436 protein-coding genes, 11 tRNA genes, 1 other RNA gene and 1 riboswitch (2 of these 449 cut by a window edge) are annotated in these 447,327 nt (G+C 65.7%); of the genes, 244 read left to right on the top strand and 204 right to left on the bottom strand.

Features of this window, described 5'->3' with window-relative positions:
• Both NP825_RS09455 and NP825_RS09450 read left to right on the top strand, forming a co-directional pair.
• Positions 1-511, top strand: the 3' portion of a protein-coding gene (locus NP825_RS09455) for a LysR family transcriptional regulator (protein ID WP_257550834.1). Its footprint begins 401 nt before the window's first position; 511 of the gene's 912 nt are visible here — the last part of the coding sequence; its start codon lies beyond the left edge, outside the window; the stop codon is at positions 509-511.
• A 190-nt stretch (positions 512-701) separates the two neighbouring features.
• A complete protein-coding gene (locus tag NP825_RS09450) occupies positions 702-1,946 on the top strand; it encodes an acyl-CoA dehydrogenase family protein (RefSeq protein WP_257550832.1) in 1,245 nt (414 codons plus the stop codon).
• Between the two features lie 110 nt (positions 1,947-2,056).
• On the opposite strand, the gene NP825_RS09445 is transcribed toward NP825_RS09450, so the two are convergent.
• The 7 genes from NP825_RS09445 to NP825_RS09415 all read right to left on the bottom strand — a co-directional run bounded on the left by NP825_RS09445 (position 2,057) and on the right by NP825_RS09415 (position 8,374).
• Positions 2,057-3,211 (bottom strand): acyl-CoA dehydrogenase family protein, encoded by a 1,155-nt coding sequence (locus tag NP825_RS09445; protein ID WP_257550829.1) that lies wholly within the window; start codon positions 3,209-3,211, stop codon positions 2,057-2,059.
• Positions 3,212-3,296: 85 nt separating this feature from the next.
• Positions 3,297-3,701, bottom strand: coding sequence for a winged helix DNA-binding protein (locus NP825_RS09440; RefSeq protein WP_257550827.1), 405 nt, complete (start codon positions 3,699-3,701; stop codon positions 3,297-3,299).
• Positions 3,698-4,282, bottom strand: coding sequence for a JAB domain-containing protein (locus NP825_RS09435; RefSeq protein WP_257550825.1), 585 nt, complete (start codon positions 4,280-4,282; stop codon positions 3,698-3,700). Before NP825_RS09435 ends, NP825_RS09440 begins: the two co-directional genes overlap by 4 nt.
• Positions 4,222-4,719 (bottom strand): hypothetical protein, encoded by a 498-nt coding sequence (locus NP825_RS09430; protein WP_257550823.1) that lies wholly within the window; start codon positions 4,717-4,719, stop codon positions 4,222-4,224. Before NP825_RS09430 ends, NP825_RS09435 begins: the two co-directional genes overlap by 61 nt.
• A 52-nt stretch (positions 4,720-4,771) precedes the next feature.
• Entirely contained in the window at positions 4,772-5,104 is a 333-nt protein-coding gene (locus tag NP825_RS09425; protein WP_257550821.1) for a hypothetical protein, read from the bottom strand.
• Between the two features lie 60 nt (positions 5,105-5,164).
• Entirely contained in the window at positions 5,165-5,704 is a 540-nt protein-coding gene (locus NP825_RS09420; protein ID WP_257550819.1) for a helix-turn-helix transcriptional regulator, read from the bottom strand.
• Between the two features lie 3 nt (positions 5,705-5,707).
• Entirely contained in the window at positions 5,708-8,374 is a 2,667-nt protein-coding gene (locus tag NP825_RS09415) for a winged helix-turn-helix domain-containing protein (RefSeq protein ID WP_257550816.1), read from the bottom strand.
• Positions 8,375-8,600: 226 nt separating this feature from the next.
• Between NP825_RS09415 and NP825_RS09410 the strand changes: the two genes are divergently transcribed.
• Both NP825_RS09410 and NP825_RS09405 read left to right on the top strand, forming a co-directional pair.
• A complete protein-coding gene (locus NP825_RS09410; protein ID WP_257550803.1) occupies positions 8,601-9,941 on the top strand; it encodes a hypothetical protein in 1,341 nt (446 codons plus the stop codon).
• A 130-nt stretch (positions 9,942-10,071) separates the two neighbouring features.
• On the top strand, positions 10,072-10,245 hold the full coding sequence (locus tag NP825_RS09405; RefSeq protein ID WP_257550800.1) for a DUF1328 domain-containing protein: 174 nt from the start codon (positions 10,072-10,074) through the stop codon (positions 10,243-10,245).
• A 188-nt stretch (positions 10,246-10,433) separates the two neighbouring features.
• Here NP825_RS09405 and NP825_RS09400 read toward each other — a convergent pair whose 3' ends face one another.
• From NP825_RS09400 to NP825_RS09370, 7 genes are all read right to left on the bottom strand, one after another.
• Positions 10,434-11,192, bottom strand: coding sequence for a hypothetical protein (locus NP825_RS09400; RefSeq protein WP_257550798.1), 759 nt, complete (start codon positions 11,190-11,192; stop codon positions 10,434-10,436).
• 57 nt (positions 11,193-11,249) lie between these two features.
• Complete coding sequence (gene phoB, locus NP825_RS09395; protein ID WP_058815332.1) at positions 11,250-11,948, bottom strand: phosphate regulon transcriptional regulator PhoB; 699 nt, start codon at positions 11,946-11,948, stop codon at positions 11,250-11,252.
• Positions 11,948-12,670 (bottom strand): phosphate signaling complex protein PhoU, encoded by a 723-nt coding sequence (gene phoU, locus NP825_RS09390; RefSeq protein ID WP_257550780.1) that lies wholly within the window; start codon positions 12,668-12,670, stop codon positions 11,948-11,950. The genes phoB and phoU overlap by 1 nt, the downstream gene beginning before the upstream one ends.
• 40 nt (positions 12,671-12,710) lie before the next feature.
• Positions 12,711-13,508, bottom strand: a complete 798-nt coding sequence (gene pstB / locus NP825_RS09385) for a phosphate ABC transporter ATP-binding protein PstB (RefSeq protein ID WP_257551365.1) — start codon at positions 13,506-13,508, stop codon at positions 12,711-12,713.
• 2 nt (positions 13,509-13,510) lie between these two features.
• Complete coding sequence (pstA, locus tag NP825_RS09380; protein ID WP_257550744.1) at positions 13,511-14,767, bottom strand: phosphate ABC transporter permease PstA; 1,257 nt, start codon at positions 14,765-14,767, stop codon at positions 13,511-13,513.
• A complete protein-coding gene (gene pstC / locus NP825_RS09375; protein ID WP_257550742.1) occupies positions 14,760-16,136 on the bottom strand; it encodes a phosphate ABC transporter permease subunit PstC in 1,377 nt (458 codons plus the stop codon). The genes pstA and pstC overlap by 8 nt, the downstream gene beginning before the upstream one ends.
• A gap of 170 nt (positions 16,137-16,306) precedes the next feature.
• The gene (locus tag NP825_RS09370) at positions 16,307-17,368 is read right to left on the bottom strand and encodes a substrate-binding domain-containing protein (RefSeq protein WP_257550740.1); all 1,062 of its coding nucleotides are present in this window, start codon (positions 17,366-17,368) and stop codon (positions 16,307-16,309) included.
• 188 nt (positions 17,369-17,556) lie between these two features.
• Between NP825_RS09370 and NP825_RS09365 the strand changes: the two genes are divergently transcribed.
• A complete protein-coding gene (locus NP825_RS09365; RefSeq protein WP_257550738.1) occupies positions 17,557-17,865 on the top strand; it encodes a putative quinol monooxygenase in 309 nt (102 codons plus the stop codon).
• Positions 17,866-17,977: 112 nt separating this feature from the next.
• Here the strand turns inward: NP825_RS09365 and NP825_RS09360 are convergent, their stop codons facing one another.
• Positions 17,978-18,697, bottom strand: a complete 720-nt coding sequence (locus tag NP825_RS09360; RefSeq protein ID WP_257550736.1) for a hypothetical protein — start codon at positions 18,695-18,697, stop codon at positions 17,978-17,980.
• A 226-nt stretch (positions 18,698-18,923) separates the two neighbouring features.
• Positions 18,924-21,818: an excinuclease ABC subunit UvrA gene (uvrA, locus tag NP825_RS09355; protein ID WP_257550734.1), complete on the bottom strand. Its 2,895-nt coding sequence runs from the start codon at positions 21,816-21,818 to the stop codon at positions 18,924-18,926.
• A 201-nt stretch (positions 21,819-22,019) separates the two neighbouring features.
• Here uvrA and NP825_RS09350 point away from each other — a divergent pair, with 201 nt between their 5' ends.
• Positions 22,020-22,898 carry a hypothetical protein gene (locus tag NP825_RS09350; RefSeq protein WP_257550732.1) on the top strand — a complete coding sequence of 293 codons (879 nt, stop codon included), beginning with the start codon at positions 22,020-22,022 and terminating at the stop codon, positions 22,896-22,898.
• 224 nt (positions 22,899-23,122) lie between these two features.
• Positions 23,123-24,256 (top strand): M13-type metalloendopeptidase, encoded by a 1,134-nt coding sequence (locus tag NP825_RS09345; RefSeq protein WP_257550730.1) that lies wholly within the window; start codon positions 23,123-23,125, stop codon positions 24,254-24,256.
• A 2-nt stretch (positions 24,257-24,258) separates the two neighbouring features.
• On the opposite strand, the gene NP825_RS09340 is transcribed toward NP825_RS09345, so the two are convergent.
• Positions 24,259-25,797, bottom strand: coding sequence for a BCCT family transporter (locus NP825_RS09340; RefSeq protein ID WP_257550728.1), 1,539 nt, complete (start codon positions 25,795-25,797; stop codon positions 24,259-24,261).
• A gap of 150 nt (positions 25,798-25,947) precedes the next feature.
• Here NP825_RS09340 and NP825_RS09335 point away from each other — a divergent pair, with 150 nt between their 5' ends.
• Positions 25,948-26,313 (top strand): hypothetical protein, encoded by a 366-nt coding sequence (locus tag NP825_RS09335; protein ID WP_257550726.1) that lies wholly within the window; start codon positions 25,948-25,950, stop codon positions 26,311-26,313.
• A gap of 14 nt (positions 26,314-26,327) precedes the next feature.
• Here NP825_RS09335 and NP825_RS09330 read toward each other — a convergent pair whose 3' ends face one another.
• Complete coding sequence (locus tag NP825_RS09330) at positions 26,328-26,882, bottom strand: hypothetical protein (protein WP_257550724.1); 555 nt, start codon at positions 26,880-26,882, stop codon at positions 26,328-26,330.
• A 231-nt stretch (positions 26,883-27,113) separates the two neighbouring features.
• Between NP825_RS09330 and NP825_RS09325 the strand changes: the two genes are divergently transcribed.
• Positions 27,114-27,467 (top strand): UrcA family protein, encoded by a 354-nt coding sequence (locus NP825_RS09325; RefSeq protein WP_257550722.1) that lies wholly within the window; start codon positions 27,114-27,116, stop codon positions 27,465-27,467.
• Between the two features lie 54 nt (positions 27,468-27,521).
• Here the strand turns inward: NP825_RS09325 and NP825_RS09320 are convergent, their stop codons facing one another.
• The 5 genes from NP825_RS09320 to NP825_RS09300 all read right to left on the bottom strand — a co-directional run bounded on the left by NP825_RS09320 (position 27,522) and on the right by NP825_RS09300 (position 35,992).
• Positions 27,522-28,256, bottom strand: a complete 735-nt coding sequence (locus tag NP825_RS09320) for a LytTR family DNA-binding domain-containing protein (RefSeq protein WP_257550719.1) — start codon at positions 28,254-28,256, stop codon at positions 27,522-27,524.
• A gap of 1 nt (position 28,257) precedes the next feature.
• Positions 28,258-29,427 carry a sensor histidine kinase gene (locus tag NP825_RS09315; protein ID WP_257550717.1) on the bottom strand — a complete coding sequence of 390 codons (1,170 nt, stop codon included), beginning with the start codon at positions 29,425-29,427 and terminating at the stop codon, positions 28,258-28,260.
• 87 nt (positions 29,428-29,514) lie between these two features.
• Entirely contained in the window at positions 29,515-30,876 is a 1,362-nt protein-coding gene (locus NP825_RS09310; RefSeq protein ID WP_374046561.1) for an MATE family efflux transporter, read from the bottom strand.
• Positions 30,877-30,977: 101 nt separating this feature from the next.
• Positions 30,978-33,764, bottom strand: coding sequence for a valine--tRNA ligase (locus tag NP825_RS09305; RefSeq protein WP_257550705.1), 2,787 nt, complete (start codon positions 33,762-33,764; stop codon positions 30,978-30,980).
• Between the two features lie 155 nt (positions 33,765-33,919).
• Complete coding sequence (locus NP825_RS09300) at positions 33,920-35,992, bottom strand: S9 family peptidase (protein WP_257550686.1); 2,073 nt, start codon at positions 35,990-35,992, stop codon at positions 33,920-33,922.
• A gap of 118 nt (positions 35,993-36,110) precedes the next feature.
• On the opposite strand from NP825_RS09300, the gene NP825_RS09295 reads away from it, so the two are divergent.
• On the top strand, positions 36,111-36,713 hold the full coding sequence (locus NP825_RS09295; protein ID WP_257550684.1) for a cytochrome b: 603 nt from the start codon (positions 36,111-36,113) through the stop codon (positions 36,711-36,713).
• Positions 36,714-36,844: 131 nt separating this feature from the next.
• Here NP825_RS09295 and NP825_RS09290 read toward each other — a convergent pair whose 3' ends face one another.
• Both NP825_RS09290 and NP825_RS09285 read right to left on the bottom strand, forming a co-directional pair.
• On the bottom strand, positions 36,845-38,125 hold the full coding sequence (locus tag NP825_RS09290) for an amidohydrolase family protein (RefSeq protein ID WP_257550682.1): 1,281 nt from the start codon (positions 38,123-38,125) through the stop codon (positions 36,845-36,847).
• Complete coding sequence (locus tag NP825_RS09285; RefSeq protein WP_257550680.1) at positions 38,098-39,009, bottom strand: neutral zinc metallopeptidase; 912 nt, start codon at positions 39,007-39,009, stop codon at positions 38,098-38,100. The genes NP825_RS09290 and NP825_RS09285 overlap by 28 nt, the downstream gene beginning before the upstream one ends.
• 190 nt (positions 39,010-39,199) lie before the next feature.
• Between NP825_RS09285 and NP825_RS09280 the strand changes: the two genes are divergently transcribed.
• The 6 genes from NP825_RS09280 to NP825_RS09255 all read left to right on the top strand — a co-directional run bounded on the left by NP825_RS09280 (position 39,200) and on the right by NP825_RS09255 (position 45,038).
• Positions 39,200-40,345 carry a patatin-like phospholipase family protein gene (locus NP825_RS09280; RefSeq protein ID WP_257550677.1) on the top strand — a complete coding sequence of 382 codons (1,146 nt, stop codon included), beginning with the start codon at positions 39,200-39,202 and terminating at the stop codon, positions 40,343-40,345.
• 30 nt (positions 40,346-40,375) lie between these two features.
• Entirely contained in the window at positions 40,376-41,161 is a 786-nt protein-coding gene (locus NP825_RS09275) for a 3-hydroxybutyrate dehydrogenase (RefSeq protein ID WP_257550675.1), read from the top strand.
• 68 nt (positions 41,162-41,229) lie between these two features.
• The gene (locus NP825_RS09270; protein ID WP_257550673.1) at positions 41,230-41,880 is read left to right on the top strand and encodes a DUF4893 domain-containing protein; all 651 of its coding nucleotides are present in this window, start codon (positions 41,230-41,232) and stop codon (positions 41,878-41,880) included.
• Positions 41,881-41,900: 20 nt separating this feature from the next.
• Positions 41,901-43,217, top strand: a complete 1,317-nt coding sequence (locus NP825_RS09265; RefSeq protein ID WP_374046560.1) for an amidohydrolase — start codon at positions 41,901-41,903, stop codon at positions 43,215-43,217.
• A 22-nt stretch (positions 43,218-43,239) separates the two neighbouring features.
• Positions 43,240-44,319: a hypothetical protein gene (locus NP825_RS09260; RefSeq protein ID WP_257550669.1), complete on the top strand. Its 1,080-nt coding sequence runs from the start codon at positions 43,240-43,242 to the stop codon at positions 44,317-44,319.
• A complete protein-coding gene (locus NP825_RS09255; protein WP_257550667.1) occupies positions 44,304-45,038 on the top strand; it encodes an ABC transporter ATP-binding protein in 735 nt (244 codons plus the stop codon). The genes NP825_RS09260 and NP825_RS09255 overlap by 16 nt, the downstream gene beginning before the upstream one ends.
• Before the next feature lie 14 nt (positions 45,039-45,052).
• Here NP825_RS09255 and NP825_RS09250 read toward each other — a convergent pair whose 3' ends face one another.
• Together NP825_RS09250 and NP825_RS09245 are read right to left on the bottom strand one after the other, a co-directional pair.
• Entirely contained in the window at positions 45,053-45,925 is an 873-nt protein-coding gene (locus NP825_RS09250) for a S9 family peptidase (protein WP_257550665.1), read from the bottom strand.
• Between the two features lies 1 nt (position 45,926).
• Positions 45,927-46,694, bottom strand: a complete 768-nt coding sequence (locus tag NP825_RS09245) for a crotonase/enoyl-CoA hydratase family protein (protein WP_257550663.1) — start codon at positions 46,692-46,694, stop codon at positions 45,927-45,929.
• A 261-nt stretch (positions 46,695-46,955) separates the two neighbouring features.
• On the opposite strand from NP825_RS09245, the gene NP825_RS09240 reads away from it, so the two are divergent.
• Entirely contained in the window at positions 46,956-47,138 is a 183-nt protein-coding gene (locus tag NP825_RS09240) for a DUF465 domain-containing protein (protein ID WP_257550661.1), read from the top strand.
• Between the two features lie 73 nt (positions 47,139-47,211).
• Positions 47,212-48,195: a TerC family protein gene (locus tag NP825_RS09235; protein ID WP_257550659.1), complete on the top strand. Its 984-nt coding sequence runs from the start codon at positions 47,212-47,214 to the stop codon at positions 48,193-48,195.
• Here the strand turns inward: NP825_RS09235 and NP825_RS09230 are convergent.
• Entirely contained in the window at positions 48,192-48,491 is a 300-nt protein-coding gene (locus tag NP825_RS09230; protein ID WP_257550657.1) for a WYL domain-containing protein, read from the bottom strand. The genes NP825_RS09235 and NP825_RS09230 overlap by 4 nt on opposite strands.
• 302 nt (positions 48,492-48,793) lie before the next feature.
• Positions 48,794-50,386 carry an isocitrate lyase gene (locus NP825_RS09225; RefSeq protein WP_257550655.1) on the bottom strand — a complete coding sequence of 531 codons (1,593 nt, stop codon included), beginning with the start codon at positions 50,384-50,386 and terminating at the stop codon, positions 48,794-48,796.
• 140 nt (positions 50,387-50,526) lie between these two features.
• Here NP825_RS09225 and NP825_RS09220 point away from each other — a divergent pair, with 140 nt between their 5' ends.
• Positions 50,527-51,915 carry a short-chain fatty acyl-CoA regulator family protein gene (locus NP825_RS09220; protein ID WP_257550653.1) on the top strand — a complete coding sequence of 463 codons (1,389 nt, stop codon included), beginning with the start codon at positions 50,527-50,529 and terminating at the stop codon, positions 51,913-51,915.
• A 123-nt stretch (positions 51,916-52,038) separates the two neighbouring features.
• Here NP825_RS09220 and NP825_RS09215 read toward each other — a convergent pair whose 3' ends face one another.
• Positions 52,039-53,871: a DUF885 family protein gene (locus NP825_RS09215; RefSeq protein WP_257550651.1), complete on the bottom strand. Its 1,833-nt coding sequence runs from the start codon at positions 53,869-53,871 to the stop codon at positions 52,039-52,041.
• 48 nt (positions 53,872-53,919) lie between these two features.
• The gene (locus NP825_RS09210; RefSeq protein WP_257550649.1) at positions 53,920-54,597 is read right to left on the bottom strand and encodes a helix-turn-helix domain-containing protein; all 678 of its coding nucleotides are present in this window, start codon (positions 54,595-54,597) and stop codon (positions 53,920-53,922) included.
• 266 nt (positions 54,598-54,863) lie between these two features.
• Between NP825_RS09210 and NP825_RS09205 the strand changes: the two genes are divergently transcribed.
• The 4 genes from NP825_RS09205 to NP825_RS09190 are packed head-to-tail and all read left to right on the top strand — an operon-like array spanning position 54,864 to position 61,580.
• Positions 54,864-56,252, top strand: a complete 1,389-nt coding sequence (locus NP825_RS09205) for a TIGR03013 family XrtA/PEP-CTERM system glycosyltransferase (RefSeq protein ID WP_257550647.1) — start codon at positions 54,864-54,866, stop codon at positions 56,250-56,252.
• Positions 56,231-58,357, top strand: a complete 2,127-nt coding sequence (gene prsK, locus NP825_RS09200) for an XrtA/PEP-CTERM system histidine kinase PrsK (protein WP_257550644.1) — start codon at positions 56,231-56,233, stop codon at positions 58,355-58,357. The genes NP825_RS09205 and prsK overlap by 22 nt, the downstream gene beginning before the upstream one ends.
• A gap of 1 nt (position 58,358) precedes the next feature.
• Complete coding sequence (gene prsR, locus NP825_RS09195) at positions 58,359-59,735, top strand: PEP-CTERM-box response regulator transcription factor (protein ID WP_257550642.1); 1,377 nt, start codon at positions 58,359-58,361, stop codon at positions 59,733-59,735.
• Positions 59,736-61,580 carry a tetratricopeptide repeat protein gene (locus tag NP825_RS09190; protein WP_257550640.1) on the top strand — a complete coding sequence of 615 codons (1,845 nt, stop codon included), beginning with the start codon at positions 59,736-59,738 and terminating at the stop codon, positions 61,578-61,580. It begins immediately after the preceding gene.
• Positions 61,581-61,760: 180 nt separating this feature from the next.
• Here NP825_RS09190 and NP825_RS09185 read toward each other — a convergent pair whose 3' ends face one another.
• Positions 61,761-62,108, bottom strand: coding sequence for a GntR family transcriptional regulator (locus NP825_RS09185; RefSeq protein ID WP_257550638.1), 348 nt, complete (start codon positions 62,106-62,108; stop codon positions 61,761-61,763).
• A 70-nt stretch (positions 62,109-62,178) separates the two neighbouring features.
• On the bottom strand, positions 62,179-62,760 hold the full coding sequence (locus NP825_RS09180) for a nitroreductase (protein WP_257550636.1): 582 nt from the start codon (positions 62,758-62,760) through the stop codon (positions 62,179-62,181).
• 188 nt (positions 62,761-62,948) lie between these two features.
• On the opposite strand from NP825_RS09180, the gene NP825_RS09175 reads away from it, so the two are divergent.
• The 5 genes from NP825_RS09175 (at position 62,949) to NP825_RS09155 (ending at position 68,855) form a co-directional block, all read left to right on the top strand.
• On the top strand, positions 62,949-64,595 hold the full coding sequence (locus NP825_RS09175; RefSeq protein WP_257550633.1) for a peptide MFS transporter: 1,647 nt from the start codon (positions 62,949-62,951) through the stop codon (positions 64,593-64,595).
• 2 nt (positions 64,596-64,597) lie between these two features.
• Entirely contained in the window at positions 64,598-66,016 is a 1,419-nt protein-coding gene (locus tag NP825_RS09170) for an amidohydrolase (RefSeq protein ID WP_257551363.1), read from the top strand.
• A gap of 104 nt (positions 66,017-66,120) precedes the next feature.
• Entirely contained in the window at positions 66,121-67,449 is a 1,329-nt protein-coding gene (locus NP825_RS09165) for an amidohydrolase family protein (RefSeq protein ID WP_257551361.1), read from the top strand.
• Between the two features lie 149 nt (positions 67,450-67,598).
• Complete coding sequence (locus tag NP825_RS09160; RefSeq protein ID WP_257550631.1) at positions 67,599-68,300, top strand: NnrU family protein; 702 nt, start codon at positions 67,599-67,601, stop codon at positions 68,298-68,300.
• Between the two features lie 6 nt (positions 68,301-68,306).
• Positions 68,307-68,855: a DUF1003 domain-containing protein gene (locus NP825_RS09155; protein WP_257550629.1), complete on the top strand. Its 549-nt coding sequence runs from the start codon at positions 68,307-68,309 to the stop codon at positions 68,853-68,855.
• Between the two features lie 198 nt (positions 68,856-69,053).
• Here the strand turns inward: NP825_RS09155 and NP825_RS09150 are convergent, their stop codons facing one another.
• Both NP825_RS09150 and NP825_RS09145 read right to left on the bottom strand, forming a co-directional pair.
• Entirely contained in the window at positions 69,054-70,049 is a 996-nt protein-coding gene (locus NP825_RS09150; RefSeq protein WP_257550627.1) for an aldo/keto reductase, read from the bottom strand.
• Positions 70,046-71,293 carry a dicarboxylate/amino acid:cation symporter gene (locus tag NP825_RS09145; RefSeq protein WP_257550625.1) on the bottom strand — a complete coding sequence of 416 codons (1,248 nt, stop codon included), beginning with the start codon at positions 71,291-71,293 and terminating at the stop codon, positions 70,046-70,048. Before NP825_RS09145 ends, NP825_RS09150 begins: the two co-directional genes overlap by 4 nt.
• A 119-nt stretch (positions 71,294-71,412) precedes the next feature.
• Here NP825_RS09145 and glmM point away from each other — a divergent pair, with 119 nt between their 5' ends.
• From glmM to folP, 8 genes are all read left to right on the top strand, one after another.
• Positions 71,413-72,753, top strand: a complete 1,341-nt coding sequence (gene glmM / locus NP825_RS09140) for a phosphoglucosamine mutase (RefSeq protein ID WP_257550623.1) — start codon at positions 71,413-71,415, stop codon at positions 72,751-72,753.
• Positions 72,754-72,947: 194 nt separating this feature from the next.
• On the top strand, positions 72,948-73,172 hold the full coding sequence (locus tag NP825_RS09135) for a DUF1272 domain-containing protein (RefSeq protein ID WP_257550621.1): 225 nt from the start codon (positions 72,948-72,950) through the stop codon (positions 73,170-73,172).
• Complete coding sequence (gene thiD, locus NP825_RS09130) at positions 73,169-74,311, top strand: bifunctional hydroxymethylpyrimidine kinase/phosphomethylpyrimidine kinase (protein WP_257550619.1); 1,143 nt, start codon at positions 73,169-73,171, stop codon at positions 74,309-74,311. Before NP825_RS09135 ends, thiD begins: the two co-directional genes overlap by 4 nt.
• Positions 74,312-74,450: 139 nt before the next feature.
• Positions 74,451-75,008, top strand: coding sequence for a ribonuclease HII (locus tag NP825_RS09125; RefSeq protein ID WP_257550617.1), 558 nt, complete (start codon positions 74,451-74,453; stop codon positions 75,006-75,008).
• A 16-nt stretch (positions 75,009-75,024) separates the two neighbouring features.
• Positions 75,025-75,921, top strand: coding sequence for an oxidoreductase (locus tag NP825_RS09120; RefSeq protein WP_257550615.1), 897 nt, complete (start codon positions 75,025-75,027; stop codon positions 75,919-75,921).
• Between the two features lie 14 nt (positions 75,922-75,935).
• Positions 75,936-76,958 (top strand): DUF2804 domain-containing protein, encoded by a 1,023-nt coding sequence (locus tag NP825_RS09115; protein WP_257550613.1) that lies wholly within the window; start codon positions 75,936-75,938, stop codon positions 76,956-76,958.
• Between the two features lie 221 nt (positions 76,959-77,179).
• Positions 77,180-78,319: a site-specific DNA-methyltransferase gene (locus tag NP825_RS09110; protein WP_306998976.1), complete on the top strand. Its 1,140-nt coding sequence runs from the start codon at positions 77,180-77,182 to the stop codon at positions 78,317-78,319.
• 152 nt (positions 78,320-78,471) lie between these two features.
• Positions 78,472-79,602 (top strand): dihydropteroate synthase, encoded by a 1,131-nt coding sequence (gene folP, locus NP825_RS09105; protein WP_257550610.1) that lies wholly within the window; start codon positions 78,472-78,474, stop codon positions 79,600-79,602.
• Between the two features lie 94 nt (positions 79,603-79,696).
• Here the strand turns inward: folP and NP825_RS09100 are convergent, their stop codons facing one another.
• A complete protein-coding gene (locus tag NP825_RS09100) occupies positions 79,697-81,130 on the bottom strand; it encodes a sigma-54 dependent transcriptional regulator (protein WP_257550607.1) in 1,434 nt (477 codons plus the stop codon).
• A gap of 233 nt (positions 81,131-81,363) precedes the next feature.
• On the opposite strand from NP825_RS09100, the gene NP825_RS09095 reads away from it, so the two are divergent.
• The 5 genes from NP825_RS09095 to NP825_RS09075 are packed head-to-tail and all read left to right on the top strand — an operon-like array spanning position 81,364 to position 86,032.
• Positions 81,364-81,483 (top strand): aa3-type cytochrome c oxidase subunit IV, encoded by a 120-nt coding sequence (locus NP825_RS09095; RefSeq protein WP_257550605.1) that lies wholly within the window; start codon positions 81,364-81,366, stop codon positions 81,481-81,483.
• A gap of 13 nt (positions 81,484-81,496) precedes the next feature.
• The gene (locus NP825_RS09090; RefSeq protein WP_257550603.1) at positions 81,497-82,618 is read left to right on the top strand and encodes an NAD(P) transhydrogenase subunit alpha; all 1,122 of its coding nucleotides are present in this window, start codon (positions 81,497-81,499) and stop codon (positions 82,616-82,618) included.
• 24 nt (positions 82,619-82,642) lie between these two features.
• Positions 82,643-82,924, top strand: coding sequence for a proton-translocating transhydrogenase family protein (locus NP825_RS09085; RefSeq protein ID WP_257550601.1), 282 nt, complete (start codon positions 82,643-82,645; stop codon positions 82,922-82,924).
• 59 nt (positions 82,925-82,983) lie between these two features.
• Entirely contained in the window at positions 82,984-84,453 is a 1,470-nt protein-coding gene (locus tag NP825_RS09080) for an NAD(P)(+) transhydrogenase (Re/Si-specific) subunit beta (RefSeq protein ID WP_257550599.1), read from the top strand.
• Between the two features lie 13 nt (positions 84,454-84,466).
• A complete protein-coding gene (locus NP825_RS09075) occupies positions 84,467-86,032 on the top strand; it encodes an FAD-binding oxidoreductase (RefSeq protein ID WP_306998872.1) in 1,566 nt (521 codons plus the stop codon).
• On the opposite strand, the gene NP825_RS09070 is transcribed toward NP825_RS09075, so the two are convergent.
• The 3 genes from NP825_RS09070 to NP825_RS09060 are packed head-to-tail and all read right to left on the bottom strand — an operon-like array spanning position 86,022 to position 87,780.
• Positions 86,022-86,315 (bottom strand): hypothetical protein, encoded by a 294-nt coding sequence (locus NP825_RS09070; protein ID WP_257550597.1) that lies wholly within the window; start codon positions 86,313-86,315, stop codon positions 86,022-86,024. The two genes, NP825_RS09075 and NP825_RS09070, sit on opposite strands and share 11 nt — an antisense overlap.
• On the bottom strand, positions 86,315-87,376 hold the full coding sequence (locus NP825_RS09065) for a hypothetical protein (RefSeq protein WP_257550595.1): 1,062 nt from the start codon (positions 87,374-87,376) through the stop codon (positions 86,315-86,317). The genes NP825_RS09070 and NP825_RS09065 overlap by 1 nt, the downstream gene beginning before the upstream one ends.
• Positions 87,373-87,780, bottom strand: a complete 408-nt coding sequence (locus tag NP825_RS09060) for a DUF4383 domain-containing protein (protein ID WP_257550593.1) — start codon at positions 87,778-87,780, stop codon at positions 87,373-87,375. Before NP825_RS09060 ends, NP825_RS09065 begins: the two co-directional genes overlap by 4 nt.
• 146 nt (positions 87,781-87,926) lie before the next feature.
• Between NP825_RS09060 and NP825_RS09055 the strand changes: the two genes are divergently transcribed.
• Positions 87,927-88,625: an aspartate/glutamate racemase family protein gene (locus NP825_RS09055; protein WP_257550591.1), complete on the top strand. Its 699-nt coding sequence runs from the start codon at positions 87,927-87,929 to the stop codon at positions 88,623-88,625.
• A 30-nt stretch (positions 88,626-88,655) separates the two neighbouring features.
• Here NP825_RS09055 and NP825_RS09050 read toward each other — a convergent pair whose 3' ends face one another.
• Positions 88,656-89,057 carry a DUF2147 domain-containing protein gene (locus NP825_RS09050; RefSeq protein ID WP_257550588.1) on the bottom strand — a complete coding sequence of 134 codons (402 nt, stop codon included), beginning with the start codon at positions 89,055-89,057 and terminating at the stop codon, positions 88,656-88,658.
• A 111-nt stretch (positions 89,058-89,168) separates the two neighbouring features.
• On the opposite strand from NP825_RS09050, the gene NP825_RS09045 reads away from it, so the two are divergent.
• From NP825_RS09045 to NP825_RS09010, 8 genes are all read left to right on the top strand, one after another.
• Positions 89,169-90,386, top strand: coding sequence for a parallel beta-helix domain-containing protein (locus NP825_RS09045; protein ID WP_257550586.1), 1,218 nt, complete (start codon positions 89,169-89,171; stop codon positions 90,384-90,386).
• On the top strand, positions 90,383-91,405 hold the full coding sequence (locus NP825_RS09040) for an SO2930 family diheme c-type cytochrome (protein WP_257550584.1): 1,023 nt from the start codon (positions 90,383-90,385) through the stop codon (positions 91,403-91,405). Before NP825_RS09045 ends, NP825_RS09040 begins: the two co-directional genes overlap by 4 nt.
• A gap of 148 nt (positions 91,406-91,553) precedes the next feature.
• Positions 91,554-92,186, top strand: coding sequence for a maleylacetoacetate isomerase (gene maiA / locus NP825_RS09035; protein WP_257550582.1), 633 nt, complete (start codon positions 91,554-91,556; stop codon positions 92,184-92,186).
• Positions 92,183-94,243 carry a TonB-dependent receptor gene (locus NP825_RS09030; RefSeq protein ID WP_257550580.1) on the top strand — a complete coding sequence of 687 codons (2,061 nt, stop codon included), beginning with the start codon at positions 92,183-92,185 and terminating at the stop codon, positions 94,241-94,243. Before maiA ends, NP825_RS09030 begins: the two co-directional genes overlap by 4 nt.
• 69 nt (positions 94,244-94,312) lie before the next feature.
• Positions 94,313-94,759 carry a MarR family winged helix-turn-helix transcriptional regulator gene (locus NP825_RS09025; RefSeq protein WP_257550578.1) on the top strand — a complete coding sequence of 149 codons (447 nt, stop codon included), beginning with the start codon at positions 94,313-94,315 and terminating at the stop codon, positions 94,757-94,759.
• The gene (locus NP825_RS09020) at positions 94,752-95,033 is read left to right on the top strand and encodes an HPr-rel-A system PqqD family peptide chaperone (protein ID WP_257550576.1); all 282 of its coding nucleotides are present in this window, start codon (positions 94,752-94,754) and stop codon (positions 95,031-95,033) included. Before NP825_RS09025 ends, NP825_RS09020 begins: the two co-directional genes overlap by 8 nt.
• Positions 95,030-95,908 (top strand): HprK-related kinase A, encoded by an 879-nt coding sequence (locus tag NP825_RS09015; RefSeq protein WP_257550574.1) that lies wholly within the window; start codon positions 95,030-95,032, stop codon positions 95,906-95,908. Before NP825_RS09020 ends, NP825_RS09015 begins: the two co-directional genes overlap by 4 nt.
• Positions 95,905-96,936: a nucleotidyltransferase family protein gene (locus NP825_RS09010; protein ID WP_257550572.1), complete on the top strand. Its 1,032-nt coding sequence runs from the start codon at positions 95,905-95,907 to the stop codon at positions 96,934-96,936. Before NP825_RS09015 ends, NP825_RS09010 begins: the two co-directional genes overlap by 4 nt.
• Positions 96,937-97,068: 132 nt before the next feature.
• Here NP825_RS09010 and NP825_RS09005 read toward each other — a convergent pair whose 3' ends face one another.
• Positions 97,069-97,731, bottom strand: a complete 663-nt coding sequence (locus NP825_RS09005; protein WP_257550569.1) for an HAD-IA family hydrolase — start codon at positions 97,729-97,731, stop codon at positions 97,069-97,071.
• A gap of 60 nt (positions 97,732-97,791) precedes the next feature.
• Between NP825_RS09005 and glmU the strand changes: the two genes are divergently transcribed.
• The 10 genes from glmU to NP825_RS08955 all read left to right on the top strand — a co-directional run bounded on the left by glmU (position 97,792) and on the right by NP825_RS08955 (position 105,596).
• Positions 97,792-99,147, top strand: coding sequence for a bifunctional UDP-N-acetylglucosamine diphosphorylase/glucosamine-1-phosphate N-acetyltransferase GlmU (gene glmU / locus NP825_RS09000; protein WP_257550567.1), 1,356 nt, complete (start codon positions 97,792-97,794; stop codon positions 99,145-99,147).
• Entirely contained in the window at positions 99,144-99,458 is a 315-nt protein-coding gene (locus NP825_RS08995; RefSeq protein ID WP_257550563.1) for a hypothetical protein, read from the top strand. The genes glmU and NP825_RS08995 overlap by 4 nt, the downstream gene beginning before the upstream one ends.
• Before the next feature lie 4 nt (positions 99,459-99,462).
• Positions 99,463-99,915: a GNAT family N-acetyltransferase gene (locus NP825_RS08990; RefSeq protein WP_257550561.1), complete on the top strand. Its 453-nt coding sequence runs from the start codon at positions 99,463-99,465 to the stop codon at positions 99,913-99,915.
• A 30-nt stretch (positions 99,916-99,945) separates the two neighbouring features.
• Positions 99,946-100,377: a ribbon-helix-helix domain-containing protein gene (locus NP825_RS08985; RefSeq protein WP_257550559.1), complete on the top strand. Its 432-nt coding sequence runs from the start codon at positions 99,946-99,948 to the stop codon at positions 100,375-100,377.
• Positions 100,374-100,751 carry a type II toxin-antitoxin system VapC family toxin gene (locus tag NP825_RS08980; RefSeq protein ID WP_257550557.1) on the top strand — a complete coding sequence of 126 codons (378 nt, stop codon included), beginning with the start codon at positions 100,374-100,376 and terminating at the stop codon, positions 100,749-100,751. Before NP825_RS08985 ends, NP825_RS08980 begins: the two co-directional genes overlap by 4 nt.
• 17 nt (positions 100,752-100,768) lie before the next feature.
• On the top strand, positions 100,769-102,592 hold the full coding sequence (gene glmS, locus NP825_RS08975) for a glutamine--fructose-6-phosphate transaminase (isomerizing) (RefSeq protein WP_257550555.1): 1,824 nt from the start codon (positions 100,769-100,771) through the stop codon (positions 102,590-102,592).
• Entirely contained in the window at positions 102,589-103,194 is a 606-nt protein-coding gene (locus tag NP825_RS08970) for a hypothetical protein (RefSeq protein WP_257550553.1), read from the top strand. The genes glmS and NP825_RS08970 overlap by 4 nt, the downstream gene beginning before the upstream one ends.
• Complete coding sequence (locus tag NP825_RS08965) at positions 103,194-103,853, top strand: HAD family phosphatase (RefSeq protein WP_257550550.1); 660 nt, start codon at positions 103,194-103,196, stop codon at positions 103,851-103,853. Before NP825_RS08970 ends, NP825_RS08965 begins: the two co-directional genes overlap by 1 nt.
• Before the next feature lie 275 nt (positions 103,854-104,128).
• Positions 104,129-104,998 carry a dienelactone hydrolase family protein gene (locus tag NP825_RS08960; RefSeq protein ID WP_257550548.1) on the top strand — a complete coding sequence of 290 codons (870 nt, stop codon included), beginning with the start codon at positions 104,129-104,131 and terminating at the stop codon, positions 104,996-104,998.
• 16 nt (positions 104,999-105,014) lie between these two features.
• A complete protein-coding gene (locus NP825_RS08955; protein ID WP_257550546.1) occupies positions 105,015-105,596 on the top strand; it encodes a hypothetical protein in 582 nt (193 codons plus the stop codon).
• On the opposite strand, the gene NP825_RS08950 is transcribed toward NP825_RS08955, so the two are convergent.
• Together NP825_RS08950 and NP825_RS08945 are read right to left on the bottom strand one after the other, a co-directional pair.
• Positions 105,581-106,597, bottom strand: coding sequence for an aldo/keto reductase (locus NP825_RS08950; RefSeq protein ID WP_257550544.1), 1,017 nt, complete (start codon positions 106,595-106,597; stop codon positions 105,581-105,583). The two genes, NP825_RS08955 and NP825_RS08950, sit on opposite strands and share 16 nt — an antisense overlap.
• 63 nt (positions 106,598-106,660) lie before the next feature.
• Positions 106,661-107,251 (bottom strand): LysE family translocator, encoded by a 591-nt coding sequence (locus NP825_RS08945; protein WP_257550542.1) that lies wholly within the window; start codon positions 107,249-107,251, stop codon positions 106,661-106,663.
• 72 nt (positions 107,252-107,323) lie between these two features.
• Between NP825_RS08945 and NP825_RS08940 the strand changes: the two genes are divergently transcribed.
• The 8 genes from NP825_RS08940 (at position 107,324) to queE (ending at position 114,193) form a co-directional block, all read left to right on the top strand.
• Complete coding sequence (locus tag NP825_RS08940; protein WP_257550539.1) at positions 107,324-107,776, top strand: Lrp/AsnC family transcriptional regulator; 453 nt, start codon at positions 107,324-107,326, stop codon at positions 107,774-107,776.
• A gap of 121 nt (positions 107,777-107,897) precedes the next feature.
• Complete coding sequence (locus tag NP825_RS08935; RefSeq protein ID WP_257550536.1) at positions 107,898-108,884, top strand: LLM class flavin-dependent oxidoreductase; 987 nt, start codon at positions 107,898-107,900, stop codon at positions 108,882-108,884.
• A gap of 109 nt (positions 108,885-108,993) precedes the next feature.
• On the top strand, positions 108,994-110,181 hold the full coding sequence (locus NP825_RS08930) for an aspartate aminotransferase family protein (protein WP_257550534.1): 1,188 nt from the start codon (positions 108,994-108,996) through the stop codon (positions 110,179-110,181).
• A complete protein-coding gene (argF, locus tag NP825_RS08925; protein ID WP_257550532.1) occupies positions 110,178-111,104 on the top strand; it encodes an ornithine carbamoyltransferase in 927 nt (308 codons plus the stop codon). The genes NP825_RS08930 and argF overlap by 4 nt, the downstream gene beginning before the upstream one ends.
• Positions 111,101-112,024, top strand: coding sequence for an Hsp33 family molecular chaperone HslO (locus NP825_RS08920; RefSeq protein WP_257550530.1), 924 nt, complete (start codon positions 111,101-111,103; stop codon positions 112,022-112,024). The genes argF and NP825_RS08920 overlap by 4 nt, the downstream gene beginning before the upstream one ends.
• 262 nt (positions 112,025-112,286) lie before the next feature.
• Positions 112,287-112,691, top strand: coding sequence for a hypothetical protein (locus NP825_RS08915; RefSeq protein WP_257550527.1), 405 nt, complete (start codon positions 112,287-112,289; stop codon positions 112,689-112,691).
• A 181-nt stretch (positions 112,692-112,872) separates the two neighbouring features.
• The gene (gene queC / locus NP825_RS08910) at positions 112,873-113,556 is read left to right on the top strand and encodes a 7-cyano-7-deazaguanine synthase QueC (protein ID WP_257550525.1); all 684 of its coding nucleotides are present in this window, start codon (positions 112,873-112,875) and stop codon (positions 113,554-113,556) included.
• 4 nt (positions 113,557-113,560) lie between these two features.
• Complete coding sequence (gene queE / locus NP825_RS08905; protein ID WP_257550522.1) at positions 113,561-114,193, top strand: 7-carboxy-7-deazaguanine synthase; 633 nt, start codon at positions 113,561-113,563, stop codon at positions 114,191-114,193.
• Positions 114,194-114,212: 19 nt separating this feature from the next.
• Here the strand turns inward: queE and NP825_RS08900 are convergent, their stop codons facing one another.
• Complete coding sequence (locus NP825_RS08900; protein WP_257550520.1) at positions 114,213-114,542, bottom strand: hypothetical protein; 330 nt, start codon at positions 114,540-114,542, stop codon at positions 114,213-114,215.
• 10 nt (positions 114,543-114,552) lie between these two features.
• Positions 114,553-115,206, bottom strand: coding sequence for a lipoyl(octanoyl) transferase LipB (gene lipB / locus NP825_RS08895; RefSeq protein WP_257550518.1), 654 nt, complete (start codon positions 115,204-115,206; stop codon positions 114,553-114,555).
• 106 nt (positions 115,207-115,312) lie between these two features.
• On the opposite strand from lipB, the gene NP825_RS08890 reads away from it, so the two are divergent.
• Both NP825_RS08890 and NP825_RS08885 read left to right on the top strand, forming a co-directional pair.
• Positions 115,313-116,056 (top strand): hypothetical protein, encoded by a 744-nt coding sequence (locus NP825_RS08890; RefSeq protein WP_257550515.1) that lies wholly within the window; start codon positions 115,313-115,315, stop codon positions 116,054-116,056.
• 60 nt (positions 116,057-116,116) lie between these two features.
• Positions 116,117-117,013, top strand: a complete 897-nt coding sequence (locus tag NP825_RS08885; protein ID WP_257550513.1) for a hypothetical protein — start codon at positions 116,117-116,119, stop codon at positions 117,011-117,013.
• A gap of 54 nt (positions 117,014-117,067) precedes the next feature.
• On the opposite strand, the gene hemF is transcribed toward NP825_RS08885, so the two are convergent.
• Both hemF and NP825_RS08875 read right to left on the bottom strand, forming a co-directional pair.
• Positions 117,068-117,928, bottom strand: a complete 861-nt coding sequence (gene hemF / locus NP825_RS08880) for an oxygen-dependent coproporphyrinogen oxidase (protein ID WP_257550511.1) — start codon at positions 117,926-117,928, stop codon at positions 117,068-117,070.
• The gene (locus tag NP825_RS08875) at positions 117,925-118,383 is read right to left on the bottom strand and encodes a tRNA (cytidine(34)-2'-O)-methyltransferase (protein WP_257550509.1); all 459 of its coding nucleotides are present in this window, start codon (positions 118,381-118,383) and stop codon (positions 117,925-117,927) included. Before NP825_RS08875 ends, hemF begins: the two co-directional genes overlap by 4 nt.
• Positions 118,384-118,607: 224 nt before the next feature.
• Between NP825_RS08875 and petA the strand changes: the two genes are divergently transcribed.
• From petA to NP825_RS08855, 4 genes are read left to right on the top strand one after another with little or no spacing between them, the layout of a single operon-like run.
• Complete coding sequence (gene petA / locus NP825_RS08870) at positions 118,608-119,165, top strand: ubiquinol-cytochrome c reductase iron-sulfur subunit (RefSeq protein WP_257550507.1); 558 nt, start codon at positions 118,608-118,610, stop codon at positions 119,163-119,165.
• Between the two features lie 13 nt (positions 119,166-119,178).
• On the top strand, positions 119,179-120,459 hold the full coding sequence (locus NP825_RS08865; protein ID WP_257550504.1) for a cytochrome b/b6: 1,281 nt from the start codon (positions 119,179-119,181) through the stop codon (positions 120,457-120,459).
• A 31-nt stretch (positions 120,460-120,490) separates the two neighbouring features.
• Positions 120,491-121,303: a cytochrome c1 gene (locus NP825_RS08860; protein WP_257550502.1), complete on the top strand. Its 813-nt coding sequence runs from the start codon at positions 120,491-120,493 to the stop codon at positions 121,301-121,303.
• A 26-nt stretch (positions 121,304-121,329) separates the two neighbouring features.
• Entirely contained in the window at positions 121,330-121,884 is a 555-nt protein-coding gene (locus tag NP825_RS08855; RefSeq protein ID WP_257550500.1) for an adenine phosphoribosyltransferase, read from the top strand.
• 91 nt (positions 121,885-121,975) lie between these two features.
• Here NP825_RS08855 and NP825_RS08850 read toward each other — a convergent pair whose 3' ends face one another.
• Both NP825_RS08850 and NP825_RS08845 read right to left on the bottom strand, forming a co-directional pair.
• Positions 121,976-122,782, bottom strand: a complete 807-nt coding sequence (locus NP825_RS08850) for a hypothetical protein (RefSeq protein ID WP_257550498.1) — start codon at positions 122,780-122,782, stop codon at positions 121,976-121,978.
• Positions 122,783-122,942: 160 nt separating this feature from the next.
• Positions 122,943-123,719, bottom strand: coding sequence for a DUF1134 domain-containing protein (locus NP825_RS08845; RefSeq protein WP_257550496.1), 777 nt, complete (start codon positions 123,717-123,719; stop codon positions 122,943-122,945).
• A 239-nt stretch (positions 123,720-123,958) separates the two neighbouring features.
• Between NP825_RS08845 and NP825_RS08840 the strand changes: the two genes are divergently transcribed.
• Both NP825_RS08840 and NP825_RS08835 read left to right on the top strand, forming a co-directional pair.
• A tRNA-Ser gene (locus tag NP825_RS08840) sits at positions 123,959-124,051 on the top strand.
• A 56-nt stretch (positions 124,052-124,107) separates the two neighbouring features.
• Positions 124,108-125,178, top strand: a complete 1,071-nt coding sequence (locus NP825_RS08835) for a nitronate monooxygenase family protein (RefSeq protein WP_257550494.1) — start codon at positions 124,108-124,110, stop codon at positions 125,176-125,178.
• A 3-nt stretch (positions 125,179-125,181) separates the two neighbouring features.
• On the opposite strand, the gene NP825_RS08830 is transcribed toward NP825_RS08835, so the two are convergent.
• From NP825_RS08830 to NP825_RS08820, 3 genes are read right to left on the bottom strand one after another with little or no spacing between them, the layout of a single operon-like run.
• Positions 125,182-126,126 (bottom strand): DUF4886 domain-containing protein, encoded by a 945-nt coding sequence (locus NP825_RS08830; RefSeq protein ID WP_257550492.1) that lies wholly within the window; start codon positions 126,124-126,126, stop codon positions 125,182-125,184.
• A gap of 2 nt (positions 126,127-126,128) precedes the next feature.
• Positions 126,129-129,197, bottom strand: coding sequence for a TonB-dependent siderophore receptor (locus NP825_RS08825; RefSeq protein ID WP_257550490.1), 3,069 nt, complete (start codon positions 129,195-129,197; stop codon positions 126,129-126,131).
• Between the two features lie 19 nt (positions 129,198-129,216).
• Entirely contained in the window at positions 129,217-130,563 is a 1,347-nt protein-coding gene (locus NP825_RS08820) for a dicarboxylate/amino acid:cation symporter (protein WP_374046548.1), read from the bottom strand.
• Positions 130,564-130,753: 190 nt separating this feature from the next.
• Between NP825_RS08820 and NP825_RS08815 the strand changes: the two genes are divergently transcribed.
• From NP825_RS08815 to NP825_RS08805, 3 genes are all read left to right on the top strand, one after another.
• Complete coding sequence (locus NP825_RS08815; RefSeq protein WP_257550488.1) at positions 130,754-132,508, top strand: ATP-binding protein; 1,755 nt, start codon at positions 130,754-130,756, stop codon at positions 132,506-132,508.
• On the top strand, positions 132,505-133,842 hold the full coding sequence (locus NP825_RS08810) for a sigma-54 dependent transcriptional regulator (RefSeq protein WP_257550485.1): 1,338 nt from the start codon (positions 132,505-132,507) through the stop codon (positions 133,840-133,842). Before NP825_RS08815 ends, NP825_RS08810 begins: the two co-directional genes overlap by 4 nt.
• A 287-nt stretch (positions 133,843-134,129) precedes the next feature.
• Positions 134,130-134,750: a PilZ domain-containing protein gene (locus tag NP825_RS08805; RefSeq protein WP_257550483.1), complete on the top strand. Its 621-nt coding sequence runs from the start codon at positions 134,130-134,132 to the stop codon at positions 134,748-134,750.
• Positions 134,751-134,931: 181 nt separating this feature from the next.
• On the opposite strand, the gene NP825_RS08800 is transcribed toward NP825_RS08805, so the two are convergent.
• The 5 genes from NP825_RS08800 to rpsD form a co-directional block, all read right to left on the bottom strand.
• Positions 134,932-135,573 carry an FABP family protein gene (locus NP825_RS08800; protein ID WP_257550481.1) on the bottom strand — a complete coding sequence of 214 codons (642 nt, stop codon included), beginning with the start codon at positions 135,571-135,573 and terminating at the stop codon, positions 134,932-134,934.
• 19 nt (positions 135,574-135,592) lie between these two features.
• Positions 135,593-136,444, bottom strand: a complete 852-nt coding sequence (gene aguB, locus NP825_RS08795; RefSeq protein WP_257550479.1) for an N-carbamoylputrescine amidase — start codon at positions 136,442-136,444, stop codon at positions 135,593-135,595.
• 153 nt (positions 136,445-136,597) lie between these two features.
• Positions 136,598-137,581, bottom strand: coding sequence for an agmatine deiminase family protein (locus NP825_RS08790; protein WP_257550477.1), 984 nt, complete (start codon positions 137,579-137,581; stop codon positions 136,598-136,600).
• 13 nt (positions 137,582-137,594) lie between these two features.
• Positions 137,595-139,280, bottom strand: coding sequence for a M28 family metallopeptidase (locus tag NP825_RS08785; RefSeq protein WP_257550475.1), 1,686 nt, complete (start codon positions 139,278-139,280; stop codon positions 137,595-137,597).
• Between the two features lie 116 nt (positions 139,281-139,396).
• The gene (rpsD, locus tag NP825_RS08780; protein ID WP_257550473.1) at positions 139,397-140,008 is read right to left on the bottom strand and encodes a 30S ribosomal protein S4; all 612 of its coding nucleotides are present in this window, start codon (positions 140,006-140,008) and stop codon (positions 139,397-139,399) included.
• Between the two features lie 213 nt (positions 140,009-140,221).
• On the opposite strand from rpsD, the gene NP825_RS08775 reads away from it, so the two are divergent.
• Entirely contained in the window at positions 140,222-140,530 is a 309-nt protein-coding gene (locus NP825_RS08775; protein ID WP_257550471.1) for a chorismate mutase, read from the top strand.
• A 112-nt stretch (positions 140,531-140,642) separates the two neighbouring features.
• Here the strand turns inward: NP825_RS08775 and NP825_RS08770 are convergent, their stop codons facing one another.
• The 5 genes from NP825_RS08770 to rpiB are packed head-to-tail and all read right to left on the bottom strand — an operon-like array spanning position 140,643 to position 143,831.
• Complete coding sequence (locus NP825_RS08770; RefSeq protein ID WP_257550469.1) at positions 140,643-141,383, bottom strand: RNA methyltransferase; 741 nt, start codon at positions 141,381-141,383, stop codon at positions 140,643-140,645.
• Positions 141,380-141,847, bottom strand: a complete 468-nt coding sequence (gene nrdR / locus NP825_RS08765) for a transcriptional regulator NrdR (RefSeq protein ID WP_257550467.1) — start codon at positions 141,845-141,847, stop codon at positions 141,380-141,382. The genes NP825_RS08770 and nrdR overlap by 4 nt, the downstream gene beginning before the upstream one ends.
• 3 nt (positions 141,848-141,850) lie before the next feature.
• Complete coding sequence (locus tag NP825_RS08760; protein WP_257550465.1) at positions 141,851-142,069, bottom strand: hypothetical protein; 219 nt, start codon at positions 142,067-142,069, stop codon at positions 141,851-141,853.
• 5 nt (positions 142,070-142,074) lie between these two features.
• Entirely contained in the window at positions 142,075-143,382 is a 1,308-nt protein-coding gene (glyA, locus tag NP825_RS08755; protein ID WP_257550463.1) for a serine hydroxymethyltransferase, read from the bottom strand.
• The gene (gene rpiB / locus NP825_RS08750) at positions 143,379-143,831 is read right to left on the bottom strand and encodes a ribose 5-phosphate isomerase B (RefSeq protein WP_257550461.1); all 453 of its coding nucleotides are present in this window, start codon (positions 143,829-143,831) and stop codon (positions 143,379-143,381) included. The genes glyA and rpiB overlap by 4 nt, the downstream gene beginning before the upstream one ends.
• Before the next feature lie 113 nt (positions 143,832-143,944).
• Between rpiB and NP825_RS08745 the strand changes: the two genes are divergently transcribed.
• Positions 143,945-144,109, top strand: coding sequence for a hypothetical protein (locus NP825_RS08745; protein ID WP_257550459.1), 165 nt, complete (start codon positions 143,945-143,947; stop codon positions 144,107-144,109).
• 161 nt (positions 144,110-144,270) lie between these two features.
• Here NP825_RS08745 and NP825_RS08740 read toward each other — a convergent pair whose 3' ends face one another.
• Entirely contained in the window at positions 144,271-144,927 is a 657-nt protein-coding gene (locus tag NP825_RS08740; protein WP_058453864.1) for an alpha/beta hydrolase, read from the bottom strand.
• Between the two features lie 139 nt (positions 144,928-145,066).
• Here NP825_RS08740 and NP825_RS08735 point away from each other — a divergent pair, with 139 nt between their 5' ends.
• From NP825_RS08735 to NP825_RS08675, 13 genes are all read left to right on the top strand, one after another.
• Positions 145,067-146,158, top strand: a complete 1,092-nt coding sequence (locus NP825_RS08735; protein WP_257550452.1) for a cysteine desulfurase family protein — start codon at positions 145,067-145,069, stop codon at positions 146,156-146,158.
• Positions 146,159-146,494 carry a 2Fe-2S iron-sulfur cluster-binding protein gene (locus NP825_RS08730; protein WP_257550450.1) on the top strand — a complete coding sequence of 112 codons (336 nt, stop codon included), beginning with the start codon at positions 146,159-146,161 and terminating at the stop codon, positions 146,492-146,494.
• A complete protein-coding gene (bla, locus tag NP825_RS08725) occupies positions 146,494-147,375 on the top strand; it encodes a class A beta-lactamase (RefSeq protein ID WP_257550448.1) in 882 nt (293 codons plus the stop codon). Before NP825_RS08730 ends, bla begins: the two co-directional genes overlap by 1 nt.
• Before the next feature lie 41 nt (positions 147,376-147,416).
• Positions 147,417-147,514: signal recognition particle sRNA small type (gene ffs / locus NP825_RS08720), an RNA gene on the top strand.
• A 203-nt stretch (positions 147,515-147,717) separates the two neighbouring features.
• The gene (locus NP825_RS08715; RefSeq protein WP_257550445.1) at positions 147,718-149,427 is read left to right on the top strand and encodes a DNA polymerase III subunit gamma/tau; all 1,710 of its coding nucleotides are present in this window, start codon (positions 147,718-147,720) and stop codon (positions 149,425-149,427) included.
• Positions 149,424-149,759 (top strand): YbaB/EbfC family nucleoid-associated protein, encoded by a 336-nt coding sequence (locus NP825_RS08710; RefSeq protein ID WP_257550443.1) that lies wholly within the window; start codon positions 149,424-149,426, stop codon positions 149,757-149,759. Before NP825_RS08715 ends, NP825_RS08710 begins: the two co-directional genes overlap by 4 nt.
• A gap of 136 nt (positions 149,760-149,895) precedes the next feature.
• Complete coding sequence (lon, locus tag NP825_RS08705) at positions 149,896-152,292, top strand: endopeptidase La (RefSeq protein ID WP_257550441.1); 2,397 nt, start codon at positions 149,896-149,898, stop codon at positions 152,290-152,292.
• A gap of 173 nt (positions 152,293-152,465) precedes the next feature.
• Entirely contained in the window at positions 152,466-152,738 is a 273-nt protein-coding gene (locus NP825_RS08700) for an HU family DNA-binding protein (protein WP_003044445.1), read from the top strand.
• Between the two features lie 170 nt (positions 152,739-152,908).
• Positions 152,909-152,983, top strand: a tRNA-Val gene (locus tag NP825_RS08695).
• Between the two features lie 95 nt (positions 152,984-153,078).
• Complete coding sequence (locus tag NP825_RS08690; RefSeq protein ID WP_257550428.1) at positions 153,079-153,384, top strand: hypothetical protein; 306 nt, start codon at positions 153,079-153,081, stop codon at positions 153,382-153,384.
• A gap of 121 nt (positions 153,385-153,505) precedes the next feature.
• A complete protein-coding gene (locus NP825_RS08685; protein ID WP_106000501.1) occupies positions 153,506-154,171 on the top strand; it encodes a response regulator transcription factor in 666 nt (221 codons plus the stop codon).
• Between the two features lie 97 nt (positions 154,172-154,268).
• A complete protein-coding gene (locus NP825_RS08680) occupies positions 154,269-155,573 on the top strand; it encodes a HAMP domain-containing sensor histidine kinase (protein WP_257551353.1) in 1,305 nt (434 codons plus the stop codon).
• Positions 155,574-155,934: 361 nt separating this feature from the next.
• Complete coding sequence (locus NP825_RS08675; protein ID WP_257550423.1) at positions 155,935-157,704, top strand: hypothetical protein; 1,770 nt, start codon at positions 155,935-155,937, stop codon at positions 157,702-157,704.
• A 47-nt stretch (positions 157,705-157,751) separates the two neighbouring features.
• Here NP825_RS08675 and NP825_RS08670 read toward each other — a convergent pair whose 3' ends face one another.
• From NP825_RS08670 to NP825_RS08660, 3 genes are all read right to left on the bottom strand, one after another.
• The gene (locus tag NP825_RS08670) at positions 157,752-158,729 is read right to left on the bottom strand and encodes an alpha/beta hydrolase (RefSeq protein ID WP_257550421.1); all 978 of its coding nucleotides are present in this window, start codon (positions 158,727-158,729) and stop codon (positions 157,752-157,754) included.
• 117 nt (positions 158,730-158,846) lie between these two features.
• Complete coding sequence (locus NP825_RS08665; RefSeq protein ID WP_257550419.1) at positions 158,847-159,536, bottom strand: glutathione S-transferase N-terminal domain-containing protein; 690 nt, start codon at positions 159,534-159,536, stop codon at positions 158,847-158,849.
• Complete coding sequence (locus NP825_RS08660) at positions 159,533-159,820, bottom strand: chorismate mutase (protein WP_257550417.1); 288 nt, start codon at positions 159,818-159,820, stop codon at positions 159,533-159,535. Before NP825_RS08660 ends, NP825_RS08665 begins: the two co-directional genes overlap by 4 nt.
• Positions 159,821-159,924: 104 nt before the next feature.
• Here NP825_RS08660 and NP825_RS08655 point away from each other — a divergent pair, with 104 nt between their 5' ends.
• The 3 genes from NP825_RS08655 to NP825_RS08645 all read left to right on the top strand — a co-directional run bounded on the left by NP825_RS08655 (position 159,925) and on the right by NP825_RS08645 (position 163,754).
• Complete coding sequence (locus NP825_RS08655; protein ID WP_257550415.1) at positions 159,925-160,938, top strand: polyprenyl synthetase family protein; 1,014 nt, start codon at positions 159,925-159,927, stop codon at positions 160,936-160,938.
• 4 nt (positions 160,939-160,942) lie between these two features.
• Positions 160,943-163,408 carry an ATP-dependent helicase HrpB gene (gene hrpB / locus NP825_RS08650; protein WP_257550413.1) on the top strand — a complete coding sequence of 822 codons (2,466 nt, stop codon included), beginning with the start codon at positions 160,943-160,945 and terminating at the stop codon, positions 163,406-163,408.
• A gap of 67 nt (positions 163,409-163,475) precedes the next feature.
• Entirely contained in the window at positions 163,476-163,754 is a 279-nt protein-coding gene (locus NP825_RS08645) for an ETC complex I subunit (protein ID WP_257550411.1), read from the top strand.
• 135 nt (positions 163,755-163,889) lie between these two features.
• On the opposite strand, the gene NP825_RS08640 is transcribed toward NP825_RS08645, so the two are convergent.
• The 5 genes from NP825_RS08640 to NP825_RS08620 form a co-directional block, all read right to left on the bottom strand.
• Positions 163,890-164,105 carry a DUF4170 domain-containing protein gene (locus tag NP825_RS08640; RefSeq protein ID WP_106000506.1) on the bottom strand — a complete coding sequence of 72 codons (216 nt, stop codon included), beginning with the start codon at positions 164,103-164,105 and terminating at the stop codon, positions 163,890-163,892.
• Between the two features lie 81 nt (positions 164,106-164,186).
• Positions 164,187-164,558 (bottom strand): hypothetical protein, encoded by a 372-nt coding sequence (locus NP825_RS08635; protein ID WP_257550405.1) that lies wholly within the window; start codon positions 164,556-164,558, stop codon positions 164,187-164,189.
• The gene (locus tag NP825_RS08630; RefSeq protein WP_257550403.1) at positions 164,542-164,913 is read right to left on the bottom strand and encodes a hypothetical protein; all 372 of its coding nucleotides are present in this window, start codon (positions 164,911-164,913) and stop codon (positions 164,542-164,544) included. The genes NP825_RS08635 and NP825_RS08630 overlap by 17 nt, the downstream gene beginning before the upstream one ends.
• Positions 164,913-165,365 carry a phage holin family protein gene (locus tag NP825_RS08625; RefSeq protein ID WP_257550401.1) on the bottom strand — a complete coding sequence of 151 codons (453 nt, stop codon included), beginning with the start codon at positions 165,363-165,365 and terminating at the stop codon, positions 164,913-164,915. Before NP825_RS08625 ends, NP825_RS08630 begins: the two co-directional genes overlap by 1 nt.
• A 7-nt stretch (positions 165,366-165,372) precedes the next feature.
• A complete protein-coding gene (locus tag NP825_RS08620; RefSeq protein WP_257550399.1) occupies positions 165,373-165,912 on the bottom strand; it encodes a hypothetical protein in 540 nt (179 codons plus the stop codon).
• Positions 165,913-166,127: 215 nt separating this feature from the next.
• On the opposite strand from NP825_RS08620, the gene eno reads away from it, so the two are divergent.
• Positions 166,128-167,402 carry a phosphopyruvate hydratase gene (eno, locus tag NP825_RS08615; protein ID WP_257550397.1) on the top strand — a complete coding sequence of 425 codons (1,275 nt, stop codon included), beginning with the start codon at positions 166,128-166,130 and terminating at the stop codon, positions 167,400-167,402.
• Positions 167,403-167,414: 12 nt separating this feature from the next.
• On the opposite strand, the gene NP825_RS08610 is transcribed toward eno, so the two are convergent.
• Positions 167,415-168,173 carry a class I SAM-dependent methyltransferase gene (locus NP825_RS08610; protein ID WP_257550396.1) on the bottom strand — a complete coding sequence of 253 codons (759 nt, stop codon included), beginning with the start codon at positions 168,171-168,173 and terminating at the stop codon, positions 167,415-167,417.
• Positions 168,174-168,260: 87 nt separating this feature from the next.
• On the opposite strand from NP825_RS08610, the gene NP825_RS08605 reads away from it, so the two are divergent.
• From NP825_RS08605 to NP825_RS08565, 9 genes are all read left to right on the top strand, one after another.
• The gene (locus NP825_RS08605; RefSeq protein ID WP_257550395.1) at positions 168,261-169,031 is read left to right on the top strand and encodes a helix-turn-helix transcriptional regulator; all 771 of its coding nucleotides are present in this window, start codon (positions 168,261-168,263) and stop codon (positions 169,029-169,031) included.
• Positions 169,032-169,102: 71 nt separating this feature from the next.
• A riboswitch (Fluoride riboswitch) is annotated at positions 169,103-169,164 on the top strand.
• Between the two features lie 44 nt (positions 169,165-169,208).
• Complete coding sequence (gene crcB, locus NP825_RS08600) at positions 169,209-169,649, top strand: fluoride efflux transporter CrcB (RefSeq protein WP_257550394.1); 441 nt, start codon at positions 169,209-169,211, stop codon at positions 169,647-169,649.
• 1 nt (position 169,650) lies between these two features.
• Positions 169,651-170,469, top strand: a complete 819-nt coding sequence (locus NP825_RS08595) for a universal stress protein (RefSeq protein ID WP_257550393.1) — start codon at positions 169,651-169,653, stop codon at positions 170,467-170,469.
• Between the two features lie 78 nt (positions 170,470-170,547).
• Positions 170,548-170,874: a septum formation initiator family protein gene (locus tag NP825_RS08590; RefSeq protein ID WP_257550392.1), complete on the top strand. Its 327-nt coding sequence runs from the start codon at positions 170,548-170,550 to the stop codon at positions 170,872-170,874.
• 207 nt (positions 170,875-171,081) lie between these two features.
• The gene (gene pdhA, locus NP825_RS08585) at positions 171,082-172,152 is read left to right on the top strand and encodes a pyruvate dehydrogenase (acetyl-transferring) E1 component subunit alpha (protein WP_257550391.1); all 1,071 of its coding nucleotides are present in this window, start codon (positions 171,082-171,084) and stop codon (positions 172,150-172,152) included.
• A 1-nt stretch (position 172,153) separates the two neighbouring features.
• Positions 172,154-173,551, top strand: a complete 1,398-nt coding sequence (locus NP825_RS08580) for a pyruvate dehydrogenase complex E1 component subunit beta (RefSeq protein WP_257550390.1) — start codon at positions 172,154-172,156, stop codon at positions 173,549-173,551.
• 115 nt (positions 173,552-173,666) lie between these two features.
• Complete coding sequence (locus NP825_RS08575; RefSeq protein ID WP_257550389.1) at positions 173,667-174,299, top strand: hypothetical protein; 633 nt, start codon at positions 173,667-173,669, stop codon at positions 174,297-174,299.
• Between the two features lie 87 nt (positions 174,300-174,386).
• Entirely contained in the window at positions 174,387-175,106 is a 720-nt protein-coding gene (cysE, locus tag NP825_RS08570) for a serine O-acetyltransferase (protein WP_257550388.1), read from the top strand.
• Positions 175,106-175,453, top strand: coding sequence for a DUF2794 domain-containing protein (locus tag NP825_RS08565; protein ID WP_257550387.1), 348 nt, complete (start codon positions 175,106-175,108; stop codon positions 175,451-175,453). Before cysE ends, NP825_RS08565 begins: the two co-directional genes overlap by 1 nt.
• On the opposite strand, the gene NP825_RS08560 is transcribed toward NP825_RS08565, so the two are convergent.
• From NP825_RS08560 to NP825_RS08550, 3 genes are all read right to left on the bottom strand, one after another.
• On the bottom strand, positions 175,431-176,504 hold the full coding sequence (locus tag NP825_RS08560) for a hypothetical protein (protein WP_257550386.1): 1,074 nt from the start codon (positions 176,502-176,504) through the stop codon (positions 175,431-175,433). The two genes, NP825_RS08565 and NP825_RS08560, sit on opposite strands and share 23 nt — an antisense overlap.
• An 81-nt stretch (positions 176,505-176,585) precedes the next feature.
• Positions 176,586-177,242: a DUF4328 domain-containing protein gene (locus tag NP825_RS08555; RefSeq protein WP_257550385.1), complete on the bottom strand. Its 657-nt coding sequence runs from the start codon at positions 177,240-177,242 to the stop codon at positions 176,586-176,588.
• A 64-nt stretch (positions 177,243-177,306) separates the two neighbouring features.
• On the bottom strand, positions 177,307-178,209 hold the full coding sequence (locus tag NP825_RS08550; RefSeq protein WP_257550384.1) for an SDR family oxidoreductase: 903 nt from the start codon (positions 178,207-178,209) through the stop codon (positions 177,307-177,309).
• 207 nt (positions 178,210-178,416) lie between these two features.
• Here NP825_RS08550 and NP825_RS08545 point away from each other — a divergent pair, with 207 nt between their 5' ends.
• Positions 178,417-179,781, top strand: a complete 1,365-nt coding sequence (locus tag NP825_RS08545; protein ID WP_257550383.1) for an OprO/OprP family phosphate-selective porin — start codon at positions 178,417-178,419, stop codon at positions 179,779-179,781.
• Between the two features lie 7 nt (positions 179,782-179,788).
• On the opposite strand, the gene NP825_RS08540 is transcribed toward NP825_RS08545, so the two are convergent.
• Genes NP825_RS08540 through NP825_RS08530 form a run of 3 tightly spaced genes read right to left on the bottom strand, consistent with a single transcriptional unit; the run spans position 179,789 to position 181,959 of the window.
• The gene (locus NP825_RS08540) at positions 179,789-180,994 is read right to left on the bottom strand and encodes a diaminopimelate decarboxylase (RefSeq protein WP_257550381.1); all 1,206 of its coding nucleotides are present in this window, start codon (positions 180,992-180,994) and stop codon (positions 179,789-179,791) included.
• Positions 180,995-181,006: 12 nt separating this feature from the next.
• On the bottom strand, positions 181,007-181,483 hold the full coding sequence (locus NP825_RS08535) for an SET domain-containing protein-lysine N-methyltransferase (RefSeq protein ID WP_257550379.1): 477 nt from the start codon (positions 181,481-181,483) through the stop codon (positions 181,007-181,009).
• Between the two features lie 47 nt (positions 181,484-181,530).
• Positions 181,531-181,959 carry an ATP-binding protein gene (locus NP825_RS08530; protein WP_257550377.1) on the bottom strand — a complete coding sequence of 143 codons (429 nt, stop codon included), beginning with the start codon at positions 181,957-181,959 and terminating at the stop codon, positions 181,531-181,533.
• A gap of 126 nt (positions 181,960-182,085) precedes the next feature.
• Here NP825_RS08530 and NP825_RS08525 point away from each other — a divergent pair, with 126 nt between their 5' ends.
• Positions 182,086-182,418 (top strand): STAS domain-containing protein, encoded by a 333-nt coding sequence (locus NP825_RS08525; RefSeq protein ID WP_257550376.1) that lies wholly within the window; start codon positions 182,086-182,088, stop codon positions 182,416-182,418.
• On the opposite strand, the gene NP825_RS08520 is transcribed toward NP825_RS08525, so the two are convergent.
• From NP825_RS08520 to NP825_RS08510, 3 genes are read right to left on the bottom strand one after another with little or no spacing between them, the layout of a single operon-like run.
• The gene (locus NP825_RS08520; protein ID WP_257550374.1) at positions 182,419-183,642 is read right to left on the bottom strand and encodes a hypothetical protein; all 1,224 of its coding nucleotides are present in this window, start codon (positions 183,640-183,642) and stop codon (positions 182,419-182,421) included.
• Positions 183,633-185,024 (bottom strand): HAMP domain-containing protein, encoded by a 1,392-nt coding sequence (locus NP825_RS08515; RefSeq protein WP_257550372.1) that lies wholly within the window; start codon positions 185,022-185,024, stop codon positions 183,633-183,635. The genes NP825_RS08520 and NP825_RS08515 overlap by 10 nt, the downstream gene beginning before the upstream one ends.
• Entirely contained in the window at positions 185,014-187,428 is a 2,415-nt protein-coding gene (locus NP825_RS08510; protein ID WP_257550370.1) for an MFS transporter, read from the bottom strand. Before NP825_RS08510 ends, NP825_RS08515 begins: the two co-directional genes overlap by 11 nt.
• A 53-nt stretch (positions 187,429-187,481) precedes the next feature.
• On the opposite strand from NP825_RS08510, the gene NP825_RS08505 reads away from it, so the two are divergent.
• Positions 187,482-189,164 (top strand): PP2C family protein-serine/threonine phosphatase, encoded by a 1,683-nt coding sequence (locus NP825_RS08505; protein WP_257550368.1) that lies wholly within the window; start codon positions 187,482-187,484, stop codon positions 189,162-189,164.
• 89 nt (positions 189,165-189,253) lie between these two features.
• Here NP825_RS08505 and NP825_RS08500 read toward each other — a convergent pair whose 3' ends face one another.
• Entirely contained in the window at positions 189,254-190,045 is a 792-nt protein-coding gene (locus NP825_RS08500) for a hypothetical protein (RefSeq protein ID WP_257550366.1), read from the bottom strand.
• Positions 190,046-190,225: 180 nt separating this feature from the next.
• Here NP825_RS08500 and NP825_RS08495 point away from each other — a divergent pair, with 180 nt between their 5' ends.
• From NP825_RS08495 to NP825_RS08480, 4 genes are read left to right on the top strand one after another with little or no spacing between them, the layout of a single operon-like run.
• Positions 190,226-190,879 carry a PepSY-associated TM helix domain-containing protein gene (locus NP825_RS08495; protein ID WP_257550364.1) on the top strand — a complete coding sequence of 218 codons (654 nt, stop codon included), beginning with the start codon at positions 190,226-190,228 and terminating at the stop codon, positions 190,877-190,879.
• Between the two features lie 11 nt (positions 190,880-190,890).
• Positions 190,891-191,415: a DUF2271 domain-containing protein gene (locus NP825_RS08490; protein ID WP_257550362.1), complete on the top strand. Its 525-nt coding sequence runs from the start codon at positions 190,891-190,893 to the stop codon at positions 191,413-191,415.
• 20 nt (positions 191,416-191,435) lie between these two features.
• A complete protein-coding gene (locus NP825_RS08485; protein WP_257550359.1) occupies positions 191,436-192,284 on the top strand; it encodes a DUF4198 domain-containing protein in 849 nt (282 codons plus the stop codon).
• Positions 192,285-192,322: 38 nt separating this feature from the next.
• Positions 192,323-193,246, top strand: a complete 924-nt coding sequence (locus NP825_RS08480) for an FAD:protein FMN transferase (protein WP_257550357.1) — start codon at positions 192,323-192,325, stop codon at positions 193,244-193,246.
• A gap of 9 nt (positions 193,247-193,255) precedes the next feature.
• On the opposite strand, the gene NP825_RS08475 is transcribed toward NP825_RS08480, so the two are convergent.
• The 3 genes from NP825_RS08475 to NP825_RS08465 all read right to left on the bottom strand — a co-directional run bounded on the left by NP825_RS08475 (position 193,256) and on the right by NP825_RS08465 (position 197,027).
• On the bottom strand, positions 193,256-193,900 hold the full coding sequence (locus NP825_RS08475; protein ID WP_257550355.1) for an energy transducer TonB: 645 nt from the start codon (positions 193,898-193,900) through the stop codon (positions 193,256-193,258).
• A gap of 67 nt (positions 193,901-193,967) precedes the next feature.
• Entirely contained in the window at positions 193,968-194,645 is a 678-nt protein-coding gene (locus NP825_RS08470) for a Fe2+-dependent dioxygenase (protein WP_257550353.1), read from the bottom strand.
• 75 nt (positions 194,646-194,720) lie between these two features.
• Positions 194,721-197,027, bottom strand: coding sequence for a catecholate siderophore receptor Fiu (locus tag NP825_RS08465; RefSeq protein WP_257550351.1), 2,307 nt, complete (start codon positions 197,025-197,027; stop codon positions 194,721-194,723).
• A 493-nt stretch (positions 197,028-197,520) separates the two neighbouring features.
• Here NP825_RS08465 and NP825_RS08460 point away from each other — a divergent pair, with 493 nt between their 5' ends.
• Positions 197,521-198,462 (top strand): hypothetical protein, encoded by a 942-nt coding sequence (locus NP825_RS08460; protein ID WP_257550341.1) that lies wholly within the window; start codon positions 197,521-197,523, stop codon positions 198,460-198,462.
• Positions 198,463-198,479: 17 nt separating this feature from the next.
• Here NP825_RS08460 and NP825_RS08455 read toward each other — a convergent pair whose 3' ends face one another.
• The 7 genes from NP825_RS08455 to NP825_RS08425 form a co-directional block, all read right to left on the bottom strand.
• Entirely contained in the window at positions 198,480-198,968 is a 489-nt protein-coding gene (locus tag NP825_RS08455) for a hypothetical protein (RefSeq protein WP_257550339.1), read from the bottom strand.
• Between the two features lie 20 nt (positions 198,969-198,988).
• Positions 198,989-199,324, bottom strand: coding sequence for a hypothetical protein (locus NP825_RS08450; RefSeq protein WP_257550337.1), 336 nt, complete (start codon positions 199,322-199,324; stop codon positions 198,989-198,991).
• Between the two features lie 10 nt (positions 199,325-199,334).
• The gene (locus NP825_RS08445) at positions 199,335-199,808 is read right to left on the bottom strand and encodes a hypothetical protein (RefSeq protein WP_257550335.1); all 474 of its coding nucleotides are present in this window, start codon (positions 199,806-199,808) and stop codon (positions 199,335-199,337) included.
• Between the two features lie 7 nt (positions 199,809-199,815).
• On the bottom strand, positions 199,816-200,274 hold the full coding sequence (locus NP825_RS08440) for a hypothetical protein (RefSeq protein ID WP_257550333.1): 459 nt from the start codon (positions 200,272-200,274) through the stop codon (positions 199,816-199,818).
• 133 nt (positions 200,275-200,407) lie between these two features.
• The gene (locus NP825_RS08435; RefSeq protein WP_257550331.1) at positions 200,408-201,310 is read right to left on the bottom strand and encodes an AraC family transcriptional regulator; all 903 of its coding nucleotides are present in this window, start codon (positions 201,308-201,310) and stop codon (positions 200,408-200,410) included.
• 217 nt (positions 201,311-201,527) lie between these two features.
• Positions 201,528-202,256 carry an energy transducer TonB gene (locus NP825_RS08430; RefSeq protein ID WP_257550329.1) on the bottom strand — a complete coding sequence of 243 codons (729 nt, stop codon included), beginning with the start codon at positions 202,254-202,256 and terminating at the stop codon, positions 201,528-201,530.
• Positions 202,257-202,300: 44 nt separating this feature from the next.
• A complete protein-coding gene (locus NP825_RS08425) occupies positions 202,301-203,167 on the bottom strand; it encodes an alpha/beta fold hydrolase (RefSeq protein ID WP_257550327.1) in 867 nt (288 codons plus the stop codon).
• Positions 203,168-203,256: 89 nt separating this feature from the next.
• On the opposite strand from NP825_RS08425, the gene NP825_RS08420 reads away from it, so the two are divergent.
• Positions 203,257-204,048 carry an SDR family oxidoreductase gene (locus NP825_RS08420; protein ID WP_257550324.1) on the top strand — a complete coding sequence of 264 codons (792 nt, stop codon included), beginning with the start codon at positions 203,257-203,259 and terminating at the stop codon, positions 204,046-204,048.
• A gap of 42 nt (positions 204,049-204,090) precedes the next feature.
• Here NP825_RS08420 and NP825_RS08415 read toward each other — a convergent pair.
• Both NP825_RS08415 and cpdR read right to left on the bottom strand, forming a co-directional pair.
• Positions 204,091-204,165: transfer RNA gene (locus NP825_RS08415), tRNA-Val, on the bottom strand.
• 56 nt (positions 204,166-204,221) lie between these two features.
• Positions 204,222-204,599: a cell cycle two-component system response regulator CpdR gene (gene cpdR, locus NP825_RS08410; RefSeq protein ID WP_257550322.1), complete on the bottom strand. Its 378-nt coding sequence runs from the start codon at positions 204,597-204,599 to the stop codon at positions 204,222-204,224.
• A gap of 141 nt (positions 204,600-204,740) precedes the next feature.
• On the opposite strand from cpdR, the gene NP825_RS08405 reads away from it, so the two are divergent.
• Positions 204,741-205,607: an N-formylglutamate amidohydrolase gene (locus NP825_RS08405; protein ID WP_257550320.1), complete on the top strand. Its 867-nt coding sequence runs from the start codon at positions 204,741-204,743 to the stop codon at positions 205,605-205,607.
• A 241-nt stretch (positions 205,608-205,848) separates the two neighbouring features.
• Here NP825_RS08405 and NP825_RS08400 read toward each other — a convergent pair.
• Positions 205,849-205,925 (bottom strand) — tRNA-Pro (locus tag NP825_RS08400).
• Positions 205,926-206,231: 306 nt separating this feature from the next.
• Positions 206,232-206,762, bottom strand: a complete 531-nt coding sequence (locus tag NP825_RS08395) for a JAB domain-containing protein (RefSeq protein WP_257550318.1) — start codon at positions 206,760-206,762, stop codon at positions 206,232-206,234.
• Positions 206,763-206,799: 37 nt separating this feature from the next.
• Here NP825_RS08395 and thyA point away from each other — a divergent pair, with 37 nt between their 5' ends.
• The 4 genes from thyA to NP825_RS08375 all read left to right on the top strand — a co-directional run bounded on the left by thyA (position 206,800) and on the right by NP825_RS08375 (position 211,467).
• Entirely contained in the window at positions 206,800-207,735 is a 936-nt protein-coding gene (gene thyA / locus NP825_RS08390; protein WP_257550316.1) for a thymidylate synthase, read from the top strand.
• 93 nt (positions 207,736-207,828) lie between these two features.
• Positions 207,829-209,136, top strand: a complete 1,308-nt coding sequence (locus NP825_RS08385) for a 3-methyl-2-oxobutanoate dehydrogenase (2-methylpropanoyl-transferring) subunit alpha (RefSeq protein ID WP_257550314.1) — start codon at positions 207,829-207,831, stop codon at positions 209,134-209,136.
• Between the two features lie 17 nt (positions 209,137-209,153).
• On the top strand, positions 209,154-210,158 hold the full coding sequence (locus NP825_RS08380; protein ID WP_257551351.1) for an alpha-ketoacid dehydrogenase subunit beta: 1,005 nt from the start codon (positions 209,154-209,156) through the stop codon (positions 210,156-210,158).
• 4 nt (positions 210,159-210,162) lie between these two features.
• Entirely contained in the window at positions 210,163-211,467 is a 1,305-nt protein-coding gene (locus tag NP825_RS08375; protein WP_257550312.1) for a dihydrolipoamide acetyltransferase family protein, read from the top strand.
• Between the two features lie 96 nt (positions 211,468-211,563).
• On the opposite strand, the gene NP825_RS08370 is transcribed toward NP825_RS08375, so the two are convergent.
• The 4 genes from NP825_RS08370 to NP825_RS08355 all read right to left on the bottom strand — a co-directional run bounded on the left by NP825_RS08370 (position 211,564) and on the right by NP825_RS08355 (position 219,250).
• A complete protein-coding gene (locus tag NP825_RS08370; protein WP_257550310.1) occupies positions 211,564-216,654 on the bottom strand; it encodes a hypothetical protein in 5,091 nt (1,696 codons plus the stop codon).
• 69 nt (positions 216,655-216,723) lie between these two features.
• Positions 216,724-217,785 (bottom strand): DUF11 domain-containing protein, encoded by a 1,062-nt coding sequence (locus NP825_RS08365; RefSeq protein WP_257550308.1) that lies wholly within the window; start codon positions 217,783-217,785, stop codon positions 216,724-216,726.
• Between the two features lie 74 nt (positions 217,786-217,859).
• Positions 217,860-218,324, bottom strand: coding sequence for a hypothetical protein (locus NP825_RS08360; RefSeq protein ID WP_257550305.1), 465 nt, complete (start codon positions 218,322-218,324; stop codon positions 217,860-217,862).
• Positions 218,325-218,335: 11 nt separating this feature from the next.
• The gene (locus NP825_RS08355; RefSeq protein ID WP_257550303.1) at positions 218,336-219,250 is read right to left on the bottom strand and encodes a hypothetical protein; all 915 of its coding nucleotides are present in this window, start codon (positions 219,248-219,250) and stop codon (positions 218,336-218,338) included.
• 280 nt (positions 219,251-219,530) lie between these two features.
• Between NP825_RS08355 and NP825_RS08350 the strand changes: the two genes are divergently transcribed.
• Both NP825_RS08350 and NP825_RS08345 read left to right on the top strand, forming a co-directional pair.
• On the top strand, positions 219,531-220,730 hold the full coding sequence (locus NP825_RS08350) for an AI-2E family transporter (RefSeq protein WP_257550301.1): 1,200 nt from the start codon (positions 219,531-219,533) through the stop codon (positions 220,728-220,730).
• 43 nt (positions 220,731-220,773) lie between these two features.
• Positions 220,774-220,850 (top strand) — tRNA-Asp (locus NP825_RS08345).
• Positions 220,851-220,931: 81 nt separating this feature from the next.
• Here the strand turns inward: NP825_RS08345 and NP825_RS08340 are convergent.
• The 4 genes from NP825_RS08340 to NP825_RS08325 all read right to left on the bottom strand — a co-directional run bounded on the left by NP825_RS08340 (position 220,932) and on the right by NP825_RS08325 (position 222,617).
• A complete protein-coding gene (locus tag NP825_RS08340) occupies positions 220,932-221,162 on the bottom strand; it encodes a DUF2842 domain-containing protein (protein ID WP_257550299.1) in 231 nt (76 codons plus the stop codon).
• Entirely contained in the window at positions 221,159-221,734 is a 576-nt protein-coding gene (locus NP825_RS08335) for a 5-formyltetrahydrofolate cyclo-ligase (RefSeq protein ID WP_257550296.1), read from the bottom strand. The genes NP825_RS08340 and NP825_RS08335 overlap by 4 nt, the downstream gene beginning before the upstream one ends.
• 249 nt (positions 221,735-221,983) lie before the next feature.
• On the bottom strand, positions 221,984-222,409 hold the full coding sequence (locus tag NP825_RS08330) for a cell division protein ZapA (RefSeq protein ID WP_257550294.1): 426 nt from the start codon (positions 222,407-222,409) through the stop codon (positions 221,984-221,986).
• Positions 222,402-222,617: a hypothetical protein gene (locus NP825_RS08325; RefSeq protein WP_257550292.1), complete on the bottom strand. Its 216-nt coding sequence runs from the start codon at positions 222,615-222,617 to the stop codon at positions 222,402-222,404. Before NP825_RS08325 ends, NP825_RS08330 begins: the two co-directional genes overlap by 8 nt.
• Positions 222,618-222,773: 156 nt before the next feature.
• Between NP825_RS08325 and tkt the strand changes: the two genes are divergently transcribed.
• From tkt to NP825_RS08295, 6 genes are all read left to right on the top strand, one after another.
• Positions 222,774-224,741 carry a transketolase gene (tkt, locus tag NP825_RS08320; protein ID WP_257550290.1) on the top strand — a complete coding sequence of 656 codons (1,968 nt, stop codon included), beginning with the start codon at positions 222,774-222,776 and terminating at the stop codon, positions 224,739-224,741.
• A 37-nt stretch (positions 224,742-224,778) separates the two neighbouring features.
• On the top strand, positions 224,779-225,786 hold the full coding sequence (gap, locus tag NP825_RS08315) for a type I glyceraldehyde-3-phosphate dehydrogenase (protein ID WP_257550287.1): 1,008 nt from the start codon (positions 224,779-224,781) through the stop codon (positions 225,784-225,786).
• A gap of 130 nt (positions 225,787-225,916) precedes the next feature.
• On the top strand, positions 225,917-227,113 hold the full coding sequence (gene pgk, locus NP825_RS08310; protein WP_257550285.1) for a phosphoglycerate kinase: 1,197 nt from the start codon (positions 225,917-225,919) through the stop codon (positions 227,111-227,113).
• 99 nt (positions 227,114-227,212) lie between these two features.
• Entirely contained in the window at positions 227,213-228,082 is an 870-nt protein-coding gene (locus tag NP825_RS08305; RefSeq protein WP_257551349.1) for a fructose bisphosphate aldolase, read from the top strand.
• Positions 228,082-228,738, top strand: coding sequence for an O-methyltransferase (locus NP825_RS08300; RefSeq protein WP_257550283.1), 657 nt, complete (start codon positions 228,082-228,084; stop codon positions 228,736-228,738). Before NP825_RS08305 ends, NP825_RS08300 begins: the two co-directional genes overlap by 1 nt.
• Before the next feature lie 56 nt (positions 228,739-228,794).
• On the top strand, positions 228,795-229,076 hold the full coding sequence (locus tag NP825_RS08295) for a hypothetical protein (protein ID WP_257550281.1): 282 nt from the start codon (positions 228,795-228,797) through the stop codon (positions 229,074-229,076).
• Here the strand turns inward: NP825_RS08295 and NP825_RS08290 are convergent, their stop codons facing one another.
• Positions 229,077-229,478: a hypothetical protein gene (locus tag NP825_RS08290; RefSeq protein ID WP_257550279.1), complete on the bottom strand. Its 402-nt coding sequence runs from the start codon at positions 229,476-229,478 to the stop codon at positions 229,077-229,079.
• Between the two features lie 35 nt (positions 229,479-229,513).
• Between NP825_RS08290 and thiE the strand changes: the two genes are divergently transcribed.
• Entirely contained in the window at positions 229,514-230,140 is a 627-nt protein-coding gene (thiE, locus tag NP825_RS08285) for a thiamine phosphate synthase (RefSeq protein ID WP_257550278.1), read from the top strand.
• A gap of 29 nt (positions 230,141-230,169) precedes the next feature.
• Positions 230,170-230,661, top strand: a complete 492-nt coding sequence (locus NP825_RS08280; protein WP_257550277.1) for a M23 family metallopeptidase — start codon at positions 230,170-230,172, stop codon at positions 230,659-230,661.
• Positions 230,662-230,805: 144 nt separating this feature from the next.
• Here the strand turns inward: NP825_RS08280 and NP825_RS08275 are convergent, their stop codons facing one another.
• Complete coding sequence (locus tag NP825_RS08275; RefSeq protein ID WP_257550276.1) at positions 230,806-230,958, bottom strand: hypothetical protein; 153 nt, start codon at positions 230,956-230,958, stop codon at positions 230,806-230,808.
• Positions 230,959-231,084: 126 nt separating this feature from the next.
• On the opposite strand from NP825_RS08275, the gene NP825_RS08270 reads away from it, so the two are divergent.
• From NP825_RS08270 to NP825_RS08260, 3 genes are all read left to right on the top strand, one after another.
• Positions 231,085-233,049, top strand: a complete 1,965-nt coding sequence (locus NP825_RS08270) for an OPT family oligopeptide transporter (RefSeq protein ID WP_257550275.1) — start codon at positions 231,085-231,087, stop codon at positions 233,047-233,049.
• Positions 233,050-233,157: 108 nt separating this feature from the next.
• Complete coding sequence (gene efp, locus NP825_RS08265) at positions 233,158-233,721, top strand: elongation factor P (RefSeq protein WP_257550274.1); 564 nt, start codon at positions 233,158-233,160, stop codon at positions 233,719-233,721.
• A 95-nt stretch (positions 233,722-233,816) separates the two neighbouring features.
• Positions 233,817-234,635 (top strand): inositol monophosphatase family protein, encoded by an 819-nt coding sequence (locus NP825_RS08260; RefSeq protein ID WP_257550273.1) that lies wholly within the window; start codon positions 233,817-233,819, stop codon positions 234,633-234,635.
• A 65-nt stretch (positions 234,636-234,700) separates the two neighbouring features.
• Here the strand turns inward: NP825_RS08260 and NP825_RS08255 are convergent, their stop codons facing one another.
• A complete protein-coding gene (locus tag NP825_RS08255; protein WP_257550272.1) occupies positions 234,701-235,183 on the bottom strand; it encodes a YbjN domain-containing protein in 483 nt (160 codons plus the stop codon).
• A gap of 215 nt (positions 235,184-235,398) precedes the next feature.
• Here NP825_RS08255 and NP825_RS08250 point away from each other — a divergent pair, with 215 nt between their 5' ends.
• From NP825_RS08250 to NP825_RS08145, 22 genes are all read left to right on the top strand, one after another.
• Positions 235,399-235,773, top strand: coding sequence for an NADH-quinone oxidoreductase subunit A (locus NP825_RS08250; RefSeq protein WP_105997413.1), 375 nt, complete (start codon positions 235,399-235,401; stop codon positions 235,771-235,773).
• 17 nt (positions 235,774-235,790) lie between these two features.
• On the top strand, positions 235,791-236,357 hold the full coding sequence (locus tag NP825_RS08245) for an NADH-quinone oxidoreductase subunit B family protein (protein WP_257551347.1): 567 nt from the start codon (positions 235,791-235,793) through the stop codon (positions 236,355-236,357).
• The gene (locus tag NP825_RS08240) at positions 236,357-237,268 is read left to right on the top strand and encodes an NADH-quinone oxidoreductase subunit C (protein WP_257550271.1); all 912 of its coding nucleotides are present in this window, start codon (positions 236,357-236,359) and stop codon (positions 237,266-237,268) included. Before NP825_RS08245 ends, NP825_RS08240 begins: the two co-directional genes overlap by 1 nt.
• A gap of 154 nt (positions 237,269-237,422) precedes the next feature.
• Positions 237,423-238,640 (top strand): NADH-quinone oxidoreductase subunit D, encoded by a 1,218-nt coding sequence (locus NP825_RS08235; RefSeq protein ID WP_257551345.1) that lies wholly within the window; start codon positions 237,423-237,425, stop codon positions 238,638-238,640.
• Positions 238,637-238,834: a hypothetical protein gene (locus NP825_RS08230; protein ID WP_257550270.1), complete on the top strand. Its 198-nt coding sequence runs from the start codon at positions 238,637-238,639 to the stop codon at positions 238,832-238,834. Before NP825_RS08235 ends, NP825_RS08230 begins: the two co-directional genes overlap by 4 nt.
• Positions 238,827-239,495 carry an NAD(P)H-dependent oxidoreductase subunit E gene (locus NP825_RS08225; protein WP_257550269.1) on the top strand — a complete coding sequence of 223 codons (669 nt, stop codon included), beginning with the start codon at positions 238,827-238,829 and terminating at the stop codon, positions 239,493-239,495. The genes NP825_RS08230 and NP825_RS08225 overlap by 8 nt, the downstream gene beginning before the upstream one ends.
• A gap of 109 nt (positions 239,496-239,604) precedes the next feature.
• Positions 239,605-240,894 carry an NADH-quinone oxidoreductase subunit NuoF gene (gene nuoF / locus NP825_RS08220; protein WP_257550268.1) on the top strand — a complete coding sequence of 430 codons (1,290 nt, stop codon included), beginning with the start codon at positions 239,605-239,607 and terminating at the stop codon, positions 240,892-240,894.
• Between the two features lie 74 nt (positions 240,895-240,968).
• Positions 240,969-241,475, top strand: coding sequence for a hypothetical protein (locus NP825_RS08215; protein ID WP_257550267.1), 507 nt, complete (start codon positions 240,969-240,971; stop codon positions 241,473-241,475).
• Positions 241,476-241,486: 11 nt separating this feature from the next.
• A complete protein-coding gene (locus NP825_RS08210; protein WP_257550266.1) occupies positions 241,487-242,266 on the top strand; it encodes a hypothetical protein in 780 nt (259 codons plus the stop codon).
• 11 nt (positions 242,267-242,277) lie between these two features.
• Positions 242,278-244,290, top strand: coding sequence for an NADH-quinone oxidoreductase subunit NuoG (gene nuoG, locus NP825_RS08205; RefSeq protein ID WP_257550265.1), 2,013 nt, complete (start codon positions 242,278-242,280; stop codon positions 244,288-244,290).
• Positions 244,287-245,333, top strand: coding sequence for an NADH-quinone oxidoreductase subunit NuoH (gene nuoH / locus NP825_RS08200; RefSeq protein WP_257550264.1), 1,047 nt, complete (start codon positions 244,287-244,289; stop codon positions 245,331-245,333). The genes nuoG and nuoH overlap by 4 nt, the downstream gene beginning before the upstream one ends.
• 83 nt (positions 245,334-245,416) lie before the next feature.
• A complete protein-coding gene (locus NP825_RS08195) occupies positions 245,417-245,716 on the top strand; it encodes a hypothetical protein (protein WP_257550263.1) in 300 nt (99 codons plus the stop codon).
• Positions 245,713-246,198, top strand: a complete 486-nt coding sequence (gene nuoI / locus NP825_RS08190; protein WP_257550262.1) for an NADH-quinone oxidoreductase subunit NuoI — start codon at positions 245,713-245,715, stop codon at positions 246,196-246,198. The genes NP825_RS08195 and nuoI overlap by 4 nt, the downstream gene beginning before the upstream one ends.
• Positions 246,199-246,366: 168 nt before the next feature.
• Positions 246,367-246,978, top strand: a complete 612-nt coding sequence (locus NP825_RS08185; protein ID WP_257550261.1) for an NADH-quinone oxidoreductase subunit J — start codon at positions 246,367-246,369, stop codon at positions 246,976-246,978.
• A complete protein-coding gene (gene nuoK, locus NP825_RS08180; RefSeq protein WP_053554267.1) occupies positions 246,975-247,280 on the top strand; it encodes an NADH-quinone oxidoreductase subunit NuoK in 306 nt (101 codons plus the stop codon). Before NP825_RS08185 ends, nuoK begins: the two co-directional genes overlap by 4 nt.
• 4 nt (positions 247,281-247,284) lie before the next feature.
• Complete coding sequence (nuoL, locus tag NP825_RS08175) at positions 247,285-249,318, top strand: NADH-quinone oxidoreductase subunit L (RefSeq protein WP_257550251.1); 2,034 nt, start codon at positions 247,285-247,287, stop codon at positions 249,316-249,318.
• Positions 249,315-250,871, top strand: a complete 1,557-nt coding sequence (locus NP825_RS08170; protein ID WP_257550248.1) for an NADH-quinone oxidoreductase subunit M — start codon at positions 249,315-249,317, stop codon at positions 250,869-250,871. The genes nuoL and NP825_RS08170 overlap by 4 nt, the downstream gene beginning before the upstream one ends.
• Positions 250,868-252,301, top strand: coding sequence for an NADH-quinone oxidoreductase subunit NuoN (gene nuoN / locus NP825_RS08165; RefSeq protein WP_257550246.1), 1,434 nt, complete (start codon positions 250,868-250,870; stop codon positions 252,299-252,301). The genes NP825_RS08170 and nuoN overlap by 4 nt, the downstream gene beginning before the upstream one ends.
• Positions 252,223-253,023: a biotin--[acetyl-CoA-carboxylase] ligase gene (locus NP825_RS08160; RefSeq protein ID WP_257550244.1), complete on the top strand. Its 801-nt coding sequence runs from the start codon at positions 252,223-252,225 to the stop codon at positions 253,021-253,023. Before nuoN ends, NP825_RS08160 begins: the two co-directional genes overlap by 79 nt.
• Positions 253,024-253,025: 2 nt before the next feature.
• A complete protein-coding gene (locus NP825_RS08155) occupies positions 253,026-253,811 on the top strand; it encodes a type III pantothenate kinase (protein ID WP_257550242.1) in 786 nt (261 codons plus the stop codon).
• Positions 253,808-255,442 carry a ribonuclease J gene (locus NP825_RS08150; RefSeq protein ID WP_257550240.1) on the top strand — a complete coding sequence of 545 codons (1,635 nt, stop codon included), beginning with the start codon at positions 253,808-253,810 and terminating at the stop codon, positions 255,440-255,442. The genes NP825_RS08155 and NP825_RS08150 overlap by 4 nt, the downstream gene beginning before the upstream one ends.
• 3 nt (positions 255,443-255,445) lie before the next feature.
• On the top strand, positions 255,446-255,706 hold the full coding sequence (locus NP825_RS08145) for a DUF1467 family protein (protein WP_257550238.1): 261 nt from the start codon (positions 255,446-255,448) through the stop codon (positions 255,704-255,706).
• A 200-nt stretch (positions 255,707-255,906) separates the two neighbouring features.
• Here the strand turns inward: NP825_RS08145 and NP825_RS08140 are convergent, their stop codons facing one another.
• On the bottom strand, positions 255,907-258,282 hold the full coding sequence (locus NP825_RS08140; protein ID WP_257550234.1) for a hypothetical protein: 2,376 nt from the start codon (positions 258,280-258,282) through the stop codon (positions 255,907-255,909).
• Between the two features lie 68 nt (positions 258,283-258,350).
• Between NP825_RS08140 and NP825_RS08135 the strand changes: the two genes are divergently transcribed.
• Together NP825_RS08135 and NP825_RS08130 are read left to right on the top strand one after the other, a co-directional pair.
• A complete protein-coding gene (locus tag NP825_RS08135) occupies positions 258,351-258,647 on the top strand; it encodes an Hpt domain-containing protein (RefSeq protein WP_257550232.1) in 297 nt (98 codons plus the stop codon).
• A gap of 176 nt (positions 258,648-258,823) precedes the next feature.
• Complete coding sequence (locus NP825_RS08130; protein ID WP_257550230.1) at positions 258,824-260,110, top strand: tetratricopeptide repeat protein; 1,287 nt, start codon at positions 258,824-258,826, stop codon at positions 260,108-260,110.
• Between the two features lie 68 nt (positions 260,111-260,178).
• On the opposite strand, the gene NP825_RS08125 is transcribed toward NP825_RS08130, so the two are convergent.
• A complete protein-coding gene (locus NP825_RS08125; protein ID WP_257550227.1) occupies positions 260,179-260,652 on the bottom strand; it encodes an Lrp/AsnC family transcriptional regulator in 474 nt (157 codons plus the stop codon).
• 168 nt (positions 260,653-260,820) lie between these two features.
• Here NP825_RS08125 and NP825_RS08120 point away from each other — a divergent pair, with 168 nt between their 5' ends.
• The 3 genes from NP825_RS08120 to NP825_RS08110 all read left to right on the top strand — a co-directional run bounded on the left by NP825_RS08120 (position 260,821) and on the right by NP825_RS08110 (position 263,651).
• Complete coding sequence (locus tag NP825_RS08120) at positions 260,821-262,446, top strand: histidine kinase dimerization/phospho-acceptor domain-containing protein (protein WP_257550225.1); 1,626 nt, start codon at positions 260,821-260,823, stop codon at positions 262,444-262,446.
• Between the two features lie 35 nt (positions 262,447-262,481).
• Entirely contained in the window at positions 262,482-263,507 is a 1,026-nt protein-coding gene (locus NP825_RS08115; protein WP_257550222.1) for a polysaccharide deacetylase family protein, read from the top strand.
• A 68-nt stretch (positions 263,508-263,575) separates the two neighbouring features.
• Positions 263,576-263,651, top strand: a tRNA-Ile gene (locus NP825_RS08110).
• Between the two features lie 41 nt (positions 263,652-263,692).
• Here NP825_RS08110 and NP825_RS08105 read toward each other — a convergent pair.
• Complete coding sequence (locus NP825_RS08105; RefSeq protein ID WP_257550220.1) at positions 263,693-264,862, bottom strand: cytochrome P450; 1,170 nt, start codon at positions 264,860-264,862, stop codon at positions 263,693-263,695.
• A gap of 148 nt (positions 264,863-265,010) precedes the next feature.
• Between NP825_RS08105 and NP825_RS08100 the strand changes: the two genes are divergently transcribed.
• From NP825_RS08100 to NP825_RS08085, 4 genes are all read left to right on the top strand, one after another.
• A complete protein-coding gene (locus NP825_RS08100; protein WP_257550217.1) occupies positions 265,011-265,187 on the top strand; it encodes a hypothetical protein in 177 nt (58 codons plus the stop codon).
• A 183-nt stretch (positions 265,188-265,370) separates the two neighbouring features.
• On the top strand, positions 265,371-267,860 hold the full coding sequence (locus NP825_RS08095) for a lanthionine synthetase LanC family protein (RefSeq protein WP_257550215.1): 2,490 nt from the start codon (positions 265,371-265,373) through the stop codon (positions 267,858-267,860).
• A complete protein-coding gene (locus NP825_RS08090) occupies positions 267,847-268,689 on the top strand; it encodes a phytanoyl-CoA dioxygenase family protein (RefSeq protein WP_257550212.1) in 843 nt (280 codons plus the stop codon). Before NP825_RS08095 ends, NP825_RS08090 begins: the two co-directional genes overlap by 14 nt.
• Positions 268,689-269,510, top strand: coding sequence for a TauD/TfdA family dioxygenase (locus tag NP825_RS08085; protein ID WP_257550210.1), 822 nt, complete (start codon positions 268,689-268,691; stop codon positions 269,508-269,510). The genes NP825_RS08090 and NP825_RS08085 overlap by 1 nt, the downstream gene beginning before the upstream one ends.
• Positions 269,511-269,529: 19 nt before the next feature.
• On the opposite strand, the gene NP825_RS08080 is transcribed toward NP825_RS08085, so the two are convergent.
• Positions 269,530-270,147, bottom strand: a complete 618-nt coding sequence (locus NP825_RS08080) for a sulfotransferase family protein (protein ID WP_257550208.1) — start codon at positions 270,145-270,147, stop codon at positions 269,530-269,532.
• 146 nt (positions 270,148-270,293) lie between these two features.
• On the opposite strand from NP825_RS08080, the gene NP825_RS08075 reads away from it, so the two are divergent.
• The 3 genes from NP825_RS08075 (at position 270,294) to NP825_RS08065 (ending at position 273,863) form a co-directional block, all read left to right on the top strand.
• Positions 270,294-271,769 (top strand): M20 family peptidase, encoded by a 1,476-nt coding sequence (locus NP825_RS08075; protein WP_257550206.1) that lies wholly within the window; start codon positions 270,294-270,296, stop codon positions 271,767-271,769.
• A gap of 37 nt (positions 271,770-271,806) precedes the next feature.
• Positions 271,807-271,883: transfer RNA gene (locus NP825_RS08070), tRNA-Pro, on the top strand.
• 126 nt (positions 271,884-272,009) lie between these two features.
• On the top strand, positions 272,010-273,863 hold the full coding sequence (locus NP825_RS08065) for a CshA/CshB family fibrillar adhesin-related protein (RefSeq protein WP_257550203.1): 1,854 nt from the start codon (positions 272,010-272,012) through the stop codon (positions 273,861-273,863).
• Here NP825_RS08065 and NP825_RS08060 read toward each other — a convergent pair.
• Together NP825_RS08060 and NP825_RS08055 are read right to left on the bottom strand one after the other, a co-directional pair.
• Positions 273,856-274,200: a hypothetical protein gene (locus NP825_RS08060; protein WP_257550201.1), complete on the bottom strand. Its 345-nt coding sequence runs from the start codon at positions 274,198-274,200 to the stop codon at positions 273,856-273,858. The genes NP825_RS08065 and NP825_RS08060 overlap by 8 nt on opposite strands.
• A gap of 205 nt (positions 274,201-274,405) precedes the next feature.
• A complete protein-coding gene (locus NP825_RS08055) occupies positions 274,406-275,770 on the bottom strand; it encodes a M20/M25/M40 family metallo-hydrolase (protein ID WP_257550200.1) in 1,365 nt (454 codons plus the stop codon).
• Positions 275,771-275,910: 140 nt separating this feature from the next.
• Here NP825_RS08055 and ettA point away from each other — a divergent pair, with 140 nt between their 5' ends.
• Entirely contained in the window at positions 275,911-277,590 is a 1,680-nt protein-coding gene (gene ettA / locus NP825_RS08050) for an energy-dependent translational throttle protein EttA (protein ID WP_257550199.1), read from the top strand.
• A 44-nt stretch (positions 277,591-277,634) separates the two neighbouring features.
• Positions 277,635-278,039 (top strand): PaaI family thioesterase, encoded by a 405-nt coding sequence (locus NP825_RS08045; protein ID WP_257550198.1) that lies wholly within the window; start codon positions 277,635-277,637, stop codon positions 278,037-278,039.
• On the opposite strand, the gene NP825_RS08040 is transcribed toward NP825_RS08045, so the two are convergent.
• The 3 genes from NP825_RS08040 to NP825_RS08030 form a co-directional block, all read right to left on the bottom strand.
• Positions 278,024-279,373 carry a chloride channel protein gene (locus NP825_RS08040; protein ID WP_257550197.1) on the bottom strand — a complete coding sequence of 450 codons (1,350 nt, stop codon included), beginning with the start codon at positions 279,371-279,373 and terminating at the stop codon, positions 278,024-278,026. The two genes, NP825_RS08045 and NP825_RS08040, sit on opposite strands and share 16 nt — an antisense overlap.
• A 61-nt stretch (positions 279,374-279,434) precedes the next feature.
• A complete protein-coding gene (locus NP825_RS08035; protein ID WP_257551343.1) occupies positions 279,435-279,944 on the bottom strand; it encodes a CinA family protein in 510 nt (169 codons plus the stop codon).
• A gap of 51 nt (positions 279,945-279,995) precedes the next feature.
• Entirely contained in the window at positions 279,996-281,174 is a 1,179-nt protein-coding gene (locus NP825_RS08030; protein ID WP_257550196.1) for a bifunctional 2-C-methyl-D-erythritol 4-phosphate cytidylyltransferase/2-C-methyl-D-erythritol 2,4-cyclodiphosphate synthase, read from the bottom strand.
• A gap of 98 nt (positions 281,175-281,272) precedes the next feature.
• On the opposite strand from NP825_RS08030, the gene dusB reads away from it, so the two are divergent.
• The 7 genes from dusB to hflX all read left to right on the top strand — a co-directional run bounded on the left by dusB (position 281,273) and on the right by hflX (position 290,482).
• Positions 281,273-282,271 carry a tRNA dihydrouridine synthase DusB gene (gene dusB / locus NP825_RS08025; RefSeq protein ID WP_257550195.1) on the top strand — a complete coding sequence of 333 codons (999 nt, stop codon included), beginning with the start codon at positions 281,273-281,275 and terminating at the stop codon, positions 282,269-282,271.
• Positions 282,268-283,362 (top strand): nitrogen regulation protein NR(II), encoded by a 1,095-nt coding sequence (locus NP825_RS08020; RefSeq protein WP_257550194.1) that lies wholly within the window; start codon positions 282,268-282,270, stop codon positions 283,360-283,362. Before dusB ends, NP825_RS08020 begins: the two co-directional genes overlap by 4 nt.
• Positions 283,359-284,777: a sigma-54 dependent transcriptional regulator gene (locus NP825_RS08015; RefSeq protein ID WP_257550193.1), complete on the top strand. Its 1,419-nt coding sequence runs from the start codon at positions 283,359-283,361 to the stop codon at positions 284,775-284,777. Before NP825_RS08020 ends, NP825_RS08015 begins: the two co-directional genes overlap by 4 nt.
• A gap of 92 nt (positions 284,778-284,869) precedes the next feature.
• Positions 284,870-287,161 (top strand): ATP-binding protein, encoded by a 2,292-nt coding sequence (locus NP825_RS08010; RefSeq protein WP_257550191.1) that lies wholly within the window; start codon positions 284,870-284,872, stop codon positions 287,159-287,161.
• Positions 287,151-288,530: a sigma-54 dependent transcriptional regulator gene (locus tag NP825_RS08005; protein ID WP_257550189.1), complete on the top strand. Its 1,380-nt coding sequence runs from the start codon at positions 287,151-287,153 to the stop codon at positions 288,528-288,530. The genes NP825_RS08010 and NP825_RS08005 overlap by 11 nt, the downstream gene beginning before the upstream one ends.
• A gap of 117 nt (positions 288,531-288,647) precedes the next feature.
• The gene (gene hfq, locus NP825_RS08000) at positions 288,648-289,142 is read left to right on the top strand and encodes an RNA chaperone Hfq (RefSeq protein WP_257550187.1); all 495 of its coding nucleotides are present in this window, start codon (positions 288,648-288,650) and stop codon (positions 289,140-289,142) included.
• 8 nt (positions 289,143-289,150) lie between these two features.
• Positions 289,151-290,482, top strand: a complete 1,332-nt coding sequence (hflX, locus tag NP825_RS07995) for a GTPase HflX (RefSeq protein WP_257550185.1) — start codon at positions 289,151-289,153, stop codon at positions 290,480-290,482.
• Between the two features lie 115 nt (positions 290,483-290,597).
• Here the strand turns inward: hflX and mazG are convergent, their stop codons facing one another.
• The 11 genes from mazG to NP825_RS07940 form a co-directional block, all read right to left on the bottom strand.
• A complete protein-coding gene (gene mazG / locus NP825_RS07990; RefSeq protein WP_257550182.1) occupies positions 290,598-291,383 on the bottom strand; it encodes a nucleoside triphosphate pyrophosphohydrolase in 786 nt (261 codons plus the stop codon).
• 67 nt (positions 291,384-291,450) lie between these two features.
• The gene (locus NP825_RS07985) at positions 291,451-291,633 is read right to left on the bottom strand and encodes a hypothetical protein (protein WP_257550180.1); all 183 of its coding nucleotides are present in this window, start codon (positions 291,631-291,633) and stop codon (positions 291,451-291,453) included.
• Positions 291,630-292,394: an MBL fold metallo-hydrolase gene (locus NP825_RS07980; protein ID WP_257550178.1), complete on the bottom strand. Its 765-nt coding sequence runs from the start codon at positions 292,392-292,394 to the stop codon at positions 291,630-291,632. The genes NP825_RS07985 and NP825_RS07980 overlap by 4 nt, the downstream gene beginning before the upstream one ends.
• Positions 292,391-292,528 (bottom strand): hypothetical protein, encoded by a 138-nt coding sequence (locus NP825_RS07975; RefSeq protein ID WP_257550176.1) that lies wholly within the window; start codon positions 292,526-292,528, stop codon positions 292,391-292,393. The genes NP825_RS07980 and NP825_RS07975 overlap by 4 nt, the downstream gene beginning before the upstream one ends.
• Entirely contained in the window at positions 292,525-293,301 is a 777-nt protein-coding gene (locus tag NP825_RS07970) for a TatD family hydrolase (protein WP_257550174.1), read from the bottom strand. Before NP825_RS07970 ends, NP825_RS07975 begins: the two co-directional genes overlap by 4 nt.
• Positions 293,301-294,869: a methionine--tRNA ligase gene (gene metG, locus NP825_RS07965; protein ID WP_257550172.1), complete on the bottom strand. Its 1,569-nt coding sequence runs from the start codon at positions 294,867-294,869 to the stop codon at positions 293,301-293,303. The genes NP825_RS07970 and metG overlap by 1 nt, the downstream gene beginning before the upstream one ends.
• A 71-nt stretch (positions 294,870-294,940) precedes the next feature.
• On the bottom strand, positions 294,941-295,921 hold the full coding sequence (locus NP825_RS07960) for a DNA polymerase III subunit delta' (RefSeq protein WP_257550170.1): 981 nt from the start codon (positions 295,919-295,921) through the stop codon (positions 294,941-294,943).
• The gene (gene tmk, locus NP825_RS07955) at positions 295,918-296,544 is read right to left on the bottom strand and encodes a dTMP kinase (RefSeq protein WP_257551341.1); all 627 of its coding nucleotides are present in this window, start codon (positions 296,542-296,544) and stop codon (positions 295,918-295,920) included. Before tmk ends, NP825_RS07960 begins: the two co-directional genes overlap by 4 nt.
• Positions 296,538-297,761: a D-alanyl-D-alanine carboxypeptidase family protein gene (locus NP825_RS07950; RefSeq protein ID WP_257550168.1), complete on the bottom strand. Its 1,224-nt coding sequence runs from the start codon at positions 297,759-297,761 to the stop codon at positions 296,538-296,540. The genes tmk and NP825_RS07950 overlap by 7 nt, the downstream gene beginning before the upstream one ends.
• An 8-nt stretch (positions 297,762-297,769) precedes the next feature.
• Positions 297,770-298,723, bottom strand: coding sequence for a septal ring lytic transglycosylase RlpA family protein (locus NP825_RS07945; protein WP_374046545.1), 954 nt, complete (start codon positions 298,721-298,723; stop codon positions 297,770-297,772).
• Positions 298,707-299,696 (bottom strand): lytic transglycosylase domain-containing protein, encoded by a 990-nt coding sequence (locus NP825_RS07940; RefSeq protein WP_257551331.1) that lies wholly within the window; start codon positions 299,694-299,696, stop codon positions 298,707-298,709. The genes NP825_RS07945 and NP825_RS07940 overlap by 17 nt, the downstream gene beginning before the upstream one ends.
• Before the next feature lie 214 nt (positions 299,697-299,910).
• Between NP825_RS07940 and NP825_RS07935 the strand changes: the two genes are divergently transcribed.
• Together NP825_RS07935 and NP825_RS07930 are read left to right on the top strand one after the other, a co-directional pair.
• Positions 299,911-300,000, top strand: a tRNA-Ser gene (locus tag NP825_RS07935).
• Positions 300,001-300,143: 143 nt separating this feature from the next.
• The gene (locus tag NP825_RS07930) at positions 300,144-300,797 is read left to right on the top strand and encodes a DUF4102 domain-containing protein (protein ID WP_257550163.1); all 654 of its coding nucleotides are present in this window, start codon (positions 300,144-300,146) and stop codon (positions 300,795-300,797) included.
• A 415-nt stretch (positions 300,798-301,212) separates the two neighbouring features.
• On the opposite strand, the gene NP825_RS07925 is transcribed toward NP825_RS07930, so the two are convergent.
• On the bottom strand, positions 301,213-301,929 hold the full coding sequence (locus NP825_RS07925; protein WP_257550162.1) for a 2OG-Fe(II) oxygenase: 717 nt from the start codon (positions 301,927-301,929) through the stop codon (positions 301,213-301,215).
• Positions 301,930-302,087: 158 nt separating this feature from the next.
• Here NP825_RS07925 and NP825_RS07920 point away from each other — a divergent pair, with 158 nt between their 5' ends.
• The 4 genes from NP825_RS07920 (at position 302,088) to NP825_RS07905 (ending at position 309,388) form a co-directional block, all read left to right on the top strand.
• Positions 302,088-305,291, top strand: a complete 3,204-nt coding sequence (locus NP825_RS07920; protein ID WP_257550161.1) for an autotransporter domain-containing protein — start codon at positions 302,088-302,090, stop codon at positions 305,289-305,291.
• Between the two features lie 86 nt (positions 305,292-305,377).
• Positions 305,378-306,061, top strand: a complete 684-nt coding sequence (locus tag NP825_RS07915) for an RNA polymerase sigma factor (RefSeq protein WP_306998747.1) — start codon at positions 305,378-305,380, stop codon at positions 306,059-306,061.
• A complete protein-coding gene (locus tag NP825_RS07910; protein ID WP_257550160.1) occupies positions 306,054-306,989 on the top strand; it encodes a FecR family protein in 936 nt (311 codons plus the stop codon). The genes NP825_RS07915 and NP825_RS07910 overlap by 8 nt, the downstream gene beginning before the upstream one ends.
• A 2-nt stretch (positions 306,990-306,991) precedes the next feature.
• Complete coding sequence (locus NP825_RS07905) at positions 306,992-309,388, top strand: TonB-dependent receptor (RefSeq protein WP_257550159.1); 2,397 nt, start codon at positions 306,992-306,994, stop codon at positions 309,386-309,388.
• A 9-nt stretch (positions 309,389-309,397) separates the two neighbouring features.
• Here NP825_RS07905 and NP825_RS07900 read toward each other — a convergent pair whose 3' ends face one another.
• Both NP825_RS07900 and NP825_RS07895 read right to left on the bottom strand, forming a co-directional pair.
• Positions 309,398-310,537: an acyl-CoA dehydrogenase family protein gene (locus NP825_RS07900; protein WP_257550158.1), complete on the bottom strand. Its 1,140-nt coding sequence runs from the start codon at positions 310,535-310,537 to the stop codon at positions 309,398-309,400.
• A gap of 110 nt (positions 310,538-310,647) precedes the next feature.
• Entirely contained in the window at positions 310,648-311,841 is a 1,194-nt protein-coding gene (locus NP825_RS07895) for an acyl-CoA dehydrogenase family protein (RefSeq protein WP_257550157.1), read from the bottom strand.
• Between the two features lie 148 nt (positions 311,842-311,989).
• Between NP825_RS07895 and NP825_RS07890 the strand changes: the two genes are divergently transcribed.
• Positions 311,990-313,066: an MBL fold metallo-hydrolase gene (locus NP825_RS07890; protein WP_257550155.1), complete on the top strand. Its 1,077-nt coding sequence runs from the start codon at positions 311,990-311,992 to the stop codon at positions 313,064-313,066.
• Positions 313,067-313,165: 99 nt separating this feature from the next.
• Here NP825_RS07890 and NP825_RS07885 read toward each other — a convergent pair whose 3' ends face one another.
• The 5 genes from NP825_RS07885 to NP825_RS07865 form a co-directional block, all read right to left on the bottom strand.
• Positions 313,166-314,047 carry a PAS domain-containing protein gene (locus NP825_RS07885; RefSeq protein ID WP_257550153.1) on the bottom strand — a complete coding sequence of 294 codons (882 nt, stop codon included), beginning with the start codon at positions 314,045-314,047 and terminating at the stop codon, positions 313,166-313,168.
• A 91-nt stretch (positions 314,048-314,138) separates the two neighbouring features.
• A complete protein-coding gene (locus NP825_RS07880; RefSeq protein ID WP_257550151.1) occupies positions 314,139-315,758 on the bottom strand; it encodes a TadG family pilus assembly protein in 1,620 nt (539 codons plus the stop codon).
• A gap of 1 nt (position 315,759) precedes the next feature.
• Positions 315,760-316,188, bottom strand: coding sequence for a TadE/TadG family type IV pilus assembly protein (locus NP825_RS07875; protein WP_257550148.1), 429 nt, complete (start codon positions 316,186-316,188; stop codon positions 315,760-315,762).
• Between the two features lie 173 nt (positions 316,189-316,361).
• The gene (gene yghU, locus NP825_RS07870) at positions 316,362-317,246 is read right to left on the bottom strand and encodes a glutathione-dependent disulfide-bond oxidoreductase (RefSeq protein WP_257550146.1); all 885 of its coding nucleotides are present in this window, start codon (positions 317,244-317,246) and stop codon (positions 316,362-316,364) included.
• Between the two features lie 73 nt (positions 317,247-317,319).
• Complete coding sequence (locus NP825_RS07865; protein WP_257550143.1) at positions 317,320-318,498, bottom strand: CaiB/BaiF CoA-transferase family protein; 1,179 nt, start codon at positions 318,496-318,498, stop codon at positions 317,320-317,322.
• 174 nt (positions 318,499-318,672) lie between these two features.
• Here NP825_RS07865 and NP825_RS07860 point away from each other — a divergent pair.
• Positions 318,673-318,762: transfer RNA gene (locus NP825_RS07860), tRNA-Ser, on the top strand.
• Between the two features lie 86 nt (positions 318,763-318,848).
• Here the strand turns inward: NP825_RS07860 and NP825_RS07855 are convergent.
• Together NP825_RS07855 and NP825_RS07850 are read right to left on the bottom strand one after the other, a co-directional pair.
• Positions 318,849-319,454 carry an FABP family protein gene (locus NP825_RS07855; protein WP_257550141.1) on the bottom strand — a complete coding sequence of 202 codons (606 nt, stop codon included), beginning with the start codon at positions 319,452-319,454 and terminating at the stop codon, positions 318,849-318,851.
• Between the two features lie 172 nt (positions 319,455-319,626).
• Positions 319,627-320,250, bottom strand: coding sequence for a Yip1 family protein (locus tag NP825_RS07850; protein ID WP_257550139.1), 624 nt, complete (start codon positions 320,248-320,250; stop codon positions 319,627-319,629).
• A gap of 185 nt (positions 320,251-320,435) precedes the next feature.
• Between NP825_RS07850 and hspQ the strand changes: the two genes are divergently transcribed.
• Positions 320,436-320,822: a heat shock protein HspQ gene (gene hspQ / locus NP825_RS07845; protein ID WP_257550137.1), complete on the top strand. Its 387-nt coding sequence runs from the start codon at positions 320,436-320,438 to the stop codon at positions 320,820-320,822.
• Positions 320,823-320,846: 24 nt separating this feature from the next.
• On the opposite strand, the gene NP825_RS07840 is transcribed toward hspQ, so the two are convergent.
• The gene (locus NP825_RS07840; RefSeq protein WP_257550135.1) at positions 320,847-321,719 is read right to left on the bottom strand and encodes an ABC transporter permease; all 873 of its coding nucleotides are present in this window, start codon (positions 321,717-321,719) and stop codon (positions 320,847-320,849) included.
• 111 nt (positions 321,720-321,830) lie between these two features.
• Here NP825_RS07840 and NP825_RS07835 point away from each other — a divergent pair, with 111 nt between their 5' ends.
• Together NP825_RS07835 and NP825_RS07830 are read left to right on the top strand one after the other, a co-directional pair.
• A complete protein-coding gene (locus NP825_RS07835) occupies positions 321,831-322,517 on the top strand; it encodes a GcrA family cell cycle regulator (RefSeq protein WP_257550133.1) in 687 nt (228 codons plus the stop codon).
• 9 nt (positions 322,518-322,526) lie between these two features.
• Positions 322,527-322,928 carry a PaaI family thioesterase gene (locus tag NP825_RS07830; RefSeq protein ID WP_257550131.1) on the top strand — a complete coding sequence of 134 codons (402 nt, stop codon included), beginning with the start codon at positions 322,527-322,529 and terminating at the stop codon, positions 322,926-322,928.
• Between the two features lie 54 nt (positions 322,929-322,982).
• On the opposite strand, the gene NP825_RS07825 is transcribed toward NP825_RS07830, so the two are convergent.
• A complete protein-coding gene (locus NP825_RS07825; RefSeq protein ID WP_257550129.1) occupies positions 322,983-323,819 on the bottom strand; it encodes an outer membrane protein in 837 nt (278 codons plus the stop codon).
• A 171-nt stretch (positions 323,820-323,990) separates the two neighbouring features.
• Between NP825_RS07825 and parE the strand changes: the two genes are divergently transcribed.
• The 4 genes from parE to NP825_RS07805 all read left to right on the top strand — a co-directional run bounded on the left by parE (position 323,991) and on the right by NP825_RS07805 (position 328,468).
• Positions 323,991-325,970, top strand: coding sequence for a DNA topoisomerase IV subunit B (parE, locus tag NP825_RS07820; protein ID WP_257550127.1), 1,980 nt, complete (start codon positions 323,991-323,993; stop codon positions 325,968-325,970).
• A gap of 82 nt (positions 325,971-326,052) precedes the next feature.
• Positions 326,053-326,577 (top strand): RNA polymerase sigma factor, encoded by a 525-nt coding sequence (locus NP825_RS07815; RefSeq protein ID WP_257550125.1) that lies wholly within the window; start codon positions 326,053-326,055, stop codon positions 326,575-326,577.
• Positions 326,574-327,149, top strand: coding sequence for a hypothetical protein (locus NP825_RS07810; protein WP_257550123.1), 576 nt, complete (start codon positions 326,574-326,576; stop codon positions 327,147-327,149). The genes NP825_RS07815 and NP825_RS07810 overlap by 4 nt, the downstream gene beginning before the upstream one ends.
• Positions 327,149-328,468 carry a class A beta-lactamase-related serine hydrolase gene (locus tag NP825_RS07805; RefSeq protein WP_257550121.1) on the top strand — a complete coding sequence of 440 codons (1,320 nt, stop codon included), beginning with the start codon at positions 327,149-327,151 and terminating at the stop codon, positions 328,466-328,468. Before NP825_RS07810 ends, NP825_RS07805 begins: the two co-directional genes overlap by 1 nt.
• A gap of 110 nt (positions 328,469-328,578) precedes the next feature.
• Here the strand turns inward: NP825_RS07805 and NP825_RS07800 are convergent, their stop codons facing one another.
• From NP825_RS07800 to uvrC, 7 genes are all read right to left on the bottom strand, one after another.
• Positions 328,579-329,370 carry a LysR substrate-binding domain-containing protein gene (locus NP825_RS07800; RefSeq protein WP_257550119.1) on the bottom strand — a complete coding sequence of 264 codons (792 nt, stop codon included), beginning with the start codon at positions 329,368-329,370 and terminating at the stop codon, positions 328,579-328,581.
• Positions 329,367-329,768 (bottom strand): Co2+/Mg2+ efflux protein ApaG, encoded by a 402-nt coding sequence (gene apaG / locus NP825_RS07795; protein ID WP_257550117.1) that lies wholly within the window; start codon positions 329,766-329,768, stop codon positions 329,367-329,369. Before apaG ends, NP825_RS07800 begins: the two co-directional genes overlap by 4 nt.
• A 17-nt stretch (positions 329,769-329,785) precedes the next feature.
• Positions 329,786-330,994: a PLP-dependent aspartate aminotransferase family protein gene (locus tag NP825_RS07790; protein ID WP_257550115.1), complete on the bottom strand. Its 1,209-nt coding sequence runs from the start codon at positions 330,992-330,994 to the stop codon at positions 329,786-329,788.
• 13 nt (positions 330,995-331,007) lie between these two features.
• On the bottom strand, positions 331,008-332,054 hold the full coding sequence (gene leuB / locus NP825_RS07785; protein ID WP_257550113.1) for a 3-isopropylmalate dehydrogenase: 1,047 nt from the start codon (positions 332,052-332,054) through the stop codon (positions 331,008-331,010).
• A 172-nt stretch (positions 332,055-332,226) separates the two neighbouring features.
• Positions 332,227-332,964: a DNA repair protein RecO gene (recO, locus tag NP825_RS07780; protein WP_257550111.1), complete on the bottom strand. Its 738-nt coding sequence runs from the start codon at positions 332,962-332,964 to the stop codon at positions 332,227-332,229.
• Positions 332,952-333,344 carry a PaaI family thioesterase gene (locus NP825_RS07775; RefSeq protein ID WP_257550109.1) on the bottom strand — a complete coding sequence of 131 codons (393 nt, stop codon included), beginning with the start codon at positions 333,342-333,344 and terminating at the stop codon, positions 332,952-332,954. The genes recO and NP825_RS07775 overlap by 13 nt, the downstream gene beginning before the upstream one ends.
• A 38-nt stretch (positions 333,345-333,382) precedes the next feature.
• Positions 333,383-335,317 carry an excinuclease ABC subunit UvrC gene (uvrC, locus tag NP825_RS07770; protein WP_257550107.1) on the bottom strand — a complete coding sequence of 645 codons (1,935 nt, stop codon included), beginning with the start codon at positions 335,315-335,317 and terminating at the stop codon, positions 333,383-333,385.
• 69 nt (positions 335,318-335,386) lie between these two features.
• Here uvrC and NP825_RS07765 point away from each other — a divergent pair, with 69 nt between their 5' ends.
• Positions 335,387-336,106 (top strand): SDR family oxidoreductase, encoded by a 720-nt coding sequence (locus NP825_RS07765; RefSeq protein WP_257550105.1) that lies wholly within the window; start codon positions 335,387-335,389, stop codon positions 336,104-336,106.
• Positions 336,107-336,338: 232 nt separating this feature from the next.
• Here the strand turns inward: NP825_RS07765 and NP825_RS07760 are convergent, their stop codons facing one another.
• The 8 genes from NP825_RS07760 to NP825_RS07725 all read right to left on the bottom strand — a co-directional run bounded on the left by NP825_RS07760 (position 336,339) and on the right by NP825_RS07725 (position 342,894).
• Positions 336,339-336,872 (bottom strand): F0F1 ATP synthase subunit B, encoded by a 534-nt coding sequence (locus NP825_RS07760; protein WP_257550103.1) that lies wholly within the window; start codon positions 336,870-336,872, stop codon positions 336,339-336,341.
• Positions 336,865-337,362: an ATPase gene (locus NP825_RS07755; RefSeq protein ID WP_257550101.1), complete on the bottom strand. Its 498-nt coding sequence runs from the start codon at positions 337,360-337,362 to the stop codon at positions 336,865-336,867. The genes NP825_RS07760 and NP825_RS07755 overlap by 8 nt, the downstream gene beginning before the upstream one ends.
• Positions 337,363-337,468: 106 nt before the next feature.
• Positions 337,469-337,699, bottom strand: a complete 231-nt coding sequence (locus tag NP825_RS07750; RefSeq protein ID WP_067108963.1) for a F0F1 ATP synthase subunit C — start codon at positions 337,697-337,699, stop codon at positions 337,469-337,471.
• Between the two features lie 39 nt (positions 337,700-337,738).
• On the bottom strand, positions 337,739-338,521 hold the full coding sequence (locus NP825_RS07745) for a F0F1 ATP synthase subunit A (protein WP_257550093.1): 783 nt from the start codon (positions 338,519-338,521) through the stop codon (positions 337,739-337,741).
• 54 nt (positions 338,522-338,575) lie between these two features.
• Entirely contained in the window at positions 338,576-338,911 is a 336-nt protein-coding gene (locus tag NP825_RS07740; RefSeq protein ID WP_257550092.1) for an AtpZ/AtpI family protein, read from the bottom strand.
• 206 nt (positions 338,912-339,117) lie between these two features.
• Positions 339,118-339,519 carry a YdbL family protein gene (locus tag NP825_RS07735; protein WP_257550091.1) on the bottom strand — a complete coding sequence of 134 codons (402 nt, stop codon included), beginning with the start codon at positions 339,517-339,519 and terminating at the stop codon, positions 339,118-339,120.
• A 10-nt stretch (positions 339,520-339,529) separates the two neighbouring features.
• Positions 339,530-339,691 carry a YnbE family lipoprotein gene (locus NP825_RS07730; protein ID WP_257550090.1) on the bottom strand — a complete coding sequence of 54 codons (162 nt, stop codon included), beginning with the start codon at positions 339,689-339,691 and terminating at the stop codon, positions 339,530-339,532.
• 47 nt (positions 339,692-339,738) lie between these two features.
• A complete protein-coding gene (locus tag NP825_RS07725; RefSeq protein ID WP_257550089.1) occupies positions 339,739-342,894 on the bottom strand; it encodes a YdbH domain-containing protein in 3,156 nt (1,051 codons plus the stop codon).
• A 210-nt stretch (positions 342,895-343,104) separates the two neighbouring features.
• Between NP825_RS07725 and radC the strand changes: the two genes are divergently transcribed.
• Together radC and rnk are read left to right on the top strand one after the other, a co-directional pair.
• On the top strand, positions 343,105-343,782 hold the full coding sequence (gene radC, locus NP825_RS07720; RefSeq protein WP_257550088.1) for a DNA repair protein RadC: 678 nt from the start codon (positions 343,105-343,107) through the stop codon (positions 343,780-343,782).
• 218 nt (positions 343,783-344,000) lie between these two features.
• The gene (gene rnk, locus NP825_RS07715) at positions 344,001-344,417 is read left to right on the top strand and encodes a nucleoside diphosphate kinase regulator (protein ID WP_257550087.1); all 417 of its coding nucleotides are present in this window, start codon (positions 344,001-344,003) and stop codon (positions 344,415-344,417) included.
• A gap of 69 nt (positions 344,418-344,486) precedes the next feature.
• Here the strand turns inward: rnk and NP825_RS07710 are convergent, their stop codons facing one another.
• Positions 344,487-344,945 (bottom strand): calcium-binding protein, encoded by a 459-nt coding sequence (locus tag NP825_RS07710; RefSeq protein ID WP_257550086.1) that lies wholly within the window; start codon positions 344,943-344,945, stop codon positions 344,487-344,489.
• Between the two features lie 15 nt (positions 344,946-344,960).
• Entirely contained in the window at positions 344,961-345,230 is a 270-nt protein-coding gene (locus NP825_RS07705; RefSeq protein ID WP_257550084.1) for a hypothetical protein, read from the bottom strand.
• A gap of 195 nt (positions 345,231-345,425) precedes the next feature.
• Here NP825_RS07705 and purB point away from each other — a divergent pair, with 195 nt between their 5' ends.
• The 8 genes from purB to NP825_RS07665 all read left to right on the top strand — a co-directional run bounded on the left by purB (position 345,426) and on the right by NP825_RS07665 (position 353,115).
• Entirely contained in the window at positions 345,426-346,736 is a 1,311-nt protein-coding gene (purB, locus tag NP825_RS07700) for an adenylosuccinate lyase (RefSeq protein WP_257550082.1), read from the top strand.
• 82 nt (positions 346,737-346,818) lie between these two features.
• Positions 346,819-347,169: a LapA family protein gene (locus tag NP825_RS07695; RefSeq protein ID WP_257550080.1), complete on the top strand. Its 351-nt coding sequence runs from the start codon at positions 346,819-346,821 to the stop codon at positions 347,167-347,169.
• Entirely contained in the window at positions 347,166-347,840 is a 675-nt protein-coding gene (gene pyrF, locus NP825_RS07690) for an orotidine-5'-phosphate decarboxylase (protein ID WP_257550077.1), read from the top strand. The genes NP825_RS07695 and pyrF overlap by 4 nt, the downstream gene beginning before the upstream one ends.
• A 138-nt stretch (positions 347,841-347,978) precedes the next feature.
• Positions 347,979-348,608 carry a phosphoribosylanthranilate isomerase gene (locus tag NP825_RS07685; RefSeq protein WP_257550075.1) on the top strand — a complete coding sequence of 210 codons (630 nt, stop codon included), beginning with the start codon at positions 347,979-347,981 and terminating at the stop codon, positions 348,606-348,608.
• Positions 348,605-349,816, top strand: coding sequence for a tryptophan synthase subunit beta (gene trpB / locus NP825_RS07680; RefSeq protein ID WP_257550072.1), 1,212 nt, complete (start codon positions 348,605-348,607; stop codon positions 349,814-349,816). The genes NP825_RS07685 and trpB overlap by 4 nt, the downstream gene beginning before the upstream one ends.
• 192 nt (positions 349,817-350,008) lie before the next feature.
• A complete protein-coding gene (trpA, locus tag NP825_RS07675) occupies positions 350,009-350,797 on the top strand; it encodes a tryptophan synthase subunit alpha (RefSeq protein ID WP_257550070.1) in 789 nt (262 codons plus the stop codon).
• Positions 350,794-351,645, top strand: coding sequence for an acetyl-CoA carboxylase, carboxyltransferase subunit beta (gene accD, locus NP825_RS07670; protein WP_257550068.1), 852 nt, complete (start codon positions 350,794-350,796; stop codon positions 351,643-351,645). Before trpA ends, accD begins: the two co-directional genes overlap by 4 nt.
• A gap of 132 nt (positions 351,646-351,777) precedes the next feature.
• Positions 351,778-353,115 (top strand): folylpolyglutamate synthase/dihydrofolate synthase family protein, encoded by a 1,338-nt coding sequence (locus tag NP825_RS07665; protein ID WP_257550065.1) that lies wholly within the window; start codon positions 351,778-351,780, stop codon positions 353,113-353,115.
• Here NP825_RS07665 and NP825_RS07660 read toward each other — a convergent pair.
• From NP825_RS07660 to NP825_RS07650, 3 genes are all read right to left on the bottom strand, one after another.
• A complete protein-coding gene (locus NP825_RS07660; protein ID WP_257550063.1) occupies positions 353,112-353,855 on the bottom strand; it encodes a PLDc N-terminal domain-containing protein in 744 nt (247 codons plus the stop codon). The genes NP825_RS07665 and NP825_RS07660 overlap by 4 nt on opposite strands.
• 6 nt (positions 353,856-353,861) lie before the next feature.
• A complete protein-coding gene (locus NP825_RS07655) occupies positions 353,862-355,283 on the bottom strand; it encodes an MFS transporter (RefSeq protein WP_257550061.1) in 1,422 nt (473 codons plus the stop codon).
• 114 nt (positions 355,284-355,397) lie between these two features.
• Positions 355,398-355,835, bottom strand: a complete 438-nt coding sequence (locus NP825_RS07650) for a response regulator (protein ID WP_257550059.1) — start codon at positions 355,833-355,835, stop codon at positions 355,398-355,400.
• 154 nt (positions 355,836-355,989) lie between these two features.
• Here NP825_RS07650 and NP825_RS07645 point away from each other — a divergent pair, with 154 nt between their 5' ends.
• Both NP825_RS07645 and rsmD read left to right on the top strand, forming a co-directional pair.
• Positions 355,990-356,835 carry a pseudouridine synthase gene (locus tag NP825_RS07645; protein ID WP_257550057.1) on the top strand — a complete coding sequence of 282 codons (846 nt, stop codon included), beginning with the start codon at positions 355,990-355,992 and terminating at the stop codon, positions 356,833-356,835.
• The gene (rsmD, locus tag NP825_RS07640; RefSeq protein WP_257550055.1) at positions 356,832-357,374 is read left to right on the top strand and encodes a 16S rRNA (guanine(966)-N(2))-methyltransferase RsmD; all 543 of its coding nucleotides are present in this window, start codon (positions 356,832-356,834) and stop codon (positions 357,372-357,374) included. Before NP825_RS07645 ends, rsmD begins: the two co-directional genes overlap by 4 nt.
• Here rsmD and NP825_RS07635 read toward each other — a convergent pair.
• Together NP825_RS07635 and NP825_RS07630 are read right to left on the bottom strand one after the other, a co-directional pair.
• Complete coding sequence (locus tag NP825_RS07635) at positions 357,360-358,631, bottom strand: MFS transporter (RefSeq protein ID WP_257550053.1); 1,272 nt, start codon at positions 358,629-358,631, stop codon at positions 357,360-357,362. The two genes, rsmD and NP825_RS07635, sit on opposite strands and share 15 nt — an antisense overlap.
• Before the next feature lie 189 nt (positions 358,632-358,820).
• Positions 358,821-359,141: a hypothetical protein gene (locus NP825_RS07630; RefSeq protein ID WP_257550051.1), complete on the bottom strand. Its 321-nt coding sequence runs from the start codon at positions 359,139-359,141 to the stop codon at positions 358,821-358,823.
• Positions 359,142-359,308: 167 nt separating this feature from the next.
• Between NP825_RS07630 and NP825_RS07625 the strand changes: the two genes are divergently transcribed.
• The 3 genes from NP825_RS07625 (at position 359,309) to NP825_RS07615 (ending at position 363,412) form a co-directional block, all read left to right on the top strand.
• Positions 359,309-360,169, top strand: a complete 861-nt coding sequence (locus NP825_RS07625) for a Rossmann-like and DUF2520 domain-containing protein (RefSeq protein ID WP_257550049.1) — start codon at positions 359,309-359,311, stop codon at positions 360,167-360,169.
• Between the two features lie 10 nt (positions 360,170-360,179).
• The gene (locus NP825_RS07620; RefSeq protein ID WP_257550047.1) at positions 360,180-362,477 is read left to right on the top strand and encodes an ATP-dependent helicase; all 2,298 of its coding nucleotides are present in this window, start codon (positions 360,180-360,182) and stop codon (positions 362,475-362,477) included.
• Between the two features lie 74 nt (positions 362,478-362,551).
• A complete protein-coding gene (locus NP825_RS07615; protein ID WP_257550045.1) occupies positions 362,552-363,412 on the top strand; it encodes a DUF4349 domain-containing protein in 861 nt (286 codons plus the stop codon).
• 68 nt (positions 363,413-363,480) lie between these two features.
• Here NP825_RS07615 and NP825_RS07610 read toward each other — a convergent pair.
• Positions 363,481-363,556 (bottom strand) — tRNA-Ala (locus NP825_RS07610).
• Between the two features lie 95 nt (positions 363,557-363,651).
• Here NP825_RS07610 and NP825_RS07605 point away from each other — a divergent pair.
• Positions 363,652-364,668, top strand: a complete 1,017-nt coding sequence (locus NP825_RS07605; protein ID WP_257550043.1) for an NADP-dependent oxidoreductase — start codon at positions 363,652-363,654, stop codon at positions 364,666-364,668.
• A gap of 108 nt (positions 364,669-364,776) precedes the next feature.
• On the opposite strand, the gene NP825_RS07600 is transcribed toward NP825_RS07605, so the two are convergent.
• Together NP825_RS07600 and NP825_RS07595 are read right to left on the bottom strand one after the other, a co-directional pair.
• Positions 364,777-366,147 (bottom strand): DEAD/DEAH box helicase, encoded by a 1,371-nt coding sequence (locus tag NP825_RS07600; RefSeq protein WP_257550040.1) that lies wholly within the window; start codon positions 366,145-366,147, stop codon positions 364,777-364,779.
• Positions 366,148-366,261: 114 nt separating this feature from the next.
• On the bottom strand, positions 366,262-366,735 hold the full coding sequence (locus tag NP825_RS07595) for a hypothetical protein (protein ID WP_257550038.1): 474 nt from the start codon (positions 366,733-366,735) through the stop codon (positions 366,262-366,264).
• A 240-nt stretch (positions 366,736-366,975) separates the two neighbouring features.
• On the opposite strand from NP825_RS07595, the gene NP825_RS07590 reads away from it, so the two are divergent.
• Positions 366,976-368,400 carry an FAD-binding oxidoreductase gene (locus tag NP825_RS07590; protein ID WP_257550036.1) on the top strand — a complete coding sequence of 475 codons (1,425 nt, stop codon included), beginning with the start codon at positions 366,976-366,978 and terminating at the stop codon, positions 368,398-368,400.
• A gap of 113 nt (positions 368,401-368,513) precedes the next feature.
• Entirely contained in the window at positions 368,514-369,290 is a 777-nt protein-coding gene (locus tag NP825_RS07585; protein ID WP_257550034.1) for a SapC family protein, read from the top strand.
• A gap of 81 nt (positions 369,291-369,371) precedes the next feature.
• Here NP825_RS07585 and NP825_RS07580 read toward each other — a convergent pair whose 3' ends face one another.
• Positions 369,372-369,578: a DUF1674 domain-containing protein gene (locus tag NP825_RS07580; RefSeq protein ID WP_306998707.1), complete on the bottom strand. Its 207-nt coding sequence runs from the start codon at positions 369,576-369,578 to the stop codon at positions 369,372-369,374.
• Positions 369,579-369,636: 58 nt separating this feature from the next.
• Between NP825_RS07580 and NP825_RS07575 the strand changes: the two genes are divergently transcribed.
• Positions 369,637-370,932 carry an RsmB/NOP family class I SAM-dependent RNA methyltransferase gene (locus tag NP825_RS07575; RefSeq protein ID WP_257550032.1) on the top strand — a complete coding sequence of 432 codons (1,296 nt, stop codon included), beginning with the start codon at positions 369,637-369,639 and terminating at the stop codon, positions 370,930-370,932.
• Here the strand turns inward: NP825_RS07575 and NP825_RS07570 are convergent.
• Genes NP825_RS07570 through NP825_RS07560 form a run of 3 tightly spaced genes read right to left on the bottom strand, consistent with a single transcriptional unit; the run spans position 370,921 to position 375,613 of the window.
• The gene (locus NP825_RS07570; protein WP_257550030.1) at positions 370,921-372,696 is read right to left on the bottom strand and encodes an adenylate/guanylate cyclase domain-containing protein; all 1,776 of its coding nucleotides are present in this window, start codon (positions 372,694-372,696) and stop codon (positions 370,921-370,923) included. The genes NP825_RS07575 and NP825_RS07570 overlap by 12 nt on opposite strands.
• Positions 372,693-373,838 carry a YARHG domain-containing protein gene (locus NP825_RS07565; protein WP_257550028.1) on the bottom strand — a complete coding sequence of 382 codons (1,146 nt, stop codon included), beginning with the start codon at positions 373,836-373,838 and terminating at the stop codon, positions 372,693-372,695. The genes NP825_RS07570 and NP825_RS07565 overlap by 4 nt, the downstream gene beginning before the upstream one ends.
• A 53-nt stretch (positions 373,839-373,891) precedes the next feature.
• Positions 373,892-375,613: a DUF885 domain-containing protein gene (locus NP825_RS07560; protein WP_257550026.1), complete on the bottom strand. Its 1,722-nt coding sequence runs from the start codon at positions 375,611-375,613 to the stop codon at positions 373,892-373,894.
• Positions 375,614-375,740: 127 nt separating this feature from the next.
• Here NP825_RS07560 and NP825_RS07555 point away from each other — a divergent pair, with 127 nt between their 5' ends.
• The 5 genes from NP825_RS07555 to NP825_RS07535 all read left to right on the top strand — a co-directional run bounded on the left by NP825_RS07555 (position 375,741) and on the right by NP825_RS07535 (position 381,350).
• On the top strand, positions 375,741-377,051 hold the full coding sequence (locus NP825_RS07555; RefSeq protein ID WP_257550024.1) for an MFS transporter: 1,311 nt from the start codon (positions 375,741-375,743) through the stop codon (positions 377,049-377,051).
• Between the two features lie 151 nt (positions 377,052-377,202).
• Complete coding sequence (locus NP825_RS07550) at positions 377,203-377,871, top strand: alpha/beta hydrolase (RefSeq protein WP_257550022.1); 669 nt, start codon at positions 377,203-377,205, stop codon at positions 377,869-377,871.
• Positions 377,868-378,788, top strand: coding sequence for a cysteine synthase A (cysK, locus tag NP825_RS07545; RefSeq protein WP_257550020.1), 921 nt, complete (start codon positions 377,868-377,870; stop codon positions 378,786-378,788). The genes NP825_RS07550 and cysK overlap by 4 nt, the downstream gene beginning before the upstream one ends.
• A gap of 8 nt (positions 378,789-378,796) precedes the next feature.
• Positions 378,797-379,978: a cell wall hydrolase gene (locus NP825_RS07540; protein WP_257550018.1), complete on the top strand. Its 1,182-nt coding sequence runs from the start codon at positions 378,797-378,799 to the stop codon at positions 379,976-379,978.
• A gap of 145 nt (positions 379,979-380,123) precedes the next feature.
• Positions 380,124-381,350 (top strand): hypothetical protein, encoded by a 1,227-nt coding sequence (locus NP825_RS07535; protein WP_257550016.1) that lies wholly within the window; start codon positions 380,124-380,126, stop codon positions 381,348-381,350.
• A gap of 216 nt (positions 381,351-381,566) precedes the next feature.
• Here the strand turns inward: NP825_RS07535 and NP825_RS07530 are convergent, their stop codons facing one another.
• The 5 genes from NP825_RS07530 to NP825_RS07510 form a co-directional block, all read right to left on the bottom strand.
• Positions 381,567-382,703: a zinc-binding dehydrogenase gene (locus tag NP825_RS07530; RefSeq protein ID WP_257550014.1), complete on the bottom strand. Its 1,137-nt coding sequence runs from the start codon at positions 382,701-382,703 to the stop codon at positions 381,567-381,569.
• A gap of 76 nt (positions 382,704-382,779) precedes the next feature.
• Positions 382,780-383,523: a 3'(2'),5'-bisphosphate nucleotidase CysQ gene (locus NP825_RS07525; RefSeq protein WP_257550012.1), complete on the bottom strand. Its 744-nt coding sequence runs from the start codon at positions 383,521-383,523 to the stop codon at positions 382,780-382,782.
• Positions 383,524-383,525: 2 nt separating this feature from the next.
• Positions 383,526-385,427 (bottom strand): sulfate adenylyltransferase subunit CysN, encoded by a 1,902-nt coding sequence (gene cysN, locus NP825_RS07520; protein WP_257550010.1) that lies wholly within the window; start codon positions 385,425-385,427, stop codon positions 383,526-383,528.
• A 142-nt stretch (positions 385,428-385,569) separates the two neighbouring features.
• Positions 385,570-386,484: a sulfate adenylyltransferase subunit CysD gene (gene cysD, locus NP825_RS07515; protein WP_257551325.1), complete on the bottom strand. Its 915-nt coding sequence runs from the start codon at positions 386,482-386,484 to the stop codon at positions 385,570-385,572.
• 177 nt (positions 386,485-386,661) lie between these two features.
• The gene (locus tag NP825_RS07510) at positions 386,662-387,564 is read right to left on the bottom strand and encodes a LysR family transcriptional regulator (RefSeq protein WP_257550008.1); all 903 of its coding nucleotides are present in this window, start codon (positions 387,562-387,564) and stop codon (positions 386,662-386,664) included.
• A gap of 100 nt (positions 387,565-387,664) precedes the next feature.
• Between NP825_RS07510 and NP825_RS07505 the strand changes: the two genes are divergently transcribed.
• From NP825_RS07505 to NP825_RS07495, 3 genes are read left to right on the top strand one after another with little or no spacing between them, the layout of a single operon-like run.
• Positions 387,665-388,834, top strand: coding sequence for an isovaleryl-CoA dehydrogenase (locus tag NP825_RS07505; RefSeq protein WP_257550006.1), 1,170 nt, complete (start codon positions 387,665-387,667; stop codon positions 388,832-388,834).
• Complete coding sequence (locus NP825_RS07500; protein ID WP_257550004.1) at positions 388,831-389,181, top strand: hypothetical protein; 351 nt, start codon at positions 388,831-388,833, stop codon at positions 389,179-389,181. Before NP825_RS07505 ends, NP825_RS07500 begins: the two co-directional genes overlap by 4 nt.
• A complete protein-coding gene (locus tag NP825_RS07495; RefSeq protein WP_257550002.1) occupies positions 389,178-389,456 on the top strand; it encodes a hypothetical protein in 279 nt (92 codons plus the stop codon). Before NP825_RS07500 ends, NP825_RS07495 begins: the two co-directional genes overlap by 4 nt.
• Positions 389,457-389,476: 20 nt before the next feature.
• On the opposite strand, the gene NP825_RS07490 is transcribed toward NP825_RS07495, so the two are convergent.
• Positions 389,477-391,564 carry a M13 family metallopeptidase gene (locus NP825_RS07490; protein ID WP_257549999.1) on the bottom strand — a complete coding sequence of 696 codons (2,088 nt, stop codon included), beginning with the start codon at positions 391,562-391,564 and terminating at the stop codon, positions 389,477-389,479.
• Positions 391,565-391,710: 146 nt separating this feature from the next.
• Here NP825_RS07490 and NP825_RS07485 point away from each other — a divergent pair, with 146 nt between their 5' ends.
• From NP825_RS07485 to NP825_RS07460, 6 genes are all read left to right on the top strand, one after another.
• Positions 391,711-393,309 (top strand): carboxyl transferase domain-containing protein, encoded by a 1,599-nt coding sequence (locus NP825_RS07485; RefSeq protein WP_257549997.1) that lies wholly within the window; start codon positions 391,711-391,713, stop codon positions 393,307-393,309.
• 79 nt (positions 393,310-393,388) lie between these two features.
• Positions 393,389-393,835 carry an endonuclease domain-containing protein gene (locus NP825_RS07480; protein ID WP_257549995.1) on the top strand — a complete coding sequence of 149 codons (447 nt, stop codon included), beginning with the start codon at positions 393,389-393,391 and terminating at the stop codon, positions 393,833-393,835.
• The gene (locus NP825_RS07475; RefSeq protein WP_257549993.1) at positions 393,832-395,670 is read left to right on the top strand and encodes an acetyl/propionyl/methylcrotonyl-CoA carboxylase subunit alpha; all 1,839 of its coding nucleotides are present in this window, start codon (positions 393,832-393,834) and stop codon (positions 395,668-395,670) included. Before NP825_RS07480 ends, NP825_RS07475 begins: the two co-directional genes overlap by 4 nt.
• Positions 395,667-396,125, top strand: coding sequence for a GNAT family N-acetyltransferase (locus tag NP825_RS07470; protein WP_257549991.1), 459 nt, complete (start codon positions 395,667-395,669; stop codon positions 396,123-396,125). Before NP825_RS07475 ends, NP825_RS07470 begins: the two co-directional genes overlap by 4 nt.
• A gap of 2 nt (positions 396,126-396,127) precedes the next feature.
• Positions 396,128-396,580: a MaoC family dehydratase gene (locus tag NP825_RS07465; protein WP_257549988.1), complete on the top strand. Its 453-nt coding sequence runs from the start codon at positions 396,128-396,130 to the stop codon at positions 396,578-396,580.
• Entirely contained in the window at positions 396,580-397,431 is an 852-nt protein-coding gene (locus tag NP825_RS07460; protein WP_257549986.1) for a CoA ester lyase, read from the top strand. Before NP825_RS07465 ends, NP825_RS07460 begins: the two co-directional genes overlap by 1 nt.
• Here the strand turns inward: NP825_RS07460 and NP825_RS07455 are convergent, their stop codons facing one another.
• The 6 genes from NP825_RS07455 to hisI all read right to left on the bottom strand — a co-directional run bounded on the left by NP825_RS07455 (position 397,432) and on the right by hisI (position 403,299).
• A complete protein-coding gene (locus NP825_RS07455) occupies positions 397,432-398,439 on the bottom strand; it encodes a TIR domain-containing protein (RefSeq protein ID WP_257549983.1) in 1,008 nt (335 codons plus the stop codon).
• Positions 398,440-398,497: 58 nt separating this feature from the next.
• Complete coding sequence (locus tag NP825_RS07450; RefSeq protein ID WP_257549981.1) at positions 398,498-399,982, bottom strand: phospholipase D-like domain-containing protein; 1,485 nt, start codon at positions 399,980-399,982, stop codon at positions 398,498-398,500.
• A gap of 46 nt (positions 399,983-400,028) precedes the next feature.
• Positions 400,029-401,831 carry an acyl-CoA dehydrogenase C-terminal domain-containing protein gene (locus NP825_RS07445; RefSeq protein WP_257549979.1) on the bottom strand — a complete coding sequence of 601 codons (1,803 nt, stop codon included), beginning with the start codon at positions 401,829-401,831 and terminating at the stop codon, positions 400,029-400,031.
• 64 nt (positions 401,832-401,895) lie between these two features.
• Positions 401,896-402,327 carry a MerR family DNA-binding transcriptional regulator gene (locus NP825_RS07440; RefSeq protein ID WP_257549977.1) on the bottom strand — a complete coding sequence of 144 codons (432 nt, stop codon included), beginning with the start codon at positions 402,325-402,327 and terminating at the stop codon, positions 401,896-401,898.
• Positions 402,328-402,392: 65 nt separating this feature from the next.
• Positions 402,393-402,932 carry a hypothetical protein gene (locus tag NP825_RS07435; protein ID WP_257549974.1) on the bottom strand — a complete coding sequence of 180 codons (540 nt, stop codon included), beginning with the start codon at positions 402,930-402,932 and terminating at the stop codon, positions 402,393-402,395.
• Positions 402,925-403,299, bottom strand: a complete 375-nt coding sequence (hisI, locus tag NP825_RS07430) for a phosphoribosyl-AMP cyclohydrolase (RefSeq protein ID WP_257549972.1) — start codon at positions 403,297-403,299, stop codon at positions 402,925-402,927. The genes NP825_RS07435 and hisI overlap by 8 nt, the downstream gene beginning before the upstream one ends.
• 144 nt (positions 403,300-403,443) lie before the next feature.
• On the opposite strand from hisI, the gene purF reads away from it, so the two are divergent.
• The 3 genes from purF (at position 403,444) to NP825_RS07415 (ending at position 406,088) form a co-directional block, all read left to right on the top strand.
• Entirely contained in the window at positions 403,444-404,901 is a 1,458-nt protein-coding gene (purF, locus tag NP825_RS07425) for an amidophosphoribosyltransferase (RefSeq protein WP_257549970.1), read from the top strand.
• 4 nt (positions 404,902-404,905) lie between these two features.
• Positions 404,906-405,640, top strand: a complete 735-nt coding sequence (locus NP825_RS07420) for an SDR family NAD(P)-dependent oxidoreductase (RefSeq protein WP_257549968.1) — start codon at positions 404,906-404,908, stop codon at positions 405,638-405,640.
• A 64-nt stretch (positions 405,641-405,704) separates the two neighbouring features.
• Positions 405,705-406,088 (top strand): hypothetical protein, encoded by a 384-nt coding sequence (locus NP825_RS07415; protein ID WP_257549966.1) that lies wholly within the window; start codon positions 405,705-405,707, stop codon positions 406,086-406,088.
• An 84-nt stretch (positions 406,089-406,172) separates the two neighbouring features.
• Here NP825_RS07415 and NP825_RS07410 read toward each other — a convergent pair whose 3' ends face one another.
• The 6 genes from NP825_RS07410 to NP825_RS07385 form a co-directional block, all read right to left on the bottom strand.
• Positions 406,173-407,357 carry a serine hydrolase gene (locus tag NP825_RS07410; RefSeq protein WP_257549964.1) on the bottom strand — a complete coding sequence of 395 codons (1,185 nt, stop codon included), beginning with the start codon at positions 407,355-407,357 and terminating at the stop codon, positions 406,173-406,175.
• A 17-nt stretch (positions 407,358-407,374) separates the two neighbouring features.
• Positions 407,375-408,655, bottom strand: coding sequence for a cyclopropane-fatty-acyl-phospholipid synthase family protein (locus NP825_RS07405; protein ID WP_257549962.1), 1,281 nt, complete (start codon positions 408,653-408,655; stop codon positions 407,375-407,377).
• A gap of 145 nt (positions 408,656-408,800) precedes the next feature.
• Positions 408,801-409,754, bottom strand: a complete 954-nt coding sequence (locus NP825_RS07400) for a metal-dependent hydrolase (RefSeq protein WP_257549960.1) — start codon at positions 409,752-409,754, stop codon at positions 408,801-408,803.
• A 40-nt stretch (positions 409,755-409,794) separates the two neighbouring features.
• Positions 409,795-410,832 carry a 2-oxoacid:ferredoxin oxidoreductase subunit beta gene (locus NP825_RS07395; protein WP_257549958.1) on the bottom strand — a complete coding sequence of 346 codons (1,038 nt, stop codon included), beginning with the start codon at positions 410,830-410,832 and terminating at the stop codon, positions 409,795-409,797.
• 1 nt (position 410,833) lies between these two features.
• On the bottom strand, positions 410,834-411,136 hold the full coding sequence (locus NP825_RS07390) for a hypothetical protein (RefSeq protein ID WP_257549956.1): 303 nt from the start codon (positions 411,134-411,136) through the stop codon (positions 410,834-410,836).
• 12 nt (positions 411,137-411,148) lie between these two features.
• On the bottom strand, positions 411,149-413,011 hold the full coding sequence (locus tag NP825_RS07385; protein ID WP_257549954.1) for a 2-oxoacid:acceptor oxidoreductase subunit alpha: 1,863 nt from the start codon (positions 413,009-413,011) through the stop codon (positions 411,149-411,151).
• A gap of 185 nt (positions 413,012-413,196) precedes the next feature.
• Here NP825_RS07385 and NP825_RS07380 point away from each other — a divergent pair, with 185 nt between their 5' ends.
• Positions 413,197-414,138 (top strand): alpha/beta hydrolase, encoded by a 942-nt coding sequence (locus NP825_RS07380; RefSeq protein ID WP_257549952.1) that lies wholly within the window; start codon positions 413,197-413,199, stop codon positions 414,136-414,138.
• Complete coding sequence (locus tag NP825_RS07375) at positions 414,135-414,608, top strand: RNA pyrophosphohydrolase (protein ID WP_257549950.1); 474 nt, start codon at positions 414,135-414,137, stop codon at positions 414,606-414,608. The genes NP825_RS07380 and NP825_RS07375 overlap by 4 nt, the downstream gene beginning before the upstream one ends.
• Here NP825_RS07375 and NP825_RS07370 read toward each other — a convergent pair.
• Positions 414,569-415,258 carry a uracil-DNA glycosylase gene (locus NP825_RS07370; RefSeq protein ID WP_257549948.1) on the bottom strand — a complete coding sequence of 230 codons (690 nt, stop codon included), beginning with the start codon at positions 415,256-415,258 and terminating at the stop codon, positions 414,569-414,571. The genes NP825_RS07375 and NP825_RS07370 overlap by 40 nt on opposite strands.
• A gap of 23 nt (positions 415,259-415,281) precedes the next feature.
• On the opposite strand from NP825_RS07370, the gene folK reads away from it, so the two are divergent.
• Together folK and NP825_RS07360 are read left to right on the top strand one after the other, a co-directional pair.
• Positions 415,282-415,815 (top strand): 2-amino-4-hydroxy-6-hydroxymethyldihydropteridine diphosphokinase, encoded by a 534-nt coding sequence (folK, locus tag NP825_RS07365; RefSeq protein WP_257549946.1) that lies wholly within the window; start codon positions 415,282-415,284, stop codon positions 415,813-415,815.
• Between the two features lie 42 nt (positions 415,816-415,857).
• Positions 415,858-415,933 (top strand) — tRNA-Lys (locus NP825_RS07360).
• Between the two features lie 9 nt (positions 415,934-415,942).
• Here NP825_RS07360 and NP825_RS07355 read toward each other — a convergent pair.
• The 3 genes from NP825_RS07355 to NP825_RS07345 form a co-directional block, all read right to left on the bottom strand.
• Entirely contained in the window at positions 415,943-416,179 is a 237-nt protein-coding gene (locus tag NP825_RS07355) for a hypothetical protein (protein WP_257549944.1), read from the bottom strand.
• A gap of 125 nt (positions 416,180-416,304) precedes the next feature.
• Positions 416,305-417,402, bottom strand: a complete 1,098-nt coding sequence (locus NP825_RS07350) for a flavin reductase (RefSeq protein ID WP_257549942.1) — start codon at positions 417,400-417,402, stop codon at positions 416,305-416,307.
• Positions 417,403-417,479: 77 nt separating this feature from the next.
• Positions 417,480-418,460, bottom strand: coding sequence for a nitronate monooxygenase family protein (locus NP825_RS07345; protein WP_257549940.1), 981 nt, complete (start codon positions 418,458-418,460; stop codon positions 417,480-417,482).
• A 120-nt stretch (positions 418,461-418,580) separates the two neighbouring features.
• On the opposite strand from NP825_RS07345, the gene NP825_RS07340 reads away from it, so the two are divergent.
• The 8 genes from NP825_RS07340 (at position 418,581) to NP825_RS07305 (ending at position 427,150) form a co-directional block, all read left to right on the top strand.
• Complete coding sequence (locus NP825_RS07340; RefSeq protein ID WP_374046542.1) at positions 418,581-419,765, top strand: acyl-CoA dehydrogenase family protein; 1,185 nt, start codon at positions 418,581-418,583, stop codon at positions 419,763-419,765.
• Positions 419,766-419,869: 104 nt separating this feature from the next.
• Positions 419,870-420,955 carry an acyl-CoA dehydrogenase family protein gene (locus tag NP825_RS07335; protein WP_257549936.1) on the top strand — a complete coding sequence of 362 codons (1,086 nt, stop codon included), beginning with the start codon at positions 419,870-419,872 and terminating at the stop codon, positions 420,953-420,955.
• The gene (locus tag NP825_RS07330; protein WP_257549934.1) at positions 420,952-422,157 is read left to right on the top strand and encodes an acyl-CoA dehydrogenase family protein; all 1,206 of its coding nucleotides are present in this window, start codon (positions 420,952-420,954) and stop codon (positions 422,155-422,157) included. Before NP825_RS07335 ends, NP825_RS07330 begins: the two co-directional genes overlap by 4 nt.
• A gap of 13 nt (positions 422,158-422,170) precedes the next feature.
• Positions 422,171-422,953 carry an SDR family NAD(P)-dependent oxidoreductase gene (locus NP825_RS07325; protein ID WP_257549932.1) on the top strand — a complete coding sequence of 261 codons (783 nt, stop codon included), beginning with the start codon at positions 422,171-422,173 and terminating at the stop codon, positions 422,951-422,953.
• A gap of 45 nt (positions 422,954-422,998) precedes the next feature.
• Positions 422,999-424,249: an acetyl-CoA C-acetyltransferase gene (locus tag NP825_RS07320; RefSeq protein ID WP_257549930.1), complete on the top strand. Its 1,251-nt coding sequence runs from the start codon at positions 422,999-423,001 to the stop codon at positions 424,247-424,249.
• Positions 424,250-424,325: 76 nt separating this feature from the next.
• Positions 424,326-425,456 (top strand): CaiB/BaiF CoA-transferase family protein, encoded by a 1,131-nt coding sequence (locus tag NP825_RS07315; RefSeq protein ID WP_257549928.1) that lies wholly within the window; start codon positions 424,326-424,328, stop codon positions 425,454-425,456.
• Between the two features lie 102 nt (positions 425,457-425,558).
• Positions 425,559-426,362 (top strand): crotonase/enoyl-CoA hydratase family protein, encoded by an 804-nt coding sequence (locus NP825_RS07310; protein ID WP_257549926.1) that lies wholly within the window; start codon positions 425,559-425,561, stop codon positions 426,360-426,362.
• 2 nt (positions 426,363-426,364) lie between these two features.
• Positions 426,365-427,150 (top strand): tyrosine-protein phosphatase, encoded by a 786-nt coding sequence (locus NP825_RS07305; protein ID WP_257549924.1) that lies wholly within the window; start codon positions 426,365-426,367, stop codon positions 427,148-427,150.
• 100 nt (positions 427,151-427,250) lie between these two features.
• Here the strand turns inward: NP825_RS07305 and NP825_RS07300 are convergent, their stop codons facing one another.
• The 7 genes from NP825_RS07300 to NP825_RS07270 form a co-directional block, all read right to left on the bottom strand.
• On the bottom strand, positions 427,251-428,585 hold the full coding sequence (locus tag NP825_RS07300) for an amidohydrolase family protein (protein ID WP_257549922.1): 1,335 nt from the start codon (positions 428,583-428,585) through the stop codon (positions 427,251-427,253).
• Between the two features lie 77 nt (positions 428,586-428,662).
• Positions 428,663-429,370, bottom strand: coding sequence for a hypothetical protein (locus NP825_RS07295; RefSeq protein ID WP_257549920.1), 708 nt, complete (start codon positions 429,368-429,370; stop codon positions 428,663-428,665).
• 54 nt (positions 429,371-429,424) lie between these two features.
• Positions 429,425-430,048: a phosphatase PAP2 family protein gene (locus tag NP825_RS07290; RefSeq protein ID WP_257549918.1), complete on the bottom strand. Its 624-nt coding sequence runs from the start codon at positions 430,046-430,048 to the stop codon at positions 429,425-429,427.
• A complete protein-coding gene (locus NP825_RS07285; protein WP_257549916.1) occupies positions 430,045-430,638 on the bottom strand; it encodes a hypothetical protein in 594 nt (197 codons plus the stop codon). Before NP825_RS07285 ends, NP825_RS07290 begins: the two co-directional genes overlap by 4 nt.
• A gap of 6 nt (positions 430,639-430,644) precedes the next feature.
• On the bottom strand, positions 430,645-432,042 hold the full coding sequence (gene lpdA, locus NP825_RS07280) for a dihydrolipoyl dehydrogenase (protein ID WP_257549914.1): 1,398 nt from the start codon (positions 432,040-432,042) through the stop codon (positions 430,645-430,647).
• Positions 432,035-432,409: an endonuclease domain-containing protein gene (locus tag NP825_RS07275; RefSeq protein ID WP_257549912.1), complete on the bottom strand. Its 375-nt coding sequence runs from the start codon at positions 432,407-432,409 to the stop codon at positions 432,035-432,037. The genes lpdA and NP825_RS07275 overlap by 8 nt, the downstream gene beginning before the upstream one ends.
• A 91-nt stretch (positions 432,410-432,500) precedes the next feature.
• The gene (locus NP825_RS07270) at positions 432,501-433,829 is read right to left on the bottom strand and encodes a pyruvate dehydrogenase complex dihydrolipoamide acetyltransferase (RefSeq protein WP_257549910.1); all 1,329 of its coding nucleotides are present in this window, start codon (positions 433,827-433,829) and stop codon (positions 432,501-432,503) included.
• A gap of 162 nt (positions 433,830-433,991) precedes the next feature.
• Between NP825_RS07270 and NP825_RS07265 the strand changes: the two genes are divergently transcribed.
• Positions 433,992-434,447: a universal stress protein gene (locus NP825_RS07265; protein ID WP_257549907.1), complete on the top strand. Its 456-nt coding sequence runs from the start codon at positions 433,992-433,994 to the stop codon at positions 434,445-434,447.
• A gap of 157 nt (positions 434,448-434,604) precedes the next feature.
• On the opposite strand, the gene NP825_RS07260 is transcribed toward NP825_RS07265, so the two are convergent.
• The 5 genes from NP825_RS07260 to NP825_RS07240 all read right to left on the bottom strand — a co-directional run bounded on the left by NP825_RS07260 (position 434,605) and on the right by NP825_RS07240 (position 442,008).
• Positions 434,605-436,896 carry a ribonuclease R family protein gene (locus NP825_RS07260; RefSeq protein WP_257549905.1) on the bottom strand — a complete coding sequence of 764 codons (2,292 nt, stop codon included), beginning with the start codon at positions 436,894-436,896 and terminating at the stop codon, positions 434,605-434,607.
• A gap of 172 nt (positions 436,897-437,068) precedes the next feature.
• On the bottom strand, positions 437,069-438,595 hold the full coding sequence (gene proS / locus NP825_RS07255; protein ID WP_257549902.1) for a proline--tRNA ligase: 1,527 nt from the start codon (positions 438,593-438,595) through the stop codon (positions 437,069-437,071).
• 41 nt (positions 438,596-438,636) lie between these two features.
• Entirely contained in the window at positions 438,637-439,176 is a 540-nt protein-coding gene (phaR, locus tag NP825_RS07250) for a polyhydroxyalkanoate synthesis repressor PhaR (protein WP_257549900.1), read from the bottom strand.
• Between the two features lie 119 nt (positions 439,177-439,295).
• Positions 439,296-440,339 carry an alanine racemase gene (gene alr, locus NP825_RS07245; protein WP_257549898.1) on the bottom strand — a complete coding sequence of 348 codons (1,044 nt, stop codon included), beginning with the start codon at positions 440,337-440,339 and terminating at the stop codon, positions 439,296-439,298.
• Between the two features lie 40 nt (positions 440,340-440,379).
• Positions 440,380-442,008 (bottom strand): MFS transporter, encoded by a 1,629-nt coding sequence (locus tag NP825_RS07240; protein ID WP_257549895.1) that lies wholly within the window; start codon positions 442,006-442,008, stop codon positions 440,380-440,382.
• A gap of 105 nt (positions 442,009-442,113) precedes the next feature.
• Between NP825_RS07240 and NP825_RS07235 the strand changes: the two genes are divergently transcribed.
• Both NP825_RS07235 and NP825_RS07230 read left to right on the top strand, forming a co-directional pair.
• Entirely contained in the window at positions 442,114-442,878 is a 765-nt protein-coding gene (locus tag NP825_RS07235) for a cyclase family protein (RefSeq protein WP_257549893.1), read from the top strand.
• Positions 442,879-443,198: 320 nt separating this feature from the next.
• Positions 443,199-444,719: a peptide MFS transporter gene (locus NP825_RS07230; protein WP_257549890.1), complete on the top strand. Its 1,521-nt coding sequence runs from the start codon at positions 443,199-443,201 to the stop codon at positions 444,717-444,719.
• A 141-nt stretch (positions 444,720-444,860) separates the two neighbouring features.
• Here NP825_RS07230 and NP825_RS07225 read toward each other — a convergent pair whose 3' ends face one another.
• Together NP825_RS07225 and NP825_RS07220 are read right to left on the bottom strand one after the other, a co-directional pair.
• A complete protein-coding gene (locus NP825_RS07225) occupies positions 444,861-445,232 on the bottom strand; it encodes a tRNA-binding protein (protein ID WP_257549889.1) in 372 nt (123 codons plus the stop codon).
• Between the two features lie 91 nt (positions 445,233-445,323).
• Positions 445,324-447,327, bottom strand: partial view of an acetyl/propionyl/methylcrotonyl-CoA carboxylase subunit alpha gene (locus NP825_RS07220; RefSeq protein ID WP_257549888.1) — the 3' portion only. It continues 18 nt past the right edge of the window; the window shows 2,004 of its 2,022 coding nt (coding positions 19-2,022); its start codon lies beyond the right edge, outside the window; the stop codon is at positions 445,324-445,326.

The following is a 447,327-nucleotide window of genomic DNA, read 5'->3' as shown; positions in this document are numbered from 1 at the left end:
TCGCCGCCGCGATCTGGTGGTGGCGCTCGCGAACGGCGACCTCGACCTCGCGCTCGATGTCGCCTTGCCTTCCGACGACCGGCTCTGCCGCCATTATCTCGGCACCGAGCCGCCCGTCATCGTGGCGCGCAAGGGGCATCCGCGCGTCGATGGCGCGATCGACCTCGATACCTATCTGGCGCTCGACCATATCGTCGCCACCGCGCGGCCGCACGGGCCGGGGATGGAGGATATGGCGCTCGACCGCCTGGGCCTCGCGCGCCGCGTCGCGGTGCGGTGCCAGCACGCGATCACCGCGTGGCAGATCGTCGCCAAGTCCGATATGCTCTTTTCGCTGCCGCGTTCGCACGCCGAGGTTCTGGACGCGATGTGGCCGATGCAGCTTGTCGACATGCCGCTGCCGGTCGAGCAGGGGGGCAGCTATCTCTACTGGCACCAAGCGGCCGACGCCGACCCTGGCCTGCGCTGGCTGCGCGGGATTATCGCGGATGAATTGGGGAAGTCCGGATAAGTCTCCTTACATCGTCATCCCGGCGAAGGCCGGGATCTCGACTTTGCTTTGCAATGCACCGGCGAGATCTCGGCCTTCGCCGGGATGACGAAGGGTTATTATTCGAATGAATATCATATATTCGAACCTATCATTTCTATCGATGGATGATTATCGCTAGCGTCGCCGCAAATCACAGCGGAGACCCCATATGACCGAGATCGAACTCGAAGCCGAACTCAACGACCTGCGCATGTCGAAGGAGGCGCAGCCGCTCTTCGACGCGGTGAAGCGCCATATCGCCGAGAATGTCGATCCGATCACCGAGGAATTCTTCCGGCTCGGCGAAGGCCGTGCCGATCGCTGGAGCTGGGCGCCGGGGCAGCTCGACCTGCTCGAAGGCGCGAAGAACAAGGCGAAGGCCGCGGGTCTGTGGAATTTCTTCCTGCCGCACGGCGACACCGGGACGCCGCTCACCAATCTCGACTATGCCTATATCGCCGCCGAGCTCGGCAAGTCGCCGCTCGCGTCGGAATCGCTGAACTGCTCGGCGCCGGATACCGGCAATATGGAAGTGCTCGAAATGGTCGGCACGCCCGCGCAGAAGGAACAATGGCTGAAGCCGCTGCTGAACGGCGAAATCCGCTCGGCCTATGTGATGACCGAACCCGGCGTCGCGTCGTCGGATGCCAGCAACCTTGAAACCAGCGCGGTGCTCGACGGCGACGAATGGGTCATCAACGGCGAGAAATATTTCATCAGCGGCGCCGGCGATCCGCGCTGCAAGATCCTGATCTGCATGCTTCGGACCAATCCCGAAGCCGCGCGCAAGGGGCAGCATTCGCAGATCCTCGTGCCGATGGACACGCCGGGCGTGCAGGTGCTGGGTCCGATGCGCGTGTTCGGCGCCGACCATGCGCCGCAGGGCCATATGCACATGCGCTTCGACAATGTCCGCGTGCCGCGCGAGAATATCCTGCTCGGCGAGGGGCGGGGATTCGAGATTTCGCAGATGCGCCTTGGCCCGGGCCGCATCCATCACTGTATGCGCACGATCGGCAAGGCCGAACTCGCGCTCGACCTGATGGTCAAGCGCGGCAATTCGCGCACCGCCTTCGGGCGGCCGCTGTCGCAGCTCGGCAAGAATCTCGAGGTCATCGCGCGGGCGCGCTGCGATATCGAGGCGCTACGGCTGATCGTGTTGAAGGCGGCAAAGGCGATGGACCTGCTCGGCAATCGTCAGGCGCGCGTCTGGGTGAGCATGGCCAAGGCGATGGTGCCCGAACGCGTGTGCCAGATCATCGACCAGGCGATCCAGATCCACGGCGCGACCGGCATCTCGCACTGGACACCACTCGCGGACCTTTACGCCGACGTGCGCCATCTGCGCTTCGCCGATGGCCCCGACGAGGTTCATTATATGGTGGTGGGCCGCGAGGAGCTGGGGCGGCATTAAAAGTTGCGTCGTGCCCCTGCGAAGGCAGGGGGCTATCTCCGGTCGGTTCTATCCGCACCGACCGGAGATGGGTCCCCGCCTTCGCGGGGACACACGAATATAAGCCGGGTTTAAAAACTCTTCGGCAATTTCAGCAAATGCGTCGCGACATGGCTCAGGATCAAATTCGTGCTGATCGGCGCGACCTGATAGAGCCGCGTTTCGCGGAACTTGCGCTCGATATCATATTCCTCGGCGAAGCCGAAACCGCCGTGGGTCTGGATGCACATGTCGGCGGCATACCAGCTTGCTTCGGACGCCAGCATCTTCGCCATATTGGCCTCGGTGCCGCACGGCTCGCCCGCCTCGAACATCGCCGCCGCCTGATCGACCATCGCCGCCGCCGCCGATAGCTGGACATAGGCGCGCGCGATCGGGAACTGGATGCCCTGATTTTCGCCGATCGGCCGCCCGAACACTTCGCGCCCCGATGCATAGGCCGACGCGCGGTCGATGAAGAAACGCCCGTCGCCGATACATTCGCTCGCGATCAGGATGCGTTCGGCATTCATGCCGTCGAGGATATATTTGAAACCCTTGCCTTCCTCGCCGATCAGGTTCGCGGCGGGGACGCGGAGGTCGTCGAAGAAGAGTTCGGTCGTCGCATGGTTGAGCATCGTACGCACCGGGCGGATCGTCAGGCCATTGCCGACCGCTTCGCGCATGTCGACGAGCAGCACACTCATTCCGTCGGACGATTTGGCGACCTGATCGCGCGGCGTGGTACGAACGAGCAGCACCATCAGATCGCTGTGCTCGGCGCGACTGATCCAGATCTTCTGCCCCGAAACAACATAGTCATCACCGTCGCGGCGCGCGAAGGTCTTGATCCGCGTCGTGTCGGTGCCGCTCGTCGGCTCGGTGACGCCGAAGGCCTGGAGGCGCAGCTCGCCGCTGGCGATGCCGGGCAGATAGCGCTGCTTCTGCTCGGCCGATCCGTGCTTCAGGATCGTGCCCATCGTGTACATCTGCGCGTGGCAGGCCCCGCCATTGCAGCCCGAACGGTGGATTTCCTCGAGGATCGCGGTCGCCGCCGACAGGCCGAGCCCCGCGCCGCCAAACTCCTCGGGCACGAGGACCGAGAGAAAGCCCGATTGGGTCAGCGTGCGAACGAATTCAGTCGGATAAATGCGGTCGCGGTCGAGCGCCTGCCAATAGGAGCCGGGAAAGTCGGCGCACAGCCGGCGGACGGATTCGCGGATTTCGGGATGGGAGGCTTCGGGCATCGCTGGCTTTCCGGTTTCGATCTGAGACCCGCTGCCCATAGCGCAGATGCCGCCGCCTGCAATCGGCAAACGCGTGACTGGCCGGCTAGACGCCGCCTCCGTTTGCAGACCGGCGGCCGCGCAGATATCGCTCCATCCCGGCGCGCCCGTCCGCCGTCAGGCTGATATGGACGACGCGGTTGTCGTGGCGCGACGGTGTGCGGAGAACGAGCCCGCGATCGACGAGCCTGCCGATCCAGCGCAGCGCCGTCGTCGGAGGCACCACGGCGGCGACGCACAGGCTCTGGATGCTGACCGCGCGCCCGAAATGTTCCTGGACATAGAGGTCGAGCAGCATGTCCCACGCAGGCTCGGCAAAGACGCCGGCGCGGAAAATCCGGTCGCGCCGGCGCCGGTTCGCATAATCCTCCTGCGCGATCGCGACCAGCCGGCTTGCCTCGTCGGAATCGTGCGCGCCCGGCGCCCGGGCAGGTGAGTTTTGCGGGCTCATAGCAGACCTCTTTCGCGCATGCTGACAATGTCCGAGCCGCCGACGATCAGGTGGTCGAGAAGGCGGATATCGACCGATCGGGTGAGCTCGGCGATCCGCCGGGTCAGCGCGACATCGGCGGAACTGGGCTCGGCGGACCGCGACGGGTGGTTGTGGGCGAGGATGACGCCATGCGCGCCGACGTCGAAGGCGCGGCCGAGCAGGCGGCGCAGGCTGGTCTCGACCTGCCCGGTCGAACCGCTCGCCACCTGCTCGTCGGCCAGATAGCCCCAGTCGCGGGTCACATAGGTCGCGTGCAGGCATTCGGTCGGCGCCTTGCCGATGGTGAAGCGCAGATATTCGCGGAACGCCGGATCGCTCGTCGATACGGGCGCGTGCGAAATCCGCTCGCGCAGTCCGGCCTCGAACAGGGTGCGCGCCGCGACGATCGCTTCGGCCAGCCGCCGGTCACCTTCGAGTGCGGCGACGAGCTGTTCGGGCGAGGCGGCGAGCGCGCGGCCGAGGCCGCCGAAATGGCGGATCAGCCGGTCGGCGGCGATTTCGGCGAGGCCGCCCGCGAAGGGTTCGAGGAGGTTCGCCACGACCGGTAGGGTCCGTAGCGCCTCTCGCGCCTCGCGTGCGCCCAGATTCCGCCCGCCAGCGTCAGCAGGATCAGGTTGTACGGTGCGTAATTCATCACCGCATAGGCGAGGATCCCCACCTTGCTGTCCATTTGGCGCGCGAAATGGGAAACGACGGAAACGAGCTGGAAGGCGGAAAGCCATAAAGGATAGACCCGGTTCGCCCGCAGCGCGACGGTGATGAAGATCGCCGCGGCGAGCAGGTCGGAGACGAGGTGGCCGACGTCGACTGAGGCATAGATCGTGCCGCGTTCGACCACGAGGTGATAGATGCGGTCGCCGACATCCATGGCGGCGATCACCGCCGCGCAAATCCGTTCGGGTCCGGCTCCCCAGCGCAGCGATGCGGCCACGAGCAGCAGCATCGTCACGATATTGAAGGTCCAGGTCCAGCTCATCCGAGCGGGTTTGGCTTTGCACGGCAACGGCGTCAATCGCCAAGGCCGGCCCCTAGGCGGCAGCTTCCTTGCCGGGGTCGCTCGTGCCCGAAAAGATCGGCGTATCGTCGTGATTGGGGCCGCCGGTGATCCGCGCCCTGGCCTCGACCAGCGCGTCGTGCGAGCGGAACACGTCGTTCGCGGCGCTGATGTCGGATTGGATTGCGCGGCCCAGGCGGACGATCGCGTCCTGCCCGATATGCGGCGCGGGCACCTCCTCGACCTGTCGCGCGCGCAGGATTGTGCTCATCACGTCGAGCTTGGCGAGCAGGCTCTCGTCGGCCTTCGCCTCGGCGGCGCGAATCTGGTTGCGAATGCGGATCATGAAAGCTGGAACGGCGGTCATTTTCTTCCCCCGCGGTCCGGCGCTCGCGGCCGGAACTCGCCAATATCGGATCAGGGAAGGCTAATGACCGAGCGTCGTCGTGAGCGCGCCCGCGGCGGCAAGGCCGAGGACGAGACTGGCGATGGTCGCGAGCAGCATGACCGCGATCGCCGCGCCACGGGTCAGCACGGCATTTTCGCCGTCGAGCACCCTGGGGACGACTTTGGGTTCGGCCGCGCCCGTCCAGGGCGGATCGATCGAAATCGCGACCGAGTCCCGGAACGTCAGCGCGGCGTCTTCGCCGTCCTCGAGCGGCTTTTGCTCCGCGGCAGCGGGTTCTGCGAGACGAAGACTTTGCCTGTCAGTTTCTACACCATCGGTTACGCCATGGAGCGCAGCCCAATCGCGATAGCGCCGCGCGAGTTCGAGGCGGGTGATTCCGCCGAAGCGGATGCGCAAAAGCTCGATGCGGCGATTGACCGCCGATTCGGACAGACCGAGTGCGCCGGCGATTTCCTTCGACGTGCGGCCGTTCGCGAGCAGGTCCAGAACCGCCGCCTGCTTGTCGGTCAGCAGGTCGAAACCGCCGCCGTCGGTTTGGGGGCTGCGCTCGGCCGTCATCGTTCAGGATGCCAGCGACCGGTCGAGCTTCGCGGCGCGGGCGCGCAATATCTCGTCCTTTGTCTTCGCAAGCGCGGGGGCGGCCTTGTCGAGCAGCCGCCGCGCCCCGGCCTTGTCGTGATCGCCGACCGCAACCTCGGCCAGCGCGACGTCGACGGTGGCGTCGAAATCGGGATTGCCGAGAAGCTGCGCGGTCTTTTCGCGGTCGACCGCGGCCAGCATCGGCCCGGCTTCGGTGAAGCGCTGGTTGGCGATCAGGCATTCGGCGGTGAAATAGCGGATTGCGTGCGTGAGCGGATAATCGGCGCCGAACGCCGAAAGACTGGTGTCGAGCGCGTCGCGTGCGAGACCCAGCGCTTTCGCCCGCTGCGGCGTCTGGCAGAGCGCCGAGGCATAGTCGATCTGCCCGGTCAGCGCCTGATGCGAATGCGCCCCGGCCTGCGCGGCCGCGCCTTTCCAGACCTTCTCCGCCTCGACTGCCGCCTCGGCATAGCGGCCGAGGGCGGCGAAGCTCTCGAAACGGGTCGAACGCAGGCCGAGGGTGAAACGATGGTCCGGGCCGAACCTTTTTTCCATCGCCGCGAGCAGCGGCGTGCTGCCTTCCAACGCTTCCTTGTAGCGCCCGGTCATCGACAGGCTGTTCAGCCAGTGCTGGCGGGTGACGAGCGTGTCGGGATGATCGGCGCCGCGGATGCGCGTCGAATCGGCGACGATCGCGCGCGCGATCGGCTCGGCCTTGTCGGCTTGTCCGAGCCGCATCAAAGTCAGCACCAGCGACGAGCGCGCCTTCAGTAATTGCCCCGGCGGAACATCGCTTCCGCTCGCTTCGCCGATCGCCACCGCGCGGCGGAACGCGGGCTCGGCCCGTTCGATGTCGGCGAAATAATCATAGGCGCCTTCGGCGCGCGCGAGCGCGAAGCCCATGCGGCCGGTCTCGCCGCGCTTGCCGAGCCGCGCGCGCTCCTTCTCCAGCAGGCGACCCGCCTCCTCGAGCCGGTCGGGCTGGCCCGACGTCGCCTCCATATTGATGCGGTCGAGGCGGCCGGTGATGGCGTCGTCGCTTTCGGTCTCGCCTGCCTTCGCGAACAGCGCGTCGGCGCGCGCATATTCGCCGCGCGCGGTGTCCGGGTCGGAGCGCTGGTGAAAGGCGCGCGCGATGGCGAGGTGCAGCCGCGCGGCGATCCCCGGATTGGCCCCGAAACGCTGGTCGATCTGCTCGCTCGCGCGCTTGATCGCGTCGACGACGGTTTCGTCGGCACTCGATTTGGCGGGGTCGGGGCTGCCCAGCACATCCTCGGCGATGAAGGCATAGCTGGTCTCGGTCAGTTCGCGCGCGGCGAGTGCGGCGCCCCGCTGGTGCCAGGCATAGGCCGCGAGCGCCGAGGTCGCGAGCAGCCCGGCGGTCAGGCTCGCGAAAGCGGCGCGGACCCACGGCCGCTGCGCCGCGCGGCGCTCCTCGCGGCGTTTCTGATCGGCCAGGAAGGCGGCGCGCTCGGCGGCTTCGGCGGCCTGGGCGCGGCGGTCGTCCAGCCGCTCGATCCGCTCGGCAAGGTCGGCGGCGCTGTCCAGCCGGTCGCCCGGCGTCAGCGCGGCGGCGCGCGCGATGTCGCCCTGCAGCAGCGGGTCGGCGACCCGCTCCTCCCAGCCCGGCGCAAGCGCCGCGGTGAAATCGCCGACGACGAGCTGATAGAGGATCAGCCCCAGCGCATAGATGTCGCTCTTCACCGTCGGCACCGCGTCGCCGACCAATTCAGGCGCGCGATAGGCGAGCGTGCCCGACCGCGGCTCGTCCTTGCCGAGATCGGTATCGAGCGAACCCGGATTGGTGATCTGAAAGCTGGCGAGCAGCGCGTCGTCGATCAGCCGCCCGCTGCCGAAATCGACGAGCCGCAGCACCGGGCCGTTCTCGCTGTCGTCGATCAGCATGTTGGCGGGCTTCAGATCCTTGTGGAGGACGCCGACGCTGTGGATGCCCGCGACCGCGCGCGCCGCCATCGCCGCGACCGCCAGCCGCTCGGCGAGCGGGATCGCGGACAGGCCGCCCTCGGCCCAGGCGAGCAGGTCGCGCCCGCCCCAGGCATATTCGAGGAAGAAGGGCGCCGCGTCAAAATTCCATTCGTGCAGCGCGGGAAGCGGCGATGTCTTGCCGAGCCCGGCGGACACCAGGCGCGACAGCGCGGCTTCGCGCTTCAGCGCGCGCAGCCGGTCGGGCGCGTCGGCGAATTTGAACACCCGCTGCTCGCCCGTCTTGGCCTGGCGCGCGAGCCAGACGTCCGCGGCGCCGGTATCGCCCAGCGGCTGTTCGAGTTGCCAGGCCTTACGTCCCGGAACGCTGTCCCCGGCGGTGAAGGCGAAACGCGGCGCGAGCGGCGTGTCGATGCTTTCGACCTCGACCGGCGCGGTCAGGCGATAGCCGACGCGTGGCACGGTGGCGACGATGTCCGAACCCGCAGTGCCCAGCGCCTTGCGCAGCTTCGAAATGGCGGTCGCGAGCGAGCCTTCGACCACGGTCACGCCGGGCCACACCGCATCGAGAATTTCGTCCTTGGTAACGACTTCGCCCGCGCGCAGCAGCAGTTCGTGCAGCACCTCGAGCGGCTTGCCCTCGAGCGCGACGGGAGCGCCGCCGATGCGCAGCGTCCAGCTCGCTTCGTCGAACTCAGCGTTCACAAAGCGCCATAACCGCCGCCGTCGCCGCGACGAATGAGTAGCTGACATGGCTTTACGACCCCCTGTTACGCCCGCTTTTCCCAAGCTTTAGAAATTCTTGATAGCGGCATCAAGACTTTGCCGTTGCCGCGCATTTAGGTGACGGGAAGACTTGGCGGCAGACGCACCGTGCGCCGTGATAGGGTGAGTCGTCGCGATCGATCTATTTTTGAACCGGGGGAACATCATGCGTTTTGTCCTTGCTCTGATGTCGCTTGCCGCCTGTTCGCTGCAGGCCACCGTTGATGCCCAGACCGCGCCGAAGCCCTGGCCGCGCGAGGTGCAGGCGGTCTATGACCAGCTCAAGCAGGATTGCCGCGCCGAGGGCGGCAAGTTCGTCCCCGATCGCGCGGGTTTCGCGACCCAGGTCGAGGTGACGAACGACGGCAAGGCCGACTGGGTGATCGAATATGCCGCGACCCGCTGCACGACGTCGGGCTATTCGGCATGGTGCGGGACCGCGGGTTGCGTGATCGGCATCCTCGGTTCGACCAAGAACGGCCTGCGCGAAATTTTCAACGACAATGTCCGCGGCTGGGACATCATATCCGTCGACGCGAAGCGCAAGGGGCTGATGCTGTTGACCCACGGCAGCGTCTGCGGTGGATATGGCGCGGAAGTTTGCGGACAAACCCTTGTTTGGAACGGCCAGAAATGGGTGCAGACCGGAATGCAGCGGAACGTCGATCCGTCCAAGATGAAGGGCGGCGACGGTGCTGGCGAGGAAGAGAATTTTACCCCGCCGCCGCAGCACACCGCGCGGTGGCAGTTCGCGGGGACGGGATCGGGTGCGATCGCGGCGGTGACCGGACATCCCGAATTCGCGGCGATCGGCATCCGCTGTCAGCCCGGCGGCGGTCTTTATATGACCGTCGTGCCGAAAGCCGGCGTTCCACTTCCCGCCGCGGGGCATCCGCTGCTGCTTTCGTTCCGAAGCTCGATGGAGGATCGCGAAGGAACGCAGACTCTCGTGCAGGAGCCGGGGAAGGGCGATTTCAGCGGGACGATCGACCCGGTCGTCGAAAGCCTGCTCAGCGGCCGCGATACCGACCTGTCGCTGATCGCGAGCAGCGACGGTGGCGATGAATGGAAGGATCTGAGCTATGTCTCGCTTGGCGGTTCGACCGCCGCGATCCGCGCGCTCGTTCCGCAATGCGCCTCGGCGGCGGGGGCGGCGTCGGGCGCGCAGGCGGCGGGGCAAAAGCCTGTCGCGCCGCTCGGCATCGTATCGGGTTATTATGTGGACGAGACCGAACCTTGCTCGAATCCCGGCTTCGAGGCGCTCTACTATGACGGCAAGCGCCTCGGCCTGATGCGCGGCGGCGGCGCGCCGGGCAGCCTCGAGGAGAATTTCGTCGGTCCGCTCGGCAAGGTAGAGAAAACGCGCGGTTCCTTCTTCCTTCCCGAATGGGAAATGGAGGTGAAAATCCTGTCGCCGACGCGCATCCAACTTACCATTCAGGATACCGGCCCGCCGATGCGCTGGTGTCCGGCGGAGCAGATCGGCGCCAAGTGGCGGCTGCGCTGACGGGCGGCCGGAGCAGCGGAACTTCCGGCACCGGGGCGCGTTTCTCGATCATCCAAACAGGATGATGCGATGCCCCTTTCGCCCGACGCGCGGGCGAGGGGGAGGTCGCGCGCCAATAGGGAGAATAGGCATGTTCAGATGGGCTATTATTTTTGCGGTCGTGGCGCTTATTGCCGCGCTGCTGGGCTTCGGCGGCATTGCGGGCATTTCCGCCGAGTTCGCGAAAATCCTGTTGATCATCGGTGTCGTGTTGTTCGTCGTCGCCTTCCTCTTCGGACGCGGCGGGCGGACCACGCTTCCCTGACGGAGCGTTCGCAAGATGAGCTTATCGGCCCGGTCGCCTGTCAGGCGGCCGGGTTTTTCATTTCATCGATTGATGAAACATAAGTGTGTCCCCGCGAAGGCGGGGATCCATCTCCGACCGGCTCAAGATCGCGCCGCCCGGAGATGGGCTCCCGCCTTCGCGGGAGCACGCGGCTTTTTTATCCGAGATTAGCGCGCGGGCAGGGGCCGAAGCTTGGCGGACGTTATATGCCAACGCAATTGGTCCGCGCTCGCGCCGTCGACATTGTTGACGCGGCGCAGCACATAATCTCCGCCGAAGCGCTGCGACGCGCCGGTGTCGAGCGTCGCTTCGACGGTGACCGGAACCGTCAGATAGATCGAGCCGGCGGCGCCCTCGGCATCCCCGACCGCGCCGATCGCCACGCGGGTCGAGCGCGTGTGGGCAAAGCCGGTGCGGAACCCGTCCGGCGTCTGCTTCGGCGGGCCATTCTCGCCCCATTGCAGCCACGCGGTATCGTAATCCCCGGCATCGAGCGCCGAATAATAGAGCTTCACCACCGCGATCGCCGCCGCCTTGCTATCGGGCGCGGGGCGGCAGTCCGCGGGCAGCGCGCCATCCTTGCCGAGCAGCGCGCAGCTTCGCGCAATCTCATTCTCGATCATCGCGCAGCTGTTGGCGGCGTTGCATGGCGGATGCGTCGCGGGCGACAGGTTGCGGCAGACCGCGACGCGGCGGTCGGCTGCCTGCTGGCCGATTTCCGCCGCGCAGGATCGCGGCCCGGCGGGCGCGGCTGCGGGTGCGGTCGTGGCCGGCGTGCCGGATGCAGTCTCGACGGCGGCTTTTGCCGGCGGCGCGTCGGCGGCGGATTGGCCGGATGGTGCCGCCTGCTGTTCGCCCCCGCCATTGCAGGCCGCGAGCATCAGCATCAGGGGCGACAGCAGGCCCGCGTGGTTTCGTTTCGTCATCCCGCCCTAACGCGCGCGCGATTTGGGCGGTTCCACCCGCATCCGATCGCGGCGATCCTAAATGCTCTTGCCCGCGTCGAGCGCATAGCCCGCCGAGCGCACCGTGCGGATGATGTCCGCGGTGCCGGGCAGGTTGATCGCCTTGCGCAGGCGGCGAATATGCACATCGACCGTGCGCAACTCGATATCGCTGTCCTGCCCCCACACGCTGTCGAGCAACTGTCCGCGCGAAAAGACGCGGCCCGGATGCTCCATGAAATGACGGAGCAGGCGAAATTCGGTCGGCCCCATCGCGACGATCTGGCCATTGCGCACCACCTTGTGCGCGACCGAATCGAGCTCGATGTCGGCATAGGCGAGCAGCTCGCCGGCGAGCGCGGGGCGCAGGCGGCGCAGCACGGCCGAGACGCGCGCGACGAGCTCGCGCGGGCTGAACGGCTTGGTCACATAATCGTCGGCGCCGGTTTCGAGGCCGCGGATGCGGTCCTCTTCCTCGCCGCGCGCGGTGAGCATGATGATCGGCACGTTCGCCGATTTGGGATTGCGGCGCAGGCGGCGGCAGACTTCGATTCCCGGCAGGCTCTCGATCATCCAGTCGAGCAGGACGATGTCGGGGACGCGCTCCTCGACCAGGATCAGCGCCTGTTCGCCGTCGGGGGTCTGGCGGACCGAAAAGCCTTCGCGTGCGAAATGCCAGACGATCAGTTCGGCGATCGCCTCGTCATCCTCGATCAGCAGCAGGTCGGGCTGCGGCATCAGCCTTGCTCCTTCTCCGCGGCCGCGCCGCCTTCGGGGCTTTCGCCGCGCTCGCGCTCCTCCATTCGTTCGCCGGTGACGACATAATAGACCATCTCGGCGATGTTGGTCGCATGGTCGCCCATGCGTTCGAGATTCTTGGCAACGAACAGCAGGTGCGCGCTTTCGGTGATGTGCTTCGGATTTTCCATCATGAAGGTCACGAGCGTGCGGAAGATGCTGTTGTAGAAATCGTCGACATTCTTGTCGCGGACGGTGACCCGCACCGCGAGGTCGGCGTCGCGCGCGGCGAAGCTGTCGAGCGCGTCGTGGATCAGTTCGGCGACGAGCGAGGACATCGACGTCAGCACCGGGATCGCCTCGATCGAGCGGGTCGGGTCCATCAGCGCGACGCGCTTGGCGATATTCTTCGCATAATCGCCGATGCGCTCGACGACCGAGACTATCTTCAGCGCCGCGATCATTTCGCGCAGGTCGTCGGCCATCGGGGCGCGCAGCGCGATCGTCTGGACGGTGAGCTGCTCGACCTCGGTTTCGAGCGCGTCGATCTTCTTGTCGCCCTGCACGACCTGCGCCGCGAGTGCGAGATCGCCCTTGCCGAGCGCGGTCATCGCCTGGAGCAGCGCCTGCTCGGCGCGGCCGCCCATTTCGCTGATCAGGCCGCGCAGGCGGTTCAGATCCTCGTCGAAGGCCTTGACGGTATGATCGTTGGTAAGTGCCATCACTCTTGTCCTTTTGCGCCCTTGCCTTTTTTGCCACGCATCAGCCGTAGCGGCCGGTGATATAATCCTTGGTGCGTTCCTGCCGCGGGTTGGTGAAGATATCGGTGGTCTTGCCATATTCGACCAGCGTCCCGAGGTGGAAGAAAGCCGTGCGCTGCGACACGCGCGCCGCCTGCTGCATATTGTGCGTGACGATCACGATCGCATATTTGCCGCGCAATTCGTGGATCAGTTCCTCGATCTTCGCGGTCGCGATCGGGTCGAGCGCCGAGCAAGGCTCGTCCATCAGGATGACTTCGGGGTCGACCGCGATCGCGCGCGCGATGCACAGGCGCTGCTGCTGGCCGCCCGACAGCGCCGTGCCGCTCTCGCCGAGGCGATCCTTGACCTCATCCCACAGGCCGGCGCGGGTCAGCGCGCGTTCGACGATGACGTCGAGGTCGGCCTTGTTCGCCGCGAGTCCGTGGATGCGCGAGCCATAAGCGACATTGTCGTAGATCGATTTGGGGAAGGGGTTCGGCTTCTGGAACACCATGCCGACGCGCGCGCGAAGCTGCACCACGTCCATCGACGGCGCATAGATGTCCTCGCCGTCGAGCAGGATCGTTCCCGTCACCCGCGCGCTGGCGACGGTGTCGTTCATTCGGTTCAGCGAGCGCAGGAAGGTCGACTTGCCGCAGCCCGAGGGGCCGATGAAGGCGGTGACCAGATCGGTGCCGACATCGATCGACACGTCCTTGATCGCCTGTTTCTCGCCATAGAAGACGTCGACCCCCTGGGCCTTCATCTTGGGGTCGGCGATGGTCAGATCGTCGTTTGTTGTGGTCAAGGGGGTCATATTCACCAGCGTTTTTCGAACTTGTTGCGGAGATAGATGGCAAGCGCGTTCATCGACAGCAGCACGATGAGCAGCACGATGATCGCCGCCGAGGTCTTTTCGACGAAGCCGCGGTCGACCTCGTCGGACCAGAGGAAAATCTGCATCGGCAGCACGGTCGAGGGCGCGCAGATGCCGTTCGGCACGTCGCCGATGAAGGCGCGCATCCCGATCAGCAGCAGCGGTGCCGTCTCGCCGAGCGCGCGCGCCATGCCGATGATCGTGCCGGTGAGGATGCCGGGCAGCGCGAGCGGCAGGACGTGGTGGAACACCACCTGCACGGGACTGGCCCCGACGCCGAGCGCGGCGTCGCGGATCGATGGCGGCACCGCCTTGATCGCGTTGCGCGCGGCGATGACGATCACCGGCATCGTCATCAGCGCCAGCGTCAGCCCGCCGACCAGCGCGCTCGCCTGGCAGAGTCCGAACCAGTTGATGAACACCGCGAGCGCGAGCAGGCCGAAGATGATCGAGGGCACCGCCGCCAGATTGTTGATCGAGACTTCGATCAGGTCGGTCCAGCGGTTCTTCGGCGCATATTCCTCGAGATAGAGCGCCGCGAGCACGCCGGTCGGGAACGCGATGAGGAAGGCAATGAAGATCGTCAGCACCGATCCCTTGAGCGCCCCCCAGATGCCCGCGACCGCGGGATCGGTCGCATCGGCGTTGCGGAAGAAGGACCAGTGGATGCCGGTCGACAGCTTGCCATCCTTCTCCAGCGCCTCGACCTTCGCGCCGAGCGCGCCCTTGGCGCCTTCCTTGGCGGCGATATCGACTTCGGACGCGGTGGGAAGGTGGAAGACCGTTTTCGTCTTTAACAATTCGGGATCGGCCTTGATCTGCGACCGCACTTCCTTCCACGCATTCTCGCTGATCAGCTTCGACCCGTCGGCGCCCAGCGCCTCGTCGGCGGCGAAGGCGACGATGTCGGCCAGCCCTGCGTTCGCGATCGCCCGGTCGGCGTCAGGGTCGCCGAGCCGCGATGCGTCGACCGTCAGCGGCATCGCCTTGAAGTCGATCGGCACCTCGACATTGGTGTAGGTAAAGCCGCGCAGGCCGTTGCCGACCATCACGAACAGGAGAAAGGCGAGGAAAGCGCCCGACAGCAGCACCGCGCCCAGCCCGAACAGCTTGAATCGGCGCTCGGCGGCATAGCGGCTCGCGATGCGCTTCTGCATCGCGATGCCCTTCCAGTCGGTGGGGGCGGTGTCTCTATTCATAGGCTTCGCGATACTTTTTGACGATGCGCAGCGCGACGATGTTGAGCAGCAGCGTGACGAGGAAGAGCACCAGCCCCAGCGCGAACGCCGCAAGCGTCTTCGCGCTATCGAATTCCTGGTCGCCGGTCAGCAGTTTGACGATCTGCGCGGTCACCGTGGTGACGCTGGCAAAGGGATTGGCAGTGAGGTTGGCGGAAAGCCCCGCCGCCATCACCACGATCATCGTCTCGCCGATCGCGCGGCTGACCGCGAGCAGGATGCCGCCCATCACGCCGGGCAGCGCGGCGGGAATCAGCACCTGGCGGATCGTCTCGTTCGGCGTCGCGCCGAGCGCCAGCGATCCGTCGCGCATCGCCTGCGGCACCGCGTTGATGCTGTCGTCGGCCATCGAGGAGACGAAGGGGATGATCATCACCCCCATGACGATGCCCGCCGCCAGCGCGCTTTCGGTCGAGGCGCCCGGAATGCCGATTGCCACCGCGAATTCGCGGAGCGCCGGCGCGATCGTCAGCGCGGCGAAATAGCCATAGACGACGGTCGGCACCCCCGCGAGAATTTCGAGGCACGGCTTCACCCATTTCCGGACCGCAGGGGCGGCATATTGGGTGAGGTAGACCGCCGTCATCATGCCGATCGGAATGGCGACGATCATCGCGATGATCGCGCCGATCAGCACCGTGCCCCAGAACAGCGGAACGCCGCCGAACGTGTCGGGCTGTGCCGCGCCGCTCTGCGGGTTCCAATAGGTGCCGAACAGCAGCTCGGTCGCGGGGACGAGGCGGAAGAAGCGGATCGATTCAAACAGCAGCGACAGCACGATCCCGAAGGTCGTCAGGATCGCGACGAGCGAGGCGAGCAGCAGGATCGCCATGACGATCTTCTCGACCCGCGTCCGCGCCCGGAAATCGGGCCTGATCCGCGTGAAGGCATAGAGTCCGCCCGCGAGTGCGAGCGCCAGCATCGCCGCGATGCCGATCCACGCGTAGCTATGCGTCGCGTCGGCATAGGGTTTCACCAGCGGCGCGGCGGCGGGAATGCGCACCGCGGCCTGCGCGCCTTGCGCGACATTGCGCGCGTCGGACAGGATCGCGCCGCGCTCGAAGCCGAAGGCGGGCAGATTCTGCGCCGCGTCGCTCGTGAGCACGCTGTTGGTGATCAGCGCGGGCGACACGCTCGACCAGACGGCGAGGAAAATCGCGGCGGGGACGAACAGCCACAGCGCAACATACCAGCCATGATATTGCGGCCGCGAATGCAGTTTCGCACCCGCGCGCCCCGCGAGCAATGCAGAGCGCCCGCGGCCGGCAAGCCAGCCGATCAGCGCGAGGCCTGCGATGAGCAGGAGTAGGGCCGCGGCGTTGAAGGTCACTTGATCGTCATCCGGTCAAAACCTTCGTCATTGCGAGCGAAGCGACGCAATCCAGAGCGGTTTCCGCATATTCTGGATTGCCGCGTCGCTTCGCTCCTCGCAATGACGATCCGTGGAAAAATGGTGGCCGGACCGGACGAAACCCGCCCCAGCCACCAGCGGGGGGAAGGTTATTTCAGTTCCGCGCCATTCAGCGGTGTCATGCCCTTGGCGTTCGCCGCGGCCTTCGCCGCCACGTCGGGGGGCGAGATGACCAGACCCTTGGCGGCAAGATAGCCGTCCTTCGCCGCACCCTTCAGGAATTCCGCCACATATTCGGCGAGCCCCGGGACGACGCCGACATGCGCCTTCTTGATATAGATGAACAGCGGCCGCGACCCCGGATAGCTGCCGCCGGCGATCGTGTCATAGGTCGGCGACACGCCCTGCACCGGCACCGCCTTGATCTTGTCCTTGTTGGCGTCGAGGTAGGAGAAGCCGAAGATGCCGAGGCTGTCGGGGTTCTTGTCGAGCTTCGAGATGATCAGATTGTCGTTCTCGCCCTGCTCGACATAGAAGGGCGCGCCGCGCAGGCCGGTGCAGACCGCCTCATGCTTGTCCTTGTCGCTGTCCTTGAGCGCCTTCATCTCGGGGTTGGCGTCGCAGCCCTTGCCGAGGATCAGCTCCTTGAACGCATCGTACGTGCCGCTGGTCGACGGCGGACCAAAGACCGAGATGCCGACCGCGGGGAGCGCCGGGTTGACGTCTTTCCACGTCTTCGCGGTGTTCGGCTTGCCATAAGGGTTGGCCGCGAGCGCCTTATAGACATCTTCCTCGGTCAGCTTGAAGCCGGGACCACGCTGCGCTTCGCCGAGCGCAATGCCGTCGATGCCGATCTGGATTTCGACGATGTCCGTGACGCCGTTCTTGGCGCAGGTGTCGAATTCCTTCTTCTTCATCCGGCGTGAGGCGTTGGCGATGTCGGGCGTGTCACCGCCCGCGCCCTGGCAGAAACGCTCGAAGCCGCCGCCGGTGCCGGTCGAATCGATCTTCGGCACCTTGTTCCCGGTCGCCTCGGCGAACTTCTCGCCGACCGCGGTCGCGAAGGGATAGACGGTCGAGGAGCCGACCGCGCTGATATAATCGCGCGCCGCGCCACCCGAAGACGCCTGATCCTGGCACGCGGAAAGCGCCAGCGCGGCGGTCGCGATGCCGGCGGCGCCAAGGAACCGGGGGGCAAATTTCTTCACCATGGAAAAATCCTGTCGGGGGTCGTTACCGAACCAAGCCGCCACCCCCGAGGGCGACTCGCTGAGCCGCCAATGGGGGATTCGTGTGACGTGTTTGTGACAGAGGACGTCATATAAGTGTCATGAACAGCCCTGTGGCATGGCGCCGTAAAACCCCTATCATGCAGGCGAAAGCAGCGAAGGGACGGATCATGATCCTCATCACCGGCCACGTCATCCTTACTTCCCAGCATCGCGAGCGCATGATTGCGCTTGGGGCCGAGCATAGCGCGCGGTCGCGGGGCGAGGCGGGGTGTCTGGCGCATAACTGCCATGTCGATGTCGAGAACCCCGACCGGATGATGTTCGTCGAGGAGTGGGAGAGCGTCGACGCGGTCCGCGCCCATTTCGCGGTCCCGGCGTCGGGCGCTTTCGTTGCTGAAATGCGCGCGCTGTCGCCACAGCCCCCGGTGATCCGCATCTATGCCGCCGAGGATGTCACCGCGAAGCTGATGGGGTGATCGTCTACTCCGCTCCCGCGTGCGGGAGGGAGGACTGGCGCGTGTGCGGGGAGAAAAGAAAAGCGCCCCGGAACCCGTCCGGGGCGCCACTCTGGCCGGTTGGCCGGTTGGTTCAGCCCGCGGTGGGCGTCGTCGTGACGACGGGCTCCGCGGCGGGAGCTGCATCGGGTTCGGCGGCAGGTGCGGCGGCGGGCGCTGCGGGCGCCAGCTCGGCGGTCGGCACGATCTTCGCGCCGGCCGGGATGGCATAGGGCAGCGCTTCGGCGGTGCGCGCGGTCAGTTGCTGGCCGACCGGGACGATCGCCGACTTGCCGGTGACGAAGGCGCCGAAGACGCCGACCGCGACCACCGCGCCGACCGCGGCGCCGGTGTTGCCAGCGCCTTCCTGCCGGTGCACGCCCGACAGGCCGAGCTTCTGGCCGTTCGCCATCGTCAGCTCGTTGAAAGTGAGTTCCATCTTCGCCGACTTGCCGAACGCGCCCTTGCCGGTGCGCCAGGTCACCGTGGCGCGCGCTGGCGTGCCCTTCGGGATCACGACGACGCCGTTGTGCATCACGTCGAACAGGCTGTGCATCAGCACGGTGTCGCCCTCGCGCAGCTTCTTGCTCGACGCTTCGACGTCGGGGGTCAGGATGACCTCGCTATACGGCGGCAGCAGCAGCGTCGGCGCCGGGGCGGCGACCTGAACGACGGCCGGTACGGCCTCGACTTCGGCCGTTGCCTCGGCGGCGGGGCTTTCGGCGGCTGGCGCGGAGGCTTCCTGCGCCTGGACATTTGCGGCGAGCACGACGAACGCGCCCACCAAAGCGGTGGCGACCCTCAAGGATTTCATAGACATTTTCCCCCAATGTCGCAGAACGCGACAGCCGCTTCTTGCGAGGGCGAAATGTCGTTGTCAACGATGTAAGTAATTACGCCGAAACGGAGAGATTTCTTCGGACGCGACACTTGCCTTTTCTTCGGCCGCGATCTTCGATGCTCACCCTGTCCGTCAACTCCGACCCGATCCGGGATGACGGATCGGAGCGGACTCTCCTGGCCGAAGGAAAGGCCTTCGCCTATTTTTCGAGCAGCGGCGCCAGATACTGACCCGTGAAGGATCGGGGATTTTTCGCGACATCTTCGGGCACCCCTGCAGCGACGATCTCGCCGCCCTTGACGCCGCCTTCTGGGCCGAGATCGACGATCCAGTCGGCGGTCTTGATGACGTCGAGATTATGCTCGATCACCACGACGCTGTTGCCTTGGTCGACGAGCGCCTGGAGGACTTCGAGCAGTTTGCGGACATCCTCGAAATGCAGCCCCGTCGTCGGTTCGTCGAGGATGTAGAGCGTCTGTCCGGTCGACCGGCGCGACAATTCCTTGGCTAGTTTGACGCGCTGCGCTTCGCCGCCCGACAGCGTCGTCGCCTGCTGCCCGACCTTGATATAGCCGAGCCCGACGCGGACGAGCATCGCCATCTTGTCGCGGATCGCGGGCACCGCCTTGAAAAACTCCGCGGCATCCTCGACCGTCATGTCGAGCACGTCGGCGATGCTTTTGCCCTTGAACTTCACCTCCAGCGTCTCGCGGTTGTAGCGTTTGCCGTGGCAGGTCTCGCACGTCACATAGACGTCGGGCAGGAAGTGCATCTCGATCTTGATCAGCCCGTCGCCGGTGCAGGTCTCGCAGCGCCCGCCCTTGACGTTGAAGCTGAAACGCCCGGGCTTGTAGCCGCGCGCCTGCGCCTCGGGCAGGCCCGCGAACCAGTCGCGGATGACCGTGAAGGCGCCGGTATATGTCGCAGGATTCGAGCGCGGCGTGCGGCCGATCGGCGACTGGTCGATGTCGATCACCTTGTCGCAATGTTCGAGCCCGGTCAGCGCGTCGTGCGGCCCCGCGACCAGCCGCGCGCCGTTGAGCGTGCGCGCCGCGCTGGCATAGAGGGTGTCGATGACGAGGCTCGACTTGCCCGACCCGCTGAGGCCGGTGACGCAGGTGAAGGTGCCGAGCGGGATCGTCGCGGTGACATTCTGCAGATTGTTCGCGCGCGCGCCCTTCAGCACCAGGTCGAAGCCGTTGCCGGGGCGGCGATGCGCCGGCACCTCGATCTTCTTTGCGCCGGTCAGATAGGCGGCGGTCAGGCTCTGCTTGTTCGCGAGCACCTGTTTCAGCGTGCCCTCGGCGACAATCTCGCCGCCGTGGACGCCCGCGCCGGGGCCCATGTCGACGACATAGTCGGCGTGGCGGATCGCATCCTCGTCATGCTCGACGACGATCACCGTATTGCCGAGGTCACGGAGGCGCTTCAGGGTTGCGAGCAGCCGGTCGTTGTCGCGCTGGTGGAGGCCGATGCTCGGTTCGTCGAGAACATAGAGCACGCCCGACAGGCCGCTGCCGATCTGACTGGCGAGGCGGATGCGCTGGCTTTCGCCGCCGCTGAGCGTGCCCGACGTGCGGTTGAGGTTGAGATAATCGAGCCCGACATTGTTGAGGAAGCCGAGCCGCTCGTTGATCTCCTTGAGGATAGCTTTCGCGATCTGCCGCTGCTGCTCGTTCAGTTTCTCGTCGAGCGTGCTGAACCACGCGAGGGCGTCGGCGACCGAGCGCTGCGCCGACAGGCTGATATTCTCGCCCGCGATCTTCACCGCGAGCGGTTCGGGGCGCAGACGCGCGCCGTGGCACGTCTCGCACGGCTGCGCGGTCTGATATTTGCTCAGCTCCTCGCGCATCCACGCGCTTTCGGTCTGCAGCATGCGGCGATTGAGGTTGCCGATCACGCCCTCGAACGCCTTGTGCGTCGTATAAGTGCGCTTGCCGTCCTTGAAGGTCAGTTCGACCGGCATGCCGCCGGTGCCGTGCAGGATGATCTGCTGCACTCCGCCGGGAAGGTCCTGCCACGGCGTATCGAGGCCGAAATCATAGGCTTTGCCGAGGCTTTCGAGCACCTGCATATAATAAGGCGACGGCGGGTTCGATTTCGCCCACGGCACCACCGCGCCCTTCTTCAGGCTGAGCGCATGGTTGGGGACGACGAGTTCGGGATCGAACTCCAGCCGCTCGCCGAGCCCGTCGCACGCCGGGCACGCGCCCTGCGGCGCGTTGAAGCTGAACAGGCGCGGTTCGATCTCGGCGATGGTGAAGCCCGAGACGGGGCAGGCGAATTTCTCGGAGAAGATGATGCGGTTCGCGGGGATTCCCGCGCCCTTCATCGCGCCGCCGGTATCTTCTTCCTCGCGACCCGGCACGACGCCGTCGGCGAGGTCGACATAGGCGAGCCCTTCGGCCAGCTTCAGTGCGGTCTCGAAACTGTCGGCGAGCCGCGTCTCGATCCCTTCGCGCACGACGATGCGGTCGACGACGACCTCGATGTCATGCTTGTATTTCTTGTCGAGCGCCGGCGCGTCCTCGATCTCGTAGAATTCGCCGTCGATGCGGACGCGGGTGAAGCCTTCCTTCTGCCACTGCGCGAGTTCCTTGCGATACTCGCCCTTGCGGCCGCGGACGACCGGCGCGAGCAGATAGGCGCGCGTGCCTTCGGGAAGTTCGCGGACGCGGTCGACCATCTGGCTGACGGTCTGCGCGCTGATCGGCTCGCCGGTCGCGGGCGAATAGGGAATGCCGACCCGTGCCCAGAGCAGGCGCATATAGTCGTAGATCTCGGTCACCGTCGCGACCGTCGAGCGCGGATTGCGGCTAGTCGTCTTCTGCTCGATGCTGATCGCGGGGGAAAGCCCGTCGATATGCTCGACGTCGGGCTTCTGCATCATTTCGAGGAACTGGCGCGCATAGGCCGACAGGCTCTCGACATAGCGCCGCTGGCCCTCGGCATAGATAGTGTCGAAGGCGAGGCTCGATTTGCCGCTGCCCGAAAGCCCGGTGATGACGATCAGCGCGTCGCGCGGCAGGTCGACGTCGACGCCCTTGAGATTATGCTCGCGCGCGCCGCGCACCGAAATATGGGTGAGACTCATAGGAGGGGTATGTTCCAGATTTGTTCTTGGGACGCAAGGGGCGCGTCGCGACGAAGATAGGGATGCTGCGGTGTCGCCACAATGGACCGAATTTGGCGTTTCTATCCAATACATTCTTCGTGCCGAGTCATTCCTTCCTTCAGGGCAGTCGATGTGGGGGGAATCGGGATGCGGAGGCGAAAATATCGTTGGGCGCTGGTGTTGGCTGCCGCGTCGTTAGCGGGTTGCACGAGCGTCGAGGCCCTGAGGCCCGACATCGCCGCGAAACCCCTGCCGAGCAGGCTGGACGAAATAGCCTATATAAACTCGCTGCGCAGTGCCTACGAAGTTGTGACAGACGATCATTGCTTCGACGGCAAGGATTTGCGGGCTTTCAAGGCGAAGCTGGGCCAGGGGTATCGCAAGACCGACGACCCGGAGAATTTCCTGTCGTCGGACAAATGCCTGAAATTCAAGGCGGTGGATGGATCGAAACTTGCCGGTAAAAGCGCCCTGGCCGATTATCTGACCGCCGGTTTCGGGCTCACTGATCTTTATTGCAAACGGTTCTTTTCCATCGCGAGCGAAACACAGCAAAATCGTGTTTTCGGCCGTAACCTGACCAATGGCGTCGACACGCTTGTCGGGTCGATCCTGACTCTCGCGAGCGCTGGCGACACTGCGATTGGCATCACAAACGGGTCGTTCGGGCTGATCAACGGAACGCTCGAAGGCTTCGACGCGGCCTATCTTGTCGGTCCAGACATGCCTGAAGTCGAACGCCTGGTCAAAGCCGAGCAGACTTTGTTCAAGGAAACCGTCTTTGCAAAGGACGGAAAATCCTTTCCTTCCAGCTATGCCGGCGCGCGGTCTGTCATAGAATCCTATGCCGGAATCTGTTCCTTCACCGGCATGCGGCAACTTGTGGCGAAGTCGGTGGCCGACAAGACCGAAACGCTCAATCAGAAGGTTCAGGAAACCCGTAACGATACCGGACAGGGCCAAAACGGACAGGCGGGACAGGGACAGGCAGGTCAATCCGTCATCGACCGTATCGAGTCGGGAAGGTTGCCGCAGGCGACGATGGTCCCGGTGGGTTAGCGAAGCGTGGCGCTTTAATGATTTCCGCCGTGTTTGCCGGCAGCCGACCGTCGAGCGAATAACCGTCGGATAGTCGCCGAGATCGGCCGCATTTCCACCAACGTCCCAATGGTTTCGACCAGCGCCAGCTACGTCGCTTGACCCGTGACGCGCGCGGGCGGACACCTCCGGTCATGTCCGTCATCTCCGCTGGAGATAACGCACGAAACGTAGGAGACTGGGGAATGACGAAGTTTTTTGCGGGGGCCGCCGGCCTCGCGCTTGCCGCTGCCTTGGCGGCGGCGCCGGCCCTGGCGCACGATGACGCCAAGGTGAAGACGCTGCTTGCCGAAGCGAATGACGATGCGTCCGCATCGGGTGATGGATCGCTGAAGGCGCTGACCTTCGGAACATGGGGCGTTGATCTCGGCGCGCGTGATACGTCGGTGAAGCCTGGCGACGACTTTGACAAATATGCGAATGGCGGCTGGTTTGCCCGCACCGAGATTCCGGCCGACCAGGCGTCGGCGGGGGTCGATTACGACGTTTATAACCTGACGCAGCGCCAGCTCCGTCAGCTCGTCACCGGCGCGCCCGCCACGAGCCAGGTCGGCGGCCTCTATCAGAGCTTCATGGACGAAACGCGCGTCGACCTCTACGGCAATGTGAAACGCAGCGCGGCGTTCGAATATGCCTATGCGCTGTCCGATCTCGACAAGCCGGTCGATCGCAAGAAATGGTCGATGAACCCGCAGGAAGTGAACGCCTATAACGGCGGACTCGAAAACAAGATCGTCTTTCCGGCGGCGATCCTGCAGGCACCCTATTTCGCCGAGAGCGTCGACGATGCGGTCAATTATGGCGCGATCGGCGCGGTGATCGGGCATGAGATCACGCACGGCTTCGACGATCAGGGGCGCAAGATCGATGCCAACGGCGCGGTGCGCGACTGGTGGACCGCCGCCGACGCCAAGCGCTTCGACGAGCAGGCGAAGGGGTTCGGCGCGCAATATGCGACCTATGAGGCGGCGCCGGGCGCCTTCATCAATCCAGACCTGACGATGGGCGAGAATCTGGCCGATCTCGCCGGGCTGGAGGTCGCCTACGACGCCTATCACCGCTCGCTGGACGGCAAGGAGGCGCCGGTGATCGACGGGCTGAGCGGCGACCAGCGCTTCTTCCTCGCCTTTGCACAGGCATGGCGCGACAAGGCGCGCGACGATGCGATCAAGCAGCAGGTGGCGAGCGATCCGCACAGCCCCTCACGCTGGCGCATTATCGGGCCGCTGCGCAACGTCGATGCCTGGTACAAGGCGTTCAACGTCCCGGCGAATGCCAAATATTATCTGAAGCCCGAGGATCGCACCCGGATCTGGTAAGGCTAATCGGCGATGACGGGGGCGGCCGCTGCGCGCTGCCCCCGCACCGTCATCACGGCCAGCGACAGCGCTGCACCGATGATCACGAACAGCGCGGGCGCCCCGCCCAGCACCGACATCATGCGGATGCCGTCGATCCCCGACGCGGCGACGAGCACGACCGCGACCAGCCCCACCGCGATCCCCCACACGCTCTGGACCGCCATCGGTGCCTCGGGCGCGTCGGGCGTGATGCCGCGCGTCGAAAGCGCGCTCATCGCCGAGACATTGGCGTCGGCGCCGGCGACGTAGGAGAGGAAGATGGTGAAGAGGATAAGCCCGGTCACCGCAGGGCCGCCGCCCAACGCGTCGAACAGGCGGAAGAGCACCGAGTCCGGCCCCTTGGCGGCGATGACGGCATAAAGGCTCGCACCGCTCTGCTGGTCGAGGACGATCGCCGATCCGGCGATGGCGGTCATCCACAGCGCCCCGAACAGTGACGGCAGGACAAGGTTCATCAGGATGAATTCGCGGACGCTGTAGCCGACCGCGAGGCGGCCGAGGAATAGCGCCGTCACTGGCGCCCAGGCGAACCAGTTGCCCCAATAGAAGATCGTCCACTGGCGGCTCCAGTCGCCATCGACGTCGAGGCCGAGGTTGCGGGGAATGAAGGTGCCGAAATATTCGGCGCCGCCGCGCAGCGACAGGCCGACCGTCTCCGCCGTCGGTCCGACGACCAAAGCAAAGACGATAATGGCGCAGAAGAGCCAGGTGTTGAGCACCGAAAGTCCCGCGATACCCTTTTGCAGCCCGGTCGCGGCCGAGATCAGGAAGCTCGCGACGATCAGGATCGCGACGGCCCAGCGCAGCGGCATCCCGCCGACGAAACCGCCGAGCGTCTCGATGCCGCCCGCGATCGCCAATATGCCCGCGCCCATCGACGCCGCCATCCCCGCGACGAGCGCATAGAGGCAGACAATATCGATGCCGGTGCCGACCGGTCCGCGCGCGCGGTGCCCGAGCAAGGGTACGAACAGCGACGACAGGCTGAAGGGCTCGCCGCGATTATAGTAGACGAGCGCAAAGGCGAGCGCGGCGACGGTGTAGATGCCATAGGGCGTGAGCGTCCAGTGCAGGAACATCGTCGACATGGCGAAGGCCGCCGCGGCGTCGCTGCCGGGCTCGATCCCCAGCATCGGCGGCGGCGCGTTGAGGTGGAACAAGGGTTCGGCAGCGCCCCAGAACAGAATCCCGGTCGCGATCGTCGTGCAGAGCATCACCGCGAACCAGCGCCAGCGGTTCAGCAGCGGCTGCGCGCCCGCGCCGCCGATGATCGTCCGGCCGAGCGGGGACAGGGCAACCGCGCCGAGCAGCGCGAGGAACGCGACACCGGCGCCCGCGAACAGCGGGCCGAGGCGGCGCAGGATCCAGTCGTTGACGGCAGTTTCCGCCGCGACGAACGCCGCGCCCTGCCAGACGCTGAGCAGCAACGCGATCGACAGGATCGCCAGCGGAATGAAAAAGACCGGGCGATTGAGCGGGTGGCGAGAAGCTGCTGGCAAATGATCCGCCGTTCAGACATGGAAGGCAGGGCCAGAATGACGGCTGTACGGCGCATCGTCAAATCCATGCGATCGGGCCGGCGCTGCCGGGAACGACGAGCCGGGCAAAACGTTGGACGGACAGGAGCCTGAATTGGAAGGAGCGCTTCGATGATCAGGGCGATTTTGACGGCTGGCGCGGCGATCGCGCTGCTCGCGGCGGGACAGGCGGGTGCGATGCAGAAAAATCCCGATGGAACGACGACGGAGGAACGCGCGAACACGGCGCGGCTCAACGCCGATCAACTGGCGAAAGCCAATGCGGAGACGCAGGCTTATGAAGCGCAGGTCGCCGCACGCGATCAGCAGGAAGCGGCCGCGCAATCCGAATTCGCCAGGGAAACCGAGGCCTATGAGGCCGAAAAGGCGCGCGTGGCGGCCATGTCGGCCGAAGAGCGGATTCAGTGGGAAGCCGATGTCGCGGCCTGCAAGGCGGGCGATACGTCACGCTGTGCGCAGCCGCAGCCCAAGAATTGACGCGCTGACGATTCCTACTGTGGACCGGCAGGAGGGTCCGGCGGGTCGCCGGGGCCTTTTTGCTGCCGTTCGTCGGCCGGCTTCGGCGCAATCGGCGCCGCGCGCGCGGCGGGAGGCGGAAGCGCGACGGGGATGATCATTGCCGGCTCGTCTCGCGGGTCGGGGCGCGGTGCGGGATCGGGAAGTCTGCCGCCATAGCGATAATTGTCCGCCGGTTCGGGCGCCGGTTCGGGCGATGGCATGATATCGCCATCGACCTGGCCCAGTTCGCGAAAGGCATCGCTCATCCGGCGATCGCGCCGGGCGTTCAGTCGCGCGGCGACGCCATAGCTGTCGGCGCAGTCGGGGCAGGGTGGGGCGTCCGTCTGCCCCGTGACGAGTGCGTTGGGATTGGCGCTGAGCCCGGCAAAGGAAGCATCGCCGCCGGCTGCGCGATCGAGCCCCTTGTCCACAACCGCGAGGCCCAGCAGCGCCCCGCCCGCGAATCCGGCAACGCTCAGCCCGAGCGCCCAGACCAGCCGGCGCCCGGCCCGGCTGCGACTCGGAGAGGGGCGGGATTTCCTTCTCATTTCGCGAAGAGAAACATTGTGGCGGCTGGTTGCAAGCCTTCGGCCATTGGTCGATGCCCAAAGGCACTTCGTCCGGCTGATCGACCGGGTTCCCGAACCGGTCGAACCCCGCATGCGAGGGCACCGCGAATGGCGCATTCCGTCTGTGCGGGATGCGGGTTGGTGCAATCTTCCCCGGTTAACATCAGGCCGTGTCCCGCATCATAACCCCGGATTGAGAGGACTCCCCCCATGTTCAAACCGACGTTCAAACCGACCCTTGCCTTGATCTCCCTGACGATGGCCGCCACCGGCATGGCCGCGCCCGCGATGGCGCAGGACGACGACGCGCCGCGCGTCGAGGTGCGCTACGGCGATCTCGATCTTCAGACGATCGATGGCCGCGAGCGGCTCGACCTTCGCGTTCGCAACGCGATCCGTACGATGTGCCGCGTCGATCCCCGTCCTTCGCTGGAACAGCGCGCGGACGAGCAGGCGTGCGAAGCGCGGGCGCGGAGCAGCGCAGAACCGCAGCTCGCGGCATTGCTGAACGGCAGCAGCGCCCGGTTCGCGAGCGAGAAACCGCCGGTCGTCGCCGCTCCCTGACGGCCGTTACCAGCGGGATCGCCCACAAGCAGGGGGCGGTCCCGACGGAAGCGATCACGCTCCGTGCGTGATCGCCTTTACGTCGTGCAGATAGGTGCGGCCGATCCGGTGGACGCCGCCTTCGCCCAGATCGACGCTCCACGCGCCGTCGCCATGGTGCTTGAGCCCGACGATGCCGTCGCGGCGGATCATCTTGGACCGGTGGATGCGCATGAACTGATCGGGGTTCATACGTACTTCGAGCGACTTGATGGTCTGGTGGATCAGCCAGCTTCGGCCGCCGACATGCAGGCGCATATAATCGCGCTCGGCCTCGATCAGGTCGACCTGGTCGGCATCGATGCGCAGCATCTCGCCGCGGTTCTGGACCCAGAATTCGGTGATCCATTTGCTCTTCTGCTTGGGCGCTCGGTCGGTCGCGCTCCACTCGCGCACGCGGGCCAGCGCGCGGGCGAGGCGGTCGGGCGATACCGGCTTGAGCAGATAATCGACCGCGGCGACATCGAACGCCGCCACCGCATAGCGGTCGAAAGCGGTGACGAAGACGACTGCGGGCGGATTGTCGATCCTGTCGATCGCCGCTGCGACCGCCAGCCCGTCGAGATCGGGCATCGCGATATCGCAGAGGACGAGGTCGGGGGCGAGCGCGTCGACCATGCGTAGCGCCGAGGCGCCGTCGCTGGCGGTTCCGACGAGGGAAATTCCGTCCTGCTGCCCGGCAAGGATCTGCAACCGCTCGATTGCCAGCGGCTCGTCGTCGACGATCAGCGTGCGCAATGTCCGCATCATCTCAACATCCCTCTCTTGCCAGCGGCAACCACAAGGAAACGAAGAAGCCACCGCTGTCCGACCGGCCCCATTCGCAGCCCGCCGCGGGGCCATAGCGGGTCAGCAGCCGCTCGCGGACGTTGCCGAGGCCAAGGCCCGTTCCCGGCGCGGGAGTCGGCGCCTTGGGATCGATGTCGTTTTCGATGCGGACGACCAGCAGGCCGTGCTCGCTGCTCGCCGTCAACCGGATCGCGATCCGGCCCTTGCTGGGCGCGACGCCATATTTGATTGCATTCTCGATGATCGGTTGCAGGATCAGTACCGGAACGCAGGCATTTTCCAGCGCCTTCGGCACCGCGACCTCGACCTGCAGCCGGTCGGGGAAGCGAACCTGTTCGATATCGAGATAGAGCCGCTGGAGCGCGATCTCCTCGTCGAGGCTGACGAGCTGTTCGGGATCGATCGCGAGGCTTGATCGCAAAAAGGACGACAGGTTCATGATCATCGTCTCGGCCTCGCTTTTCGACCCGCGCAGGACGAGCGTCGACAGCGAATTGAGCGTATTGAACAGAAAGTGCGGATTGACCTGATAGTGGAGTGCGCGGAGCTGCGCGGTTTGCGCCTCGATGCGGAAATGGTTCGCGCGTCGTTCGACCGCGCGCATTTCGTTGGCATAGCCGAAAGCGACATAGAGCGCTGCCCACACCGCGAAGAAGAAATACCAGCGGATCGAACTGTCGAGGATCAGTACGATTTCCCACGCGAGCGGAAATTTCGCCTGGATGTCGGCGATGATCTTGGCCGAGTCCGGGAGCGGCAGCCAGTAATAGAAGACGAGCAGGTTAATGCACGCATAGACGATGACCAGCGGGATCGCGGCGCCCATCGCGACGGCGAGCCGGGCGCCGAAGCCGCGCGGCTGGACGCGCTGGATGAGCTGGTAGAGGACGAAGGTGCAGAGAATGCCCGCGACGACGACGGTGGCGCGGCGGCCGGCATATTCCCACTGCTCGGCGCCCGCGAGAATGCCGAGGCCCGTGGTGATCAAGAAATAGAGCAGCCACATCGCGATGATCGATCCGATCGCGACCCGCGGATTGACGCGCGCGTCGGAGGCGCGCCAGTCGGGCGCCGCCGCCAGCATCTTCGCTCGCTGATCGCGCAGCGTCTCTTTGCGGATAGTCATGTTCATCGAGGCTGCCTTAGCGCCAAACGGCGCCGCAAGGCTAGCAGGCTCCGGGCCGCCAGTCGAAGCGGCCCGGACTTTGGTCGAAAGCCGCTATCCGAGATCGGGCCGCGGCATCGTGCGGCGCCAGCCCCCGCGCTTGTAGACCGCCCATGCCATCGCCAGCGAGGCGAGCGAGGATAGGGGAAAGCTCCACCACAAAATGTCGCTGCCGATCGCCGCATAGCCGAAATAATAGATGCCGAGGCGGATCGGGAACATCGAAAGGAAGAGGATGATCAGCGGCGGGACGACCGAGCCATTGGCGCGCAGCGTGCCGATCAGCACGATCGTCGTGCCGAAAGGCAGGAAGGTCCAGGTTGCGATCAACTGGATATGGCGCGACACCTCGATCGCCGGGCTTTCGCTGCCAAGGAACAGCGCGAGCGCCGCGCGGTCAAAGGTCAGAAGCAGCGCAATCAGGATGCCGGTCATGACGAGGTTGATTGCCATGCCGCTGTTCGTCACCGACGCCACGCGATCCCAGCGCGCCGCGCCGATATTCTGCGCCGCCATTGCGCTGACCGCCGCGCCGATTGCGAGCGCAGGCATCTGGACATAATTCCAGAGCTGTAGCGTCGCGCCATAAGCGGCGGCGGTGACGAGTCCCTCGCGATTGACGAGTCCGACCATGACGAGCCCGGCGCCCGAGATGACAAGCATCTGCGCGCCCATCGGCAGGCCGCGCCCGACGATGAAGCGAAGCTCGCTCCCCGTGGGCAACAGATAGGCGAGTTCGCGGCCGCGAAGGCGCAGCACATGGTTTCGAGCATAGAACCAGGCGATCATCCCTGCGAGACTGATCGTCCCTGCGGTCGCGGTGGCAAGCGCGCTGCCCGCGATGCCAAGGCGCGGGAACGGGCCGAGGCCGAGGATCAGCACGGGATTGAAGACGATGTCGAGCACGACCGTCAGCATCATGAAGCGCAGCGGCGTCACGGCATCGCCCGCGCCGCGCGACGCCATCATCAGCGTCACCGACAACATGCTCGCGGGCACCGCGAGGAAGGTGACGCGCAGATAGTCGTGCGCCAGCCCGAACGCCTCGGGCGGGGTTTTCAGCCAATGCAATATCCGGTCGGATGCGAACCAGCCGACGACCGCGATCGCGATCGAAAAGATCAGCGCGAGCCCGATGACCCCGCCCGCCGCGCGCCGCGCCGCATCGATGTCGCCGCGCCCGATCGATTGGCCGATCAGCACCGTCGCCGCCATGCCGAACCCGAAAAAGGCACCGAACATCAGGAACATGATGATGTTGGCATTGGCGGTCGCGGCGAGCGCGCTTTCGCCGAGGAACTGGCCGACCCAGATCGAGTTCACCGAGCTCGACAGCGTCTGCAGGATGTTCGACGCGAGCGTCGGCAGCGCGAAGAGGATCAGCGTCTTGGTGATCGGCCCGCTGGTCAGGTCCATCCGCCCGCCGCCGCGCGCGTTCTGGCGCGGCGGGATCGGCCCCGCGGCCGGGTCGGCCGCGGCCGCGACGGGCAGCGGCGTGACGGGCGTTTCGCCGTCGGTCACCCCAGCCGTGCCAATGCCGCGGTCAGGCGCTCGGCTTCGGCCGCCTTGGCGGCATGGTCGGCGCGCGCCTTTTCGACCGCTTCGGGCTTGGCGCGCTCGACGAACGAGGGGTTGTTCAGGCGGCCGGCGAGGCCGCCCAACTCCTTGGCCGCGGCGGCGAGCGCCTTGGTCAGGCGGTCGCGCTCGGCGGCGATGTCGATCACGCCTTCGAGTGGGATGATGATCGTCTCGCCCTCGACGACGAGCTGGGCCGACGCGCCCGCCGGTGCGGGATCGAAACTGATCGCGTCGAGCCGCGCGAGGCGGTCGAGCTGCGCCGCGAGCTTGTCGGCACGGTCCTTCAGCGACGCCGGGAAATGCGCGGTCAGCCGCGCGCCCGGCGGCAGGCCGAGTTCGGCCTTGGCACCGCGGAGTTCACTGACCAGCTTGATCAGCCAGTCGATATCCGCGCTCGCCTCCGCGTCGCGCTCTGCCTTCGGCTCGGGCCATTTCGCGGTGATCAGCGGATAGGCGTCGCGGTCGCCGAGGCCGGTCCACAGCTCTTCGGTGATGAAGGGCATGAAGGGGTGGAGCATGACGAGGATCTGGTCGAGCACCCAGCCGGCGACCGCCTTCGTCTCGTCGTCGATCGCGCCTCTCTCGACTTCGCTCGAGACAGGCTTGATCAGTTCCAGATACCAGTCGCAGAAGCGATCCCACGCAAAGCTGTAGATCGCGTTCGCGGCATCGTCGAAGCGATAGGCAGCGAAGGCCTTGTCGATCGCGGCGACGGTGTCGGCGACCTCGCCGATGATCCAGCGGTTGACCGGCAGGCTCGCCGCGGGCGCTGCGAGGCTGGTCGAGGCCGATATGCCGTTGGCTTCGCAGAAGCGCGCGGCGTTCCACAGCTTGGTCGCGAAATTACGATAGCCCGCGAGGCGCGCGTCATCCATCTTGATGTCGCGGCCCTGGCTTTCCATTGCGCTCATGAAGAAGCGGAGGGCGTCGGCGCCATACTGGTCGATCAGGCCGAGCGGGTCGACGACATTGCCCTTCGACTTCGACATCTTCGCGCCGTCGGGCGCGCGGACAAGGCCGTGGAGATAGAGCGTCTTCCATGGAACGTCAGACATGAACTCCATCCCCTGCATCGCCATGCGCGCATCCCAGAAGAAGAGGATGTCGAACCCCGAGACCAGCACGTCGTTCGGGTAATGGCGACGCAGCAGTTCGGTATCGTCGGGCCAGCCGAGCGTCGCAAAGGGCCAGAGCGCAGAAGAGAACCAGGTGTCGAGGACGTCCTCGTCGCGACGGATGTTCCACGGCAACTCGCCTTGCGGCATATCCCAGTGGTGAGCGTTCGCTACTACGTTGTCCGAGCCGTAATATTGGCGCGCCTGCTCAATCGCGGCCTCTTCGGTTTCCGCGACGAAGATGGGGGCTTCGGCACCTTCTTCTTTTGGGGCGCCATACCACGCAGGAATCCGGTGTCCCCACCAGAGCTGGCGCGACACGCACCAGGGCTGGATATTCTCCATCCAGTTGAAGAAGGTCTTTTCCCACGTCTTGGGGACGATGTTGATGCGCCCGTCGCGCACCGCCGCCATCGGCGGCTGCGCCAGCGTTTCGGCGTCGACATACCATTGGTCGGTCAGCCAGGGCTCGATCACTACGCCGCCGCGATCGCCGAAGGGCGTCTGGATCGTGCGCGGCTCGGCGTCATGCTCGGCGCCGTCCTTGTCGACGTGCGGGATCAGGAAGCCAAGCGCCTTCATCCGCTGCACGACCAGTTCGCGCGCGCCATCGACGCCATCGCGCTTGAAGCGGTGGAGGCCGAGATAGTCCTCGGGGACCAGCCCATCGGCCGTCTGGATTACGTTCGCATCGCCGTCGAGCATGTTGAGCATCTCGCCGGGCTTGAACCCCGCGCGCTTGCCGACCTCGAAGTCGTTGAAATCATGTCCCGGCGTGATCTTCACCGCGCCCGATCCGAGCTCGGGATCGGCATGTTCGTCGGCGACGACCTTGAAGCGGCGGCCAGTGATCGGCTGGAGGATGTCCTTGCCGATCACGCTTTTGTATCGCGCATCGTCGGGGTGGACCGCGACCGCCATGTCGGCGAGCATCGTTTCGGGGCGCGTCGTCGCGACCTCGATATAATCGCGTCCGTCATCGAGTTTGACGCCATCGGCGAGCGGATATTTGAAGTGCCAGAAGCCGCCCTGAATTTCGTGCGTCTCGACCTCGAGGTCCGAGATCGCGGTCTTGAGCTTGGGGTCCCAGTTCACCAGGCGCTTGTCGCGGTAGATCAGGCCCTTCTTGTGCAGATCGACGAAGACCTTGACCACAGCTTTGGTGAAATGCGGGTCCATCGTGAACTGCTCTCGCGACCAGTCCATCGAGCAGCCGAGGCGGCGAAGCTGGCCGGTGATCTGGCCGCCGCTCTCCGCCTTCCACTGCCACACTTTCTCGACGAACTCTTCGCGCGTGTAGTTGGTGCGCTTGTCCTGCCGCTCCTCGAGCTGGCGCTCGACGACCATTTGCGTCGCGATGCCCGCATGATCCATGCCGACGACCCACAGCGCATCCTTGCCGCGCAGCCGTTCGTAGCGGACGAGTACGTCCTGCAGCGTATTGTCGAGCGCATGGCCGATGTGCAGCGCGCCGGTGACGTTCGGCGGCGGGTTGACGATCGTGAACGGCTGCGCGTCCGGGCGCGCAGGGCGGAACAGCCCGCGGCTTTCCCATGTCTGGGCCCATTTCGCCTCGATGGCGGCGGGATCGAAGGTTTTTTCCATCGGCATAGCGGCCGCCTTTGCCAGCCATGCTGCGGCGCGGCAAGGGGGAACCGCCCTTGTCAAACACGGGCGTGTCCCCGCGAAGGCGCGGACCCATCTCCTGCCGGTTCAAAATGGCGCCGACCGGTGATGGGCTCCCGCCTTCGCGGGAGCATGCGGCCCTATTTCTTCAAATAACTCCCCAGCCAGTCGAACACCGTGCGGTGCCATTGAACGCTGTTCGCGCCCTTCAGCACCCAATGATTTTCATCGGGGAAGACGAGCAATTGCGACGGAACGCCGCGGCGCTGGAGCGCGGTGAAGGCGGCGAGACCCTGCGTATAGGGAATGCGGAAATCCTTTTCGCTGGTGATCACCAGCATCGGGGTCTTCCACTTGTCGACATGGTTCACCGGGTTCCATTTCTCGAACTCCTCGGGAACCTCGAAATAGGCGCCGCCATGCTCCCACTCGTCGAACCACAGCTCCTCGGTCTCATAGGCCATGGCGCGTGCGTCGAAGACGCCGTCGTGCTGGACGAGGCATTTGAACCCGTCGGTCCATTGGCCCGCGATCCAGTTCATCATGTAGCCGCCATAGGAGGCGCCGAGCGCGCAGGCGTTGGCGATGTCGAGCTGCGCATCCTGTTTGCCCGCCGCGGCGAGGCCGAGTTTGAGGTCTTCGAGCGGCTTGCCGCCCCAGTCCTTGTTGATGCTGTCGGTGAAGGCCTGACCGTAGCCGGTCGATCCGTGGAAATCGACGGTGACGACGCCATAACCCTGCTGCGCGAACAGGCGCGGGTTCCAACGCGTCGACCAGCTGTTGCCAAAACTCGACTGCGGGCCGCCGTGGACGATGAAGGCGACCGGTAGCTTCGCGGCGGCGTTCGCGGGTTTCAGGATCATGCCCCACACCTTGTCGCCGTTCGCGCCCGCGAACTGCATCCGGTCGATCTTGACCGGGTCGAATTGCGCGAGGGTCGCAGCATTGACCGCGCTGAGCTGCGTCACCTTGCCCTTCGCGTCGCGGGCATAGATGTCGGTCGGCAGCAGCGCGGTGTTGCGCGAATAGAGGAGCCCGCCGCCCGGCAGGACGCTGACGTCGCCGATGTTGCCGTCGAACGCCTCGGTCGACGCCTTGAGCCGCTCGACCTTGCCGGTCGCAGCGTCGACCTTGAACACCGGATTATCGAGCACGTCCTGTGCGGTGACGTAGAGCGACTTGCCGTCCGCCGCCCATGCGATCGATCCGACAGAGCGATCCCAGGCGTCGGTCAGCTTCTTCGTCTCGCCGCTTTCGAGGTTGCGCAGCATCAGCACCTGCCGGTCGGCTTCATAGCCGGGCCGCGCCATCGCAGCATAGGCGAGCCATTTGCCGTCGGGCGACGGGGCGGGCAGGGTGTCGGTCGCCTCATTGCTCTGCGTCAGATTGACCGGCATCATCCGGCTGTCGACCAGCCAGCTATAGATATCGAGGTTGGTCGAGCGCGGCTCGTTGCGGTCGGCCTTGCGCATCGTGAAATAGACGGTGCAGCTGTCCGGCCCCCACGCCAGTTCCTCACCGCCGCCAAAGGGTTTCGATGGCGTGTCGCCGACCAGCCCGGCGGCGATCGGGCGCGCGACGCTCGCCTTGCCGTCCGCAAGGTTGAAGACGAAGGGGCGGCTGTGCGTTCCGGGCGTTTCCCATTCGTCCCAATGACGCACGAAGCCGACGCCGTCCTTGTAGAGGCGGCCGGTGCCGGGGCCGACGAGCGCGCCTTTATCCTTGGCGTCGCAGCCGAAGTCGGTGCATTCCATCGGAATGTCGCCCCAGGCGAGCAGCTTTGCCCCGTCGGGGGAAATCTTGAAGCCAGCGATATCGGCCTTGGTGTCGGTGACCTGCGTCGCCGCGCCGCCGGCCTTGACGTCGATCCGCCAGACCTGATCGCTGCCCGAGGCGTTCGAGACGAAATAGAGGCTGCCGTCGGGCGCGAAGGCGGGCGAGCTTTCGTTCTTGCCCGGCGTGTCGGCGATCTGGGCGGGCTTGGCGTCCTTCGCCTTGCGGTCGACGAGCCAGAGGCCGGTCGAACGCTTGTAGCTGTCGGGCGCGGTCTCGGTCATCTGGAACACCACCCAGCGCCCGTCGGGCGACGCGGCCGGGGCACCGACGCGCTTCAAGGTCGCGAGGTCGACCTCGGTCATCGGGCGGGCGAGGGCGGAGGAGGAGCAAAGGGTGGCGGCGAGCGCGATGGCGCTGGGAATGAAATGGTTTCGCATGAAAGCGGTTTAGCCGTGCCGCGCGCGTGTTCAACCCCGTTCGTGGTGTTGGTCGAACATCAAGGGCGGCTTCGGGGTGGGGAGTGGGCGTCGCCGCGTGGCCATCCCGTGCTGATTGATGCAGATCAATGCAGTGCGGATTCGTGCAGGGCAATTTGGCGGCCGGAGGATCATTATGGCAGGCGAGCGAAAATCGAATTCTTACAGTCTGCCGTCGATAACTCTCCATTGGCTTATGTTGCTGGTCATCACAGCGGTCTATGCGGCAATCGAACTCAGGGAGTTCTGGCCCAAAGGCAGTGTACCGCGTGACGCGCTCAAGAATTGGCACTTCATGCTGGGATTGTCCGTCTTCGGACTTGTCTGGTTCAGGGTCGTGGCGCGGCTCATATGGCCGGCACCAGCGCCTTTGGAAGGTCCAAGCTGGCAGAAGCTGATCGCAAATGCCACCCACTTTGCTCTTTATCTTCTGATGATCGGAATGCCAATCGCTGGCTGGCTCATCCTCAGCGCCGAGGGGAAGTCCATCCCCTTCTTCGGTTTGGAGCTCCCGCCACTCATCGGTCCGAACGGGGCACTGGCGAAAGAGATCGAAGACCTCCACGGTCTCGGCGGCACAATCGGATATTGGTTAATCGGTTTCCACGCCGCAGCATCGCTGTTTCATCACTATATTCTGAAAGACAACCTCCTCTTTCGGATGCGCTATGCTCGGACTTGAAAGCCTACAATCGGCCGCTTTCAGACTCTCGTCATCCCGGACTTGATCCGGGATCCATTCATCCGGCGCCGAGAAAATGGATCCCGGAGCAAGTCCGGGATGACGATGCAAGATAGGTCCGCTTCCGGACGTCAGCGAACGACCGCGCCGCCCTTCATCACATGGTCGATCGCTTCCAGCACCGTGATGTCCTTCAGCGGATCGGCCTTCACCGCGACCATGTCGGCATAGCGCCCGGGCACGATCGCGCCCACGTCGGCGCGGCCCATCTCCTCGGACGCACGGCCGGTGGCGGCCTGAATGGCCTGCATCGGGGTCATGCCATATTTGACCATGTTCGCGAATTGCCGCGCGTTGAGCCCGTGCGGATAGACGCCGGCGTCGGTGCCGTAACCGATCCTGACGCCCAGCTCGACCGCGCGCCGGAACGCCGCGCGCTGGGTGTCGGTGGTTTCGCGATTCTTGCGGAGATATTCCTCGGGCCAGCCCTCGCGCGTACCTTCCTCGTCGATATAGGTGCCGTTGTAGATGTCCATGACGAGCCAGGTGCCGTGCACCTTCGCCATCTGCAGCGCTTCCTCGTCGGCGAGGCTCGCATGTTCGATGCTGTCGACCCCGGCGCGGATCGCATTCTTGATCCCGGCCGCGCCGTGCGCGTGCGCGGTGACGCGCTTGCCGCGGGCGTGGGCGACCGTCACCACCGCGCGAAGCTGATCCTCGGTGAGTTCGGGCGCGCCGGGCTCGGTGCCGATCGCGAGGACGGCGCCGGTGGCGATCGTCTTGATGAAATCGGCGCCATGGTCGAGCAGCCAGGCGGTCTTCTGCGCGGCTTCCTCCGGCGTCGCGGCGACGCCGAGGCGCATGTCGGGGGGAAGCTGGTCGTTGGGGACGACGCCGTTCACTTCGCCGCCGCCGCCGGGGACGGTGATATAGGCACCCGCGACCCACATGCGCGGCCCCGGCACGTCGCCGCGATCGATGGCGTTACGCAGCGCCACATCGGTCAGTCCGCGATAGGTGCCGACGTCGCGCACGCTGGTGAAGCCGGCATTCAGCGTCACGCGCGCGTTGCGCGCGCCGACGAGCGCGGTTTCGGCGGGCGAGGCCTTAATCGGCGCGGCGACGTCGGCGCTCTGTCCGACGTCGGCGAGGTGGGTATGCAGGTCGATCAGCCCCGGCAGCACCGTATAGGCCGACCAGTCGACGACCGTCGCTCCCGCGGGCACCGTGCCGCACGGACCGACCGCCCTGATATGCTCATCCTCGATCGTCACGCACTGGCCGGTGCGGACCGCGTTCGAGACGCCGTCGATCAGCCGCCCGGTCTGGACATAGAGCGTTTCGGCCGAAGCAGGCGTGGCGGCAAGCGCCGCCGCTACTGCGATCAGAGCGACGCGTTGAACGTGTCGCACTGCTTCGGATCCCCCGTTTCGAGGCCGCGGCGCAGCCAGGTCATGCGTTGCTCGCTCGTCCCGTGCGTGAAGCTTTCGGGAACCGGGCGCTGGCCCGCCGAGCGCATCAGCGTGTCGTCGCCGATCGCATTGGCGGCGCGCATCGCTTCCTCCATGTCGCCAGGCTCCATCACCGACTGGCCGTCCTTGTTGCGCGCGCGGTTCGCCCAGACGCCGGCGTAGCAGTCGGCCTGCAGTTCCATGCGGACCTGCAGGGCATTGCCCTGGGCCTGCGACGCGCGCTGCTGGGCACTGCGAACCTGATCGGAGATGCCGGTGATCGTCTGGATATGGTGACCGACCTCATGCGCGACGACATAGGCCTGCGCCGCGTCCCCGGCGGCGTGGAACTTGTTCTGGAGTTCGTCGAAGAATTCGGTGTCGAGATAGATGCGCTGGTCGGCCGGGCAATAGAAAGGCCCCATCGCTGACTGCGCGGCGCCGCATCCCGACATGTTCTTCTCGGTGAAAAAGCGCAGACCTGGTTCCCGATAGCCGCTGATCTGGCTGCCCCAGAAACGGTTGGTCGAACTGAACACCTGACAGGCGAAGCGTTCGGCCTGCGTGTCGCACGCCGCTGCGCCGGCTTGCGTGCCGCTGCTGTCGGCCGCCGGATCGGCCGTGCTGCCGCCCGACCCGAGCATGTTCATGCCCGGCCCGAGCAGGAAGAAAGCGACGACGCCGAGCAGCAGGATCGTCCCGCACCCCATCTTGCGTCCGAGGAGCATCGGCAGCAACCCGAAGAGCAGGCCGCCCATGCCGCCGCCCCCGCCGCCGCCGAACCCGCCGCTTCCGCGCCCGAGGTCCTGAATATCGTCGCCGGGATCATAATCGTCGAGGCGCATAGGGTCCCTCCCGCCGCTAAGTGTCTGTCCGGGGCGGATAGTGGCAGCAGCGGGGGGCAATTGGAAGGGGCTTCGCGCTATGCGGAAACGTGGACCGGCGACTGGCGAGCCGGAGACTTGCAATCGCACCTGTTGCGGTGCACAAAAGCTCAAGGGTGCCGAACGCAGAACAAGGAATCGTTGCGAGTCCATGCCCCGCCGTGCCGCCCGCGCAGCTTTGCCGCTTCCCGATCTGGTCGTCCTCGTCCTGCAAGGCGGAGGCGCGCTCGGGGCGTTTCAGGCGGGTATTTATGAAGCGCTGATCGAACTCGGGATCGAACTCGACTGGGTCGCCGGTATTTCGATCGGCGCGGTCAACGCCGCGATCATAGCGGGCAATCCGCGCGACGAGGCGGTCGGCCGGATGCGTGAGTTCTGGGAGGGCGTGTCGTCGGCGCTGCCCTCGCTGCCGACCGTCGACAACGACCTGATCCGCGAATGGGTGCATCTGGGCGCGGCGGCGCAGGTCGCGAGCTTCGGCGTGCCGGGCTTCTTCGTCCCGCGCATCCCGCCGCCGATGTTCGCCGAGCGGCAGACGCCCGCCGCGGTCAGCTTATACGACACTGCGCCGCTCGCCGCGACGCTCGACCGGCTGGTCGACTGGGACCGGCTGAACCATGGCAAGGTGCGGCTGTCGGTCGGTGCGGTCGCGGTCGAGACGGGCAATTTCCGCTATTTCGACACGATCACCGACACGATCGACGCGCGGCACATCATGGCGTCGGGCGCGCTGCCGCCGGGCCTGCCGCCGATCGAGATCGACGGGACCTGGTATTGGGACGGCGGGCTCGTGTCGAACACCCCGCTCGAGCATGTCGTGCAGGCGGCAAAGGAGGACATGCTCGTCTTTCAGGTCGACCTCTTCCCCGCGCGCGGCGAGCGGCCGCACGATCTGGAGGAAGCCTGGTCGCGCGAGAAGGATATCCGCTTTTCCAGCCGCACGCGGCGTATTTCCGATGGGCTGGTGCGGCGGCGCAAGGAACATCGGCTGATCGACCGGATGCTCGCCAAGCTGCCGCCCGAAGCCCGCGACCTGCCCGAGGTGAAGGCGGTCGAGCGCATGATCGACGCCAAGGCGCTCAACGTCGTCCAGTTGATCCACCAGCCGCCCGCATGGCAGACCGGCGTGCGCGATTTCGAATTTTCGCGCGCGACGATGGAGGCCAATTGGGCGCTCGGCCGCGCCGCGGTCGAGGCCGCAATGAAGGACGGCCACCTGCTCGCCGACAGTATCGCCGAAGGGCGCTCCGACAGCTTTGCCGTCCAGTCGGGCGATCTTCGCCCCAAGGCCGGCTGACCCTCTCCCCCCACCTGAAAGGACTACTCCATGCATCTCAAAGGCAAGACCGCGCTCGTCACCGGATCGACCTCGGGCATCGGGCTCGGCATCGCCAAGGCCTTCGCCGCTGCGGGCGCGAATATCGTCATCAACGGCTTCGGCGACGCCGACGCGATCGAGGCCGAACGCGCGGCGCTGGCCGTGCTCAACGGCGGCAAGGCGGTCTATGACGGCGCCGACCTGACCAAGCCCGACGAGATCGAGGCGATGTTCCAGCGCGCGGACAAGGATCTGGGCGGGGTCGACATCCTCGTGAACAATGCCGGGATGCAGTTCGTGTCGCCGGTCGAGGATTTCCCGGTCGAGAAATGGGACATGATCATCGCGCTCAACCTGACCGCCGCCTTCCACACGATCCGCCACGCAGTGCCGGGGATGCGCAAGAAGAAATGGGGGCGGATCATCGGTACCGCCTCGGCGCACTCGCTCGTCGCTTCGCCGTTCAAATCGGCCTACGTCACCGCGAAGCACGGGCTCGCGGGGCTGACCAAGACCGTCGCGCTCGAAGTCGCCGACGCGGGAATCACCGTCAATTGCATCAGCCCCGGCTATGTCTGGACGCCGCTGGTCGAGAACCAGATTCCCGACACGATGAAGGCGCGGCACATGACGCGCGAGCAGGTGATCAACGACGTGCTGCTCGCGGGCCAGCCCACCAAGCAGTTCGTCACCGTCGATCAGGTCGCGGCGCTAGCGGCCTTCCTGACGCGCGACGAGGCGGCGAACATCACCGGCGCCAACCTCAGCGTCGACGGGGGATGGACCGCGGCCTGAGACGCTCCGGCCTTGAGCATTTTCCTTCCGGCTCTTAAGGTTAACCGAACAGGGGGCAGGAGGAAGATATGCGGGGTCGCATCCCAAAACTATCCATCGTGGCGCTGGGGCTTGCCCTCGGCGCCTGTCAGACGGTGCCGTCGGTGCCGCCATCGGCCGCCGACGCGCCGGTCGCCGATCCGGCGGGGACGTGGCGCGCCACGGCGACCGCGCAGGACAAGCAGCGCATCCGCAACTGGTATTCGAGCTGGACCGCCGCGCTCGCCAGCGCGCGCGCCAAGGGCTATGGGGCAAGCATCGAGCACGAAGGCGTGCTGCTTCAGCCGAATGCCGCGCTGCCCAACCCGCATCTGCCGCCGGGCGACTATCGCTGCCGCACGATCAAGGTCGGGACGCAGGGACGCGGAACGCTCGGCTATATCGCCTATGACTGGTTCCGCTGCCGCGTCGCGCCCGAACAGGGTCTGATGAGCCTGACCAAGCTCACCGGGTCGCAGCGGCCGGTCGGGCTGATCTTTTCGGACAGCCTGACGCGGCAGGTCTTTCTCGGCACGCTGGTGCTCGGCGACGAGTCGATCGCGGTCAGCTATGGCAGTGACCGGATGCGCGACATGGCGGGGCTGGTCGAACGGATCGGCGACAATCGCTGGCGGCTGGTGCTTCCGTCGCCCGCCTATGAATCCTTGCTCGACGTGATCGAGCTCGTTCCGGCCGGCTGATAACGAAGGGGAAGATGATGATGCGGAGCTTGTGGATGGGCGTGGCCGCCCTTGGCATCAGCGCGCCCGCCGCGGCGCAGGATCTGGGCGCCGAGGTGCAGAAGCAGATGCCGTCGCTGATGACGATCTACAAGGATCTGCACGCCAACCCCGAACTCAGCTTCATGGAGGTCCGTTCCGCGGGCATCCTTGCCGCCGAGGCGCGCAAGCTCGGCTTCGAGGTCACCGAAAAGGTCGGCGGCACCGGGGTCGTTGCGGTGATGAAGAACGGCTCCGGTCCGGTCGTGCTGATCCGCGCCGACATGGACGGACTGCCGGTGACCGAGCAGACGGGATGGCCCGGCGCGTCGAAGGTGCGGGTGACGACCAAGGAAGGCGTCGAGACCGGGGTGATGCATGCCTGCGGTCACGACACCCATATGACGAGCTGGATCGGCACCGCGCGGCTGATGGCGGCGAACAAGGATAAATGGTCGGGCACGCTGGTGATGATCGGCCAGCCCGCCGAGGAACGCGGCGCGGGCGCGCGGATGATGCTGGCGGACGGGCTCTATACGCGCTTTCCGCGCCCGCAATATGCGATCGCCTTTCACGACGCAGCGCAGTTTCCGGCGGGGATGATCGGCTATACGCCGGGCTATGCGCTGGCGAATGTCGACAGCGTCGATGTTCTCGTGAAGGGGCTCGGCGGTCACGGCGCCTATCCGCAGGCGACGAAGGACCCGATCGTGCTCGCAAGCCGCATCGTGACCTCGCTCCAGACTTTGGTGTCGCGTGAGACGAGCCCGCTCGACAGCGCGGTGGTCACCGTCGGCAGCTTCCACGCCGGCGCCAAGCATAATATCATTCCCGACGAGGCGAAGCTGCAACTGACGGTGCGCAGCTATACCGACGAGGTGCGCGCGAAGCTGCTCGACGGCATCGCGCGCATCGCAAAGGGCGAGGCGATCGCCGCGGGCATACCCGAGGACCGGATGCCGGTGGTGAGCGTCGAGAAGGAGGAATATACCCCCGCGACCTTCAACACCCCCGATTTCACCGAGGAGATGGCGGCGGGCCTCAAGGCGCGCTTCGGCGACCAGCGCGTCGTCCAGCTTCCGCCGGTGATGGGCGGCGAGGATTTCGGTCGCTTTTCGCGCGACGAAAACAAGGACATCAAGAGCCTGATCATCTGGGTCGGCGGCGTTCCGCAGGGTGAATTCGATGCGGCGAAGAAGGAAGGACGGACGCTCCCCAGCCTCCACTCGCCCTTCTGGGCCCCCGACGCTCCCGCGGTCATCTCGACCGCGACCGAGGCGCTGACGTCGATGGCGATGAAACTGATGGCGAAGGGGTAGGGGCGGCTCGAGCCAGGAGAGCGTGGATATCGCCGGAGGCGTCGCTTCGATCGTGAAGGACATCGATAAGATGGGGCATCGTCGCCCGGCCCGTTACGTCCCGTTCGGAAACCCGCTGCTCGCGCACGACCTGGCTATCGCCGCGGCGGGTCTAAGGCAGATGGTTCGACGTCCGCAAGACATGCTGACGATGGCGCTGGCCGGCGCGATGGCGATCGGTTTCGGCCGGGCGTCGGTCGACATGCTGGCCGATGATATGCGGCCATTCCTCCTCATGGGCCTGGCCTCGTTCGCCGCTATCTCCCTCGACCTCGCTCTGCATTCGCGCTTGCGATATTTTCGGCATGAATCCGTGCTTTCGCCCGTAGCGCTCAGGGTCGGTCCTGATATCCTCTATCGCCTCTTTTTCCATCTTCTTGCCGATTCGGTGCTCGCGGGCCTCATTTGCCTCCCCGACCTGGGCCTGTTTGCCAAAGTCTGGGTTGCATGGTGGTTCGCTCTCCTTCCCGTTCAGATGTGTCTGGCATTGGCGCGGCTGCCGCAGATTCCGACGACAAACGGTGTTTTCGGCTTCCTCGTCGATTTGTGGCGTTCGCGCCATGCCGGCTCTGGGGCGCTGTCGGTCGTTTCTGCCGCCGCCGCAATCGTCTTCGCATCGGCGCTGTTCGGGAGCAGGGCAATCGCTCCCGGCATCGCGTCGCTCCTGATGATCGGCCTGATGCTTTGGTATGCGCCGATCGACCATGCCGTCGTGACCTTCGAGCGGATTATCGGCCACTCGCCCGCCAGTTCGGTTCGCGCGCGCTTGCGGATCGGGTTTTTCGCGGCTTCGGCGCTGGCGATCGCTGCCGTAGCGGCAGGGAATGCACAGCTTGTTGCCGCCGTCGTGGTGACGGCGCTGGCGGTGGCCGCCTATAAGATTCTGGAGATATTGCTGTCGCGCGTCATGGGGCGTCGCCAAGTCCAGTTGACGCTCGCGTGTCTGCTTTCCATCATGTTGGCAACAGGGGTGGCGCTCCCTTGGGCGGCGGCCCTGCTGCTGATCGCGGTCGCCGGCTGGCTGGCCTGGCGCGCCGGGAGGACGGAATGGATGCTGTGGTGACTGCGTCGGCCATTGCATTGCGCGAGTTGACGGTCCTGCGCCATCGCACCCGTGCGGTGGACGATGTGTCGATGACGGTCGGTCGCGAACGCTGGTTCGGTATCATCGGGGCCAACGGCTCCGGAAAGACGAGTCTTTTACGCGGACTCGCCGGCCGTCTGCCCTGCACGATGGGATCGTGCCGTATCGACGATCGCGAACTTTGCGATCAGCCCGCGGTCCGCGCCAAAAGCATCGGATTCATGCCACCTGCCGAATATCTTCCGGGCGCATTGACGGGGCGTCAGCTTTTCGGACTCATCGAGCCCGATCCAGATATCTGGTTACGGGCGATTGGACGAATTGCCGAGCCCCTTGGCCTCGACCGGCTCCTGGATATGAAAATCGGGGACTGTTCGGCCGGTATGAAGCAGCGGGTCGCGATTGGTTGTGCCTTTGCGAGCGGCCGGTCGCTCGTCATCCTCGATGAGCCGTTCAACTGGCTCGATCCGGTTGCGGCGCTGGACCTTCGCAAAGCGCTCCGCCAATGCGTCGATGACGGCCTTACGCTCCTTACCGCTCTTCACGACATGATCACGCTCACGGCGTGCGACGAGGGCCTGTTGATAGGAAATGGCAAGGTCGTAAGCCGGCTTGCGCCTCAAGACATTCTCGATGGGCGAAGTAGCCCGTTCGAGTTCGAAGCCAGCATGATCGCCCTGTTGCGCAACGCCGCATAGATCGATTTCGGGCCCTATTTCAGCGTTCCGAGCCAATCGATGATCTCGCTCTCCAGCCGGATGCGCGCGTCCGACCAGCTATGGTCGGTCGCGACGTGTAACGTCTTGAGCTTCGTGCCGCCCTCCGTCTTGATCGCGTTGTTCAGAGCATCGCTCATCGATGCAAAGCCGTCGTCGGAGGTCAGCACGAACAAATTGGTGTCGCGGAGCTGCGGCGCGGCCTTGACGAAGTCGAAGCGATCCTTGGCGGCGATGATTTCGTCCGCCATGATTTCGGGGCTGGTGCCCGCGAGTGCTTCGAGGCCGTTGGCGCGAAGCAGCGCCGCGGCCTGATCGCGCGGCACCCCGGCGAGCGCACCCATATTGCCCGATGAGATCATCGCGGCGCCGAGCAGCTTCTTGTCGTGTGCCGCGGTCAGTGCGGTCACCCAGCCGCCCATGCTGTGGCCGATGACGACCAGCCGCGCAGGGTCGATCCGGAGCTTCGCGGCGTTGGCGGGATCGCGCGCGAAGGCGAGCACCGCGTCGGTGTCGTCGAGGTTGCCCGCGAGCCGATAGTCGCCCGGACTGCCCCACGATCCGCGATAGTTGAAGGTGATCACCGTCCATCCCGCGCGCCGGATCGCCTGCGCAAGGTCGAGATTCTTCTCGAGCCCCGGCAGTCCGTGGCAGAGGACGGCGGTCGGATGCGGTCCGGCGCCCGCGGCGACATAGACGACGCCGTTGATCTCCACCCCGCCGCTCGGAATATGGACGACCTCCATCGCCGCCGGATGCTCCTTGTCGGCGGGCGGGTCGGTGTAGATCGCGGCCGGAATGCCCGGCGCCTCGGCCTGCGCGGTGACGGGCAGGGCGGCCAGCGCGGCCGCGGCAAGCAGATGTCGCATCCTATTCTCCCTTGAAAGCGGTAAAGCTGCCGCCGCGTCCGGCGCCTTCGGTGAAGCGTCGGGCGCCCGCCGCCGCGCCTTCGCGCAGCGGCGCGACCCCGGCATGGGCTTCGTGCGCCAGCGCCCCCTCGATATCGAAATCCCACTGGCGATAGGCGCTGAGGCGGTCGCTGTTCATGCAGATTTGCGGGAAGGCGGCGATCTGTTTCGCAAGCTCGATCGCGGCGGACAGCGCGGTCCCGTCGGCAACGACGCGATCCGCGAGGCCGATGCGGAGCGCCTCGGCGGCGGCGACTGCGCGGCCGGTCAATATCATATCCATCGCGCGGCCCTGCCCGACGATGCGGGGCAGGCGGACGGTGCCGCCGTCGATCAACGGCACGCCCCAGCGACGGCAATAGACGCCGAACACTGCACTTACGGCTGCGACGCGCATGTCGCACCATAGCGCGAGTTCGAGCCCGCCCGCGACGGCGTGGCCCTCGATCGCCGCGATCACCGGCTTTTCGAGCAGCATCCGCGTCGGCCCCATCGGACCGGCGCCGTCGGGATCATAACGCGCCGCGCCGACGGCGCCGAGGTCGAAGCCGGCGCAGAAATACCCGGCGCTGCCGGTCAGGATCGCGACCCGCGCCTCGGTGTCGTTCGCGAAGGCAGCGAAGGCTTCGCGCAAGGCCGTCGCGGTAGCGGGATCGACGGCCCCCCGTTTTTCTGGGCGATCGATGGTGACGATCGTCACCGGGCCGTCGCGGTCGACCGACACTGTCATGCGCATATTCTCCCCTCGACCACCCGATGCCTTACCGGGCTAACACGACAGGCGGGGCGAGAGCAAAGGGTTGAAACGGCCCGCCCCCCATCCTAGATCATTGACATGCGGGCCGGGCCCCTCTGGCGTCGGCGGAAGGTTATTCCGCCACGTGATGTCGGACCGCATCGGGTGACACCGATGCTTGCGGCCCATCTCTCCCCTCAATCCGGGTCGTGGTGTCGGCGTCACCTGCTTGATTTCATCAATCAGGAGGCCCTTATGACGTTCAATTCCCGATTTTACCGGCTGACCGAATGGCATCGCCGGATCGACGATGCGCTGCGCCGCGAGAACCGCCGCCGCGGTGCCGATCCGTTCCGGCTGCTGCGGCTGAAGGCCGCGAAGCTCGCGATCCGCAAACGGCTCGCGAGTCTGGCGCATCAGCCCGCGCTCGCGCTTTAATTCAACAGGATAAGCGACCAATGGCGCTGCCCCTCAGGGGCGGCGTCCCCGGCGCGTGCCAAGGATGATCATCATGGAATTTCTGTTCGCCGACTGGCTGGGAACCCCGGCCTGGTTCTGGCTGGCCTTTCTCGCCCTCGTCGCGGCGCTGACCGCGTTCGATCTCGGTATCCTCAACCGCGAAAACAAGGAGATGGGGATTGGCGAGAGCCTGAAGCTTTCGCTGCTCTACATCGGCATCGCGTTGGCGTTCGGCGCGTGGATCTGGGCCGAGAAGGGCGGCGAGGCCAGCCTCCAATATTACACCGGCTTCTTCATCGAGAAGGCGCTGTCAATCGACAATATTTTCGTCATCTCGCTGATCTTCGCGACCTTCGCGATCCCGCCGCGCTACCAGTATCGCGCTTTGCTCTGGGGCATCGTCGCGGTGATCGTGCTGCGCGGGATCATGATCGCGGGCGGCGCGGCGCTGGTCACCGAATATGGCTGGCTGCTCTATGTCTTCGCAGCCTTCCTGATCTTCACCGGCGTGAAGATGCTGTTCGCGGGCGACAAGCCGATGGACGTCGCGGGCAATCCCGTCGTCCGCTGGCTGTCGTGCCACATTCCGATCACGCACGAACTGCATGGCGAGAAATTCTTCGTGCGCGTGCCCGACACGAAGACCGGCAAGCTCGCGCTCGCCGCGACGCCGCTGTTTCTCGCGCTCGTCGTGATTAACCTTGCCGACCTGGTGTTCGCGGTCGACAGCGTGCCCGCGATCTTCGCGATCACGACCGATACGTTCATCGTCTATACGTCGAACATCATGGCGATCCTCGGCCTGCGCGCGCTTTATTTTGCGCTCGCGGCGATGGTGCATCGCTTCCACTATCTCAAATATGCGCTGGCGCTGGTGCTCGTCTTCATCGGGTCGAAGATCTTCGTCGCCGATTTCGTGCTGGACGGGGGCAAATTCCCGCCGCTCGTCAGCCTGGGCGTGACGGTCGCGCTGATCGCGGGCGGGGTGATCTGGTCGCTGGTGAAGACGAAGGCAGAGGAACCCGCCGGCGGTTAGACCGCCATCAGTAGGATGTCGTCGTCGCGCGGCGCGGCGGCCTCGAAGGAGGGGAGCGGTTCGAACTCCTCTTCCTCGAGCGCGGCTGCGCCGAGGCCGTCGAGTTTGAAATGGCCGAGCCGACGCTCGTCCTCGGAGCGCCAATTTTTGTCGAGATTGAGCGCGCTGACGAACAGCGCGCCGTGGCGCTCGAACAACTGATGTGGGGCAAGCGTCATGCGCGTCCCGTTGTAGAGCGCCGTGATCCTGCGGCGGCGGGCGATCGCTTCCATCAGCGTCAGCCGGTTGTCATTCATCGCGAAATAGCCTCGGGGAGGGTCTGGAGGGAATTTGTGCGTTGCAGCATAATGCATCGGCGTGGCGAATGGGGCAAGGGAAAACGTTGTCATAGAGCGAGCTTTTCCTTTTCGCGGCTCCAATAAAAATGTCCGCCGGAGGCCTTGCGGCTTCCGACGGACAGGCTTTCCTCCCCAGGAAAGCTCGGGAGACGCGGGGTTTCGTGCAAGACGCCCCGCGCCGAAGAGGGTGGCACGAGGGGGTGCAACGGGTCCCCTCGCGCCGAACTTGGATCAGGCGGCGAACTGGTTCCCCGCGGCCATCAGGCCGCAAACTGGTTCATGGTATTGTCCTTGCCTGCGGCCTTCAGGGCCGCTTCGCCGGCGAAATATTCCTTGTGATCGTCGCCGATGTCGCTGCCCGACATATTCTGGTGCTTCACGCAGGCGATACCTTGGCGGATTTCGGCGCGCTGGACGTTCTTGACGTAGCCGAGCATCGCTTCGTCGCCGAAATATTCCTTCGCCAGATTGTCGGTCGACAGCGCCGCGGTGTGGTAAGTCGGCAGCGTGATCAGATGATGGAAGATGCCCGCTCGCTTCGCCGCGTCGCGCTGGAAGGTACGGATGCGGTTGTCGGCTTCGTCCGACAGCGCGGTGCCATCATAATCGACGCTCATCAGCTTGGCGCGGTCATAGGCGCTGACATCCTTGCCTTCCTTTTCCCAGGCGTCGAACACCTGCTGGCGGAAGTTGAGCGTCCAGTTGAAGCTCGGCGAATTATTATAGGCGAGCTTCGCGTTGGGGACGGCTTCGCGGATGCGGTCGACCATGCCGGCGATCTGTTCGATGTGCGGCTTTTCGGTTTCGATCCACAGCAGGTCGGCGCCGTTCTGAAGGCTGGCGATGCAGTCCATGACGCAGCGGTCCTCGCCGGTTCCGGGGCGGAACTGATAGAGGTTCGAGGGCAGGCGCTTCGGGCGCATCAGCTTGCCGCCCCGGTTGATCAGCACGTCGCCGGGGTTGCCCGCGCCCTCGACCTCTTCGCAGTCGAGGAAGCTATTATACTGGTCGCCGAGATCGCCGGGTTCCTTCGAGACGGCGATCTGCTTGGTCAGGCCCGCGCCGAGGCTGTCGGTGCGCGTGACGATGATGCCGTCTTCGACGCCGAGCTCCATGAAGGCGTAGCGGCAGGCGCGGATTTTCGCGATGAAATCCTCGTGCGGCACGGTGACCTTGCCGTCCTGGTGGCCGCACTGCTTTTCGTCCGAGACCTGATTCTCGATCTGCAGCGCGCAGGCGCCGGCCTCGATCATCTTCTTGGCGAGGAGATAGGTCGCCTCGGCATTGCCGAAGCCCGCGTCGATGTCGGCGATGATCGGCACGACGTGCGTTTCGTGATTGTCGATCGCCGACTGGATCTGCTTGGCCTTGAGCTCGTCGCCCTCGGCGCGCGCGGCGTCGAGATCGCGGAACAGTCCGCCGAGTTCACGCGCATCGGCCTGGCGGAGGAAGGTGTAGATTTCCTCGATCAGCGCCGGGACGCTGGTCTTTTCGTGCATCGACTGGTCGGGAAGCGGGCCGAACTCGCTGCGCAGCGCCGCGACCATCCAGCCCGAGAGATAGATGTAGCGGCCCTTGACGGTGCCGAAATGCTTCTTGATCGAGATCATCTTCTGCTGCGCGATGAAGCCGTGCCAGCAGCCGAGCGACTGGGTGTAGTTCGCGGGATCGGCGTCATAGGCGGCCATGTCGGCGCGCATGATGCGCGCGGTGTAGCGCGCGATGTCGAGGCCGGTGCGGAACTTGTTCTGGGCGCGCATGCGGGCGATGCTTTCGCCGCTGATGCCGTCCCACGTGCCGTCGTAATCGCGGATGAGGCGGCCTGCCTGCGCCATGTCTTCCTGATAGCCCATCGTCTGTATCCTTGTGAGGAGGTGATGGGTGGAAGTTGGCGAAAGTGTCGCGCAAAGGGAAAAGATTTGTCAATAAAATTTGTGAAATATGCCGGTTAGGTGTAAATCAGCGTGTAAATTAGTAAAGAAAGTTACAAACTATGGCGGAACGGCGCGTGTTTGCGGGGCCAGCGGTGCGCAAGGTGCGGCGCGAGGCGGGAATGACGCAGGCGGCGATGGCCGAAGCGCTCGATATTTCGCCAAGCTATCTCAACCTGATCGAGCATGGGCAGCGGCCGCTTTCCGCCACCGTGATCGTGCGGCTGGCCGAGCGCTTCGGCTTCGACGCGGCCAGGCTCGGCACCGAGGAGGTGCCGGGCGGACTCGCGGGCCTGAGGCGGCGGCTGGCAGACCCGCGCTTCGCCGACCTCGGCATCGGCGCGCAGGAGGTCGAGCTATGGTTGCAGACCGCGCCCGCGACCGCCGCGGCCTTTGCACGATTGTTCGATACGGCGCCCGAGGAGCGTGCCGAAGGTCAGGGCGACGCGCCCGAAGTGGCCGCGGTGCGCCGCGCGATCGAGAAATGGCGCAATCATTTCCCCGATCTCGACGCGCGCGCCGAGGAGCTGGCGGACGAACTGCGCCTCGCCGGCGGCGACCTTTACGGAACGATTTCGGAACGGCTGCGCACGCGGCACCAGCTCGGCATCCGCATCCTGCCGAGCGATGTGATGCCCGACCGGCTGCGCTGGCTCGACTGGCACGCGCGGCAGTTGATGCTGAACGAACTGCTGCGCCCCGCGTCGCGCACCTTTCAGGCCGCGGCGACGCTTGCGCAGATCGAGGCGAAGGGCGAAATCGACGCGCTCGTCGCCGGAGCGGAGTTCGCCGAGAGTGCTGCGGCGCGACTGTTCGAGCGCCACCTGATCCAATATTTCGCCGCCGCGCTGATGATGCCGTACAGCCGCTTCCTGCGTGCCTGCGATGCAACGGGATACGACCTGCTGCTGCTTCAGCGGCGTTTCGGCGCGGGATACGAGCAGGTCGCGCACCGGCTGACGACGCTCCAGCGCGTCGGCGCGCGCGGGCTGCCGTTCTTCATGCTGCGGATCGATCGCGCGGGGCAGGGCAGCAAGCGCTATGCCGGGGCAAGCCAGTCGCCGCTCGTCGACGGCGACGCGCGTTGTCCTTTGTGGGGCGTCCACGAAGCCTTCGCCCGCCCCGGCGAGGTGGTCGCCGACCTCGTCGAGCTCGAGGACGGCTCGCGCTGGTTCACCCAGTCGCGATCGGTCGCAGCGCCCGGTGCGACGGGCAGCGGCACCCCCGCCCGCTTCGCCGTCTGCGTCGGCGTCGATGCGAAGGTTGCCGCGCCGCTGATCGCGGCGCGCGGCATCGACCTGATGCGATCGCCCGCGACGCCGGTCGGGCTCGGTTGCCGCCGCTGCACGCGTACCGGCTGCGTCCAGCGATCGACGCCGCCGCTCGGCCGCCCGCTGCGATTCAGGGAGGGCGAGCGCGGGGTCAGTGCGTTCGATTTCGCAGGGGATTAGAACATGATCGGCTTTGACTGAAGCCCTTGCGTGTCCCCGCGAAGGCGGGGACCCAGGGCGGGGTAGCGCAAGGCCGCTCTGGGGCCCCGCCTTCGCGGGGGCACACGGATAAGACGGCGCGCATCAGGCCTTCTGCGCCGCGACCCAGCGGTCGATCATCGATCCGAGCACGTCGATCGGCATCGCGCCCGCGGCCAGCGCGGTGTCGTGGAAGGCGCGGATGTCGAACCGGTCGCCCAGCGCCGCCCGCGCGCGTTCGCGCGTCGCGACCCAGCGCGTCTGCCCGACCATGTAGCTCGTCGCCTGGCCCGGCCAGACGCAATAGCGCTCGATCTCGGTGACGTTCGACGGCTCGGGCGTGCCGAGCGCCTCGTTATAATAAGCGATCGCCTTCTCCCGGCTCCAGCGATAATGATGAAGGCCGGTATCGACGACGAGCCGCGCGGCGCGGAACATATAGGATTGCAGATAGCCGAGGCGGCCGAAGGGGTCGCGGTCATAGACCCCCATTTCGTCGGCGAGCTGTTCGGCATAGAGGCCCCAGCCCTCGGTATAGACCGAATAGGCGGGCAGGCGCCGCAGACGGGGGATTCCCGTTGCCTCCTGTGCAAGCGCGATCTGGTGGTGATGGCCCGGGGTCGCTTCGTGATAGGTCAGCGTCGGCAGCGTCCACGACGGATTCTCGGCCGTGTCGCGCAGGTTGATATAATAGGCGCCAGGGCGCGAGCCGTCGAGCGCCGGGATCTGATAATAGCCGCCGGTCGCGCCGTCCTCGATCTCGGCCGGGACGCGCCGGATTTCGACCTTCGCCTTGGGCAAGCGGCCGAACATCTCGGGCAGGCGGCGCTGCATTTCCTCGATCTGTTCATTGAGCTTGCCGATCAGCTCCGCCTTGCCGGCATCGGTGTTCGGATAGATGAAGCGCTTGTCGGCGCCGAGCGCGCGCATCCGCTGCGCGACCGTCCCGCCGGTCATGCCCTGTTCGCGGAAGATCGCGTCGGCGCGCGCGGAAAGGTCGGCCATGCGTTCGAGCCCGAGTTGATGAATCTCCTCGGCCGACATCTCGGTCGTCGTCGCGAAATTCAGGGCATAGGCGTAATATTCGTCGCCCTTCGGCAGGCGCCAGACCCCCGCGTCGTGCGTGGCCCTGGGACGGATGCGCGCCAGTTCGGCCGCCTGACGGCGCATCGCCGGATAGATTTTGCTATCGACGATCGCCGCGCAGCGGCGCGCCCAGTCGCCTGCGATGCCTTTGGCTTCGGTCTTGGCCTTGAGATTGGTGGTGAGGCGATTGGCGTCGGCGGCGGGTGCCATGATCTTTTCATAGAGGCCGAGGGTGCGGTCGATGACGAAATCGGGCGCGAGGATGCCGGCCGCATGGTCGGTCTTCATCCGACCCGTTTCATTGTCGAGCTGGACCGCGAAATCTTCGCAGCGCGACAGATAGGCTTCCGCATCGGCGGCATCGGCGATGCCGTGCTGGTTGACGAGGAAATCGGGGATCGAGCGATAGGTGCCGCTGAGCTGGGTGACCGGATGCGGTTCGGGCCAGCTATGCAGGCCGTAAGTGAAATTGTCGTAGGCCTTTACATAATGCTCCCACGGACCGCGGAAGGTTTCGTAGTTGACGAGGTCCATCCCCGACAATTTCGACGCGTCGATCTTTTTAAGTCCCTCCAGACCGACGCGATAAAGGTCGTGGCTGCGCTCGATCCCGGCGGGCGACCGATCGGCGAGGCGCGACTTGGCCGCGGCGCCGGGCCCCTTGTCGAGCCCCAGGGCGGTCGCGAATTCGGGGTCGTTTTCGACGAGCATGTCGAACAGATGTTCGTAGAGTGCGTTCAACCTACCGCTTTCGCTTGTCGCCGGATCGGCAAGCATCGCGCGGGCGGGCCGCGCAGCGGCGGCAGCGGATGCAGCGGCGATTGCGGCCAGAAGAGTGCGGCGGTCGAGCATGGAAATCTCCGAAAAAATATGTTTCGGCAGCGGTTCTAGCCCGTCCGGTCAGCGCCGTATTGTATCCAGTTGATGTTCTCGCCATCGGCCGGGGGTGACGCCGCTGATGCGCGCGACGGCCCTGGTCATATGCGCCTGATCGGTGAAATGCAGGCGATGCGCGATGGCTGCGAGGGGTTCGTGGCTCGTCCGGACCGCGGCGAGAGCGGCGCGGGCGCGGATGTCGGCGCGATAGGCCTTCGGCGTGCAGCCATAAGCGGTGCGGAAACCCCGGCTCAGCGTCTCGGCGCGCACGCCGTGGGTCTCTGCCCAATCGCGAAGCGCGAAGGGCGCGAATGTCCGAAGGTCGTGGGCGAGCAAATCGGGCCAATCATGCGCGGCAGCGGGCGCGACCGCGAAATCCTCGATGAGCAGGGCGGCGGCATCCGCGGCGTCGCGGCCGGCGGCCCGCACCAGCGCATCGGGATCGCGCACCCGGCCGCGGACGTGCGGCGTGCCGGTCAACGCGGCCGGCAGGTCGAGGATCAGCACCCGCGCGCCGCGCGCTTCGACCCGGTCGAGATGCGATTCAAAGGCATGATGGATCAACGCATCGCCCGGCCCCACGTCGAAGCGGCCTTCGTCGCCGGCTTCCTGATAACCGCCTTCGAGGATGATCGCGACATAGGCCGTGTCGTGGCAATGGCGACCCCTGAGTTCGTTCGGGGCATGAGCTAGCAGGCCCAAAGGCGCGTCCGCGAAGGAAGGGGCGGTGGAGGAGGGAGATGCGACCATTGCCGCAGTCTATCGTCCGGCATATCGGCGGTCACCCCCGAATAGACCCGCGCCGCTGTCAACGGGCCGGCGGCGACCGGTGCGGCTTGCAACATCCTCCGTCCCATCCCGCCGTTTGACCGCGGACCGTTGCCCGATAGGGACGAAACGAGTGTAAAATTAACCGACAGTTGAGACCTCCGCGCTAGGGTCGGCATCTGAAAGGGCCAGGCTTTTCGATGTTCCGTCTGTTCAAACATTATGTGCCGCATGCCGTGGTCTGGCTGGCGCTGGTCGAGTTCATCGCGCTGCTCGGCTCGGCCGAGGCGGCCTGGCATATCTATGCCCATCTTTCCGGCTTCGACGCCGGGACGTTCGGCGAGCGCTGGGCGCGGATCGCGACCTTCGCGCTGTCCAATTCGCTCGCGATGATGGCGACCGGAATGTATGGCAGCGAGGCGCTGCGATCGATGAAGTTCGCGACCGCGCGCCTGCTGGCCGCGGTTTCGCTTGGCGTAATCTTCATCTCGGTCGTCGGCTTTCTGCTGCCCTCCGCGACATTGTGGCGCGTCAACAGCCTCTATGCGATGGGATTGGCGATCGCGGCCCTGTTCGTGATCCGGCTCGCGCTGACGCAGGTGGCGGGCGCCGAAGCGTTCAGGCGGCGCATCCTGGTGCTCGGCGCGGGCAAGCGCGCGGCGCGGCTGCGGGCGCTCGCCGACGCGCCGGGCAGCGGACTTGCCGTCGCGGGGTTCGTCGCCATGTCGGGCAGCGAGCGCGCGGTGCCGGGCGCGGTTCCGCGCGAGGCGATCTCCAGCCTGTCGGATCACGCCGTCGCGCTCGGCGCGGGCGAGGTGGTGCTGGCGATGGAGGAGCGCCGCGGCGCGCTGCCGCTGGCCGACCTGCTGCGCGTCAAGACCACGGGCGTGCACGTCAACGACATCGCGAGCTTCATCGAGCGTGAGACGGGGCGCGTCGATCTGGCGACGACCAATCCGAGCGCGCTCATCTTTTCCGACGGCTTTTCGGCGGGACAGCGTATCTCGCGCGTCGGCAAGCGCGTGTTCGACATCGTCGCGAGCCTGTTGGTGCTCGTCGTCGGATTGCCGCTGATCCTGATCGCCGGAATCGCGGTCAAGTGCGACAGCCGGGGGCCGGTCTTCTATCGCCAGTCGCGCGTCGGCCTCTATGGCGAAGCCTATGACATATTGAAGATCCGCTCGATGCGCACCGATGCCGAGGCGGCGGGCAAGGCGGTGTGGGCGAGCGAGAACGATCCGCGCGTCACGCGCGTCGGTCATGTCATCCGCAAGCTTCGCATCGACGAACTGCCGCAGCTCTGGTGCGTGCTCAAGGGCGAGATGAGCATCGTCGGCCCGCGGCCCGAGCGGCCGAGCTTCGTCGAGGAACTGACCCGCGAACTGCCCTATTATGCCGAGCGGCACATGGTGAAGCCGGGGCTGACCGGCTGGGCGCAGATCAACTATCCCTATGGCGCGTCGATCGAGGATGCGCGGGTGAAGCTGGAATATGACCTCTATTACGCCAAGAATTATTCGCCCTTCCTCGACCTGCTGATCCTGCTCCAGACGGTACGCGTCGTGCTGTGGCCCGAGGGCGCGCGCTGACGGTGGCGACGCTCGGCGCCCTGTCGCAGCTTTTGTCGGCGCTGGCGTTCGCGGGTTTCGGCGGCGTCGCGCTATGGCTACTTTCGCGGCCGCGCGAACGCATGGCGGCGCTGATGCCGGCGCCGCGCTGGCTGGTCGTCGCCGCGATCGCGAGCGCCGTCTGGTGTGCCGCGCTCTATCGTTTCGCGCCCGGATCGTCACAGGCGATGGTGGCGCGGTCGCTCCGCGACCTGGCGATGCTCGGCTGGCTCGGCGCGACCTTCTGGCCGGCGCCCGCACCGATGCCGGCACCGCTGCGCCTGATCCTCCGCCTGCTCGTCACGATCGCCGCGATCACGCTGGTCGGCGGAATCGCGGTGCATATGCGGAGCGCGGCGGCCGGCGCGTGGCTGGGCCCGACGCTTGGCGCATCGGCGATGATCGTCGCGGTCGGCGGACTGCTGCTCGTCGATGGCGCGGCGCGGCGGGCGAGCGCGGGCCTCCGGATGCCGGTGATGGCGGTCGCGGGCGGTTTCGCGATGCTCTGGGCCTATGAGCTCAATGTCCAGCTGATCGGGGCGCTGACCGGCAAGCCCGCGTCGACGCTGATCCACCTGATCCCCGCAGTCGCGCTGATGATGGCGCCGACCTTCGTCCTCGCGGCGATGGATGTCGGGCGCGAGCGCATCCGGCTGTCGCGCAGCGTCGCGACGCGCACGCTGGTCCTGCTCGGTGCCGCCGCCTATCTGATCCTGATCGGGCTCGCCGGCGCGGTCGCGCGGCTGGTCGGCGGCGACTATGGCGAACTGGCGCAGGGCGTCTTCCTGATCGTCGCGCTCGGCACCGGCGGGCTGTTGCTGCTGTCGGCGCGGACGCGCGCGTGGCTGGCGGTGATGATCTCGAAGCATTTCTTCGAGCATCGCTATGACTATCGCGCCGAATGGATGCGCTTCACCGCGACGCTGGCGCAAGGAGACGGCGAGGACGACCGCAACCTGCACCGCCGCGTGGCGAAGGCGCTTGCGGAGCTGACCGGCAGCCCCGGCGCGCTGCTCCTGCTGCCCGACGCGCAGGGGGCGTTCCGCGTCGCCGAGCAATGGCATTGGCCCGCGGGTCTGGAGGAGGGGGCGGCGCTGCCGCTGCGGTCGAGCTTCATGTTGCAGGAAAGCCGGCACATCGTCGACCTCGATGCCGAGCGCCGCGGGGCCGTGCCCGATGGGGAGGGCCTTGCGATCCCCGACTGGCTGCTCGACGACACGCGCGCCTGGGTCGTGGTGCCCGTGCTGCATTTCCAGCGGATGATCGCGGTGGCGGTGCTGCATCGCCCGCCGGTGTCGCGCGCGCTCGACTGGGAAGACCTCGACGTGCTGCGCATCGCGGGGCAGCAGGCGGCGAGCTACCTTGCCGAATCGCAGAGTCTGGAGGCGCTGTCCGAGGCGAAGCGCTTCGACGAGTTCAACCGCCGCTTCGCCTTCATCATGCACGACATCAAGAATCTGGCGAGCCAGCTCTCGCTGCTCGCGCGCAATGCCGAGCGGCATGCCGACAAGCCCGAATTCCGCGCCGACATGATCGGGACGCTCAAGATTTCGGCCGGGCGCCTGTCCGACCTGCTCGTCCGCCTGTCGCCGCGCGAGCGCCGCGCGGTGGAGGCGGGACGGACGCTCGTCGAGCCGCTGCTGCGCGACGTCGCGGCCGAGGTGCGGCCGCGCCGCGCGCTCTTCGTCGGCTGTCAGGCGGGGCTTGCGGCGTGGGGCGACGCGGCATCGATCCGCCAGATCGTCCAGCATCTCGTCGCCAATGCGATCGACGCCTCGCCCGCCGACACGCCGGTGCAGGTCGTCGCGGTCGCCGAGCAGGGGCGGGCGCGGATCGACGTGATCGACCAGGGCGGCGGCATGACGCGCGCCTTCATCCGCGACGAATTGTTCAAGCCCTTCGTGTCGACCAAGGACGGCGGTTTCGGGCTGGGCGCGTTCGAGGCGCTGGGGCTCGCGCAGGCGATGGGCGGGGCGATCGAGGTCGCGAGCGAGCCGGGGAAGGGCAGCGATTTCACGCTGTGGCTGCCGCTGGCCGACGCGCGCGAGGATGCCGGAACAGGGGAGCCTTTGGGGAAAGTGGCATAGGATGAGGGACGCGGGGACCGAAGCGCAGACATTGCTGATCGTCGAGGACGACCCGGGGCTGCAGGCGCAGCTCAAATGGGCTTATGACGATTATCGCGTGCTGATCGCGGGCGATCACGACAGCGCGATCGAACTGCTGCGCGCCGAGGAACCGGCGGTGGTGACGCTCGACCTCGGCCTGCCGCCCGATCCCGACGGCACGCGCGAGGGGTTTCGGGTGCTGAAGGCGATCCTGGCGAACAAGCCCGATACCAAGGTCATCGTCGTATCGGGGCATGGCGAGCGTGCGAGCGCGCTGACGGCGATCGCCAGCGGAGCATGGGATTTCTACCAGAAGCCGATCGACATCGAGGAACTGGGGCTGATCGTCCGCCGCGCCTTTCATGTCCGCGACCTCGAGGTCGAGAATGCGCGGCTCGCGAGCCAGGGGGCGGGCGATCATCGCGTGGTCGGCGGGATGATCACCGGCGCGCCCGAAATGATCAAGGTCGCGCGCACGATCGAGCGGGTCGCGAACCTTGACGTTTCGGTGATGCTGCTCGGTGCGAGCGGCACCGGCAAGGAATTGCTTGCGCGCGGGCTGCACGAGGCGAGCGGGCGGCGCGACGGTGCTTTCGTCGCGATCAACTGCGCCGCCATCCCCGAGAATCTGCTCGAAAGCGAATTGTTCGGGCATGAAAAGGGCGCGTTCACCGGCGCGGTGAAGACGACCGAGGGCAAGATCGAACTGGCGCACGGCGGCACACTGTTCCTCGACGAGGTCGGCGACATTCCGCTGCCATTGCAGGTCAAGCTGCTGCGTTTCCTGCAGGAACGGACGATCGAGCGGATCGGCGGGCGCAAGGCGATCGCGGTCGACACGCGCATCGTCTGCGCGACGCACCGCGATCTCGATGCGATGATCGCCGAGGGCAGCTTCCGCGATGACCTCTATTACCGGCTCGCCGAAATGGTGGTGAAGATTCCGTCGCTCGCCGAGCGGCCCGGCGACGCGGTGCTGCTCGCGCGCCATTTCCTCCATCAATATGCGCCCGCGATGAACCCCTCGGTCCGCGGCTTCGCGCCCGACGCGTTGCAGGCGATCGATGAAGGGCGCTGGCCGGGCAATGTCCGCGAACTGGAGAATCGCATCAAGCGCGCGGTGATCATGGCCGACGGCAAGCTGGTGATGCGCGAGGATCTGGATCTGTCGGGGAGCGACGGCGAGAGCGACGAAAGCTGGCTCAACCTGCGCGCGGCGCGCGAGGCGGCCGACCGCGTCGCGATCCGCCGCGCGATGATGCAGAGCGAAGGCAATATCTCGTCGGCGGCGAAGCTGCTCGGGATCAGCCGCCCGACGCTCTACGACCTGCTCAAGCAATATCGGATGCAGGCCTGAATGACGCTGGCCCGGCCTTTACTGGCGGCGTTGATCGCGGCGGCAGCCCTGGCCGGCTGCAACGGCGCGCGTCCGGACGGTCCGCGCCAGCAATGGCTGGCACGCAGCGCCGAATTGCAGCGCACGATCGCCGACGATCCGGCGGCGATCCGGCCGCGCGTCGAACTGGCGCGCGCGCAGCTGCGGTTGGGCAACGGCCCGGGTGCCGAGGCATCGGTCAAGGCGGCACTCGCGGCGGGGGCGAACGACGACTATCTGCGCCCGCTGCTCGCACGCGCCTATGCGTTGCAGGGCGATGGCAAGCGCGCACTCGCGGCGCTCGACGCCGGGCCAATCGCGCCCGAGATGATCGGCGAAGCGGCGTGGGTCGCGGGCGACGTCCACCTTGCCGACGGCGATCTGGGCGCGGCACGCGACGCCTATGATCGGGCGGTGCGCGAACGGCCGCGCGATTCGGCGCTGTGGGTCGACATCGCACGTTTTCGCGATGCCAATGCCGATACGCTGGGCGCGCGCGACGCGGTCGATTTCGCGATCGAACTCGACGGACGGAATAGCGCGGCGCTGGCATACAAGGCCAATCTGACCCGCACGCAGGACGGGCTGAACGCTTCGCTCGGCTGGTATGAAAAGGCGCTCGCTGCCGATCCCGACAACGCCGACGCGCTGATCGACCAGGCGGCGACGCTCGGCGACCTTGGCCGCTACCGGGACATGCTCGCGGCGCTGCGCCATGCCGCGACGCTCGTCCCGCGCGATCCCCGGCTCTATTATCTGCAGGCGGTTCTCGCCGCGCGCGCGGGCCGCTATGCTCTCGCGCGCAGCCTGCTTCAGCGCACGCGCGGCGAACTCGACGATCAACCCGGCGTCATGCTGCTCAGCGCGATCGTCGAACTCGAACTGGGCGGCCAGGCGGTGGCGGTAAACTGGGCCGAGCGGCTGATCGCCGAGCAGCCGCATAATCTGACCGCTCGCCGCATCCTGGCCGCCGCCAATTGGGCCGACGGTGATGCCGATGCCGCCGCCGAGGCGCTGGAGCCCATCATCGACCGGCAGGATGCCGATAGCTGGTCGCTGCTTCTGGCGGCGCGCGTGGCGTCGGAATTGGGGCGCAAGGGGGAAGCGGCCGACGATATGGCGCGCGCGGCGGCACTGGCGCCCGGCGAGGCGGGGCCGTTCGCGGTCGACGATGGCTATGGATCGCTCGCCGCCGCGGCCGACGCCGCGCCGCTCGACCCTGCGCGGGCGGTCCCCGCGATTTCCGCCGACATGGCGGCGGGGAATTATGGCAGCGCGATCGCGCGCGCGATGCGACTGCGCGATGCGAACCGCGGGGTCGCCGACGCGCATATCCTGCTCGGCGACGCGGCGCTTGCGGGCGGGCGTTTCGGGCTGGCGGTCGAATCCTATCGCGCCGCGCGCGCCCTCGACGCGGGCGAGCGCACGACGCTGCGGCTCGCCAACGCGCTGTTCCGCGCCGGCGACCCAGCCGGTTCGGGCGCCGCGATCCTGACGCTGCGCGACAGTCAGCCGTCCAGCATTGCCGCTGATCGGCTGGCGGGGCATCTGGCGATGGATATCGAACATTGGGATCAGGCGGCCGCGCATTTCGAGCGGGTGCGGCGCCGGATCGGCAACCGCGATGCCGTGATCCTGCGCGATCTGGCGCGCGCCTATGCCGCCGAGGGAGAGCGCGACCGCGCCCTGCCGCTGATCGCCATGGCGTATCGGTTGCAACCGCTGAACGGCGAGATCATGCTCCTCTATGCCGACCTGCTCGAGCAGCGGGGCAACCGGCAGGCGGCGCAGGATTTGCGCGACAAGGCCGGGCAGATCGGGCGGTAAGGCAGGCTGCGGCTGGCGGCTTTGGGGTGGAGAGCGGACACTCCCCACTTTCGTCATTCCCGCGAAAGCGGGAACCCAGTGTGGGGTTAGCCGACGCACGCTCTGGGTCCCCGCTTTCGCGGGGATGACAAAGTTAGGAGATGCCGGGCGTCCTCAATCGGTCGAAACCCGCCGTTAGGCTTACGCCTCGCTCAGGTCGAGCAGTTCGCGCGCATCCAACCCGATGCGGCGCATCTGCTGGGCGACGGGGGGCCAGATGTTGGTCAGGAAATCCTCGCGCATCAGGTCGCGCAGCCGGTCGGTCGCGCCCTCGGCGACGAACATGCCGACGCCGCGCTTCACCGTGACCAGCGCCTCGTCCTGAAAGGTCTGATAGGCCTTGGCGACCGTCAGCGGATTGGCGCCTTCCTCGGCGGCGAGCGACCGCACCGAGGGCAGCATGTCGCCATCGCGGTAGGTGCCGTCGAGAATCGCGTTGGCGATGGTGTCGCGCAGACGCTGATACACGGGTTTGGATTGATCGAGCATGGCGCCTTAATGCCATAAGACAGCAGCACAGTCAAATCAGGATATTAGGTAACAGAGCCCTCGTTTGATATTATATGTCCCAGGCGCTCACGACATCGTCATATTCCGGGCGCGGCCGTTCGGAAAGGTCGGCGCCCGCCGTGCCGAGGAAGAAATAGCCGACGATCGTGTCGCCCGCGTGGGCGCCGAAGGCACGGGCGACCGCGGGGCTATAGGCGGCCCAGCCCGTCAGCCAGCTTCCCACGAAGCCATGCGCGTGCGCGGCGTGGAGCAGGTTCATGCCGACTGCGCCCGCCGACATCTGCTGCTCCCACAGCGGAATCTTGCTGTCGGTGACCGGGGTCGAGAGCAGCACGAGCAGGGTGGGGGCCTGATGCGCGAACTGATCGAGCGCCGACAGGTCCATGCCCGCGGCGCCGGGGTTTTCATCGACCCACGCCTGCTTGAGCAATTGGGCGAACGCATCCCGCTGGTCGTCGGCGACCGTCACGATCCGCCACGGCGCGAGCTTGCCGTGATCGGGGGTGCGCAGCGCGAGCGCGATGATGGTGCGCAGGGTCGCGGCGTCGGGACCGGGCGCGACCATGTCGCGCGCCTTGCCCGAGCGGCGGGTGGCAAGGTGCGAGCGGAGCGAGGAGGTGTCGTTGAACATGGGGCGTCCTTTGGGCGTCTTTCCGCCGCGGCGCAAGTGTTGCGAACGGTTCGCAATAAATTCACGGCGGCCGACATGGTTTCACGCGCAATTAGATTCTTCCCTTGCGCAATTTTCGCGCTAGGTTGCCCGATATGCGCGGCAAAAAACGCCGCAGACACGACAATCGGGGTAAGGGACGCAATCGCATGAAAGATATGGCCTTGTGGAATGAAGGGGATTGGATCGCGGTCATCGCGCTCGTCCTTCTCGCGCTATTCCTCAGCATCGGCGCGCTGATCGCGGGTAGCAAGAAACCCGAATTCGCGGGCCATCCCAAGGGCCTCTACATGCTCTTCTTCGCCGAGATGTGGGAGCGTTTTTCCTATTACGGGATGCGGGCGCTGCTGATCTTCTACCTGACGCAGCACTGGCTGTTTTCGGACGGCAAGGCGAACCTGATCTATGGCGCCTATACCGCGCTCGTCTATATCACCCCGGTGCTCGGCGGCTATCTCGCCGACCGCTATCTGGGGCAGCGCAAGGCGGTGCTGTTCGGCGGCGTGCTGCTCGCGCTCGGCCATTTGTTCATGGCGTTCGAGGGTGATCACGGCATCACCGACGCCGCGACCAAGCAGGCCGACGGCGCGATCAACATCTTCTGGCTCGCGCTCGCGCTGATCATCGTCGGTTCGGGCTTCCTGAAAGCCAATATTTCGGTGATGGTCGGCCAGCTCTATCGCCTGACCGACCTGCGCCGCGACGCCGCTTACACCATCTTCTACATGGGGATTAATGTCGGCGCCGCGCTCGGCACGATCCTCGTCGGCTATCTGGGGCAGAAGATCGGCTGGTCCTATGGCTTCGGTCTCGCGGGTATCGGCATGGTCGCGGGGCTGATCGTCTTCGTGCTCGGCAAGAAGGTGCTGCTCGGCGCCGGCGAAGCCCCCGCGCCGCTTGCGCGGCAGAAGGAATTCGCGATCTACGGCATCGGCCTCGCCGCGGTTGCGGTGATGTGGGCGCTCGTCCAATATCAGGGCGTCATCCAGAATCTGCTGATCGTCTCGGGCGTCGCGCTGCTCGGCTATGTCCTCTACGAGAGTTTCAAGCTCGACAAGGAGCCGCGCGAGCGCATGTTCGCGATCCTCTTCCTGATCGCGCTGAACCCGCTGTTCTGGGGGCTGTTCGAACAGGCGGGCGGCAGCTTCAACCTCTACACCGACCGCTATGTCGACAAGGGCGGCGTGCCCGCGTCGGTGTTCCAGTCGATCAACCCCATCTACATCATCCTGTTCGCGCCGATGTTCGCCGCGCTGTGGCAATGGCTCGGCAAGCGCGGGCTCGAGCCGTCGGCGCCCGCGAAGTTCGCGCTGGCGCTGGCGCAGGTCGGCGCGGGCTTCCTCGTCTTCGTCTGGGGCGCGAACAGCGTCGGTCCCGAAGTGGCGACGCCGGTGCTCTTCGTCTTCCTGCTCTATATGCTCCACACGACCGGCGAGCTTTGCCTGTCGCCCGTCGGGCTCAGCGCGATGAACCGGCTGGCGCCGAGCTTCCTCGCCTCGCTGATCATGGGGGCCTGGTTCTACATGACCGCGGTCGGCAATTTCGTCGCTGGCAAGATCGGCGAAGCGACCGGCGGCGAGAGCGGCGACATGACCAAGGAAGCGACGCTCGCCATCTATCAGGAGATCGGCCTGATCACGATCGGCGTCAGCATCGTCGTGCTGGCGCTGTCGCCGATCGTGAAGAAGTGGATGCATCTCGATACGCTGCGCGATCGCCAGGACGCGGTGGCCGGCGAGAGCGAGCTTGGCGAAGCGCAGGCCGCGGGGGTCCATCCTGAACCCAGGGGGGCATGACGATGATCGGGGGCGTGAAGGGCGGGCTGCTCGCCGCGGTGTCGCTGGCGCTCGTCGGCTGCGCGGCGACGGGAACCGAAGCGAAATCGGCGAGCGACAAGCCGGCCGCGACGGCGGCGGTCGACCGGCCGGCGCGGTTCGACAAGGATCCCTATCCCTCGACCTACAAGCCCTATCCCTCGCGCCTGACGGTGGTGAGAAACGTCACCATCTTCGACGGCGAGGGCGGACGGATCGACCATGGCTCGATCGTCCTGTCGAGCGGCAAGATACTGTCGCTCGGCGGCCCCGACATGGACTTGCCGACCGACGCCGACGTCTATGACGGGACGGGCAAATTTCTGACCCCCGGCGTGATCGACATCCACAGCCACCTCGGCGACTATCCGAGCCCGGGCGTCGAGGGCCTTTCGGACGGCAATGAGGCGACGAGCCCGGTGACGCCCGAGGTTTGGGCCGAGCACAGCGTCTGGCCGCAGGATCCGGGCTTTACCCGCGCGCTCGTCAATGGCGGCATCACGACGCTCGAAATCCTGCCGGGCAGCGCGAACCTGATGGGCGGCCGCTCGGTCGTACTCAAGAATGTGCCCGCGCGCACGGTGCAGGGGATGAAATTCCCCGGCGCGCCCTATGGTCTCAAGATGGCGTGCGGCGAGAATCCGAAGCGCGTCTATGGCAACAAGGGCCGGATGCCCTCGACCCGCATGGGCAATATGGCGGTCGACCGCCAGACCTGGGCGAAAGCGGTCGCTTACAAGAAGAAACTCGACGAGGGGAAAGCCGTCGACCGCGATCTGGCGATGGAAACGCTGGCGGGCGTGCTGTCGGGCGAGATTCTGATCCAGAACCATTGTTATCGCGCCGACGAAATGGCGAACGTCATCGATATGAGCCACGAGTTCGGCTACAAGGTTTCGGCCTTTCACCACGCGGTCGAAGCCTACAAGATCGCCGACCTGCTCAAGAAGGAGGACATCTGCGTCGCGATGTGGGCCGACTGGTGGGGCTTCAAGATGGAAGCCTATGATTCGGTGCCCGAGAATATCGCGCTGGTGTACAAAGCGGGGGCCTGCACGGTCGTCCATTCGGACGACGCGAACCAGATCCAGCGCCTCAACCAGGAAGCCGCCAAGGCGCTCGCCGCCGGGCGCCGCATGGGGATGCAGATCAGCGACGAGCAGGCGTGGACCTGGCTCGGCATCAATCCCGCGAAGGCGATCGGCCTGGCCGACAAGATCGGCAGCCTGAAACCCGGCAAGATGGCCGACGTCGTGCTGTGGAACGGCAATCCGTTCAGCGTCTATACCCGCCCCGAAAAAGTCTGGATCGACGGCGCGCTGATGTTCGACGCGAACGATCCGAAACGGCGGCCGGTGACCGACTTCGAGCTGGGGCAGCCGGGCGAGGGGGATGTGAAATGAGCGCGCTCCTGAACATCTTTTCCTTCACCGCGCGCGCCCCTGCGAAGGCAGGGGCCCATCATCTGCGCTCTCGTTCGCTCACCGCCGGGCCGGTAGGTCCGGAGATGGGCCCCTGCCTTCGCAGGGGCACGGGGGCGTTAGGAAGCGCGTTGGTTGCGGCCTTGGCGTTTGCTGCGCCGGCGCAGGCGCAGGATATCGCCATCACCAACGCGAAACTCGTCATCGGCGACGGCAGCGCGCCGGTCGAGGGCGGCACCGTCGTCGTGCGCGGCGGCAAGGTCGTTGCCGCCGGGCGCGGTGTCGCGGTGCCCGTGGGCGTCGAAAGCGTCGACGCGCAGGGCCGCTACGTCACCCCCGGCATCGTCGCGGCGTTCAGCCGTGTCGGGCTGGTCGAGGTCGATTCGGTGGCGGGCAGCAACGACCGTTCGGCAAGCCGGTCGCGCTTTTCGGCGGGGCTCGACATCGCGCCCGCGCTCAACCCGATGGGCTCGCCGGTCGCGGTCAATCGTGCCGCGGGCGTCACCCGCGCGATCGTCGCGCCGGGGGACAGCAGCAATTTGTTCGCCGGGCAGGGCGCAGTCGTCGACCTTGCCGACGACATGGACATGGTGACGAAACCGCGCGCGCTGCAGTTCGTCGCCTTCGGCGAGGATGGGTCGGCGAAAGCGGGCGGCAGCCGCGCCGCGACCTTCCTGCTGTTCCGCGAGCAGTTGCTCGCCGCGCGCAGCTATGCCCGTAATCCCGCGACGCTCGCCGAATGGGGCAATGACGCGATGATCCAGCGCGCCGACGCCGAGGCGCTGGTGCGGGTGATCAACGGCGCGACGCCGCTATTCGTCCGCGTCGACCGCGCCGCCGACATATTGAACGTGCTGAAGCTGAAGGGAGATTTTCCCGCGCTGAAACTCGTTCTCGTCGGGGCGACCGAAGGCTGGCTCGTCGCGCGCGAGATTGCGGCGGCGAAAGTGCCGGCGATCGTCTCGCCGCTCAGCGACCTGCCCGACAGTTTCGAGCGGCTGGGTGCGACCCAGTCGAACGCTGGGCGGCTGGAGGCGGCCGGGGTCGATGTGTCGGTCGGCGTCTTCGACGACGACGATGCGCACAAGATGGGCTATACCACCCAATATGCGGGCAACCTCGTCGGCCTGACGAAGCTGCCGGGTGCGAGCGGGCTGACGTGGGATCAGGCCTTTGCCGCGATCACCAGCGCCCCGGCGCGCGCGGTGGGGATGGAGGGCAGCATCGGCTCGCTGAAACCGGGCCGCGCCGGCGACGTCGTGATCTGGGATCATGATCCGCTCGAACTCGGCAGCCGCCCGGTGCAGATATGGATCGACGGCAAGCGCCAGTCGCTGACGACGCGCCAGGACCGCCTGCGCGACCGGTATCTGACGCCCGAGGAAGGCGCGTTGCCGAAGGCGTATGATCGGTGATTACAGGTGATGGCAGCGTTTGTTTTTCCCATTTCGTCATCCCGGCGAAGGCCGGGATCTCGACCTAGCGATATTACGCTCGGGTGAGATCCCGGTCTTCGCCGGGATGACAAGGAAATGGACGGCGGCGCTGGGAGGAGAGGACTCCGATGCAGCCCATTTCGCTTCTGATCGCGACCGGCGCGCTGTTCGTCGGCACGCATTTCGCCTTGTCGCATCCGCTGCGCGACGGGCTGGCGCGAGGGCTCGGCGAGCGCGGATTCCTGATCGTCTATTCGGTCGTCGCGATCGCGACCTTCATCCTGATGGTGCAGGCGTTTCGCGGCCTGCCGCCCGAGCCGCCGCTGTGGACCGCCGGCGATCCCTTGTGGGCGGTCGCTTCGCTGCTCGTGCTACTCGCGAGCATCCTGTTCATGGGGTCGCTGATCGGCAATCCCGCGCTGCCCGCGCCGGGCGCGGCGGCGAGCGCGCAGGGCGCGCCGCGCGGGGTCTTCGCGATCACCCGCCACCCGATGATGTGGGGCTTTGCGCTCTGGGCGCTCGCGCATGGGCTGGTGATGCCGACGCCGGGTCAGATTGCGCTGTCAGCGATCATCGCCTTTCTCGCGCTCGTCGGATCGGCGGGGCAGGACGCGAAGAAAGCGCGTCTGATGGGCGATGCGTGGCGGCACTGGGCCGCGCGGACGAGCTTCATTCCCTTCGCCCGGCAGGTCGCGGGCACTACCCCATGGGGCGACACCATCCCGCGCGGACATGCCTTGTTTGGCGGAATAGTGCTGTGGCTCGCCGCGACCTGGGCGCATGGTGCGCTCGGTTATATGGTCGCGGGGATCTGGCGCTGGGTGGGATAGGGCGCGATGAATCAAGAGGAAAAAGTCGCGGACCTGTCGCTGCGCCTGCTCGGCCGCGCTTACGACCAACTCGACGGGGGCGAGCAGCGCGTCATTCTTGCGATCGCCGAACGCGCGCCGACGAGCCGCAGCCCGGATGGCGGCGATGACGACGACGATCCGTCGCAGACGAGCTTCGGCGAACGGCTGGCCGACCGTGTCGCGGCGATCGGCGGTTCGTGGGGGTTCATCATCGGCTTTGCGATCGTGCTGTTCGTGTGGATGCTGATCAATTCGAAGGCGCTCGAGGGTTTGGGGCTCAGCTTCGACCCGTTTCCCTTCATCTTCCTCAACCTGATGCTGTCGATGCTCGCTGCGATCCAGGCGCCGGTGATCATGATGAGCCAGAACCGGCAGGCCGCGAAGGACCGGCTGACCGAGAAACTGGATTATGAAATCAACCTGCGCGCCGAGCTGGAGATCATGCGGCTGCACGAAAAGCTTGATCAGATGCGGTTTCACGAGCTTCGGGATAAGGTCGAGGAACTATGCGAGCGGTTGGACCGGAGGGGGTAGGGCGGCTTTGGGGTGGGAAGTGGCCATAAATCCTCCCTGTGGCGAAGCCATGGGGAGGTGGCAGCCCGCAGGGCTGACGGAGGGGCCATGGCGCGGCGTCGCAGCCCCTCCACCACTCGCTTCGCGAGCGGTCCCCCTCCCCATGGCCTTTGGCCACGGGGAGGATATCTGTCCGCTCCCGGTCGAAACCCGGAAGCCCTACAGCCGCACCATCCGCATTCCCATCTCGCCATAGCGCGGACCGCTCGTCCCGCCCACCGGCGCGGCGGCTTCGATCGCGGCGAGGTCGTCGGCGGTCAGGGTGAGGTCGGCGGCGGCGACGCTGTCCTCCATCGTCGCGCGACGCTTGGTGCCGGGGATCGGCACGATGTCGTCCCCCTGCGCGAGCAGCCAGGCGAGCGCGACCTGCGCGTTCGAGACGCCATGTTTTGCAGCGACCCCGGCGATCGCGTCGACGATCGCGAGGTTGGCGGGCAGATTCTCATCCGAATAACGCGGGTCGTTTCGGCGCCAGTCGTTTTCCGGCAGTTCGTCGCGGCTGCGCACGGCGCCGGCGAGGAAGCCGCGGCCGAGCGGCGAATAGGGGACGAAGCCGATGCCGTGCTCGCGGCAGACGGGCAGGATCTCTGCCTCGACCTCGCGCTCCCAGATCGAATATTCGCTCTGCAAGGCGGTGATCGGCGCCGCCTTGGCGGCGCGGCGCAGCGTTTCGGGGCCGGCCTCGGACAGCGCGATGTGGCGAACCTTGCCTTCCTTGACGAGCTCCATCATCGCGCCGACCGTATCCTCGATCGGCACCGAGGGATCGACGCGATGCTGGTAGAAGAGGTCGATCGTGTCGATGCCGAGCCGCCGGAGCGAACCTTCGCACGCGCGGCGGGCATTTTCGGGCGAGCCGTCGACCCCGACGATCTGCTTGCCGTCGAATTTGAAGCCGAATTTGGTGGCGATCACCAGCCCCTCGCGCTTGCCGCGGATCGCTTCGCCGAGCAATTCCTCGTTGCTGAACGGGCCATAGATTTCGGCGGTGTCGAAGAAGGTGACGCCCAGGTCGATCGCGCGGTGGATGGTCCGCGTCGATTCATCGAGGTCGGCTGCCTCGCCATAGAGGATATTGCCGCCCTTGATCATCGGCATGCAGCCGATGCCGATCGCGGAAACTTCGAGACCCTGGCCCAGTTTACGATATTTCACGGCGTTTCTCCTTTGCTGTCGCTGTCGACTCCATCGGCGGCGAATTTGGTGGCGGCGACGTCAGCGATAACATTGCCGATCGTGCGGAAGATGTCCGGAAAAGTTTCAACCGCGACGAGTAGCCCCAGCGGCGCGACGGGCACCCCCATCGCGATCGCGATCGGCGCGATCGAGGTGACGAAGCTGATCGAGCCGGGCAGGCTGACCGAAGAGAGCGCCGCCGCCAGCGCGACCGCGAGGCCGACCGCCAGCGCCCATGGCGACAGCGAAATGCCGAACAGCCACGCGACATAGACGACCACCGCGAGGTTCATCGCCGGGCTGGTGAAGCGGAACAGCGCGACCGCGAGCGGCAGCACGACGTCGGCCTTTTTCGGATCGACACCGAGGTCGGCGGTCGCGCGCAGCATCGCGGGCAGGCTGGCGAGCGAGCTTTGGGTGCTGAGCGCCACCGCGAAGGGCGGTACCATCGCGCGGAGGAAGCGTGGCAGGGGAATGCCGGCGACGAGCACCGCGAGCAGCAGGCCGAGCAGGATCGTCGCGGCGCCGATCGCCGAGAGCATCAGCACATAATGGAGCAGACCGCCGAAGGCCGAGACCCCGGCCTTGACCGCAAGCGCATAGCCCAGGGCAAAGACGCCGATCGGCGCGAGCGCGAGAACCCAGCCGATGACAACGAGCATCGCGTCGCCGAGCGCCTTGAACAGGCCTGACAGGATCGCGCGCTCGGCGGCGCCGACGCGGGTAATCGCGAAAGCGAAGATGGTGGTGAAGACGATCAGCGGCAGGATCGCGGTTTCCGCCGCAGCGGCGATCGGATTGGTCGGGATGAGTGACAGCAGGAAGTCGGCGAAGCTCGGCGACGCCCCCGTTCCGGGGGTTCCGCCGAGCCCGTGGCGCAGCCCTTCGGCGGCGGCGGACGAAAGCGGAAAGAGCTTCAGGAGAAGCGGCAGCAGCAGCAGCGTCATCAGTCCGGCGAGAATATTGGCGCCGATGAAGGTCGCGACCGCGCGCCCCGCGAGCTTGCCCGCGCGCGCGGCGTCGGCGGTGGCGGTGATGCCGGTGACGAGCAACGCGACGACGAGCGGGACGATCGTCATCTTGAGCGCGTTCAGCCACAGGATACCCACCGGTTCGATGAAGGGCAGCGAGGCGGTGCCGGTGTCGGGAGAGGCTATCTCGATCCCGATCCCGAGCAACATGCCGGCGACCAGCGCCGAAAGGATGATCCATGCCGATTTCAAGTTCAAATCCCCCAAAGGAAGAGAGCCCAGCTTGCCAAGCAAAAACGGGTGACCTAGGGCCTCCCTATATGCCGGGGTCGGCTCTTGTCCTGCGACCCGGATTAAGTAGCAGAGGTGGCATGCGCAAGTTTTTCGGAACCGACGGGATTCGCGGACTGACCAATCAGGTTCCGATGACCGCGGAGGTCGCGATGCGCGTCGGCATGGCGGCGGGCGCGCATTTCCTGCGCGGCGCCCACAAGCATCGCGTCGTGATCGGCAAGGATACGCGATTGTCGGGCTATATGCTCGAAAATGCGCTCGTCGCGGGCTTCACCAGCGTCGGCATGGACGTGGTGCAGGTCGGGCCGATGCCGACCCCGGCGGTCGCGATGCTGACGCGATCGATGCGCGCCGACCTCGGCGTCATGATCTCGGCGAGCCACAATCCCTATGCCGACAACGGCATCAAATTATTCGGCCCCGACGGCTATAAATTGTCCGACGAGGACGAGGCGCAGATCGAGCAGCGGCTGACGCAGGAGCCGGCGCTCGCCCAGCCTGCGCATGTCGGCCGCGCGAAGCGTATCGAGGACGCGCGCGGCCGCTATATCCACGACGTGAAGCAGAGCCTGCCCGAATCGGTCCGGCTCGACGGCCTCAGGATCGTGCTCGATTGCGCCAACGGCGCCGCCTATAACAGCGCGCCGACCGTATTCTGGGAATTGGGGGCCGACGTCGTCGCGATCGGGGTCGAGCCCAATGGCGTCAACATCAACGACCGCTGCGGCTCGACCGCGCCCGGCCTGCTGCAGGAAACCGTGGTCGCGAGCGGTGCCGACATCGGCGTCGCGCTCGACGGCGACGCCGACCGGCTGATCGTCGTCGATGAAAAGGGCGCGATCGTCGACGGCGACCAGATCATGGGGCTGATCGGCGCGAGCTGGGCACGGCAGGGGCTGCTGAAAGGCGGCGGGATCGTCGCGACGGTGATGTCGAACCTGGGGCTCGAACGCTTTCTGGAGGGCGAGGGGCTGCGGCTCGAACGCACCAAGGTCGGCGACCGCTATGTTCTCGAGCGGATGAAGAGCGGCGGGTTCAACGTCGGCGGCGAGCAGTCGGGGCATATGATCCTGTCGGATCATGCGACGACCGGCGATGGCACGCTCGCGGCGCTGCAGGTGCTCGCCGAGCTGGTGCGGTCGGAAAAGCCCGCGAGCGAATTGCTGCACCAGTTCGATCCGGTGCCGCAGCTTTTGAAGAATGTCCGCTTCGCGGGCGGCAAGCCGCTCGAGAATGGCGACGTCCAGGCGGCGATCGCCGAGGGCGAAGCGGCACTGAACGGCCGCGGCCGTCTCGTCATCCGTGCCTCGGGCACCGAACCCGTGATCCGGGTGATGGCCGAAGGCGACGATGCCGGGCAGGTCCAACAGGTGGTCGACATGATCTGCGACGCGGTGCGCGTCGCGGCGGCGAATTGAAGACCTCTCCCGACACGAACGGATTGAAAGTTGAAGAGCAAGGCGTGATTATCCTCTCGTCACCCCGGACTTGATCCGGGGTCCCGCTTTCCGGCGTCGCTGAGCGGGACCCCGGATCAAGTCCGGGGTGACGAGACAGGGAAGATTTTCGGAAGCCGAACGGCCTCACCACCGATTTTGAAGGAAGTTTTGAAATGCTTGAAATGCGACCCGATTGCGAACGCTGCGGACGCGATCTGCCCGCCGACATCCACGGCGCGTTCATCTGCTCGTTCGAGTGCACCTTCTGCGCGACCTGCGCCGACAAGCTCGACGAGCGCTGCCCCAATTGTGGCGGCGACCTGCTCGACCGGCCGCTGCGCGAGGGTGCGGCGCTGCACAAATTCCCGGCTTCGACGGAGCGAAAGTTCAAGCGTTGACCGCACGCGTTCTGATCATCGCCGGCTCCGACAGTGGCGGCGGCGCGGGAATCCAGGCCGATATCAAGGCCGTGACGATGCTCGGCGGCCACGCGATGACCGCGATCACCGCGATCACCGCGCAGAATACGCTCGGCGTGCAGGGCGTCCATGCGATCCCGACCGAGATGGTGGTCGCGCAGATCGACAGCGTCGCGTCGGATATCGGCGTCGACGCGGTGAAGATCGGCATGATCGGCAGCGCCGAGACCGCGGCAGCAGTCGCCGAGCGGCTGACGCGGCCGGATCTGGCCGAGGCCGCGGTGGTGTTCGATCCGGTGATGATCGCGACGAGCGGATCGGTGCTCGCCGATGCCGCGACGATCGCGGCGTTTCGCGCGCTGCTGAATCGCGCGATGGTCGCGACCCCGAACCTGCTCGAACTCGAGGCGCTCGGCGGCGAGGAAGCGGTGCTCGCGCACGGCTGCTCGCTGCTGGTGAAGGGCGGCCACGCCGAGGGCGAGACGGTGATCGACCGATTATACGAGACGGGCGAGGGCGAGGTCGCGCGCTGGGAAGCGCCGCGCATCGACACGAAGCATAGCCATGGCACCGGCTGCACGCTGGCGAGTGCGATCGCGACCGGGCTGGCGCAGGGTATGCCACTGGAACCCGCGATCGCTCGCTCGCGCGATTTCGTGCGGCTGTCGCTGCTCGACGCGCCGGGGCTGGGGAGCGGGCATGGCCCGATGGGACAGCAGGCGGTGCGTAACGACGGACTGTTCACCGGGCCGGCGCTGAACCAGATCACGCTGTCCGCCACGGATTATGCGGCGTCGGTGGCGTTCTACAAGCAACTCGGCCTGACGCAGATCGTCGATAGTCCGGACAATGGTTATGCGCGCTTCGAGGCCACGAACGGCGTGACCCTGTCGATCCACGTCGGCGATGGAGTCGCGGGCGGCGCGACGGCCTATCTGGAAAGCGGTGCCCTCGATGCCTGGGTCGCCTATCTCGCGCGGCGCGGCGTGCAGTTCGAGCAGATGCCGAAGGACGAGGAATGGGGCTGGCGCGAGGCGCGGCTGAGCGATCCCGCGGGCAATCGGTTATGCCTGTATCAGGCGGGCGAATATCGGAGATACCCGCCGTGGCGACTATAATCTCCCCTCCCGCAGGCGGGAGGGGCTGGGGGAGGGCGCGAGCGAAGCGAGTTCCTGCCGCCGATATGACCCACCCCGCTGCGACTAGCGAGCAAGCTCGCAAGTCTCGCTGCCCCTCCCGCCTGCGGGAGGGGAGGCCATGCTGATCGTCGGCGTCGACGAAGCTGGGCGCGGGCCGCTCGCCGGACCGGTCGTCGCGGCGGCGGTGCTGCTGTGCGAGGACGGCATCGCCGGGCTCGACGACAGCAAGAAGCTGACCGCGAAACGCCGCGGCGAGCTGGAGATTCTGATCAAGGAACGCTGCCGCTGGGGTGTCGGCGAGGCGAGCGTCGCGGAGATCGACCGCATCAACATATTGCAGGCGACCTTCCTCGCGATGACCCGTGCGGTCGAGGCGCTGGGCTTCGACCCGCACGAGGTGCTGGTCGACGGCAACCGCCTGCCGAAATGGCGCTACCGTGCGCGCGCGATCGTCGGCGGCGACGCGCTCCACCCATGCATTTCGGCGGCGAGCATCATCGCCAAGGAGCATCGCGACCGTTTCATGGTCGCCGTGTCGCGCGACTATCCGGGCTTTGGCTGGGAACGAAATATGGGCTATGGCACGCCCGAACATATGACGGCGCTGCGCAAGCATGGGCCGACGCCGCACCACCGCGCGAGCTTCGCGCCGGTCGCGCAGCTTATGCTGATCTGACGGACGGGAGAGGGCGATGCGCAGCGGATTCACGGCCGATGACGTTGCAACCCAGGCCGGACGGCGCTTCCTGATCACCGGTGCCAACGCCGGGATCGGTTTCGAGGCGGCGAAGCTGCTGGCTGCGCGCGGCGCGCATGTCGTGCTCGCCTGCCGCGACGCGGGCCGCGCCGAGGCGGCGATGGACCGCATCCGCGCCGATACGCCTGCCGCCGACCTGTCGTTCCAGCCGCTCGACCTCGCCGATCTCGATCAGGTGAAGGAGGCGGCGAAAACGGTGCTGGCGGGGCCGCGGATCGATGGACTGATCAACAACGCCGGGGTGATGATCCCGCCGCGGACGCTGACCAAGCAGGGGTATGAACTGCAATTCGGGGTCAACCACCTCGGCACCTTCGCCTTCACCGGGCTGGTCCACGGCCATGTCGACGACCGCATCGTCGTCACCGCCAGCCTCGCGCACAAGGGCGGGACGATGGATTACAGCGACCTTGGCGCGCAGCGCAGCTATCATCACTGGCAGCGTTACCAGACGAGCAAGCTCGCGAACCTGCTCTTCATGTTCGAGCTTGACCGGCGGCTGAGCGCCGCGGGCCGCGCGACGCAGGCGATCGGCTGTCATCCGGGCGTCGCGCTGACCGAGCTCACGCGGCACCTGCCGTTCCCGCTGCGCGGCATGACGCCGCTTGCCACGCCTTTCTTCAACAGCGCGGCGCAGGGCGCGTGGCCGACGTTGCAGGCGGCGACCGGCCCGAATGTGCAGGGCGGCGATTATCTGGGGCCGCAAGGACTGGGCGAAATATCGGGGCGGTCGGGCCCGGCGCGCGCCAGCAGCAAGGCGCGCGACCCGAAACCGGCGCGCGAGCTGTGGAACCGCTCGATCGACCTCACCGGCGTCGATCCGGGGCTGTGAAAGGAACGCGGGGGATGGCGCAGCATCTTATGGGCGAGGGCCCGCTGCACGATGCCGCCGGGCATCTGATCGACCCCGGCTATGCGACGCGCGAGGTGCGCCGCTATGATCGCGCGGCGATTGCCGCCGATCCGGCGCGGATCAAGGAATGGGATTATTATTGCGTGCTCGATGCCGATTTCGGGCTCGCATTGACCGTCGCCGACAATGGCTATGTCGGCTTTCTCGGCGTGTCGTGGATGGATTTGCGCGGGCGGAGCTTCGTCAATCACGGCGCGCTGGTCGCGGAGCCGATGGGCGGCATGGCGCTGCCGCCGAGCGCCGATCGCGGTGATATCGTTCAAACGCAGGGCGGGCTCGAACTCGCTTTCCGGCACGAGCCCGGCGGACGGCGGCTGACCGTCCATGCGCCCGATTTCGACGACGGTCGCGGGCTGTCGGGCGAGATCTGGCTCGATCAGCCCGCGATGGACCGGATGGTGATCGCAACGCCCTTCGCCGACGATATGCAGGCCTTTTACTACAACCAGAAGATCAACTGCATGCCAGCGCAGGGGCGTGTGAAGAACGGGTTCGAATCGCATGATTTTGTGCCGGAAACTGGCTTTTCGGTGCTCGACTGGGGGCGCGGCGTCTGGACCTATGACAATGTCTGGTATTGGGGATCGGCGTCGGGGCTGGTCGACGGACGCCCGTTCGGTTTCAACATCGGCTACGGTTTTGGCGACACCTCGGCGGCGAGCGAGAATATGCTGTTCGTCGATGGCCGCGCGCACAAGCTCGATCAGGTGACCTTCCATATGCCCAATGGCGCGCCCGACAGCGCGCCGTGGCGCTTTACGAGTAACGACGGCCGCTTCGAGATGGATTTCGCGCCCGCGGTCAACCGCTGGGCGAAGGTCGATGCCGGGATGGTCCAGACCGAGCAGGATCAGGTCTTCGGCTATTTCTCCGGCCGAGCGATCCTCGACGACGGCACCGCGCTGATCGTCCGCGACCTGCCGGGCTTCGCCGAGAAGGTCTCGAACCGCTGGTAGCCATCGCTGCGCGAAATTTTTTCCGCGAGTGAGTCCCGATCGTCACACCACCAGTGGTTGAGTCCGCGAGTCGCGACAGACTCCATATGTCGTGGCAGACTCCTTTCGTTCTCCTCTCCTTAACCATTTCGACACGCGGAATCCCTAGAGTCCTGGGCTTGACGGCGGACTCCGCCGGACTCATCAAGGCCTTCTTTGCAATGGAAACAGGGGCAAGCGGCATGGGTGTGATGGAACGGGTCAAGGCCCCGGCGGCGAAGCAGCGGACACCGAAGGCGGTTCCGGCCGACCTGCCGCTCGACAGCATCCTGCAGGGCGATTGCATCGATATGATGCGCTCGCTGCCCGCCGCGTCGATCGACATGATCTTCGCCGATCCGCCCTATAATCTGCAACTCGGCGGCGACCTGCATCGCCCAGACGGCAGCCAGGTCGATGCAGTCGACGACGAATGGGACAAGTTCGACAGCCTCGCGACCTATGACCGCTTCACCCATGCGTGGCTGAAGGAAGCGAAACGCATCCTGAAGCCCGGCGGCAGCATCTGGGTCATCGGCAGCTATCACAACATCTTCCGCGTCGGAGCTGCCTTGCAAGATCAAGGTTATTGGATCCTCAACGACATCGTGTGGCGCAAGGCGAACCCGATGCCCAATTTCAAGGGCACGCGTTTCACCAACGCGCACGAGACTTTGATCTGGGCCTCGATGGGCGAGAAGGCGCGCTACACCTTCAACTATCGCGCGATGAAGACGCTCAATGACGAATTGCAGATGCGCAGCGACTGGCTGATCCCGATCTGCGGCGGGCAGGAGCGGCTGAAGAAGGGCGGGCACAAGGTCCACCCGACGCAGAAGCCCGAGGCCTTGCTCTATCGCATCCTGCTCGCCTGCTCGAACCCCGGCGACGTCATTCTTGACCCCTTTTTCGGGACCGGCACGACGGGCGCGGTTGCCAAGCGCCTCGGCCGTCATTTCATCGGCATCGAGCGCGAGGATGATTATATCGCGGCGGCGAAAGAGCGTATCGAAATGGCGCTGCCGCTCGACGAGAGCACGGTGAAGACGATGATGGCGCCGAAAGCCGCGACGCGCGTCGCCTTCGGGACGCTGGTCGAAGGCGGGATGATCGCGCCGGGATCGGTGCTGACCGACGCCAAACGCCGCTGGAAAGCGGTGGTGCGCGTCGACGGCTCGCTCGATTGTGCCGGGCAGGACGCGGGGTCGATCCACAAGGTCGGCGCCGGCGTGCAGGGCGCGCCGAGCTGCAACGGCTGGACCTTCTGGCACATCGACGACGGCAAGCAATTGCGCGTGATCGACGCGGTGCGGCAGGATTGGTTGCTCGCGAACGAGGCATAGGGATATTCGATAGGGTTGAATAAAAGAGCCGTGTGCTCCCGCGAAGGCGGGAGCCCATCTCCGGCCGGTGCAAGAAGGAGCCGACCGGAGATGGGTCCCCGCCTTCGCGGGGACACGCGGCTTTATGTTCGGCGGAAGGGTAAGGAAAACAGATGTTCCAACCTTTGACCAGGCCCGACCTCGGCACGACGTGGGAAGACGCGCGCGTCTACCTCCGCCCGACCTGCTTCGTCGATCGGCCGCACGAACTCGACGACGCCTGCCTGCGCCTTGCTGATACGATGGTCTGGTTCGCGGCGTGGCACGTCAGCCTGCGCGACGACGGCAATGTAAAATCGGCGATCGTTCCGGTGCCCGAGCTCGACGCGTGGATCGCGGCGATGCCCGATCGGCTCGCCGAAGCAGCGACGGCGCAGCGCGCCGCGGTGGCGCGCCCGCGCGGCAATCTCCAGCTCGGCGAGCGCGTCGTGCGGCTGGGCGAGCCGCAGCTCATGGGCATCCTCAACGTCACCCCCGACAGCTTCTCGGACGGCGGCAAGCATGTCGACACTGCGGCGGCGGTCGATGCGGGTTTCGCCATGGCGTCGGCGGGCGCGGCGATCGTCGATGTCGGCGGCGAATCGACCCGCCCCGGCGCGCCGCTGGTCTGGGAAGGCGACGAGATTCAGCGGGTCGAGGGCGTCGTTTCGGCGCTTGCGAAGGGCGGCGTCGCGGTGTCGATCGACACGCGCAAGGCGGCCGTGATGGAGGCGGCGCTCGCGGCCGGCGCGACGATCGTCAACGACATCTCGGCGCTGCGGTATGACGAGCGCGCGATGGAGGTCGTCGCCAGGGCCGGCTGCCCCGTCGTGCTGATGCACGCACCGTCGGTGAAGAGCGATCCGCACGAGGGCGGAACCTATGCGCACCCCGTTTTCGACGTCTACGACCTGCTCGCCGAGCGCGTCGCGGCGTGCAAGGCGGCGGGGATCGATCCCGCGAAGATCATCGTCGATCCGGGCATCGGCTTTGGCAAGGGCGTCGGCGGCAATCTGGCGCTGGTGAATGCGCTGGCGCTGTTCCACACGTTCGGTTGTCCGCTGTTGTTCGGCGCCAGCCGCAAACGGATGATCGGGGCGCTCGATAATGAGGCGCCCGCCGACGCGCGGCTCGGGGGCAGCGTGGCGCTGCATTATCAGGCCGCGACGCAGGGCGCGCAGTTGTTGCGCGTGCATGATGTTGCGGAGACAAGGCAGGCGCTGCGTATGTGGCGTGGACTCAGGGATACGGCACTGACGGCCTGATCTCTTCGTCATCCCGGCGAAGGCCGGGATCTCGCCGGTGCGTGAACTTGCGAGGATGAGATCCCGGCTTTCGCCGGGATGACGATAACGGGGCTCAAGCCGCCGTATCGATCCCCAGATCGCTCAATTTGCGATAGAGCGTCGAGCGGCCGATCCCCAGCCGCCGCGCGACTTCGCTCATGCGGCCGCGGTAGTGGCCGATGGCGAGGCGGATCACATCGGCCTCGATTTCTTCCAGCGGCCGCAGGTTTCCATCGGGCAGATAGAGGGTGATCCCGATCGCTTCGCCGTTGATCGCGACATCGCCTTCGCCCCCCGGCGTGCCGCCGCCGAGCGCGGCTTCGATCGCCTTGAGATCGGCGCTGGTCAGGACGTCGGTCTTGCTCGACGTCGCGGCGCGGAACAGCACGTCCTGCAACTGGCGGACATTGCCCGGCCAGGCATAGGCGGCGAGCAGGCGCAGCGCGTCGTCGGTGACGCCGATCGGCCCCATGCCGGGCAGGCCGCCGATGCGCGCGAGCAGATGGCGCGCGAGCGGGCCGACGTCGCCGCGGCGCTCCGAAAGCGAGGGCAAAGTGAATTGCGCGGTCGACAGCGCGTAGAACAGATCCTCGCGGAAATGTCCCGCCTCGATCAGCTTGTCGAGCGGGCTCGCGCTCGTCGCGATGATGCGGACATCGACGCTCTGGCGGATCGAGCCGCCGATCATCTGGACTTCGCCGCTGTTCAGGAATTCGACGAGCTTTGCCTGCGTTTCCAGCGGGATGCATTCGACATGGTCGATGATGATGCTGCCGCCATCGGCTTGCACCAGTCGCCCAACCTGACGGTCGAAGGCACCGGGAAAGGCGCCGCGTTCGTGGCCGAACAGCCCCGATCCGATCAGCCCCGGCGACACCGCCGAGCAGTCGACCATCACGAGCTGGCCGCGCGCGCGCGGCGATGCGCTGTGGATTGCGCGGGCGAAGACTTCCTTGCCGGTGCCGGGCTTGCCGTTGATCATTACCGGGACGCGGGCACGCGCGGCCTTGGCGGCGATGGCGAGGGCGCTGCGGAAATTGGGGCTCGACCCGATAATCTCCTCGAACGCCAGCGGGGCGCGCAGTTTCTCGGTGAGCGGGCGAAGTTCGCCCTGCGGGCCGTTCGGCGCGACGATGCGGTCGAGCGCGCCGAGCAGCCGGTCGGGGGCGATCGGCTTTTGCACGAAATCGCTCGCGCCTGCGCGCATCGAGGCGACCGCGATCTCGACCCCGTTGCGCATCGTGATGACGATCAGCGGCAGCGCGGGGCGCCAGCGGCGCAGTTCGGCGACGAATTCGGCGATCGGCATTCCCGGCGTGCCCTGATCGACGAGCACTGCATCGAGCGCCATACCCTCCTGCGTGCCGAGCTTGGCGAGCGCGGTATCGGTATCGCCCGCGACGACGCTGCGCCAGCCGCCGCGCGAGACCAAGGCCGACAGGAAGCGCTGCTGGGCAGGCTCGCTATCGACGATCATCACCATTCGCGTGTCGCGCGCATTCGCCATCGTTCTGATTCTGCCCCCTTTTGGCGACATTTGCCATGCCGGATTCCGCGTTCGCGTCCAGATGTAGCCGCAAGGGGTAAAAGGGGCATTAAGGCCGTTCGGCTTTTGCCGCGCTCCGATTTGGGCAAAGCGCCCTTGAGCATCGCGGGCCGCGTGGCTAAGACCGGCGCGATATTCCGATTCTGGGCGCGCGGGCGCGTGCTTTTCGGGCAGAAAGGCAAAGGGGACAGGTCATGGCAGAGCAGGAAATGAAAGCGGCGAACGAAACCTATGCGGGTTTCCTGAGCCTGTTCAAGGTCGGCGCAATCGCGAGTGCGGTCGTGGCGATCATCGTCGTCCTTCTGATCTCCTGACCGGCCCTCCGGCATGCGCATCGCCGTATTGAAGGAGCTCGCCCCCGGCGAGACCCGCGTCGCCGCGACTCCCGAAACCGTGAAGAAATTCATTGGGCTGGGTGCCGAACTTGCCGTCGAAAAGGGAGCGGGGGAGCAGGCGTCGATCGCAGACGCTGACTATGTCGCCGCAGGGGCCTCCGTTGGCAGCCGCGCCGAGGTGCTGAAGGGCGCGAATATCATCCTCGCCATTCAGGGGCCCAATCCCAAGGACCTTAAGGGTTTCGCGGACGGCGCCTGGCTCGCTGCGGGGCTCAACCCCTTCGGCGAGCGGGCGCGCGTCGACGACTATGCCAAGCTCGGGATCGAAGCGCTGGCGATGGAATTCATGCCGCGCATCACGCGCGCGCAGTCGATGGACATCCTCTCCAGCCAGTCGAACCTTGCGGGCTACAAGGCGGTGCTGATGGCGGCGAACGCCTATGGGCGCGCTTTTCCGATGATGATGACCGCAGCGGGCACCGTCAGCGCCGCCAAGGCCTTCGTCATGGGGGTCGGCGTCGCGGGTCTGCAGGCGATCGCGACCGCGCGCCGCCTCGGCGCGCAGGTCAGCGCGACCGACGTGCGCGCGGCGACCAAGGAACAGATCCTCTCGCTCGGCGCCAAGCCGATCTTCGTCGAGACGGTCGCGGGGATCGAGGGTGAAGGCACGGGCGGCTATGCCACCGAAATGTCCGACGAATATAAGGCGGCGCAGGCCGAACTCGTCTCGTCGCATATCGCCAAGCAGGATATCGTCATCACCACCGCGCTGATCCCGGGGCGCCCCGCGCCACGGCTGATCTCCGACGCGCAGCTTGCGACGATGCGCAGCGGCAGCGTGATCGTCGACATGGCGGCCGAAAGCGGCGGCAATGTCGAAGGATCGGTGTCGGGCGAAGCGAAGAAGATTCACGGCGTCACCGTGATCGGCGCGAAGAATATCGCCGCGCTGATGCCCGCCGACACCAGCGCATTGTTCAGCCGCAACCTCTTCAACTTCCTCTCGGCCTTCTGGGACAAGGAGCAGGGCAAGCCCGTGCTCGACGAGGAAATCGGCAATGCGGTGCGCCTGACGCAGGGCGGCAAGGTGGTCAACGAACGGCTGCTCGCCTGACCGGCGGCTAGCGGGAGATACGCAATGGACTTCATTTCCATCTTTTCGATTTTTCTTCTGGCCTGTTTCGTCGGCTATTTCGTCGTCTGGTCGGTGACCCCGGCGCTGCACACGCCGCTGATGAGCGTGACCAACGCGATTTCGTCGGTGATTATCGTCGGCGCGCTGATCGCCAGTGCCGCCGCGGGTTCGGCGTCGTCGAAATGGCTCGGCCTCGCCGCGGTGGTGATGGCGAGCATCAACATCTTCGGCGGCTTCGCGGTCACCGAGCGCATGCTCGCGATGTACAAGAAGAAAGAGCGCTGAGGCGCTGCGATCCATGGAATTGACGGGCTGTCGACGGATGGCCCGACGGGGGAATTAGCATGCACGAAGTAGCACCGATCAATCCCTGGGTGGCACTGGCCTATCTGGCCTCGGGCATCCTCTTCATCCTCGCGCTGCGCGGGCTTTCGAGTCCCGCCTCGTCGCGTCGCGGCAACCGTTACGGCATGATCGGCATGACCATCGCGGTGGTGACGACGCTGATCACCCATGCGCCGTGGAAGAGCGGCGATGCCGCGAACAGCTATGTCGGCATCGATGCCGTCGCGATGGCCGAGATATTGGGCGCGATCGCGATCGGCGCGATCATCGGCATCGTCATGGCACGGCGGATCGCGATGACCGCGATGCCGCAGCTTGTCGCGGCGTTCCACAGCCTCGTCGGCCTTGCCGCGGTCGCGGTGGCGGCGGCAGCCTATCTCAACCCCGGCGCGTTCCACATCGCCGATGCCGCCGGGCAGATCTTCACCGTCAGCCGCGTCGAAATGGGCCTCGGCATCGCGATCGGTGCGATCACCTTCTCGGGGAGCGTGATCGCGTTCCTCAAGCTCAACGGCAATATGTCGGGTGCGCCGATCATGCTGCCCGGTCGCCACATCATCAATCTCGCCACGCTCGCCGCGATCCTCGGGCTGATCGGCTATTTCCTGACCGACCAGTCGCCGGCGGTGTTCTGGACGATCACAGCCTTGAGCTTCCTGATCGGCTTCCTCTTGATCATCCCGATCGGCGGCGCCGACATGCCGGTCGTCGTGTCGATGCTGAACAGCTATTCGGGCTGGGCGGCGGCGGCGATGGGTTTCACCCTCGGCAACACCGCGATGATCATCACCGGTGCGCTCGTCGGCTCGTCGGGTGCGATCCTGTCTTATATCATGTGCCGCGCGATGAACCGCAGCTTCATCAGCGTGATCGCGGGCGGCTTCGGCGCCGATGCGGCGGCCTCGGGCGGCGGGGCGAAGGAACAGCGTCCGTGGAAGCCGGGCAGCGCCGACGACGCCGCCTTCCTGATGAGCCAGGCCGAGAATGTCATCATCGTCCCCGGATACGGCATGGCGGTGGCACAGGCGCAGCACGCGCTGCGCGAAATGGCCGACGTGCTGAAGAAGGAAGGCGTCAACGTCAAATATGCGATCCACCCGGTCGCGGGGCGTATGCCGGGCCATATGAACGTGCTGCTCGCCGAGGCGAACGTCCCCTATGACGAGGTGTTCGAGCTTGAGGATATCAACGGCGAGTTCGCGCAGGCCGACGTCGCTTTCGTTATCGGCGCCAACGACGTGACCAACCCGGCGGCGAAGACCGACAAGACGTCGCCGATTTACGGCATGCCGGTGCTCGACGTCGAAAAGGCGAAGACGGTGCTGTTCGTGAAGCGCTCGATGGGCGGGGTCGGCTATGCCGGCGTCGACAACGACGTCTTCTACATGGACAATACGATGATGCTGCTCGGCGACGCCAAGAAGATGGCCGACGATATCGTCAAGGCACTCAACGGCGGCGGGCACTAGGGGCCGCGGCGGGGTGGTCAAAAAGCGCTGGGTCGTCGGCGGCGTCGCCGCGGCCTCGGCGACCGGCGCGGCGATCTGGGCCGCGCCGCTGGCCGCCGATCCCGACGGCGTCAAGGACTGCGGGCCTGATGTCGCGAAGCTCGCTTTCGACAAGGCACAGGCCGATGCCGCCGCAGAGCCCGACTGGGTGCAGGCGGGCGGCACGATCAACGATGAAAGCTGCCTCAACCGCACCGCGATCCGCGGCATCGTCGCCCCGGCGACCGAAGCGCAGCTTGCCGACGCACTCGCCTATGCGCGCGCGAACAAGCTGCCGGTGACCGCGGCGGGCGCGAAGCACAGCATGGGCGGGCAAGCCTTCGCCAAGGGCGGTGTCGTCGTCGACATGCGGCGGATGAATGCGGTTCAGCTCGATCGCGAAGCGCAAACGATCACCGTCGGCGCGGGTGCGCGCTGGCACGATATCCAGAATAAGATCCATCCCGAATTTGCGATCAAGGCGATGCAGTCGACCGACGTCTTCACCGTCGGTGGGTCAATCGCGGTCAACGCGCACGGCATGGACCACCGCGCCGGGGCGATGATGGGATCGATCCGCGCGCTGCGCGTGATGCTCGCCGACGGGCGCGTCGTCACCGCCTCGCGCACGGAAAATCCCGATCTCTTCCGCCATGTCGTCGGCGGTTACGGCCTGTTCGGGATCGTCACCGAGGCGACGCTCGACGTCGTTCCGAACGACATCTACCAATCGAGCCGCGCGGTGATCGCGACGAAGGATTTCCCGAAGACCTTCGCGGCGCTCGAAGCCGATCCCAAGGTCGGGCTGACCTACACCCATCTATCGACCGCGCCGGGCAATCTGCTCGAGGAGGCGCTCGTCTACAGCTATTCCAACGTGCCCGACGAGGCGGGTCTGGAGCGCACACCCTTGGCGGAGGTCGGCGCGGTCAAGCTGCGCCGGCTGACGGTCAATATGTCGAAGCGCGCCGACTGGCTCAAGTCGCTCAAATGGTGGACCGAGAAAAATGTCGAGCATCGTATCGAAAGCTGCACCGTGACGCGGGCACAGGCGATGCAGGACGGCGAAGCGTGCCTCGTGTCGCGCAACGACCCGATGCATGACTCGGTACCCTATCTCTATAACAAGCTGCGCGACGAGACCGACATCCTCCACGAATATTTCGTGCCGCGCGCGGCGCTGCTGCCGTTCGTCGCCGAGCTGCGCGGGGTGTTCAAGCGGCACAGGACCAATCTGCTCAACGCCTCGATCCGCGCAGTCGAAAAGGAAGAGAATGCGCTGAGCTACGCCCCCGAACGGGCGTTTTCGGTCGTTCTCTATATCAACCAGCCGGCCGATGCTGCGGGGAATGCGGAGATGGATCGGCTGACCCGCGAGTTGATCGACCTGACCGCGAAGCATGGCGGGCGCTTCTTTCTGCCCTATCAGCTTCATTATTCGGGCGAGCAGCTTCGGCGAGCCTATCCCGAGTTCGATGCGTTCGTTGCCGAGAAGAGGAAATGGGACCCGGAGGAGCTGTTCCGGAATAGTTGGTATGATCGTTACGCGCCTAGCGCGTAGCAACCGGAAAACAGGCCGCGGCGATCCGGCCCTCGATCACCAGCGGCGCCCCGTTCCGGTAGAGCCGCCACACGAACCCCCGATCGTCGGTCGCGACCGCTATCACCGCATTCTTGCGCACCGCGACGACGCGCCCGCCGGCATCGGCGATCGTGCGCAGTGCCTTGCCCGTGTCGCCGACCACCGCAACCTGCCGCCCCGACGGGCCGACGAAGGGCAGGGCGAGCATGATCGCTGCCCAGGCAAGCAGGGCAAGGACGGCGCCGATCAGCGTGCGTTTCATCAGTAATCGTAGATATGTTCGAGGGTCGCGCCCTCGGCGGGGAGCGCGGCGAGCCGAGCCGATAGCGCGGGCACCTTGACCAGATAGCCGCGCCGTTCCCAGCCCGGCCGGTCGCCGAGCGCCATCGTCAGCAGCGGCTTGCCCGCCGGCTTCGACGCGGGCGCGAGCACGGTGAGGAAGATATCGTCATTGCCCGCGATCTCGCGGAAGGTGATGCCCGCAGCGGCGATCTTCTGCGCGAGGTCGGTGAACTGGGCATAGCGCGGCGCGTCGACGATGGTGCCTTGCGCGCCGGACGAAATGACCTTCAGCCGCGGGTCGATCGCCGCGACCTGTTCGGGAGTCGCGTCCAGCACCAGCCGCATCCGCACCGCGTCGGCGCCGAGTGCGGTGCCGCTCGCCCAGCCGATGAGCTTTGCATAGCCCGTCTTCACCCCATATTCGAGGCTGAGCGCGACGCGCCGCTCGACCCCGCGCACCCCGCCGAAATCGGTGCGCCAGAGGCCGGTGAACGCCTGCCCGAAGGGAAAGCGATACCAGGGCGTTTCGTGCATGAAGGCGCCATAGCGCTGCTGCACCCCCGCCGCGTACCGATCCTCGGCGCTGCGATGGCCGCCGATCCATTCGAAGAGGCGGCCGACCGTGTTTTCCCATGCCGCCTTCACCGCCATTTCGGCGCTGAAGCTGATCCCGATCGTATAGAGCATCACTTTCGCATCGCCCGCATCGCCGGGATCGGCGGCACGATTGAGCGCGCAATAGCTCGACCAGAAGCTGCCGATATCGCGAAAATAGCGATAGCTGCTTGGCGGCTTGTCCTGAAGATGGCGGCCAAGGCTCTCGGCCGAATAGACGATGTGCCATTCGGGATAGGTCAGCAGCGTGCGCGCCTCGGGCCGCCGGTCGGCCGCGTTCGCGAGCAGCGGCCGGTAAGGTGCGGCGGCCTGCACCGATGGCCCGCAGCCGAGTTCGATGTAGAGGATCGGCCAGAGGATCAGTGCGAAGATCAGCAGCGCCAGCGCGTAGCGCTTTTTGAAGCGACGCTTCTTCCGCTCGGTCACGCGGTCTTCCGCGCCATCGCATAGCCGACATACGCCGCCCAGCCGCCGAGAATCAGGTGCGGCAGATTGGCGAAGAAGCGGGTGATGAGCGGCAGATCGATGGGGCCATAGAGAAAGATGCCGCCGTCGAGATAGCCCATGCCGGTGATGAGCCCGAGCACCCCGTCGAGGAAATAGAGCGGGCCGAAGACCCGGAAATATTGTTCGGCGGCGCGGCGCGAATGCCAGGCGGCGATCCCGCCCCACAGGCCCGAGGCGAGGTGGAGCGCGTCGTCATAGAGATCGAGCTTGAACAGGCCGAAAAGATTGCCGTCGGCATCCTCGAACGCAGGGACATAGCCGACGATCACCACCGCGACGAGCGCGGCGAAATAGATCCAGCCCCATCTGCGTATCGGGTCCATCGCTTGGCTCCTCCTTCCGCGCGGCGCACGCCGTCCGCCCTTCGTCCCAGATGAACGATATTCGGCGCGGCGGGTCAAGCTGCGCCTCGACCGGGCGGCAACTTGCCGGTAAGGCAGGCAAAAATTCGAACCAGGGAAATGATCATATGCGCAAAATCGGCCTGATCGGCGGCATGAGCTGGGCCTCGACCGAGCTTTATTACCGTCATCTCAACAAGGGGGTGCAGAAGCGGATCGGGACGTCGTGCTCGGCGCCGATCCTGCTCGAAAGCCTCAACTATTGCGAACTTTCGCGCCTTTCGACCCCCGAGCAATGGGACCATGCGAAAGAGGTGCTGATCGCATCGGCGAAGCGGCTGGAGGATGCGGGCGCGACCGCGCTGATGATCGCGGCCAATTCGATGCACAAGGTCGCAGAGGATGTCGCGGCGGCGATCTCTATCCCGCTGCTCCACATCGTCGACGAGACGGGCGAGAAGATGAAGGCCGACGGGATCAGGTCGGCGGCGGTGATCGGCACCCGCAACGTGATGGCCGAACCCTGGTTCCGCCAGCGCCTCGTCCGCCACGGATTGACCCTCGCGCCCTATGACGCCTCGCGCGCCGAGGTGATCGACGATATCATCTATGACCAGCTCATGCAGGGCAAGGTGACCGAAGACGCGCGCCGCACGATGCGGACCTTCATCACCGACATCGCCAAGCAGGATGTGCAGGCGCTGGTGCTCGCCTGCACCGAACTGGTGATGCTGGTCGATCCGGACGCCAATGTCCTGCCGATCTACGACACGACGCGCATCCATGTTGCGGCGGGGGTGGACTGGATATTGGGGGATGCACCCTAACGGTTCCCCTCCCGCAGGCGGGAGGGGGAACTAGCTCACCCGCGTCCAGGTCACGGTGCGGCAGAAGACCGCGACGCAGCCCTTCATCGTGAGCTTGTTGCCGGCGACGCGCAGGTGCGCCTTGTAATAGCGGCCGTCCTCCGGACTATAGCCCTGACCGCGCCAGCCGTCGTCGGTGGGTACGAGATCCCAATAGATTTGCAGCCCGGTCACCGCGCGGCCGCGCTTCGCCTTGTCGGGGTTGCGCTCGTCGAGTTGGCCGCCCGCCGGCTGCTTGATCAGCAGGCGCTCGATCCGCCCGCACATCTTCGCGCCGCACGGCGCCATCGCGACGATGGCTTTCCCGTCGTCGGTCTTCCAGCGCCCACCGACCGACGCGGGCGCGGCGGCTACGGACGGAACGGCGACCAGGGCGCCAAGCGCCCATATCATTCTTTGAACCACTGCGACCTCTCCCCGGCTTATTAGCTACAGCCATGTCAGCAACCTGCTTGGCATCCGTCAAGTCTTGCCGCATGATCCCCCCAAACAAGGGAGAGACCTATGCGATTCCACGGCTTTTGCCACGCGGCGACGCTTGCCCTCGTCGCGGCTTTCATCGCCAGCCCGGCGGCGGCCAAGACGATCAGCGTCAGCGCCGATACGCCCGACGCCAATGAAAAGCTGCAGGAGGCGCTGATCCTCGCCGAGCCCGGCGACACGGTCGAACTCGGCGCAGGGGTATGGAAGCTGACCGACGGCCTGTCGCTCGACGTCGACAATGTCACCGTGCGCGGCGCGGGAACCAAGGACGGCGCGGGGTCGATCCTCGACTTTTCGGGTCAGCAGGGGGCGGGCGAGGGGCTGCTCGTCACCTCCGACGATGTTTTCCTCACCAATTTCGCGGTGCTCAACACGCGCGGCGATGGGATCAAGTCGAAGGGCGCCGACCGCATCGTCTATCACGAGCTTCGCGTCGAATGGACCGCCGGGCCGAAGGCGACCAACGGCGCTTATGGCGTCTATCCGGTCGAGAGCAGCGACGTGCTGATCGACAGCGTCTATGTCCGCGGCGCGTCCGACGCGGGCATCTATGTCGGCCAGTCGAGGAATATCGTCGTCCGCGATTCGATCGCGACCGAGAATGTCGCGGGGATCGAGATCGAAAACAGCTTCGACGCCGACGTCCACGACAATATCGCAACGAAGAATACCGGCGGCATATTGGTGTTCGACCTGCCGAACCTGCCGCAGCAGGGCGGGCACAATGTCCGGGTGTTCGAGAATATCGTCAATGACAACAGCACGCCGAATTTCGCGCCGAAGGGCAATATCGTCGCGAGCGTGCCGACCGGCACCGGGGTGCTGGTGATGGCGAACACCCATGTCGAGATATTCGGCAACGCTTTCGACCAGAACGGCACCGCCAATGTGATGATCGTCGGCTATCGCTACGATCAGAAGGACCCCAAATATCAGCCGCTGCCGAAAGCGATCGTCGTGCGCGACAATCAGCACGGCAAGGCGGGCTATGCCCCCGCCTTCGCTGGCGGTGCCGAGATCGCGGCGGCGCTGGGCGGCGCGATTCCGCCGATCCTGTGGGACGGCGCGGGCGACGCGGTGGTGCTCGACAAGGTCGGGGTGCTGTCGCTGGGCCTGCCCGACGTGACGACGCCGCAGAGCGAAGCGAAGCCGGTGCCCGCCGACCTGTCGAAGGGCACGCCGCCCGCGCCGCTCCCCGGCATCACGCTGCCCGAAGCCATGGAGGCGAAAGTCCGGTGAAACGCGCGGTCGCGGCGCTGGTGGCGGCGCTGCTTTGCGCGAGCGGCGCGAGCGGCGGGGCGCCGCCGCATGTCGATCAGGCGCTGATTGACGGCGACGCGATGCCGCCGAAGCTGTCGGCATTCGGGCTGTTCGCCGCGAACGATCCCGCGCGGCCGGTCGCAAGCTTCGCCTATACGCTGGAGACGCCGCTGTTCAGCGACTATGCCGAAAAGCATCGCTTCGTCTCGATCCCCGCGGGGCAGAAGGCGAAGGTGCGCGCGGACGGGACGATCGATTTTCCGGTCGGCACCGTCATCGTCAAGAGCTTCGGCTGGCCCGACTGGAACGGCGGGCGCCCGGTCGAGACGCGGCTTTTGATCCACCGCGCCAAGGGCTGGGTCGCGCTCCCCTATATCTGGGACGCCGACGGCAAGGACGCCTCGCTCGCCATCGCCGGGCGCCGCGTGCCGGTGACGTTCAAAAGCCCCGACGGCGAAATGCACAGCATCCAGTACGGCGTGCCCAACCGCAACCAGTGCAAGGAATGCCACAATCTGGCGGGAACGATCGAGCCGATCGGACCCAAGGCGCGCAACCTCGTGCTGCCGACGGCGATGAACGCGGATGCGAAGCGGCTCTATTTCGATAATCCCGAGGCGTTGAAGCCGGTCATGCCGCGCTGGGACGACCCGACGAGCGGCACGGTGCAGGATCGCGCCCGCGCCTATCTGGAGGCGAATTGCGCGCATTGCCACAACCCGCAAGGGAGCGCGTCGAACAGCGGCCTGTTCCTGCGCTGGAACGACCCGGTCGGGGTCAATTACGGTATCGGCAAGCGCCCCACGGCGGCGGGGCGCGGCAGCGGCGGGATGGACTTCGCGATTGCGCCGGGCAACCCCGATCACAGCTTCCTCATCTATCGCCTCGAAAGCCTCGACCCCGGGATCGCGATGCCCGAACTGGGACGCTCGACGGTGCACAAGGAGGGCGCGGCGCTGCTGCGGGAATGGATATCGGAGATGCCGAAAGGGGAGTGAGAGCAGGCGATCGGGCTTGAATGATATGGACCCAGCCCATATTCGTCATCCCGGCGAAGGCCGGGATCTCATCGTCGAGACCTGACGCGCCGTCGAGATCCCGGCCTTCGCCGGGATGACGCAACAAGCGGATGGTGCGCCGAACCTTATGACCTCTCTCGTCCTCCACGATTATTTCCGCTCCTCGGCCAGCTACCGCGTCCGCATCGCGCTGAACCTGAAAGGCCTCGCCTATGAGCGCGTCGAGGTCAGCCTGATCGCGGGCGAGCAGAAGAGCGACGAATATCTGGCGCAGAATGCGCAGGGCTTCGTGCCGATGCTGGTCGCCGATGGCGAGACGATCATCCAGAGCCTTGCGATCATCGACTGGCTCGACCGCGCGTTTCCCGAGCCGCGGCTGATCCCCGACGAAGCGATGCCGCGCGCGGTCGCGCTCGCGCAGGCCTATGTCGTCGCGTGCGACATCCATCCGCTCAACAATCTGCGCATCCTCAAATATCTGACCCGCGATCTGGGGCTGAACGAGCAGACCAAGGACCGCTGGATTCACGAATGGATATTGCAGGGCTTCGACGCGCTCGAAGCGATGGCGGGCGAAGGCAGATATCTCGGCGGAGATGCACCGGGGATCGCCGACTGCTGCCTCGTGCCGCAGATGTACAATGCGCGGCGTTTCGAAGTGCCGATAGATCATTATCCGCGCCTGATCGAGATCGACGCGGCGTGCATGGAGTTGGAGGCATTTCAACGCGCGCATCCCGATGCGGTGAAAGCGGCGTGATCCGCTTTCTGATCGGAGTCGCCGCGCTGGCGCTGCCGGCGACGGCGATGGCGCAGGACGTGGTGACCGATCAGACCGAGGATGATGTCACCTATTGCTGTATCCAATGGGCACCGGTGCCGCCGCAGGTGATCATCGTGAACGGAAGCGGTGCGCTCAGCCCGTCCGACAGCGACATTGTCCAGGCCGCGAGCCTGATTTCGAATCTCGACCTCGGCCTCGGCGCCCGCATCGAAAATCGTCTCCGCGACGAAGCGGGGATCGTCCAGTTCCGCCGCTCGGACGGGCGCACCGCGCATCCGACGAGCCAGGGGGTGACCTTGCGCGGGCTCGGCGGCAATGCGTCGAGCCGCGCGCTGGTCACGCTCGACGGGGTGCCGCAGGCCGATCCCTTTGGCGGCTGGGTCGCCTGGTCGGCCTATGACGCGATCAACCTCGGCGGCATCATCGTCACGCGCGGCGGCGGCAGCGGGGTCGACGGACCCGGCGCGCTTGCGGGGACGATCGGCCTCTATTCGACGATGACCGACGGCGCCGAAGCGAGCGCCGCCTATGGTAGCCGCGACAGCCTCGACTTTTCGGCCAGCGCGGGCGGCAATCTCGGCAATGGGCAGGTGGCAATTGACGGCCGCTACAGCCGCGGCGACGGCTTCGTTCCGATCGTGAAAGGCCAGCGCGGCGCGGTCGATCGCGCCGCGCCCTACGAGCAGGGCGGGCTCGGTATCCGCCTGCGCTTCGACGCCGGCGACGACAGCCGGATCGAGGCGAGCCTGCGCGGTTTTTCGGACCGTCGCGACCGCGGCACCGATTACACGACGAGCAAGTTCGACGGGATCGATGCCAGCCTGCGTTTCGTCCACGATCCGTGGGGTGCGACGCAATGGCTTGCGCTCGTCTATCTCCAGCTTCGCGATTTCGACAGCGGCTTCGCGAGCGTCGCGGCGGGGCGGAACAGCGTCGCGCCCGCGCTCTTCCAAAGCGTTCCCGCGACCGGGATCGGCGCGCGCGTCGAGGTACGGCCCGCGATCGGCGATGCCAATCCGCTCCGCGTCGGCGTCGACTGGCGCCGCACCACCGGCCGCACCGAAGAGGATTATTTCTTTTCCGGCACCACCCCGGGCCGCCACCGCATCGCCGGGGGCAGCAGCGACACGGTCGGCGCGTTCGCCGAATGGAGTTCGGGCGACGCAGGCGATGGCCTGCTCTGGACCCTCGGGGGCCGGATCGACCGCTGGTGGCTCGGCACCGGCTATCGGCTCGAACGCAATATCGGTGGATCGCTGATCACCGACCTCGATTTTCCGGCGCGAACCGGCTGGGAAGGGAGCGGCCGCGCGGGCGTGCGCTGGACCTCGGGCGGCTTCGCGCTGCGCGCCGCGGCCTATCGCGGCTGGCGTCTGCCGACCCTCAACGAACTCTATCGCCCGTTCCGGGTAGGCGCCGATACGACCACCGCGAACGAATTGCTCAAGCCCGAACGTTTGTGGGGCGGCGAGGTCGGCGCGGACTGGAGCCGTGACGGCACCAAGCTGTCGGTGACTTTTTTCGCCAACCGGCTCGAAAATGCGATCGCCAATGTGACGCTCGCGCCGAATTTCAGCCAGCGGCAGAATCTGGGTGCGATCGACAGCAAGGGGATCGAATTCGCCGCCGACCAGCAGCTCGGCCCGGTGGCGCTGCGCGCGACCTGGGCCTTTACCGATGCGAAGGTCGACGCCGCGGGCGCCGCGGCAAGTCTCGATGGCCGCCGCCCGGCGCAGATCGCCAAGAACAGCGGCAGCGTGTCGCTGCGATCGACCGCGAGCGGCCCGTTCGGCGGTTTTGCGACCTTGCGTTATATCGGCAAGCAGAATGAGGACGATCTCGGGCTTCAGGTGCTGGACGACGCGCTGACGCTCGATGCGGGCCTGTCGTGGCGCGTCACCGATGCGGTCAGCATCGAGGCGCGGGGCGAGAATCTGACCAACACCCTCGTGCCCGCGGCGATCTCGTCGGCGGGTATCGTCGAGCGTGCGACGCCGCGCACGCTCTGGATCGGCGCGCGGCTCGGCTTCTGAAGGCTTCACAGCGCGAAATCAGGCGATAGGATGGAGCGCACCGGGACCAGCGTTGGGGATTTTGAAGGCATGGCCGCGAAAAAGCTGAATCTCGACAATTTCCTGCCTTACCGTCTGTCGATCGCGTCGAACACGCTGTCGAGCCGGATTGCCGCCGAATATCAGAACCGCTTCGGGCTCAAGATTCCCGAATGGCGGCTGATGGCGGTGCTCGGCGAAGGCAAGCCCAAGACGCAGCGCGAACTCGTCGCCGCGACGCGGATGGACAAGGTGACGGTCAACCGCGCGGCCAAGGCGCTCGCCGACCGCCATCTCATCGCGCGCCAGGCGCACGAGGCCGACGGGCGCTCGCACCATCTGGAACTGACCGACACCGGCCGCTCGCTCTACGACGCCATCGTGCCCGCCGCGCTCGCCAGCGAGGCGCAACTCGAATCGAACCTCAGCGGCAGCGAGCGCGCGACGCTGATGGCGATCCTGGCGAAGCTGACCGCGGCCGCCGAAGACTATGGCTGACCGCGTCTATCGCGCGGCGCCGCCGGAAACTCTGCGCATCGAGGCGCTCGGCGACCTGACCGTGCTGTTCGACCGCCGATCGATGCAGACGCATCTGATGACCCAGCCGATGCCCGAGATATTGGCCGTGATGGCCGGCGACCCCTGCAATGCGGCGACGGTCGCCGAGCGGCTGGCAGCGCGCTTCGACCTGGGCGGCGACGGCGATCCGACGCCGCTCCTTGCCGAGCGGCTGGCCGAACTCGCGGCGATGGGGCTGGTGGCGGAGGCGTGAGGCACAGCACGCGCATCGCGGTCGGCCCGGTCCAGTTTCGCATCGGCAGCGACTGGCGCGCGCCGGTCGCGGCGCTCGGCCGGCTCTATGCGAGCTATCCGCAGGACGACGCGCGGCCTGCCGATGCGACGGTGCGGCTGTTTGCGGCGCGCCCGTGGCGGCGCTGGCTGCGTCCCTCGGTGCAGATCGGCGGCGATTTCACCGTGCCCGACGCGCTTCCGCTACCACTGTCGATGGGACTGCTCGCCGCCGAAATGGGGATGAATTTGCAGGTCGCGCTCGGCTGGCGGCGGCATCTGCTGCTCCACGCGAGCGCGGTCGCGCGCGACGGGCGCGCCGTGATCATGTCGGGCGAGTCGGGGTCGGGCAAATCGACGCTGGCGGCGCTGCTCGGCGAAAGCGGGGATGGGGGCGACTGGCGGCTGATGGGCGACGAGTTCACGCTGATCGACCCGGCAGGCGGCGACGCGCTGGCGTTCCCGCGCGCGGTCAGCCTCAAGAATGCGGCGATCGCCGAGGTGGCGGCGCGGGTCGATGCCGCGCGGCTCGGCCCGCTGCTCGCGGGAACGCCGAAGGGCGACATCCGCCATCTGATTCCGCGCCCCGACGCCATCGCGGCGATGCACGAGCCCGCTCGCCCGGCGCTGCTGCTTTTCCCGCGCTTCGGGGGAGAGGGCGCGATCGAGCCGATGGGCGAGGGCGAGGCCTTCGTCCGCCTGACCGAAGCCTCGACCAACTATGTCGCGCTCGGCGAAGCGGGCTTTGCGGCGCTGACGCGGCTGGTGCGCGAGACCCCGGCGTTCGGCATTTCCTACCCCGACAGCGCGACCGGCATGGCGCTGGTCGAGCAGCTTTTCGCCGAGGCCGTCCGATGAGCGCGGCCCGCGCCCTCGTCGATCTGCTCGCCGGGCGGCGCGATGCGGGGGCGCTGGCGCCACGCGAATGGGACGGCGTGATCTCGGTCGCGCGGGCGGAGGCGATGCTGGCGACGCTCGCGCATCGTTTGGACGGCGCGAATCTGCCGCCCACCGTCGCCGCGCTGTTCGCCGATCAGCGCGCGGCGGCGGCGGTCGCGCAGGCGCAATCCTTGTGGGAAGCCGAAATGGCGCGCCGCGCGCTTGCGAGCGAGCGGATCGAGTTCGTGCTGCTCAAGGGCACCGCCTATGCCGCCGCGGGCCTGTCCTGCGCCGAGGGGCGGCAGATCGGCGACCTCGACATCCTCGTCCTCGTCGGCGACATCGGCCGCGCCGAAAATGAACTGCTCGAGGCGGGGTGGGAGTGGGTCAAGTCGGACCCCTATGACGACGCCTATTACCGCGAGCATATGCACGAGCTGCCGCCGCTGATCCACAAGGCGCGCGACCGCATGATCGACGTGCATCACACGATTTTGCCGCGCACCCACCGGGTCACTCCCGATCCGCTGGTCCTGATGGCGGAGGCCGTCGAAACGCCGACGGGCTTTCGCGTCCTCAGTCCGCCCGCGATGGCGTGCCACTGTGCCGCACACCTTCTGGCCGACGGCGATTTGCAGGGGGGGCTGCGCAACCTGTGGGATTTCCACCGGCTGGTGACCGATTTTCTGACGGAAGATCCCGATTTCCAGTTGAGCCTGATCGAAGAGGCCTCGACCCACGGTCTGGTAGATGTGGTGAAGCGCGCGCTACGCCTGTCCCATCGACTCTACGGTACGCCGCTGAAATCCTATGCGTCACCGTTGAAGCTGGATCATCACCGTGAACCGTTCGATGATTTCTTCATCCGCCGCCTGCTTGCGCGCGACGACTGGGGGCGGTCCAGGAATTTCCTCCTCCAACAGGCCTTCTACATCCGCTCGCACTGGCTGCGGATGCCGCCGCTGATGTTGTCGCGGCATTTGTGGACCAAGTGGCGGAAACGCTGAAAGCGAATCTCGACAAGCAAGGTCATTGCGAGGAGCCGAAGGCAACGCGGCAATCCAGAGCCCGCGTAAACCGCTCTGGATTGCTTCGCTTCGCTCGCAATGACGGAGTGGATCAATCTAAAGTCATTTGCCCTAAAGCCCCGCGAGCAGCGGCACTAGCTCGTCATAATGGTCGATGACATGATCGGCGCCGAAGGCCTCGGCGGGTCTGTCGAGGAACCCGAAGCCGACGAGAATGCTGGTCACCCCGGCATTTTTCGCCGCCATGACGTCAAAGATGCTGTCGCCGACGAAGGCGGTGCGGCCGCCGCCGCTTTGCTCGATCATCGCGAGGATCGGCTCGGGGGCGGGCTTGCGGACCGGCAGCGTGTCGCCGCCGACGATCGCGGTCATGCGGTTCGCAAGCCCCAGTTCCCCGAGCAGCTTTCGCGCCATTCCCTCGGCCTTGTTGGTCGCGACCGCTGTGCGGACGCCGAGCGCATCGAGCCGGTCGAGCGCGGCGGTCAGGCCCGGAAAAGGCCGGCTGTGCACGGCGATATGCGCTTCATAATAGCGCAGCAGATCGGGATAGAGGCACTCGACGGCGCCGTCCTCCGCCCCGCCGGTCGCAAGAAGCCCCTGTTCGAGCATATGTTTCGCGCCGAGCCCGATCATCGGCCGCACCTCGGCCTCGCTCAGCGGTGCGCGGTCGATCAGCGACAGCGCATGGTTCACGGCGGCGGTCAGGTCGGCGGCGGTATCGACGAGGGTGCCGTCGAGGTCGAAGCCGACGACGCGGAAAGGGAAATCGCTCATATCGGTCCGCATGGCGCGATGTGCTGGAATCCGCAATGATTTGCTGGCATGGCGCGCGACATGACCAAGCAGATCGCCGCCATCATCCTCGCCGCGGGCAAGGGCACCCGCATGAAGTCCGACCTCCACAAGGTGCTGCACCCGATCGCCGGCCGGCCGATGCTGCTCCACCTGATGGCGAGCGTCGATGCGCTGACTCCTGCGAAGAAGGTCGTCGTCGTCGGCGACAAGGCCGACCAGATCGAGGCCGCGCTGGCGGGCAGCGCCGCGCTTGCAGTACAGGAGCCGCAACTCGGCACCGGTCATGCCGTGCAGCAGGCCGAGAGCGCGCTTGCGGGTTTCGACGGCGATGTGCTGATCCTCTATGGCGACGTGCCTTTCGTTCCGGCCGCGACGATGCAGGCGATGATCGAACGGCTCGGCGCCCCCGATGCCCCCGCGGTCGTCGTGCTCGCGTTCGAGCCCGCCGATCCGCTGCAATATGGCCGCGTAATCACCGAAGGTGATCGCGTCGTGAAGATGGTCGAACACAAGGATGCGACCGAGGCCGAGCGCGCGGTGCGGCTGTGCAATTCGGGGCTGATGGCGGCGAAGGCGCGCGACCTGTTCGCGCTGCTCGCGCGCGTGACCGACGATAATGCGGCGAAGGAATATTATCTCGTCGATATCGTCAACATCGCCAACGCCGACGGCCGGTCTTGCGCGGTCGTCAAGACCGACCCCGACGACGTCGCCGGCATCAACAGCCGCGCCGAACTCGCGGCTGCCGAAGCGCAGTGGCAGGCGTTCAAGCGCGAGGAAGCGATGGCGGGCGGCGCCTCGCTGCGCGCGCCCGATACCGTCTGGTTCTCGTGGGATACCGAACTCGGCCGCGACGTGACGATCGAGCCCAACGTCTTCTTCGGCCCCGGCGTGACGGTCGCCGACAGGGTGACGATCCGCGCCAACTGCCATATCGAAGGCGCGGCGATCGGCGAAGGCTGCGAGGTCGGTCCCTTCGCGCGCCTCCGCCCCGGCACCGTGCTGGGCGAGAAAGCGAAGATCGGCAATTTCGTCGAGACCAAGAAAGCCGTGCTCGGCAAGGGCGCCAAGGCCAACCACCTCACTTATCTGGGCGACGTCAGCGTCGGCGCGGGGGCGAATATCGGCGCGGGGACGATTACCTGCAACTACGACGGCTATTTCAAATATAGGACCGAGATCGGCGACAATGCCTTCATCGGGTCGAACAGCGCGCTCGTCGCGCCGGTGAAGATCGGTCGCGACGCGATCGTCGGCGCGGGCAGCACGGTAACCGCCGACGTGATGGACGGCGAGCTTCGCCTCGTCCGCGCCGAGCAGTCGGTGAAACCCGGCTGGGCCGACCGCTTCCACGACGCGATGCGCAAGAAGAAGGCGGCGGAGGCGAAGAAATGAGCGACCGCTACGACGACAAGCCTTTCCTGCGCTATGTCGATGCCTGGGTGCTGAACGCGATCGGCCATCTCGACGAGCCGACGCGCGCCTATTGCGTGGCGATGGAGCCGACGCTGCGCCAGAGCCTGGGGCAGACCGGAAGCTGGACCGAGATCGTCGCGAAGCAGATGAAGTTCCCGCCCGAATTGCCCGCGCAGATCCGCAGGATCTGGGAAGAGGGCAAGCTGCGGTTCGAGGCCGGTAACGGTCGCCCCGCCGACCCTGCGCAATTCGCGATGACCTTCGTCGACCGCAATTTCGGGCGCGTCTGAGATGGTGACCGTCAGGTCTGTCCAGCGCGCCGACTACGACCGCTGGCTGCCGCTATGGGACGGCTACAACGCCTTTTACGGCCGCATCGGCGCGGCTGCGCTGGCGCCCGAAATCACCGCCGCGACATGGGAGCGCTTCTTCGATCCCTATGAGCCGATGTTCGCGCTCGTCGCCGAGCAGGGCGACGCGCTTCTTGGCCTGACGCATTATCTGTTCCACCGCAGCACCACGGCGTTACTGCCGTCGCTCTATTTGCAGGACCTGTTCACCACCGTCGATGCGCGCGGAAAGGGCGTCGGCCGCGCGCTGATCGAGGCGGTCTATGCCGCGGCACGCGGGCAGGGGCTGTCGCGCGTCTATTGGCAGACGCACGAGACGAACGCGACCGCGATGAAACTCTATGATCGGATCGCCGAAAAGCCGGGCTTTCTCGTTTATCGGAAGCTCTTCGATTGACATGATATCATGATATGATATCGGTATATCATGACTCGCATTCTCGCCGACCTTCCCGATGAGGACATCAAGTGGCTCGACCAGCTCGCCGCCGAGCAGGGCAAGTCGCGCGCGTCGATCCTGCGCGAGGCGGTGGCATCCTATCGTGCGGAAGCGCCCAATGACTGGCTGGAGGTCGGGTTCGGGGCGTGGAAGGATCGCACCGATATCGGCGATGCGGTCGAATGGCAGCGGCGCGAACGCGCTTCCTGGACGCGGCCCTGGGACTCCGATTATGAGGAGGTTCGCGCCGAATTTCCCGACCTGTTCGACGAACAGGACGACCGCGAGCATGAAATCCATAAAGCCTGGGCGGCCGAGCATGGGATTGAATTGGGCCAAGCCTATCCCGAACTTGCCGTAGCGAGGGAGACGTCCGGCAAGGCCAGTGCGAACCCGAAGAAGAAAAAAGCGGGCAAGTGAGCGGTTTCACCTTCGACAGCAATATATTGATCGATGTGCTGCGCGGCTTTCCCCAACCGCGCAGCGAAATCGAGCGCGCCCTTCAGCGCGGACGCCTGTGGGTCAGCCGAATGGTATGGATCGATGTCATGTCCAAGGGCCAAGGGGAGGGGCTGCGCCGCGCCCAGATATTGCTGTCCGGTTTTGGCATCGATGAAGTCGATGAGGAAATTGCCGGGCGTGCGGCGGCCTTGCGCCGCGACCGGCCCGGACTGAAATCGCCCGACGCCATCATCCTTGCCACCGCCCAGTCGCGCGGGCGCGTGCTCGTTACCCGAAATACAAAGGATTTCCCGGCGTCGATGCCGGGCATCCGTGTCCCCTATACGCTCTAGAAGAAAGCCCATCCCCCATGTGCGGAATCATCGGAATTATCGGCAAGACCCAGGTCGCGGATCGCCTCGTCGACGGGCTGCGGCGCATGGAATATCGCGGCTATGACTCGGCGGGCGTCTGCACGGTCGACGGCGACCGGCTCATCCGCCGCCGCGCCGAGGGGAAGCTGAATAATCTCGTCAAGGAACTCGCGGGCAATCCCGCGCCCGGCACCGTCGGCATCGCGCACACGCGCTGGGCGACGCACGGCGCGCCGACGACGAGCAACGCGCATCCGCACGCGACCGGCGAAATCGCGCTCGTCCACAACGGCATCATCGAGAATTTCAAGCCGCTACGCGAAGCGCTGCAGGCGCGCGGCCGCCGCTTCGAGAGCGAGACCGATACCGAGGTTGTCGCGCACCTCGTCTCCGAACAGGTCGAGGCGGGTCAGTCGCCCGAGGATGCGGTCAAGGCGGTGCTGCCGCAGCTTCGCGGCGCCTTCGCGCTCGCGATTGCGTTCCGCCAGCATCCCGGCCTGCTGATCGGCGCACGGCTCGGCTCGCCGCTTGTCGTGGGCTATGGCGAGGGCGAGACTTATCTTGGCTCCGACGCGCTTGCACTCGCGCCGCTCACGCAGAAGATCGCCTATCTGGAGGAGGGCGACTGGGTCGTCATCACCCGCGATGGCGCGCAGATTTTCGATAGTGAAAATAATCCCGTAGAGCGTGACGTTACGACGTCGGGCGTCACCGCCGCGGCGGTCGAGAAGGGCAATTACCGCCACTTCATGCAGAAGGAGATTTTCGAGCAGCCGACGGTGGTCGCGCAGACGCTCTCCTCCTACATCCGCCCGCTCGAACAGACGGTGGCGCTGCCGCAGATGGACTTCGACCTGTCGAAGATCGAACGCATCACCATCGTCGCGTGCGGCACCAGCTTCTACGCCGGGATGGTCGCCAAATATTGGTTCGAGACCTTCGCGCGCGTCCCGGTCGACATCGATGTCGCGTCGGAATTCCGCTATCGCGACCCGGTGCTCCAGCCGGGCGGGCTCGCGCTTTTCATCTCGCAGTCGGGCGAGACTGCCGACACGCTCGCGGCGCTGCGCCATTGCAAGGCGAACGGGCAGACAATCGCGGTCGTCGTCAACGTACCGACCAGCAGCATGGCGCGCGAGGCCGACCTGTTGCTCCCGACCCATGCCGGGCCGGAGATCGGCGTCGCCTCGACCAAGGCCTTCACTTGCCAGCTCGCGGTGCTCGCGGCGCTCGCCGCACACCTCGCGCTCAAGAAGGGCAAGCTCAGCGAGGCCGAAGAGCGCGAAATCGTCCGCCACCTGATCGAGGCGCCCGCCGCGCTGAACGCCGCGCTTGCGCACGACGAGGAGATTGCGAAGATGGCGCACCTCGTCGCTCCGGCGCGCGACGTGCTCTATCTGGGGCGCGGCCCCGACTATCCGCTCGCGCTCGAGGGTGCGCTGAAGCTCAAGGAAATCAGCTATATCCACGCCGAAGGCTATGCCTCGGGCGAAATGAAGCATGGACCGATCGCGTTGATCGACGAGGCGGTGCCGGTGATCGTCCTCGCGCCGAGCGGCCCGCTGTTCGAAAAGACCGTCAGCAACATGCAGGAGGTGATGGCGCGCGGCGGCAAGATCGTGCTGATCAGCGACGCCGAGGGTCTCGCCGAAGCCGGCGAGGGCTGCATGGCGACGATCGAGATGCCGAAGGTCCACCCGCTGATCGCCCCGCTCGTCTATGCGGTGCCGGTGCAGTTGCTCGCCTATCATGTCGCGGTTGCGAAGGGCACCGACGTCGACCAGCCGCGCAATCTCGCGAAATCGGTGACGGTGGAGTGAGTGCGGACGCTGCGCTCCCCTTTCAGGCGGTATTTCGTCAGAACGATGCGGAGGCGGCGCGGGGCAAATATCTCGCACGTCTGTTCGGCATTTTTTCTGAAACGCTGGTCGATCTCTGGTGTCGGGATGCTCGCTCTCCCTATGAGAATCTGGGGCGGCCGACGGTGCATCATGACGGAAAGCGGCACACGCTTGATTTCCTCTTTCGCGACCGGCGCACCGGGCGAATCCACGTCGTCGAACAGAAATGCGAGATCGAATATCAGGGCTATCGCTATCTGACCCTGACCGAACCGCGGCAGCTCGACCATCATCGCAAACCGGCCTTTGCCGCCTTTCTCGCTGCGGCGCGGGGCGAGCGCCTGCAGGTGACGCTGAAAGGGACGGCGCAGCCCGTCGATGGCGCCATCCTGATCTGGGGCGCGGTCGATGCCAGAGGTCGCGCCAGCACGCTGGCGGAAACGGGCCTCGACGATATCGTGGCGCTGGCGGACGTCATTGCCGATCTGCAGGCGTGGCGACCCGAGGCCTATGTCGCCCTCATCAAGCAGCGCCGGAAATGGGCGGGCGAGCTGTTCGATTTCCTCGATAGGCGGTGCTGATGACCCCCGCTGCCATCATCTTCGACTTCGACGGTGTCATCGCCGACAGCGAGGTGCGCGCGAACCGGACGCTCGCCGAAAGCCTGACCGCGATCGGGCTGCCCACGACCTATGAGGAGTGCCTGCGCGACTATTGCGGGCACAATTGGCAGGAGACCGAGCGGCGCATCGTCGCCCGCTTCGGGCGCCCGTTGCCCGCCGATTTTCGCGAACAGCATCGCGCGCGGGCGCAAATCCGGTTCGCGGAGGGGTTTGCGCCGGTCCCCGGCGCACCGGCATTTCTCGATACGCTCGGCGACCGGCCGCGCGCGATCGCGTCGTCGAGCAGCCCCGCCTATATCGCGGCGTCGCTCGATCGCTTCGGGCTCGCGCATCATTTCGGGCGGCATGTCTACAGCGCCGACGGCTGGGAGCGCGGCAAACCGCACCCCGACATCTACCTCGCTGCGGCGAAGGGGCTCGGCCTCGACCCCGCGGCCTGCCTCGCGATCGAGGATTCGCCGATCGGCGCCCGCGCGGCGCTCGCGGCGGGGATGACGGTGATCGGTTTCTGCGGCGCGGGCCATATCCTCGACCGCGTGGCGCACGGCGCGAAGCTCCGCGAAGTCGGCGTGCATCAGGTTGCGCACAGCTACGATGAGGTTCTGCTCCATCGTTGAGGTCCATTCTTTCGTCATTCCCGCGAAAGCGGGAACCCAGCGGGCCAGCGCCGCTACTGGGTTCCCGCTTTCGCGGGAATGACGAAGTGGAGGACGCGCGCCGGGCCTTTCCTATTACGCCCCGCCGTGCTTAGCTGTGCTTGTGTTGATCGGCATTGCCAACGCGATTCCAGTGTGAAGTTGCGCAGTTTTCCGCGCCTTTCCCCGAATCGCCCTTTGCCGCAGCGGCTTTTGGCATGGCGGAGCGCATCAATGCCGGAAAGAGGAGAAAGCCCATGTGCGACGACATCACCGAAGCCGATCTGGACCGCGCCGGCATCCCCGTCCGCCGCCGCGATTTCGGGGCGCTGGTCGGCGCGGGCGCGATCGCCTCGATCCTGCCCGCCGCGGCCTGCGCCGCCGGGCCGGTCAAGGGCCGTGATGTGGAGATCAAGACCGCCGACGGCACCGTCGATGCGTATTTCGTCGCGCCGGCCGAGGGCAAGCATCCCGGCGTGCTGATCTGGCCCGACATTCGGGGCCTGCGCCCTGCCTTTCGCCAGATGGCCGAGCGGCTGGCGGGCGAGGGCTATGCGGTGCTGTGCGTGAACCCCTTCTATCGCTGGGCCAAGGCACCGGTCGTCCACGCCGGGCATGATTTCGACGATCCGGGCGTGCGCGAGACGCTGTTCGGCTACCTCAAGCAATTGAACCGCACGCTCGTGCAGACCGACGCCAGAGCGCATCTCGCCTTCCTCGACGCGCAGGCCGAGGTCGATACCGCGAAAGGGCTTGGCACCGCGGGCTATTGCATGGGCGGGCCGATGGTCATCTATACCGCGGCGCTCAGTCCGGCGCGGGTCAAGGCCGCGGCGAGTTTTCACGGCGCGGCGGTCGGCACCGACAAGCCCGACAGCCCGCATCTGCTGATCCCGGAAACGCAGGCGGGTTTCCTCTTCGCCATCGCCGACAATGACGATCAGAAGGACCCGGAAGAAAAGAACCGGCTCAAGACCGTGCTCGACCCGCGCCCGGAATGGCACGAGGTCGAGGTCTACAAGGGCGCGATGCACGGCTGGTGCCCGCCCGACGGCCGCGCCTATGACGAGGCGGCGGCGGAGAAAGCGTGGGGACGGATGCTCGAACTGTTCAAGGCGAGCCTCTGACGTCATCTATGCTGCAATGAAGGTTCATTTCATCCGGTCGGGCGAGCGGCGCTATGCGATGCGGATCGAGCGGAGTTCGGGGCCGATGTTGGAGATGGACCCGGCGCCGGGCTTCGATCCCGACTTGCCGCACGATATGGTGCATTTCGTCGTCGAGGCGGTGCTCGGGTTGAAGAGCGGCGTGTTCGGGCAGATTGCGGCGGGCGGCAATGCCGGCTCGTTCCATATCGGCGGACCCGAAGGCGCCGATGCCAAGGACCATCGCCGCGCGGCGCGCAAGCAGGCAGCGAAGGGGGCGGCGCTGCTGAAGGCGCAGGGGCGCGAAGGCGAACTGTCGGAACTTGCCGCTTTCCTGTTTGATATCGGCTGGCGCAGCGAGACGCGTGCCAGTAGCGCCGCGCAGCAGGCGGCGCTCGGCGAGGCGGCGCGGGTGCGCGCGACGCTCAGCGGCGAGGAGCGTGCGCGGTTCGAAGCCGCCCAAGCGGATATATTCGCAGCCTTCAACGCGGCGTCGAAGGTTTGGCGTGCGCTGAAGGTCGGCGAGGCGCTTGTTCTCGAATGGCCGACGCTCCGCCGGATCGGTCACCCCATCGGGTAGAGGATGTCCTTGCCGACCCTGTGCAGCGCCTTCATCAGATCGTCGCTCAGCACCAGCTCCTTCGCCGCAAGGATCGGTTCGACCTGATCATAAGCGCTGACGCCGACGATCGTCGAGGCGACGAAATCATGCTGCTTCGACCAGGCGGTCGCCATCGTCACCGGGTGCAATCCCGCTTCTTTGGCGATTGTCAGATAGCGTTCCGTCGCGGCGAGGCTGCGTTCATTGACGAAGCGCTGCCCCATCGCGGCCTGCCGGCCCTCCATCGCCAGGTAGCGCGAGAAGCGCGCGCCTTCGGGCCGGGCACCGCCCTGATATTTGCCCGACAATACCCCACCGGCGAGCGGCGAATAGGGGATCAGGCTGACGCCCTCCTGCCGGCAGGCCTGCGCCAGTTCATCCTCGAAGCGGCGGTTGTTGAGGCTGAAATTATTCTGGATCGTATGATAGCGGGCGGCGCCCAGCCGCTCCGACGCGGCGAGCGATTTCATCAGCCCCCAGCTCGTCTCGTTCGAGCAGCCGAGGACGCGGACCTTGCCCTCGCGGACCAGTTCGTCGAGCGCGTCCATCATCTCGTCATAGGGCGCGTCGGGGTCGGGCCAGTGCGTCTGATAAAGGTCGACATAGTCGGTTTGCAGCCGTGCCAGACTGCCCTCGATCGCGCTGCGAATGTTGTGGCGGTCGAGCGCCGTCATCCCGCCGCGACACGGCGATTTGAACCAGAGATGGCTCGGCCCCGAAACCTTGGTCGCGAGGATGATCGCGTCGCGCTTCTTGGTCTTCAGCCAGCGCCCGACGATCTCCTCGGTGCGGCCGACCCATTTGGTGTCGGGCGGCACCGGATAGCCTTCGGCAGTATCATAGAAATCGATCCCCTCGTCGAAACAGCGGTCGAGGATCCGATGCGCTTCCGCCTCGTCGGTCTGGCTGCCGAACGTCATCGTCCCCATGCAGATGTCGGAGACGTGGATGGCGCTTTTTCCGAGGCGGCGGCTTTGCATGGCTCTCTTCTCCTGTAGGGGGAGCGCCGTCTTTAGGTTGCGATCCGCAACCTTGCAATCGGGTCAGAGAAGGAGCGCGAGCGACCCCACCAGCAGCGCCGCCATCGTCCAGTTGAAGGCGCGCAGCCGCCCCGGACTCGACAGCCAGCCGCGCAGCGACACGCCCATCACCGCCCACAGGCTGGTCGAGGGAAGGTTGATGATTCCAAAGACGAGCGCGACGAGCAGCACCGCGGCGAGGTTGCGGTCGGGGGCATAAAGCGCGATCGCGGTCAGCGCCATCGACCAGGCCTTCGGGTTGACCCACTGGAACAGCACCGCCTGGAAAAAGCTCATCGGCCTGCCGCCCGGATTCTCGCCATCGCTCGGCGCGGCGGCATGCGCGATCTTCCACGCGAGCCAGAGCATATAGACGACGCTGACCAGTTTGAGCGCGGTGTTGAGAGCCGGAAACAGGTCGAACAATTCCATCAGTCCGACGCCGACGAGGACGATCATCAGGGTGAAGCCGATCCCGACGCCAAGTGCGTGCGGGATGGTGCGGCGGAGGCCGAAATTGGCACCCGACGCCATCAGCATCATATTGTTCGGCCCCGGCGTGATCGAGGTGACGACGGCAAAGGCGGAGAGCGCGGCGAGGGCGGTTTGTTCCATGCACGCAATATATCGGGCTCTCAGAACGCCGGATTGCAAAGTTGAACCGAAATTCTGTATATGATGCAACCTATGAGCAAAATTGACGCGATAAGCCGCAATATATTGCAGGAATTGTCGCGCGACGGGCGAATCTCGAACATCGAGCTGGCCGATCGCGTCGGCCTGTCGCCCTCGGCCTGTTTGCGCCGGGTGCAGGAGCTCGAACGCAGCGGAGTGATCAAGGGTTATCGCGCGGTGATCGACCCCGCGAAGCGTGGCCTGACCTTCCTTGCCTATGTGACCGTGGGCCTGTCGTCGCACACCAAGAAATCGCAAGCGGGTTTCGAGGCCGCGATGGCCGAGGCGCCCGAGGTGCGCGAATGCCACAACATCACCGGGACGATCGAATATCTTCTCCGCGTCGAGACGGCCGATCTGGCGGCCTACAAGCATTTCCATACCGAGGTGCTCGGCGTGCTGCCGCAGGTGCATTCGATCACCACCTATGTGCTAATGGATTCGCCGAAGGACGAGCGGGCCTGACAAAATTCGTCATTCCCGCGAAAGCGGGAACCCAGTTCCGACGTTGCTGCTGGGTTCCCGCTTTCGCGGGAATGACGAACAGGAGGTTGAACCTCCCGCGCACCCATCGCATATCAGTTGCATGGTGAAACTCTCCTTCCTCGACCTCGCCCCCGTGACCGACACGGGCACGATCTCGCAATCGCTCGCCAACGCCGCCGATCTCGCGCGCCATGCCGAGGCATTGGGCTACGAACGCTATTGGGTCGCCGAGCATCATGGCATGGCCGGGATCGCGAGTGCCGCGACCTCGGTCGTGCTCGCGCATATCGGGCAGGCGACCTCCACCATACGCATCGGCGCGGGCGGGATCATGCTGCCGAACCATGCCCCGATGGTGATCGCCGAGCAGTTCGGGACGCTCGAAGCCTTGTTCCCCGGCCGCGTCGACCTCGGTCTCGGCCGTGCGCCTGGCTCGGACGGTGTTGTCGCGCGGGCGCTGCGCCGCAACCTCGCGAGCGACGAGCGGCAGTTCCCGCAGGACGTGGTCGAACTGCAGGCCTTTCTGGCGGGCGACGATCGTCTCGGCATCCGCGCGGTGCCGGGCGAGGGGGCGAAGGTGCCGCTCTGGATTTTGGGGTCGAGCCTGTTCGGCGCGCAACTCGCGGCGATGCTGGGGCTCCCCTATGCCTTCGCCAGCCATTTCGCGCCCGACGCGCTCGACGAAGCGCTCGACATCTACCGCCGCCAGTTCAAACCATCGGAGCAGCTTTCGGAGCCTTACGCCGCCGCGGCGTTCAACGTCTTCGCTGCCGATACGCGCGAGGAGGCCGAACTGCTCGCCTCGTCGCAGCAGCAGGCGTTCGTCGCGCTGCGTACCGGCAATCCGGGCAAGATGAAGCCGCCGCTTGCGGGCTATAAGAACAGCCTGCCGCCCAATGCGCGCGCGATCCTCGACCATGTGCTGCAATGCTCGGTGGTCGGCACCGTCGAGGACGTCGCTGCCGGGCTCAAGGCGTTTCAGGCGCGCACCGGCGCCGACGAGATCATCATCGCCTCGTCGATGTACGACCATGATGCGCGCAAACGCTCGGTCGCGCTCGCGATGGAGGCGGCGAAGGGGCTCTAAGCCCCATGTTGACGCGGCTCCGGCCGCGGCAGTATAGGGACGGCCCGAACAAGGGCGGCCCATTTCGGGGTCGCCTTTTTCCTTTGTTCCTCACGGAAAGGTGTCTGACATGTCGATCACGCCGCTGATGCCCGTTTACCCCCGGTGCGCCGTGCGTCCGGTGCGAGGCGAGGGGGCCTATCTGATCGGCGAGCGCGGCGAGCGCTATCTCGACTTCGCGAGCGGCATTGCGGTCAATCTGCTCGGCCACGGCCACCCGCACCTGACCAAGGCGATTCAGGACCAGGCCGCGACGCTGATCCATGTGTCGAACCTCTATGGCAGCCCGCAGGGCGAGGCTTTTGCCCAGCGGCTCGTCGACAACACGTTCGCCGACACGGTGTTCTTCACCAACTCGGGCGCCGAAGCGGTCGAATGCGCGATCAAGACTGCGCGTGCCTATCATTCGAGCGCGGGCAATGCGCACAAGCATACGCTCATCACTTTCAACAACGCCTTCCACGGCCGCACCCTCGGCACCATCTCGGCGACCAATCAGGAAAAGCTGCGCAAGGGCTTCGATCCGCTGCTGCCCGGCTTCGCCTATGCGCCCTTTGACGATCTCAATGCGGCGCTCGATCTCGTCGACGACAGCACCGCGGGCTTCCTTGTCGAGCCGGTGCAGGGCGAGGGCGGCATCCGCCCCGCGTCGCAGCCGTTCCTGCAGGGGCTGCGCGACATCTGCAACGAGCGCGACCTAATGCTGATCTTTGACGAGGTCCAGTGCGGCGTAGCGCGCACCGGCTCGCTCTACGCCTATGAGCAATACGGCCTTGCCCCCGACATCCTCGCGAGCGCGAAGGGCATCGGCGGCGGCTTCCCGATGGGCGCCTGCCTCGCTACCGAAAAGGCGGCGCGCGGCATGACCATCGGCACCCATGGTTCGACTTATGGCGGCAATCCGCTCGCGATGGCGGCGGGGCAGGCGGTGTTCGACGTGATCCTCGAGGACGGCTTTCTCGATCAGGTCAAGACGACCGGCGAACGGCTGCGCGGCGCGCTCGAACAGCTTATTCCGAACCACGACAATCTCTTCGAGAGCGTGCGCGGCATGGGCCTGATGCTCGGCGTCAAGATGAAGTCCGACAGCCGCGCTTTCGTCGCACATCTGCGCGACAATCACGGGCTGCTGACGGTGGCGGCGGGCGACAATGTCATCCGCATTCTGCCGCCGCTCAACATCGAGCAGGGCCATATCGACGAGTGCATCGAGAAATTGTCGGCGGGGGCGGCGAGCTATACGCCGCCGGAAGCTTGATGCCCAATTTCCTGAACCTGTCCGACGCGGGCGGAGACGCCGTCGCGGCGATGCTCGCCGATGCGATCGATCGCAAGGCGGCGCGGGCGGGCTGGCCGAAGGCACGGCCCGACGCCGACAAGCCGCTCGCCGACCATGTGCTGGCGATGGTGTTCGAGAAGAATTCGACGCGCACGCGATGTTCGTTCGATCTCGCGATCCGTCAACTCGGCGGCGTGCCGATGATCCTCGACGCCGGGACAAGCCAACTCGGCCGCGGCGAGACGATCGCTGATACCGCGCGCGTGCTGTCGCGCTATGCTGATGCGATCATGATCCGCACCGATCATCATGACAAGATCGAGGAACTGGCCGCATATGCCGATGTTCCGGTGATCAACGGGCTGACCGACCTGTCGCATCCGTGCCAGATCGTCGCCGACCTGCTGACGATCGTCGAGAGCGGCAAGGCGCTTCCGGGGCTGGAGCTTGCATGGCTCGGCGACGGCAACAATGTCCTCGCCTCGCTGATCGAGGCGGCGGGGCTGTTCGGCTTCAACGTCCGCGCCGGGGTGCCGCAGGGTTATGAACCCGACGCGGGCTTCGTCGAGACGGCGCGGGCGCGTGGCGCGCGCATCGACATCGTCCGTGACGCGCGCGAGGCGGTCGCCGGCGCCGACCTTGTCGTCACCGACACCTGGGTGTCGATGGGGCAGGACCATGCCCATAACAAACTCGCGGCGATGGCGCCCTATCAGGTCGACGAGCGGCTGATGGGCGCGGCGAAGAGCGACGCGCTCTTTCTTCACTGTTTGCCCGCGCATCGCGGCGAGGAAGTCGTCGACGCGGTGATCGACGGCCAGCAGTCGCGCGTCTGGGACGAGGCCGAGAACCGCGTTCATGCGCAGAAGTCGGTCCTGCTGTGGGCGCTCGGCAGATTGTGAGCGAAACGCCGGAAACCTGGTTCGACCAGCCGTTGGTCTTCACGATCGCCGATCGCCACGTGCGCGGACGGCTGATCCGCCTCGGCCCGGTGCTGAATACGGTGATGGCGGCGCATAGCTATCCGCCCGTCGCCGAAAAACTGCTCGCCGAGGCGCTGGTGCTGACCGCGTTGCTCGGCTCGACGCTGAAGGGCGAGGAGAGCCAGCTCACCCTGCAGGCGCAGACCGGCGGCGGGCCGGTCGAACTGCTCGTCTGCGATTACAAGGGCGGCGAACTGCGCGGCTATCTGAAGTTCGATGCCGAGCGACTGGCCGAGGTGGGGGCCGATCCCACGTTGTTCGCCCTGTTCGGCGAGGGCTTTCTCGCCATCACCTTCGACCAGGCGGCGGGGGGCGAGCGTTATCAGGGCATCGTCCCGCTCGAAGGCGCGTCGATCGGCGACGCGGCCGAACATTATTTCGAGCAGTCGGAACAGATTCCCAGCCTGATCAGGCTCGCCGCGCGCCACGATGCCGAGGCGGGATGCGTCGCGGGCGGCCTGCTGCTCCAGCATCTGCCCGAGGGCGAGGCCGGGCGCGACCGGCTGCACGTGCGCCATGACCATCCCGAATGGGAGCACGCGCGCACGATCGCCGAGACGTTGAAGGGAGAGGAACTGACCGACCCTGCGACCTCGCTCGAGACGCTGGCGTGGCGGCTGTTCCATGAGGACGAGGTGCGGGTCGAAGCCGGGCGCTTCGTCTCGCGCGGCTGCCGCTGCAGCACCGATTATTTCGCCGGCGTGCTGTCGAAATTTCCCGAAGCCGAGCGCGGCGAAATGGCCGACGCGGCAGGGTTGGTCAACGTCGACTGCGCCTTCTGCTCGCGTATCTTCCCCATCTCGCTTGACGAGATCGCCGCGCATGGCTCGGCGGCCTAGCGCGGCGAGGCGCCTTATCTCGTCATCCCGGCGAAGGCCGGGATCTCGCCGGTGCGTCAGGTCGAGATGGCGAGATCCCGGCCTTCGCCGGGATGACGATTCCGTTAAAGACGATCATGCGCTGGCGCCGCTATCCAGGTCATTCTGACGGTGAAACGGGGCAAATCAGCGCCAAGCGGTTGAAATCCATCATCTGCCTTGCTACCTCCATATCGATGGGGTCGCATTTCCGTCCATGAAGGACGACCAGATGGAAGGAAATATGGCGATCTTTTCCCCGCTTTTCAGAACGTCTCTCGCGGCGCTCGGCCTCGCCGCGGCGACCGCGGTTCCGGCGCAGGCGCCGTCGCTTGCAATGCTCGACCGGCTCGAAAAGGGCAGTTGGCAACTCCGCGAGCGCGGCAAGGACGCGGTGTTGCAGACGATGTGCCTCGGCGATGCGCGGCGGATGATCCAGATCGAGCATCCGCGCGCGAACTGCTCGCGCTATATCATCGAGGATACGCCGAACTCGGTGACTGTCCATTACACCTGTCCGGGCGCCGGGCACGGCCGCACGACGATCCGCAGCGAAACCAACCGGCTCGTCCAGATCGACACCCAGGGGATCGCCGAAGGCCGCCCCTTCTCGCAGGCGATCGAGGCGCGGCGCACCGGCGGCTGCTGATCGGCGTCGGCAACGGCTTGTTAACCACGCTCTGCTAATTGGGAGAGGCGACGCACCGATGTGTGTCCTTCTCCCTAACGGCTTCGTGCCGAACTGGGCCGTGCCGCAACCGCCGCGCGGCCCATTTCTTTGGTGCGCCGCAACACTTGCGCCTGCGAGGGCAGGGGCCTATCTGGCGCCGATGCAAGATCTTTCCGGAAAGACGGTGATCGTCCTCCTGTCGGGCGGGCTCGACTCGATGGTCTGCGCGGGGCTGGCGCGCGAAGCCGGCGCGCGCATCGTCGCGCTCACGGTCGATTATAACCAGCGCCACCGCGTCGAGCTCGAATCGGCGGCGCGCATCGCCGCCGATGTCGGCGCGGCCGAGCATATCGTGCTGCCGCTCGACCTTCGCCGTTTCGGCGGATCGGCGCTGACCGCCGACATCGAGGTACCCAAAGACGGGGTGGGGGACGAGGTTCCGGTCACTTACGTGCCCGCGCGCAACCTCATTTTCCTGTCCTTGACGCTCGGGCTGGCCGAGGCGCGGCAGGCGCAGGACATCATGATCGGCGTCAACGCGCTTGATTATTCGGGCTATCCCGACTGCCGCCCCGATTTCATCGCGGGCTTCGAGAAGCTGGCGGCGCTGGCGACGCGCGACGGCGACAAGGGCGTCGCCTTCCGCATTCTGGCCCCGCTCCAGTACATGACCAAGGCCGACATCGCGGCCGAGGCGGCGCGGCTCGGCATGGACGCGGGGATGAGCTGGTCGTGTTACGACCCGACCCCGGACGGCCTGCATTGCGGCGCGTGCGACAGCTGCCGGCTGCGCAGCAAGGGCTTCGCCGAGGCCGGGCTCGCCGACCCGACGCGCTACGCCTGATCCCATGGCTTATGCCGTCAAAGAGATTTTCCTGACTCTGCAGGGCGAGGGTGCGCAGGCGGGGCGCCGCGCGGTTTTCTGTCGCTTCGCGGGCTGCAACCTGTGGACCGGGCGCGAGCAGGATCGGGCGAAAGCCATCTGCAAATTCTGCGACACCGATTTCGTCGGCACCGACGGCACGCTCGGCGCGAAATATCCCGATGCAGCGGCGCTGGCGCGGGTGATCGGCGAAAGCTGGGGCGACGGGGCGGGCGACCGCTACGTCGTGCTGACCGGCGGCGAGCCGATGCTGCAGGTCGATGCGCCGCTGATCGATGCCCTGCACGCACAGGGTTTTACGATCGCGATCGAAACCAACGGTACCCACGAAGTGCCGCGCAGCATCGACTGGATTTGTGTCAGCCCCAAGGCCGGGAGCGAGCTTGTCCAGCGGAGCGGCGACGAGTTGAAGCTCGTCTGGCCGCAGCCGGGCAGCGATGTCGCGATGCTTGCGGAGCTCGATTTCGCGCACCGGCTGATCCAGCCGCTCGACGACCCGAACGCGGCTGCCAATGTTCAGGCGTGCATCGATCTGGTGATGGCCGATCCGCGCTGGCGCCTGTCGCTGCAGACGCACAAATCGCTGGGGCTGCGCTGAAATTAGGGGAGGCGGCGGACTATTCGGTCTTCGTCGCCGTGCTGTCGGCGGTCACCGCTTTCTTCGCCACCGGCGCCTCGACGGCATCGGGATTCTCGGATGCGACCTCGTCGCCCTCGGCCGCATCAGCCGCGGGCTTGGTGCCGTCCTTCTTGGTTCCGTCGTCGGGCACGCTGTTGTCGACCGCGGTCCCGTCGCCTGCCGCATTGTCGAGAATGATCATCGAATCGCTGATCGAGCCCGGCTGAACCTCGACCGCGTCGAGCTTGGCGGTCGATTTGCCCGATGGCTCGTTGCCGCAGGCCGCGAGCGAAAGCAGGAGGAGCGAGCTGAGGATGATCCGCGTCATGGCGCCGTTCCTAGTCGCTCGCCCGCAGCTTGTCGAGAAAGCCGGGAAAGGCGTCGGCCAGCGCGCGGTCGACCTCGGCGAACGACGCCTGCTTCCCCAGCATCGCGAGGCTGGTGACCGGAAACTCGGCGATCCCGCACGGCACGATGCCCGAAAAATGCGTCATGTCGGGATCGACGTTGAGCGAAAATCCGTGGAGCGTGACCCAGCGCTTCACCCGGACGCCGATCGCCCCGATCTTGGCTTCGCGGCCGTCCGGATCGTCGGTCCAGATGCCGATGCGCCCCTCGGCGCGGCGCGCGGCGACGCCGAGCAGAGCGAGCGCGTCGATCACCCAGCCCTCGAGCGCCGCGACATAGGCGCGCACGTCGCGCCCGCGCTGCGTCAGGTCGAGCTGGACATAGCCGACGCGCTGGCCGGGACCATGATAGGTATAACGCCCGCCGCGCCCGGCATCGAACACCGGAAAACGCGGGTCGAGCAGTTCGGCGGGATCGGCGCTGGTCCCGGCGGTATAGAGCGGTGGGTGCTCGATCAGCCAGACGCGCTCGCGCCCCGTGCCCGCCTGGATCGCGGCGGCGCGCTGCTCCATGTCGGCGAGCGCCGCGGCATAATCGGTCCGGCCGGGTGCGACGATCCATTCGGGTGCAGAAAGTCGGGTCATCGCGGGGTAAGTGCCGTCTCGCGGGCGCAGATGCAAGAGGCTGGACATTGGGGACGAAGGCCGTCAGTTTCGACCGCAACCGGGAAAAGAAAATAATGGGGTATCAATGACAAAATTCGACATGGGCGCGGCATGGGACGATGCGACGATGCTGGTTCGCGCGCACCTGCCGCTGACCGGCGTGCTGGCCGGGCTGTTCTTTTTCCTGCCCGGCATGATGATGGCGCTGCTCGGTCCCGCGCCGCTTTCGCCGCCCGGTAATGTCACGCCCGAACAGCTCAATGCGATGCTCATCGCGGATTTGAAGCAGCAATTCCCGTGGCTTCTGGCGGTCACCATGGCATCGACGCTGGGTTCGCTCGCTATTTTGCGGCTGTGGCTCGCCCGGGCGGGCACCAGCGTCGGCGAGGCGCTGCTCTTTACGCTGGCGATGATCCCGACGATGATCGCGATGTTCGTGGTGCAATCGCTGTTGATGGGGATTGCGTTTCTGCTGCTGATCGTGCCGGCGATCTATCTCTTTGGCCGGCTTGCCGCCGCCTATCCCTTGCTGGCGGACCGCAATATCAAGAATCCGTTCGCGGCCCTGATGGGTAGCTGGCAATTGACGAGCGGCAACGGCTGGCGGGTCGCCTTCTTCGTTTTCCTGTTCCTGATCGTCCTGATCGTTATTTCGCTGATCGTTCAGCAGGTGACCGGCATCTTCGGCGTCCGCGGCTCTATCGGCTATCTGATCGGCAGCGTGATCAATTCGGCCGTGTCCGCGGGCTTCGGCTTGCTCAACACGGCGGTGCTCGCATCGGTCTATCGGCAATTGGCGGCGAGGGGGGCGGGGGACATTTTCCAATAATTCGTTCCATCGGGACGAAAGACGTGAAGGACAGTCGGGGTTAACAACAGGGGAAGAGACATGGCCAAAATGAGCATAGGGGCGGCCTTTTCGGAGACGTTCGCCTTTCTGGGCGCCAATTGGGCGCGGATGCTGCTGTATCTGGGCGGGGCGCTGGTGGCGATCGCGTTGCTGGGCTGGCTGCTGCTCGGCAGCACCTTCGCGTCGATGGCGGCGTCGCCCAACGATCCTTCCGCCGCGCTCAGCGCTTTCGGCAAAATCTTCTTCTTTGCGATCATCGCGGGAACGGTGATGTTCGCAGCGAGCCTTCTCGTGTGGCGCAGCGGCCTGGTCGGCGGCGATCCGGCCGCGGACATCGGCTGGTCGCTCGGCGCCGGGGCCGCCTATGTCGGGGCGCTGTTCATCCTCTACATCGGGATGGTCATCGCCATGTATATCATCCTCCTGATCGTCGGACTGTTCGCGGTCGCGCTGTTCGGGGTGAGTGGCCTGTCGCCGGAAATCTTCATGAACGGCGGCGTGTCGGGCGGACTGATCGCCTTTGGGGTCATCGTCTATATCGCGATCATCGTCTTTTTCCTGTGGCTGTTCGGGCGGCTGGGGGTCGCGGGACCGTGGATGGCGGCGCACCGCCGGTCGAACCCGTTCGCTGCCCTGGGCGCGTCCTGGAAATTGACCGGCGCGTCGCAGTGGACGATCGTCGGTTTCAACGTGATTATCGCGATCCTGTCGTTCGTTTTCCTGATGGTCGCCAATCTGATCTTCGGCGGTATCGCGGGAGCGGCGGGGGGCATCTTCGGTGCAATGGGAAGCCCCGGCGCGGGCGCGGGCACGATCCTGTTCGCCGTCATTTTCGGCCTGCTGATCTATGTTCCGCTGATCCTGCTGTCGGTTGCGACGCCGGCAGCGATCTATCGCTGCGTCAATACCGACAGCAACGCCGGCGTTTTCGCCTGACCGGGCGCTGATCCGAAACGAGGGCGCTCCGCAGGCGGGGCGCCCTTCTTCGTGTCAGCTCCACTTGGCGAGCGGCGGCAGGCTCATCAGGATCGCGTCGATATTGCCGCCGGTCTTGAGCCCGAACAGCGTTCCGCGATCGTAGACGAGGTTGAATTCGGCATAGCGCCCGCGCCAGACGAGCTGTTCCTCGCGGTCGGCGTCGGTGAAGGGCAGGCCCATGCGCCGCCGCACGACCTGCGGGAAGATGTCGAGGAAGGCTTCGCCGACCCCTTGCGTGAAGGCGAAATTGCGGTCGAACTCGGCATCGTCGCCGCATTCGAGATGATCGTAGAAGATGCCGCCGACGCCGCGATGCACGCCGCGATGTGGGATATAGAAATAATCGTCGGCCCATTTGGCGTAGCGTTCGTAGACGTCGGGGCCATAGGGCGCGCAGGCGGCGCGAAAACGGGCGTGAAAGGCGTCGGTGTCTTCCTGGTAAGGGATCGGCGGATTGAGGTCGGCGCCGCCGCCGAACCAGCGCTTCGTCGTCGCGAGGAAGCGCGTGTTCATATGCACCGCGGGCACATGCGGGTTCGCCATATGCGCGACGAGGCTGATTCCGGTCGCGAAAAAGCTGGGATCCTCGCCCGCGCCGTGGATTGACGCCGCGAAATCGGGCGCGAATTCGCCGCCGACGGTCGAGACGTTCACTCCGACCTTTTCGAAGACCTGCCCCGTCATCACCGCGCGCACGCCGCCGCCGCCCGCGCCGGGCGCGATCCCCTCGGCCTCGCGGTCCCATGGCGTGTAGGTAAAGTGCGCGTCGCTGCCGGTCTCGCGCTCGATCGCCTCGAACGCGGCGCAGATGCGGTCACGCAGCGACTCGAACCAGCTTCGCGCCGCCTGTTGCTGGGGATCGAGCGAGATCATGCGGAAAAGCCTTTCGTTTGGCGGAGCGCCTCGGCGAGCGCGATGCCAGCCGCGACCGCGACATTCAAGGAGCGAAAGCCGGGCTGCATCGGAATCGCGACCCGCGCGGCGACGGCCTCGTGGACATGGTGCGGAACGCCGGCGCTCTCTGATCCGAAGAGCAGCACATCGCCTTGATCGAAATCAAAGTCGGGAAGCGGAGTCGCGCCCGCGGTCGAGAGCAGGACGAGGCGCTGGCCGCCGATCTGTGCCCATTGGCGGAACGCGTCCCAGCCGGGATGCCGCCGGACATTGGCGCGCACCGCATAATCCATTCCGGCGCGCTTCAGCGCCGCGTCGCCGAAGGGGAAACCGCACGGCTCGATGATATGCGCGGGCGCCCCGAAACAGGCGGCGGTGCGCAGGATCGTGCCGACATTGCCGGCAATATCGGGCTGAAACAGGGCGATTTCCATGCCGCCGCCATAGTCCCGGCGGGTGAAGGAATCGAGGGCTTAGGGTCCGAAGGGCCGATCAATGGGACGAAGGGGAAATTGCCTGTTGGCAAGCCCGGACTGTGCGGCTATCAGGCCCGCAATTCCCGGAGGGGCCGCCGGGCTGCGCCGTTTTGTGCGCGCGCAACGGGGCGGGCCATCCTTCTTCGGGAACTTTGTCAGTTCACCCATGCAAGGGCAGTCGAATGGCCAGTGAAACCGAAACTACCGCCGGCATCGAAGATGGCGTGCGGCGCCGGGACTTCATCAATATCGCGGCGGTCAGTTTCGCCGGTGTCGGTGCGGCCGCGGTGGTGCTTCCCCTGGTCAATCAGATGAATCCTTCCGCTGACGTGCTTGCGCTGTCGTCGACCGAAATCGACATTTCGGCGATTCAGCCGGGGCAGGCCATCAAGACGAGCTGGCGCAAGCAGCCGGTGTTCGTCCGCAACCTGACCCCGGTCGAGATCGCGGAGGCGAAGAAGGTTCCCTTGAGCGACCTGCGCGACCCGCAGACGATCGACGAGCGCACCAAGCCCGGCAAGGAAAACTGGCTGATCACGCTCGGCGTCTGCACCCATCTCGGCTGCGTGCCGCTCGGCGCCGCCGAGGGCGAGAACCGCGGCGATTACGGCGGTTATTTCTGCCCGTGCCACGGGTCGCACTACGACACCGCGGCGCGCATCCGTAAGGGCCCGGCACCCAAGAATCTGGCTGTGCCGCCCTATGAATTCAACAGCGACACCGTCGTGACGATCGGCTGAGGAGCGAGATAAGATGAGCTTTCCCTGGGCCAAACCATATGAACCCCAGCATCCGCTGATGAAGTGGATGGACGAGAAGTTGCCGATTCCGCGGCTTGTCTACAATGCCACCGGTCCCGGCTATCCGGTTCCGCGCAACCTCAACTATTTCTGGAACTTCGGCGTCCTCGCGGGTGCCGCGCTGGTCATCCAGATCGTCACCGGTATCGTGCTGGCGATGCATTATGCCGCCAATGCGGGCGTCGCCTTCAACTCGGTCGAGCATATCATGCGCGACGTGAACGCCGGCTGGTTCATCCGCTACGCGCATATGAACGGCGCGAGCATGTTCTTCATCGTCGTTTATCTGCACATCTTCCGCGGCCTTTATTACGGATCGTACAAGGCGCCGCGCGAAATGGTGTGGCTGCTCGGCGTCGTGATCTTCCTCCTGATGATGGCGACCGCCTTCATGGGCTATGTCCTTCCCTGGGGCCAGATGAGCTTCTGGGGGGCGCAGGTGATCACCGGCTTCTTCTCGGCGATTCCGGTCGTCGGCGATCCGATCCGCGTCTGGCTGCTCGGTGGCTTCGCGCCCGACAATGCCGCGCTCAACCGCTTCTTCTCGCTCCACTATCTGCTGCCGTTCGTGATCGCGGGGGTCATCATCCTGCATATCTGGGCGCTGCACATTCCGGGGTCGTCGAACCCGACGGGCATCGAGGTGAAGGACGAACAGGATACCGTCCCGTTCCACCCCTATTACACCGCAAAGGACGGCTTCGGCGTCGGCGTGTTCCTGCTCGTCTTCGTCGCGTTGACCTTCTTCAGCCCGAACCTGCTCGGCCATGCGGACAATTATATCCCCGCCAACCCGCTTTCGACCCCCGCGCATATCGTGCCCGAATGGTATTTCTGGCCCTTCTACGCGATCCTGCGCGCCTTCACCTTCAACTTCCTGTGGATCGATGCGAAACTGTGGGGCGTCATCGCGATGTTCGCGGCGATCGCGCTACTGTTCTTCCTGCCGTGGCTCGACAGCTCGCCGGTCAAGTCGTCGAACTATCGTCCGCTCAACCGCATTTTCTTCTGGGTTCTCGTCGTCGACGTGTTCATCCTGGGGTTCTGCGGCAAGAGTCCGGCCGAACAGCCGTACGTGATCATGAGCCAGCTCGCCGCGGCTTATTATTTCGCGCACTTCCTGATCATATTGCCGATCGTCTCGCGGATCGAACGTCCGCTGCCGATGCCGAACTCGATCACGGAAGCGGTCCTCGCAAAGCATGCCGACGACACGTCGGCGGCCACGGCCTGAGCGCCGGACTTTAATAGGAGCTGATACAGCCATGGTTCGTCCGCTCGGTTTTCTCGTCGGTCTGGGTTTCATCGCAGCCCTGCTGTGCGCGATCCTGACCACGCCCCTTTCCAACGAAGCCAATGCTTCGCACGCGTTCCACAAGGAACCGAAGCATCTTGCGCTGTCGAGTGACGGTCTGCTCCCGCACTGGGACAAGGCCAAGCTGCAGCGCGGGATGCAGGTGTACAAGGAAGTCTGTTCGGCGTGCCACAGCCTGAACCTCGTCGCCTTCCGCGACATCGCGGATCTCGGCTATAGCGAGGGGCAGATCAAGAGCTTCGCCAAAAGCTATGACACGATCCCGTCGGTCAATCCCGACACCGGCGAACCGTCGACGCGCACGGGCCTGCCGTCGGATCATTTCCCGGCGCCCTACGCCAATGAAACCGCGGCGCGCGCGGCGAACAACAATGCGTTGCCGCCCGACCTGTCGCTGATCACCAAGGCGCGCGAAGGCGGCAAGAACTATGTCTATTCGCTGCTGACCGGCTTCCAGAATCCCCCGGCGAACCTGCCGAAGGAACTGCAGCCGCCGACGGGCCTGCACTACAACCCCTATTTCGCGAACCTCAACCTCGCGATGGCGCCGCCGCTGCACGACGGGCAGGTGACCTTTGCCGACGGTTCGCCGAACACGGTGAAAGCGATGGCGAGCGATGTCGCCGCCTTCCTGGTGTGGACCGCCGAGCCGAAGCTGGTGAAGCGCGTTCAGGTGGGCTGGGCAGCCTTCATCTTCCTGCTCATCTTCACTGGCCTGACCTATATGTCGTACCGGAACATCTGGGCCGACAAGAAGCATTGACCCTTCGGGGGAGGGCGGTCACGCCGATGATCGCTCTCCCGCCTCGGCCCGACCTCGACCTTGCGTCGCTGGTCCGCACCATCCCGGACTTTCCTAAGCCGGGCATCCAGTTCCGCGATATCACCACGCTGATCGGCGACGCCGCCGGCTTTTCCGAAAGCGTCCGCCGCCTGGCCGCCCGCGCCGCTGCCTATCGTCCCGACTATATCGTCGCGGTCGAGGCGCGGGGCTTCCTGTTCGGTGCGGCGATGGCGACCGCGATGGGCGTCGGTCTCGTCCCGGTGCGCAAGGCGGGCAAGCTGCCGGGCGTCACCATCGGCGTCGACTACGAGCTCGAATATGGCGTCGACCGCCTCGAACTGCACGAAGGCGCGGTGACCGCGGGGCATCGTGTCGTGCTCGTCGATGATCTGCTCGCGACCGGCGGCACGATCCTCGCCGCCGCAAGACTGATGCAGAGCGTCGGCGCCGAGGTCGCCGCCGCGCTGTTCGTGATCGGCCTCCCCGATCTGGGCGGCTCGCAGCGGCTCGAGGCCGCGGGGCTGACATGCGAGACGCTGATCGCCTTCGACGGGGATTAGCAATGTTAGCTGTTGGCAAATTGCGGATAGGCAGGTTCGCCAACAAGCGTCAGCGGTCCACTGGGTCGATCATCAAGAAAGGGATCTGATTTCAGAGGGATGGCTGGCGGCTGAGGCCGACGCGAAATGTGGCGACGCCGCGAACGGGGTGATCGCCGGCATCTTTTGCAGCAGTGAACAAGGTCTTGCCCACGACTGCACCGCAGGCAACGGTTTCTATCCCGCTCCTGACATTATCCGTCGCGGCACGACAGCCATCGACGATGCCATCTACCGTGATGGTGACACGGAACAGAGCATCGACATCCGACTGTCCGGACTGTCTCGCAATATCCATCAGTTCTTTGTTCGAGAGCCAATCGTCCCGGTCCTTCAACGCCACCGGTGGCTTGCCGCCGGGGGCGAACTGGCCGGCATCGGCGCCCCAATCGATCAACTGGTCGGCGGTGCATTTGCGAAGCGCCTCGACGGCCTTGGCTGCACCAGCGACCTGGGCGGCGCCTTCGATACCGGTCTTGGTCGTTATGGTCACCGTTTCAGCATGTTCAAGCCCGGTGAGGAAATCCAGCGCGACGCCTTGCATCTGAATTACCGGCATGCCGTTCGGCAGTTTTGTGGCGCGCGCCAGCCCGTCCAATTTTTGCCGGGATGGAGCAAAGGTCAGTGCGGCGGGCGAGAGCGGCGTGGAGCCTTTGATTTTCTCGCTGGCGATAGCCACGTTGTAGCTGTCGATCCCCGGCACGGTCTCGATCGCCAAAATGGCGGATGGTTCGATATTTTGCCGTTCCAGTTGGCACCTTGCCGGATCGTCTCGCAAGATCCAGCGCGAGACTGGCGGATCGGGAATAGTTTGCGCATTTCCGATGAGCGCCAAAGCTCCCAAGAGCGAAGCAATCATTTTATCCTCCCCGACATCCTGAAGCAGAATGGTCGAGCAGCCTTCCGTAAGCAAGAAATGAAGAAGTGAATCATCGCCTTCGACTATTTTGCTGCGCGCAAAGAAAAAGCCCGCGCCGAAGCGCGGGCTGTGCTCGCCCCCTTGGCAAGCTCTCGGGGCCTTAGAAGGGCACCCAATTCTGCTTCTTGCGGATCTTCATATAGCCGACATTGACACCCAGTCGCGCGCCGACGCCCACCCGGATCGGGATCAGCACGACGTCGCCGCGGCGCAGATAGCTCGCGTTGAAGCCGCCGACGAGATAGGCTGCCCCTTCGCCCGCCGGATAGCGCTTGTAGATATCCTCGGTGTCGAAGAGATTGTAGACGAGGACGAAGGTGCTGCCCGCGTTGGCGCCCGCGTCGAAGCCGATCGACGGGCCGGTCCAGTAAACCGGCCGTTCGCCCTCGATCTTGTGGTGGAGCGTGCCCGAGCCATAGCGAACGCCGATGCCTAGCGCGCCGCCGGCCTCGCGCCCGACGATATAGGCGTTGGGCTCGCCCTGCTTCTTGAGGATGTCCTCGATTAGTCCCGCCAGGCCTTGCGCGCCCTTGCCGAACACGCCCTCGGCGGCGCCGATCAGATCGTCTTTCTTGTAGGTCGAACCATCGGAAGCGGCCGCCGTCGCGCTATCGGCGGTGGTGGTCGCGACGCCGGTGTCGGGTGTCGTCGAATATTGTTCGTCGCCGGTGGCAAGGTCGCTGTTCAGGGTCGGATCGGCGGGTGCCGGATCGTTCACGGAAGGCGCCGGAGTCACGGGCTGGGGGTTGTCGAGATCGGAATCGATCGCGGTGTTGGGGTCGACCGAGGTCATCTGGCCATTCGCCGCGACCGGCGCGAGCATCAGCCCGATCGATGCCAGGGTGGTGGCGGCAAAAGTGGCAAGCGTTTTACGCATATGTCCCCCAAATCGGTCCGCGCCAGATGCGCCGGACGGGTTTACCATGACTCCGACTGTGAATCGCGGGCAATGAATGGGCGATGACTTGAGTCGATTTTACGCCGGATCGAATCCTTTTTGCCATGAACCGCGAAAAATAAGGTCGAAAGGGAGCAATGTTAGGCGTTGCGAGGCGCGAAGCGCATGGCTATAGCGACCCGCCTAAGCCAGCCTGCCGTTAGCGCGGCAGACCATGCGGAGACGTGGGTGAGTGGCTGAAACCAACGGTTTGCTAAACCGTCGTACTGGTAAATCCGGTACCGAGGGTTCGAATCCCTCCGTCTCCGCCACCCTTCCCAACGCCTTTGGTTTTGAAGTCCGGCCGAAACGGTCTTAGGGCTTGTCCATGGCCCCTCACGATCTACTCTCGCTTCTCGGCATCGATCTGCCGATCATTCAGGCGCCGATGGCGGGCGTATCGTCGCCCGACATGGCGGCGGCGGTCAGCGAGGCGGGGGCGCTGGGTTCGATCGGCGTCGGTGCGACCGACGTCGACGGGGCGCGGGGGATGATCGCCGCGGTGCGCGCACGCACGGCGCGGCCGTTTCAGGTCAATCTGTTCTGCCACCGGCCCGCGATCGCCGATACCGGGCGCGAGCGCCGGTGGATCGAACGCTTCCGCCCGCTGTTCGCCGAGTTCGATGCCGAACCGCCGGAAACGCTCGGTGAAATCTATCGCAGCTTCGTCGGCCATGACGCGATGCTGGAAATGCTGATCGACGAGCGCCCGCCGGTCGTCAGCTTCCATTTCGGTCTGCCCACCGAGAAGGTGATCGCGGCGCTGCATGCGGCCGGGATCATCCTGCTCGCCACGGCCACCAGTCTCGCCGAGGCGGAGGCTGTGGCTGCCGCCGGGATCGATGCCATCGTCGCACAGGGATGGGAGGCGGGCGGCCACCGGGGGATATTCGATCCCGACGCGCGCGACGACCGGCTCGGGACGATGGCGCTCACCCGCTTGCTTGCGCAGCGGCTCGACCGGCCGGTCATCGCGGCGGGCGGGATCATGGACGGCGCGGGCATCGCCGCCGTGCTCAACCTTGGCGCCTCCGCCGCGCAGCTCGGCACGGCTTTCGTCGCCTGCGACGAGAGCCTGGCCGACGCGGCCTATCGCGCCGCGCTTCTCGGCGATGCGGCGCGTCATACCGCGATGGTGCGCGCCGTATCGGGCCGACCCGCGCGTATCCTGTCCAATCGCTTCGCCGCGCAGGATGCCGTGATCGATCCGGCCGAAATTCCCGCCTATCCGATCACTTATGATCTGGGCAAAGCGCTGCATGCCGCCGCCAAGGCGCGGGGCGAGCATGGGTATGGGGCGCAATGGGCGGGGCAGGGCGCGCCGCTCGCGCGCGCGATGTCGGCAGCCGATCTCGTCGCGGCGCTGGTGGCCGAACTCGAAGCGGCACGGCGCGCGTAGAGATCAGCGCACGGTTTTCAATCGCGCCAGCTCGTCGCGTGCGACCTTCTGCAGGGCAACCGCCTGCGCGTCCGAGAGGCCGAGCGCATCGGCGCCCTTCTCGTGCGCGCCCAGGCTGACGGGATCGATCCCTGTGATCGCGCCAAAGGTAACCAGCGCGGACAGATAATAGCCCGCAACGCTCGCGTGATAATGGTCGTAGGTCCAAAGATCGAGCTGGCCGTAGGCGATGCCGTCATAAGGATCGGGGTCAGCGATACCCTCCGCCATCGCCCGGTTCCATGCCTCGCCCACGGGCAATATGCCCCGGACGGCAGGGTTGGCGGCGCGGGCCTGCTCGGCGGCGGCGCGCAGGTCGTCGGCCATCGCGCTCACCGGCTTGCCGTACCAATGGCCCTTGGGCGTATAGGTCTGGTCGGCGCGCGTCCACGTCGCGGCGAGCCGGATGTCGACCGCCGGATTGCGCCTTTTGAACAGCGCGGTCATCCGGCCGACATCGCGGATATAGCTGGCGGGATCGCCGGGCCGGGCGTGGTCGAGAACGCTATATTCCTGGAGGACGACGACGTCCCACGGCTTGTCGAACAGCGCGCGCCGCTCGTCGTAATGAAAGCCGAGCGACTTGCCCCCCTGCGTCTCGAGGCTGACGGCATAATCGAGCCCCGCCTGCTCGCAAAAGGCCTTGAACAGCGCCGGAACACCGCCATAGCCGGCGCCGTTGAGATCGGTGACCATGTCCGCGTGCCAGTTGCGCGCCGCCGAATGCGCGCCCTGGGTGAAGCTGTTGCCGATGAACAGGATTGTTCGCGGCGCCGTGTTCAGAGCGGGGGCAGGGGATGCCGCGCCGGCGGCGGTCGGCGCGGGCGCGCTCTCCTTTGCCGTGACCGCCGGCGCGACGGCGAGCCCGGCGCAGCCGATCAGGAGCCAGATACCGGACCCGTATTTCATCGTCAGAACTCCGTGGTGATCGAGCTGTACCAATAACGGCCATAGGGGCTGTAGAGCGACCCCAGATAGCCTTCCGACGACAGTGGCGGCTTTTTGTTGGCGATGTTGCGGACGCCGACGCGCCAGCGCATGTCGCCGCCGATCCCGTCCCGGTCGCGGATGCGGACCTGAGCATAAAGGTTCGCGGTAAGCTGCGACTTGACCCGCCACGGATTGCCGTCGGCGTCGACGAAGCCTGTTTCGTCGACCGCGCCGGTATAGCGCGCGAAGGCGCCGAGCTGGAACTGGCCGAGCGACCAGGTCAGCGATGCCGAGCCGCGCCATTTCGGGCGGCCGTTGGCCTCGATCAGATTCTCGGTCTCGGGCAGCGGCGTCGCGGCGTTGATGTCGCCTGCTTCGCGCGCGGCGACGAGCATGTCGACCGCGTCGCCCGGCGCGCGGGAGAATTTGAGCAGTCGCGTCGCGTTGACCGCCAGATCGAACTTGCCGATTCCGGTCTCGGGTGACCGCCAGTAGAAGCCGAAGTCGACCCCGCGCACCGTCTGCGGCAACAGGTTGATGAACTGGTCGCGCACCGTCAGGATACGGCCGACCGGCGCGATGCCGGTTCCCGCAAAGGCCGCGACATCGTCGGCGTTGGCGGCGTCGCGGACGACGTTGGGGTTCGACGATCCTTGCAGACGCAGCAGATAGTCGAGCGCGATCGCGGTGTCGTTGCCGAGGATGCCAACGATGCCCTTTTGCCGGATCGACCAATAGTCGACCGTGAAGGTCACCCGGCCGAGATCGGCGGGCAGGAAGGCCGGCTCGAACACCGCGCCGAGATTATAGTTGGTGCTCTTTTCGGGCTTGAGGTCGGGGTTGCCCGACACGCGGCGCGAATAGCCGACATTGTTCCCGCAGGCGGTGAAGCTGTCGATCCGCCCGGCGCGCAGATCGACCTCGCAGCGCAGGAAATCCTGGCTGGTCGCAAGGCGGGCATATTCAACGGCATTGACCTGTTCGAGGTTCGGTGCGCGGAAGCCCTGCGAGAAGGAGCCGCGAAAGCGGAGGCCGTCGAACACGTCCCATGCCGCGGCGACCTTCGGCCGCGCGACACTGCCGAAATCGCTGTAATGCTCATAGCGACCGGCGAGCTGGAGGTCGAAGCGCCGTATCAGCGGGATATTCATATCCTCCGACACCAACGGCACCGCCAGTTCGGCATAGGCGGCGGCGACGGTGCGCTTGCCATAGGTGTCGGGATTGTCGCTGACCGCGGCGGCATCGCTGATCGTGATCGCGCCCGACACCATGTCGACGAAGGGATCGGAGCCGTCGACCGCGGCGTCGCGGTCGTCGCGCTGGGTCTCGCGCCGGACTTCGACGCCGAACGCCACGCCGACATCGCCGCCGGGCAGCTTGAACAGATCGGGGCGCGAGGCGCGGAAATCGCCCATCGTCAGCGTCGTCTTCGACCGGCGCTGGAGCTGGAAGCCGATCGCATCAAGCGCGACCTGCGAACTGGGCGTGCAGTCGCCATAGGTCGTTGCCGTGGCGCAGCCGCCGTTGAACGGATTATAGGCGTCGGGGGTCGACAGCGCGAGGCTCTGCTGAAGCGCCGAACTGCGCACCGCGAAGCTGCTGTCGTGGGCGCTCGCCTCCGAATAGGTGAAGGCGCTGTCCCATTTGAAGCCCGCGGTCTCGCCCCGGATACCGAGCAGCGCGCGAAGCTGCTCGCCGGTGACATGCACCGTCTGCGGCCCCGCATCGACATAGCGGTAATTGGTGAGCAGCACCGGCAGCCCCTCGTCAGGGACGTTGGTCAGCCCGGGAATGCGGTTGGGGCTGCCGACCGGCCCGAAGGGATTGTAATAGTTGGTCGCGGGAATCCAGATCTGGTTGAGGTTGATCACCGCCGGCTGGCCCCGCAGCGTGTCCGAATAATAATAGCCGAACTCGCCGAACAGGGTCAGCGTGTCGGTCAGGTCGTAATGCCCGTTGGCGAAGCCGTTGTAGCGCTTGACGCGCGGCATGACGGTGGTGCCGATCGCGGTGTCGTAACGCAGGTTACGGAACGTGTTGTTCGTCGCGAGCGAGGTGTTCACCAGACAGAGGTCGGGTGAAAGCTGATAGGTGCAACCGCCGAAACTTGGTGGGCGAACGGTGAAGGAGCCGGCTGCCGTTGTCATGTTGGTCGAGCCGAGGCGGGGACGGCCGCCGGCGATCTGAACCTGCAGAGCGGGCCACGGACCGCGCGTCGCGCGCCCGTCGGGCGTCGTCGAATCGGCGAAATCGGGATAATCGGCGAACAGCGGGCGCAGGTCCGCCGACGCGGTGAAATCCTGATCCTCGGCGCGCAAGGCCGAACGATCGGTGTATTCGAACGAGACGGTGATGTTGCCGCGATCGAAGCTCTTGCCCGCCAGGATATTGCCCTGGAACTCGCGCAAATGGGTGCCTTCGGCGCCACCATATTGTGCCTGGAGCCGCAGACCGTCATAATTGTCCTTGAGCACGGTATTGACCACGCCCGCGACCGCGTCCGAACCATAGAGGGCTGCGGCGCCGTCGAGCAGCACCTCGAACCGCTGGAGCCCGGTCGTCGGGATCGCGTTGGAATTATAGCTCAGCACCGGCACGGTGCCGGTATCGGACAGCCCCTGACTGGCGGGGTGGGTGACGACGCGGCGCCCGTTGAGCAACACCAGCGTGTTGCCGACCCCCAGCGAGCGGAGGTTGACCGAGCCGACGTCGCCGCGCGCCGCGTTGCTCGTCTGCGCATTGTTGCCGGGGTTGAAGCTGACGTCGCCCATCTGGGGAATGCTGCGGATCAATTCGTCGCCGCTCACCGCGCCGACGGCGTCGATCCGGTCCTGATCGAGAACGACGACCGGCAGAGCCTCGGTGACCCGCGCGCCCTGGATCCGCGTGCCGACGACGACGATGTCCGAACCGTCGCTGCCCTGGCCCTCGCCATCGGCGGCCTCGCCCTGCGCGGCGGGTGCGTTGTCCTGCGCCCGGGCGGGCATACAGGCGAGCAGGCCGATCGCCGTGCTCGCGAGCAGCAATGCCGATGTGGAACCCCTCATTATCCTTCTCCCTTTGCTTTCAATCCATGTCCTGTTCGACGGGCGGCGCGGCCAGCGGAGACGGTGCGCCGCCGTCGAGCGCCAGTCGCAGCTGATCGCGATCGAGCGCATTGTCCCAGCGAGCGACGACGACCGTCGCCACCGCGTTGCCGATGAAATTGGTGAGGCTGCGGCATTCCGACATGAAGCGGTCGATGCCGAGGATCAGCGCCATGCCCGCGACCGGAACCGACGGCACGATCGACAGCGTCGCGGCCAGCGTGACGAACCCCGCGCCGGTGACGCCCGCCGCGCCTTTCGAGCTGATCATCGCGACGAGCAGCAGCGCGACCTGCTGGCCGAGCGACAGGTCGACATTGCAAGCCTGCGCGATGAACAGCGCGGCGAGCGTCATATAGATGTTGGTGCCGTCGAGGTTGAAGCTGTAGCCCGTCGGCACCACCAGCCCTACGACCGACTTGGCGCAGCCGGCGCGCTCCATCTTCTCCATCAGGCTGGGCAGCGCACTTTCCGACGAGGAGGTGCCGAGCACGAGCAACAGCTCGGCGCGCAGATAGCGGATCAGCTTGAAGATCGAAAAGCCCGCGAGCCGCGCCGCGATGCCGAGCACGACGACCACGAAGATCGCCGAGGTGAGATAGAAGGTCGCGAGCAGCCCGGCGAGATTCGCGAGCGATCCGACCCCATATTTGCCGATCGTGAAGGCCATCGCGCCGAACGCCCCGACCGGCGCCGCGCGCATCAGGATCGCGACAAGCCGGAAGATGACGAGCCCGACGCGCTCGAACAGGTCGCGCACCGGCGCGGCGGGTTCGCCGACCATCGACAGCGCAATCCCGAACAGGATCGAGACCAGTAACACCTGGAGCAGCGAATCCCCGGTGAGCGCCGAGACGAGCGTCGTCGGAATCGCCGACATGATGAAATCGACCAGTCCGCTGTGTTTCGCCTTTTCGACATAGCCGGACACCGCGCCGGCATCGAGCGTCTTCGGGTCGATGTTCATGCCCGCGCCCGGCTGCACCGTGTTGGCGACGATCAGGCCGACGATCAGCGCCAGTGTCGAGAAGAAGAGGAAATAGGCGAAGGCCTTGCCCGCGACACGGCCGACCGAACGCAATTCGGTCATTCCCGCGATGCCGGTGACGAGGGTGATGAAGATCACCGGGGCGATGATCATCTTGACGAGCTTGATGAAGCCGTCGCCGAGCGGCCGCAGCGCCTCGCCGGTCGCGGGCCAGAGATGGCCGATGATCACGCCCAGAAGAATGGCGGCGAGCACCTGGACATAGAGGTGGCGGTAGAACGGTGTCGTTCCCGCCGGCGCCCGTCCGGTCTCGTCGATTATGATGGCTGCCACGTACATCCTCCCGAGCACGGCCTTTCGCCGTTGCTTCCCCAAAATTATGGCCGGCCCCATCGCCGGTCCACGAACTTCGCATTATCCGAAAAACGGCAGAAAATAAGGCCATTGCGGAGGGGGGTGCGATATTTCCCCGTTTCGAATGTGCGATTTTCCGCTTACCATGAACTTATATGTGCGATAATCCGCACATATGACGACTCCGGTCATCCTTGATGATTCGCACGCGCCGGGTGCTGGGCGGCGCCTGATCTGGGCGGCCCTGCTCGCCTTGCTGCTGCTGGCGATGATCGCGGTCGCCGCCTTCGGCTGGGCAGCGGGCCATGCGCGCGTCGCATCCGACGCCGCCGCCGAGCAGCAGGCGCGAAGCGCGTCGCGCCGGCTGGCGGGCGAGCTTCAGAAATTCCGCCTGCTTCCGCTGGTGCTCACCGAATATCCCGACGTCCGCACCGTGCTGGGCAGCGGCGATGCCGGGGCGGCGCGGCGGATGAACGACAAGCTCGAACTGCTCGCCGATCGCACCGATGCCGCGGTCATCTACCTGATCGCGCGCGACGGCCGGACGATCGCCGCGAGCAACTGGCGCCGCCCGCAGAGCTTCGTCGGCCAGAATTACGGCTTTCGCCCCTATTTCCGCGACGCCATGGCAAAGGGCAGCGCCGAATTGTTCGCGCTCGGCACGGTTAGCGGCCGGCCCGGGCTGTTCATCGCCCGCCGCGTCGAGGAAGGCGGCCGGGCGCTCGGCGTGATCGTCGTCAAGGTCGAGTTCGGCGGCCTCGAAGCCGAATGGGCGCGCCAGCCGCTCGCAACCTTCGTCACCGACGATCATGGCGTCGTCATCATCACCAGCCGCCCCGACTGGCGCTTTCGCACTCTCGCGCCGATCGACGAGCGGACGCGCGCGGCGATTCGTGCGGTGCTGCAATTCGGCGATCTGCCGCTCACGCCGCTCCCTCTCACGAAAGACGGAGCGACCTGGGCGAACGGCGACGCGCGCTACCGCGAAGCGACGGTTCCGGTGCCGATGGCGGGCGCCCGGCTGCACGCCTTCCAGCCGCTCGCGCCGGCCGAGGCCAGCGCCAATGCGACCGCGCGCACCGCGATCCTGATCGCCTTCATCCTGCTCGCCGCGCTGCTGACCTGGGTGTTCCGCGCGCGCGAGAAGCAGCGGTTGCAGGCGGAAGCACGCCACATGCTCGAAATCGAGGTTGCGGCGCGCACCGCCGATCTGGTCGAGGCAAACCGGCGGTTCCGCGCCGCGCGCGAGGAATTGTCGCAGGCGAGCCGCCTCGGCACGATCGGGCAGATTACCGCGGGCGTCGCGCACGAAATCAACCAGCCGGTCGCGGCGATCCGTGGTTTTGCCGAAAACGCCGGCACGTTTCTCGATCGCGGCGACGCGGGCAAGGCGCGCGACAATATCGGCACGATCGTCGCGCTGACCGAGCGGATCGCCGCGATCATTGCCGAACTGCGCAGCTTCGCGCGGCGCAGCACGCCTGTGCTCGGCCCGGTCGAGATCGCGCGGGTGATCGACGGAGCGCTGCTGCTCGTCGGCGATCGCATCCGCGAACATGGCGTCACGGTCGAGCGCGTCGGCGAAGCGCCGGGAATGCGCTGCATCGCCGACCGTGTGCGGTTCGAACAGATTCTCGTCAACCTGCTCCAGAACGCGCTCGACGCGCTGACCGGCCGCCCCGATCCGCGCATCCGTATCGAAACGCGAGAGCAGGGCGATATCGCGATCACCGTCGCCGACAACGGGCCGGGGATTGCGCCCGACGTCGCCGACAATCTCTTCACGCCCTTCGTCACCGGAAAGGCTGATGGGCTCGGACTGGGGCTGGGCATCGCGCGTGACATCGCGCGCGAATTCGGCGGCGCACTCGACAGTGTCGCGTCGCCGCTGGGCGGCGCGGCCTTTCGGCTGGAGGTTCGCCGCGCATGAGCGAATTCGTGTCTCACCAGCAGGTCATTTTCGTCGACGACGACGACGCTCTGCGCGCGGCGACCGTGCAGTCGCTCGAACTCGCCGATATCGAGGTCCGGGCCTTCGTCGATGCCGAGACGGCGCTTGCGGCGATCGACGATGCGTTCAGCGGCGCGGTGGTCACCGATATCCGCATGCCGCGCCTCGACGGGCTCGAATTCTTCGCGCGCATCCGGGCGATCGACGCCGAGATCCCCGTCATCCTGATCACCGGGCACGCCGACGTGCCGATGGCGATCGGGGCGCTGAAAGGCGGGGCATTCGATTTTCTCGCCAAGCCCTATGCGACCGATCATCTGATCGCGGCCGTTCGCAAGGCGCTGACTTCCCGGCGTCTGATTCTCGACAATCGGATGTTGCGCGCCGCCGCCGAGACCAGCGTCGACAGCCCGCTGATCGGCGACAGCCCGGTCATGGCGCAGCTTCGCGCGACGATCGTCCAGATCGCGCGCGCCGACATCGACGTGCTCGTCGAAGGCGAGACGGGTACGGGCAAGGAACTCGCGGCGCTGCTCCTCCATCGCCAGGGGCCGCGGTCGGGCCGCCCCTTCGTCGCGGTCGATTGCGGTGCGCTTCCCGAAGGGCTCGCCGAGGTCGAACTGTTCGGCCACGATCGCGGCGCCCCCGGCTATGGCCCGATTGCCCGCGAAGGGCGGATCGAACAGAGCCATCGCGGTACCCTGTTCCTCGACGGCATCGACAATATGCCGCTTGCGATCCAGGCGACGCTGCTCCGCGTCGTCGAGGAGCGAAAGATCCGCCCGATCGGCGCGAGCGAGCCGCGCGGGGTCGACCTGCGCATTATCGCGTCGTCGCGCCGCGACCTGCAACAGGCGGTTCGTGCCGGCGAATTTCGCGAAGACCTTTTCTATCGCCTCAACGTCGTGCGGCTGCGGATGCCGCCGCTTCGCGAGCGCAGGGTCGATATCCCGCAGCTTTTTGCGTCTTTCGTCGAGGAAGCGACAGGCCGCATGGGCGCGCGGGATTTTACCCTGGGCGATGCCGCGCGCCGGCACCTGATCGAACATGACTGGCCGGGCAATGTCCGCGAGCTTCGCAATTTCGCCTATAGCGAGGTGCTGGGACTGGAGGCGCCGGTCCCCGAAGACGGTGCGATACCGCCGGCGCTGCCCGAGCGGGTGGCGCAGTTCGAGGCGCATGCCATTCGCGACGCGCTGGCAAGCGCGGGCGGCGATATCGCGGCCACGCTCGCGTTCCTGCGCATCCCGCGCAAGACACTCTATGACAAGATCGCGCGTCACGGCATCGATCCGAAAATCTATCGAGGCTGAGGGCGTTTCCAGCTCGTTCGATCCGTCCCGGCGTTTTTCGACGGGCCGTGATCGCTTAATGCTGCCACTATGGTGCCGTTAAATTCTGCAAATTGGGGATTTTATTCATAATCACCCGCCATGGTCGTTGGTGCGAAGGCCAGTTCGTTGAATTTAGGTTAACTGTGATTTCTAGTGTCGTTGAATATTATGCGAAATTTTGCTAATATTGGGCGTCGGCATCGAGTTGTGCTGAGTATATTATGACATATTCCCATTCTTCCGGTGCTGCTTTCAACGAGGATGGCATGAAGAAACCGCTCCTCTCCAGCGCGACGCCTGAGCCGCTACCGGCGGGCGAGGCCGATCGCCGTGGCGCCGACCGCTATCGCACCGTGTGGCGCATCGCGAAGGTCACGCGCGATGGCGACGTTGGTCTGTGGCGTGTGCGCAACATGTCCGACAACGGCATGATGCTCGCCGCCGATGTGCCGATCACGGTCGGCGAACAGCTCGAAATCGCGCTTTCGGATGCGGTGACCGTGCGGGGCAAGGTCGTGTGGTCCGAAGGCGGCCGTTGCGGCGTCGCGTTCGACGAGGAAGTCGACGTCGCCGACGTGCTCAAACAGCTCGCTGCCGAACAGCGTGCGAGCGGCTATCGTCAGCCGCGACTTCCCGTCCACAGCAGCGCGCAGGTGGTGACCGACGAAGGCACGAGCGAGATCGAGCTCGTCGACCTGTCGCAGAGCGGCGCGGGTTTCGTCCACGACGGGCATCTGGAGGTCGGCAAGGAACTCGATCTCGTGCTCGCGAGCGGAATCCGCCGCAAGGCGATCGTGCGCTGGTCGCGCGGGACGCGCGGCGGTTTGTGGCTGACCCAGCCGCTCGACCGTGCCGACCTCGAAAGCATCCGTCGCTTTCAGAACTAGGGCGGGATCAAGCCTTCGCAGATGAGCGCGCATCTTACGCAGTGGAGCGGTTAGAGCGTCGCGATCTGAAAAAACTGTGTGCTCCCGCGAAGGCGGGAGCCCATCTCCCGCCGGAGCAAGATGGAACCGGCCGGAGATGGGTCCCCGCCTTCGCGGGGACACAGCTTTTCTTCCGCAGTCCCTAAGCCGCGCCTTTCGCGATCTTGGCCCAGGGGTTGAGATCGGGTTCGGCGATCTTGCTCAGCCGGTTGTGGTCGCGATGCCGGAACAGCCCCTGATCCTTTACCATCAGCATCGTGTCGGAGACATAGCTCCACGACCCGTCGTCGTGGAAATCGACGGTCAGCTCGTAGCTGTCGGTGCGAAAGGCCTGTTCGAGGAAGGTGGTCGAGCAGATGCCATATTCGGTTTGTCCGCGTGTCGCCTTGACGATCAACTGCTTCGCACCGGGCTTGGCGTGCCCCGCGGCGATCGCGATCTGGCCGCGCGGGATGGCGAGCGTCTGGATGATCAGACCCGTTGCCGCCTCATAGAGCCAATAGCCGACCTGATCGTGGAAGGCGATGTCCTCCTCGGGCGTGTTGATATGGACGTGGTAGCGCAGGCCATAGAAAAGCTGCGGCCCGTTCGCCTGCGGGTCGATCGGATGCATCTCGATCCGTTCGTAATATTTGCGCGTCTCGGGGCCGTCGGCCTTGGGATTTACGTCGACGCCGCGCGTCCCTTCCCAGACGCCCGCGAGCCGCCGCAGCGGGCCGAGATTGGCGAGCGTATCAGGATCGACGTCCTCGGGCTCGGTGAAGATGTCCTTGGGTATGTCCATGCTGCCCCCTTTGGGTCTGTCAGATATCTTCGGCCAACCGCGCATAGAGCTGCGGACGGCGGTCGCGGAAAAAGCCCATGCCGGCGCGGTGCTTCGCGGCGCGATCGAGATCGATCGCCTCCACGAGAACGCCGGTCTCGTCTGCGCCGAATGCCTGCGTCAGGTCGCCCCATTCGTCGGTGATGAAGCTGTGCCCATAAAAATTCGCTTCGTCCTCGGCGCCGATGCGGTTCGCCGCGATCACCGGCATACAGTTCGACACCGCATGGCCCTGCATCGCGCGCCGCCACATGCGGCTGGTGTCGAGATCGGCGTCATAGGGCTCCGATCCGATCGCGGTCGGATAGAAAAGCAGTTCGGCCCCCATCAGCGCCATCGCGCGCGCGCATTCGGGATACCATTGGTCCCAGCAGACGCCGACGCCGATCCGCGTGCCGAAGACGTCCCAGACCTTGAACCCCGTATTGCCGGGGCGGAAATAATATTTTTCCTCGTAGCCGGGGCCGTCGGGGATGTGACTTTTACGATAGGTGCCCATGATCGCGCCATCGGGCCCGATCATCGCGAGCGTATTGTAATAATGCGGGCCGTCCTTCTCGAAAAAGCTGGTCGGGATTGCGACCTTCAGCTTTTCCGCGAGCGCCTGCATCCGGATGACGCTCGGATGCTCGGCGGTCGGCCGTGCACTGGCGAAGAGCTCTTCCTCCTCGACCTGGCAGAAATAGGGGCCTTCGAAGAGTTCGGGGGGCAGGATGATCTGCGCGCCTTTCGAGGCCGCCTCCTCGACGAGCGCGGCGACCGCATCGATATTCGGTTGGACGGGGCCGGGCAGGGCAAGCTGCAGCGCGGCGACGGAGATCGTGCGGGTCATGGAGCGGATATAGGCGAGGTGGCGCATCTTGCCAGCGCAAAAGCCGAGGTCGATGCTTCATTTCCGTCATCCCGGCGAAGGCCGGGATCTCGCCGGTGCGTTGGGATGCAAGGTCGAGATCCCGGCCTTCGCCGGGATGACCATTAAAGGTGATTATGCCGGAAGCTGCTGGCTCGAACAGTGGAAGCTGCCGCCGCCGCCGATGATCCCGCGCGCCGGCACGCCGACGGCGCGGCGGTCGGGAAAGAGTGCGGCGAGCGCATCGACTGCCGCTTGATCGTTCGGGACGCCATAGGTCGGCACGACGACGACCGTGTTGCCGATATAGAAGTTCATATAGCTCGCCGCCGCGAGCTCGCCGTCCACTTCGACGCGGCCGGGCGAGGGGAGGTCGACGATCTCGATGCCCCCGAACGCCGCAGCGCGGGCGTGCGCGTCGGCGTAGATTTCAGCATTGGGGTCGTCATCGCCTGCTGCGACGGGGATCGCGAGCCGGCCTTCGCCGACGAAGCGCGCCAGATTGTCGACATGGCCGTCGGTATGATCGCCGATCAGCCCCTTGCCGAGCCACAGCAGCCGCTCGATGCCGAGCGACTGGTGCAGCCTGACGGCGATATCCTCGCGCGTCAGCGTCGGGTTGCGGTTGCTATTGAGCAGGCATTCCTCGGTGGTCACGCAGAGCCCGGTGCCGTCGACGTCGATCGCGCCGCCTTCGAGCACCCAGTCCTGATCGTCGACCGGAAGCCCGCTGGCCGCCGCGAGCGCCGCGCCGACTTCCCGGTCGCCGGGCATGACGAATTTCTCGCCCCACCAATTGAATTCGAAATTGCGCGCGCGCCGTGTGGCGCCGGTGCCCGCGACGATCGGCCCGGTATCGCGCAACCAGATGTCGCCGAGCGGCTGGACGATTATGCGCACGCCCGCCTCGACGAGCCCCGCGGCGATGGCTGCCTGGCGCTCGTCGTTGACGACCAGCCGCACCTCCTCGCCGCGGCCGCCGTCATGGACGGCGGCCGCAAAGGCGGCGACATCGGCACGCGCCGCGTCGATCTGGCCCGCCCACTCCTCGTCGAGGTGCGGAAAGCCGATCCATACCGCTTCGTGCGGCGCCCATTCGGCAAACATGCGCAGCGTCATGGGCGCCGTCCGATTACTTCGCCGGGCGCGACTTGTCGCGCGCGGCCCGGAATTCGTCGCCCTTCACCCAGTTCGGCCAGGCGTCGGTCGAGGCGAGCATGCGGCCTGCGGCATAGAAGAGCTTGAGGTCGGCGAGCATGCCGTCCCAATTCTTGATCGCCGCATATTCGTCGCCAGGCGCGTGATAGCGGTTTTTCTCATAATCCTCGGCCGCTTTCTTGCCGGCTTCCTTGCCGCCATCGACCAGGTCTTCGCCCGAGCCGAAGTTGAAGAAAGGCACGCCGTGCTTCGCGAAGCTGAAATGATCGGAGCGGTAATAGAAGCCCTTCTCCGGCGTCGGTTCGTCGACGATCGTCACCTTCGCCGCTTTGGCGATCTTTTCCAGATAGGTGTCGAGGTCCGACTTGCCGCGGCCGACGACGACGATGTCCTTCGCCGGGCCGTTCGGGTTCAGCGCGTCCATGTTGACGCCGCCGACGGTCTGAGCGAGCGGGAAGACCGGGTTGTCCGCATAATAGGCCGAACCAAGCAGCCCCGATTCCTCTGCGGTCACCGCCAGGAAGACGATGCTGCGATCGGGCGCGGGCGCTTTCTGATAGGCTTGCGCCAGCGTCACGAGTCCCGCGACCCCGCTCGCATTGTCGACCGCGCCGTTGCAGATGTCGTCGCCGTTCACCGGCGTGCAGCGGCCGAGATGATCCCAGTGCGCGGTATAGAGCACATATTCGTCGGGGCGCTTCGTCCCCGGCAGCACGCCGACGACGTTATGCGACATCTTCTTCGCGATCTGGTTGTCGAAGCCGAACGAAGCCTTCACGCCGGTCAGCGGCACCGCCTTGAAGCCCTTCTTGCCCGCCGCCGCGCGCAGCTTGTCGAAATCCTGGCCCGCGCTCGCGAGCAATTCCTTCGCCTTCGCAAGCTGAATCCAGCCGTTCGCCGCGGTCTGGTCGGCGCCGCCATTCTTGGTCTCTGCCAGATATTGGGTGCCGGTGTTGCTGCTTTCCACGACGTTCCAGCCATAGGCGGCGGGTTCGGTGTCGTGGACGATCAAGGCCGCGGCGGCGCCCTGGCGCGCCGCTTCCTCATATTTATAGGTCCAGCGGCCGTAATAGGTCATCGCGCGGCCGCCGAACTCGCCCTTGGCTTCGGGGGTCTGCCAATCGGGGTCGTTGACGAGGATGATGACGGTCTTGCCCTTGACGTCGAGTCCGGCATAGTCGTTCCAGCCCTTTTCGGGCGCGTTGATGCCGTAACCGACGAAAACGACGTCGCTGTCCTTGACCTCGGTCTTCGGCTGCACGCGATAGCTGAAGGCGACATAGTCGTTGCCGTAATTCAGCGTGACGGGCGCCTTGCCGCCGGTGAAGCTGAGCGGCGTCGCATTCTTCGCGGTGATCTCGACCAGCGGCACATCCTGCGTCCACTTGCCGTTGTTGCCGGGCTTGAGCCCCGCTTCCTCGAACTGCTTGATCAGATAAGCGAGGGTCTTTTCCTCGCCCGCCGTGCCCGGCGCGCGGCCTTCATAGGCATCCGACGACAGCTCCTTGGTCACGCCCTGCAGCGTCTGCAGCGACAGCTCGGGAAACTGGACGTCGGGAAGCGAGGCCGCGTCGGGGCCGGCCGCCTTGTCGGATCCGCTGCACGCGGCAACGGACAGAAGGACCGCGAAAGCCGCGGTTGTTCGGGGGAAGCGAAGCATGGAATGTCCTTGGATTTTCGTTTGCGACGCCGGACTTGTGCCAGCCGCGCGGCCCCGATGCAAGAAGGGCGGCCCTTTCGGACCGCCCTCCTGAAATCGTTTCGGTCGAAACCGGATCAGCGCGAATAGAATTCGACGACCAGATTCGGCTCCATCTTCACCGGATAAGGCACTTCGTCGAGCGTGGGCACGCGGACGTAGGTCGTCTTGGTACCGTCGACCGACAGATATTCGGGCAGGTCGCGCTCGGGCAGGCTCTGCGCTTCGGCGACCAGCGCCATTTCCTGCGCCTTCTTGCCGAGGGTGATTTCATCGCCCGGCTTCACGAGACGGCTCGCGACGTTGCACTTCACGCCGTTCACATAGACGTGGCCATGGCTGACGAGCTGGCGCGCCGAGAAGATGGTCGGCGTGAATTTCGAGCGATAGACGACCGCATCGAGGCGACGTTCGAGCAGGCCGATCAGATTCTGGCCGGTGTCGCCCTTCATGCGCGACGCTTCGAAATAGTTCTTCTTGAACTGCTTTTCGGTGATGTCGCCGTAATAGCCCTTCAGCTTCTGCTTCGCGCGGAGCTGGATGCCGAAGTCCGACATCTTGCCCTTGCGGCGCTGACCGTGCTGGCCGGGGCCATATTCGCGGCGGTTGACCGGGCTCTTCGGGCGACCCCAGATATTCTCGCCCATGCGGCGGTCGAGTTTATACTTGGCGCTCTGGCGCTTCGACATTGTCGTCTCCAATATGCTATGTGCCGAAGGATTTCGGCGGTATCCCGGGTCGCACCATATGGAGATTTCCATATGCGACCACCGCTTCACCGGGGTGCGGGGTCCATTGCGAAGGCGCGCGACTAGACGGGAAAGGGCGGAAAGTCAAGCGTTGCGGCGCGAGGCGAGACACCCGCCTCGACAGCGCGGAAAAAGCCGTTAAAGGCAGCGCGCATGACAGCCGCGAAACTCCCCGAACAGTGCGAAACGATGACCGAAGTCCGGATCGGCGTCGATACGGTCGACCGCGAACTGGTCGCGCTGCTCGTCCGCCGCTTCGGTTACATGGATGCCGCGGCGCGGATCAAGAGCGATCGCGGCACTGTCCGCGACGAAGCGCGCAAGGCGCAGGTTCTCGACAATGTCGCGCGCGAGGCAGCGGCGGCGGGGCTCGATCCCGACCGCATCCGCGCGGTGTGGAACGAACTGGTCGAACAGTCGATCGCGCATGAATTCGATCGCTGGGACGGGATTCGCGGTTAAACCCCAGCGTGTCCCCGAAGGCGGGGACCCATCGCCCGCCGGTTTCATCTGGCACCGGCCGGAGATGGACCCCCGCCTTCGCGGGGGAGCACGGCATTCTCATCGGTGGCGGTTATGACCCTTCACCAGCCGATTTGCGCTTTCGCCCCAGCGTCGTGATGATGCCGTGCATCATCCGGATGTCGTTATAGGACCAGCCCGTCTTGGCGATCGCGGTGCGGATGGTGCGCAACGTCGCTTCGGTTCGCTCGGACGGGAAGAAATAGCCCGCGGCGTCAAGGTCGCGCTTCAGATGCTCGATCAACTGCTCGAACTCGCCCTGGAGTGCGGGCGGATCGAGATCAACCGCAGGCGGACTCGCCAGCGCGACGCCCTTCGACCATTCATAGGCGAGCAGGATCACCGCCTGCGCGAGGTTGAGCGACCCGAACTCGGGGTTGATCGGCACCGTGACGATGCTGTGCGCCAAGGCGACATCGTCGGTTTCCAGTCCCGATCGTTCGGGCCCGAAGACATAGGCCGACCGGCCTGCGTTCGCGTGAACCTGCTTCGCCGCTGCCTCGGGCGTCAGCACCGGCTTGGTCACGCCGCGCTTGCGCACGGTGGTAGCATAGACGGTCGTGCAGTCGGCAACTGCCTCGGCAAGGCTGTCGTAAACGGTGGCGTCGGCCAGCACGATATCGGCGCCCGATGCAGCCGGACCGGCATCGGGGTTCGGCCAGCCGTCACGCGGGGCGACGAGGCGCAGTTCGGTGAGCCCGAAATTGAGCATCGCGCGCGCCGCCTTGCCGATATTCTCGCCAAGTTGCGGACGGACGAGGACGATGACGGGGGGCGGGGCGGCCGCGATCATTTGCTGGGCCGCGCCGCCTCGGTGATCGACGAGGCGAATTCCTCGAAATCCTTGGCTTCGGTGAAGTCGCGGTAGACGCTGGCGAAGCGGATATAGGCGACATTGTCGAAGCCCTTCAGCGCCTCCATCACCATTGCGCCGATCTGCGCCGCCTGCACTTCGTTGTCGCCCGAGGTTTCGAGCTGGCGCTGGATGCCCGAGACGAGCCGTTCGATCCGCGCGCCGTCGATCGGGCGCTTGCGGCAGGCGATCTGGACGCTGCGCATCAATTTCTCGCGGTCGAAGGGCTCGCGGGTGCCGCCGGCCTTGAGCACCGCGACCTCGCGGAGTTGGATGCGCTCGAAGGTGGTGAAGCGCGCGCCGCAGTCCTCGCACTGGCGGCGGCGGCGGATCGCGGCGCCGTCCTCGGTCGGACGGCTGTCCTTCACCTGGCTGTCTTCATGTCCGCAATAGGGGCAGCGCATCGGTCAGCGTTTCACCCGCGAATAGAGCGCGATAGCGGCGCCCGCGAACAGGCCGACCGGCCAGGTGACGACCGGCAGCACCGCGCCCGCGATCGCACCGATGACGCCGCCGGTCAGGACAGGGCGCGTCGAGGGATGATCGATCCCCTGCTTGCCCATCGCCTTGACCTCTTCGATCGTCAGCTCGACCAGTGTCGGCTCTTCGGGGTGCTGCCGCGCCATCGCATTTACCCCTGATAGATGGGGAAGCGCTCGCACAGCGCGCGGACGCGGCCGCGAACGTCGGCTTCGACATCGGCGTCGCCATGCTCGCCCTTGTCGCGCAAGGCCTCCAGAACATCCGCGACCATGTCGCCGATCTCCTCGAACTCGGCAATGCCGAAGCCGCGCGTCGTGCCCGCGGGCGATCCGACGCGGATGCCGCTGGTCTTGACCGGCGGCAGCGGATCGAAGGGGACGCCGTTCTTGTTGCAGGTGATCGCGCTGCGTTCGAGCGCTTCGTCGGCGTCGCGGCCGGTGATGCCGAGCGGACGAAGGTCGATCAGCGCAAGATGGGTGTCGGTGCCGCCCGCGACGACATCGGCGCCGCGCGCCTTCAGCCGGTTCGCGAGCGCCTGCGCATTGGCGATCGTCGCCCTGGCATAGGCCTTGAACTCGGGGCGCAACGCTTCGCCGAAGGCGACCGCTTTCGCGGCGATGACATGGACCAGCGGGCCGCCCTGGAGGCCGGGGAAGACCGCCGAGTTGATGCGTTTCGCGATCGCCTCGTCATTGGTCAGGATCATGCCGCCGCGCGGGCCCCGCAGCGTCTTGTGCGTCGTCGTGGTGACGACATGCGCATGTTCCATCGGCGAGGGATGCGCGCCGCCCGCGACCAGCCCCGCGAAATGCGCCATGTCGACCATCAGCAGCGCGCCGACGTCGTCGGCGATGGCACGGAAGCGCGCGAAGTCGAGCGTGCGCGGATAGGCCGAGCCGCCCGCGATGATCAGCGAGGGGCGATGCTCCTTCGCAAGGCGCTCGACCTGGTCGAAATCGACGAGATGATCGTCGGCGCGCACGCCATATTGTACCGCATTATACCATTTGCCCGACATCGCGGGCGCCGCGCCGTGCGTCAGATGGCCGCCCGCATCGAGGCTCATGCCCATGATCGTCGCGCCGGGTTTGGTCAGCGCGAGCATGACCGCGCCGTTCGCCTGCGCGCCCGAGTGCGGCTGAACATTGACGAAATTGCAGTCGAAAAGCTGTTTCGCGCGGTCGATCGCCAGCGTCTCGACCTCGTCCGACGGGCCGCAACCCTGATAATAGCGCTTGCCCGGATAGCCTTCGGCATATTTGTTGGTGAAGACGCTGCCCTGCGCCTCGAGAACCGCCTTGGAGACGATATTCTCCGACGCGATCAGTTCGATCTGATGCTGTTCGCGGTCGAGTTCATGCTTCATCGCGGCGGCGACGGCGGGGTCGGTCGCGGCGACGCCGTCGGTGAAATAGCCGGCCGATTTGATGGGCTTGTCGAGCGTTTCGGTGGTCATCGGCTGGTCTCCAGTTGGGGCGGGTGGGAAAGCTTGTCGACGCGCGGGCCGTGGCGGCCGCCGGCAAAATCACCGACGAGAAAGGATGTGACGCAGGCCTTTGCCATATCCTCGCCGATCAGCCGCGCGCCCATTGCGAGCACATTGGCGTCATTATGCTCCCGGGAGAGCGCCGCCGAATAGGGGTCGCTCACCAATGCGCAGCGAGCGGCGGGATGGCGGTTGATCGCGATTGAAATGCCGATCCCCGAACCGCACAGCGCGATACCGCGTTCGGCGCGGCCATCGGCGATGGCCTCGGCGAGCTTGTAGCCGAAGTCGGGATAATCCACCCGGTCCGCCGTCGCTGGACCGAGGTCCAGCACTTCGTGATCGAGGTCTCGCAGCCAGGCCGCGAGCACGGCCTTGAGCTCGTAAGCGGCGTGGTCAGAGGCTATCGCGATGCGCATCGGGGCGGCTCCCGCAGGGTGATAGGGAATCGATGAGCGCGCTTTAGGCGAAGCCGCCGGGATTGACCATAAGCCAGGTGGCAAATTTGTGACGCGGGCGATAAAGCCGCCCTATGTCCGACACCATCATGTCCCTGCTGATGCTCGCCGGGGTCGCGCTGACCGGCGGCGCGGTCTATATTTTCCGCACCGGCGACCGCAAGCGCGCGCTGCTGATGTTCGTCGCGGCGCTGGTGATGTTCGCGAATATCGCGATCTGGCTGGTGCCGACGAAATAGATCCGACAAAAACCTTCGTCATTGCGAGCGGAGCGAAGCAATCCAGGGCGGTTTACGCTTGCTCTGGATTGCCGCGCGGCTTCGACAAAGTCGAAGTTTATCCTGAGCGGCCGGCCTGCCGGCCAGCCGAAGGGCCGCTCGCAATGACCAGGTTTGATTCGTCACCGAATCGGCGAATCGGGGGCGAGGCGCATATCCAGATAATTATCGAGCGACTTCATGAGCTGGTCGAGCTCATGCTCGAAGAAATGGTTCGCGCGCGGGATTTCGTCGTGGTGGATGGTGATCCCCTTCTGCGTGCGCAGCTTGTCGACCAGCTTCTGGATCGCGGCGGGCGGAACGATCTCGTCCTGTCCGCCCGCGACGATGATCCCCGACGAAGGGCAGGGGGCGAGGAAGCTGAAGTCGTACATGTTCGCGGGCGGCGCGACCGACAGGAAGCCGCGGATCTCGGGACGCCGCATCAGAAGCTGCATCCCGATCCACGCGCCGAAGCTGAAGCCCGCGACCCAGGTCGTCTGCGCCTCGGGGTGTATCGACTGCACCCAGTCGAGCGCCGAGGCCGCATCGCTGAGTTCGCCGATGCCGTTGTCGAAGGTGCCCTGGCTGCGACCGACGCCGCGGAAGTTGAAGCGCAGCACCGCAAAGCCGCGCGCGACGAAGCTCTTGTACATCGCCTGGGTGATGCGGTCGTTCATCGTGCCGCCGCCCTGCGGGTGCGGATGCAGGATCAGCGCGACCGGCGCGCGCGGGCGCGGCGGGGGCGAGAAGCGGCCTTCGATGCGGCCTTCGGGGCCGGGGAAAATAACGTCGGGCATGGGCGCACCTTCTTTGGTTCGGGGCTGGTCACCGATTCGCCGGACGGCGGGGTGGCGGAGCTGGATGCGCGTCTATATAGAAAATAGGTCTCGACTTGCAACTTTTGCGAATCGTTCGCAATAAGGATCGTTTCGCGGAATGATTTACCTCGACTATCAGGCCACGACGCCGCTCGCTCCCGAGGCGCGCGAGGCGATGCTACGCTGGCTCGAGGGGCCGGGCGAGGGCGATGGTTTCGCGAACCCGTCGAGCACGCACAAGGCGGGCCGTGCGGCGGCGGCGGCGGTCGAGGTCGCGCGCGATCAGGTCGCGGCGCTGCTGCCGGGGGGCGGACGCGTCTTCTTCACTTCGGGCGCGACCGAGGCGCTCAACTGGGCGCTGTTTCGCGGCGCGGAGGCGAAACCGGGCGGGGTCGCGGGGCTGAGCATCGAACATGCCGCGTCGCTGCAATGCCTCGAGCGGCTGAACGCGACGATCCTGCCGGTCGACGGCGCGGGGGTCGCGCTGCCCCTCGATGACGCGCTGATCCCCGAGAATGGCCTCGTCGCGGCGATGCTGGTGAACAACGAGGTCGGGACGATCCAGCCGGTCGCCGCTTTCGCCGCCGCCGCGCACGCGAAGGGCAGCTTGCTGCTCTGCGACGCGGTGCAGGGGTACGGCCGCGTTGCCATCCCCGACGGTGCCGACCTGATCGCGCTTTCAGCGCACAAGATTCACGGGCCGAAAGGCATAGGCGCGCTGTGGGTGAAGGACGGTGTCGACCTCGAACCGCTGATGTTCGGCGGCGCGCAGGAACAGGGGATGCGGTCGGGCACCGTTTCCCCGGCTCTGTGCGCCGGGTTCGGCGCGGCGGCGGCGCTTGCGGCCGAGCGCTTCGATGCGGACGCGGCGCATGTCGAGCGGCTGTGGTCGCTGGCGATGGACATGCTGCCCGAATGGACGCTGGGCGGCGCCGCGGCGCCGCGCTATCACGGCAATCTCAACGTCCGGCGCGAAGGGGTGAATGGCCTCCGTCTGATGTCCGACGCGCGCGATGTCGCTTTCTCGCTCGGCAGCGCGTGCGGCAGTGGATCGGGCAAGGTCAGCCATGTGCTGCGCGCGATGGGGGTGAGCGAGGCCGACGCCCGCGCCTCGATCCGGCTCGGCTGGGGACGCTATACCAGCGAAGCGGAATTGCGCGCCGGGCTGACCGCGATCAGGGATGCGGCGCGGCTGCAGGGAGTGAATTGAGTGCGCGTCACCTTCATCCACGCCGACGGCAAGGGGCGCACCGAGGCCGAAGCGAACGCAGGCGACGTCCTGCTCGATGTCGCACAGGCGCACATGATGCCGCTCGAAGGGACGTGCGAAGGCCAGATGGCCTGTTCGACCTGCCACGTCATCGTCGCCAAAGAGGATTTCGACCGCTTGCCGTCCGCGAGCGAGGAGGAGGAAGATATGCTCGACCTCGCTGCCGGGGTGCGCCGCACCAGTCGGCTTGCTTGCCAGATCGTCCTGACCGGCGACCTCGACGGGCTGACCGTCCATATCCCGTCCGAGAGCCGCAATATGCAGGGGCCGAGGTGATGCGCGCGGCCATTGCCGTCGCCGCGCTGTTTAGCCTGGCAGCCTGTTCCGCCGCCTCCGCTCCAGTGCGTGAGGCGACGGGCGATTCGGTGCTTCTCGCCAGGCAACTCACCGACATCGAGCGCCGCTCGGGCGGGCGTCTGGGCGTCGCGGTGACCGACACCACCGGCCGGCTGCTGTTCGGCCACCGCGCCGACGAACGTTTCGCCATGTGCTCGACCTTCAAGCTGCTTCTCGCGGGGCAGGTGTTGCGCGGCGCGGAGAGCGGCGGCCTGCCGCTGCGCACGCCGCTGCCGCTGACCCGCGCCGATCTGCTGCCGCATTCGCCCTATAGCGAGACCCAAGTCGCGGCGGGCGAAGTCAGTCTTGGGGCGGCCGCCGAACATAGCGTCAGGATCAGCGACAATGCCGCGGCCAATCTGATCCTCAAGGCGACGGGCGGGCCCGCGAGCTTTACCCGGCATATGCGCGCGATGGGCGATGCGGTGACGCGGCTCGACCGAACCGAGCCCGAACTCAACGAGAATGTGCCCGGCGATTCGCGCGACACCACCAGCCCCGCGGCGATGGCGAAAAGCGGCGCGATGCTCGTCTATGGCGACCATTTGACCGCCGATGACCGGCGGACGCTGCGCGGCTGGCTGATCGGCAGCGGGACCGGCCGCGCGCGCCTTCGCGCCGGGCTGCCGCCGGCGTGGATTGCCGGGGACAAGACCGGATCATGCGGCACCGCCTATAACGACGTCGCCTTCGTCGAGGCGCCCGACGGCAACCAATATATGATCGCCGCCTATCTCGACCGTCCGACGGTGAACGGCGATGCCGCGGACGCGATCCTTGCCGATGTGGCCCGCGCTTTCGTGGAGAATCCGTTCGACTGACCGCGCGGCTTGCATTTCCGCGCCGCCGCCGCCATATGCGCCGCGGGAGTCGGGCGGACGCAGTCTTCGCCAACCCGGTCAGGTCCGGAAGGAAGCAGCCGCAACGAATTCGCTGCGGGTCGTTCCGGCTCCCACCCCTTGCGACATTGCTGAATCATCGACCCGCGCTCGATCGCCGCTGTCTCTCTTGCATCCTTATCCGTCATTGCGAGCGAAGCGAAGCAATCCAGAGCGGTTTACGCACACTCTGGATTGCTTCGCTTCGCTCGCAATGACGGCGGGTGGGATGGGTGTTCGTATTCCCCTTCGACAAGCGTCCCTGGCCCCCCTAAGACGGACCCCATGAGCGATTCCGCCGACGACGATACCCCGATGCTGGGGATGGATTTGCCGGAGACTCCGGCGCCCGCATCGAGCGGGCCGTACCGCGTCCTTGCCCGCAAATACCGCCCGCAGACCTTTGCCGAGCTGATCGGCCAGGATGCGATGGTCAAGACGCTGGGCAACGCCATCGCGCGCGATCGGCTGGCGCACGCCTTCCTGATGACCGGGGTGCGCGGGGTGGGCAAGACCTCGACCGCGCGGCTGATCGCCAAGGCACTGAACTGCATCGGCCCCGACGGGCAGGGCGGGCCGACGATTGACCCGTGCGGCGTCTGTGAGCCGTGCCGCGCGATCACCGAAGGCCGTCATATCGACGTGATCGAGATGGACGCCGCGTCGAACACCGGCGTCGACGACGTGCGCGAGATCATCGAGGCGGTGCGCTATGCGGCGGTGTCGGCGCGCTACAAGATCTACATCATCGACGAAGTGCACATGTTGTCGCGTAACGCCTTCAATGCGTTGCTGAAAACGCTCGAAGAGCCGCCGCCGCACGTCAAATTCCTGTTCGCGACCACCGAAGTCAACAAGGTGCCGGTGACGGTGCTGTCGCGCTGCCAGCGCTTCGACCTTCGCCGCATCACCCCCGACATGCTGTTCGCGCATTTCAGCGCCATTCTGCAAAAGGAAGGCGTCGAGGCCGAGGCGCCCGCGGTCTGGCTGATCGCGAGCGCCGCCGAAGGATCGGTGCGCGACGGCCTGTCGATCCTCGATCAGGCGATTGCCCATGCCGACCTCGATGGCGGCGGCAGGATCGGCGCCGAACAGGTGCGCGCGATGCTCGGCCTGTCCGACCGCTCGTCGATCGCGCAGTTGATGGCGGCGATATTGGAAGGCGACAGCGGCGGCGCGATCGACCTCGCGCGCGCGCAATATGCGCTGGGGATCGAACCGGTCGCGATGGTGCGCGGGCTGATGGACCTGACCCACGCGGTCACGCTCGCCAAGGTTTCGCGCCACGACGACCCCGCGCTGGCCGAAGCCGATCGCGAGCGGATCGGCGACTGGGCGAAGAAGCTGGGCTTCGCGCCGCTGAACCGCCTCTGGCAATTGCTGCTCAAGGGGCATGACGAGGTGTTGCGCGCGAACAATCCGCTCGAACATCTCGAAATGCTGCTGCTCCGCGTGATTTATGCGGCCTCGCTGCCCGATCCGGGCGAATTGGCGAAGCTGCTCGAAAAGGGCGGCGTGCCGACGATGCCGCTTTCCGCGCCGCCGGCGCCGGGCGGGACGGAGCACGCGGCGGCCGAACCGGTTGCCGAAGCCCCGGCGACGCTTCACAGCGAAGCGCCCGCGTCGCTGACCATCGCCCAGATTCACCAGCTCCTCGAAAGCACTGGCAATCATCAGCTTGCGCTGCAGGTTTACGATCATCTCCAGCTTGTCGAGCTCGAACCCGGCTTGATTGTCTATGCCGCAGCGCCCGCGCTCGACGGCGATTTCGCGCGCAAGCTCGGCGAAGCGCTGCTGACCCAGACGGGGAGCCGTTGGCAGGTTCGCCCCGGCGAAGGCGACGCCCGCCCGAGCCTGGGGCAGATGAAGGCCGCGAAACTGGCCGATAATGACGCACGCATCCGCGAACTGCCGGTCGTGAAGGCCGCTCTGGCGGCTTTTCCTGACGCGAGGCTTGTCGAAGACGACAACAACCATCATAGGTCCAATCCATGAAATCGATCGAAGAAATGATGAAGGCGGCGCAGGAAGCCGCCGCCACGGTGCAGGCGCAGATGCAGGAGGCGCAGACGAAGCTCGACACCCTCGAGGTCGAGGGTGTTTCGGGCGGAGGCCTCGTCAGGATCGTCGCGACCGCCAAGGGACGCATCAAGGCGATCCATATCGACGACAGCCTGATCGTCCCGTCGGACAAGCAGATGCTCGAAGACCTGCTCGCCGCCGCGTTCAACGATGCGCGCGAAAAGGCCGATGCGGTGAGCAACGAGGAAATGGGCAAGATGACGAGCGGCCTGCCGCTGCCGCCGGGGTTCAAGCTGCCGTTTTGACGGATTGAGACGGGAGAGCGAGCCTTACCCGTTCACCCCACCGTCATTGAATGCGCGGCAAGTTACGCCATATTAGCGATGAACACCCTATAAGAAGGGCGGAGCCGCCGAAGCCGGGGCTCGCTCAGGAGCCGTAATGACGCAATCTTTTCCCCTGCTGCCGCTGCGCGATATCGTCGTTTTCCCGCACATGATCGTGCCGCTTTTCGTCGGCCGCGACCGTTCGGTCGCCGCGCTTGAAGCCGCGATGGAATCCGACAAGGAAATCTTCCTCGTCGCCCAGCTCGATCCCGGCGAGGACGACCCGCAGCGCGACGATCTTTACGACACCGGTGTGATCGCCACCGTGTTGCAGCTTCTGAAGCTGCCCGACGGCACGGTTCGCGTGCTCGTCGAGGGCAAGGAGCGCGCGGAGCTGCTGACGCTGGAAGATGACGGCAAGGCGGTGATGGCGAGCGTCAAGCCGGTCGCCGACGCGATCGACGACAGCGTCGACACCGCCGCGCTGATGCGCTCGGTCGTCGACCAGTTTGAAAGCTATGCCAAGCTCAACAAGAAGATGCCCGCCGAAACCGCGGTGCAGCTCTCGCAGATCGACGACGCCTCGCGCCTCGCCGACTCGGTCGCGGGCAATCTCAACATCAAGGTGTCCGACAAGCAGGCCTTGCTCGTCGAAGACGCGCCCGCGAAGCGGCTCGAAATGGTCTTCGCCTTCATGGAGGGCGAACTCGGCGTGCTGCAGGTCGAGAAGAAGATCCGCGGTCGCGTGAAGCGGCAGATGGAGAAAAGCCAGCGCGAATATTATCTCAACGAGCAGTTGAAGGCGATCCAGCGCGAACTCGGCAACGACAGCGGCGAGGGCGGCGACGACCTTGGCGAGTTGCAGCTCAAGATCGACGGCCTCAAAATGTCGAAGGAGGCCAAGGCCAAGGCGAATGCCGAACTCAAGAAGCTGCGCGCGATGGCGCCGATGTCGGCCGAGGCGACGGTGGTGCGCAACTATCTCGACACGCTGATCGGCCTGCCGTGGGGCAAGAAGTCGAAGCTCAAGAAGGATATCGCCAAGGCGCAGGCCGTCCTCGACGACGACCATTATGCGCTCGAAAAGGTCAAGGACCGGATCGTCGAATATCTGGCGGTGCAGGCGCGCACCAACAAGCTCAAAGGCCCGATCCTGTGCCTCGTCGGCCCTCCGGGCGTCGGCAAGACCTCGCTCGGACGCAGCATCGCGAAAGCCACTGGCCGCGAATTCGTGCGCCAGTCGCTGGGCGGCGTGCGCGACGAGGCCGAGATTCGCGGCCACCGCCGCACTTACATTGGCTCGCTGCCGGGCAAGATCGTGACCAACCTGAAAAAGGCCGGCACGATGAACCCGCTGTTCCTGCTCGACGAGATCGACAAGCTGGGCCAGGATTTCCGCGGCGATCCGGCGTCGGCGCTGCTCGAAGTGCTCGACCCCGAACAGAATGCGAAGTTCCAGGACCATTATCTGGAGATCGATGTCGATCTCAGCGACATCATGTTCGTCACCACGGCGAATTCGCTGAACCTGCCGCAGCCTTTGCTTGACCGCATGGAGATCATCCGCCTCGAAGGCTATACCGAGGATGAGAAGGTCGAGATCGCCAAGCGTCACCTGATCGCCAAGCAGGTCGAGGCGCACGGGCTGAAGCCGCATGAGTTCGAGCTGACCGACGAAGGGCTGCGCGACCTCATCCGCTATTACACACGCGAGGCGGGCGTCCGCACGCTCGAGCGCGAGATCGCGCGGCTGGCGCGCAAGGCGCTGCGCAAGATTCTCGAAGGCAAGGCGGAGAGCGTCGTCGTCACGCCGGAAAACCTGTCCGAATTCGCGGGCGTACGGAAATTCCGCCACGGCGTGTCGGATCGCGAGGATCAGGTCGGCGCGGTCACCGGCCTTGCCTGGACCGAAGTCGGCGGCGAACTGCTGACGATCGAGGCGGTCACCGTCGCGGGCAAGGGACAGGTCCGCACCACCGGCAAGCTCGGCGAGGTGATGACCGAGTCGGTGCAGGCGGCGCTGTCGTTCGTGAAGGCGCGCGCGCCGGCCTATGGCATCAAGCCCAGCCTGTTCGCGCGCAAGGATATCCATATCCACCTGCCCGAAGGCGCGGTGCCGAAGGATGGCCCGTCGGCGGGTGTCGGCATGGTCACCGCAATGGTCTCGACCCTCACCGGGATCGCGGTGCGCAAGGATGTCGCGATGACCGGCGAAGTCACGCTGCGCGGCCGCGTGCTCGCGATCGGCGGGCTCAAGGAGAAATTGCTCGCGGCGCTGCGCGGCGGCATCACGACCGTGCTCATTCCCGAGGAAAATGAAAAGGATCTGGTCGAGATTCCGGCGAACATCACCGAAAAGCTCAAGATCATTCCGGTGAACCATGTCGACCAGGTGCTGGCCGAAGCGCTGGTTTCGCCGGTCGAGCCGATCGAATGGACCGAGGCCGACGAGCTTGCCGCGTCGCCCCCGCATGCGCCCGGCGGCGACCCCGAAAGCGCGATTCGCCACTGATCGGCCGGCTGATCACCCTCCATTCGTCCTGATTCGCCGTAAAATCGGCGTTTTGGAGCGGTTTTCTGCGTTTTTTGCTTTGACAAGCCGGTCCGAAACATCGTTAGTGGCGCGCCATGGCTTCGGGCCATGAATCATTCGATCAACCAACCACTCACAGGGGTTCCTTAGGCATGAACAAACAAGACCTGATCGCCGCCGTCGCTGACTCGAGCGGCCTCACCAAGGGCGATGCGAGCAAGGCGGTCGAAGCCGTGTTCGATTCGATCACCGGCGCGCTCAAGAAGGGCGGCGAAGTCCGTCTCGTCGGCTTCGGCACCTTCGCGGTCAGCAAGCGCAAGGCGTCGACCGGCCGCAACCCGCGCACCGGCGAAACGATGACCATTGCGGCGTCGAACCAGCCGAAGTTCAAGGCCGGCAAGGCCCTCAAGGATGCCGTCAACTAAGTTGACCGCACCTTTGGGTGACATCTTTTCGGGCCGTGGCGCAAGCCGCGGCCCGATTTGATTCCGGGCGATCCCGGACGATCGATGTCGAATGGGCGTTGCATTACCCGCGCGAGCGGCTATGGACGGCCGGCTTTCGGAAGCCGTCGGCTTTTCGGTCGGCATGGAATGGGCGCGTAGCTCAGCGGTAGAGCACACCCTTCACACGGGTGGGGTCACAGGTTCAATCCCTGTCGCGCCCACCATTCCCCCGACCCGACCGGCGCGGCGCAGAGGCCGAATATCGGCTGACCGCTTCATTCATCGCTTATTCAATGCGTTCGCATTAGAAGCACGGGCCATGATCCGCACCCTGTTCCTCTCGCTCGCTTCCGTCCTGCTCCTTGCCGCTTCGCCCGCGTCGGCGCGCGTCGAGCGCGATCAGGACAATATGCGCGACGCCGCGGCGCAGGGGCAGGTCATTCCGCTCAACCGGCTGGTGGCGGAAGTGAAGGCGCGGCCGCCCTACAACGGCATGACCTATCTCGGCGGGCCGCAGTTCGACTCCAGCCGGATGATCTATGCGCTCAAATTCATGGACGGCTCGCAGGTCGTCATCGTCTATGTCGACGCCCGCACCGGCCGGATCGTCGGCCGCAAACCCTGACCCCCCTGACTCCCCATTGCCGAACGAGAACCGCAACGACATTTTGCGATGATCGTTCGGACTTGATACACAGTCGTGACACGGCCGCCGGAATGTCGGCGCGCAAAGGAAAGGCGCCTGAATGCGGATTTTGATTGTCGAGGACGAGCCCACGCTGGGCCCGCAGCTCAAGGCCACGCTGGAAGGCGCCGGCTATGCCGTCGACCTCGCGACCGACGGCGAGGACGGCCATTTCCTCGGCTCGACCGAAAATTACGACGCGGCGATCCTCGACCTCGGGCTTCCCGAGATCGACGGGCTGACGGTGCTCGACCGCTGGCGGCGCGAGAAGCGAAACTTCCCCGTTCTCGTCCTGACCGCGCGCGACAGCTGGTCGGACAAGGTGGCGGGGCTCGACGCGGGGGCCGACGATTATCTGGCGAAGCCGTTCCAGACCGAGGAACTGATCGCCCGCCTGCGCGCGCTGATCCGCCGCGCCTCGGGCAATGCGTCGAGCGAGCTGATCGCGGGCAAGGTCCGCCTCGACACGCGCTCGGGCCGCGTGACGCTCGACGGCGAGCCGGTCAAGCTCACCGCGCAGGAATATAAGCTGCTGTCCTACCTGCTCCATCACAAGGGCAAGGTCGTGTCGCGGACCGAGCTGATCGAGCATATCTACGACCAGGATTTCGACCGCGATTCGAACACGATCGAGGTGTTCGTGACGCGCATCCGCAAGAAGCTGGGCGCCGACATCATCACCACGATCCGCGGTCTCGGCTACCAGCTCGACGATCCGCAGGGCTGATCCGCGCGTGGCGGACGCCGCCCCGGCCGCCGTGACCGAAACGCCGCCGCGGCCCGCGGCGCTGATCAGCCGCGTCACCGGCAGCCTCGCGCGGCGCATGATCGCGATCGCGGCGATCTGGATTTCGGTGCTGCTGATCGGCGGCGGCTTCGCGCTCGACCGGGTGCTGACCGGGGCGATCACGCGCAATTTCGATTCGAGCCTCGAATATGTGCTGATCGCGATGATCCGCTCGTCCGAAATCGGTCCCGACGGCGAGGTGCGGCTGATCGAGCCGCTCGGCGACCAGCGCTTCCTCGAGCCCTATAGCGGTCTGTATTGGCAGATCAGCGGCGCGGGGCAGGAACCCTATCGCTCGCGTTCCTTGTGGGAGCGCACGCTGCGGCCGCCGCGCGAGCATATCGATACGGCGCTCCACACCTATAACAGCAATCAGTTTCCCGACGAGGAACTGCGCGTCCTCGAACGCAACGTCATCCTGCCGGGCAGCAAGACCAACTGGCGCTTTCAGATCGCCCAGTCGCGCGACGCGCTCGACCTTCAGGTCCGCGCGGTGCGCGCGACGCTGATCCCCAGCCTGGCGCTGCTCGGCCTCGGGTTGATCATCCTCGCGGCGCTTCAGACTTTCTACGGCCTTCTGCCGCTGCGCCATATCCGCCGCGCGATCGCGGCGATGCGCGGCGGGCAGAACCGCCGCGTAACCGCGCCGCTGCCGCTCGAGGTGCAGCCGATGGTCGACGAACTCAACGCGCTGCTCGCGCATAATGAGAAACAGGCCGAGGAAGCGCGGCTGCATGCGGGCAATCTCGCCCATGCGCTCAAGACGCCGCTGACCGTGCTGGTGAACAGCGCGACCGGCTCCGACAGCGACCTCGCGAACACGGTGCGGCGCGAGGCGGCGACGATGCAGCGGCAGGTCGAGCATCACCTCGCGCGCGCGCGCGCGGTCGGCCGCCGCGGCGCGGCGCAGGCGCGCGCCAATGTGCGCGAGAGCGTCGACAGCGTCTCGCGCGCGGTCGGGCTGCTCTACCCCAATGTCCGTCTCGACGCGGCGGGCGACCGGACGCTTGTCGCGCGGCTGGAGCGGCAGGATCTGGACGAGCTGATCGGAAATCTGCTGGAAAACGCCGCCAAATATGGCGGTGGCAGCGTCTTCGTCACGATCCAGCGGGACGGCAATATGGCCGAGATATTGGTCGAGGACGATGGCGCGGGTATCTCGCCCGCCGATCGCGAGCGGGTGATCGACCGCGGCGTGCGGCTCGACAGCGGCAAGCCGGGAACCGGGCTGGGGCTCGCGATCGTCCGCGATGTGGCGGAGATTTACGGCGGTAGCATCGCGCTGGAGGAAAGCGAGGATCTGGGTGGGCTGCTCGTGCGGCTCAGGCTGCCGGCGGGGTAGGCGGGTTTGGGGCGGGGAGCGGCACCTTCCCAACTTTCGTCATTCCCGCGAAAGCGGGAACCCAGAGCGTGCGTCGGCTGACCCCTCTCTGGGTTCCCGCTTTCGCGGGAATGACGAAGTTATAGGGCGAAGAACGTCACCTTCCAGTCGTTAATAGACCTTCGTCATTTCGGACTTGATCCGGAATCCATTTTCTTAGCGCTGTGCGAATGGACCCCGGATCAAGTCCGGGGTGACGATGAAAGATAATAGATCGACTTCCGCCGACTTCAGACATCCGTCTATCGCGCTTTGGATAAACCGTTCCTCATGTTAGTTTCCCGAAGCCGTTTGTAGTTCACCTTTGGGGGAAGGGATACTGATGCACGGGCCTCTCAAGATTGCCGCGATCTTCGGGATCGGGTTTTCGCTTTCAAGCTATACGCCCTTGCCGGTTTTTTCGGCCGCCGCTCTCGATGCCCTCGATCCCAGCCGCCTTGCCACTCTGTTCTGCGGAGCGGAAAAGGCGGGATCGACTCTGGCTCGCGAACTTCTGATCGCCTCGGCGTTCGCGGCGCCGGCAAGCGAGGCGGGGCCGATTCCGCTTTTCGCTGATCTCGCCGCATCGCCGTTTCCCGTTTCGACCCGCGATCCGCAGGCGCGGCGCTATTTCAGCCAGGGGCTTCTCCTGACCTATGGCTTCAACCACGCGGGCGCGGTGCGCTCGTTCCGCGAGGCGCAGCGGCTCGACCCGGAATGCGCGATGTGCTGGTGGGGCGAGGCGGTCGCTCTCGGCCCGAACATCAACGCGCCGATGGACGACCGCGACCATGCGGCGGCGCTCGACGCGATGGACCGGGCGATGGCGCGGCGCGACGGGGCGTCTCCCATGGAACGGGCGCTGATCGAAGCCGTCGCGCATCGCTATTCGCGCGATCCGGGCGCGGATCGCGCGGCGCTGGACATGGCCTATGCCGACGCGATGCTGGATGTCGCGCGCCGCTTTCCGGGTGACGACGATGTCGCGGTGCTCGCCGCCGAGGCCGCGATGGACACGAGTCCGTGGAATTATTGGGAGAGCGACAAGAAAACGCCGGTGGCCCGCAGCGGCGAAGCGGTGCGGCTGATCGAAACGGTGCTGGGCCGCAATCCCGCGCATGTTCAGGCAAACCATCTCTATATACACCTGATGGAAGCGAGCGATCCGCAGCGTGCCGAGGCCGCTGCGGACCGGCTGGCGAACCCGCGTGCGCCGAGCGCGGCGCATCTCGTGCACATGCCGGGGCATATCTATCAACTGCGCGGGCGCCACGCCGATTCGATCCGCGTGAACGTCGCGGCGGCGCGCGCTGACGAAGCCTTCATTCGCAGCGCCGGCGATCATGGTCTCGTCCGCTACGGCTATTATCCGCACAATATCCACTTCATCGTGACGTCGGCGCAGATGGCGGGCGACATGCCCACCGCAATCCGCGAGGCGCAGCGGCTCGGCACGGTGCTCGACCCCGCGATGTCGGAACGGATCGCGTGGATCCAGTCGATCGACGCGGCGCCTTATCTGGCAATGGCGCAATTTGCCGAACCGAAAGCCATATTGGCGATGGCGGCGCCCGATGCGCGCCTCGCTTACCCCACCGCGATGCGCCATTATGCCCGCAGCATCGCTTATGCCCGCCTCCGCGATCGAGCCGGCTTCGAGGCCGAGCTGGCGGCGATGGCGCGGCTCAGAACATCGGACGCCATGAAGGGCATGATCGAGCAGGGCGTTCCGGCCGATGATCTGGTGAAACTCGCCGAGCTGGTTGCGCGTGGCCGCTTCGCCGCGACCGAGCGTCGCCATGACGAGGCGATCGCCTTCTATCGGCAGGCGATCGAGATCGAGGGACGGATTCCCTATCAGGAACCCGCTTACTGGTATTATCCGGTCCGGCAGTCGCTGGGGGCGGCGCTGTTCGAGGCGGGGCGCTATGCCGATGCCAGCGCGGCGTTTCGCGGCGCGTTGGCGCAGACGCCGAACAACGGCTGGGCGTTGTATGGCCTAAGTCGCAGCGAGGCCAGGCAAGGGAATAAGCTGGAAGCCGCGGCGGCCGACAGAGCCCTGTCGAAGGCCTGGCTGGGGGATGCGCGCTGGCTGCGGATGGACCGGCTCTAGCCGCGTCGACCACGTCGACGACGACCGATGGGCTTAGGGTCCTGACCCTAAAGAAACGCCATTTCCTTCAGCCAATTTTCCACCAGTTCCGGCCAGCGGGTGATGCCGTGTTCGTTCGGCCTCAGGCCGAACGCGTGGCCGCCTTTGGCGAACAGATGAACCTCGGCAGACACGCCGGCGTCGTCGAGCGCGCGCGCATAGAGCGTGCTGTTGCATATATCGTCGACCGGGTCGTTCCACGCCTGCAGCAGAAAAGTCGGCGAGGTCTGTTTGGTGACGTGCAGATCGGGGTCGAGCGTCGCGCCGGTGCGGCAGAGGTGGCCGGGATAAAGCGCGATCGCGAAATCGGGACGACTGCTCAGCCTGTCGGCGTCGTCGACGGGTTTATAGACCGGATCGAACAGGTTGCTGGTCTGCGCGACGAGGTATCCGCCCGCCGACATGCCGATCACGCCGATCTTGGCCGGATCGACCATCAAGGCCTTGGCCTGGCTGCGAACGAGCCGGATCGTTCGCTGGGCATCCTGAAGCGCGCGCGGAACGTCGGGGGTGATATGGCATTTGCAACCCTTGTCCCAATGATGGGCGCTTTTTGGGACGCGGTATTTCAGGAGTATGCAGGTGATGCCCTTCGCCGTCATCCAATCGCATATCTCGGTTCCCTCCAGATCGATGGCGAGCCCCTGAAACCCGCCGCCGGGAAAGACGATCATCGATACGCCGCTGTTCCGGCCCTTGGCGGGAAACACGGTCATCGTCGGGACGGAGACATTGAGGATGAAAGTCCATGGGCGTCCCGCGACGGGGCGATCCGCGGTCACCGCGCTCTCCGCGGGCTGCGATGCATCGGTGCCATCGGGTCTTTCGCTGGGCCAGATCGGTATCTGGCGAAGACCGGACGGAGGTTGCCAGACGCCCGCTGGCGCTGCCGCTGTCGGCTTGGCTTCTGCTCCGGCCGTCACGACCGCCGGGGCGATCGTCAGGCTCGCCAACAATGTCGTCACGAGACCGGATCGGCGCAGCATGTCATCCTCCTGGTCCGCGGAGCATGATCATCGCGCCCCGCCCCAATGGTGAAGGAGCCGGTTGTCGCGAGCAAGCGCCGACGCGGACGCTGCGGCTACTTATCCACCATGTGCGGTTCAGGCCGCTCCGACGACCAATCCGCGCTGCACCGCCGGACGCGCGAGCCCGCGGTCGAGCCAGGCCTGGACATGCTCGAACCGCTCGAACCCGACGATTTCCGCCGCGTCGTAGAAGGTAATCAGGTTGCGCACCCAGCCGAGCAGCGAGATGTCGGCGATGCTGTAATCTTCGTCCATGATCCACGTCCGCTCCGCCAGCCGGCCATCGAGAACGCCGAGCAGCCGCGCCGATTCCGCCGCGTAGCGATCGCGAGGGCGCTTGTCCTCATAGTCGCGGCCAACGAATTTGTGGAAGAAGCCGAGTTGACCGAAGATCGGCCCGGCGCCGCCCATCTGCCACATCAGCCACTGGATCGCTTCGTACCGGCGGCCGGCGTCCTCGGGAAGGAACCGCCCCGTCTTGTCCGCAAGATAGATCAGGATCGCGCCCGATTCGAACAGCGCGAGCGGTTTGCCGCCGGGGCCGTCGGGGTCGTAGATCGCCGGAATCTTGCCGTTCGGGTTGAGCGACAGGAAAGCGGGGTCGTGGCTTTCGTTCGCCATGATGTCGACGCGGTGCGCCTCATAGGGCAGGCCGGTTTCTTCGAGCATGATGCTGACCTTGACCCCGTTGGGGGTCGGCGCGCCGAAAAGCTGGAGCCGGTCGGGGTGCTCGGCCGGCCATTTGGCGAAGATCGGATGGGTCATGCCTCGCTCTCCCGCTTGGCCTGTTCGTGGTGACGGATCACTTCGTCGATGATGAAGCGCAGGAATTTTTCGGTGAAATCGGGATCGAGATCGGCATCGCGCGCCAGGCTGCGCATCCGCTCGACCTGTCGCGCCTCGCGGTCCGGGTCGGCGGGGGGCAGGTCGATCCGCGCCTTGAGCTCGCCGACCGCCTTGGTCACCTTGAACCGCTCCGCCAGCATATAGACGAGCGCCGCGTCGATATTGTCGATGCTCTGGCGGTAACGGCTGAGTTGATCGTCCATGCGCGGCTCCTCTTATGCCCGGCACGCTTGGCACCGGGCGGGGGAGCAAGGCAAGCCGAAAGTCGTTGCAAATTTGCAGGCGCGCGGCCAATGCGGCGCTTGTCATGACTGCGGACATCCACCAGCTCCACGGCGACCGGCCGCCCTCGCTCGACCCGATGATGGCGCTCGTCGCCGCCGACATGAACGAAGTGAATGCGGTCATTCTCGACCGGATGCAGTCCGAAGTTCCGCTGATTCCCGAGCTGGCGGGCCACCTGATCGCGGGCGGCGGCAAGCGGATGCGGCCGATGCTGACGCTCGCCTGCGGCAAGTTGCTCGATTATCCGGGGCATCGCCATTGCAAGCTCGCCGCCGCGGTCGAGTTCATCCACACCGCAACCCTGCTTCACGACGATGTCGTCGACGGGTCGGACCTGCGCCGCGGCCGCAAGACCGCGAACATCATCTGGGGCAACAGCGCCTCGGTGCTGGTCGGCGATTTCCTGTTCAGCCGCGCTTTCGAGGTGATGGTCGAAGACGGGTCGCTGAAGGTGCTGAAGATCCTCTCGCGCGCCTCGGCGGTGATCGCGGAGGGCGAGGTCAACCAGCTTTCGGCGCAGCGCCGGATCGAGACGAGCGAGGACCAGTATCTCGCGATCATCAACGCCAAGACCGCCGAACTGTTCGCCGCCGCATGCAAGATCGCCGCGGTCGTTGCCGAGCGCGACGACGCGACCGAAGCCGCGCTCGACGCCTATGGCCGCAACCTCGGCATCGCTTTCCAGCTCGTCGACGACGCGATCGACTATGTCTCCGACGCGGAAACGATGGGGAAGGGGGTCGGTGACGACTTCCGCGACGGCAAGGTGACGCTGCCCGTGATCCTCGCCTATGCGCGCGGCAGCGCCGAGGAGCGCGAGTTCTGGAAACAGGCGATCGTCGGGCACCGCACGTCGGATGCCGACCTTGCCCATGCCAAGAGCCTGCTGTTGAAGCACGACACGATCGCCGACACGCTGGCGCGGGCGCGCCATTACGGCCAGCGCGCGGTCGATGCGATCGGCGGTTTTCGCGCAAGCCAGGCGAAGAACGCGCTGACCGAAGCCGTCGCCTTCGCGGTCGCCCGCGCTTACTGACACCATGAGGCAGGCGCTGCCGATCGATGCGGTGCTGCCCGACATCATGGCGGCGCTGCTGCTGAAGCCTAACGCGGTCGTCGTCGCGCCGCCGGGGGCGGGCAAGACGACGCGGGTCGCGCCCGCGTTGCTCGATCAACCGTGGTGCAAGGGCGCGGTGTGGTTGCTGTCGCCGCGTCGGCTCGCGGCGCGCGCGGCGGCCGAGCGGATCGCCGAGGAGATGGGCGAGACTGTCGGTGGGCGCGTCGGCTATGCCACGCGGCTCGACAGCAAGCAGTCGGCGGCGACGCGGCTGCTGGTGATGACGCCGGGGCTGTTTCGCAACCGCATCCTCGCCGACCCCGAGTTGCAAGGCGTTTCCGCCGTATTGTTCGACGAGGTGCACGAACGCAGCCTCGACGGCGATTTCGCGCTCGCGCTCGCCATCGACGCGCAGCAGGGGCTGCGCGACGACCTCCGTCTTGTCGCGATGTCGGCAACGCTCGACGGCGCCCGCTTCGCGGCGCTGCTCGGCGATGCACCGGTGGTGAGGAGCGAAGGCAAGAGCTGGCCGCTCGACCTGCGCCATGTGAGCCGCCGCGCCGAGGATCGACTGGAAGCGAGCGTGCTCATGGCGGTGCGGCAGGCGATGGCCGATGAAGGGGAGGGTGACATGCTCGCCTTTCTGCCTGGCGCCGCTGACATCGAGCGCGCCGCGGCGGCGGTCGAGGCGGCGGGGCTACCGCTCGTCGTCCACCGGCTGCACGGCCAGATCGATCCGGCGGCGCAACGGCGCGCACTCGTTCGCGATCCCGACGGCGGGCGCAAGCTGATCCTCGCCACCAGCATCGCCGAGACGAGTTTGACCATCGAGGGGGTGCGGATCGTGATCGATGCGGGGCTGTCGCGGCGTCCGCGCTTCGACAAGGCTGCCGGCATCGCGCGGCTCGTCACCGAGCGCGCGAGCCAGGCGTCGGCGACCCAGCGCGCGGGCCGCGCGGCGCGGCAGGGGCCGGGGGTCGCCTATCGTTTGTGGGAAGCGGCCGCGACGGCGGGAATGCCGCCCTTCGACCCGCCTGAAATTCACGAAAACGACCTGATGCCCGTCGTGCTCGACTGCGCGAGTTGGGGGATCGTCGATCCGCGCCAACTGGGCTGGCTCGACCCGCCGTCGCCGGCCGCGATCGCCGAAGCCAAGGCGCGGCTCCAGGCAATCGGCGCGCTCGGCTACGACGGACGGATCACCGCGCACGGCAAGGCGCTCGCCGCAATTCCACTGCCGGTGCCGCTCGCGCACATGCTGCTCGACGCGGCGCGCGCGGGGGAGGCCGATAGGGCCGCGAAGCTCGCGGTGCTGCTCACCGAGCCGGGGCTCGGCGGACGCGGGGTCGATGTCGAGGCGCGGCTTTCGCGCTGGCGCGGTATGAAGGGCGACCGCGCCGAAGGGGCGTGGCGGCTCGCGCGGCGGCTGGCCGGGCTTGGCGAAAGGCTGGCGGCGGACGCGGGGGCGCTCGGCGAGCGGTCGGTCGGCGGCTGGATCGCGACGGCGTGGCCCGATCGCGTCGCGCGCCAGCGCGCAGGCCAGCGCGGCGACTATCTGAGCGCGGGCGGCCGCGCCTACAAGCTCGATCCGCTCGATCCGCTGGCGAACAGCGAATGGCTCGCCATCGCCGACGCGCAGGGGCACGCGGCGGGCGTGCGCATCCTCGGCGCGGCACCGATCACGCTCGCCGAGGTCGAGGCGATTTTCGCCGATCAGATCGTCAGCCGCTCGGCGAGCCGCTACGATGCGGACAGCGACCGCGTCGACCATCGCCGCGAGCGGCGGCTTGGTGCGATCGCGCTGTCGAGCGGGCAGGCGGGGCGGGCCGAAGGCGCCGAGGATGATGTCGCGGTACGCCTCGCGGCGGTGCGCGAAAAGGGGCTCGGGCTGATCGGTTGGGGGCCGGTGTCGCAGGCGCTGCGCCAGCGCGCGTCCTTTGCGGGGCTCGATGCGCTATCGGCGCCCGCGCTCGCCGACAGCCTCGACATCTGGCTCGCGCCCTTGCTCGACAAGACGCGCGGGCTGCGCGATATCGGCGACCAGCGGCTTGCCGACGCGCTGTCCGGCCTGCTCGACTGGCCCGCGCGGCAATTGCTCGAAAAGCTCGCCCCCGCCGATTATGTAACCCCTGCAGGCAGTCGCCATGCGATCGACTATGGCGCCGACGGCGGCCCGACGGTCAGCGTGCGGGTGCAGGAGATGTTCGGCCTCGCGCGCCATCCGGCGATCGGCGATCCGCCGGTGCCGCTCGTCCTCGCGCTGACCTCGCCCGCGCACCGCCCGATCCAGACGAGCCGCGACATCGCCAGCTTCTGGACCGGAAGCTGGTCCGAGGTCGCGAAGGAGATGCGTGGGCGCTACCCCAGGCATAGCTGGCCCGACGACCCGGCGTCCGCGCGGCCGACTTTGCTGACCAAGGCGGCGCAGGCGCGGCGCGATGGGCAATAGGCCTCTTTTCGTGCCGCCCGCTTGGCGCTAAGGCGGCTGCAGAGTCACCCTGTCAGGACGAGTGTCGATGAAAGCGCGTATCTTCCAGAAACCCAAGAATGCGATGCAGTCGGGCCGTGCCGGCACGCAGCGCTGGATGCTGGAATATGCGCCCGCCGAGGCGCGCAAGGCCGATCCGCTGATGGGTTGGGCGGGCAGCGGTGACACGCGGCGCCAGCTTCGGCTGGGCTTCGCGACCCGCGACGAAGCGGTCGCCTATGCCGAGAAGAACGGGATCGATGTCGAGATCGCGCCGACGCCGGTCCGGACGCTGAAGATTCAGGCCTACGCCGACAATTTCCGCTGAGTTCTAATTAGCCGTCATTGCGAGGAGCCGAAGGCGACGCGGCAATCTCCAGCTATCGGCCTTGCGCAAGGCTGATAGCTGGAGATTGCTTCGCTGCGCTCGCAATGACGGGAACTATCGCGGCGGCCCTGCGGATTACTCCGCGTCCGGCTGCAACAGCTTGTGCAGGTGGACGACGACATATTTCATTTCGGCATCGTCGACCGTGCGCTGGGCTGCGCTACGCCACGCCTTTTCGGCGGATTTGTAATCGGGGAACAGGCCGACGACGTCGAGCGCATTCAGGTCGACGAAATCGAGGCCCTGCGGATCGCTGACGCGTCCGCCGAACACGAGGTGCAATTTGCTCATGGCTAGCTTTCCTTGCGGGTTAGCGCTGGGGAGGGGAGGATGCGCGCCCCTACCAGCGCTTTGCCGCTACGGCAAGTCGGCTCATTCCTCGTCGTCGGCGCGATCCCTGCGAACCGATTTCGGCAGCAGCGAACCGAGCAGCGCGCCGATCGCGACGGCCCCCGCGACAAGCGCCAGCGGCTGTTTCTCGGCCGCGCTTTTGAGCTTGCTGTTCGCGCGTTTTGCCTGCGCCTTGCCCTTTGCATAAGCCTCGCCTGCGGCTTCGCGCGCGGCATCGGCCTGTTCGCCTGCTTTCGCGGCAAGCTCGCTCGTCGCGGCGCGGGCGCGGCCATAGCCGTCCTGGATGCGCGCCTTCGCCGCTTCGGCGGTCGCGCGCGCATTTTCGGCGGTTTTCTCCGCAAGTTCACTCGCTTTCGCGCGGGCGTCGTTGGCGGTTTCACTCAGCGGCTTCATCATCTTCCTCCAGATATGGCTCGGCCGCATCGGGCCGGAATTTGTCCAGGACGGCGTCCGCCAGATCCTGCGCCTTTTGCGCCAGCTTCGGCACATGGTCCTTGATCGGTTCGCGAAACAGCCACGCCACGCCCGCCACCGCGGCAAGCGCGATCGGCAGGCGATTGTCGCGAAACTCCTGCCGCACGATATGCGCGGCATCGTCGACCTTCTCGCCGAGGCGATATTTGCCGCGATCGACGAGCGCTCCCGGCTTGAACGCCGCCTTGGCGACGTCGAGCCGCCGGTGCAGTTCGGCGCGCTGAAGCATCGAACGGCGCGCGGCGTTGATCAGGCGGTTGCGCGTTCCCGGCATCAGTCGTCGCCCCTTTCGCTGGTCAGGTCGCGCCGCAGCGCGGTGCGGATGTCGCCATAGCTGCGCTGCGCGCGCCATCCCGCAAAGGCGGCGATGGCGAGCAGCACGCCGACGACGATCAGCGTCGCCAGCAGCGGGCCGATATGCGGGGCGAGCACCAGGATCGCCCCGAACGCGAGCGCGAGCATCGCGATGCCTAGCGCCGAGGCCGCGATCGCGCCCCACGCCGCGGTCCAGCTTGCGCCGTGCAGCGCCAGCTCGCTGCGCGCTTCGAGCAGCGCCAGTTCGGCTTTCGCGGTCGCCGAGAGATTGTCGATGACGTCATCGACGATCTTCTCTAGCGGCACCGGCGGCGGCGCGACCGGACGTCCGTCGGGCGCATAGCCGTGGCTGACGCCGTCGAAGCTGCGCGGCCCGGAAGCGGGCGGGAGGTTGGGGTCGGAGGACGGCAAGCGGCTGTCAGTCGTTCGAACCGCCCTTGAGCATCCGCGCAAGCACGAAGCCGATCACCGCCGCGGCTCCGACGGCGACCGCCGGGTTCTTCTTGACCATATCCTTGGTCGAGGCGGCGAGCTCGTCGAGATCCTTCTTGTCGAGCGTCGTGGCGAGGCCGGCGACGGTCGACGCGGCCGAGCGGGCATAGTCGCCATATTGCTTGCCGAATTTGCTGTCGACGGTGCCGGCGCTGTCCTCAAGCATCTTGGCGAGGCTGCCGACGGCTTCGGCGGCCTTGTCCTTGCCTTTGGTCGCGGCGTCGCGCGCCCTGGCCGACGCCTGATTCTTCAGCGTCGTCGCCTCTTCCTTCAGCGACGCGGCCTTTTTCGACGCTTCCGACCGGATCGTATCGCGCGTCGCCGCGAGCTGGTCGCGGATCGGATGATCCTTGGCCGTCGCCTTTGCGGCGGCGGGCTTGCGCGCGGGCGCGGCCTTGGTTGCGGCGGCTTTCGCGGGCGCTTTGGGCGTGGCTTTCTTGGCGGTGGGAGTGGCGGCTTTGGCCATGGGGCACTATCCTCTTCTTTTATCGAGCCTCGTGCCGTCAGGGGAGTGCCGGTCGTGAGCCCTTTGGTCATGTCCAGATATATAGCAAGGCGCGGCCAATGGTTCCATAGCTCGTCAAAATTCATATGCGGTGGTTGCGCTGGCGGCACGGCGCCGATAACAGGCGGGCGCTTTCTCCAATACCCCGCCGCACGGGCTTCAGCAGGACAGTTCCCATGACCGCCATCATCGACATCCACGGCCGCGAAATCCTCGACAGCCGGGGCAATCCCACCGTCGAAGTCGATGTGCTGCTCGAGGACGGCAGCTTCGGCCGCGCCGCGGTACCCTCGGGCGCCTCGACCGGCGCGCACGAGGCGGTCGAGCTCCGCGATGGCGACAAGGCGCGCTATCTTGGCAAGGGCGTGACCAAGGCGGTCGCGGCGGTGAACGGCGAGATCGCCGAGGCGCTGATCGGCCTCGATGCCGAGGATCAGCGCGAGCTCGACATGGCGATGATCGACCTCGACGGCACGCCGAACAAGGGTCGTCTCGGCGCCAATGCGATCCTCGGCGTCAGCCTTGCCGCTGCAAAAGCAGCAGCGGACGCGCGCGGGCTGCCGCTCTACCGCTATGTCGGCGGTGTCTCGGCGCGCACCTTGCCGGTGCCGATGATGAACATCATCAACGGCGGCGAACATGCCGACAATCCGATCGACGTGCAGGAATTCATGATCATGCCCGTCGGCGCTGGCAGCATCGCCGACGCGGTGCGCTGGGGTAGCGAGATTTTCCACACGCTGAAGAAGGGCCTCGCGCAGAAGGGGCTGTCGACCTCGGTCGGCGACGAGGGCGGCTTTGCGCCGAACCTCGCCTCGACGCGCGACGCGCTCGATTTCATCGCCGCCTCGGTCGAGCAGGCGGGCTTCAAGCTCGGCAGCGACGTCGTGCTTGCGCTCGACTGTGCCGCGACCGAATTCTTCAAGGGCGGCAAGTACGAGATCAGCGGCGAGAGCCTGTCGCTGAGCCCCGAACAGATGGCCGACTATCTCGCCGCGCTCGTCAAGGATTACCCGATCAAGTCGATCGAGGACGGGATGAGCGAGGATGATTTCACCGGCTGGAAGGCGCTGACCGACCTGATCGGCGACAAGTGCCAGCTCGTCGGCGACGACCTGTTCGTCACCAATCCGCTGCGTTTGGAGGACGGCATCAAGACCGGCCTCGCCAACTCGCTGCTCGTCAAGGTCAACCAGATCGGCACGCTGTCGGAAACGCTCGACGCGGTCGATATGGCGCACCGCGCGCGCTACACCGCCGTCATGTCGCACCGTTCGGGCGAGACCGAGGATTCGACGATCGCCGACCTCGCGGTCGCGACCAACTGCGGCCAGATCAAGACCGGCAGCCTCGCGCGCTCGGACCGGCTCGCCAAATACAACCAGCTCATCCGCATCGAGGAAGAACTGGGCGACATGGCGCGCTATCCGGGGATGGCGATTTTCGGCTGATCGGCTCGCGGGCTATTCGGCCTCGAACAGCGCCACGTCGATCGTGAAGGAGCCGTCGCGCTCGATCGCATAATGCGCCGTGACATCGCGGCTCGCGGCCTGCTGGAGCGCGCGGATGGCGTCCGCCTGCACCGGCGGGGTCCGCATTCTTGCGGTCCAACCGGCGAAATCCATGCGCAGCCGCGACCGCGTCAGGGCCCGGATCGAGAAACCGGCGCGCGCGAGCATGGCAGTCCATTCCGCGACGGCATAATCGCGGACGTGCGAAGGATCGCGCAGCACCTCAACCGCCTGCAAATGGGTGTCGAGCGCCGCGCCGCCGGGGGCGACGACGTCGGCGAAAATGGCCGGCGCGCCATCGGCCAGAACGCGCCGCGCCTCGCGCAGTCCGGCGTCGGCATCGCGCCAATGGTGGGTCGAAAAGCGGCAGGCGAGGAAATCGAAGCTGCCGTCGGCGAAGGGCAGGGCCTCGGCCGCCGCTGCCGCGACCGCGATATTGCCGAGGCCGCGCCGGCCGGCTTCGGCGGTGACCGCGGTCAGCATGTCGGGCGAGAGGTCGCACGCAATCACCTCTGCGGCATGGGGTGCCAGCGCATAGGCGACATGGCCGCCGCCCGCGCCCAGGTCGAGCGCGCGGCGGGGACGCGCGCTCGCCGCGCGCTCGCCGATGCGGACCAGGTCGGCGCCCGCCGCGTGGACGCTGCTGGCGACATAGGCGTTGGCGGTGGGGCCGAATTGATCCTGGACGATCTGATCGTGGTGGGCGGTCATGCGTGTTGCCTCCAAAGGTTTCTCCGCGATGATCGCCACAAATTACCCTGTTACAATAGAGATAATTATCCTGTTATAAATTGATCCATGCAGACGGACGAACAACGCGCACTGCTCGGCGCCTTCGTGCGCGCCCGGCGCGAATCGATGGCGCCGGCGGGGCCGCTCCGCCGCCGCCGCACGCCGGGCCTGCGCCGCGAGGAACTGGCCGACTTGGCCGGGATCGGGACGACATGGGTGGCGTGGATCGAGCAGGGGCGCGACGTCCGTGCTTCGGCAGCGACGCTGGCCCGCCTCGCCGTCGCGCTGCGCCTGTCGCGCGCCGAGCGCGATTACATGTTCGCGCTCGCCAACCGGCGCGATCCCGACCTGCCCGTCGCCGCGCCCGTGGAGGCCGCGCCGCCTGCGCTGGCCGCGGCGGTCGAGGCGCTGCCCTGGCCCGCCTATGGCCTCGATCCTGCTTGGTATGTATGCTGCGCCAACGCGGCGGCGCACACCTTGTTCACCGGCCTGTTCGATGGGGAGGCGCATCCGAACCTGCTCCACTACATGTTCCTCCATCCCGCAGCGCGCGACCTGCTTCCCGACTGGCACGCGCGCGCCGAGCGCCTTTTGTCGGAGTTCCGCCACGATTACGGACGGTCGCTGGCCGATCCGCGCGTGCGCGCCGTCGTCGAGCGACTGCGGGCCGACAGCGCGGAGTTCGCGTCGTTATGGGAGCGGCAGGCGATCCTGGCGCACGAGGGCGGCGCGCGGGGATTCGACCATCCCGTCGGGGGACAGTTGAATTTCTTCCAGTTCACGCTCGCCGACGTGGAGCGCGGCGATTTCCGGCTGGTTTTCCTGCGACCCGTTTGAGAGGCTCCCGCAGCGGCGTGTTCGCGCGTTGTCCCAGCTCGTTGTCATCGCCGCCGATTGGCGCTATAACAGCCGCCGATGGGGATGGAGTTCCCCGATAACCGCCATTCCGGCTGATGACTCCTGCCTTGCGCCATGGTGCGCGGGTAGGCGTTCGTCCTTCTCCCGCACGAGGAGATGGGACATGATGATTTTGCAACGAAAGCCGGCGGGACAGGTGCGGTGGTGACCGCGCTCTGGCTTGCCGCGGGCGGCGCCACGGGCACGCTGCTGCGCTACTGGATCAACCTGCTGATCACGGCGCGCCTTGGCGAGGCCATGCCCTGGGGCACGATCGTCATCAATGTCACCGGATCGTTCGCGATCGGCCTGTTCGCGGCGCTGACCGAACCCGGCGGGCGCCTGACGGTGCCGCCCGACGTGCGCCTCTTCATCCTGGTCGGTTTGTGCGGCGGCTATACGACCTTTTCCTCCTTCAGCCTGCAAACGCTCGCGCTGCTGCAATCCGGCGAACCGGTGCGGGCGGCGGCGAACGTCCTGCTTTCGGTCCTGCTGTGCCTGCTGGCGGTCTGGGCCGGATATGCGGGATCGTCGGCGCTGCACGGAATGCGAGGCTGACATGCGGCTGCTCGCCATATTGACCGGCGCCGCGAGCGCCCCCGCCTGCCTCGACGCCGCCGTCGTCGCGGCGCGGTCGCTGGGTGGCGCCAGCATCGAGGCGCTGCATGTCGTCGTCGATCCCGAACATCTGGTCGTCGCGCCCGAGGAAATCGACATCCAGCTCCTTCGCGAACGCCGGGAAGGCACTGCGCAGGAACGCGCGCAGGCCGTCCGCTCGGCTTTTCTGGCCTGGAATACCGGCGCGGCCGAGGGCACGCCGCCGGTGCGATGGAAGGCACTGGTCGGGGCCGAGGCGGCGCTGCTCTGCGAGGAAGCGAAGGCGGCCGACGTGATCATCCTCGTGCTGGTGCGCGAGGCCAATCTCGACAGCGCCGACGCCTTTCATGCCGCGATCTTTCGCAGCGGCAAGCCGGTGCTGATCGTGCCGCCGGGCTGGCGCGGCGGCGAGCGCACGGCTTTCGCGCATATCGCCGTGGGCCTCAGCGACAGCGAGGTCGCGCGCCATGCGATCGAGGGTGCCGGTCCGTGGCTACGGCATGCCGATCGGATCACCGGCATCCGCATCGGTGCGCGCGACGATGCCGTGCGCGGGCTGACGCGGCTGCTGGCCGAAGCCGGAACGGAGGCCGCGCTGCACGTTGTGGCGCCTGACCATGCGAATTTGGGCGCGCAGCTCATGCGCGAAGCGCATGACGTCGGCGCCGACCTGCTGGTGGCCGGCGCCTATCGCTATCCGGCGGTGGTCGAATGGTTGCTGGGCGGGACGACGCGGCATCTGCTCGCTGCGGCTGACATGCCGGTGATGCTGGCGCATTGAGACGGACGGGAGCGCATTTTCCTCCCAATGGAGTTTGATGCCTTGACGCCGCGAATCAACTCTGATTCAAGGGCCGAAATGACGCAGCGCCACAAATTCCGCAAATCGATGAATCGGGCCATTGGTCCCGCGGTGGCGCTGATCGCGGTGCTGGCGATGATCGGCTATGCGATCTTCGGGCCGACGGGGCTTTATGCCTGGGGCGACTACAGCCAGTCGGTCGAGAAGAAGCGCATCGTGCTGAACCAGCTCGCCAAGAAGCAGAGCGAGCTTCAGAATCGGGTCAACCTGCTCGACCGGCGCCGCGTCGACCCCGACCTGGCCGACGAATATGTCCGCGAGAAGCTGGGGGTCATGCACCCCGATGAGATCGCCATTCCGATGGACGGTAACGAGAAGCCGTAAGCTGGCCCCTGAAACATTCGTCACCCTGGACCTGTTTCAGGGCCCATGGTCTGAAGGGTAGGACGCCCCTTCTTCTCCACTCCCTGATTGCAAAAAATGCATACGTAACGCCGGGCCCTGTGCCCGCCAAGCGGGCGTTGCCAAGCGGGCCGTCGCTCTCCTATAGGGGGCCTTGCCGTAACGGCTAACCGCAAGAGGAAATCCGCCTTGGCCAAAGAACCTGCGCGTAAGACTGCCGCGCCGAAAAAATCCGCTTCCACCCCAGCGCCCGCCACCAACCGCGAGCAGCCGAGCGAGCCCGCTCCCTATCAGGCGACGCCCGAAGAGCTTGAGAAATTCTATCGCGAAATGCTGCTTATCCGCCGCTTCGAGGAGAAGGCGGGGCAGCTTTACGGCCTTGGCCTGATCGGCGGTTTCTGCCACCTCTATATCGGCCAGGAAGCGGTCGCGGTCGGGCTCCAGTCGGCGCTCGACGGCGACAAGGACAGCGTCATCACCGGCTATCGCGACCACGGTCACATGCTCGCCTACGGCATCGACCCCAAGGTGATCATGGCCGAACTCACCGGTCGCGCCGCGGGCATTTCGCGCGGCAAGGGCGGCTCGATGCACATGTTCAGCGTCGAGCATAAATTCTATGGCGGTCACGGCATCGTCGGCGCGCAGGTGTCGCTCGGCACCGGCCTCGCCTTCGCGCACAAATATCGCGGCGACGGCGGCGTCGCCATGGCCTATTTTGGCGACGGCGCCGCGAACCAGGGCCAGGTGTACGAGAGCTTCAACATGGCCGAGCTCTGGAAGCTGCCGATCATCTTCGTGATCGAGAACAACCAGTACGCCATGGGCACCTCGGTCAACCGCAGCAGCGCCGAAGATCAGCTCTATCGCCGCGGCGAAAGCTTCCGCATTCCCGGCATGCAGGTCGACGGCATGGACGTGCTCGCGGTGCGCGGCGCGGCCGAAGCGGCGCTCGAATGGGTGCGCGCGGGCAAGGGGCCGATCCTGCTCGAACTCAAGACCTATCGCTATCGCGGCCACTCGATGTCCGACCCCGCCAAATATCGCAGCCGCGAGGAAGTGCAGGCGGTGCGCGACAAGAGCGACGCGATCGAGCATCTCAAGAAGCTGATGCTCGACGCCGGGATCACGGAGGACAAGGTCAAGGATATCGACAAGGAAATCCGCCAGATCGTGAGCGACGCGGCCGACTTCGCCGAAAGCGCGCCCGAACCCGAACTTCACGAACTTTATACCGACGTGCTGGTGGAGCAATATTGAGATGGCGATCGAACTGAAGATGCCGGCGCTATCGCCGACGATGGAAGAGGGCACGCTCGCCAAGTGGCTCGTCAAGGAAGGCGACACGGTCAAGTCGGGCGACATTTTGGCGGAGATCGAGACTGACAAGGCGACGATGGAATATGAAGCGATCGACGAAGGCACGATCGCGTCGATCCTGGTTCCCGAAGGCACCGACAATGTGAAGGTCGGCACCGTGATCGCGACGATCGCGGGCGAGGGGGAAGAGGCGGCGCCTGCGCCTGCGCCCGCCAAGACCGTCGCCCCAGCGGAAGCTGGGGCCGCCAACGAGAGCGAGCCGACGCCAGCGGCCCCAGCTTCCGCTGGGGCGACGGTCAAGGCGCCCGCGCCCGCCGTGCGCGCCGCCGATCCGTCGATTCCCGAGGGTACGGCGACGGTGAAGCTCACCGTCCGCGAGGCGCTTCGCGATGCGATGGCGGAAGAGATGCGCGCCGACGACCGCATCTTCGTGATGGGCGAGGAGGTCGCCGAATATCAGGGTGCCTACAAGGTGACGCAGGGGCTGCTCGACGAATTCGGCGCGCGCCGTGTCATCGACACGCCGATCACCGAATATGGCTTCGCCGGGCTCGGCACCGGTGCGGCGATGGGCGGGCTCAAGCCGATCATCGAGTTTATGACCTTCAATTTCGCGATGCAGGCGATCGATCACATCATCAACTCGGCCGCGAAGACCAATTATATGTCGGGCGGCCAGATGCGCTGCCCGATCGTGTTCCGGGGGCCGAATGGCGCCGCGTCGCGTGTCGCGGCGCAGCACAGCCAGAATTACGCCCCCTGGTATGCGAGCGTCCCCGGCCTGATCGTGATCGCGCCCTATGACGCTGCCGATGCCAAGGGCCTGCTCAAGGCCGCGATCCGCAGCGAGGATCCGGTCGTCTTCCTCGAAAACGAACTCCTCTATGGCCGCAGCTTCGACGTTCCCGACGTCGCCGACTATGTCCTGCCGATCGGCAAGGCACGGGTGATGCGCGAAGGCAAGGACGTGACGATCGTCAGCTATTCGATCGGCGTCGGGCTCGCGCTCGAAGCCGCTGATGCGCTGGCGGGCGAGGGGATCGAGGCCGAGGTCATCGACCTGCGCACGATCCGTCCGCTCGACATCGCGACGGTGCTCGCCAGCCTCAAGAAGACCAATCGCCTCGTCGTCGTCGAGGAGGGCTGGCCGACCTGTTCGATCGCCAGCGAGCTCGCGATGGTCGCGATGGAGCAGGGCTTCGACGATCTCGACGCCCCGGTGGTGCGCGTCTGCAACGAGGATGTGCCGCTGCCCTATGCCGACAATCTCGAAAAGGCGGCTCTGGTCGACACACCGCGGGTGATCGCGGCGGTGAAGGCGGTGTGCAATCGGACATAAATATCCTCGTCATTGCGAGGAGCGAAGCGACGAAGCAATCCAGAGTGTGCGTAAACCGCTCTGGATTGCTTCGCTTCGCTCGCAATGACGACGGTGTAGTGGTAGCGGCCCGATTATGGAGAACGCCGCTTCCGAAACCCTCCGGTGCCCCGACATCCGCGACCCGCGCGTTATGGTGGCGGTACCGCGCGACCGGCGGCCCGCGATCACGGCGCTGTGGGCGCTCGCCGAGCGATTGACCAAGCTGCTCGGCGATGCGCGCGAGCCGATGATCGGGCAGATCAAGCTCGCCTGGTGGCGCGACATGATGGCGCTGCTCGCCAGCGATCCCGCGATGCTGCCGAAGGGCGAGCCGCTGCTTGCCGAATTGCAGGCGGCATGGGGCGGGCAGAGTGGGCTCGATGCGCTTGTCGATGCTGCCGAGGCAATGCTGCTTGCCGAAAACGAAACGGAACGGCGCGACGCGGCGGCGGGGTTCGGTGAAGCCTTGTTCTCCCTTTCGGGCGGCGCTGGCGGGGCGCGCTGGGGATTGCTCTGGGGCGCCGGGCTTCAGCAAGGCGAAGCGGAGGCGCGGCAACTCTTCGCCGATGCCCGCGACCAGCCGATCCCGTCGCGCGCGTCTTTTCGGGGGAAAAAGGCCCTGCTGATGCTCGACCGCTGGGCCGCCGCGATCGCCGCGCGCGATGGCGAACGGCGCTGGCGGAGCGAGGAATTGCGGCTGCTGCGGATCGGCCTTTTCGGGCGCTGAGCGACAAAAGCACGCGCGGGGGTGGAAATGCCGCCGCTGAACATCTATCTTGCGCGGTACAGAAATAGGGTCGCAGGGGACAGACGCATGTTCAACGGGCTGATCGCCTATCTGGATTCGATCAAGGCGCGCGATCCCGCGCCGCGGACGCGCTGGGAAATCCTGCTCTATCCGGGGCTGCTCGCGGTCGGGATGCACCGCATCGCGCACTGGCTGTTCGAGGCGGACCTGTTCTTCCTTGCGCGCTTCGTCAATCATCTGTCGCGCTGGCTGACCGGGATCGACATCCATCCGGGCGCGACGATCGGACGTCATCTGTTCATCGATCACGGCTTTGGCGTGGTGATCGGCGAGACCGCCGAGATCGGCGACAATGTCTCCATCTATCAGGACGTGACGCTGGGCGGCACCGATCCCGCCAACGGCATCGGCGGCAAGCGCCACCCGACGCTGTGCGACGATGTGATCGTCGGGTCGGGCGCGCAGATTCTCGGCCCCGTCACCGTCCATGCGCGGGCGCGCGTCGGCGCCAATGCGGTGGTGACCAAGGATGTGCCCGAAGGCGCGGTGATGGTCGGCATCCCGGCGCGCTCAACCCTGCTCGACGCAAGCGAATATGCGCGCGAATTCGTCCCCTATGGCACGCCGTGCTGCGAGACCTTCGATCCCGCGACGCAGAAACTCGAACTGCTGCAATGCCAGCTCGAGCAGATGCAGAAGCAGATCGCGATGCTGGTCGCCGAGCGCGATGCGCTCAAAGGGGAAGCCGACGCGCCGCAGCGCAAGGGGAGTCGGAAAAGCGCCTGATGGGAACGGTGACGCCTCTGCCGTTCGGCAATCGGGCGGCACCGCAGCAAACCGGCTTCGAGCGCACCGAATTGATGCGCATCCTCGACCTCTATGGCCGTATGGTCGCCGCGGGGCATTGGCGCGACTATGCGATGGATTTCCACCGCGATGCCGCGATTTTCTCCGCCTTTCGCCGCGCCGCCGAGCGGCCCGAATATCGCATAGAAAAACGCCCCGCCTTGCGGAGCCGGCAGGGCATGTGGGCCCTTGTCTCCGAAGCCGGGGCGATATTGAAGCGCGGGGACGAGCTTGCAGGCGTGCTCGCCCCCGTCGAGCGCAAGCTTATGAAGCTGGTCGGGGACTGATCGAACGGATCGTCGCCGGCAGCTGGCTCGCCAGATTGTCGGGGAGCAGGCCGACCACCGCGGCCCGGGCATTCTGCCAGAAGGCGGAAAGCAGCAGCAGCGCCGACCCGATCACGAACGCCGTCAGCGCGACGTTGAGTTCGACCGCGCCGAAAGTGCGGAAAAGCTGCGTCATCGCGAACAGCACATAGGCGAGCGCCGAGACGAGCAGCGCGCGGCGGTCGATCGCGAGCGCGATCAGCCCGAACAGGATATAGATGCCGATGACGAGCACCGCCGCGCCGCTGCCGATATCGTCGCCGCGCGTCACGCCCAGCAGGTGAAAGGCCGGGTGAGCAATCATCGGCGCGGCGAGCAGGTGAAGCCAGAAGGCGACGTCGCTGCGGCGCGTCTGGCGCACGCGGTCGCTGCGGTCCCACCACATGGCGAGCGTGAAGACGCCGAGGCCGGCGATCAGCACGAGGATCATCGGCAGTGTGCCGTCGGGGCCGGGCACGCCGGTGGCGGCCAGCACGAGCGCCACCGCGGTCGCGGCGAGGGCCGCGGTTCCGGCGGCGACGGTGATCGGCACCATGAAGCGCTTCCAGTGGAACCATGTCGCGACAGCCGTCACCGCGGCGATGGAGCCGAAGAGGATAGCCGCGGTCGTATCGCCGAGCCGCGGGCCGAAGATGTCCTCGCCATGCTTGAACAGGAAGCCGATCATCGTTGCGCAGACCCCCGCCGAAAAGGCGAGGACGAGGACGATGCTCGGCAGCGCCATACGGCGTTTGCGCGTGAAATATTCGGCGAGACCCCACGCCGATGCGGCAACGAAAGCGCCGGCGAGTGCGGGGTGGATCGATTCGCCGATCCAGCCGACCGCGACGAGCAGGATTACCGCGGCGATGCTGACGAAGATGTCGTTGAAACCGGTGATGAGGCGGAAGGATTCCTCGTCCGCTCCGGGAGCTTCGCGCACCGATGCGATATGCGACCGAAAGGCCTGCGCGGCCTCCGGCGTCAACACCTTCGCATCGACCGCGGCTTGCAGGTCGCTTTCACTATACATCGGGGTCGTCCCTTTCTGGATCGATCCCCTTGCCCCAAGCGGCTTTTTAGCAAAACTGTATTAGTGTTGCAATACGATATGTCACGCAAAAATATGGGCGGCGTTGAGCTGCGCGCGCTGCGCTTCGGTGATCCGGTCCACCAGCCGGTAGGCGGCGGGGTAGAGCACCAGGCTGACCGCCGATGCGACGAGGCCCACCTGTTGTCCCATGAGGAGGGATTCCGCCGAAGACGGGTTGAAGGTCATGCGGAAGGATATGTTGGAGGCGATGTTGGAGACTATCCAGCAACCCCACCATAATGCGAGCAGGCCCTCTGCGTAATCCAGCCGTTCGCCTTGTTCGCCATGGCTCGCGTTCCAGATCTGGCGCATCGCCGAAAAGGGTTTGAACAGGTTGGCGAAGGGAATGAAATACCAGCCCACCGCCCATCCGGGCGTGTAGGCGAAGCCAGCGACGTTGGCGGCGACGACATTGGCGGCCGCGCGATATATCCACATGGAGAAAAAGACGATCGTGACAAGCGTGAGCACGCCGTCGGCCATCCCGACGATGGCGTAGAGCCCCGATGCTCCGGTCAGTTCGACGCTTTCATCGAGCGAAACATATCCCAGAAGCTCGGCGATCTGCCCCATGAGGACCGCGGCAATCACGACGAATCCCCCGGCCAGCAGAAATTTGACGATCTTCGCGCGCCGCTGAAGCAGATCGATGCCGTCGGCAAGGCTCATTTCGGCCATATTGTCCCCCCGCTTCCGGGGGGCGCCGCCCCGGCGCCCCCTTCGGAAGGATGGGGTATCAGGCTCAGCCCAGGGCTTGCAATGCCTTCATCACCGCCATCGACTGCTCGGCGCCCGATTGCGGAACAGTCTCGCCATTTCGGTCGATGATCTTGTCCCATGCGGCGGCGACGCCTTCGGGGGTACGCTCGCCCTCGGGCAGCGCGACGCCGGGGGTCATGGTGACATAGGCGGCGTGGAAGGCGCCGGCGCCGGCGCCGACGATCATGTTCGTCGGCGCGTCCTCGCTGACCAGATAGAGCGCGGCGGGGACGACATTCTCCGGCGTGAACTTCTCGAACAGTTCGGGCGGGAAGATGTCTTCGGTCATGCGCGTGCCCGCGACCGGCGCGATCGTGTTGCAGCGGATGTTGTATTTCGCGCCTTCGAGATGGAGCGTCTTGGTGAGGCCGGCGAGGCCCAGCTTCGCCGCCCCGTAATTGGCCTGGCCGAAATTGCCGTAGAGGCCGGTCGACGAGGCGGTCATCAGGATGCGGCCATAGGCCTGCTCGCGCATGATGTCCCACGCTGCTTTGGTGACGTTGGCGCTGCCGAGCAGGTGGACCTGGACGACGAGGTCGAAGTCGGCGGGCTCCATCTTCGCGAAGCTCTTGTCGCGCAGGATGCCGGCGTTGTTGATCAAAATGTCGACGCTGCCCCACTCGGCCTTCGCCTTGGCGACCATTTCGGCCATATGGTCATATTCGGTGACGCTGCCGCCGTTCGACATGGCGATGCCGCCCGCGGCGCGGATTTCCTCGACGACCTGGAGCGCGGCGTCCGAATGGCCGGTGCCGTCGCGCGCGCCGCCGAGGTCGTTGACCACGACCTTCGCGCCGCGGCGCGCCAGTTCGAGCGCATAGGCGCGGCCGAGCCCGCCGCCCGCGCCGGTCACGATGGCAACACGTCCGTCAAATTTGATCGTCATGATGATCTCCTGAAAGGGGCGCCGAAAGGTTGCCCGCAAAAACTGGCCAGAAAGCTGGCACGTCCTTAGCCGTTCGTCGCGGGCAGGCAAGGGGCGAATGAAAAGCTATTCGGTAACCGAAATGTCATCGAAATGACGTGCAACTGTCATGCAGCGGTCATAGGAGCGCCGCGAGATTGTCACCTATCACAGCGGAGCAATTCCCCGATGCGCCACCTTCTGACCGCCTCTTTTCTGGCGACGACGATGTTCATCCTGCCGCAGGCGGCGCATGCGCAGGCGATGACCGCCGAGGAAGCCGCCGACCTGCGTGCGCAGATCGAAGCGCTGAAGGCGCAGGTGCAGACGCTCGAGTCGCGGCTCGACGCTGCGACCGGGCAACCGGCACCCGCGCCCGTGACGACACCAGCGCCTGCCGTGCCGGCGGTGACCGCGAGGCCCGCGACCGAAATCGTCTGGAAAGGGGCGCCCGAGATCAGGACCGCCGATGGCTGGAGCTTCAAGCCGCGCGGGCGGATGCAGGTCGATGTCGCGAGCATCGATGCACCGGCGGGCGTGACCGGCGCGCGCGGCGGCGTCGGCACCGAGTTCCGCCGCATCTATCTGGGGTTCGACGGCAAGATTCCGGGCGGGTTCGCCTATCGTGCCGAGGCCGACATCGCGAACAGCGGCGTCGAACTGGCCGATGTCTATCTGACCTATGGCCCCGGTCCCTTTTCGGTGACCGCGGGTCAGATCAAGCCCTTCTGGTCGCTCGACGAACTGACGAGCGATCTGTTCAACAGCTTTACCGAGCGCGCCGCCTTTACCCAGGCGTTCAATTTCAAGCGCCGCGTCGGCCTGTCGGGGCAGTATAAGGGCAAGGCCTTGCTGCTTCAGGGCGGGATATTCGGTGACAATGCCAACGACCTGCTCAGCGATACCAACAACAGCTTCAGCCTCGACGGCCGCGCGGTGTGGATGCCCAAATTCGGCGACACGCAGCTCCACCTCGCCGGATCGGCGCATTGGCGCAAGCTCAACGACGGGCCGAACGGGGTGCGTTATGCGCCGCGTCCGTTCGTCCATACGACCGATGCCCGCCTCGTCGATACCGGCGTCTTTGCCGTGTCGCGCGAACGCGGGCTCGGATTGGAGGCTGCGCTGATCAACGGGCCCTTCCACGTCGCGAGCGAAGCCTATTGGCAAAAGGCAAGCCGTCCCGGCTTTGCAAACCCGACCTTCTTTGGCGGCTATGCCGAGGTCGGCTATGTCCTGACACGCGGCGATGCGCGCGGCTACAAGGACGGCGCCTTCGACCGACTGTCGCCGAAGCGCCCGATCACCGAGGGTGGCCCCGGCGCGATCGAGATCAACGCACGTTACGACCATCTCGACCTCAACGACGCGGGGATCGTCGGCGGGCGCCAGCGCACGCTGGGCGTCTCGCTGGTATGGGCGCCGATTTCCTATGTCCGCCTGACGGCCAATTACGGGCATCTGATGTTCGACAATGCCGCGACCGGTACGGTGACGGGCGACCGCGACTATTCGGCCGACGCCTTCGGCCTGCGCACCCAGTTCGATTTCTGATCTTCTCTCAGTCGAGCAGAATTTCGCGAAAGACGCCGCGCATACAATGATCCGAACTCATCGCGGCGCCATAGCCGCCGGCATTGAGCAGGGCGATGACGTCGCCCTCTTCGAGCGGGGGTAGCAGCGCGTCCTCGGCCCAGAGGTCAAGCGCCTCGTTGATGTTGCCGGCCACGGTGCAGCGCTCGAACGACACGGGGTCTAAGGCGCGCGGAACGCAGGCCACGGGCTCGCACGGGAGGTCATAGAAGGCCGGTTCGGGGTGCAGGTTGAAACCGCCGTCGACGCTGACGAACAGCGTGTCCCGCTTGCGCTCGACATTGGTGACGCCGAGCAGGAGCATTCCGGCGTCCTTGACCAGATAATCGCCGGGCTCGACCGCGATCTCGACCGCGCGACCGGCGAAATGGCGCCGCAGCAGCGCCGCCCATTTCGCAAGATCGAGCGGCTTGTCCGATGCGCGGTGCGGCACGCCCAGGCCGCCGCCGATATTGACGACGCGCACGTCGGGGAGGTCGGCGAGGAAAGCGAGGCCCGCTTCCAGCGCCGCTTCCCACTCGGCGAGCTGTTCGTCGAGATAGCCGCAGCCGACATGGAAATGCAGGCTGGTGACGCGAAGATCGTGCGCTCGCGCGGCGGCCAGCGCCTCCGCCCATTGTTCGCGGTAGATCCCGAACTTGGTCGTCCGCGCCCCGGCATAGGTCAGGCGCTCGCTGTCGCCATAGCCGACTCCGCGCGCCGGATTGACGCGAAGGCCGATCGCGCGGCCGGGCTCGCGTTCGCCGATCCGGCGAATCATGCCGATCGAATCGCAATTGATGACGAGGTCGTCGTGGGCGAGGAGCGTATCGAGATCGCGGCGTGCGACGCCGGTGCCGGTGAAGCTGATCCGGTCGGCGGTGAAGCCGCAGGCCAGCGCGCGCTCCAGTTCGCGTGGCGAACAGATATCGATGCCGCACGCGCCGGTTGCGGCCAGCATTGCGAGGAGGGGCGGGTGGCGGTTGGCCTTCATTGCATAATAGAGGCGGTGCGGGCGGCCGGTTTCGGCGAGCGCGGCGTGCAGGCGCGCCAGATTGGAGCGGATACGCGCGGCGGAATAGAGATAGAGCGGGCCTTCCGCGGCCGCGGCGAGCGTCGCGACGTCGCGGCCGGCGAAGATCAGCCGGTCGGCATCATGGCGAAGGTCGTCGCGTTGCCACCAAGGGGCCGTCATCGCTTGACCTCGTCAGACGGGAGCGACGGCGCCGCGCAGTCCCGCCAGATAGCGAACGCCCGCCGCACTGATCGGCTCGTCACGCCCGGTGATCCAGCGCCGGCAATCGGGCGCGCCGCAGGCGCAGGCGAATTGCGCATAGAGCCGGTCCTCGGTCGCCGCATAGTCGATCGACAACAGTTCGCCCGCCGCGATCATGCGCAGCGCCACCAGCTCGAAGCGCGCCATGTCGAGGCGGCAGTTGGGGTCGCAGGCGTGCGACAGATAGCCGATATGCCGCGTCCCCGCGATGTGCGACCCCGGTCGCACCTGCAGGCTGTGCTGCGAAACGCGCGGGCCGATGTCGCCCTCGAAGCGTTCGATGACGCTTCCCGGTGCGCAGGCGCCGAGCGCCCGGACGCAAAGTCCCAGCGCCGCGTCGCGGCAGACCGCGAGCAAAGGCGCGGGCGCCGCCGGATCGGGCACGAATTTGCGCGACGATGTGAACATGCAGCTTCCCCCTTGGCGCCGTGCCCCCACAGGCGGCGCCGCGGTCCCTAGTCCGAATCCTTTAGCGCGAACATCTTATGGAATCGTAGACGGTTCTGTCCGTGATCGCGATCATAGCGGATTTCGTCCATCGTTTCGCGGACGATATGAAGGCCGAGCCCGCCGATCGGCCGATCTTCGAGCGACAGCCCGGTGTCGGGCGGCGGGGCGGCGAGCGGATCGAAGGCGATGCCGTCGTCGACGATCTCGCCCGCGATCCGCCCCTCCGCGATGCGCAGGCCGACCGCGACGGTCGGCTCGCCCTCGCGGACGCCATGGGCGAAGATATTGCTGACGATCTCGTCCAGCGCGATCAGGACCCGGGCGGCGGTCCGATCGGGAATGGCATTGTCCGCGAGAAAGGCCTCCGCGCCGTCCATCATCGCCTGCAAGCCGGCATTGCCATCGGACAAGGTGCAGTTGAATTCGGTCGCCACGATGCCGATCGTTCCAGAATGCGGGGCTTGCGCCCGCGGGACGTCAGCTTAATCGAGTGGAAAAATTTCACAATCGCTACATAAGGGTGCGCGGCGGCGCGCGCCGCAGGGCAATGGGACGGAACGATGGATATCAGCGAACAGCAACTCGACGGTGCCTGGCTCGTCGCGGCATCGGGCCGAATCGACAGCAACAGCGCGCCGGAACTCGAGGCGGTGCTGCCCGATCGCGTTCAGCAGCATGCGGCGACGATCATGGATCTGGCCGGGGTCGCCTATGTCAGTTCGGCCGGGCTGCGCGTCTTTTTGAAGGGCATGAAAGCGGCGAAGGCGGGCGGCCACCGGCTGGTGCTGACCGGCCTGTCGCCGGCGGTTCACGAGGTTTTCGACATCAGCGGTTTCACGCCGATCTTTGCCATCGAGGCCGATGTCGATGCGGGGCTTGCCGCGCTCCGTTGATCAGGCTGGACTGACGACGGCGAGGACGCCGTCCAATTTGAGCAAAGCGTCGATCCGCTCGACCGTTGTTGCGGGCGGCGCGTCGGGGGCCATACGGGCATAGGATTCCGCGGCAGTTGCCTCATCGATGATCGCCAGCAGGCAGGGGGCGGTCGGCGGATTGCGCTCGCTCCACGCCAGATGATGAAGCCGCAGCGCGGCGAAAGCCTCGCGCACGGCGGCCAGCGCTTCGTCGGGAGTCCCTTCATGCCAATGCCGTTTCAGAAAATCGCGCGCGGCGACCGCGCGCGCCAATGCTTCGCGCGCGTCGTCGCCGTTGCATTCGCCGACGATCAGCGCAGCCCGATCCTCGTTTGTGCAGAGCGCGAAAAAGCAGCCGGGCGCCGCGTCGCCGCATAGCCGGGCTGCGATCCCTCCGCCCGCAACCGTCGTATCGAGCGATGGAAAGGCCGCAGCGCGCCAGGTGGCAAAGGCCGCGATGTCGGTCCGGTCGCGATCCTCGCGCGTTCGCCGCGCGTCGATTGCCGAAAGCGTGGCGCGCCGATTGGCGTCGAGCAGGCGGAGCGCAGCGGCGAGATCGGAGGCTTCGATAATGGTCAGCGCGCTCGTATCGGGCGTAGGACCTCCCGTGTCGAGCGCGGTCATCAACTGCCGGCTTACCGCCAGTTCGCGCTGGATTCGTCGCGCGACATGCCAGCCGGCGGTCAGGCCGAGGACTCCCGCCGCCGCGACCCCGGCGACGATCCAGCGCAACAGATCGTCCAGCCGCGCGAACAGCGGTTCGGCATCGATACGAGCGGCCACGAAGCCGCCGCCCGCGACACGCGCACGCGCGACGACATGGCGGTTTCCGTCGGCGTTCGTCATCGCACCGACCTCGGCCGCGCCGCGCGGTGCGGCTAGGGATGGAGTCCACCGCCGATGCGCGGTCACGAGCGCGGTGGCCCGGCCGGCGGCGTCCACCAGATACAGGCCTTCGAGACCTTCGACGTGCCGCGCTGCCGACACCAGCGCCGCACGGCGCGGTGCGCTGCCGACCGATTCTGCCGGATCGTCCATCGCCGAGAGGAATTCGGCGGTGGTAATCGCCACCGCAAGCGCGCGCTCGTCGAGGCCGCGTCGCATCTCGGCCTTCGTCTGAAAATAGAGGAGGGCGCCGTTCACTGCCGCAAGCAGCAGCAGCAGCGGGATCGCCGCGGCAAGGATGATCGACCTTATCCGCATGACGGCAGCGCCTCCATGTCGAGCAGGCCGACGATGAACTCCGGGCATTCGCGTGCGATGGTGAACAGGTGCGCGCGCGCGAGGCAAAGCGATTGCATCCCTTCGGCGCCCGCGCGGTAATCCTGTGCGGCGGGAAGCGAAAAGAGCAGCGATGGAACATCGAAGATCGACGGAGCGCGCAATTCGCCCGCCATCCCCCAGCCTGCGATGACGATGTACAGCATCTGCGCGGGCTGGCCGCGCTCGATCAGCAGCGCGCCCGGCTGCGACAATCGCGCGCGGACGTGCTGCGCGACGAGCAGAAGCTCGCGGGCTGACAGTCTGTCGAACGGCGCGATCGAGGCCAGCGCTGTCATATGATCGATGACCTCGGCCGGGATGGCCGCGTGCTCCCGTTCGGGATCGACCGGGCCGGTGCGCGGCGCGCGGGCTTCGGACGCACGGTCGTGCGGGCCGTTCACCGGCATGACCGGCGCTCCGCCTTCGCCGCCGAACAGCCATGCTTCGCTCGCCGCCAGCCGATGCCGCGCGGCGCGCGTGGCGGCGCTTTCGAGATCGGCGGTCGCGTGGGCGCTCAGTGCCGCGAGCGAAGCGGTGAGATCGCGCGCCTCGCGCGGGGCGTGCCCATCGGCGGGTGGGCGATGATCGCCGGCGGCGATGCGTAGCGCTTCCTGCGTCAGCCGCTCGATCGGCCGCGCGACGCGCCGCACGATCTGCAAGGTGACCAGCAGGCAGGCGAGAAGCGAGGCGATGCCGATCATTGCGCTCAGGAACAGGGCGTTCTGGGTCGCGACGCGAATGACCGACACATTGACGTCTGCGCCGGCCGTGCCGCTGATCACTCCGTCGGCGCCATAGACCGGTGCCGCCGCGGTTTTCAGCAGCCCCCATTTTTCCTGATATTCGACCGGCGAGACATAAATATCCCGCCGACGCTGCACGTCGCGGAGCCCGGCCATCGTCTCTTCGGGCAGGGTGTCGGGCGATCCGATCGCCGTATGCTCCTCACCCTCGGTGCCGTCGAGGATGTAGCGCACTTCGGCCCGGCCGCTCGTCACCTGCGTATAGATATAGGTGAGCCCCAGCCGCTCGCGAATCCGGCGCATCGGCTCGACATTGCGGCGGTAGCGGATGTCATGCTCGATCGCCGCCGGGTCGCGCCTGGTCTTTGCTGCGTCGATCAGCCAGTCGTGATCGGCCGGATCGATCAGCGCGCCGGTCAGCGCGCTCGTCGCGATCAGCCGGTCGTCGAACTGGCGCAGGATCGTGGCGTTGATCCGGTTGTAGACGAAAATCGCCCCCAGCAGCGCCGCGAGCGCGACCACCGGCAGGAATATTCGCAGCAGCAGCGTCTGGATGCCGATTTTCCGGTTACGCCGCATGGTTGCGCCCGTCCTGCACGCGCAGCATCACCAGCGCGAGGTCGGGGTGCCGCGCGGCGACCCGCCCGATATCGTCGTGTGCGATCCAGAAGCGGTCGCCGCTGGCGGTGACGCCGCTCCAGGCATCGACAAGAGGCTCGGTCCGCGCTGCCTCGGCAAGGCTGGCGAGTGCTTCGAGCGTCGCGGCGGCGAAATTCGGGGTTCGGCGCAGCGCGTCGATCAGGTCGACGCGGCCCGGACCGGCCGCACGCCGCAGGCCGAGCAGCGCGAGCAACTGGAGGCGCAGCGGGGTCGGCATTCCCGCGCGGATCAGAGGCGCGGTCCGGCGAGCAAATTCGCCTTGCGAAAGGCGCCGGTGGAGCAGCGCCAGCGCAACGGCCACCTCGACCGGTGCGCCGCTGACGAGAGCGGTCTCGGCGAGTGCGACGACCTCGTCACCGGATGGCGGCGCGGCGGCATCCGGTTCGGGCGGTCGCAGCACCGCTTCGACGTGACGGAACAGCGCATGGCCGATGCCCGTCTCGACCGCCTCCATGGCGTTGGCGCGCACCTTGGCATTGGCGGAATGGAGCGACACGATCAGCAGGTCGAAATCGGGCAGCAGGCCGCGCAGCGCCAGCAGTTCGAGCAGGAAATCGATCGCGGCGCTCGCGCGCTCGCGCTGCGCGCGGGCGAGCAGGCCGGTAAGGCCCGAGCCATCGTCGGCCGCGTCGAGCCGCCGGGCACTGTCGATCGCCTGCTGCGCGGCGCCGAGTTCGGCGGCGACGATCATATCCGATTGCGCCGCGAACTGCGCTTGCGACAGGTTCGCGAGCGCGCGCGCCGCCACCGCGCGTTCGCCCTGCGGTCGGCGCGTATCGCGCAGCGCGGCGACCAGATGCGGAATGGCGGTTTCGCCAAAATCGGCGATCATCGCCGCGCTCTGGCGGCGCTCGCGGGGGCTTTGCCGGGGGGCCTCCGCGAGGAGATCGGCGATGGCGTCCGGATCGGCGAGGTGGGGCTGGTCCGTTTCGCCGTGCAAGCTGACTGCCAGGGCGTGGAGCGGCGTGCCGGGCGACGCCGACAGATCGCGCAGCCGCGCCTCGGCCTCGGGCGTCAGCGTGGGAGCGGGCGCGCCGAAATTGAGCCAGCCCTGCCGCATGTTGCCCGCCATCGCGGCCGGATAGAGCTGGCGCAGCAGAACGACGACCGCGATCAGCAGCGCGCCCAATATCACTCCGATTCCCGAAAGCTCGCGCAGATCCAGATATTTGGCGGCATAGAGCAGGAAGCCGCCCGCAATCAGACTGGCGAGCGGTTCGCACATTCCCTCGATCACGGTGCGGAGCGGGCGCTTGATCGCCGAGGGCACCGCGTTGAACAGCAGATTCTGATTGTTGTATTCGATCGAGGTCAGCACGCCGTGATAGGCGAAAAAGGCGGCGATCGCGGCGGCATAGCCGCTGCTGAGAAAGAAGAATCCGAACACCGCGAAATAGGTGAGGGGCAGGATGAAGGCGACGTTGCGGACGCCGAGGCGCATCACCAGCCGGTTGAAGACGAACAGGCAGACAAAGAGGTTGAAGATGTTCGACGCCGCATAGAGCGCGCCGAACAGCGCCGCGAGCTGGGCCTCGCTGCGCCCCTGCTGCAGCACCGCCGCATATTGATATTCGGCAAGATTGGTCATCAACAGCGTGACGAACAGGGTTGCCGTCAGGGCAAGCGTATAGCGCGAGGAACGAAAGCTGTTCGCCATCATCGCGACCTGCGCGGCTACCCCCGCCGGTTGCCCGCTTTCCTCGGCGTCGCTTTCGCTGAGCTGCGGCCAGCGGCGGCCGAGCGACCAGGCCAGCGGCATCGTCGCGAGGGCAATGCCGGCCCAGAGCAGGAGGAAACCCAGTAAGGGGACGACGGCGGCAAGCATATTGACGATCAGGGCCCCGGCCGCAGTCCCCAGCGCGCAAAAGGCGGCGAACAGCGGGAACAGCCGTTTTGCGTCCTGAATGTCGAAATAGGCGTCGGTGAAGTTCCAGAACAGGCTGTAGAGCGCGATATACCACATCGCGAGATAGAGCTTCAGTACGTAATAGAGCGGCGCGCTGTCGCCCGCGCGGCCGAGCAGCGCCCACAGGATCACACCGCCCGCGACGAGCATCGCCAGGGTCGCCATCACCATATGGTTCAGCGAAAAGCGGACCATCAGGACCGAAAACAGGCCGGTGTAGACCAGCATCACCGCCGGGGTGAGCATGAAGATCACCGGCAGCGCGTCGGCGCCGACATGGCTGAAGAAGGCGGCGTCGCCCGCGCTGAAACCGATCCCGAGCCCCATTTGCAGCAGAAAGCCGAACAGCGCGAACTGCGCGAGTTTCGGGGCTTCGCCCGGCTCGACGCGCAGCAGACGGTTTAGCCTGTCGATCAAGATGTTTCGTCCCTCCGCCCCGCGATGCCGCATCGCATAGCAACAAAATATTGATGAAGTCAGCCGCACGGTTGTCAGCACGGACAAAAGCGGCGATGGTGACGGCAGGGGCGATGACGGGACGCAAGCGAAAATTCGGGCTCAAGCCCCAGCTGCTTTTGCTGCTGTTCGCGCTCAACCTGATCGCGGCGACGGCCTATTCGGTCGTGCTCTACACGATCGATCGCGCCGAGATACTCGCCGGAATCGACCGGCAACTCGTCACCGCGGCCAATGCGGTGCAGGAAATCGTGCCGCGCGGCTATCACGACGGAATCAGCGACGCGAGGTCGGTCTCGGCCGAGCAATTCGATGTCGTGCAGGACCGGCTGTCGCATTTCGCGAACGAGTCGGGGCTGGTCTACGCCTATACCTATATGCAGTTCGGACCGCAGATACGTACCGTCGCGACCAGCGCGACGATTGCCGAAATGCAATCGGGGACAGAGACGCGCTTCTTCGCGCTCTATGATACGGCGCCTGCCCGCTTGCGCGAGAGCTTTCGCGATGGACGGGTGCGGTTCGACGAATATAGCGACAGCTTCGGCCGCTTCCGCTCGATCTACAAACCGATGCGGATGCGCGACGGGCGCACCTACGTCATCGGGGCCGACATCGACCTGCACCAACTCGACGCGAGCCTCCGCAAGGCGCTGATCCAGTCGATCGCGGTCGGGGTCGTCATGTTCGCGCTTTCGCTCGCCGTCGGCTGGCTGCTGATCGGGCGGATCGTGCGGCCGCTGGCGCAGCTTACCGCCTTCACCCGCGGGATGGAGGAACGCAGCTTCGAGCCCGACGAGCGCGAACTGCTCGCGATACAGGAACTCGGCGGCGCGCGGCGCGACGAGGTCGGCAGCCTCGCCGAGGCGATGTCGGGAATGATCGCGCGGCTGCAGCGCTATCTGATCGAGGTCGAGACCGCGACCGCGGCGCGCGAACGCGTCGAGGGCGAGTTGACCGCGGCGCGCGACATTCAGGTCGGGATGCTGCCGCGCAAATTCCCGCCCTTTCCGGGGCGCACCGACCTCGACGTCTTTGCGATGCTCGAACCGGCGAAGCAGGTCGGCGGCGACCTTTACGATTATTTCCTGATCGACCGGAACCGGCTGTTCTTCGTCGTCGGCGACGTCGCGGGCAAGGGGGTGCCGGCGGCGCTGTTCATGGCGATGACCACGACGCTGTTCAAGGCGCAGGCGTTGTCCGCGACCTCGACGGCAGAGATCATGACGCGCGTCAACGCCGAACTCGCGCGCGACAATGTGGCGGAGATGTTCGTCACCGCGCTCGCCGGCATATTGGACCTGCGCGACGGCAGCGTCGTCTATAGCGACGCCGGCCACGAAGCGCCCTTCATCGTGCGCGCGGACGGCCGCGTCGAGCGGCTGGAGAAGCAGCAGGGCATGGCGATGGGCATCTTCGACGATGTCCAATATCGCTCGGACCGCTTCACGCTGGAGCCCGGCGACGCGGTGGTCCTGTTCACCGATGGCGTGTCGGAGGCTACGGGGCCGGACGAGGAACTCTATACCGCCGCGCGTATTCGGGCGGCGCTGGAGCGCAGCCGCGAGAATCCATCGGCGCGCTATATCGCCGAAGGCCTCGCCGACAGCGTGCGCGCCTTCGTCGGCGAAATTCCGCAGTCCGACGATATCGCGATTCTGGTGGTCTGCTATGAAGGGCCGGCGGGGGGCGGTTAGGGCATGATCGAGTAAACCCAGAAACTCCGTGTTCTTATCTCGTCATCCCGGCCTTCGCCGGGATGACGATTCCCTCAACGTGACCAGCCCTAGCTTCCCAGCACCAGCGGCGCGCGGTCGACGCCATGCATCTTGCGCAGATAAAGCCGCATGTCGGCGATCGCGCCCCGCAATCGTTCCGGCTCACTGGGCGGCGCGTCGGCCGCCGCGGCAACGAGCGGGCATTCCTCGATTTCCCACGGCAGGAAGTCGAAGCCGGTTTCGGCGTCGCTGACCCAGACGATCGGATAGGGGCGCCCGAACATCACGCCCTTGAGTTCGTCGCGGCCGACGAGGTGGAAGGCGAGGTCGCCCGCGTTGCGGGCACCCAGCAATTGTTCGAGAAGGTCGAGCGAGACGACAAGGCTCGACGGGCGGGCGTATTTGGAAAGGCGGAACCCCAGATCGACGTCGGGGCCGATATAGTCGATATGCCGCGCCCCGTCGCCCGCCGCCAGTTCCGCGATGTCGAGCTCGATATTCTGTTCACCGAAGGCGACGAGCCAGGCGGTGCCCTTGAGCCGCAGCGGAATGCGCTCGAAATAACGGCTTTCGTAGAGTGCCATCGCACGGAGCAGCGCCCGCAGGATCGACGCCGCCTCTTCGGCGCTCTGCGGCTCGGCGGCGAAAATGACCTCGTCGCCCATCGCCTTCCAGATGTCGATCGACGGCGTGCGCTCGTCGTCGATGAATTCGAAGCCGACCTGCCCTGCGAGAATCAACGGGAAATTGCAGAAAAAGGCCTGGAACACCTCGAGCCAGCCCTGACTTCCCTGGCCCGAAAAACGGGCCTTGAACTGGGTCGAGCCGACCATGTCGATGGATAGAAAGAGGCGGATCATGTCATTCCCCGAGCGGCGACAGGCGGCAGCGCGCGTGATCTATACCCGCGCCCCGTTAACATAAGCAGACGACGGGGCCACGAAATATCGGCGGTGCCAGGGCAGGGCCGGAGCGTAATTATATTGTAATTGCGAATCGTTCTCGATAATGGCGGGCATCGTTTTCAACCAGAAGTCCCCATGCACGCACCCCCATCCTCGCGCACATCCCCGCGCCCGCCGGTCAAGAAGAGCCGCAAAGCCTTCTGGCTGAAGCAGTTGCATATGTGGCACTGGATGAGCTCGGCGATCAGCCTGATCGGCCTGCTGCTGTTCGCGATCACCGGCTTCACGCTCAATCATGCCGCCGACATCGAGGGGGCGCCCGTTGTCGTCGAAAAGACGGCGCAGATGCCGCAGGCGGTGCTGGGCCAGCTCGGCGCCGATCCGGCCGGGGGCAAGGGCGTCCTGCCGCGGCCCGTCGCGGCCTGGGTCGAGGATCATTTCCCGGTCAAGGCGAACGGCGAGGCCGAATGGTCCGCCGACGAAGTCTATCTGCCCGCGCCGCGGCCCGGCGGCGATGCCTGGGTTGCGATCGACCGCGCGAGCGGCGCGGTATCGAGCGAGGTCACCGACCGCGGCTGGATTTCCTATCTCAACGATCTCCACAAGGGCCGCAATTCGGGCGGCGAGTGGAGCCTGTTCATCGATGTTTTCGCCTTCGCCTGCCTGATCTTCGCGATCACCGGCCTGTTCCTGCTCTGGCTGCATTCGGCGAAGCGCAAGAGCACCTGGCCGCTCGTCGGCGCCGGCCTGATCCTTCCCGCGGCCATCGCGATCATCTTCATCCACTAAGGAGAGTCTTCATGCAGTCCCCTTCGCGCACGCTTCTGATCGGCGGCTCGCTGAGCGCCGTGCTGACCGCCCCGGTCCTGGCCGCGGCGCCCGCGACGATGGACGTCACCATCACCATCCCGCAGCTTAAGGTCGCCGAATATCATCGTCCTTACGTCGCGATCTGGGTCGAGAAAGCGGGCGCTCCGGCGAAAACGGTCGCGGTCTGGTACGATTATGACATGAAGAACAACGAGGGCACCAAATGGCTGCGTGACGTGCGCCAATGGTGGCGCGCCTCGGGCCGGACGATGACATTTCCCGCGAACGGTATCACCGGCGCGACGCGCGCGCCGGGCGCGCAGAAAATCTCGTTCAGCCGCGCCCAGCTCGGCGCCACGGCGCCCGGCAATTATGTGCTGGTGATCGAGGCCGCGCGCGAGGTCGGCGGACGCGAACTGCTCCGCATCCCCTTCACCTGGCCTGCCAAGGCCGGCCCGGGCGGGCGCGCCGCGGGCAAGACCGAACTCGGCGCCGTCACGGTCGCCTTCCGCTGATCCAACGAAAGGGCAGGGCAATGAAGAAGCAGATTTGGGGTTTCGCGGCGACGGTCGCGCTGGCGGCGATGGCCGCGGTTCCGGCGAGCGCGCATCGCCAGTGGATGATGCCGTCGTCGACGGTGCTGTCGGGCGATGACGTGTGGGTGACGGTCGATGCCGCGGTGTCGAACGACCTTTTCTATTTCGAGCATCAGCCGCTGCGGCTCGATGCCGTCCATGCCTGGGCGCCCGACGGCAGCGAGGTGGCGATCGAGAACCAGGCGACGGGGCGCTATCGCAGCACCTTCGACGTCCATCTGACGCAGAAGGGCACCTATCGTATCGCGTCGGTGTCGGATTCGTTGATGGGCAGCTATGAACTGAACGGCAAGACCGAGCGCTTGCCGCGCGGCACCACTGCTGCCAACCTTGCCGAGCGGCTGCCGGCGGGGGCGACCAATGTGCAGACCGCTGAAGCGAACAACCGCAACGAGATTTTCGTGACGGTCGGCGAGCCGACGACGACGGTGTTCAAGCCGGCCGGCAAGGGGATCGAGATGGTGCCGGTGACGCATCCCAACGACCTGTTCGCGGGCGAGGCGGCGACGTTCCAGTTCCTGCTCGACGGCAAGCCCGCCGCGGACCTGCCGGTCACGGTGATCCCCGGCGGTATCCGCTATCGCGACCAGCTCGGCCAGATCGACCTCAAGACCGATGCCGAGGGCAAGGTCGCGGTGACCTGGCCCGAACCCGGTATGTACTGGATGAACGTCACCACCCCGCAGACCGCGCGTGGTGAAGGTGGCGAGGGCGGCCCGCCGCCGGCATCGGCCGCGCCGCAGCGCCGCGCGGGTTATGTCACCACGCTCGAGGTGATGGCGCCCTGAGCGAACAACCCGGCGACCGCATCCTGATCCCTCGCGCGTTGACGCCCGCCGCCTTTGCGGCGCGGACCGGCGCGGGGGGCATCCAGACCCTGTCGGGCGAAGCGATGGGGACGAGCTGGTCGCTGCACGCGGTCGCCACCTTGTCCGATCTCGCGGCGGGCGTGGAAGCGGCGTTCGGCCGCGTCATCCGGCAGATGAGCCAGTGGGAGCCTGACTCCGACCTGTCGCGCTTCAACCGGGCGCCCGCGGGTGCTTGGCGGGAGATTCCGCCTGAGTTCGCGCATGTCGTCGCGGCGGCGCTGGCGATTGCGGATGCGAGCGATGGCGCCTTCGATCCCGCTCTGGGGGCGATCACCGAATGCTGGGGCTTCGGGAGCCGGGGTCCGGTGGATCGCGTCCCGCGCGATCAGCCTATCGTGGAGCGGCGCATCGAACTGGAGGAGGGCCGCATCCGGCGCAGCGAAGGCGCACAGCTCGACCTGTCGGGGATCGCCAAGGGCTATGGCGTCGATCTCGCCGCGGAATGGCTGCTCGGGCAGGGCGTGCGTCATTTTCTGCTCGAACTGGGGGGCGAATTGCGTGGGCAGGGGATACGGCCCGACGGCCAGCCGTGGTGGGTCGATGTCGAGATGCCGCCGACGACGTCGATCGCACCGTGGCGCATCGCGCTGCACGATTTGTCCGTGGCGACCTCGGGCAACTACCGGCGCGGCTTCGTGGCGGACGGGCGGCATTATTCGCACAGCTTCGATCCGATGACCGGGCGGCCGATCGTCAGCGCCGTGTCGTCGGTGACGGTGCTGCATCGAAGCTGCATGATGGCCGACGGCTGGGCGACCGCGCTGACCGTGCTGGGGCCGGAGAAGGTGATCGCGCTCGCCGATGCGCAGGGGCTCGCGGCGTCGATGGTGACGGGGAATCGCGAACATGTCTCGCGCGAATGGCGCGCGATGCTGGGCTGAGGCGCGGGCCTATCCGCGCAGGACGAACGGGATCTCGACCAGTCCCCTGACCTTCACCGCCTGACCGCTGCGCATCGTCGGCGCCCAGCGCCATTTGCGCACCGCGCGGAGTGCCGCTTCGTCGAGGCGGTCGAAGCCGCTGCTGCGCGCGACCGAAATCGCCGCGACCGAACCGTCGACATCGAGCGTCAGCGACAGCAGCACCGTCCCCTGCTCGCGATGCCGCCGGCTTTCGGTGGGATAGCGCGGCGGGGCGCCCGATACCATGCGCGTGCCGAGATCGCTCGCCTGCACCGTCGCAGGCGGCGCGGGCGGGGCCGGGGGCGCCGGCGGCGCGGGTGCCGGGACCGGCGGCGCCGGAACCGGATCGGGTGAAGTCTGGATCGGCGGCTGATCGGTCGGAATCGCAACCAGCGGGCGCGGGGCGAAGACCGGCGCCTTTTGCTGCGGTGGGACTTCCTTTGGCGGAGATGCGGGCGGCGGGGGCGGCGGTGCGATCGACAGGTTGACCACCGCCAGCTTGGCGGCCTCGGTCTGCGCGCGGTGATAGCCGGTGTGGAGCAGCACGGCGAACAGCCCCGCCGTCAGCAGGGCCGCGAGCGCGGCGGCGGGCAGATTGGGCCTCCGATCCTCGCCATAACGGCCGGTCATCATCGAGCCCGCGTTCGCAAAGCCGCTTCGAGCCGATACCGCCGCGCGCGCCCGCATCGCCGTCTCGGGCTCAGGTTTCGGACCAGCGCCGGAGGAGATTGTGATAGACGCAGGTGAGTTGGAGGACAGCATTGTCGTCGGCTCCGTCGAGCGTGAGTTTCTGGATGGCGGTGTCCATCTCGAACAGCATCCGCCGAAGGTCGTTGTCGCGCACCATGCTCTGTATCCAGAAGAAGGATGCGAGCCGCGCGCCGCGGGTCACCGGCTCGACACGGTGAAGGCTGCTTGAGGGATAAAGGATCGCGTCGCCGGCAGGCAGCGCGACGGCATGTTCGCCATAGGTGTCGCTGATGATCAGCCGGCCGCCCTCATAATCGGCGGGATCGTTGAGGAAGAGGGTGCACGACAGGTCGGAGCGCAGATGCTCGCCCGTCGCCATTTTCATCACCGCGCCATCGACGTGAAAACCATAGGCGCCGCCGCCGGCATAGCGGTTGAAGCGCGGCGGCAATATCTTGCGCGGCAGCGCGGCGGCGAAGAACAGCGGGCTACGCTTCAGCGCCGCGAGCACCGCGGCGCTGAGCTCGGCCTTGAGCGGCGAAGCGTCGGGCACCTGCTCGTTGCGTTTGACCTTCGCCCCCTGCGCGCCGACCGTCTCGCGTCCGTCGGTCCAGTCGGCGCCATCGAGACGGCGGCGGAATTCCGCCGCCTCCTCTGGCGTCAGGACATTCGGGATATGCAGCAACATGCCGGCTCAAATCCTTTTCAAACGGCGAAGGCGGGAGGCACGCCCCCCGCCCAGGCCCTGGTCCGTTCCGGCTCCCTAGAAGCGGAAATCGGCACTGAACAGGAAGGTCTGCGGCTGCCCCGGAGTATAGCGATAGCCGCTCTTGTTGATCGCCGCGACATAATCTTTGTCGAAGAGATTATAGGCGTTCAGGCGCAGTTTGACGTTGTCGTTGACCGCATAGCCGAGCAGCGCATCGACGACGGTATAGCCCTGGGTGCGGGGCGGGGTGCCCACCGCGCCGTCGGTCCCGCGCCGCATCCCGCTGGTGTAGCGGACACCGCCGGCGATCTCGAGGCCGAAGGGCGCGCGATAGCTGGTCCAGGAGGAGAAGCTGTCGTCGGGCGAATAGGTCAGGCCTTCGCTGCCGTCCGCCGCGATGCCGCTGCCGTTCGTGACCTTGGTCTTCTGATGCGCATAGCCGGCGGAGATCGACCAGGCGTCGGTGATGTTGCCGACCACCGACAGTTCGACGCCGCGCACCCGTTTCGAACCGCTCTGGATGTCGGACGGGTCGGTGGCGTTGATCTCGTTCAGCACCTTGGTCTGGAAGATCGCCGCGTTGACCGCGAGCGCGCCGTCAAGCACGTCCCACTTCACACCCGCTTCGATCGTCTTCGCCTTTTGCGGCTCAAAGTCGGGGTTGCTGGCGCTGTTGCCGGTCGCCAGCGTGAAGTTCTCACCGCCCGGGGGCTGCTGCGACAGCGCATAGTTCACATAGAGGCTCAGCGGCTCGACCGGCTTGAGCACCGCGCCCAGCTTCCAGTTGAACAGCGTGTCCTTGGCTTTCAGATCGGCGGTGGTGACGATCGAACCGACCGGGGCGGTCCCGCACGGCACGGCGCCGCGGCCGGTGCCGTTGTTGCAGATGGCGGTGTTGACATAGGTCGTCTTGAAATGATCGAGGCGGATGCCGCCGGTGATCAACAGGAGACCGTCGAAGAATTTGGCAGTGTCGAAGGCATAGAAGGCCAGCGTGTTCGTCTTGCCCCGTCCGGCGGTTCCGTTGCGCGAATGGGTATAGTCGCTCGTGTCGTTCCAGTCGGGATTGTAGAGGTTTGCTACCGGCAGCGTGCCCGTCGAGCTGTGGCCGTAGATGACCTGCTTCTCGCTGGTCAGTTCGGCGCCGATGCTCAGATTATGCTCGATCGCTCCGGTCGCGAAATCGGCGCGCAGGTTGAGCTGATCGGTCAGGATGCGGTTTCGCGCGTCGCGGATCGTGGGGTTGCCGCGGGTCAGCGTATAGGCGGACAGATCGTCGGGGTTGGCGGGATTGCCGACGATGTTGGCGCCCGTCGACATGAAGGCGGTCAGCAGATAATCCTGCTCGGTCTGGCCGACGCGCGCGACGTTCGACAGCCGGACATTGTCCGAAAAATCATGCTCGATGATCAGCGTCGCCATCTGCGCCTTCACATCGTCATGATCTTTGCGCGTGCCATAGAAATTCTTCGAATCGACGGGGTGGCCGACCAGCGATTCCAACCCGGCCTGGGGCTCCCAGCCGGGAAGGGCGATCGTCGGGACATAGCCGTCGGGGATATTGTCCTGATCGACATAGAGCAGGTTCAGATAGGCGCGGGTCGCGGTGTCGAGGCCGAGGCCGAGCGAGGCGGCGAGGCCGAGCCGCTGGTTATTGACATGGTCGCGGCCCGGAACGTCGCTGTCCTGCCACAGCATGTTGAGCCGGAGCGCGCTGTTGCTGAGGCCGCCGAGCGTCTGGTTGACATCGGCGGTGATCCGCTTCTGCCCGTCGACGCCGACCGACAGCGTGCCCGACAGCGCGCTTTCGAGCGTGGCGCGCTTGCTGACCAGATTGATCGCGCCAGTCGGCGAGGTGCGGCCGTTGTCGGTGCCCGCCGGGCCCTTTTCGACCTCGACCGCCTCGGTGTTGAAGATGTCGCGCGAGACCGATCCCAGATCGCGGATGCCATCGACGAAGATGCTGCTCGAGGTATCGAAGCCGCGCATGCGGATCGAATCGCCGCTCGTCGTATTGCCGTTCTCGCCAGCGTAGAAGGTGCCGACACCGGGGCTGTTGCGCAGCACTTCGGTCAGCGTCGTAGCGCCCTGTTCGTTGAACAACTCCTTGCTGATGACCTGAATCGTCTGCGGCGTGTCGCGCAGCGGCTGGGTGAATTTGGGCGAGGAGGGCTTGTCGACCTTATAGCCTTCGTCGCCGATGGCGGTATCGGTGACCGTCACGCCGCCGAGCACCGGCTGTTTCGCTTCCTGTCCGCCGTCCTGCGCGGTCGCGGGAGATGCGGCGAGACCGAAACAGCTCAGCGCCAGATAGGCTGGCGCCGCCGCCGACATGGTTTCGCGCAAACGCAAGAATGACATGGATTTCCCCTTTTTCGGTTCGAAGATCGTGACGGGGACGCCGCTATTGAGAGTCGTTCGCAGAGTCAATGTTTATTGATAATCATTCGCGATATTGTCGCTATTTTGTCGCAAAAGCGAAGGGCGGGCGCCGTCAGGCTCCTCCTTGCCCGGCGTTTTTGCGGAGCGTCGGCCGGGAGCATGGTCGGGTGCGGCCGAAATCCTGGCTCCTATTTCCCGTCATCCCGGCGAAAGCCGGGATCTCACCCTATCGGATTGACGCACCGGCGAAATCCCGACCTTCGTCGGGATGACGATCCATTCGGAAGATCTTTATTCGAGACGACGAGCGAGGGCGGGTCCATCGGACGGGGCAGAGAGCCGTTGAAAGGCAAGGCGCGCAGCCGCGCATATTCGTTTTCGACAAGATCGCCCTTCGTCCCCGTCCAAGACAATCGGTGCGTGACGCCGCAAAAAGATATCGCGGCGATGAAGTGGGTGTTTGATGTGGGGGATGCGCAATCCGATCCGAACGGGATTGATCTGGGTTAGTGTGCCGCTGATCGGTCTGCTGCTGACGATGGGCTTCGTCGTGCTGGGGGACCGGATGACCGCAACCTATGATGCCGCGTCGAAGATGCCTTCATCGACGACCCAGACATTGCTCGTGCTGCCCGGTGCCTTCTCGGCCGCGATATTCTTCCTCAGCCTCTTCATTGCGCCGCCCTATATTGCAAAGGCATGGCGGGCGTGGCGACATATGCGAGGCCTCGCGGAGCCGGGAAGCGCCGGCCTCGTCGCCGGCTGGACGGTGACTGCGCCCATCTGGACGCGATTCCAGCGCGATTTGCGGGACGCGCGCGACAAGGGCGACGGCCTTTCCAACATGGCGCTGTCGCTCTGCGACTTCGATGCGCCGGCAACCGGGATCGATATCCGCATCGGCGAGGAAGGGGTTCAGGTCGGCGCACGATATTTCGCCTTGCGCGGCGGCCGGTCATCCAGTCTGACCGCGGTAGCGCCGGGGGCGTTGGGGCGGGACGCCGCGCGGTCCGGCGCCGACCATCTGGCGTTCGTTTCCGCTTTCGAGGGCTCGTCCCGTTCGCTCGGCGCCTATACGGTCGAGGAGATCGGACTGATCGTCCCTGTTCCGCCACCCGCCCGCGCCGCGATGCAGCGCGTGCTCGATCATTTCACCCCGGCAGCGATCGCGGACCTGAAGGCGCGCGATGCGCGGCGCGGACGGATCGGCTGCCTTCTCAATCTGGGCTTGCTGGCCGTCAGCATCGGGATGCTGGCGATCTATGGCATCTTCGATATCCAGTCAGCCGGCTGGTATGGGCTGCTGTTGTTCGCGGTCTGGCTGGTCTGGCTGACCTTCTATCTCATGCAGGTCGTTGTCGCGCTGGTCGTCGGCCTCGGCCATATGATCCGAATGATGCGGACGCCGCGATAGAGCCGGGGCGCCGCCGACTATGCGGCGGGCTTGCGCGACAACCCCACGCGTTCGCGCGCTCGCGCTGCCGCCTGTGCCGCACCGGTCAGCGAGAAGCGGGCTTCGCCGAATTGACCCGAGCCGAGCGGAAAGGCGATGCCAAGCTCGCCATCCTCCGCCATCGCTTCCGCCAATCCACCGTCAAGGGGAAGAATGAAGGCGCGGAAGGCACCGACCGTCGCGCAGTGCATCCTGACGGCGAAGGTCGCCGTCGGCGAACCGATCAGGGCCGGATAGTCGTGCCCGTCGTCGCACGCGATTTTCGGATTGAAGAAGGCGTCGCATTTCAAGCGGTCGCACACCATGCCGAACAGCGATCCGGCCGGGGTGGCGGTGCTGGCGGTGATCGCGCCGTCCGCCGGCCCCTGGACCATCCAGTCCCCATAGGTTTCGGCCTGTTGCGCCGCCGCGCCGGGGGACAGGGTCAGCGCGGCTGCGAGCGCGGGCCCGAAAGCGGTGCGCAACATCGGGAGGCTGGTCTTTGCGATCATCGAGCTTCGATCGCGGCGACGCATTTGTCGATGTTCATCGCGCCATAGTCGAAGACATGCTGGCTGCCGTCGGCGAGCGTCACGGTCGCCCGCTTGCTGAACAATTTGCGCTGGACATCGACGGCCCGGATGTCGGTCTTCTCGATCGCCAGTTCGCCATCGGCGGCGTAATTGCCGAGCGTGCCGATGAGGCTGGCGTCGAGCTTGGCATCATAAAGGAGCCGCTGGTTGGTGACGGTCAACTTGCCGTTATATTTGCCGCCCCCGGGCGGAAGATAGAAGAGCGTCCAGGTGTCGATGATGCTCTCGCCGGGGCGAATGGTCGCAGTCATGGGAAACTCCTTATCGTATCGGATTGCCGGATAGGGGCGCGCTGTCGCCGGGCATCAGCGACCAGCGGCCGAGGATCGTTCCGATCAGCGCCGAAACGAAGAAGGTCAGCGAATGGCCGTCGTGGCTGATGAGGTGGAATAATACGCCGAGCGGCACGAGCTCTAGAATGGCGACGACGGCGACCGTCGTGCCGACCCGTTTCGCGCCGGGCAGCGTGATCCAGTCCCCTTCGGCCTGGCTGGCCTGACCGCGCCATGCCCACGGGCTGGCATGGCCCGATGCCCAGGCTCCGGCGCCGCCGAAGCTGAGCAGTCCGCAATAGATGCCGACGACCAGCCATATCGCATAGGGCAGCAGCGCGCTGAAGAAACGCGGCAGAAGGACTTCGAGAAAGACGCTGCCGATGGTGCCGACGATGGCCGCCAGCAACAGGCTGCACGTCAGCACGGCGATCGTCTTCAGCGCCGTCGCCAGCACGGCCATGGCCGGGTCAACTCTTGCCGGACAGGGCTTCGCGGCACTTGGTGTCGACCTCGTTGGTGACCCAGGTGGCGAAATCCTCGAACGGGCGCTTCTCGAACTCGGCATGCACCGCAGCGTCGGCATCGCGGATGGCCTGCGCGGCCTGTTCCGGGGTCTTGCCGATCGTGCCCGCCGCGCGTTCGGCAATCTGCGCGAAGGCGGTCGCGGCGGTGTCGCGTTGCGACGCGCGTTTCGCCAGGTCTTCGGCATCGGTTCCGCTGCTTTGCGCGGCGAGAGTGCTGTAAAGATTGGAAACCGATTTCAGCTTGGCCGAACAGTCGGCGGCCAGGGCAAAGCCCGCTTCTCCTGACAAGGCAGGCGGAAGCGATGCGTCGGCGGCATTTTGCGTTTCCTTGCCCTGATCGCCGTCCTTTTCGGCCCCCGAACAGGCAGCGAGCGTTGCGGCGGCGGCAAGCGCAAATGACATGAATAAAGGTCGCGGCATCGGACGAACTTCCTCCCCTGTTTGGCAAGCTCTGTGATGCGGTTATCTTGCAACGGCCTTCGAAAGGCCGTCTTGGGCCACAGCGAAACGGCAATTTGTGCAGAAACGAAACCCGTCAATGGGGGCGGGAAAGGGCTCTGTGCCGGACGTCCGAGGGGGTTTCGCCATAGGCCCTGCGAAAGCTGTTCGTAAAATAGCTGAGATCCCCGAACCCGCAGCCATAGGCGATTTCCGCGATCGTCCGTTTCGCAAGATGCGGCATGGACAGATGGCGATGCGCCAGCGCCAGTCTTTCGCGCAGGACGAAGGCGGTGAAGGTCACACCGTCCGCCTCGAAAAGCAACTGAACCACCCGCACACTCAAACCCGCGGCGTTGGCGACCGATCGGATGCCGAGTTCGGGAGAAATGAGGTGGGTGAGTGTCCAGCGCTTTATGGCGTCCAGCCGTGCGGCCCGCAGTCCCCGCCCCGCGGCAAGTTCCGTCGCGCCCCGGTCGGTTCCGACCGCCAGCGCCACCAGATCGGCCATGTGGATGGCGGCGCGGTGTGCGAACTGGGCCGAGGGGCCGGCATCGTGCAGCGCGCGATAACTGCCGAGATAGGATTTCAGCAGCCGCATCGCCGGATTGTCTGGTGGTATGCGCCGCATGAGCGCGGCTTCGGCGTCGGGCAGCAATGGGCATAGGAGCGAACGTTGCAGTTTCATCGACACATGCGGAAAGGCTTCATGCGTTTCGAAATCCATCCGGTCGGCGCAGGAAAGGAGAGCGGCCGACCCATCGGCGGGCAACTCGCTGCCGAGTTGCAATACCCCTCCCTTGGCAGGCGAACTGCTCCACAGCAGCGTGAAATCATCGTCGCCGCGCGAGAGGTCGTAACTCGATGCGAAATGCGGCGAGACCCAGGCATCGGTGACGGTCAACCCCGGCAAGAACCGGGTTTCGACCTCCATCTGCGGATCGTCGGTCTTGGGCGTGAGGTCGAGGTTCGCTATGGCGCGCCCGGCGACCTCCCGCACCACGTCCCGACGTTGAGGCCGCGGTATCCCGGCAAGCGAAAACCGGAAAGTGGTCGCATCATTCTCCATGCACGTGCTCCCCGCCGCGGAGTTACGAGAATAGAGACCCAGTCATTTTTGTTTGGCGGAGGCTATGACCTGAATCCCTTTGCGTCAATCGCGCACCGGCAATGCGTGACAATCCAAAGGGGATGATTCGCTCTGCGGGCGGGAGAAATTAGCGCCGTTTCTCCAGCCACCAGCTTTGTCGCCAACCATAGGAACTGGCAATCGGATCGCCCGCATTGTTGGTCGCGGGCCTGAAGCGGAAGCGGTCCTCGATCAGCCGGCACGTCACCCGGTCGAGCGAGGCGTCGCCGCTCGATCGGGTGACGCGGCAGCCGGTGACGCGCCCCGTCGACTGGATTGTGAAGCGCACCTCGACCTCGCCGCCGACCTTCGCGCGCGCGGCCTCCCTTGGGTAGTCGCTGTCGCGGATCGTGCCGCTGCGCCACACCGCCTTCGATCCGCCGCCGGTGCCGCTGCCAGATCCGCCCGCGCCGGTTCCATTGCCGCTGCCACCCGCGCCCGATCCGGGGCCGGGGAGGGGCGTCGCGCCCGCCGAGGCATCGCTGCCGGTGCCGGGGGTCGGCGCCGCAGGAACCGGCGGGGGCGTGATCGGCGGCAGTTTGGGTTTGGGCGCGGCGACGGGCGCCGCCCTGGCGTGCTTGTTCGCGGCCGAGGCCTTGCCGCTCGCCGTGTCGTTATCGACGGGCGCGGACTGCGCCTCCTCGTGTGGGGGCGGCGGGGCAGGGAGGGCGATGGCGGCGATCGTTTCGCTCGCCTTGCGGACGATGCGAAGGTCGAGGCCGTTGACGAGAAGGAAACCCGCCACCATCACCGCAAGCAGCGTCGCGCCGCTCGCTGCGGTGTGCTGCCGGCCCGAAAGCTGCCCCGTATAGACCATGGCGCATCCCGAGCGCGCGACCGCCGCGCGCCTTCGCCGCCAGTTTAGAGGAAATCGTCTAGCGTGGACATGAACCGCTCGAACTGGTCGTGATGGAGCCAGTGGCCGGCATTTTCGAACTCGATCACTTCCGCGCTCCGGAAATGCGCGATGCGCCCGTCCTTTTCGGGATTCGAGGCCCAGCTATCGGCGCCATAGAGGAGCAATGTCGGGCAGACGATCGCCGACCAGAGCGATTCGATATCGGCCTGCGGCAGGTCGACCACCGGCCAGACGTTCAGATAATTGTCGAACTTCCAGCTCCACGTCCCGTCCTCGTTGCGGCTGATGCCGTGGATGGTGAGGTGGCGCGCCTGTTCGGGGGTCAGATAGGCATTTTCGGCCATCATCCGCGCCAGCGCATCGTCGAGCGTCGCATAGCGGCGCGGCGTGCGCCCCGCCGCCTGCCTTTTGTCGTCGATCCATTTGCGAAACCGTTCGGCGAACGGGGTCGCGGCGCGTTCGGCGAGCACCTTCGGCGACGGGCCGAGTCCCTCGATCGCGACCAGCTTGCGGACATTTTCGGGATAGAGGCCGGTGTAGCGCAGCGCGATATTGCCGCCCATCGAATGGGCGACGATCGTCACCGGCGCGAGGTCGAGCTGATGGACGAGCTGCGCGAGATCGTAGACGAAAGCGCCCATCTCGTAATTGCCGTCGGGCGCCCAGGCGCTGTCGCCATGGCCGCGCAGGTCGGGCGCGATGACGTGCCAGCGGTCGCGCAGTTTCTCGGCCACCCAGTCCCAGTTGCGGCAATGGTCGCGGCCGCCGTGGACAAGGAGCAAGGGCGGCGCCTCTTCGTTACCCCAATCGACATAGTGCAGTTTCAAACGCTGCGAGACGAAACTGTTCGAGGTGGGACCACTTGCCATCGGCGCTTCCTTGTTGTCTGGTTGGGTTTCAAAAGGCGACTGGTCTCGATCCGTCAAGCCCCATCGCCGCAACTGGGAGAAACTGGAGCATGTCGACCTTTCGGGACAATCTGTTGGCGGGCAAGACCGCGTTCGTTGCCGGCGGCACGAGCGGGATCAACCTCGGCATCGCCAAGCGTTTCGCCGAACTCGGCGCGAAAGTGGCGGTCGCGGGTCGCGATCCCGACAAGGCGGCGCGGGCTGCCGAGGAGATCGGTTCCGGCGCGATCGGCCTGTCGGGCGACGTACGCGACTATGCGGCGATTCGCGGGGTGATGGAGACGGTGGCCGACAGGCTGGGTCCGCTGGACATCGTCATTTCGGGCGCGGCGGGCAATTTCCTCGCGCCGGTGCTCGGCATGTCGTCGAACGCCTTTCGCACCGTGGTCGACATCGACCTTAACGGCACCTTCAACGTGTTCCGTGGCTGTCACGACCTGCTGAATCGCCCTGGCGCCTCGCTGATCGCGATCACCGCGGGGCAGGCGATCAACGCCTCCGCGTTGCAGGCCCATGCCTGCGCCGCGAAGGCCGGGATCAACCAGCTCATCCGCGTCCTCGCGCTCGAATGGGGGCCGGAGGTGCGTGTCAACGGCATTTCGCCGGGGCCGATCGCCGATACCGAGGGGATGAAGCGGCTCGCGCCCGATGCCGAAACCCGCCAAGCCCATTACGACCGGATTGCGATGAAGCGCTGGGGCAAGGTCGCCGAGGTCGCCGAATCGGCGGTCTTCCTCTGCTCGCCCGCCGCGAGCTACATCACCGGGACGATCCTCGACTGCGACGGCGGCAGCCAGATCGGCGACGCATCGCGCGGCGACCTGGCGAAAGGGATGGCCTGAACCAAAAACGCCGCCAGCCCGTGCGGGTGGCGGCGTTTTGAATGGTGGGCGTGGCAAGGATTGAACTTGCGACCCCTGCGATGTCAACACAGTGCTCTACCACTGAGCTACACGCCCATCCCTTGGGGTGACGCGCCCCCTAAAGGCCTCCGCGCCGCTTGGCAAGCCTTTCGTTAGGGCTGGCTCGACCGATCGACGCGGCCGAAGAGATTATCGACCTCGCGCACCAGATCCTTGAGGTGGAAGGGCTTCGACAGCAGCTTCGCCTGCGGCACATTTTTCTCGGCGCGAAGCGACACGGCGGCGAAGCCGGTGATGAACATCACCTGCGTATGCGGCGCCGCCTTGGCGGTATGCTGCGCGAGTTCGATCCCGTCCATCTCGGGCATGACGATGTCCGAGAGCAGCAGGTCGAAGGTGCCCGAATCGATATAGGGCACCGCCGCGGTGCCGCGATCGACGGCGGTGACGTGATAGCCGGCGCCGGTCAGCGCGCGCGCCAGATATTCGCGCATCACATCATCATCTTCGGCGAGCAATATGCGAATCATCTGGCAATCTGTTCCCTGGTCCGGCGGCGCGCGAGTCTGGTCCGCGTTCCCCCTGTTTAGCTCGTCCCCCTGATAGCGCGAGACCTTTAACAAATTCCGGTCGTACTGGATTCCTCTGTCGATTTTTGGCACGCTTCGCCGATGCCCTTAGCTTCGCTCCCTGCCGCCATCGCCGTCGACCGGCCGGCAGAACCCGGTCCGGTCGTCGTGTCGGTCTCGCACGCGGGGCGTATTTATCCGCCCGAGATACTGGCCGCGGCGCGGGTCGATCGATCGGTGCTCGAACGCCTCGAAGATGGCTGGTGCGACCTGATCGCCGCCGATGCGGTAAAGGCGGGTGCGACGTTGGTGCAAGCGATGTGGGCGCGGGCCGTCGCCGACTGCAATCGCGGCGAAGGGCAGATGGCGCCGGGCGAAGTCGCGCCGCCGCTTCGCCCCCGCTTTTCGGCGCCGGGGCGCAAGGAGCGCGCCGGACTCGGGGTCGTGCCGACGCGCCTTGCCGATTGCGGATCGCTGTGGAAGCGCCCGATCGATGGGCCGCAACTCGACTGGCGGCTCGACGCGCTGCACCGGCCGTTCCATCGCGCGCTTGCCGCCGAACTGGCGGTTGCCCAAAGGCGGTTCGGCGGAGCGATCCTGATCGACCTGCACAGTATGCCGCCGATCCCGCGTGGGCAGCCGGGGCACGGCGCGGGGATTGTCATCGGCGATCGTTTCGGCGGAACCGCGGATGAGGCTTTGATCGAGTTGATCGTTGATGAAGCCGAGGGCCTCGGCGTTCCCGTCTCGCGCAACCAGCCTTATGCCGGCGGACATATCGTTCGGACGCACGGCAAGCCGGCGGATGCGATTCAGGCGGTGCAGATCGAGATCGACCGCAGCCTCTATCTTCAGGCCGACCGCACCCCCGACCCCGAACGCGTGGCAGCGCTTCGCAACTGGTTTTCCGGGCTCGTCGAAAGGGCAGGGCGGATTGGGGCCGATGTCCTGCCGCTGGCCGCTGAATAAAAAACCACCTCGTACCGAAGTACGAGGTGGCCAGGGTCCAGGGAGGACGCACCCGCGTCTTGCGACGGGGCACTCGCCACGATGGAAAGGGGGAAAACCACGGTGGCGTAACGACAATCTATGCATTGTCGCGCCGACTTACAAGAGCCGTTGATTACAAAAGAAACCGATCCGGCAGAGTGCCGATTTTCGCGCACAGGCGCGGCTGCGTTGCGGTCTCATATCGATTGCGGAAATAAGCTGGTCGGGGAGAGAGGATTCGAACCTCCGGCCCCTGCCTCCCGAAGACAGTGCTCTACCAGGCTGAGCTACTCCCCGACCGATCTTTGCACCGGCGGACCGGCGCGAAGGCAGGGCGGTCCTCTAGACGCGCAATTTGCGAACATCAAGCGCCAATCGGCATGAGTGCGATGATTGTGTGCTGGCGATGGCATCGGGCCTATTGATGCATGTTGGAGTGGCGGCTTTGGGGCGGGGAACGGTCGTTCCCAGCCCTCGTCACCCCGGACTTGATCCGGGGTCCCGCTCAGCGACCTCGAAGAAGCGAGACCCCGGATCAAGTCCGGGGTGACGAAGAGGGGATAGGGCAGCTTCCGGCGGTTAACGGCCATCCGATGCAGGGGCCTAGATCAGCCCGGCGCTGCGAAAGCTGAAATGTCCGTTCTCGACGAAGATCAGATGATCCGACAGGTCGATGCCGATCAACCGCAGGAACTGCCCGGCCTCCTGCGTACAGCGCAGGTCGGCCTCGCTGGGCCGCGCGATTCCGGACGGGTGGTTGTGTGCCATCAGCACGGTGGCGACGCGCCGGCCGAGCAGGCGGTTCCAGCAGGCAGGCGTGATGACGCAGCGCCCGCTCGTATCGCCCGCGACGCTTTCGAGTCCGGCAAGCCGGCCATAGGCGTCGAAGCCCGCGAGCAGCGCGATTTCGCGATCGGCGAATAGCATCGGCCGCAGCAGATGGCGCGCGATCGCATCTTCGGCGTCGCGGGGCACGAAGCCGGCGGCTCCCGCAACATGCGGTCGCTTGTCGATGGGTTCGCGCAGGATCATCCCGCGCTTGTGCGACGGGCGCCACGGTCGCCCAAGCGGCGATTGAGCCGTATCGGAGGATTGCCGCCCCGCACCGCCGACCCCCTTGTCGAGCCGCGGCACGGGGCCTAGCAAAGAGAGCGACAGCGAGGAGCGTCTTTTGTCCGATTCCATCCATTATGAGCTGCAATATCTCGACCTGATGCGGCGCATCTGGACCGAGGGCGACGAGCGCGTCGACCGCACCGGAGTCGGCACGCGCTCGCTGTTCGGCGAGACGATGCGATTCTCGCTGAAGGACGACGCGATCCCGCTGCTGACGACGAAACGCGTCTATTGGAAGACTGCGCTGCGCGAACTGCTCTGGTTCCTGACCGGCGACACCAATATCCGCGCGCTGGTGGCGCAGGGGGTGAAGATCTGGACCGACTGGCCGCTCGATAGCTATCGCCGCACGACCGGCGAGGCGATCAGCGCGGCCGATTTCGAGGCGCGGATCGTCGCCGACGCGGATTTCGCGGCACGGTGGGGCGATCTCGGTCCCGTCTACGGTCATCAATGGGTGAACTGGCCGCGCTACGAAGCGGCAGGCGAGGGACTCTTCCGCCGCGCCGCAGAGGGGCATAACCAGATCGCGGCGTTGATCGAGTCGCTCAAGACCAATCCGGGCTCGCGCCGCCATATCTTCACCGGCTGGAACGTCGCCGATTTGGACCGGATGGCGTTGCCGCCGTGCCACATGACCTATCAATTCCACGTCCGCAGCGACGGCGGGCTGTCGTGCCTGCTCTTTCAGCGCTCGTGCGATCTCGGGCTCGGCTTTGCCTTCAACATCTTCGAGGCGGCGCTGTTGACGCGGATGATCGCGCAGCAATGCGATCTTCACGCGCACGAGGTCGTGTGGACCGGCGGCGACGTGCACCTTTATCTCAACCATGCCGAACTGGTCGAGGAGCAGTTGCGGCGGGTTCCCGAGGGTGCGCCGAAGCTGCGCATCCTCCGCCGTCCTTCGAGCATTTTCGACTACCGGTTCGATGATTTTGCGGTCGAAGCCTATGCGCCGCAATCCCATATTTCCGCGCCCGTCGCAGTCTGACCACCGGCGTTGCATTTCCATGGCGACTGAAATAATATGTCGCCAGCACGAAATATAACTAGGCGCTGATTCGCGCCCCGAAGGGAAGAAGATATGCCCGAATCGCCGAAGGCGAAACCGGGGCGTTCGGCGAGCAATCTGCCGCCGCTGTCGCTCCATATTCCCGAGCCGCGCTATCGCCCCGGCGACACCCCCGATTTCGGCGATATCGCGATTCCCGCGGTCGACGCGACTCCGCGTCCCGGCGAAGCGACCAAGCCCGATGCGATGCGCGAGCTTTGCTATGGCCTCGTCCGCGTGCTCGATTTCGACGGTGCGGCCAAGGGACCGTGGGACCCGAAGCTGTCGCCCGACCGGCTGCGCACGATGCTGCGCACGATGATGCTCGTCCGCGCCTTCGACGATCGCATGTTCCGCGCGCAGCGGCAGGGCAAGACCAGCTTCTACATGAAATGCACCGGCGAGGAGGCGACCTCGGTCGCCTCGACGATGGCGATCGACCGCACCGACATGGTGTTTCCCAGCTATCGCCAGCAGGGCGTTCTGATCACGCGCGATTATCCGCTGATCCAGATGATGAACCAGATTTACTCGAACCGCGGCGATCACCTGCTCGGCCGGCAGCTTCCGATCATGTATTCGGCGCCCGAGCATGGCTTCTTCAGCGTGTCGGGCAATCTCGCGACGCAGTATCCGCAGGCGGTGGGTTGGGCGATGGCCTCGGCGTCGAAGGGCGACAACCGCATCGCGACCACATGGTGCGGCGAAGGATCGTCGGCCGAGGGCGACTTTCATTCGGCGTTGACCTTTGCGACCGTCTATAATGCGCCGGTCATCTTCAACGTCGTCAATAACCAGTGGGCGATTTCCAGCTTCTCGGGTTTTGCGGGCGGCGAGCGCACGACCTTCGCGGCGCGCGCGGTCGGCTATGGCATCGCCGGGCTGCGCGTCGACGGCAACGATCCGCTCGCGGTCTATGCGGCGACTCAGTGGGCCGCGGACCGCGCGCGGACGAATAACGGCCCGACGCTGATCGAGCATTTCACCTATCGCAGCGAGGGACACAGCACGTCGGACGACCCGAGCGCTTATCGCCCCGCCGACGAGGCGACGGTCTGGCCGTTCGGCGATCCGATCGCGCGGCTGGCGCAGCATCTCGAACTGCTCGGCGAATGGGATGCAGAGCGCCATGCGGCGCAGGCGAAGGAACTCGACGATCTGGTGAAGACGACCCAGAAGCAGGCAGAAAAGCTCGGCATTTTGGGTCACGGTATGCACCAGCCGTTCGAGACGATGTTTCAGGACGTGTTCGAGGAGATGCCGTGGCACCTCAAGGAGCAATGCGCCCAGATGCTCGCCGAGCAGGAGGCCAAGTTCGGCCCCAACTGGAAGCCCGAATAATGGCCGAGACTAAGACCATGAACATGATCGAGGCGATCAACAGCGCCATGGACATCATGCTCGAACGCGATCCCGCCACCGTCGTGATGGGCGAGGATGTCGGCTTTTTCGGCGGCGTGTTCCGCGCCACCGCGGGCCTTCAGAAAAAGCATGGCAAGACGCGGGTGTTCGACACGCCGATCAACGAATGCGGCATCATCGGCGTCGCGGTCGGCATGGGCGCCTATGGCCTGCGCCCGGTTCCCGAAATCCAGTTCGCCGACTATATCTATCCGGGGCTCGACCAACTCGTTTCGGAGGCGGCACGGCTGCGCTACCGCTCGGCGAATGACTTCATCTGCCCGATGACCGTACGCACGCCGTTCGGCGGCGGCATCTTCGGCGGCCAGACGCACAGCCAGTCGCCCGAGAGCATCATGACGCATATCTGCGGCGTCAAGACGGTGATCCCGTCGAACCCTTATGATGCCAAGGGCCTGCTGATCGCGGCGATCGAGGACAACGACCCCGTCGTCTTCCTCGAGCCCAAGCGCATCTATAACGGCCCGTTCAGCGGCTATTACGACCGCCCGGTCGAGCCCTGGTCGAAGCATGATGCGAGCGCGGTGCCCGAGGGCTATTACCGCATCGACCTCGGCAAGGCGGCGACGGTGCGCGAAGGCGAGGCGGTGACCGTGCTCGCTTATGGCACGATGGTGCATGTCGCGAAGACGATCATCGAGGAGATGGGCGTCGACGCCGAAATCCTCGACCTGCGCACGCTGCTGCCGCTCGATGTCGAGGCGATCGAGGCGTCGGTGAAGAAGACCGGGCGCTGCCTGATCATCCACGAAGCGACGCGCACCTCGGGCTTCGGCGCCGAACTGGCGGCGCTGGTGCAGGAACGCTGCTTCTATCATCTGGAGGCGCCGGTCGAGCGCGTGACCGGCTTCGACACGCCCTATCCGCACAGCCTCGAATGGGCCTATTTCCCCGGCCCGGTCCGCATTGCGACCGCGCTGACCAAGATCTTGAAGGACTGACGCCATGGCCCGCTATTCATTCCGTCTGCCCGACATCGGCGAAGGCATTGCCGAGGCCGAAATCGTCGCGTGGCACGTGCGTGTAGGCGACCGCATCGAAGAAGACGCGCAGCTTGCCGACATGATGACCGACAAGGCGACCGTCGAAATGGAATCGCCGGTAACGGGGATCGTTGTCGAACTGGCGGGCGAGGTCGGCGACATGGTCGCGATCGGATCGACGCTCGCGGTGATCGAGACCGAGGGCGAGGTCGCGGAAGTACCCGCCGCGGAAGCGGTCGAGGAAGAGGTCGTCGTGGAAACGCCGGGGGCAGAAGAGGTATCGGTGGCGGAAGAAGCTCCCCTCCCGCGTGCGGAAGGGGCTAGGGGAGGGCGTGTCGAACCCGCCCCGCCGGTCACCGCCGAAACAAGCCCTCCCCCGACCCCTCCCGCAAGCGGGAGGGGAGATAAGGCCGTTCTCGCTTCCCCCGCCGTCCGCGCTCGTGCGCGCGATCTCGGCGTCGACCTGTCGCAGGTTCAGGCCGAGGGCGACCGCATTCGCCATGCCGACCTCGACGCTTTCCTGCGCTACGGCGCCGGGCAGGGCTATCATGCTCCCGGCGCGAGCCGCGCGCGCGCGGATGAGCCGGTCAAGGTCATCGGAATGCGGCGCAAGATCGCCGAGAATATGGCGGCGTCGAAGCGCGCGATCCCCCATTTCACCTATGTCGAGGAAATGGACGTCACCGCGCTCGAAGAGATGCGCGCCGACCTCAACGCCAATCGCGGCCAGCGCCCCAAGCTGACGATGCTGCCTTTCCTGATCGTCGCGATCTGCCGCACCATCCCGCAGTTTCCGATGATCAACGCGCGCTATGACGACGAAGGCGGCGTGGTGACGCGCTATGGCGCCGTGCATCTCGGCATGGCGACGCAGACCGACGCGGGGCTGATGGTCCCGGTGATCCGCGACGCGCAGGACAAGAATGTCTGGCAGCTTGCAAGCGAAATCACGCGTCTCGCGGAGGCCGCGCGCGCCGGCAAGGCGAAGGTCGAGGAACTGACCGGCGGCACGCTGACGGTTACCTCACTGGGTCCGCTCGGCGGCATCGCGACGACGCCGGTGATCAACCGGCCGGAGGTCGCGATCATCGGGCCGAACAAGATCGTCGAGCGTCCCGTCTTTGACGGCGACGACATTCGCCGCGCGAAGCTGATGAACCTGTCGATCAGTTGCGACCACCGCGTCGTCGACGGCTGGGACGCCGCGAGCTATGTTCAGGCGCTGAAGAAGCTGATCGAGACGCCGGTCCTGCTGTTCGCGGATTGATAAACCTCGTCATTGCGAGCGAAGCGAAGCAATCCAGGGCGGTTCACGCCGGCTCTGGATTGCCGCGTCGCCTTCGGCTCCTCGCAATGACGAGCACTAAAGCCCCAATCCAGCAAAGCTCGTTTGGTCGAACTTCAGCCGGAACGTCACATAAGCGCCCGAGCGCGAGAAGCGCGCGTCCTCGAAATCGCGGTCGTGGAAGCCCGCGAAATTATAGCCCAAAGTGACGTTGGCGTTCTTCATCGGCGCTAGCGTCACCGTCGGCCCCGCGGCCCAGGCGATGGTGTCGCCGCCGGTGCCGATCCGCGCGGTACCCGAAGCGCCGACATCGACATGCTCGCCGAGGTTGAAGCGGAAATCGGCGCCGAGCAGGTTCGACCAGCCCTTTACGTCGTCTTCGCCGAAGCGGTCGAAGCTGTAGCGGGTACCCCAGAAGAAGCCGATCTCGGCGCGTTCGGTCCACTCGCCGCCATGAGTCTTGAGCGGGGTCCAGTTCACCGACAGGCTGTTGAGCAGGCGGCGGCTGGTCGCGTCGCCGTCGATGGTCAGCGCGGCGCCGCCGATCGGCCCGGCCTGACCCGCGACCGCGCCGCGCACCTTGTCCGAGCGAAATTCGCTCTTGTTGAGCCACGAAAGCTGCGAATCGGCGGGACGGTGCGCCCAACTCGCCTCGAAGCTGATGACTTCGGTCGTGGGCGTGGTCCCGCTGCCGCTCGCCTTCGCATAGGTGAAGAGCGCGCCGAGCGCCTGGCCTTCGCCGAGCTGGCGCAGCGCACCGAGCGTCAGGCCCGTGCGGTCGGCGAGTTCGCCGTCGCGATATTCGGCGCGACCGGTCAACGTCCAGCGCGGGGTGCGATAGGTCGCGCCCGCGCTGACTGCGAGGAAATCCTCGGTCAGCGTGCCGTTGTCGCCGAGGAAGCCGCCCGAGGCGACCGGCTGCGCGGCGTTGAGCACGTCCCTGGCGCGAATGCCGCCGAGGGTACGGTTGCCGTCGACCGACAGATCGATCGACCAGCGTTCGTCGAGTTTCAGCGATTGCGACAGACCATAGGCGGCAAAGCTGCGCGGGCCATATTCGCCGATGTCCTGCTGGTTCGCGGTCGCGAGCAGCCGCGCCCCGGCCCAAGGCGCGAGGTCGAAGCCGAGGCGGGCGGTGCGTGCCTTGACCGTGTCGCCGTCGGCGATCTCATAGCTGCCGACCAGATTGACGTCGCGTGTCACCGCGTAGCGCGCACCGATGCGGTGACGAGTCGGGAAATCGACGCTGGCGTCGTCGCCGCCGAGCGCGAATTCGGTCTGTGCGTCGAGCTCGAGTTTCTTGTCGAACAATCGCTGCGTCGCACCGAGCTGGACGATGTCGGACGTATTGCGCGACCCGTCGGTGAGGCGATCGTCGGCATGGGTCAGGCCCGCGCGCATCACGGTGGTGCCATTGTCATATTCGACCAGCGCCTTGGCGGCGCGGCGGCGCGCATCGACGTTCAGATAATCCTCCTGCCACGCGCTGCCCGTCAGCGACAGGCTGCGGCTGGCCTTGACGCGGGCATCGAAGCCGAATTTGCGCGTGCCGTCCTCACCGCTGTTCAATTGACCGGTGCCGAAACCCGCTTCGCGCTCGCGGACATAGGCGAGGACGTCCATGCTGCGGCTGTGATGCTCGGCTTCGATCAGCCACGCCTTGGCGGTTCCCACCGCCGCCGCGCCGCCGTTCTTCGCCTTGGCGTCGCTCACCGCATATTCGGCGCGTACTTCGGTATCGGCGTTCGGGCGATAGCGTGCGTCGACGCCGCCGAGGTTCGTTTTGGTGCTGTTGTCTTCGTCATGGATCATCGTTGCGCCGACGCGCAGTTTTTCGTCGGTCGATCGATAGCTGACGCGACCCCCCGCATTCAACACGCGCTCGCCAACGCCATCGACTTCATATTCGGCGACGATAAATTGCGGGTCGAGCGCCGACGAACGGCTGAGCACCGGCGCGCGGAAACGCAGCGTGCCCGCGAGATAGTCGATGTCGTAATCGATGTTGCGCGTCATCGTGACGCTGTTCACGATCCGCTCGCTGTGCAGCCGGTCGCGCGTCTCGATGACGATGCGCTCGCTGTTCGGCAATATGTCGCGCGCGCCAAGCGGATAGGGGCCGGTCAGGCCGTTGCCCTGAATTTCGTCGCGGCGGAAGCGATAGAGGGTGTCGGCGGCAAAGGCGGTCGCGGCGAGGTTGCGGCCGCGATATTCGGCCTTGCTGCCGTTCAGTGCGCGCTGATAGCGGGCGAGCTGCGGTTCCGAAATTCCGGTCTCGATATCGCCGAACATCGCATAGAATTGCGGGCGTTCGAGGCGCAGATAGAGCTTGCGCACCGACGCGGCGTCGTAGCGCGTTTCGCCCCGGTCGGCGTAGATGGTGTAATAGGCGCGCGGGTCGATCACGCCGCCGAAGCGCGAGTCGTCCTGATCCTTGTCGCTGTCATAGGCCAGCGTCATCAGCCATTTGCCCTGGATGCGCCCCTTGGCATAGAGCGCAAGGCGCGCGTCGGCGTTGAGATCGTCGAGCGTCTCGGCAACGGGCTCCATGCGGTCGTCGAGCGTGTTGTAGCCGATCGTGCCAGTTGCGAAGCCGACGACGGTCCACGGTCGATCGCCCGGATCGAGCCAGGTCTCGATCGTCTGCTTGCGCTCGACCTTGTCGTCGCGGAAGGCGAAATCCATCGTCAGCGTGCCCGACGCGGTGGTCGGTTCAAGCTCGATATAGGCGATGCCGTCGTCGCCATCGATGCGCCACACCGGCTGCGCGCGTTCGAGGCCCGAAAGCTGGCGCGCCTGCTGCGCGTCGGCCTCGACGGCGGGATAATAGGGCGCGGGGACGCTGAAATCGCCGGTCAGGCCCGACCGGATCGGCTTGCCGTCGCGGTCGGTCAGGCGCACCGCGATCACCGGGCGCGTGACGCCGTCGGCGACCAGCACCGATTTTTCGCGGATCAGCGTCGCGCGCATCGGGGTGATCGCATAATGGACGCTGCGTTCGAGCGTCTCGACGACCGCGCCACTGGCGTCGGTCACCGTCGCGGCGAGGCGGTTGTCGCCCTCGCGAATCTCGATTCCGCGCCACAGGCTGACCGCGATCAGGCCGTCGGCCGACTTGCTCACCCCCTCAAAGGTCAGCGCATCGACGGGCTTGCCGTTGATCGTCAGCGACACCTTCTGGCCCGGCGCGTGCTTGATCGCGGCACGGATCGCCTTGGTGCGCGGATTATGGTCGATGTCGGGGAAGAGCCAGCCGATGCCCGGAGCCTGGCCCGCGAGCCAGTCGCGGTGCGCGCCGGCGGCGTCGGGGTCGCTCATCGGCTTGGGCGCCTTGAATTTCACGCTGTCCGGCACGGTGCGCGGCGCGGCGGCAGCGGCGCGGAAGTCGGCGCGCTTCAGCGAGCCGCCGCGCCCCTCGACGAAGCGCGAGATCGCGCTGCCCGCGCTCGCGGTCGAGCGTGCGCAGTCCACAGCCTCGCGGTCGAGCGGCAGCGTCGAGGGATCGATCTGGACGACATGCAGGCCGGGGCGGACGCCTTCGAAATGATAACGGCCGCCCTCGTCGGTGACGGTGTAGCTGCCGTCCTGCAGCATCACGCGAACGCCCGCGATGCCGGGCGCCTTGCCGGGGTTCACGGCGCAGCCGCCGTCGGTGATGCGGCCGATGATCGTCATCCGGTCGCCGAGCTGGTCGCGCTTGATCGCGATCGTCGCCTCGGCGACATTGCTCTCGGTTCCCCGATTGTCGGCGGCCGAGGCGCGGTTGAGCGCGCTGCCGGGCTGCGCCGACACCGTGACTTCGGCGACATAGGTGAGCAGCACGCTGCCCGCGGGCGCGATCGGGGGCAGGGCGACGGTGAAATCGCGGCCGTTGGCGTTGACGGCGGCATCGACGCGCGCGCCGTTCACGCGCACCGTGTCGGCGCGCAGGCGCATCCCGGCGGGCAGCGTGTCCCTGACCGTCACCACACCGGTCGAGCGGCGGGCGTCGCGGTTCGCGACTTCGATACGATATTGCACGACGTCGCCCGGAACCGCGGTCTGGGTCGAGGTGGTCTTGCGCAGGACGAGCGGCAGGCCGGGCTGGTCGACCGGAATGTCGACGCGCACCGGCGCCGGGCTGTCGAGCGTGAAGACGCGGCTGTAGCTGGCGTCGGTGATGGTGAAGGGCTGGCCGTCGTCGGGGCGGCGTAGGCCCGCGAGATCGGCGGCGCTCGATTTCGACGGCGCGCTATAGGGCGCGGGCGGCTCGACGATCAGGCGATAGGAGCCGGGTGCGACGAAGGGAAAGCGATAGTCGCCGGCGGGAAAGCTGTAGACCCGCCCGCTCGCGTCAGCGACATCCTGCCCGGTGACGATCGTCGCGGGATAGGCCGAGGTGCCGTCGTCACCGAACACCTGCGCGGGCTGGCCGGTTGCGGTGTCGATCAGCGTCACGCGGCTGCCCGGAACCGCCGAGCCGTCGCCGCTGTCGAACACCATGCCGAACGGATCGACGAGGAAATCGATCGTCGCCGTCGCGACGAGGCTGGCGTTGGCCTGGTCGGTGACGCGAAGCTGGATCGGCGACCCCGGATCGACCGACAGGCGGCAATCGCCCGCAACGACGGCCGGCGGAACGCCGATCGTGTTGATGAAGCCCGCGAATTCGCCGCTGTTCGCGGCGGTTTCGGTGAGGGTGATGCGCTCGCTGTCGCCGTTTGCGAGATCGAGCACCACCGGCAGTGTGTCGATCGCGTTCGGATCGACGTTCGCCGAGGCGAGCGCGACGCCGACCACCAGCACTTCGCCGGCGCGAAACGCATCGCTGCTCTGGAGCGAGGCCGGGGCGGTCGAAAGGCCGGCATAGGCGCCGGCGAGCTGGATCAGGCTGCCGGCGGCGGCGCGCGCGCCCGGATTGGCGGCGGCGCAGCGGGTCGGAACGAGCGGCGCGGTCTTGTCGCCGCCGCTCCCGACGAGGCGATAGGTCTTGATCACCGGCTGTTCGGGCGGACGGGCGCGGACGGTAACGTCGACGCGGTTCGACATAATCTGGCCGGGCTGGCCGCCATCGGTCCATTCGGCCGACGCGGTGTTGGAAATCACCTGCGCGTGCGCGGGCCCCGCAGGCAGCAAGGCTGCCGCGGCCAAAGCGGCCACGAAGGACATATAGGCTTGGCGGAATGGCATCGCTGGTCCCGAAAGGGCAGCGGGAGGCAGGCGATTCGCCTATTCCCGCTGTCCCGTCATTCCGTCCGGTCAGTTGACCGTCGCGCGGAAGACAAGCGTGCGCGTGTCGCCTGCCGCGACGGTCGCGATCGTCCCCGACACGTTCGGGTTCGTATAGCTGCCGCCCGCGACGCCGTTGGCGTTGCAGGTACTGCCGGTGACCGTGCCGTTCAGCAGGATCGAGCTGGTGACGAAGGTCAACTGGCCCGGAACCGGGTCGTTGATGACCACCGACGTCGCGTCGGCGCTGCCGCTGTTGGCGACCGCGATGCAATATTCGACGACGGCACCCGGAATCAATTTCGGATTGCTCGTATTGTTGAACGGATCCGAGATGACGCGGCTGGTCTTGGTGACCGCGAGCGTCGCCGTCTGGACGGTATAGTCGTCGTTGTCGCTGTGCGAGCCGTCGCGCGCCGTATCGCCCGCAACCCCTGCGATGTCGGCAAAGACGGTATCCTTGCCCGCGGTGTTCGCGCCGGTCGTCTGGGCGATCGCCAGACCCTGTGTGCCCGCCGTGCCGCCTTCGCGCGCCGTGGCGCGCAGCGTCACCCCGGCAACGGCATTGTTGGCGAGCCCCACCGGAATGTCGGCGACGACGAACAGGCGGATCGGCGTGTCGACCGCGAGTTCGTCGATATAGGTGACGAGCGTGTCGCCCGCGTCCCAGTCACCGACTACGCCGCTCGCCGTATTGTCGCGATAGATACGGATATTGGTCGCATCGAACGTGTCGGTGCCGCCGTGCGAGGCGGTGCCGCCGTTGATCTGCGTCGCCGCCAGCGCGAAGTCGAGCACTTCGTTCGAGCTGTTGGTGAGCTGGAAGGTCGTGACGGCATTGCTCTGTCCCGGCACGACATTGGTCGTGACGTTCCCCACCTCTTCGACGAGCAGGTTGATCTTGCGGTCGACGGTGAAACTGTTCGACGCGCTCTCCTGACCTTGCGAAACGCCGCCGACCTTATAGTCGACGGTGGCGGTATTGGTGATCGAGGTTCCCGCGGTCGTCCCGGCCGCATAGGCCGGGCCGGCGGCAGCGACGGACGCCGCTGCCACACCGATGGTGCCCCAGTAAGTCAGCTTGCTGGTCATAGCTGAATCCCCAGGCTTGATTGGCTGCCAAATTCCCCACCGCCGGCAACCGTTAAGCGGTTTTGATCACGTCGTTATTTGACGATTCCCCTGAACATGAGCTTCCCCGCGCCTCCGGCCGGGATCGGCTTCTGGAACGCCCAGCGGATGTGCGTGACATCGGCGGGCTGCGCCGGGCGGCGGCTGCCGTCGGCGAGCGGAACGGTCAGCGCGTCGAGCGTGCCCCAGGTCTGGCCGCCATCGACCGAGACGATCGGCCGGGTGTCGCCCGCATCGGCGAAGCGGACCGCCGACGGCATCGGATTGGTGACCACGAAGCGGTCGGCGGCCTGGGCACCGGCGTTGCGATAGTTGAGCACGAAGACGAGCCGGTCGCCGGGAACGACGATCTTCGGTTCCTCGAGCAGCACCCGCTGCTTGCCGCTGGCGTCGGTGGTCACCCGTTCGACGAATACGCTGTTGTCGAGGGCGACCTGGTTTGCGGCAAGCGCCGGAGCAGGCGCAAGGGCGGCCGACAGAAGAATAAGCGCGATACGCATACGCATCTCCATCATTTGATCTTGGTCTTGAAGCTAACAGCGCGGGTCTGGCCGCCCGCGACGGTACCGAGTTGAACGCGGATTCGCGTGCCGTCGTAATCGCCCGCATCGGCATCGGTCGCGTCGGTCAGCGCGGTGGCGCCGAGCGCGATCGAATTGACGACATAGGCGGTGTCCGCAGGCACATTGTCGGTGATCGCAAGGCTGTTCACCGAGCCCGATCCGGCGATGGTCGCGGTGATCGTATAGGTGATGGTGGCGCCCGGAACGGGTTCGCTGCCGCCGAACGGATCGACGACCACGGCCGATTTGACGAGCGTCACGGTCGCCGCCGACACCTTATAGGCGCCATTGTCCTGTCCGTCGGCGCCGGTCGAACCTACGATCGCATCGCCGCCACCTTCGCCCTTGCCCGCGAAGCTGGTGCCGGGCGCGCCGGTGCCGGTCTTCGCCGCAGCGACAAGTGTGACGATCCCGCGATTGCCGTCGGCGGCGGACGCCGGCGTCGTCGCGAGCACGAACACGGTCATCGCGGTGTCGGGCTGAAGCGGCGATTCCGACCCCGCCACATAGAGGGTGTCGGTCGGATCCCAGGTGCCGTTGCCGTTGGCGTCGATGAAGATCTGCGTGACGACGGGATCGTAATTGTCGCCGCCGACGTTGGCGATCGTGCTGAGCGCGAAGGCTTCAGGGCCGTTGCCGGTGTTGGTGACGCGATAGGTCAGAACCTGGTTCGTCGCCCCGGGCGCCGTCGGCACGTCGGTAGCGTTGCCGGCGACGGTGACGTCGAGCAACTCATCGACTTTCAGGTCGACGCGGTTCGAATCGATCGTCTGCGTGCCGCCGCCGTTATCGAAGCTGGCGCTCGCGGTATTGCTGATCGTCGTGCCGGCGAGCGTTCCCGTGGCGTGGGCCGCGGTTGGCATGACGCATATCGCAACGAGCGCGATGGCTGAACAGGAGGGAAGAAGAAGCGAATGATGCTTCGCGCCCCCCACAGGCGCTTTCACCATGATTTTGACTCCAAAGCTGGTCCTTGGAATTCGCCATCGCGGAAAAAGAAAAATTTCTGGTTAAAATACCGATAGAAAATGGGATTTTGACCCGTATCGGGACAAAGCGGCAAGCAGGCCGGCGAATCCGGCGTGGCTGGCGCGGCGAACAAAGCTCGCGTAGGAAGAAGCGGTTGAGCGGGAGATAGACGTCGTGGCCGAGGACAGGGGGAAGAGGGACACGCGACCGGCGCGCTCCGGTCCCCTGCACCAGATCGAAATCGACGATTTTCGCCGCGACCGCCTGCTTGCGGCATTGGCGTTGATCGTGGGCGCGGCCTTCTGCCTTGCTTTGCCCTTTGCATTGCAGGCGGGGGCGGAATTCTTCCTCCCGCTGACCGCGGCGATCGTCATCTCGATCGCGCTGGTGCCGCTGCTCGAATGGCTCGAGCGGCGCGGCGTGCCGTCGGGCCTCGCGGCCTTCCTGTCGCTCGCGGCGTTCTTGATGCTCGTCAACGCGGCGCTGGCGATCATCGTCGTGCCCGCGACCGGCTGGTTTGCGCGGATTCCCGAATCGATCCCGCGTATCCAGAGCAATCTTGCCCCGCTTATAGATTTTTATGCTAGCTTTCAGCGCTTTGTGGATCGAACCTTGATGTCGGTGGCAAGCGGGACCGAGGCGACGGCGCAGGCGGTCGCGGCGCAGGCGCCGTCGTCGGTCGTCGATTATTTCATCTCGGCGGCGCCGGCGGCGGCGATCCAGCTCTTCTTCGCCGTGCTCGTCATCTTCTTCTTCCTTGCCGGCTGGACGCGGCTCCGGCGCGGGACGATCCGCCGTCGCGGCAGCTTCGACGGCGCGATGCAGACCGCACGCGTGATCCAGAATGTCGTCGACGCGACTGCCGACTATCTGGCGACGATCACGATGATCAACGCGATTCTGGGGCTCATCGTCTCGCTGCTGCTCTGGGCGCTCGGCATGCCGTCACCCTTCATGTGGGGCGGGATCGTGTCCCTGTGCAATTTCGTGCCCTATCTGGGGCCGATCGTCGCCGCAGTGCTGCTGGGGCTCGGCGGGTTGATGACCTTCGACGCAGTGGGTTTCGCGCTGTTGCCCGCGCTGATCTTCATCGGCGTGCATCTGGTCGAGGCGAATCTCGTCACGCCGCTGGTGCTGGGGCGGCGGCTGACGATCAATCCGCTGCTGATTCTCGTGTCGCTGAGCTTTTGGGGATGGGTGTGGGGGACGCCGGGCGCGCTGCTCGCGGTGCCGCTTCTGCTGATCCTGCAGACCGTCCTTCATTCGACTGGAACCCCGGATCTTGCGGGTTTTCTGTTCGAGCGCGGCACGCTGACGACGACCGACGAGATGCGCGATCGATTAAATCGCACAAAGGGCGATAGCGACGGTTGACAGGCCGAAGCGCGGCGCATATTGGCGCTGCTCCCAAGCACACGCGGGTGTAGCTCAGTTGGTTAGAGTGCCGGCCTGTCACGCCGGAGGTCGCGGGTTCGAGCCCCGTCACTCGCGCCATTTCCTGCCCTTTCGGGCGAAATGGTCACCGCAGCTTGGGAGCCTTCCAGAACCGGAATATGACGGGGTCGGCGCGGCGCTTCAGCCGCGCCACCGCCCCAGTTCCATCCAGCGCAGCAGCGGCTTAAGCGGCAGCACCCAGACGATCCCCGCGACAAGATAGAAGGCCGCCTGGATCAGGATCGGCCAGGTTCCGACCCACGGCGACAGCGCGACGACCAGCGTCGCCCACAGCGCGATCAGCGCCAATATCAGGAAAATGCCCGCGGGCTTGCGCCAGCTCGGCGGCGGGTCGGCGGGTAGCTGGCTCACAGTCGGTCTCCGGTCACGATATATTCCTGTTCGGTCAGAATGGCGTCGAGTTTCGCGTCGGTCGGCTCGATAGGAACAGTGTCAACTTCCTGCACCGACCAGGCGATTCCGATCCGCACAATATCGGGACGGGCCGCAAAAAAGCGGTCATAATGCCCGCCACCCTGGCCGAGGCGTCCCCCGTGTCGGTCGAAGCCGACGAGGGGGCAGAGGATCAGGCCGGGAAGCAGAAATTCGGCCTCGTCGGCGGGCTGCGGCGTTCCCCATGGGCCTTTGGTGAGCGGGTCGCCGGGCTTCCAACGTCGGAAATCCATCGTTTCGATGCGTCCCTCGTGGTGGGGAAGTGTCAATGTTTCCTCTGTCAACATCGGCAATATGTCGGGTTCGGAACCCGAAGCGACATAAGCGGCGACAGGGCTGGACGCCGCCACAAGATCGGCAAGGGGGGCGGGAAGGGCGCGGAACGCCGCCAGCCGCGCCATGGCGTCCAGATTGGCGGCGAAATGCCGGCGGCGGAAGCGCAGCTTCTCGCGGAGCTTTTGCTTCTGCTGGGCGAGGTCGTCGGAAAGCATGTCGTTTCCGCTCCTCTGAACGTAAATGGCGGGGAACCAGATGGCGAGTGGCGGGACCACCGTGGGTCGTTTGCTGGAAGATCCTCTGACGCCAGTAACGTCAGGTGGGGACCATATACGTCGGACCAGGGTCCGGGCAGGGACAGCCCCCTAGGATGATGTATCGCCTCAGGGATTTTCGCAAAAGCTCGTACCGGGCAGTGCCCGCCGCCCCCTATGTAGGGCGGCTGCCGCGCGGTCTCAAGGGATTTAGGGCATTTGCTCGATCCGCGTCGCCAACGCCTCGATCCGGTCGGCGATCTGGAGCAGCGCGCGGTCGTGCGACGGCCTGACGCTCGTCGCGGACGCGGGCGGCGCTTTTTTGAGCGCATCGAGTTCGGCGCGCGCGGTTTTCAGCTCGTCGCGGGCCTGCGCCTCGCGGCTTTCGGCGAGCGCCACCGCAGCGCGGAGCGAATCGGATTGCGGCTCGGCCTTGGCGGCCTTGCCCCTGGCCTCCTGCGCTTCGTCGGCGAGCATCAGCGCCGCGAAGAGCAATTGGCGTACTTCGGTGCCGCCCGGCATCGCGCGCACCTTTTCGTCGACCACGGTCGCCAGGTTCAGAAGCTGCGGTTCCTGTCCGTCGGCGCAATGGACGTCGTAGGCGCGTCCGGCGATGCTGAGCTTGACGTCAGCCATTTTTCGCCTCCGCGATCAGTCGATCGAGCTCGCCGATCACCGCCACGACCTCGGCCTTCAGCGCCGACTGGTCGCTGGGCGCGGATTGAGGCGGAGCGGATGCGGGTGCGGGGCGATTCGCCCGTTCGGTCAGCACCGTCTCGATCCGGCTCAGCGCCCGTTCGATGCGGCCGATGGCCAGGCTGGATTCGTCAAGGTCGAGTTCCATGTCCATGGGTTAGCAGCGCCGGACATGGGGTGCAATCGCCTCTCCGCGCCGAAATAGCTGCTATTTTGTGCCGCGGCGGTTGACTCCTGCGCCCGCCATCGCGAAGGGCTGTCCCCACCGAATCCGGCCATCTTCACATCCTTTTCCGGGGGACCAATGACACTGCCCGAACGCCAGCTCGCCAACGCCATCCGCGCGCTTGCGATGGACGCCGTCCAGGCCGCGAACAGCGGCCATCCAGGGATGCCCATGGGCATGGCCGACGTCGCGACCGTGCTTTATTCGGATTATCTGAAATTCGATCCTTCCGATCCGAAATGGGCCGATCGCGACCGATTCGTCTTGTCGGCGGGCCATGGTTCGATGCTCGCTTATGCAACGCTGCACCTTGCCGGCTACGCGCGGCCGACCATGGACGATATCCGCAATTTCCGCCAGCTCAGCAGCCCGTGCGCGGGGCATCCCGAAAATTTCGAGCTTCCGGGCATCGAGACGACGACCGGGCCGCTCGGGCAGGGGGTTGCGACCGCCGTGGGCATGGCGATCGCCGAGCGGCACCTCAATGCGATCTACGGCGACGATCTGGTCGATCACCGCACGTGGGTGATCGCCGGCGATGGTTGCCTGATGGAGGGCATCAACCACGAAGCCATCGGCCTCGCCGGGCATTTGCAACTCGGCCGCCTGATCGTGCTGTGGGACGACAACAAGATCACCATCGACGGATCGACCGACCTGTCGACGAGCGAGGATGTGCGGGCGCGCTATGCCGCGACTGGCTGGCACGTCGATAGCTGCGACGGTCACGACCCCGCTGATATCCGCCGCGCGATCGACGGTGCGCTTGCCGCCGGCCGCCCGTCGCTGATCGCGTGCAAGACGCTGATCGGTTTCGGCGCGCCGAACAAGCAGGGCACTTCCGCGACCCACGGCTCGCCGCTCGGCGCCGACGAGGTCGCCGCGGCGCGCGCGACGCTCGGCTGGACCGCCGAGCCGTTCGTCATTCCCGCCGATATCGCCGATGCGTGGAAAGCGTTCGGGGAGAAGGGCGAAAAGCTTCACGCCGAATGGAATGATCGTCTCGCAAACAACGAAAAGAAAAAGGATTTCGAAGATCGCCTGAGCGGTAATCTGGTTCCGGGCGCGGCGTTCAAAGCCTATCTCGACGGTCTCGTCGCTGAGCCGCCGAAGGGGGCGACGCGCAAGGCGTCGGAAAATACGCTGGGCGCGCTCACCGCCGACATCGCCGCGCTGGTCGGCGGCAGCGCCGATTTGACGGGTTCCAACAATACGAAAACATCGTCGACCAAGCCGTTGACGAAAAGCGATTATTCGGGCCGCTATGTCTATTACGGCATTCGCGAGTTCGGCATGGCCGCGGCGATGAACGGCATGGCGCTGCACGGCGGCGTCGCTCCCTATGGCGGCACCTTCCTCGTCTTCGCCGACTATTGCCGCGCCGCGATCCGCCTGTCGGCGCTTCAGCGGCAGCGCGTTGTTTATGTGATGACTCACGACAGCATCGGCCTCGGCGAGGATGGCCCGACGCACCAGCCGATCGAGCATCTGCAATCGTTGCGCGCGATGCCGAACCTGCTCGTCATGCGCCCCGCCGACGCGGTCGAGACCGCCGAATGCTGGGCGATCGCGCTGGCGCAGGACAGCCGCCCGTCGCTGCTCGCGTTGACCCGCCAGAATCTGCCGCCGCTGCGTCATGACGTCACAGAAAATCTTTGCGCGAAAGGCGGTTACCGCCTGCGTGATGCTGCGGCGGCGCGCAAGGTGGTGCTCGTCGCGACGGGTTCCGAAGTGTCGCTCGCGATGGAAGTCGCCGACAAGCTGGAGGCGGCGGGGCAGGGCGCCGATGTCGTTTCGATGGTCTCGACCGAGTTGTTCGACGAACAGGACGCCGGCTATCAGGCCGACATTCTGCCCGCCGATGCGCTGATCGTCTCGATCGAGGCGGGCACGACCTTCGGCTGGGAACGCTACACCGGCCGCGACGGCCTCCGCTTCGGCATCGACAGCTTCGGCGCGTCGGCGCCGATCGACGATCTCTATCGGCATTTCGGCCTGACCGTCGATGCCATCGTCCCCCAGATTCTGGCGCGCCTCGGCCACTAAGCACCGACCGCCTCCTCCGCAGAAAGGACTCCCCGACATGGCAGTGAAAGTCGCAATCAACGGTTTCGGACGCATCGGCCGCAATGTGGCGCGCGCCATATTGGAGCGTACCGACCATGACCTTGAACTGGTGTCGATCAACGATCTTGGCGATGCAAAGGCGAATGCCCGTCTGCTTCGCCATGACTCGGTGCATGGTGCGTTCAATGGCAGCGTCGAGGTCGATGGCAACGATCTGATCATCAATGGCAAGCGCATCCAGGTGACCGCCGAGCGCGATCCCGCCGCGCTGCCGCACGCCGCGAACGGCATCGACATCGTGATGGAATGCACGGGCTTCTTCACCAACAAGGCCGGCGGCCAGAAGCATCTCGACGCCGGTGCCAAGCGCGTGCTGATCTCGGCTCCCGCCAAGGAAGTCGACCTGACCGTCGTCTATGGCGTCAACGACGACCAGATCACCGCCGATCATCTGATCATCTCGAACGCGTCCTGCACCACCAACTGCCTCGCGCCCTTCGCCAAGGTGCTGCACGAGGCGATCGGTATCGAGCGCGGGCTGATGACCACGATCCACGCCTATACCAACGACCAGAAGATTCTCGACCAGATCCATAGCGACCCGCGTCGCGCCCGCGCCGCCGCGATGTCGATGATCCCGACCTCGACCGGCGCGGCCGTAGCCGTCGGCCTCGTCCTGCCCGAACTGAAGGGCAAGCTCGACGGGTCGTCGATCCGCGTCCCGACCCCGAACGTCTCGGTGGTGGATCTGACCTTCACGCCGTCGCGTGACACGACTGCGGAAGAGGTGAACGCGGTGCTCAAGGCGGCCGCCGAAGGCCCGCTGAAGGGCGTGCTCGGCTATACCGAGGAACCGCTGGTCTCGATCGACTTCAACCATAATGCGGCGAGCTCGACCATCGACAGCCTCGAAACGGCGGTGATCGACGGCAAGCTGGTGCGCGTGCTCAGCTGGTACGACAATGAATGGGGCTTCTCGAACCGCATGATCGACACTGCGGGCGTGATCGCGAAGTTCCTTTAACCCGCCTGCGCCCCTGCGAAGGCAGGGGCCCATCATCGGCCATATCGATTCGCGAACGGCCGATGGCGGGCAAGGAGAGCATAGGAGATGGGCCCCTTCCTTCGCAGGGGCACATTCGATCGGAGTTAGGATGAGCAGCTTCAAGACTCTCGACGACATCGGCGACGTCACTGGCAAACGTGTGCTGGTCCGCGTCGACCTCAATGTCCCGATGTCCGACGGCGCGGTCGCTGACGATACGCGGATTCGCGCGGCGATGCCGACGATCCGCGAATTGTCGGACAAGGGCGCGATCGTGCTGCTGCTCGCGCATTTCGGACGGCCGAAGGGCGCGAAGAACCCGACCCAGTCGCTGAGCCTCGTCATCGACGGGGTCGCCGACGTGCTCGGCCATTCGGTGATGTTTATCCCCGACTGCATCGGCGAAGGCGCGAAGGCGGGAGTCGCGGTGCTCGCGCCGGGCGATGTCGCGGTGCTCGAAAATACGCGCTTTCACGCGGGTGAGGAAAAGAACGATCCTGCCTTCGCCGATGCGCTCGCCGAGGTCGGCGACCTTTATGTCGACGACGCCTTCTCTGCCGCGCACCGCGCGCACGGCTCGACCGAAGGCATCGCGCACCGGCTTCCGGCTTATGCGGGCCGCGCGATGGAAGCCGAGCTTAACGCGCTCGACGCCGCGCTCGGCAATCCGGTGCATCCGGTCGCCGCGGTGGTCGGCGGCGCGAAGGTGTCGAGCAAGATCGACGTGCTGCGCAATCTCGTCGGCAAGGTCGATCATCTGATCATCGGCGGCGGTATGGCGAACACCTTCCTCGCCGCGCGCGGGGTCGACGTCGGCAAGTCGCTGTGCGAGCATGACCTCGTCGATACCGCCAACGCGATCTTCGACGCCGCCGATGCCGCGGGCTGCACGATCCATTTGCCCTATGACGTCGTGGTCGCGAAAGAGTTCGCGCCCAATCCGCCGACGCGCACCGTCAACGTGCATGAGGTCGCGGCCGACGAGATGATCCTCGACGTCGGCCCTGCCGCGGTCGAGGCGCTTGCCGACGTGCTCAAGAATTGCCGGACTTTGGTGTGGAACGGCCCGCTCGGCGCATTCGAGACGCCGCCCTTCGACACTGCGACGGTCGCGCTGGCGAAGACCGCCGCAGCGCTGACCCGCGAAGGCTCGCTGATTTCGGTCGCGGGCGGCGGCGATACCGTCGCGGCGCTCAACCACGCCGGGGTCGCCGGCGATTTCACTTTCGTCTCGACGGCGGGCGGCGCTTTCCTCGAATGGATGGAAGGCAAGCCACTGCCAGGCGTGGACGCGCTCAAGGCCTGATTTTTCCGCGTATTTGCTTCCCGCTCGCCGGGGGGCTATGCGCGCCGCAACATACGTATGCAACCAACCGGAGATGTTATGACCACCGCCAATGCCGCCATGCTCGACCAGATCAAATCGGGACAGGGGTTCATCGCCGCGCTCGATCAGAGCGGCGGTTCGACGCCGAAGGCATTGAAGGGTTATGGCATCGAGGAAGACGCCTATGCGAACGACGAGGAGATGTTCGGCCTGATCCACGCGATGCGCAGCCGCATCGTCACCGCGCCCTGCTTCAACGGTGAAAAGGTGATCGGCGCGATCCTGTTCGAGCGCACAATGGACGGCGAGGCAGGCGGCAAGCCGGTTCCGGCGCTGCTCTGGGAACGCGGCGTCGTTCCCTTTCTGAAGGTCGACAAGGGGCTCGAAGCCGAGGCCGACGGCGTCCAGCTCATGAAGCCGATGCCCGACCTCGACGCGCTGTGCGACCGCGCGGTCGCCAAGGGCGTGTTCGGCACCAAGATGCGCAGCGTCGTCAACCTCGCCAATCCGGCGGGGATCAAGGCGATCGCGCGGCAGCAGTTCGCCGAGGCGAAGCGCATCGCCGCGCACGGTCTGGTTCCGATCATCGAACCCGAAGTGAACATCAAGAGCGCCGAGCGCGATGCCGCCGACCGCCTGCTGCTTCAGGAAATGCTGGCCGAACTCGACGCGTGGGACGGCGCGCCGGTGATGCTCAAGCTGTCGCTCCCGACCGAATCGGGCCTGTTCCAGCCGCTCGTCGATCATCCGAAGGTGCTGCGCGTCGTCGCACTGTCGGGCGGCTTCGCGCGGCCCGAAGCCTGCGCCGAACTGGCGAAGAACCCGGGTATCATCGCGAGCTTCAGCCGCGCCTTGCTCGAAGATCTCCGCCACCAGATGAGCGACGACGAGTTCAACGCCTCGCTCGGCGGCGCGATCGACGAGATTCACGCGGCCTCGGTCGCGTAATGGCTGCTGGCTGGCAAGCCGTCGACGATTATATCGCCGGGAAACTGCTCGGCGACGACGATGCGCTTGCCGCCGCGCTTGCCAATAATGCGGCACAGGGCTTGCCGCCGATCGATGTGTCGGCGGCGCAGGGCAAGATGCTGTTCCTGCTCGCGCAGACCGTGGGCGCGAATTACATCCTCGAAGTCGGGACGCTCGGCGGCTATTCGACGATCTGGCTCGCGCGGGCGCTGCCTCAAGGTGGCGCGCTGGTAACGCTCGAACTCGAGGCGCATCATGCGGCGGTGGCGCGCGCGAATCTCGAACGGGCGGGCGTCGCCGACAAGGTCGACATCCGTGTCGGCCCGGCCGCCGACAGCCTGGCCGCGATGGCGATGGGCGCGCCGTTCGATTTTGTCTTCATCGACGCCGACAAGCAGAACAACGCCCTTTATGTGGACGAGGCGATCCGGCTCGGGCGCAGCGGCACGACGATCATCGTCGACAATGTCGTGCGCGAAGGCGGCGTGCTCGACGCGAATAGCGGCGACGAGCGGATTGCGGGCACGCGCACATTGTTCGACCGGCTGAGCGCCGATCCGCGGCTCGACGCGACCGCGATCCAGACGGTGGGGGCGAAGGGCTGGGACGGATTCGTGCTGGCGCGGGTGCGTTGACGTTTCTCCCGGCTGGGCGCACGATATCGTGGTACTGCGTTCGATTTTGGGGGGGCATGATGGGGATCATACTGGCGGTTATTGGAGCGGTTCTTATGGCGATCGGCTTTTTCCAAAGCGGGGCGCCGACCTATAGCGATACGCTGAATATCGGCTTGCTCAATGATAAGTCCAACCTGATCGCAGTTGGCGGTTATCTCTTTGTCGGTGGAATGGTTCTGCACGCTAAAGAGGCAATATTGGCTGTCCTCGCGCCGGCCCCTTCGGCCCCGGAAAAGGCGGAGTGGTCGCCGAGCGACGGAATAACCGTTAAAGGCGACGACGGAGCGGTAGTCTGACTACAATCCACCCATGAAGCGGAACGAGAAGCGATAATCCTCCGGCCTGATCGCATCGCCGGTGCGTTTTGCCGGGCGCGCCGATTCGAGCGTGATCGTGCCGTCGGCGAGGCGGGCGGGTTCGCCGAGGGTTACCTCAAACGGCTGCCTCTCGCCATTGCCGCGAATCCAGACCATTTGCAGCCGCACGCGGCCCGCCCAGATGCAGCGTGCGTTCATCGGGCAGCGGCTGTCCTCCAGCAGCTTCACCGGCTGGACGATCGGGCCGTCGACATACGCGCGCTGGCCTAGCGCGACGTTGCTGCCGTCGGGCAACGGCGCCTGCTCGCGGGTCGTGGCGCAGGCCGACAGCATGAGAGCGGCGGTGAGGGCGGGCAGGGCAAGGCGCGGCATGTTCTGCATTTGCGGGATAATCGCCGCATCGCTATGAACCCGCCATGACCACGCCAGCCTGCCAGCTTTACCTGATCTCGCCGCTCGACGTCGGCGGCGGTTTTCCCGCGAAACTCGAGGAAGCGCTGTCCGCCGCGCCGGTCGCGGCGTTCCAGTTCCGCGTCAAGGATGTGAGCCAGCACGAGGCGGCGCGGCTCGCCGAGCCGTTGCAGGCGATTTGCGCCGCGCACGATACCGCCTTCATCGTCAACGACGATATGGCGCTCGCGAAGCGGCTCGGCGCCGATGGCGTCCATCTGGGGCAGGGCGACGGCGATCCGCAGGAGGCGCGGCGCCTGCTCGGGCCGGGCGCGCAGATCGGCGTGACCTGCCACGACAGCCGCCATCTTGCGATGGAAGCGGGCGAGGCAGGGGCGGACTATGTCGCGTTCGGCGCCTTTTTTCCGACGACGACCAAGGCGGTCGAGCATCAGGCCGACCCTGAAATTTTAACATGGTGGCAGGGATTGTTCGAACTGCCCTGCGTCGCGATCGGCGGGATCACCGTCGACAATGCCAAGGCGCTGGTTGAGGCCGGCGCGGATTTCCTCGCGGTTTCGGGCGGCGTTTGGGCGCATCCCGAGGGCCCGGCGGCAGCGGTACGGATGTTCGATAAGCTGATGGCGGGGTGACGGGGACCGGGCTCAGGCTTTTCTGCGCCGTGGCCGCTTTCGCCACGATCGGAGCTGCGCCCGAACCCGACATCATCATCCCGGTCGAGGGGATGCGCGCGTCGAATCTCGTCGATAGCTGGGACAAAGACCGCGCTGGAGGACGCATTCACCATGCGATCGACATTCAGGCGCCGCTCGGCACACCCGTGCTTGCGGCGATGGACGGGCGGATCGAAAAGCTGTTCGCGTCGAAACGCGGTGGACTCACCATCTATCAGCGCTCGGCGGACGGACGGCTGATCCTCTATTATGCGCATCTGCAGGGCTATCGCCGCGGCCATGCCGAGGGGCAGGCGGTCAAGCGCGGGCAGGTGATCGGCACGGTCGGGGCAAGCGGTAATGCCGACCCGTCCTTTCCGCACCTGCATTTCCAGATGCTTGCCACCGTGCCGGGAAGCGGCTGGCAGGATGGCGAGCCGATCAATCCCTATCCGCTGCTGACGGGAAAACGGCGGCTTCGCCAAGTGCGAAATCCGTGAAACTCCCCCGTCGCCCCTGCGAAGGCGGGGGCCAAGCTATTTTCTTTTCTTCACCATCGTTTGCGCAGAACCAAACGGTCAAGAAAGCTGGCCCCCCGCCTGCGCGGGGGTGACGAGAGGGAGTGCGCGGGTAAGGAGAGGGAATTAGGCCAGCGGATGCCCGCGTTCGGACACCTTACCGGACTTGTCATTGTCGCCTTTGCGCCATCCGAACAGGCCGGCGCAGGGCGTGGGGCGCCGGGCCGGCTTTGGCGGCGTGCGGGGCGGGGCCCGGTCGGGAAGATCGATGCTCGTCATGCGCGCCTTATGAATCGCGGGCTGGCGGATATATTGGATCGATGCGTCAAATCCGCTTCGGTTCGTCGCCTTTTCGCTTGCCTCGAAGCGCGCCGCCCGCGACAGGTTGCGGCGAGGGAGACCATGATGACCAACGGGAACCACGGCAGCGCGGCGATGCGCGAACTGACGCTGCGCGCGATCATACTCGGCGGATTGCTGACGTTTCTGTTCACGGCGGCGAACGTCTATTTCGGGTTGCGCGTCGGCTTGACCTTTTCGACCGCGATTCCCGCGGCGGTGATCTCGATGGCGGTGCTGCGAACGCTCGGCGGATCAAACATGGTCGAAAACAACATCGTCCAGACGATCGGAAGCGCGGCGGGCGCCGTGGCAACGATGATCTTCATCCTTCCCGGCCTGGTCATCGTCGGCTGGTGGACGAATTTTCCCTATTGGACGACGATGCTGACCTGCGCGGCGGGCGGGGTGCTGGGGGTGATGCTGTCGGTGCCGCTGCGCCGCGCGCTGGTGATCAATTCGGACCTTCCCTATCCGGAGGGCGTTGCGGGCGCCGAGATTCTGCGTGTCGGCATGGCGGGGGACGAAGGCGCGCGCGAGAATCGGCTCGGCCTTTCGACGATCATTCTCGGCGCGCTGGTCGCCGCCTTCTATGGCGTGATGACAGCGCTCAAGGTAGCGGCGGGCGAGGTCGCCAAGAACTTCAAGCTCGGCGCCGGAGTGAGCGGCGTCGCGGGCACCATGTCGCTGGGGCTGATCGGCGTCGGGCATCTGATCGGGCTGGCGACGGGGATCGCGATGGCGATCGGCGCGGCGATTTCCTGGTTTGTGTTGCTTCCGTGGCTCAGCGCCGGAAAGCTTGGCGCGGCCGACGATATCGTCGGCGCGGTGTTCAGCCAGGAGGTGCGTTTCGTCGGTGCCGGCGCGATTGCGGTCGCAGCGATCTGGGCGCTGATTCGGATCAGCGGCAGCATCATCGCCGGCCTCAAGGGAATCGCGGAAGCGGCGCGGGCGCGCCAGGCCGGGCGGGTGCTCGACCTGACCGAGCGCGACATGCCGGGGAAAATCGTCGGCGGAGTCAGCCTGGCGCTGTTCATCCCTATCGGACTTTTGCTGTGGAATTTCGTGCAGGGCGGCCCGCTGGCGGGGCATACTGGCTCGGCCCTGTTGCTCGCCTTGCTGTTCATTCTGGTGGTCGGCGTCGCGACCGCGGTGGTCACGGGATATATGGCGGGGCTGGTCGGAACCTCGAACAGCCCGGTGTCGGGGATTGGCATCCTGTCCATCCTGATCGCCGCGGTGCTGGTTGCTGCGGTGTTTGGCGGTGACGTGGCGGCGGGGGATCGCGCGCCGCTGATCGCCTTTGCGCTGTTCGTGACCGCTTTCGTGTTCGGGATCGGCATCGTTGCCAACGACAATCTCCAGGACCTGAAGACCGGCCAGTTGGTCGGATCGACACCGTGGAAGCAGCAGGTCGCGTTGATCCTGGGGGTGCTGGCGGGGTCGTTCATCATCCCGCCGGTGCTCGATCTGCTCAACACCGCATTCGGTTTCGCCGGTGCCCCCGGGGCCGGACCGAATGCCCTCGCGGCGCCGCAGGCGTCGCTGATCGCATCGATCGCGCAAGGCGTGCTCGGTGGAACGCTGCGTTGGGATCTGGTTGGCTTGGGCGCCGTGATCGGTGTCGGTGCGATCCTCCTCGACGAAGGGCTGGGCCGGGCGGGCAGGACGCGGCTGCCGCCGCTCGCCGTTGCGATGGGCATGTATCTGCCGATGTCGGTGACCTTGCCGACAATCATCGGCACGGTGATCGGCCATTTCTGGAACCGCATGTCGGACAAGACGAGCCGCCCCGAATTCGGGCGGCGGATGGGCGTTCTGCTGGCGACCGGGCTGGTGGTCGGCGACAGCCTTTACGGGCTGGTGTTCGCGGGCACGGTGGCCGCGGTTGGCGACGCGGACCGCCTCGCGATCGTCGGCGACGGGTTCGGGACGGCGTCCGAATTCATCGGCCTCGGCCTGCTCGCGGCGCTCGGCTGGTTCGCTTATGCGCGGACGCGTCGGCGGATCGACGCGACGCCCGCCGAATAAGCACCGCTTGCCCTCCGCCGCGTCCGCCGCTAAGGGCGCGCTCCTGAACCGGTGTGCGGCTACGCGCGCCGGCGGCTCTTTCCATCCTTGTTGAAGCGAGTGTGCGCGATGAAAATCACCGGCGTTGAAATCCGTCCCGGCAATATTATCGAATATGAAGGCGGCATCTGGAAGGTCACCAAGATCCAGCACACCCAGCCGGGCAAGGGCGGCGCCTATATGCAGGTCGAAGCCAAGAACCTCATCGACGGGCGCAAGCTCAACAACCGCTTCCGCAGCGCCGACACGGTCGAGAAGATCCGTCTCGACACCAAGGATTTCCAGTATCTTTATGCCGAAGGCGACGATCTCGTCTTCATGGACAAGGACACGTTCGAGCAGATCAACATCTCGAAGGAGGTCGTCGGTGACGCGCATGAGTTCCTGCAGGACGGCATGGAAGTCGTGCTCGAACTGTGGGAAGAACGCCCGATTTCGGTCGAACTGCCCGAGCAGATCGAAGCGACGATCGTCGAGGCCGACGCGGTGGTGAAGGGGCAGACGGCCTCGTCGTCGTACAAGCCCGCGATCCTCGACAATGGAGTGCGCGTGATGGTGCCGCCGCACATCACCAGCGGCACCCGCATCGTGGTCAATGTCTATGACCGCGAATATGTCCGCCGCGCGGATTGATTTTCGTCGCCTCGGCGAAAGCTGGGGCCGCTAGCGTTTTACGTTGCCGACAGCGATCCCAGCTTTCGCTGGGATGACGTGTTGGAGGAAAGCAAATGGCCGTATCCGGCATCATCACCGTCATGGAACGCGCCGCGCGCAAGGCCGGCACCAAGCTGCGCCGCGACTTCGGCGAGATCGAGCATCTTCAGGTCTCGCAGAAGGGACCCGCCGACTTCGTGTCGAAGGCTGATCAGGCCGCCGAGCGCACGCTTTACGACGAGCTGACTCACGCGCGTCCGGGCTGGGGCTTCCTGATGGAAGAAGCCGGCGAGATCGAGGGCGAGCCGGGCAAACCGCGCTTCATCATCGACCCGCTCGACGGCACCTCGAACTTCCTCCACGCGATTCCGCAATTCGCGATCTCGATCGCGGTGCAGGAACCGAAGCTCGGCGGCGGCTGGGGCGACGTCACCGCAGCGCTGATCTATCAGCCGGTGACTGACGAAAGCTATTGGGCCGAGCGAGGCCGCGGCGCATGGCTGCACGACCGGCGCCTGCGTGTCGCGTCGCGCCGCCATCTCAACGAATGCCTGATCGCGACCGGCATCCCGTTCATGGGGCATGGCGACATGGCGCAGTGGAGCCGCATCTTCGGCGCGGTCGCGCCCGAGGTTGCCGGAATCCGCCGCTTCGGTGCTGCGAGCCTCGACCTCGCCTGGGTTGCGGCGGGGCGTTTCGACGGTTTCTGGGAAAGCGACCTCAACATCTGGGACGTCGCCGCCGGCATATTGCTGGTGCGCGAAGCGGGCGGTTTCGTCAGCGACTTCCGTGGCGGCGACCGTGCGATCGAGCGCAGCGAATATATCGCGGGCAGCGGCGCGGTGCATAGCAAGCTGCAGAAACTGGTCGCGGGCGCGCTGCGCAACGCTTGAACCTGCCTCATCACTCCTGATCGTCACCCCGGATCAAGTCCGGGGTGACGAACGAGGAAGGCGTTTTACTTGTCGAAAATAAACTCGCGGTAGCTGTCCATCAGCGAAGCCCAGGTGTTGAAGGTCTCGCCCAGATTCTCGCGCGGGATGCCGGCGAAATCGACGTCGACGTCCATCTCCAGGACCGGGTCGCCTTCGTCATCCCTGTAGCCGCGCGCGAAGCGCTTTTCCTTGTTCCACTGGTTGAACCGCTCAAGCGACACATCCTTGGCGTCGCTGAAGCCCATGTAATATTGCAGCGTCTTGCAATTCTTATGGTCTTCGCAGTTCATGAAGATGATGAGGAACTTGAGCCCGTTGCGGCTGCTTTCGATATAGGGGTCCGCGTCGGCCTTGCTGACCAGCGTGGCGGGCCATCCTTGCGACTCGACGATCGCCTTGATCGTGGCCGGATTTTTCGCATTGACCAGTTCGGCGTGCGCCGGCGTCGCGGAAAGCGCGATGGCGGCGCCCATCGCCAGCGTGGTCCCGAAAGAAAATGATCGCATGTCAGCTCCCTGATTGAAAAGTGGGTTATAATTACCCGAAACGCCGACCCACGCAGGCGGCGTAACACAGCATTAGGTGATCGGGCCAGCCTTCCTTATGTCTTTGGTCACAATGGTAACGAAAATCCTGCCCGCGGCGCTTGCGGGGCGCGGCGCACTGGCCTAAAGCGCCCCGCGATAACGGTGGCAAACACCTGAATAGACTGCGAGCTCCCATGGTCGATCTGACGCAATATCTGCCGATTCTGATCTTTCTGGTCATCGCCGTTGGCCTGTCCTCGGCGTTCGTCTTCCTGCCGATGGGCGTCGCGCGCCTGACCGGCACGCACAAGCCCGACCCGGCGAAGCTGACCGAATATGAATGCGGCTTCCCCGCGTTCGAGGACGCGCGCAGCCAGTTCGACGTGCGCTTCTATCTTGTCGCCATCCTCTTCATCATCTTCGACCTCGAAGCCGCCTTCCTCTTTCCCTGGGCCGTCAGCCTCAAGGAAATCGGCTGGGCGGGCTGGGCGACGATGATGGTCTTCCTTGCCGAACTCGCGATCGGCCTTGTGTACGCGTGGAAAAAAGGCGCGTTGGATTGGGAATGAGCACTTCCAGCATCATCATGCCCGGCCAGACGCCGGTCGCCCCGGGCACCAACCCCGGAGTCTTGCCGGTGGCGCCGGGGACGAGCCCCGACGCGGGTTTTTTCGACGACCTCAACAGCGAGGTTGGCGACAAGGGCTTTCTCGTCACCTCGACCGAGGATCTGTTCAACTGGGCGCGCACCGGCTCGCTGTGGTGGATGACCTTCGGGCTCGCCTGCTGCGCGGTCGAGATGATCCACGTCAACATGCCGCGCTATGACATGGAGCGTTTCGGCGTCGCGCCGCGCGCCAGCCCGCGCCAGTCGGACGTGATGATCGTCGCGGGGACGCTCTGCAACAAGATGGCTCCGGCGCTCCGCCGCGTCTACGACCAGATGTCGAACCCCAAATATGTGATCTCGATGGGAAGCTGCGCCAACGGCGGCGGCTATTATCACTACAGCTATTCGGTGGTGCGCGGCTGCGACCGCATCGTGCCCGTCGACATCTATGTTCCCGGCTGCCCGCCGACCGCGGAAGCCCTGCTCTATGGCGTGATGCAGTTGCAGCGGAAGATTCGCCGCACCGGGACGATCGAACGCTGATGGCCAGTCCCGCTCCCCTGATCGCGCCCCGCGAGGGCATCGGCGCCGCGCTCAAGAAGCTGCTCGGCGACGACCTGATCGACCATGTCTTCGCCGTCGGCGAGGATAGCGTCACCGTGCGCCGCGACGCCATCGCGGGCGTGATGATCAGCCTTCGCGACAATCTGGGCTATCAGCAGCTCATGGAGATTGCCGGGGTCGACTATCCCGGCCGCGCCGAGCGCTTCGAAGTCGTCTATCACCTGCTCAGTGTGACGAAGAATCACCGCCTGCGTGTCCGCGTCTGCACCGATGAGGCGACCCCGGTGCCGAGCATCGTGCCCGTCTGGCCGGTCGCCGGCTGGCTCGAGCGCGAAGTGTTCGACATGTATGGCGTGCTGTTCGCGGGCAACCCGGACCTGCGCCGCATCCTGACCGATTATGGCTTTCAGGGCCATCCGCAGCGCAAGGATTTCCCGCTGACCGGCTATATCGAGCTGCGGTACAGCGAAGAGGATAAGCGCGTCGTCTATGAGCCGGTGAAGCTGGCGCAGGATTTCCGCAGCTTCGACTTCCTCAGCCCGTGGGAAGGCGCCGACTATGTGCTGCCGGGCGATGAAAAGGCTGGCGGGACCGGCGAAGCGCCGGGCAAGGGCGCGCCGACCCCGATGACCGCGCAGCAGGTCAAGAAGGCCGACGACGAGGCCGCGAAGAAGGCGCCGCCGCCGACCCCCAAGACGACCGAAAAGACCGCGCAGACGGGCGCGGGCGCCAACACCAATCTGAAGGCCGCCAAGCCGAGCCGCGACGGCGCGAAGACGACGGCAGCGGCAAAGGCCAAGACGCCCGCGACGAAAAAAGCCGAAAAGGCACCCGCGAAGGCTCCGGCCAAGCCACGCGCACCGCGCAAGCCGAAGGGGGAGGGCAAGTGACTTCGTCTCTCTTCGTCATCCCCGCGAAGGCGGGGATCCAGCTTTTTCCCTTGGCTGTCCGCAGCTGGACCCCCGCCTTCGCGGGGGGGACGGGTTCTGATTTCGGAGGTTCGCTGTGACCGACTCCCCCCACGTCAAACACCACGGCAGCGACATGTTCGAGGGCTATCCGGTCGACACCGCCGACACCGCGGGCGATCAGGTCGTCACCAACTACACGATCAACTTTGGCCCGCAACACCCCGCGGCGCACGGCGTGCTGCGCATGGTGATGGAACTCGACGGCGAGATCATCGAGCGCGTCGATCCGCACGTCGGTTTGCTCCACCGCGGCACCGAAAAGCTGATCGAGTATAAGACCTATCTGCAGGCTTTGCCCTATTTCGACCGGCTTGATTATTGCTCGCCGCTGGGAATGGAACACAGCTATGTCCTCGCGATCGAGAAATTGCTCGATCTCGAAGTGCCCGCCCGCGCGCAGTATCTGCGCACCCTGTTCGCCGAGCTGACGCGCATCTGCAATCACATGCTCAACATTGGGTCGCACGTCATGGACGTTGGCGCGATGACCCCGAACCTGTGGGTGTTCGAGCTGCGCGAGGATTGCCTGAACTTCTTTGAGCGCGCGAGCGGCGCGCGGATGCACTCGGCCTGGTTCCGACCCGGCGGCGTGCATCAGGACGTTCCCGAGAAACTGCTCGTCGATATCGGCGAATGGTGCGAGACGCGGCTGCCGAAGCTGTTCGGCGACGCGATGAGCCTCGTCATCGACAACCGCATCTTCAAGCAGCGCAACGTCGACATCGCGACCGTCAGCAAGGAAGACGCGCTGGCCTGGGGCTTCTCCGGCCCGATGATCCGCGGCAGCGGCATCCCCTGGGACATCCGCAAGTCGCAGCCCTATGACGCCTACGCCAAGGTCGAGTTCGACATTCCGGTCGGCACGCGCGGCGACTGCTACGACCGCTTCATGGTCCGCGTGCAGGAAGTCTATCAGTCGGCACGCATCATCAAGCAGTGCCTGCGCGACATGCCCGGCGGTCCGATCGCCAGCCTCGACCGCAAGGTCGTCCCGCCCAAGCGCGGTGAGATGAAGCAGTCGATGGAATCGCTGATCCATCACTTCAAGCTCTATACCGAGGGCTTCCACGTCCCCGCGGGCGAAGTCTATGTGGCGACCGAAAGCCCCAAGGGCGAATTCGGCGTCTATCTGGTCAGCGACGGCACCAACAAGCCGTACCGCTGCAAGATCCGCCCGACGGCGTTTTCGCACCTGCAGGCGATGGACATGATGGCGAAAGGCCACATGCTCGCCGACACCACCGCGATCATCGGCGCGATCGACGTCGTTTTCGGGGAGTGCGACCGGTGATCTTCTGGACCCGCGCCGCCTGCGTGACCTTTGCTGCGGCCTTATTGGCTTCTCTTGCGGCAGAGCATTTCTTCGGCGTGTTGAATTTGAACGCCGTTGAGGCATTTCTTTGGCCTCTTTTGTTGGCCAGCATCTGTCTCGATGTTTTCTTTGGAACGCGCGACGGCAAAGGCCGGGAAGTAAGAAATGGCTGACGCACCCAACATCCCCGACGAAGCCGAAGTCCGCGCGCGCTGGGGCGCTTTTGCGTGGACGAAGGAAAATGCCGAGAAGGCGAAGACCGTCATCGCGCGCTACCCTGCGGGGCGCCAGCGCTCGGCGGTTATGCCGCTGCTCGACCTCGCGCAGCGCCAGGTCGGCGCCGAGACGCAGACGCAGGGATGGCTGCCCGTGCCGGTGATCGAGTTCGTCGCGGCGCAGCTCGATATGCCGTTCATCCGCGCGTATGAAGTTGCGACCTTCTACACCATGTACAATCTCGCGCCGGTCGGCCGCTATCATGTGCAGGTGTGCGGGACGACGCCGTGCCTGCTGCGCGGGTCGGATGATGTGATGGCCGCGTGCAAGAACCGCGGCATGGTGAAGGGCAAGACCACCCCCGACGGCCTGTTCACGCTGACCGAGGTCGAGTGCATGGGCACCTGCACCAACGCGCCGATGGTCCAGATCAACGACGATAATTACGAAGACCTCGATTACGACAGCACGGTCCGCCTGCTCGACGATCTCGCCGCGGGCAAACAGCCGAAGGCGGGCACCCAGAACCCCAAGCGCCACACGAGCGAGCCCGAGGGCGGCCCGACGACGCTGAAGGACATGGTCAAAGCCAACCATGACTATCGGAAGGACTGGTAATGGCGGTCTGGATCGCATTGGGTTCCGCCTTCATGGGCGTCGCCGTCGTTTTTATCGCCGTCTTTGCTGCACGTCAGGGCAGCAAAGAGAAGGGTGAGTGAGGCCAGCCATGCTCGCTGACAAAGACCGCATCTTCACCAACCTTTACGGGTTCCAGCCGTGGAACCTCAAGGCCGCGCAGGCGCGCGGCGATTGGGACAAGACCAAGGATTTGATGAGTCGCGGGCAGGACGCGATCATCGAAGAGGTCAAGGCGTCGGGCCTGCGCGGCCGCGGCGGCGCGGGCTTTCCGACCGGGCTCAAGTGGAGCTTCATGCCGAAGGAACCGCGCGCCGACCGCCCGAGCTTCCTCGTCATCAACGCCGACGAATCCGAGCCGGGATCGTGCAAGGACCGCGAGATCATCCGCCACGATCCGCACAAGCTGATCGAGGGCGCGCTGATCGCGGGCTATGCGATGCGCGCGCGCGCGGCGTACATCTACATTCGCGGTGAGTTCATCCGTGAAGCCGAGACTTTGTTCGCGGCGGTGCAGGAGGCCTATGACGCCGGCCTGCTCGGCAAGAATGCGGCCAAGTCGGGCTATGATTTCGACGTTTTCGTCCACCGCGGCGCCGGCGCCTATATCTGCGGCGAAGAAACCGCGATGATCGAAAGCCTCGAGGGCAAAAAGGGCCAGCCGCGCCTGAAACCCCCGTTCCCGGCGGGGGCGGGCCTCTATGGCTGTCCGACGACGGTCAACAATGTCGAAAGCATCGCGGTCGTCCCGACGATCCTGCGCCGCGGCGCGTCGTGGTTCTCCAGCTTCGGGCGCGAGAACAACAAGGGCACCAAGCTTTTTCAGATCTCGGGCCATGTCGAGCGCCCGTGCGTCGTCGAGGAAGAGATGGGGATTCCGTTCCGCGATCTCATCGAGAAACATTGCGGCGGCATTCGCGGCGGCTGGGACAATCTGCTCGCGGTGATCCCCGGCGGTTCGTCGGTGCCGCTCGTTCCGGCGGCCGAGATCATGGACGCGCCGATGGATTTCGACGGGCTGAAGGCGCTCGGCTCGGGCCTCGGCACCGCCGCTGCGATCGTCATGGACAAGTCGACCGACGTCGTTCAGGCGATCAGCCGGATCAGCTATTTCTACAAGCATGAAAGCTGCGGCCAGTGCACCCCGTGCCGCGAAGGCACCGGCTGGATGTGGCGCGTGATGGAACGGCTGCGCACCGGCGACGCCGACATCAGTGAGATCGATACCTTGTTCGACGTGACCAAGCAGGTCGAAGGCCACACCATCTGCGCGCTCGGCGACGCGGCGGCGTGGCCGATCCAGGGTCTGATCCGCCATTTCCGACCTGAGCTGGAACGCCGTATCGCCGAGAATGGCGGGGCGCTGGAGGCCGCGGAGTGATGGTGATCGCAATCGCCTTGTTGGCGGCGGCATCCGATAGCGGGCCAGCCGCCGATCCGGTCGCGCGGCAGACGTTGGCGCGCTATGCCGCCTGTGTGGCGGCGAAAAGCCCGGAGAAGGTCACCGATATTCTGACCCAGGATTTCCGTGCGACATCTTATGGCAATGGTCTGCGAAATCTTGTCCGGGCAAATGAGGAATGCGCCAAGCAAGTCGGCACGCGCGGTGAAAGACTGCGAGGAAGCAATCTTCCGTTCGCTGCGGCGTTGGCCGAGGCGTTGATGCGCGGAAACGGCGCGCCGCTCAACGTGCGTCTTGCGAAAGCGGCTTCCGGCAAGGAGGCTTCGACCTTCTCGGCATCCGATAAGGTGGCGATGTGCGTTGCGCGTTCATCGCCCGATGACGTCGCGAACCTGTTCGCTACCGATCCGGGATCGGACGCCGAAGCCGATTCGGCCGCGAAATTGGAACCTGTCATCGGGCTCTGCAGCCAGGATGCGCGATTGGACACGGGCGTCGCCGGTCTCCGCGCCATCATTGCAACCGCCAGTTTTCGTCTGTTGGCGGCGCAAGGACGTTGAGGAGGATTGATATGATCTTTCATCCTTTCCATCCGAAAAGCAGCCGGGCCTGTAGGGGCGGCGCTGCAATTTCCGCCGTGCTGCTGCTTTGCGCGGCGCCCTTCGCGGCGCATGCCAAGCCGTCCGGCGACGGCATGCAGCCCGAGGCGCAGGTCGGTACGCGCTTTCTGAAGAAGCCGGTCGAGGTCAATCCGCGCGAGGCGGGGCTGGAGCGCAAGAATTTCGCGCGCTGCGTCTATGGTCGCATTCCCGACCGCGTCGACAAGCTGCTCGAGAACAGCGATCCCGAGGGCATCGAATATTATGCCGCGGACACGACGCAGGACCGCTTCTGGCAGCAGATCAGCAGAGATAATTTCTGTGGCGAGTTGAACTCGGCTGCGTCCGAGCATCGTCAGCTTAGCATGTCGAACACGGCATTTCGCTCGATGATGCTCGAAGAGGCCTATCTCGCGCGCTTCAAGGCGGCGCCGGCGCTGCCCGAGGACGCGACTGAAGTGATCGACCGCCGCTATATCACCGAGGGTTCAGTCCCTGCGCGCGCGCTGGGCCGGTTCGCCGATTGCCTGGCATTCCGCGATACCGCGGGCGCGGACGTGCTGCTGCGGACGGTGCCGGGCAGCGACGAAGAGAAGCAGGCGGCACGCTCGCTGGCGCCGGCTCTGGGAGCCTGTTTGATGCGGGGACAGATGCTTTCGCTCAACACGGCGAATGTCCGCGCCTTCGCCGCGGATGGTCTATGGAACCGGTTCGTCCGGAACGCCGGCCCGGTGCCGGCACAGTCGAATTGAGAAGGTAGGGCATGCCCAAACTTACCGTAGATGGCGTAGAGATCGACGTTCCGCAGGGCGCGACCGTCCTGCAGGCGTGCGAGTTGGCGGGGAAGGAAATCCCGCGCTTCTGCTATCATGAGCGGCTGTCGATTGCCGGCAATTGCCGCATGTGCCTCGTCGAGGTCGCGCCCGGTCCGCCGAAGCCGCAGGCCTCGTGTGCGCTGCCCGCCGCCGAGGGCCAGATCATCAAGACCGATAGCCCGATGGTCAAGAAGGCCCGCGAAGGCGTGATGGAGTTCCTGCTCATCAACCACCCGCTCGACTGCCCGATCTGCGACCAGGGCGGCGAATGCGATCTGCAGGACCAGTCGGTCGCTTACGGCCGCGGTGCCTCGCGCTACGACGAGAACAAGCGCGCGGTGACCGAAAAATACATGGGGCCGATCGTCAAGACGGTGATGACGCGCTGCATCCAGTGCACGCGCTGCGTCCGTTTTGCCGAAGAAGTCGCCGGGGTCGAGGATATAGGCGCGATCTATCGCGGCGAGAATATGCAGATCACGTCGTATCTGGAGCGCGCGGTGAACAGCGAGCTTTCGGGCAATGTCGTCGATCTCTGCCCCGTCGGCGCGCTGACGTCGAAACCCTATGCGTTCGAGGCGCGGCCGTGGGAGCTCACCAAGACGCTCGGCATCGACATGAGCGACGCGGTCGGCACCAACGTCCGCATCGACAGCCGCGGGCGGCAGGTGCTGCGCGTGCTGCCGCGCGTCAACGACGATGTGAATGAAGAATGGGCGAGCGACAAGACGCGCCACCATGTCGATGGCCTGATCCGCCGCCGTCTCGACCGGCCGTACATCCGCAAGGGCGGCCAGCTTGTCGAAGCGACGTGGGCCGAGGCTTTCGCCGCGATCAAGGCCGCCAACGCAGGGGCGTCGGTCGCGGCAATCGCGGGTGACATGGCCGATTGCGAGACGATGTTCGCCGCGAAGGCGCTGGTCACTGCGCTCGGCGGCAATTTGTTCGAGGGACGCCAGACCGGGCTCGACTATGACGTTACCAGCTTGTCGGCGGTCAATTTCAACACCGGGATCGCCGAGGCCGAGAATGCCGACGTGATCCTGCTCGTCGGCACCAACCTGCGCTGGGAAGCGCCGCTGATCAACACGCGCGTCCGCAAGGCAGCGTGGAAGAAGGGCGCCAAGGTGTTCGGAATCGGGCCCAAGATCGACCTGACCTACAAGGTCGAATGGCTCGGCGACGATGCCTCGCTGGTCGCGAAGCTGCCCAAGGCGGCGCTCGACGCGCTCAAGGGCGCCGAGCGGCCGATGCTGATCTTTGGCGGCGGCGCGCTGTCGGTGCCGGGCGTGCATGGCGCGGCGCTAGCGCTCGCGAAGAGCGTGAACGCGATCAAGGACGGCTGGAACGGCTTCAACGTCGTCCATTTCTCGGCCGCGCGCATGGGCGCGCTGATGCTCGGCTATTCGCAGCCGGGCGGGATCAAGGACGTGATTGCGGCGAAGCCGAAGCTCGCTTTCTTCCTCGGCGCCGACGAGGTCGATTTCGCGGCGTTCACAGGAACGCTGAAGGTCTATGTCGGCCACCATGGCGACAAGGGCGCGCACGCGGCCGATATCATTCTGCCCGCCGCAGCATGGACCGAGAAGGATTTCACCACGGTCAACACCGAAGGACGCGTCCAGCGTAGCGAGAAGGCGGTGTTCGCGCCGGGCGACGCGCGCGAGGACTGGAGCATCTTCCGCGCGCTTGCCGATGCGCTGGGCGTGTCGGTCGGCTTCGACAGCTTTGCCGAGTGCCGCGCCGCGATGATCGCGGCGGTTCCGGCGCTGGGCGTGGAAGGCCTCGCCGACTATGGCTGGTCGGTTCCGAAGCTGCCTGCAAAGCCCGAGGCGCGCGCGATCCCGTCGCCGATCAAGGATTTCTATCTTACCAACGCCATCTGCCGCGCGTCGCCGACGATGCAGCGCTGTTCGGACGAATTGCTCCACGGCGGTGATTATGCGGAGGCGGCGGAATGACCGAGTTTTTCCAATCTCTCGGCATGTCCTACGAATGGGCGTGGGGCGTCGCGACGATCTGCGGCATCCTGCTGATCGCGCTGCCGCTGATGCTCGCGGTCGCGATGATCATCTATGCCGACCGCAAGATCTGGGCGGCGATGGCGCTGCGGCGCGGGCCGAACGTCGTCGGGCCTTTCGGCCTGCTCCAGAGCTTCGCCGACGGGCTGAAGGTGTTCCTGCAGGAAACGATCATCCCGTCGAGCGCGAACCGCGGCCTGTTCCTGATCGCACCGATCATCACCTTCACGGTGGCGCTGATGGCGTGGGCGGTGATCCCGTTCAATTCGGGCGCGGTGCTCGCCGACATCAATGTCGGGCTGCTCTACATCCTCGCGATCAGTTCGCTCGGCGTCTACGGCGTCATCCTATCGGGTTGGTCGTCGAACTCGAAATATCCCTTCTTTTCCGCGATGCGCGCCTCGGCGCAGATGATCAGCTATGAAGTCTCGATCGGCTTCATCCTGATCGGCGTCGTGCTGTTCGCCGACAGCTTCAACCTCAATGAGATCGTCAAGGCGCAGCAGGGGCATGGGCTTGGGCTGGTCAACGCCTTCGGCTTCAACCTGCTGCTCTTCCCGCTCGCGGTGCTGTTCTTCATCTCGTCGCTGGCCGAGACCGCGCGCACGCCGTTCGACCTGACCGAGGCCGAAAGCGAGCTCGTCGCGGGCTATCAGACCGAATATTCGTCGATGAGCTTCGCGCTCTTCTGGCTCGGCGAATATGCCAACGTGCTGTTGATGTGCACGCTCAACGCGGTGCTCTTCTGGGGCGGATGGCTGCCGCCGATCGACTGGGCGCCGCTCTATGCCGTCCCCGGCATCATCTGGTTGTTCGCGAAGATACTCTTCTTCTTCTTCGCCTTCAGCTGGGTGAAGGCGACCGTCCCGCGCTATCGCTACGACCAACTCATGCGGCTGGGCTGGAAGGTCTTTCTGCCGATCTCGCTGTTCTGGATCTTCCTGATCTCCGGTTATCTGATGCTGACGAGGTATGGGGCATGAGCCTACTGATTGCTGCCTCTATCCTATCGTGCGGGCTTACGGCTGCGCCCGATGGCGCCCCAGCGCCGCAGGACTCTGTGGCTATGATCAACGCACCGATCCCCGACGAGTTGGCAACGAGTTTGGCAACGCGAGTTGCCCCCCAACCGAAGATGTCATTTGTCGGTGAACCAAATGCCGAGCCTGAATGGGTTATCGGTCTGAAGCAGGAATCCAAAAGTAGATTCATGATTGCTCGTCTGTCCGATGATTTGCTCGCATACAGAATTCGCATTGGTTGGGTGGATGTCCAAGATGATGGATCACATACCTTCACCGAGACCTCGAAGGGTACATGCCGAGTGAAGGAAGCTGAGAGAGCTCCGCAGGAGAGCGTGCAATGACCATCGCCCATCTCATCAGAACCTTCACCCTGTGGGAGTTTGTGCAGGCCCATTGGCTGACGCTCAAATATTTCTTCAAGCCGAAGGCGACGATCAACTATCCGTTCGAGAAGAACCCGCTGTCGCCGCGTTTTCGCGGTGAACATGCGCTGCGTCGCTATCCGAACGGCGAGGAGCGCTGCATCGCGTGCAAGCTGTGCGAAGCGGTGTGCCCGGCGCAGGCGATCACGATCGAGGCCGAGCCGCGCGACGACGGGTCGCGCCGCACGACGCGATATGACATCGACATGACGAAATGCATCTATTGCGGCTTTTGTCAGGAAGCCTGCCCGGTCGATGCGATCGTCGAGGGGCCGAACTTCGAATTCGCGACCGAAACGCGCGAGGAGCTGCTCTATGACAAGGCGAAGCTGCTCGCCAACGGCGACAAATGGGAGCGCGCGATCGCGGCGAATCTTGCCGCCGACGCGCCCTATCGATAAGGGCGCGCGGATGATCGATTCAGCCATGAATATCCTCCCCGGAACGGGGAGGGGGACCACCCGAAGGGTGGTGGAGGGGCATACGGTGTCGAACGCGGTGGATGCGGGCTTGTGCCCCTCCACCATGCTTCGCATGGTCCCCCTCCCCATGCTGGGGAGGATCGAAGCATGATCCAGCTCATCGCCTTTTACCTTTTCGCGGCCATCACCATCGCCTCCGCGGCGATGGTCATCTTCGCGCGCAACCCGGTCCACAGCGTCATGTGGCTGATCCTCGCCTTCTTCAACGCGGCGGGGCTGATGCTGCTCGCGGGGGCGGAGTTCATCGCGATGCTGCTCGTCATCGTCTATGTCGGCGCGGTCGCGGTGCTGTTCCTGTTCGTGGTGATGATGCTCGACATCGATTTCGCCGAGCTGCGCGCCGGTTTCGTCCGCTATCTGCCGCTCGGCGCACTCGTCGCGATCATCCTCGCCGCCGAACTCGTCTTCGCGGTCGGGGCGTGGCAGGCGGGCGGGGTCGACCTGGCCGCGCGCGCGGCGCCGGCGACGGCCGACACCAGCAATATCCAGCAGATCGGCGAGTTGCTCTACACGCGCTACATCTTCCTGTTCGAGGCGGCGGGCATCGTCCTGCTCGTCGCGATGATCGGCGCGATCGCGCTGACGCATCGGCAACGCGGGGGCGTGCGCAGCCAGAATATCTCGGCGCAGAACCGGCGCCGTCCGCAGGACGCGACGCGCCTCGTCGATCCGGGCGTCGGGCAGGGGATGGAATTGTGATTTCGGTCGGCCATTATCTCGCCGTTTCGGCGGTGCTGTTCACGCTCGGCGTGCTCGGCATCTTCATCAACCGCAAGAATATCATCGTCATCCTGATGGCGATCGAGCTGATCCTGCTCGCGGTGAACATCAACCTCGTCGCGTTCAGCGCCGCGCTCGGCGATCTCGTCGGACAGGTGTTCGCGATGTTCGTGCTGACGGTGGCCGCGGGCGAAGCGGCGATCGGCCTTGCCATTCTCGTCATTTATTTCCGCGGCCGCGGCACCATTGCCGTCGACGATGCCAACCGGATGAAGGGGTAAGCCGGTGATTCAGGCGATCGTTTTCCTGCCGCTGCTCGCGGCGATTGTCGCTGGCCTCGGTCAGCGCGTCATCGGCAATGTTCCGTCGAAGATCATCACCACGGGCGCGCTGTTTCTGAGCTGCGCGCTGAGCTGGCCGATCTTCCTGTCGTTCGTCGCGGGAACGGGCGAAGCGGGCGTGACGCCGGTGCTCCACTGGGTGTCGTCGGGCGCGCTCCAGTTCAACTGGGAGCTGCGCGTCGACACGCTGACGGCGGTGATGCTCGTCGTGATCACGACGGTGTCGGCGCTCGTCCACCTCTATAGCTGGGGCTATATGAGCGAGGACCCGGATCAGCCGCGCTTCTTCGCCTATCTCTCGCTCTTCACCTTCGCGATGCTGATGCTCGTGACCGCGAACAATCTGGTCCAGATGTTCTTCGGCTGGGAGGGCGTCGGCCTCGCATCCTATCTGCTCATCGGTTTCTGGTACAAGAAGCCGAGCGCCAATGCCGCCGCGATCAAGGCGTTCGTCGTCAACCGCGTCGGCGACCTCGGCTTCATGCTCGGCATTTTCGGCACCTTCCTGGTGTTCGGCACCGTCTCGATCCCCGAGATTCTGGCCGCCGCGCCGGGCATGGCGGGGTCGACGATCGGCTTCCTCGGCCACCGCTTCGACACGATGACCGTGCTCTGCCTGCTGCTGTTCATCGGCGCGATGGGCAAGTCGGCACAGCTCGGGCTGCACACCTGGCTTCCCGATGCGATGGAGGGCCCGACCCCGGTGTCGGCGCTGATCCACGCCGCGACGATGGTCACCGCGGGCGTGTTCATGGTCTGCCGCCTGTCGCCGATGTTCGAGGCCGCGCCGGTCGCGGCGGGCGTCGTGACCTTCGTCGGTGCCGCCACCTGTTTCTTCGCCGCGACGGTCGGCACGACCCAATGGGACATCAAGCGCGTCATCGCCTATTCGACCTGTTCGCAGCTCGGCTACATGTTCTTCGCGGCGGGCGTCGGCGCCTATGGCGCGGCGATGTTCCACCTGTTCACGCACGCTTTCTTCAAGGCGCTGCTGTTCCTTGGCGCGGGCTCGGTGATCCATGCGATGCACCACGAGCAGGACATGCGCTATTACGGTGCGCTGCGTAAGCATATCCCGCTCACTTACTGGGCGATGATGGCGGGGACGCTGGCGATCACCGGCGTCGGCATCGCGGGCGTCGCGGGTTTTGCGGGTTTCTATTCGAAGGACGGCATCCTCGAGGCGGCCTATGCCGCGGGCGGTGGCGGTCAGGTCGCTTTCTGGGTCGGCACCTTCGCGGCGCTGCTCACCAGCTTCTATTCGTGGCGCCTCGTCTTCCTGACCTTTCATGGCAAGCCGCGCTGGGACCAGAGCGAGCATATCCAGCACGCGGTGCACGGCGATCACGGGCACGGCCATGACGATCATGCCCATGCGCATCACCATGATACGCACGGCGATGGCACCGCGGGCTATCACCCGCACGAAAGCCCGCTCTCGATGCTGATCCCGCTCGGCGTCTTGTCGCTCGGCGCGGTGTTCGCGGGCTTCGTCTTCCACTACCAGTTCATCGATCCCGAGGGCGGGCTCGCCTTCTGGAAGGGCAGCCTCTTCTTCGACGAGCATCTGATGCACGCGGCGCACCTGGTGCCGACCTGGATCAAGTGGATGCCGTTCACCGCGATGGCGATCGGTCTGGTGATTGCGTGGAACAATTACATCCGCGACACCAGCCTGCCGGCGAAGTTCGTGGCGCAGTTCAGGCTGCTGCACCAGTTCCTGTACAATAAATGGTATTTCGACGAGCTCTACAACGTCCTGTTCGTGAAGCCCGCCTTCGCGATCGGCCGCTTCTTCTGGAAGCGCGGGGATGAAGGCACCATCGACCGCTTCGGTCCCGATGGCGTCGCGGCGCTCGTGCAAGGGGGGACCCGACTCGCGGTCCGGCTGCAATCGGGTTATGTTTATGGATATGCGTTCGTGATGCTGCTCGGTCTCGTCGGCCTCGCCAGCTGGGCCATGGTGAAGTTCCTGTGAGCGGCTTTCCCATCCTGTCGCTGATGCTGGCGGTCCCCGCGATCGCCGCCATCCTCTGCGTCTTCGCGAACGACCGCAGCGCGCGGATGATCGCGCTCGTGGCGACGCTGATCGACTTTGCGCTCGGCATCGTCATGTGGGCGAATTTCGACATCGGCGGCGCCCAGTGGCAGTTCGTCGAATCCGCGCCGCTCTTCGGCCGCTTCAACTATGCGCTCGGCATCGACGGCATGGCGCTGATGCTGATCCTGCTCAGCGTCTTCCTGATGCCGCTCTGCATCCTCGCGAGCTGGGAGTCGGTGACGAAGCGCGTCGGCCTCTACATGGCGATGTTCCTCGTCATGGAAGTCGTCATGCTGGGCGTCTTCATGGCGCAGGATCTGCTACTCTTCTACATCTTCTTCGAGGCCGGCCTGATCCCGATGTATTTCATCATCGGTATCTGGGGCGGGCAAAATCGCATCTATGCGGCGTTCAAATTCTTCCTCTACACGCTGCTCGGCTCGGTGTTGATGCTGATCGCGATGATCGCGATGATCCGCGAGGCGGGGACGACCGACATTCCGACGCTGCTCGTCTATAATTTCCCACCGGAAATGCAGACGTGGCTGTGGCTTGCCTTCTTCGCCAGCCTTGCGGTCAAGATGCCGATGTGGCCGGTCCACACCTGGCTTCCCGACGCGCACGTGCAAGCGCCGACCGCAGGCTCGATGATCCTGGCGGGCGTGCTGCTCAAGATGGGTTCGTACGGCTTCATCCGTTTCATGATGCCGATGTTCCCCGATGCCTCGGCGCAGCTCATGTGGCTGGTTTTCGGTCTGTCGATGGTTGCGGTCGTCTACACCAGCCTTGTCGCGCTGGTGCAGAGCGACATGAAGAAGCTGATCGCTTATTCGTCGGTCGCGCATATGGCGATCGTTACTGCGGGCCTCTTCGCGTTCAACCAGCAGGGGATCGAGGGTGCGCTGATCGTCATGCTCAGCCACGGCGTCGTGTCGGCCGCGCTCTTCTTCTGCGTCGGCGTGATCTATGACCGGCTGCATACGCGCGAGATCAGCCGCTATGGCGGGCTTGCAGTCAACATGCCCGCTTATGCGTTCTTCTTCATGCTGTTCACCATGGCATCGATCGGCCTGCCGGGAACGAGCGGCTTCGTCGGCGAATTCCTGAGCCTCGCCGGCATCTATGAAGCGTCGAGCTGGGTCGCGCTCGTCTGCACGACGGGCATCATCCTCGGCGCTGCTTACATGCTCTATCTCTATCGCCGCGTCGTGTTCGGCGACCTCACCAAGGACGATGTGAAGGCCATGGCCGATATCAATCCCCGCGAATGGGCGATCTTCGCGCCGCTGGCCGCGGTCGCGCTGTGGATGGGCGTCTATCCCGAAAGCTTCCTCGCGCCGATGCGAGACGACGTGACCACGGTGGTCGCGCGGCTCGCCCCGGCAAAGCCCGCAGGCGACGCGCACGTCACGGCAGGCAAGCCGAAGGCCGCTGCTCCGGCGCATGGAGACGCCAAGGGCGAAGCGCATCATGCGGGAGGCGTCCAATGACCGCCGATCTCGCTCTCGTCTGGCCCGAGCTGATCCTGACGATCGGCGGGCTGATCACCCTGATGCTTGGCGCCTTCCTGGGCGATCGCAGTGTCGGCACCTATCAACTTGCGGCGATGTTGACGCTCGCTGCGGCTGCGGCTGCGGTCCTTTCGCTGGTCGGTGTCGAAACGACGGTGTTTTCGGGAACCTTGTCGGTCGATGGCTTTGGCGGCTTCGCCAAGCTGCTCCTCTATGCCGCAAGCTTCGTCTGCGTGCTGATCGCGCCGCGCTTCTTCAAGGACGGGATGCGCGCCGAATATCCGGCGCTGATTCTGTTCGCTGCACTCGGCATGGGAATCATGGCCTCGTCGCGCGATCTGATGACGCTCTATGTCGGACTCGAGCTCAACAGCCTGGCCTCTTATGTACTGGCCAGCTTCATGCGAAACGACGAGCGGTCGAGCGAAGCGGGCCTCAAATATTTTGTTCTCGGCGCGCTCGCCTCGGGCATCCTGCTCTATGGCATCTCGCTGCTCTATGGCTTCACCGGGACGACCGATTTTGCCGGCATCGCCAATGCGGTCGGTGGCGGATCGAACATCGGCATCATCTTCGGGATCGTCTTCGTGATCGCCGGGCTCGCGTTCAAGATCAGCGCGGTGCCGTTCCACATGTGGACCCCGGACGTCTATGAAGGCGCGCCCACGCCGGTAACGACCTTCTTCGCCACTGCGCCGAAGGTGGCGGCGATGGCACTGATGACGCGCGTCGTGATTGGCGCGATGGGCCCGGCGGTCGGCGCGTGGCAGCAGATCATGATCTTCCTCGCGCTCGCTTCGATCATCCTCGGTGCGGTCGGCGCGATCGGGCAGAAGAATATCAAGCGCCTGCTTGCTTACTCGTCGATCAACAACGTCGGCTATATGCTGATTGGCCTTGCTGCGGGAACGCAGCAGGGGGTCGAGGGCGTCCTCACCTATCTGCTCGTTTATGTCGTGACGACGATCGGCAGCTTCCTGGTCGTGATGCAGCTCCGCGACGATCAAGGCCACCAGATCGAGAGCATCCCGGCGCTCGCGGGCTATTCGCAGCGCCGTCCCGGCCTCGCCGCGGCGATGGCGGTGTTCCTGTTCAGCCTTGCGGGCATTCCGCCGCTCTTCGGTTTCTGGCCGAAGTATCTGGTGTTCGAGGCCGCGGTGAACGCGAACCTCGTGCCGCTGGCGGTCGCTGGCATCGTCGCCTCGGTGATCGGCGCCTTCTATTATATCGCGATCATCAAGACGATGTACTTCGACGAAAAGTCGGAGACCGAATTCCCGAAGGGCACCGGCACAGTCGTCGAGGATGCGGTGATCACCGCGAGCGCATTGTGGCTGTCGGTCATCGGCTATCTCTTCATCGGCGTGCTGGCGGCGCTTTCCGCCAGCGCCGCGGCGGTGCTGTTCTGATCCCGCTGATCGAGCGGACCCAGCAGACCGGTTCGACCAACGCCGACCTGCTGGCGCGGCTGGCAGGCGGCGAGCATGTCGGCGAGGGGCACTGGCTCGTCGCGGACCGGCAGACGGCCGGGCGCGGGCGGCTCGGGCGTCCGTGGGGCGACGGGCTCGGCAATTTCATGGGCTCGACCGTCGTGCGGCTGACCGCGAGCGATCCGTCGCCGGCGACGCTCGCGCTCGTCGTCGCGGTCGCGCTGGCGAAGGTCGTGAAGATCTTCGCGCCGTCGGTCCTGCTCGAACTCAAATGGCCGAACGACCTGCTCGTCGATGGCGCCAAATGCTCGGGCATATTGCTCGAACGCAGCGGCGACAGCGTGGTCATCGGCATCGGGGTCAATCTGGCGTCGGCACCCCGGCTACCCGACCGCAAGACCTTCTGCTTCGCCGACAGCGGCATCGCGATCGACCGCGACCGCTTTGCCGAGGCGCTGGCGGTCGCCTTGACCGATGCGCTCTGGGCCTGGCGGCAGGAGGGCGTCGAGAGCATCGTCCGCGCCTGGCTGCCGCTCGGCCATCCGGTCGGGACGCCGCTCCGCGTGTCGGAGCAGGGCATCGACGGGAGCTTCGACGGTCTCGCTCCCGATGGCGCGCTGCGCTTGCGCCGCGCCGATGGCGAGGTCATGCTGATTCACGCGGGCGATATCGAACTGCGCCGGCCCGTGGAGGGGAACTGAGAATGCTGCTCGCAGTCGATGTCGGCAACACCAACGCCAAATTCGCGCTGTTCAAGGGCGACGAGCTCCTCGCGCGCTGGCGCATCGCGACCGACGACCGGCGCACCTGCGACGAATATGCGGTGTGGCTCGATCAGCTCATGCGGATCGAGGGATATGAACGCGCCGACGTCGATGCGGTGATCGTCTCGACTGTCGTGCCGCGCGCGCTCCACAATCTGCAACTGCTCGCGGTTCGGTATTTCGGTGTCGATGCCCTGGTTGCCGGGCGCGAGCCGGTAAGCTGGGGTATCGCACTCAAGGTCGACGAGCCGCAGTCGGTCGGCGCCGACCGCGCCGTCAACGCCATCTCGGCGCAGGCGGTCGAGCCCGGCAGGGACAAGCTCGTCATCAGCTTCGGCACCGCGACGACGCTCGATCATATCGGGCCCGACGGCGCCTATCTCGGCGGGATCATCGCGCCGGGGGTCAATCTGTCGCTCGAAGCGCTCGTCGCCGCGGCGGCGAAGCTGCCGCGCATCGCGATCGAAGCCCCGCCGACCTCCAGCGTCATCGGCCGCACCACCGAAAGCCAGATGCTGATCGGCGTCTATTGGGGTTATGTCGCGATGATGGAGGGGCTGATCGCGCGCATGAAAGCCGAAATCGGCAAGCCCTTGACCGTGATCGCGACGGGCGGTCTCGCCACGCTGTTTCAGGAACAGGCGCACCTGTTCGACCGCATCGAGCCCGATCTGACGCTGAATGGACTGATGCACCTCTATAATCAAAGGAACACGGGCGCATGACGACTCCCGGCAAGGAACTGCTCTTTCTCGCGCTCGGCGGGTCGGGCGAGATCGGCATGAACGCCAATCTTTACGGCTGCGACGGCAAGTGGATCATGCTCGACCTCGGCGTGACCTTCGGCAGCTATGACTATCCGGGCATCGACATCGTCATGCCCGATCTCGAATTCATCGAGGACCGCAAGAAGGACTTGCTCGGTATCGTGCTGACTCACGGGCACGAGGATCATATCGGCGCGATTCCGTATCTGGCGGCGGAGCTGGGCGTGCCGCTCTACGCCAATCATTTCACCGCGGGGCTGATCGCGCACAAGCTTGCTGAAGAGGGGCTGGAGAAGGAGGTCGAGGTCCGGCGGGTCGATATCGACGGTCAATTCCAGCTTGGCCCCTTCGGCATCCGCCTGATGCCGCTCGCGCACTCGATCCTCGAAATGAGCGCGGCGGTGATCGATACCCCCTATGGCCGCGTCTTCCATACCGGCGACTGGAAGCTCGACGACGATCCGATCCTCGGCACCCCTTCGAGCGCCGCGGCGCTGACCGCGGTCGGCGACGAAGGCGTCGATTTCCTCGTCTGCGATTCGACCAACGCTTTCAACGCGCAGGCGTCGGGTAGCGAGGGCAGCGTCCGTGACGGGCTGCTCGAAGCGGTCGGCGCAGCGAAGGGCAGGGTGGTCGTGACCACCTTTGCCTCGAACGCGGCGCGGCTCGCGACGCTCGGCGCGGTCGCGAAGGCAACGGGGCGCACCCTGTGCGTCGCCGGGCGCTCGCTCGACCGCATCCTCGGCGTTGCGCGGTCGGTGGGATATCTCAAGGATTTTCCGCCCACGGTCGATTTCGACGAGGCGATGCGACTGCCGCGCGACAAGCTGATGGTCATAGCGACCGGCGGGCAGGGCGAACCGCGCGCCGCGCTCGCGCGCATGGCGGGCGACGTCCACCAGATCAAGCTCGAGGCCGGCGACACCGTCGTTTTTTCCTCGAAGCAGATTCCGGGGAACGAGGTCGCGATCGGGCGGATCATGAACCAGCTCGCCGCGAAGGACGTGCTGACCGTCACCGAAAAGCAGGCGCATATTCACGTCAGCGGCCATCCGGGCCAGCCCGAGCTCGCCGCGCTCTATGGTTGGCTGCGGCCGAAGCTGATCGTGCCGGTGCATGGCGAAATCCGCCATATGCACGAGCAGGCGCGCTTCGCGCTCGAAAGGGGCGTGCCCGACGCGCTGGTGCAGGAAAACGGCGATCTCGTCCGCCTCGCGCCCGGCCCGGCGCGGATCGTCGAGCGGGTACGGTCGGGGCGATTGCTCCTCGACGGCGACGTCATTCTCCCCGCCGATGGCGAGACGATCAACGAGCGGCGCAAGCTAGCGCTGAACGGCCAGATTTCAGTCGCGGTGGCGCTCTCGGACGGCAAGTTCGTCGAGAGCGCGATCCATTATCGCGGGGTGCCGGTCGAGGACGACCGTGAGACGTTCATCGAGGAACTGAACGAGGCGGCCGAGCAGGCGACGAACGGGAAGGCGCGCGACCGCGATGCGCTGAAGGAAGCAATCCGCCTCGGCGTTCGCCGCGTCGCTACCGACTGGACCGGCAAGAAGCCGATCACCGACGTGCTGATCGTGGATATCTGAGCGATGAAATGGACCTCGGCCCTCGCGATCTACACGCTCTTCTGGGCGTTCAGCGCCTTCTTCGTGCTGCCCTTCCACGGCCGCCGCGCGGAAGACGATGCGGTGCCGCTGGTCAAAGGGCAGGAACCGGGCGCCCCCGCGCGCTTCCGCCCGGGGCGCATCCTGTTGCAAATGACGATCATCGCGACGATCGGCTTCGTCATCTTCTATATCGGCTATGTGCAGGGCTGGGCCGATCCCGACGTGCTGAGCGGGCGGGCCTGATCCGGGCGGCCTTCTTCAGAAGAACGAGCAACTTGGGGTGGGGATCAGTCCCCTTCCAACCTTCGTCATTCCCGCGAAAGCGGGAACCCAGTGTGGGGTTAGCCGACGCACGCTCTGGGTCCCCGCTTTCGCGGGGATGACAAAGTTAGGAGATGCCGGGCGGCCGCAACCGGTCGAAAGCCGCCATCGCTAAAATCAGATCAGTTCCGCAGCCGGTCTATCGCCTGCGCGAGCGCGACATAGAGCTTGCCGATGTCCGACGACAGCAGGGTGACGCTGATCGCCGAACCGTCGCGTGCGCCGATCAGCAGGCGCAGCATTGCCTCGAAATCGTGGATGAACTGGTTCACCGACGCATGGAAGCCATCGTCATTCTGATAGAGGCGCAGGATTTCCTTCGCCTCACTATTCTCGACCAGCTTGACCGCGCGGCGCGAGAAAACGCCGCGGTCGCCCTTCAGATAGGCGTCCCACGCGGTGTCGCTGACTTCGCTCGACAGGATCTTGGTCATGTCGATCGCGGTCGATTTCAGCGCTTCGGTCAGCACTCCGACCTGCTTCGCGAGCGAATCGCGGTCGGATGCGGCGATCGCCTGTTCGGCCTCGATCGCGCGCTGTTCGACGCTGGCGCTGGTGTCCATGATCGTGATGAGCTGGCGCATCAGCCGGTCGGCGGCGCCGTTCGCAGCTTCGACCGCGCGCTGCGAGGCGTCCTCGATCGCAGTGAGCTGCGCCATGATCTCCGACTTGAAGGCGGCGTCGATCGCTTCGGTCGCGGTCGACTGCATCGCCTCGCGCGCGCCGGCGACGAGATTTTCCAGCGTCCGGCGCGCTTCCTCGGCCGCCGCATCGGCGGTCGTGCGCACCTCGCCCAGCGTCGCGATCATCCGCGCGCCGCCCTGTTCGGCGAAATCGTCGGCGCCGCTGCGCAGCCGCGCGAGCGCGGCGTCGGCCTCGGCGAGCGATGCATTGACGCGGTCGGCGAGCGCCTGCTGGCTTTCGGCATGCGTCGCCATCTTCTCTTCGTTCGCCTGCAGCGTCGATTTGACTGCGCTGACGTGTGACAGCGCCGACTGCGCGACCAGTTCGGAGGCTTCGAGCATGGGCTTGATCTCAGCCAGCGCAGTCTGCGTCGTCTTGCCGTGCGAAGCCATGCGGTCGAGCGCGTGCGGCAGCGTCTCGTCGAGCTCGCGCGTGACCGCGTCGAGCGCGAGGAGCAGCGATTCGGCCTGGGTGATGAGCTGGTGCGTCGAACCGTTGCCGGTCTGCACCTCCGCCATGAAGGCAGCGAGCTGGCCCTTGGTGTCGTCGATCGCCCGGCCGATCACGCCCGTGCTCGCCGAAACGCTGACGTCGAGAAGCTCGAGCTGCTGACCGACGTCGGCGACATGCGTCTTGATTCGCGCGGCAAGCGCTTCACTCGCTTCGCCATGCGCCGTCAATTGCGCGCCGATCACGTCGCCGGCATCGCGTGCGGCGGCGAGGCGTGCGTCGAGCTGGGCCGCGGCGCTGTCGACGCCCTCACGGAACTGATGCCAACTCCCGTCCATCTGCGCGGTCACCGCCGCGACCGTCGCCTTGAGATCGTCGCGTGCACTCGCTGCCGCCTGCGTCATGCGGGCGAAGGCGATGTCATGCGCTTCGGTCATGTGGGCGGATGCCTCGATCAGTCCGGCTTCGGTATCCTTTGCCTGCTGTTGCAACGCGCCGATCGCTTCGTGCAGACTCGCAGCCGAGGCTCCGCCCGTTTCCGCTGCCTTGGCGGCCTCTTCCGACAGCGCGGCGAGCTTCGCTTCGAGGTTGGCGCCCTGCTGGTGCGCGACCAGTCCCGCCTCGCGGAAATTGACCGCGAGCCGCTGCGCGACATCGTCGATTCGCGGCAGCCCGGCGAGCAGCCCGTCCATCCGCTGCATCGCGACATCGCCCGACCGCGCGAGTTGGTCGTGCGCATTGGCGATGACCGACGCATTGGTCGCGAGCTTGTCGCTGCTTTCGCCAAGCCGGGTCACCGTATCGAGCCCGAGCTGTTGTACGCTGCGCGCCTGCTCGGCGAGTTGCCGCTGCGCGTCGGCGAGATGTGCGGCCAGCGCGCGCATTGACTCGTTGAGCGCGTCATTTTCCTTGCGAAGCGCCCCGGCTGCGCGCGCGAACCGCGCCTGTTCGGAGCGGCCCGAGCGTAGCAGCGCCATCCACAGCACCGCGAGCAGGGTCAGCGGCATCGCGATCGTCGCCACAAGCGCGGGCGAGTCGGCCAGTGCGGGCGCGCGGGCGAAACCGCCGGTCGCGGCGGCGAGTGCGAAGGTCGTCCAGCCCAGAGCCAGGAGAATCAGCAGAACGGGGGCAATGCGGTCGCGGATTGCCGAAGAGGCTTCGGCTTCGCCGGACATGTCAGTATCTTCGGTTTCGGCGAGTGCCGACATATCGAGCCAATCCCGCTCCACCGGCTCGGCGGCTTCGGGCTGGGGCGCGGATTCGGGCGCCGCGACATCTGCCGGGGCAGCTTCGTCCGCACCGTTCGATTCCGGCTTTGCCGCGGCATCCCGCCACAATCCGACGATCTTCTTTTCCCCCGTCATCCCGCCATCTTAGCATCAAATGCCGGCCATGGAACGGAAACTTAACCACGATATGCCAAGGCTGTGGAATGTCGTTCGATAGCGGCCCCCTCGACAGGTATATCAGCGCGGCGGTCGGCGACGATCCGGTTGCGGCGCGCGAACTGCGCCTTAGCTTTGCCACGGGCGCGCGCGAGCTTGCCGACCTGATGCGCCGATCGCGTTGCGACGCGAACTGGCATGTCGCCGCCGAACGGTTGAAAAGCCTGGCCGCGACCTTTGGCATCATCCCGTTGATCCAGCTTGCCGAAGCGGCGATGGACGGCGTGCCCGGGAATCCCGCGGTTTTGCGCGACATCAACATGGCAATCGAAAGCATCGCCTGACCGCGTCTGCCGGCCCCGGTTCGCGGGTTCAATCTTCGTTCAGCCGCCCGCCGCCAATGGAAATATCGATCCCGGCCGTCTTGCCTTGGCAACGCTACGGGTCTAGCCGCGTTCTGAACTGCGGCTGGCCCCCGCTTGCCTCAAGGCAAGTCGGCCGTTTCTGAGGAGAGATTTTGATGTTCACCCGTTTCCGCCCGATGTCCGCAACGGCGATGGCGGCTATTCTCGGCTGCTCGATGATGGCGATGGTCGCCCCTGCGGCGGCGAAGGAAAAGCCGAAGAAGGAAGAGGCGGCGAAGGGACCGTCGCTCAGCCCGAGCAAGGCGTTCGGCCCCGTCGGCAAGAAAATGGAAGACGCCGCCAAAAAGAAGGATGCGGCCGCGCTCCAGGCGGCTGTGACCGAGGGGCAAAGCGTCGCGAGCAGCAACGACGACAAATATTTCCTCGGTTTCTACACGCTGCAACTCGGCATTCTGAACAAGGATGAGGCGTTGCAGGAGCAGGGCCTCGACATGGCGCTCGATTCGGGCTTTGTCCCGGCGTCCGATGCGGGTCTCTATAATTTCTATTCGGGCCGCTTCGCTTATGTGAAGAAGAATTATCCGAAGGCGATCCAGCGTTTCGAAGCCGCCAAGGCCGCAGGATCGGCCGAAGAGTCGCTGCCCGTTCTGCTGATGGACAGCTATCTGAACGCCGGGCAGGTCGACCAGGGAATTGCCATCGCAAAGGCCGGTATCGAAGCGGCGCATGCTGCCGGTCGACCCGCGTCCGAAGATCTCTATGTCCGTCCGGCCAAGGCGCTTCAGGCCGCGAAGCGGACCGACGATCTGCTCGACATTTTGACGTTGCGGGTGCGCGACTATCCGCAGCCGGAGATTTGGCGCAACACGCTTTATATCCTGTTGCAGCAGGTCGGGGGCGACAAGGATCTCAACCTCGACATCCTGCGCCTGATGCGCGCCACGGGCGCGATGACCGACCGCGGCGAATATCTGGAATATACCGCGCTCGCCACCGACGCCGGCTTCCCGGGAGAGGTCGTCTCGGTGATCAACGAAGGGGCTGCCAAGAACATCTTCCCGAAGAGCGATGCGCGCTTCGGCCCGCTTCTCGCCTCGCAGACCGAACGTGCGAACGCCGACCGGTCGGGCCTGATCGCCGACGCCGGCAAGCCGGGATTGACCTCCAATCCCAAGGTCGCGCGCAGCACCGCCGACGCGCTTGTCAGCATCGGCGAAGTCGCGAAGGCGATTCCGATCTATGAAGCGATCGCATCGGCCGATCCGGTCGCGCAATATCGCCTCGGCGTCGCGCAGGCACTGGCCGGTCAGTCGGATGCGGCGGTCGCGAGCTTCGCGAAGGTGCAGGGTAACCGGGCCCGCCTCGCCAAGCTGTGGACCGTCCATGTCCAGGCTAAGGCGGCACCGGCCGCACCCGCGGCGGCGCCAGCCCCCGCCAACTGATCGCACCGTTTGCAAAGAAAGGGCGCCTTCCCGGTGGGAGGCGCCTTTTTTGTCGAGGCGAATTGTTGTCAGGTTTCGACGGGAATACCTGAAAGCTGCTTGGCGGTGCGGATCGTGAGGGAGGTCTTCACGCTCGTGACGTTGGGGGCCGATGTCAGATGCGCGGTCAGGAAGGACTGGAAGCTCTGCAGATCGCGCGCGACGACCTTGAGCAGGAAGTCGATCTCGCCGTTCAGCATATAGCATTCGCGCACTTCGGGGAGCTGTCCGACATAGTCTTCAAAGGATTTGAGGTCGGACTCGGCTTGGCTGCGCAGGCTCACCATCGCGAAGACCGTGATACCATAGCCGAGTTTCGCTGCATCGAGGTCGGCGTGATAGGAGCGGATGACGCCCGACTCCTCGAGCGCGCGCACCCGGCGCAGGCAGGGCGGCGCCGTCAGCCCGACCATCTGCGCCAGCTCGACATTGGTCATCCGCCCGTTTTTCTGCAGCTCGGCGAGTATCTGCAAGTCGATCTGATCGAATTTCTGGGTGGCCATCATTGAAACATCCGCTTTCCAAAACTGCGATGACCATAATAATATTTCAGCCGATTGCAATTGTCCCACAATGTGACGTGGATGGTTAAGGCACTTTCATGACCAGGTGATTCACGCTAGCCGCTAAGCATACGCTAACCAACGAACAAGGTGTGGGACCGGCTTCGCGTGACTGCTGACTCGATGATCGCGACCATCTTGCGCCAGGCGCCGGGCGATCCGCGTTCGCGCATCGCGGCGTGGCGCCAAATCTCCGATATTCTGGCGCAGCGCGGTAATCAACTGTCCGATGACGATGTCCGGCGCGCCCTTCATGCGCTCGCCATATTGCGGCCGCAGGTGCCCGAAAAGATACGCCGCGATTGTGCCGCGGCGATCGCGCGCCACGGTCGCTTCGCGCCGCTCGTCGCCTTCTATGCCAATGACGTGCCCGCCGTGTCGGCGGCGATGCTTCGGCGCGCGCGGCTGGCGGAAGCGGACTGGCTCGCGCTGCTTCCCGCCACGGCTGCGACCGCGCGTTCGATCCTCGCCGGGCGCGACGACCTGTCCGATTCTGTGCGGCGTGCGCTCGAAAGCCTGGGTGCGGGGTCTGTCGCGCTACCGCAACCGGCCGCGGTTTCGGTTGCCGCCGAACCGCAGGTCGATGAGTCGCTGACGGCAGCGGACGGCGCGCCGAGCCAGATCAGCGAGCTTGTCCGCCGCATCGACCGTTTCCAGTCGGCGCGCGCGCAACCCGCGGCGCGAAAGGCCAGCACCGGCTTCCTGTTCGAGGCGGGGCCGGACGGGCTGATTCGCTGGGTCGACGGCATCACGCGCGGCGCGGCGATCGGCCTGTCGATCGCCGAATCCGCCCTCGGCGGGGAGCCGGGAGCCGATGGCGCGGCTGCGGGCGCCTTTCGCCAGCGCGCGGAAATCGTCAATGCCCGCATGGTTCTCGAAGGTGCGGCGGCCGACGCCGGTGAGTGGCGCTTTTCGGCCGTGCCCTGGTTCGATTCGGCAACCGGGCAGTTCCGCGGCTATCGCGGCAGCGCGCGCCGTCCACAGCCGAGCGAAATGCCTTATGGACGTCCGGCCGCCGAGGAGTCGGGCGATTCGATCCGCCAGTTGATTCACGAGCTGCGCAGCCCGCTCAACGCGATTTCGGGGTTTGCCCAGATCATCTCGGGCCAGATGTTCGGGCCAGTCAGCGCCTCCTATCGCGCTATGGCGGAAGCGATCGTCGCCGACGCGGCCGCGATCCAGGCGATCATCGAAGATCTCGACACCGCGACTCGCGCCACCGGACCGCAAGTGGCGCTGCCGCCCGGCGAGACGGCCGACCTTGGCGCCGTGATGACGCAGGTCGAGATGGATTTGGGTGCGATCCTGGCCGATCAGCAGGTCGGCCTCAGCATTTCGCGGGTCGGCGGACCGTTCGTCGCACAGGTCGGCGATGCCAATTCGCGGCGCATGATCGGCCGGCTGTTGACGGCGCTTGTCGATATTTCGGAACCCGGCTCGGTGCTTGTCGGGCAGCTCGTGACCGAAGCCGCGCAGGACGATACGCTGCAACTGCGCATCGTCCGCCCGCTCGCGATCCGTTTCGCGACCGCCGCCGACCTGCTCGATCCCGGTTTCAGTCCCGAAGGCGAAGCCCCCGGCGCGGCGATTCTGAGCCTCGGCTTTTCGTTGCGCCTGGTCGACAGCCTGGCACGCGGGGCGGGAGGACGACTCGATATTGGGCATAACGCCTTGACCTTGCATCTGCCCTCGGCCAACCCAAGCACCGAGCTAGGCGTCCAGCAGGGCGAATAGCCCGCGCGAGCGGGCTGGGGGCGGAAGGGAAAAAGGTGCAGCCTGCGGGCAGTTTCCACGCATATCCGGCGGCTGCGGGACTTGTCGGTCTCGAAGACGGCGAGCGACCGCGTTTCTGGGTGACCTGCGACACCGAGGAGGATTTCGATTGGTCGGCGCCGTTCGCGCGCACCGGATACCGGCTCGATTCGGTCCCTGCGCTCGCCGAATGCCAGAGTTATTTCGAACGGGCGGGGGTGAAGCCCATCTATCTGGTCGACTGGCCGATCGTCGCGGATGACCGCGCTGTCGCCATATTGGGCGACGCCCAGGCACGGGGGCAATGCGAGATCGGCGCGCAGCTTCATCCCTGGGTGACGCCCCCGCACGACGAGCCGGTGAACGAGCGCAACAGTTATACCGGCAATCTGCCGCCCGCTTTGCAGCGTGCCAAGATGGCAGCGCTGCGCGACGCGATCCGCGATCGGTTCGGGGTGGCGCCCACGGTTTATCGGGCCGGGCGTTACGGCCTGGGATCCGAAACCGCCACGATGCTCGCCGAGCTCGGCTTCCGGTGCGACACGTCGGTGCGTGCGGGGTTCGATTACCGCAGCGGGCACGGTCCGGATTATCGCGCCGCTCCGCTCAAGCCCTGGTGGGTGCCGACGACGCACGGCGCGGTGCTCGAGGTGCCGGTGACGACGGTGTTCGGCGGTTTTATGGGGCTGAAGGGAAAGAGCCTCTATCATCGCCTCACGCGTAACGGCACGCGTATGCGGGCGGCGTTGGCGCGGCTCGGACTGGTCGAACGGATCGCGCTGACACCCGAGGGCATTCCCGCGGAGCGCGCGTGCCGCGCGATCGATATCGCATTGGACCGGGGGCTTCCGGTGCTCAATTTCTCTTTCCATTCGCCGTCGCTGCAGCCCGGAAACACCCCTTATGTCCGAAGCGATGCCGATCTCGATCTTTTTTATCGCTGGTGGGACAATGTGCTGGACCATCTTGCGCTGCGCCGGGTGGAGGCGACCGACGCCGCGGCGATCCTGGCGATGGCTGAGCGGAAAGCGCCGGCCGGCTGACCCAAGCCGCTTGCCAATCGCCGTCATGCTCCGCTATCGCCCGCACATCCCCCGCCGGGTGTGAAGGGGGGCCTGTAGCTCAATGGTTAGAGCTGGCCGCTCATAACGGCTAGGTTGCGGGTTCGAGTCCTGCCGGGCCCACCATAACCTCCCCTCATGGTTGCGATGCGGCACGGCAGGGCTTGCTATTCGCCGCCGACGAAAATGGGTAGCGAGCGCAAACCGCGCATCACCAGGCCCGGAATCCATTCGAGTTCATGATCGGTGGAAAGCGTCAGATCAGGAAAGCGACGCGCCAATTCCTGCAGAATGGTTCGCGAGGCAACGCGTGCAATGCCCGCGCCCGGGCAGATATGGGGCCCGCGGCCGAATGACAGATGCCGGGCCAGCCCGGAACGGGAGCAATCGAGAAGCGAGCCCGCCATAAAGACGGACGGATCGCGATTCGCCGCGCCAAGGGCGATGAAAATCAGATCGCCCTCGCGAACGGTGATGCCGGCTATCTCGAAGTTCTCACGCGCATATCGCGGTGTTGCGAGTTCAAGCGACGGGTTGAGCCGCAGGCATTCCTCGATGGCGCGCACGGCGGCATCGTCATCTTCTGCAATGGACCGCCAGGTTTCGCGGCCGGCGGCGAGCAACCAGACTGCGGACGACAGCAGATGCCCCGTTGTCTCGTAACCGGCCGAGAGAAGGAGATAGGCAAGGGCCATCGCTTCGCGATTGTCGAGATCGCCGCGCGATGCCGCTCTGCCAAGCGTTGCCAAGGCGCCATCGCCGGCATGGTCCGTGTCCTCCTCAGCGAGGCCCGCAAGATAGGTTTCGATTTCGTCCGCAATCTCGTTCGCCTGGTTCTCGCCGTCCAAATCCGACCGCGTCAGCCTGTCGTTCCATGCGTGTATCTTTGCCATGTCGACGAGCGGAATGCCGACGATCGTGCAGGCGATCTCCAAAGCCACGGGCATGGCGACGCGGGTCACAAGATCGAAGTGCGTCTCGTCGCGGTCGAGGATCGCCAGACGGCGAGCGATGATTTCGCGCGTCAGAGTCTCGATCCTGGCGCTCGTCCAATATGCCAGGGCGTGCCGGAGTTGGCGTCGAAGCCGCGTATGCTCGGGCGGATCGGCTACGAGCAGGTGGCGGTATAGAGGATGCGTTTCGGGAGCGGATCGACCCTGAAGCGGCGATTTTTTGGAAAGCCGATGATCGGCCAGAAGGCTGCTTGAAAGGGCATGACCCGTCACCAGCCAAGCCTCGCCGCCAAACGGAAGCGCAAATTTTAACAAGGGGGCGTTGGCGACGGCTGCGAGCTGGCTGACCGCATCGATGCTGCGGCTTTTGAAATCGGCGTCCATGAAAGGCAAAGACGCCAATATGTCCGACAAATTTCTTCTCCGGCCGAAGCGTAAAACGATATCGAGCTTGACATCCTGTAACCTAAGTTGACATTATCCAACCGAAATCTTTCGATTTCGGGTCGCGCCCTAATTGGAGGAATGTACCATGCAGGCCAATTTGAACGTGATGCGCCGCGAGTTCGAAATCGTGAAAGAACGGATGCTCGCTGGCGGCGATATCGATTTCAAAGCTGTATCTGCTGCCGCGACGGTGAGCGCGGATAATGATCTTCACGCCGGGCATCGCTGCCCTTGGCATACGTGTCAGGCAACGCGGCACTGATCCCACTCCAGGTCTCCGATAATGTCGGGGCGGACGGCGCTTCTTCATGATTATGAAGAAGCGCTTTCCTTTTTAAGCGAACAGCTCGGTGATGACTGGTCCGTGCGCCGATGGCGGGACGGAAATTGTTGCTGGCAGTTTCACGCACCCTCGGCGGCCACGGATGTCGCGCAGGGATGGAAGGTGCATGTCGCCGTTGCGGTCGGCGAAGCGGCGACCTTTGCCCGCACGCTGGCACCGCTGCTGGCGGAGCTGCGCGTCCCCTTCAAGCTTCCGGTCTCGCTCGATGCGATCGCCGCGATCAATGCCGGGGAGGGCGGGGCCGAACAGGTCGGGAAGATCGCGACTCTTTATCCTGCCGATGACGCATTCGCACGCGAGGCGATACTTGCCGTCGACCGACTGTGGCCAGCGAGCGCCGCGCCGGCGATCCGCACGAGTTTGCATGTTCGGCCCGGCTCGGCCGTGGCCTTTCGGTTCGGTGCGTTCGATGCGCGGAACCGGATCGTCGACAGCCGCGGGATCATCCATGCCGCCGTGCGATTGCCCGGCGGCCATTTCGTCGCGGACGAACGGATCATCGGGGGAAAGCCGCCGGCCGGGATCGAACCGCCGCTTCCCGGCTTCGCGGTCGCCGTCTGGGATGAGGTTGCGGGCAAACCCATGGCGATCGGCGACCTGAATTTGGTCGTTCTTGGCGAAATCAAGCAAACTGCTCATGGGCGGTTGCTGTTCGCGGCCGACCGTGACAGCGGGGCGACGCTGGTGGTTCGCCAGCGTCTGCCCGGCGCGACGCGCTACCCCGACGATGGCGGCGCCGAAGAGCATATCGCACGCGAATTTCAGGCGCTTAATGAAATCGCCGGGGTGCAAGGTTGCGCGCCGCGCGCGATCGCCTGCTACGGTGGCGAAATGCCGAGCCTGGCTATGGAGGACGTGGCGGGCGACCTCCTTGCGGACCTGCGACAGTCGGTGCGGATGCAAGCAATGCCGTCGATGGCGAAGGCCTTGGCCGAGGTACACTGCCGCGGCTGGGTTCACGGCGATGTAAAGCTGGAGAATGCAATCGCCCGCGATGGCGCCGTCACCTTGATCGATTTCGAGCTTGCCGAGCGCGTCGACTCGCGCCTTTCGGGGCGCGGCACCCACGCTTATATGCCACCCGAGGCTACAAATGGCGCGCCCGCGCATCCCGCCCAGGATATTTATGCCCTCGGCGTCAGCCTCTTTCATGCCGTGACCGGCTTTCCGCCGGGACTGCTCGCCGCGCAGCCCGGTATCCTTGCTGACCTTCTCCGCCGCGAAGGAGCAAGGGAAGCCGCCGATGTAGTGGGCCGGATGACGGCCGCCGACCCGCTGGAGCGGCCATCGGCCGAGGCCTGTGTCGACCTCCTCACCGCACTGAACGACGAGGGCGCGTCGTCCGATGAAAGGAGAAAGGCGCTGAATAGCGCGTCGCTCGATGGCCCGCGCCTTCACCTCGCCATCAAGGCCGCGGTCGAGGCGACAGCGAAATTCCGGATCGAAGATGGCGGCATGCGTTACTGGCGCAACGCGCATTTCCAGCGCCATTTCGAATGCGAGGCGATCAATATCGGAGCTGCGGGGATTTTGATCGGCCTGTTGGTGGCCTGCGGCACGGTCGATCTCGATTGCCGGGACGACATCGCCGGAACGGCGGACTGGCTTGCCTCGAGACCCGCGGACGGTCAGGCAGCCGGCCTTTTTACCGGCAATGCCGGCGTCGCTTTGGCGCTTGCAGTCGCGGGACGAGCGCTCGGCACGGATAAATATCTGGCGGCCGCCCGCACCCGCCTCACCGCCGCCGCCGCGGACGACCGCGAAATCGACCTCTTCTCGGGAAGCGCCGGTACCTTGTTCGCTGCCGCCGCTATGTCCGAACTGATCGAGGATGACTGGCCGCTCGATCTCGGCAGGGTTGCGATACGGAAGCTGGAAGATTGCAGAACCATGGTCGAGGGTTTGTCGGTCTGGCGCGTCGGGGATAGCGCTGGCGCCGACTTTCTCGGTTGCGCGCATGGGAGTGCCGGCATCGCTGCGGCGCTTGGCTATTGGGCGAGGCGCACCGGTGACCCGGACGCCGCCGCCCTCTCGGTCGCCACGTTGAAGGGGCTTGCGCGGCGCGAGATGAGTACAGCAAATGAGCAGGGCATGCGGATGCGTCTGGACAGCGACCAGCGCCACGCGCCGGGCAATTGGTGCCATGGAACGGCCGGTTTCCTGTGGTCCGTGCTTGCGGGCCCCGGCGCGGATTGCGGGCTGGCCGAGGAGATCGATTGGGCCGTCGCGTCGCTGGCCGAGCTTCCGGCGATCGCCACGCCAACCTATTGCCATGGTCTGGCGGGGCAATTGGAGCTTTGGCAAATGGTTTCGGCCATGGAGCGGCACCGGACGCTCGCTGCGGACAAGGTCGGCCGCCTCGCCGCCAATCTGGATTTCATGCGGATCGGGAAGGGCGGTCGTGACGTCTGGATATCCGATGACCCGTCGATCGTGACGCCCGACCTGTGGGTCGGCTTCATGGGCCCGGCTGCGGCGCTGGCGCTTGCGGTGCAGGACGAAAAGCGAACCCTGTTGGATGGCGGACTGCTTCGGGATGCCGCGGACCGATGGGGTAGGGGAAGGCGCGGAGGCACCGATGACGGCAGATGAACTGAAGCACGCCCGCGTGGCCTTTGAGACCGATGGCGTCGTTCGCATTCCTGCAGCCCTGTCGCGCGCGCAATATGAGGCAGCGGAACGCCTGTTCGACTGGAGCATCGCCAATCCCGGCCCCTATGCCGGAGAGGTGCTCGCGGGCGTCGAAGGCTCGTTCTTTCAGGATCATGCAAACCCCGAAGCTCTTTCGCATTATCGCGCTTTCATTATGGAATCGGGCCTGGCGTCGCTGATCGCCGACGTGCTCGGGACAAAGGATCTGTGGCTGCTCTACGAACAGGTCTGGCGCAAGGAAGGCGGCACAAGGCGGCGCACGCCGTGGCATCAGGATCTGGCCTATATGCCGATGGCGGGGCATCATATGGCGACGGCATGGGTCAGCCTCGATCCGGTTGCGGAGGGCGCTTCACTTGAATTCGTTCGCGGGTCGCATCGGGGGCCGCTCTATAATCCGACCGCTTTCGACGCGGAGGACGAGCATGCCGCCATGTTCGAGGATGGCATCTGGCCGCCGCTGCCCGAGATCGAGGCGGACCGGGGCGCTTTTCCCATCGTCCGGTGGGCGGTGGAGCCGGGCGACATATTGCTGTTCCACCCGGCGATCCTGCATGGCGGAGCGCCGACCGCTGCCGGTGCGCGGCGGCGCACGATATCCTTGCGGGTGTTCGGCGACGATGTGACCTGCTGCCCGCGCCCCGATCAGGGGATTGCCGAGGTCGATCGGCTGGCGGCGGACGAGGCTTGCGACGACCCGATCCGCATCCTTGCCGGCAAGCCCGAAGGAACGCCCTTTCGCCATCCCGCCTTCGCCAAGATCGTCTGATGCCGTTCGAGGTCGTTCCCCGGCCGCAAGGGTTCGGCGCGCTGGTGCAGGCCGACGATCCGGCCAGCCTGTTGGAGGAGAGCGCCCGCGAACGACTGGATGATGCGCTCAGCCGGTTCGGCGTTCTGATCTTTCCGGGGCTATTGGCCGACGATGCCATGCATGTCGCGCTGGCCGGGATTTTCGGGGAAATTCAGACGTTCGGCACGAAGAAGACTTTCCGGTCAGCCAATTTCGATGAGGACGGCACCTTGCTGCGATCGGACAGCGACAAAGCGCGCCTCTTGCGTCTCAACTGGCTGTGGCACGCCGACGGCGTCTATCGCGAGCGCGACATCCGGGCCGTCCTGCTGCGCGCCGAAGCGATCGAAACGGGCGGTGGCGACACCGAATTCGCCGACCTGGTCGCGGCCTTTGACGCGCTTCCGCGCGATTTGCAGAGCAGAATAGAGACATTGTCGGTCGAGTATAGTTTCGAGCATATGATCCTTACCGCAGATGTGCCGCCGGTGTCGGCCGACGAGCGGCCGCATCTTCCGCGGGCGCGGCACGCGTTGGTCCAGACGCTCGCCGACGGGCGCAGATCGTTACGGTTGAGCCCGCCCTATATGGAGCGAGTCATCGATTGGGGCCGCGACGAAAGCCAGGCGCTGTTTCGGCAGCTGGCCGATTTCGCGACGCGCCCCGAATTCCTGTTCCGGCACCGCTGGGCCGCGGGCGACCTGATCGCGTGGGACAATCGCTGGACGATGCATCGCGTGCTCCCCTACGCCGACAGCGGGCTGCGGCGGGATATGCGTGGCACGGTGGTCCTTGCCTGAAGGGGCGGGACGAGGCGCGTCAGAATTCGTAGCCAAGCCAAGCAATATCGGAGCGATATCGGCCGGCGATTACCTCGCGCGTTTCCGCGTCGTAAAATTCCCGGTAGTGGCGGCGGTCGGGCGATTGGTTGACATGCGGCAGGGCGATAGGCTCGCCGAAAATCCGCGTCGATATCTCGGCGAATTGCCGGCTGCACTCCTCGAACCGGATGATGTGATCGACCAGGCTTTGTCCGTTCTCGTCGTGCACGAAGGACCATTGCGGCATGAGGTGCCGCTCCTCGTTGCTGCCTTCGGGGGCGGGATAGGCCGTGAGGATGAAGTCCCGGAAATCCATCTCGCGCGCATATCTGTATTTATATTCGGACACCGCGCGGTCCCACGGGTTTCGCACGACGGTGAATCGGAAATAATCGTTGAAATCGATCGGCGCCAAATGGCCCTTCGAAAGATATTCCCCGGCCGTGAGATGGGCGAGAAAGGGCGGGCCGGCCTCAGGATCATGGTTAGTCGTCAGCAACAACGGACCACGGGAGTCCCAATCGAGGCCCATCTTGTCGAGAAAAACCTGCTCGATGCTCTGTCCCCCGGTTTTCGGGATGTGGATGAAGAGCGTTTTCCAGCGATGGCAGATCATTTTCACCCCAGTCGGATTCGGTAATTTCCAATGTCCGTTTAGCGGACGATCGCGCTTTTTTCCGCTGTAATTGAGTATGGGCCCTAATTGGGTTGCAAACCGGAACCATTCGCGGTCTTCTGAAAATCCGAGAAGGGGAGAGTCATATGCGTAAACGTGGGATCATCATTTTGGGCGGAGTCGCGCTCGTCGCCGTTGCCGCGGCGACGGTTGCAGTGCGCACCGCAAGCTTTGCCCCCGCGAACGTCGCCGACGGAAGCGATGTCCGGATCGCCGCCGCTCCATCCTATGACCTCGACGCCGCCGTTCGCCACCTCAGCGAGGCCGCGCAGATTCCCACCGTGTCGAACCAGGACCCGGCCGACAATCAGCTCGCCGAATGGGACCGGCTGCACGCCTGGCTCGCCTCGACCTATCCCGCCGCGCACGGCGCGATGACGCGCACGATCCTGCCGAACAAGACGCTCGTCTATTATTGGCCGGGCAGCGACGCCTCGCTCGCGCCGATCATCCTGATGGCGCATCAGGACGTCGTACCGGTCACGCCGGGGACCGAGAAGGACTGGAAATATCCGCCCTTTGCGGGGACGATCGCCGACAATGCGGTGTGGGGCCGCGGCACCGTCGACGACAAGGGCTCGCTGATCGGTTTATTCGAGGCGGTCGACGCGCTCGCGAAATCGGGCTTCAAGCCCAAGCGCGGCATCTATCTGATTTCGGGCCATGACGAGGAAGCCGGCGGGTCGGGCGCGGTCGCGGCGGCGGCGAAGCTCAAGGCCGAGGGCGTGAAGGCGATCTACACGCTCGACGAGGGCGGCCTCATTCTCGCCGATACGCCCGTGATCGACGGCCCCGCGATCATGATCGGCATTTCCGAAAAGGGCTATGCGACCCTGAAGGTTACCGCGAACGCGCCCGGCGGTCACAGCTCGATGCCGCCGGCCGAGACGGGGGTGACGACGCTCGCCAAGGCGGTGCTCGCCATCGCCGACAAGCCGTTCCCGCTGGAAATTCGCGGCCCCGGCGAACAGATGATCGAAGCGCTCGCGGCGAAGAAGGGCGGGACGACCAAGATGGCGGTCGCCAACCAATGGCTGTTCGGGCGGCTGCTCAAGGGCGGGATCGCCGACACGCCCTCGACCGCCGCCGCCTTCCACACCACCATCGCGCCGACGATGCTGGAGGGCAGCCCCAAGGAGAATGTCCTGCCGCAATCGGCGAACGCGCTGATCAACTATCGCATCGCGCCCTGGAACAGTTCGGCCGACGTCATGGCGCGCGCGAAGGCGGCGGTTGGTGACGCGAAGGTCGATCTCGCCTGGGTCAAGCCGCCGCGCGAGCCCTCGCGCGTGTCGTCAACAAGTTCGCAGGGCTGGAAATGGATCGCCGCCGCCGCGCGCGCGGAAGCGCCCGACGCGGTGCTGACGCCGATGCTGGTCGTGGCGGGCACCGACAGCCGCAGCATGGAGCCGGTGTCGGAGGACGTCTATCGCTTCATGCCGCTGCGCGTCTCGCTCAAGGAATCCGCCATGATCCACGGCACCAACGAGCATATGGCGATCGACAGCTTCAAGAAGATGATCGATTTCTATGCGCGGCTGATCGCGACGTCTGCGGGATAGACTTGGGGCCTCAGCCTGTCTAAGGCGCCCGCACGGTCGGGGAGTAGCGCAGCCCGGTAGCGCGCCTGCTTTGGGAGCAGGATGTCGCAGGTTCGAATCCTGTCTCCCCGACCAGCTTCCCCAAAAGGCCCCGTGATTGCACGGGCTGCGCGTCCTGAACGCGCGTCAATCACCCTTAACGCGCTGATAAACATTTGTCTTTATGGCGGTCCCTCGCAAATGGGACCAAGGCATTTGAAGATGGTGGGCATCCGTCCGGGGAAATGGATTGCGGCGCTATGCGCGGGGCTCGCGTCGCTGTGCGCCGCGAGCCCCGCGCTTGCGGCCAATTGCTATTATGCGACGTCGCAGGGATCGACCGGGCCCGCCGACTGGCAGACCTATTGCTGGCTCGATCTCGGCAGCTACAACGACACGACCGCGCGGGGCACGAACGGACAGGCTTTTTCCTACACCTTGCCCGACGGCACGGTGATGAGTTTTCGGCTGAAGGTTTCGGGTTCGGCGGCGACATCTGCGGCGGCACCGTCGTGGACCGGGGCGGCGGTCGGTAACACGGCCTTTCTCGGCATCGCGGGACGTCCGATCCTCTATCAGACCGCGGCGGGCACGACGACGGTGACGATCTCGAACATCGCGCTGACCCCGCCGGCGTCGGGAACGATCAGCAATTTCATGTTCGTCGCCGCCGACGGCGAGTCGAGCAACGAGAATGAATCGCTGCGCTTTCAGACCAACGGCGGCGGCTGGCAGGAACTCGACCGCGCGGGGCCGATCAGCGGATCGACCTATCCTTCGGTCTCGGGGGTCGGGACGAGCAGCTTCACCGAAAGCGGCGCTGCGGGGACGGTGGGCGCCTATATCATGGGGTCGACCTCACCGACGCAGGTGACGACCACGATGGTCGGTGGCGGGCTCCAGGGGGCGATGTTCGCGGTGCGCTTCGCCTCGATCCGGCTCAACACCCAGATTTCGGGAACGCGGATTAACGCGGCCGACCAGTTCGCCTTTTCGATCACCGGCAGCGGCACGGTGCTGGCGTCGGGCACGTCGAGCGGGGCAGGGCTGGGGCCCTTCACCGCCGCCGCCCTGTCGAGCACCGCGGCGATCCCGCTGACGCTGAACCAGGCGATGGCAGCGGGTAGCAGCAGCGCGCTCGGCCAATATCGCTCGACGCTGACGTGCAGCAACGCCGCATCGGGCTCGCCGACCGTCATGCCGAACGGCGTCGTCACCACCTCCTATGATTTCGGCACGCTGCGCTTTGGCGATGCCGTCCAGTGCAGCTTTACCGAGACGCCCTATCCGCATCTCCGCCTGACCAAGGCGCTGGCGGCGTCGGGGCGCCAGTTCGCGGGCGACCAGTTCGTGATGACCATTGCGCAAGGGGCGACGGTCACCGCGACGATGACCACGACCGGCACCGGAGCAAGCGTCGGCAATGCGTCGACCGCGCAGACGCAGGTCGCCGCGGGAACCGCCTACAGCTTTGATGAGGCGCCAGCGGGAACGACCAGCCTCGGCCAATATTCGGCGGTTCTGAGCTGCGCCAACGGCGCCTCCTCATCGACCGTGCTGCCGACCGTCGTCGGCGGCAGCGTGACGCCGCAGATGGGCGACGTCATCAACTGCACGATCACCAACACGAAACGGGCATCGAACGCGACGCTCGACATTGCCAAGACGTCGGCGCTCGTCTCCGATCCCGTCAACGGGGCGATCGATCCCAAGGCGATCCCGGGCGGCATCGTGCGTTACACGCTGGAAGTCCGCAACAGCGGGCCGGCGTCGGTCGACAACAACAGCATGTTCATCGTCGATACGCTGCCGCTTCAGATTTCGGTGGGGACGGCGGCGAATCCGCTTTTCACGCAGGGATCGCCGACGAGCGGGCTGACCTTCAGCAGCGCGACCGATATTCGCTATTCCAGTTCGGCGACCCGCCCTGCAAGCTTCGCCGCCTGCACCTATACGCCGGTCGCGTCCTATGATCCGGCGGTGAAATATGTCTGCCTGCGGCCGCGCGGCACGATGGCGGGGTCGACCGGCGTTCCGACCAGCTTCACGATCAGCATCCAGGCCCAGATCAAATAAGCTGGGGCAAATAGGCTTTGGGCAACGAAAAAGGCGGCCTTCCCGAAGGAAGACCGCCCTTGTTCGTTTCAGTCATTGCCCCGAAGGGCTGCGACTTACTTCTTTTCTTCAGCCGGAGCAGCAGCCTTGGCGTCAGCGGCCGGAGCAGCGGCAGCAGCCGGAGCAGCAGCGGCGTCGGCAGCGGCCGGAGCGGCAGCAGCGTCGGCGCCAGCAGCGGCAGCGTCGGCACCAGCAGCGGCGGCATCGGCGCCAGCAGCAGCGGCGTCGGCGCCTTCTTCAGCAACCGCGTCCGCAGCCGGAGCTTCGGTGGTGGCAGCTTCGTCAGCAGCCTTCTCACCGCAAGCGGCGAGGGCGAACATGCTGGCGGCAACGGCGATAGCAGCAAACTTCTTCATGATGTGTGGGCTCCCTAAAATGCCTTTCCGCGCTGGGGAAACTTTCCCGTCCCGCGAGCGGCGGGATTTAGCCTTTCCGCGTGAATCGTCAACAAAAATAATTGAGATGTCCCGTGCGCGCAGAAAACTGTCATTTCCCCGAAACAATCAGGGAAGCTCGGAATCGCTGCTGTTCGCGAGAATCGCCAAAGTCGCGGTCCAGGCGACGACATTTTGTCGCAATTGCGCCGGATCGACCTTGTCGAGCGTGTCGTCGGGCGTGTGATGGATGTCGAAATAGCGGGTGCCGTCCTGCTGCAGGTCGACGATCGGCGTGCCGGCGGCGGTGAGCGCGCCGATGTCGGTGCCGCCGCTGGCGGGAGTCCTGCCGGGCGTGATGCCGAGCGGCGCGAGCGCCGCCGCGATCCGCTCGGTCAGCGGTTTCGCGCTGTCGGGCAGCTTGAAATCGACGCGCCAGACGCGGTCGGCGCCGAAATCGGATTCGAGCGCGGCGGCGTGGCGTTCCTTGCCATGCGCATCGAAATAGGCCTTGCCGCCGAACCCGCCGACTTCTTCGGCGCCCGCCCAGAGGATGCGGATCGTGCGGCGCGGCTGGCCCGCGGCCATGACGTGCTTCGCCGCAGCGGCGATGATCCCGCAGCCTGCCGCATCGTCGATCGCGCCGGTGCCCTGGTCCCAGCTATCGAGGTGGCAGGCGGCGATCACCGGACTCGCGGCGGGATCGCTTCCCGGCACCTCGGCGATGACGTTGCCCGATGCCTGCTGCTCCAGCCGGCGCGGCGTCAGCAGCAGCTTCAGGCGCAGCGCGCCCGGGCGGCGCTGCCATTGGCGGACGAGCTGGTCGGCGTCGGGGCCGGAAATGGCGGCGGCGGGGATCGGGGTCACGCCGTCGTCGAAATTGGTCACGCCCGCGTGCGCGATGCGATGGCTGTCGGTGCCGATCGAACGGATGACGATGGCGAGCGCCCCCTTCTTCGCCGCCACGCTCGGCCCCATGAAACGCCCGCGCCCGAAATAGCCGTAACCGCTGCCGTCCTGCGCCGCCTTCATCTGATTGTCGACGAAGACGATCTTGCCCTTCACCGCCGTGTCGGGCGCGGCGACGAGGGCGTCATAGCCGTCGAAATAGGCGACCTCCGCCTCGATCCCCTTCGGCCCGGTCGCGCCGCTGTTGCCGAGCCCGACGACGGTCAGCTTCTGCGGCAGGAAGGGCGCGGTGAGCCAGGCCTCCTCCGCGCCGCGCTGCCATACCGGCATTTGATAGGCTTCCTCGCGGACATTGGCGAAGCCCATCGCCTTCAGCCGGTCGACGGCCCAGCGCCGCGCCGCGGCTTCACGATCGCTGCCAGCGGGCCGCGGGCCGATTTCGGTGGTCAGATCCTCGGTAATCGACCAGGCCGGGTCGTCGCCGCTTTGCGCGAGGTCGACTGCGCTCGGTGCGGCGCTGGCGGCGGTTGCGAGAAGCAGGGCGGCGATCCCGACAAGGCGGGCGGGGGTGGATGAGCCTGTCATGACGCAGTCCTAGCGGGCCGCCTCCGCCCCTCGCAAGCCTCGATTGCCCCAATGATTGCCAACCCCGCGCCCTTTCGCTAACCGGCGCCCAACTCTTCCGGCCGCGAGCGCGCGGCCCAGCCTCTGTTCGGAGCATATCGATGGCCGCCCAATATAGTTTCGTGATGAAGGGTCTGACCAAGACCTATCCCGGCGCGCAAAAGCCGACGCTCAACAATCTGAGCCTGCAATTCTATCCCGATGCCAAGATCGGCATCGTCGGCCCGAACGGCACCGGCAAATCGACGCTGATGAAGATCATGGCCGGCATTGACAAGGATTTCACCGGCGAAGCGTGGCCGGGCGAGGGCATCACCGTCGGCTATCTGGCGCAGGAGCCGCAGCTCGATCCGAACAAGACGGTCAAGGAAAATGTCATGGATGGGGTGCGCCCGGTCGCCGACATGATGGACCGCTTCAACGAGATCAGCGCGCTGATGGCCGATCCGCCCGCCGATGCCGATTTCGACGCGCTGATGGAGGAAATGGGCACGCTGCAGGAAAAGATCGACGCGGTCGACGGCTGGACGCTCGACAACCAGCTCGAAATCGCGATGGAGGCGCTCCGCTGCCCGCCCGGCGACTGGAGCGTCGAAAATCTGTCGGGCGGCGAAAAGCGCCGTATCGCGCTGACCCGTTTGCTGCTCGAAAAGCCGTCGATCCTGCTGCTCGACGAACCGACCAACCATTTGGACGCGGAAAGCGTCGCATGGCTGGAAAAGCATCTGGTCGACTATCCGGGCAACGTCATCCTCGTCACCCACGATCGCTATTTCCTCGACAATGTCGTGAACTGGATCCTCGAACTCGATCGCGGCCGCTACTTCGTCTACGAGGGCAATTATTCGACCTACCTCGACAAGAAGGGCAAGCGACTCGAACAGGAGGCGCGCGAGGATCAGGGGCGCCAGAAGGCGATCCGCGACGAGCTCGAATGGATCCGGCAGTCGCCCAAAGCGCGTCAGGCCAAGTCGAAGGCGCGTATCAAGAGCTTCGACCAGCTTGTCGAGGCGCAGGAAAACCGGACCCCCGGCAAGGCGCAGATCGTCATCCAGGTGCCCGAGCGCCTCGGCGGCAAGGTGATCGAGGTGACGGGCATCTCGAAGGCCTATGGCGACAAATTGCTGTTCGAGGACCTGTCCTTCACCCTGCCGCCCGGCGGCATCGTCGGCGTCATCGGGCCGAACGGCGCGGGCAAATCGACTTTGTTCAAGCTGATCACCGGACAGGAACAGCCTGATAACGGCAGCGTCGCGATCGGCGATACCGTTCGCCTCGGCTATGTCGACCAGAGCCGCGACGCGCTCGATCCGAACAAGAATGTCTGGGAGGAAATCTCGGGCGGTCACGACATGATGTCGATCGGCAAGCACGAGATGCAGACGCGCGCCTATGTCGGCGCCTTCAACTTCAAGGGCACCGATCAGCAGAAGAAGGTCGGCCAGCTTTCGGGCGGCGAGCGCAACCGCGTCCATATGGCGAAGATGCTGAAGGCCGGCGGCAACGTGCTGTTGCTCGACGAACCGACCAACGACCTCGACACCGAAACGCTCGCGGCGCTGGAAGAAGCGCTGGAGAATTTCGCGGGCTGCGCGGTGGTCATCAGCCACGACCGCTTCTTCCTCGATCGCCTCGCGACGCACATCCTCGCCTTTGAGGGCGACAGCCATGTCGAATGGTTCGAGGGCAATTTCGAGGCCTATGAGGAAGACAAGATCCGTCGCCTCGGCGACGAGGCGACGCGTCCGCACGCGACGACCTACAAGAAGCTGACGCGCTGACCGGCATGGCAGGGGAGGCGCCCATCTCTTCGAGCGCGGTCCGCATGGACGCGGACGCGCTCAACGCCTTCATGGCGGACGCCTTCCCCCATGCGAAGCCGGGCTCGCGCGGCCATGTCGTCTCGGCGGCGCCGGGGCATATCCGCGCGCGGATCGACCCCAATGAGCAGGCGCTGCGTCCCGGCGGACTGATTTCCGGCCCGACGCAGATGGGCTTTGCCGACATGGCGGCCTATGCGCTCGTCCTCGCGCATATCGGCCCGGTCGCGATGGCGGTGACGAGCGCGCTCAATTATCAGTTTCTGCGTCCGTGCCGTCCGGGGCCGGTATTCGCCGACGCGCATATGCTGCGCCTCGGCAAGCGGCTGGCGGTGATGGACGTGCGCATCTGGACCGACGATGCCGACAAGCCGGTCGGACAGGCGAATGTGACCTACGCGATTCCCTGAGGATCGCCATCGGCGCGCGGATTTTTGGCGGGCAGCATTTGCCGCGACAGGCCGTGATAGAGGCGGGTCGGACAGATTTGCGCGCTCGTCCAGTCGGCGATCAGCGCGGTCATGAACAGTGGCACGATAACGCCCCGCGCCGCCGTCGCCTCGATCAGGATGATGACGGCCGTCAGGGGCGCTCGCACGACGCCGACGAAATAGGCGACCATTCCCATCATGACGACGGCGCCCGCCGGGCTGTTGGGAAAAGCGGGCGTTAGAAGATTTCCGAATCCCGCGCCGACCGCGAGGGACGGCGCGAAGATGCCGCCCGGAGCGCCGCTGAGTGTCGAAGCGAGCGCGGCCGTGAACTTCGCAGGAAAGAACCAGAGCTTGCCCTGATTGCCCTCGACCAGGAATTTGGTGACGTCATAACCGGTGCCCCAGGTCGCGCCGTCGGTGGTGATCCCGACCAGTGCGACGACGAGCCCGCAGACCGCGGCAAAAACTACCGGCCGCCTGGCTGCGCGGCGCGCCCAGCCGGCGGTGCGATCGCTCGCGGCAAGAATGATTTTCGCAAACAGCCCGCCGGCAAGCCCGCCGCCGATCCCGGCGATCGGTGCGATCAGCAGCGCGTCGGTGACCGGAAGCGTATCCCGCATCACCCCGAGATAGACATAATCGCCCGCGACCGAGAGGCTGACGAGGCCCGCGATCATCACGGCGCCCATCGTCAGAACCGCGACGCGTTGTTCATAGGCCGCGGCCAGTTCCTCGATTGCGAAGGCGATGCCCGCCAGCGGCGTATTGAAGGCGGCGGCAACCCCCGCGGCACCGCCAGCGATGAAGACGCCGGCGGTCATGCGGACCTTCAGCAGGCGATGCATGGCCACCATGATGGCGGCGCTGACCTGCACCGTAGGTCCCTCGCGCCCGACCGAGCCGCCCGCGGCCAGGGTGGCGAGCGTCAGGCCGAGCTTTGCGCAGGCTGTGCGCAGCGACACCAATTTGCTTTTCGCGGCCTGTTCGGGGTGCCGCGCCGCCGCGATGATCTGCGGAATGCCCGATCCGCGCGATTCGGGAAAATAGCGGTTGGCGGTCCAGACGATCAGGGCGAAAGCCGTGGGGGTGACCAGGACGGGCAGCCACCATAGCCGTGCGGCGAGAGCGAATATCATCGGCTGAACCCGGTCGCCGGCCGCGGCAAAGCCAAGGGCGACGATACCGAGCAGCACGGCGCCGCTGACCATCGCGACACGGCGACGGATATCGACGACCTCGCTGCGGGCGCGGCGGTTCAGGCGCAGCAGCCACAGGCGGGTCAAGCGCGACAGGATAGGCTTTGTCCGCATTCGGGCGCCTTGGCCTCCGGCGGGCGGGAGTGCAACCCCGGCCTGTCTTCAGGCCCGCCGCTCAAGCTGCGGGGAGGGCGATATCCTCCGACGGCCGCAGCGAGTCCCGGCCGGGCTGAAGCAGGTCGAGCGCGAACAGGGTCGCGGCGTGGCGGATGGCGGCGCGATCTTTCGAGTCGAACTGTACCCGCTGGGTAAAATAATCGTCGGGATCCTGACCGCGCAGCGCGCGCGCGAAGACGACCTGGCCGACCGGCTTCTTCTCCGATCCCCCGCCGGGCCCGGCAATGCCGGTGATCGCAACTGCGACATCGGCGTCACTGTTCGCCAGCACCCCTGCTGCCATCGCCCAGGCAGTCGCAAGCGAGACCTCGCCGAAGGTTTCCAATATTTCGCCACTGACATCGAGCTGGCGCTTCTTCGCATCGCCCGAATAGGTGATGAAGCCGGCGCTGAACACGTCGGAACTGCCCGCTATGTCGGTCAGCGCCGCCGACACCATGCCGCCGGTGCAGCTTTCGGCGACGGCGACCTTGCGCGCGGCGGCGCGGTTGGCGGCAAGGGCCGACATGGCGGCCTCTTCACGCGCGGTCTGGCGCGTTTCGACGATCGACGACAAGGTTCAATTCTCCGGAAGTGACAGGGTGGCGACCGCCTGTGCGGCGATCCCTTCGCGGCGGCCGGTGAAGCCCAGCCGCTCGGTCGTTGTGGCCTTTACACTAACGCGCTCCAGCGGAATCGCAAGGATTTCGGCGATGCGGGCGCGGATCGCAGGGCGGTGCGGGCCGATTTTGGGCGCTTCGGCGATGATCGTCAGGTCGACATGATCGATGCGCCCCGCGCGCGCGGCGACGCGCGCGGCGGCGAAAGCGAGGAAGCGGTGCGAGGCGGCCCCGCGCCATTGCGGGTCGCTCGGCGGGAAATGGTCGCCGATATCGCCGTCGGCGAGCGCGCCGAGGATCGCGTCGGTGATCGCATGGAGTGCGACGTCGGCGTCGCTATGCCCCTCAAGCCCATGACTATGCGCGATTTCGATCCCACCGATCCACAACGGCTTGCCCGTCACGAGGCGATGAACGTCATAGCCCATGCCGACCGCGGTTCGCATCATCGTCGCTGCCCCCAAGAGCCCGGAAAGGATCGCCATATCCTCGGCATATGTCAGTTTGTGGAGTCGCGCATCGCCTGCGACCACCGCGACGGGGATGTCGAGGTGGCGGACGAGCTGTGCATCGTCGGTGGTGGTCTCACCCGCCGCGGCGGCATGGGCTTGGCGCAAGATGCCGAGCCGGAACGCCTGCGGCGTCTGGACGCGCGCGAGGACGGCGCGATCGACGGCATCGCCAGCTTCGCCAGCCGCCTGCTCGACCAGCGTGTCGGGAACCGGCAGCGTGGGGATTGCGGCATCGCTTTTGTGCAGGGCCGCGATCAGCCGGTCGATGACATCGGCGTCGACTCCGGGCCGAGCCGCGTCATGAACGAGAACGATCGCATCCTCATTCCAGTCGGCGAGCGCGGCGAGCGCATTAGTCACCGATTGCTGGCGTTCGGCGCCGGGATCGGCGGAAATCCAGCCTTCGGGCAGCGCACCAATCGCCGCCATGACGTCATCATTTGCCACCAGCACACCGGCAGAAATCGCGGGATGCGCGGCGAAGGCGTCGAGGCTCCAGCGCAGCACCGGCTTGCCGCCGAGCGCTTCGAGCTGCTTCGGCCGGGCGAAACCGGCGCGGCTTCCCCGGCCGCCGGCGAGCAATATGACCCCGATGCGCGGGGAAAGTGGGGGCAAGGACTCGGCCATGTCGCGCGCCGGTTAGCGCAGCCGCGACTTGCGGGAAAGCCGCTTAGCGTGTAGGGGCGTGCTCAAAATTTAGGCAATTTCGACGAAAGCTCCCCGCCATGGCGCCGCTCCGGCCCATTCAGATCGGTCCCATCACCATCGCGGATCCCGTGATCCTCGCGCCGATGACGGGCGTCTCCGACATGCCGTTCCGCACCCTGGTGCGCCGCTACGGCTCGGGGCTCAACGTCACCGAGATGATCGCGAGCCAGGCGGCGATCCGCGAAACGCGCCAGTCACTCCAGAAGGCGGCGTGGCATCCGGTCGAGGAACCGGTGTCGATGCAGCTCGTCGGCTGCACCCCGTATGAAATGGGCGAAGCGGCCAAGCTCAACGAGGATCGCGGCGCGGCGATCATCGACATCAACATGGGCTGCCCGGTGCGCAAGGTCACCAATGGCGACGCGGGATCGGCGCTGATGCGCGACCTGAAGCTCGCCGCTGCGCTGATTGAATCCTGCGTGAAAGCGGTGTCGGTGCCGGTGACCGTCAAGATGCGCATGGGCTGGGACGTCGACAGCCTGAACGCGCCCGAACTCGCGCATATTGCCGAGGATCTGGGCGCGAAGCTGGTCACCGTGCACGGTCGCACGCGCAACCAGATGTATCGCGGCACCGCCGACTGGGCTTTCGTCCGCACGGTCAAGGACGCCGTGTCGATCCCGGTCATCGTCAACGGCGACATCTGCTCGGCCGATGATGCCCGCGCCGCCATCGCGCAGAGCGGCGCCGACGGGGTGATGATCGGCCGCGGCGCCTATGGCCGACCCTGGCTGCTCGGGCAGGTGATGGCGGCGCTGCGCGGGGAGAGTGAGCGTCCCGACCCCGGCGTCGACGAACAATATGACATCATCACAACGCATTACCGTGCAATGCTCGATCATTATGGCGAGATGACCGGGGTCAATATGGCGCGCAAGCATCTGGGCTGGTACGTCAAGGGCCTGCCGGGCTCGGCCGAGTTCCGCAACAAGGTCAATCAGATCCCCGACAGCCGCGGTGTGCTCGACGCGCTCGAGCAATTCTACGGACCCTATCTGAGCAAGGCGGCCGCGTGAGCGCGCTGACGTCGAGCATTCCGATGTTCGACCATGACGAGATCATTCAGTCGCATCCCGTCGCCACGCTTCTGATCGACAGGGGCGGGGTGATCCTGTTCGTCAACGCCGCGGCGGAACAGCTTTGCAATATCGGGCGCGCGGCGATGGTCGGGCGCGTCATCGACGATGTGATCGGCATGGACCGCAGCTTTCGCCAGCGGATGAACGATCCCGCCGCTCCCGCGCTTTTCGCGCACCGCGCCGAAATCACGCTCGGCGGGCGCCGGTCGGTCTTCGTCGACATGCAGCTCGTGCCCTATGGCCGCAGCGGTCATCGCATCCTGACGCTCGTGCCGTCGCAGCGCGAGGCCGACCTGATGGGCGGCGCGATCGGCCGTTCGGGGCGCGCCGCGGGCGCCGCCGCCTCGATGCTCGCGCACGAGATCAAGAATCCGCTCGCGGGGATCAAGGGCGCGGCGCAATTGCTCGCACGCAAGGCCGATGCCAGCGGCGAGCGTTTCACGACCCTTATCTGCGCCGAGGTCGACCGGATCACGACGCTGATCGATCAGATGGAGCATTTCTCGCGCGGGCAGCCGATCGCCTGCGGCCCGGTCAACCTCTATCAGCCGATCCATCAGGCGATGGAGACCGCGCGCGCGCGCCAGTTTCCGGGCATCGGCTTCGTCGAGGATTTCGACCCGTCGCTGCCGCTGGTGCACGGCAATCATGATGCGCTGGTCCAGATTCTGCTCAATCTGATCACCAACGGCTGCGAGGTGTTGGCGGGGCGCGACGACGGCATCGTGCGGATCGCGACCGCCTATCGCCACGGCCTGTCGATCGACAATGGCGACGGGCGCGGCCGCATCGCGCTGCCGATCGAGGTCAGCGTCAGCGACAATGGTTCCGGTGTTCCCGCCGATATTCGCGGCGACCTGTTCGATCCCTTCGTCACCACGAAGCGCGAGGGCAGGGGGCTGGGCCTCGCGCTGGTTGCCAAGCTGGCGCGCGACATGGGCGGAACGGCGCAGCATCTCCGCGACGGCGACTGGACGCGCTTCCGCGTTCACCTGCCTGCCGTATCGAAACAGGGGCGGGGCGCATGAGCAGCGGCAAGACCATCCTGCTCGTCGAGGACGATCCGGCGATCGCGCTGATCATCCGCGAGACGCTCGACGCCGAATGCGGCACCTTCGCCTCGGTTTCGAGCATCGGCGAGCGCAATGCCTGGCTGGCGGACCATCGCGTCGACCTGATCATCACCGACGTCGTGCTGCCCGACGGCGACGGCATCGACTCGCTGCCCGGCGCGGGCGTCGATCCCGACACGCCGGTGATCGTGCTGTCGGCGCAGAACACCCTCGACACCGCGGTGCGCGCGACGGGGATCGGCAGCTATGACTATCTGCCCAAGCCGTTCGACCTCGAGGAACTGACCGCGAGCGTCCGCGCTGCGCTCGAACGGAGCAGCCAGCCCGCGGTCAAGGCCGATCCGGGGCAGGCCGACAGCCACGGGCTGGTCGGCCGCGCGCCGGCGATGCAGGCGGTCTACCGCACCATCGCGCGGCTCGCGACCAACGATCTCGCGGTGCTGATCCTGGGCGAATCGGGCACCGGCAAGGAGGTCGTCGCGCGCGCGATCCATGCGACCGGGCTCCGCCGCGCCGGGCCGTTCGTCGCGATCAATATGGCCGCGATCCCGCGCGAACTGATCGAGGCCGAGTTGTTCGGCCACGAAAAGGGCGCCTTCACCGGGGCGACCAGCCGCAATGCGGGCCGCTTCGAGCAGGCGGCGGGCGGCACCCTGTTCCTCGACGAGATCGGCGACATGCCGCTGGAGGCGCAGACGCGGCTGCTGCGCGTGCTGCAAAGCAACGAATATTCGACCGTCGGCGGCAGCCAGGCGCTACGTGCCGATGTGCGCGTCGTCGCGGCGACGCACCGCGACATGCGCACGCTCGTCGCCGACGGGCGCTTTCGCGAAGATCTGTTCTATCGCCTCAACGTCATTCCGGTCACGCTGCCGCCGCTGCGCGACCGGCGCAGCGACATTGCCGCGCTCGTGCGCCATTTCGTCGATGCGGGGCGGCATGCCGGGCTTCCCGACCGGCAATTCGCGCCTGCGGCGATGCAGCTTCTCGAACGCCACGACTGGCCGGGCAACGTCCGCGAGCTTGGGAACGTCGTTCAGCGCCTCGCGGTGCTGTCGCGCGATACATCGGTCGGCGCGCGCGATGTCGAGGCGGTGCTGCGCGACCATGGCGAGAGCGCGGCGATTGCCGCCCCGGCTGACCTGATCGCGCGCGCGGTCGACGATTGGGCGCGCGAGGCGCTGTCCGCATCGGATCAGGACGGCGCGATCCATGGTGCGCTCGAAGCGATCGTCGAAACCGCGCTGCTGCGCCGGACACTGCGCGAAGTGCGCGGCAACCAGCTCGAGGCGGCGCGCCGGCTGGGGATCAACCGCAACACGCTGCGCAAGCGGCTGGGGCAGCTCGACATCGACCCCGCGCGTCCCTGACGCCTCGCACCGACGGCAAAAAGCACACATATCGGCGCGCGTCCGCACTTTGTGTGTTTTCTATGCAACAGGATTGTCGTAGCAAGGCAACAATGGAGCCTGCCGCTTCCCTCAGCGTCGAAAGCGATTCTAACGATCCGACCGCGGATTCGCGGGGCTGGCACTTTGCGGCGCCCGAATATTACACGCTGGCGATCATCATCAGCGTCGCGATCGCCACCTATATCTTCGTCACCGGCGACGCGCAGAGCGAAAGGCTGCTGACGCCCGCGCTCGTCGCGGCAATCATGGTCGTGAACCTCGTGCCGGCGATGGCGCTGATCGTGCTCGTCGGCAGCCGGATTGCGCGCGCCCGTGCGATGCGTTCGATGGCAGGGGGCAATGGCCGCCTGCATGTCAGGCTGGTGGCACTCTTTTCCTTGCTCGCGGCAACGCCGACGCTGCTGGTCGTGATCTTCGCCTCGCTGCTGTTCCAGTTCGGCGTCGATTTCTGGTTCTCAGACCGATCGCGCGGCATGTTCGAAAACGCCGCTAACCTGGCGCAGGGCTATTATCAGGAGAATCAGAAGCAAGTTGAGCAAAACGCCTTGGTGATGGCCACTGACATCAGCAAGGCCATTAAATATGCTTCATTCAACGATTCCGATTTCAAGTTTTTCTATGTGCAGCAGGTGTTGTTCAGGGGATTGAACGAGTCGGCCATCATAAGAATGGGTGACTCCGGCGAGTATATTACGGAAGCCATGATAGAACCCGATGAAAGGGATGCATCGGAGCGTATTTCTCCCCAAGATATCAAGGCTCTCGACGACGGAAAGCCGATCATCATCCATCAGACCGACCGCCGCATCGAGGCCGCGACCAAGATCAAGGGCGACAAACGGCTTTATCTCTATGTCGCGCGCAACACCGGCGCATTGGGTCTTTTGCAATTCGGCAGGGCGCGGACCGTGCTGGCCGACTATAACGACCTGTTTGATCGATCGCAAAAGCTGCAATTGCAGTTCAACGGCGCGCTCTATCTCGGTTCGCTGTTGCTCCTCGCCTTGGCGGTGATTGCCGCCATCGTTGTCGCGGACCGTATCGTCCGGCCGCTTGGCACCTTGATCGGCGCGACGCGGACCGCTGCTGGCGGCGATTTGTCGGTACGGGTTACTCCCCCGGCGCGCGAGGATGAGATTGCGGTGCTCACGAGCGCGTTCAATCGCATGACCGAACAGTTGGAGGGGCAGACGGGTGCGCTTGTGACCGCCAACGCCCAGCTCGAAGCGCGGCGGAGCTTTATCGAAGCAGTGCTGAGCGGAGTATCGTCGGCGGTCGTTTCGGTCGATGCCGGCCATCATATCCTGCTCGTCAACGCCGCGGCCGAGCGGTTGATCGGGCAGAGTGCGGCCGACCTTACCGGCCGGCCGCTGGCCGACGTCGCCCCCGAACTCGCGGGTCTGCTGACCAGCGGCGAGCGCGAAGGCGTCGTCCAGCTTGTGCGCCGTGATGCCGAGCCTGCAACCTTGGCGGCGAAGGCAGTGGCGCAAGGCGATGGCTTCGTGCTGAGTTTCGAGGATATCACGCAGCAATTGCTCGATCAGCGCCGCGCCGCCTGGTCCGACGTCGCACGGCGAATCGCGCACGAGATCAAGAATCCGCTGACCCCGATCCAGCTTGCCGCCGAGCGGCTTCAGCGCCGCTTCGGCGAAAAGGTCGAGGGCGATGCGCCGACCTTCCGCCGTCTGACCGACACGATCGTCCGCCAGGTGCACGATATGCGGCGCATGGTCGACGAATTTTCCAGCTTCGCACGCATGCCCAAGCCGACCTTCGGGGTCGAGGATGTCCGTGACATCCTGCGCCAGGCGGTCTTCCTGTTCGAGGTGGCAAAGCCGGAGATCGCCTTTAGCGTGAAGACGCCCGACGAGATCGAACCGCTCGTCTGCGACCGTCGCCTGTTGTCGCAGGCACTCACGAACATCGTTAAAAATGCGGTCGAAGCGATTGAAGAAAAATCGGATAATATAGCATCATCGCCGATCGGCCACATCAGCGCCGAACTCGCGGCGGGCGCGGGCGACGCCATCGTCATCCGGGTCAGCGACGACGGGGTCGGGCTGCCGCAGGCCCGCGATACGATCGCCGAACCCTATATGACGACGCGGCAGGGCGGCACCGGGCTGGGACTCGCGATCGTCAAGAAGATCGTCGAGCAGCATTATGGCGAACTCGAATTCTGCGACAATCCGGCGGGACAGGGCACATGCGTGACGCTGACCCTGCATCCGGGGCGGTTGCGGTCGTTGGCGAGCAAGGGGGAGGAATTGGTAACAGGGCAGGGTGAATCGGTTCCCGGACGGGTCCGGAACCGGCAGGACAGAGAAGAATATGGCGCTTGATATCCTGATCGTTGACGATGAGCGCGACATTTGCGAGCTGGTGGCCGGCGTCATGGAGGACGAAGGCTATGAGGCGCGCACGGCGTCGGACAGCGATGCCGCGCTCGATGCGATCCGCCAGCGGCGGCCCTCGCTCGCGCTGATCGACGTCTGGCTCCAGGGATCGCGGCTCGACGGGCTAGGGCTGGTCGAGGCGATAAAAGCTTTCGATCCGACCTTGCCGATCATCGTCATTTCGGGCCACGGCGGCCTCGACACCGCCGTCGCGGCAATCCGCCGCGGCGCGTTCGACTTTATCGAAAAGCCGTTCGAGGCCGAGCGACTGCTCCACCTCGTCGCGCGCGCGACCGAGAGTGAGCGGCTCAAGTTCGAATATGAGCAACTCCGCGAGAAAGCGGGGCCGTCGGACGAACTGACCGGCACCAGCGCCGCGATCAACAATGTCCGCGCGACGCTGAAGCGTGTCGCCGGAACGGGTAGCCGCGTCCTCATCACCGGGGCGCCGGGCGTCGGGAAGGAAGTCGCCGCGCGCGTTCTCCACGGCTGGAGCGGGCGACATAGCGCGCCCTTCCGCGTGATTTCCTCGGCACGGATGGACCCCGAAACGGTCGAGATCGAACTCTTCGGTTCGGAGGCCGAGGATGGATCGATCCGCGTCGGCCTGCTCGAACAGGCGCATGGCGGAACCCTGTTCCTCGACGAGGTCGCCGACATGCCGCTGACGACGCAGGGCAAGATTCTTCGCGTCCTGACCGACCAGAGCTTCACGCGCGTCGGTGGGCGGACGATGATCCGCGTCGACGTCCGCATCATTTCGGGCTCGGCACGCGATCTGACGGTCGAAATCGCCGAAAGCCGGTTCCGCGAAGACCTCTATTACCGGCTCAATGTCGTGCCGGTGCATATCCCGCCGCTGCGCGAGCGGCGCGACGACATCGCCAGCCTGTGCGATCATTTCGTTCGCCGTTACGCCGCCGACCGCCGCGTTCCGCCGCCCGAGATCAGCGGCGAGGCGATGGCGGCGCTTCAGGCGCACGACTGGCCGGGCAACGTCCGCGAACTGCGCAACGTGATCGAGCGCGTGATGATCCTCGCGCCAAGCGACCGGCTGGGCCGCATCGACGCCGACATGCTGCCGGCGGAACTGGTCCGCGGCGGCGCCGACATATTGCCGAACAGCGAGTCGATTACCGCGATCCCGCTCAAGGAAGCGCGGGAGAATTTCGAGCGCGAGTATCTGCGTATTCAGATCAACCGTTTTTCGGGCAATATCTCGCGCACCGCAACCTTCATCGGCATGGAGCGTTCGGCGCTGCATCGGAAGCTCAAGCTGCTCGGACTGACGGACAATCACGACGGCGAAGGCTGACGGCTTTCCGCTAGACCTGTGCGGAGCTTTGCCGCATATTGCGGATGCGAAGACGGTCGCCGCGCCGCAAGGCGGTGCTTTACCCGCGGTTTCACCGCCAAAACCAAGGAGGCAAATATGTCCGACAAGAATCAGAATCTCCAGGATCTTTTCCTTAATGCCCTGCGCCGGACCAAGACGCCGGTGACGATGTTCCTGGTCAAGGGCGTCAAATTGCAGGGCATCATCACTTGGTTCGACAACTTCTCGCTGCTGTTGCGCCGCGATGGCCAATCGCAGCTTGTCTACAAACACGCGATCTCGACGGTAATGCCGTCGCATGATTTCGACCTCGCGTCGTTGGGCAGTGACATTCGCGATGCGCCGGCGAGCAAGGGCAAGGCGCTGCAGGACGTGTTTCTGAACGCAGTGCGGCGGTCGGATGAATCGGTGACGATGTTTCTCGTCAACGGCGTGATGCTCCAGGGCGATATCGTCGCCTTTGACCTGTTCTGCATGTTGCTCGAACGCGAGCGGCAGGTGCAGCTCGTCTACAAACATGCGATTTCGACCGTTCAGCCGAACGGGCCGATCAACCTCTCCGATAATGGCGACGAAGACGGCGACGCCTGATCGATCCGATGAGCGATAGCGACGGAGACGTCACCCGCGGCGCCGCCGCGCTGCTGGTCGTGCCCGAATGGCACGGCCAGCGACTGTCGCGCGACCTCGATGCGCGCGCCGAGGAAGCCAAGGGGCTCGCGCTGGCGATCGGCCTTGACGTCGTGGCGGTTCATACGCTGCGGCTACGGCAAACGCGCGCGGCAACGCTGATCGGGGTGGGGCAGATCGAGGCGATCAAGCCCGATGTTGTCGAACGTGTCGCGCAGCTCGTCATTGTCGATGCGGCACTTACCGCGATCCAGCAGCGCAATCTGGAGACCGAGTTCGGGACGAAAGTCATTGATCGGACGGGATTAATTCTCGAAATCTTCGGTGAGCGCGCGGCGACGGCCGAGGGGCGGTTGCAGGTCGAACTCGCGCATCTCGATTATCAGGCGGGGCGGCTGGTGCGAAGCTGGACCCACCTTGAGCGTCAGCGCGGCGGCTTCGGCTTTCTCGGCGGGCCGGGCGAAACGCAGATCGAGGCCGACCGCCGGATGATCCGGGGCCGGATGGCGCGCATCCGCCGCCAGCTCGACGATGCCCGCCGCACGCGCCAGCTCCAACGGTCGAAGCGCCAGCGCGCGCCCTGGCCGGTGATCGCGCTCGTCGGCTATACCAATGCCGGAAAATCGACTTTTTTCAATCGCCTGACGGGAAGTGACGTCATGGCGGAAGACATGCTGTTCGCGACGCTCGATCCGACGATGCGCGAAATCCGGCTGCCGGGGATCGACAAGGCAATCCTGTCGGACACCGTCGGCTTCGTCTCCGACCTGCCGACCGAGCTTGTCGCCGCCTTCCGCGCGACGCTGGAGGAAGTCACGACCGCCGACCTGATCGTGCACGTCCGCGACATCGCGCATCCCGATAGCGAAGCCCAATATGACGACGTCCGCGCGATCCTCGATTCGCTGGGCGTCAACGGATCGCAAGATGGGGAAGGGGAGGACGACGCCGTTCCCCAGATCGAAATCTGGAACAAGATCGACACCGCCGACGTCGATGCGCGGGAGCGTATCGACGAGATGGCGGCGCGGCGGCCCGACGTCGCGGTCATATCGGCTATGACGGGAGAGGGCGTCGAGGCGGCGCGGACGCTCATGGCGTCACAATTGACCGCGCGCCACCGCGTCGAGCAGATTTTCCTGCGCTTCGACCAGGGCGAGGCGATGGCATGGCTCCACGCACGCGGCGAAGTGCTGTCCGATGTTGCCGAAGGTGAGGGGCATGTGCTGACGGTACGGCTCGACCCCGCCGATCGCGCGCGGTTCGAGCGGCTTTGGCCGCAGGGGGATGGATCGATTTAGCGTTTATGGGCGTGTCCCCGCGAAGGCGGGGACCCATCTCCTGCCGGTTCAAACTCGCGCCGGCAGGAGATGGACCCCCGCCTTCGCGGGGGAACATCTGTTTAATGGGTGTCGTTTATGGAGCCCGCTCCGACGCCTTGACCGCCTGCCAATGCGCTTCGAGCGTATCGAGCGGCAGCGTGGCGATATCCGGCCCCGCACGCTCCTCGACGCCATGGAAGCGGCGAGCGAATTTGTCGTTCGCGGCGCGCAGCGCCCCTTCGGCGTCGACGCCAAGATGGCGCGCGTAATTGACCACCGCGAAGAGCAGGTCGCCGATTTCTTCGGCGCGCGCTTCATCGTCGGGTGCCGCCGCGACTTCGTCCAGTTCCTCTGCGATCTTGGCGCGCGGGCCGTCGGCGTCGGGCCAGTCGAAGCCGACGCGCGCGGCGCGGCCCTGCAGCTTTTGCGCGCGGAGCAGCGCCGGCAGCGACAGCGCGACGCCGTCGAGCGCGCTTCCGGAACCGTCGGCAGCGCGCTCGGCCGCCTTGATCGCTTCCCACTGGATGCGGACATCGTCGGTCCTCGTGTCACCGAAGATGTGCGGATGGCGGCGTTCCATCTTGTCGCTGATCGCGGTCGCGACGTCGTCGAAGCCGAACAGGCCGCGGTCGGTCGCGATCTGGCTGTGAAAGACGACCTGGAGCAGCAGGTCGCCGAGTTCGTCGCAAATCTCCGCGGGATCGCCGCCGGCAATCGCGTCGGCAACCTCATAGGCTTCCTCGATCGTATAGGGCGCGATCGTCGCGAAATCCTGTGCCAGATCCCATTCGCAGCCACCGTCGGGGTCGCGAAGCCGGGCCATGACGCCAAGCAGGCGATCGATGGGGGGCACAGCCGAGGGGGGCTTGGTTCCGGTCATCTTATTATCCGATAATATATATTATGTTAAATAAATATGGAGATGGAGAGGGAGCGAGCCCGATGCTTCATCCCCCACGCACCGTCTGGAACGTCCAGACTGCCAGAAAGATCAGCCCGAAGATCGCGATCCACGCGAGCGCCATCTTGATGCTGTCGGAGAATTTGATGCGGCGTGTGACGAGCGCGCTCAGCACCAGCGCGAAGGCTCCGGCGAACCAGATCAGGTCGACCGCGCTGTTGCCGCTCATAATTGCACCTCCAGCCCGTCATAGCCCGGCTCGACGCCCGGCGGCAATTCGGCCGCCAGATCGTCATAGTCCATCGTATTGTCCATGTGCGTGATGATCGCGCGCGGATGACCGACCTTGGCGAGCCCTTCGAGCGTCATCGCCAGATGCGGATGCGTCGGATGCGGATAGCGGCGGAGCGAGTCGATCACGAACAGATCGACGCCTTGGAAGAAATCGACCATCTCGTCGGTGAATTTCGAAAAATCAGTCGCATAGGCGATCTTGTGCGCACCATCGCTGAAGATCAGCCCGGTCGCCTTTATCGGGCCGTGCGGCATTTCGAGCGCCGACACCTCGATCGGCCCGATCGACTGATGATCCTCAAGATCGATCGGATCGACCGACGCCGGATAGCCGGCGTTGCCCGCAAAGGCGTAAGTGAAACGCCACTTCAATATGTCGAGCACATGCGCGCGTGCATAAGCGGGAACCGCCGACCGGCGGAGGTGCATGATCTGGCGCAGATCGTCGAGGCCGTGGGTGTGATCGGCGTGCTCGTGGGTCCAGATGACGGCATCGACCTCGCCCACGCCGGCGTCGAGCAGTTGCAGCCGCATGTCGGGACTGGTGTCGACGATGATGCGAAAGCCACCGAGTGAGATCATGATCGAGGCGCGGCTGCGCAGGTTGCGTATATTGTCGGGATCGCACGCGCCCCAGTCGTTGCCGATCCGCGGCACACCCGATGAGGTCCCGCAACCAAGGATGCGGACCTTCATGATTTCAGCACCAAGCCGTTCGTGCTGAGCTTGTCGAAGCACCGCCCTTCTTCTTGCCGCGTCAAAAGAAAGAACGGCCCTTCGACAAGCTCAGGGCGAACGGATTTTGGAGACTCGACGCCTTGTGACGTCATGGTACCGCCTTGTTGAAAAGCTTGTAGAAATTGGTGCTCGTCGCCGCCGCCAGCGTGTCGACCTCCTCCCCGCGCAGGTCGGCGAGATAGGCGAGTGTGTCGGCGACAAAGGCCGGCTCGCCGGTCTTTCCGCGGTGCGGGATGGGGGCGAGGAAGGGGGAGTCGGTTTCGATCAGCAGCCGCTCCTGCGGCAGCCACCGCGCGGTCGCCTGCAGGTCGGCGGCATTCTTGAAGGTCACGATCCCCGAGATCGAGATATAGAGGCCGAGATCGAGCGCGCGGCGCGCGAAATCATCGCTGGCGGTGAAGCAATGGATCACGCCGGGGAAGACCGCCCTTCCCATCTCCTCGCCAAGCAGCGCGAGCGTGTCGGCTTCGGCCTCGCGCGTGTGGACGATGATCGGCAGGCCGGTTTCCTGCGACGCATGAATATGGCGGCGGAAACTGTCCTGCTGCCGCGCGCGATCGCTCTTGTCGTAATAATAGTCGAGCCCGGTCTCACCGATCCCGATGACGCGCGGGTGCGCGGCGCGGCGGACCAGCTTCGCGGTATCGACGTCGGGATGATGATCGGCGTCGTGCGGATGGATGCCGACGCTGGCCCAGACGTCGGCGTTGGCCTCGGCCGCTGCAAGCACATCGTCCCATTCGCTTTCGCGCGTCGCGATGTTGAGCATCGCCGTGACGCCTCTTTCGCGAGCCCGCGCCAGCACCTCGCCCTGCTGCTCGGCAAGGCCCTTGTAGTTGAGGTGACAGTGCGAATCGACGAGCATCAGGCCTCCCCTTCCCCCTCGGGCAGTTCGAGGCGGGGAAAGATGGGAACGGGCTGGCCCAGCGTGAAACCGCTCGCGGCGAGTTTCGCGAACCAGTCCCGGTCGGCGAGCGCCGCGAAATCGCGCGCGTCGGCGGCGATGCCCATCTGGTCGAGCAATTTGTCGGCGGAATCGGGCACCACCGGGCGGATCGCGATCGCGAGCGTCCGCACCGCCTGGAACAAGGTCATCAGCACCGCGCGCATCCGTTCGGGATCACTCTTGCGCAGCGCCCAGGGCGCCTGTGCATCGACATATTGGTTGCAGGCGAAGACGGCGCGGATCCAGTCCTCGATCCCGATCGAGAAAGCGAGCTGCTCGAATTCGCGCGGCAGGCGCTCTTCGGCCATCGCGAGCAGGTCGGCGAGCAGGTCGGCATCCTCCTGCGATGGCGTGTAATCGGTGGAAATTACTCCATCCAGATTCTTGAAAATCATCGACAAACTGCGCTGCGCGAGATTGCCGAAGCTGTTCGCGAGGTCGGCATTGGCGGTGCGCACGATCGCTTCGGCCGAATAGCTGCCGTCCTGTCCGAAACTGACTTCGCGGAGCAGATAATAGCGTAGTGCATCGACCCCGAAACGCTCGGCCAGCTCCATCGGATCGACGACGTTGCCGAGCGATTTCGACATCTTTTCGCCGCGGTTGAGCAGGAAGCCGTGGCCGAACACCTGTTGGGGCAGCGGCAATTTGGCGCTCATCAGGAAGGCCGGCCAGTAAACCGTATGAAAACGAACGATATCCTTGCCGATCATATGGATATTCGCGGGCCAGAATTTGCCGAAATCTCCGTCGGTATCGGGGTAGCCGAGCCCCGAGAGATAGGTGGTCAGCGCGTCGACCCAGACATACATGACATGCCCGGGCGAGCCCGGCACCGGTACGCCCCAGTCGAAGCTGGTGCGCGAGACGCTGAGATCCTTGAGCCCGCCCTCCACGAAGCGCAGCACCTCGTTGCGGCGGCTTTCGGGGCGGATGAAATCGGGCTGTTCGGCATAGAGGGTGAGCAGCTTGTCCTGATAGTTCGACAGGCGGAAGAACCAGCTTTCCTCGACCGTCCATTCGACGGGGGTGCCCTGCGGCGACAGGCGGACGCCCCCCTCCCCGTCGGTGAGTTCGTCTTCGTCGTAGAAAGCTTCGTCGCGAACCGAATACCAGCCCTCGTAGCGGTCGAGGTAAAGGTCGCCATTTGCTTCCATCGCCTGCCAGATCGCCTGCGACGCGCGATGATGCGCAGGGTCGGAGGTGCGCATGAAATTGTCATAGCTGATATTCAGCTTGGCATACATCTCACGGAAATATCCCGACATTTCATCGGCAAGATCGATCGTTTCACGGCCTTGATTGCGCGCGGTCTGGAACATCTTCAGCCCATGCTCGTCGGTCCCGGTGACGAGGCGCACGTCGCGACCGCGTGCGCGCTGGAACCGCGCCATGACGTCGGTGGCAATGGCCTCATAGGCATGGCCGATGTGCGGACGGCCGTTGGGATAGCTGATGGCGGTGGTGATATAAAAAGGCTCGGACATGCGCGCGCCTTAGCGGGTGCGGGGCGCGAGGGGAAGGGCGGCCTTCGCCCTCCCCCTCTCCAGGGGCAGGGTTATCGCGCGCGCTCGCGCGGTGCGAGTTCGGCAAGGCAGTTGCCGATCTCGAAACCGACCATCGCGCCGTCATAGGATCCACGAACCGCGTCGCGCACGGTGCGCTGCACGCGGTCCCATTGCGCGAGCACTGGCGCGATCTCGGCGATCGGACGCTCGTGCGCCAGCCGCGCGAGCAGGCCGGGAACGATATCGATCACCAGCTCGAGCCGCGCGCGATTGCTCGTCCCGCCAACCTCGCGCGCGAGCGCCTCGCGCAGGCGGTTGCCGGGATCGCCGCCGTTCGCGATCGCGAGCAGCTTCGCTTCCACCGCGGCGACGTCGCTGTCGATCAGCGCGAGGGCCTTGCCCGGCACGCCGCCCGACGCGGATACGATCGCGCGCAGTTCGGCCATGTCGATCATCGGGCGCAGATCGTGCAGCCACGATGTCATGACGTCATGCTCAACCGGTTGAAAACGCAGGATTCGACAGCGCGACCGGATCGTCGGCAGCAGGCGCCCCGGCGAGTGGCTGACGAGCAGGAACAGCGTCTGCGCGGGCGGCTCTTCGAGCGTCTTGAGTAGCGCATTGGCGCCGTCGGTTTCGAGGTCGTCGACCGCATCGACGATGATCACGCGCCAGTCGCCGAGCGACAGCGACAGGTGCAGCCGGCGGATGACACCGCGCACCTGGTCGATCGTGATGTTGCGTGCGAGCTCCTTGCCCTTGTCCTTCGGCTGGCGTGCGAGCGGAATGATTTCAGGATGGTTGCCCGCCTCGACGAGCTTGCTCGCGGCGGTGTCACCCGGATCGTCGAGAGTGATCGCCTGCCCTGCGCCTGCCCGGCCGTGGGTGGCGAGGAAGCGTGCGACGCGCGCGGCGAAGGCCCCCTTCCCCATCCCCTGCGGCCCGGCGAGCAGCCAGGCATGGTGCAGCCGGCCGCCCTGCCACGCCTCCAGAAACGCCTTTTCGGCTTCGCTATGACCGATCAGCGTCACAGCCAAGGCTCCAGTTCGGCGATGATCGCGGCGGTCACCGCCTCGGCGGGCGCGTCGGCGTCGATCACGCGCCAGCGGTCGGGTTCGGCCGCCGCCATTTCGGCAAAGCGCGCGGCGAGGCGGGCCTGATAGTCGGCGGGCTTGCTGCCCATGCGGTCGGCGCCCGCGGCATCGCGCACCGCGAGCCGCCGGTCGGCCTCGCGCGCGCTGACGGTCAGCAGGAAGGTGCGATCGGGGAGCAGCCCGAGCGAGCCGAAGCCGTGGAGCGCCAGCAGATCGCCGTCGGTGATGCCGCCGCCGCCGCCCTGATAGGCGCGCGAGCTGTCGACGAAGCGGTCGCAGAGCACCCACGCGCCGCGCTCCAGCGCGGGGCGGATCGTGCGCGCGACATGGTCGGCGCGCGCCGCGGCGAAGAGCAAAGCCTCGCTTCGCGCATCCCAGCGGTCGTCGCTGCCCTCCATCAGCAGCGCGCGAATGGCCTCGGCGCCAGCGCTGCCGCCGGGTTCGCGGGTTGCGACAACCTCGACCCCGCGCGCGGCGAGCGCGGCGGACAGCGCGCGGATCTGGGTCGACTTGCCGACCCCTTCGCCGCCCTCGAGGGTGATGAAGCGGCCGCTCACCAGCCGGTCAGCCGGTAGAATCCGGTGCGCAGCCTTGCCCCGAAACCGCCCGCGCCGACATCGTTCGCGGCGAGCAGCGGCGTGACCTGCGGCGGCAGGCCATCGGGGGTCACGACCAGGTCGGCGATCCGCGCCCCGCGCGCGACGGGGGCCTGAACGGGGGAATGACTGCGCATCACTGCGCTATAGCCGCCGGCATGGCCGCGCGGAACGGTCATCCGCACCGGCATCGCCGCTTCGGCGACGACGGCGGGCGCACGCCCCTGCCCCACGTCGATGCGGCCGATCTTCGCGCCCGCGGGCACGAGTTCGCGCCCTTCCCATTGCTCGAAGCCCCAGCTCATCAGCCGCGCGGCTTCGTCGCGGCGCGCCTTGTCGCTCGACATGCCGGCGACGACCATGATCAACCGCCGCCCGCCGCGCTTCGCCGAGCCGAGGAAGCAATAGCCCGCTTCGACAGTATGGCCGGTCTTGAGCCCATCGACCCCCTCGACGCGGCCGAGAATCGGATTGGTGTTCGGCTGGACGATCGGCTTGCCGTCAGGGCTCTTGCCGTGCTGGAGTTTCGGCAGCGAAAAATAGCGCGCATAGTCGCGCGGATGCTCGCGGATCAGGCGGTCGGCGAGCAGGATCAGGTCGGCGGCGCTGACCTTGGTCACGCCGCCGTCGGGCCAGCCGTTCGGGGTGCCGAAATGACTCGACGTCATGCCAAGTTTCGATGCCATCGCGTTCATTCGCTTGACGAAAGCCTCTTCGCTGCCGTCGATCCCCACCGCCAGTGCGGCGGCGGCGTCGTTCGCCGATACGGTGATCAGCCCCTTGAGCAGTTCATCGACCGAGATTTTCTCGCCCGAGCGCAGGAACATCGTCGAGCCGCCGTTGCTGCCGTTCCATTTCTTCCACGTCGCCTGGCTGACGGTGATGATCCGATCACGCGGTAGCTCGCCCTTTTCGATCAGGTCGAGCACGATATAGGCGGTCATCACCTTCGCCATCGAGGCGGGCGGGAAGCGCTTTTCGGCGCCGCGCGAAAAGAGGATCGCGCCCGAATCGAGATCCTTGAGCATCACGATCGGCGCCTGCGTCATATAGAGCGGGCGGCTGGCGGGCGCCGATTTCGAATGCGCATCGCCTGCCGAAGCCGCCGGAAAGGCCGCGATAAGCGCCAGCGCCGCGCCACTGCCGATTGCGGCCCTGGCGATGAAAAACGGCCTTCGCATCGCCGCTGTCAACGATCGCGAACGACCGCCGCGTCGCGGAAGCCCTTGTCCCTGGCCTTGTCGAGCGCGGTGCGCGCTTCGGCGTCGCTGGCGAACGGCCCCACGCGGACCCGCCAAAATTTGCCCGCCTTTGCGACGGTCCCGCCAACCGACTTGGCGGCGGCGGCGGCGCGGGCTTCGGTGCTGAAGGCGCCGACCTGGACCTGATAGGAACCCGCGGCGGCGGTGGGCTTGGCAGGAACGGGCTTGAGGGCCGGTTTGGAAGGCTGCACCGCAAGACGGTCGTCGCCGGGCTTGACCTTGCCCGATGCCACCGGCGGCGCGGGCTGTGCCGCGACAGGCGTCGGCTTAGGCGCGGGCTGGTCCTTGAGCTTCTTGCGCAACACCGCGAGCAGCGAGTCGGGCGTCACGATCCGTTCGGGAACCGCGCGGCCCGCACGAAGCTGCGCGCGTTCGGCCTGCGGCGGGTTCGTTCGGCGCACCCGCACCGCGGCGTTGCCGCCGGTGATGCCGAGCTGTTCGGCGGCGCCGCGCGACAGGTCGATCAGCCGGTCGCCCACCATCGGTCCGCGATCGTTGACGCGGACGAGGATCGTGCGCCCGGTATCGAGCGCGGTCACCTCGACATAGCTCGGCATCGGCAGCGTCTTGTGCGCGGCGGTGATGCCGTCGGGATTGAAAGTCTCGCCATTGGCGGTCGGCTTTCCGGCGAGTTCGTCGCCATACCAGCTCGCATAGCCGACATCGTCGTAATCGGGGATGTCGACGGGCGTGTAAGTGACTCCGGCGATGGTGTAGGGATCGCCAAGCTTGACAGGCGTGTCGCTGACCCGTTCGACCAGCGGCGCGGGCGTCGGGCCCGCGGCCGGCCCGCCCTCGCGCTTGCCATCCATTGCCCCGCATCCCGCAAGCAGCAACGCCGCCCCTGCGATCAGGGCCCCCTCCCTAACGATCGATTTCATCCGCCAGCAACCCCACAGACAGTGCGTAAAAGTTGGAACAATTATAGTCCAATATCGCACGATAGTTGCCAGTCAGCAAATAAGCGGTTTTTCCCGGGCCGTCGGGTTCGAGCAAGGTCGCCTGCACCTGCCCGTCGGGCCAGCGGCCGCTGAGCGTCTGAAAACCGTCGGCGCGCCATTCGGCCATCGAGCGCCAGCGGCTGTAGCGCGCGAAGACGCGCGGGCAGCGCGTCGGCTGCAGGCGGCTCGCCATCGCGGCGCGGTTATAGCCCGCGGGCACCTGCACCGCGACGCCCCATGGCTGCCCCGCCCGCCAGCCGGCGCGGCGCAGATAGGCGCCGATCGATTCGATCGCGTCGGCCTCGCTCGACCAGATGCGCGCGACGCCGTCGCCATCGCCGTCCTCGGCCACTTGCAGATAGACCGAGGGGAGGAATTGCGGATAGCCGAAGGCGCCGGCCCAGCTTCCCTTGAGCACCTCGCGCGGCACGCCCTTTTGCACCATTTCGAGCGTCGCGATAAATTCGGGCTCGAACAAGGTGCGCCGCCGCCCTTCATAGGCGAGCGTCGCCAGCGCCTCGGGCAGGTCGAAATTGCCGGTCACCGCGCCATAGGCGGTTTCGTGACCGAAGATCGCGATCATGATGCTCGTCGGCACCCCGGTGCGCTGCTCGATGCGCGACAGCAGGGGCAGCAGCCGGTCGTGGACGCGCCGCCCGCCGTTGATCCGCGCCGCGTCGACATGCTTCGCCTTATAGGGTGCGAAGGCCGGAATCGGCGTGTTCGGATTCGGCGGCGCGCCGAGATTGTCGCGGTCGAGCGCGATGACGCGGGGATTATAGCGCAATCCTGACGTCACTCGGTCGAAGGTCGCGCGCGAAACCCCGCGCGCCTGAGCTTTCGGCCACAACGACTGGACATAGGCGTCAAATCCCGCGTCGCTCTGTGCGTAGAGCGGGCCCGACATCACCATCGACCAGGCCGAGAGGGTGAAGCCCAGCAGGCTGGAAAGACGACCGATTCTGAAACCTCTAGCGTGCATCATGTCCCACCCCATAGAATCGGATTGAACCAGATGCACGCGGCTTCGCCATCCGCCGCGAGACAGGTCGAGTCATTCGCGCGGCGAACCGAGCCGTCGATCTTTTGCTTGCCGCGGGGGCGCCGCGCGCTATGTCGGCGGCAGTGGACAGGTGGCCGAGTGGTTTAAGGCAGCGGTCTTGAAAACCGCCGTGGGTGCAAGCTCACCGTGGGTTCGAATCCCACCCTGTCCGCCAGGTTTCAATCCCACTCTTTCCCGAACCGTCTCCGAAACCCCAGCTTAGCTGCGGGTTTGAGGGGCGATTCGTATCCCTGTGCGTCCCACATGGTCCAGGCCGACATTTTTGCCAATGTGGGAACAAATTTTATGATCAGAGGGATGAAAAGCACTTCGAATGGGCTCTCGAAGTCCAAGGAAAAACAGCGGCGCGTGAGTCTCGGCGACGGCCTGATGCGCCTCGAACGGCCGGGAGGCACCAGTAGCTGGGTGTGCCGGGTCCAGAGCGACGGCGTGCGCCGCGACTTCGGCCTAGGCAGCTGCCAGAAAGTCAGTCTGGCGCAGGCGCGCGAAATGACGCTGGAAATTCGCAGCCAGATCGAGGCGGGCGTTGACCCGCAAATTGAGCGGCGCAAGCGGCAAGCGGTGCCGACCTTCAAGGACGCCGCCGTCACGACCTACGAGATACATTCGAAGACATGGCGCAACGGCAAGCATCACGCGCAATGGATGCGAACGATGGAGCTTTACGCCTTCCCGCACATCGGAAAATTTAAGGTCGATCAGATCACCGGCCCAATGATCCGCGACCTGCTCGCGGAAATCTGGCTAGCGAAGCCTGAGACGGCGCGCCGCGTCCGTCAGCGGATCGGCGCAGTTCTCGATTGGGCCTACACCCACCGCCATCGGCTGGTCCCGGCTGATCGTGCGCATTGTGTATATCATCGCGTTAATGGCATAGCTTACCCTATTCAGCCTGAATTGTTCTCGTCTGAAATAGCTTGCAGCCAGCTCGGCGTTGGATGGAGTAAATAAGAAAATGTTAGACAATCGCAGCGAACAATGGCAGAAGAGTTGCACGGACTGAATCATGAATTCAGATGCGCGGAGGAACCGTGTGGGTCCGAAATTTAGCGGATGTAATTTGAAAAATTATTTCAAATACATAGGTTTGACTTAATAAAACCACCCTGTCCGCCACCTTCCTTTTCATGCGCGACTTTATCGCAAGCGGCGATTTTGGGGTGGGAAGCGGATATTCCCCTCCCTGAAAGGGAGGGGTTAGGGGTGGGTAGCGAGCGTAGCGAGCAACGCGGAAGAGCGCCGCCTTCGGCGGCCACCCACCCCCGCCCCCTCCCTTGCAGGGAGGGGAGAAGATAGGTCCGCTTCCGGTCGCAACCGGCCATTCAACTCGTCATCGACGAATGTAATCTGGGCGTCGCCCCCTTCCTTACCCCGCATCGTGAAAGATCACGCCCAGCGTGAAGCGCTCGCCGCGGCGGATTTCGCTGACGCCATGGCGCAGCTTGACGCGATAGGGGCCGCGGCTGCCCTGGCGCGGTGCCTCGTTGACCGCGAAGATCACCGCGTCGCCCTGCTCCAGCGGCACGACGTGCGGGCGCGACTGCATCCGTGGGCGCTGTTCGGTGAGAACGAATTCGCCGCCGTCGAAATCCGCGCCCGGCATCGACAGCAGGATCGCGATCTGGAACGGGAAATGGAGTTCGCCATAGAGATCCTGATGCAGGCAATTATAGTCGCCGGTGCCATAGCGAAGGATCAGCGGCGTCGGGCGGGGCTGGCCGGCGAGCGCGCATTGGGCGAGGAAGGTAGCATGGTCGGCGGGATAGGCTGATGTCCGCCCGAGCGTCGCCGCCCAGTCGTTCGCGAGCGCCGCCAGCGGCGGATAGAAGGCCGCGCGCAGGGCCGCGACGGGATCGGGCAGCGGATAGCGATAATAGCGGTATTCGCCGCGGCCGAACCCGTGCCGCTGCATCGAGACTGTGCTGCGATAGAGGGTGTCCGCCGCATAATCGGCCCTGAGCGCGGCGCATCGGGCCGCTGACAGCAGGCCGGGAACAATATGCCAGCCTCTGCCCCCGAGATCGGTTGCGAGCGCTTCCCTATCGAGACCGGCTATACTGCGGGAGATGTCGTGGGTCGGCATGATCGTCTTTCAGTCGAGGCGGATATCGGCCCCTATCCGCGGCACGACGACACTCCGCCCCGTTTCTTGCGATCAAATTTCTTTCAAGGCTGCTCCGCAATGCCTCCGTCTTGAGGTCAGTTCCGGGAATACCCGGTCGACATCAAAAGAGGGATTTCATGCGCACGACCTTGCTGGCCTCCACCTGCCTTGCCGCCGTTCTTTCCACCACCGCTCATGCCGAAACCAGCATCAGCACCGCGACCACCACGCCGGTACGAACTTCGACGGTCAAATCGGGTGCCGCCGACGATGTGAAGATTACCTCGGCGGGATCGGTCAAGCCGGCGAACGGCACCGCGGTCACGATCGACAGCAACAACAAGCTGACCAACGACGGCACGATCCAGATTACCAATTCGGACGGCGCGACCGGCATCTTCGCGAACGGCGGCGTCAGCGGTGCGATCACCAACTCGGCGACCGGCAAGATCATCATCGACGAAAGCTATGCGCCGACCGACATCGACAAGGACGGCGACATCGACGGGCCCTATGCGGTGGGCAGCGGCCGCACCGGCATCGCGACCGGCGGCGCCTTCACCGGCAATATCGTCAACAGCGGCGAGATCACGATCGAGGGTAATAATTCGGCGGGCATCCGCCTCGGCGGGCCGCTGACCGGCAATTTCACCAACGACGGCAAGATTTCGGTGCTTGGCGACAACGCGCTGGGTGTCGGTTTGCAGGACGTGACCGGCAATGTCCGCCTGGCCGGCACGATCACCGCGGTCGGCGAGAATGCGACTGCCGCGCGGCTTGCGGGCAATATCAACGGCGCGCTCGTCGTGCAGGGCACGCTGACGTCGACCGGCTATCGCTATACGACGGCCCCCACCGACCCGTCGAAGCTCGACGCCGACGACCTGCTGATCGGTGGTCCGGCGCTGTCGATCGAAGGCAATGTCACCGGCGGCATCGTCGTCGCGGTGCCCCCGAAGGACACCAAGCCCGACGACAAGGACGAAGACAAGGACGGCATCGAGGATGCCAAGGAAGGATCGGGCGCGATCCAGTCCTATGGCTCGGCGCCCGCGCTTCGCATCGGTTCGGCCAGCCAGGACATCACGATCGGCGCGGTTGCGGGCACCGGAACCGGTCTGGGCCTGATCATCGACGGCACGGTCGTCGGCAACGGCCTCTATGCGGGCAAGGACGCGGCCGCGATCCAACTCGGCGGCATGGGCCGGAACGTGACGATCACTGGTGGCGTCGGGATCAATGGCGGCGTGTCGGCGATCTCGAATGGCGCGTCGGCGACGGCGATCCGCGTCGGCAGCGGTGCGACCACTCCCGAAATCCGCGTCGCGGGCAAGGTCGAGGCATCGGGCGGCAAGGAAGCCTCCGCCATCTCGACCGGCATTCTCGTCGAGGCGGGTGGCGACGTCGCTCTCATCCGCAACAGCGGCGTGATCAGCGCGAAGGCGGCGGGCGATGCCGGCACCGCGCGCGCGATCGTCGATCTGTCGGGCACCGTCGACACGATCGAGAATAGCGGGACGATCAGCGCCACGGGCGCGCTTGCGACCTCGGATCGCAACATCGCGATCGACCTCTCGGCGAACGGCAATGGCGCGACGGTCAAGCAGACCGCGGTCGCCAGCGGCATCGCTGCGCCGAGCATCGTCGGCGACGTCCGCTTCGGCGGCGGCAACGACCTGTTCGACATCGCGGACGGTTCGGTGAAGGGAAACAGCTATTTCGGCGGGGGCGACAATCGCCTGAACCTGTCGGGCGACGCCACTTATGCGGGCAATGCGCGCTTCGGCGCCGGCAACGACACGATGACGCTCGCCGGTACCTCTGTGTTCAGCGGCACGGCCGATTTCGGCGGCGGCAGCGACGCACTGACCATCGGCGGCACGTCGCGCTTTTCGGGCAGCCTCGCCAATTCGCAGGGGCTGGCAGTGTCGGTCGATGGCGGCACCTTCGACGTGAGCGGCGCGGCGTCGATCGCTTCGCTTGCGGTCACCAACAAGGGTGTCCTGGCGGTAACGCTCGACGACGGCAGCACCGGCACCGCGCTGACCGTCGACGGCACTGCCAGTTTCGGCGCGGACTCGAAACTCGCGCTCAAGCTGTCGAGCCTCGAGGAGGCCGAGGGCAACCATATCGTGCTGACCGCCGGGACGCTGACCGGCGCCGATAATCTGACCACCGAATCGACGCTGCTGCCCTTCCTCTACAAGGGCACGCTGAGCTCGAACGCCAATCAGCTCATCGTCAACGTCGCGCGCAAGAGCAGCACCGAACTGGGCCTCAACCGCTCCGAAGCGGGCGCGTTCGATGCGGTGATCGATGCGGTGACCGCCGACCAGAAGGTCGAGGACGTGTTCCTCGGCATCACCAACGGCGACCAGTTCCACAACCAGCTTCGCCAGATGCTGCCCGAGCATGAAGGCGGGGTGTTCGAGACCGTCACCTCGGGCTCGCGCGCGCTGGCGCGGCACCTGCAGGATCCGAACGCGCCGTTCCAGGACGAAGGCAAGTGGCGCTACTGGATCAACCAGGCCGTGTGGGGCACCGCAAAGGGCGTCGGCCAGACCGCGGGCTATAATGTCAGCGGCTGGGGCCTGTCGATGGGTGCCGAGATCAAGAGCGACGTCGGTAATTTCGGCGGCTCGATCGCGTTCCTGAGCGGCAAGGACGGCAACAGCAGCAACGACAATGAAGTGTCGTCGAGCCAGTTCGAAGGGTCGCTCCACTGGCGCCTGCAATCGGACGGATGGCTGGCGAGCGCGCGCGTTTCGGGCGCGCCGATCAGCCTGAAGGGCACGCGCTTCTTCCGCGCCGACGCAGGGGCCGAGGACATCGAGAAGACGATGCGCGGCAAATGGGACGCGACGCTCTATTCGGCGTCGGGCTCGGTCGCCAAGGACGCGCGCCTCGGCGGGCTGACGATCCGCCCCACCGTCGCGGTCGACTATTACAAGCTCAAGGAAGACGGCTATGCCGAATCCGGCGGCGGCGATGCGCTCGACCTGACCGTGCAGGGCCGCAGCAGCGACGAACTGGCGGTGTCGGGAACGGTGGCGCTCGGTCTCCAGTTCGGCGGCACCGACGAATATGACGGCTGGACGCGCTTCGAACTCGAAGGCGGACGGCGCCAGATCGTCGGCGGCTCGCTGGGCGCAACCGTCGCGTCGTTCAAGGACGGCACGCCCTTCACCCTGGTTCCAGAGGATCGCACGAGCGGCTGGGTCGGCCGTTTCCGCGGCATCGCCGGCAATTCGGCCTTTCAGGTCGCCGGCGAAGTGTCTGCGGAAGAACAGCAAAGCCACATCGGCTGGGCGTTCCGTGCGAGCCTGCGGGTCGGCCTTTAATCCCCCACTGGCTGGCCCCGCAGCAAGGGGGAAGCCCCTCCCTACCCCCGCTTCCCCCTTGCTAAGGCTCAAAGGATGAAAAGGAGATGACGATATTTCAGGCCGCTCTTGCCTGCCATGCCGGCCCGGCCATGCCGACGCGGTTGCATGGCGCACGCCGCGCGCTATATGGCGGCAGTATCAGGGGGCCGAACAGCACGCGCCGATTGGGCGCGGGCCGACAGACAATGGCATTCCGCGGCAAGCAATCCATGACCGATGCGAGTGATCGAACCGACGCCGTCCAGGGCATCGAAGGCGTGTTGCTCGCCAACCGCGAGCGCATCGTGCGCTTTCTGGAGGTGCGCGGCGCGGGCGATGCGGCCGAGGATCTGTTTCAGGATTTGTGGATGCGGCTGACCGAACGCGGCATGGGGCCGATTGCCGAACCGCTTGCTTATGTGATGCGCGCGGCGAACAATCTGATGCTCGACCGCTATCGCTCGGCGCGGCAAAGCGCACTGCGCGATGCGGCGTGGAGCGACGCGTCGATCGCCGAAGGTCCATCTGCCGAAACGGCGCTGATTTCGCGCGAGCAACTGGTGCTGGTCGAACAGGCGATCGCGGCGACCGGCGAGCGGCCGGCGCGCATCTTCCGCCGCTTTCGCGTCGACGGCGTCCAGCAGCGCGAGATCGCGGCCGAAATCGGCATCAGCCTGAGCACCGTCGAAGCCGATCTGCGCAAGGTCTATGCCGCGATCGCCCGGACCCGGAGGCAGTTCGATGTTTGACGATGCGAAAACCGCCGCCGAGGCCCGCGCAAGCGACTGGATCATCCGGCAGCGCGACCCCGCGTTCGACGATTGGGACGGCTTCGCCGACTGGCTGGCCGAAGACCCCGGTCATGCCGACCTCTATGACGCGCTCGCGAGCCTCGACCGTGACCTGGATGCCCTGCCGTCCGAGCGGGCGCCTTCGGTGGTGATCCGCCCCGAAACGCCGCGCCGCCCGGCGCGGCGCCTGTGGCTGGGCGGTGCGGTCGCGGCCGCGCTCGTTGCGGTGATCGCATTGCCGCAACTCGGCCTGTTCGATGATGCGAACCGGATCGAGACGGCGGCGGGCGAGCACCGCTCGATCACGCTCGCCGACGGGTCGAGGATCGAGATCAACGGCGCCTCGGTCGTCGAACTCGACAAGGATCGCCCCCGCTTCGCCCGGCTGGAATCGGGCGAAGCGATGTTCCATGTCGTCCACCGTGAAAGCGACCCCTTCCTCGTCGAGGCGGGGGCTGCGCGCATCGTCGACCTCGGCACGGCGTTCAACGTCGTCCGCCGCGACCGCCGGACTTCGGTCGCGGTGTCGGAAGGCGTGGTGCTTTACAACCCCCAGCGCGACAAGGTTCGCGTCGTCGCCGGACAAGCGATCGAGGCCGGCGACGCCGACGCCAAGCCGCCGCAGGTGCATCCCGTCGATGTCGCCAATGTCGGCGGCTGGCGCACCGGGCTGCTCGTCTATAACGACGCGCCGCTCACCACCGTTGCCGAGGATTTGAAGCGTACGGCGGGAATCGAGGTCGCGGTCGCCCCCGGCGCCGAAGGGCAATCCTTCCGCGGTGCGCTGATCATCGACAAGGATCGCGCGCGCACCGTCGCCGATCTGGCCGCACTATCGGGCACGGTTGCCGAACGGCGCGGCAATGGCTGGGTGCTGACACGCTAGCCATGGCGCGCTGGCAAACGTCCCTGCTGGTTCTCGCGTTCGTTGGCCTGCCGGCGCAGGTCGCGGCGGCCGAGGAGCGGGCGTTCAACGTGCCGGGCGGCGCGCTGTCGACGGCGCTGCCGCAGCTCAGCCGGCAGGCGGGCGTCAGCATCAGCGTTGCCGATGCGCGGCTGTGGCAGGCCGACGTCAGGCCGGTGCGCGGGCGCATGGACGTGCAGGACGCGCTGAGCCAGATGTTAGCGGGAACCGACGCCCGTGCGGTGCGGGTCAATGCGACGAGTTGGCGGATCGAGCGTCGCGCGCCGCCCCCGAAAGTCGCGCGGCGCTCCCTGCCGCGTGCCGCGCCACAACCGCGGGCGCGCGAACCGGCGCCGGTCGTTGCGTCGGCGGATGAAGCGATCATCGTCACCGCGAGCAAGACCGACCTTCCCTATTCGCATTTCGCAGGCGTCGCCACCCGGCTGGATGGCGACGATCTGGCGTTCGGCGGCGAGCGTGGAACCGATTCGATCCTGTCGCGCGTTGCGACGATTTCCTCGACCTATCTGGGGGCGGGCCGCAACAAGCTGTTCATCCGCGGCATCGCCGATTCGAGCTTTACCGGTCCGACGCAGGCGACGGTCGGGCAATATCTGGGCGATGTCCGGCTCAGCTACAACGCGCCCGATCCCGACCTCCGCCTCTACGACATCGACAGCGTCGAGGTGCTCGAAGGGCCGCAGGGAACGCTCTATGGCGCGGGATCGCTCGGCGGGATCATCCGTTCGGTCCCCAAGGCGCCCGATCCGCGCGAAACCCGGTTGCAGGCGATCGCCGGGGTTTCGGCAACCCAGCACGGCGACCCCGGCGGCGACATCGCGGGAATCGTCAACGTCCCCGTCGGCGATGGCGGCAGCGCGGTGCGCCTGCTCGGCTATATGCTGACCGACGGCGGCTATATCGATAATCCATTGCTCGGAAAAAATGACGTCAATCGCACCCATATATGGGGCGGCCGCGCCGCCGCTCGGATCGAGGCGGGCGACAATTGGACGATTGACCTCAGCGGTGTCTATCAGGCGATCACGTCCGACGATGCGCAATATGCCGACAAGGATGCGCCGCCGCTGACGCGCAGTTCGCTGGTCGAGCAGAATGCGCGGACGCGCTACGGGCTCGGCACCGTTGTCATTCAGAAGGACTGGGACGGCCTGCATTTCCAGTCGTCGAACGCCGTCGTCAGCCACCGGCTGTTCGAGCGGTTCGACGCCGGAAAGCCGGACGAAGAGCCACGGATACTCGACCAGTATAACCGCACCCGCATGTTCGTCAGCGAAACGCGACTATCGCGCCCCTTCGTCGACGGCTTCGGCTGGGTGATCGGCGCGAGTATCGTCGACAACCGGACTCGCCAACGGCGCCAATATGGCACCACGCTGCTCCGCGCTGCGGTGCCGGGCGTGACCAACGAAATCACCGAATTCACCGGCTATGCCGAGGCGACGCTTGAACTTTTGCCGCATCTGATCGCGTCGGCGGGCGGGCGGATTTCCCATGCGCGTCTCGGCGGCGAAGCCGATAGCGTCCCGCTTGCCATCGCCATGGCCGGACGCGCGACGACCGCGCACCGCACCGAAACCGACCTCCTTCCCTCTTTCTCGCTGCTCGCGACGCCATTCGAGAATCTGCGCCTCTATGCCCGCTATCAGGAGGGATTCCGCCCCGGTGGCCTTGCCATCGACGGCGATTTCGTGCGCCGCTTCCGCAACGATCAGGTGCGGACCTGGGAAGGCGGGGTTCGCTTCGGCGAAAAGGGACGGACGCCGTTCGACGCAAGCCTGTCGGTGTCCCACACACGCTGGCGCGACATTCAGGCGGACTTCATCGACGGCAATGGTTTTCCGACCACCGCCAATATCGGCAACGGTCGGATCACGAGCATTTCGGGTGCGGTTGCCTTCCGTCCGGTCTCCGCGCTCTCCTTCGATCTCGGTGCGGTCTATAACCACAGCCGGGTCGATGAACTGTCGCCACTGGCGATGGCTGCCTTTGCCGACGCCCCTGCCAAGCTGGGGCGCATCCCCAATGTTGCGAGCCATGCGGTGCGAGGGGCGGTGACCTATGTCGCGCCCGTCGGGGCCGATGCCGAGCTACGCGTCAACGGCTGGGCGAATTATATCGGGCCGTCGCGGCTGGGCATCGGGCCGGTGCTCGGCGAGGGTCAGGGGGATTATGTCGATACAGGCCTGGCGCTGCGCTTGGGCACCGAGCATCGCGGCCTGTCGCTGACGCTGACCAATGTGTTCGACGCGCGCGGCAATCGCTTCGCGCTCGGCACGCCGTTCGTCGAGGGCGGCGCGGGGTACATCACCCCGCTCCGCCCCCGGACGATCCGGATTGCCGTGGACGTGGCCTATTAGGCCGCGTCGTCAGTCAGCCAGAGCGATGCGCTCGTAGCGATCCAGGTGATAGTCGGCGCTGCCGAACTGACCCTCGATCATCGTCGCGCGCTTGAAATAATGGCCGATCGCCAATTCCTGCGTGATGCCGATACCACCATGGGTCTGGATCGCATTCTGGCCGACGAACTTGGCGCCGCGTGCGACCTTGCTCTTGGCCGCCGACACCGCCGCCATGCGCTCGTTCGCGGGCAGGTCGAGCTTCAGCGTGCCCATGATCGTCATCGAGCGCGCCTGTTCGACCTCCATGAACATGTCGACCATGCGGTGCTGGAGCACCTGGAACTTCGCGATCGGTACGCCGAACTGCTTGCGCTGCTGCGTATATTCGAGCGTGCCTTCGTGGAGCTTCTGCATCACGCCGGTCGCCTCGGCGCAGACCGCGATGGTCGCTTCGTCGACGATCTGCTCGATCAGCGGCAGGCTGGTTCCCTCGCCGCCGAGCAGTGCGTCGCCGGGGACTGCGACATTCTCGAAATAGATTTCGGACGCGCGGTTGCCGTCGACGGTCGGATAGTCGCGGCGGACGATGCCCGGAAGATTGGCGTCGATCAGGAACAGCGACACGCCGTCCGTGTCGCGCTGGCCGCCGCCGGTGCGCGCGGTGACGAGCAGATGCGTCGCCCACGGCGCGGCATAGACGACGCCCTTGTGGCCGTTCAGCACATAGCCCGCGCCGTCCTTCTTTGCGGTGGTGCGGAGGTTCGCGAGGTCGTAGCGGCCCTGCGGCTCGGCATAGGCGAAAGCGACAATCGCGTTGCCCGCGATGATTTCGGGGATCATCGCATCGGCCTGCGCGCCGCCGACGGCCTTGAGCGCGCCGCCCGCGATGACGACGGTCGGCAGATAGGGCTCGATCGCGATGACCTTGCCCAGTTCCTCCATGATGATCGCATTTTCGAGCGCGCCGCCGCCAAGGCCGCCCTGCTCTTCGCTGAACGCCGCGCCGAGCATCCCCAGTTCCTGCGCGAGCGCGGTCCAGATCGCGGGATCGCGGCCCAGATCGCCATTGATGAACTTCTGGCGCGTTTCGAAATCATAGGTGTCGGCCAGGAAGCGCGACAGCGTGTCGCGGATCATGTCCTGCGTTTCGGTGTAGGTGAAATCCACTATCTTATCCTCTATTCCACCGTCATCCCGGCGAAGGCCGGGATCTCGCCGCCGCATCATGGCGAGAGGTCGAGATTCCGGCCTGCGCCGGAATGACGTCGATTATTCGATCAAAGGCCGAGCACCATCTTCGCGATGATGTTGCGCTGAATCTCGTTCGACCCGCCATAGATCGTCGTCTTGCGGACGTTGAAATAGGTCGGCGCGGCGCGATGGGCATAGTCGGGCCCGATCGGATGCTCGTTGTCGCCCTCCCCGAAACCGCGGAAATAGGGCGCGCCATAATGGCCGACCGCTTCGAGCGTCAGTTCGGTCAGGCGCTGCTGGATTTCGGAGCCCTTGATCTTGAGCAGGCTCGATTCTGGCCCCGGTCCCTTGCCGGCATTGGCGCCGGCGAGGCTGCGCAACTCGGTGAATTCGAGCGCGGTCAGGTCGATTTCGAGTTCGGCCATCTTGCGCTTGAAGAAGGGGTTCGCAAGCAGCGGCTGATCACCGTCGAGTTCGGTGCGCGCGATCGCCTTCACCTTTTCGACCCCGCGCTTCGATGCCGCCACGCCGGCGATGCCGGTGCGTTCGTGCGCGAGGAGGAATTTGGCGCAGGTCCAGCCCTTATTCTCTTCATAGACGCGCTGGTCGACGGGAACGCGGACATCCTCGAGGAAGACCTCGTTCACTTCATGCTCGCCGCCGAGCGTGATGATCGGGCGCACGGTGATGCCGGGCGATTTCATGTCGATGAGGAGGAAGCTAATGCCTTCCTGCTGCTTGGCATCCTTGTCGGTGCGGACGAGGAAGAAGCCCCAGTCGGCATATTGCGCCATCGTCGTCCAGGTCTTTTGCCCGTTGACGACATATTCGTCGCCGTCCCGCACCGCGACGGTGCGCAACGATGCGAGGTCAGAGCCCGAACCGGGTTCCGAATAGCCCTGGCACCACCAATCCTCGCCCGACAGGATACGCGGCAGGAAGCGCGCTTTCTGTTCGGGGGTGCCGAAGGTGTAGATGACCGGGCCGACCATCGCGAGGCCGAAGGGCATCAGGCGGACGCAGTCGGCGCGCGCGGTCTCCTCCGACCAGATGAAGCGCTGCGTCGGCGTCCAGCCGGTGCCGCCATATTCGACCGGCCAGGCGGGCGCGACCCAGCCCTTCTTGTAGAGAATCTTGTGCCAGGCGAGGAAGTCCTCCTTGCTGAGCTCGTCGCCCTCATCCTGTTTGCCGCGCAGGTCGGCGGGGTAATTTTCGGCGATGAACTCGCGCACTTCCTTCTGGAAGGCGAGGTCTTCGGGGCTGAACTCCATGTCCATTATCGATTCTCCCATTGGGTCATGGCGCCCTTATAGGGAGCGCTCACGTTTACGTAAAGGTAAGTTGCAGGCCGCAACGCTTTATGAAAGACTGCGCCGGGCTTTGCGTCTTGTCCAGAGAGACAAGACTATCGCGCGGGAGGGGATGATGAAAAAGAGCTTGCGGGCGCTGACGGCGCTCTTGCTGCTGCTGGCCGTCGCGGCGGGCGCGGCGCTGCTGTTCCAGCGGCCGATCGGCCTTTGGCTCTATCAGCGCGGGCTCGACAGCCAGGCGGGGCGTGACAATCTGGCGAAGCTGCCCGACGGCTTGCATGTCGGGCTGTGCGGCACCGGATCGCCACTGCCCAACCGCGACCGCGCGGGCGCCTGCACCGTGGTGATCGCGGGCAAGGCGATGGTCGTCGTCGATGCCGGCGAAGGCGGCGCGCGCAACATCGCGCTGATGGGCCTGCCCAATGGCAGTAGCCGCGCGCTGTTCCTGACCCATTATCATTCGGACCATATCGACGGCCTCGGCCCGATGATGCTGCTGCGCTGGACGGGCAGCGGCAACACGAGTCCCCTCCCCGTCTATGGCCCGACCGGGGTCGAGGCGGTGGTCGGCGGCTTCGATGCCGCCTATGCCGCCGACAATGGCTATCGCACCGCGCATCACGGCCCGGTGATCACGCCGCCCGAGGCTGCAGGCGCAACGGCGATGCCATTCGCGGTGCCGGCGGGACCGGTGGTGGTCTATGAAGCCGACGGGCTGACGGTCACAGCCTTTCCGGTCGACCACCGCCCGGTCCAGCCCGCGGTCGGTTATCGCTTCGATTACAAGGGGCGCAGCGTCGTGATCAGCGGCGATACCGCCAAGTCGCCGATGGTCGAACGCGTCGCCAAGGGTGCCGACCTGCTGATCCACGAAGCGCTGCAGCCTGAAATGGTGACGATGCTCGCGGCGCGGCTGAAGGCGACGGGGCGACCGCAAACCGCCCAGATCATGCACGATATCCTCGATTATCACGTCAGCCCGGCACAGGCCGCCGAAAGCGCCGAGGCCGCACATGTGAAGATGCTGGTGCTCACCCACATCGTGCCGCCCTATCCGGGGCGCTATCTCGATGCAGCGTTTCTCGATGGCGCGAAGAGCAAGTTCGACGGGCCGCTGATCATCGGCGAGGACGGCGACAGCTATTCGCTTCCGGCCGGAAGCAAGGCGATCACGCGCGGGAACTGGTTTTAAGGAATCCCTCGTCATTGCGAGCGCAGCGAAGCAATCCAGAGCGGTTCCCGCCTACTCTGGATTGCTTCGCTGCGCTCGCAATGACGATTCCAATTGAAGTTAACCTGCCTTGGTCACCACCACCACCGCGCCTTCGCTGGCGTAGGCACCGCGCCGCTCGGCCATCGCCAGCGTGACCGGCAGCGCCGTGCCTTCGCGCGTCACCAATGCGGAGATCAGGCGTGCTGGGGCGCCGGTGCGGAACAGGGTTTCAAGGGCATCGAGAAAGGCCGCGCGCTCCCCCATCGCGATCATCGCCGAAAAGCGCACGCGGCGGATCGCGATGGGATCGACGCCGACCATCGCGGTCAGCGCCCCGTTCGCATCCTCGATTGCCTCGCGGACCGAAATCGAAGCGCGGCCGATGGCGCCATGCGCTTCGGCCGCATCGACGAAGGCGCGCCGCGTATCGCCTACCCTCTGCTCGTCCATAGCGGCGCTGATGTCGCGCAGGAGGATCGCGCCACCGACCGGGAGCGGCACTAGTTCGACGCGCAGCCATTGGCGCGGCCGCAGCAATCCTGGCACGTCGCCCGCGAAGCGCTCGCGATGGTCGAGCAGCCGGTTGACATGCGCGAGCAGCAGATGGCTGGCGAGCGCGGGCACGGCGTCGGCGAGCGGGCGGCCAATCAGCTCTGCCGCTGCGGTTTCGAGCATGTCCGATGCCGCTGGATTGACCGCGGCGATCCGGCGCTCGCGGTCGATGAGGAGCACCGCGTCGCGGATCGATTCGACCAGATCGGCGAGCGAGTCCCGCAGCGACGACGAGGGCATATCCGCGTCGCCGAGACGGCGATAATCGTCGAGCGAGATCAGCACATGGGCATCCTTGCCGTGATGGGTGACGACCACCGGCCGCCGCGCCGCCTGTAACCGCCAGTTGCCGAAGCCGCGGATGAAATCCGCCGCCGATACGCGCTGCGTTTCTCCGGTCCTTGCCACGCTCGCCTCCCCTCGAAGCCCTTCGTCTCCTTATGGGCAGAGAACGGACCCGATGGCCGCAAAACCGATCCGGATCGACGCCGATATGGGGTCAGACGAGCTTCGCGCGGCCACAGCGTAGCGCATTCACCCGCGCGTCGGCCTCGCCGACATGGACGCCGAGCGTTTCGGTCAACCCCTCCAGCACCCCGTCGAGCACCGGCGCCGCGATGCCCAGCGCCTCGCCGACAACTCCCGACAGCGCGTTGAGGCCGAGCCCCAGACCCAGGACATTGACCTTGAGGTCGATCCGGTCGGCGAGCGACTTGGCCGCACCCGCGACAAGGCCGCTGCTTTCGACGGTCTTGACCGTGCCGTCGTCGATGTCGTCGCGCGTGAAGCGTGCGGGCTTTTCGTTGAGGTCGGAGAGGACCAGTTCGGCCTTCCCCTCGACGTTGGCGAGCGGCAGCTTGACGAGCTTGACCGGCGTGGGATCGAGCGGGCGCTGCATATTCTGGAAATCGCTGTCGGCGACCGACCCGATGGCGAGCTTCGCGGGCGAAGTCGTGATGCCGAGCGTCACCGCGTCGCTGTCCCCCGCGAAGCAATCGATGTCGGTGATCCGCGCCGACGCCGACCCCAATTCGGCGTAGACCGGAATCTCGACGCTCGCGAGCGGAAGCGCGACTTTGGTCACCATCTTCAGCCGCACCTGTGCGGTGCGTACGATGACCTGCTGCGTGTCGGTGATCGCGATCAGGGGCGAGTCCGCGGGCGGTTCGCCGATGAGCAAGGCAATATCGACCCCCGATCCGCCGGGCAGATTGCTGGCGACCGACAGATCGACCTGACGGTTCGCATTGGCGAGCAGCAGCATCGAGCGCAGCAGGCTGAGCGCGTTGACCTTGACCGGATTCGCTTCGTCGATGCGGATGCTCGACGACCGTGGGCCGAGGTCGACCGCGCGTGAAGGAAAGAGGGTTTTCGGCACCGCCTTGGTCGCGAGCGCGCTAAGCGCCGTGGCTGCCTGCCCGTCGCTCGCCGCCGCGAGCGCCGACAGTATCTGCGGCAGCGTCGCCTGCGTGTCGAGCGTCTGGCCGAAGGTCAGCACATTGGCGCCGAGCTCGGTCCGCAGCGCGTCGGAGAAAGCGAGCAGATCGACGTCAGCACTTGCGAGGGCGTTGTAATCCATTACCGACAGATTGACCTGGCTGCCGGTCAGCGCCGACAGCAACGCGTTCGGCACTCCGCCGTGGAGCGCCGCGACGCGCGAGCCGAGCGAAAAGGCGGCATAGCCCCGCCGCGCCGCTGTGGCCGAAGCGCCAATGACTGTTTCGTCGCGGCCGGTCACGAAGCGGCCGAAGAACATTGGCCGGTCGCGGGTCAGCACGATGCGGACCGCGTTCGGCGCGCCGCCCCCTGCCGTGAAGCGCTGTTCGGCGGGAACGTCAGGATCGGGCTGATACGTGCCGGTCGTCAGCGACGCGATAGCGATGGCGCAATTGCAGTTGGCGGCGATGATTCGCTCGGCCGCCGCGCGTTCCTGGCCGGGTCGCCCGGCTGCGGCGAGCGCGGCGGCGTCGGCGATCCCTTGCAGTTTGCGGCGATCGAGGGTGAAGGAGCCGAAATCGACCGCAAGCGCAGCCGCGCCGATCAGCATCGTGAGCGCGAAAGCGGAGGCGATGCTGATGCCGGCGCGTCGGTCTTTCAGAAGGGTGCGGAAGAACGCCATGTCAGTCCACCGGAAGCTCAAAGGTCGCGCGGGCGCGGATGACGTTGCCCGGCGAAGGGACGAAGGAGGAGCGGATGAGGCTGGTAGCGGGGACATTATAGGTGACGGCGACGGTTACCGCGTCGCTGGTCTCGCTCACCGCGACATTGCGCGTGGCGGGGGTGAAGCCCGCGATCGCCTGCATGCTGCGGTCGACGGCGCGGGTCGCGATCGCGCTGCGGTCGGCGGCATCTAGCCCGACGATCGCGGCGCGGGCGCCGTCGTTCGCCGCTTGCTGGACGCTGTGCGCGAGCAGGAAATATTGGCCATAGACCAATATGCCCATGAGGAGCGCGAGGAAGAGCGGCAGCACGAGCGCCATCTCGACCATCGCGGCCGCCCGCTCGCTTCGCGCCAGACGGGCGGGAAGCGAACGAGCGGACCGCTGCAAGGGATCGGGAGCCATCATCCGCCCAGCATGGCGCGGGGCGATGAAGGCGGGGTCGAAGCGGCTGCGCGTCGATTTTGCAGATTTTACAGAAGGAGCGCGGCGTGCGAGGCTCGCAACTCCGTGCCTCCTGCCGGAACGTTAACGGCCCCGGCAGGCGGCGCGTGGAAAATCCGTCATTCGGCGGACTGCTGCGCCTCCAGCTTGTCCTGGGTGCGGAGGTCGAAATCGGAGGCGTCGTGGCGTTCGCGAAGCTGGCTCGCCGGGTCGCCCACCACCCGGTTGACCATCCGTCCGCGCTTCACCGCGGGACGCGCCGCGAGCTGGTCGGTCCAGCGCTGGACATTACGATAGTCCTGCACCTGCAGAAACTCGCCCGCGTCATAGACGAGGCCTTTCGCGAGCGCACCATACCAAGGCCAGATCGCCATGTCGGCGATCGTATAGTCGGACCCCGCGATATATTCGCTTGTCGCGAGCTGCCGGTCGAGCACGTCGAGCTGGCGCTTCACTTCCATCGCGTATCGGTTGATCGGATATTCCTGCTTGAACGGCGCATAGGCATAGAAATGGCCGAAGCCGCCGCCCAGGAAGGGGGCGCTTCCCATCTGCCACATCAGCCACGATAGCGTTTCGGCGCGCTGCGCGGGATCGGTGGGGAGGAAGGCGCCGAATTTCTCGGCAAGATGGATCAGGATCGCCCCCGATTCGAAGACGCGGATCGGCGCCGGCCCGCTGCGGTCGATAAGCGCGGGGATCTTGCTGTTCGGATTGGCGCCGACGAAACCGCTCGAAAACTGGTCGCCCTCGCCGATGTTGATCAGCCACGCATCATATTCGGCGCCGCCATGCCCGGCCGCGAGCAGTTCCTCGAGCATCACCGTGACCTTCACCCCATTGGGCGTGCCGAGCGAATAGAGTTGCAGCGGATGCTGGCCGATCGGCAGCTCCTTGTCGTGCGTCGGACCGGCGACGGGGCGGTTGATGTTGGCAAAGCGACCCCCGCTTTCCTTGTCCCAGGTCCAGATCTTCGGCGGCACATATTCGGCTTGATCGGTCATCGGGAACTCCTGAGCTAAATCTATACTGACCGGTATCTAATGCTGCGAGGTGTCGCCGTCCAGCACCGGCGGCTCAAATAATATTTTGCGCCCGCAAAGCCGAAATCGCTTCGGCGTCGTAACCGAGTTCGGCGAGGATCGCGTCGCTATGCTCGCCGACCTGCGGCGCACGTGTGGGCGCGGACCTGGCGCTGGCCGACAGGCGGATCGGGGTGCGGATCATCGGCACCTCCTTCACCGCGCCCGGATAGGCGACCGGCTCGACCAGCCCCATCGCGGCGACCTGCGGCTGCGCCAAGGCTTCATGGGGGCGCAGGACCGGCGCGGCGGGAACGCGCGCGGCGGCAAGCGCGGCGATCGCCTCGGCGCTCGTCCGGCCGATGCACCACTGCTGCATGATGATGCTGAGCTCTTCGCCATTGTCGCCGCGCAATATGTCGCTGGCGTAGCGCGGATCCTCGACGAGTTCGGGACGGCCGACCAGGTCCGCCCAGCGCGCGAAGATGCCGCCACCGACGATTTGCGTGACGATCCAGCCGTCGCGGGTGCGGAACAGGTCGGTCGGCGCCGAACTGTAGCTGCGATTACCGATCGGCTGGCGCTCGATCCCGTTCAGCGCATGATCGATGGTGAGCGCATTGGTCATCGCGAGCGCAGTGCCGAGCAGCGATCCCGAAACGCATTGCCCCTTCCCCGTCGTCTCGCGCTCGCGCAGCGCGATCAGGACGCCGAAGGCGGTGTGCAGCGCGGTGCCGAAATCGACATAATTGACCTGCGCGCGATACGGCTGATCGGGCGTGCCGGTGAGATGCACCGCCCCCGACATCGCCTGACCGACCGCGTCGAACCCGACATTCTTCGCGAGCGGCCCCTCGCTGCCGAAAGCCGAAGCGGTCGCGAGGATGATGCGCGGATTGATCGCCGACAGGCTGCCGTGATCGAGCCCCAGCCTGACGAGCGCATCGTGCGGCAGGTTCGCGACGACGACGTCGGCGGTTTCGACGAGGCGGCGGACGATCTCGCGCCCCTCGGGACTGCCGGGCTTCAGCGTCAGGCAGCGCTTGGCACGGTTCATCTGCATGAACATCGCACCCGATCCGTCCTCGGCGACCGGCACGGTGAAGCGGTCGTCGTTGCCGCCCGGTGCCTCGATGCGGATGACATCGGCGCCGTAATCGGCGAGCAGCGCCGCGCAATAGGGGCCGGCGATATAGCGGCCGAAATCGAGCACCCTTATTCCGGTCAGCGGCACGCGTCGTTTCTCCCCGATGTTTTTCCATCGGCTAGCAGCCGCGCGCCGACGCTGCCAAGCGCCTTTGCGCCGCAATCCCCCTTTATCGGCGGGGCAAGGATCGCGCGCGGTGAAAATGTGACGAGAGGCTTGCAAGACGCGCGAGCGGTCGCTAGGGGGCTCTCCTCTCAGCGAGGAGAGTTGGCTGAGTGGTCGAAAGCGTCGCACTCGAAATGCGAAGTGCCGGCAACGGTACCGAGGGTTCGAATCCCTCACTCTCCTCCATTTTCCTGTTTTCAAACATCTCGGCCATTTGAAAAAAACCCAGGTTTCCCTGGGCTTTTTCGAGATAGTTCGGATTCCGCCTGCGGTCAGCCGTTCTCGGCGCTCGGATGATAGCGCTTGACGCGGCGCAAGGTGTTGCGGTCGGTGTGGTGCATCTCCGCGCCGGTGGCGGCGAGTTTCAGCATCAGGTCCGACGTATAGCTGAGCGTTCCATCGTCGTTGATCGTGAAATTGCTCTTGAAATCGCGGATTTCGGCGCGTTCGAGCAGATATTTGTTCTGCAATATGCCGTAGCAGGGTTGGCCCGGCGCGGCGTCGAAGGTCAGGACCTTGTCGTCGGGCTTGGCGCTGCTGCCCGCGAGGATGGCGATGCCGCGTCCGAACACCACCGTGCGCATCACTTCGCCATGAACCTTGTCCCACAGCAGGAAGCCGATCTCGTCGTGGAAAGGGTCCATCGCCTCTTCGCCGTGACGCCATGCGGTCATGCTGTAATTCAGGCCCCACAGCGTTTGCTGGCCGTTTTCCTGCATCGGGATCGGCTTGAACGACGCCTTTTCGAAATAAGTGGTCTCGGTCGTCCAGTCGTCCTTGTTGTGATAGGACAGATCGACCCCGACATCGCCCTCCCATTCCCCGACGAGCGGCGTCAACGGACCCAGTTTACGCGAATAGGCAATATCGTTGGGCATCGCGGCCTTCTCCCTCTCTCCTCATCGATCGAGGGATGCTAACATCGGGCCGCGCGTGATAACCAACTAAAGATTTTCAATCGTGTGACCATTTTCTTGCATATGTCGCGACACAGGCTTGCCCCAGCGCTGCGTTTCAAAACAGCGCTGGAGGCCCTGCGAAAGCAGGTCGTCACCTGATGGTGACGAACGAAGGGGCGGCCACGGCCGCGACGACCGCGCCGACAACCAGGAACAAGATGATCGCCACGACGATCACAACCGCCGTATAGCCGAGCGCCTTGTCCTCCGGCGCTTTCATCAGCACCGGCAGGCCCAGATAGAGAAGATAGAGGCCATAGAGCGCGAAGAGCATTCCGATGATGGCGAGCGCCGGGACCAGCCCGAAGATGCCGCCTACCCAGCCCGCGGTTCCGGCATAGGCCGCGACCTTCAATGCCTGGGTCTGGTCTTTCTGTCCGCCGAAGCTCGGCGCCAGGCCGTCGATGACGAGCGCGAGAAGGAACACGCTCGCGAGCGTCAGGCCATAGGACAGCACCGCCGAGATGAGCGCACCAGCCAGCGGCGGATGGTAGGTCACGCCCAGAAAGGTGATTCCGAAGACCTGCCCGCCGACGAGCCCGGCGAGCGGACCGATTGCGGCCAATAGCAGCACATAGGGGACGTAGATCGATTGAACCGTCGCCGGCTCGGCCGCAATGACGGGCCAGGTCTCCTTCGGCTTGAGGAGGATATCCTTCGCGCGCTGAAAAAGGCCGGATGTCGCGGGCGGAAGAGGATTTGGTGCGTCGGTCATGGCAATACGTCTCCCTGTATGCAGGCGGCCCGTGCCCGATCCGGTCACGCGAAAGGCCGAAAGGTCATGCTAGCCCTGTCGGCCAGCGCATCTGTAACCGCGATCACAGCCCGAATTCGGCTTACTGCGGCCCCGGCGGAGTGTAACGGACTTGAACCGTGCGTAAATAGCCATAGATTGAGGATATGACGTCAGAAACCTCCCCCGATTTCCGCGACCCGAATCCGCGCCGTGCGGCCGCGCCGCTGATCGAACGCGCGCGCTTCGCGCCGGGCGATATCGTGCGGCACCGCATGTTCGACTTTCGGGGCGTCGTTTTCGACGTCGATCCGGTCTTCGCGAACAGCGACGAATGGTATGAAGCGATCCCGGAAGCGATCCGACCGGCCAAGGAACAACCCTATTACCACCTTCTCGCCGAGAGCGAGGATTCGGCCTATATCGCCTATGTCAGCCAGCAGAATCTGGTGATCGACGGCGAGCATGGTCCGGTCGACCATCCGCAGGTCGACGCGATGTTCGACGGGCTGGTGCAGGGGCGTTACCGCGTCCGCCCGATCCACCGTCACTAGGGATCGGGCTTTGCGGGAGGCTTGTCAGGCCTTCAGCTTCCACCCCGAAGTCAGCAGGCGATAGGTCAGCGCGCCGAGCGCAGCGTTGACCGCGATCAGCGTGACCGTCGCGGTCAGCACCGGATGTGCGATCGTCGAATCGACCGTGCCGATGAAGCCGTAGCGAAAGCCCATGATTGCATAATAGACGGGATTCGCGTGCGCGACGCCCTGAAACCAGGGCGCGAGCCGGTCGACCGAGTAAAAGGTGCCCGACAGCAGCGCGAGCGGCGTCACGACGAAATTGGTGACCGCAGCGGCATGATCGAATTTCTCGGCCCAGATCGAGGTGATCAGGCCGAGGAAGCTCAGCATCATCGCGCCGAGCAGCCCGAACAGCGCGACCGCCCACAGATGGTCGGGATCGACGTGGACGCCGGGCCAGAGGAGCATCGCGACCCACAGCGCCAGACCGACGAGCACCGCGCGGGTGATCGCGGCGCCGATCAGCGCGATGATCAGCTCCCCCACCGCCAGCGGGGGCATCAGATAATCGACGATCGTACCCTGGATCTTGCCGACCAGCAGCGAAAAGCTGGAATTGGCGAAACTGTTCTGCAGCATCGCCATCATGATCAGGCCGGGCGCGACGAAATCGGCGAAGGGAACGCCGATGACCTTGCGCCCCGCGCCGCCGAGCGCGACGGTGAAGATGACGAGAAACAGCAAGGTCGTGACCGCCGGGGCCCAGATAGTTTGCAGCTGGACCTTGAAAAATCGCCGCACCTCCTTGACATATAGCGCCTGCATCGCCGGAACGTTGAGCGTCCGGATTTGCGGGACGCCGGGTTCGGCGAAAGCCGGGACCGCGGCGGAATTGGCCGAGTCGGGATGCGAAATTTGGGGCTGGTCGTTCATGGCGTTCTCGCCTATCGCCTCCCCGATCTTACCGCAAGCTGGGCAGTGACGGCGCCGGTCCTTCGGGATCGCCGGCTGGCGAGCAGCGTGGAATGATAAGGAACGAAACGAATGTCATGGACCGATGAGCGCATCGAGCAACTGCGCAGCATGTGGGAGAAGGGCCTGACCGCCAGCCAGATCGCCGACGAACTGGGCGGGGTCAGCCGTAATGCCGTGATCGGCAAGGCCCACCGCCTGGGCCTGAAATCGCGCCCGTCGCCGGTGAAGGCGACCGAAAAGGTCGTGAAGGCGCCCAAGCCTGCCACGCCGAAACCGGCCGCGCCCGTCGCCGCCCCGCGCGCGGCGGCGCCCGCTTTCCCGCGTCCGGCGACCCCGCCGCGGGCCGAGCCGAAGCCGGCGGTCGAGCCGCGCCCCGCGGCCGAAGCCGACGCCGCCGAAGCGCCGCCGAAGCCCGATGCGCCGCGGATCGTGTCGATCGGCCCGGGCGGTTTCATCCGTCAGGGGCCGGGCGACCAACAGGCGCCGATCCCGCCCGCGCCGCCGCGTCGGCTGGTGCCCGCAAAGCCCAGCCCCGAAATCGCCGACAAGACGAGCCTGCTCGACCTCAACGACCGCATCTGCCGCTGGCCGATGGGGCACCCGGGCGAGCCCGACTTCCATTTCTGCGGCGAAGCGGTGAATCCGGGCTTCCCCTATTGCGTCGAGCATTGCGGCCGCGCCTATCAGGCGCAGCTTCCGCGCGGCACGCGCCGCCCGCCCCCGCCCCCGCCCTTCGGCGGGCCCCGAGTTCGTTAAGGGCGTCCGTTGAGACCTTTCGGGCAGGATTTTCAGTTCGCGCGCGCGCTCGGTCTGCAAATGGTCGAGCGCGGCGACGGGCGTTGCCGGATGACGATCGACATCAAGCGCGATCAGCATTTCAATCCGCAAGGCGTCGCGCACGGCGGCGTCGCCTATTCGCTCGCGGATACCGCGATGGGCGGTGCGGTGACCAGCCTGCTTCCCGACGATTTCTGGTGCGCGACGCTGGAGATCAAATTCAACTATCATGTCGGGGTACGCGAAGGCCCGCTAATTTGCGACGCGACCGTGCTTCATCGGGGCAAGCGCATCGCCAATATCGACGCGCGCCTGTTTCAGGACGATCGGCTCGTCGCCAGCGCCAACGGCAATTTCGCGATCTTTCCCGCGCCACCGGCTGCGAAATAGGAAAGAGGCGCCGGGGACGAGCCCCGACGCCTCCCTTTCCCGCTTCCCAAGAGGTTAGAAGCGGTAGCTCAGGGTTCCGCGCACGGCGTGCGTGCGGAAGTGCGGATCGCTGCGCCGGATATCGGTCGCGCCACCGTCCAGCAGGAACGGATTGGTCGCCGGATCGGCAGTGCCCGGCCCGACATTCACCGTATAATCCTTGTCTTTCACGTCGGTGTAGAGATATTCCAGACCGACGGCGATCTTGTTCGTGACCATGATTTCGGCACCGCCACCGGCGGCATAGCCCCAGCCGTTGGTCTTGCCATTGTCGGCGAAGCTGTTGGCGGTGTTGGTCGTCGCGAACCGGTTGTTAAGCCGCGCATAAGCGGGGCCGCCCGTCACATAGAAGAGCGCGCCGCCGCCCGGCGTATAGCCCGCGCGCAGCCGCGCATTCGCCTGCCAGTCGGCCTTACGGCTGATCTCATAGCTCGCGGGCGTCGTCGAAAAGCCGCTCACGCTGTCGCGCGCTTCGCTGCGGCCGCCCTCGATCACCGCGCCGAGGACGAAATTGCCCATGCGCTTGTCATAGCCGAGGCGGCCGAAATAATTCGCGCCGTCGCGGTCGTTGCGACAATCGATATTGGCGGTTCCGGTCGCGCGGCCGTTGCAGAAGCCCGGCGAGAACGCGTCGGTTCCGCCCACGGTGGTCACGGTGTCGCCGTAAACGCCATCACCATCGGTATCGAAGACCAAGGTTTCGCCCCGGTCGCTGCCCTGCAGGGAGGCGCCGCCGCCGATCGAGATATAAGGTCCGTTGAAGTCCTGCGCCGGATCGCGATCGTTTTGCGCCATGGCCGGAAAGGCCAGCAACGATGCTGCCGAAGCAGCGAGGAGAGCTGCGAATTTCATATGTTTTCTCCACTTTTTGAACGACTTTGCAGTCGGCGGACCAACCCGCCGGCGGGAGCGGAGTTTCATCCTTGTGCCGAAAACGGGACGAGCCGAGCCGGTCCTCCGCCTGCCGTAACGGCTTGAAAACCGCGCTTGCCAGCGGCCTTTCCGGCCCCCTATATCCACGTCATGAGTCACGATTTGTTCGACAGCAGCCAGCCCGCGACCGACAGCTACAACGCCTCGCAGATCGAGGTGCTCGAAGGACTGGAGCCGGTGCGCCGCCGCCCCGGCATGTACATTGGCGGCACCGACGAGCGGGCGCTTCACCACCTGGCCGCCGAGGTCATCGACAACAGCATGGACGAGGCGGTCGCGGGTCATGCGACGCGGATCGAAATCGAGCTCGACGTCGGCAATCGCCTGACCGTGATCGACAATGGGCGCGGTATGCCCGTTGATCCGCACCCGAAATTTCCCGGCAAGTCGGCGCTCGAAGTCATCATGACCATGCTCCATTCGGGGGGCAAGTTCGAGGGCAAGGCCTATGCCACTTCGGGCGGTCTGCACGGCGTCGGGGTCAGCGTCGTCAATGCGCTGTCGATCGAAACCGTGATCGAAGTTGCGCGGTCCAAGACATTGTATCAGCAGAGTTTTTCGCAAGGCGTTCCGCAGGGGCCGCTTGAGGAACTCGGCCCGACGCCGAACCGGCGCGGGACGAGCGTTTCCTTCGTTCCCGATCCCGCGATCTTCGGCGAGCATGGTCGCTTCAAGCCGCAGCGCCTCTATCGCATGGCGCGATCGAAAGCCTATCTGTTCGCGGGCGTCGAGATCCGCTGGAAATGCGCCGCCGAACTGATCGGCGACGATACCCCGACCGAGGCGGTGTTCCAGTTTCCCGGCGGGCTGGCCGACCATCTGAAGGAACAGATCGGCACCCGCGAATGCGCGACCGCCGAGCCGTTCGTGGGGCGGCAGGAATTCCCCGGCGACCAGGGGCGCGCCGAATGGGCGATCGCTTGGCCGCTCTGGTCCGACGGCAGCTATAGCTGGTATTGCAACACCATTCCGACCCCCGCCGGCGGCACCCACGAAGCGGGGCTGCGCGCCGCGCTGACCAAGGGATTGCGCGCGTTCGGCGAGCTGATCGGCCAGAAGAAGGCGGCGCAGATCACGGCGGAAGACGTGTTCAACGGCGGCGAGATGATGCTGTCGGTGTTCATCCGTGACCCGCAGTTCCAGAGCCAGACCAAGGACCGGCTGTCGAGCCCCGAGGCCGCGCGCTTCGTCGAAAATGCGGTGCGCGACCATTTCGACCATTATCTGTCGGACAATATGGACCGCGGCCGCGCGCTGCTCGGGTTGATCCTCGAACGCATGGACGAGCGACTGAAGCGCAAGGCCGAGCGCGAGGTGAAGCGCAAGACCGCCACCAGCGGCCGCAAGCTTCGCCTGCCGGGGAAGCTCACGGACTGTGCCAATGATGGCCCCGAAGGCACCGAATTATTTATCGTCGAGGGCGACAGCGCGGGCGGCAGCGCCAAGCAGGCACGCGACCGCAAGACGCAGGCGATCTTGCCGATCCGCGGCAAGATTTTGAACGTCGCGAGCGCCAGCGCCGACAAGATCCGCGCCAATCAGGAAATCGCCGACCTCGCGCTCGCGCTCGGCTGCGGGATGCGCAAGGATTGCGACGCCGACCGGCTTCGCTATGACAAGATCGTGATCATGACCGACGCCGACGTCGACGGCGCGCATATCGCGACCCTGTTGATGACTTTCTTCTTTCAGGAGATGCCCGACATCGTGCGCAATGGGCATGTCTATCTCGCGCAGCCGCCGCTCTATCGCCTCACGGCGGGCGCGACATCGGCTTATGCCCGTGACGACGCGCATCGCGCCGAGTTGGAAGCCACGGTCTTCAAAGGGAAAAAGGTCGAGGTCGGGCGTTTCAAGGGACTCGGCGAGATGAACCCGAATCAGCTCAAGGAAACGACGATGGACCCGGCGACGCGCTCGATGCTGCGCGTCACGCTGCCGCAGGAATATGAGGAGCGGCATCTGGTCAAGGATCTGGTCGACCGGCTGATGGGCAAGCATCCCGAGCATCGCTTCCAGTTCATCCAGGCCAATGCCGCGACCCTCGACGAGGCGGCGATCGATGCCTGATAAATAATTTCGCGACGCCGCGTCAGAAATTCCTGTTGCCGCCGACTAATAGGCTATGCGACACGAAATTTCGGAGCATGGCGTGGACGAAGCCGAACAGGACCGGGCCTTTGCCGAGGCAATCGACCGCTTCGGGCCCGCCCTTGCCCGCATGGCGCGCGGCTATGAGGCTGACCCCGATCTTCGCCGCGACCTCGAGCAAGATGTGCAGGTCGCGCTGTGGCAGAGCTTCGCCCATTTCGACGGCCGCTGCGCGCTGAGCACCTGGGTGTGGCGCGTCGCGCATAATCGCGCGACATCGCACATGCTGGCGCACCGCCGCCGCAACGCGCCCGGCTGGGCGAGCCTCGACGACATCGAGATTGCCGATGCCGCCCCCTCGCCCTTCGATGCCGCCGAAAGCGGACAGGCAATGGCGCTGGTCCTGTCGATCGTCGAGCGGCTCGATCCGCCCGACCGCCAGATATTGCTTCTTTACCTGGAAGGCGTCGCCGGTGCCGAGATCGCCGCGATCACCGGCGTCACCGCCGACATAGCGGCGACACGCATCCACCGCTTCAAATCCATGCTGACGCGCCGCTTCGCGCGCGAGGGAGGCTGTGCATGAACCCGTCCGACGACCGGCGCCTGCGCGCGCTGTGGCAGAGCGGCGATGCCGGGATCGCGGCGCTGCCGCTTGCCGAGATCAAGCGCCGTGCCGGCACGTTGAGCGACGGCATCGCACGGCGCAATCGCCGCGAATACATCGCGGTCGGCCTCGTCACCGTCATATTCGCGCTCTATGCGGCATTTCTGCCCGGATATTGGCTCAAGACCGGCAGCCTTCTCATCATCGCAGGTGCGCTGGTCGCTGGCCGGCAGCTCGCGCGCCGGACGTCACAGCCCGATCCGGGCGCCGAGGCTGGGGATATCCGCACCTATTACCGCGCCCGGCTCGTCACCGAGGAACATATGTTGATGCGGGTCGGACGCTGGTATCTGGCGCCGTTGATTCCCGGTCTGGCCGTCTTTCTCGCGGGGCTGGCACCCAGCCTCTCGCCATTCGGCTTCGTGGCGCTGGTGGCGGTCCATGCCCTGGTGTTCCTCGGCATCTGGTTGCTCAACCGGCGTGGCGCGGCCATGCTGCGCCGCCAGATTGCCCGGCTGGACGCCGCCGCCCCTTCCAAAGGAGAGAATTGATGCCCCGCTTTCTGACCGCGACCCTGCTCGCATCTGCAGCGATCCTGCCGGGCGGGCCCGCGCTTGCCTACCAGCAACCGGCGGCTGTCGAGGCCAGCGCTACGGATAGCGCTTTCGATCGCCGCGCGGCAGAGCTCGTCGATGTCATCAATGGCAACATGGCCTTCGACGCCTATTTCGCGCCCTCCTTTCAGGCCGCGGTGCCCGAGGCCCAGTTCAAGACGATGACCGCGGGGATCATCGCGCAATATGGCCGCGCGATCGCCGCCGAAGGCGCGCATTCGGCCGATGGGCATTCGGGCACTTTGAAACTGCGCTTCGAAAAGGGCGTAGCGACGGTGCTGCTCGATGCGGGGGGAGCGCCCGACGCGCGGGTCACCGGGCTTCGCATCACCGGCTTCACGGTCGCCGACGACAGTTTCGCGAGGGTTTCGGACGAGATCGCGGCGCTCCCCGGCATGACGGGGTTTCTGGTCGCCGAGGTCGATGACGATAGCTTCCGCCCGGTCGCCGCGACGCACGCCGACCGGCAATTTGCGGTCGGATCGACCTTCAAACTCTATGTGCTCGACGAACTGGCGGCACAGATCGCCGCCGGGAAGCGCCGCTGGAGCGACGTCGTGCCGCTGTCGCACCTCAGTTTCTCTTCGGCGGCGACCGCGAACTGGCCGAAGGATACCCCGGTCACGCTCCAGACGCTGGCGAACTGGATGATCTCGGTCAGCGACAATGGTGCCGCCGACACGCTGATCCATCTGCTCGGCCGCGATGCGATCGAAGCGCGGATGCGCGCGGCGGGCAACAGCGATCCGTCGCGCAACATCCCCTTTCTGACCACGGTCGAGGCTTTCGCGCTCAAGGGCAATAATTTCACCGATCTGCGCGGGAAATTCGTCGCAGCCGACGATGCAGCGCAGCGCAAGCTGATCGACGGTAACGCCGACAAGCTGGTCCTCGGCAATGTTGACGGCGTCAGCTTCACAGCCGGACCGCGCTTCATCGACAGTCTCGAATGGTTCTCATCGCCGGAGGATATAGCGCGGCTGATGATCGACCTCAGGAAACGCGGGTCGGAGCAGGTGATGGCGGCGCTGGCGATCAACAACGGCCTGGGGCCGGTCGCAGCGGAGCCGTGGCGCTATCTCGGCTACAAGGGTGGGTCGGAAAATGGCGTGCTGTCGATGAGCCTGCTCGGGCAGCGCAAGGCCGACGGCAAATGGTTCGTCGTCACCGCGAGTTGGAACAACACTGACGCCAATGTCGATACGGCGGTGTTTTCGGGGCTGGTGGCGCGCCTGCTGGCGCTGGCGGCGAAATAATCATCGTAGCCTGTTCCCCCGCGAAGGCGGGGGTCCATCTCCGAATGGAGCGAGATGAAACGGGCGGGAGATGGGTCCCCGCCTTCGCGGGGACACACCGCTTGTTGCTATTATGCCGTCAGCGCGGCGACCAGCGCCTTGACCTTCGCCTGCCGCCATTGCGGCGTCGGGGCGACGAGCCAATAGCCGCGGCTGACCGCAAAAGCCTCGCGCACCAGACGGACGCGGCCCGACGCGATGTCCGCTTCGGCGAGCATTGCCGGGACGTTGGCGAGGCCGAGGCCGTTGGCGGCGGCATCGATCGCCAACCCCGCATCGCCGAGCCGCAGCGCGGGTTCGCCGTCGTCGACGGGGCAGCCGGGCCAGGCGATCCGCGTGTCGCTTTCGGCGCCGGGTCCGGCGACGGTCACCATCGCAGGCTCGGCGAGCGGAACGCCCTCATGTTCGCCCGCGCCGTCGGTCCAGAAGATCGCGAGGTCGAGGTTCGCTTCGGTGAAGTCGATCCCGCCATCGGCCGAAACGAGCGTGAAGCGCACGTCAGGGGCCTGCTGGCTGTAGCGCGCGAGCCGCGGCGCGAGCCATTTGGCGGTCAGGTCGCGCGGCGCAGCGATCGTCAGCGACTGCGACGATTGTCCCGCCTGCATCGCGCGAACCGATTCCTCGAACTGGAGGAATCCTTGGCGCAGCGCGTCGAGCCCGGCCTCGGCCTCGCCGGTCAACTCAAGTCCCTTGGGGGTGCGGCGGAAGAGAACGACGCCGAGCATGTCCTCAAGCGCGCGGATCTGTTGCCCCACCGCTGCGGGGGTCACCGCGAGTTCGTCGGCGGCGCGCGTGAAGCTCAGGTGCCGGGCAGCGGCATCGAAGACGCGCAGGGCGTTCAGGGGCAGATGGGTGCGTTTCATGATGCGGTCGCGGGCGCCTGAAGCGGGAATTGGGGGATCGCGACGAGCATCTGCGATCCGTCGCCCATTTCCATCGTATAGCTGCCGACCATCGATCCTTCGGGAGTCGGGAGCGGGCAGCCCGAGACATAGTCGAACGCGCCGCCGGGAGCGATCAGCGGCTGCTCGCCGACGACACCCTCCCCCTCAACTTCGCTCACCTGGCCGCGGCCGTCGCTGATCCGCCAGTGGCGCGTCAACAGTTGCGCGGCCACGTCGCCGTGATTTTCGACCCGGACATGATAGGCCCAGAACCAGCGGCCGAGCGCCGGATGCGATTGTTCGGGAAGATAGCTCACCGAAACGCGCACGGTGATCGGCCCCGTGGTCGCCGCAAAAGGGAAGAAAGAGTCGATCATCTCCACCCTAGCGTCGCTCAAAGCCCGACCTTGGTCAATGCCTGGTCCAGATCGGCGATCACGTCGCGCGGATCCTCGAGCCCGATGTTGATGCGGAGCATCCCTTCCTCGACCCCCATGTCGAGCCGCGCCTCGGGGCTGACCCCGTAATGCGTCGTTGTCCATGGGTGACAGCAAAGGCTGCGCGCATCGCCGATATTGTTGCTGATGTCGACGAGTTCGAGCGCGTTGAGGAACGCCATCGCCTGCGCCGCGCCGCCATCGAGGACGAAGGAGAAGATCGGGCCGCAATCGTCCATCTGGCTCATCGCCAGATTATGCTGCGGGTGGCTCGCCAGTCCCGGATGGAGGATGCGGGCGACGCGTCCCTCGATCGCCTTGCCGACCGTCAGGGCATTTTCCGATTGCCGCCGTGCGCGCAGGTCGAGCGTTTCGAGCCCCTTGAGCACCACCCAGGCATTGAACGGCGACAGGTTCGGCCCGGTGTTGCGCTGGAACGGCAGCAGCACATCGTTGATGAATTTTTCGGTGCCGCAGACGGCCCCGGCAAGCACGCGGCCCTGCCCTTCCATCAGCTTGGTCGCCGAATAAGCGACGACGTCGGCGCCGAAATCCATCGGGCGCTGAAGCACCGCGGTCGCGAAAGCGTTGTCGACGACGCTGGTGATGCCATGCGCGCGGGCGAGGCCGCAGACATGCTTCATGTCGACGATATCCATCGTCGGGTTCGCAGGCGTTTCGAAGAAAAAGACCTTGGTATTCGGCTTGATGGCCTTTTCCCATGCGTCGTTGTCGCGTCCGTCGATGACCGTCGTCTCGATCCCGAAGCGCGGGCACAGGCTGTCGACCAGCCAGCGGCACGAACCGAAGGCAGCCTTCGCCGCGACGATATGGTCGCCCGCCGAAAGCTGGCACAGCAGCGCAGTCGTCATCGCCGCCATGCCGGTCGCCTGGACGCGGCATGCCTCCGCCCCTTCCAGCAGCGCGATCCGCTCTTCGAGCATCGCGACGGTCGGGTTCTGGAGGCGCGAATAGGTCATGCCCTGTTCGTCGCCGGAGAAGCGCGCCGCGACTTCCTCGGCGCTCTCATAGGTGTAGCCCGAGGTCAGGAAGAGCGCTTCGGACGTCTCGCCATGCTCGCTGCGCCAGGTGCCGCCGCGCACCGCCTGCGTCGCGGGGTGCCAGCCCCGCGTCGTGTCGCGATCGAAACCCGTTTTCTTCTTCATATGCCTGTCCGCTCTAGTCGTTCAAAGCCGCGACGACCGCGTCGCCGAGCGCCGTCGTGCTCATCGTCCCGCCAAGATCGGCGCCGCGCGCGCCGCCCGCGAGCACTTTCGCGACCGCCGCCTCGATCCGCGCCGCGCTCGCTTCGTCGCCGCCCGAATGGCGGAGCAGCATCGCGAGCGACAGGATCATCGCGAGCGGGTTGGCGATGCCCTTGCCCGCGATATCGGGCGCGCTGCCGTGAATCGGCTCGTAAAGGCCCAGTTTGCCGTCGCTCAGCGACGCCGAAGCGAGGAGCCCGATCGAGCCGACGCACATCGACGCCTGATCAGACAGGATGTCACCGAAGAGGTTGCCGGTGACGACGACATCGAACTGACCGGGGTTGCGCACAAGCTGCATCGCGGCATTGTCGACATACATGTGCGACAGCGCGACATCGGGATAGTCGGCCGCAACCTCGATCACCACGTCGCGCCAGAGCTGCGAGGTTTCGAGGACATTGGCCTTGTCGACCGAGCAGAGCCGCTTTTGACGGCCCTGCGCGGCACGGAAAGCGACATGGGCGATGCGCCGCACTTCGCTTTCGCTATAGGCCATGACGTCATAACCCTCGCGCTCGCCATTGGCGGTGGTGCGCGCACCCTTTTCGCCGAAATAGACGTCGCCGTTGAGTTCGCGGACGATCAGCAGGTCGATCGCCGAGGCGACTTCGGGGCGAAGCGCCGAACTGTCCTCCAGCCCCGCGAACAGCTTGGCAGGGCGCAGGTTGGCGAACAGGCCGAGTTCGGAACGCAGGCCGAGGATCGCCTGTTCAGGGCGCAGATGGCGCTCGACATTGTCGAACCGCGGATCGCCGACCGCACCGAACAGGATGGCATCGGCGGCCCTGGCCTTGGCGAGCGTTTCGGGCGGGAGCGGGTGGCCGGTCGCTTCATAGGCCGCCCCGCCGACGAGCGCGCGATCGAGCGTGACGGGCAGCGCCAGCGCCGCAAGCACCTTCTCCGCCTCCGCCATGATCTCAGGACCGATACCGTCGCCAGCGAGCAGCAGGATGTTCAAAATGTCGCCCTTTCGAAAGCAGCAGGAGCATCTGAGGCACCGTGTCCCCGCGAAGGCGGGGACCCATCATCTGCCGGTTCCATATAGAGCCTACCGGAGATGGGCTCCCGCCTTCGCGGGAGCACGGGACTTGATACCCAAAGACGCTGCCGCTCTAGACAGCGACCGCGAGTCACGCAACCGCCCTGCCCAGTCGGGTGACCAATCTTTCCCTTACGGTGAGCAAGTCGCGGTTTCGCCCGTCGATGATGTCGCGGTCGAGAAAGTGACCGGTGATCGCCAGCGCGTCGAGGACGTCTTCCGTTGATGGATTGCTATCGTGGCCGCGCAGGAAGGGCGGCAGGCGAAACAATCGCTCTTCATAGCCCGCGGCCGCGCCCGTGCTGACCGCCCCTCCCGACCGGGGGCTGACGAAGGCGAGATCGTCCGCCGCCCCCGTCGCGACGCATTCCTCCAGGTTCAGCCCGAAACCCAGTTCGGCGAGCAGCAGCAATTCGTAGCGCGCCAGCGCCGCGGCCCATTGCCGCGCCGAGGGCGCCACCTCGACCGCGTCGAGGACGGCGGCCAGCGCCACGTACAGCGCGGGATAGGGCTGGCCTTCGGGCAGCGTCGCGGCGGTCAGGCTGGTTACCCAGTCGATCGCCGCCGCCGCCAGCGGTTCGGCGAGCAAGGGGGCGCGGCTCGTCAGCAGTTCGGCCGTCGCACCGCCGAGCTGATCCTCGGTGCGCGCGCGCAGTTCGAGCGCGATTGCATTGCCCGGCATCAGGATCGGCCGCAGCCGCCGCGAGCGCCCGCCGCGCACATAGCCCGCGACGAGCCCCGCCTGCGGCGTCAGTGCGCGCAGGATCGCGCCATGCTCGCCATGCGCCCGCACCGCGCAGACGATCGCCTCGGTGGTCAGGACGGCCAAAGCACCATCTGCGTCTGGGTCACCAGCGCGACGTCGGCGCCCTCCTCGGTGCGGATGCGCGTCTGCCATACCGACAGCCTTTTGCCGATCTTGACCGGGGTTGCTTCGCCGACGAGCACCGATCCGACCGGGCCGCCGCCAAGGAAATTGGTTTTGCTCTCGATCGTCGTCGTGCCGCTCGCGCCCTCGGGCAGCGTCAGAAAGGCGCCAACCGCACCGAGACAGTCGGCAAAGGCCATGATCGCGCCACCGTGGACGATATGGCCCGCGGTGCAGATGTCAGGGCGCACCGGGAGCTTGCCCGCGACACAATCCTTGCTCCCCTCATGGATGGTGACGCCCAATGTTCCGGCCAGCGGCATCATCGCGGTGAAATCCATCTGTCCTCTCCCTTTTGTCCTGTTTTTCCGGCGAACGGTTAGCCGCCCGGATTGTAGAAATCATGCACCGCCTGCGCGACGCCTGCGCTGACGCCCGGCGCCTTCTTCAAATCCTCCAGGCTCGCGCCGCGGATCGCGCGGGCGGTGCCGAAATGCATCAGCAGCGCCTTCTTGCGCGCCGGGCCGATTCCCGGCACCTCGTCGAGGGGCGAGCTTCCCATCGCTTTCGCGCGTTTCTGCCGGTGCGCGCCGATCGCGAAGCGGTGCGCCTCGTCGCGCAGCCGTTGAATGTAGAAGAGCACCGCATTGTTCGTCGGCAAGGTGAATTCGCGACCGTCGGGCAGATAGAAGGTCTCGCGCCCCGCATTGCGGTCGGGCCCTTTCGCGACCCCGACGTAAGGCAGATCGTCGATGCCGAGTTCGGCGAACACCGCCGAAACCGCCGACACCTGCCCCTTGCCGCCGTCGATCAGGACGAGGTCGGGCCATTCGCCCTTGGTCCGCTCGGGGTCTTCTTCCAGCGCGCGCGCGAAACGGCGCTGGAACACCTCGCGCATCATTGCGAAATCGTCGCCCGGCTGGGTCTCGGCGCGCTTGATGTTGAACTTGCGATAGGCGCCCTTGATCCAGCCTTCGGGGCCCGCGACCACCATCGCGCCGAGGGCGTTGGTGCCCTGGATATGGCTGTTGTCGTAGATTTCGATGCGCTGCGGCGCATCCTCCAGATCGAACAGATCGGCGAGTTCGCGGCCGAGCTTTGCCTGGCTGCTGCTTTCGGCGAGCCGCCGGTCGAGTTCCTCGCCCGCGTTGCGCACCGCCTGGTCGAGCAGGCGCTTGCGGTTGCCGCGCTGGGGCACGCTGATCTCGACCTTACGTCCCGCCGTCTCGCCCAGCGCCTCGGCGAGCAGCGCGCTTTCGTCGGGCTCGCGGTCAACGAGGATCAGCTTTGGCGGTGGCACGCCCTCGTAGAATTGCATGAGGAAGCTTGCCATCACCTCCTCCTCGGGCACGCCGGCGACGTGCGCAGGGAAGAAGCTGCGATGCCCCCAATTCTGCCCGCCACGGATGAAGAAACCCGCGATGCAGAGCTGCCCGCCCTTCGCGGCGAGCGCGAACACGTCCGCATCGCCGAGCCCGTCGGCGTGGACCGACTGGCTGCCCTGGATGAAGGTCAGCGCCTTCAGCCGGTCGCGGAGTACTGCGGCCTGTTCGAAATCCATCGCCTCGGCCGCTTTGGTCATCGCGTCGCCGAGGCGCTTCTGGACGGCGGTCGAGCGGCCTTCGAGGAAATCCTGCGCGTCGCTCACCAGCGCGGCATAATCCGCCTTGCCGATACGATCGACGCACGGCGCCGAGCAGCGGCGGATCTGATAGAGCAGGCACGGCCGCGAGCGGTTAGCGAAGAAGCTGTCGGTGCAACTGCGCAGCAGGAAGGTCTTTTGCAGCGCGTTGAGCGTGCGATGCACCGACCCAGCGCTGGCGAACGGCCCGTAATAGCGCCCCTTCGCACGCCGCGCGCCGCGATGCTTTTGCACGCGCGGGAAATCATGGTCCATGCGGAGCAGGATGAAGGGAAAGCTCTTATCGTCGCGCAGCAGGACATTGTATGGCGGACGGTAACGCTTGATGAGCTGTGCCTCAAGCAGCAGCGCCTCGGCCTCGCTCGTCGTGGTGACGATTTCCATCGCGCGCGTCTGCGCGACCATCCGCTGAAGCCGCTGCGGCAGCCGCGCGACCTGCGTGTAATTGGTGACGCGGTTCTTGAGCGCGCGCGCCTTGCCGACATAGAGCACCTCGCCGCGCGCATCGAGCATCCGATAGACGCCGGGGCGCACCGGCAATTTGCGCACGACGCTGCGAATCGCCTCGGCGCCGCGCTCGAGGTCGGGCTTGTCGGCGCCCTCGCCTTCGCCGCGGACCACATAGGTGGCTTTTTCCTCGTTGAATCTGTCGGGGGCGTTGGGGCGAACCATGAATTTGCATGTAGGCGAAGGCGATGCGCCCCGCCATAGTGCGCGCGGGAAAACATCGGAGGGGTCGCTATGGACATAAGCGGAAAGCTGGCGCTGGTCACCGGCGGCAGCGACGGGATCGGGCGTGAGATCGCGCTGCAATTGCAGGGCGCAGGCGCCGAGGTGATCGTCACCGGGCGCTCGGCCGACAAATTGCGGGCGATGGCAGGGCTGGGTTTCGGGACGATCGCGGGCGATCTTTCGACCCCGGCGGGCGTCGACGCGGTCGTGAACGGCGTCGCGGGCAAGCCGCTCGCGCTGCTCATCAACAATGCCGGGGTCGGTAGCGACTATGAGCTCGACAAGCCCGAGACGCTCGACAGCGCCGCGCACTGCATCCGCACCAATCTCGACGCGCCGATCGCGCTCTGCACGCGGCTGCTGCCGGTGCTGCGCGCGCAGCCCGAAGCGGCGATCGTCAACGTCACCTCGGGCCTCGCCATCGCGCCGCGCGCGGGCGGGTCGGTCTATTGCGCGACCAAGGCGGGACTGCGCAGCTATACGCAGGCGATCCGGCACCTGCTGAAGGACAGCAATGTCCGGGTGATCGAAGCGCTGCCGCCGGTGGTCGAAACCAGCATGACGGCGGGCCGTGGCGGCAAGAAGATGAGCGCGCATGATTGCGCGGCGGAAATCGTCCACGGCATCCGCACCGGCCGGCGCGAGGTCAATGCCGGGATGGTCAAGCTGTTGCAGTTCGTGCACAGCATCTCGCCGGCGCTGGCGCGGCGGGTGATGCTGCGGTTTTGACGGGCGGCCGCTCTATTCAGGAAACGGTATTTCTCAACCTTCGTCATTCCCGCAAAAGCGGGAACCCAGTGTGGGGTTAGCCGACGCACGCTCTGGGTTCCCGCTTTTGCGGGAATGACGAAGGGGGAGAGGCAGAATGTTGCTTATCAGCCGATAGCCGACATCGCGTCCCGCACACAGCAAAACGCCCGCGGATATCCGCGGGCGCCTTGTTTCAGCGATGTCGGAAGGCTCAGCCTTTGGCGACCGCCGCGATGGCATTGTCGACCAGCGCCTTGTCGGCCTTGGCGTCATGCTTGTCGGCGATCAGCTTCGCCGCCGCTTCGGTCGCCGCCTTGGTCGCCGCGGTGCGGACTTCGGTCAGCGCCTGCGCTTCGGCCGCAGCGATGCGGTCCTCGGCCATCTGCTTGCGGCGCGCGATCAGCGCGGTGGCGTCGGCCTTGGCCTTGGCGACGAGCGCTTCGGCTTCGGTTTCGGCACGGGTGCGCAGCTCGTCGGCCTCCTTCGCCGCGCGGGCGAGCTTGGCTTCATATTCGGCCTTGAGCGATTCGGCGTCGAGGCGAAGCTGTTCGGCTTCGCTGAGCTGCTTCGCGATCGCGGCGATCTTGCCGTCGAGCATCGCGCCGATCGCGGCGGGCGCCTTTTTCCAGATCAGGACGACGAAGAAAATCGTCATCGCCAGCGCGACCCACCAGCTCGGCGACGACCACAGCGTGCCCGCGGGCTCGGCGCCGTGCGCCGCTTCGGACAGGATCAGTTCAACCATGGAGCACCGCCTTCACCGCCGCCTTGGCATCCGCCGCCGCGACCTTCACGCCCGACAGTTTGGCGACGAGATCGGCGGAGGCTTCGGCCGCGACCGATTCGATTTCCGCCATCGCCGATTTGCGCGCCGCCGCGACGTCGGCCTCGGCGGCCGTCATCTTCTCGGACAGTTCGGCGTCGATCTTGGCGAGACGCTTTTCGGCGTCACGCGCGGCCTTGTCCTTTGCGTCCTGCACCGCCTTTTGCGCCCCGGCGCGCGCGGCGTCGTTCTGCTGGCGATACTGGCTTTCCAGATCATCCGCCCGCGCATGCGCCGCCTTGGCGGCCGCGAGGTCGTCGGCGACCTTGCGGTCGCGCGCATCGACCGTGGCCTCGATCTTCGGATACATGCCGAGACCGATCACCACGAAGACCGCGCCGAAAATCAGCGCGAGCCAGAAGAGCTGCGAGGCGAGATACCAGTTCTCCGCCAGCTGATTGATCTGTGGCATGTTATTTCTTCCGATTGACGACGAAACCGGTGCGCCATCCCCGCTGGAACGGCGCATCGCATAAGCCGCCGCGCGTCCGGCTGAACCGGACGGCGCGGCGCCGGTGTCAGGCCGCCTTCAGATAGAGAAGGATGGCGATCAGGAACGACAGCAGGCCGAGAAGTTCGGCGGCGGCGAAGCCGATGAACAGGCGGCCCTGCTGGCCGTCGGCCGCCGCCGGATTGCGCAGCGCGCTCTCCAGGAAGCTGCCGAAGACATTGCCCACGCCGATCGCGGCCATGCCGGCGCCAATCGCGGCGAGACCGGCACCGATGAGCGTCGCTGCTTGTGCGTCCATGAAATTAACTCCTTATTCTAACTATAGGATTTGAAACGATTAGTGAAGATTGACCGCGTCGTTGATGTAGAGCGAGGTCAACAGGGCGAAAACATAGGCCTGGATGCCCGCGACGAGCAGTTCGAGCGCGCTGATCCCGATCATCAGCGCCATGCTGGCGAGGCCGACCGGCAGGCCGATCGCGGCACCGGCGCCCGAGCTCTGGACGATGAAGTTGGCGAACACTTCGAGAAGGACGTGCCCGGCGGTCATCGCGACGAAGAGTCGCAGGCCGAGGCTGAACGGGCGCACCATGAACGACACGAACTCGATCGGCGCGATGAACGGGATCATCGGCCACGGCGTACCGTGCGGGACGAAGAGCGAGAAGAAATGCAGGCCGTGACGCCAGAAGCCGACGACGAGCACGATCGCAAAGGAGAGAACCGCAAGCACGCCGGTGATGGTGAAGTGGCTGGTGACCGTCAGCGGATGCAGCCCGCCGAGCGCAAAAGGCACCATTCCCAGAATGTTGCAGAACAATATGAACATGAAGAGCGAGAAGACATAGGGCGTATATTTGCGCCCCTCGGATCCGATGTTCGTCGACATCATCGACGAGATGAAGCCCGTGAAGCCTTCGACCGCCATCTGCCAGCGGCCCGGAACGAGCTGCCGCTTCATGCCGCCGAGCATGAAGACCCAGAGGAGGATCGCCGCAGCGGCCATCCAGACTGCGCTGGTGGTCAGCCACACTTCGCGTCCGTCGACCGCGAACAGCTTCGCGATCGGTTCGACGGTGAACTGGTGCATCGGGTCGAATTTACCGGCCTCAGCGGACACGCGCGTCACTCCAAAATACGTCCCGGCGCCTTGCGCCGCCGGGCTGAACCTGACCTATTCCGAACCACTCTTGCCGCGCGAGGCCGCATTGGCGATCCGGAAGATGTTCCTGAAGGCGACGATGATCCCGAGGGCCAACATCCCCAACAAACCCCAAGGCGAAGTATCGGCGAAACGGTCGATCAGCCATCCGATCAACGCCCCGCCGAGCAAACCACCCAGCAATTCGGCCAATACCCGATTGCCGAGCCGGTAATTGGCGTCGGCTTCGGGTGGATTGACCCCGCTCCGCTTCGCTTCTGCGGCTTCGGCCCGGTCCAATCGCTGTTCGAGCGAGACCAGGCGCGAATCCTCCGAAGTGTGTTCCGGATCGCTGCCATTCTCCGTCATCTTGCGCCATCCTCCTGAAACAAAACCGGAATATTCCGATTCCGCCCGCGAAAAAAGGCCCGAAAATTCGGGAGACCCCTAAGGCGCGGCCCGTTTAGGAATGCCGCCCCGCGAAGTCAATGCTTCTGCTGCCCGCACAAAAATGCCGCCGCGTTTAGGGGCGCGGCGGCATATGCGGCCCGGAAGCCGCCTTGTAGATCATCTCGTTACGGACAGCGCGTATCGCGCACCGGCGGGCTTGCGTCGCGGGTCAGCCAGCGGCCGTCGGGCGCCTTGTATTTCTCGCCCGGCTTCGTCTTGGCGATCAGGTTGCAGCCGGTGACGAAAGCGAACTGCTCGACCGTGCTGCCCTGCGGCGCTCCGCTGGTGTAAGCGGCCTTGCGCTTGATGTTGATGTCGGTGACGAGCTGACGCACCGCCGGGGTCGGGGTCGAGACGAAACCCAGATAGCCGGTGGGCTCCTCGCCGATCTGTCCGGCCGAGCGCGCGGCCTCATAGGCGGGATCGCGCTGCGCCATCGCCGAGGGCACGATCAGACCGACCGCCGTCGTCGCCGCAATCGCAGCCATCGCCCATCCCGCCGGTTTCCACTGTTTCACCATTATCATTCCTATCTCGTCAGAATATGCCGCTATTCTGCTCAATGAGCTTCTTGGCATCACCATCCAGCTTGTACACGATTTCCTGCTTGATGTTGATATTCAGGTTGATCTCGATCGGCTTGTCGGGGGTCGCGATCTGGACGCAGCCGCCCAGCATCGCCGCTCCCGCCATGATCATGCACCGATCGCCGATACCCGGCCTCCTTGCTTCCTTTGTTCTGCTCTTCATCGCACGGGCTCGCTTTCTGGGGGCTGAACGGTTGGAGAGGCGCCGGATGTCGCCGCCTCCTGCTCTTCTATCAATCTCGACAAATTCTGCTCGATCCAGACCGACGGGTCATAAAATCCCTTGGCCGATGTCACCAACTGGCGGAAGGGCCCGGTGACCTTTATATTGAACACCAGCGGGATCTTCGCGATCTGTTTGGTCAGGAAATTGCGCGTTGCGCCCTCGCCCTGCCCCACGCCGCCGAAGCGGATATCGGTCACCATTTCCCCGTCGAGATCCCCGTTCAGAATGATCGTCAGATCGTCATATTTGAGGCTGCGTAGCGCACCAAAGGCAAAATTGGCGATCGTACCGAGATTGTGATTCGACAATTCGCCGATATAGGCGAGCGTGCCGCCGCCCGAGCGCGCATCGATGCGGCCGCCGACGACGCGGCCGCCCAGCCCGTCGAACTCGACCGGCAGCGTCCCGTCGAACTTGCCGGTGGCGTTGATATTGTCGAAGCCGAACTGCTGGAGGAAGGTGGCGGCATCGACCCCGACGACATCGAAGCTGAGCCGGCGCGGCTGGTCGGCGGCGAAATCGAGCGTCGCGGGGTGCAGCAGCAGCTCGCCGCCCGCAAAGGGCCAGCGCCCGCCCTCGATGCGCACGCGGTTGCCGCCGATGAGCTGATAGTCGATCGTGCCGTCGACGACGGGGATGCCGGGGTTGATCTCCTTGATCGACGCTGTCTGCCCCGGCGCCGAATGGAGGCCGATCAGATCGTCGAAGCTCAGCGTCGCGGTCAGCCCGGTGACCGGGCCGAACGCGGCGGCAAGATCGGTATCGGCGGTCGCGAAAGTGCCGCGGCTGGTGACGCCGTCGGGCGTCCAGTCGATCCGACCGTCGCCGACCAGCGTTCCCTGAACATTGGCGACGACGCCGAGCGCCAGCGGGGTCAGCATGGAGGGCTGGAAATGATCGTCGAAGCGGATTTCCTTGACGATCAGGTCGGCGCCGCCGGTGCTGTCCGCAAGGCGATGGCGGATCACCGTGTCGAGTATCTTGACCCCCTTCTCGCGCTCGCTGAATCCCGCCGTCGCTTCGATCACGCCGTTCGCGAAGCGGAGGTTCGCGTCGTTGCTGATCAGAGGCGCGAAGCGTGCGGGCGCCGCCGCGTCGGTCAGCAGCAGGCCGCCATCGAGCGTCAGTGCGCCGCCCACATAGCGCCATTGGCCCGCAATTTCGCTCATGTTGAGCGGAACCGCGCCGATCTTGCCGCTGGCGCCGGCGAGGTCGCCCGTCATGCCGCCCGCTCCGGGTCGGCCCGTGATCCGATTAGCGGCGAAAAGGGTGACGCTGTCGCCCTCGCCGAGCCGGACGTCGGCCAGCGCCACAGCCCAGCGCAGCGAAGCGAGATCGACCTCGGCGCCGCGCGCGTCGAAGGCGAAGGGCGACGAACCGCTTGCCCCGCGGAGCGCGAGCGAAGGAATGCGGATGGCTCCGCGCAATCCGTTTGGCCCGGCGCTGAGCAGCGGCGCGCCGGGGCGGCTGCACAGATCGATGCCGGTGCGGCCAAGGCTGAAACCGGAAATGGCAATGCGCTCGGCGCCGACACGGGTGCAGCCGCCATCGAGCGCCAGTGCGCCGGTGCCCGACAGTGCGCCGCTCAGCGGCACGGTCAGCCGTTCGACGCGACCGCCGGGGAGCGGCCCCGACAGTTCGGCACGCGTCGAAAAGCGCAGCAGGCCGCCATTGCCCGAAAAGCGGACGGGCGCGAGCGCAAGCCGCGAGCCCTCCGCGCCATAGGGCTCGAAGCGCGCGAGCCCGCTGATCACGCCGTCGCTGCGGCGATCGAGCAACAGCGATCCCGTGGGCAGGTCGCCGCCGCCGAAGGCCCAGCTTCCCAGCATCGTGACCGCGGGCGTCGGTGTTCCGAAGATATAGGCGATACGGCTGTCGGAGCCGCCGGCAATGCGCGCGCCGCTGGCGGCGGCGATCTCGGGCGCGATCAGTTCGATCCGCGCGCTCTGTCCCTCACCTGCGAGCGCGAAGCGCGTGGTGCCGCCGACATCGGCCAGCATCCGGGCGAGCGCCGCCGCGGCGCGCTTCGCTGGTGGGCCGAGCGGCGTGCCGTCGGCGGCTTTCGCGCCGTCGGCGATCGTGCGCCGCAGCGCTTCGCTGCCGCTCGCACGGGCGAAAGCGACGCGGCCTTCGATCGCAGGTGCCGCGCGTCCGACCGTGCCCTTGGCGTCGAGGGTCACGCTTTGCGCGGCAAAGCCGATGCCGCGCAGCCGCGCCATCTCGGCATCGACCGAGAGGGTCGTGCGGTCGGCGGTGCCCGAAAAGCCAGCTTTCACGCCGAGCCGGTCGGCGATTACCGATCCCGCCGCCAGCCGGGAAAGCGCAGCATCGGCGCTGCCTTTCCAGCTTTGCAGATTCTCCGACAACGACAGGTCGAGCGCGATTTGCGGCGATGCCGCCGTGACGCTGCCGTCCACGCAGCGGAGCGTTTTCGCGCGCAAAGGCCCCGATAGGCTGGGCCGCACATCGCGCACGCGCACGGCGCCATAGAAGGTCGTGCCTGCGACCTCGCACCCCGCCGCCGCGAGATCGGGTGCGACAAGGGCCAGCTTTCCCGTGAAATCGCGGCGGAGGTTGCCGCGTCCATTGAGCGCCGCGCCAATATTGCCCCACGGTGTCTCGACCCGCGCCCGCGCATCGGTGAGTTCGGCGAACAGATCGGGCAAGGCGAAGGGCGTCGTGTCGGTCGGATCGCGAAACTTGTCGAGCGAGCCAAGCGATATCTGTCCGTCGACGAACCGACCGTAGAGTCGCACCCCATCGGCGCGAATCCCCGCCACATAGGGGCCCGAAAGACCATAGCCGAGCGAGACCTCGACCGTTTTCGCGGTCAGATCGGGCCGCGCCGGGTCGCCGATGACGAGGTTCGACAGGCGCTCGCGCCGGAAACCGATCGCGTCGATCGTATAGCGCGCCGGAATGCCGCGATCGTCGAGCTGGTCGCGGATGACCCGATCGGCGATCGGCTCGCGCGCGAGCCACAACACGCCCGCAAGCGCGACGACCGCGCCCGCGGTCAGCCAGCGCTTCTTGAACAGGATCGTTCGCTTGTGCGGCCTCGGCGGCGGGTTGTCATCCGCATCAGCCATAAGCGCGCCGTGCGGATCGAGACGGGAAAGGCAAAGCGGCCGATGACGTCATGACGCTGATATTCGTTCCTCATGCGCCCCGGCGGGCTGACCCTGTTCCGACAAATAACGCCGAATTGGCGCATTTGGCTCCGGAAATAAGGACGTTGCCATAGGCAGCAAACCTTATGGCCGTTGAGTGCGCCCCACAAGCTGGTTATGCCAACATCGATGGGGGAGGCGCCAGATCATGCGGGACATCGCGCGCGGCTGCGGACGCGGCTGCTCGGCGAGCCCGAAAGCATGGCCGATTATGAGCTGGTCGAATATCTGCTCGCGCTTGCGATCCCGCGCCGCGACACCAAGCCGCTGGCGAAGGCGCTGCTCCGCGAATTCGGCTCGCTCGCGCAATTGATCAGCGCCGATCCCGATGTGCTGCGGCGCGTCGATGGCATGGGCGACAGCGCGGTCGCGGCGCTGAAGATCGTGCAGGCGTCCAGCCTGCGGATGCTGAAGGGCGCGCTGCACGACAAGCCGCTGCTGTCGAGTTGGGACGCGCTGCTCGACTGGCTGCGCGCCGACATGGGGCCGATCGATATCGAGCGGGTCCGTGTCCTCTACCTCAATTCGCGTAACATGCTGATCCGCGACGAGGTGGCGAGCGAAGGATCGATCGACCAGTCGGCAATCTATGTTCGCGAGGTAGTCAAGCGCGCGCTCGAACTCGGCGCCGCGGCGATCATCCTCGTCCATAATCATCCGAGCGGAAACGCCGAGCCGAGCCGGCAGGACATCGCGATCACCCGTGATATCGCCGAAGCAGCCGGAAAGCTCGGCATCGTCCTTCACGACCATATCATCGTCGGCGGGTCTGATTATCGCAGCCTGCGCGCGATGGGCCTGATCTGATCCGGCTTTACTTACCGGGGCGGGTGCGACATCATCGGCGGATGCAGAATCGGCACCGCCATCTTCGATTCCGTTTTCACGGGGGTCAGCTTCTCGCGGGCATCTAGCCCCGGGTTCCGGTGCGTCGCGCCCCGAGACCCGGGGCGAAATTTCCATTTTTATCGGGTGGTGCAGCGCGCGGCGCTCCCACCCCTCCCCCTTTGTGGAAAGCCTGCACCATGACGACCCAAAGCAAACCGCGCCGGCGGCCCTCCATCCATATGATCGATACCGAGGCCGATGCCCTGGCGGACCTGGCCGTCAGCGTCGAAAAGCGCATGCCCCAGGTCAGTGCGCTACTCAGCGATGAGATCGTGCGCGCGACAGTCCATAGCGCGAAGACCATGCCGCGCGACGTCGTCACCATGTCGAGCCAAGTCGAATTCGTCGATGAGGCCAGTGGCGAAACCCGGACGGTCCAGCTCGTCTATCCGCATGAGGCCGACATTGCGGCGGGCCGGGTCTCGATCCTCACCCCCGTCGGCGCCGGTCTGATCGGGTTACGGCAGGGGCAGTCGATCCGCTGGCCCGACCGCGACGGGCACGAGCGCACCTTGTCGGTCGTCGGCGTCGTCCAGCCCGCAACCGCCGGTTGAACCAGTCATAGCAATACGGCCGCCGGATCGCTCCAGCGGCCGTATCGTGCGCCGCGTGACGGGCCTTTATCAGGCGCCGCGGGTCAGGAAGCCGGTAAGCTCTTCCTTGCTGACCGCGCCCGACTTGTCGGCGTCGGCTGCCGTCCACGCCTGTCCGATCCAGGTTTTGACCTGTTCCGATTCGGGATCGATAGACGGTTCGGTCGCCGTGCGCAGCTTCTTCATCCAGGCCGCGAACTCTTCCTGGTTGAGGTCGTTGCTCTTGTCCGCATCATAGGATGCGAACTCGCTGTTCACGATCTGCGCGATCTGCGCCGGAGTTGCGGCCGTTCCCGAGGGGGCGGGCTGCGCCGTCGCGTCGCCGGCAGGCGGCGTGCTTTCGGGCGTGGGGGCCGGGGTCGGCGCGGTCGTCGATGGGTCCGGCTGTTCGGTCGGCGGCGGCGCCGCGGGGTCGGCAGGCGGGGTTTCCTGCGCGAAGGCGGGCATGCTTACGGCGGCAGCGCCGATGATAAGCATATGCTTCAGCATGATGAAATCTCCTGTTTACTGCGGCGGCGATTCGGGTTCGGGAGCAGGCTCATCCTGCTTGTCCGAATCCGGATCCTGCGCCGGCGTGGTCGTGCTGTCGGGGGCGGGCTGCGCCTTTTCGGTATCCGCTTTCTGGTCGGGTTCCGGGGCGGGATCGGTCGTCGTGGTCGGTTCCGCCGGGGGTTCCGACTGGGTCGGCGCCGGCTGATCGCCGGTGGGTTCCGTCTGCGCAAGGGCGGGGAAGCTGACAGCGGCGGCACCGATCAAAAGCACATATTTAAGCATCACTTCACTCCTGTTGCGGCGGGACCGGTCCGGACCTGCCGACTTTTCCAAAGGGGCAAGAAAGCAACCCGCCCAATTTGCTGAAAGTTGCGGACGGCGGGCGATTGGCGAAACCGCCCGTCCCTGCTAGGGGGCGCCCCATCGCGTTTCCGAACGGATTCTGCGATGTCGCCCCAAAATTGAAAAGGAAATCCGATGGTTCCCCGTTATGCCCGACCGGAAATGACCGCGATCTGGTCACCGGAGAATCGGTTCCGCATCTGGTTCGAGATCGAGGCGCACGCGACCGACGCACTCGCCGAACTGGGCGTCGTCCCGAAATCGGCCGCGAAGGCGCTCTGGGACTGGTGGGCGACGGGTCCCACGATCGACGTCGCGGCGATCGACGCGATCGAGGCGGTGACCAAGCATGACGTCATCGCCTTCCTGACCTGGGTTGCCGAAAATGTCGGCGATGAGGCGCGCTTCATGCACCAGGGCATGACCAGTTCGGACGTGCTCGACACCTGCCTTGCGGTGCAGCTCAGCCAGGCGGCCGACATATTGCTCGCCGACCTCGACGCACTGCTCGAAGCGATCAAGCGCCGCGCTTACGAGCATAAGCTGACCCCGACGATCGGCCGCAGCCACGGCATCCATGCCGAACCGGTCACTTTCGGATTGAAGCTGGCCGAGGCCTATGCCGAATTTTCCCGCTGCAAGCTCCGCCTCCAGGCCGCACGCGCCGAGATCGCGACCTGCGCGATTTCGGGCGCGGTCGGCACCTTCGCCAATATAGACCCCCGCGTCGAAGCGCATGTCGCGGCGAAGCTGGGCCTGACCGTCGAGCCGGTGTCGACGCAGGTCATCCCGCGCGACCGCCACGCGATGTTCTTTGCGGTGCTGGGCGTCGTCGCTTCGTCGATCGAGCGGCTTTCGGTCGAGGTCCGCCACCTCCAGCGCACCGAGGTGCTGGAGGCGGAGGAATATTTCTCCCCCGGCCAAAAGGGCTCGTCGGCGATGCCGCACAAGCGCAATCCGGTGCTGACCGAGAATCTGACCGGGCTCGCGCGCATGGTGCGCAGCGCCGTCACCCCGGCGCTGGAAAATGTCGCGCTGTGGCACGAACGCGACATCAGCCACTCGTCGGTCGAGCGCTTCATCGGCCCCGACGCGACGATCACGCTCGATTTCGCGCTCGCGCGGCTGACCGGCGTCGTCGACAAGCTGCTCGTCTATCCCGAACGGATGCAGAAGAATCTCGATCGCATGGGCGGCCTCGTCCATTCGCAGCGCGTGTTGCTCGCGCTGACACAGGCGGGCGCGAGCCGCGAGGACAGCTATGCGCTCGTCCAGCGCAACGCGATGAAGGTGTGGGAAAGCGACGGAAAGCTGTCGCTGCTCGACCTGCTCAAGAATGACGCCGACGTAACCGCGAAGCTGCCCTCCGACGAACTGACCGCGCTGTTCGACCTCGGCTATCATATGAAGCATGTCGACACGATCTTCGACCGGGTGTTCGGCTGATGCCGCTCATCCCGGCGAAGGGCTGGAAACCCGCGACATTCTGGCATAGGGTCGTCCAAAGCCCAACGGAGGAGCAAGCCAAGTGGGAATCCTGCGGACGATCATCTGGGTCTTGCTGACCGCCGTGCTTGTCATCTTCGCGATGGCGAACTGGCGCGTCGTGACGGTGACCATCTGGCCCGGCTGGGAAGCTGAAACCAAGATGCCGCTCGTCATTCTCGCCTCCTTCCTGATCGGCGCGGTGCCGATGTGGGTGGCGCTGCGCACGACGCGATGGTCGCTGAAGCGCCGCCTCGACGGCAGCGAGCGGCAGCTTGCCGACATGCGCGCGCTCGCCAATCGTCCGGTCGAACCCGTCCCCGCTTCCGCGACGCCGCCGGTGAACGACGTTCCGCCCGCCCCCACCGACCTCTTCCCGACGGACAAGCCATGACATCGCCCATCTATCTCGCCATCGACACTCCGCACCTCGACGCCGCGCTGACGCTGGCGCAGAAGGTGCGGCATCATGTCGGCGGGCTGAAGCTCGGCCTCGAATTCTTCTGCGCCAACGGCCATCATGGCGTGCACGAGATGGCGAAGTTCGGCCTGCCGATCTTTCTCGACCTCAAGCTGCACGACATTCCCAACACCGTCGCCAAGGCGATTCAGGCGTTGCGCCCGCTCGAACCCGCGATCCTGACCATCCACACCGCGGGCGGCCGCGCGATGATGGAGGAAGCGAAGGCGGCGGCGGGAACCGCCACCAAGGTCATCGGCGTCACCGTGCTGACCAGCCTCGACGCGCCCGACCTGGATGACATCGGCGTCGGCGGCAATCCGCACGACCAGGTCGTTCGCCTCGCGGAACTCGCGCGCGCATCCGGGCTCGACGGCATCGTCTGCTCGGGGCAGGAAGTGAAAGCGGCGCGCAAGGCATGGCCCGGCGGCTTCTTCGTCGTCCCCGGCGTCCGCCCCGCGAACGGCAAGCTGGGCGACCAGAAGCGCGTCGTCACGCCGGCGCAGGCGATGACCGACGGCGCCTCGATCCTCGTTGTCGGCCGCCCGATCAGCCAGTCGACCGACCCCGACCTCGCCGCGCGCGAAATCGAGGCGACGCTTTAAGCTCACCCTATGCGTTGACAGGGCCGCGTGTCCCCGCGAAGGCGGGGACCCATCACCGGCCGGCTCAACCTGGAACCGACAGGAGATGGGCTCCCGCCTTCGCGGGAGCGCACAGCTTTTCAATGCGCCGGAATGTTCATGCCCCCACTCGTCAAAATCTGCGGCCTTTCGACCCCCCAAACGCTCGACGCCGCGATCCGCCTCGGCGCGACGCATATCGGCCTGGTCCATTATGAGCCGAGCCCGCGTCACGTCGATCTGAAGACCGCGGCCGAGCTGCGCCAGCGCGCAGAGGGCAAGGTCAAGGTCGCGCTGCTGCTCGTCAATGCCTCGCAGCAGCTCACCGGCGAAGCGCTGAGCAAGGTGCGCCCCGACATCATCCAGTTTCACGGCAACGAGACTCCCGAATGGCTCGCGGCGGTCAAGCGGCTGGTTCCCGCCGAGGTGTGGAAGGCGGTCGGCCTTGCCGACGCGGGTACGCTTGAACGCATCCGCAAATATGACGGCGCCGCCGACCGCATATTGTTCGACGCGCCCGCCGCGGCGCTGCCCGGCGGCACCGGCGCGCGGTTCGACTGGTCGCTGCTCAAGAACCATCGTCACACGATCGACTGGGGCGTCGCGGGCGGACTGACTCCCGCGAACGTCGCGCAGGCGGTCGCCGAGACCGGCGCGCCGCTCGTCGATGTCTCCTCGGGCGTCGAAAGCGCGCCGGGCGTCAAGGATGTGGACAAGATGGCGGCTTTCCTTAAAGCGACGGGACGATGACACACGCACCCAACAGCCTCCGCACGCAGCCGGACGCGCGCGGCCATTTCGGCCAGTTCGGCGGCCGCTATGTCGCCGAAACGCTGATGCCGCTGATCCTCGACCTCGAACGCCATTATCGCGCCGCGCAGGCCGATCCGGCGTTCAAGGCTGAGTTCGATTATCTGCTGAAACATTATGTCGGCCGCCCGAGCCCGTTGTGGTTCGCCGAGCGGCTGACCGAGCAGCTCGGCGGCGCGAAGATTTACCTCAAGCGCGAGGATCTCAACCACACCGGCGCGCACAAGATCAACAATTGCATCGGCCAGATTCTGCTCGCGAAGCGGATGGGCAAAACCAGGATCATCGCCGAAACCGGCGCGGGCCAGCATGGCGTCGCGACCGCGACCGTCGCGGCGTTGTTCGGCCTGCCCTGCACCATCTTCATGGGCGCAGTCGATGTCGCGCGGCAGCAGCCGAACGTGTTCCGCATGAAACTGCTCGGCGCAGAGGTGGTAGCGGTCGAGAGCGGGGCGAAAACGCTCAAGGACGCGATGAACGAAGCGCTGCGCCACTGGGTCGCGAACGTCCACGACACATTCTACATCATCGGCACCGTCGCCGGCCCGCATCCTTATCCCGAACTCGTCCGCGACTTCCAGTCGGTGATCGGCAACGAGGCGCGCGAACAGATTCTCGAAGCCGAAGGCGGCCTCCCCGACATGCTGATCGCCCCGGTCGGCGGCGGATCGAATGCGATCGGCCTCTTCCACCCCTTCCTCGACGATCCCGAGGTGGAGATCGTCGGCGTCGAAGCAGCGGGCGAAGGCCTCGACGGCAAGCACGCCGCCAGCCTCGCGGGCGGGCGCCCCGGCATTCTCCATGGCAACAAGACCTATCTGCTGCAAGACGAGGACGGCCAGATCACGGAGGCGCACAGCATCTCGGCGGGCCTCGATTATCCGGGCATCGGTCCCGAACATAGCTGGCTGCACGAGATCGGCCGCGTCCGCTACGAGCCCGTTACCGACGAAGAAGCTCTCGCGAGTTTCCAGAAGCTGACCAAGCTGGAAGGGATCATTCCGGCGCTGGAGTCGGCGCATGCCATCGCCGCCGCCGAACGCATCGCTCCGACGCTGGGCAAGGACAAGATCATCATCGTCAATTGCTCGGGGCGTGGCGACAAGGACATCTTCACCGTCGCCGATGCGCTGGGAGTAAAGCTCTAATTGGCAACCCGACCTATGGTGTTCCCCCGCGAAGGCGGGGGGCCATCTCCCGCACTGTCGTTATTCAGCGCACAGTGCAGGAACAGATAGCGCAGGAGATGGACCCCCGCCTTCGCGGGGAACAGGAGGTTATAAAGTGGCTCCGAAAAGAAACAGCATGGATATTCTCTCCCCTGAAAGGAAGAGGGCTCAATGACCCGCTTCGCGTCAGCATTTCGCAAAGGGCCCGCACTCGTCACCTTCATCACCGCGGGCGATGGCGACACCGCCGCGAACCTCGATGCACTCGTCGCGGGCGGAGCCGACGTGATCGAGCTTGGGATGCCCTTCACCGATCCGATGGCCGATGGTCCCGCGATCCAGGCTGCGAATTTGCGCAGCCTTGCCAAGGGCACAACCACCGCCGACATTTTCGCCATTGCCGCCGCCTTCCGCGTGCGCCATCCCGACACGCCGCTCGTGCTGATGGGCTATGCCAATCCGATGACGATCCGCGGCGCCGACTGGTTTGCCGCCGAATGCGCGAAGGCGGGCGTCGACGGAATCATCTGTGTCGATATTCCGTCGGAGGAAGACGCCGAACTTGGGCCGAGTCTGCGGGCCGCCGGAGTCGACCTCATCCGCCTCGCCACCCCGACCACCGATGCGGCGCGCCTGCCCGACGTGCTGAACGGCGCGGGCGGTTTCCTCTATTATGTGTCGGTCGCCGGGATCACCGGGCTGCAGCAGGCGGCGCAGGCGAGCATCGAGGATGCCGTGGCGCGGCTCAAGGCCGCCACCGACCTGCCCGTCGCGGTCGGGTTCGGCGTCCGCACGCCCGAACAGGCCGCAAGCATCGCGCGCGTTGCCGACGGCGTCGTCGTCGGATCGGCCTTCATCGACATCATCGCCGAGCATGGCCCCGCCGCTGCGCCTTATGTCGAAGCCTTCACCCGCACCCTCGCCGATGCTATCCACGGCGCAAAGGAGATCGCCGCATGAGCTGGCTCGACCGCGTCCGCAACGCCCTGCCCTTCACCGCCAAGCGCGATACCGCCGACAATCTCTGGCACAAATGCCGCCAGTGTCAGCAGATGGTGTTCGTCAAGGAGTGGGAGGATAATCTCAACGTCTGCCCGCGCTGCGACCATCATGACCGCATCGGCGCCAAGGAACGCTTCGCGCAGCTTTTCGACGGCGGCGTCCACGAGCTTATCGCCTCGCCGCCGGCGCCCGAGGACCCGCTGAAGTTCCGCGACACCAAGAAATATGTCGATCGCATCAAGGCGGCGCGCGCGCAGACCGGCGACCGCGATGCCTATCAGAATGCGTTCGGCCGCATTTCGGGCCAGGGCGCGGTGATCGGCGTGCAGGATTTCGCCTTCATGGGCGGGTCGATGGGCGTCGCGGTGGGGGAGGCCTTCGTCACCGGGGTCGAGCAGGCGATCAAGCGCGGCGTCCCCTATATCGCGATCACCGCCGCAGGCGGCGCGCGGATGCAGGAAGGCACGCTGTCGCTGATGCAGATGCCGCGCGCGACCGTCGCGCTCCAGCGCCTGCGCCGGGCGGGCCTGCCTTACGTGGTGCTGCTCACCGACCCGACGACGGGCGGCGTCACCGCCAGCTATGCGATGCTCGGCGACGTCCAGATCAGCGAGCCCAAGGCGCTGATCGGCTTCGCGGGTCAGCGCGTGATCGAGAATACGATCCGCGAAAAATTGCCCGAAGGCTTCCAGCGCGCCGAATATCTGCTCGAGCATGGGATGATCGACATGGTCGTGCATCGCAAGCAGTTGCCCGAAACGCTGGGGCGCCTGATCGGCTATCTGGCGCCTGAGAAGGCGGCATAGCCCGTAGCGCTCGCTTTTTCCTTTCATGCTGAGCTTGACGAAGCGCTGTCCTTTTTCTTGAAACGCCAGAATCAAGAACGGCCCTTCGACAAGCTCTGGGCGAACGGAAATTGGGGTTAGCCGATCCTCATTATGCCTGACCACGCCCATAGCTCCGACCCCGCCGTACAGGCCCAACTCGACCGTCTCGCGGCGCTGTCGCCGGGGCGCGATATCCTCGGGCTCGAACGCATCACCGAACTTTGCGCGCGGCTCGGCGATCCGCAGAACCATCTGCCGCCGGTACTCCACGTCGCGGGCACCAATGGCAAGGGATCGACCTGCGCCTTCCTGCGCGCCGCGATAGAGGCCGAGGGTCTCACCACGCACGTCTATTCGAGCCCGCACCTTGTCCGCTTCAACGAGCGTATCCGGATTGCAGGCAAGCTCATCGACGACGGCCTGCTCGCCGCACTCCTCGGCGAAGTGCTCGATGTCGCCGAAGGGTTGCAAGCGAGTTTCTTCGAAGTCACGACCGCCACCGCCTTCCTCGCTTTCGCGCGTAATCCCGCCGATGCCTGCATCGTCGAGGTCGGACTCGGCGGACGGCTCGATGCGACGAACATCATCCGGAGCCCCGCAGTCTGCGGCATTGCCTCGCTCGGCATCGATCACGAGGCTTTTCTGCTCGCGCCCGAGGCGAATGTCCCCGCCGCGCCGCTGGACCGCATTGCCTTTGAAAAGGCGGGTATTGCGAAGGCCGGGGTACCGCTGGTGACCCAAGCCTATCCGCCGACCGCGCGCGACGAGGTTGCGAAGCAGGCTGCGAAAGCGGGAGCCGTGCTGCTCGACCGCGGCGAGGCATGGGGCGCGGCGGTCGACGAAGGCGGCCTGCATTACCGCGACGAGTGCGGTGTGCTCGACTTGCCGCTACCCGCGATGGCAGGTGCCCACCAGGCCGACAATGCCGCGCTTGCCATCGCGATGCTCCGCCATCAGACAGCGTTCGGCATTTCCGAACGCGCTTTTGCCGAAGCCATGGCGCACGCGCATTGGCCCGCGCGGTTGCAACGCCTCGGCGCCGGGCCGCTGACGGCGATCCTGCGGCCCGGCACAGCGCTGTGGCTCGACGGCGGCCATAATCCCGACGCCGGAGCGGCGCTCGCCAAGGCGCTGGCGCACCGCCCCCCGCTCCACGTCGTTTGTGGGCTGCTAGCGAACAAGGATGCGGCAGGCTTTCTGCGACCGATTGCCGACAAGATCGCGTCGTTTCAGGCGGTGCCGGTTCCGGGACACGAGCATCGCGATCCGCGCGAACTGTGTCGCACGGTGCAGGGTGAACTGGGTGTTTCCTATGCGCGCGCGCGCCCCGATATCGAAACCGCGTTGCGCCATATCGCAAGCGATGGTGCGTTGGCCGACGTGCTGATCTGCGGTTCGCTCTATCTTGCGGGCGTCGTTCTCGACCGCAACCGCGAATGGCCGGTCTAACCCAGTTCGGCGAGCGTTCGTTTGACCCAATCATACATCGCCGCTTCGGCCTTGAGCGTGACCGGCGGCGTGCGTTTCATCCGCTTTTCAACCTCCTGCAACACGACGCGCGCCTCGCGCCGGTCGCCTTCGGCGATCAAGAGCGCCGCCATCCGGCACCGCACCTCGTCGCCCGGCACGCGGCCGACGATCTCTCGATATATCGCGAGCGCATCCTGCGCCCGGTCTTCGGTTTCGGCGACCTTGGCGCGAAGCAGCGCCCGGCGGTCAAGATCGGTCTGCGACAAGGTTTTGGGAAGCGCGTCAAGCGCGGCGAGCGCTTCGGCGGAATGCCCGGCTTCATAGGCGGATTCGGCGATCCGCATGCCGATCATGCGATCGACGTGCGGCGACAGGCGTTCGGCCATACGATATTGTTCGAGCGCTTCGCCATGGCGCTCGCGCGCCACCAGCGCATCGCCCAGTTCGAGGCGGTGACCGACGGTGTCGCTGAACTCGACCGCGTCGCGCGCATCGCGCACCCGACGTTCGGGATCCATGCGATCGGCGATCTTCGTCCGCGCCTCACGTACGCGGCGATCGCGGGGCAAACCGGGAAGAATCTCGACGATGAAATAGGCCAGAATGCCGACCATCGGCAGAAAGGCGATGGCCATGATCCACGCCGTGTTCCGCCCGGTGCGAAACACATGGACGATGCACAGCACCTGCAGCGCCAGCGAGAGGATCAGGAAATGCATCGCCGATCAGGTTGCCGCCGTTTTCGGCTTGTCATCGCCAATGCCCATAGCTTCGTGTCCGTCGTCCTCGGTGCTCGGCTGGCGAACCGTCTGGACAACAAAGCCCTTTTTCCAGAGAATCCAGAGCAGCAGCATACCGGGAACGGCAGCCGCAACAGTAAAGAGCCAGAAGCCGACCCATCCCAGTCCTTCGGCGATATAGCCGCCAGGAGCTGCGAGCCATGTGCGGCCGACGGCCGCAAACGACGACAGCAATGCGAATTGGGTGGCGGTATAGGCGAGGCTGGACAAGCCCGAAAGATAAGTGACAAAGACGGTCAGGCCGATCCCGCTCGTGAAATTCTCCGTGCCGACGGCAATCGCCAGCATCAGCGGCGAATGGCCGACCGAAGCCAGCACCGCGAAAAGGACGTTGCTGAACATCATCATCAAGCCTGACACGAGCAGCGCGCGTCCCATACCCAACCAGGCGATGAACGGCGCCGCCAGGGCTGAGCCGACGATCAGCGCCACGAAGCCGACCCCTTTGTTGATCGCCACGAATTCGGTGTCGGTGAAGCCGAGTTCGACAATCATCGGATTGAGCATGCCCTGCCCCATCGCGTCGCCCACCTTGTAAACGAGCACGAACAGCAAAATCAGTATCGCGCCGTGGCGCGAGAAAAATTCCCGAAACGGATTGATGACCGTGTCCCGCAGCCAGTCGCCGAAATTTTGCCCTGCCGCGCGGGCGCGGTTCGGATCAAACCGACCGGGACCGGCGTAAAGCGCGCCGAGTAGCGCCGGAAGGATCGCGAGCCCGGTGAAACCATAAGCGGCCGCCCAACCGAGATTGAACCCCTCGGGCGATGCGAGCGCGATCGTTCCGACACCCGCGATCAAATTGCCGGTGCGATAGCCGAACTGGTTCATCGCGGTGCCGTGCGGCAGTTCGGCGTCGCTCAATATTTCGATGCGATAGGCATCGATCACAATGTCTTGAGTCGCCGAAAGAAAGGCGACGACGATGGCCCAGAGGGCGAAGGGCGCAAGATGATCGTTTGTCGGGTTACTCGTTCCAAGTTGCCATATCGCGATGACGAGCAACGCCTGGATGAAAAACAGCCAGCCACGGCGTTGGCCGAAGGTGCGGGTCAGGAAAGGCAGCGGCAGACGATCGACGAGCGGCGCCCAGAGGAATTTTAGCGTATAGGGGGTTGTGAGGCCAATTGCGAAGCCGATGGTAGATTTCTCGATCCCGACTTTTGACAGCCAGAAAGTCATCGTGCCCAGCAATAGCGTCAGCGGGAACCCGCTCGAAATGCCGAGCAGGAAGGCAACGATCGGCATCGGCTTGCGATAGGGGGCAAAGCTGGGGATGACGAATGCCAGGCCGATGACCAGCGCAAGCACGGCAACCAGCACCAATGAATCGAGCCCCAGTTGCATCGCGGCGTCCCCTTTCCTTCGCGCGAATTTCGTGCTCGATTGGCCTAAAGCGTTGGCTGTAAATTGGAAGCGACTAATTGGCGGTTGGTCGGGGGCGGCATTCGCCCCGTCCCGTCACGCCGCTTCGGGGCGCCAGAAGGTAACGAGGCCGCTGACCTTGCGCGGCGCCTTCTTCTTGCAGGTCATCGTCTCGACCGCCTTCACCGCCGACAGCAGCGCCGAGGCGCTGTGCGGCTTGCCGAGGCAGGCGACCGCGATCTCTTGGGCATCGGCGGGAATTTGGCCCGTCACCAGCAGCACCGCGATGCCGCGGTCGCGCGCGAGGCGGGCGACTTCGCGGCCCGTCATATCGCCCGCGAGGCCAAGGTCGAGGACGATCGCGTCGATCTGGACCGAGGCGATCACCGCGACCGCGGCTTCACCCGAATCGACTGTCGCGACGACGTCGTAGCCACCGTGCTTCAGCGTCCGCTCGTTGTCGAACGCCACCAGCGGGTCATCCTCGATGACCAACAGACGCTTGATGCACGACGGGCGAGACGCGAAGAGCATGATGACTCCCTTTACCGACGCCATGACTCGCTCTCGCCCTCCCTGCAATATCGCTTCGGCTTGCCATCGACGAAGCGATCACTTTCGGGCTATGAGCGTGATCACAAAGACACAGTTTGTGTCTGAAAACGACAAGAAAGCCGCATCCGTTCCCATGAACAGCCGCCGCCCACCCCGCAGCGCCCCCCCTTCGGCGCCCGCCGATGCCCCGCGCGGCCGCCGCGCCGCACGCGCCGCCGCGCCGCCGCGCAACCCCAAGGCCGAGCCCGAACGCGAGGACGGGCCGCAGCGGATCGCCAAACTGCTTGCGCGTGCGGGCGTCGGATCGCGCCGCGATGTCGAGCGGATGATCGAGGAAGGCCGTATCGCGCTCAATGGTGAAACGATCGCGCAACCCGCGCCGTTGCTCGCGTCACTTGATGGGCTGACGGTCGATGGCAACCCCGTCGCAAAGCCCGTCTCGACGCGCCTCTATCGTTTCCACAAGCCCGCGGGCTGCCTGACCGCGGCGCGCGACCCCAAGGGGCGCAAGACGATCTATGACATCCTGCCCAAGGGGTTACCGCGGCTGATGCCGGTCGGGCGGCTCGACTATAACACCGAAGGGCTGTTACTCCTCACCAATGACGGCGCGTTCAAGCGCCAGCTCGAGCTTCCCGCAAGCGGGGTCGAGCGCACCTATCGCGCGCGCGCTTTCGGCGACATCAGCCAGACGCAGCTCGAGGATCTGGTCGAAGGGATCGAGATCGACGGCATCCGTTACGGCAAGATCGACGCCAATCTCGAACGCCGCACCGGGCGCAACCAATGGATCGAGATGACGCTGACCGAAGGGAAGAATCGCGAGGTTCGCCGCGTTCTCGAACATCTCGGCCTTCAGGTCAGCCGCCTGATCCGCACGCGCTATGGGCAGTTCACCCTCGAAGGGCTCGACATGGGGCAGGTCGAGATCGTGCCGCGGGACGAGTTGTTCCAGTTCCGGCGCCGGCTCGACAAATGAGGGTCATCGCGGGCGAATGGCGCGGTCGCAAGCTGATCGCGCCGAAGAATGACGCGACGCGCCCTACGGCGGATCGTACGCGCGAGACGCTCTTCTCGATGCTCACCAGCCGCGTCGGCAGTTTCGAGGGGCTGTATGTCGCCGATCTGTTCGCGGGCTCGGGCGCGCTCGGGATCGAGGCGCTGTCGCGCGGCGCCGCACACTGCCTGTTCGGCGAGCAGGACCGCGACGCTCTCGATGCGCTCGGCAAGAATCTCGCTTCACTTGACGCGTCGGCGCGCGCCGACGTTCGCGCAGGCTCCGTCCTTGGTCTCGGCCCTGCTCGCCGCAGCTTCGATCTGTTGCTGTTCGACGCGCCTTACGAGACCGGAGCCGGAAGTGTCGCGCTCGACAAGCTCAACCGGCTGGGCTGGGTCGGACCCGATAGCTGGATTTCGGTCGAGACCGGCGAGCGCGAAAGCGTCGACGTTGCGGGGTTCGCGATCGATACCGAGCGCCGGGTCGGCAAGGCGAAGCTGACGCTGCTACGGCTGGCGTGACGTCTTCCGCACCATCAGCAGTCCGATCCAGCTCACGACCCCGGCGAGCGCGAGATAAAGCCCGACGACGTCGGTCCCGCGCCAGTCGCTCAGCGCCTGTGCGATGATCGGCGCGAGCGCGCCGCCCAATATGCCGCCGGCGTTGAAGGTCACCGACGCGCCGGTATAGCGCACGCGCACCGGGAACAGCGCTGTCAGCCAGCTTCCGAGCGGGCCATAGACGAGGCCCATCACGAACAGCGCCGCCGCGAGCCCGGCAAAGATGATCGGCCAGCTTCCCGACGCCAGCGACGGCCCGAAGAGCAGCCCGACGAGGATCGTCGCGCCGCATCCCCACGTCAGCACGCGCTGTGCGCTCGATGCGTCGCTCGCATAGCCGGCGAAGATAATGCCGCCCGCCATGAACAGGATCGCGCCGAGCTGGACGAGCAGGAATTGCTCCTTGGGATAGCCGAGCGTCGCCGTGCCGTGCGCGAGCGCGAAGCTGGTCGAGAGATAGAAGATCGCGAAACAGGCGACGACCGCAAAGGTGCCCGCGAGCGTTGCGAGCAGATGATGGCGCAGCAATTCGCCGAGCGGGACGCCGACGGGCGCGTCCTGCTCCAGCGCTTCCTTGAAATCGGGCGTCTCGCCGATCTTGAGCCGCACCCAGAGGCCGAGGCCGACGAGCACCGCCGAAAAGAGAAAGGGGATACGCCAGCCCCAGCTCGCGAAATCGGCGTCGTTCAGCATCAGCCCGAGCAGCAGGAACAGCCCGTTCGCGGCGATAAAGCCGACCGGCGCGCCCAATTGCGGGAACATGCCGAAGCGCGACTTCCATCCAGGCGGCGCATTCTCGACCGCGAGCAGCGCCGCGCCGCCCCATTCGCCGCCGAGCCCCAGCCCCTGCCCGAAGCGCAGGATGCAGAGCAGCAGCGGCGCGACCCAGCCCACCATCGCATAGGTCGGCAGAAAGGCGATCAGCAGCGTCGAAGCGCCCATCAGCATCAGCGAGGCGACGAGGGTCGACTTGCGCCCGATGCGGTCGCCATAATGACCGAAGACGATCGCGCCGACGGGCCGCGCGAGAAAGGCCAGCCCGAAGCTCATGAAACTGAACATAAGCTGCGCCGACGCCGATTCGGCAGGAAAGAAGAGCGGCCCGATCACCAGCGCGGCGGCGGTCGCATAGACATAGAAATCATAGAACTCGACCGCGGTGCCGACGAGACTCGCGGTCAGGATGCGGCGGTGCTTGCGATATGGTGCCAGATCCATGGGCAACGGCCCTCCCCTTGTTTCGTCAGCGTTTCGTGGGGGCCGCTTTGGACGGGTTGGGGTATTTTGTGCAAGGTTGAATGCGGCGGTAACGGCTTCGAGGTGGGGAGCCGCCCTTTCCAACTTTCGTCATTCCCGCGAAAGCGGGAACCCAGAGCGTGCGTCGGCTTTGCGCCTGTTCCGTTCATTTTACGTCGAGTCTGCATTTGGGCGGCGAACAAATCTGCGCCAGACGATAAAGGGCACGGCCAGCAGAACAAAACACATGAGAGCGCCGTAACCCCATGCGTCAGAAACCCGATTCTGCTGAACTGCAATGGCGATCATGCAGGGAACGGCCAATATCGGAGTGACCTTTGTCGACCACCAAAGCGCAGCCGTCCGTCGCGACTTAAACCATGTATCCTTGTCACGCCGGAGAAGCACGACCGTCGAAACCACCTTGATCCCTAAAAGGGCGACCACCACCCAGCTCAGGAAATCGCTGGCCGTAGAAAAGCCAAATGTCATATCCTAGATATGCTCGGAATCGATCCTAGGTGCTAGCTTCTTTGGGTAGCCGGTGCCGAGGCTGATCGTCACACGGGTTTCCGCCTCCGCCTGCATCGCGCGCACGGCTTTCCGTCGATGACCGCCATTTGTTGGCGAAGCACGATCATGCAGGCTACACGCGACCTATGACCATGTTTCGGCAGATCGGCATTATCGGCTCGGGTCGGGTCGCGCAGACGTTCGCGCTCGCGCTTGGGCCGCATTCGGGCGCGCCGGTCCTGCTGTGGGGGCGGTCGCAGGACAAGGCTTCTGTTGCCGCCAGACGAGTGCAGGCCATCGCCGTGCACGACCCCGTTCCCTTCGCCAACAATTGCGACCTGATCGCGATCGCGGTTTCCGATGACGCTCTATCCCACGTCGTGGCCGAACTCGCCGGAATAGCGCCGGTGGCCTTCGTCTTTCACGTCAGCGGGAGCCGCGGCGCCGCGATCCTCGATCCGCTGCACCGCGCCGGTGCGCTGACCGCGGCGATCCATCCCGCGATGACCTTTACCGGCGACGCCCGGAGCGAGGTCGTGCGCATGGCGCAGGCACGGTTTGCGGTCACCGGCTCCTCGCCGGAGGCCGGCGAGATCGCGCGGGCAGTCGTCGGCCTGCTCGGCGGTGTGGCGGTCGAGGTCGCCGAGGAGAGCCGCCTGCTCTATCACGCCGCGCTCTGCCACGCTTCCAACCATCTCGTGACGCTGATGGCGGGCGCGTCGCACGCACTGGCGGCGGCGGGCGTCGACGATCCCGCGGCGCTGCTCGCGCCCCTCGTTCGGGCGGCGCTCGAAAACAGTCTGGAGCGCGGCTTCGCGGCGCTGTCGGGGCCGCTGCTGCGCGGCGACGACGAGACGGTCGCGGGGCATCTTACCGCGCTCGCCGCCGATTGCCCCGCCCTGCTCCCCGCCTATCGCGCGATGGCACTCGCGACGCTGGGCGAATTGGGGCGGGCCGAGCCGTCGGCGCTTCGCCGCGCACTGGACAGCGCTGCCGCTGTTCCCTAATCGTTCGCGCGTGAACAGCCTCCCCGCCTCGCCGTCCGATCCCTCGGACCCGCCCTATCTGCAAGGCCTCAACGACCCGCAGCGGCAGGCGGTGCTGACGACCGAAGGGCCGGTGCTGATGCTCGCGGGCGCGGGCACCGGCAAGACCGCGGCGCTGACCGCGCGGCTTGCGCATATCATCGCGACGCGCCGGGCCTGGCCGTCCGAAATCCTCGCCGTCACCTTCACCAACAAGGCGGCGCGCGAGATGCGCGAGCGCATCGGGCGGATGATCGGCGACGCGGTCGAGGGGATGCCGTGGCTCGGCACCTTTCACAGCATCTGCGCGAAGATGCTTCGCCGCCACGCCGAACTGGTCGGGCTGCAAAGCAATTTCACCATCCTCGACACCGACGACCAGCTTCGCGTCCTGAAACAGCTCATCCAGGCCGAAGGGCTCGACGAAAAGCGCTGGCCCGCGCGCCAGCTCGCGGGGCTGATCGACAAGTGGAAGAACCGCGGGCTGGTCCCGGGCGACCTCGATGCGTCGGACCGCGAAGCCTATGCCGACGGCAAGGGGCAGCATTTCTATGCGCTCTATCAGGCGCGACTGAAGACGCTCAATGCCTGCGATTTCGGCGACCTGCTGCTCCACATGCTGGTCATTCTCAAGACGCACCGCGACGTGCTGGAGCAGTATCAGACCCGCTTCAAATATATCCTTGTCGACGAGTATCAGGACACCAACGCCAGCCAATATCTGTGGCTCCGCTTGCTTGCGCAAAGCCGGAAGAATATCTGCTGCGTCGGCGACGACGACCAGTCGATCTATTCGTGGCGCGGCGCCGAGGTCGCGAATATCCTGCGCTTCGAAAAGGATTTTCCCGGCGCGACGGTGATCCGCCTCGAACAGAATTACCGCTCGACCCCGCAGATTCTGGCCGCCGCCTCGGCGCTGATCGCGCAGAACAGCGACCGACTCGGCAAGACGCTGTGGACCGAACTCGACGCGGGCGACAAGGTGCGCGTCGTCGGCGTGTGGGACGGGCCGGAGGAAGCGCGGCGGATCGGCGAGGAACTCGAGGATTTGCAGCGCCAGCGGATATCGCTCGACCGCGCCGCGATCCTCGTCCGCGCGCAGTTCCAGACACGCGAGTTTGAAGATCGCTTCATCGCGATCGGCATGCCGTACCGCATCGTCGGCGGCTTTCGCTTCTACGAACGCGCCGAAATCCGCGACGCGCTCGCCTATCTGCGCCTCGTCCAGTCGCCCGCCGACGATCTCGCGTTCGAGCGCATCGTCAATGTCCCCAAGCGCGGGCTCGGCGATAAGGCGCTCGCGCGCATTCACCAGTTCGCGCGGCACGAGCGCGCGCCGCTCTTCCACGCCGCGTCGCGGATCACCGAGACCGACGAACTGACACCGCAGGCGCGCCGCCAGCTTGCGAACTTCGTCGCGCAGATGCGCAGTTGGCAGGGCAAGGCGGCCGAGCTGTCGCATCCCGAGCTGACCCAGCTCATCCTCGACGAATCGGGCTATACCGCGATGCTGCAGGCCGACCGCAGCGCCGAGGCGGCGGGGCGGCTCGAAAACCTCTCCGAACTCGTGCGCGCGATGGAGGAATATGAGTCGCTGGAGGCGTTCCTGGAGCATGTCAGCCTCGTCATGGATCGCGATCAGAACAACGATACCGAAACCGTGACGATCATGACGATTCACGCCGCCAAGGGCCTCGAATTCGACCATGTCTTTCTCGCGGGGTGGGAGGACGGCGTCTTTCCGTCGCAGCGCGCGATGGACGAAGGCGGCACCGCGAGCCTCGAGGAGGAGCGCCGCCTCGCCTATGTCGCGATCACCCGCGCGCGGCGGCGCGCGAGCATCTATCACGCCGCGAACCGTCGCATCTACGGCCAGTGGATGAGCAGCATCCCGAGCCGCTTCATCGGGGAAATTCCCCCCGAGCATGTGACGAGCGAAAACAGCTTCGGCGGTGGGCAGAGCCTGTGGCGCGCCAACTGGTCGGCGCAGGGCGATCCCTTCGCGCATGTCGCGGACCGCAATCCCGCGCGCACGATGACGCGCGGACCGGCATGGCAGCGTGCCACGGCGCAATCCTCGACGATCACGCGCGCCCCCGCGCCCAGCGAGCGCGGCCCCGCCGCCTCGGTCGGCGCCAAGCCGCGCTCCGACCTTGCGATCGGGATGCGCGTGTTCCACGAGAAGTTCGGCTATGGCGAGATCATCGACATCGACGGCAACAAGCTCGACGTCGAATTCGATCAGGCAGGCAGCAAGAAGGTTCTCGACGGCTTCGTGCGCGCAGCCTGAATTTTATTGTCAACTACATCACTTATGATATCCCATCTCCTGCGACCGACGAGTCGCGTTTTGGGAGAATCTGCATGCGAAATAGGCTCTTAGCGGGCGCGATGGCGCTCGCCCTGGTCGGCTGCTCGGAAAAGCAGTCCGAGGATGCAAGCGTTTCCACATCCAATGCCCCAGCCGCCGAAGCCGCCGCCAGCGACGCCGCCGGTCCCGACGTCGCACTGAACGCGGCGCCCGGTGTCGCCTTCGATTATTCCTATACCTTCCGCCTCGCCGACGACCGCATCGCCAAGGTTCAGGAGGAGCATGCCGCGGCGTGCGAGACGCTCGGTGTCCAGCGCTGCCGCATTGTCGATGTCCGCTACCAGCTCGACGACGAGAAGCTTGTCGAGGCGCAGACGCAGTTCAAGCTCGAACCGGGGATCGCGCGCAAATTCGGCGCGAGCGCTCTTGCCAGCGTCGAAAAGGCCGAAGGCGTCCTCGCTGACGCGAGCGTGAAGGGCGAGGATGTTGGAACCGAAATCCTCGCCTCGCAACAACGCAGCGCGGGCTCCGAAACCGAAATCGCGCGGATCGAGGAGCGGCTGAAGGCAGGCGGGCTCGACAAGCGCGAGCGCGCCGAATTGTTGGCGCAGGTCGCCCAGCTTCGCGGGCAGCTCGGCGACGAACGCCAGAGCCGCCGCGACGGCGAAGCGCGCATCGCGTGGACCAGCGTCGCGTTCAACTATGTCAGCGACGGCGGACTGCCGGGCATCGGGCGTGAAAATCCATTCAGCAACGCCTGGAGCGCGTTGCTCGGCAGCGGCGGCACGCTGCTATCGGTTGTGCTGGTCTTTGGTGCGGCGATCCTGCCCTGGGCACTGCTGGCGGCACTGGCCGTCTATCTGTGGCGGCGTTTTCGCGGGCGTCCGACCGAACCGCCGGCGTCCGCTACCTGACGACAGAGGCCGGGGGCGGCGAAGCTGTCCCCGGTCGATACGCTTCCACATTGTTGGAATTGGGTCGCTGGTGGAGCCGAGGGGAATCGAACCCCTGACCTCTGCAGTGCGATTGCAGCGCTCTCCCATCTGAGCTACGGCCCCGCGACCGGGCGGCTCTTAGCGAGACTGGTTGACAGTGGCAACGGCTTTTCTGACGATTGTCGCCGCGACCGGAAAATTTGGGGGAAACGGGCACCATGAGCAAGGCATGGCATTTGATCCGCCGTCCGCAGGGACTGCCGACGCACGACGATTTCGCATTGCGCGAACTTCCCGACAGCCCGCTCGACGCCGACCAGATCCGCGTCCGCAATCTCTGGCTGTCGGTCGATCCCTATATGCGCGGGCGGATGAATGACGCGAAAAGCTATGCGGCGGGGTTTCAACTCGATCAGCCGATGACCGGCGGCGCGATCGGCGAGGTCGTCGAGAGCCGGATAGAGGGCTTCGCGTCCGGCGACCTGATCCTGCATATGGGGGGCTGGCGCGATGGCGGCGTCATCGGGCTCGACATGATGCCGAACAAGCTGCCCGCCGAGGCGTTGGCGGCGGGCCTTTCGCCCCAGACCTTTCTGCACAATATGGGCCTGACCGGTGGAACAGCCTGGATCGGGCTGCTGCGTGTCGCGGCGGCGAAGCCTGGCGACACGGTCTTCGTTTCGGCGGCGGCGGGCGCGGTCGGCTCGGCCGTGGTCCAGATCGCCAAGGCGCGCGAGATGACGGTCATCGGCTCGGCGGGCGGCGTAGAAAAAGGCCGCTGGGTTGACGAGCTCGGCGCCGATGCGGTGGTCGATTACAAGGCCGGGCCGGTCCTGCCGCAGCTTGCCGCGGCGCTCGAACGCCTCGGCAAGCCGGGCATCGACGTCTATTTCGACAATGTCGGCGGCGAGCATCTCGACGCTGCCTTCGCGACTGCCAATGATTTCGCGCGCTTCGCGATCTGCGGCATGATCGACGTCTATAACGACGGCAAGCCCCAGGAGATGACGCATCTGATCCGCACCATCCCGGCGCGCATCCGTATGGAAGGTTTCATCTACACCGACCAGTTCATCGACTGCGCCGAGGAATTCTACGCCGATATGGGCGGGCTGATCGCGAGCGGCGCGGTCACGATGCGCGAGACCGTGCGCGAGGGACTGGACGCGGCTCCCGATGCCTTCCTCGGCCTGTTTTCGGGCGAAAATATCGGCAAGATGCTCGTTCGGTTGTAAGGCATTTCCGGCCGTCGCCCCCGCGAAGGCGGGGGCCGCCGTCGTCTTACGCAGCAATGCAGAAGCAGCCCGCCAGCGGCCCCCGCCTTCGCGGGGGCGACGATCAACTCAATTCCCGAAGCCCACGGACAGAAATCCCGGCATCGGGCCATTCCAGCCATCGTCGGGGCCATCATCGTCGTGTCGCGAAGCAGGCGCGGGTTTGCGTCCGCTATCCTTCTTCGGCGCTTCGGGCTTTTTCTCCGCCGCACGCTTGGGTGCACGGGGCGCTTTCTCGACGTTCGAGCGCCCGCCGCGTTCGGCGCGGCCGCCGCGTCGCGGTTCGCGCTGCTCGTCGCTTTCGCGCTCTGCCTGCGCATCCGCCTTGCCGGTGTCGTGAACCGGAATCTGATAGCCGGTCAGCTTCTGGATATTATCGAGCGCTTCGTCGTCCGACGGCGTGACCAGCGTGAAGGCCCGGCCCTTGGCTCCCGCGCGGCCCGTGCGGCCGATGCGGTGGACATAATCGTCGGGATGCCAGGGAGCGTCGAAATTGAAGACGTGGCTGACGCCCTTCACGTCCAGCCCGCGCGCGGCAACGTCCGATGCGACCAATATGTTGATCGTCCCCGCCTTGAAGCGGTCGAGTTCGGCGATGCGGCTCGACTGGTCCATGTCGCCGTGGATTTCGCCGGCCATGTAGCCCGAACGCTGCAGCGACTTCGCCAGTTCGCGCACCGTCGTCTTGCGGTTGCAGAAGATGATCGCGGTACCGACGTCCTCGGCCTCGATAAGGCCGCGCAGCGTGTCGCGCTTGCCGCGCTCCGACGTCTTGACGACGAACTGCTCGATATTCTCATTGCGGCTGGCCGGGCGCGCGACCTCGATCGTCTTGGGGTTCGAGAGGAATTTATCCGCCAGCTTCTTGATCGGCGGCGGCATCGTCGCCGAGAAGAGCAGGGTCTGTCGATTCGCCGGCAGCTTGGTGCAGATATTCTCGATATCGGGAATGAAACCCATGTCGAGCATCCGGTCGGCTTCGTCGATGACGAGCAGGTTGCAGCCGGTGAGCAGAATTTTGCCGCGCTCGAACAGGTCCATCAGGCGGCCCGGGGTTGCGATGAGGACGTCGACGCCCTTTTCGAGCGCCTTGACCTGGTCGCCCATCTGCACGCCGCCGATCAGCAGCGCCATCGACAGCTTGTGATACTTGCCGTATTTTTCAAAGTTTTCCGCGACTTGCGCCGCCAATTCGCGCGTCGGCTCGAGGATCAGCGAGCGCGGCATCCGCGCGCGGGCACGGCCATGCGCCAATATGTCGATCATCGGCAGCACGAAGGACGCGGTCTTGCCCGTCCCCGTCTGGGCGATGCCGATCATGTCGCGCATCATCAGCACCGACGGGATCGCGCCCGCCTGAATCGGCGTCGGTTCGTCATAGCCCGCCTCGGTCACGGCGCGCAAAAGTTCATCGGAAAGGCCGAGGTCGGCAAATTTCATAAGGGCAAACTGTCCGGAAAAAATGTGACAGCGCGGCGACCCACGAGCGCCATCGCTGCGGCGCCCTTGCGGAAGTGAGGACGAAAAGTCAAGGAAAGGCGTTGATTGCCGCGATTAATCCTCGTCGCGTGCGACGGGAACCAGCAGGCGGAATTTCTTGATCTGGCATTTGGCGCCGGTCCGGGCGTGAATCTCGTCCCGACCCTCGCAAAGCTGCCCGTCCTTGGTTCCCTGCATGTAAAAGCCGGCGTAAAAGTCGAGCCCGCGGCATCCGCGGCTCAGTTCTGCGCGCAGTCGCTGCCGCTGGCGCGTGAGCAGATCGATGCTGTCATGCTCGGTCGCCTGCATTCCCGCGATGTTCCGCATCGCGATGCATTTCGGGGCCTTCTTTTCCTTCCACTCGACCGGAAGTTGCCGTGTCCGTGCCTGGGGAGCGGGGGCGGCAGAGAAATTGTTCAGCGGCGACCGCTGCGCCGGGACGCGGATGATCAGCCGCTGCTCGATCACCATCTGCCAAAAGCCCGCCGTCTGGTCTTCCGGCGAAGGAATCGCAATGGCGACCAACGGTTCGGGCGGAGTCGAAGTCATCGGCGTATCCGCAGCAGGGCCCCAGATCATCGCCAACAGGGTCGCAATGGTCAGCACGGTCGCGCGGCCGTCCTTCCGGCGCCCTGACAGAAGATGATGTCCACCCGCAACTCCCGCTTCGATGCTGGACGAAAAGCCAACTATCGTCCATCGCCCCCTTTAACGCCCCTGATTGAACATCAAATGAATTGCTGTCGAGGCCCAAGTGGTCGGTCGGCGTCGATTGTCCGGAGGTCCGCCATGTCGCATTCCCCTTCTCCCGCGTTGCTCGCCAGGCTCGCCGATCTTTTGGGACCAAAGGGTTTCAGCACCGATCCCGATGTCCTGGCACCGTGGCTCACCGACTGGCGCGGCAAATATCACGGGCACGCGGCGGCCATGCTGTCGCCAGCGACCACCGCCGAGGTTGCGGCGGTCGTTGGCGCCTGCGCCGCCGAAGGAGTCGCGCTTGTTCCGCAGGGGGGGAACAGCGGCATGGTGGGCGGCGCGACGCCCGATGCGTCCGGGCGGCAATTGCTCCTTAGCCTGCGGCGCATGAACCATATCCGGGCGCTCGACACGACCGCCGGAATCGTCGTGGCCGAGGCGGGCGTCATCCTCGAACATCTTCATCATGCCGCGCTCGACAAGGGGCTGCGTTTCCCGCTGACGCTGGGCGGCAAGGGATCGGCGACGGTCGGCGGGCTCGTTTCGACCAACGCCGGCGGAACCCAGGTGCTACGGCACGGCACGATGCGCGCGCTCGTCGCGGGAATCGAGGCGGTCCTGCCCGACGGCAGCATCTTCGAGGGGCTCGCGCCGCTCAAGAAGGACAATCGAGGCTATGACCTCAAACATCTGCTCTGCGGCGCCGAGGGGACGTTGGGGGTCGTGACCGCGGCCAGCCTGCGCCTCGTTCCCGTCAACGCAGCGCGCCAGACCGCATGGATCGGCCTGGCCTCGCCCGACGATGCGCTGCGGCTGCTCCGCCGCCTCGACGCAGCACTGGGCGACGTGCTCGAAGGGTTCGAGATCGTGCCGCACCATGTCCTGGAGGCGGTTCTGCGCCACATTCCGCAGACCCGTCATCCGCTCGCCCAGCCCAGCCCCTGGTATGCGCTGGTCGAACTGGCAGGCGACGATGCTTCGGTGCTTGGGGAACAGATGGAGCGCGAACTCGTGGGGGCGCTGGACGCCGGCCTGATCCATGACGTCGCGATGGCAAAAAACGACCGGGAAAGCGAGGATTTCTGGCGCCTTCGCGATTCGATATCGGAAGCAGAGCGCGCCGAGGGCCCGGCGCTGCAGCATGATGTCAGCGTCCCGGTCGATCTGATGCCGCGCTTCATTGCCGACAACCCGGGCCGGCTCGCGGCCGCCTTTCCGGGCATCCGGACCGTTTCCTTCGGGCATCTGGGCGACGGCAACATCCATTATCACGTCCAGCCTCCCGAAGGCACCGACGGTGCCGCCTGGTTGGCCGAGCATGGCGCGACGGCAAGCCGCCTCGTCTACACTCATGTCGTCGAACTCGGCGGCTCGATTTCGGCCGAGCACGGCATCGGGCAGATGAAGCGCGATATATTGGCCGAGCTCGACAGCCCGGCGCGCCTCGCCGCGCTTCGCGCGATCAAGTCGGGGCTCGATCCCGCCGGATTGTTCAATCCCGGGAAACTGATCGGCTGATTGGGGCGGCGCTCCGCGCCATCGCCCCTTGCGCCGCGCCGCGCCTGCCAATAAGGCGCGCCATTAGCCATTTTGCCTCGAAACCCTCGGGGCGCATGATCCGGAGTTTCGCCATGGCCACCGCGCCCGCCAACAATATGCCGATTTTCTATAACGACATCGTTCCGCTTTCGAGCGTCGATCACGCTGATTTCCGCGCTCGCCCGCTCGACAACGCGGGATTCCTGGTCAATCAGCACGCGGTGCCGCTGACGTCGGACGAGTTCACATCGGCCTGCCGTTTCTATCCGATCGTCTTTTCGGCGGGTGAGAATCCGGTGCCGCTGGCGCTGATGGGCCTCAACGAAGGCGTGAACACCTTCGTCGACAGCGACGGCAAGCTGCTCAATCCGGTCTATGTCCCCGCCTATATCCGCCGCTATCCTTTCCTCCTCGCGCGGCTTACCCCCGACAGCGAGGATTTGTCGCTATGCTTCGACCCGACGTCGGCGGCGATCGGCAAGTTCGAGGAAGGCGACGCGCTGTTCGCAGACGGCAAGCCGACCGAGCAGGTCAATGCCATCCTCGAATTTTGCAAGAATTTCGAGGAAGCGGGCCAGCGCACCGGCTTCTTCATGGAAGAGCTCAAGAAAGCCGACCTGCTGATGGACGGCGAAGTCGCGATCCAGCCCGAAGGCAGCGACAAGCCCTATATCTATCGCGGCTTCCAGATGGTCGACGAGAACAAGCTGCGCGAACTGCGTGGCGACGTGCTTCGCAAGATGATGCAGAACGGCATCCTCGCGCTGATCTTCGCGCACCTCTTCTCGCTTCAGCTCATGCGCGAAGTCTTCGCCGAGCAGGTGAAGTCGGGCCGGGTGCCGGAACTGGTTCAGGTTCCGGCGGTCTGATGGAATAGAAGATCGTCGCCGCGAGTGCCGGGGCCAACCGCTCCCGCACTGCGGCGCCGGTCTTGCCGGCTGCCGCCGGCCTCAAAAATCGATCGCGAGGCCTTTCAGCTCCCAATCGCCATAGCGCACGGGGTTGCGTCCGCCCGGCTGGTCTTCCGCCTTATCCTCATGAAGGGCTTTGGGTTCGGGCACGGGGCTGTTCGTCCAGCCCGCGGGTGGTTTCACATGCGCCGGGCGCCGCGTCGCGCGGGGCGTTGCGCCCATCATCATTTCATCATTCTCGGCCATGCAGGCCTTCCTACAGGATTTCGCTTGCCCTGCGCCAGCCATAACGGGATGGAAAGCCATGGCCGATCCAAAAAAACGCCGCCGCGCGGCCGAAGCCGATCCGCCGGGCACGGCATCGCGGCGGGCCGCGCTTCGCCTGCTCGACGCCGTCCTGCGCCGCGGCGATCCGCTTGAGGTCGCCGCACACGCCGCGACGCAAGGATTGCCTCCCGCCGATCGCGCTTTCGCCATTGCCATCGTATCCGAAACGCTGCGCTGGATGGGCGACATCGACGCCCTTATCGACGGGGCGACCGAACAGACCCTGCCCGAAGACGTGAAATCGCGCGCGGTGCTTCGGCTGGCGCTGGCGCAATTGCTCGTCCTCAAGACATCGCCGCATGCGGTGGTATCGACCGCGCTTCCGCTCGTTGCGGGAGGCCCGCGCCGCCTTGTCCACGCGCTCCTCTCGCGCGCCCAGCAGGAGGCGTGGAGCCTGCCCGAAAGCGCCACGCTGCCCGAAGCGGTCGCCGAGCGCTGGGCAGCGCAATGGGGTGAGGAGATCGTCTCGGCAGCCGCGACGGCATGGAGCGCGCCGCCGCCGATCGACCTCAGCTTCGCTTCCGAGCCCGGCGACGACGCGTGGAGCGAGGCAATGAAGCTTGCGCCAAGGCACCGCCGCTTGCCGCGCGGCCAGGCGGTCGAGGCGATGCCGGGCTATCGCGACGGCGGGTGGTGGGTGCAGGATCTCGCCGCCAGCCTCCCCGCGCGCCTGTTTGGACCGGGAGGCGGGCGCACGCTGCTCGACCTTTGTGCCGCGCCGGGCGGCAAGACGATGCAGCTTGCGGCCGCAGGCTGGAACGTCGTTGCCGTCGACTTGAGCGCGAAGCGGCTCACGCGGCTTTCGGACAATCTCGCGCGCACCGGACTTGCCGCCGAAATCGTCCGGGGCGACATCCGCCAGTGGCAGCCAGAAACGCTCGCCGACGCGATATTGCTCGACGCTCCCTGCTCGGCGACCGGCATTTTTCGTCGTCATCCCGACGTGTTGCACCGGATCGAGCCGCGCCAGATTCGGGAAATGGCCGAATTGCAGGGCGAACTGCTTGCGCGTGCCGCACAATGGGTCAAACCGGGCGGCACTTTGGTCTATGCGACCTGCTCGCTCGAACGCGCCGAGGGCGAGGATCAGGTCGCGACCTTTCTCGACTGGCATCGCGATTGGTCCATCGACCCCGTGACGGCGGACGAACTGCCCGGCGGGATCGTCCCCGACGACAGCGGTTTCATCCGCACGCTGCCCGGCCTGCTCGCCGATGCTGGCGGTCTCGACGGCTTCTTCATCGCCCGGCTGCGCGCGCCGTCAGCCGCCTGAGCGGCGCGAGAGGCGATAGAGCGCCAGTTCGCCATAATCCTTGGCGAGCCCCACCTTGCCGACATAATCGCAATCGAAATCGCGCGCATTTTCGAGCGCGAGCATCGCGGCGAGCGGCTGGGTGCAGTAAACCTGTCCGACCAAAGTCACCGGTTCGATCCGCGCGGTGCGCGTGACCTCGGTCCCATACCAGAGCTCGTTGCCGACCACCGGATCGATGCCGCGATAGATCGGGCCGAAATGAATGCCGGTGCGCATCCCCGCCTTATGCCCTTCGAGCCCCAGCCCCGCGGGCAGCACGTCGAGTCTTTCCTGCATGGCGAGCGCGATCCGCGCCGCCGCCGCGGGGTTGTCGATCACCGCATAGACCGCATCGCCCCAGGTGTTGCGGAACAGCACGGCGTCGCCGAATTGATCGAGGATGCGCCCGATACCCCCCATCACCTCCTGCGCGAAGACCGGGAGCTCGGCTTCGCCGAGCTTCGAGAAGCCCGCGAAATCGGCGAACAATATCGCGTAGAGACCGCGCTGCGTGCCCGCGGGCGGTTTCGGCGCGGGTGGAAAATCGAGATTGCGATCGAGACCGCCGACCGGGATCGTCAGCGTTTCCCCGCCCCCGCCCCGCCAGAGCGCGATATCGGCGTTGGTTCCGGCAATCTCCGCGCCCGAGCGCGCGGCAACCGCCGGATCGACCACCGCAAGCTGGATCGCCACCGTTTCGAGTTCGCGCGCGCGCAGCTTCGCCAGCCCCATCGCGGTGTGCGAGCCGAGAATGAACTGGCAATCGTCGCTGACATAGCCGGCATTGCTGGCGAAATGGACCATCGCGGCGCCATCGCGGCAGCGGCGATAGCGCGGAAGCCATTCGCCGCCGCCCGACTGGACCGACTGGGCGATGAAATCACCCTCGGCAAAGGGCAGGACGATGGTCAGGTCGATCCCGCGATCGAGCGCGGCTTCGGCAAACAAAATGTCGGCACCGCAGGCGAGCGGACCGATCAGTGCCGAAAGTGGCTGGCTATCCAGCGTTTCGGCGATCGCCCTTGCGGCATTGGCCTCGCCCTCCCCGCCGGCGCGGAACATGCGGCCGCAATAGACGCCGACCGGCGCGGGACGCAGCAAGGCCGCGATATCCGCCCCATGACCCGCGTCGATCGCCCCGCTGGCGACCAGCCGGGCGATCTGGCGGCAGGTCGAGGCGCGATCGCCTGCCCGCGTTCCCGCCTGCGCGTGGGCGCCGCGGGCATGGACCAGCGCCTCCTCGCCGCGTCCGAGCAGCAGCAGCGCCTCGACGAGAGTCGCCTGATCCCAATAAGTGTCAGCGGCGCCATTCGCCGCGATCGGTCCCGCCAGCGCTGCCGCGCGCTCGCGCTCGCTGAGCATCGCATAAAGGCTGGCTGCGTTGATGGCCGGGAAGTCCGCGCCCGACGCCTGAAACGCATGGTCGTAAGCGGCAGCGGCCTTGCGCAGGAAACCGGCGCGCTCGACGCCGTCATGATCGAAGGCCTCATCCTTCCAGATACGACCTGCAAGCGCCAGGCTGTCGACGTCGCCCGTCGCCGCCAGGCCGAGTTGCTCATAAAGGTGCATCGCGCCGAGGCTGTCGCCCGACGCGGCGAGCGCACGCACCATCAGATAGCGCATCCGCGGGCTGTCGGTCCCGTCGCGTCGCGCCGCCGCTGCGCAGTCGAACGCGCTCAGCGCATCGCCCTGCCCCAGCCGGTGCGCAACCTCGGCTTCGACGGCGGCGGCTGATGCTGTCATTGCGGGACGGTTTCGGCCGATTGGAGCAGTGCGACATTCGCCTTTTCGACCGCCGAAAGTGCGACGCTGTCGCTGGTCGGCCGATACCAGGGCAAGGAGGTGAAATAGGCTTGCAGGCTCGGGTCCTTGAAACGCAGGCCGTGTCGCGCGAAAATCTCGTTCCGCGCCAGCCGTGCCTGCTCCGGAGTGAGGCCCGCGACGTCGGCCGCGGTCAGTACGCGCTTCGAGGAATCGGCGATGATCGCGCCCTTGCTCGTATCGGTAGGCGGCGTCGCTCCCCCCTCGATCAGCCGGATATATTTGCGGAACATATAGCCGGTGGTGCCGTCTGCCTTGCGCACCCGCCACCATGAACCGGGCTGCTGATAGGTCAGGAATTTCTCGCCCTCGAGCACCTTGCCGATAATCGCCGCCTTGGTGCTCTGGCCCGAGCGGATGTTGGTGAAGCCGTCGGGATCGTCGATCACAGCCGCCAGCGTGAAAGCTTCTGCGGACGGGGTGATGGTCGGCGCCGCGCTCTTATCGGTCTCCTTGCTCGCAGTCGTGGCCGCGACTTTGGCAGGTGCGACAGCCGTCGCGGGCGACGGTGAAGGTTGAAGGAGCTTCCACGCAAGCAAGGCGACGGCAACGACCGCAAGCCCCAGCAGGGCCCGTGGCAGAAAGGATGATTTTCGGGCCGGAGGCGGGTCCTGCCGGTCGACCGGAGCCGATTTCGGCGGTGCGGGTTGCGAAGCGGCTACAGGCGCCGCTTCCCGTCCGCACAGATCTTCCAGGCTCATCAGCACCTTGCGCCAGCCGCGATGATCGGGCTCGCCGTTCCAATCCGCGAGCTCCGCGAACTGAATCTGATTGAAGGGCAAGGGCGGCATCACGTCGTCGATCGACGTCTGCACCAATTTTTTCTGATTGCGCGCGACATCAGCCTCGGCACGCACCCATTCGGACTGCGCGGATGTCTGCGACCAGACGACGATCGCCGCCTTCGCGCTGCCGATCTTTTCGGTGATCACGTCGCCGTAGGAGCGATGCGGCGGCAGTTCGGCGTCCCACCACACGTCATAGCCCGCCGCCGCGACCGCATTGGCAATCTCAGCCACGCGCGCCTTGTTGTCGCGCGAATAGGAAATGAAGACATCGACCATCGGCTAGCCCCTTTGGACGAGAGGCTAGCCGTGGGTCGTTCGATTCGCCAGCCTCAGAAGACCGCCTTCGGCGCGTCCTCCTTCATCATCGCGGCGCGCACCATCGGGATCGGCGGGCCGCCGTAGGAGAGGAATTCGTCGTGGAACGCTTTCCACTTCGTCCTGTCCCCCTTGGTCCAGTCGTCGCGGAGCTTGCGGATCATCAGCTTGCCCATCGTGTAGTTGAGGTAGAGCGGATCATAGGTGCCGCGCGCCGCCTGTTGCCGCGCATTGCCATCGTCCTGATAGCATTGCTCCTTGAACAGCTTTTCCGAGTCCGCGACGGTCATCCCCTTGGTGTGGAGCCCGATCGCCGAGATGAAGCGGCAATCGCGGAGCAGCGCGTTCGAAAGCTGGCCGATATGCGTTTCGGGGTCGCCGTCTCCGAGTCCCGCGTCCCACATCATCTCCTCGGTATAATGCGCCCAGCCCTCGGCAAAGGCATAGCCGACGAACAATTTGCCGAAGATGCTTTCCGCGCGGTTTGAGTGGAGGAAGTTCAGGAAGTGGCCCGGCCACACCTCGTGGACCGACGTGAAGAGCAGATCCTTCTTGCCCGGAACGAAGGCATCCTGCGTCGCCTTGTCCCAGCTCGGGTCGGGCGGCGAAATGTAATAGACCGACGGCAGGCCTTTCTCATACGGCCCCGGAATGTCGATATAGGCGCTGTTCTGGCGGTTGTAGGGCGGCGATTCCTCTACCTGCGCCTGCTCGGTGCCGGGGATCGAGACGAGATCCTTTTCGGCGATGAACGCGCGGAGCGCCGGAAGCTGGCGCCGGGCCTCGGCGACAGGACCATCGGCGGGCTTGTCCGAATTCATCTTCTTCATGCAATCGGCGATCGTCATCCCGGCGGCGTAAGTCGCGCAGGCGGCTTTCAGCGCATCCTGGTTCCGCTTGAGGTCGGCCTGACCGATGCGCTCCAGCTCATCCAGCGGGGTATCGACCGCTTCGTTGGTCAGGATCATCTTGGCGAAATTGTCGGCCCCGATCGCATAGCCGTCGGCGGTGCCCGGCTTCGAGCCAATATAGGCGGCGAGATCCTTCATCGCCGCCGCGGCCTTCGCCGCTGCCTCGTCGAACTGCTTCTGAAGCTCGGGATCCTTGACCTCGGCAAAGGCCTTCTTGGCGTCACCGGTATAATAATCGGCGAAACCGCCGAAGCCCGCGGTGCCATATTTGACGAAGGTCGCGGGCAGCGGCAGCTTGATGTTCGCCTTGATCTGCTCGGCGGCCGCGGGGACTTTCTGCGCATAGGCGATAAACGCCTTCATCCGCGTCGGCGCGTCGGCATAGGGCCGCGAGACATAGACGTTGGGGTCGAGCTGCCCGACATAATAGGCCGGGTTCTTGTGCGGGAAATCGGCGTCCTTCAGGAAGAAGAGCTGCCCCTGGGCGACATGCACCAGATAGTCGCGCTCGAACTTCTCGGCATCGGTCATCTTGCCGTCGAACGCCTTGGCGTCGGCGATCGTCTTTTCAAGGAAGGCAATCTGTTTCTGAAGGCCGTCGGCCGACCAGTCGGGAAGCTGACCATCAAATTCGTGCTTGCCCTGATAGACCGCGAAATTGGGGTTGAGCGGGAAATAGCCCGCAAGGAAATTGTCGCGAAACTCGGTCCAGTTCTTCGCGTCCGATCCCGACGCGGGCTTGTCGCCCGATGCGTTGCAGGCGGTGAGGACGAGCAGCGCCGCGGCCATGGCGGCACCGCCGAAGCGGGCAAATTGACGTGTCATTCGATCATCTCCCTCAATCGATGGCGGGTTTCTGCCACCGCGTCCGACGAATGACACCCGTTAATCGACGAACGGCATGGCCATGCGCTCTGGACAGAGCCGAATTCCCCTCTAGGGCGTGAGGCCGATGGCAACGATATTTCCCCCAGACGGCGAAGAGCCGGAGATGCCGGGCCCGGCGATCCTCGATCCCTCTCCGCTGAGCATCCCCGACTATCGCTATTACTGGATCGCGCGCTTCACCGCGGTGATGGCGACGATCGCGGTGGTCGTCGTGATCGGATACCAGCTCTACGACACCGCGCGCACCGATTACGGCATGACGATCAAGGAAGCGTCGTTCCAGCTCGGCCTGCTCGGGCTCGTCCAGTTCGTGCCGATCGCGCTCTTGACCCCCGTCGCGGGCTGGGCCGCCGACCGGTTCGAGCGGCGCAGCGTCGCGATCTTTTCCAACGCCATCGATTTCGGAATCGCGGTCGTCCTCGGCTGGTTCACCTGGACCGACGGGCTGACGCTGAACCTGCTGTTCGGCCTCGCGGCGATGCATGGCGTCGCGCGCGTCTTTTCGGGGCCGGCGATGAGCGCGATCGCACCCAACATCGTCCCGCCCGCGATCCTGCCCCGCGCGATCGCGATGAGCAGCATCGCCTGGCAATCGGCGTCGGTGATCGGCCCCGCGGCGGGCGGCCTGATCTATGCCGCGCATCCAACGTCGGTCTATATCTTCGCCGCGATCCTTCTCGTCATCTCGGCCTGGACGATTAGCCGGGTGCGGCCCGTGCTGCCGCCGCCCGCCGAGGTGCGCCGCCATCCGCTGCGCGAGATGGTCGACGGTCTGCAATTCGTCTGGAGCGAGCGCTTCCTGCTCGGCACGATCACGCTCGACCTGTTCGCGGTCATCCTGTCGGGCGCGACCGCGATGCTGCCCGTCTATGCCCGCGACATCTTGCACGTCGGCTCCGAAGGACTCGGGCTCCTGCGCGCCGCGCCGGCGGTCGGGGCCGCGGTCGTCGCGCTCGGCCTTGCGATCCGCCCGATCGAACGCAATGTCGGGGTCAAGATGCTGTGGGCGGTCGCGGTCTTCGGCGCCGGAACGGTGGCTTTCGGCCTGTCGACCAATCTGCTGCTCTCGCTGGCACTGCTCGTCCTGATGGGCGCGGCCGACATGTTCTCGGTCTTCGTGCGCGGCACGCTGATCCAGCTCAACACCCCCGATCATATGCGCGGGCGGGTCAGCGCGGCGTCGGGCCTCGCGATTTCGGCATCGAACGAGCTCGGCGAGATGCGCGCGGGCGCGATGGCTGCGGCGCTGGGACCGATCAGCGCCGTCGTCGTCGGCGGCGCAGCGGCGATCGGCGTTACCGCGCTCTGGGCGTGGCTCTTTCCCGAACTGCGGCGTGCCCGGACCTTCGAGGCGCGGTTCGACATGGGCGACTGACGCATTTCCGCACCGCTTCGCAGGTCCGGAGTCAGCTCGTCGCACGCCGCTGTCCTTTCGCCACAAAGCTATTGTCAATTTATTTTGTTGAGTTATCCAGGACGTACCCGTCACCGCGGTTCCCCCTCCTCCCATCGATGGAGAACCCGCCATGCAAGACACCCGAATCCACCATAAAATCCTGACCATTCCCGGCCTCCACAACAGCGGCCCGACTCACTGGCAGAGCCTGTGGGAACGCAAGTTCGCGAACGCCGAGCGAGTCGAACTGGGCCGCTGGGCCGAGCCCGATCGCGATAGCTGGACTCGTCGCATCGCCGAGGCGATCGAGGCCGAAAGCGCGCCGGTGTTGATCGCCGCGCACAGCCTCGGCTGCCACGCTTTCGCGCACTGGTTCGCGGCGGCGAGCACTCCGACGCGGGCTCGTATCGCGGGGGCGCTGCTCGTCGCGCCGCCCGACCTTGGGCGACTGCGGCACGAAAAGCGCATCACCGGCTTCGCCGACACCCCCGGCTTCACGTCGCAGACGCCAATTATCGTCGTGGCGAGCGACGATGATCCCTATGCCAAGACCGCCTATGTCTGGCGCCTCGCGCGCCAGTGGGACGCGCGCTTCGTCAACGCCGGACCGTTCGGGCACATCAACGCCGACTCGGGCATCGGGGACTGGCCTTATGGACAGTATCTGCTCGCCTCGTTACAACCCGCGCCGACGCCTGCGCTGGCGGACGAAAGCCAGTGGCTGCGCGCCGGAGACTGGCCGAACCGCGTCCGCCGCGACCCGCGGTTTGAATTCAAGGAAAGAGCGTACCGATCATGAAAGCCAATTCGATCCTCGATACCATCGGGAACACGCCGCATATCCGCATGGCAAAGCTGTTTCCGGACGCCGAAGTCTGGATCAAGTCCGAACGCAGCAATCCCGGCGGTTCGATCAAGGATCGCATCGGCCTGGCGATGATCGAGGCGGCCGAGCGCGACGGCAGCCTGAAGCCCGGCGGCACCATCGTCGAGCCAACGTCGGGAAACACCGGCATCGGCCTGGCGATGGCCGCCGCGGTCAAGGGGTACAAGCTGATCCTCGTCATGCCCGAAAGCATGTCGCTCGAACGCCGGCGCCTGATGCTCGCCTATGGCGCGACCTTTGACCTCACCCCGCGCGAAAAGGGGATGAAGGGCGCGATCGAGCGGGCGATCGAACTGGTCGAGACGACCCCCGGCGCCTGGATGCCCCAGCAGTTCGAGAATGAAGCGAATGTCGACGTCCACCTCCGCACCACGGGGCCGGAAATCCTCGCCGATTTCAAGGACACGCCGATCGACGTGCTGATCACCGGCGTCGGCACCGGCGGCCATATCACCGGGGTGACGCAGTTCCTCAAGCAGCATTGGCCGAACCTGAAGGTGTTCGCGGTCGAGCCGACCCAATCGCCGGTCATTTCGGGCGGCCAACCGGGCCCGCATCCGATCCAGGGCCTCGGCGCCGGGTTCATCCCGCGCAATCTCCATACCGACCTTCTCGACGGGGTGATCACGGTCGAGGCCGCCGACGCCAAGCGTTGGGCGCTGCGCGCCGCGACCGAGGAAGGCATGCTCGTCGGCATCTCGTCGGGCGCGACGCTGGCGGCGATCGAGCAGAAGCTGGCCGAGCTTCCGCCCGGCACGCGCATCCTCGGCTTCAACTACGACACCGGCGAGCGCTATCTTTCGGTTCCCGACTTCCTGCCGGAAATCTGACCCCTCGAATGCGCCTGACCGGCGATTCATCGGCGACGTCGCTGCGGCGCGACTGCCCAGCGGCGACGCCGCGTCTAGACTGGACCGGCTGGCTGTTCGTCCTGATCGCCGCCGCGGCGATCGTCGCGGTGCTTTATGCCAGCGGACAGACGAACGCGGGTCGGCATGGCGCGCGGCCGCACCCGGTCGCGCCGCCCGCCGATGTCGTTCCCGACGTCCAGCCGATGGAACTCGCGCCGGTCACCGAAGCCGACGCCCGCGCGCAGAACGCGGAGATTCCGCTCGTCACCAGGGGGTTCGTCGCCGCGCGGCCCTTCCTCTATGCCGGAAGCGGCGACGCCCGCGTCCGCGCGCGCGACTGCCTTGCCGCGGCAATGCTCTATGAGGCGGGCGACGATTCGAAGGGGCAGCTTGCGGTCGGGCAGGTGGTGATCAATCGGGCGCGGCATCCCGCCTTTCCCAAGTCGATCTGCGGCGTCGTGTTTCAGGGGTCCGAGCGTACCACCGGATGCCAATTCACCTTCACCTGCGACGGCGCGCTGAACCGCCGCTATTCGGACGCCGCCTGGACGCGGGCGCAGGCGAATGCGGACAGCATGTTGTCGGGAACGACCGACCCCAGGGTCGGGCTCGCGACCCATTATCACACCGACTGGGTGCGCCCCTATTGGAGCGACAGCCTGGAAAAGATCGCGATCGTCGACACCCACCTCTTCTTCCGCTGGCCGGGCTATTGGGGAACGCCGGGCGCGTTTCGCGGTACCGTGTCGGGGAATGACGGCGGGGTCGCCAAAATGGCGGCGCTCTCCCCTGCCCACGCGCTTGCAGTCGGCGCGCCGCCGATCGAACTCGCGGGGGTCGACGCCAATGCCGCGGTCGGCGCGCCGAAGGTCGTCGCCGGCGCCGGCGAAGCCGCTGGCCGCGACACCATCTATGTCGCGCTTGACCGCCGCGCCGCGCCCGAAAGTTTCGTCACGACCGCGCTCCGCCTCTGCGGCGACAAGCCCTATTGCAAGTTCATGGGCTGGACCAATCCGACGCTCAAACCCGACAGCGACACGATGAGCGACATGCAGCGTGCAGCGATGACCTTCTCCTATCTCCGCGACGACAAGGCGGGGTTCGAGAAGGCGCTGTGGAACTGCAGCGAATATAAGCGCGACGACACGCGTCAGTGCATGAAGCGCTAGGCGTCGTCGAAAATCGCGGCTGGGATGCCCACTCCGCGCCCTTCTACCGTCATGGAAACGCGCTCTATTTAGTCGATTGACGGCGCCCTTCGATACCAGCACAGAAGCCTTGGGCTTCGGCTCGGGGGTCAAAGGGGGAGCAGATATGAAAAAGGCGATAGTGTCTTTGACGGCGGCTGCGCTGATGGTGCAGCCGGTTGCGGCGCGCGCGGCGAACAGCGGGGCGGACACGCCCGAGGAAATCGCCGAAGACGCGGCGCGCGATCTCAAGGACAGCCGCTTTTACAACAAGCCCGGCGCCACCCGGGCGGAATATGATGCCGATTGGCAAACCTGCCGCTTGATCGCACGGGGATCGCAGACGCCGGCCGGGTCGGTGCCGATATACAATCCCGCGCTATATAATCCCGCCATCTCGCCGCTTGCGGCGGGAATCGGCGGCGGAATCGGCGCGGCCATCGGTGCGGCGATCGTCGAAGGCCAGATGCGCCGCGCCAACCGGCGCAACTGTTTGCTGATCAAGGGATGGCGGCTGGTCGAGCTTCCCGCGGCACAGAGCGCGAAGATAGCCGCCTTGTCGGACGCCGAGCGGCAAAATTATTTCGAAACCATGGTCGGCGCACAAGCGGTCGAAGGCGAGGTTACCGAAATGACCAGCTTCACCCCTGTCGCCGATGACAGGCTGAACATGCGCGGCCCGCTGGCGGGTCCGCCCTCGCTGTTCCTGGGCAAGAAAGTCGATCCCAAGGTACCGCTTGCGCTCGCCGAAAACGAGGGCGGGCTGGTCCTTGCCTTCCGCCGCAACGACGCCGGAAGCGCGGGGCGCTCCGGCCGCGTTCAGATCCGTCGTTTCGACCGTGAGAATGGCGACCTTTTCTACCAACCGCGCGACTGGAAGAAAAAAGGGGATCACACCACTTACGGCAGCGAATTCGTCAGCCGGGACAAGAAGGCGGCCTATGAATTGCAGGTCGTGAAACTGACCCCGGGCTGGTATATATTGCAGACCGATGCCGTGGGCACGGTTCTGCCCAATACGACCAATTGTTTCGGCGCTCCGGCTTTTGAGGTCAAGGCGGGCGAATATACCTATCTGGCCGACGCGACGCCTTTCCTCGATGCGCAGCTTGCCGCGGGCGGCAGGTACAGCGGCATGGGCTATGCGCGGAATTTCGACGATGCCAGGGCCGCGATGGCGGCTTTCCAGCCCGATGCGGCTGCGCGGATGGTGGAAGCCAGAATCGAGAATCGCGCAACCTACAGCTGTGCCGGACAGGTCATGACTCGGATGGATTTTCCCGGCGTGACCGACGTTGTTCCGGCGCCGGTCGACAAGACCATGCCTGAAGCTGTGGAATTGCCGACGCCCTGATCCGTCCCCTGCCCGGTCCGGATACAGGAGTCCGTGGATCGGATATCGAGGATATGGATCAACGGTGAATGACCGAAAACGGGGGTGGATTGCGGCCCTTCCCAACCTTCGTCATTCCCGCGAAAGCGGGAATGACGAGGCTATGAGACGAGGAGCGCCGCTTTTGCGATCGAGGGGCAACCCTTCGCTATTCTATCCTAATCGCCCCCGCACTCTTCACCCATGCGGTCGGATCAGATATTTCTCGCCGGTCCGCTTCGCATTATAGGCGTGCGCCGTGTCGAGGTTCAGCGCTTCGGTCAGCGAGATTTCGTGGCTGTAATGGCTCTTGAAAGTGGTCGTCAGTTCATCGACGACGCGCTGGCGCATACGGCCGACGACCTCCATCCCCGCTTTCGCCATGAAGGGGGTAAGCAGAAAGCCCGACAGCGACCAGGTCAGGCCGAAGCTGCGGTTGAGGATCGTCGGACCGACGTCGAGCGCTCCATAGATGTAGACCTGCTTGAACGTGTCCGAACCATAGCGGCTGTAAGTGGTCATGCGCTTCACCGCCGCCACTTCCATCGCCGAGAGGATCTGGCCCGCCAGCTTGCCGCCGCCGATCGCGTCGAAGCCCAGCGTCGCGCCGGTTTCGACGATCGCCGCAACCAGCTTGTCCTGGAAACCCTCATCGCTGCTGTTGACGATATGCTGCGCGCCGATGCCCTTCAATATTTCGACCTGTGCGTCGCTGCGTACGATATTGACGAGCGGAATGCCGTCCTTGGCGCAAATCTTGACGAGCATCTGGCCGAGGTTGGAGGCGGCGGCGGTGTGGACGATGGCGCTGTGATTTTCCATCCGCATCGTTTCGGTAAAGGCCAGGCTGGTGAGCGGATTGACGAAGCAGGAAGCACCGTCCACCGGATCGGTGCCCTCGGGCAGCGGCATCACCATCTGTACGGGCAGGCAGCGATATTCGGCATACATCTCGCCGCCGAGCAGCGCGACGGTCTTGCCGAGCAGCGCCTGCGCCTCGGGCGAGTCCCCGGCCTTGACGACAGTGCCGCAGCCTTCGTTGCCGATCGGCAGCGCATCGCCGATCCGTCCGCCCATCGCGCGCATCCCCGCGGGCGGCACGTCCGCGGTGATCATCGGCAGACCGTCACGCGTCCCCGCGCGCGCGGTCGTCATGTCGGCGCCGCCGAACAACAGGCCAAGGTCGGATGGGTTGATCGGCGTCGTCAGCACCTCGACCAGCACCTCGTGCGGCTTCGGCTCAGGCATCGCGCGGCGCTCGAAATAGGCCTCGAGCTGCCCCTCGGGCTTCACGAGCGTCACCATGACGGTGTTGGTTTCAGGCAGGTCGGTCATCGCGCGTCTCCCGTGGTTCGGTTTTTCGATGCAACCGAATTAGGGCGCGCCGGCCTTGCTGGCAATGGCTTGGCCGTCAGGCGTGAGAATATTCCGCGGCGAGCCGGAGGACGTCCGCGGCCAATTCCTTTCGGCAGATCAACAGATCGGGAAGATACGGATCCGGCCTGTTATAACGAAGCGGTGCCCCGTCGGCGCGGCTGACGTGCAGTCCGGCGGCCTGCGCCACCGCAATGGGCGCGCAATTGTCCCATTCATATTGGCCGCCGGTGTGGAGGTAGATATCGGCCTCGCCGCGCACCACCGCCATCGCCTTTGCGCCTGCCGAACCCATGGCGACAAGCTCCGCGTCCAGTCTCTCCGCGACGAAGACGGCCTCGGCGGCAGGCCGCGTGCGGCTGACGAGCATTTTGAACGGCGCGTTTGCGGGGCGAAGCGGCAGCGGGTGGCCCGAGGTCAGCGTGATGCCCAGCCCCGGCAGCGCGACCGCGCCCACCGTCGCGATGCCGTCGATGGCCAGCGCGACATGCACCGCCCAATCGTCGCGCCCCTCGCCATATTCGCGGGTACCGTCGAGCGGATCGACGATCCACACGCGGCTCCGGTCGCAACGCGCCGGATTGTCCTTCTCTTCTTCGGACAACAGCGCATCGTCGGGACGCGCGGCGCGAAGTTCGCGGCACAGGAGCGCGTTGGCCTCGGCGTCCCCGGCCTTGCCGAGTTCCTTGCCCGCAAGATCGCCTCGCGTCCGAAGCGTCATCAGGATCGCCCCCGCGGCGGTCGCGAGGCGGGCGGCGAGTTGCTCGTCATTCTCGGTCATGCTCACCCCAACAAGCGATCGATGATCAGATCGGCCGCTGCCTCGGGCGACATCGCGGTCGTGTCGATGCGGATCTCGGGCGTGGCGGGTGCCTCATAGGGGCTGTCGATCCCGGTGAAATTCTTGAGCTGTCCGGCGCGCGCCTTCTTGTAGAGGCCCTTGACGTCGCGGCGTTCGGCCTCGGCCAGCGGCGTGTCGATGAAGATTTCGAGAAACTCGCCTTCGGGCAGCATCGCGCGCACCATCTCACGCTCGGCGCGGAACGGCGAGATGAACGCCGTGATGACGATCAGCCCGGCATCGGTCATCAGCTTCGCAACCTCGCCGACGCGGCGGATATTCTCGATCCGGTCGGCCTCGGTGAACCCCAGGTCGCGGTTGAGCCCGTGCCGGACATTATCGCCGTCGAGCAGGAAGCTGTGCCGGTTCATCCGGTGCAGTTTCTTTTCGACGAGGTTGGCGATCGTCGACTTGCCCGACCCCGACAGCCCGGTGAACCAGAGCAGCGCGGGGCGCTGGTTCTTGAGGTTCGCGCGCATGTCGCGGTCGATGTCGGTCGCCTGCCAATGAACATTCTGCGCGCGGCGCAGGCTGAAATGCAGCATCCCCGCCGCGACGGTCGCGTTGGTCAGCTTGTCGATCAGGATGAAGCCGCCGAGCGCATGATTGTCAGCATAGGATTCGAACACGATCGGTTTGTCGGTCGACAGTTCGACGACACCAATGCCGTTCAGATCGAGCGTCTTCGCCGCCAGATGATCGAGCGTGTTGACGTTGATCTCATATTTCGGCGCCTGCACCGTCGCCGACACGCTTTGCGTCGCAAGCTTGAGCCAATAGGCGCGCCCCGGGATCATCGCTTCATCGGCCATCCAGACGAGCGTCGCCTCGAACTGATCGGCCGCCTCGGGCGGGTTGTCCGCTGCCGCGATGACATCGCCGCGCGAGCAATCGACCTCGTCGGCAAGCGTCAGCGTCACCGACTGGCCCGCGACCGCGTCCTGTTGGTCGCCGTCGAGCGTCACGATGCGGTCAACGGTGGTCGTCTTGCCGCTCGGCAGGATGCGCACCGCGTCGCCAGGCCTGATCTTGCCGCTGGCAAGCTGGCCCGAAAAACCACGGAAATCGAGGTTCGGGCGATTGACCCATTGCACGGGCATCCGGAACGACTTCGCCTCGTCGGCGGCGCTGCCGACCTCGACACTCTCCAGATGCTCGATCAGCGCCGGCCCCTTGAACCAGGGCGTATTCACCGAAAGGCCCGTGATATTGTCGCCCTTGAAGCCAGAAATCGGGATCGCGGTAAAGTTCGTGATGCCGATCTCGCTCGCAAAGGCGCGGTAGGCGAGCGTGATACGGTCGAACACCGCCTTGTCATAGCCGACAAGGTCCATCTTGTTCACCGCGAGCACGATGTGCCGGATGCCGAGCAGATGCGCGAGGAAGCTGTGCCGCCGGGTCTGCGTGAGTACGCCCTTGCGTGCGTCGATCAGGATCACCGCAAGGTCGGCGGTCGAGGCGCCGGTGACCATGTTGCGCGTGTACTGCTCGTGTCCCGGCGTGTCGGCGACGATGAACTTGCGCTTTTCGGTGGTGAAGAAGCGATAGGCGACGTCGATCGTGATCCCCTGCTCGCGCTCGGCCGCAAGACCGTCGACGAGAAGCGCGAAATCGATCTCCTGCCCCTGCGTGCCGACGCGCTTGCTGTCGGCTTCGAGCGCGGCGAGCTGGTCCTCGAAGATCATCTTGCTGTCGTAGAGCAGCCGCCCGATCAGCGTCGACTTGCCGTCGTCGACCGAACCGCAGGTGATGAAGCGGAGCAGCGACTTTTTCTCATGGCCGGCGAGGTAGGCGTCGATGTCCTCGGCGATGAGGGCATCGGTGACGTAGATAGGGTCGGTCATATCTTTAACTTCGTCATTCCCGCGAAGGGCGCTGCGAGGCGCGTGACTCGCAGCGCAATCCCGCTTCGTCCATTGGTTCCGAAAGAGGCCCCCGCCTTCGCGGGGGTTGACCCTTCGTCAATCTGAAGATTGACGTGGCGGGTCAAAAATACCCCTCCTGCTTCTTTTTCTCCATCGACGCATCGCCGCCGTCCTTGTCGATGATGCGGCCCTGGCGCTCGCTGGTCGTGGTCAGCAGCATTTCCTGGATCACTTCGGACAAGGTCGCCGCCTCGCTCTCGACCGCGCCGGTGAGCGGGTAGCAGCCGAGCGTGCGGAAGCGCACCGAACGTTCCACCGGCACCTCGCCCTCCTTCAGCGGGAAGCGGTCGTCGTCGACCATCAGCAACAGCCCGTCGCGCTCCACGGTCGGGCGCGGCGCGGCGAAATAGAGCGGGACGATCGGGATATTTTCGCGCGCGATATATTGCCAGATATCGAGCTCGGTCCAATTCGAGATCGGGAAGACGCGGATGCTCTCGCCTTTCGCTTTCTTCGCGTTGTAGAGGTTCCAAAGCTCGGGACGCTGCTTCTTGGGGTCCCAGCCGTGGCTTGCGGTGCGGAACGAGAAGATACGCTCTTTCGCCCGACTCTTCTCTTCATCGCGCCGCGCGCCGCCGAAAGCGACGTCGAAGCCGTAAAGGTCGAGCGCCTGCTTCAACCCTTCGGTCTTCCACATGTCGGTGTGCAAGGGGCCGTGATCGAACGGATTGATCCCGCGCTCCTTCGCCTCGGGGTTCTGATAGACGATGAGCTCCATGCCGCTCTCGCGCGCCATGCGGTCGCGCAGTTCGTACATGGCCCGGAATTTCCACGTCGTGTCGACGTGCAGCAACGGAAACGGCGGCGGCGAGGGATAGAAGGCCTTGCGCGCCAGGTGCAGCATCACCGCGCTGTCCTTGCCGACGCTATAGAGCATGACGGGCTTGGCGGCGTCGGCCATCACTTCGCGCATGATATATATGCTCTCGGCCTCCAGCCGATCGAGATGGGTCAACCCAGACGATCCTGCCCGCAAATCAGACGACACCAACCAGCCTCCTCATATGTCCGCCGGGCAACGGATTAGCGCATTATTCATTTCGCCCTACGTCCAAATGGACGGGATATGCCGGTCGCCGTAACGCCGCGCCCGGCCCATGGGCAAACATTATGGCCTTTGGGCGCTGCAAGTCTGGCTTGTGAGATCGCGGGCTCATCCTGCGGCATCGACTTTTTCCTGCCGCCATTCGGTGCCGATCGAGCCGATCGTTTCGAGGACGCGGCTCAATCGCGGCTCAACCGCGGGCAAGGTTCGCCATGCCGGATCGAGGACCAGTCCCAGTTCGCGCCGGAAGTCATAGCCCGTCACCTTCAACGGGACGACGCCGCCGATCGCCAGCGATACGGGCGCGGTGGTGATCCCGACTCCCGCGGCAACCATCCGCAGGCAGCGCTCGTCGCTGTCGCTGCGCAACGCGAAGCGCGGGCGGACGCGGCGGCGGGTGAAGAAACGACTGGTCGCGTCGAGCAATTCGCACGACCGGCGGGCGATCATCGTTTCGGAGGCCAGCTCTTCCGGGTCGACCTCATCCCGCCCCGCGAGCGGATGATCGGCGGCGACGAACATCACGAAAGGCTCTTCATAGAGCGGCACGACATCGGGCGCTCGCTCGCCGGGACGCAGCGGGACGATCGCCATGTGGAGACGCCTGCCGTGGATCGCCGCGCGCAGTTCGGACTCGCTGTTCTCGCTGATCTCGAGCCCGAAATCGCGTGCAAGCAGGGCCGCGATATTCTGCAGAATTTCGCCGGGAACCGACCGGATCGTCCCGAGCCGCAGCAGCGGCTTGTCGCCCTCTTCGGCGCGGCCGAAGCCGTCGGCAGCACGAAAACCGCGTTCGAGGTCGCGTGCGATCGGCAGGAAGCGCCCGCCCGCCTCGGTCAGGCGGATCTGGCGGCGATTGCGGATGAAGAGCGTCGCGCCGACGAGCCGTTCGAGATCGGCGATCCCGGTCGAGAGCGCCGGCTGGGTCACGCGGATCTGCTGCGCCGCGCGGGTGAAGCTGCCCGCATCGACGACCGCGAGGAACTGCCGGATGTGCGATCGCTTTATCATAAATTTTCTTTATGCTGAATCGCGCGTAGTTTCAATTTTCATATGAACGCGCTTTCGGGCAGACAGGGACGATGTTCCGCCCCTGACCGAAGGGATGCTCATGCGCGCCACCCCCGATTTCGACTTCGCGCTCGGCGAAACCGCCGACATGATCCGCGAGACCACCGCCCGCTTCGCCGAGGATCAGATCGCCCCGCTCGCCGCCAGGGCCGACGCCGAGGACTGGTTCCCGCGCGCCGAACTGTGGCCCGCGATGGGCGCGCTTGGTCTGCATGGCATCACGGTCGAAGAGGAATGGGGCGGGCTTGGGCTTGGCTATCTCGAGCATGTCATCGCGGTCGAGGAGGTGTCGCGGGCTTCGGGTGCGATCGGCCTCAGCTATGGTGCCCACTCGAACCTCTGCGTCAACCAGATCCGCCGCTGGGGCAATGACGAGCAGAAGGCGAAATATCTCCCCAAGCTGATCAGCGGCGAGCATGTCGGCAGCCTCGCCATGTCCGAAGCCGGGGCGGGCAGCGACGTCGTGTCGATGAAGCTGAAGGCCGAGAAGAAGGGCGACCGCTTCATCCTCAACGGCACGAAGTTCTGGATCACCAACGCGACCTGTGCCGACACGCTCGTCGTCTATGCCAAGACCTCGCCCGAAGCCGGGTCGCGCGGGATTACCGCTTTCCTGATCGAGAAGGACATGCCGGGCTTCGCCATCGGGCAGAAGATCGACAAGGTCGGGATGCGCGGCTCGCCGACCGCCGAGCTCGTCTTCACCGACTGCGAAGTGCCCGAGAGCCAGGTGATGGGACCGGAGAACGGCGGCGTCGGCGTGCTGATGTCGGGGCTCGATTACGAGCGCGTCGTGCTCGCGGGGCTCCAGCTCGGCATCATGCAGGCGTGCCTCGACACCGTCATTCCTTATGTTCGCGAGCGCAAGCAGTTCGGCAAGCCGATCGGGTCGTTCCAGCTCATGCAGGCGAAGATCGCCGATATGTATGTGATGCTCCAGTCGGCGCGCTCCTATGTCTATAACGTCGCCAAGGCGTGCGATGCGGGGCAGACGACGCGCTTCGACGCCGCGGGCTGCATTCTGCTCGCAAGCGAAAATGCGGTGAAGGTCGCGGGCGAGGCGATCCAGGCGCTGGGCGGCGCGGGCTACACCAGGGACTGGCCCGTCGAGCGTTACTGGCGCGACGCCAAGCTGCTCGACATCGGCGCGGGGACTAACGAGATTCGCCGGATGCTGATCGGCCGCGAACTGATCGGCGCCGGCGCGTGATCTGGACCGGGCTGTCGTCCGCCTGCATGGTGGCGGCAGCGCTGGTGCACTCGGCGCTCGGCTACCGGCGCCTGATCGCGCCACTGCTGCGGAGCCGCGAAGGCCCGCTCGCCGACGCGCTCGTCCGCCGCATCGTCCGCTTCGCCTGGCACGCGACATCGGTGCTGATGCTCGTTTCGGCGGCGGCGGTGAGCTGGCCCGGAACGCCGAAGGGGCTGCTGACCGCCATCGGGGCGGCGTGGCTCGCGACGGGACTGTTCAACGCGGCCTATACGAAAGGCCGTCACATCGCCTGGCCGGTGCTGAGCGCGGCAGGGCTTTTCGCGCTGATCGGCGGTTTCTCGTGAATCAGACCCTGCTCGATGCCCTGCAATATTATGGCGCCGCCGCGGCGACGCTTGCGGCGCTGCTCGTCTCGCTCAACCTCGGCGAGCGGTGGAACGGCTGGGCGTTCGTGATCTTCGTGACAAGCAGCCTCGCGCTGATCGCCTGGGGCTTCCTGCAACCCGACAGCGAAGGCATCGGCTGGCAGAATGTCGCGTTGCTCTGCATCAACCTGGTCGGCGTCTACAGTCACCTGATCCGCAAGAGGCCCGCAAAGAAGGAAGGCGGGGCCGATTGATGCCCCGCCCTGCCTTGGCGTTATCCCCACACGCGCACGCGCTTGTCGGGCGCGAGGTAGAGCTTGTCGCCTTCCTTGACGTCGAACGCCTTGTACCAGGCATCGAGGTTGCGGACGGTGAGCGCGCGGTACATGCCCGGCGCATGGCCGTCGGTCGCGATGCGCGCGCGCAGCGCCTCGTCGCGCATCTTGGTCGCCCAGGTCTGCGCATAGGCGATGAAGAAGCGCTGGTCGCCGGTGAAGCCGTCGATCACCGGCGCCGCCTTGCCGCCGAGCGAGGCGTGATAGGCGTCGTAAGCGGCCTGCAAGCCCGCGACGTCGGCGATATTCTCGCCCAGCGTCAGCTTGCCGTTCACCGCGAGGTCGGGGAACGGCTTGTAGGTGTCGAACTGCGCGGCGAGCGCGGCGCCGGCTTCCTCGAACTTCTTGAGATCGGCCGCCGTCCACCAGTTACGCAGCGCCCCGGTGGAATCGAAGGCCGCACCGTTGTTGTCGAAACTGTGGCTGATCTCATGCCCGATGACGGCGCCGATCGCGCCATAATTATAGGCGGGGTCGGCGGCGGCGTTGAAGAAGGGCGGTTGCAGGATCGCGGCGGGGAAGTTCAGCGCGTTCTGCACCGGCAGGTTGACGGCGTTAACCGTCTGCGGCGTCATCCACCATTCGGCCTTGTCCATCGGCTTGCCGATCTTGGCGAGCTGATGCGCATATTCGGCCTTCTCGCCCGCGACTTCGTTGGCATAGGCATTGTCGGTGCTGACGGTGTAGCTGCCGTAATCGCGCCAGGTTTCGGGATAGCCGACGCCGACGACGATCGTCTCGACCTTCTTGATCGCTTCCTTCTTGGTTTCGGGGGCCATCCAGTCGATCGCGTTTACGCGCGTGGCGAACGCCGCCTTGATGCCCTTCACCATATCGCCGACCTCGGCCTTCGCCGATGCCGGGAAATATTTCTCGGCATAGACGCGGCCGACCGCGTCGCCGAGGTCGGTGTTCAGCGCGTCGAGTGCGCGCTTGTCGCGGCTGCGCTGCTCCGGTGTGCCCGAAAGCGTCGTGCCGTAAAAAGCGAAGTGCGCATTATCGAGCGCGGTTGGAAGCACGTCGGTGTGGCTGTTGATCTGGTGAAACGCCAGCCAGTCCTTCCACGTATCGAGCGGCTCCGATGCCACGAGCGCCGACAGGCCGGTGATCGCCCGCGCATGATAGGCACCGAACTTCGCCGCCTTGTCGAGCCCCGCCGCCGCGAAATAAGCGTCCCAGTCGATACCCGGCGCCTTCGTCGCGAAATCGCCCTTCGCCCAGACGCCCGCCGACTTGGCGAAATCCTCGCTGTCCTCGCGGTTCGCGTGCGCCTTCGCGATCTTGACCTCGAGGTCGTAGATGCGCTTCGCCTTCGCCTCGGCATCGCTCTGACCCGCAGCGGTCAGCAGCTTGGCGATATAGGCCTGATACTGCGTGCGGATCGTCGCCATCTTGGGATCGGCCGACAGATAATATTCGCGCTCGGGCAGGCCGAGGCCGCCCTGCAGCACATAGGGGATCACCTCGCCGGGCGTGGCGAGGCCCTGCGTCACGAAGATGCCGAACAGATTTTCGGTGTTGAAATCGGTCGCGTTCAGCGGATCGACGTCGGCGCGGGTCTGCTCGCCCAGCACCTTCGACAGCGAGGCCTTGTCGGTGATCGCCGCGAAGCGCGCGAGATCGGCTTCGACCGGCTTCATCCCCGCGGCGTCGATCGCCTTGGTGTTCATATAGGCGTTGTAGAAGGCGGCGATGCGGCCGTCGTCGGTCTTGGGATCGCCGCCGCTCTTGACGATCGCGTCGACCAGCTCGCGGGTGCGCTTTTCGGTTTCGAGGAAGGCTATGTAGAAGGCGCCAGTCGACGAGCGGTCCGCCGGGATCGCGGTCGTCTTTTGCCAATTGCCGTTGGCATAGGCGTAAAAGTCGTCGCCGGGCTTCACGCTGGTGTCCATCGCGGTCTTGCTGATGCCGAGTTCGGTGCCGACGGTGTAGCTGGCGTCGGCCTTGTCGCCGCCCTTCGAACAGGCGACCGGACCCGCGACGATCGCGGCGGTGGACAGAAGGATGGCGAAGACGGTCTTTTTCATGGGGTCGGCCTTGCTTTTATGGGGGATGCGAAGGGGCATAGGCCTGTGACGATCCGGTTTCAATGCCAACCATTTTCGGCCTGCGGTCCTTGTGGGTCGACGAGCGGCGGGGTATCCCGCCGGACTTCAGCGGGAGAGTGAAAGACGTGAGCGCGCCTGTCTTGGGAACGATGATCGATGCGGAAAGCGACGCGTATCGCGCCAATGCCGCGCACAATCGCGGCCTGCGCGACGAACTCCATGCGCGGGTCGCCGCGGCGGCGCTCGGCGGCAATGAAAAATCGCGCGAGCGGCACACGAGCCGCGGCAAGCTGCTGCCGCGCGAGCGGGTCGAGCGGTTGCTCGATCCGGGCTCGCCCTTCCTCGAGATCGGGCAGCTCGCAGCGGGCGATATGTATGAAGGCGAGGTGCCGGGCGCCGGGATGATCGCCGGCATCGGCCGCGTGTCGGGGCGGCAGGCGATGATCGTCTGCAACGACGCGACGGTGAAGGGCGGCACCTATTATCCGATGACGGTGAAGAAGCATCTTCGCGCACAGGAGATCGCCGAGGCGAACCGCTTGCCCTGCCTCTATCTCGTCGACAGCGGCGGCGCCAATCTGCCGCATCAGGATCAGGTCTTTCCCGACCGCGACCATTTCGGGCGCATCTTCTTCAACCAGGCGAATATGTCGGCGAAGCGCATCCCGCAGATCGCCTGCGTGATGGGAAGCTGCACCGCGGGCGGGGCTTATGTGCCCGCGATGAGCGACGAGACGGTGATCGTGCGCAATCAGGGCACGATCTTCCTCGCCGGCCCGCCGCTGGTGAAAGCCGCGACGGGCGAGGAGATCAGCGCCGAGGATCTGGGCGGCGGCGATCTCCATGCGAAGAAATCGGGCGTCGTCGATCACCTCGCCGAGAATGACGAACATGCGCTAACGATCGTGCGCGATATCGTCTCGACCTTCGGGGCCGAGCAAGGCTTCGAGGTGGCGATGAAAGACCCGCGCCCGCCCAAATATGCCGCCGAGGAGCTCTACGGCATCATCCCGCAGGACGTGCGTGCGCCTTACGATGTCCATGAAGTCATCGCGCGCATCGTCGACGGCAGCGAGTTCCACGAGTTCAAGGCGAACTACGGCAGCACGCTCGTCTGCGGCTTCGCGCATATCTGGGGCATTCCGGTCGCGATCCTCGCAAACAATGGCGTCCTGTTCAGCGAGAGCGCGGTCAAGGGCGCACATTTCATCGAACTGGCGCAGCAGCGGCGCATTCCTCTGCTCTTCCTCCAGAATATCAGCGGCTTCATGGTCGGCGGCAAATATGAGGCCGAGGGCATCGCCAAGCATGGCGCGAAGCTGGTCACCGCAGTCGCGACCGCGACGGTGCCGAAGATCACCGTACTGATCGGCGGCAGCTTCGGCGCGGGCAACTACGGCATGTGCGGGCGGGCCTATTCGCCGCGTTTCCTCTTCACCTGGCCCAATGCGCGGATCAGCGTGATGGGCGGCGAGCAGGCGGCATCGGTGCTAGCAACCGTCCACCGCGACGCCGACAAATGGACGCCCGAAGAGGCCGAAGCCTTCAAGGCGCCGATCCGCCAGAAATATGAAGACGAAGGCAATCCCTATCACGCCACCGCGCGGCTATGGGACGATGGCATCATCGACCCCGCGCAGACGCGCGACGTGCTGGGGCTGGCCTTTGCGGCAACGCTGAACGCTCCGGTCGAGGACCGCGGGTTCGGCGTGTTCAGGATGTGATGATGCGCGGTGGCAGTCTAGCGATCCTCCCCGGCACGGGGAGGGGGACCATCCGCAGGATGGTGGAGGGGCACCCTCGATGATCACCGGCCCCCGCGACACGCTGAAACGCGCCCGCAAATTGCGGAGCGAAATGAGCCTGCCCGAACGGATGCTCTGGCGGGTATTGCGGGAGCGGCCGGATGGCTTCAAGTTTCGGCGTCAACACCCGGCAGGTATCTATATTCTGGATTTCTATTGTCCGGCGGTGCGGCTGGCGATCGAGGTCGATGGGCGAACGCATGACGGTGAGCGCGCCGCGCGACAGGATGCGGTCCGATCGAATTTCCTGAAATCGCAGCATGTCGCAACGCTGCGTGTGCCGGCGACGGCGATCATGACCAATTTGGAGGCCGCGATGGTGCGGATAACGGACGTGTGCAAGGAACGGGCGATGAAGATCAGCGAACGGCAAGGCAAACCGCCTGTGCCCCTCCACCATCCTGCAGATGGTCCCCCTCCCCGTGCCGGGGAGGATCGACTGTGATCGCCTCGCTTCTCATCGCCAATCGCGGCGAGATCGCATGTCGCATCATCCGCACCGCGCGCGAAATGGGCATCAGGACCGTCGCGGTCTATTCGGACGCCGACGCGAAGGCGCTGCAAGTGCGCGAGGCCGACGAGGCTGTGCATATCGGGCCGTCGCCGGCGCGCGAATCCTATCTGGTGGGCGAGAAGATCATCGCCGCCGCGAAGGCGACCGGGGCCGAAGCGATCCATCCGGGTTATGGCTTCCTCTCCGAAAATGCCGGGTTCGCGCAGGCCGTGACCGATGCCGGGCTCGTGTGGGTCGGTCCGAAGCCTTCGTCGATCACCGCGATGGGGCTCAAGGACGCGGCCAAGACGCTGATGGCCGATGCCGGGGTGCCGGTGACGCCGGGCTATATGGGTGAAAATCAGGACCCCGCTTTCCTTGCCGAACAGGCCGCCGAGATCGGCTATCCCGTGCTGATCAAGGCGGTCGCGGGCGGCGGCGGCAAGGGGATGCGCAAGGTCGATGCCGCGGCCGATTTCGCCGACGCGCTCGCCTCGTGCCAGCGCGAAGCGGCGGCGTCTTTCGGCAACGACCATGTGCTGATCGAGAAATATATCCTGACCCCGCGCCATATCGAGGTGCAGGTGTTCGGCGACACGCACGGCAATGTCGTTCACCTGTTCGAGCGCGACTGCTCGCTCCAGCGGCGGCACCAAAAGGTGATCGAGGAAGCCCCTGCCCCCGGCATGGACGAAGCGACCCGCGCCGACCTCTGCGCCGCCGCGGTGCGCGCCGCGAAGGCAGTCGACTATGTCGGCGCGGGGACGATCGAGTTCATCGCCGACGCCAGCGAAGGCCTGCGCGCCGACCGCATCTGGTTCATGGAAATGAACACGCGATTGCAAGTCGAGCATCCGGTGACCGAGGAAATCACCGGCGTCGATCTGGTCGAATGGCAGCTTCGCGTCGCGAGCGGCGAACCGATCCCGCTGACGCAGGATCAACTCGCGATCAATGGCTGGGCGATGGAGGCGCGCCTCTATGCCGAAGATCCGGCGAAGGGTTTCCTGCCGTCGATTGGCACGCTCGAACTCTTCCAGCTTCCCGAGCAACTCGGCCGCATCGACACCGGCGTCTATGAGGGCGCCGAGGTTGCGCCTTTCTATGACCCGATGATCGCCAAGGTGATTGCCTATGGCGAGGATCGCGAGGAAGCGCGCGAAATGCTGTCGGAGATGCTGGAGGATAGCGCGATCTGGCCGGTGAAGACCAATTCGGCCTTCCTGATTGCCGCGCTCGATCATCCCGATTTCGTGGCGGGTACGGTCGATACGGGGCTTATCGGCCGCGACGGCGACCGCATGGCCGCCGAGCCGGCGCCATCGAGCCAAGCGCTGACCAACGCTGCGATGGCGATGGTGCCGCGCTCGCTCCAATCGGGCTTTCGCCTCAACGCCCCCGATGTGCGCAGCGCGCCCTTCCTGCTCGACGGCAAACGCGTGGACGTGACGCTCCACGGCCCCGGCGCCGACGAGCCCGCGCCATCGATGCTGATCGCCGAAGCGGGCTCGGTCTGGCAATTGTCGCCATGGCGCGCCCAGGGCGGCGCGACCGGCAGCGCCGGCGACGGCGCGATCCTGTCGCCGATGCCGGGCAAGATCATCGCCGTCGATGTCGCCGCGGGCGACGCGGTGACCAAGGGCCAGAAGCTGCTGACCCTCGAGGCGATGAAGATGGAACATAGCCTGACCGCGCCGTTCGATGGCGTCGTCGCGGAACTCAACGCCGTCGCGGGCGCGCAGGTGCAGGTCGAGGCGCTGCTCGCGAAGATCGAGGCGGCCGAATGAGCGGCCTGATCCTCCGCGACGCGACGAAGGCCGACCTTCCCGCGATCCTCGCGATGCTCGCCGAGGATGTGATTCCGCCGGGCCGCGAGGCCGACCCATCGGACCCGCGTTACCTCGCCGCGTTCGAGGCGATCGACGCCGACCCGAACCAGCGGCTGATCGCGGCCGAACTCGACGGCCGCATCGTCGGGACGATGCAACTGAGCTTCTTGCCGGGGCTTTCCTTTATCGGAAGCTGGCGCGGACTGATCGAGGCGGTGCGCATCGTCGCCGACCTCCGCGGACAGAGGCTGGGCGAGCAGATGATCCTGTGGGCGGTGGACCAGTGCCGCGCGCGCGCCTGCAAGCTCGTCCAGCTTACATCGTCGGCAACGCGCACCGCGGCACACCGCTTTTACGCCCGGCTCGGCTTCGTACAGAGCCATGTCGGCATGAAACTGCATTTGAGGGACTGAGGATGGCTGGCAAGTTTTTCGACGAATGGCGGATCGGCGACACGTTGACGCACGACATCCGCCGCACCGTGACCGAGACCGACAATCTGCTGTTCACGACGATGACGCATAACCCGCAGCCGCTGCATCTCGACATCGAGGCGGCGAAGGCGTCGGAGTTCGGGCAGATTCTCGTCAACGGCACCTTCACCTTCAGCCTGATGGTCGGGCTGTCGGTCGGCGACACGACGCTCGGCACGCTCGTCGCCAACCTCGGCTACGACAAGCTCGTGATGCCGAAGCCGGTGTTCCTCGGCGACACGCTGCGCGCGACGAGCGAGGTGATCGGCCTCAAGGAATCGAAATCGCGGCCGAATGCGGGTATCGTCACCTTCCTGCACCGCTGCATCAACCAACGCGACGAGGTCGTCTGCCAGTGCGAACGATCGGCGCTGATCAAGAAGAAGGACGCCTGATGCGCCTCCGCTCCCTGCTCTTCGTCCCCGGCGACCGCCCCGAACGCTTCGCCAAGGCGGCCGCGTCGGGCGCCGATGCGATCATCCTCGACCTTGAGGATTCGGTTTCGCTCGCGAACAAGGAAAGCGCGCGCGCGGCGATCGCCGACTATCTGGCGGGGGAGCGCGAGGTGATCACGCTCGTGCGCGTCAATCCGCTCGACGGGCATATGACCGCGGCCGATGTTGCGGCCATCGCCGCCGCGCGGCCCGACGCGATCATGCTCCCCAAGGCCGAGGGCGCGCCGAGCATCCAGCAGCTCGACACGATCCTGCGCAGCGAATCCGCGCGCGATGCCTCGCTGCCGCCGATCCTGCCGATCGCGACCGAAACACCCGCGGCGGTCTTCACGCTCGGCAGCTATCGCGAGGCGAAGGAGCGGCTCGTCGGGCTGACCTGGGGTGCCGAGGACCTGCCCGCGGCGATCGGTGCGACCACCAGCCGGAACGAGGACGGCAGCTACACCTCGCCCTATGAGGTCGCGCGCGCGCTAACGCTGTTCGCGGCGCATGGCGCGGGAGTCGCGGCGATCGATACCGTCTTTCCGGCGATCAAGGACGAGGTGGGACTCGCTGCCTATGCCGCGCGGGCGCGGCGCGACGGCTTTACCGGCATGATGGCGATTCACCCATCGCAGGTTGCGCCGATCAACGCCGCCTTCACGCCCTCGGCCGACGAAGTCGCGCGCGCGCAGGCGATCGTCGATGCTTTCGCGGCCAATCCGGGGGTCGGCGTGCTGCAGGTCGACGGCAAGATGGTCGATGCGCCGCACCTCAAGCAGGCGCAGCATATATTGTCGCTGGCCGATTGATCAGGCGCTGCAAGCGGGGCCGCGCAGCCATTTCTGCGTTTCGTGGGTGCGAAAGCGCACCATGCCCTGACTGGTCTGCATGGTGACGACATTGTCGAACTCCATGCTGGTACGCGTATAAGTGCCGCGGATCGTGATCTGGAGATTGCCCTTCGGATCCCCCGCTATCTTGCAGTTGAGATAGCCGCTCACGCGGCCGCCGTTCATCTTGAACGACCCGATCGTGCATTGCGATTCATGTCGGGGGTCGAACAGTTCGACATCGGGCTTTGCAGCGACTTTCTCGCTTATGCAGTCCTCGGGATCGGGGTCGGTTTCAACCATGTCCTTGATCTGTTTCTGATATTCGGGCGGAAGCTCGGGGAACAATATCTGCACCATCTCGCGCTTGCCGGTCCAGATGCCCGGCTCGATCGGATTGGCGGCGACCTCGCCCGCCGGCACGGCATCCAATCCGCGAGAATGCCACCATAAGCCCCCCGCCAGCGCCGCGACGAGCACCGCCCCCGCAAGCCCCAGCCACAAGGTCCGGCGGCGCGGTGCGGTAGAGTGAGTCGCTGCGGTGGGCGCGAACGCGCTTGGCGTCGGCTTACCCGATATTGCTGCGACGATACGGTCGACCGCCTGCTCCTCACCCGCGAACCAGTCGATCCACTGATAATCCTTGAGCCAATAGGCGAGCCCCTGCGCCGGGACATCCTCCAGCCGCACCGGAAGAATCGTCTTGTTGCCGTCTTCACCCAGCATCAATTCGCGCTTCACATGGCGCGACTGGTCGGACTGGGCGCAAAAGAGCAGGACGATCGCATCGGACCGCGCGATCTGATCCAGGATCGCCTGATCGAAAGCAGTGCCCGCTGCAATATCGTCGGGCGCGAGCCAGCCGTCGATCCCGCGCGCCGCCAACAGCGTCTTGAGACGCCGCGCGATGGCGACCTGCGAACTGTGATGGCTGATGAAGGCGGAAGGCCGCTTCGGATCGACAGGCATGGCAGCGGCCTCCGGCATCGCAGAACATCATATGAGCGAATGCAGCGCCCGCAAGTGATTATGCGCACAGCCTAAATCACGACCGACGCAGTCTCCGTCGCATCCAGTCGCGGCCGCGGTGCCAGCTCTTCTTCAGCCCACGCTCGGCGATGCCTTCGAACATCGCATCGGGGCTCGTGGGGTCAAGCAGTTCGTTATCGGCGATGAATTCGTCGAGCGGCCCCGGCGGGACGAGGTCGAGCATTTCGAGCGAGCGGCCGTCGCCGCGCAGCGCCTCGATCGTTTCGATCAGCGATCCCGTGGCGTCGAAACGGCGCGCGACCTCTTCGGGGTCGACGTCCAGATGCTCGGCAATCAAGGATTCGCGCAGGCGCCGGATGACGGGCTCGACGCCGTGATTCGCGGGCAGCGCGGTGTCGATCGTCACGTCGCACTCGCTGTCGAGCCCCATCGAGCGGTTGTTCATGTTCGCCGACCCGACGCGCAGCATCCGGTCGTCGACGATCGCGGTCTTGGCGTGGACATAGATGGGCTCGCCGTCCTGCGTGCGCGGATAATAGACTTTCAGCCGGTCGCCATGCTTCGCCTTCGCGACCGCGCGGACGAGCTGCACGCGCGCCGCGTCCATCGCCATCTGTTCGAGCCAGCCGTCGGCGGTCTTGGGCATCACCATCACGAATTCGGGCGGATCATCCTCGTCCAGCCGTTCAGCAATGGCGGCGGCGATCTTGCCGCAGGTGAAATATTGATTCTCGAAATAGACGAAGCGCTTCGCGGCGGCGATCATGTCGAGATAGAGGCGCTCGATCTCGCGGATTTCGGGATGGCCGTCATATTCGGCGCGGGTGCGCGAAATGGCGACGTCGACGTCCTCGAAGTCCGGATCGAGATCGTCCGGCCAATTCTCGCCCTTGCCGTTCAATTCACGCAGCGGCTTTTTCGTCGCGCGCTGCCAGCGTTCGTTGCCGAGGTCGGCGAGCGCGTTGCCGACCGGCCCCGCAAGGACCATCGTGCTGTCGTGCCATGGCATATAGGGCTTGCCGTCGGGCGCGGTGCGATGCGGGTCGCCGTCCTCGTGCTCGCGCGTGTCCCAGCGGCGCGCGCCGACGTCGATGCCGCCGCAGACCGCCAGATGATCGTCGAACACCGCGACCTTCTGATGGTGACTGCACCCGACCGGGTGCGCGCTGTCGAGGCGAAAACTGATCGAGCGCGTCAGCTTCCAGCGCAGCACCATCGAGACGATGCGCGGCATCGCGAACTGTTTGAGCCCGCCGAAATTCCAGCGCAGGATGTCGATGTCGCGATCGGGGCAAATCTTCGCGAGGCGGAGCAGATAGACGCCGAGCGGTTCGCCCTTCCCTTGGCTGTCGGGCTTCAGCGCGATGCGCGGATCGAAATCCCAGCCGATGAGCAGAATACGTTCCCTGGCATCGGCCATCAGCCGTTCGAGTAGCGCATAATAATCGGCGGCATCGACGATCATCCGCACCTTGTCGGCGCGCTCGATCCGCCAGCAGTTGCGGCCCTCGACGACGATCGGTGCGAGATCATTCCCCATCGCCGCCAGCACGCATCATGGCGGCGATGGTTGCAAGCGCTTTTCGTCAGGCGGCGAAGAATTGCTCCGGGGTCAGCGCCATCATCGCCTCGCTGCCCGCCTCGATCTTGCGGCGCAGCGCGCCGGCATCGGGGATGAAGCGTTCGCCGAAGTGGCGCGCGGTGACGATCTTCGCCGCGAGGAAATCCTTGTTACCGCGCCCTTCGTCGAGCGCCTTCTGCGCGGCTTCCGCCATGCGGAGCCACATCAGGCCGAGCGCGACGATGCCGGTGATGTGCATATAATGATGCGCGCCCGCGCCGACATTGTTCGGGTTGGCCATGCCGTTCGCCATGAACCACATCGTCGCGGCCTTAAGCTCGCCGTTCGCCTTTTCGAGGCGTCCCGCGAAATCGGCGAAAGCGGGCTTGTCCTTCGCGGCGGCGCATTCGGCGTCGACGATCGCGAAGAGAGCCTGGATCGCGCGGCCGCCGTTCTGCGCCAGCTTGCGCCCGACGAGGTCCATCGCCTGCACCCCGTTCGCGCCTTCGTAGATCATGGTGATACGGGCATCGCGGACATATTGGCTCATGCCCTGTTCCTCGATGTAGCCGTGACCGCCGAACACCTGCTGCGCGTTCACCGCGACCTCGAACCCCTTGTCGGTGCCATAGCCCTTGATGACGGGGGTGAGCAGGCTGACGAGGTCGTCGGCCTGCTGGCGCTCCTCCTCGCTTTCGGCGGCATGGGCGAGATCGACCTGCAGCGCGCCCCACAGGCAGAGCGCGCGCAGCCCCTCGACCACCGCCTTGCCGTCCATCAGCATCCGGCGCACGTCGGGATGGACGAACAGCGGGTCGGCCTTTTCCTGCGGGTCGGCGGGGCCGGTGAGCGCGCGGCCCTGACGGCGGTCCTGCGCATATTGCACCGCGTTCTGGAAGGCGATGTCGGCTTGTCCCAGCCCCTGGATGCCGACGCCGAGGCGCGCGGCGTTCATCATCACGAACATCGCGGCGAGGCCCTTATTCTCCTCGCCGACCATCCAGCCTTTCGCGCCGTCGTAATTCATCACGCAGGTCGCGTTGGCGTGGATGCCCATCTTGTGCTCGATCGAGCCGCACGACAGCGAGTTGCGCTCGCCGAGCGACCCGTCTTCGTTCACGAGGAACTTTGGCACGATGAACAGCGAGATGCCCTTGACGCTGTCGGGCGCGTCGGGGGTCTTCGCGAGGACGAGGTGGATGATGTTGTCGGTCAGGTCGTGCTCGCCCGACGAGATGAAGATCTTGGTGCCGGTGATCGCGTGGCTGCCGTCGCCGTTCGGCACCGCGCGGGTGCGGATCAGGCCGAGATCGGTGCCACAGTGCGGCTCGGTCAGGTTCATCGTCCCGCCCCATTCGCCCGAGATCATCCGCGGCGCATAGGTCGCCTTCTGCTCATCCGACCCCTTGACGAGGATCGCGGCGACCGCGGCCTGCGTCAGCCCCGGATACATGGCGAAGGCCTGGTTCGCGGCCATGCGATATTCCTCGACCGGAAAGCCGACGACGTGCGGCAAGCCCTGCCCGCCGAATTCCTCGGGCTGGGTCAGCAGCGTCCAGCCGGCCTCGCAATAGGCCTTATACGCCTCTTTGAACCCGTCGGGCGTCGTCACCGATCCGTCGTCGTGGCGGGTGCAGCCCTGCTGGTCGCCCGAATAGTTGATCGGGAACAGCACTTCCTCGCAGAATTTGGCCGCTTCGGTCAGCACCGCCTCGACCATGTCGGGCGACGCGTTGGCGAAGCCCGGCAGGGCCGCATAGCGATCGATGCCGAGCACATCGTTGAGCAGGAACAGCGTATCTTGAACGGGGGCGCGGTAAACGGGCATGACTCGTCTTTCTGAAAATCACGGGTTAGCAAATATCTCGCCCGGGGAGGCCAGGAGCCGAAGCTCAGCGCACTTTTCGGCCTGCCTCGACCTTTTTGACCGTATCGATGAACCGTGTCAGTTCGTCGACGGCACTATCAATGTCGTCGCGCTGGCGCTGCAACAGCGCAATCCGCTGCTCGCACTTTTCGATCGTCACCTGGCGCTGGGTCTTGCGCCCGTCGCCGACGTCGTAGAGGTCGATCATCTCGCGAATGTCGGCCAGGCTGAAACCGGTGCGCTTCGCGCGCAATATCCAGGCGAGCCGCGCGCGGTCGCGCTTCGAATAGATGCGCGACAAACCGCGGCGCGACGGGCTGATCAGCCCTTCGTCCTCGTAAAAGCGCAGCGCGCGCGCGGTGACACCGAATTCGGTCGACAGATCGGTGATGCTGAACTGGTCGCGACCGAGGTGATCGGGCGTATCGATATGGGCGTGGCCGTATTCTTCGGTCATGCGGTGAGGATAGTTTCCGTTGACGTGAACGTCAAGGCTGGCCGAGCGACGGAGCACCGGCGCCATCAATCACCACAAAGCCCGATGATATTGCCGCGCCCGTCGCTGATACGCAAGCGTTTCGCATCCTCTTCGGACCAACTCGCGCGCGGCAGATCGAGCCCGGCGAGCGACGCGCGCGCGGGGCACAGGCTGTCGCATTGCGACGTCAGTTTTCCGGGCAAGCGAAGCTCGTCCTCTTCCTCGCGCACCAGCATGTCGCAACCCTCGACCCCGGCAAAACGCATGCGCCAACCGCCACTTTCGTTCGTCATCGTTCCGCGCGCGGTGCAGCGCAGGCCCGGGCCGAAGGCCGCCGTGACCGCGAAGCGCCAGCGCCCCGCTCCATCGGGCACCGCGCACATCGCGTCGCGCCCCAACTCATGGCTCCGCTCGAACACGCCGGTGGGTGTCGCCGTGTCGGGCCGAACGACCCCGCGCTCGCGCGCTGCGATCTCGAGCGGATTACCCACGTCGATTTCGCCGCCCGCGCGATCGGGTGCCCCCCGGTCGCAGCCGGCAAGCAACAGCGGCAGGATCAGCCAGAGAGCGCGGCGATCAGGCATCGTCGTCGAGGAACGTCAGCGATCCATCGCTCTCGACCCGGCGATAGAAGCACGAGCGGCGCCCGGTGTGGCACGCTGGTCCCGCCGGCCGGACGCGCAGCAGCAGCGCATCCTGGTCGCAATCGACGCGCATTTCGACCAGTGTCAGTTCATTGCCCGACGTCTCACCCTTGCGCCACAGCGAGCGGCGCGAGCGCGACCAGAAATGCGCCGCGCCGGTCTGCTGCGTCAGTCGGATCGCATCGGCGTTCATATGCGCCACCATCAGCAGCGTGCCGGTCTCCGCATCGGTGACGATCGCGGTGACGAGGCCCGCGGCGTCGAAGCGCGGCAGGAAGCGGTCGGTTTCGTCGGCATCATGCTCCATGCGCAGCGCTTTAGAGCAGGACCGGGCCCGCTGTCACCCCACCGGCGGCGGCGCTCGATGACAATAGTGTGAAGTTGGGGGGCGACATTTGGAACAACCGCTCCTATATGCGCGGCAGTCACCGCCCCCTGCCCCTGGATCGACATGCTGACGACGCATCCTTTCGATGACGACAAGCTCCGCGAGGAGTGCGGCGTCTTTGGTATCCATGGCGCCGAAAGCGCCGCCGCCGTGGTCGCGCTGGGGCTGCACGCCCTCCAGCACCGCGGGCAGGAAGCCGCCGGGATCACCGCCTTCGACGGCAAGGAATTCCACACCCACCGGGCGATGGGGCATGTCGCGGGCAATTTCGACCGCGACGACATCATGCGCCAGCTTGGCGGTAATTCGTCGATCGGCCATGTCCGCTATTCGACGACGGGCGAAACCGCGCTGCGCAACGTCCAGCCCTTGTTCGCCGACCTCGCGACCGGCGGCTTCGCGGTCGCGCACAACGGCAACATCTCGAACGCGACGGCGCTCCGCAAGATTCTCGTCCGCCGCGGCTCGATCTTCCAGTCGACCAGCGATACCGAGGTGATCATCCACCTCGTCGCGACGTCCAACTACCGCACCCTGCTCGACCGCTTCATCGACGCGCTGAAACAGGTCGAGGGCGCCTATTCGCTGATCTGCCTGACCGCCGAGGGCATGATCGGATGCCGCGACCCGCTCGGCATCCGCCCGCTCGTTCTCGGCAAGCTGGGCGACGCCTATATCCTCGCGTCGGAGACGGTGGCGCTAGACGTCGTCGGGGCCGAATTCGTCCGCTCGGTCGAGCCCGGCGAACTGGTGATCATCCGCGACGGCGAACTGACGTCGCACCACCCCTTCGCCGAACGCGCGGCGCGGCCGTGCATCTTCGAATATGTCTATTTCTCGCGCCCCGATTCGATCGTCGACGGGACGAGCGTTTATTCGGTGCGCAAGGCGATCGGCGCCGAACTGGCGCGCGAAAATCCGGTCGATGCCGACCTCGTCATTCCGGTCCCCGATTCGGGCACCCCCGCGGCGATCGGCTATGCGCAGGAATCGGGCATTCCCTTCGAGCTCGGCATCATCCGCTCGCACTATGTCGGGCGCACCTTCATCCAGCCCGGCGACAAGGTGCGCCACCTCGGCGTCAAGCTGAAGCACAACGCCAACCGCGCGTTGATCGCCGGCAAGCGCATCGTGCTGATCGACGATTCGATCGTGCGCGGCACGACCAGCCTCAAGATCGTGCAGATGATGCGCGATGCCGGCGCGGCCGAGGTCCACATGCGGATCGCTAGCCCGCCGACCCAGCATAGCTGCTTTTACGGCGTCGACACGCCCGAGCGCGCGAAGCTGCTCGCCGCGCAGATGACGGTCGGGCAGATGGCGAATTTCATCAACGCCGACAGCCTGTCCTTCCTGACCATCGACGGTCTCTATCGCGCGCTCGGCGAAGCGAAGCGCGCCGACGACGCTCCGCAATATTGCGACGCCTGCTTCACCGGCGACTATCCGACGACGCTGACCGATTTCGACGAAAACAGCATCGACGATCAGTTTTCGTTGCTTGCCGAGCGGGTTGTCTGACGACATGACCATAAAATCTGAAGAATTGGCGGGCCAGGTCGCGCTCGTCACCGGGGCGAGCCGCGGTATCGGCGAAGCGATCGCGGAATCGCTCGCGGCGCGCGGCGCGCATGTCGTGATCACCGCGCGCACCGCGGGCGGGCTCGAGGACCTCGAGGACCGCATCCACAACGCCGGCGGCAGCGCGACGATCGCGCCGCTCGACCTGACCGACGGCGACAGCATCGCCCGCCTCGCGAGTGCGATGGCCGAGCGTTGGAAAAAGCTCGACATGCTGGTCCTGAACGCCGCGATGCTCGGCACGCTGACCCCGGTCGCGGCGATCGACGGCAAGGAATTCAACCGCCTGCTGACGCTGAACCTGATCGCGCAGCAAGCGCTGATCGCCAATTTCGACCCGCTACTTCGCCGTGCGACAAGCGGCCGCCTGCTCGCGCTGTCGAGCGGCGTCGCACGCAATCCGCGCGCCTATTGGGGCGCCTATGCCGCGTCGAAGGCCGCGCTCGAAGCGCTGGTGACCAGCTATGGCGCGGAAATGCGCAATATCTCGGGCGTCCGCACCGCGATCCTCGATCCCGGCGGCACCCGCACCCAGATGCGCGCGCGCGCCTATCCCGGTGAGGATCCGCACAGCATCAAGGACCCGGCGGCGGTCGGCGAATTCGTCGCTGCGATGATGGTCGAGGGTTTCGACAGCACCGCTTTTCACGCGCTGCCCAAAGTGATGCTGGACGCTTAACCCGTTCTTTGCAACTCTGTGCCAAATGCGGGCATAATCCGGCATTGGGTAAAGGCATTCGGGAATGAAAAACAGCATCCTGCGATCGGCGATCGCCGCTTTGGTCGGCATCCTCGTCGCCTTCGCCCTGCTCTGGCTGGCGCAATATGCGGGCAGCGAGATCGCCCCCGCCGAATATGACGTCGATACGGGCGAAATCCTGATCCCGCTGGGCTCGACGATCGCGCTGATCGTCGGCTGGTTCGTCGGCACCTTCGGCGGCGCGTGGCTCGCTATGCGGGTTTCGGGCGGCAACGGTCCGGGCTGGGTCGTCGCCGGCGCGGTGATCGGCGCGGCGCTCTACAGCGCCGCCGATTTTTCGGATAGCTGGTGGATCATGGCGCTGGGCTTGCTCGTTCCGCTGGCTGCGGCGTGGATAGCACAGCGCGCGGCGGGTGCGGCGGCATAACCGTCGCCCCCGCGAAGGCGGGGACCGCTGACAGCCTCGCGCCATGCCGATAGCGGCCCCCGCCTTCGCGGGGGCGACGGTTTTTTATTTCGCCTCCCGATCCACCGCCGCCTGCACCGCCTTGTAAAAGGCCTCGCGCGCCTTGCCAACGCCTTCGGGGTCGGTGGCGGTCGGCCAATTGCCGTTCGAGGCGATCACCAGCTTGCGCTTCGGGTCGATGAAGATGCCCTGACCGAAAATGCCCTGCGCGGCGAAGCTGCCGTCGTCGTTCGTCCACCATTGATAGCCATAGCCGCGCCCCGGCAAGTCGATGTCGGCCTGCTTGGTGGTGGCTGCGGGCAGCCAGTCGTCGGGCAGCACTTTCTGCCCGCCCGCGACGCCGCCGTTCAGGATGAATTCGCCGAGCCGCGCATAATCGCGCAGGCTCGCCGAGATGCAGCAGCCGCTGATCTCATGCCCCGTCGGCCCGAGCATCCACACCGCATCCTGCTCCATGCCGAACGGCTTCCACACCTTCTCCGACAGATAGTCGGACAGGGTCTTGCCGGTCGCGCTCGACACCAGCACGCCGATCAAATTGGTCTCGCCGGTCTTGTAGACCCATTTCGACCCCGCGGGCGCCTCGCGCGGCAGCGTCTTCATATAGCTGACGGTGATATCCTCGCCCGCGACCGGCTTTTGCAGGTTGAACTGTGCGACGTCGGATTTGGGATCGGTATAATCCTCGTTCCATTTGACGCCTGAGGCCATCGTCAAAAGCTGTCGCACGCTGACGTCGTCATAGGCCGATCCGCGCAGACCGGGGATATAGACGGTCACCTTGTCGTCGAGGCTTTTGATATAGCCGTCCTTCACCGCCGCGCCGACGAGCGTCGAGGTGAAGCTCTTGGCGACCGAAAAGCTGGTCCAGCGGCCCGCCGCGCCATAGCCGAGCGCATATTTTTCGAGCCGGATCTTGCCGTCCTGGACGATGATCAGTCCCGCGTTGCGTTGCTGCGCCATATGCGCGTCGACATCGAGGCCGAGGTCGATCGGCTTGCCCTGGGGCAGCGGATAGACGGGGCCGCCCGCCTTGATCGTGTGGACGACCACCTTGGGGACCGTCTCCATCGTGCGGAAAGCGGCGTCACGCTGGTCCTGGCTCCAAAACAGCACGTTCAAATCCTCCGGCAGTTTCTGGGAAATGGTGTCGGCGGTCTGCGCCGTCGCGGGGGCGGTCAGCGCCGCCGTCGCCGTGCCCAACAGCACAGCCACCCAAAATCTTCGCATCATCCTCTCCCCTGTTTTCAGGCTGTTTTTTCCAAAGTGACCTGCGCGACGTCGATACCGCCGCCGCGAAAACCGCCTTCGCAATATTGCAGATAATAGCGCCAGAGCCGCACGAAACGCTCGTCGAAACCCGCGGGTAGCCGCCCGTCGGCAGCGGCGGCGTCGAAGCGCTCGCGCCACTGGCGCAGCGTCTCGGCATAGTCGGCGCCGAAGCGGCGGACGTCGCGCCACGCAAGACCCCGCTCCTCGGCGAGCGCGCGAAAACGGCTTTCGGACATCAGGCAGCCGCCCGGAAAAATATAGGCCTGGATGAAATCGGTGCTCGCCGCATAGCGTTCGAACAGCGCGTCGCTGATCAGGATATATTGGATCGCGGCGCGCCCGCCGGGACGCAGCAACCGCGCGATCGCATCCATATAGGCGGGCCAATAGGCCTGTCCCACCGCCTCGACCATCTCGACGCTGGCAATCGCGTCATAGGGGCCTGCGGCATCGCGATAGTCGCAAAGCTCGATTGCCGAACGGCCCGACAGATCGACGGCGTTCAGCCGCCGGTCCGCGACCTCTGCCTGCGCGGGAGACAGGGTGATACCGGTATAGATCACGTCGTGACGTTCGACCGCACGCTCGGCGAGCGCCCCCCAGCCGCAGCCGATCTCCAGCAACCGACTACCCGATCGAAGGTCGAGACGGTCCAGAATCGCATCGACCTTTGCCGCCTGCGCATCTTCGAGCGACTGGCCCGGATCGGCGAAAAGCGCGCTGGAATAGCTCATCCCCTTGTCGAGCCACAGCCGGTAGAAATCATTGCCGAGGTCGTAATGCGCATGGATGTTGCGGCGAGCGCCCGCGCGGCTGTTGCGGTTCAGGAAATGCGCCGCCCGCGCCATCCAGCGCCACGGCCCGCGCGACCGCCCCGCATTGCCGAGCGCCTCGCCATTGCGCATGAACAGGTCGAACAGCGGCACCGGGTCGGGCGAATCCCATTCCCCCAAGTCCCACGCGCGATACCAGCCGACCGACCCCGACAAAGCGAGCCGCACCAGCGCGGTCCAGCTTTTGAGATAGACGACCGCGGTCGGCCCCTTGCCACGCCCGCCGAGAATACGCACGCTGCCGTCGGGCAAATAGCCCTCGAGCGTTCCGTGCGCGAGCCCGGCGTCGATCCGGTCGAGTTGACGATGAAAAAAGCGCGCCGGCGCCAGCGCCATCAGCCGCGCCAGCGCCCCCCCCGAGCCGAACGCCCGGTCGGCGCGAAGCAGCTCCTTGCCGCGGCGGGGACTGACATGCGTGTTCATTATCGCCTTCCTGCCGCAAAAGCGGCATCCTGACAATCGGCCGCGCGCGCCGTCATGGCGTCACACGGCGAAGGGGAGCGAAACGCGCGGCGATCGGCGTTTCCGAACGAGGAACGCGCATAGCCTTTTGAGGGTTGCGCGGCGGTCATTCAGGATGGCTGGCGGTGTCGGGCGCCGTCACGCGAACCATGAATCGGTCGCGTGCGAAAGGCTGCCCATAGCGCTGATCGTGCAGAACAATTGCATCGCCGTGGCGCTCGGCGATCGGCATCCGCGCCCAGAACAGAAAAGCGCGCGCCGCCGGGTCGGCCTTCACCCAGGTCGCAAGGCGCGGATCGTCCATCCCCGTCGGCTTGCCGATAATGTCGAGCGTGCCCCCGACGCCGGGCACGAAGGTGCCGCTGCCGTAGCGATCGCCGGCGCGCCAGAAGATGTCGCGTTTCCAGAAGGCCAGCGGAGGCGGACTGGCGACGGCGAGTATGTCGGTCTTTCCGGTCGCGCGCAGCGCTTCGGTGGTCGTTCGCTCCGCAACATTCGTGATCAGGCCGTTCGCGGCAATGTAGGCGCACACCACCGCGAAGCCGATCCAGGCGGGACGCCGCCAACCGGCCTCGCCACGCCGCTCGCTCCCTAACGACAGCCAGACCGACAGGCCTAGCGCGAGCCATATCCAGAGGTCGATGATGAACAGCGTGTCACCGTAGAACCAGCGATGACTGAAAGGTTCGAGCAGCCGGATGCCGTAATTGTTGAACCAGTCGAACGCCGGATGGCTGAGGCAGCCGATATAACAGAGCGCGAGGAGCCATCCCCTATCGATCGGCGGGCGATTCGCCGGACGCGTTCCGCGCCGCGTCTGCCAGCGATTGATCGCGATCAGCAGCGCCCATAGCAGCAGCGGCAGCACGAGCAGCGCAATGGGCCCATGCGTGATCCCGCGCCGCATCGCGAGCGATTCGATGCCATAGACGGTGCAACCCGCATCGATGTCGGGCAGGTTAGCGGCCAGAATCAACGCCGGCATCGCTAGACCGGTCTTCCGCTTGAGCCCCATCTGGCCGAGAATGGCACCGACGAGACTGTGTGTCAGATTGTCCATGACTGCTTATAGAGCCGGTCCGGGCCGGCTTCGCAGGAGATCAAAGATCCGGCCCGCTTTCTGTCACCGTCCAGGTCTGCCCTTTCTTCAGCAGGTTTTGCAGGTCCGCCGTCTTGCCTTCGCTCGCGGCCTTGTTCTGGCGCCAGACGTCGGCCTCGAAGGTCGGGCGCGGGTCGTCGTAGAGGACGCCGAGCGCCATCGGGAATTCGCCGAAACGCATCTCGACGAGCATATGCGCCACGCTGCGGTTGGTGACGTCGTGGACGATCACCCCCGCCGCCTGCCAGTCGCCATCGACGACATCGATGACTTTCAGCGTCAATGCCTCACTGTCGAGCGCGATGCCCTTCGTGCCCTTGGCGAACAGCATCGGCTCGCCTTGCTTCAGCCAGAGCTGGCGGTCCTCGGCGCCCTTGGGCGCAGCGAAATCCTCGAACACGTCTTTATTGTAGACGATACAGTTCTGGAAAATCTCGATAAAAGCCGCGCCCTTGTGCGCGTGCGCGGCCTTCAGCACGTTCGGCAGTTCCTTCGAGACGTCGAACCCGCGTGCGACGAAGCGCGCGCCGGCACCGAGCGCGAAGGCCGCGGGCTGCGCGGGACGGTCGACCGAACCGTATGGGGTCGAGGGGCTGGTCGTGCCAACGCGGCTGGTCGGCGAATATTGCCCCTTGGTCAGGCCGTAAATCTCATTGTTGAACAGCATGATCTGGCAGTCGAGATTGCGGCGGATCAGGTGCATCGTGTGGTTGCCGCCGATCGACAGCCCGTCGCCGTCGCCGGTGACGATCCACACGTCGAGTTCGGGATTGGCGAGCTTCAACCCCGTCGCGAACGCCGGCGCGCGGCCGTGGATCGTATGGAAACCATAGCTTTCCATATAATAGGGAAAGCGCGACGAGCAGCCGATCCCGCTGATGAACACCGTATTTTCGGGCACCGCGCCGATGTCGGGCAAGGTGCGCTGCACCGCCTTCAATATCGCATAGTCGCCGCAACCGGGGCACCAGCGGACCTCCTGATCGGTCTCCCAATCCTTGAGCGTCGTCGTCCGCGCGATGGTGGTCATTTCGTTCATGCTAATATTCCTCACAAGGTTTCCCGATCACCGTTGAAAGCTCTTCAAAAATCGAGTTTCCATTGCAATCCGCTCGCGCGAAGGCTGTTAACCGAATGTCTCCGTCTAGTTCCGACACCCATTCAACTTTATCGCCGATATCAAAGTATTGGCCATCTTCTTCACAGCCAAAAGTCTCTCCGCCCGAACGAGGGAATCGCTCTCTAAGATGCTTTGCAAATGCGTCCCACGGCACATTTTGCATCTGATGCATATGCTCCGTGGCAAACTGCTTCACGAGCGATCTCACAGTGCTGTCGTCCATCGTGATCCGCGGTTATCCTAATGCCTCATCAATAGCCGCTTCGATTTCGGCGATGGTGAAGGGCTGGCCCGACACCTTGTTTACAGGCCGGGCGTCGACCAGATACTGGTCGCGGAGCACGGTCTTGAGCTGCCCCGTGTTCATCTCGGGCACGATCACCTTGTCATAGCTTTTGAGCAGCGCGCCCAGGTTCGCGGGCAGCGGCCAGATGTGGCGGATGTGGATGTGACTGACGTCCACACCCTCGGCGCGCTTGCGGCGCACCGCCTGGTGGATCGGGCCAAAGGTCGAGCCCCAGCCGACGACCGCCAGCTTGCCGCCCTCGGCGCCGAGTTCGACGATCTGGTCGGCGACCTTGATCCCGTCGATCTTCGCCTTGCGCAGGTCGGTCATCGCCTGATGATTGGCGGGGGCGTAATTGAGGTGGCCGGTATCGACCTCCTTCTCGATCCCGCCGATGCGGTGCAGCAGGTTCGGCGTGCCCGGCTTGACCCACGGCCGCGCGAGCTTTTCGTCGCGGCTATAGGGTTTGAAGCCGCCTTCGGGGACTTCGGTCAGAAATTCGACCGGGAAGGCTTCGTAGGCCGTGAGGCCAGGGACCGCCCAGGGCTCGGCGGCGTTGGCGATATAGCCGTCGGTCAGCAGCATCACCGGGGTCATATATTGCACCGCGATCCGGCACGCCTCGATCGCGCATTCGAAGGCGTCGCCGGGCGAGCGCGCCGCGATCACCGGCATCGGCGCGTCGCCGTTGCGGCCGTACACGGCCTGATAGAGGTCCGACTGCTCGGTCTTGGTGGGCAGGCCGGTCGAAGGCCCGCCGCGCTGCGAATTGACGATGACGAGCGGCAGCTCGGTCATGATCGCGAGCCCCATCGCCTCGCCTTTGAGGGCGATGCCGGGCCCGGACGAGGAGGTCACGCCGAGCGAGCCGCCATAGCTCGCGCCGATCGCCGAGCAGATGGCGGCGATCTCGTCCTCGGCCTGAAAGGTCGTAACGTCATATTCCTTGAGCCGCGACAGATGATGCAGGATCGCCGACGCGGGGGTGATCGGATAGCCGCCGAAGAACATCGGCAGCTTTGCAAGCTGCGCCCCCGCGACAAGGCCGAGCGCGATGCCCTCGGCCCCGGTCAGCGTGCGATAGAGGCCCGGCGCGACCGGCGCAGGATCGACATGATGCTGCTTGAGCGGTCCCGCGAGTTCCGCGGTCTCGCCATAAGCGTGCCCCGCGTTGAGCGCCGCGACGTTCGCCGCGGCAAGGTTCGGATCCTTCGCGAATTTCGCCTCGAGCCAGGCGATCAACGGCTGGCGGTCGCGGTCGAACATCCAGAGCGCGAGCCCCAGCGTCCACATATTCTTGCAGCGCAGCGCTTCCTTGTTGCCCAGCCCGAATGGCTTCACTGCGTCCATCGTGAGCTGGCTGATGTTGAGCTTGAGGAGCTGCCACTTCGCGAGACTGCCGTCGTCGAGTGGATTCGACTCATATTTGGCCTTGGCGAGATTGCGGTCGTTGAACTCGCCCTCGTCGGCGATGATCAGGCCGCCCAGCTTCAGATTGCCGACATTGGTCTTGAGCGCCGCCGGGTTCATCGCGACGAGCACGTCGGGCGCGTCGCCCGCGGTGTCGATCGACGAGGAGCCGAAATTGATCTGAAAGGCCGAAACGCCGAACAATGTCCCCTGCGGCGCCCGGATTTCTGCCGGAAAATCGGGGAAGGTCGCGAAATCATTGCCCGCCAGGGCCGACGACAGCGTGAACTGACCGCCGGTCAGTTGCATCCCGTCGCCGCTATCGCCTGCAAATCGTACCACCACTGCGTCGGAAAGAGGGGACTGCCGCTGGTCGGCTCCGTCCGCTACCGCTGTCGCCATTTTCTGTATCTGCCTTTGAATCTTGCGAACCTCTGACATGGGCCTAGGCCCGCGAGCCGCAAGCCGCAATTCAGAAAAAATTGTGCGCTGCAAAGGCGAAGCGCGTGACGGGTTTCATTTTGCGATTGAATATCGGCGGGCGATGCCGAATAGCTGGGGCCGAAAAACAATCGAGGGATGACAGGATGACCGACGGCACGACCCATTATACCCGGCCCGACGTGGCCGCCTTTCTCGCTTTCCTGAATGCCCAGGAAGGCCCGAAAATGGAGGAGATGCCGCCCGAGGCGGGCCGCCAGATGATGCGCGTGATGGGGCAGATGGCCGACGTGCCGCGCGGCGAAATCGCGAAGGTCGAGGACAAGGCGATTCCCGGCCCCGCGGGCGACATCCCGATCCGCATCTATGACAATCGTCCCGACCGTGCGGCGGGGCCGGTGATGGTCTTCTATCACGGCGGCGGCTGGGTGATCGGCGACCTCGAAACCCACGATCCCTATTGCGCCGAAGCCGCGCGCATCCTCGACATGCCGGTGGTCGCGGTCGATTACCGGCTCGCGCCCGAACATCCCTTCCCTGCCGCGCCGATCGACTGCGAGGCGGCGACGCGTTGGGTCGCGGACAATATCCCCTGTACCGGCCTTGTCCTCTCGGGCGACAGCGCGGGCGGCAATCTGACCATCGTCACCGCGCTCGCGCTGCGCGATGCGCCGGCGTCGAAGCCGGTCGTGGCGATCCATCCGATCTATCCCGCCGTGACGACGCACAACGACTGGCAGAGCTATCGCGATTTCAGCGAGGGTCATCTGCTGACCGAAGCCGGCATGATCTGGTTCGGCGAACAATATGCCGCCGACCCCGCCGATCGCCGCGCCTCGCCGATCGACTTTCCCGCCGAGGGCCTGCCGCCGACGCTGCTGGTCACCGCCGGGCTCGACCCGCTACGCGATCAGGGCCGCGCCTATGCCGCGAAGCTGATCGAGGCGGGCGTGCCGACGACCTATCGCGAGGCGAAGGGCAATATCCACGGCTATATCTGCCTCGCGCAGGGCATCCCGAGCGCGAGGGACGACATTCGCGGCGCCTTGACAGTGCTGAAGGCGATCGTCACCGAAGCGACCGCATGAGCGACGAGTCCCTCCCCTATCGCCCCTGCGCCGGCGTGATGCTGGCGAACCGCGACGGCCGCGTCTTCGTCGGCCAGCGACTCGATTCGTCGGCCGACGCGTGGCAGATGCCGCAGGGCGGGATCGATCCGGGCGAAGAGGCCGAGGACGCGGCGATCCGCGAGCTTGGCGAGGAAACCGGCATCCACGGCGGCCTCGTCGAGATCATCGCGCGCAGCAAGACCGAGCATTTTTACGACCTGCCCGACCATCTGATGGGCAAGATGTGGGGCGGCCGATACCGCGGCCAGCGCCAGCACTGGTTCCTGATGCGCTTCATGGGCGACGACGGCGACGTCAATATTGCGACCCCGCACCCCGAATTCCGTTCGTGGCGCTGGGTCGAACTCGACGATCTCGAAAAGCTGATCGTGCCGTTCAAGCGCCAGCTCTACCGCGCCGTCGTCGAGGAATTCCGTTCGCTCGTCTGATCGCGCAGCGCGAGCGCGGTACGGAAGACGTCGGCGAACATCGCGGGCGTAAGCCGCCCGGTGTTCGTATTGTAGCGAGAGCAATGATAGCTGTCGACGAGATGCCGCCCGCTCGGCAGCGCATGGACCGCCCCGTGCGCGAAACGACAGGCGGCGAGCCGAACGCCCTCCGCTCTCAACGCGGCATCATGCGCGATGCGTCCCAGCGCGATGACAACCTTGACCTTCGACAGCGCCGCCATCTGCCCCTCGAAAAAGGGGCGGCAATGGGCGATTTCGCTGGGGATCGGCTTGTTCTGTAGCGGGAGGCATTTGACGCTGTTGACGATGATCGCGCCGTCGAGAGTCAGCCCGTCGTCAATGCGCGCCGCATAATGCCCCTTACTGAGCCCGAATTCGGCGAGCGTCGCGAACAGCAGATCGCCGGCATAGTCGCCGGTAAAGGGCCGTCCCGTGCGGTTCGCGCCATGCTTGCCGGGCGCGAGTCCCGCAAAGGCCAGCCACGCATCGGGGTCGCCGAAAGCGGGAACAGGCGCATTCCACCAGTCGGGATATTCGGCCTGGCACGCATGCCGTAGCGCCACGAGCCGCGGACAGCGCGGGCAATCACGCGGCGGCTCGCTTTCGGGCAAAGGGCTGTCAATCTCCACGCGGCTGCGATAGGCGCAGGGGGATGACCAGCGCAACGCCCTTCCCCGTGCCCTTGCCGCTTTATGCGATCGGGCTCGGCTCGAACCGTCGGCACGCGCGTCACGGTGATCCGCGGCGGGTCCTGCTGGCGGCGCTGGGCGCGCTTGAGGCGGACGATATCGAGCCGGTCGATGTCAGCCCGATCATCACCAGTGAGCCGATCGGTCCCTCGCGCCGGCGCTACGCCAACGCGGTTGCGCTGGTCGCCTCGCCGCTCAGCCCGCCCGAAATGCTCGCACGCCTGCAACGGATCGAGACCGAATTCGGCCGCCGCACCGGTCAGCGCTGGAGCGCGCGAACGCTCGATCTCGATATATTATTATGGTCGGGCGGCGCGTGGAGCGACGGCGCCCTCCACATCCCGCATCCCGCGATGGCCGGGCGAGCCTTCGTGCTCGGCCCCCTCCGCGCCATCGCGCCCGATTGGCGCCATCCGCTGAGCCGCCGCACGATCCGTCAGCTTGCCGCGCGCCTTATCCGCCCCAAGCCGGTTGACCAGAGCGTCGCAGCGCACTAGGGCGACCCCTCCTTTTCTGGTGCCGATCATCGGCACCACGATGGGCCCTTAGCTCAGTCGGTAGAGCAACTGACTTTTAATCAGTAGGTCGCTGGTTCGAACCCAGCAGGGCTCACCATCTTTTCCGTCAGGGACTGACCGGCGCATCGTCGTCGTTGCTCGCAACGATGATGATCGCGGCAACGCCCGCGAGCAGGCCGATGAGCCCGATAAGCCAGCTTGAATTCCCTTCGAGTTGGTTCGTGCCGCTCGTCGCCGATACGGCGCGCATTCCATCAACGGCCGGCGCAGCCGAAGCGGCGACCGGAGCAATGACGATCGACGCGGCGGTCAGGGCAATCGCGGCTCGAAAAATCGGGTGCATCTTATATCCTCCTGATGGGCGGTATCGATGCATCAACCGCCGAACGCGGCGAAAGCTCCGTAAACAGGGGGCGCAATGGCTCGGTTCGGCGTCGAAACGGCACGGTCCAAAAGGAAGCGGCGCGGTCAGGCGAAATGCAGACGCCGGTATTTGCCGCGAAAATAGAGGAGCGGATCGCGGTGCGGTTCGAATTGCGCGCGCACAACGCGGCCGACAAGAATGAAGTGGTCGCCTGCTTCGTGCAGCGACTCGCCCTCGCATTCGAACGAGACGAGCGAGCTTTCGAGCAAGGGCACGCCGGTCTGGCCGGGCGCCCAGGGCAGGTTCGCGAATCGGTCTTCGCCTTTCGCCGCAAAGCGGTTCGAGGCAGGCTGCTGCCCGATCTGCAGCACATTGACGCCGAAGTGCGTTGCGCCCCGCAGCGCCGGCGCGGTGCCCGCCGTGTTGGCGATGCAGACGAGCAGCAGCGGTGGATCGAGCGAGACCGACGTGAAGCTGTTCGCGGTGAGGCCGACCGGCTGGCCCGCTGCGTCGAGAGTGGTGACGATCGTCACCCCCGTCGCGAAACATCCCATCGCGTCGCGCAGCGTGCGCGGGTCCGATCCTGCCTTGAATTCGGTCGCCTCGCGCGGCTGCCGTCGTTCGAGAAATTCGAGGAGCTGGCCGAGCAGCGCTTCGCCGCGGTCGGCGGTGAACGCCATGTCAGCCTCCCCGATATCGGCGCTTTCGCCGACCGGCAGCGCGGCGCGGAAAGCATCGCTCGCCGGCGTGCATTCGGCAGGCGCGAAGCCGCCGCGCACGACAAGCGTCGGCAGCGCGAGACGCGGCGCCGCGCCGACCGCCTCGTCGGTCGCCGGCATATCGACCAGCACGAGTCCAGCGGCGAGATGCGCACCATCGGGGGCGAGCGCCTGTGCTGCAATCCAGCCGCCGCGCCGCGCCGCGACAACGACGGGGCGCGACCCCATCTGGGCTAGTACCGCACGCAGATCCTCGACATGCGCGACCTGTTCGTCGGCGCTCCAGGCGGAGTTGGATGGCGGGCGCGGTTCCAGATTGACGACGCGCCGCCCCGAAAGAACGAGCGCCTCGGCAACCGCGCGCCAAGCCTCGCGGCCCTGTCCGGCATCGGGCACCAGCAGGACGGCCGGATTGTTTTCGTCACCGATCAGGTCGGCCGAGAGGCGAACCCCGCCAAAGCCCTTATATTCGACGATAGACAAGCCTGCTCCCTAACTGGTTGTGGAGCCGCCTGCATAGCGGCACCCGCAACCCTGCCGCAAGGCGCCGCGTCAGCGGTTCAGGCCCGGAAGCCCGCGAGCCGCTGGTCGATGATCGCATCCGCTTCGGCGATGATGCGGTCGATCAACTGTTGGCAGGTGGGAATGTCGTGGATCAGCCCCTGAACCATGCCCGCCCAGAAAACGCCCTTGGTCAGATCGCCGGACTTGAGCAGTTCGCGGCCCGCGACGCCCGACACCAGTTCCTGCACGTCGCTGAACTGCGCGTCGGGATTGGCGAGACGGCGCGCGACTTCTTCGCTGACCGGGCTGCGGCCGACGCGCGCGGTATTCTTGAAATTGCGGAAGATCAGGAAGCTGCCGCGTTCGTCATTGTCGATATAGGCCTGTTTCACATTGTCGTGGATCGGCGCCTCGACCGTGGCGCAGAAGCGGGTGCCCATGTTGATCCCCTCGGCGCCGAGAGTCAGTGCGGCAACGAGCCCGCGCCCGTCGCCGAAGCCGCCCGAGGCGAGCATCGGAATCTTCACCTTGTCGGCGGCGGCGGGGATCAGGATCAACCCCGGAATATCGTCCTCGCCCGGATGGCCGGCGCATTCGAAGCCGTCGATCGAGATGATGTCGCAGCCCGCCTTTTCGGCCGACAGCGCGTGACGGACCGCGGTGCATTTATGCAGGATGATGACGCCGTGCGGCTTCAACATCTCCCAGATCTCGCGCACCGCTTGCGTTCCCGCGGTCTCGACGATCTTCACGCCGCCATCGATGATCGCTTGCGCATAGGCCTTGTAATCAGGCGCATTGATCGTCGGGAACACCGTCATATTCACGCCGAAAGGCTTGTCGGTCATCGACCGGCAGCGCTCGATCTCGTCGCGCAGCGCCTCGGGGCTCGGCTGGGTCAGCGCGGTCAATATGCCGAGGCCGCCGGCGTTCGACACCGCGCTTGCCAGCTCGGCATAGCCGACGCTCTGCATCCCGCCCTGCACGATCGGATGCTCGATGCCGAGCATTTCGGTAATGCGCGTCTTGAAAGCCATTGTCGGTCCTTCTCCATTGTTCCTGCCGTTACGGCACCATTGCCTTCTCCCTTGAATTAACTTGACGCTTACGTCAACGTCGGGTTGAGACTCCAGAACGGTTAGACATCGAAGGAAATCATGATGACGACGGATATGGGCATATCGGATCGGGTGCGAACGATCGCCGCGAAGGTCGAGGCCTTCGTCCGCGAGACCGTGATCCCCTATGAAAAGGATCCGCGCCGCGACCATCATGGCGCGCCGACCGACGAACTGGTGATGGAGATGCGCGAGCATGCGCGCGCCGCGGGCGTGCTGACGCCGCACGTTCTGAAGGACGGCAGCCACCTCAACCAGCGCGAGACCGCGGTGGTGCTGATCAAATCGGGCCTGTCGCCGCTCGGCCCGCTCGCCTGCAACACGATGGCGCCCGACGAGGGCAATATGTATCTGCTCGGCAAGGAGGGAAGCCCCGAACTCAAGGAACGCTTCCTGAAACCGATGGTCGAAGGGCGCGTGCGGTCGGCCTTCTTCATGACCGAGCCCGCCGATGAAGGCGGCGCGGGGTCGGACCCGTCGATGATGAAGACGACATGCCGCCTCGACGGCAATCACTGGGTCGTGAACGGCCGCAAGACCTTCATCACCGGCGCCGAGGGCGCGCGTGTCGGGATCGTCATGGCGAAGGCCGAGGAAGGCGCGTGCATGTTCCTTGTCGACCTGCCCGATCCGGCGATCCGCATCGACGAAATTCCGAACACGATCGACAGTTCGATGCCCGGTGGCCATGCGACGCTGACCATCGACAATCTGCGCGTTCCCGCCGACCAGATGCTGGGCCAGGCGGGCGAAGGCTTTCGCTATGCGCAGGTTCGTCTGTCGCCGGCCCGTCTGTCGCATTGCATGCGCTGGCTCGGCTGCTGCATCCGCGCCCACGAGATCGCGAGCGACTATGCCAACCGGCGCGAGGCGTTTGGCAAGCCGCTGATCGACCATGAAGGCGTCGGCTTCATGCTCGCCGAGAATATGATCGACCTCAAGCAAGCCGAACTGATGATCGACTGGTGTGCGGGCGTGCTCGACACGGGATCGCTCGGCACGGTCGAAAGCTCGATGGCGAAGGTCGCGGTGTCCGAAGCCTTGATGCGCATCGCCGACCGTTGCGTCCAGGTGATGGGCGGCACTGGGGTCACCGACCGCACGATCGTCGAGCAGGTCTTCCGCGAAGTCCGTGCCTTCCGCATCTATGACGGCCCCACCGAGGTTCACAAATGGAGCCTCGCCAAAAAGATCAAGCGCGACTGGAAGGCGGGGCTCGCCTGACAGGCGTGTCAGTTGACGCTCGGCAAGCCGTAACGTCAAAACAACTTGACGTTTACGTTAACGTCCGGATGATGGACTAACCAAGGGCGAGAGGAATCGGGCCGATGTCGATTTTGTACGACGAAGGGCAGCAGGCGATCGCGACCGAGTCGCGCCGCGCGCTCGAAGCGCGGGTCAGCAAGGACGAGCTGCTGCCGCTGCTCCAGACGCAGGGTGTCTATCACCAGCCGTTCTGGGCGACCGCGAAGGAACAGGGCTGGACCGCGCTCGCGCTGCCCGAGGCTTATGGCGGACTCGCGCTCGGCCTGATCGAGCTTGGTTTGATTGCGCATCAGGCGGGCCGCACGCTGAGCGGCGCCCCCTTCCTGACTTCGAGCTTCGGCGCCGCAAAAGCGATCGAGCTTTACGGCAGCGATGAGCAGAAGGCGCGCTGGCTCCCCGACCTCGCCAGCGGCGAAACGATCGGCGCGATCGCTTTCGCGGCGGGCCCCGATCCCCTGCCCGCCGAGCCCACAGTCACGCTGACCGGCGACCGGCTGACCGGCATCGCGGGCGCCGTTTCGGGCGGTCTGTTCGCCGATGTCGCGGTGGTGCTGGCGAGCGGACCGTCGCTCGTGTTGGTCGACCTATCCGGAGTCGAGCGTGCGGCCATCGACAGTTTCGACAACAGCCGCTGCATCGCCGACCTCTCCTTCGCCGACACGCCTGCCGAAACGCTGGCGACCGGCGATGCGGCGCGCGCCGCCGCGCTCCACATCCTCGCCCTGCAGGCGGTCGTCACCGCGCACGAGCAGACCGGCGGCGCCGAGGCGCTGATGGAGGTCGCGCGCACCTATGCCGTGACCCGCAAGGCCTTCGGACAGCCGATCGGCGCCTTTCAGTCGATCAAGCACCGCATCGCCGAGCTTTACGGCCTCGTCGAGCTCGCCCGCGCCAACTGCATCCACGCGGCGTCGCGCGAGGGTCAGGCCGATTTCATCACCGCAGCGGCTGCCGCGCGGCTGTCGGCGACCGAGGCCTATGACACGGCGGCGCGCGACTGCGTGCAAATTCATGGCGGCATCGGGGTGACGTGGGAGATCGGCCTGCACCTCCACATGCGCCGTGCGCGCAGCCTCGCGCTCGAACAGGGAAGCAGCTTCTTCTGGGAAGATGTGCTGGTCGACCGCCTTGCAGGAGACGAAGCATGAGCGATCTCGAAGCCTGGCGCGCCAAGGCCGTCGCCTGGTGCGAATCGATGGTGCCGACCTTCGGCAAGGCGGCGCGCAAAGGACTGAGCGTCGAAGACGATCTCGCGCTCGGCCGCCGTTATCAAAAGGCGAAGTTCGACGCCGGCTTTGCCGGTATCAACTGGCCGACCGATCTCGGCGGTCAGGGTCTCGGCCATATCGAGAAGATCACCTTCGAGGCCGAGGAGATGAAGCACGGCTTCCCCAACGTCTATTTCGGCATCTCGCTCGGGATGCCGGTGCCGGTGCTGATGCAGTTCGGCCCCGACCGCGATTTCGTGAAGGAGCGCGTGCTCAAGGCGCTGCAGGGCGAGGAAATCTGGTGCCAGCTCTTTTCGGAACCCTCGGGCGGCACCGACCTCGCGGGGCTTCGCACCCGCGCCGAGACCGACGGCAACGGCTGGAAGATCAACGGGCAGAAAGTCTGGACGAGCTGGGCGCAATATAGCGACTATGGCGTCATCGTCGTCCGCACCGACCCGACCGTCGCCAAGCACAAGGGCCTGACCTACTTCTGGGTCGACATGAAGGCGCCGGGCGTCACCGTGCGCCCGATCAAGCTCGCGGGCGGCGACAGCCACGTCAACGAAGTCTTCTTCGACGATGTGAAGATCAGCGACGATCATCGCATGTCGCCGGTCGGTGGCGGCTTTGCGGTCGCGCTCGCGACGCTGATGATCGAACGCTATGTCGCGACCGACAGCGCCGGCTTCGGCCCGCATCTCGACCTGTTCGTCGACCTCGCGAAGGAAGTGCGATTGAACGGCAAGCCCGCGATCGAGGACGGGCGCATCCGCCAGCAGATCGCGCGCAACTATGCGATGCGCGCCGGGCTCGATTCGATCAACGTCCGCGCCCGGCGCATGATGGAGGCGGGGATGACGCCCGGCCCCGAAGGGTCGCTCAACAAGCTCGTCGCGGTGCGCTCGCGCCAGAAATTGTCCGAACTCGCGCTCGACCTGCAGGGCGCGGGCGGTTTCGCCTTCGACGAACATGCCTCGCCCAAGGATGATTGGGCGTCGAGTTGGATCAACGCACCGACGGGCCGCATCGCGGGCGGCTCCGACGAGACGCTGCTCAACACGATCGCCGAGCGCATCCTCGGCCTGCCGCAGGATCACCGCCCCGACAAGGGCATCCCCTTCAACCAGATACCAGCCTGACAGGAGCCTCCCCATGAAACTCGATTCCTCCACCGCGGCCGTCGTCACCGGCGGCGCATCCGGCCTCGGTCGCGCGACCGCCGAAGCGCTCGCCGCCGCGGGCGTGAAAGTCGCGATCTTCGACATCAACGACGCGCTCGGCGAAGAGGTCGCGCAGTCGATCGGCGGGCTGTTCGTCCATGTCGACATCACTGACGAACAGTCGGTGCTCGACGGCTTCGCCAAGGCACGTGCGGCGCACGGGCAGGAACGCATCGCGGTCCACTGCGCGATGACTTCGCGTCGTGGCAAAACGCTTGCCTATGACAAGGAAACGGGGAAATTCCGCCGCACCCCGACCGCCGATTACGAATATGGCGTCGCCGGCATATTGACCGCGAGCTACCGCATCGGCTCGATCGCCGCCGAGGGCATGGCGACCCTGCCCGAGCTCGAAGACGGCGAGCGCGGCGCGATCATCTTCACCGCCTCGGTCGCGGCGCAGGACGCGCAGATCGGGCAGGTGATCTACGGCTCGGCCAAGGCGGGGGTGAACGGCCTCGTCCTGCCGATGGCGCGCGACCTGATGGACCTCGGCATCCGCGTCAATTCGATCATGCCCGGCGTGTTCGGCACGCCTCTGCTCGGCAACATGAATCCGAAGGTCAAGGAGAGCCTGGAAGCCTCGGTCCCCTTCCCCAAGCGCCTCGGCAAGGCCGAGGAATATGCCAGCCTCGCGATGGAGATGGTCCGCAACACCTATTTCAACGGCCAGGCCGTCCGCCTCGACGGCGCGATCCGCATGGCGCCCCGGTAAATCCCTGACTCTACGCAATCACCTCATTCCCGAAAGGAACATCTCATGTCCGAAGCCTATATCATCGACGCCGTCCGCACCCCGCGCGGGATCGGCAAGCCCGGCAAGGGCGCGCTGTCACACCTCCACCCGCAGCACCTCGCCGCGACCGTGCTCGCCGCGATCCGCGACCGCAACAATCTCGACACCGCGACCGTCGACGACATCGTCTGGTCGACCTCCAGCCAGAACGGCAAGCAGGGCGGCGACCTCGGCCGCATGGCGGCGCTGTCGGCAGGTTATGACACCAAGGCCAGCGGCACGACGCTCGACCGCTTCTGCGGCGGCGGCATCAGCTCGGTGAACTTCGCCGCGGCGAGCGTGATGAGCGGCATGGAGGATTGCGTCATCGCCGGCGGCACCGAGATGATGAGCTACACCACCGCCTATGCCGCCGAACAGGCCAACGCCGGGCTGCCGCCGCGCCTGATGGGCTCGGGCCATGAAGCGCTCGACGAAATCCACCCCCAGTCGCATCAGGGCATCTGCGGCGACGCGATCGCGACGATGGAAGGCATCAGCCGCGAAGCGCTCGACGCGCTCGCGCTCGTCAGCCAACAGCGCGCCGACAAGGCGATCAAGGAAGGCCGCTTCGACAAATCGGTCGTTCCGGTGCTCAATACCGACGGCAGCGTCGCGCTCGACCATGAGGAGTTTCCGCGCCCCGAGACGACCGCCGAAGGTCTTGCCGCGCTGAATCCCAGCTTCTCCAAGATCGCCGATTTCGACATGGGCGACGGATTCACCTTCCGGAAGCAGATCAACCGCCGCTATCCCGACCTTGAAATCCAGCATTTCCACCATGCCGGCAACTCGTCAGGGGTCGTCGACGGCGCCGCGGCGATCCTGCTGACGTCGAAGGATTATGCCGACAAGCATGGGCTGAAGCCGCGCGCGCGCATCGTCGCCTATGCGAACATCGGCGACGATCCGACACTGATGCTCAACGCCCCGGTTCCCGCGGCGAAGAAGGTGCTGGAGAAGGCCGGCCTCAAGAAGGAAGACATCGACGTCTGGGAAATCAACGAGGCCTTTTCGGTCGTCGCCGAGAAGTTCATCCGCGACCTCGATCTCGACCGCGAGAAGGTGAACATCAACGGCGGCGCGATGGCGCTTGGCCATCCGATCGGCGCCACCGGCTCGATCCTGATCGGCACCGCGCTCGACGAACTCGAACGCTCGGGCGGCCGCTATGGTCTCGTCACCATGTGCGCCGCGGGCGGCATGGCGCCCGCGATCATCATCGAACGCATCTGACCACGGCGCCCCTCTGGGCGAAGCAATATTCGGGGGCGGCGCAACGGCCGCCCCCGCATCTTTCGGGAGACACGACATGGCGGGACCGCTCAGCGGCATCAGGATCATCGAATTCGCAGGCATTGGTCCCGGCCCCTATTGCGGCATGATGCTCGCGGACCATGGCGCCGAGGTGATCCGCATCGACCGCCCCGGCGGGTTCATGGATCCGCGCGACCCGCTGTCGCGAAACCGCACCTCGATCGCGCTCGACATGAAGAATCCCGAGGCCGTCCGGATCGCGCGCGATCTCTGCAAGAACGCCGACGGCATCATCGAGGGCTATCGCCCCGGCGTGATGGAGCGGCTGGGTCTCGGCCCCGACGTGCTGCTCGCCGACAATCCGAAGCTCGTCTATGGACGCATGACCGGCTGGGGCCAGTTCGGCCCCTATTCGCAGGCCGCCGGACACGACATCAACTATATCGCGCTCTCGGGCGTCCTCCACACCGTCGGTCGCGCGGGCGAAAAGCCGGTGCCGCCGGTCAATTATGTCGGCGATTTCGGCGGCGGCGGCATGATGCTCGCCTTCGGCATGGCGAGCGCGCTGCTCCACGCAGCGAAGACCGGCCAGGGTCAGGTGATCGACTGTGCGATGACCGACGGCTCGGCGCTGCTCGCGGGCATGAGTTGGGGCTTTCTCGCCATGGGCCGGCTGAACGACGCACCGGGCACCAACATGCTCGATACCGGCGCCCATTTCTATGACACCTATGCCTGCGCCGACGGCAAGTTCATCTCGATCGGGTCGATCGAGCCGCAATTCTATGCGCTGCTACGCGAGAAGACCGGGCTCGACGCCGATCCCGCTTTCGACGCGCAGATGGACCCCACGCAATGGGGGCCGCTCAAGGACAAGCTTACCGCGCTGTTCGCGACCAAGACGCGCGACGAATGGTGCGCGATCATGGAGATGACCGACGTCTGCTTCGCGCCGGTGCTCTCGCTGAACGAAGCGCCGCAGCATCCGCATAACGTCGCGCGCGAAACCTTCCTGACCGTCGGCGGCGTCACCCAGCCCGCCCCCGCGCCGCGCTATTCGGCGAGCGTCACCGACACCCCGCGCCCGGCCCCGGCGGTCGGCGCCGACGGCGATACGGTGCTCGCCGCGCTCGGTTACGACGCGGCGCGGATCGCGGCGCTTCGGGACGGCGGCGCGGTTCGCTGATCGTCGCGGCGATCGGGCGCGCCCGCGCGCCCGGCGCCATCGTCATTGGCTTGCAACCAGCGTGCGCGAGGCATAGCCTGTCCGCGTATCGGGAGAGTGTTCATGGGTGAATTTCTGAGTGTCGAGCGGCGGGGCAAGATCGCGATCCTGACGATGATCAAGCCCGAGAGCATGAACGCGATCGGCACCCATGCGGACTGCGACGACATTATCGACACGCTCCGCACGCTGGGCGAGGATCGCAGCGTCAGCGCGATCATCCTGACCGGCAGCGGCAAGGCGTTCAGCGCCGGCGGAAACCTCAAGTCGATGCAGGAGCGTCAGGGCATCGGCGTCCTCGACCAGCCCGATTCGACCCGCGCCAATTATCGCCGCGGGGTGCAGGCGGTGATCCGCGCGCTGATGGACTGCGAAATCCCGATGATCGCCGCGGTCAACGGCCATGCGATCGGGCTCGGCTGCGACCTTGCCTGCACCTGCGACATCCGCATCGCGGCGGAGAGCGCCAAATTCGCGTGCAGCTTCATCAAGGTCGGGATCGTCCCCGGCGACGGCGGCGCCTGGCTGCTCCAGCGCGTGCTCGGCTATCCGCGCGCCGCCGAACTGTTCCTGACCGGCGACCGCTTCGATGCCCAGGCGGCGAAGGATTATGGCCTCGTCACCGAAGTCGTTCCCGACGCTGAACTACTCGACCACGCCGTCGCGATCGCCGAGCGCATCGTCTGCAACCCGCCGCGCGCGCTACGCCTCACCAAGCGGCTGCTCCGCGAGGCGCAGCACAGCCGGATGAGCGACATCCTCGAACTCAGCGCCGCCTATCAGGCGATCGTTCACGAAACCGCCGACAACCGCGAGGCGATCAACGCCTTCGTCGAGAAACGGCCGCCGGTGTTCACGGGAGAATGACGATGCAGGCCGAACGCGTCCTGCCCCTGTCGGGCGTCCACAATTTCCGCGACTATGGCGGCTATGCCGTCGAAGGCGGCGGGCGGTTGCGCAATGGAATGCTCTGGCGTTCGGCGCAGCACGAGGCGGCGACCGACGAGGACCTGACCGCAATCGACGCGATCGGCCTCGACACGATCATCGACCTGCGCGGCGACGACGAGCGCGAGGTGCACCCGTGCCGCCGATCGGGAAATTTCGCGGGCCGCGTGCTGTTCGCAGGCGGCGTCACCGCGGGCCTCGCCCCGCACCTGCAGGCCGCAGCCGCGGGCGGCGCGATCGATTTCGAGACCGCGCGGGCGCGGATGATCGATACCTATGCTGGGATGCCCTATCGCCCCGCGCTCGTCGCGACGCTGCGCCTCTATCTCGCCGCGCTCGCCGAATATGACACGCCGAGCCTCGTCCACTGTGTCGCCGGCAAGGACCGCACTGGCTTCGCCGTCGCGATCGTTCACCGGCTGCTCGGCGTGCACGAGGACGACCTGATCCAGGACTATCTGCTCACCAATACCGCCGGGCGGATCGAGGAGCGGATCGCGCAGGGCGCCCAGCATATTCGCGCGCGCCACGGCGCTGCGATCAGCGACGACGCGGTGCGCGCGCTGATGTCGGTGAACCCCGTCTATCTGGAGGCTGCGCTCGCCACCGTGCGGCGCGACCATGGCGACATCCCGAGCTATGCCGAAGCGGTGCTCAACCTGACGCCCGCGATGCGCGAGGCGATGATCGACCGGCTGGTGGTCTGAGCGTCCAAGCCTCCCTCGTCATTGCGAGGAGCGAAGCGACGCGGCAATCCAGAGGTGGCGTAAACCGCTCTGGATTACTTCGCTCCGCTCGCAATGACGATCAGAGTTCCTTCACCAGCACCCCGCCCTTGACCACCGCGTCGACATGCTCGAGCTGTCGCACGTCCGCCAGCGGATCGCCATCGACCGCGATGAGGTCGGCATAGCGGCCGACCGCGATCGTGCCGACGTCGCCGGTCATGCTCAGCGCCTCGGCCCCATTCAGCGTCGCGGCGCGGATCGCCTGCAGCGGGGTCATGCCCCATTCGACCATCTTGGCAAACTGCCGGCCATTGTCGCCGTGCGGATAGACGCCCGCGTCGGTGCCGAAGATCATGTGCACGCCCGCCTTGACCGCGCGCTGAAAAGTCTGGCGCTGCGCGAGGCCGATCGCCTTTTCCTTGTCGAGGCTTTCCTGCTCGGTGCCGTTCGCGGTCCCGGTCGCGAGGATATAGTCGTCGTTATAGATATCCATGTCGAACCAGGTGTTGTGCGCGATCGCGAGCTTGATCGCCTCGTCGCTCGCAAGGCTGCAATGCTCGATCGTGTCGATCCCGGCAAGGATCGCGGTCTTGATCCCGTCGTCGCCGTGCGCGTGCGCCGCGACCTTGAGCCCTAGCATATGCGCCTCGTCGGCGATCGCCTTCATCTCGTCGAAGCTGAGCTGCTGCGCGCCGACGCTGTCGCCGAGCGAGAAGACGCCGCCGGTCGCGCAGATCTTGATGACGCGCGCGCCATATTTGTGCAGCCAGCGCACCTTGGCGCGCGCTTCCTGCGGACTGTCGACGACCGACGGTCCCTTGTGATCCATCGACGGCGGCAGGCCGCCCTCGTCGCAATGGCCGCCGGTCGCGCCGATCGCATAGCCCGCGGGAATGATCCGCGGCCCCTGGACATAGCCGCCCTCGATCGCCTGCTTCAGCCCGACGTCGCCGAAATCGGCCGACCCGACGTTGCGCACCGTGGTGAAGCCAGCGTCGAGCGTCTTCTTCGCGTTGACGACGCCCATCACGGTCCAGAAGCTGTCGGTATAGCGCAGCCCCTGATAGCCGCCGACCTCGGCCAGCGAGGTCAGATGGACGTGCATGTCGATCAGGCCGGGAAGCAGGGTGCGCTCGCCCAGGTCGATATGCTTGACCCCGGCACCCCAGCGCACCGTGCGCGCGTCGGCGATGCTTGCGATGCGTCCGTCGGCGCCGACGAAGATCGCCGGATGCTCGACCATCTTGCCGCTCTGCACGTCGAGATAGCGCGCGGCGGTGATCACCGTCTGCCCAGACCCGTCCTGCGCCGCCCCGTCCTGCGCCGTCGCCGGCAGCGTGGCCGCCGCGAAAAGCGCGCTCGCGCCGAAAGCGATTCCCCGCAGAAAACCGCCGAACTTCACACTGGATTGCATATCCCGCCCCGTCTGTTGCTGTTGCCTGTCCGATAGATGGCAAAACGAGACTTTTTAGGACAGCGGAATTTTCGGGCTCAGACGATCTTTCGCCCGAAGCCGCCGGGGCGCGGCCCGGTCAGCGACGGTCGCGGCGCGCCTTCGAGCGCATCGCGGCGACCGAAGGCGGGCGCAGCCCCGGGTTCCGGCGAACGTGGCTCGCCGGCCTGCTGGCGGCGAAGATAATTGGCGAGCGCGGCATCGGGGTCGAAGATGTCGGCCTGCGGCGCGGTCACAATCCCGACCGGCGCCGGTTGATCGGCAGGGCTCGCCGGGCGCCCCTCGGCCGCCTGTTGGTGCGCGGCCAGATCGTCGAGGAGCGCAGCAATTCCGGGCTTGTCCAGATCGAGCATGTCGCTGAGCAGCCGGTGCTTCTTCGCCAGCAGGCCGCCGCGCATCCTGATGTCGAGATAGCGGGTGCTGCCGACCTTGATCAGGCCGTAGAAGGCATAGGTGTTGAGTGCCGAGGTGCCGACCGCCGCCACGTCGCGCCACGCTACCGTCTTTTCCGACCACATGGTCGAGATGGTGAGCCGGTCGCAATCGTAGCGAAGCGCGGGCGCATCGCCCATCAGCTTGCGCGCCGCCTGCACCCCGCAAGCGACCAGAACGACCGCGCCGATCAGGATGATCGCGCTGACGAACAGGCCGAAACGGCCAAGGCAGGCAAGCCCCGCCACCGCGAGGATCGGCGCGCCGACCGCCGTCTTGACGAGCTTTGCCCTGCTGTAAGCAACGGTCTTCAAACCCATTCTCCCCCGCATATCGCGGCCCACCGCCGCCGCGTTAGCAGGGAAAACTTACGATAATCTTAGATCGGACCGCGACGCCCACCACGCCCCGAGCAGCACGAAGGCTGCGCCGAGCATCGTGCCGCCCGCAATGTCGCTCGCCCAATGAACGCCGAGCATGATGCGCGAGGCTGCGTTGAGCAGGATCATCGCGGTGGCAAGCGTCCAGGCGAACGGCCGCCAGCGCGCCGGCGCAAACCAGGCAAGCAGCAGATAGACGACCGCGGCGCTCGTCGCGTGGCCGCTGGGATAGGAAGCACTGTTCACATGATCGAGATGTTCGATGATGTCGGGCCGCGCGCGGTCGAACGCGAATTTGAGCGCGTTCGAGGCGAGATTCGCCAGCAGCGATGCTCCAGCGAGCGCAACCGCGCAGCGCCGCCCGCACCAGTGCCAGACAAGCGCCGAAAGCAGGATGACGATGATCCAGCGCGGCGTCCCCCCGCCGATCCAGCTCGCCCCCTGCATGAAAGCGATGAGCGCCGGATCGCTCTGCCCGACGCGCAGCGACAGCGCGTTCGAAATGCGAAAGTCGGCGGTGACGGTCCAGCCCGCGCTGACGATCAGGCCGAGCAGGATCACCGCGACGATGAGCATGATCGCCGCAAGAATAGCTTTTGGCTTGCCGATCATCGCTCTGCCTTCGCCGCCGCCGACCGGCGCCAGGCGTCGACCTGTGCCGCGAAGCGGCGCAATTGTTCGGTGCCGCCGTCGATGTCGTTGTCGATCACTCGCAGCTCCCGGTTGGCTCCATCGGATCGATAGCGAAGATAGAGGCCGTGCCGGGCGCGCGCGCCGAACCTGACCGCCCCCGACATCTCGCCCGGCAGTCGGTCGGAGCGATCGCAGATCGCTTCCGCAATGTCCGCGGTCGGCAAGGGGTTCGGATCGGCGCCATAGCTCGGATGGAAATAGAGCCGTCCCCCTTCGATCCGGACCGCTGTCTGCCGCGTCAGCGCGCGCAGACCATGTCGACCGGCGTAGAAGAGGCAGGTGGCCCCCGCGATGACGAGAAGCGGTATCTTGAACGGCGTCAGCGGGTCGCGATGCGGCGGCCGTGCGGGCAGCACCATGTCCGGCGCGCCGACGACGATCGGCGGCGGCGATGCACGCTCGCTGTGCATCAGCGCCGCCACAGCGAACGCAATCGCCGCGACACCCAAGAAGAACAGCGCCTTGATGACGCTGCCTGTTCGGGAGAAATGAAGGATCGCAGGACTCAAGCGCGCCTAGATATGTAGCGGCCGCCCGAACGCGGCGAGCACGCCTTCGTGCATCGTCTCGCTGAGCGTGGGGTGCGGGAAGACCGTGCAGATGAAATCATCCTCGACCAATTCGGCGGTCTTGCCGATCGTATAGCCCTGAATCAGCTCGGTGACCTCGGCGCCGATCATGTGTGCGCCGAGCAGTTCGCCGGTCTTCGCATCGAACACCGTCTTGGTGAAGCCTTCCGCTTCGCCCAGCGCGATCGCCTTGCCGTTGCCGATGAAGGGGAAGGTGCCGGCCTTGACCTCGTAACCGAGTTCCTTGGCCTTCGCCTCGGTCAGCCCGACGCTTGCGATCTGCGGGCGGCAATAGGTGCAGCCCGGGATGTTGCGCGGGTCCATCGCGTGCGGATGGCCCCCCGCAATCGCTTCGACCGCGATGATCGATTCGTGCATCGCCTTGTGCGCGAGCCACGGCGGCGCGGTGACATCGCCGATCGCCCACAGGCCGGGGACGTTGGTGCGGCACATCGCGTCGGTGTCGATATGGCCTTTCGTGGTCTTCACGCCGAGCGCTTCGAGGCCGATATTCTCGGTGTTCGGGACGATGCCGATCGCGACGATCGCGTGGCTATACTCGCCCTGTTCGATCTTGCCGTCTTTCGTCTTGATCTTCGCGGTGACGCCGTTCGCGTTCGCCTTCAATTCCTCGACCCCGGCGCCGGTCAGGATCGTCATCCCCTGCTTCTTGAGCGCCTTTTCGAGGAAGGCCGACACGTCCGCATCCTCGACGGGGACCAGCCGGTCGAGCATTTCGACGACGGTCACCTCGGCGCCCATGTCGCTGTAGAAGCTCGCAAACTCGATCCCGATCGCGCCCGATCCGATGACGAGCAATTTTTTCGGCATTTCAGGCGGAACGAGCGCGTGGCGATAGGTCCAGATGCGCTTGCCGTCGGCGGGCGCGAACGGCAGGTCGCGGGCGCGGGCGCCGGTCGCGACGATGATGTTCTTCGCGGTCAGCGTCTCGGCGCCCTTCTCGCCCGTCACTTCGAGCTTGCCCGGCGCCGTCAGCTTGCCGGTGCCCATATGGACGGTGATCTTGTGCTTCTTCATCAGGTGCGCGACGCCCTGATTGAGCTGCTTCGCGACCCCGCGCGACCGCTTCACGACCGCATCGATGTCGGCGCTGATCTGCGCGGCCTTCAGCCCGTAATCGCCCGCGTGCTGCATATAGTGATAGATTTCGGCCGAACGCAGCAGCGCCTTGGTCGGAATGCAGCCCCAGTTGAGGCAAATGCCGCCGAGCAGCTCACGCTCGACGATTGCGGTTTTCAGTCCAAGCTGCGCCGCGCGGATCGCCGCGACATAGCCGCCGGGGCCTGAGCCGAGGACGATGAGGTCGTAATTGGTGTCAGCCATTATGGGCTCCTTCAAAAGCCCCTCTCCCCTTGCGGGAGAGGGGTTGGGGAGAGGGGGTGAACGTCTCGTCCTGAAGCGCCGCCCAGATGGCTTCGCTCACGCCCTCGATGTTAAGCAGAATATCATTGTTCCAGAAACGGATGACGCGAAAGCGCTGCTCGACAAGATACGCGTCGCGTTCTGCATCGTAATCATTTTCCGCATGTTGAGCGCCATCCGCCTCGATGATCAGACGATGTGCGAAACAGACGAAATCGACGATGTAGCGATCGATCGGAACCTGACGCTTGAACTTGTGTCCCGAAAATCGCTTGCCGCGCAGGAGGTGCCATAAAGCCCTTTCAGCATCGGTGGGTTCGGACCGCATGCGCTTCGCTCTGGCGAGTGCGACAGGCCGCCCCCCTCTCCCCAACCCCTCTCCCGCAAGGGGAGAGGGGCTTTGCGGCCCCTCGGGCATTTTACGCCACCAGCCCCAGCGGGTTCTCCACCAGTTCCTTGAAGGTCTTCATCAGCAGTGCCCCGTCGGCGCCGTCGATCGCGCGGTGGTCGAAGCTGCCGGTCGCCGACATCACCGTGGCGATCGCCAGCGCGTCGTCGACCACGTAAGGCCGCTTCTCGCCCGCGCCGATCGCCATGATCATCGCCTGCGGCGGGTTGATCACGGCGGTGAACTGCTTGATCCCCATCATCCCCATGTTCGAGATGCTGGCGGTGCCGCCCTGATATTCGCTGGGCTGGAGCTTGCCTTCCTTCGCCTTCGCGGCGAGTTCGGACATTTCGGTCGAGATCTTCGACATCGACTTGCCGCCCGCGTCGGTAATGATCGGGGTAATCAGGCCGCCGGGAATACTGACCGCGACCGAGATGTCGGCGCGGCTGTATTTGCGCATGACATCGCCGCCGAAGCTGACGTTGCACGCCGGCACGCGTTCGAGCGCGACCGCGAGCGCCTTGATCAGCATGTCGTTGACGCTGAGCTTGACGCCGCGGCTTTCGAGGCTGGCGTTGAGTTCGCCGCGCAGCTTGAGCAGCGCGTCGAGGCGGATGTCGACGGTCAGATAGATGTGCGGCGATTCCTGCATCGACTGCGTCAGGCGGCGCGCGATCGTCTTACGCATCCCCGACAATTTCTCGTCCTCGTGCGGGATGCCGAAATCGGGGATCGGGCCGGCAGCGGCAGGGGCCGGCGCCGCCGCAGCAGCGGCCATCGCGGCAGGAGCCGGGGCGGCTGTTGCCGGGGCGCTGGCCGAAACGCCTTCAAGGTCGTCCTTGACGATGCGGCCGCCGGGGCCGGTGCCGGTGATCGTCGACAGGTCGATGCCCTTCTCCGCCGCGATGCGCTTGGCGAGCGGGCTGGCCTTTATCCTCGCCCCTGCCTCCGTTTGTCCTGACCCCGGATCGCGTCCGGGGGAAGGACTGTCCTTTTTCGCGGCGATTGCGGAAGAGGAGGATGGCGCTTCGACAGGCTCAGCGCGAACGGGCTCGGGGGTGGGCGCAGCAGCAGCAGCAGGCGCCGGCGTGGCCTTGGCGGCGCTCGCATCCTCACCCTCGCCCGCGATCACCGCGATCACGGTGCCGACCTTCACATTCTCGCTGCCCTCGGGAACCAGTATCTGGCTGATCACGCCGTCGTCGATCGCCTCATATTCCATCGTCGCCTTGTCGGTTTCGATCTCGGCGAGCAGGTCGCCCGACTGGACCGTATCGCCTTCCTTCACCAGCCACTTCGCAAGCGTCCCTTCCTCCATCGTCGGCGAAAGGGCGGGCATTTTGAGTTCGATCGGCATCGTCGGTCTTGTCCCTCGAAGAGTCTCGCAGGCGGGGCCTGCCGCTACGGATTGTTCCTCGCCATAAGCGCTGGACCGGTCAAGGTCCAGCGCGGCAACCTTGCCTTTCATACGAATGTGACGCACTCTCGCCTCGCAAAATGCATAGCGGGGGTCGGGGCGATGCGGACATATCTGGTGGTGATCGATGACAGCCCGGAGGCAAGCCTCGCGCTGCGTTTCGCGGCGCGGCGCGCGGCGCGGACGGGGGGCGGCATCGTCGTCCTCGCGATCCTGCCGCCGCAGGATTTCGTCGCCTTCGGCGGCGTCCAGGCGACGATCGAGGCCGAAGCACGCGAACATGCCGAGCAGTTGATCGGCGCCGCCGCCGACGCGGTGATGCAGGAGGCCAATATCGTCGCGCAGACAATGGTCAAATCAGGCAAGCCGACTGAAGCCGTGTGCGACGTGATCCGCGAGAATGAGGAGATATCGGCACTGGTGCTGGCGACGGCGGCCAGCGGCGCCCCCGGGCCGCTGGTGAGCTATTTCACCGGACAGGATGCGGGAACCCTTCCCTGCCCGGTGATGCTGGTGCCCGGCGGCATCGACATCGCCCGGCTCGATGCGTTGAGTTAGGACGGCCGGAGGTCCGGTGCGCCTCCCCTATTGAAAAATCATGCTCCCCCGCGAAGGCGGGGGTCCATCTCCGGTCGGCTAAGATTTGAACCGGCAGGAGATGGGTCCCCGCCTCCGCGGGGACACGCTGATTTTCGCGCTGGCGAAGCGCGTGCGCTCAGCGCCGCCGCCCCTGATGGCGGATGTTCGCAGGCCGCCCGCGCTTGCCGACGACATGCTTTCCCTTGCCGTCGCGGCGCGGCGGACGCTTGGCGGGTGGCCGATCCTCGGCATCGGGAAGCTCGAAGCGAAGCGCACCACTGATCGGATTCGCCTCCATCAGCCGGAGGTCGAGCCGCTGTCCGACCGAGTAGCTGACACGACCATGTTCGCTGTCGAGGGTCCGCGCTGCGTCGTCATAGAAGAAGCGCTCGCTCCCCAGCGTCGATACCGGCACCAGCCCGTCGCCGCCCAGCCCATCGACGGTCGCGAAGAAGCCGAACGGTTGCACCCCGGTGATCCGCGCCGAAACGATCTCTCCCGTTTTCGTCGCCAGATACGCCGCGACATAGCGGTCGATCGTCTCGCGCTCGGCCTCCATCGCGCGGCGCTCGAGCGCGCTGATCGCTTCGCCGATACGCGACAGCCCCTTGCGGTCGGCCTCGCCCAGCCCGGTGCGCTCGGGCAGGCCTTTGGGTTTTCCGGGCACTTCGAGGCGATAGGCGTCGACCAGCGCGCGATGAACGATCAGATCGGCATAGCGGCGGATCGGCGAGGTGAAATGCGCGTACGAGCCGAGCGCGAGCCCGAAGTGGCCCGCATTGGCTGGGCCGTAGTAAGCCTGGGTCTGGCTGCGCAAGATAGCCTGCATGATTTCGGGCAGGCGGTCGTCTTCCGAAAAGCCGTCGATCAGCCGATTGAACACCGCGGGGGTGATGACCTGTCCCAGTGCGAAGCTCTGGTCGAAGGTTTCGAGATAGTCTTTCAGGCTGACGAGTTTCTCGCGGCTCGGCGGCTCGTGGATGCGGTACATGACGGGCGACTTCTTCGCCTCGAGCGCCTTCGCCGCGGCGACGTTCGCGGCGATCATATAATCCTCGATCAGCCGGTGCGCATTGAGCCGCTCGCGCACCCGAATCTCGGCAATGCCGCCCTGCTCGTCGAGGATCACCTGCCGTTCGGGCAGGTCGAGGTCGAGCGGCGCGCGGGCATCGCGCGCCTTGGCGAGCAGGGTCCAGCAGGCCCACAAATTCCTGAGCGCGGGCAGGACGTGCTCGTCCCACTCCCCCTTGGGCCTGTCGGCGTCATAGGCGGCCTGGGCATCCTCGTAGGCGATGTTCGCGCGGAGCCGCACCAGCGCGCGGGTGAAGCGCCATGACGTCACCTTGCCGTGCTTGTCGACGGTGAGGTGGCACGCCATCGCAGCGCGATCCTCACCCGCCTTCAGCGAGCAGACCCCTGCGGACAGCGTCTCGGGGAGCATCGGCACGACCTGATCGGGGAAATAGACGCTGTTGCCGCGCCGCCGCGCCTCGCGGTCGAGCGCGCCATCGGCGCGGACATAAGTGCTGACATCGGCGATCGCGACGATCGCGCGGTATCCGCCCTTGTTCTTTTCATCCGCGTCGGGGATCGCCCATACCGCGTCGTCATGGTCGCGCGCGTCTACCGGGTCGATCGCGACGATTGGCAGGTCGCGCAAATCCTCGCGCCCATCCGGAGTCAGCGGCAGCTTCGCCGCGCGCTCGGCCTCCGCCAGCACCTCCTCGCCAAAGACATGCGGAATCTCGTGCCGCGCGATCGCGATCATGCTGAGCGAACGCGGTGCGAAGGGGTCGCCGATGCGGTCGACCACGCGCGCCTTGGTCGCGGGGCCGCGGCCCGACAGTTCGGCGCGGACGAGATCGCCGATGTTCGCATCGCCCATGTCGGCGACCGCGAAATCGAAGCGCGCGCGCTTGTCGGCAGGGCGCAGCCACGTCATCGGCTTGCCGCCGGGGCCGGTGTCGGCGACGAGCACGCCGATGACCGCCTCGCCGCCCGACTGCAGCTTCTTCATCGGATGCGCGACATGGCCGCTGCCGCGCTCCTCGGTGCGCGCGAGGATGCGATCGCCGACGCCCAGTGCGCCCCTGCGTCCCTTCTCCATCACGCGGAGACGCGGCACGGGACCGCTGCCTTCCCAGCGATCGGGAACCGCCCACACCGCATCGCCCTCGACCGCCGCAACGCGCAGCACGGTGACGCGCGGCAATCCGCCATGTTTGTGAAACGCCCGCCCCGGCGCCATGTCGACGAGACCTTCGTCGGTCATGTCCTTGAGCAGCGCCTTCAGCGAGATCTTGTCGGTCCCGTGGAGCCCGAAATGTTTGGCGATCTCCCGTTTCCCGATCGCGCCGGGGCTGTCCTCAATAAAGCGGAGAATCTGCTCGCGTGAGGGGAGTCCGGGTTGCGGCTTTGGTTTCTTCATCTCGGGCCGTCCAAATGGTTCACGCGGAGACGCGAAGACGCGGAGACGACCGCTCGGGCCGACAGGCCCCTTTCTCGATCAAGCGATGCGCCTTGACGCGGCGTCAAAAGGGGAAAGCCGCTTCGCGGCAAGCACGATCTCTCCGCGTCTCCGCGCCTCCGCGTGAAATAAATCAATAGGTTCGTCCTATCAGCACGCGCTCGACCGCCGGCTTGCCGGTGAAGAAGCAGGCGCCATCCGCCGGTGCGGCGTCGAGGGGCGTGTTGCGCATCGTCAGCTTGAGCGCCTTGAGTGTCTCGACGATCCCTTCGAGCACGGAACCGGTCGGACGCGCCCATTGCACCTCGACCCAGCCCACGAACTTGTCGTCGCCGCCGAAATGCGCCGCGAGGTCGGTGACGTCACGGCGGATGTTCGAATGCAGCCGCTCTTTCGCCTCGGCATGAAGGTTCACCTGAATCTCTTCGAGCATCGCCACCGCTCCTGCGACGAAATCAGCCTTCGCGACGAAGGCCGTGTTCAGCTTGCCGCTCTCCTGATAGAGCCGGTCGCGGCGGATCACCGCGACATTGCCGCCGGCGACGTCGCGCGGGCCGATCTCCAATATGATCGGCGCGCCCTTCTTGACCCACCCCCAGCGCTTCGTCTGCGCCTTGTTGGCGGTCGCGTCGAGCAGCACGCGCACCGGCTCGCGGAAGGCATCGAGCGCCTTCAGCTCGCTTTCGAGGCCGCGGCAATAGTCGAGGATCGCGGCATCCTCCTCGTTGTCGCGCAGCATCGGCACGATGACGATCTGGTGCGGCGCGATGCGCGGCGGGCAGCGCAAACCATCGTCGTCGCCATGCGTCATGATCACGCCGCCGATCATCCGCGTCGAGGTGCCCCAGCTTGTCGTGTGGCAGAGGCTGTGGCCGCCTTCCTTGTCCTGATAGCGAATGTTCGCCGCCTCGGCGAAGCCGGTGCCGAGATAGTGCGAAGTGCCGGCCTGCAGCGCCTTGCCGTCCTGCATCATCGCCTCGATCGAATAGGTCGCCACGGCACCGGGGAAACGCTCATTTTCGGGCTTCTCGCCCGCGATCACCGGCATCGCGAGGACATCCTCGGCAAAGGCGCGATACATTTCGAGCGCGCGCAGCGTCTCCGCCATCGCGTCATCCTTGTCGGCATGCGCGGTATGCCCTTCCTGCCACAGAAATTCGCTCGTGCGCAGGAACATGCGCGTGCGCATTTCCCAACGGACGACATTGGCCCACTGGTTGACCTTCAGCGGCAGATCGCGCCAGCTCTGCACCCAGCGGCTCATCGCTGATCCGATCACCGTTTCGGACGTCGGGCGGACGATCAGCGGTTCCTCCAGCTTCGCCTCGGGATCGGGCACCAGCTTGCCCTTTCCGTCGGCGATCAGCCGGTGATGGGTAACGACCGCCATTTCCTTTGCGAACCCATCGACATGATCGGCTTCCTTCTCAAAGAAGCTCAAGGGGATGAAAAGCGGGAAATAGGCGTTCTGAACCCCGGCGTCCTTGATCGCGGCGTCCATCACGGTCTGGATGCGCTCCCAGATGCCATAGCCCCACGGCTTGATGACCATGCAGCCGCGCACTCCCGACTCCTCGGCGAGGTCGGCTTCGGCAATGACGTCCTGATACCAGGCCGCGAAGTCGGCCTGACGGGTTACGCTGAGCGCATGTTTGATCATCTGTCCTGTTTTCTGTGCTGGGAGCTGGAAAGAGCCCCGGATTATTTCTGTTTGGCGAGTTCGGCCTTGAGCTCGGCGATTTCCGCCTTAAGCGCGGCGATCTCGGCATCCTTGCCCTTGCCGGCGGCCGCACCTGGCATGAACGCGCCCGCGGCCTGCTGGAACATCTCGAAATTGCGGCGCGTCAGTTCGGCAAGCGGGTTCGATCCGAGCGCACCCTCGAAGGCGGCACGGACGTCCTGCTGGTTCTTGCGGAACGCGGTCATCGACGCTTCGAGATATTGCGGCACCATCGACTGCATCTTGTCGCCGTACAGGCCGATCAGGTGGCGCAGGAAATTGACCGGCAGCAGCGTCTCGCCGCGCGTTTCGGTATCCATGATGATCTGGGTCAGGACATTGTGCGTGATATCCTCGCCGCTCTTGGCATCGACGACGCGGAAATCGCGCCCGTCACGCACCATCGCGCCCAGATCGTCGAGCGTGATGTAGCAGCTGCGTTCGGTGTCATAGAGGCGCCGGTTGGCATATTTCTTGATGGTGACGACATCGCCGTCCGCGGCCGTCTTCGACTTTGCCATGCTGCCCTCTGCTCCTCATCGATCGCGACCGACCGCCACCGGTTGCTTCCCGGCCGCCGGACCTTAACACCAAAGATTGATGCGCCGCAACATGCGAGGCCCGCAAGTTCGGGTCGTTCTCAAATCCAGTGCCGCTCGAACCGCTTCCCCAGTCCCGTCAGCAACTCATATTGCGACAAGCCGCTACGCGCCGCGGTCGATGGCAGTTCGTAGTCGAGCGCCAGCCAGTCGCCCTCGGCCAAGCCGTCGGCGGCGCTGGCGTCGAAGGCGACCAGATCCATCGACACACGGCCGACGAGCGGCAGGTCGCGCGCCTGCCACGCCGCGCCGCCCTGCCCGGCGTGGCAGCGCAGATAGCCGTCGGCGTAGCCCATATTGGCGATCGCGATGCGGCTGTCGACCGGCGCGATCCAGGTCGCGCCATAGCCGACGGGCTCACCCGCGCGCACGTCGCGTATCTGAAGTACCCGCGCCTCGGGAAAGGCGACCTGGCGGATATGCCCCGCGGCCTCGCGGCGCGGTACGCCGCCATAGAGTGCCAGTCCGGGACGCGTCAGGTCGAAGCCGTAATCGGAGCCGAGGCAGATGCCCGCGCTGTTCGCGAGGCTGTAGCGCCGCGCCGGAACGGCCTGGCGCACGGCGCGGAAGGTCGCGAGTTGCCGTGCATTCTGCTCGCTGTCCTCGTCCGCCGACGCAAGGTGGCTGAGCAAAGTGTCGATCGCCAACCCGTCCAGCGCGCCGCCAAGCGCTTCCTCGACCCGCAGGCCGAGGCGGTTCATGCCCGTGTCGACCATGACGTCGCACGGCCGCCCCTCGCCCGCCGCGCGCCAGCGCCGGACCTGTTCGACGCTGTTCAGGACTGGACGCACGGGCAGCGTCCGCGCGGCGACCATGTCGACCTCGCCCACGCCATGAAAGACCGACAGCGACACATCGCCGGCGAGCGGCATCAGCGCGGCGGCTTCGGCCCAGGTGGCGACGAAGAAGTCGCGGCAACCGGCGGCAGCGAGGTGTCGCATGACCTTCGCGGCACCGAGTCCATAGCCATCGGCCTTGATCGCCGCGCCGCACGCGCCGGGACTCCGCGCGGCTAGCCATTGCCAATTCTGGACGAGCGCGGCGGAATCGAGACGGAGACGGAGCGGAGAAGCGATGTCGATCATACCGCCGACCTATACGCCTTTGCGGACACCGCCAATGGGGTCAGCCGACGGCAGCCTTGTCCCATTGTCCCTCGACCGGCTCCTCGAGCATGAAGGCGGTGAGCAGGAAAGCAACGAGCACCACGCCCCAGGTGTACCAAAGGCCCGAATAGGCATTGCCCGTCTTGGCGACGATGAAACTCGCGATCAGCGGCAGGAAGCCGCCGAAATAGCCGCAGCCGAGATGATAGGGGATCGACAGCGACGAATAGCGGACGTGCGGCGGGAACATTTCGGAGAGGAGCGCGGCGACGGGGCCGTAGGTGAAGCCCGACAAGGCGCTCAATCCGAGCAGCGCGATGAGGATGACGGCAATGCCGAGCGCGCCGGGAACCTGCGGTTCGAAGCTGTAGCCCATTGCCTCGAGCGCCGGCTTGAGCAGCGCCGGGTCGTCGCTCGCGACCTGTTTGCCGCCGATATGGATCGCGACGCTGTCGAAGCCGCTGTCGCTCGCCGCGACCTTGTAGGGCACCCCCAGCTTCGTCAGTTCGCCCAGCGTCTTGCCGCACGCGGTCGCCTGTTCCTTGGCGAAGGGGTCGAAGCTGCACTGCGACCCGGTGACGACGACCGGCGCACGCGCCGCCGCCGCTTCGAGCACGGGATTGGCGACGCTGCCCATCCACCAGAACAGCGGGAAGAGCAGCACGAGCGTGACGCCATAGCCCCAGACGATCGGCTTCTTGCGCCCGATCCGGTCCGACAGGCGCCCCGCCAGCAGGAAAAAGCCCATGCCGAGCGCCGCCGCCGCACCGACGATGATCTCGGCGGCGGTCTCCTCGACCTTCATCGGCCCCTTGAGGAAGGAAAGGCCGGAGAACATCGCAGTGTACCAGATCACCGTCAGCCCCGCGGCGATCCCGATCATCGCGACGAGAATGCGCTTCGGATTGCCCGGATAGGTGAAGCTCTCCTTGAGCGGATTTTTCGCGAGTTCACCCTCGGCCTTCATCGCGCGGAACACCGGACTTTCCGACAGTTTGAGTCGCATCCACAGCGAAACGGCGAGCAGCACCAGCGAGAGGAGGAAGGGCACGCGCCAGCCCCAGCTTTCCCAGAGTGCGTCCGACATGACGGCCTTGCAACCGAGCACGACAATCAGGCTGAGCACGAAACCGCCGACGACGCTCGCCTGAATGAAGCTGGTGTAGAAACCGCGCTTTTCGGGCGGTGAATGCTCGGCGACGTAAATCGCGGCGCCGCCATATTCGCCGCCGAGCGCCAGCCCCTGGAGGATGCGCAGCGCTATGACGATGATCGGCGCCGCGATGCCGATCGTTGCCGCGGACGGGATCATGCCGACGCCCGCGGTCGCGATCCCCATCAGGGTGACGGTGATCAGAAAGGTATATTTGCGCCCGAGGCGGTCACCGAGGAAACCGAACAGCACCGCGCCGAGCGGCCGGAAACCGAACCCGACCGCGAACCCAGCCCAGACGAGCAGCACCTCGAGCGTCGCATTGTCACTGGGGAAAAACGCCTTGCCGATGATCGCCGCAAGCGTGCCGTAGATGAAGAAATCATACCATTCGAAAATCGTCCCCGCCGAAGAGGCGGCGATGACCAGGCGAATATCCTGCGCGGTCGGCTGATAGCCCGCGCCGTGATCGGCGACGGCGGCTGCGTCGGTCATATACTCTCCCCTGCCCCGGTTCGGGCTTTGCGCCATCTCTAACCCGCGCATGTCATCGCGCAAGCCTTCTTGGCGCGGCAGCATAACGGTGGCAGACTGGACCCCATGCAGTTCATCGACCTCTCGATCCCGATCACCAACGACGTCGTGTCCGACCCGCCGGTGATGCGTCCGCAGATCACCTACATGACCCACGAAAATACGTGGGAGCAGATCGCGATGTTCTTCCCCGGGCTGACGAAGGACGACCTTCCCGACGGCGAGGGCTGGGCGGTCGAGAGTCTGACGCTCAGCACCCACAACGGCACGCACATGGACGCGCCGTGGCATTTCCATTCGACGACCGACAGCGGCGCGAGTGCGGCGCCGAGCATCGACGAGGCGCCGCTCGACCTCTTCTTCCGCCCCGGCGTGAAGCTCGATTTCTCGGATCGCCCCGCGGGCCATGTCGTGAGCGGTGCCGAGGTCGAGGCCGAACTCGCACGCATCGGACACGCGCTCCAGCCGCTCGATATCGTGCTCGTCCAGTCGGGCGCGGTCTATGGCACCGATGCTTTCACCGACCAGGGCTGCGGCATGGGCGCCGAGGCGACGCTTTACCTGACGACACGCGGGGTGAAGGTCGTCGGCACCGACGCCTGGAGCTGGGATGCGCCGTTCAGCCACACCGCGCGGCGCTGGGCCGAGACGCGCGATCCGTCGATCATCTGGGAAGGCCACAAGGCGGGGCGGATCAAACCCTATTACCAGATCGAGAAGCTGACCAACCTCGCGGCGCTGCCGCCGACCGGCTGGACGCTCTCCTGCTTCCCGGTGAAGATCGAACGCGCGAGCGCGGGGTGGATCCGGGCGGTGGCGTTGGTGGAATAGCAGCGGGCTGGGGGTCGGCTTCGGGGTGGGGAGCGGACGTAGCCGATCCTCCCCGGCACGGGGAGGGGGACCATGCGAAGCATGGTGGAGGGGCACCCTCGGTTTACGCTTCGATCCAGAAAAGGCGCGCCATGACGCACCTGCCCCTCCACCACCTTCGGTGGTCCCCCTCCCCGTGCCGGGGAGGATCTTACGTCCGCAATCGTTCGCTTCTAGCCATTCCCTCGCCCCGAGTTCCGCCGTTCGTCGATTGCCGCTGGCAAGTTTCATCTGAAACCTTATGGATCGCCGCAACAAGACCGATCACCGGGGGACAATCCATGACCATCGCCGAAGCGACGCCTGATTTCGAGGCGGACCGCAGCGACCGCGCCTTTCTGGGCCATCCGAAAGGGCTCGGCTATCTCGCCTTCGTCGAGGGGTGCGAGCGCTTTTCCTATTATTCGATGCAGACATTGCTCGTGCTCTACATGGTCAAATATCTGCTGCTGCCCGAACATGCGGGCGGCGTGATCGGGCTCGAAGCGTTGCGCGGCTGGTATGGCGGGATCGACGGCCAGCCCTTCGCGTCGAAGATTTTCGGCGATTATACCTCGCTCGTCTATCTGACCCCGATCCTCGGCGGGCTAATCGCCGACCGCTGGCTCGGGCGGCGGACGACGCTGATCCTCGGCGGCCTGTTCATGGCGGCGGGGCATTTCCTGATGGCGTTCGAGGGCGCCTTCCTCTTCGCCCTGCTCGCGCTGATCGTCGGGGTCGGGCTGTTCAAGGGCAATATCGCGAGCCAGGTCGGCGAACTCTACGGGCCGAACGATCTCCGCCGCGCGATGGCGTTCCAGATCTTCTATATCGCAATCAACGTCAGCGTGATCGCCGCGCCGCTGATCTCGGGCACGCTCGGCGAAAAGGTCGGCTGGCACTGGGGTTTCGGCACCGCGGGCGTGGTGATGGTGCTCGGTCTGATCCTCTACATCATGGCGGGGCCGTGGTTGCCCGCGGATAATCGGCCCGTCCGGATCGCCGGAGCACAGGGCATGAGCCGCGCGACCATAGTCGCCTTGGTGCTGATAGCATCCGTAATCCTGCTTTTCATCGCAGCGCCTGCGCTCGGGTTCGATTACCGGCTCATCGAAGGTATCGCGGCAGCGGTCGCTCTCTATCTCGTTGCCAGCTGGATTTTGGGAATGGAGACGAGCGACCGCTTGCGCGTCCTCGCCGTCATCGTGCTGGTGCCGGTGATGGCGGTCGCGCTGCTCACCAATCAGGAAATCTTCAACGCCTATCTGGTCTGGGCCGACCAGCATTTCCAGCTCACCTTCTTCGGCACCACCCTGCCGACGAGTTGGATGATCACGATCGACGCCGCCGCCAGCTTCTCGATGCTCGCCGCGGTCGCCGCCTTCTATGTCTGGTACGGCAAGCGCCACCGCGAGCCCGACGAGCTTGGCAAGATGATCATCGGCAGCGTTTTTACCATCGCCGGCGGACTCTGCCTGGTCATGGCGGCGGCGACGCAGGGCGGCGGCAAGATCGGGCTGTTCTGGCCGGTGATGTTCCATTTGCTCAACAGCATCGGCTTTGCGCACATCCTGCCCGTGAGCCTCGCGCTCTTCACCAAGCTGGCGCCGAAGGCGCTCAACGCGACGATCGTCGGCATCTATTATCTCGCCTTCTTCGGCGCGAACAAGGTCGTCGGCGAGGTCGGCACCTGGTATTCGTCGATGCCGACGACCAGCTTCTGGCTGTTCCACGTCGCGACCGCTGCGGTCGGGCTGGTCGCGTTCATCCTGTTCAAGCTGTTCCTCGCGAAACGGCTGATGGGGGAAGCGGAGACGGCCTAGAGCCTGATCGTTTTTGCCTGAGTCGTCATCCCGGCGAAGGCCGGGATCTCGCCGGTGCGTCAGATCGAGACGGTGGGATCCCGGCCTTCGCCGGGATGACGAGATAAGGACGGTGGCGTTTCAGCCTAACCCAATCACGATTCAGAATAATCGCGATCCGTTCGGCACCGCACGGTCGGGCGCGAAGAGGATCACCTCGCCCGCCTCGTCCGCGAAGCCGAGCGTCAGCACCTCGGACATGAACTTGCCGATCTGGCGCGGCGGGAAATTGACCACCGCTGCGACCTGCCGCCCCGGCAAGTCTTCGAGGCCATAGCGCGCGACGATCTGCGCACTGCTCTTCTTCACGCCGATCGCCGGGCCGAAGTCGATCTTCAGCTTGAACGCCGGCTTGCGCGCCTCGGGAAAGAGTTCGGCCTCGACGATCGTGCCGATGCGGATGTCGACGCGGAGGAAATCGTCGAAGGCGATGGGGTCCGCAGCGGGGGCTGCGGCGTCGTGATTCAGGTGCATTCCAACTCTCCGTCATTCCCGCGCAGGCGGGAATCCAGCTTCCTCACTGCCTTAGCTGGATTCCCGCCTGCGCGGGAATGACGAAAGTGGGTTATTCCATCTCCAAAATCACCGCGTCGACCGCGAGACTATCACCCTGCGCAGCGTTGACCGTCTTCACCACGCCGGTCTTTTCGGCGCGGAGGATATTCTCCATCTTCATCGCCTCGACCGTCGCGAGCGGCTGCCCCGCCTCGACCGCGTCGCCTTCGCCGACGTGCAGCGCGACGAGTAGCCCCGGCATCGGGCAGATGAGGAACTTCGACAGATCGGGCGGCACCTTCTCGATCATGTGCGACGCGAGCGGCGCGACGTGCCACGGCAGCACGCGCACGTCGTGAATGGCCCCGCGCGTCGTCATCCGCCAGCCGGTGCGCGTCTTCGCCACCTTCACCGCCAGTTCGCTACCGTCGATCTCCGCGACCACCAGCCGGTCGCCCGGCGTATATTCGAGCGCGATGTCGATCTTTTCGCCATCGACCTTGATATGCTTGTGGCCGATCTTGACCTTGTGGTTCGCGCCGCCGATCGTCACCTGCCATTTGGCGGGCGGGTTGAGCCGGTCGCCGAGCTGGCCGTCGGTGCGCCGCGCGCGGTCGGCCTCGGCACTCGCCATGAAGCCCGCGATCGCCGCGAGCGCGCGCGTCACCGCTTCGTCGGTCGGCGCGCCGTGGAAGCCTTCCGGATATTCCTCGGCGATGAAGCCCGTCGTCAGCTCGCCCGAGCGGAAGCGCGGATGCTGCATGATCGCCGAGACGAAATCGATGTTATGGCCGAGCCCTTCGAGTTCGAAGCGGTCGAGCGCCGCCACCTGCAGGTCGGCCGCCTCGTCGCGCGTCTTGCCCCAGGTGATCAGCTTGGCGATCATCGGGTCGTAGAAGATCGACACCTCGCCACCGTCATAGACGCCGTCGTCGACGCGCACGCCGTCAATGCCGCGACGGCCGTTCTCCTCGCCGTCGTCGGTCCAGCCCGGCACCGGCGGCTTGTAGCGCGTCAGCCGCCCGGTCGAGGGCAGGAAGCCGCGATAGGGGTCTTCGGCATAGACGCGGTTCTCGATCGCCCAGCCGTCGATCTTGACGTCATCCTGCGTCATCGAGAGCTTCTCGCCCGCCGCGACGCGGATCATCTGTTCGACCAGGTCGATGCCGGTGATCGCTTCGGTCACCGGATGCTCGACCTGAAGCCGCGTGTTCATTTCGAGGAAATAGAAGCTCTCGCCCGTCGGATCGGCGCCCGAGACGATCAGTTCGACCGTGCCCGCGCTGTAATAGCCGACCGCCTTCGACAGCGCGACGCACTGCTCGCCCATCGCCTTGCGCATCTTTTCGGTGACGAAGGGCGACGGCGCTTCCTCGACCACCTTCTGGTGGCGGCGCTGGATCGAGCATTCGCGCTCGTTCAAATAGAGGATGTTACCGTGCTGGTCGCCGAGGATCTGGATTTCGATATGGCGCGGGTTGAGGATGAACTTCTCGATGAAGACGCGGTCGTCGCCGAAGCTGTTCAGCCCTTCGCGCTTGACGCTCTCGAACCCCTCGCGGACGTCCTTCTCGTCATAAGCAAGGCGCATCCCCTTGCCGCCGCCGCCCGCCGACGCCTTCATCATCACCGGATAGCCGATCTCGTTCGAAATCTCGACCGCATGCTCGGTGTCGCGGATTTCGCCGACGAAGCCGGGGACGACGTTGACGCCCGCTTCCTTGGCGAGCTTCTTCGACTCGATCTTGTCGCCCATCGCGGCGATCGCGTTCACCGGCGGGCCGATGAAGGCGATATTTTCCTTGGCCAGCGCCTCTGCGAAGCTGGTGCGCTCCGACAGGAAGCCATAGCCCGGGTGCACCGCCTCGGCGCCCGTCGCCTTGCAGGCTTCGATGATCCTGTCGGCGATCAGATAGGATTCGGACGCGGGCGACGGCCCGATATACACCGCTTCGTCGGCCATCCGCACGAAGGGCGCGCGCGCGTCGGCGTCCGAATAGACGGCAACGGTCGCGATGCCCATGCGGCGCGCGGTCTTGATGACGCGGCAAGCGATTTCGCCGCGATTGGCGAT

Origin of the sequence: Sphingopyxis sp. DBS4, from assembly GCF_024628865.1 — a bacterium.
Taxonomy (GTDB): domain Bacteria; phylum Pseudomonadota; class Alphaproteobacteria; order Sphingomonadales; family Sphingomonadaceae; genus Sphingopyxis.
Note: the sequence above shows the minus strand (reverse complement) of the source record. Positions and strands in the feature narration are given on the sequence as shown.

What these genes read in the sequence shown, in the direction of transcription:
- NP825_RS09450 (WP_257550832.1), top strand. Translation starts at nt 702, where the DNA reads ATGACCGAGATCGAACTCGAAGCCGAACTCAACGACCTGCGCATGTCG.
- NP825_RS09445 (WP_257550829.1), bottom strand. Translation starts at nt 3,211, where the DNA reads ATGCCCGAAGCCTCCCATCCCGAAATCCGCGAATCCGTCCGCCGGCTG.
- NP825_RS09440 (WP_257550827.1), bottom strand. Translation starts at nt 3,701, where the DNA reads ATGAGCCCGCAAAACTCACCTGCCCGGGCGCCGGGCGCGCACGATTCC.
- NP825_RS09430 (WP_257550823.1), bottom strand. Translation starts at nt 4,719, where the DNA reads ATGAGCTGGACCTGGACCTTCAATATCGTGACGATGCTGCTGCTCGTG.
- NP825_RS09425 (WP_257550821.1), bottom strand. Translation starts at nt 5,104, where the DNA reads ATGACCGCCGTTCCAGCTTTCATGATCCGCATTCGCAACCAGATTCGC.
- NP825_RS09420 (WP_257550819.1), bottom strand. Translation starts at nt 5,704, where the DNA reads ATGACGGCCGAGCGCAGCCCCCAAACCGACGGCGGCGGTTTCGACCTG.
- NP825_RS09410 (WP_257550803.1), top strand. Translation starts at nt 8,601, where the DNA reads ATGCGTTTTGTCCTTGCTCTGATGTCGCTTGCCGCCTGTTCGCTGCAG.
- NP825_RS09405 (WP_257550800.1), top strand. Translation starts at nt 10,072, where the DNA reads ATGTTCAGATGGGCTATTATTTTTGCGGTCGTGGCGCTTATTGCCGCG.
- NP825_RS09400 (WP_257550798.1), bottom strand. Translation starts at nt 11,192, where the DNA reads ATGACGAAACGAAACCACGCGGGCCTGCTGTCGCCCCTGATGCTGATG.
- phoB (WP_058815332.1), bottom strand. Translation starts at nt 11,948, where the DNA reads ATGCCGCAGCCCGACCTGCTGCTGATCGAGGATGACGAGGCGATCGCC.
- phoU (WP_257550780.1), bottom strand. Translation starts at nt 12,670, where the DNA reads ATGGCACTTACCAACGATCATACCGTCAAGGCCTTCGACGAGGATCTG.
- pstB (WP_257551365.1), bottom strand. Translation starts at nt 13,508, where the DNA reads ATGACCCCCTTGACCACAACAAACGACGATCTGACCATCGCCGACCCC.
- pstA (WP_257550744.1), bottom strand. Translation starts at nt 14,767, where the DNA reads ATGAATAGAGACACCGCCCCCACCGACTGGAAGGGCATCGCGATGCAG.
- NP825_RS09370 (WP_257550740.1), bottom strand. Translation starts at nt 17,368, where the DNA reads ATGGTGAAGAAATTTGCCCCCCGGTTCCTTGGCGCCGCCGGCATCGCG.
- NP825_RS09365 (WP_257550738.1), top strand. Translation starts at nt 17,557, where the DNA reads ATGATCCTCATCACCGGCCACGTCATCCTTACTTCCCAGCATCGCGAG.
- NP825_RS09360 (WP_257550736.1), bottom strand. Translation starts at nt 18,697, where the DNA reads ATGAAATCCTTGAGGGTCGCCACCGCTTTGGTGGGCGCGTTCGTCGTG.
- uvrA (WP_257550734.1), bottom strand. Translation starts at nt 21,818, where the DNA reads ATGAGTCTCACCCATATTTCGGTGCGCGGCGCGCGCGAGCATAATCTC.
- NP825_RS09345 (WP_257550730.1), top strand. Translation starts at nt 23,123, where the DNA reads ATGACGAAGTTTTTTGCGGGGGCCGCCGGCCTCGCGCTTGCCGCTGCC.
- NP825_RS09335 (WP_257550726.1), top strand. Translation starts at nt 25,948, where the DNA reads ATGATCAGGGCGATTTTGACGGCTGGCGCGGCGATCGCGCTGCTCGCG.
- NP825_RS09330 (WP_257550724.1), bottom strand. Translation starts at nt 26,882, where the DNA reads ATGAGAAGGAAATCCCGCCCCTCTCCGAGTCGCAGCCGGGCCGGGCGC.
- NP825_RS09325 (WP_257550722.1), top strand. Translation starts at nt 27,114, where the DNA reads ATGTTCAAACCGACGTTCAAACCGACCCTTGCCTTGATCTCCCTGACG.
- NP825_RS09320 (WP_257550719.1), bottom strand. Translation starts at nt 28,256, where the DNA reads ATGATGCGGACATTGCGCACGCTGATCGTCGACGACGAGCCGCTGGCA.
- NP825_RS09315 (WP_257550717.1), bottom strand. Translation starts at nt 29,427, where the DNA reads ATGAACATGACTATCCGCAAAGAGACGCTGCGCGATCAGCGAGCGAAG.
- NP825_RS09310 (WP_374046561.1), bottom strand. Translation starts at nt 30,876, where the DNA reads ATGGACCTGACCAGCGGGCCGATCACCAAGACGCTGATCCTCTTCGCG.
- NP825_RS09305 (WP_257550705.1), bottom strand. Translation starts at nt 33,764, where the DNA reads ATGCCGATGGAAAAAACCTTCGATCCCGCCGCCATCGAGGCGAAATGG.
- NP825_RS09300 (WP_257550686.1), bottom strand. Translation starts at nt 35,992, where the DNA reads ATGCGAAACCATTTCATTCCCAGCGCCATCGCGCTCGCCGCCACCCTT.
- NP825_RS09295 (WP_257550684.1), top strand. Translation starts at nt 36,111, where the DNA reads ATGCAGATCAATGCAGTGCGGATTCGTGCAGGGCAATTTGGCGGCCGG.
- NP825_RS09285 (WP_257550680.1), bottom strand. Translation starts at nt 39,009, where the DNA reads ATGCGCCTCGACGATTATGATCCCGGCGACGATATTCAGGACCTCGGG.
- NP825_RS09280 (WP_257550677.1), top strand. Translation starts at nt 39,200, where the DNA reads ATGCCCCGCCGTGCCGCCCGCGCAGCTTTGCCGCTTCCCGATCTGGTC.
- NP825_RS09275 (WP_257550675.1), top strand. Translation starts at nt 40,376, where the DNA reads ATGCATCTCAAAGGCAAGACCGCGCTCGTCACCGGATCGACCTCGGGC.
- NP825_RS09270 (WP_257550673.1), top strand. Translation starts at nt 41,230, where the DNA reads ATGCGGGGTCGCATCCCAAAACTATCCATCGTGGCGCTGGGGCTTGCC.
- NP825_RS09265 (WP_374046560.1), top strand. Translation starts at nt 41,901, where the DNA reads ATGCGGAGCTTGTGGATGGGCGTGGCCGCCCTTGGCATCAGCGCGCCC.
- NP825_RS09255 (WP_257550667.1), top strand. Translation starts at nt 44,304, where the DNA reads ATGGATGCTGTGGTGACTGCGTCGGCCATTGCATTGCGCGAGTTGACG.
- NP825_RS09250 (WP_257550665.1), bottom strand. Translation starts at nt 45,925, where the DNA reads ATGCGACATCTGCTTGCCGCGGCCGCGCTGGCCGCCCTGCCCGTCACC.
- NP825_RS09245 (WP_257550663.1), bottom strand. Translation starts at nt 46,694, where the DNA reads ATGACAGTGTCGGTCGACCGCGACGGCCCGGTGACGATCGTCACCATC.
- NP825_RS09240 (WP_257550661.1), top strand. Translation starts at nt 46,956, where the DNA reads ATGACGTTCAATTCCCGATTTTACCGGCTGACCGAATGGCATCGCCGG.
- NP825_RS09235 (WP_257550659.1), top strand. Translation starts at nt 47,212, where the DNA reads ATGGAATTTCTGTTCGCCGACTGGCTGGGAACCCCGGCCTGGTTCTGG.
- NP825_RS09230 (WP_257550657.1), bottom strand. Translation starts at nt 48,491, where the DNA reads ATGAATGACAACCGGCTGACGCTGATGGAAGCGATCGCCCGCCGCCGC.
- NP825_RS09225 (WP_257550655.1), bottom strand. Translation starts at nt 50,386, where the DNA reads ATGGGCTATCAGGAAGACATGGCGCAGGCAGGCCGCCTCATCCGCGAT.
- NP825_RS09220 (WP_257550653.1), top strand. Translation starts at nt 50,527, where the DNA reads ATGGCGGAACGGCGCGTGTTTGCGGGGCCAGCGGTGCGCAAGGTGCGG.
- NP825_RS09215 (WP_257550651.1), bottom strand. Translation starts at nt 53,871, where the DNA reads ATGCTCGACCGCCGCACTCTTCTGGCCGCAATCGCCGCTGCATCCGCT.
- NP825_RS09205 (WP_257550647.1), top strand. Translation starts at nt 54,864, where the DNA reads ATGTTCCGTCTGTTCAAACATTATGTGCCGCATGCCGTGGTCTGGCTG.
- prsR (WP_257550642.1), top strand. Translation starts at nt 58,359, where the DNA reads ATGAGGGACGCGGGGACCGAAGCGCAGACATTGCTGATCGTCGAGGAC.
- NP825_RS09190 (WP_257550640.1), top strand. Translation starts at nt 59,736, where the DNA reads ATGACGCTGGCCCGGCCTTTACTGGCGGCGTTGATCGCGGCGGCAGCC.
- NP825_RS09185 (WP_257550638.1), bottom strand. Translation starts at nt 62,108, where the DNA reads ATGCTCGATCAATCCAAACCCGTGTATCAGCGTCTGCGCGACACCATC.
- NP825_RS09180 (WP_257550636.1), bottom strand. Translation starts at nt 62,760, where the DNA reads ATGTTCAACGACACCTCCTCGCTCCGCTCGCACCTTGCCACCCGCCGC.
- NP825_RS09175 (WP_257550633.1), top strand. Translation starts at nt 62,949, where the DNA reads ATGAAAGATATGGCCTTGTGGAATGAAGGGGATTGGATCGCGGTCATC.
- NP825_RS09170 (WP_257551363.1), top strand. Translation starts at nt 64,598, where the DNA reads ATGATCGGGGGCGTGAAGGGCGGGCTGCTCGCCGCGGTGTCGCTGGCG.
- NP825_RS09165 (WP_257551361.1), top strand. Translation starts at nt 66,121, where the DNA reads ATGGGCCCCTGCCTTCGCAGGGGCACGGGGGCGTTAGGAAGCGCGTTG.
- NP825_RS09160 (WP_257550631.1), top strand. Translation starts at nt 67,599, where the DNA reads ATGCAGCCCATTTCGCTTCTGATCGCGACCGGCGCGCTGTTCGTCGGC.
- NP825_RS09155 (WP_257550629.1), top strand. Translation starts at nt 68,307, where the DNA reads ATGAATCAAGAGGAAAAAGTCGCGGACCTGTCGCTGCGCCTGCTCGGC.
- glmM (WP_257550623.1), top strand. Translation starts at nt 71,413, where the DNA reads ATGCGCAAGTTTTTCGGAACCGACGGGATTCGCGGACTGACCAATCAG.
- NP825_RS09135 (WP_257550621.1), top strand. Translation starts at nt 72,948, where the DNA reads ATGCTTGAAATGCGACCCGATTGCGAACGCTGCGGACGCGATCTGCCC.
- NP825_RS09125 (WP_257550617.1), top strand. Translation starts at nt 74,451, where the DNA reads ATGCTGATCGTCGGCGTCGACGAAGCTGGGCGCGGGCCGCTCGCCGGA.
- NP825_RS09120 (WP_257550615.1), top strand. Translation starts at nt 75,025, where the DNA reads ATGCGCAGCGGATTCACGGCCGATGACGTTGCAACCCAGGCCGGACGG.
- NP825_RS09115 (WP_257550613.1), top strand. Translation starts at nt 75,936, where the DNA reads ATGGCGCAGCATCTTATGGGCGAGGGCCCGCTGCACGATGCCGCCGGG.
- NP825_RS09110 (WP_306998976.1), top strand. Translation starts at nt 77,180, where the DNA reads ATGGGTGTGATGGAACGGGTCAAGGCCCCGGCGGCGAAGCAGCGGACA.
- folP (WP_257550610.1), top strand. Translation starts at nt 78,472, where the DNA reads ATGTTCCAACCTTTGACCAGGCCCGACCTCGGCACGACGTGGGAAGAC.
- NP825_RS09100 (WP_257550607.1), bottom strand. Translation starts at nt 81,130, where the DNA reads ATGGCGAATGCGCGCGACACGCGAATGGTGATGATCGTCGATAGCGAG.
- NP825_RS09095 (WP_257550605.1), top strand. Translation starts at nt 81,364, where the DNA reads ATGGCAGAGCAGGAAATGAAAGCGGCGAACGAAACCTATGCGGGTTTC.
- NP825_RS09090 (WP_257550603.1), top strand. Translation starts at nt 81,497, where the DNA reads ATGCGCATCGCCGTATTGAAGGAGCTCGCCCCCGGCGAGACCCGCGTC.
- NP825_RS09085 (WP_257550601.1), top strand. Translation starts at nt 82,643, where the DNA reads ATGGACTTCATTTCCATCTTTTCGATTTTTCTTCTGGCCTGTTTCGTC.
- NP825_RS09080 (WP_257550599.1), top strand. Translation starts at nt 82,984, where the DNA reads ATGCACGAAGTAGCACCGATCAATCCCTGGGTGGCACTGGCCTATCTG.
- NP825_RS09070 (WP_257550597.1), bottom strand. Translation starts at nt 86,315, where the DNA reads ATGAAACGCACGCTGATCGGCGCCGTCCTTGCCCTGCTTGCCTGGGCA.
- NP825_RS09060 (WP_257550593.1), bottom strand. Translation starts at nt 87,780, where the DNA reads ATGGACCCGATACGCAGATGGGGCTGGATCTATTTCGCCGCGCTCGTC.
- NP825_RS09055 (WP_257550591.1), top strand. Translation starts at nt 87,927, where the DNA reads ATGCGCAAAATCGGCCTGATCGGCGGCATGAGCTGGGCCTCGACCGAG.
- NP825_RS09050 (WP_257550588.1), bottom strand. Translation starts at nt 89,057, where the DNA reads ATGATATGGGCGCTTGGCGCCCTGGTCGCCGTTCCGTCCGTAGCCGCC.
- NP825_RS09045 (WP_257550586.1), top strand. Translation starts at nt 89,169, where the DNA reads ATGCGATTCCACGGCTTTTGCCACGCGGCGACGCTTGCCCTCGTCGCG.
- maiA (WP_257550582.1), top strand. Translation starts at nt 91,554, where the DNA reads ATGACCTCTCTCGTCCTCCACGATTATTTCCGCTCCTCGGCCAGCTAC.
- NP825_RS09025 (WP_257550578.1), top strand. Translation starts at nt 94,313, where the DNA reads ATGGCCGCGAAAAAGCTGAATCTCGACAATTTCCTGCCTTACCGTCTG.
- NP825_RS09020 (WP_257550576.1), top strand. Translation starts at nt 94,752, where the DNA reads ATGGCTGACCGCGTCTATCGCGCGGCGCCGCCGGAAACTCTGCGCATC.
- NP825_RS09010 (WP_257550572.1), top strand. Translation starts at nt 95,905, where the DNA reads ATGAGCGCGGCCCGCGCCCTCGTCGATCTGCTCGCCGGGCGGCGCGAT.
- NP825_RS09005 (WP_257550569.1), bottom strand. Translation starts at nt 97,731, where the DNA reads ATGAGCGATTTCCCTTTCCGCGTCGTCGGCTTCGACCTCGACGGCACC.
- glmU (WP_257550567.1), top strand. Translation starts at nt 97,792, where the DNA reads ATGACCAAGCAGATCGCCGCCATCATCCTCGCCGCGGGCAAGGGCACC.
- NP825_RS08995 (WP_257550563.1), top strand. Translation starts at nt 99,144, where the DNA reads ATGAGCGACCGCTACGACGACAAGCCTTTCCTGCGCTATGTCGATGCC.
- NP825_RS08985 (WP_257550559.1), top strand. Translation starts at nt 99,946, where the DNA reads ATGACTCGCATTCTCGCCGACCTTCCCGATGAGGACATCAAGTGGCTC.
- glmS (WP_257550555.1), top strand. Translation starts at nt 100,769, where the DNA reads ATGTGCGGAATCATCGGAATTATCGGCAAGACCCAGGTCGCGGATCGC.
- NP825_RS08965 (WP_257550550.1), top strand. Translation starts at nt 103,194, where the DNA reads ATGACCCCCGCTGCCATCATCTTCGACTTCGACGGTGTCATCGCCGAC.
- NP825_RS08960 (WP_257550548.1), top strand. Translation starts at nt 104,129, where the DNA reads ATGTGCGACGACATCACCGAAGCCGATCTGGACCGCGCCGGCATCCCC.
- NP825_RS08955 (WP_257550546.1), top strand. Translation starts at nt 105,015, where the DNA reads ATGAAGGTTCATTTCATCCGGTCGGGCGAGCGGCGCTATGCGATGCGG.
- NP825_RS08950 (WP_257550544.1), bottom strand. Translation starts at nt 106,597, where the DNA reads ATGCAAAGCCGCCGCCTCGGAAAAAGCGCCATCCACGTCTCCGACATC.
- NP825_RS08945 (WP_257550542.1), bottom strand. Translation starts at nt 107,251, where the DNA reads ATGGAACAAACCGCCCTCGCCGCGCTCTCCGCCTTTGCCGTCGTCACC.
- NP825_RS08940 (WP_257550539.1), top strand. Translation starts at nt 107,324, where the DNA reads ATGAGCAAAATTGACGCGATAAGCCGCAATATATTGCAGGAATTGTCG.
- NP825_RS08935 (WP_257550536.1), top strand. Translation starts at nt 107,898, where the DNA reads ATGGTGAAACTCTCCTTCCTCGACCTCGCCCCCGTGACCGACACGGGC.
- NP825_RS08930 (WP_257550534.1), top strand. Translation starts at nt 108,994, where the DNA reads ATGTCGATCACGCCGCTGATGCCCGTTTACCCCCGGTGCGCCGTGCGT.
- NP825_RS08915 (WP_257550527.1), top strand. Translation starts at nt 112,287, where the DNA reads ATGGCGATCTTTTCCCCGCTTTTCAGAACGTCTCTCGCGGCGCTCGGC.
- queC (WP_257550525.1), top strand. Translation starts at nt 112,873, where the DNA reads ATGCAAGATCTTTCCGGAAAGACGGTGATCGTCCTCCTGTCGGGCGGG.
- queE (WP_257550522.1), top strand. Translation starts at nt 113,561, where the DNA reads ATGGCTTATGCCGTCAAAGAGATTTTCCTGACTCTGCAGGGCGAGGGT.
- NP825_RS08900 (WP_257550520.1), bottom strand. Translation starts at nt 114,542, where the DNA reads ATGACGCGGATCATCCTCAGCTCGCTCCTCCTGCTTTCGCTCGCGGCC.
- lipB (WP_257550518.1), bottom strand. Translation starts at nt 115,206, where the DNA reads ATGACCCGACTTTCTGCACCCGAATGGATCGTCGCACCCGGCCGGACC.
- NP825_RS08890 (WP_257550515.1), top strand. Translation starts at nt 115,313, where the DNA reads ATGACAAAATTCGACATGGGCGCGGCATGGGACGATGCGACGATGCTG.
- NP825_RS08885 (WP_257550513.1), top strand. Translation starts at nt 116,117, where the DNA reads ATGGCCAAAATGAGCATAGGGGCGGCCTTTTCGGAGACGTTCGCCTTT.
- hemF (WP_257550511.1), bottom strand. Translation starts at nt 117,928, where the DNA reads ATGATCTCGCTCGATCCCCAGCAACAGGCGGCGCGAAGCTGGTTCGAG.
- NP825_RS08875 (WP_257550509.1), bottom strand. Translation starts at nt 118,383, where the DNA reads ATGGAAATCGCCCTGTTTCAGCCCGATATTGCCGGCAATGTCGGCACG.
- petA (WP_257550507.1), top strand. Translation starts at nt 118,608, where the DNA reads ATGGCCAGTGAAACCGAAACTACCGCCGGCATCGAAGATGGCGTGCGG.
- NP825_RS08865 (WP_257550504.1), top strand. Translation starts at nt 119,179, where the DNA reads ATGAGCTTTCCCTGGGCCAAACCATATGAACCCCAGCATCCGCTGATG.
- NP825_RS08860 (WP_257550502.1), top strand. Translation starts at nt 120,491, where the DNA reads ATGGTTCGTCCGCTCGGTTTTCTCGTCGGTCTGGGTTTCATCGCAGCC.
- NP825_RS08855 (WP_257550500.1), top strand. Translation starts at nt 121,330, where the DNA reads ATGATCGCTCTCCCGCCTCGGCCCGACCTCGACCTTGCGTCGCTGGTC.
- NP825_RS08850 (WP_257550498.1), bottom strand. Translation starts at nt 122,782, where the DNA reads ATGATTGCTTCGCTCTTGGGAGCTTTGGCGCTCATCGGAAATGCGCAA.
- NP825_RS08845 (WP_257550496.1), bottom strand. Translation starts at nt 123,719, where the DNA reads ATGCGTAAAACGCTTGCCACTTTTGCCGCCACCACCCTGGCATCGATC.
- NP825_RS08835 (WP_257550494.1), top strand. Translation starts at nt 124,108, where the DNA reads ATGGCCCCTCACGATCTACTCTCGCTTCTCGGCATCGATCTGCCGATC.
- NP825_RS08830 (WP_257550492.1), bottom strand. Translation starts at nt 126,126, where the DNA reads ATGAAATACGGGTCCGGTATCTGGCTCCTGATCGGCTGCGCCGGGCTC.
- NP825_RS08825 (WP_257550490.1), bottom strand. Translation starts at nt 129,197, where the DNA reads ATGAGGGGTTCCACATCGGCATTGCTGCTCGCGAGCACGGCGATCGGC.
- NP825_RS08820 (WP_374046548.1), bottom strand. Translation starts at nt 130,563, where the DNA reads ATGTACGTGGCAGCCATCATAATCGACGAGACCGGACGGGCGCCGGCG.
- NP825_RS08815 (WP_257550488.1), top strand. Translation starts at nt 130,754, where the DNA reads ATGACGACTCCGGTCATCCTTGATGATTCGCACGCGCCGGGTGCTGGG.
- NP825_RS08810 (WP_257550485.1), top strand. Translation starts at nt 132,505, where the DNA reads ATGAGCGAATTCGTGTCTCACCAGCAGGTCATTTTCGTCGACGACGAC.
- NP825_RS08805 (WP_257550483.1), top strand. Translation starts at nt 134,130, where the DNA reads ATGAAGAAACCGCTCCTCTCCAGCGCGACGCCTGAGCCGCTACCGGCG.
- NP825_RS08800 (WP_257550481.1), bottom strand. Translation starts at nt 135,573, where the DNA reads ATGGACATACCCAAGGACATCTTCACCGAGCCCGAGGACGTCGATCCT.
- aguB (WP_257550479.1), bottom strand. Translation starts at nt 136,444, where the DNA reads ATGACCCGCACGATCTCCGTCGCCGCGCTGCAGCTTGCCCTGCCCGGC.
- NP825_RS08790 (WP_257550477.1), bottom strand. Translation starts at nt 137,581, where the DNA reads ATGACGCTGCGCATGTTTGCCGAATGGGCGCCGCACGAAGCGGTATGG.
- NP825_RS08785 (WP_257550475.1), bottom strand. Translation starts at nt 139,280, where the DNA reads ATGCTTCGCTTCCCCCGAACAACCGCGGCTTTCGCGGTCCTTCTGTCC.
- rpsD (WP_257550473.1), bottom strand. Translation starts at nt 140,008, where the DNA reads ATGTCGAAGCGCCAGAGCGCCAAGTATAAACTCGACCGCCGCATGGGC.
- NP825_RS08775 (WP_257550471.1), top strand. Translation starts at nt 140,222, where the DNA reads ATGACAGCCGCGAAACTCCCCGAACAGTGCGAAACGATGACCGAAGTC.
- NP825_RS08770 (WP_257550469.1), bottom strand. Translation starts at nt 141,383, where the DNA reads ATGATCGCGGCCGCCCCGCCCCCCGTCATCGTCCTCGTCCGTCCGCAA.
- nrdR (WP_257550467.1), bottom strand. Translation starts at nt 141,847, where the DNA reads ATGCGCTGCCCCTATTGCGGACATGAAGACAGCCAGGTGAAGGACAGC.
- NP825_RS08760 (WP_257550465.1), bottom strand. Translation starts at nt 142,069, where the DNA reads ATGGCGCGGCAGCACCCCGAAGAGCCGACACTGGTCGAGCTGACGATC.
- glyA (WP_257550463.1), bottom strand. Translation starts at nt 143,382, where the DNA reads ATGACCACCGAAACGCTCGACAAGCCCATCAAATCGGCCGGCTATTTC.
- rpiB (WP_257550461.1), bottom strand. Translation starts at nt 143,831, where the DNA reads ATGCGCATCGCGATAGCCTCTGACCACGCCGCTTACGAGCTCAAGGCC.
- NP825_RS08745 (WP_257550459.1), top strand. Translation starts at nt 143,945, where the DNA reads ATGTCCGACACCATCATGTCCCTGCTGATGCTCGCCGGGGTCGCGCTG.
- NP825_RS08740 (WP_058453864.1), bottom strand. Translation starts at nt 144,927, where the DNA reads ATGCCCGACGTTATTTTCCCCGGCCCCGAAGGCCGCATCGAAGGCCGC.
- NP825_RS08735 (WP_257550452.1), top strand. Translation starts at nt 145,067, where the DNA reads ATGATTTACCTCGACTATCAGGCCACGACGCCGCTCGCTCCCGAGGCG.
- bla (WP_257550448.1), top strand. Translation starts at nt 146,494, where the DNA reads ATGCGCGCGGCCATTGCCGTCGCCGCGCTGTTTAGCCTGGCAGCCTGT.
- NP825_RS08715 (WP_257550445.1), top strand. Translation starts at nt 147,718, where the DNA reads ATGAGCGATTCCGCCGACGACGATACCCCGATGCTGGGGATGGATTTG.
- NP825_RS08710 (WP_257550443.1), top strand. Translation starts at nt 149,424, where the DNA reads ATGAAATCGATCGAAGAAATGATGAAGGCGGCGCAGGAAGCCGCCGCC.
- lon (WP_257550441.1), top strand. Translation starts at nt 149,896, where the DNA reads ATGACGCAATCTTTTCCCCTGCTGCCGCTGCGCGATATCGTCGTTTTC.
- NP825_RS08700 (WP_003044445.1), top strand. Translation starts at nt 152,466, where the DNA reads ATGAACAAACAAGACCTGATCGCCGCCGTCGCTGACTCGAGCGGCCTC.
- NP825_RS08690 (WP_257550428.1), top strand. Translation starts at nt 153,079, where the DNA reads ATGATCCGCACCCTGTTCCTCTCGCTCGCTTCCGTCCTGCTCCTTGCC.
- NP825_RS08685 (WP_106000501.1), top strand. Translation starts at nt 153,506, where the DNA reads ATGCGGATTTTGATTGTCGAGGACGAGCCCACGCTGGGCCCGCAGCTC.
- NP825_RS08680 (WP_257551353.1), top strand. Translation starts at nt 154,269, where the DNA reads ATGATCGCGATCGCGGCGATCTGGATTTCGGTGCTGCTGATCGGCGGC.
- NP825_RS08675 (WP_257550423.1), top strand. Translation starts at nt 155,935, where the DNA reads ATGCACGGGCCTCTCAAGATTGCCGCGATCTTCGGGATCGGGTTTTCG.
- NP825_RS08670 (WP_257550421.1), bottom strand. Translation starts at nt 158,729, where the DNA reads ATGCTGCGCCGATCCGGTCTCGTGACGACATTGTTGGCGAGCCTGACG.
- NP825_RS08665 (WP_257550419.1), bottom strand. Translation starts at nt 159,536, where the DNA reads ATGACCCATCCGATCTTCGCCAAATGGCCGGCCGAGCACCCCGACCGG.
- NP825_RS08660 (WP_257550417.1), bottom strand. Translation starts at nt 159,820, where the DNA reads ATGGACGATCAACTCAGCCGTTACCGCCAGAGCATCGACAATATCGAC.
- NP825_RS08655 (WP_257550415.1), top strand. Translation starts at nt 159,925, where the DNA reads ATGACTGCGGACATCCACCAGCTCCACGGCGACCGGCCGCCCTCGCTC.
- hrpB (WP_257550413.1), top strand. Translation starts at nt 160,943, where the DNA reads ATGAGGCAGGCGCTGCCGATCGATGCGGTGCTGCCCGACATCATGGCG.
- NP825_RS08645 (WP_257550411.1), top strand. Translation starts at nt 163,476, where the DNA reads ATGAAAGCGCGTATCTTCCAGAAACCCAAGAATGCGATGCAGTCGGGC.
- NP825_RS08640 (WP_106000506.1), bottom strand. Translation starts at nt 164,105, where the DNA reads ATGAGCAAATTGCACCTCGTGTTCGGCGGACGCGTCAGCGATCCGCAG.
- NP825_RS08635 (WP_257550405.1), bottom strand. Translation starts at nt 164,558, where the DNA reads ATGAAGCCGCTGAGTGAAACCGCCAACGACGCCCGCGCGAAAGCGAGT.
- NP825_RS08630 (WP_257550403.1), bottom strand. Translation starts at nt 164,913, where the DNA reads ATGCCGGGAACGCGCAACCGCCTGATCAACGCCGCGCGCCGTTCGATG.
- NP825_RS08620 (WP_257550399.1), bottom strand. Translation starts at nt 165,912, where the DNA reads ATGGCCAAAGCCGCCACTCCCACCGCCAAGAAAGCCACGCCCAAAGCG.
- eno (WP_257550397.1), top strand. Translation starts at nt 166,128, where the DNA reads ATGACCGCCATCATCGACATCCACGGCCGCGAAATCCTCGACAGCCGG.
- NP825_RS08610 (WP_257550396.1), bottom strand. Translation starts at nt 168,173, where the DNA reads ATGACCGCCCACCACGATCAGATCGTCCAGGATCAATTCGGCCCCACC.
- NP825_RS08605 (WP_257550395.1), top strand. Translation starts at nt 168,261, where the DNA reads ATGCAGACGGACGAACAACGCGCACTGCTCGGCGCCTTCGTGCGCGCC.
- crcB (WP_257550394.1), top strand. Translation starts at nt 169,209, where the DNA reads ATGGGACATGATGATTTTGCAACGAAAGCCGGCGGGACAGGTGCGGTG.
- NP825_RS08595 (WP_257550393.1), top strand. Translation starts at nt 169,651, where the DNA reads ATGCGGCTGCTCGCCATATTGACCGGCGCCGCGAGCGCCCCCGCCTGC.
- NP825_RS08590 (WP_257550392.1), top strand. Translation starts at nt 170,548, where the DNA reads ATGACGCAGCGCCACAAATTCCGCAAATCGATGAATCGGGCCATTGGT.
- NP825_RS08580 (WP_257550390.1), top strand. Translation starts at nt 172,154, where the DNA reads ATGGCGATCGAACTGAAGATGCCGGCGCTATCGCCGACGATGGAAGAG.
- NP825_RS08575 (WP_257550389.1), top strand. Translation starts at nt 173,667, where the DNA reads ATGGAGAACGCCGCTTCCGAAACCCTCCGGTGCCCCGACATCCGCGAC.
- cysE (WP_257550388.1), top strand. Translation starts at nt 174,387, where the DNA reads ATGTTCAACGGGCTGATCGCCTATCTGGATTCGATCAAGGCGCGCGAT.
- NP825_RS08565 (WP_257550387.1), top strand. Translation starts at nt 175,106, where the DNA reads ATGGGAACGGTGACGCCTCTGCCGTTCGGCAATCGGGCGGCACCGCAG.
- NP825_RS08560 (WP_257550386.1), bottom strand. Translation starts at nt 176,504, where the DNA reads ATGTATAGTGAAAGCGACCTGCAAGCCGCGGTCGATGCGAAGGTGTTG.
- NP825_RS08555 (WP_257550385.1), bottom strand. Translation starts at nt 177,242, where the DNA reads ATGGCCGAAATGAGCCTTGCCGACGGCATCGATCTGCTTCAGCGGCGC.
- NP825_RS08550 (WP_257550384.1), bottom strand. Translation starts at nt 178,209, where the DNA reads ATGACGATCAAATTTGACGGACGTGTTGCCATCGTGACCGGCGCGGGC.
- NP825_RS08545 (WP_257550383.1), top strand. Translation starts at nt 178,417, where the DNA reads ATGCGCCACCTTCTGACCGCCTCTTTTCTGGCGACGACGATGTTCATC.
- NP825_RS08540 (WP_257550381.1), bottom strand. Translation starts at nt 180,994, where the DNA reads ATGACGGCCCCTTGGTGGCAACGCGACGACCTTCGCCATGATGCCGAC.
- NP825_RS08535 (WP_257550379.1), bottom strand. Translation starts at nt 181,483, where the DNA reads ATGTTCACATCGTCGCGCAAATTCGTGCCCGATCCGGCGGCGCCCGCG.
- NP825_RS08525 (WP_257550376.1), top strand. Translation starts at nt 182,086, where the DNA reads ATGGATATCAGCGAACAGCAACTCGACGGTGCCTGGCTCGTCGCGGCA.
- NP825_RS08520 (WP_257550374.1), bottom strand. Translation starts at nt 183,642, where the DNA reads ATGCGGATAAGGTCGATCATCCTTGCCGCGGCGATCCCGCTGCTGCTG.
- NP825_RS08515 (WP_257550372.1), bottom strand. Translation starts at nt 185,024, where the DNA reads ATGCGGCGTAACCGGAAAATCGGCATCCAGACGCTGCTGCTGCGAATA.
- NP825_RS08505 (WP_257550368.1), top strand. Translation starts at nt 187,482, where the DNA reads ATGAAGTCAGCCGCACGGTTGTCAGCACGGACAAAAGCGGCGATGGTG.
- NP825_RS08500 (WP_257550366.1), bottom strand. Translation starts at nt 190,045, where the DNA reads ATGATCCGCCTCTTTCTATCCATCGACATGGTCGGCTCGACCCAGTTC.
- NP825_RS08495 (WP_257550364.1), top strand. Translation starts at nt 190,226, where the DNA reads ATGCACGCACCCCCATCCTCGCGCACATCCCCGCGCCCGCCGGTCAAG.
- NP825_RS08490 (WP_257550362.1), top strand. Translation starts at nt 190,891, where the DNA reads ATGCAGTCCCCTTCGCGCACGCTTCTGATCGGCGGCTCGCTGAGCGCC.
- NP825_RS08485 (WP_257550359.1), top strand. Translation starts at nt 191,436, where the DNA reads ATGAAGAAGCAGATTTGGGGTTTCGCGGCGACGGTCGCGCTGGCGGCG.
- NP825_RS08475 (WP_257550355.1), bottom strand. Translation starts at nt 193,900, where the DNA reads ATGATGACCGGCCGTTATGGCGAGGATCGGAGGCCCAATCTGCCCGCC.
- NP825_RS08470 (WP_257550353.1), bottom strand. Translation starts at nt 194,645, where the DNA reads ATGTTGCTGCATATCCCGAATGTCCTGACGCCAGAGGAGGCGGCGGAA.
- NP825_RS08465 (WP_257550351.1), bottom strand. Translation starts at nt 197,027, where the DNA reads ATGTCATTCTTGCGTTTGCGCGAAACCATGTCGGCGGCGGCGCCAGCC.
- NP825_RS08460 (WP_257550341.1), top strand. Translation starts at nt 197,521, where the DNA reads ATGCGCAATCCGATCCGAACGGGATTGATCTGGGTTAGTGTGCCGCTG.
- NP825_RS08455 (WP_257550339.1), bottom strand. Translation starts at nt 198,968, where the DNA reads ATGTTGCGCACCGCTTTCGGGCCCGCGCTCGCAGCCGCGCTGACCCTG.
- NP825_RS08450 (WP_257550337.1), bottom strand. Translation starts at nt 199,324, where the DNA reads ATGACTGCGACCATTCGCCCCGGCGAGAGCATCATCGACACCTGGACG.
- NP825_RS08445 (WP_257550335.1), bottom strand. Translation starts at nt 199,808, where the DNA reads ATGGCCGTGCTGGCGACGGCGCTGAAGACGATCGCCGTGCTGACGTGC.
- NP825_RS08440 (WP_257550333.1), bottom strand. Translation starts at nt 200,274, where the DNA reads ATGTCATTTGCGCTTGCCGCCGCCGCAACGCTCGCTGCCTGTTCGGGG.
- NP825_RS08430 (WP_257550329.1), bottom strand. Translation starts at nt 202,256, where the DNA reads ATGGTCTATACGGGGCAGCTTTCGGGCCGGCAGCACACCGCAGCGAGC.
- NP825_RS08425 (WP_257550327.1), bottom strand. Translation starts at nt 203,167, where the DNA reads ATGGCAAGTGGTCCCACCTCGAACAGTTTCGTCTCGCAGCGTTTGAAA.
- NP825_RS08420 (WP_257550324.1), top strand. Translation starts at nt 203,257, where the DNA reads ATGTCGACCTTTCGGGACAATCTGTTGGCGGGCAAGACCGCGTTCGTT.
- cpdR (WP_257550322.1), bottom strand. Translation starts at nt 204,599, where the DNA reads ATGATTCGCATATTGCTCGCCGAAGATGATGATGTGATGCGCGAATAT.
- NP825_RS08405 (WP_257550320.1), top strand. Translation starts at nt 204,741, where the DNA reads ATGCCCTTAGCTTCGCTCCCTGCCGCCATCGCCGTCGACCGGCCGGCA.
- NP825_RS08385 (WP_257550314.1), top strand. Translation starts at nt 207,829, where the DNA reads ATGCCCGAATCGCCGAAGGCGAAACCGGGGCGTTCGGCGAGCAATCTG.
- NP825_RS08380 (WP_257551351.1), top strand. Translation starts at nt 209,154, where the DNA reads ATGAACATGATCGAGGCGATCAACAGCGCCATGGACATCATGCTCGAA.
- NP825_RS08375 (WP_257550312.1), top strand. Translation starts at nt 210,163, where the DNA reads ATGGCCCGCTATTCATTCCGTCTGCCCGACATCGGCGAAGGCATTGCC.
- NP825_RS08370 (WP_257550310.1), bottom strand. Translation starts at nt 216,654, where the DNA reads ATGCCATTCCGCCAAGCCTATATGTCCTTCGTGGCCGCTTTGGCCGCG.
- NP825_RS08365 (WP_257550308.1), bottom strand. Translation starts at nt 217,785, where the DNA reads ATGACCAGCAAGCTGACTTACTGGGGCACCATCGGTGTGGCAGCGGCG.
- NP825_RS08360 (WP_257550305.1), bottom strand. Translation starts at nt 218,324, where the DNA reads ATGCGTATCGCGCTTATTCTTCTGTCGGCCGCCCTTGCGCCTGCTCCG.
- NP825_RS08355 (WP_257550303.1), bottom strand. Translation starts at nt 219,250, where the DNA reads ATGCCAACCGCGGCCCACGCCACGGGAACGCTCGCCGGCACGACGATC.
- NP825_RS08335 (WP_257550296.1), bottom strand. Translation starts at nt 221,734, where the DNA reads ATGCTTTCCGACGACCTCGCCCAGCAGAAGCAAAAGCTCCGCGAGAAG.
- NP825_RS08330 (WP_257550294.1), bottom strand. Translation starts at nt 222,409, where the DNA reads ATGGCTGACGTCAAGCTCAGCATCGCCGGACGCGCCTACGACGTCCAT.
- NP825_RS08325 (WP_257550292.1), bottom strand. Translation starts at nt 222,617, where the DNA reads ATGGAACTCGACCTTGACGAATCCAGCCTGGCCATCGGCCGCATCGAA.
- tkt (WP_257550290.1), top strand. Translation starts at nt 222,774, where the DNA reads ATGACACTGCCCGAACGCCAGCTCGCCAACGCCATCCGCGCGCTTGCG.
- gap (WP_257550287.1), top strand. Translation starts at nt 224,779, where the DNA reads ATGGCAGTGAAAGTCGCAATCAACGGTTTCGGACGCATCGGCCGCAAT.
- pgk (WP_257550285.1), top strand. Translation starts at nt 225,917, where the DNA reads ATGAGCAGCTTCAAGACTCTCGACGACATCGGCGACGTCACTGGCAAA.
- NP825_RS08305 (WP_257551349.1), top strand. Translation starts at nt 227,213, where the DNA reads ATGCTCGACCAGATCAAATCGGGACAGGGGTTCATCGCCGCGCTCGAT.
- NP825_RS08300 (WP_257550283.1), top strand. Translation starts at nt 228,082, where the DNA reads ATGGCTGCTGGCTGGCAAGCCGTCGACGATTATATCGCCGGGAAACTG.
- NP825_RS08295 (WP_257550281.1), top strand. Translation starts at nt 228,795, where the DNA reads ATGATGGGGATCATACTGGCGGTTATTGGAGCGGTTCTTATGGCGATC.
- NP825_RS08290 (WP_257550279.1), bottom strand. Translation starts at nt 229,478, where the DNA reads ATGCAGAACATGCCGCGCCTTGCCCTGCCCGCCCTCACCGCCGCTCTC.
- thiE (WP_257550278.1), top strand. Translation starts at nt 229,514, where the DNA reads ATGACCACGCCAGCCTGCCAGCTTTACCTGATCTCGCCGCTCGACGTC.
- NP825_RS08275 (WP_257550276.1), bottom strand. Translation starts at nt 230,958, where the DNA reads ATGACGAGCATCGATCTTCCCGACCGGGCCCCGCCCCGCACGCCGCCA.
- NP825_RS08270 (WP_257550275.1), top strand. Translation starts at nt 231,085, where the DNA reads ATGACCAACGGGAACCACGGCAGCGCGGCGATGCGCGAACTGACGCTG.
- efp (WP_257550274.1), top strand. Translation starts at nt 233,158, where the DNA reads ATGAAAATCACCGGCGTTGAAATCCGTCCCGGCAATATTATCGAATAT.
- NP825_RS08260 (WP_257550273.1), top strand. Translation starts at nt 233,817, where the DNA reads ATGGCCGTATCCGGCATCATCACCGTCATGGAACGCGCCGCGCGCAAG.
- NP825_RS08255 (WP_257550272.1), bottom strand. Translation starts at nt 235,183, where the DNA reads ATGCGATCATTTTCTTTCGGGACCACGCTGGCGATGGGCGCCGCCATC.
- NP825_RS08250 (WP_105997413.1), top strand. Translation starts at nt 235,399, where the DNA reads ATGGTCGATCTGACGCAATATCTGCCGATTCTGATCTTTCTGGTCATC.
- NP825_RS08245 (WP_257551347.1), top strand. Translation starts at nt 235,791, where the DNA reads ATGCCCGGCCAGACGCCGGTCGCCCCGGGCACCAACCCCGGAGTCTTG.
- NP825_RS08240 (WP_257550271.1), top strand. Translation starts at nt 236,357, where the DNA reads ATGGCCAGTCCCGCTCCCCTGATCGCGCCCCGCGAGGGCATCGGCGCC.
- NP825_RS08235 (WP_257551345.1), top strand. Translation starts at nt 237,423, where the DNA reads ATGTTCGAGGGCTATCCGGTCGACACCGCCGACACCGCGGGCGATCAG.
- NP825_RS08225 (WP_257550269.1), top strand. Translation starts at nt 238,827, where the DNA reads ATGGCTGACGCACCCAACATCCCCGACGAAGCCGAAGTCCGCGCGCGC.
- nuoF (WP_257550268.1), top strand. Translation starts at nt 239,605, where the DNA reads ATGCTCGCTGACAAAGACCGCATCTTCACCAACCTTTACGGGTTCCAG.
- NP825_RS08210 (WP_257550266.1), top strand. Translation starts at nt 241,487, where the DNA reads ATGATCTTTCATCCTTTCCATCCGAAAAGCAGCCGGGCCTGTAGGGGC.
- nuoG (WP_257550265.1), top strand. Translation starts at nt 242,278, where the DNA reads ATGCCCAAACTTACCGTAGATGGCGTAGAGATCGACGTTCCGCAGGGC.
- nuoH (WP_257550264.1), top strand. Translation starts at nt 244,287, where the DNA reads ATGACCGAGTTTTTCCAATCTCTCGGCATGTCCTACGAATGGGCGTGG.
- NP825_RS08195 (WP_257550263.1), top strand. Translation starts at nt 245,417, where the DNA reads ATGATCAACGCACCGATCCCCGACGAGTTGGCAACGAGTTTGGCAACG.
- nuoI (WP_257550262.1), top strand. Translation starts at nt 245,713, where the DNA reads ATGACCATCGCCCATCTCATCAGAACCTTCACCCTGTGGGAGTTTGTG.
- NP825_RS08185 (WP_257550261.1), top strand. Translation starts at nt 246,367, where the DNA reads ATGATCCAGCTCATCGCCTTTTACCTTTTCGCGGCCATCACCATCGCC.
- nuoN (WP_257550246.1), top strand. Translation starts at nt 250,868, where the DNA reads ATGACCGCCGATCTCGCTCTCGTCTGGCCCGAGCTGATCCTGACGATC.
- NP825_RS08155 (WP_257550242.1), top strand. Translation starts at nt 253,026, where the DNA reads ATGCTGCTCGCAGTCGATGTCGGCAACACCAACGCCAAATTCGCGCTG.
- NP825_RS08150 (WP_257550240.1), top strand. Translation starts at nt 253,808, where the DNA reads ATGACGACTCCCGGCAAGGAACTGCTCTTTCTCGCGCTCGGCGGGTCG.
- NP825_RS08145 (WP_257550238.1), top strand. Translation starts at nt 255,446, where the DNA reads ATGAAATGGACCTCGGCCCTCGCGATCTACACGCTCTTCTGGGCGTTC.
- NP825_RS08140 (WP_257550234.1), bottom strand. Translation starts at nt 258,282, where the DNA reads ATGACGGGGGAAAAGAAGATCGTCGGATTGTGGCGGGATGCCGCGGCA.
- NP825_RS08135 (WP_257550232.1), top strand. Translation starts at nt 258,351, where the DNA reads ATGTCGTTCGATAGCGGCCCCCTCGACAGGTATATCAGCGCGGCGGTC.
- NP825_RS08130 (WP_257550230.1), top strand. Translation starts at nt 258,824, where the DNA reads ATGTTCACCCGTTTCCGCCCGATGTCCGCAACGGCGATGGCGGCTATT.
- NP825_RS08125 (WP_257550227.1), bottom strand. Translation starts at nt 260,652, where the DNA reads ATGGCCACCCAGAAATTCGATCAGATCGACTTGCAGATACTCGCCGAG.
- NP825_RS08105 (WP_257550220.1), bottom strand. Translation starts at nt 264,862, where the DNA reads ATGGACGCCGATTTCAAAAGCCGCAGCATCGATGCGGTCAGCCAGCTC.
- NP825_RS08100 (WP_257550217.1), top strand. Translation starts at nt 265,011, where the DNA reads ATGCAGGCCAATTTGAACGTGATGCGCCGCGAGTTCGAAATCGTGAAA.
- NP825_RS08090 (WP_257550212.1), top strand. Translation starts at nt 267,847, where the DNA reads ATGACGGCAGATGAACTGAAGCACGCCCGCGTGGCCTTTGAGACCGAT.
- NP825_RS08085 (WP_257550210.1), top strand. Translation starts at nt 268,689, where the DNA reads ATGCCGTTCGAGGTCGTTCCCCGGCCGCAAGGGTTCGGCGCGCTGGTG.
- NP825_RS08080 (WP_257550208.1), bottom strand. Translation starts at nt 270,147, where the DNA reads ATGATCTGCCATCGCTGGAAAACGCTCTTCATCCACATCCCGAAAACC.
- NP825_RS08075 (WP_257550206.1), top strand. Translation starts at nt 270,294, where the DNA reads ATGCGTAAACGTGGGATCATCATTTTGGGCGGAGTCGCGCTCGTCGCC.
- NP825_RS08065 (WP_257550203.1), top strand. Translation starts at nt 272,010, where the DNA reads ATGGTGGGCATCCGTCCGGGGAAATGGATTGCGGCGCTATGCGCGGGG.
- NP825_RS08055 (WP_257550200.1), bottom strand. Translation starts at nt 275,770, where the DNA reads ATGACAGGCTCATCCACCCCCGCCCGCCTTGTCGGGATCGCCGCCCTG.
- ettA (WP_257550199.1), top strand. Translation starts at nt 275,911, where the DNA reads ATGGCCGCCCAATATAGTTTCGTGATGAAGGGTCTGACCAAGACCTAT.
- NP825_RS08045 (WP_257550198.1), top strand. Translation starts at nt 277,635, where the DNA reads ATGGACGCGGACGCGCTCAACGCCTTCATGGCGGACGCCTTCCCCCAT.
- NP825_RS08040 (WP_257550197.1), bottom strand. Translation starts at nt 279,373, where the DNA reads ATGCGGACAAAGCCTATCCTGTCGCGCTTGACCCGCCTGTGGCTGCTG.
- NP825_RS08035 (WP_257551343.1), bottom strand. Translation starts at nt 279,944, where the DNA reads ATGTCGGCCCTTGCCGCCAACCGCGCCGCCGCGCGCAAGGTCGCCGTC.
- NP825_RS08030 (WP_257550196.1), bottom strand. Translation starts at nt 281,174, where the DNA reads ATGGCCGAGTCCTTGCCCCCACTTTCCCCGCGCATCGGGGTCATATTG.
- dusB (WP_257550195.1), top strand. Translation starts at nt 281,273, where the DNA reads ATGGCGCCGCTCCGGCCCATTCAGATCGGTCCCATCACCATCGCGGAT.
- NP825_RS08015 (WP_257550193.1), top strand. Translation starts at nt 283,359, where the DNA reads ATGAGCAGCGGCAAGACCATCCTGCTCGTCGAGGACGATCCGGCGATC.
- NP825_RS08010 (WP_257550191.1), top strand. Translation starts at nt 284,870, where the DNA reads ATGGAGCCTGCCGCTTCCCTCAGCGTCGAAAGCGATTCTAACGATCCG.
- NP825_RS08005 (WP_257550189.1), top strand. Translation starts at nt 287,151, where the DNA reads ATGGCGCTTGATATCCTGATCGTTGACGATGAGCGCGACATTTGCGAG.
- hfq (WP_257550187.1), top strand. Translation starts at nt 288,648, where the DNA reads ATGTCCGACAAGAATCAGAATCTCCAGGATCTTTTCCTTAATGCCCTG.
- hflX (WP_257550185.1), top strand. Translation starts at nt 289,151, where the DNA reads ATGAGCGATAGCGACGGAGACGTCACCCGCGGCGCCGCCGCGCTGCTG.
- mazG (WP_257550182.1), bottom strand. Translation starts at nt 291,383, where the DNA reads ATGACCGGAACCAAGCCCCCCTCGGCTGTGCCCCCCATCGATCGCCTG.
- NP825_RS07985 (WP_257550180.1), bottom strand. Translation starts at nt 291,633, where the DNA reads ATGAGCGGCAACAGCGCGGTCGACCTGATCTGGTTCGCCGGAGCCTTC.
- NP825_RS07980 (WP_257550178.1), bottom strand. Translation starts at nt 292,394, where the DNA reads ATGAAGGTCCGCATCCTTGGTTGCGGGACCTCATCGGGTGTGCCGCGG.
- NP825_RS07975 (WP_257550176.1), bottom strand. Translation starts at nt 292,528, where the DNA reads ATGACGTCACAAGGCGTCGAGTCTCCAAAATCCGTTCGCCCTGAGCTT.
- NP825_RS07970 (WP_257550174.1), bottom strand. Translation starts at nt 293,301, where the DNA reads ATGCTCGTCGATTCGCACTGTCACCTCAACTACAAGGGCCTTGCCGAG.
- metG (WP_257550172.1), bottom strand. Translation starts at nt 294,869, where the DNA reads ATGTCCGAGCCTTTTTATATCACCACCGCCATCAGCTATCCCAACGGC.
- NP825_RS07950 (WP_257550168.1), bottom strand. Translation starts at nt 297,761, where the DNA reads ATGCGAAGGCCGTTTTTCATCGCCAGGGCCGCAATCGGCAGTGGCGCG.
- NP825_RS07945 (WP_374046545.1), bottom strand. Translation starts at nt 298,723, where the DNA reads ATGAAATCGATCGTTAGGGAGGGGGCCCTGATCGCAGGGGCGGCGTTG.
- NP825_RS07940 (WP_257551331.1), bottom strand. Translation starts at nt 299,696, where the DNA reads ATGGTGATGTCGGGCCCGCTCTACGCACAGAGCGACGCGGGATTTGAC.
- NP825_RS07930 (WP_257550163.1), top strand. Translation starts at nt 300,144, where the DNA reads ATGAAAAGCACTTCGAATGGGCTCTCGAAGTCCAAGGAAAAACAGCGG.
- NP825_RS07925 (WP_257550162.1), bottom strand. Translation starts at nt 301,929, where the DNA reads ATGCCGACCCACGACATCTCCCGCAGTATAGCCGGTCTCGATAGGGAA.
- NP825_RS07920 (WP_257550161.1), top strand. Translation starts at nt 302,088, where the DNA reads ATGCGCACGACCTTGCTGGCCTCCACCTGCCTTGCCGCCGTTCTTTCC.
- NP825_RS07915 (WP_306998747.1), top strand. Translation starts at nt 305,378, where the DNA reads ATGACGATATTTCAGGCCGCTCTTGCCTGCCATGCCGGCCCGGCCATG.
- NP825_RS07910 (WP_257550160.1), top strand. Translation starts at nt 306,054, where the DNA reads ATGTTTGACGATGCGAAAACCGCCGCCGAGGCCCGCGCAAGCGACTGG.
- NP825_RS07905 (WP_257550159.1), top strand. Translation starts at nt 306,992, where the DNA reads ATGGCGCGCTGGCAAACGTCCCTGCTGGTTCTCGCGTTCGTTGGCCTG.
- NP825_RS07895 (WP_257550157.1), bottom strand. Translation starts at nt 311,841, where the DNA reads ATGGACATGGAGTTCAGCCCCGAAGACCTCGCCTTCCAGAAGGAAGTG.
- NP825_RS07890 (WP_257550155.1), top strand. Translation starts at nt 311,990, where the DNA reads ATGAAAAAGAGCTTGCGGGCGCTGACGGCGCTCTTGCTGCTGCTGGCC.
- NP825_RS07880 (WP_257550151.1), bottom strand. Translation starts at nt 315,758, where the DNA reads ATGGCGTTCTTCCGCACCCTTCTGAAAGACCGACGCGCCGGCATCAGC.
- yghU (WP_257550146.1), bottom strand. Translation starts at nt 317,246, where the DNA reads ATGACCGATCAAGCCGAATATGTGCCGCCGAAGATCTGGACCTGGGAC.
- NP825_RS07855 (WP_257550141.1), bottom strand. Translation starts at nt 319,454, where the DNA reads ATGCCCAACGATATTGCCTATTCGCGTAAACTGGGTCCGTTGACGCCG.
- NP825_RS07850 (WP_257550139.1), bottom strand. Translation starts at nt 320,250, where the DNA reads ATGACCGACGCACCAAATCCTCTTCCGCCCGCGACATCCGGCCTTTTT.
- hspQ (WP_257550137.1), top strand. Translation starts at nt 320,436, where the DNA reads ATGACGTCAGAAACCTCCCCCGATTTCCGCGACCCGAATCCGCGCCGT.
- NP825_RS07840 (WP_257550135.1), bottom strand. Translation starts at nt 321,719, where the DNA reads ATGAACGACCAGCCCCAAATTTCGCATCCCGACTCGGCCAATTCCGCC.
- NP825_RS07835 (WP_257550133.1), top strand. Translation starts at nt 321,831, where the DNA reads ATGTCATGGACCGATGAGCGCATCGAGCAACTGCGCAGCATGTGGGAG.
- NP825_RS07825 (WP_257550129.1), bottom strand. Translation starts at nt 323,819, where the DNA reads ATGAAATTCGCAGCTCTCCTCGCTGCTTCGGCAGCATCGTTGCTGGCC.
- parE (WP_257550127.1), top strand. Translation starts at nt 323,991, where the DNA reads ATGAGTCACGATTTGTTCGACAGCAGCCAGCCCGCGACCGACAGCTAC.
- NP825_RS07810 (WP_257550123.1), top strand. Translation starts at nt 326,574, where the DNA reads ATGAACCCGTCCGACGACCGGCGCCTGCGCGCGCTGTGGCAGAGCGGC.
- NP825_RS07805 (WP_257550121.1), top strand. Translation starts at nt 327,149, where the DNA reads ATGCCCCGCTTTCTGACCGCGACCCTGCTCGCATCTGCAGCGATCCTG.
- NP825_RS07800 (WP_257550119.1), bottom strand. Translation starts at nt 329,370, where the DNA reads ATGAAACGCACCCATCTGCCCCTGAACGCCCTGCGCGTCTTCGATGCC.
- apaG (WP_257550117.1), bottom strand. Translation starts at nt 329,768, where the DNA reads ATGATCGACTCTTTCTTCCCTTTTGCGGCGACCACGGGGCCGATCACC.
- NP825_RS07790 (WP_257550115.1), bottom strand. Translation starts at nt 330,994, where the DNA reads ATGAAGAAGAAAACGGGTTTCGATCGCGACACGACGCGGGGCTGGCAC.
- NP825_RS07775 (WP_257550109.1), bottom strand. Translation starts at nt 333,344, where the DNA reads ATGGATTTCACCGCGATGATGCCGCTGGCCGGAACATTGGGCGTCACC.
- uvrC (WP_257550107.1), bottom strand. Translation starts at nt 335,317, where the DNA reads ATGGTTCGCCCCAACGCCCCCGACAGATTCAACGAGGAAAAAGCCACC.
- NP825_RS07765 (WP_257550105.1), top strand. Translation starts at nt 335,387, where the DNA reads ATGGACATAAGCGGAAAGCTGGCGCTGGTCACCGGCGGCAGCGACGGG.
- NP825_RS07760 (WP_257550103.1), bottom strand. Translation starts at nt 336,872, where the DNA reads ATGGTTGAACTGATCCTGTCCGAAGCGGCGCACGGCGCCGAGCCCGCG.
- NP825_RS07755 (WP_257550101.1), bottom strand. Translation starts at nt 337,362, where the DNA reads ATGCCACAGATCAATCAGCTGGCGGAGAACTGGTATCTCGCCTCGCAG.
- NP825_RS07750 (WP_067108963.1), bottom strand. Translation starts at nt 337,699, where the DNA reads ATGGACGCACAAGCAGCGACGCTCATCGGTGCCGGTCTCGCCGCGATT.
- NP825_RS07740 (WP_257550092.1), bottom strand. Translation starts at nt 338,911, where the DNA reads ATGACGGAGAATGGCAGCGATCCGGAACACACTTCGGAGGATTCGCGC.
- NP825_RS07735 (WP_257550091.1), bottom strand. Translation starts at nt 339,519, where the DNA reads ATGATAATGGTGAAACAGTGGAAACCGGCGGGATGGGCGATGGCTGCG.
- NP825_RS07730 (WP_257550090.1), bottom strand. Translation starts at nt 339,691, where the DNA reads ATGATCATGGCGGGAGCGGCGATGCTGGGCGGCTGCGTCCAGATCGCG.
- NP825_RS07725 (WP_257550089.1), bottom strand. Translation starts at nt 342,894, where the DNA reads ATGGCTGATGCGGATGACAACCCGCCGCCGAGGCCGCACAAGCGAACG.
- radC (WP_257550088.1), top strand. Translation starts at nt 343,105, where the DNA reads ATGGGGGAGGCGCCAGATCATGCGGGACATCGCGCGCGGCTGCGGACG.
- rnk (WP_257550087.1), top strand. Translation starts at nt 344,001, where the DNA reads ATGACGACCCAAAGCAAACCGCGCCGGCGGCCCTCCATCCATATGATC.
- NP825_RS07710 (WP_257550086.1), bottom strand. Translation starts at nt 344,945, where the DNA reads ATGCTGAAGCATATGCTTATCATCGGCGCTGCCGCCGTAAGCATGCCC.
- NP825_RS07705 (WP_257550084.1), bottom strand. Translation starts at nt 345,230, where the DNA reads ATGCTTAAATATGTGCTTTTGATCGGTGCCGCCGCTGTCAGCTTCCCC.
- purB (WP_257550082.1), top strand. Translation starts at nt 345,426, where the DNA reads ATGGTTCCCCGTTATGCCCGACCGGAAATGACCGCGATCTGGTCACCG.
- pyrF (WP_257550077.1), top strand. Translation starts at nt 347,166, where the DNA reads ATGACATCGCCCATCTATCTCGCCATCGACACTCCGCACCTCGACGCC.
- NP825_RS07685 (WP_257550075.1), top strand. Translation starts at nt 347,979, where the DNA reads ATGCCCCCACTCGTCAAAATCTGCGGCCTTTCGACCCCCCAAACGCTC.
- trpB (WP_257550072.1), top strand. Translation starts at nt 348,605, where the DNA reads ATGACACACGCACCCAACAGCCTCCGCACGCAGCCGGACGCGCGCGGC.
- trpA (WP_257550070.1), top strand. Translation starts at nt 350,009, where the DNA reads ATGACCCGCTTCGCGTCAGCATTTCGCAAAGGGCCCGCACTCGTCACC.
- accD (WP_257550068.1), top strand. Translation starts at nt 350,794, where the DNA reads ATGAGCTGGCTCGACCGCGTCCGCAACGCCCTGCCCTTCACCGCCAAG.
- NP825_RS07665 (WP_257550065.1), top strand. Translation starts at nt 351,778, where the DNA reads ATGCCTGACCACGCCCATAGCTCCGACCCCGCCGTACAGGCCCAACTC.
- NP825_RS07660 (WP_257550063.1), bottom strand. Translation starts at nt 353,855, where the DNA reads ATGCATTTCCTGATCCTCTCGCTGGCGCTGCAGGTGCTGTGCATCGTC.
- NP825_RS07655 (WP_257550061.1), bottom strand. Translation starts at nt 355,283, where the DNA reads ATGCAACTGGGGCTCGATTCATTGGTGCTGGTTGCCGTGCTTGCGCTG.
- NP825_RS07650 (WP_257550059.1), bottom strand. Translation starts at nt 355,835, where the DNA reads ATGCTCTTCGCGTCTCGCCCGTCGTGCATCAAGCGTCTGTTGGTCATC.
- NP825_RS07645 (WP_257550057.1), top strand. Translation starts at nt 355,990, where the DNA reads ATGAACAGCCGCCGCCCACCCCGCAGCGCCCCCCCTTCGGCGCCCGCC.
- rsmD (WP_257550055.1), top strand. Translation starts at nt 356,832, where the DNA reads ATGAGGGTCATCGCGGGCGAATGGCGCGGTCGCAAGCTGATCGCGCCG.
- NP825_RS07635 (WP_257550053.1), bottom strand. Translation starts at nt 358,631, where the DNA reads ATGGATCTGGCACCATATCGCAAGCACCGCCGCATCCTGACCGCGAGT.
- NP825_RS07630 (WP_257550051.1), bottom strand. Translation starts at nt 359,141, where the DNA reads ATGACATTTGGCTTTTCTACGGCCAGCGATTTCCTGAGCTGGGTGGTG.
- NP825_RS07625 (WP_257550049.1), top strand. Translation starts at nt 359,309, where the DNA reads ATGACCATGTTTCGGCAGATCGGCATTATCGGCTCGGGTCGGGTCGCG.
- NP825_RS07615 (WP_257550045.1), top strand. Translation starts at nt 362,552, where the DNA reads ATGCGAAATAGGCTCTTAGCGGGCGCGATGGCGCTCGCCCTGGTCGGC.
- NP825_RS07605 (WP_257550043.1), top strand. Translation starts at nt 363,652, where the DNA reads ATGAGCAAGGCATGGCATTTGATCCGCCGTCCGCAGGGACTGCCGACG.
- NP825_RS07600 (WP_257550040.1), bottom strand. Translation starts at nt 366,147, where the DNA reads ATGAAATTTGCCGACCTCGGCCTTTCCGATGAACTTTTGCGCGCCGTG.
- NP825_RS07595 (WP_257550038.1), bottom strand. Translation starts at nt 366,735, where the DNA reads ATGACTTCGACTCCGCCCGAACCGTTGGTCGCCATTGCGATTCCTTCG.
- NP825_RS07590 (WP_257550036.1), top strand. Translation starts at nt 366,976, where the DNA reads ATGTCGCATTCCCCTTCTCCCGCGTTGCTCGCCAGGCTCGCCGATCTT.
- NP825_RS07585 (WP_257550034.1), top strand. Translation starts at nt 368,514, where the DNA reads ATGGCCACCGCGCCCGCCAACAATATGCCGATTTTCTATAACGACATC.
- NP825_RS07580 (WP_306998707.1), bottom strand. Translation starts at nt 369,578, where the DNA reads ATGGCCGAGAATGATGAAATGATGATGGGCGCAACGCCCCGCGCGACG.
- NP825_RS07575 (WP_257550032.1), top strand. Translation starts at nt 369,637, where the DNA reads ATGGCCGATCCAAAAAAACGCCGCCGCGCGGCCGAAGCCGATCCGCCG.
- NP825_RS07570 (WP_257550030.1), bottom strand. Translation starts at nt 372,696, where the DNA reads ATGACAGCATCAGCCGCCGCCGTCGAAGCCGAGGTTGCGCACCGGCTG.
- NP825_RS07565 (WP_257550028.1), bottom strand. Translation starts at nt 373,838, where the DNA reads ATGGTCGATGTCTTCATTTCCTATTCGCGCGACAACAAGGCGCGCGTG.
- NP825_RS07560 (WP_257550026.1), bottom strand. Translation starts at nt 375,613, where the DNA reads ATGACACGTCAATTTGCCCGCTTCGGCGGTGCCGCCATGGCCGCGGCG.
- NP825_RS07555 (WP_257550024.1), top strand. Translation starts at nt 375,741, where the DNA reads ATGGCAACGATATTTCCCCCAGACGGCGAAGAGCCGGAGATGCCGGGC.
- NP825_RS07550 (WP_257550022.1), top strand. Translation starts at nt 377,203, where the DNA reads ATGCAAGACACCCGAATCCACCATAAAATCCTGACCATTCCCGGCCTC.
- cysK (WP_257550020.1), top strand. Translation starts at nt 377,868, where the DNA reads ATGAAAGCCAATTCGATCCTCGATACCATCGGGAACACGCCGCATATC.
- NP825_RS07540 (WP_257550018.1), top strand. Translation starts at nt 378,797, where the DNA reads ATGCGCCTGACCGGCGATTCATCGGCGACGTCGCTGCGGCGCGACTGC.
- NP825_RS07535 (WP_257550016.1), top strand. Translation starts at nt 380,124, where the DNA reads ATGAAAAAGGCGATAGTGTCTTTGACGGCGGCTGCGCTGATGGTGCAG.
- NP825_RS07530 (WP_257550014.1), bottom strand. Translation starts at nt 382,703, where the DNA reads ATGACCGACCTGCCTGAAACCAACACCGTCATGGTGACGCTCGTGAAG.
- NP825_RS07525 (WP_257550012.1), bottom strand. Translation starts at nt 383,523, where the DNA reads ATGACCGAGAATGACGAGCAACTCGCCGCCCGCCTCGCGACCGCCGCG.
- cysN (WP_257550010.1), bottom strand. Translation starts at nt 385,427, where the DNA reads ATGACCGACCCTATCTACGTCACCGATGCCCTCATCGCCGAGGACATC.
- NP825_RS07510 (WP_257550008.1), bottom strand. Translation starts at nt 387,564, where the DNA reads ATGATAAAGCGATCGCACATCCGGCAGTTCCTCGCGGTCGTCGATGCG.
- NP825_RS07505 (WP_257550006.1), top strand. Translation starts at nt 387,665, where the DNA reads ATGCGCGCCACCCCCGATTTCGACTTCGCGCTCGGCGAAACCGCCGAC.
- NP825_RS07490 (WP_257549999.1), bottom strand. Translation starts at nt 391,564, where the DNA reads ATGAAAAAGACCGTCTTCGCCATCCTTCTGTCCACCGCCGCGATCGTC.
- NP825_RS07480 (WP_257549995.1), top strand. Translation starts at nt 393,389, where the DNA reads ATGATCACCGGCCCCCGCGACACGCTGAAACGCGCCCGCAAATTGCGG.
- NP825_RS07470 (WP_257549991.1), top strand. Translation starts at nt 395,667, where the DNA reads ATGAGCGGCCTGATCCTCCGCGACGCGACGAAGGCCGACCTTCCCGCG.
- NP825_RS07465 (WP_257549988.1), top strand. Translation starts at nt 396,128, where the DNA reads ATGGCTGGCAAGTTTTTCGACGAATGGCGGATCGGCGACACGTTGACG.
- NP825_RS07460 (WP_257549986.1), top strand. Translation starts at nt 396,580, where the DNA reads ATGCGCCTCCGCTCCCTGCTCTTCGTCCCCGGCGACCGCCCCGAACGC.
- NP825_RS07455 (WP_257549983.1), bottom strand. Translation starts at nt 398,439, where the DNA reads ATGCCGGAGGCCGCTGCCATGCCTGTCGATCCGAAGCGGCCTTCCGCC.
- NP825_RS07450 (WP_257549981.1), bottom strand. Translation starts at nt 399,982, where the DNA reads ATGGGGAATGATCTCGCACCGATCGTCGTCGAGGGCCGCAACTGCTGG.
- NP825_RS07445 (WP_257549979.1), bottom strand. Translation starts at nt 401,831, where the DNA reads ATGCCCGTTTACCGCGCCCCCGTTCAAGATACGCTGTTCCTGCTCAAC.
- NP825_RS07440 (WP_257549977.1), bottom strand. Translation starts at nt 402,327, where the DNA reads ATGACCGAAGAATACGGCCACGCCCATATCGATACGCCCGATCACCTC.
- NP825_RS07435 (WP_257549974.1), bottom strand. Translation starts at nt 402,932, where the DNA reads ATGCCTGATCGCCGCGCTCTCTGGCTGATCCTGCCGCTGTTGCTTGCC.
- hisI (WP_257549972.1), bottom strand. Translation starts at nt 403,299, where the DNA reads ATGGAGCATGATGCCGACGAAACCGACCGCTTCCTGCCGCGCTTCGAC.
- purF (WP_257549970.1), top strand. Translation starts at nt 403,444, where the DNA reads ATGCTGACGACGCATCCTTTCGATGACGACAAGCTCCGCGAGGAGTGC.
- NP825_RS07420 (WP_257549968.1), top strand. Translation starts at nt 404,906, where the DNA reads ATGACCATAAAATCTGAAGAATTGGCGGGCCAGGTCGCGCTCGTCACC.
- NP825_RS07415 (WP_257549966.1), top strand. Translation starts at nt 405,705, where the DNA reads ATGAAAAACAGCATCCTGCGATCGGCGATCGCCGCTTTGGTCGGCATC.
- NP825_RS07410 (WP_257549964.1), bottom strand. Translation starts at nt 407,357, where the DNA reads ATGCGAAGATTTTGGGTGGCTGTGCTGTTGGGCACGGCGACGGCGGCG.
- NP825_RS07405 (WP_257549962.1), bottom strand. Translation starts at nt 408,655, where the DNA reads ATGAACACGCATGTCAGTCCCCGCCGCGGCAAGGAGCTGCTTCGCGCC.
- NP825_RS07400 (WP_257549960.1), bottom strand. Translation starts at nt 409,754, where the DNA reads ATGGACAATCTGACACACAGTCTCGTCGGTGCCATTCTCGGCCAGATG.
- NP825_RS07395 (WP_257549958.1), bottom strand. Translation starts at nt 410,832, where the DNA reads ATGAACGAAATGACCACCATCGCGCGGACGACGACGCTCAAGGATTGG.
- NP825_RS07390 (WP_257549956.1), bottom strand. Translation starts at nt 411,136, where the DNA reads ATGGACGACAGCACTGTGAGATCGCTCGTGAAGCAGTTTGCCACGGAG.
- NP825_RS07385 (WP_257549954.1), bottom strand. Translation starts at nt 413,011, where the DNA reads ATGGCGACAGCGGTAGCGGACGGAGCCGACCAGCGGCAGTCCCCTCTT.
- NP825_RS07380 (WP_257549952.1), top strand. Translation starts at nt 413,197, where the DNA reads ATGACCGACGGCACGACCCATTATACCCGGCCCGACGTGGCCGCCTTT.
- NP825_RS07375 (WP_257549950.1), top strand. Translation starts at nt 414,135, where the DNA reads ATGAGCGACGAGTCCCTCCCCTATCGCCCCTGCGCCGGCGTGATGCTG.
- folK (WP_257549946.1), top strand. Translation starts at nt 415,282, where the DNA reads ATGACCAGCGCAACGCCCTTCCCCGTGCCCTTGCCGCTTTATGCGATC.
- NP825_RS07355 (WP_257549944.1), bottom strand. Translation starts at nt 416,179, where the DNA reads ATGCACCCGATTTTTCGAGCCGCGATTGCCCTGACCGCCGCGTCGATC.
- NP825_RS07345 (WP_257549940.1), bottom strand. Translation starts at nt 418,460, where the DNA reads ATGGCTTTCAAGACGCGCATTACCGAAATGCTCGGCATCGAGCATCCG.
- NP825_RS07340 (WP_374046542.1), top strand. Translation starts at nt 418,581, where the DNA reads ATGATGACGACGGATATGGGCATATCGGATCGGGTGCGAACGATCGCC.
- NP825_RS07335 (WP_257549936.1), top strand. Translation starts at nt 419,870, where the DNA reads ATGTCGATTTTGTACGACGAAGGGCAGCAGGCGATCGCGACCGAGTCG.
- NP825_RS07330 (WP_257549934.1), top strand. Translation starts at nt 420,952, where the DNA reads ATGAGCGATCTCGAAGCCTGGCGCGCCAAGGCCGTCGCCTGGTGCGAA.
- NP825_RS07325 (WP_257549932.1), top strand. Translation starts at nt 422,171, where the DNA reads ATGAAACTCGATTCCTCCACCGCGGCCGTCGTCACCGGCGGCGCATCC.
- NP825_RS07320 (WP_257549930.1), top strand. Translation starts at nt 422,999, where the DNA reads ATGTCCGAAGCCTATATCATCGACGCCGTCCGCACCCCGCGCGGGATC.
- NP825_RS07315 (WP_257549928.1), top strand. Translation starts at nt 424,326, where the DNA reads ATGGCGGGACCGCTCAGCGGCATCAGGATCATCGAATTCGCAGGCATT.
- NP825_RS07310 (WP_257549926.1), top strand. Translation starts at nt 425,559, where the DNA reads ATGGGTGAATTTCTGAGTGTCGAGCGGCGGGGCAAGATCGCGATCCTG.
- NP825_RS07305 (WP_257549924.1), top strand. Translation starts at nt 426,365, where the DNA reads ATGCAGGCCGAACGCGTCCTGCCCCTGTCGGGCGTCCACAATTTCCGC.
- NP825_RS07300 (WP_257549922.1), bottom strand. Translation starts at nt 428,585, where the DNA reads ATGCAATCCAGTGTGAAGTTCGGCGGTTTTCTGCGGGGAATCGCTTTC.
- NP825_RS07290 (WP_257549918.1), bottom strand. Translation starts at nt 430,048, where the DNA reads ATGATCGGCAAGCCAAAAGCTATTCTTGCGGCGATCATGCTCATCGTC.
- lpdA (WP_257549914.1), bottom strand. Translation starts at nt 432,042, where the DNA reads ATGGCTGACACCAATTACGACCTCATCGTCCTCGGCTCAGGCCCCGGC.
- NP825_RS07275 (WP_257549912.1), bottom strand. Translation starts at nt 432,409, where the DNA reads ATGCGGTCCGAACCCACCGATGCTGAAAGGGCTTTATGGCACCTCCTG.
- NP825_RS07270 (WP_257549910.1), bottom strand. Translation starts at nt 433,829, where the DNA reads ATGCCGATCGAACTCAAAATGCCCGCCCTTTCGCCGACGATGGAGGAA.
- NP825_RS07265 (WP_257549907.1), top strand. Translation starts at nt 433,992, where the DNA reads ATGCGGACATATCTGGTGGTGATCGATGACAGCCCGGAGGCAAGCCTC.
- NP825_RS07260 (WP_257549905.1), bottom strand. Translation starts at nt 436,896, where the DNA reads ATGAAGAAACCAAAGCCGCAACCCGGACTCCCCTCACGCGAGCAGATT.
- proS (WP_257549902.1), bottom strand. Translation starts at nt 438,595, where the DNA reads ATGATCAAACATGCGCTCAGCGTAACCCGTCAGGCCGACTTCGCGGCC.
- phaR (WP_257549900.1), bottom strand. Translation starts at nt 439,176, where the DNA reads ATGGCAAAGTCGAAGACGGCCGCGGACGGCGATGTCGTCACCATCAAG.
- alr (WP_257549898.1), bottom strand. Translation starts at nt 440,339, where the DNA reads ATGATCGACATCGCTTCTCCGCTCCGTCTCCGTCTCGATTCCGCCGCG.
- NP825_RS07240 (WP_257549895.1), bottom strand. Translation starts at nt 442,008, where the DNA reads ATGACCGACGCAGCCGCCGTCGCCGATCACGGCGCGGGCTATCAGCCG.
- NP825_RS07235 (WP_257549893.1), top strand. Translation starts at nt 442,114, where the DNA reads ATGCAGTTCATCGACCTCTCGATCCCGATCACCAACGACGTCGTGTCC.
- NP825_RS07230 (WP_257549890.1), top strand. Translation starts at nt 443,199, where the DNA reads ATGACCATCGCCGAAGCGACGCCTGATTTCGAGGCGGACCGCAGCGAC.
- NP825_RS07225 (WP_257549889.1), bottom strand. Translation starts at nt 445,232, where the DNA reads ATGCACCTGAATCACGACGCCGCAGCCCCCGCTGCGGACCCCATCGCC.